We start from the raw sequence: 461,373 nt of genomic DNA, 5'->3' as shown, positions 1-461,373 counted from the left end.
AGGATCCTGGCTCACGGCCAGCGGCATGCTGTACTTCTCCTGGCGGTTGGTGGGGCCATCCGGGTGAAATGCTTCCGCCAGCCGAAGCCAGCAACCCATAGCCTGCCATTTGCGCCTCATGGGGTTTCCGATCGAGGCGCCGTTCAGCGGATGGACCGGCCTGGAATGCCAGCCGCTTCACAGGGCAGCCTGGATGTCGAGACATCCGGTGCTTCTCAATCGCGATCGATACTACAGACAGTTCAGGCGGATCACCGATCCGCAATGCTTGGTATAAGATGATCTGATGTGGCGTCATAAGGTCGGGAGGAGGCCCCGTGGCGAGATACTATACACGCGCGACAAGCCTGAGCGGCTTCAGGGAAGTCGCCGCCGAGCGCGGCGCCGACTTGACCGCCGCCATGCGTGCAGTCGGCCTCGACCCTGGCCTTCTGAGCCGCCCGGACGAGCAGGTCGACATCGCCGCATTCTGCGAACTCGCCGAGCGCTGCGCAGACGACTGGGAACTGCCCGACCTCTGGCTGCGGCTCGCACCTTATCAGCATCTGGAGATCCTCGGCCCGGTGGCGCTCCTGACGCGCATGGAAAGCGACCTGCGCGGCGCGCTGACAGCGATCATCGACAACCTTGTCATACACTCGAACAGCCTCGTCTGCGCGCTCGAGGAGGAAGAAGACATCGCTGCGATGGTGCTCGACCTGCATCCGGTCACCGGTCCGGCCAGGCAGTATTTGCTGGGCTCGCTGGCGGTGACCAAGAACGTGGTCGAGCAGGCGGCCGGGACGCGGGTCGACTTTCTGGAGGCGAGCTTCCGCGAGGAGGAAAGAGGCTCCCGCGGTGCTGCCGAGAGCTGGTTCGGCTGCCCGGTTCGCTTCGGCGCCGAGCGCAATGCACTTTACTTCGACCGGGCTGTGCTCGACCGGCGCCTCGAACGGAGCGACACCGCCTATCACGCAATCATACGACGCTATCTGGCCACTGCCCGCCACGAGGTCTCCGGCCAGCCCGGCGACGCGGTGCGCGCCGAGATCGCGCGGCAGATGGAACTGGGGACCTGCACGCTCGAAAACGTCGCCCGCCGCCTCCGCCTCGAGCCCCGCAGCCTGCAGCGGCGGCTGAAGGCTGAGCGCCTCGTCTTCCGCGACCTCGTCGACGAATGGCGCCGAGCCCGGGCGCTGTCGCTCGTCACCCGTACCAGGCTCCCCCTCTCGCAGGTCTCGGAAGCTGTGGGCTACGCCGACCAGAGCGTGTTCACGCGCGCCTTCCAGCGCTGGTACGGCGACTCGCCCCTCGTCTATCGACATCACGACAGCGACCGGCCGGCCGTTTGACGCGGCACCGTGGTCGTACGACCATGGCGGCCACGCGACGTGTCAGGCGAACTCGTAGCCTTCGAGGCCGGCCGCCCGGTGGCGCCGGTCGAAGTCGGTGTGGCTGCCCGGCCAGGTGAGGCGGTTGCGACCGCTGGCGTCGAGATACCAGGACGCGCAGCCGCCCCGGTTCCAGACCATGCCCTCGACGCGGGCATCGAGCTCGGCGGTAAGCTCGTTATAGGCGTCGAGCCTCGGCTCGATCGCGTCGATGCCCCGGCCCCAGGCCTCGGTCAGTACGCGGGTGAAGTGCTCGACCGAGCTCTCGATCATCAGCAGTGCGGAAATCCAGCCCGATCCAGTGCGCGGTCCGTGGACCAGGAAGAAGTTCGGGAAGCCTGGGACGGTGCCCCCGAAATAGGCGCCGATCGACCCGTCGATCGCGGTCCACGCGTCTCGCAGCGACCTGCCGTCGCGGCCTCGCACCGGCAGTGCCATCAGCGCCTCGTTGACGTGGAAACCGGTGCCGAAGACGATGACGTCGGCCGGGATCTCGGTGCCGTCGCGCAGCACCACGCGGTCGGCGCGGACCTCTGCAACGCCCGCAGTCTCAACCGCGATGTTCGACCGGGCCAGCGCCTGGTACCAGTCATCCGAGATGAGGACGCGCTTGCAGCCGATCTCGTAGTCGGGCACCAGCTTGGCGCGGAGTACCGGGTCCTTGATCGACCTATCGATATTGCCGAGTGCTTGCTTCGTCGCCGCCTTCCGCAGATGCCCGGCGCCGGTGAATATCCCCTTTTTCAGCTCCACATCGAGATAATAATGTACGGTCCGGCGCAGCGCCCGAAGGCCGGGCAGGTTGCGGTAGGCCCAGCGCAGCCAGTCGGGGATCGTCCGGTCGTGACGTGGAACCACGTAAGGCGCCGACCGCTGGATGACCGCTACCTTCCCCGCGACCTTGGCGATCTCGGGAACGAACTGGATGGCGCTCGCGCCAGTGCCGATGACGACCACGCGCTTGCCCGAGAGATCCACGTCGTGACGCCATTCGGCGGAATGGAACGCTGTGCCGGCAAAGCTGTCGAGGCCGGGAATTTCAGGCAGCTTGACCTGATGCAAAGGCCCGGTGGCCGAGGCAAGCGCCCGCGCGACGAAGAGGTCGCCTTCCGCGGTGCGCACCTTCCAGCGACGGGACCCGGCGTCCCAGTCGGCCGATGTCATGGTCTTGCCGAAAAGGGTCCGCTCGTAGAGCCCCTCCTCGCGTGCGATCCGCTGCGCATAGGCGAAGATCTCGGCGCCGGGCGAGTAGGTACGCGACCAGTCGCAGCTAGGATTGCGGCGGAACGAATAAAGGTGCGAAGGGATATCACAGGCAACGCCGGGGTAGGTGTTCTCGCGCCAGCAGCCGCCGAAGTCGTCGCCCTTTTCGATGATAAGGACATCATCGATACCGCGGCGCCTGGCCTCGATCGCGGCAAGCATGCCGGCGAAGCCGGCGCCGACGACGAGCAGGTCGACCTCCCGGGTTGGGGCAGCTGTGCCGCGAAGGGCTTCGGCAAAGGTCTCGTGCTTCATCTGTCGCGGCTCCTGTACCTGACCGGGGTAGCCATCGCCTCCCCCTGGATCGGCATGCCACTTCCAGCGCCCCGCTTCCTTGCAGCGCATGCATATTTTTTGATTTCAGGCGACAACAGGCGGATCGGTCGAGGAAATCGATGAGGAGTTTCGATCCGGGTGCTGTGCTGCCGCGTGCGCACGACCGACTGGAGATGGAAGTTCGGCCATGCCCTCGACTTGCTGTTCGTGGCGTCATGGGTTTGGAGCGCCGCGCACAAGACACCGGAAAGATGGCGCAAGGCCACACCGCACCGCTGCGCCGTTGCGGCTTCTGAGCATGTCCGGCCGGGAGTGTCGACCGGCAAGGATCGGGCAGCGATTTGTCGCTGCTTATTCTCCCTTCGGTGTAGCTTGCGTTCCGCGATGCGTGGCGCCGCGGCCGCCACTTCCGCTGCCGGCCTGCGCCGCGTGAAGCCTGCCGTAGCGGCTGCCCTTTTGCTCGAGCAACTCGGCGTGGCTGCCGCGCTCGACGATCCGGCCCTCGTCGACAACGAAAATACGGTCGGCATTGGCGATCGTCGCCAGCCTGTGCGCGATCACCAGGGTGGTCCGCCCTTGCGCCAGTTCGGAAAGCGCCTGCTGGATCGCTCGTTCGGTCTCGGTGTCGAGTGCCGACGTGGCCTCGTCGAGGATCAGGATCGGCGGGTTCTTCAGGAAGATTCGCGCTATGGCCAGTCGCTGCTTCTGGCCGCCCGAGAGCTTCACGCCGCGTTCGCCTATCGGGGTATCGAGGCCCGCAGGCAGGCCGGCAATCACGCCCTCGAGCCTCGCGCGACGCGCTGCGTCGACGATTTCCGCATCCGTCGCATCCAGGCGGCCATAGGCGATGTTATCGCGGATCGTTCCCGCGAACAGGAAAACGTCCTGCTGCACGATGCCGATGTTCGAGCGCAGAGATTTGAGCGACATATCCCTGATATCGATGCCGTCGATCATGATCGCACCGCCGGCAATTTCATAGAAACGCGGCAGCAGCGAGCAGATCGTCGTCTTGCCTGCTCCGGAAGGACCGACAAAAGCGACCGTCTCGCCTGCGTGGATCGAAAGGTCCAGGCAGTCGAAAACCGGCCTGTCTGGTCGGTAGCCGAAGCGCACGTCGCGGTACTCGATCTCGCCACGCAGTCGTCCCACGTCGACTGCGCCCTTCCGGTCGGCGATGTCGGGCTGCGTGTCGAGGAAACGCGTGTAGCGCTGGAAGCCTGCAATGCCCTTCGGATAGGTTTCGATGACGGAGTTGATCTTTTCGAGCGGCCGGAAGAACAGGCCGACGAGCAAAAGGAAACCGACGAAGCCGCCAGCCGAAAGCTCGCCACGCACGACGAACCAGGCTCCCGCCAGCATGACGACCACCTGCACGAAACGCATCGAGAGGTAGGACAGCGACATGGAAAGCGCCATCACCCTGTAGGCGTCGAGCTTGGTCCTGAAATATCCCGCATTGCTTTCGGCAAACAGCCGCCGCTCATGATCCTCGTTGGCGAAGGCCTGCACGACGCGGATGCCGCCGACATTCTCCTCGATGCGGGCGTTGAAATCCGCCACCCTTCCATAGATCGCGTGCCAGGTTGCGGTCATCTGCGTTCCGTAGCGCGTCGTGACATAGGCCGTCGGCGGCACGACGAGCGCTGTCATCAGAGCGAGCGGCACATGAACCCACAGCATCAGCGCGAAGGCTCCGATCAGTGTCATCACCGCGATGAACAGGTCTTCCGGCCCGTGATGGGCCACCTCGCCAATCTCCTCCAGATCCTTTGTGAGTCCCGCCACCAGGTGCCCTGTTTTCCTGTTGTCGAAGAAACCGAAGGAAAGCTTCTGGAGATGATCGAAGGCCTTCCTGCGCATCTCGGTCTCGATCTTGATGCCGAGCATGTGGCCCCAATAGGTGACGATCACCTGCAGGCCCGCATTGAGCAGGTAGATGACGAGAAGTCCCGTTGCGGCGAGCGCGATGATACCCAGCTGGCCGGTCGGCAGGAGTTTGTCGATGAACATCGTGACCGCGACGGGAAAGGCCAGCTCAAGGAGTCCTGCCGCCACGGCGCTGGAGAAATCCAGCACGAAGAGGGCGCGATGCGGACGGTAATAGGAAGCGAAGCGCTTCAGAAGCTCACCCATGTCGACGCGCACCCATCCTCGCCTGAACGACCTGTTTGCAGCCGTCGTTTAGACGCAAAAACTCGCGTTGCAAGCACAATGGCTTGGAATCGTTCCAACTTGTGATTGCTGCCGCCATCCAGCGGCGTAAAACATGTACGGAAAACTCGACTTAAATCAATGGCGCCGGACGCAGACGCCTCCACGCTCATTCGTCGGGGCGGCCTTCCGGGCGGCGCCCAATATTGACTGGAAGCGCTTCGACCAAGATCTGGCGAGATGCGGTGCTGCCGCCTCTTGGTTGCCCCTCACTGTCGGACATCTCTCCCCGCTAGCGGGGAGAGAGAGGCTGGCCGCTCGGATTTCGCCAATCGGAAAACTCGGCGATTGGCGAAGGCGTAGACCCATCGGCTCTCTCCCTGCTTGCGGGGTGAGCAGCCGGTTCGCGGAGCGAATTCGTCGTGCCTGTGGCACGATGAAAGGCCAGCGAACGCCGGGACGCTGCGAAGCAGCGGGACCCGGCCGGGCGTCCGGCAGGACAGTGAGGAGTAATCCAATGCGAAGCGGCTTTTTCCGAAGTTTCCTTAGGGCCGAAGGCCTCCTAACGCGGCTTCTTGCCGAACACCTTCACATATTCGGCCTCGCCGCCCTTGGCGAGCGCCTTGGCCTGGCGCACCCAATCGTCGCGCTCGATGCGGCCGTGGAAATTGAGATGGGCATCGACCCAGGCGCGCTCGACTTTCTTCCAGGCGGCGATCTGGGCATAGGTGTAGATGCCGAGCCCGTTGAGCGTCTGCTCGATCTTCGGGCCGACGCCGGCGATGAGCTTGAGATCGTCCGGGCGCGCCGGCCTGCTTATCCCGGCCGGCCGACCTTTCTCGTCGGCACCGTTCGGCTTCCGCGCCTTTGCCTGATCGCGTCGGGCGGGTGCGGCGCGAGACCCGGCTTTCGTCGGAGCCGGCTGCAGCTCGGCGAAGGCTGCCGGCCTCCCCTCGAAGGCGGAGGGGACATCGGCGTCGTCGGCCTGCCGGCCCTCGCCCACTTGCAGGGGCATCTGGGGCGCGACCTGCGACGGCGCATGCTCGGACACGCCGCCGCTGTCGTCCGCCGCCTCCCGCATTTCGTCGCGCCGCACACGCGCGGATGCCTTGCGTTCCTCGATCGCCTCCTCGTCCGCATCGGCTTCGGCGCTGGCGGTCTTGCCATGCGGGCGTTGAGGCGGTTCGCCGACGAAGCCCGGGCCTGAGCCAGGCCGGGAATCCTTTGGCTCTATGTCATGCGCCTCGGCATCGGCCGGCTTGTCGAAGCTGATCACCGGCTCCATGCCCGCGAGAATCTCGTCTGACAGCCAGCACAGGCTGCGATGGCCCGCGCCGAGGTCACGCAACGGCGGAACCTCGGTCTCGCAGAGATTATCCGGCACGAGGTGCTTGTAGCGGCAGCGGGTCTGAAACGGGCAACCGGTCGGCGGGTTCATCGCCGAGGGAATGTCGCCCTCCAGTACGATGTGTTTCTTGACCACGCTCGTATCGGCGATCGGGATCGCCGATAGCAGCGCCTCGGTGTAGGGATGATAGGGCGGCGAGAAGACCTGGTCCGTGGTGCCCTGCTCCACGATGTGGCCGAGATACATGACGACGACGCGATCGGCGATGTAGCGCACGACCGACAGGTCGTGGCTGATGAACAGCATCGTCGTCTTGTTCTGGCGCTGGATGTCCATCAGCAGTTCGGTGACCGCAGCCTGGACAGACACGTCGAGCGCCGAGACCGGTTCGTCGGCGACCACGACCTTGGCCTGGCCGGCGAAGGCGCGGGCCACGCCGATGCGCTGCTTCTGCCCGCCCGACAACTGGCGCGGCATGCGTTCGGCGAAGGCGCGCGGAAGCTTGACCAGGTCGAGCAGTTCGAACATGCGCTGCTTGCGCTCGGCCACCGTCCGGCCGATCTTGAACTTCTCCAGCGTACGAATGATCTGCGAACCCACCGAGTGGCTGGGATTGAGCGTGTCGAAAGGATTCTGGAACACCATCTGGATCGACGAGATGGTCTGGACGTCGCGCATCTCGATCCCGGTCGACTCGATGTTCTTGTTGCCGAGCGAAACGCTGCCGGAGCTCGCCGTCTCCAGGCCGAGCAGCACCTTGGCCAGGGTCGACTTCCCGCATCCGGATTCGCCGACGATCGCCACGGTCTCGGATTCGCGCGCCTCGAAGCTGATCGCCTCGTTCGCCTTGACCACACGGCCTTCGCCGCCGCCGAAGATCTCGTTGGCCGCGACCCGGTAGTATTTCTTGAGGTCGTCGATCCTGAGCACCGGTGCGCCGGGCTTGACCGGTTCGCTCTTCTTCTGGGCGCCCTCCGGCAGCACGCTCCAGTCGATTTCGTTGAAACGCACGCAGCGGCTGAAATGGTCGGTGTGGCCCTCGACCGGTATCATGGGGATTTCGGCCGCATTGCAGACGCCCTCGACGAAATGCTGGCAGCGCGGGCCGAAATTGCATCCCTTCGGCCGCTCATGCGGCAGCGGCAGCTGGCCGGGAATGGCGATCAGCGGGCGCGAATTCTTGTCGGCGCCGGGTAGCGGGATCGAGCGGAACAGGCCCTGCGTATAGGGGTGGCGCATGCGGTCGAAAACATCCTCGACCGACCCGGTCTCCACCGCCTCGCCGGAATACATGACGGTGATGCGGTTGCAGGTCTCCAGGATCAGGCCGAGATTGTGCGACACGAAGATCATCGACGTGCCGAACTTCTCGCCGAGCCCCTTCACCAGTTCGACGATGCCGGCTTCCACCGTCACGTCGAGCGCCGTCGTCGGCTCGTCGAGCAGCAGCAGGGACGGTTTCGACAACAACGCCATGGCGATGACGATACGCTGCTGCTGGCCGCCGGAGAGCTGATGCGGATAGGAGCGCATCATGCGCTCGGGGTCTGGCAGCTTCACCGCGCGCACCATTTCCAGCGCCCTGACGTAGGCCTCCTCCTTGGAGGTCTTGTCGTGCAGGATCGGCACTTCCATGAGCTGCCGGCCGATCTTCATCGCCGGGTTGAGGCTGGCCATGGGCTCCTGGTAGATCATGGCGATCTCATTGCCGCGGACGGAGCGCAGCTCCTCGTCGGTCATGTCGCCCATGTCCTTGCCCTTGAACCTGATGCGGCCGCCGACGATCTTCCCGACATTCGACAGGTCGCGCATGATGCCGAGCGACACTGTCGACTTGCCGCAGCCGGATTCGCCGACGATGCCCATCGCTTCGCCCGGCATCACCGAGCAGGAGAAATCCATCACCGCCGGGATTTCGCCGCGCCGCGTGAAGAAGGAGATGGAGAGATTCTCGATTTCGAGAATGGGCCCCTGGATGTTCGTGGCTTTGACGGCTTCGTTCATCTGGTCGCCCTCCCCATTGGGAAAGAAGTACCCCCCTCTGGCCTGCCGGCCATCTCCCCCTCAAGGGGGGAGATTGCGCTCTCGCGGACGATTTCGCCAATCACCGGCATTGCGGAGTGATCAGCCTCGTCGAAGCTGCCAATCTCCCCCCTTGAGGGGGAGATGGCCGGCAGGCCAGAGGGGGGTAAACTGTAGAGCACCATCGCCTCCTCAATCCTTCAGCGATTGCTCGCGCAGCGCGTCGGCGAGCAGGTTGAGCCCCAGCACGAAGGACATCAGCGCAAAGGTCGGCGGCAGCGCGGGATGGATGACCGAGCGCAGCAGGCGGCTCGCATCCTTGATCGCGGTGCCCCAATCGGGGCTTTCGGGCGCCAGGCCAAGGCCGAAATAGCCCAAAGTGCCGAGCAGGATCGTCGTGTAGCCGATCCTGAGGCAGGCGTCGACGATCAGCGGGCCGCGGGCATTGGGCAGGATTTCCCAGAGCATGATGTACCAGGGGGACTCGCCGCGGGTCTGGCCGGCCGCGACATAGTCGCGGGTCTTGATGTCCATGGTGAGCCCGCGCACGATGCGGAACACACCGGGGCTGGAGGCAAAGACCACCGCCACGAAGATGTTCAGCTCGTTTGGATCGATCGAGATTATCCCGAGCGGGTCGGCGTCGAAGACGAGGCCGAGATAGACCCATCCGCCGATGAGCACGGTCAGCGCCAGCTGAAGCGCCAGAAGCTGCGGCCGGCTCTTGAAGCGGGTGTAGAAGAACACCGTGAAGAAGATGATCGGGAACAGGAAGAAGAAGGCCGCCAGGCCGCGCGGTATCGACCAGCCGATGCCCAGGGTCCGGCCGAGCCAGGTATCGAAGCTGAGCTCGCGGATCTCCGGCGTCACCAGAAGGTAGAACAGGAGGATGACGGGGAAGGCCAGCACCAGATTGGCCAGGAACGACAGGATCGTGTCGGTCCTGCCGCCGTAGTAGCCCGCGGGCAGGCCGAGCACGATGCCGACCATCAGCGCGAAGGCGGTCGCGGCCGGCGCGATGACCAGGACGATGCGGCTGCCGAAGACCATGCGGCTGAACACGTCGCGCGCCAGCTTGTCGCCGCCGAACAGATAGACCTGCCCGGAACCGGGCTCGATCGCCCCCGGCAGCGCATCCTTCATGATCGGCACCTGGGACAGCGGGTCGAACGGCGCGATCCGCGCGGAGAACGCCGCGGTGAACAGCCAGAACAGGCAGATGACGACGCCCGCTATGCCCACGCCGCTGTCGAAGAGCTGGCCGTAGAGTCCGAGCCGCTTCTTGAAGCGGATGCTCGCGCCGAGCACGATCGCCAGGGACAGCCAGACCGGCCAGAAGCGAAAGAGAACGCCGAGGACGATTTCGAAGGCACCGACATATTCGACTTGCATCATGCGCTCCCGGCCTGTCAGCGCACTCTGATGCGCGGGTTGAGATAGGCGTAGCCTATGTCGGAGATGAGCTGGGTGAACAGCACGACGAAGACCGACACCAGCGCGCAGCCAAGCAGGAGGTCGATGTCGTTGTTGCCCGCCGCCTCGACGAGCGTGAAGCCGAAGCCCTGGTAGCGGAACATCGTTTCGACGATGACGACGCCCGTCAGCAGCCAGGGAAATTGCAGCATGATGACGGTGAAGGGGGCGATCAGGGCGTTGCGCAGCGCATGCTTGACAACCACCCCGCCGAAGGACAGCCCTTTGAGGCGGGCGGTGCGGATATATTGCTGCGTCATCACCTCCACCATGGAGGCGCGCGTCATGCGCGCGATGTAGCCGATGCCGTAGATGGCCATGGTCATGACCGGCAAGGTGAAGTTGAAGAAGGTGACCCCTTGCGACGCCGAGGCGGCCGAGCCGTTGAGCCAGCCCAGCCAGGATGCGAAGATGACCGTGAAGATGATGCCGGACACATATTCCGGCGTTGCCGTCGTGGTGATCGAGGCGACGGAAAGCGTACGGTCGGTGCGCGACCCTTCGCGCATTCCCGCCAGGATACCGACCAGCAGCGCAATGGGCACCATCGTGACCATCACCCAGAACATCAGTATGCCAGTCGCGCCGAGTGCCGGGAACAGCTTCGCGGCGACCGTCGTCTTGAACTTGGTCGAGCAACCGAAATCGCCCTGCAGCACGCCGGAAAAGGTGGGAACCGAAGGTTCGGCGCAGAAGCGGAAGCGCGGCACCGCCTCGCCGGTCGCCGGGTCGATGTTGGGCAGCTTCGGCGTCACGCCTATCCACTGGCCGTAGCGCACGAAGAAGTTCTGGCGGTAGCCGTTGCGCTGCAGCCAGCGCTCCAGATCCTCCGATGTCGCACGCATCTCGGTCTGGCTGATGGCGAGCTTCTTCAGGTTCGGCTCGAGATTGATCAGGAAGAACACGACGAAAGTCAGGCACAGCATGGTCAGTGCCATGGTCCCGAGGCGGCGCAAGATGAAAGCGAGCATCAATCCCCTGCCGTTCTGAAGGTTGGGGCCGAAGCCGGGACGCCTTTGAGGTCATTGAATCGATTCAACGACCGGCCGGAACGCTCCAGCGATTCAGGAAACGAGGGAGGGGCCCGAGGCCCCTCCCCGCGATGCGACGGCTAGGCGTCGAGCCAGACCTTTCCGTAGTCGTGCTCGAAGGTCGGATGCATGCCGTGGTTCTTCACCGCCGCCATGTGATGATTATAGAGCTTGCGCCAGTAGGGCTGGATGATGATGCCCGAATCCTGCAGGACCTGCTCGATCTCCTGCATCATGGCTTTGCGCTTGGTCGCGTCGGCCACGGCGAGCGCGGCGTTCAGCTTGGCATCCCAATCCGGATTGGACCAGGCGGTCTCGTTCCAGGCTTCGCCGGTGCGGTAGCCCAGCGCGAGGACCTGCACGCCGAGCGGGCGCATGTTCCAGTTGGTCATCGAATAGGGATATTTCGTCCAGTCGTTCCAGAAGGTCGAGCCCGGCAGGACGGTGCGCTTGACCTTGATCCCGGCATCACGCAGTTGGGCGGCGATCGCATCGCCGGTGTTCTTGTGCCAGTCCTCGTCGACCGTGATCAGCTCGTGCTCGAAGTCGGCCTGGCCGGCTTCCGCCATCATCGCCTTGGCCTTGGCCGCATCGCGGGCGATCTTGGGCAGCTCGAAATATTCAGGATGGATCGGAGCGACATGGTGGTTCTCGGCAGGCACGCCGGCATTGCCGTAGCCGAGCTGGAGAACGACGGCGTTGTCGACCGCGAGCTGCAGTGCGTTGCGCACCTTCTGGTCGTCATAGGGCTTGTTGGTGACGTTGGTGCGCGCAACGATGGTAGCCGCCGTCACTGCCTCCGACTTCACCAGGTCGAGTCCATCGAGAATGGACACATAGTCGGCCGAGGTTTCGAAGTTCGAGTGAATTTCGCCCGCCTCGAAGGCGCTGACCATCGCTGCGGGGTCGGTGCCGTAGTCGATGAACTCGATGCCGTCCAGATAGACGTCGCCGTTCCACCATTTGCCGTCCTCGCGGCGCTTGTAGACGACCTTCTGGCCGACGTCGTAGGAGACGAGCTCGAACGGGCCCGTGCCGATCGGGCATGCGGCGAAGTCGCCGCCCTTTTCGTCGAACGACCTGTGCACGACGAGGCCGGGATAGTCGCAAAGATTCGGGATCATCGAGATGTCGGACTTGGTGAGCTTGAGCTTCACCGTCATGTCGTCGACCTTCTCGACGGCGCCCTCGCGCATCTTGCCGGTGGCATCGTCGACCAGCGTGCCCATGCGCGCGGTCATGGAATTGCCTTCGGCCGACTTGTCGCACCAGCGTGTGAAGTTGAACATGACGTCGTCGGCATTGAAGGGGTCGCCGTTGTTCCAGGTCGCGCCCTTGCGGACATGGAGCACATATTCGGTCGCGTCGTCATTGACCTCCCAGCTCTCGAGCAGGTAGGGCTCGAACGTATATTCCCTTGTGTATTTCACCAGCGGCTCGATCGCCTGGCGCTCGGCATTGGCGATCTCCGACCAGTCGGCCTTGCGCGGGTCCTTGGGGTCCTTGATCCACATGGCGACCTTGAGGATGCCGCCCTTCTTGGGCGTTTCCTGTGCCGCTGCCGGCGTCGGCCCGTCAAGCCCAAGCAGCCCGTAGGCGAAGGCCGTCGATGCGCCGAAAGCACTGGCGATCGCCAGGAATTCGCGCCGGTCGACGCCGCCCTTCTTCGCCTCTTCCGCGAGTTCCAGGACGTGGTCCGGAACGCGGTCCCCATTGCTTTTGTAGAAGGTCATGACTTGCTCCCATTTATTGGCGTTCTGCCTGATACCATCCCGCATCACAGCCATGATGTCAAAAACGGCCGAGTGGAGAGATCCCATCCGCAAATCTGCACCTTCGGGAACGATACGGTTCGCGCGAATACGACAAAGTTGACGCAAAAATTGCATTGCGCCGCAGATTCGCCAAAATCTCGGGGAGGCGGCGAGAGTGACACGACAAGACGTCAGCGCACAGCGCCAGGCTGTCCGGCCCGTAAGGCCAGCCTCGCTGAAGTGCCATTCCTGCAAGCGGTCATGCGGCTCCGGCGACGCCCGGCAAATCGCTGAAATTCAATATTCCCGTTCGAAGAAGATGCCGCCCTTTGCGGCGCCGGTCTCGGAAGCTTCGCCACGCAGCCTGATCCCACGGCCGACGTCGAGGTCGATCGCGGCCTTGCCCGACCCCGCCTTGTCACCCTTCTCGAGCGTCAGATAAGTTCGGTCGTTCAGATATTTGCCTGCCGAAACGGCAGTATTGCCCTGTGCGTCGGTCTTCAGGTCGAGATCATCGACGCCGAGCCGGCCGCGCAGGTTCTCGAGCAGCGACGTCGGTCCTCCGACACCGGCGAGTTGCGCCGCGGCCTCCGCGAGCTGGGCGATCTGCAGCGGCGACAGATGCGACATCGAACGTCCGAAGATCAACCGCGCCAGCACCTCGTCCTGGGGCAGAGCGGGCACCGAAGAAAAGCCGAACTCCGGGTCGGTCGCCGGCCCGGTGACGGTGACCGTGACGGTGGCGTCGCCGGTGTCCGAATCGGCCGCCATGTCGAGTGTGGGTATCAGCGAACCGGCAAAGCCGAGATTGCCGCGGGTGAAATTCAAACGCCTGGCCAGAATGGACAGACGGCCGCGCCGCATCTCGAACTGGCCCACCGCCTGCGGCGCATCGGAGAAGCCGGTGAGCCTTAGCGAACCGCCGAGTTCGGCGTCCACTCCACGTCCCTGGACGAAGATCTGTTGCGGTGCGTTGATCGTGAGATCGAGGGCGATCCGGCCGGTGCCCCCGGTTCCGCTCGCCTGCGCCGGCTGGATGGCCCGCTGCTGCTGGATGACGGCCTTGGGCGCATACCTGTGCTGGACGTCGAGCGTCGACAGCGAGGCCGGCAGCCTCTGGGGAACGGTGATGACCGTACGGCCGAGATCGATCGTGCCCGAAACGACCGGCGTGCCCACGAGCGAGCCTTTGAGGGCGAGGTCGCCATTGACGGTCGTGGTCACGATCCTGCCGTCGGTGTAGCGGGCGTCGACGATCCTCAGAGAGAGATCGGCGGGAAAGCCCCTGGCCGGGTCGATGCCGACGGTGCCGCGGGCGGACAAGGTTCCGCCGGTGGAGATGTTGCCGGTGAGGCTGCGCAGCGTGGCGACCCCGCTGCCCAGCGAGACGTCGGCAGCCAGATTGTTGACGGCGATGCCCGATGCCGAATCGACGAAACGTCCGCCCGAGGCCCGTACCGTGCCGCTGATGGCAGGCGACGTCGCCGGCCCGCGTATCTGCAAGTCGACGTCGGCATCGCCGGAGAGCGACATGCCCAACGGGGACAGCCGCCTGGAAAGGATGGCAAAGGGCACGCGCCCGGAGAAATCGAGGCTGAGCGAGGGAGTGCCCGCCGTTCCCACCGTACCGCCGCCCTTGATGGCGAGGCCCGACGCCTCGCCGATATCGGCTTCGAATTTCAGCGCCGAACCGGCGAAGGTGCCGGTCGATGTGACGGAGAGCGGGCCGAGGCCCGCGGCGCTGGTCTGCGCGGTGCCGGCATTCACCCAACGCAACGAATAGCCGACCTCCGGCCTGGATGTCTGGCCGGAGACCCGCGCGGTTCCGGAAATGGTGCCGATGGCGTTGAGCCCGGGCGAGAAGGTGTTGGCCGCCGCCGCCGGCAGCCCCGCAAGCTGAACGTCGAGCGCCAGCGCCTGTCCGACCGAACCCGAGACGATGACGTTGCCGCCGGCAACCGCCAGCGCAAGCCTGTCGAGCGTCGTCTCACCGCTCTTGATCACAACGGTAGCGGCCTTGGCGAGGCCTATCTTCATGCTGTTGACCGTCGCCTCGCCCGAGGCAAGCTCGATCACTGTCTCGCCGTTCTGGATCTTGAAGCGGCCGGCCGCCTTCGCCGGCATCGCATTGACGGTTGCGCCACCCGAAAACCCGGTCCAGACGCCATCGCGGGTAAGCGTGACGTCGGCATTGCCGACGCTCGTGCCGCCGGAGACGATCGTGCCGGCACGCACCCTGCCCGATACCGCCGGCGCGGCGAGATAGTCGGTCACGGTCGCCTCGACCGAGACGGCCTTTGCGGAGAGATCGCCGCGTGACAGCGCAGCGGTCGTCAGGTCGACGACGATCTCGGGAACACCGCCGGCCCTGAGGAAGCGGATCCTGCCTTTGATGTCCCCCTTGGCCTCCTCGAACGCCAAGGCGGCGAGCGGCCCGACATCGGGGATGAGGACGTCGACGGCGCCTTCCGGCACGAAGGCGTCGTCAAGCACGAGGTCGCCGGTGATGCGGTTCTGGCCGAGCACGAGCGACAAGCCGCCGACCTCGCGGCGCCCCTCGGTCGTCTTCAACACGGCCGAGCCGTTGAGCGGCTGGCCGGCGACATTGCCTTTCAACGACACATTCGCCGACGGATTGGCGAAATCGGCAGCACCCGACGCCGTCAGTTCCAGCCCGGTGATCTCGCGACCCGCCGCCTGGATCCTGTCGCTGGTGACGGTGAGCGACAGGTCTGGCGCGTTGGGCCTGCCCCTGGCGTTCACGGAGAAGGCGATGTCGCCCGCTGTGCCCTCGGCGACCTGGCCGACATTGGAGAAGACGCCCTTCAGCGCGGCCTCGATATTGTCCGCCGCGAGAATAGCATTGCCGTCGACCGCGAGGTCGCCCGAGACCAGCTTGACGGGATCGGCCGTCAGCATGCCGGCAGCGTCACGTTTGACGGTGGCCGTCAGCGTGACGCGCTCGCCGAGCGCCGGGGCAGCGGCGGCCGGCAATGCCGACGCGGCGGCATCTGCCTCGATGTTGAGGGCGAGCGCGAAATCCGGGCGCGAAACAGTGCCGGCGGCCCTTGCCGTCAGGGCCTGTCCGGTCAGCGAGGCTGAGCCGATCGTGATCGCTGTTTCGGAAAGCTGGGCTTCGGCTGCAAGCTTCAACTGTCCGGCAACCAACGGCGCCAATGCCGCGCCGGCAGGAGTGGCGCTGCCGATGGTGACATCGGCGGCAAGCGGTCCGCTCGCGGTCGTCACGTCGAATCCGTCGGAATGCAGCGTCGCCTCGATGTCGCGCAACTCGTTGCCCTGTACCGCGACGCGATCGAGCGATGCTTCGACGTCGAGCATCGGCTGTTTGCCCGGACCGAAGATGCGAATATTGGCAGCGCTGAGAGATACCGACGCCGCCTGTTCGCCCGTTCCAAAGGCAAGCGGGACAGGGCCGGCAACGGCCTCGGCCTGGACGGCGAGGTCGTTGGCGCCCTCCGGATTGAGCGAACCTGCCGCGGTGACGTGGACGGCCGGAGACTGGATCGTCGCGTGCTCGATGTTCACCGATCCGGCCGCAGCCAGCAATGCCGCGATATCGAAATCCGTCCTTCCGGCCAGCAGCGGTCGCACGACATCAGGCGCAAAGCGCTCGAACTGGCCGTCGCCTTTGACGGTGATCCGCCGGCCGCCATCGGCCAGCGCATGATGGGCCGAAAGGCCGGTGACCGGGGCGCCATCGATTGCCACCGTTCCTTCGCCCTGCCAGTCGGCAACAGGCCCGGAGCCCGAGACGGTGATGTCGAAGACGGGCGATCCGGCGAGCATCAGCGCTTTCGCGATCGTGCCGCCTTCCGGTGCCGTCGCGCGCAAGGTGAGATCGAGCCGGTCGCCGCTGAGGCCGGCCGTGGCGGCGACATCATGCGCGGCAACCGATCCGGACACGACGGACCCTGCACGCAGCCGGCCCGAGATCGCGGGCTCGGCGAGATAGTCGGAAACGGTCGCGCCTAAGGCGACGCCCTCGGCGACGAGATCGGCGCGCGACAGCGACGGCGACGCCGTTTCAAGCACGATCTCGGGGACCCCGTCATTGCGGGCGAAGCGGATCTTGCCCTGGATCTCGCCCTTGGCCTCCTCGCCGGCGAGGGCAGCGAGCGTTCCGACATCAGGCACAGTGAGATCGAGCGTGCCCTCCGGCAGGAAATCGTCGCCGAGCAGCAGATTGCCGGACAGGCGGGCGTCGCCGAGCGCCAACGTCAGCCCGTCCACCGACCGACGTCCATCCGTCGTCCTGATCGTGGCTGTTGCGTTGAGCGTCTGGCCGGCGAAGTCGCCCTTCAGAGCGACATCCGCCGTCGGATTGGCGAGGTCGACCTTGCCCGACGCCGTGATATCCAGCCCGGTGATCTCGCGCCCGGCGGCCGCGATCTTGTCGCTGGTGAGGCCGAGCGCGACATCGGGAGCATTGCGGTCGCCCTTGGCCGTCATCGAGAACTCGACCGCACCGGTAGCACGGTCGGCCAACGGGGCAATGTCGGCAAGGCTGCCCTTCAACGCTGCATCGACGGTGTTGCCTGCAAGGCTCGCATTGCCGCCCATGGCGAGGCCGCCGGAGTTCAATTGCAGTGCCTCCACCGACAAATCGCCGGCCGCATCGCGCTTGACCGTCGCGGACAAGGCGACCCTCTCGCCCAGAGCCGGCCGCGCGGGCGGAGGCAGTGCCGAAGCGGCGACATCAGCGGCCAGAGCGATGGAGAGTGCAAAATCGGGGCGGCTGATCTCGCCCGAGAACCTGGAAGCGACGACATCGTTGGCCAGGGTGCCGGCAATGGCGCCGATGGCCGTCTCGCTCAGCTCAGCCGTCAGGTTGGCCTTGAGTTGCCCCGCGAGCAGCGGCGCCAGTGCGGGGATGTCGCTGACGGCCGATCCAGCGGAGAGATCAACCGCCACAGGGCCGCTGCGACGGGCAACGTCGAAGCCATCGGAGTGGATCACAGCCTCGATGTTGCGAAGTTCCATGCCTTGCGCGGCAAGCCGCTCGAGAGATGCGGTGACGTCGACATTCGGCTTGTCACCGGGGCCGAGCACCCGCACGCTCGCGTTTGAGAGGGCCACCGAAGCTGCGCCGAAATCGAGCGCGACCGGCCCTGCGACGGTGAGCGCAAAATCGCTCGCGCCCTGAGGGTCGATCGTACCCTTGGCGCTCGCGCGTATGGCGGCCGATTGAAGATCGGCCCGCTCGACTTCGATGCGGCCCGTCGTTCCGAGGAGCCCGGAGATGTCGAAGTCGGCCTTGCCGGAGAGCAGCGGCCGCAACGACTGCGGCAGGAAGCGCTCGAACTGGCCGTCGCCCCTGACTGCGATCCGGTTGCCGCCTTCGACCGCCTGTCGCGAGCCGGAAAGGGTGGTCACCACGGCACCGTCGACCGAGAAGGTCCCGCTGCCCGACCAGTCGTCGATCGGGCCGCTACCCGACACGAGGATCTGCACCGGCGGGGCGCCGGGCAGTTGCAGGAGATTGGCGATGATCCCGCCCGCCGGTTCGGAGCCGCGGATGGCGACGCTGAGCCGCTGCTCCGACGGGACGAAGTGGATCGAGGCGTCGAGGTCGCCGCCGACCCCGTCGATGCGTTTGACCCGCAGTTCGGTCCCGATGTTCAATGGATCGGCGAGCGCCTGCAGCGAGCCTTCCGCAGAGAGCTGCGCGACCGCGCCGGCGATCTCTTCCCCAAGTGCGATGTCGGGGAGATCGATATTGTCGATGGCCACCGAAACCGGGAGGCCGCCTCCACCGCCGCCACCGCCCTTGTTCTGCGAGCGCGGCAGACGCGCCACTTCGAGCCGCTGGGCGAAAATGCGTTCCGCGTTGAAGGTCCAGGAAATGAGCGCCAGCGGCGACCAGTCGATCTCGGCTCCGCGTATGACGAGCCATGGGCCCTCGGCATCCTCAATCACGACATGCTCGACCCTGAGATCGCCGCTCCAAATGCCGCCGATACCGCCGATCCGGACCTTCATGTCGTCGGTGGAGGCCATCGTCGAGACGAGCGCGGCGAGATTCTCGCGGCCCTTGGCGGTGAGCGTAAGGGCCGCGACCGCACCCACGGCCAGGGCAAGCACGGCCAGAAACACGTAAGACAGGATGCGGAGCATTCGTCTGAGGACGGTCATGTCAGAACGCCTGGCCGATACCGGCATAGATGCCGAAGTCCGGATCGCCCGGATCGGGATTGAGCGGCACTGCCGCGTCGATACGCAGCGGTCCGAAAGGCGTTAGATAGCGCAATCCCAGGCCTGCACCAAACTTGACGTCCGAGAAGCTGGGAAACTCGTTCTCCGATACGGTGCCGGCGTCGATAAACGGGACGATGCCGATCGTTTCGGTGACGCCGATGCGCATCTCGAGCGAAGCCTCCGCGAGGGAGCGGCCACCGATCGGGTCGCCGGCGGCGTCCTTCGGGCCGATGCCCTGATAGGCATAGCCCCTGACCGAGCCGCCGCCGCCGGCGTAGAAGCGGCGGTCTGCCGGAATGTCGGCAAGATCGGCGCCGACGATCGACCCCAAAGCGGCGCGCGTGGCGAAGATGAAGCGCTCGGCATCGTCGATCGCGCGGTAGGCGGAACCCTCGGCCTTCATCTTCACGAAGGTGTTGCTGTTCAGGATATCGTAGGTCGGCTCGACATAGGCGAGCGCCCTGAAGCCGCGCCTGGCGTCGAGCGGGTTGTCCCGGTTGTCGAACACATATTGAAGCGGGGTGCTGACCAGAAGATAGGTCTGGCCTTCCGGGTTCAGCGGATCTTCCACATCTTCCCACTCCACCGCCAGTTCTGCCGACAGCGACTGCCTCTTCGACAACTCATATTGAACGCCGGTACTGGCCCGGGTCGAGAACCGGTCATACGCGTCGGGATTCTCATAGACAGTCTTCACATTGGCGAAGAACTTCGAGTCCGGACCGATCACGCCCGGCTTCTCGAACAGGATCGCGGCATTGTAGTTCAGCTGCTTCAAGCCGCTATTGTCGCCGTAGCCGCCGCCGGCGCCGATGCGGCCGATCGAACCTTCGATGCGCAGCTTCTCCGCGTGACCGAACAGGTTGCGATGGGCCCAGTAGCCTTCGAGGCCAAGACCGTCGGTCGTGGAGTAGGAAGCGCCGCCGCCGAAGACGCGCCGCTTGCGTTCGCTGACCTGGAGGTGGAGCGGAAGCGAGCCGTCGGAAGCGAGCGCGTCGGCCTCGGTCAGATTGACGCTGGAGAAGACGCCGAGATTGAGAAGGCGCTCGCGCGCCTCGTCCATCTCGTCGGGCGAGTAGGTCCTGCCGGGTTCGAGCCCGACCATATAGGCCGTGAAGGCGGGATCCATGTATTCGGTGCCATCGACCGTGGTCTCGCCATAGGTCGCGATCGGACCGGCCGCGACGGAAAGCGTAACGTCGAGGGTCTGCGTCCTGTGGTCCGCGACGATCTCGCGCCCGGTTACCCGGGCCAGCGGCCGCCCCTCCTCGCGAAGCGCCCTGACGATGTCGGCTTCCGCCTTGAGGATCACGCCTGAACCGGCTGGACCGCCGGCGATAAGGCCGAATCGCGCCGGCGCAAGATCGGCCGCGTCGCCCTTCAAGGCAACGTCGCCGAGCGTGAAGACAGCGCCTGGGTCGACGACGATCGTGACCGGGACCGGTTCCCCGGTGAACACGGCGTCGGGCGCGATGTCGTCGAGCGGCTGGCCGGCGATCGAAATTCTCACGACTCCGTCGTAGCGCGCCTGCCGGTAGAGCGCCGCGATCAGCAACTCGCGTTCCGATCGTGCCCGTGACAACAGGCCGAGCGAGCCCGAAACCGGACGCTCCTGCCCGGCCACCAGTTCGGAGGCCTTCTCGAGCGTTTCCTGCAATTCCTTGTCGCCATCCGAGACCGTGAGCGTCACGGTATAGCGCAGCGGATCGGCGATATCGGCATCCTCTTCTTCGGAGGAGCCCCACAGCTTGAATCCGAAGAGTTCGAACGCGCCGGCCGGATGAGCCGCGATCGGCAGTGCGGCGCAGGCAAACAATGCCGTAGCCACGGCGCGCGCCAGGACGCGGCCGCTCCGACAGCCCCCCCGCAAACGCTGCTTACTCGACTCCATCATTCACAGGCTAGACGCGAAAACCTAAAATTGTTTTGACCTTATGAAGCACTCGTAAAGCAGCCACAATCGAATCGTCAGAAATAGCAAGTCGGGTGCAGGACACTCCTCCTTGCACTGATGAAAGATTGCGTGAACCCTTGTATTCTGGGGACAGCGTCATCGTCCAGTCACACGCGGCGGGGAACCGGTTGGAGCGGCGGGACCGGTTCGTGTTGACCGCCCGGGATAGGAGAGTGCCCCCGGCCGAAGCACAGCGCCCACGGGTTGTCGCGCGCGGGCGTCTCGCGCGTTGACAAGCAGCGGGCAAGGTTGCTGATGTGCCGCTGGGACGATCGATGGAGGTCATATCGCAATGCGTAAGGTCCACAGGTTCTCGGCACTGATCTTCCTGATCCTCGCCTTCGTCGCCCCCGCCTTCGCGGCAAGCGATGGCCGCTCGATCGTCACCACCGACGGCAGCGACTATTTCGGCTTCGACCTCAGGACCGAGCAGAACGTCACGCTCGACGGCTGCAAGGCCATCTGTCTCGCCGATTCGGCCTGCCGGGCCTTTACCTACAATACCAGAGCCCAGTGGTGCTTCCTCAAATCCGACTACAACCAGCTGAAACCGTTCAACGGCGCGGTTGCCGGCAAGGTGGTGAGCCTCGCGTCCGATCCCGATATCGGCGCGCCGGCCGAGCCCGCTTTCCTGCCCTCCTGGCTCGTCGAGGAAAGCAGGCAGTTCCGCCAATCGCTGACCGGCGAGGCGACAGGGACCGAAGGGCTGGCCGGGCTGACCGCCGCCGCACGGCAGAGCATTCAGTCAGGCGATCCACGCGGCGCCGTGGCACAGTTCAAGGCGGCGCTTGCGATCGCCCCGGACGATCCGGCCTTGTGGAACGAGCTGGCAAGGGCCGCCCTCGCCATCAGCCCGAGCAGCTATTCCGAGCGGGTGGAGCTTCAGCGTGTCGCCACATCCGCCGCCTATGACGGCTATCTTGTCTCCCGCACGGCCGCCGCCCGCGCGGACACGCTCGCCGCGCTCGCGGCCGGCCTCGACCGGCGCGAGCTCTTCCGCCCGGCGCTGCAGGCCTATGAGGCGAGCCTTTCCCTGGCGAATTCGCCGGCGGTCCGGGCCGCCTACGAGGATCTCAAGGCGACCAAGGGCTTCCGCGTGGTCGACCACTCCATCGATACCGACAGCGCCTCGCCGCGGGTCTGCGCCCAGTTCTCGGAGGATCTGGTGAAGGTCGGCACGGATTATTCGACCTTCGTGACGGTCGACGGCGCCGCGCCCAAGGGCATCGAGGCCAAGGAACGCCAGATCTGCGTGGAGGGCCTGGCCCACGGCCAGCACTACCGCGTCGCTTTCCGCACCGGCCTGCCGGCAGCGATCGGCGCGGTCCTGGAAGCGCCCGTCCTGCTCGACGTCTATGTCCAGGATCGGCCGCCTTCGGCCCGCTTCACCGGCGACAGCTTCGTGCTGCCCGCAACCGCCCGCCGCGGTATCCCCATCGTCACGGTCAATCTGGACGTGGCCGACGTCAAGCTTTACCGCATCGGCGACCGTTCGCTGGCGCAGCTTCTGTCCGGCTACCAGTTCCTGCGCCAGCTCGACGGCTACGACCTGACGAACATCGCCGAACAACTGGGAGCACCCGTGTGGGAGGGCAAGCTCGACATCGCCAACGAGCTCAACAAGGAAGTCGTCACCTCCTTCCCCGTCGATGAGGCGCTGCCGCAGCGCAAGCCCGGCGTCTATGTGCTGACGGCCGCGCCGGTCGACGACCGTCGCGACGAGTGGGAATCGCGCGCCACGCAGTGGTTCGTCGTCTCCGACATCGGCCTGTCGACCTATACGGGCGAGGACGGGCTCCATGTCTTCGCCCGCTCGCTGGGCAGCGCCAGGCCCCTCGCCGGCGTCGATCTGACCCTGCTCGCCAAGAACAACGAGGTGCTGGGCACCGGCAGGACCGATGCGGAAGGCCGCGTCACCTTCACGCCGGGCCTCGTGCGCGGAGAAGGCGGCATGGTGCCGGCCGTGCTGATGGCCGACAATGGCGGTAACGACTTCGTCTTCCTCGACATGACGCGGGCCGGCTTCGACCTGTCCGACCGCGGTGTCGAAGGGCGGCCCGCGCCGGGCGCGCTCGACGTCTATGCCTGGACCGAACGCGGCATCTATCGCGCCGGCGAGACCGTCCATGTGGCGGCACTCGCCCGTGACGACGCCGCCAAGGCGGTCGAGAACCTGCCGCTCACCTTCATCTTCACCCGCCCCGACGGCGTCGAGGACCGGCGCATCGTCAGCGACGGCGCCGCCGTCGGCGGCCATGCCGTCGATCTCGCCCTTTCCGGGAACGCGATGCGCGGCACCTGGCAGGCGAGTATCCACACCGATCCCAAGCAGCCGGCCGTGGCGCAGATGATGTTCCTGGTCGAGGACTTCGTGCCGGACCGCATCGAATTCGACATGACTGCCGACCGCGACGAGATCGCCGCCGGCGAGACCGCCAATGTGACGGTGGACGGACGGTTCCTCTACGGCGCCCCCGCCGCCGGCCTGCCGCTCGAAGGCGAGGTGACGCTGTCCACGGAGCGCGAGTGGCCGCGCTACAAGGGCTATGTCTTCGGCCTTGCTGACGAGCAGGAAGGCGAGGCGACCCGTATTCCGCTCTCCGACCTGCCCGACGTCGGCGACGACGGCAAGGCGGAGTTCCCGATCGTCCTCGACCAGTTGCCGTCGACCACCCGGCTCTTGAACGCCGAGGTGACGGTGCGGATGCGCGAGAGCGGCGGCCGCGCGGTCGAACGCAAGCTCGATCTCCGCGTCAGGCCACAGGGCGACAAGATCGGCATCCAGCCGCAATTCGAGGGCGAGGTGCCGATGGGCGGCACCGCCGGCTTCAAGGTCATCGCCGTCGACAATGCCGGCAACCGCAAGGCCGAAACGGGCCTGGCCTGGTCGCTCCTCAAGGTCGAACGGAACTATCAATGGTACCGCAGCAACAACTCGTGGAACTATGAGCCGGTGACCTTCACCAAGGCCATCGCCTCCGGCACGATCGACGCATCGGCCACGGCCGAAGCCGAGATCAGGATGCCGGTGGACTGGGGCCGCTACCGGCTCGAGGTCGAAAGCTCCGGTCCGAGCGGGCCCGCCAGCAGCTATGAATTCGATGCCGGCTGGTATGTCGCCGCGAGTTCGACCGAAACGCCCGATGGGCTGGAGATCGCCCTCGACAAGCCGGTCTATGCCGCCGGCGACGTCGCCAAGCTGCAGGTCTCGCCGCGCTTCGCCGGCGAGCTGCTGGTGACCGTGGGCTCCGAGAAGCTGCTCGCCAGCGTATCGGCCAGCATTCCGGAAGGCGGCGCGACCATCGACATCCCCGTCGGCGACGGCTGGGGCGCCGGCGCCTATGTGACGGCCACGCTCTATCGTCCGGGTGAAGCGATCGAGACCCGTATGCCGGCCCGCGCCATCGGCGTGAAATGGCTGAAGGTCGATCCCGGCGCGCGCAAGCTCGGTGTCGCGCTGGCCACTGTCGAGAAGACCGAACCGCGCAGGCCCCTGGAGATACCGGTGGCGGTGACCGGCGCGGCACCCGGCAGTGACGCCTATGTGACGGTCGCGGCCGTCGACGTCGGCATCCTCAACCTCACCAACTACAAGACGCCGGATCCGGAAGCCTGGTTCTTCGGCCAGCGCATGCTCGGCATCGAGATCCGCGACCTCTACGGGCGTCTGATCGACGGCTCGCTGGGCGCGGCCGGTCGGCTCCGCACCGGCGGCGACGGCGCCCAGATGGCGACCGAGGGCAGCCCGCCCACGCAGAAGCTGGTCGCCTTCTTCTCCGGCCCGGTGAAGCTCGACGCGGAGGGCAAGGCCACGATCGCCTTCGACATTCCGCAGTTCAACGGCACCGTGCGGGTGATGACCGTCGCCTGGACAAAGGACGCCGTCGGCCATGCCACGTCAGACGTCGTGGTGCGCGACCCGATCGTGATCACCGCCGGCCTGCCCCGCTTCATGGCGCCCGGCGACGAGGCCCAACTCACGCTCGACATCGCCAATACCGATGCTCCCGCCGGCGACTACACCGTGACTGTCGAAGGCAACGACCGGCTGGATGTCGCGCTCGGCGGCGATCTCGGCACGCTCGCTCTCGAACCCGGCAAGCGCCAGACACTGACGATACCACTGACGGCCCAACAGGTCGGCGAGGCCGGGGTTACGATCCGGCTGGCCAATGCCGCGGGCCAGACCGTGGAACAGGCGCTGTCGCTGCCGGTCCGTCCGGCCGCGATGCCGGTGACCACGCGCTCGCTGATCGGGATCGCGCGCAACGGCGGCAAGCTGACCATCGACCGCGAAGTGCTGGCGGCCAGCCTGCTCGACGGGGCGACGGTGAGCGTCGGCGTATCGCCGGCGGCGGCCTTCGACGTCGCCTCCATGCTGATGACGCTCGATCGTTACCCCTATGGCTGCGCCGAGCAGACCACGAGCCGCGCGTTGCCGCTGCTTTATGTGAACGAGCTTTCGGCCGGATTCGTCATGACCGAGGACCCGGATCTGAAGAGCCGGATCCAGGACGCGATCTACCGGGTCCTCAACTACCAGTCCAGTTCCGGCAGCTTCGGCCTCTGGGGCCCGGGCTCGGGCGACCTGTGGCTCGATGCCTATGTGACGGATTTCCTGACCAGGGCGCGGGAAAAGGGCTACGACGTGCCTGATCAGGCGATGCTGCAGGCCGTGAGCAACCTGCAGAATTCGCTTGGCTACGACCTCGATCTGGAAGGCCGCGGCAGCGAGATCGGCTATTCGCTCTATGTGCTCGCCCGCAACAAGAAAGCTTCGGTCGGTGATCTGCGTTATTATGCCGATACCAGGATCGAGGCCTTCTCGAGCCCGATGGCCGTAGCGCATCTGGCGGCGAGCCTCGCGCTCTACGGCGACGCGCAACGCGCCGAGCGCGCCTTCCAGGCGGCGCTGACGCTGGCGAAAAGCACGGCCGAATACGACTATTACCGGTCCGACTACGGCTCGAAGCTTCGCGACGGCGCCGCCATGCTGGCGCTCGCCGCCGAGAGCAGCCCGATGCCATCGTCGATCGCGGAAATGGTCGAGTATGTCTCGGCCGAGCGCGGCAAGGCGCGTTGGACGAGCACCCAGGACAACGCCTGGATGCTGCTCGCCGCACGGGCGCTCGTCGCCGGCAATGACGCGATCCGGCTGGAAGTGAACGGGGCTCCGCATTCGGGGAGCTATTCGACGCGGGTGACGGGCGAGGAACTCGTCGCCGAGCCGATCAGCATCGCCAATCCCGGCAACACGCCGATGGAGGCTGTGCTCACCACCATGGCCGTGCCGCTTCAGCCGCTGCCTGCCGGCGGCGACGGCTTCACAATCGAGCGCACCTACTACACGCTCGACGGCGCCGAGGCCAATGTCATGGAGGCGAAGCAGAACGAGCGCTACGTCGTGGTGCTGAAAATCGCGCAGCTCAACAACTGGGCCTCGCGGGTGCTGATCAACGACCTGCTGCCGGCCGGCTTCGAGATCGACAATCCCGGCCTGGTGTCGAGCGCGCAACTCGACAATTTCGGCTGGCTGCCGCAGACCGAGGCCGCCCATCTGGAGTTCCGCGACGACCGCTTCATCGCGGCATTCAACCGGGGCCAGGGCGATAATTCCGAGGTCACGGTCGCCTATGTCGTGCGTGCGGTGACGCCGGGCGTCTTCGCCCATCCGGCGGCGACGGTGGAAGATATGTACCGTCCCGAATTCGCGGCCCGCACGGCAACCGGCATGATGGAGGTGAAGGCGCAGTAGGATGTTTGGCTTGATGCGGCGGGGCGTACCCCTCATCCGACCGCGCTTCGCGCGGCCACCTTCTCCCACAAGGGGAGAAGGCAGGAGCCTGACCTTGCCGGCTCTGCAAGCTACCAGCTAGGATGCTTCGAAGAGATGCAGCGGGACGTACCCCTCATCCGACCTCGCTTCGCGAGGCCACCTTCTCCCACAAGGGGAGAAGGCGGGAACCTGGCGTTGCCGGCTCTGCAAGCCACCAGCGTTGACGATTGGCCGAGACCTTACTGCAGGCGTCCCCTTCTCCCCTTGTGGCAGGCCGTGTGAGAACTGGACGGAGGCATAGCGTTGTGAGTGGTTTGGAAGCTGAGGCACGAGTTCACGCCCCCCTATGCTTGCGAGGACAGCAGGGTCTGGAGCAGCGCCGGCACACCCAGAATGTTCACCACCCGCTTCAGATTGTAGCCCAGGACGCTGAGCGCCAACTCGGACCTGGCCTTTTTCAGCCCGCGGACCAGGAACCGGGGATGGCCCATCATCCATTTGATGGTGCCGTAAGGGTGTTCGACCAGCATGCGCCGCTGCGCCATCCACTCGGGGTCGCTGATGGCGCGCCGGTGCATCGCCTCGCGCGCATCTTCATGGAAGTGGCGGATGATGGTGCGCTTGGCGGCCTGCGTGCACTTCGGCTTCAAGGCACAGTCCGCACAGGCCTTGGTCCCGTACTTCTTCTTCTGTTCCGTCCACGAGGTCTCCCGGTGGGTGAGCGTTTCGCCGGCCGGGCAGCGCCAGCTGTCGCTCTCGGCGTCGTAGCTGAACTGGTCGCGGGTGAAGTACTCTTTGCCTTCCGGGTTGACGGTTTCGGCCCGCGGCACGATGGCGGTGATGCCGTCGTCCTCGCAGCGCTGGCCGTGCTCGCCGTTCGAATAGCCGGCATCGGCCACCACCGCTACCTTGTCACCGTCCACGGCTTCGCGGCCGGCCACCGCCATCGGGTGGAGCTGGCACTGGTCGTTGCCGTCATTGGTCAGGTCGAAGGCAACCACCAGCTTGTGTTTTGCGTCGACCACGGTCTGCGCGTTGTAGGCCACCTGATGGCCGTGCCGAGCCGTGCGCATCAGCTTGGCCTCGGGCTCGGTGCGAACCCACTGGCTCAACCCGCGTCCGGTCAAAGCCTCGGCCTGCTGCTGGATCTGCTCGCGGCGCGCCCGCAAGGCCGCCACCGCCGCCGCAACGTCCACGCCATCCGTCTGCGCCGCGCGCTCGTCCCGGTCGGCTTCGTCCATCTGCGCAAGATAGGCGGCAATCTTGCGGTCCACGGCCGCCGTCGCCTTCTCCAGTTCCTTGGCCGTCACCACCTGCTTGCGGCTCGCCACCGCATCGATCTTGGTCCCGTCGATCGCAAGCAACGTGCCGCCGACCAGCGCCTGCTCCCGGCAGAAGCGCACGAAGGCCCGGCACACCCCAACGATCGCTTCCGGATGATCCTTGCGGAAATCCGCAATCGTCTTGAAGGCCGGCGCCGCGCGATGGGTGAGCCACATCACTTCAATGTTGCGCCGCGCTTCCGCCGCAAGCCGGCGGCTCGACCGCACCTGGTTCTGGTAGCCGTACACATAAAGCTTCAACAAATCGCCCGGATCGTAGGGTGGCCGGCCCGTGGCCTCGGGAACAACCTTGGAGAAACCGAGCTGCGCCAGATCGAGGCTGTCGACGAAGGCATCGATGACCCGCACCGGATGATCGGCACCGACCGCCTCGTCCAAGGTTTCCGGGAACAAGCTCGTTTGCTCCCGCGACTGGCCTGTCATATGCGCCATTTCGGCCTCGTCTCAAACTGCCAAAAATCCGGCAAATCACTGCTTTGGATCAACAATTTGAATCCGATCCAGGTTGATTTGGGAAGCCCAAGATGCTCCTCGACACATCCAAAAAACCAATGCCCGAGTTTTCACACGGCCTGGTGGGAGAAGGTGGCCTCGCGAAGCGAGGTCGGATGAGGGGTGTCGGGCGCCCACCGGCCTTGCGACGGCTCGCCATCGCCACCGCATCGGTCGCCGTCCTGGCGACCTCGGTGGCGGGCGGTCTCGCATGGCTCGACCATGCCTTCCCGCCGCCGATCCCCGCCCGGCTCACCGTCTCGCCCGAGGTCGTCGACCGCGACGGCGCGCTGCTGAGGGCCTTCGCCACGCCAGACGGACGCTGGCGGCTCGCCGTCGATCTCGATCATGTCGACAAGCAGTTCGTCGACATGCTTGTCGCCTATGAGGACAAGCGCTTCTGGACGCATTCCGGCGTCGACCCGCTGGCGCTCTTGCGTGCCGCCGGCCAGTTCGCCGGCAGCGGCCGCATCGTCTCGGGCGGCTCCACCTTGTCGATGCAGCTCGCCCGGCTGATGGAGCCGCGCGAAAGCCGGTCCTTCGGCGCAAAGTTCAAACAGATCTTCCGCGCCGCCCAGATCGAGCGGCGGCTGTCCAAGCGCGAGATCCTCGAGCGATACCTGACGCTCGCGCCCTATGGCGGCAACCTCGAAGGCATCCGCGCGGCCTCGCTCGCCTATTTCGGCAAGGAGCCACGCCGGCTGACCGTCTCGGAAGCCGCGGTACTGGTGGCGCTGCCGCAACTGCCCGAACGACGCCGGCCCGACCGCAACCCGCAAGGCGCCCACAAGGCGCGCGAGCGCGTGCTCGCCCGCATGGTGAGCGCCGGCCTCATCGGCGAGGCCGAGGCGGGCCGGGCCAGCGCCGAGGAACTGACGGCGATCCGCCGCCCCCTTCCCGCGCTCGCGGCCCACGCCGCCGAGACGGCACTGCGCAACGCGCCGTCGCAGACCCGCCACGAACTCACCATCCGCAAGCGCGTACAACAAGGCCTCGAGACGGTGGCGCGCCAGGCTGCCGCCAAGCTGGGGCCGCGACTTTCGGTAGCCATGGTGCTGGCCGATGCGCGCACCGGCGAGATCCTCGCCGAAGTCGGCTCCGCCGACTTCTTCGATGCCCGCCGCTCAGGCTGGATCGACATGACGCGGTCCGTGCGCTCGCCGGGCTCGACGCTTAAGCCTTTCATCTACGGCCTGGCGATCGAGGAAGGCCTGGTCGCCCAGGAGACGCTGATCGAGGATCGGCCCGCCAACTTCGCGGGCTACCGGCCGAAAAACTTCGACATGAGCTACCAGGGCGACGTCAGCGTCCGCCAGGCCCTTCAGCTTTCACTCAACGTGCCTGCCGTCCGTCTGCTCGACGCAGTCGGTCCGGCTCGGCTCACCGCCCGTTTCCGGCAGGCGGGCGTCACGCCGCAACTGCCGCCCGGCGAAGCGCCCGGCCTGGCCATCGCGCTCGGCGGCGTCGGCGTCTCGCTCCGCGACCTGGTCCAGCTCTATACCGGCCTCGCCAATGCCGGTCGGGCTCGTGCCCTGCGCGACGGAAGCGAGCGGCCCGGCACGCCGCCTGCCGCAGGCGGCACCGTGCTCAGCGACGCCGCGACCTGGCAGGTCGCCGATATGCTGGCTGGCGTAAAGCCGCCGGAAGGCTCGGCGCCGCGCGGCCTCGCCTACAAGACCGGCACCAGTTACGGCTACCGCGACGCCTGGTCGATCGGTTTCGATGGCCGCTACGTGCTGGGCGTCTGGGTCGGCAGGCCGGATGCCGGCGCCGTGCCCGGCCTGTCGGGCTACGTCTCAGCCGCTCCAATCCTGTTCGAGGCCTTCGCCAGGTCGGGCCTTGCCGCCGTGCCCCTGCCGCGCGCGCCGGCCGGCACCTTCAAGCCGAGGCGCCACGAATTGCCGGTGACGATGGAACGTTTCGCTGCCACGGAAGACGGGTTGATTGCCGCGAAGCCGACCGAGCCGGCGCCACAGATCGTCTTTCCCCCGGACGGCGCGCGCGTCGATCTCGGCGCCTCAGGCGCCGAGACCTCGCCGCTGGTCCTGAAACTTCAGGGCGGGCGCGCGCCCTTCCGCTGGCTCGCCAACGGCAAGCCGCTGGCCGAGGTCGTGCGCCGCCGCACCGCGACCTGGGTGCCCGACGGCGCCGGGACCTCGGTGCTGACTGTTATCGACGCAGCCGGCAGGGCAGCCAGCGTGAAGGTCTTCGTCGAATAATGCCGTTCCCCTATCCCGGATGCTGCGCATGGTGACTTGACGTCGTCCCAATCATGTATCATTAAAAGTTACATGAGAACCGACGGCAGGCTTTCCGCAGTCCTTCATGCCTTGCTCCACATGGCCGACCATGGCGGCCCCATGACCTCGGCCGAGCTCGCACGCTGCATGAACACCAACCCGGTCGTGGTGCGCCGCACGATGGCCGGACTGCGCGAGGCAGGCCTGGTAGCGTCCGAGAAAGGTCATGGCGGCGGCTGGGTGATCGCCTGCGATCTCTCCGCAGTGACCTTGAAGGACATCTATGACGCCCTGGGCGCGCCGACGATCCTGGCGATGGGGGTTGAGCTCGAACACCGCACCTGCCTCGTCGAGCAGGCGGTCAACCACTCGCTGAACGACGCCTTCCGTGAAGCGGAAGCATTTCTCATCGGCCGGCTCGCCGATGTCACGCTGGCCAGGCTCGCCGAAGAATTCCAGGCGCGCGCGGCCCGGTACCGGAACCATGACAAAGAGGCACATGATGTATGAAGCCATCGTCGTCGGCGGCAGCTATGCCGGCATGTCCGCAGCACTGCAGCTCGCCCGCGCGCGACGCAGGATCCTGGTGGTCGACCAGGGCCGCCGGCGCAACCGCTTCGCCAAGACATCGCACGGCTTCCTCGGACAGGACGGGCGCGCGCCCGATGCGATCGCAGCCGACGCCCGTGCGCAATTGACGGCCTATCCGACCGTCGAATGGATCGACGCATGCGCCGAGCGCGGCGCGCGGACCGAGAAAGGCTTCTCGGTTACCTTGGAGAATGGAGACACCCACGATGCAAGACGGCTGGTGCTCGCCACCGGGGTCGTCGACAGCCTGCCCGACATTCCGGGGCTTGCGGAACGCTGGGGCCGAAGCGTGTTCCATTGTCCCTATTGCCATGGCTATGAGCTCGGCAACGGCCGCATCGGCGTGCTGGCTGTGTCCTCATTGTCGATGCATCACGCCTTTATGCTGCCGGACTGGGGAAGCACGACCTTGTTCCTGAACGGCGCATTTGTCCCCGACGCAGATCAGCGCGCTCAACTGGATCGCCGCGGGGTTGCGATCGAGGAATGCGCGGTGGAGAAGATCACCGGCGAAGCCGACGTCGTCCTGACGGACGGCCGCGTCGTCAAGCTCGACGGGCTGTTCACAATGCCGCGCACGAGCATGGCCAGTCCGCTCGCCGAGCAGCTCGGCTGCGCCTTCGAAGAGGGGCCGATGGGACCTTTCCTGCGGACCGACACCGTCAAGGAAACCACGGTGCCTGGCGTGTTCGCCTGCGGCGATGCGGCGCGCGCCGCGGGGTCGGTCGCGCTCGCCGTCGGCGACGGCGCGATGGCGGGAGCCGCTACCCATCAGTCGCTCATGTTCCGCGCCTCCTGAGGGGAGCGCTTCAAGGCGTGATAAGCGTCAGCGACGGAAAATAGGTGCGGTAGCGACCAATGTCGCGGGCCAGTAGCGGTAACTCGCTGACCGCGGCGTGGGCACCGATGAAGAGGTCCGGCAGTACCCCGGTGCGCGATCCACCCGATTTGCGATACTGGGTGAATGCCTTCCCGGCGAGGAACAGCGCCGGCCGCGGCATCGGCGCGATCGCACCGCCTCGACAAATTCATCGACGTCCTCGATCCGGCTGTAGCGAACGGAAATCTCCGCATAGATGATATCGTTGATCAGCAACGGTCCACGCAGCGAGGCGGCCTCGAGTTGCGCGATCGACCACTCCGCCCACTGCGGATCGTCGGTGACGAGGTCGAGCAGGACATTGGCATCGACGAGCGTCACGTCTCACCGCGCGTCAGTGCCATGATCGCGTCGGTATCGAGCCCCTTGCCGGCATGACCACGCAGTCTGGCAAAGCGACTCGCCGGGCGTTCCTCATCCGCACGAACCAACACCACGCTGCCGTCGGCGGCGCGGCGGAAATCCACCTTGCTGCCCGGTGCGATCCCCAACAGGTCGCGCACCGGCTTGGGAATGGTCACCTGACCTTTTGCGGTCACGGTCGCGGTCATCGCACCCTCGGTAAGGACTGTTCACAGCAAGGTATTACCGGCGACGAATGGATGCAAGCAGGCGAGTGCCCTGCCCGACGTTTGGACCGCTGGAAGCTCTATGACGGGCAGGAATATGCCGATGAAGCGCGTCGGTTCTGGGATCTTTCTTCCGGGACAAGCTCTGTGGCGCGCAGCCTGCGAAGGCCGTAGCGGCGGAACAAGGGCGTTCGCCGCCGAGCGAAGCGGCAATCAGCGCCCGTCTGCTCGAGGGGGCGTCGGCTAGCGGTCAATTCCGACGCTTGATACTAGAACCGTAAGGCTTGCTCAGAGTGGAGAGCCGAAGTTCCCGTTCGCGATTTCAACGGGCAGGATGCGCCATCTGCGGACGTTCGTCAGGATCCGGACCAATGGTCGCTATGCATCTTAGCTGTCCCTGGCTCCACCCACAACCGCCTGCACCAGCGCGCCATGAGCATGTCTCTCGGACAATCCGATGCGAACCATCCGGCCCCAGACAGCATGCATTGGACCCCGCACAGAAGCTGTGGCCCATTGCCGCTGCCGGCAAACAATCAGCTGGCCAGGCCAGCCTTCCGCAGGCCGTCCACAATGCGCTCGAAATCGGCAGGGTTCTTGTAAGGGAGAACTTTGCGCCTGTGCTCCAGGGAATAATCGGGATTGATCCGGAACACTTCCTCCCACTCACCGCGCGCCTCCGCGAAGCGGCCCAAGTGACCATAGCTCGCCGCCAGTAGCACCCGCGAGACGTCGGTGGCTGGATTGCGGACGAGCCGCCGCTTCAGTATGACGACGGCCTCCTCGTACCTGCCCAGCTGAAACATCGCCTGCGCGTAGAAATGCAGGATCATGTCCGGGTAATAGGGATTCAGGGCCATTGCCCGCTCGAAACAGGCGAGCGCCTCGGCCGACCTGCCAGCATAGTGCAGCGCGTTGCCGAGATTCTCGTATCCCTCGACAAGATTGGGAGCAAGCGCGATCACGCGTTCGGCCTCGCGGATGGCCACGTCATGCTGTCGCAAGTGCACGTTGACCACACCGAGCGCCCAATGGGCATAGGGATATTGATCGTCGAGCGCCACCGCCCGCGTCGCAGCCTCAATCGCCAGTTCAAGCGATCTCGACGGCGATTGGCTCCACTGGCTGACGTAGGCCAGTCCATGTGTGACGGCGAGGAACGCGTAGGCCGGAGCGAATTTCGGGTCGAGCTCGATGGCGCGTTGCAACAGCTCCCGGCCTTGGGCGTTGTGCTCTCTCGTCAACCGCCACATGTGTTCACGGCCCCGCAGGAAGCAGTCATACGCTTCCAGGTTTTCGGTCTGCTCCGCAGCCAGCCGCTGCTGGTCGCCCTCTCTCAGGTTGAGCGCGAGCGCGCCGACAATCTGCTGCGTCACGTCGTCCTGTACGGCAAAGATGTCGGTCAGGTCGCGATCGAAACGCTCCGCCCACAGATGGCCGCCCGATGTCGCGTCGATCAGCTGTGCGGTGATCCTCACCCTGCTGCCCGATTTACGGACACTTCCCTCCAGCACGTAGCGCACGCCGAGGTCGCGGCCCACTTCTTGGACGTTCACGTTCCGGCCCTTGAAGGTGAACGACGAGTTGCGGGCGATGACGAACAGCTGCGACAGCTTCGACAGAGCCGTGATGATGTCTTCGGAGATGCCATCGGCGAAGTATTCTTGCTCGGCATCGCCGCTCATGTTGGCGAAGGGCAGCACGGCAATCGAGAGCACCGGCGGTGATGGAGCTAGCACGCGACCAGGGGCGGCATCGGCGGTCACTGTTGAGTTTGCCTGTGCGGCGACGCCGACCTGGAGCGAATAAATCCGAATCGGCTCGGCGATGTTCTTGAGCCGTGTGTTGCCGAGATCGGTGACGGAGAGATCGAGCCTCGCCTTGACTTGGCGGTAGGCATCTTCCGACAAGCAAATGGACCCAGGCGCCGCAACGCCCTCCAGACGCGAAGCGATGTTGACACCATCGCCCATCAGGTCGCCGTCGCTTTCTTCGACTACATCCCCAAGATGGATGCCGATCCGGAACTCGATGCGACGGTCCTGCGACACTCCAGCATTGCGCTCGACCATGCCGTTCTGAACCTCGATAGCGCAGCGGACGGCGTCCACCACGCTGCGGAATTCGACCAATGCCCCATCGCCTGTGCGCTTGACTACGCGCCCATGATGCACGGCGATGGTGGGATCGATCAGGTCGCTGCGCAATGCCCGCAGCCGCGCCAAGGTACGATCTTCATCAACACCGGCTAGTCGGCTGAATCCGACCACGTCTGCGGCAAGGACTGCGGCTAACTTGCGATTCTCGCCCATCGGGCGTCCCTCCTCATATCCAAGATAGCAGGAAGAAAGAGGGCAAGGGGAATTTTCGATTCTACTCAAGGCGCCTTTTGGATGGAATAGCCGCTGACCATCGTCGGCCGGCAAGGAAGCCATGCAGCATGCCTGGCAAGGACTGCCCCATCGCGCGTTTCGGACGTCCGCTGCCGTCACACCGCACGTCCGCTCGGGTCAGTACTTCCCCTTCCATTTCTTGAGCGGAACGGCAGAGAAGGGTCGGAACAGATCTTCCGCACCGGGTGCCAAGCGTCAGATCTTCACCACCAGGTCGACCCAAGAGCCGTGGCCAGCACCAGATAGCGGCCGATCTTGGCCACTGCGACCAGTAGCAGGAAGCTCCAGAGCGGCTCCCGCAACACGCCGGCGGCGACCGTCAGCGGATCGCCGATGATCGGGAGCCAGCTCAGGAGCAGCGTCCATCGGCCATAGCGCTGGTACCACGATGACGCCCGGTCGAGGCTCGCCGCCCGGACCGGGAACCATGGCCGGTCGCGGAAGCGATCGATGCCGCGCCCGAGCAGCCAATTGATGACGGATCCCAGCACATTCCCGATGCTCGCGACGGTGATCAGCAAGACGGGCGAATAGGCTTCAGCGAGAAGCAACGCCGCCAGCGCCGCTTCGGACTGGGCTGGAAGGATCGTCGCCGCCAGCAATGCGGCCAGGAACAGCCCGCCATAGGCGGCAAGCTCACCCATGGCACTAACGCCCTCTGCGGCTTTTCATGCTGCGATGCTCGATCCCGAGGTCAGTGCTCGCTCTCGCAGAGATCGTGATTGGCCAGCGCCCGGATCACATAACAATCCCTGACGGAACCCGAATGGCAGTGCGAGGAGATCCTCTCCAGTTCCTGCTCCAAGCGCTTCAGCTTCGCGATGCGGTCGCGCACCGCCTGGAGTTGCTCGGCCGCGATGCGGTCGGCCTGCTCGCAGGGGCGTTCGGGATGGGCGCTGAGCTCAAGCAGTTCACGAATGGACTCGATGGTGAGGCCAAGATCGCGCGCATGCTTTATGAAGGAGAGCCGGTCCCGCTCGGCCGTGCCGTAGCGCCGCTGGTTGCCCTCCGAGCGTTCGGCCTGCGCCATCAGCCCCATCTGTTCGTAATAGCGGATGGTCGGAACCTTGACCCCTGTTTTGCGCGACAGATCGCCGATGGTGAACATTCCGATGCTCCGCCCAAATCTCCAGTGACTATAGCTATATTTAGGCGCCGGCGCCGTCAGCCGCAACCGGGATTTGACGCGGCCTCGATCATGTATCGGCCGCCCTGCCCGGCTTGAACCTCATGCCGCTGGAGGTGTTGGCCACAGGCGACGAGTCGATGATGGAAGAGATGGAAATCCTTGATCCTGAAACACTGATGCTGGTGACCGGCTCGGCTCCGGCCAAGATCGCCACCGCACGCATTATCCGATGCGAGACGGCATATCGGTGGAACTGCTCTTCGATCGCCAAGGTCGTCTTTCCGGCATGATCGACCTGCATGAGAGTCGCGAGGTGATTCTGCAGAAGATCCGGCGTGTTATTGCCGCACCGGCAGCAACAAAAACTTAACTATGGTGACCGAGGATCGCCACGATGCTATGTGGTTCGTGTGCTCCCGCGTGGAGCAGCTCGGTCTATGCCCGAATCGATCAAGGTTCTGACGTGTTTCGAAAATCCCTCCAACTCGCAGCTCTCCTCGCTCTCGGCTTGACGGCTGCAGGCTGCGTGTCGTCGGTGCTCGATGTCGACACGAAGGCGCTGCAGCCGATCCCGGCCAAGCTGACGGCGACCATGAACGCCAAGTCGATGTCGCCGTCGAGCCCGATAGTCGTGCGCATCTTCAAGCAGGAGAGCGAGCTCGAAATCTGGAAACGCGACCGCACCGGCCGCTTCGCGCTGCTCAAGACCTATCCGATGTGCCGCTGGTCGGGGAAGCTCGGACCCAAGACCCGCAACGGCGACCGACAGGCGCCCGAAGGCTTCTATCATGTCTCGGTGCAGAATCTCAATCCGAGGTCGCAATACTACCTGTCGTTCAATCTGGGCTATCCGAACAAGCTGGAAGCAGCGCTCGGTTACAGCGGCGAGGCGCTGATGGTCCATGGCGCCTGTTCCTCGTCCGGCTGCTACGCACTCACCGATGACGGCGTCGCCGAGATCTATGCCGTGGTTCGCGAGGCCTTGAGAGGTGGGCAGACCACCTTCCAGGTGCAGGCCTATCCGTTCAGGATGACACCGGAGAACATGGCCCGGAACCGGAATGACCCCAACTATGCCTTCTGGACCAACATCAAACAGGGCTACGACACCTTCGAGGTAACGCGCCGGCAGCCGAAGGTCTCCTATTGCGGGCGGCAGTATGTCTTCGACGCCGAGTTCGAAGGCGGCGAGCCGACGGACCCGCTTGCGGCCTGCCCGCCGAACACCAAGCCCCAGGACCCGGCAGTCGCGGCACGCAGCAACGCGGACAGGCACGCCGTCGATACGCTGCTCGCGAGCGGCACCGTGCTTCGCGCCCATGCCTATTCGGACGGCGGCATGCATCCGTCGTTCCGCAAGCTGCTCGAGCGCAACGGTCCGAAAAGCCTGGCCAAGAGGACGTCCAGGACTTCCGTGCCGATCAGCCGTCCGGACGCCGCGCTGGCCGATCCGCACAGCACCGACGACTGACCGTCGCCGCGGCGCGGGACATCGGCGGATGCACCCCTCGCCTCGCTCCCGACCAGTGGTCGCGCAACCGGTCGGCGCGTTGCGATGAAGCTGATTGGCGTGGTGGAGAGAGCCGGCCAGGCCGCCCCGCCGCCGGCTTTCATCCGGCGCGCACGGTGGGGCGTCAAATAGAGGGGTCAGAGCGGCCGGACGTTTTCCATGAGCCGCGCCCCGTGGATTACGGCGACAACGCGGATCAGATCAGGCCGCACCGTATAGCTCGCGGTCATATTCGGGAACACGCCGCCTTTGCGTCGCTCCCCTCATCCACCATTTCTGCCCTCGCGTCAGGTGTGACGATGTAAACGCTGCAGCCCGAAAGAACGGACGCCGCCCTCAAAATCCTGTCTGTCTAACCGTGACCGCGCCAGGCGAGAAGCCGCATGGCGTTGGCGGTGACCAGCACGGTCGCACCCGTGTCGGCCAGGATCGCGGGCCACAGCCCCGTGATGCCGATGACCGTCGTGACCAGGAACACCGCCTTCAGTCCGAGCGCCATCGTGATGTTCTGCCAGATGTTCGACATCGTCGCGCGCGACAAGGCCACCATGCCGGCGACGTCGGCGACGCGGCCGTGGAGCACGGCGGCGTCGGCGGTCTCCAGCGCGACATCCGTCCCGCCGCCCATGGCGATACCGACATCGGCTGCCGCCAGGGCCGGTGCGTCATTGATGCCGTCCCCGACTTTGGCGATGATCGCACCGGTCGCACGCAACTCTCCAACGATGCGCTGCTTGTCCTGCGGCATGAGCTCGGCCTTCGGCTCCAGGCCCAGCCCCTCGGCGATCGCAGCCGCGGTGCGTCGGTTGTCACCGGTGAGCATGACCGCGCCGACGCCCAATGCGGCGAGCGCTTGGATGCCGGCCTTCGCATCCTCGCGCGGTTCGTCGCGCATGGCGATCAGGCCGGCGACGGCGCCATCGGCGAGGAGCACGGATACGGTCTTGCCCTGATCGTTCAGCTCCGTGATCGTCGCGCGCAGGCTGTCGGCCAGGGCGATACGCTTTTCGGCGGCTTGCGGCGAGCCGAGGAAAAGGCTGACGGCGCCCGACTTCCCTTCCACACCCTCTCCTCCGATGGCACGCACATCGGCCGCCGCCGTCACCGGGATGCCGCGCTGCCTGGCTTCGGCCAGGATGGCGACAGCCAGCGGATGCGAGGAGCCGATTTCGAGATCGGCGGCGAGCTTCAGGGTTTCGACCTGTGAACGCCCGGCCCCGACGATGTCGGTGACCTTCGGTCGTCCGGCAGTCAATGTGCCAGTCTTGTCGAAGGCGACCTTGGTGACCTTGCCCAGGGTTTCGAGCACCGCGCCGCCCTTCATCAGCATGCCGCGCCGCGCCCCGGCCGAAAGGCTCGCCGCGATGGCCGCCGGGGTCGAGATGACCAATGCGCAAGGGCAGCCGATCAGCAGGATCGCCAGGCCCTTGTAGATCCACTCGCCCCAGTCGCCCGACAAGGCGAGCGGCGGCACGATGGCGACGAGCAGCGCGACGAGCATCACTCCGGGCGTATAATATTTCGAGAAGCTGTCGATGAAGCGTTCCGTCGGCGCCTTCGATTCCTGTGCCTGCTCGACGAGCTGAATGATGCGGGCGATCGTGTTGTCTTGAGCTGCCGCCGTCACCCGCACCCGGATCGCGGCATCCTGGTTGATCGTGCCGGCATAGACCTGATCTTCCGGTCGCTTCTTGTTCGGCACCGACTCGCCGGTGACAGGCGCCTCGTCGATCGAGGTCTCGCCCGACAGGATGATCCCGTCGGCCGGCACCCGGTCGCCCGGTCGCACCAGGATGGTCGCGCCCACGGCGAGACCGTCCGCCGGCACTTCCGTGACCTTGCCGCCGTTCTCGACGAAGGCCGTCTTGGGCACCAGCGTGGCGAGCGCCTTGATGCTGGCGCGGGCCCGGCCGGCGGCCACGCCTTCCAGGAGTTCGCCGACCAGGAACAGGAACACGACGGCGGCGGCTTCCTCGCCGGCATTGATGACGACGGCGCCGACCGCCGCGACCGTCATCAGCGTCTCGATCGTGAAGGGCATGCCGTTCAACGCGGCGACGACGGCGCGCCGGGCAATCGGGATGAGCCCTACCGCCATGGCCGCGATATAGGCCCAGGGCTCCGTCGCCGGATAGAGTTTGGCGAGGAGATAGGCCGCGCCGAGCGCGATGCCGCAGGCGATCGTCAGCCTGGCTTTCGACGAAGTCCACCATGCCCCTTCCGTACTGTCGTGATCGTGGCCGTAGGGGCCGGCCGTCGCGGCAGCTTCGGCCGCGATGGCCGGCCCATGACCGTCGCCGGGGTGGTGTGCATCTCCATCGCCATGGTCTTGTGCATGCCCGCAGCACTGGTCGTGATCATGATGTGCGGCTTGCTGCGCCGGGCGCACCGGCGACGAGTCGGGCCTTATGCCATAGCCAAGGCTGGCGACGCGGCGCCTGATCTCCTCGAGGTCGGCGCCGCCATCATGTTCGACCACCATCGTGCCGGCTGTGACGGATACGGAAACCTCGCTGACGCCGGATGTCCGGCGCGTTGCCTTGTCGATCTTGGCGGCGCAGCTCGCGCAATCCATTCCGTCTACGCGGAATCGGGTCCTTTGGGCGGCATCGGCCATGACGGAAAGCTCTCCTGGCAGGTCAGATTTCCGCAGCCTAATTCCTCTAGCAACTAGAGCTACAAGAGGGAAAATCGCAATCGGGGAAGAGACGTCAGGCCGCCTCGGGAAACAGCTTCCACTTGCGCGGCCGGAAGGCGATGCGGCTCTTCTGAGCGACCGGATGGTCGACCGGCAGCTCGATCTCGACCTTCCGGCGCTCGCCGCCCACCTCCAGTTCGACCCGCCGGGTCGCCGCGAAACGGTGGCTGGTGGCCACAGTACCCGCGATGCAGCCGCTGCATCCCTCGACGAGTTCGATATCGTGCGGGCGGAAACAGAGCAGCGCCTCACCGTCGGGGGAACCGGTTGCCGGAAGTCCGATCGGACGATCGGCAATCCATACGTCCCCGCCCTCCAACCGCACGGGCAGCAAGCTCGAATCCCCGATAAAGCTATAGACAAAGGGCGAATTGGGCGTGTCGTAGACGTCGTCCGCCGTGCCGACCTGCTCGATCGCCCCCTGGCTCATGACGACCACGCGATCGGCAAGTTCCAGCGCCTCCTCCTGATCATGGGTGACGAAGACGGTCGTATGGCCGGTGCGGTCGTGCAAATCGCGCAGCCAGCGGCGGAGGTCGCGTCGCACCTGTGCGTCGAGCGCGCCGAAGGGCTCGTCGAGCAGCAGCACACGTGGTTCGATGGCCAGCGCCCGCGCCAGAGCCACGCGCTGGCGCTGGCCGCCCGAAAGCTGGGCCGGGTAGCGCCTTGCCAACCCGGAAAGCTGCACGAGGTCGAGAAGTTCGAGGGCGCGGCGGCGGATCGCCGCGTCTGTGGGGCGACCGTGCTTGCGCACCTTCAGGCCAAAGCCGATGTTTTCGGCCACCGTCATGTGGCGGAACAGGGCGTAGTGCTGGAAGACGAACCCGACATTGCGCTCCTGCACCGTCTTTCGCGAGGCGTCCTCCTCGCCGAAGAAGACAGCCCCGCTTGTCGGACGCTCGAGGCCTGCAATCAACCGCAGCAATGTCGTCTTTCCGGAGCCCGAAGGCCCGAGCAGCGCGATCAGTTCGCCCGAACGGATGTCGAGCGAGACATCGTGAAGCGCCGGGAAGCGATCGAATTCCTTGCGTACATTGACGACGCGAACTTCCATGTGGCGGATTACCCTTGATCAGTGGCCGCGTTTTCCGGCGATGGCGTCGCCGTAGCGCATTTCAAGCAGCGTCTTCAGCGCCAGCGTGACCAACGCCAGCCCGGCGAGCAACGATGCGACGGCGAAGGCGCCGGCGGCATTGTATTCGTTGTAGAGGATCTCGACATGCAGCGGCATGGTGTTGGTGAGACCGCGTATGTGGCCCGAAACGACCGATACCGCCCCGAATTCGCCCATGGCGCGCGCGTTGCACAGGAGCACGCCGTAGAGCAGGCCCCATTTGATGTTGGGCAGCGTCACGTGCCGGAAGGTCTGCCAGCCGCTGGCGCCCAGCGACAGCGCTGCCTCCTCGTCGCCCGTTCCCTGCTCCTGCATCAGCGGGATCAACTCGCGCGCAACGAAGGGAAAGGTGACGAAAACCGTGGCGAGCACGATGCCGGGCACGGCGAACAGGATCTCGATGCCATGCGTCTTGAGCCAGGGCCCGAGCGTGCTGCCCGCACCGAAGAGCAGCACGTAGACCAGACCGGAAATGACCGGTGAGACCGAGAACGGCAGGTCGATCAGGGTGATGAGGAAGGCTTTGCCCTTGAACTCGAACTTGGCGATCGCCCAGGCTGCGGCCACGCCGAAGACGAGGTTGAGCGGCACCGAGATCGCCGCGACCAGCAGGGTGAGCCGGATGGCGGAACGTGTGTCGCTGTCGGACAGCGCCTCCAGGAAGGTGCCCGCACCTTTGCTGAAGGCTTCGACGAACACGACGATCAGCGGCAGCACAAGGAAGACGCCGAGGAAGAGGAAAGCGGCGAGCATCAGCGCCAGGCGCGCCCGCAGGCTCTCGGTGACGGGCGACGCGTTCTCCGCCGCTTCCGGTTCGTAGTAGCCGCGAAGGTCAGCCATAACGCCTGCGGCTCCACGCTTGAAGGAGATTGATCACCAGGAGCATGGCGAAGGCGATAACCAGCATGATCGCAGCAACGGCCGTCGCACCGGCATAGTCGTATTCCTCCAGCCTGATAACGATCAGCAGCGGCGCGATCTCCGACACGTAGGGCAGGTTTCCGGCAATGAAGATGACGGAGCCGTATTCGCCTACAGCGCGGGCGAAGGCGAGTGCGAAGCCGGTGATGACGGCCGGGGCGAGTCCGGGCGCCAGCACGCGCCTGATCGTCTGGAACCGGCCGGCGCCGAGCGTGGCGGCCGCCTCCTCGACCTCCTTGTCGATCTCCTCCATGACCGGCTGCACCGTGCGCACCACGAAGGGCAGCCCGATGAAGATCAGCGCGACCACGATGCCGAGCGGCGTGTAGGCCACCTTTATGCCGAGCGGCGCCAGCAGCGACCCGATCCAGCCATTGGGTGCGTAGAGCGTGGTGAGCGCGATGCCGGCCACCGCAGTCGGCAGGGCGAAGGGCAGGTCGACCATCGCGTCGACGATGCGCCGGCCGGGAAAACGGTAGCGCACCAGGACCCAGGCCACGATCGTGCCGAAAACGACATTGACGGCCGCCGCGATCAGCGACGCGCCGAAGCTGATCTGGAGCGCCTTCAGCGTGCGCTCGTCGGTGGCGATGGCCAGGAAGTCGGCAGGCCCTAGCGAGGCGGAGCGCCAGGCGAGTCCCGAGAGCGGGATGAGGATGACGAGCGTGAGGTAGACGAGCGCGAAACCGAGCGCCAGTCCGAAACCCGGAATGACGCTCGGCGTCCTGAACCGCCATCTCGCGGCCGAAGCGGGAACCGTAGTCATTGGCACCTAGCCTACCTGGCCGGCTTGTAGATCTGGTCGAAGATCCCGCCCTCACCGAAATGATAGGGCTGCGACTTCTTCCATCCGCCGAAGATCGGGTCGTCGATCGACACCAGCTTGATCTCGGGCAGCTTCTGCAGTTCCTCGGCTGGAACAAGCTCGGGTCTGGACGGGCGGTAGTGGTGCCTTGCGGCGAGCCGCTGGCCTTGCTCCGAATAGAGATATTCGAGATAGGCCTGCGCCACCTTACGGGTACCCTTGGCATCGACATTGCCGTCGACCAGCGCCACCGGCGGTTCGGCCAGGATCGAGGTGGGCGGGATGACGACGTCGAAATTGTCAGCGCCGAACTCGTCGAGCGCGAGATAGGCCTCGTTCTCCCAGGCCAGCAGCACGTCACCCAGGCCGCGCTGGGCGAAGGTCACGGTCGAGCCGCGCGCCCCGGTGTCGAGCACGGGCACATGCGCAAAGAGTGTCCCGATATAGTCCTTGATCCTGGCCTCGTCGCCGCCGAACTGCGTGTTTGCCCAAGCCCAGGCCGCCAGATAGTTCCAGCGGGCTCCGCCGGAGGTCTTGGGGTTGGGCGTGATGACCCGAACCCCGTCCTTTACCAGGTCGCCCCAATCCCTGATGTCCTTGGGATTGCCCTTGCGGACGAGAAAGATGATGGTCGATGTGTAGGGCGAGGAATTGTTCGGCAGCCTCCCGCGCCAGTCGGAAGCTATCTTCTGCGAGTTTTCGGCAATGGCGTTGATGTCGCTTTCGAGCGCCAGCGTCACGACATCGGCATCGAGCCCGTCGATCACGGCCCGCGCCTGCTTGCCGGAGCCGCCGTGGGAGGTCCGGATGGTGACCGTCTCGCCCGTCTCGGCCTTCCATCTCTCGGCGAAGGCAGCGTTGAATTCCTTGTAGAGCTCACGTGTCGGATCATAGGACACGTTCAGCAGCGTAGCATCGGCGAGGGCCGAGCCGAGTACGCCCATTTGGACCGCGCCGGCAAGCAGGCCCGCAAGGATCGGTCGGGAACGAAGCTGGATCATGTGTGCCTCCGCTGACTATTCCCCATACTCTATCGATTTTATAGAAATACGGAGCTGCGACCGTTCCATTGTTGGATGGCAGGACGCAAAATCCTTTCGCCGGGGTACGGCGTACGGGATTCCCGTTCTGCCCTGGCATGGCCGCCTGGATGCGCTGGCACAATGCCGCTGCGCTCCGGTCTACGCCTGGCATAGCCGCAATAGGGCCGTGCCGCGATGGACGAGGGCCATGCCGCGCGATCACAATGCGGCGTCGCGGTTCCGCTCCCCGGCGCGGATGCGGCAAGGATTTCCAGCTTCCGGGCGGAGCCGGCAATGGCGTGCTTGGCCCAGCCCGTCTCGGGCGCATAGTGATTGACAGAACGGCAATTGGCGCCGGCCCGCCACGTGGCGGGGCGAATTGAAGGAGATGACGCCATGCGGGAAAAAGGACTTTCGCGGCGCCGGCTTCTCCGAGGAACGGCGGTGCTGCTCGCTTCGACCGCCTTGCCCCGCATCGCCTTCGCGCAGCAGCCGAAGATCGGCGGACGGCTGGTCGTCGCGGCCGATTCGGAGCCGCGCAACCTCAACCCCGCGGTCGTCGCCTCGAACGGTGTCTTCTTCATATCGAGCAAGATCGTCGAGCCGCTGGCAGAAGCTTCCTTCGACGGCACGGATGGGCTGGAGGGCCGGCTCGCCACTGCCTGGGAAGAAACAGCCGACGGCCTGTCGGTCACCTTCCGACTGCGCGAGGGCGTCAAATGGCACGACGGCGAGCCGTTCACCTCGGCCGACGTCGCCTTCTCGGCGCTGCAACTGTGGAAACCCGTGCAGAATCTCGGCCGCGTCGTCTTCAAGGATCTCGAGGCCGTCGACACGCCCGATGCGCACACCGCGGTCTTCCGCTTTTCCAGGCCGACGCCGTTCCAGCTCATCAGGAATGCGCTGCCGGCGCTGACCAGCGTGGTGCCGAAACATGTCTATGAAGGCACGGACATCGCGGCGAACCCCGCCAACACCGCGCCGGTCGGCACCGGCCCCTACAAATTCGCCGAGCACAAGACCGGCGAATATTACCGGCTGGAGCGCAACCCCGACTATTGGAACGCCGGCGAACCCCGTCTCGACGAGATCGTCTATCGTGTCCTGCCGGACCGGGCGGCGGCGGCCGGAGCGCTCGAGGCCGAGGAAATCCACCTCGCCGCCTTCTCGGCCGTTCCGCTCGCCGATCTCGCCCGCATCTCCAAGGTGCCCGGCATCGAGGTAATCACCAGGGGATACGAGGCTCTCACCTACCAGCTCGTCGTCGAGATCAACCACCGGCGCAAGGAACTCGCCGACCTCAAGGTGCGGCAGGCGATCGCCCACGCCATCGACAGGGACTTCGTGGTGAAGACGATCTTCCTCGGCTACGCCAGCGCGTCCACCGGGCCGGTGCCGCGCAACGACAAGCAGTTCCATACGTCCGACGTGCCGACCTACGCCTTCGATCCGGCCAAGGCCGACGCCCTGCTGGACGAGGCCGGCTACAAGCGAGGGGCCGATGGCAAGCGCTTCGGCCTGAAGCTGCTGCCGGCGCCCTACTTCAACGAAACCAGGCAGTTCGGCGACTATCTTCGCCAGGCACTGGCGGTGATCGGCATCGACGCGCAACTCGTCAACAACGACGCGGCCGCGCATCAGAAGGCTGTCTACACAGACCACGCTTTCGATCTCGCCGTGGCCCCGCCGGTCTTCCGTGGCGATCCGGCGATCTCGACGACGATCCTGGTGCAGAGCGGCATCCCCGACGGCGTGCCCTTCTCCAACCAGGGCGGCTACGCCAATGCCGAACTCGACCGCATCATTGCCGAAGCGGCGCAGACATTGGACCCCGAGGCGCGCATCGCACTCTATCGGGATTTCCAGCGCAAGGTGGCCGAAGACCTGCCGCTCATCAACGTAGCGGAATGGGGGTTCGTCACGGTGGCGCGGGATTCGGTTCACAACATCTCCAACAATCCGCGTTGGGCCGTATCGAACTGGGCGGACACCTGGCTCGAAACGTGACATTGTCGCGTTGCGAAGCAGCCGGGCTTCGGAACAATGACAGTGAAACACGCACGCCACAGCATCCGCCTCGATCGTGCCGGTAGTCCAGCTCTCGATGGGGCAGATGGCCGATTAGCTGGACGGTCTCCAGCAACGTCATGAACCGTGCCTTCATCCTCATCCGGCGGCGTCTGGTCGCCGCCGTGCCGGTGCTGCTGATCGTCGTGGTCGGCGCCTTCCTCCTGCTCGAGGCGTCGCCGGGCGACGCAGTCGACGCCTATGTGGTCTCGATCGGCGGCGATGCCGGCCTCGTCCAGGAGTTGCGCCGACAATGGGGGCTCGATCAATCCGCCACGGCACGCTTCACGACCTATCTCCAGGCGCTCGCCCAGGGCGATCTCGGGTGGTCGGTCACCTTCGCGCGGCCCATCCGGGATGTGATCGTGGAGAGGTTGCCGACCACCTTCCTGCTGATGGGCAGCGCCACGGCGCTTTCCTTCGGCCTCGGCTCGCTGCTCGGTATCGTCGCCGGCGCCCGGCCGGGCTCGGTCCGCGACCGTGCCTTGTCGATCGGCTCGTTGGCGCTCTACGCGGTGCCGGGTTTCTGGCTGGGCCTGGTGCTGATCGTCGTGTTCTCCGTGCAGCTTCGCTGGCTGCCGCTCGGCGGCATCGAGACCATCGCCTCGGGCAAGACCGGCCTCGACCGTGCCCTGGACATCGCGCGCCACCTGCTGCTGCCGGTCGCGGCCCTCGGCTTCATCTACCTCGCGCTCTATCTGCGTATGATGCGGGCCGGAATGGCCGAAGTCTGGCGCATGGATTTCGTGCTCGCCGCCAGGGCGCGAGGCATCCCGCGCCGGCGCATCGCAATGCGTCACGTCGCGCGTAACGCCCTTCTGCCTGTCGTCACCATGCTCGGGCTGCAGTCGGCCAGCATGCTCGGCGGCAGCGTCGTCATCGAAAGTGTCTTCTCGGTGCCCGGCCTCGGCCGTCTGGCGCAGGAAGCGGTCGCATCCCGCGATACGCCGCTGCTGCTCGGCATCATCCTGGTCAGCGCCGTGCTGGTGATCGTCGTCAATCTCGCCGTCGACATCGCCTATGCCCTGCTCGACCCGCGCGTCGGCTCGAACAGAGGATCGACATGAAGGCGCTGCGAATGCTCGGCAGCCCCGAAGGGATCGCCGGTCTGCTGATCCTGGTCGTCCTGGCCGGCGCCGCGCTGGCCGCGCCCTATTTCTTCCCACGCGATCCGCTGTCGATTGCCGGCCCGGCATTGCTGCAGCCTTTCCAGGACCCCGCCCATTTTCTCGGCACCGACAGGCTGGGCAGGGATGTGCTCGCCGGATTGATGCACGGCGCGCGCACCTCGCTCGCCGTCAGCCTCGCCGCCGCGGCCGCCTCACTTGCGATCGGCGCGATCGTCGGCACGCTGGCGGGCTTCTCCGGCGGGCTGATCGACGAGGCGCTGATGCGGCTCACCGACGCCTTCCAGACGGTCCCTGGCTTTTTGCTGGCGCTCGCCTTCGTCAGTGTCGCCGGCCCCTCGCTCGGCGTCGTTGCGACGGCCATCGCGCTCAGTGCCTGGACCGGGCCGGCGCGCATCGCGCGGGCGGAGGTCCTGTCCATCCGCGAGCGCGATTTCGTCGCGGCGAGCCGGGTCGTCGGCATGCATCCCCTCGAGATCGCTTTTCGCGAGGTGCTGCCCAACGCCCTGCCGCCGGTGCTGGCGCTTTCCTCGGTCATCGTGGCGGGCGCCATCCTCACCGAGGCCGCCCTCTCCTTCCTCGGGCTTGGCGACCCGAACCGGGTGACCTGGGGCGCCATGATCGCGGAAGGCCGGACCGTGCTGCGTTCCGCGCCCTATCTGTCGATCATCCCCGGCATTGCCCTCGTGCTGGCCGTGCTCGGCGTCTATCTGTTCGGGGAAGGCGTGGTCGAGGCCTCCGCGGCAAAGCGGAGACATGCCTGATGTCGTTGCTGGCGGTCGCCAATCTCACCGTGTCCTACCGGCGCGCCGACAGGGCCGCTACCGCGCTTGGCGGTGTCGGCCTCGACGTCGCCGCGGGCGAGCGGCTCGCCGTCATCGGCGAAAGCGGCTCGGGCAAGAGCACACTCGCGCTGGCTGTCGCCGGCCTGCTGCCGCAGCAGGCGCTGGTCTCCGGCCGCATCCTATGGCCAGCCTTGGACACTCCGCCCGTGGCAGGCAAGGATTTCGGCATCGTCTTCCAGGACCCGTCGGCCAGCCTCGACCCCGTGCTCACCATCGGCGAACAGGTGGCGGAGGTCGTGCACGCCCATCTGGGCCTCGGCTGGAGAGCTTCCCTTCGGCGTGCCGCCGAACTGATCGACCAGGTGAAGCTGCCGGATCCGGCGACGCTGCTGAGAACCTTTCCGCATCAGCTCTCCGGCGGGCAGAAGCAGCGGGTGGCGATCGCCGCGGCGATCGCGGCGAAGCCGAAACTTCTCATCGCGGACGAGGCGACCAGTGCCCTCGACACGATCGTGCAGGCGGAGATCGTCGCGTTGATCCGCGACATCGTCGCGGCGGAGGAAATGTCGCTGCTCTTCATCACCCATGACATCGCGCTCGCCTCCGGCCTCGCGGATCGCATCATGGTGCTGCGCGGCGGCCGCGTGGTGGAGGCAGGCGCCACGCGCGATATCCTGTCGGCACCTGGCGACCCCTATACCAGGGCGTTGATCGAGGCCCATGTCGAGACGCCATGGCGATATCAGGCGGGGGCGGACGCGTGACCGAACCGCTGCTCGCGATCTCAGGCCTGAGCAGGTCGTTCCTGCGCGGCGGACGCCGCTTCGACGCAGTCGCCGGCGCAGATCTCATCGTCGGCCGCGGCGAGACGCTGGCGCTCGTCGGGCCGTCCGGCAGCGGCAAGTCGACGCTCGCCCGGATGGTGCTGCGGCTGATCGAGCCCGACCGCGGCACGATACGTTTCGAAGGGACAGATCTCCTGGCTCTCGGCGGGCGAAGCCTGCGAGCGGCGCGGGCCAGGCTCCAGATGGTGTTCCAGGATCCGCATTCCGCGTTCAATCCGCGCGCCACGGTCGGTCGTGTGCTGGCTGACCCGCTGCGTATCCACCGTATCGCCGGCAGGGCCGAGCGCGCTTATGCGATCGCGGCGCTGCTCGACCGCGTCGGGCTCCCCTCGGATTTCGCCCGGCGCCCGATCCACGAAATGTCCGGCGGCCAGCGCCAGCGCGTGGCGATCGCCCGGGCGCTCGCCACGAAGCCTGCGCTCATCGTCCTCGACGAGGCGGTCTCCGCCCTCGACGTCGCCACGCGCCGGCAGATCCTGGCCTTGCTCATCGACATACAGGAACGCGATCGCACCGCTTATCTGTTCGTGACCCACGACCTCGCTGCGGTGCGCATGATCGCCCACCGGATCGCAGTGATGGATGCCGGCGCCATTGTCGAAACCGGCCCGGCGCGCCAGGTGGTGACGGAACCGCGCTCGCCGACGGCGCAGGCGCTGGTCGCCGCGGCGCCGCGTCTCGCCGTGCCGGCAGAGGAGGAAACCGTGCCATGAAAGGCGACCGCGCCGAGGTCCTGTCGCGTGAGCTCGACGCCGCGTTCCGCAACCGTGCCGACCTCTACCGACTGTTCTATGACGAGCTCGCGGCGACCCTCGGCCCGGATGAAGCCGAGGCGCTGATGATCCGCGTCATCGAAAGACGCGGCCGCGAGGTCGCCGAAGCGGCGTTCCGCGGCTTCGGGCCGAACGATGCCCGCGCGATCGGCGAAGCCTTCCTCGCAGCCAGCCCGGACGGCGGACGCATGTATCCGACCGACGTCGAACGCGACGAAAGACACATCGCCTTCCGTGTCAGGAGATGCCCGCTGAAGGATGCCTGGGTCGAGGCCGGGATCGATGGCGAGCGGCTCGCGACGCTGTGCCGGATCGCCGGCGCTTTCGACCGAGGCCTCTTCGAGGCGACGGGCGTGCGCTTCGAGAACGTCACCTGGACACCGGGCCACGGCCCCGGCTGCTGCCACATCCGCCTGGGCGACAGGGAGGGCTGACGCCCTGCCCGGTCAGCCCAGGATGCCGACGTCGCGCAGCCCCTGCGTAAGATGCTCGAACTGGTCGGGATCCTTGTACGGAAGGATCTGCCGCAGCCGCTCGATGGAGAAGCCCGGATTGACCTCGTGCGTTTCCTTCCAGTAACGCCGTGCCTCTTCCGCCTGGCCGGTAAGGCCATAGAGGCAGGCAAGATAGAAGCGTGTCATGTCCGAGTGCGGCGCCAGCGACAGGCGGCGCTTGAAGGCGATCTCGGCCTCGTCGTAGCGGCCGAGCGCCAACAGGGCCCGGCCAAGGAAATGCAGGGACAGATCGAACTGCGGGTCGAGCCGATGCGCCCGCCGGTAGAGGGCGGCGGCCTCCTCATGGCGCCCCTGGAAATCCCTGACATTGCCGAGCGACGTATAGGCGTCCGCCAGGTTCGGGCCGAGTGCGACGCCGCGCTCGGCGGCCTTTTCCGCCTCCTCCCAGTTCCTGGCCCAGGTATGGGCGATGGCGAGGGCAATATGGGCCTGCGGCTCGCTCTCGTCCGTCTCGATCGCCTTGAGGGCAAGCTCGCGCGCCTTCACCAGATGTTCTTCGGTCGCATTGTTCCACTGGTTGACATATTCGGCGAAATATATGACCGACAGCCGCCCGTAGGCGAGAGCCACGCCGGGATCCATCGCGATCACGCGCTCCAGGATGGACTTCGCCTCGGCCGCAGCCTCCGGCCGAAGCTGCAAGGCTACCTGGCGGGAGCGCACGAGCAGGTCGTAGACCTCAGGGGCGATCTTGCCCAGGCTTCCGCGTCGGGCCTCCTCGCCGGCAGTCAGCTTCACCTCCAGCGCCGTGACGATGGTGCGCGTCACCTCGTCCTGCACGGCGAAGATGTCCTCAAGGTCGCGATCGTAACGTTCGGCCCACAGGTGGCCGCCCGTGGTGCCATCGATCATCTGCGCGTTGATGCGGATCCGGTTGGCCGCCCGGCGCACGCTGCCTTCAAGCACGTAGCGAACCCCGAGTTCCTGACTCACCTTGCGAATGTCACGCACCAAACCCTTGTAGGCAAACGAGGAATTTCGCGCGATGACGAACAGCCCCGAGACCTTGGACAGATCGGTGATGATGTCTTCGGTGATCCCGTCGGCGAAGTAACCCTGGTCGGGATCTCCCGACATGTTGTCGAAGGGAAGGACGGCGATCGACGGCCTGCTGCTCGGCACGGGCTGCGGCGCCGCGCCGGCGATCGCCGCGTCGGCGCCCTCCATGTCGGGTGACCATGTCCAGACGCGGAGCGCCCTCTCGATGTTCTTGAGCTCGCGGATTCCGCCGTCGATGAAACTTACCTTGATGCGGCCATGCACATGCTCGTGAACCCCGTCCGAAATGGCGATGCCGCCAGGATCCGCGACGCCCTCGATGCGCGACGCGACATTGACGCCGTCGCCATAAAGGTCGTCGCCTTCCACGACCACGTCGCCCAGATGGATGCCGACGCGTATCACCATGCGCCGTTCGCCGGGTCCCGCATCATTGGCGGCTGACATCGCCTTCTGCAATTCCACCCCGCACTCGACCGCGCCGACCGTGCTGCCGAACTCTGCCAGTATGGCGTCGCCGATGGTCTTGAAGATGCGGCCGCCATAGCGCACGACGAGCGGCTCGACGACCTCGGCCCACCGGCGTTTCAGTTCCGCCAAGGTGCCCGCCTCGTCCCGCTCGATGAGCCGGCTGTAACCGACGACGTCGGCCGCGAGGATGGCGACGAGGCGGCGTTGAATGCGATCGGTGTTCATATGCCTATTGTCCGGCTAAGCCACCGACACACTTAGTGATGCATCGGCTTCAAGTCCAATCAAGGCTGGGTGTGACGAGCCCCTTGAGGCAAAAAAAGAGCGCTTGACAAACTTTTGCCGCAACCAATTGCCTTTCAAGCGGTTTTAGCCGATGGCTGCGCCGAGCCCGTCACGGCGATCGCTGTATCACGGAAAATTGCTTCATGAACGTTCAGACCGCCCCTGATCGCCTGCAGCCAAGCCTCGAACCGCTGCCGGCGCAGGCCGACGATCCCATCCGTGCGACGTTCATGCCCGAGGAACAGCTTCGAAGACTCGGCGAGGCCCTGGCGCGTGGCGAACTCGCCAAGGTCGCAGGCCCCGAAGCCTTCGATTTCCCGACGCGTGTGCGGGACAATTCCGGGAAGATCCTCGAAGTCTACCGGGCCATGAACGACGCCCAGGCCCGCGGCGAAACCGTGACGCCAGCTGCCCAGTGGCTGCTCGACAATTTCTACGTGGTCGAGGAAACGGTCTTTCAGATCAAGCGCGATGTTCCGCGCCGCTTCTACCGTCAGCTTCCGACCGTCACCCTGCCCAACGGGGTCACCGCGCCGCGGGCGCTGGCGATTGCCTGGCTCTACGTTGCCCATTGCGACAGCGCCGTCTCCGCACAGAGTTTCGAGGCCATCGTCCAGGGCTTCCAGTCGGTCGAGCCGCTGCGCATCGGCGAACTGTGGGCCCTTCCCTCGCTGCTGCGTTTCGTGCTGATCGAGAACCTGCGCCGCCTGGCGCTGCGTGTCGGCCGCTCGCGCGAGATGCGGCGCATCGCCAACGAACTCGCCGACCGCGTCCTGAGCGCAGGCCCCGACGAGGATCGCACCGACATATTGCCGGGCTTCGCCCAGCATGCACGCGACACGACCTTTGCGACCCAGCTTCTCTATCGGCTGCGCGACGGCTCGCAGAATGCCGGCAACGCTCTCGCCTGGCTGGAGAACGAGCTCGAGCGGTCGGGTTCCGACGCCGAGGAAATCATCCTCGGCGAGCACCAGACGCTGTCCAGCGGCAATGTCACGACCGGCAACATCATCCGCGGGCTGCGGCTGATCAACGACATCGACTGGACCGTCTGGTTCGAAGGCATCAGCCGGGTCGACACGCTGCTGCGCGAGGGCACCGACTTCGCCAGCCTCGACTTCCCGTCACGCGACCAGTACCGCACCGCCATCGAGGAGATGGCGCGGCGCTCCGGTCTCAGCGAATATGAAGTCGCCACACGGGCCATCCAATTGGCACGGCAGTCTGCGCCGACGGCAGAGGACATCGCCTCGCCGGCCGCCGATGTCGGTTTCTTCCTGGTCGGCCCGCGGCGGCTGGAGCTGGAGCAGGTGCTCGGCTACCGCCCGACTTTCGGCAAGAAGCTGCTGCGCTCGTTCCGCAGGACCGGATGGACCGGCATCGTCGGGCCTGTCCTGGTCATGACGCTGCTGCTTCTGACCTGGGCGGGTCTTGCGCTCGCCAGCGCCGGCATCCCGTCCTGGGCCGTGGGCATCCTGCTGGTCCTCTTCGCCGTGCCGGCGAGCGAAGGCGCCCTTGCCTTCTTCAACACGATCGTCCTGCAGTTCCTGAAGCCGACCAGCCTGATCGGCTACGAATTCAAGGAAGGCGTTCCGTCGAGCGCACGCACGCTGGTGGTGGTGCCGTCGCTGATCTCCTCGCGCGACGATGTCGAGGAGAGCCTGCGCAACATGGAAGTGCACTACCTCGCCAACATGAAGGGCGACCTGCATTTCGCGCTCCTCTCCGACTGGCCCGACAGCCAGGAGGAGCAGAGCCAGGCCGACATGGATCTGCTCGACTACGCCCATGACTGTGTGGCCGAGCTCAACCAGCGCTATCCCGAGAACGGACCACGCTTCCACCTCCTGCACCGCCGCCGCCTCTACAACGAAGGCGAGAAGTGCTGGATGGGCTGGGAGCGCAAGCGCGGCAAGCTGCACGAACTCGACCTCCTGCTGCGCGGCGACAGCGACACGACCTTCATGCCCTCCGACACGCCGCTGCCCGAGGGCATCGTCTATGTCATGACCATGGACGCCGACACGCGCATGACGCGCGACGCGGTGGCGCGCCTGGTCGGCAAGCTCTGCCACCCGCTCAACCGGCCGGTCATCGATCCCGCCTCCGGCCGCGTCGTCTCGGGCTACGCCATCCTGCAGCCGCGCGTGACGCCGTCGCTGACGACCGGCGACGAGGCCTCCTTCTTCCAGCGCATATTCTCGGCCAATCGCGGCATGGACCCTTATGTCTTCGCCGTGTCCGACCTCTATCAGGACGTGTTCGGCGAAGGCACCTTCACTGGCAAGGGCCTCTACCAGGTGGACGCCATGGAAAGCGCGCTCCAGGGCAGGATCCCCGAAAACGCGGTGCTGAGCCACGACCTGCTCGAAGGCTCCTTCGCCCGCGCCGCCCTCGTCACCGACGTCGAGCTGGTCGAGGACTATCCGACCCGCTACGCGGTCGACGCGTCGCGCCAACATCGCTGGGCGCGCGGCGACTGGCAGCTCCTGCCCTTCATCGTCGACCCGGCATCGGGCGTGCCGGGCCTGTCGCGCTGGAAGATGGTCGACAATCTGCGTCGATCGCTGACGCCGATCTTCTGGACACTGGCCTCGATCGCCGGATGGACCTTCCTGCCCTTTACGCTCGCGGCGCAGTGGCAGGCTCTGCTCATCGTCAGCCTGTTCATGGCGCCGAGCTTCGAGATCGTGAACTCGCTCATCCCCGACGGGCGCGAGACCACGCCGAAGGCGCATCTGAGCTCCTTCCTCTACGAATTCGCCCATGGCTCGGCCCAGGTGGCGCTGCGCATCGTGCTGATGGCGCATTCGGCCTGGATGATGGGCGACGCGATCGTGCGCACGCTCTACCGGCTGTTCGTGACCCGGCAGAACCTGCTGGAATGGCGAACCGCCTCGCAGGCCCAGAAAAACGGGGCCAACACGCTCGGCAACTATTACCGCCTCATGAGCGGCAGTCCGCTGATCGCGCTGATCGGCCTGGCCGTGCCTGTCATCGCCGATTCCACCGGCGCCTTCGTCGCCTTCATCTTCGCCGTGTTCTGGGCCGGCGCGCCGGCCTTCGCCTGGTTCATCAGCCGTTCGGCCGAGACCGAGGACCGCCTGCATGTCTCGCGCAGCGACCGCGACGTGCTGCGCGGGATCGCCCGCCGCACCTGGCTGTATTTCGAGACATTCGTCACCGAGGAGCAGCATTGGCTGCCGCCGGACAACTATCAGGAGACGCCCTACCCCGTCGTCGCGGCGCGCACCTCGCCGACCAATATCGGCGTCTACCTGCTTTCCATCATCTCGGCGCGCGACTTCGGCTGGATCAGCCTCGCCAACACCATCGAGCGCCTCGATCAGACCCTTTCGGTGCTGGAGAGGATGGACCGGGACCGCGGCCATCTCTACAACTGGTATGATACGAAGACCCTGCATCCGCTCTACCCCCGCTACATATCGGCGGTCGACAGCGGCAACCTCGCCGGCCACCTCGTCGCGGTGGCGGCCGCCTGCAACGAATGGGCAATGGCGCCCGCCGCCTATCTGCAGGGCGATTTCGACGGCATGCTCGACACCGTCGCCATCCTGGAAGAAACGCTCGATGCGCTGCCCGACGACCGGCGCCAGATCCGTCCGCTGAGGCAGAGGCTGCGAGACCGCATTTCCGGCATGAAGCGGGCCGTCGGCATCATCCGCAACGAGCCCGAGACCGCGGCCATCCGCACCATCAACCTTGCAGTACTGTCGGGCGACATCCGCAAGCTGGCCTCGGCCATTCATGGCGAAACCCGCTCCAAGGTTTCAGAGCAGCTCGCCTTATGGGCGAGCAAGCTCGAAATGACCTGCGAGTTCCATGTCAGCGACGCCCATACCGACGAGAAGGGCGTCGAGACGCTGCGCCTCAGGCTACGCGACATCTACGACCGTGCGCGGCTCTTCGCCTTCCAGATGGACTTCTCCTTCCTGCTCAGGAAGGAACGCAAGCTGCTGTCGATCGGATACCGCGTCGACGAGCGCCAGCTCGACGAGAGCTGCTATGACCTTCTCGCCTCCGAGGCCCGGTTGACCAGCCTGTTCGCCATCGCCAAGGGCGACATCTCGACCGAGCACTGGTTCCGTCTCGGCCGGCCGGTCGCCGAGATCGGCTTCCGCGGTGCGCTGATCTCCTGGTCCGGCTCGATGTTCGAATATCTGATGCCGCCGCTGGTGATGAAGGAGCCGCATGGCGGCATCCTCAACCAGACCAACAACCTGATCATCCGCAAGCAGATCAGCTACGGCCGCTCGAAAGGCATTCCCTGGGGCATTTCGGAAGCCGCCTATAATGCGCGCGACCGCGAGATGACCTATCAGTACACCAATTTCGGCGTTCCCGGCCTGGGCCTGAAGCGCGGGCTGGCGCGAAACACGGTCATCGCTCCCTACGCGACGCTGCTCGCTTCGCAGTACATGCCCAGCCAGGCAGTCGATAATCTGGAGCGGCTGCGGGCGATCGGCGCGCTCGGCGCCTATGGCTTCCACGACGCGGTCGACTTCACCCCGACCCGCGTGCCGGAGGGCCAGAACCACGCCGTCGTCTACAACTACATGGCCCACCACCAGGGCATGTCGATCGTGGCGGTGGCCAATGTCGTGTTCGAAGGGCGCATGCGCGACCGCTTCCACAGCGACCCCGTCATCGAGGCGGCGGAACTTTTGCTGCAGGAGAAGGCGCCGCGCGACATCCCCGTCACCTTCATCGGCACGGAAGCGGCGCAGCAGGCCGCGGCCGAAGTGAAGGAGGAATATCCGGACACCCGCATCATCCTCAATCCCGCCCATGCGCTGCGCGCCACCAACCTCCTGTCGAACGGCCACTATTCGCTGATGGTGACGGCGACGGGCTCCGGCTACAGCCGCTTCAACGACCTGGCCGTGACGCGGTGGCAGGCCGATCCGGTCGAGGACCAGGCCGGCTGCTACCTGTTCCTCACCGATGTGGATACCGGCACGTGGTGGTCGGCGACGGCGGAGCCCAGGCGTGCTCCCGAGGAGGTCGCGCAGACGCTGTTCACCGACGACAAGGCGAACTTCATCAAGGCGGTGGGCAAGCTGCGCACGGAAGTGGAGTGCATCGTCATCTCTGAAGGCAACGGGGAAGGCCGCCGTATCAGCATCATCAATGACGACACGGCCGACCGCCACCTCGACGTGACCTCCTACGGCGAGATCGTGATCGGGTCGGAAGCCTCCGACAATGCGCATCCCGCCTTCTCCAAGATGTTCGTCGAGACCGAGATCGGCCGGCAGAACACGACCATCTACGCCACGCGGCGCAAATACGGAGCCGGCGACCCTGATATCGCGCTCGCCCACTTCGTCTCCGGCAGCGCCATACTGTCGCGCGAGACCGAGGCGGAGACGGACCGCCGCGCCTTCATCGGTCGGGGCCGGACCATAGCCGACGCGGCCGCCTTCGACCGCGACGCCAAGCTCGCCGGCAACGAGGGCTTCGTGCTCGACCCCATAATGGCTCTGCGCTGCCGGGTCCGCGTTCCGGCCGGCAAGAAGGTCTCGCTGACCTTCTGGACGGTGGTCGCGCCGAACCGCGCCGAAATCGACGAGGTGATCGGGCGGCTCGACCATCCCGAGAGTTTCCAGCGGCAGGCGATGCTCGCCTGGACCCGCTCTCAGGTGCAGACGCGCCATATCGGATTGAGCCTCGCCGACGCCGCCAATGTCCAGAAGCTGGCGCGCTACCTGATCTATCCGAGCCCGTCCATGCGCATGCCCGCGGAGGCGATTGCCTCGGGCCTCGGACGCCAGTCGGCGCTGTGGCCGATGGCGATATCGGGCGACTATCCGATCTTCGTCCTGAGGATCGGCGATGTCGCCGATCTCGAGATCATCGCCGCGACGCTGCGCATGCAGGAATATATGCGCGCCCGCGGCGTGCTCGCCGACCTCGTGATCGTCAACGAACAGGCGGCGTCCTACGTGCAGGACCTGCAGCAGGCGATCGAGTCGCTGTGCGAGAACAGCCGCCTGCGCGGCAAGGAACTCGGCCCGCGCCAGCACATCTTCGCCGTGCGCCGCGATCTCATGGACGAGAACTCGTACCGCACCTTGCTCGGCGTCGCCCGCATCGTGCTGCATACACGCAACGGCACGGTCTTCGACCAGATCGAGCGCGCCGAAACGGCAGAGATCCAGGCCCGCCCGCCGGTGCATCTTGCCGCGCCGACAGCCGCCGCGGACGAGGTCGCCGAACCGGCGCCGAGCCGGCCTGTCCGGAACGCCGACGGCAACGGACTTACGCACTGGAACGGCTTTGGGGGCTTCGACGAGAACGGCCGCGACTATGTCGTGCGGCTCGCCGGTGACAGCGTCACGCCCCACCCCTGGATCAACATCATCTCGAACGCGAATTTCGGCTTCCACAGTTCGGCCGAAGGCGCGTCCTTCACCTGGAGCCGCAACAGCCGCGATTTCCAGCTCACTCCGTGGACGAACGACCCGGTCGTCAACCGCCCGGGAGAGGCGGTCTATATCTTCGACCTGGACGACAGCAGCGTCTTCTCGCCGATGGCAGCGGTCGTCCGCGATGCTTCGGCGCTCTACGAGGCACGGCACGGCCAGGGCTTCAGCACCTTCAGCACCAGGCACGGGACGCTGGCGGCCGAGTTGACCCAGGTCGTCGACGCGAACGACCCGGTGAAGGTTTCGCGGCTGACCATCCGCAACCAGGGGTCGGCGCCGGCGCGGCTGCGCGTCTACGCCTATGCGGAATGGGTGCTCGGCACCAACCGCGCCAAATGCGCACCGACGATCATCCCGGCGCTCGACGAGGCAACGGGCGCGCTTCTGGCGCGCAACGCCTACAGCCTCGATTTCGGCGAGAGGACGGCCTTCCTGGCAAGCGACGCACCGGCGCAGTCCTTCACCACGGACCGGCTCGAATTCGTCGGCGTCCACGGAACCGTCCAGGCTCCCGAGACGGTGATTTCAGGAAGCGCCCTCGCCGGCACGGTGGAGCCCGGCCGCGACCCCTGCGCGGCACTTGCCCGCGACATCGAGATTCCGGCGGGCGGCGAGGCGCACCTGCTGTGGCTGCTCGGCGACGCGGCTTCCGCCGCGGAGGCGTCGAGCCTGGTCGCGCGGCACCGCGCGATCCCCTTCGAACACCGCCTGGCCGAGAACGCCAAAGCCTGGGACGGCTTTCTCGGGACGTTGCAGGTCGAGACGCCCGACGAGGCTCTCAACGCCATGGTGAACTACTGGCTGCCCTACCAGGCCTTCGCCTGCCGCATCCGGGCGCGTTCCGCCTTCTACCAGGCAAGCGGCGCCTTCGGCTTCCGCGACCAGTTGCAGGATACGCTCGCGCTGCTGCTCCACGATCCGTCGCTGGCGCGCACGCAGCTGCTGAACGCCGCCGGACGGCAGTTCCCCGAGGGCGACGTCCAGCACTGGTGGCTGCCGAGGACGGGGGCTGGCGTCCGTACGACGATATCGGACGACGTGGTGTGGCTCGCCTATGGCGTGCACCGCTACATCAAGGTGACGGGTGACGAGGCGATCCTGGACGAGGAACTCGACTTCATCAAGGGAGAGCCGCTCAAGGAAGGCGAGCACGACGCCTTCTTCACGCCGGAAGTTTTGAAGACCAAGGCCAGCCTCTACGAGCACTGCGCCCGTGGCCTCGACCTTGCGGTCGTCCGCACCGGGGCGAACGGCCTGCCGCTGATCCTCGGCGGCGACTGGAACGACGGCATGAACCGGGTCGGCGCCGGCGGGCGCGGCGAGAGCGTCTGGCTGGGATGGTTCCTGCTGAAGGCGCTGGCCGACTTCGCGCCGATCGCACGCGGACGGAAGGACGAGCTTCGCGCGGCACGCTGGCAAAAGCACGAGAAGGCCCTGAAGAAGGCACTGGAGGCCGCAGCCTGGGATGGCCAGTGGTACCGCCGCGCCACCTATGACGACGGCAGCTGGCTCGGCTCGTCGTCGTCGGACGAATGCCGGATCGACTCCATCGCCCAGTCGTGGAGCGTGCTGTCCGGTCACGGCGATCCGGCGCGATCACGCACCGCTCTGGAAGCCGCCAGCAAGATGCTGATCGATCCCGAACTCAAGATCGCCAAGCTGTTCACTCCGCCCTTCGCGCACACGCAGAGGGATCCCGGCTACATCAAGAGCTATCCGCCCGGCGTCCGCGAGAATGGCGGCCAGTACACCCATGCCGCGACCTGGCTTGTCCTGGCGCTCGCCCAAAGCGGCCATTCCGACGACGCCTACCGTCTGTTCCAGATGCTCAATCCCGTCAACCACGCGCTCGACGAGGTCGAGGCCGAGCGCTACCGGGTCGAGCCCTATGTGGTCGCGGCCGATATCTATGCCGGCGACGGCAAGGCCGGACGCGGCGGCTGGACCTGGTACACCGGCTCGGCCGGATGGCTCTACCGAGCCGCCGTCGAGGGCATCCTCGGCATCCGCAGGGAAGGCGACCGGCTGCATGTCGAGCCCTCCCTCCCCTCCGGCTGGGACGGTTTTTCGGCGACGCTGAAGCTCGGTGCTTCGATCTGTCGCATCCAGGTGTCACGAGAGGCCGGCAAGAGCTCTCCGGCCGTCTCGATCGATGGAAAACGGGTCAAGGAGATCGTGGTCGACGGTCGGAAGGGCGAGAAACATATACTTGTGACAGTACCCGCATAGGTAGCGCAACTTGTGACTGCCGTAATCTTGGGCGCTGGTCACGCTTTCGCCTTATCATCGTCATTTTTGTTTAATTTCAAAACGTTATCCGATCACGGCAGATTAATGCGCGAATCCAACTTTTGTCCTGCGATCGGGAACGGAACCGGGTAACCGGCATTGTGCTGCCTGACGCAACTGCGTATGCGTTGTAATTGGTGCGATGCACAAAAAGATCTGACGGGGTAGCGGCGTGTCGTTGCTGGAAATCTACTGGAGAGCGTTGCGTTATCTTACAGCCGAAAGGCGCAAGGTAGGGTTGATCTGCGCAGCGAATGTCAGCCTGGCGATCATCGCCATCGCCGAGCCGGTCCTGTTCGGGCGGATCATCGATGCGATCACCGAAAAGAGCGACGTGGTCCAGACCATGGCGCTATGGGCGGGCCTCGGCGTCTTCAGCATCATCGCCTATGTCCTTGTGGCGCGCGGCGCAGACAGGCTCGCGCATCTGACAAGGGCTCGTGTGCTCTCCCAGTCCTTCGAGAAAGTCATCACGATGCCGCTTTCCTGGCATCACCAGCGCGGCACCTCCAATGCGCTTCACACGCTGCTGCGCGCCGTCGACGCGCTGTTCAGCCTGTGGCTCGAATTCATGCGCCTTCACCTCTCGACCGCGGTCGCCCTGCTGCTGCTCATTCCGACCGCGCTGACGCTCGACCTGCGCATGTCGATGGTGCTTCTGGTGCTCGGCTGCTTCTACGTCGCCATCGACCAGTTGGTGATGCGCAAGACCAAGGTCGGCCAGGCCTCTGTCGAGAGGCACTATCACCGCGTTTTCGCCCATGTCAGCGACTCCGTCAGCAACGTATCCGTGCTGCAGAGCTACAATCGCATCACTGAAGAGACCAAGGCCCTGGAGCAATATACAAGCGACCTGCTCAAGGCCCAGTTCCCCGTGCTGGACTGGTGGGCGCTGGCGAGCGCGCTGCATCGCCTGGCCTCGACCATCTCGATGATGGTGGTGCTGCTGATCGGAGCCTATCTGGTGATGCGCGGCGAGATGCGCATCGGCGACGTCGTGGCCTTCACCGGCTTCGCCACGCTGATGATCGGCCGGCTCGATCAGGTGACAGCTTTCGTCAACCAGGTCTTCGAAGCCGGAGCGAAGCTCGAGGACTTTTATCGGCTCGAGGACGCGGTAGCCGATCGGAAGGAGCCCGATGGCCTGCGCGAAATCGAACGCCTCACCGGCCATGTCCGTTTCGAGGACGTGAATTTCTCCTTCCCCAATTCGACGGTCGGCGTCAGGGACATATCCTTCGATGTACCGGCCGGCCAGACGGTGGCGATCGTGGGCCCGACCGGTGCCGGCAAGACCACGCTGATCAACCTGCTGCAGCGGGTCTACGATCCCAACAGCGGCCGCATCCTGGTCGATGGCATGGACACCCGCACCATCACCCGCCGATCGCTGCGCCACTCGGTGGCGACCGTGTTCCAGGACGCCGGCCTGTTCAACCGCTCGATCGAGGAGAACATCCGCATCGGCCGCACCGATGCCTCCTATGACGATGTGCACGCCGCCGCCAGCGCCGCAGCCGCCCAGGACTTCATCCTGGCCAAGAGCGAAGGCTACGACACCCAGGTCGGCGAGCGCGGCGGACAGCTCTCGGGCGGCGAGCGCCAGCGCATCGCGATCGCGCGCGCCATCCTGAAGGATGCGCCGATCCTCGTGCTCGACGAGGCGACCAGCGCGCTCGACGTTGAAACCGAGGCCCGCGTGAAGGAAGCGATCGATCGGCTGCGGGCAAACCGCACGACCTTCATCATAGCGCACCGCCTCTCGACCGTCCGCGACGCCGACCTCATCATCTTCATGGACAATGGCCACATCGTCGAGAAGGGCGGTTTCGCCGAACTTTCGGCGAGCAACGGACGCTTCGCCGGGCTGCTCCGCGCCGGCGGCCTGCTCACCGATGACGAGGTCCGCCGCGTCGCCCATATCGCGATCAAGGAAGTGGCCTAGGAGGGGCCCCGGGGGCGGCTCGCCGCTGGGCCGCCTCTCAATCCGCCTCCAAAATCACGTAATTGTTTCAGTCATTTACCGGAAATCACCGGATAACGATATATTTAGCCGTACAAATTGTCGCAACCAGAAATTTTCGTCAAAAAAGCGCCCCCCTTCATATCCTTTTTCGCGTGTCGCGCGTTAATAGTGACACGCGCATGACAGCCTGATGACGGCTGCATGACAGTTGGTCGGCGTATCAGAGGTATCGAATTGGCCAGGCCCATCGTGAAAATCCGCGCCTTGAAGGGCGCACCCTGGCAGGAATCGATCACCGACAGTTGGCTGCTGCGCGTCGCGGCCTCGGCACTGCTTTCCGTCACCGTTGCCGCGGCGCTCGTCTTCGCGGTCGAGTTCATGGCGCGTGGCTCGCTTCAGTCGACATTGACCTTCTTCGGCGACGCGAGTCGTCCAGGTTGGACGACGGTCCTGCTCTTCCTGCTGGTGATGCTCGGGCTCGATGCCCTGCTCGGGCGACGCTACCAGTCGCTGCTGGTGATGGGGCCGGCGCTATTGCTGCTCGCCTGGATCGGCCAGCAGAAGATCCACTATCTCGGCGATCCGCTCTATCCGACCGACTTCCTCTATTACCGCCAGATCATCGAGTTGATGCCGCTCCTGGTGCGAGAGCGGCCGCTGACCGGCCTCGCCATGGCCGCGGGCTCCCTGATGGCCCTCGGCATGTTCGTCTTCGCCTGGCGCTTCTGGTGCGCCCGTTTCCCGGTGCTACCGCTCAACAGCCGGCTGATGCGGGTCGCTCTGGCGGCGCCGACGCTGGCGTTCTTCGCGTCGATCATGGACTACGCAACCTTCTCATGGACGCGGGACCGGCTGCAGATCATCCCCGTCATGTGGGATCAGCGCGAGAACTACTCGGTCAACGGCTTCACGCTCGCCTTCGCTCTCAACGTGCCGATGGCCCATGTCCCCGCCCCGGCCGGCTATTCGCCGCAGGCAATCGACCGCATCGGCGCGGCGCCACGCGGACCGGCCATGCTGCCGAAGGAAAAGCCCGACGTCATCATCGTGATGAGCGAGTCCTTCTGGGATCCGAAGCGCCTGCCCGGCGTGAAGATCTGGCCCGACCCGATCCCCACCACGCGCGCCATGCTGTCGGGCCATGTCTTCTCGCCTGAATTCGGCGGCATGACCGCCAATGTCGAGTTCGAGGCGCTGACCGGCTTCTCGAACGCCTTCCTGCCCTATGGCAGCATTCCGTATCAGCAATATGTGCGCGCGCCGGTGCCGTCGCTGGCCACCTTCTTCCGCGGCCAGGGTTATCAGACCACGGCGATCCATCCCTATACATCATGGTTCTGGAACCGCGGCGCGGTCTATGACGCCTTCGGCTTCGACCGGTTCCTGTCCGAGGACAACATGCTGCCGCTCGCCAAACGCGGGCCGCTCGCCTCGGACGCCGCACTCACCGAGGAGATCATCCGCCGGGCCGACGCCACCGACCGGCCGTTTTTCTTCTTCGCGGTCAGCCTGCAGAGCCACGGTCCCTACGAGCCGCACCGCTATGCCGATGTGAGCCACAGCGTCGTGGCGCCCGGCCTCAGCCGCAAGACCAGCGAATCCATCCTCACCTTTGCCGAGGGCGCTTCCGACGCCGACAAGGGGCTGGCCCGGCTGATCCAGTGGGCCGAGTTGCGCGAGCGGCCGACCGTGATCGCGCTGTTCGGCGACCATCTGCCGCCGCTCGGCCCTGCCTATGTCGAGACCGGCTTCATGAAGGATCTCGTGGCACCGCGCAAAGGTCCGGCGAAGGACATGGCGCGGACGCACGAGACCCCGCTGGTGATCTGGTCGAACCGGACCGGCAAGGTGAAGAAGCTCGGTACGATCAGCCCGGCCTTCGTTCCCATGCAGGTGCTGAAAGCCGCCGGCATCCAGCACCCCTACTACACCGACTTCCTGGGCGAGTTGCACGAGCGCTACCGCGTGATCGACCGCAACATGCTGCTAAAGCCGGACGGCAAGGCGGTTCCGGACTGGGCTCGCGCCAGGCAGATCGATCCTCTCGTCAGCGACTACCGGCTGCTGCAGTACGACATGATGTTCGGCACGCAGCGAGGCGCGAAGCGTTTCTTCCCGGAGGCGCGCGGCAATCTCGTCGCCGGTGGCGGCGGCTATTTCTGAGCAAAGCTCTTCAGGGCAGTTCACCGCCGCGTTCGCACAGGGCCTGAAAGGCATAGTCATAGGCGGCGTGAATGTGGTCGGCCGGATAACGGACGATGCCGAGCCTCTCGTAGAAGGCCTGCGCCGACACGTTGTCGACATCGACGGCGAGCCGCAGATAGGTCCCGCCCTGTTCTCGCGTCAGCGAGGCGAGCCGGCGGATGAGCCTTTCGCCGATATTGCGCCCGCGAAAGCGCGGCTCCACGAACAAGTCCTGGACATAGACGCCCGATGTGCCGCGCCAGGTCGAAAAGCTCGGGAAATACAGGCACATCCCCGCGAATTCCCCGCCGATCTCCGCGATCAGCCCGGAAAAGGCCTTATGTGGTCCGAGACCGTGGCGCCGCAAATCCTCCGGCGCGCTGCCGATGCGGTCGGCCACTCCGCCGGCCATCTTGACGATCGCCGCGTGAACGGCTTCGGCATCGTCGGGCACGGCGGGACGGATGATGATGGGGTCGGGACCTGACAAGCTGTTCGCCGCCATGCGGATACCTTTCGCCATGCGCGCGGAACGCCCACGCACACAACGATAAGCATCGCCCGGCACCCATGCGCAAGCTCCGCCGCCGGGCGTCCGGCATCCTAGGTCGATGGGTCGACCGCGACGATCGTCACCGCGACCATATAGCTTGCCGGTCTCGCGGAAACCACGGCCGCGTCGCCCGGTTCCAGCATCACGACGTCGCCGCGATCGAGCGAGGTCTTCTCGCCGGCGAAGGTGACCTGGAGTCCCTTGCCGTCGACAATGAGAAGCGTCACTTCGTCGGCCGCCGGAAGCGACAGCTTTCGGCCGACCTTGACGAACTCCACGGCGCTCTCGAACGCGCCGCGTCGCGTCATCACATTGAGGTCGGTGACCGGGCCTGCGATCAGGGTCGCCTCGGTCGGCACGTCGGCCGGAAAGGCCAACGGCTCGTCGCCGCGGGTCATGCCGAACGGCAGTCTCCCCTCGACCTGCAGGACGATGCCGTTCCCCTCCAAGATCGAGAGCGACCGGTCGACGCCGTGAAAGGTCGAGAACGGACCGTTCTGCTCGACGCGGGCGGTGCTCACCCGCCACAGGAAATCGTCGAGCCCGGCATCCGGCGGAAACACCGCGATCTCCGTCGTTACCCCGCCGCCGTTCTTCCACGGCATCGTCTTGTGGTCGGCGACGCGCAGGATACGCATCGGTCAGGTCCTCCGTCTCGTGAAAGATCCGATCCTTGGGCCCCGCCCTTCCGGACGAGCCGCATCGGTGCTCTTCCGTCGGGCCTGCGGCGTGCCGCGTGAACAGGGATCCACGCGACACTGCAGGTCTTGATTGAGCGCATGTCCTCTTTCCCGAGACCGCTGCACAGTGTCGGGAGGGACGGTTCAGCCGAGGATGCCGGGCAGGTTCAGCCCGTGCTCGCGCGCGCAGTCGATGGCAATGTCGTAGCCGGCATCGGCATGACGCATCACGCCGGTGGCGGGGTCGTTCCAGAGCACCCGTTCCAGTCGCCGCGCGGCTTCGGCCGTGCCGTCGCAGACGACGACCATGCCCGAATGCTGCGAGTAGCCCATGCCGACGCCGCCGCCGTGATGCAGCGAAACCCAGGTCGCGCCCGACGCGGTGTTGAGCAGGGCGTTGAGCAGCGGCCAGTCGGACACCGCGTCCGAGCCGTCCTTCATGGCCTCGGTCTCGCGATTGGGCGAGGCGACGGAGCCGGAGTCCAGATGGTCGCGGCCGATCACGACCGGCGCCTTCAGTTCGCCCCTGGCCACCATCTCGTTGAAGGCGAGGCCGAGCCGGTGGCGATCGCCGAGGCCGACCCAGCAGATGCGCGCTGGCAGGCCCTGGAACTTGATGCGCTTCTGCGCCATGTCCAGCCAGTTGTGGAGGTGACGGTTGCCCGGCGTCAGCTCCTTGACCTTGGCGTCGGTGCGGAAGATGTCCTCGGGGTCGCCGGATAGAGCCGCCCAGCGGAACGGACCGATGCCGCGGCAGAACAGCGGACGGATATAGGCCGGCACGAAACCTGGGAAGTCGAATGCGTCGTCGACGCCTTCGTCCTTCGCCATCTGGCGGATATTGTTGCCGTAGTCGACGGTCGGCACGCCCATGCGATGGAAGTCGAGCATGGCCTTCACATGGGTCGCCATGGACGAACGAGCCGCCTTCTCGACGGCCTTGGGGTCACGCTCGCGCTTCTCCTCCCATTCCGCCACTGTCCAGCCTTTGGGCAGATAGCCGTTGACGGGGTCATGCGCGGAGGTCTGGTCGGTGACGGCATCAGGGCGGATGCCGCGCCGCACCAGTTCCGGGAAGATGTCGGCCGCATTGCCGAGCAGCGCGACGGACACGGCCTTCTTCTCCCTGACCGAGCGGTCGATGATGGCGAGCGCCTCGTCGAGATCCTTGGCCTCGACATCGACATAGCCGGTCTTCAGGCGCATCTCGATGCGGCTCGGCTGGCATTCGACGGCAAGGCAGGACGCGCCGGCCATGGTCGCGGCGAGCGGCTGTGCGCCGCCCATGCCGCCGAGGCCGGCGGTCAGGATCCAGCGGCCGGACAGGTCGCCGCCATAGTGCTGGCGGCCGAGTTCCACGAAGGTCTCGTAGGTGCCCTGAACGATGCCCTGCGAGCCGATATAGATCCACGAGCCGGCCGTCATCTGGCCGTACATCATGAGGCCCTTCTTATCGAGGGCGTTGAAGTGGTCCCAGGTCGCCCAATGCGGCACGAGATTGGAATTCGCGAGCAGCACCCGCGGCGCGTCGGCATGGGTGCGGAAGACGCCGACCGGCTTGCCGGACTGCACCAGCAGTGTCTCGTCGTTTTCGAGCGTCTTGAGCGCACCGACGATGCGATCGAAGCTCTCCCAGTCGCGGGCAGCGCGGCCGATGCCGCCATAGACCACCAGTTCGCCCGGCTTTTCGGCGACGCCCGGATCGAGATTGTTCATCAGCATGCGCAGCGGCGCTTCCGTCAGCCAGCTCTTGGCCGAAAGCTCGGTGCCGTGCGGGGCACGGATCACGCGGGCGTTGTCGATGCGGGTATGTCGGGTCATCAGGATTTCCTTCCGGCAGAGGCTGTCGCCCAGCGCAGCGCGGTTTCGAGGATGTCGGTAAGCCAGCGGCGGATCGGCGCCGCAAAATCAGGATCGTAGGGCACCGGCCAGGTCTGCGGTGTTCCCTTGCCTTCCGGCTCGCGCAGATAGCCGCGATTGGCCAGTTCCATCTGCAGCGCATGGACGCCGTCGGCCGGTCGGCCGTGATGTCGCGTGATCCAGCCGCCCTTGAAGCGCCCGTCGACCACAAAGCTCTCGCCGCTCGCGGCGAGGATGTCGACCACGCGGTCCCGCAGTTCGGGATCGGTGCTCGCGCCGCTATTGGTGCCGAGATTGAAGACGGGCAGCCTGCCCTCGAACAGCCGCGGCAGTACGGAGCGGATGGAATGGCAGTCGTACAGAACCACCGATGGATGGCTCTTGCGCAACCGTGCAAGTTCGTCGCGCAGTGCGGCGTGATAGGGATCGAAATAGCGCTCGCGCCGTTCGGCGATCTCCTCGGCGCGGGGTTCCTCGTCCGGCCTGTAGAGCGGATCGCCGTCGAAGGTGTCGGTCGGGCAAAGCGTCGTGGTGGCCTGGCCGGGATAAAGCGAGACGCCGGATGGGTCGCGGTTGACGTCGATCACGGTGCGCGAAATCGCGGTGTGGACAACGGTCGCGCCGAGGCCGGCGGCGAAGTCGTAGAGACGGTCGATCCACCAGTCGGCATCGCGGCGCCCGAGCCATGGCGAGACGAGCCGGTCTTCGAGACCGGCGAGATCGGTCCCGGTGTGCGGAATGCTGACGAGAAGCGGCGCCTCGCCTCGGGTAACCGTGAGCCAGGAGGGGGTGGTCATTGGGGGGCTCCCTGGCTCGCCTGAGACGAGGACGTTAAGACGATTGACGCTCGGCCCCGCCCCTCATCCGCCTGCCGGCACCTTCTCCCCGCAAGCGGGGAGAAGGCCGATGTCTTCAATGATTTCGCCAATCGTTGAGGCCGCAGAACGAGCGCTGTCATCGCGGCAGGCGGTCTTCTCCCCGCTTGCGGGGAGAAGGTGGCGGCAGCCGGATGAGGGGCAATGCCGCGCGTGCCGGATGTGGCGATCGCCATCACGCCACGCTCCCCGAGATCGTCGGCAGATCGACGCCGCCGGACGCTTCAACGACCGCGCCGTTTCGCACCAGCGCGATCGCCTTCTCCATGTCGGGATGGAAATGGCGGTCGTCGTCGAGATGCGGGACCTGCGCGCGCAGTAGGGTGCGCACGGCTTCCAGCGGCGCGCTCGACGCCAGCGGCTTGTGGAAGTCGCAGCCCTGCGCGGCCGCCAGAAGCTCGATGCCGAGTACGGCCGCGGCATTCTCGGCCATGCCGATGAGCCGGCGCGCTCCGTGGGCAGCCATGGAGACATGGTCTTCCTGATTGGCCGAGGTCGGAATGGAATCGACGCTCGCCGGATAGGCTTTCTGCTTGTTCTCCGACACCAGCGCGGCGGCCGTCACCTGCGGGATCATGAAACCCGAATTCAGGCCCGGCTTGGGCGTGAGGAAGGCCGGCATGCCCGACAGCGCGGGGTCGACCAGCATGGCGATGCGGCGTTCCGCCAGCGACCCGATCTCGCAGACGGCCAGCGCGATCATGTCGGCGGCGAAGGCCACCGGCTCGGCATGAAAATTCCCGCCCGACAGCGCGGTGTCGTCCTCGGCGAAGATCAGCGGATTGTCGGTGACGCCGTTCGCCTCGGTCTGAAGCATCTCGGCTGCCTTGCGCAACACGTCGAGGGCTGCTCCCATCACCTGCGGCTGGCAGCGCAGGCAGTATGGGTCCTGCACGCGCTCATCCCCGACCCGATGCGATTCGCGGATCGCGCTGCCGGCCATCAGCTTGCGCAGGGCATCGGCGGTCTCGATCTGGCCGCGATGCCTGCGCAGGAGATGGATGCGCGGGTCGAACGGCGCATCCGACCCTCGCGCCGCGTCGGTGGACAAGGCGCCTGTGACCAGCGCCGATTTGAAGAGCAGTTCGGCCTCGAACAGGCCCGCCAGCGCATAGGCTGCGGAGAACTGCGTGCCGTTGAGCAGCGCCAGCCCTTCCTTGGCATGCAGCGTCACCGGCTCGAGCCCGGCCGCGACGAAGGCGACCTTGGCCGGCACGATGCCGTGCGGCGTGTGGCAGTCGCCGACGCCGATCATCGCCGCCGTCATATGAGAAAGCGGGGCCAGATCGCCCGACGCGCCGACCGAGCCCTGGGCGGGCACCACGGGAACGACATTGGCCGCCAGCATCGCTTCCAGCAGATCGACGGTCTCCTGGCGCACGCCGGAAGCGCCCTGGGCGAGGCTCCCGAGCTTCAGCGCCATCATCAGCCGCGTCACGGCGATCGGCATCGCCTCGCCGACGCCTGCGGCGTGGGACAGCACGATGTTCTTCTGCAGCACTTCGAGATCATGGGCGGGGATGCGCACGCTGGCCAGCTTGCCGAAGCCGGTATTGATACCGTAGACGGGCTCGCCCTTCGCCACGATGCGCGCGACGGCGGCGGCACTTGCGGCGATCTTCGGCCGGCAGGCCGGGTCGAGCTTCAGCGTCGCACCGCGATAGATCTCCCGCCAGTCGGCAAGCGTGGCGTTTCCGGGATTCAGCACAAGTTCGGTCACAAGCCTCTCCAGATGCGAGCGTGAAGCGGGTTGAAGCCCATGCGGTAGACGAGTTCGGCCGGGCGTTCGACGTCCCAGACGGCAAGATCGGCCCATTTTCCGGGTTCGAGCGTCCCGGTCTCGGCGGACAGGCCAAGCGCGCGGGCGGCCTCGCGCGTGGCGCCCGCCAGGCATTCCTCGACCGTCATGCCGAACAGCGTCGCGGCCATGTTCATGGTGAGCAGCAGCGAGGTGAGCGGCGACGTGCCGGGATTGCAGTCGGTCGCGACCGCCATCTTCACGCCATGCCGGCGGAAGAGATGGATCGCGGGCTTCTTCGTCTCACGGATGAAATAGTAGGCGCCGGGCAGGATGACCGCCACGGTCCCTGCCCTCGCCATGGCCTGGGCGCCTTCCTCGTCGGTGTATTCGAGGTGGTCGGCCGACAGCGCGCCGAAACGAGCCGCCAGCGCTGCGCCGCCGAGGTTCGAAAGCTGGTCGGCGTGGAGCTTGACCGGCAGGCCGAGCGCCACGGCAGCTTCGAAGACGCGCGCGATCTGTTCCGGCGAGAAGGCGATCCCTTCGCAGAAACCGTCGACGGCGTCGGCAAGGCCGAGCGAGGCGATCTTCGGCAGCATCTCCCCGGCCACCTTGGCGATGTAGGCGTCGCGGCCGCCGCCGGCTTCCGGCGGCAGGGCATGGGCGCCGAGGAAGGTGGTGCGCACGCCGACCGGCCGCACCTCGCCCAGGCGACGCGCGGCCTTCAGCGATTTCATCTCGCTGTCGAGTTCGAGGCCGTAGCCGGACTTGATCTCGATCGTGGTGACGCCCTCCGCGATCAGCGCGTCGAGCCGTGGCAGGGTTTGATCGACGAGATCGTCCTCGCTCGCTGCGCGCAGCGCCCTGACGGACGAGACGATGCCGCCGCCGGCCTTGGCCACCTCTTCATAGGTGGCGCCGGCCAGACGCATCTCAAATTCGTTGGCGCGATTGCCGGCATGGACCAGATGTGTGTGGCAGTCGATCAGGCCGGGCGTGATCCAGCGGCCGTCGCAATCGACGACATCGGCGCCGGCAGCGAAGCCGGAAGGAACGTCGGCTTCAGGCCCCGCATGGACGATGCGGCCGTCGACGGCTGCCACCGCGCCTTTCTCGACAAGGCCAAGCCCTTCCCGGCCTTCGGCAAGCGTCGCGAGCCTTGCGTTGCGCCAGAGCCGCGCTTTCCCCTGTCGTGCTGGTTGCCGGTCGGCCATCTTGCCTCCATTCGATGGTTCTTCATTATGTATATACATATTGGAGGGAAAGGCAAGCCCGATAAGGGCATCGCGGACGCCGATTGCATGAGCGCCACGCCCTGCCCTATCGGCAAAGGGAACTCTTCATTTCGGACCCCACCCTCTGATGTTGCCCTCGGAGAATATCGGCGCCCGGGCGGAGGCGATCGATTATCCCGTCGGCATGTGCCGGATGGGGACCACCGACAAGGCCGTCGTCGATCCCAGGCCGAGGGTCCGCGGCGGGGAAGGTCTGCGGGTGGTGACGCCCTCGATCATGCCGAACCTGATTGGCGGCAACACCGATGCCCCAACCATCCTGATCGCCGAAAAGGCCGCGGACATGATCCGCGCCGCGGCCTGAAGTTCTCACTCGGCAGCCTGGCCGACGCGTTCGATCCTGGCACTGGCCGCGAGCGCCTTCGTTGCGTCAACGGTTTCCTGGGCGACGTACCAGTAGCGGTCCTTGAGCTCGATGTTGAAGAGCACGCCTTGCGGAAAGCTGCATTCGGCCATCAGTTGCTGCCAGGGAATGTCGCCCCAGCCGACCGGCAAGTGCAGGTCGCCGTGGCCATAAGCCAGCCGCTCGCCCTCGGTGAACATCCAGATATCGTCCTGGCGACCGAAGCTGTCGTGGATGTGAAGGTGTTGCGCGAAAGGCGCGAGGGCCATGACCTCCTCGACGAAATCGCCGCGGCGGCCGTCGAAGTCGAGCTTGAGATAGGCATGACTGAAGTCGAGCGTCGCCTTGACGTTCGGATGGCCGATGCCTTGGAGTTCCGCAGCGAGGCGTGACGGCGACGAGGCATACACCTTGCCCTCGAAGCCTGCGAACAGGGTCTCCACGCAGAGCGTCAGCCCGTGCTGGCGGGCCACCTCGCCCGCCCTGGCGAGCCATTCGCGCTGGCGGCCATAGGCAGCTTCGATGCCGTCGCCCTGCTGGGTGCGGATGAGGCCCGAATGGACAACATAGTTGCCTGCCCCGACTTCGGCCGCGACCTCGAGCGAGGCTTCGAGCACCTCCATGTGGCGAGGCAGGCGCCAGGGCTCGTCCATGAAGTTGATCGCGAGCGGGCCATGGACGGAATAGACCACGTCGCGGCCGGCGCAGGCGCGCTTCAGCGCCTCAAGTTGCGGCTTGCGGATGCGCCCGCCGATGACGATGTCCATGTCGTATGTCGGTAGTTCGATGGCCTCCACGCCGAGCGCTTCGATCATGTCGAGCTCGGCGGCGAAATCGGAAAGGTCGTTCGCGCGTTTATGTGCGGAGATGCCGGTGCCGGTTGGGCCATTGGCGAGCATGGTGTCCGTCCTTTGAGGAAGAATAGAGACGCGGGCGCGTGAATCGAGCCTGCGGCGACGAACCTTGCCGCCCGAGCATGTCAGCCATCTGACGGGACGGTGACGTTTGGCTGAAGGCAGCGGTGAATATCGCGGTGGCGTCGACGAACCGACGCCGCCTGCGTTTTCCGACACATGCCGCTCGACATGCGCCGGCAAATGTCATTGAATCGTCATGAAAGCTCACGCTGGAATGAAGATTCGCTTCATGATCAGGACTTTGCTTACTTCGCGCTGGCGGCTCGCCTTGCTGGCCGGCCTGTGGACAATACCCGCAGTCGCCGCCGACCTCACTCCGGGCGAGATCCGCGACGAACTGGTCGGCCGGTCGATCACCTGGTGGGAGGACGGTGGCTGGTTCACCGGGCAGCTCATGTTCATGCCCGATGGAAGGGCCGAAATCACGGTCGACCGGCCGAGCGTGGCAGGCGACAGCGGGCGCTGGACCATCAAGGGCGGCGAAATCTGCACCGAGTGGGGCGACATCCGGTCCGGCATCGAGAAATGCTATTCGGTCCGGCGTAACGCGACCGGGCAGTTCGTCACGAGCGGCGGCAACGTCTTCCAGATCCGCGAAACCGGCGTCTAGTCTCTCGCTGCCGACCCTGGGCGGCTCCAGGGCGACCAATTTCCTGAACGCCGGAAGCGTCGCGCCGGCTGAGCGGTCACTCTGGGCACGCTGCCTCGATCGCTCCTTCCACACATGGAGAGTGCGATGGCGCTTTCGTTCGCGAACAGCTTTGGATTGTCGTCATTCTGTCACCGGACCACAACGTGACTGTCACCCGATCTCTCTAGGGGAGGCCCCTAGCGGGCGTCGTGCTCGCGCCATCTTCCTCTAGGAGAGACGAATGAAACGATTGATCCTGCTCGCGACGGCGGCCACCGCCATCGCCACGGGCGCCGGCGCGGCCGAGCGCACCAAGTTCGAATTCTGGTACGGCCTGACGGGCGACCTCGGCGAGGTGATTGCCAAGCAGTGCCAGCTCTTCAACGAGAGCCAGGACAAGTATGAGGCGGTCTGCACCGGCCAGGGCGGCTACGACAAGGCCGAGCAGAACACGATCGCCGCCTACCGCGCCAAGCAGCATCCGACCATCGTGCAGATCTACGATGCCGGCACGGTGAACTTCATGCTCTCCGGCGCGATCTACCCCGCCAACAAGTTCGCCCAGGATCACGGCATCGACGTCGACTGGAAGGGCTATTTCCCCGGGATCGCCAACTATTACGCGACCTCCTCGGGTGACATGTGGTCGTTCCCCTACAATTCCTCGACCGCCGTGTTCTACTGGAACAAGGACGCCTGGTCGAAGATCGGCAAGACCGAAGCGCCGAAGACCTGGGCCGAGTTCGGCGAGGACCTGAAGGCGCTGAAGGCGGCCGGCGTCGAATGCGGCTTTGCGCTCGACTTCGACACCTGGATGAACCTCGAGCAGTTCTCCGCCATCAACAACATTCCCATTGCGAGCCTCGACAACGGCTATGGCGGCCTGGGCGCCGAACTGGTCTTCAACAAGACCGCCTTCGTCGACCACATGAAGGATTTCAAGGCCTGGCTCGACGCCGGCTATGCCAAGATCCAGACTAGCCAGGTCGGCAAGAACCTCATCCAGTCCTTCGCTGACGGCTCCTGCGCGTCGACGACCTCGTCGATCGCCAACCACGGCACGGTCAAGAACACCCAGGTCGCCGACCTGAAGTGGGACGTCGCCGCCCTGCCCGCGATCGATGCTGCCAAGCGTACCAACTCGATCGTCGGCGGCGCCTCGCTGTGGATCATGGAAGGCAAGTCCAAGGAAGAATACGAAGCCGCCGCGGCCTTCATGAAATACATCACCGCGCCCGACACCGGCGAAAAGTACATCGCCGAGAACACCGGCTACATCCCGGTGACCACCAAGGGCTTCGAGCTGCTCAAGTCCGAAGGCTTCTACAACGATCCGAAGCGTGCCGGCCGCGAGGTCGCCATCGCCTCGCTGACGGCTTCCGAGGTCGGTCCGCTGTCGCGCGGCATCCGGCTCGGCAATTTCACCTCGATCCGCTCCGAGATCCGCGCCGAACTCGAGGCCGCCTTCACCGGCCAGAAGGACGTGCAGGCGGCACTCGACGCCGCCGTCGAACGCGGCAACCAGATCCTGCGCCGCTACGAGCAGACCTACAAGGGCGCCGCGCTGCCCTGATCGTCGCCTCCTCTCTCCGGACGCCGCCTGCCTGGCGGCGTCCGCTTCATATTTGTCCGGGGCCTCGGCTTTTGTCCGAAGCCTGGCTCCGGAGCGAGTTGCAAGGAGTCACCGCTTGGAAAAGCGCGCAACCTTCTCGAATCTGTGGCTGGCCGCGGCTTTCATCGCGCCGCAGATGATCCTGATCTTCGTCTTCTTCTATTGGCCGTCCGGCGAGGCGCTGTATTGGGCGCTGACGCTGGAGCCGCCATTCGGCGGCTCGAACGAATGGGTCGGCCTGCTCAATTTCCAGACGGTGTTCGCGGACCCGAAATACTGGGGCTCGGTGCGCGTGTCGCTCGCCTTCGCCTTCTTCGCGACGACGCTGTCGCTGGCCATCGCGGCCATGCTGGCGCTGTTCGTCGACCGCAGGCTGCCGGGCCACCAGGTCTACAAATTCACCTTCTTCCTGCCCTACGCGCTCGCCGCGCCCGCCGTCGGCCTGGCCTTCCGCTTCATCTTCTCGCCCGACGCGGGTTTCGTCTCCGCCATCAACCGCATCTTCCCGGGCCTCTGGAACCCCGCACTCGACGGCTACGATGCGCTCGCCCTGATCGTGATGGCGCAGGCCTGGACGATGGTCGGCTACAACTTCATCTTCTTCCTCGCCGCGCTGCAGTCGATCCCGCGCACCGTGACCGAGGCAGGCGCCATGGACGGCGCCGGCGTGACGCGCCGCATGTGGGACATCCAGCTGCCGCTGATCGCGCCGACACTGTTCTTCCTGATCGTCATCAACATCACCGACAGTTTCGTGAACTCCTTCGGCATCGTCGACATCACCACCGGCGGCGGCCCTGCCCGGGCGACCGACCTTATGGTCTACAAGATCTATTCCGACGGTTTCCAGGGCAAGGACTATTCGCTGGCCGCAGCGCAATCCATCGTGCTGATGGGCCTGATCATCCTCCTGACCTTCATCCAGTTCCGCTACGTCGAGCGGCGCGTCCACTATAGCTGAGGGCAGAGCGAGATGATCGAACGTACCCCCATCCTCGACTTCCTCACCCACACGCTGCTGGTGTTCAGCCTTGCCGCGCTGCTCATCCCCATCTGGATCGTCTTCGTTGCCGCCACACACGACTTCCACACCGTGAACCAGGTGCCGATGCCGCTGCTGCCCGGCTCGCATTTCCTGGAGAACATCGCGGCCGCCTGGGAGAAGGGCAATTTCGGACGGGTGATGCTGAACTCGCTGATCGTCGCCGGCGGCGTCACCATCGGCAAGATCGTCATCGCGGCGCTGTCGGCCTTCTCGATCGTCTATTTCAGCTACCGGCTGCGCTTGGTGATGTTCTGGCTGATCTTCATCACGCTGATGCTGCCGCTGGAAGTGCGCATCGTGCCGACCTATGCGGTGGCTGCCGACGCTTTGCGCCCGTTCCAGTCAATGCTCGACTTTGTCGGAATCGGCATCGACCTGCCGCAGTGGAACCTGCTCAACTCCTATTCCGGGCTGATCCTGCCGCTGATCGCAACCGCGACGGGCACCTTCCTCTACCGCCAGTTCTTCCTGACCGTTCCGGACGAGCTGACCGAAGCGGCCAAGATGGACGGCGCCGGCGCGGTGCGCTTCTTCCTCGAAGTGCTGATGCCGCTGTCGAAGACCAACATGGCCGCGCTCGCGACCATCATGTTCGTGTGGTCGTGGAACCAGTATCTGTGGCCGCTGCTCGTCGTCACCGACCAGCAGAATTTCGCTACCGCGACGATGCAGTTGCAGAAGGTCGTTCCCGGCCCGCTGTTCGGCGAGCCGCCGGTCTGGAACGTGGCCATGGCGGCCAACTTGATCGTGCTGACCCCGCCGGTGCTCGTCACCATCCTGCTGCAGCGCTGGTTCGTGCGCGGCCTGATCCAGACCGACAAGTAACGGAGCTATCCAATGGCCGATATCGCCCTTCGCGACGTCCGCAAGACCTACGGCAAGACCGAGGTCGTCCACGGCGTCAATCTCGACATCGCCCATGGCGAACTGGTCGTCATTCTCGGCCCCTCAGGCTGCGGCAAGTCGACCCTGCTGCGAATGGTGGCCGGCCTGGAAGGCATCACCGCCGGCGAGATCGCCATCGGCGGCAAGGTGGTGAACCGGATGGAGCCGCGCGAGCGCGGATGCGCCATGGTGTTCCAGAACTATGCGCTCTATCCGCATATGACCGTGGCCGAAAACATCGGCTATGCGATGAAGATCGCCGGCATGCCGAAGGCGGAACGCAAGGAGAAGGTCGGCAAGGTGGCCGCCTCGCTCGGTCTCTCAGAATTCCTCGACCGCAAGCCGGGGCAGCTATCGGGCGGGCAGCGCCAGCGTGTCGCCATGGGCCGCGCCATGATCCGCGAGCCGAAGGTGTTCCTCTATGACGAGCCGCTGTCCAACCTCGACGCGCGGCTGAGGGTGGCGATGCGCGTCGAGATCCGCAAGCTGCACCAGCGGCTCGGAACGACGACGCTGTTCGTGACCCACGACCAGGTCGAGGCGATGACGCTCGCCGACCGGATCGTGGTCATGAACAAGGGCGTGGTCGAGCAGGTCGGCAGCCCGACCGATGTCTATCAACGGCCGGAAACGACCTATGTCGCGGGTTTCATCGGCACGCCCGGCTTGAACCTGCTGCCTGCCGTTGCCGATGTCGACGCCGGCATCGTCACGTTGCGGGACGGCCAGCGCCTCGCCTATGATCGCGGCCGCTGGCCCGATATCGGCCATGGGCCGGTGACGATCGGCTTCCGTGCCGAAGCGGTCAGCCTCGCGCCGAACGGCCTCTCCGGACGCTTCGACTTCGCCGAGGAATTGGGGGCGGCGCAGCTCATCCACGGCACCTTCGCCGGCGAGACCGTCGTTGCCCATCTCTCCGGCAGCAATCACTTCTCGCCGGGCGACCCGCTGTCGTTCCGGGTCGCCCCCCTCCGACGTCCAGTTGTTCGACGCCGAGACCGGCCATCGCCTCGCCGGCGAAGTCAGACCGGCGGCCGAGACCAGGAAGGCGACTCCGATCCTGGTGAAGGCGTGACCGGCTGCGCAAAAACGGTCGGCCCGCGACGGTGGCGGGACCGGCCGTCTGCACGCCCGACTTGAGCATGTAGTAGGGAATGCGCCCGGCCTGGGCGGGTGTCGTAAGCGGGGGCTTGGGCCGCACGGTGGCCGGGCGCTTGCCGCGGGTGGGACCTCGGCCATGTGAAGATAGCATAGCGCCCGATTTCCGATATCGCCCGAACGGGCAGAGATCGATTTAGCCGATACCGGCTATCTGGAACGCCGCGCAAGCCTCGGAAACGCAAAACCACTTGGACGGAACGAAGAGCTCGGCACCATGCCGTCTTCTTGCGCCCCAGCGTCCTACATCATCCGCGGCGGCGCGAAAAAGCAAACCCAGCGCCATTCAAGAGTAGAGGCGTTTTCGTTGAACAGCGCGCTTTCGCAAATATGGAAGCGAAAATCCGGCGAACTCTGCACGCGAGCGGCAGGCACTCTCCAATACCGCGGCAGATAGACATAGCTGCCGTCAGCCAGCTCACGGACGTCGCCGTCTTCTATTGCGCGGCAATCCATGTCGCCGCAGCAGCCTATCCGCGTCACCGGATCGACCTTGCCGGTGTACCAGTCATGTGCGGCAGCCGGACAGATCGGGAGGGCCAAAAGTATCGCCAACAGTCGGACATGCATCTTGCCCTCCCATTTGTCTGATAATTAGAGATATCAGATGCGCGACTGCAGAAAACAGACAGCAAAAGGAAGCCGGTCAGACTGTCCATTGTTGTTAGCCCCACCACAAGCCGGGAGCGCGCTTCGTGCCGATCTTGACGCTTGGTGAGAAGGGGATGCGTTTCTACGGCCAGGCAGCGAACGAGGCAGACCCCGGCGCCGGCGCGCTTGCGAACGCGCTCTTGCGGAAGGCGCCCGGGGTCTGGCCGGTCAGCCGACGAAAGAACCTGTTGAAGTAGGCGGGGTCACGGAAGCCGAGGCTGTAGCCGACCTGCTCGACGGACATGTCGGTCTGTTCCAGGCGGGTGCGGGCCTCTTCGATGAGGCGCGCATGGATGATGGCGAGCGGCGTTTGGCCCGCGAGGCGCATGCAGGCTTCGTGCAGATGGCTGCGTGTGACGTTGAGGCTGCGCGCATAGTCCTCGACCCCGAGCCCTTCGCGGAAATGCAGTTCGACAAGCTGGCGGAAGCGCTGGATCGTCGTCGCGCCACCTCCATGGGCGACCGCTGCTCCACGGCTTCGCCAAAGATGCAAAAGGATCACGCCGAGATGGAAGCCGGTGATGGCGTTCGCCCCAGGCTGCTGGACACGCACCTCGCGGACGATGCCTGCAAAACTCGTCCACAACTCGTCGATGACAGGCAACACGTCCTCGGCCGTGGCGATGACGAGCTGGTCCATCATGGCGCGCATGTCGGCGGCGAGCACGCTGTCGCCCACCGTGCGCCAGACGAATTCCTCGGCTGCTGAAAAGGTGAAACCGCTCGATCCGGCGTCCATCCTCACCACGCCGTTCGTTGGAAGCGGGATCCAGACGACGGCCGGTCCCATGAGTTCCATCGACTCTCCATCCTCGGGGACCAGGCTGGCGACGCCGTCGGCCACGAAAAAGCACAGGCAGTCGCTTCTGCCGGCATGGGCAATCGACCAGCTGCGATGCGAAAATCCCGGATCGACGCGTGCCGCGCTGACCAAGGCGCCCTGCCTTGCGGGTTGCCGCCGCGCCCGGCCGGCTTCTGCGTTCACTCCTCTCGCCTCCAAGCCGCTATTCCTCCGCTTTTGGCGACAGAAGTACAAGAGGTTTCCAGAAAAGTACATTGTTAAGGAGCCGATATGCGACTTTACTCAGCTCAAGGCGGGCCGAGACCGCCGCAGGGAGGAGATCAGGAAATGACCGCCGAGGCAGCGCCACGGGCGCTCCGGCTTTTCCCCGGAGCTCATCGCGGTGTCGGAGAGAAACCGGCCGCCTTCGTTCCAGAATACGGCCAGCATGCCCCCGCTCCGTTCCGCGCCGCGATCCAGGCGGCGAATGCGGCGGCGGCCGCCTTTCCCGCCTGGTCGGCACTCGGTCCCGGCGAGCGCCGCATGCGCCTGCTGAAGGCCGCCGACGCGCTGGAAGCGCGTCGCGAACTCTTCGGCGCCGCCATGGCAGACGAGATCGGCGCGACCAAAGGCTGGACCGAATTCAACATCGCGCTTGGTGTCGAGATGCTGCGCGAAGCCGCGGCGACGACATCAGACGTCACCGGTTCCCTGCTTCCCTCCGATCGGCCAGGCATGCTGGCGATGGCGATCCGCCAGCCGGTCGGCGTCGTGCTCGGCATCGCGCCCTGGAACGTGCCTGTCGTGCTCGGGGTTCGCGCGCTCGCCATGCCGCTGGCCTGCGGCAACACCGTCGTGCTCAAGGCGTCCGAGATCTGCCCCAGGACCCACCGGCTGCTCGGCGAGGTGCTCGGTGAGGCCGGGCTCGGCGACGGCATTGTTTCGGTCGTCACCAACGAGGTCGAGGACGCCTCGGCGGTCGTGGAGACGTTGATCGCGCATCCCGCGGTCCGGCGGGTGAATTTCACGGGCTCGACGCGGGTCGGCCGAATGGTGGCCGAACTCAGCGCCAGGCATTTGAAGCCGGCTCTGCTCGAGCTCGGCGGCAAGGCGCCCCTGCTCGTGCTCGACGACGCCGATCTCGACGAGGCGGTGAAGGCCGCCTGCTACGGCGCCTTCTTGAACCAGGGCCAGATCTGCATGTCGACCGAGCGCGTGATCGTCGACGAGTCGGTCGCCGATGTCTTCGTCGACAAGCTCGTTCGCAGGGCCTCGCGCCTGCTGGCCGGTCACCCGCCCGACAGCGACGCCCCGCTCGGCCCGCTCGTCGGCCACGACGCCGTCGGCCGCATCGGCGGGCTGGTCAAGGATGCAGTCGCCAAGGGCGGCCGGATCGTCGCCGGCGGGCGTGTCGACGGAACGCTGATGGATGCGACCGTCATTGATCACGTGACATCGGCGATGCGCATCTATGACGAGGAATGCTTCGGGCCGGTCCTGCCGGTCATCCGGGTGCACGGGGACGAGGAAGCCATCCGCGTCGCCAACGACACCGAATATGCGCTGTCCTCTGCGGTCTTCACCCGCGACCTGCAGCGTGGGCTCGCCGTGGCACAGCGCGTCGAGGCGGGCATCTGCCACATCAACGGAGCGACCGTCCATGACGAGCCGCATATGCCTTTCGGCGGCATGAAGGCTTCCGGCTACGGCCGTTTCGGCGGTCGCTTCGCGATCGAGGAATTCACCGAACTGCGCTGGATCACGGCATCCACGAAGCCGGTCGACTACTCGATCTAGAAAGCATGGCCGGCCTCGGGCCGGCTCGAAGGGGAATGGGGGAGTGCCTCGGCGCTCCGTAACAAGGGAGAAGATCATGACGAAAGACAGGAACGGCAAGGCGGGGAGGATGACCCGGCGCGATTTCATCGGGGCGACGGCGGCCACGGGTCTGGCCCTGACCGTCGGGCAACGTGCGTTCGCCCAGTCGGGCGACAGCTTGAAGGTCGGCTTCATCAGCCCGCGCACCGGAGCGCTGGCCGGCTTCGGCGAAACCGACGGCTATGTGCTGGACCATGTGCGCAAGGCGATCGAGGCCGGCATTGATCTGGGTGGCAAGAAATTCAGCGTCGAGATTCTCGACCAGGATACGCAGTCCGATCCTTCACGCGCCAGTCAGCTCGCCAAGAGCCTGATCAACGACAGCCAGGTCGACCTGATGCTGGCGGTCTCGACGCCCGAAACCATCAATCCGGTCGCGGATGCCTGCGAAGCGGCCGGCGTGCCGTGCCTTTCGACCGTCATGCCCTGGGAAGCCTGGTATTTCGGCCGGGGCGCCAAGCCGGGCCAGCCGTCGCCGTTCAAATGGACCTACCATTTCGGCTTCGGCGTGAACGAGTTCTTCAAGGCCTATGCGTCGCAATGGAAGCTGATCGAGACCAACAAGAAGGTCGGCGTGATGTATCCCAACGACGCGGACGGCAACGCCATCCGCGCCAATCTCGCGCCGCTGCTGGCCAAGGAAGGCTTCACCATCGTCGATCCGGGCGCCTATGAGACCGGCACCACCGACTTCTCCTCGCAGATAGCGCTGTTCAAGCAGGAAGGCGTCGAGATCTTCAACAGCTTCCCCATCCCGCCAGACTTCGCCGCCTTCTGGCGCCAGGCGGCCCAGCAGGGCCTGACGCGCCAGATCAAGATCGCCCAGATCGCCAAGACCGGCCTCTTCCCGTCGGGCGTCGAGGCGCTCGGCGACCTCGGCTTCAACCTCGCCAGCGCCGCCTATTGGCACAAGGCCTTCCCGTACAAGTCGAGCCTCACCGGCATCACCGGAACCGAGCTCGCCAACGGCTACGAAGCGGCAAGCGGCAAGCAGTGGACGCAGCAGCTCGGCGCGACGCTTTCGCTGTTCGATGCCGGCTTCGAGGCGCTGAAAACCGCTACCGACGCCAAGAGCAAGGAAGCCGTGGCCAAGGCGATCTCGACCTTGAAGACCGTCACCATCGCCGGCGCGGTCGATTTCACCGCGGGGCCTGTGCCCAACGTTTCGCCCGGACCGATCATCGGCACGCAGTGGGTCAAGGCGCCGGAAGGCTCCAAATTCCCGCTCGACTACGTGATCACCGAGAATGCCACCGACACCAATGTCCCGGTGTCGGCGAAGCTGATCCCCTACAACGGTTGATCGGGGACAGGATCGCGTCGTGGCGATGACATCAGTGCTTTCCGCCACGGGGATCCACAAGCGCTTCGGCGCGCTTGTGGTCCTCGACGGCGTCGACTTCAGCGTCGATGCCGACAAGGCCGTCGGCATCGTCGGTCCCAATGGCGCCGGCAAGACCACGCTGCTCAGCATACTTTCCGGCGCCCAGGCGCCCAATGCCGGGACGATCAGCTTCCGCGGCACTGATGTGACGGCAATGAGCGCGCCGCAACGCTGCCGCCTTGGGCTGGTGCGCACCCATCAGGTTCCCCAACCCTTCAGCGGCATGACCACTTTCGAGAACGTCTATGTCGCGGCCTCCCATGGCGGCGCCGTCTCGCGCGACGAAGCCTATGAGCGCTCGATCGACTCGCTGCGCCTGTGCGGCATGCTCAAGCTCTCCAACCGGCCGGCCGAGACGCTCGGCCTGCTCGACCGCAAGCGGCTCGAACTTGCCCGGGCGCTCGCGACCAATCCGACACTGCTGCTGCTCGACGAGATCGGCGGCGGCCTGACCGACGCCGAGGCCAACGAACTGGTCGGAACCATCCTCGAATTGAAGCGTCGCGGCATCGGCATCGTCTGGATCGAACACATCGTCCATATCCTGGTTCAGGTCGCCCAGAGGCTGATCTGCATGGATGCCGGGAAGATCATCGCGGACGGCGATCCCGATGCGGTCATGTCCAACCCTGATGTGGTCAAGGCCTATCTCGGCGGAGGTGTCCAATGAGCCTCCTGTCCGTCACCGATCTCGACGTCCGCCACGGCCTGCTGCCAGCGGTGCGCGGCATCACCCTCGAGGTCGCCAAGGGAGAGACGCTCGCCCTTATCGGCGCCAATGGCTCAGGCAAGACGACGCTGCTGCGCGCCATAGCAGGCGCACACATACCCGCAGCCGGCAGCATCAGCTTTGCCGGACAGGACGTGACAAGCCTGCCGTCACACCGGCGCGTCGGGCTCGGCATCGCGCTCGTGCCGGAGGGCCGGCGCCTGTTCGCCCAGATGACCGTCGAGGAGAATCTCCTGCTCGGCCGCACCGCCGGTCGCCCCGGCGACTGGACGGTCGATGCCGTGATGGAAGCCTTTCCGAACCTCAAGCCCCGCCGTCATGCAAGGACGGGCACGCTTTCGGGTGGAGAACAGCAGGCGACCGCGATCGGGCGCGCTTTGATGAGCAACCCCGACATGCTGCTTCTCGACGAGGTGTCGCTCGGCCTGTCGCCGCTGGTGGTCGATCGCGTCTATGCCTCGCTGCAGGGGCTGCTTTCGTCCGGAACCACGATCGTGCTCGTCGAGCAGGACCTCGACCGCGCCATGCGCGTATCCGACCGTGTCGTCTGCATGCTGGAGGGGTGTGTCGTTCTGGAAAGCCCGGCCAGGGACGTGACGCGCGAGCAGGTCACGCAAGCCTATTTCGGCCTCCACAAACTGAAAAAGACGGGCACCGCCCCATGATCCTCAACCAGATCGTCCAGGGCGTGCTGCTCGGCGGCTACTACGCGCTGATCGCCTGCGGCCTGTCCTTCATGTTCAGCGTCATGCGCATCATCAATCTGGCGCATGGCAGCCTCGCGGTGCTGGCCGCCTACGCCTTGTTCGTGCTCGCCGAACGCTTCGGGCTCTCGCCCTTCGCCGGGCTCCTGGTCGTCCTGCCCGGCATGGCTGTCATCGGCTTCCTGCTGCAGCGCCTCGTGCTCGAACGCAGCAGCAGGGCCGGCCAGCTCGTGCCGATCCTCGCGACCTTCGGGCTCGCCATCGTGCTCGACAATCTGATGTTCGAGCAGTTCGGCGCCGACACGCGTTCGCTTGCGCCCTATATCGGCTCGCTTTCCTACGATTCCTGGGCGCTCACAAGCACGATCTATGTCGGCAAGCTCGCGGTCCTGACCTTTGCCGCGGCGGTCGCGGTGCTCGGCGCGCTGCAGCTTTTCCTGAGCTACACCCCGCTCGGCCGTGCGATCCGGGCGACATCGGAGGATCCCGACACGTCGGGCCTTGTCGGCATCGACGCGCGCAGGGTGAACGCCATCGCGGCGGCCATCGCCATGATGACGGTCGGCCTTGCGGGTGCTGCCCTCGGCATGCGGGCGACCTTCGACCCCTATGCCGGCGCGCCGCAGCTTCTCTTCGCCTTCGAAGCGGCCGTCATCGGCGGCGCGGGCTCGGTCTGGGGAACGCTTGCCGGCGGGATCATCCTCGGCCTCGCCCAGTCGCTCGGAGCGCAGATCGATCCGAAAGGCTTCCTGATCGCGGGCCATGCCGTTTTCCTGGCCGTACTCTTCGCCCGGCTCTTCATTCCCGGCCTCGGCTTCGGGTTCCGCATCCGCTCTCTCTTCAGGCGCGCGTCATGAACGGCATAACCATCGAGCGCTGGACGCTCTCCTCGAAGATCGCCGTGGGCGGCGTGCTGGCCCTGCTCGTGCTGCTTGCCTTCGCGCCTGAGTTCCTCCGTCCCGGCCTCGTCGACCGGCTCACCACGCTGTTCATCTACGTCATCCTGGCTGCGATGTGGAACGCGCTCGCCGGTTATGGCGGCCTCGTCTCCGTTGGTCAGCAGGTGTTCTTCGGGCTCGGCGCGTATCTCTCGATCCGGCTCGCCGATGGCGGCTTCAGCGTCTATCCCTCGCTCGTCGCGGCCGCGCTGCTGGTCGGCCTGTTCGCGCTTCCGCTCTCCTTCCTCATGCTGCGGCTGAAGGGCGGCGAATTCGCCATCGGCATGTGGGTGGTCTCGGCGCTCACCCATCTCTGCGTCAATCTCGACCCGCTGATCCAGGGCGAGACCGGGACGTCGCTGATTGCCCTCAACACCTTCGATGCTTCCGCGCGACGGGCCTACACCTACTGGATGGCGCTCGGCGCCATGACCGCTCTTCTCGGCCTGCTGTTCCTCTTGCTCAGGAGCAGACTCGGCGCGGCGATCCAGGCGATCCGCGACAATGAGGGCGCGGCGGCCTCCGTCGGCGTCCGCGTGCTTTCCACCAAGCGGGTCATCTTCATCCTGGCAGCGGCCGGTGCCGGCATGGCGGGCGCCCTCTGGCTCGCCACGGCGCTGACCTTCCAGCCGAAGACCTATTTCAGCGTCCAGTGGACGGCCTACATGATCTTCATGGTGCTGGTCGGCGGCATCGGCCGGTTCGAGGGAGCCATCCTCGGCGCCATCCTCTTTTTCCTGATCGAGACATGGTTCGGCGGCGCGGGCGTCTGGTACCTCGTCGGTCTCGGAGCCGTGGCACTGCTGTTCTCGCTGCTCCTGCCACGCGGCATCTGGGGTTGGGTCGAGGACCGCTTCGGCCTGCGACTGCTGCCGGTCGGCTATCAGGTGCGGTTCTCCGCAGACGACCCTCCCGGGCATCCGGCAGCCGGCCTCGTCGCCGGCCCGGGCGTGGCGACACGAGGCTGACAATCCAACCGGCGCTTACCGCCGATCCCAAGGAGACAAGGACAATGTTGTTTGGAAAGACTTTGCTCATCACGGGCGTTTCGTCCGGCATCGGCGCACGCACCGCCGAGTTCGCCGGACAACTGGGTGCCGACGTGATCGGCGTCGATGTCCGCGAGCCCTCCCTCGCCTCCATGGCCTTCATCAAAGGCGACCTCTCGTCGAAATCAGGTGTGGACGAGATCGTCGCGCAACTGCCGAAACGGTTCGACGCGCTGTGCAATGTCGCCGGCCTGTCCGGAGCAACCGGAGCGGTCGGCACGCTGTCCGTCAATTTCTACGGCCTGCGGGCGCTGTCCGAAGCCGTCGCGCCGAGGCTGCGTGAGGGCGGCGCGATCGTCAACGTCGCCTCGATCGCGGGTTACGGCTGGCGCGCCAACCAGAACCGGGCGCTGTCGATGATCAATGTCGAGGGCTTCCCCGATGTCGCCGAGGTCGTCGCGGGCCACGCGATCCAGGACAGCGAGTCCTACCCGGTCTCCAAGGAGCTTCTGCTTCTATGGACCTTCCGCGCCGCGCATCTCGAGCGCTTCAAGAGCCGCGGCATCAGGGTCAATGCGGTGAGCCCGGGACCCGTCGAAACCCCGATCCTGAAGCAGTTCCGGGCCGTGCTTGGCGACAGCCGCGTCGATAGCGACATCAGCGCCGTCGGCCGGGCGGGAACGCCGGCAGACATCGCGCCGGTGATCCTGTTCCTCTGCTCCGACGGCGCGCGCTGGATCAACGGCGCCAACATCGCAGCCGACGGTGGACTGGAGGCCGCCGTGAACGCGCAGGTCCTCGGTTTCTGAAAAGCAAATCCGGCAGTCACCCAAATCTGGCAGTCACAAGGAAACAGTCATGGATATCCAACTTCTGATCGACGGCGCCGAACAGGGCGCATCCGGCGGCGCCACTTACGAGCGCAACGACCCCTTCACCGGCAAGGTGGCAACCCGTGCCGCTGCCGCAACGGCCGAGGACGCCGTGGCCGCCGTCGAAGCCGCCTCGGCCGCTTTCCCGGCATGGTCGAAGACGGGCCCGGGCGAACGCCGGGCCCTGCTCTTGAAAGCTGCCGACGTCATGGCGTCGAAGGTCGCCGAATTCACGAAGCTGATGCTCGAAGAGACGGGCGCCACCGCGCCCTGGGCCGGCTTCAACGTCATGCTCGCCTCCAACATGCTGCGCGAAGCGGCCTCCATGACCACGCAGATCTCCGGCGAGGTCATCCCCTCCGACAAGCCCGGCACGCTCGCCATGGCGATCCGGCAGCCCGCCGGCGTCTGCCTCGGCATCGCGCCGTGGAACGCGCCGGTCATTCTCGGCACGCGCGCGGTCGCCATGCCGATCGCCTGCGGCAACACCGTGGTGCTCAAGGCGTCGGAGCTATGCCCCGGCACGCATCGGCTGATCGGCCAGGTCCTGGTCGAGGCCGGCCTGCCCAAGGGCGTGATCAATGTGGTGACCAACGATCCGGCCGATGCGCCCGAGATCGTCGAGACCCTCATTGCGCATCCCGCCGTGAAGCGCGTCAACTTCACCGGCTCCACCGGGGTGGGCAGGATCATCGGCGAGCTTGCCGGCCGGCATCTCAAGCCGGCCTTGCTGGAGCTCGGCGGCAAGGCTCCGCTGGTGGTGCTCGACGACGCCGACATCGACGGGGCGGTCAACGCCGCGGTGTTCGGCGCCTTCATGCACCAGGGCCAGATCTGCATGTCGACTGAACGCCTGATTGTCGACGAGAAGATCGCCGACCACTTCGTCGAGAAGCTGGCGGCGCGAGCCGCCAGCCTGCCCGCGGGCGACCCGCGCGGCCATGTCGTGCTGGGTTCCCTGATCAGCGAGAAGTCGGCGAAGAAGATGGAAGAGCTGATAACCGATGCCGTCTCGAAGGGCGCGACGCTGGCGGCGGGCGGCAGGCGCACCGGCAGCGTGGTGGAGGCGACGGTACTCGACCGCGTGACATCTGATATGCGCGTCTATTCCGAGGAGTCCTTCGGGCCGGTGAAGCCGGTGATCCGGGTGAAGGGCGAGGACGAAGCGATCCGGGTCGCCAACGACACCGAATACGGCCTCTCCGCCGCGGTCTTCAGCAAGGACGTCCAGAGGGCGCTGGCCGTCGCCGCCAGGATCGAATCCGGCATCTGCCACATCAACGGCCCAACCGTGCACGACGAGGCGCAGATGCCCTTCGGCGGCATCAAGGGTTCGGGCTATGGCCGCTTCGGCGGCAAGGCGGCGATCGCCGAATTCACCGATCTCCGCTGGGTGACGATCGAGGATTCGGGCCAGCACTATCCGTTCTGAGCCGCCGCTTCTCGCCTTGACCCCATCAAAACGGGGCAAACCGACCCACCCCTTTTTTATTCTCGGCGCGAGATGGTCGTATCGACAGACCATCTCAGCTCTTGCGACAGAGCCTCATCGCACGACAGCCGGAGCCGTGAACGTATAGCCAACGCCATAGACCACCTTTATCGGCACGTGCATGTTGGTCTGCTCGCCGATCTTCCGGCGAAGGCGACTGACGACGGCGTCCAGATGCCGGTTGTCGAAATGGGCTCTGGGACGGGCAATCGTCTCTACCAACTCTTCGCGTTCACAAATGCCACCGCCATGTTTGCACAGCGCGGTCACGAGCGCGAACTCGGTCGCAGTCAATTTGAGCGAGCGCTGGTTCGGCGCGGTGAGCGTCCAATTTCGGCTATCCAGGACCCACCTGTCTCCGGCGCCATCCGCCATTTCTGCTTGATCACCTGTTCGCCGCAACAAGCTACGGATCGCCGCTTCGATCTCCCTCAAGGTACTGTGCTTGACGAGATAGATGTCAGCGCCGCTTTCGAAGCCCCGGATGCGGTCGTCACTGTCGCCGAGAGCTGTAAGCATGACGATGCCGCAGCGATGGGCCTCGCGGATTTCACTGGCCAACTCGAATCCATTGCCGTCCGGCAATCCGACATCAAGGATGATGACGTCGGGCAGTTCATCATTTGCCAATGCACGGCGCAGGGCCTCTGCCGTCGCAACTCCTTCGGCGGTGAAGCCGCAGAGGCCCAGGAAATCGACCAGGTCCTTGCGCAGCCGCTGTTCGTCCTCGACGATCAAAACGCGCGTCAAGTCATAGTCTCCTCTAACAGAGCATGCTCCGGCGCAGGCCTCAGCAAGGGCACGCGCGCCACGGCGGTCGTTCCACCACCTTCGTTGGAGAGCAAGCCCAATGTACCGCCATGATAGGCCAGCAGCTTACGGGAAGAGTACAGGCCAAGCCCGGTTCCACTCCCGGCCTTGGTGTTGGAGGCACGGAAGAAGCGGCGTCCAATCTTGTGCAATTCGGCTTTCGGTATGCCGATACCGCGGTCTCGTACCTGGATAACGATGAAGCCGCCGGCGGACCGGGCATCAATGTGAACGGGCTGATCCTCGGGCGAGTATTTGAGGGCGTTGTCGACGAGGTTGATGACGACGGTTGCCAGCATATCGGGATCGGCAAAAAGCGAGGTCGCCTCACCCTCCGTCCTGAAATGCAGGCGCTCACCTCGCCCGGTGATCTCGAAGTGCAACTGCACGTCCGCAATGACAGGTGCGATCTGCATCGATTCTGGTCGAAAGACATTGTCGCGGTCGTTTGTCATGAAGCGTTCGATCAGGGAGAACAGCCGGTCGAGTGCCTCACCAATGCCGGTGAGCCGTTCCTTCGTCGCGTCTCGCGATCTGTCGCCGACAAGGCTGATCATGTCGACGGCGTTGCGGATTACCGCCAGAGGGGTTCGGAACTCGTGACTGACAATGCGCATGAAGTCGGCCTGCTCTTCGCGAAGGGCACGTTCAGCCTCGAGGCTGGCATTCAATTGGTTTTCCAGCCTCCGACGTTCCAGCACTTCCCGCGACAAAGCTTCGTTCTTCTCGCGCAGGGCCGCAGAAAGTCGTGAACTGACCATGAAGAGAAGGCAGGCGAACAACGCGATCAGAAACAGAATGCCCTGCAACAGATACCAGGCGTTGCGATTGTTGAGGATCGCGATGTCCTGAGGGGCGCCCGGAAACCAGAACTCGATCGCGCTATGAACTATGCTGGCTGCCATGTACTCGCCCAATACCGCGATTGTGATCCATCGCAAGAGCCGGGGCTGTGTCCGGTCGCGCAGCAAGGTCACCGACATGACTGACATCATGATCACCGTGAAGAGGGTCGATGTATGGATGCGGACGGCGAGATTGCTCGGATCGACGGCAACCACGACGCTCCAGGCCAGGATCTGAAAGATCAGCAATGAAACACCGATCCAGGTGTAACGCGGTTGCCCGAGGAAGCGCGCCAGCCCTTCGGCAAGCAGGACCAGACCGAGCTTGATGACCGTATTGTGGAGCACGATGGACCATGCCGCAGGCTGCTCGCCCCTCAAGATCATCAAGAGCAGCCCTATGGCGATGGCCGCAAAGCCCGCTGCGAGAAACTTGAGCTCGTAAAGATGACGCCAAGCCAACCAGACAAAAATCCAGACTACCGCCTGCAAACTTGCGGTTGCCAGATCGACGACCAGGACTGTCTTGAGGTCGAGCATCGCTGAGCATTTGCACAGCGCTCCCGTTGGCGCAAGCCGCATAACCGCACAGCATTGTTGTCAGCAAAAAAGCGAAACCTAAGTAAAATAAAAGCAACGTCAGAATCTGTCAGAATTGTTGAGAATTGTTCTTTCGAAGATTTGGGCGCCCTTGATTCGAAAATCCGCGGGGCGGCCCGTGTCGAGCGGCGACATGCAAGGTTCTGTCAGAATTGAATAGTTTTGTTCGGTAGAATCCCAGGTGCCTTTTGCCTATCGTTCGCACCCATCGTGACCTTGCATTCTTTGGTTGCAGGAGGGCCGAGTCGAGGCTTTCGCGCGCGAATTGCGGCGAAGCTGGACTCGCTTTCTTCGATTTGGGGGGCTCATCGCATGAAGCATTCCGCGCGCACCGGGAAGGCCGCCGCCTCGCCCCTGGTCGATAGTCGTTCTCCGCTCGCGGACATGCGTTGTCTTCAGGAGCCTCCCAAGGCTGGAGCGGATGGCGACAACACAAGCACATCCACGGGCGGCGGCCGACCAACCTGTCTCCCCAACCCGAACCCATCGCATATACTGATCGTGTTGGCCCTGGGCCTGGGCGGCGCGGCCGTAGCTGGTCATGCGCATGCGGGCTGCGTCGCAGATCCAAACCAGACAATTGGCCAGGTCGACTATGGATATACATGGTCCGCCTGTTGGGGCGACAGTGGTGTCGATCACAACGATGAGAAGAACGGTGACCCCGGAGCGAACATAACGATCAACACCCAAGCCTCGTACACGGCCGGCGCAAGCCTCCCTTACACCATGCCGTGGGACTCCGTCGGCGGCGTCATCATGACATACACAATGGGCGGCGCCGGCGTCGACGAGGGAAGCGCTGGCGCCGGGGGTTCCGTGACGATCACCAGTCACGGCCCCATAACCCTGACCACCTCGACGGATCCAGGTTCGATCGGCAGCTTGATTTCGGCAACGAGTTTCGGCGGCTCGGGGGATTCGGACAACGACAACTACAAATCCAACGGCGGGGCTGGCGCGCCGGGCGGCGCGATAACGATCACCAACTACGGGGCACTGACCGTAGAGTCGCTCAACTCAAATACAGCCAGAGGCATGGCCGGCATCTCTGCCGTGAGCAGGGGCGGCAGCGGCGGCGCACAGAACAGCGGCGCGGCGGGCGACCAGGTGGGCGGCGCCGGCGGCAACGGCGGCACCATCAGAATCGTCAACACCGGACAGGTGAATCTCGGCAGCGGGACCAACCCGCTGAGCGGACTGGACTATGTCTGGGGCCTCGCCGCCGAATCCACCGGCCAGCAGGGTGGCCACGACAACGGCGCGGGCGGCGGCGGCAGCTCGATCGATATCACGAACGGTTCGTCCGGCAATGCATCCACCGGCGCGATCGGTGTATACGCGAACGACGCCGGCAGCGCGCGCGGCATCTATGCGCTGAGCCAGGGCAGCGACGGCACCGCTTCTAATGACCCGTCCGACAATGGCGGCGCCGGCGCAGACGGCGACCAGATCAATATCAGCACATATTCCGATATTACCGTGGTTGCCACCGGCGCCGGTGCGAACGGACTGTCCGGCGGCATCGTTGCAGTCAGTCAGGGCGGTAATGGCGGCGCCGGCACGGGGTCAACGACCGGAGGCCGCGGTGGGAACGGCTCTGCCTTCACCTCGACCCTGACCCTCCAGTCAGGCGCCACGGTTTCGACCCAGGGCGACTATGTCGTCGGCATAGCTGCGCTGGCTCAAGGCGGGCGTGGTGGCGACGGCGCAAACGGCGAGAAGAATAGCTCGGGCGGTAGAGGCGGTGCCGTCGGCGAGATTCAGATGAACGTCTACGGTGCCATCGAGACCGACGGCAGCCAGGCCTACGGCGTGCTGGGCGGGAGTGTCGGCGGCCTGGGCGGCAATGGCGGCGACGACACGGCCGTTGTCGGCACAAGCGGCGGCGGCGGCTACGGTGGTGATGCCGGCTCCGTCGGCGCGTATATGACTGGTGGCTCCAGGATAACGACAGTCGGGGATATTTCGGCTGCGGTCACCTTGCATTCGATCGGCGGCGGCGGCGGCACGGGCGGCAACTTCACCGACGTGCTTGGCGGTGGCGCCGGCAATGGCGGCAATGGCGGCAGTGGCAACACGGCTACCATCAACAATGCTGGCGGAACGATCGACACCTCGGGTGACCATTCCTACGGCATCCTGGTGCAGTCGATCGGCGGCAGCGGCGGCACCGGCGGTATCGCCGCCGGCTTGACGCTCGAACTTGGCGGCGATGGCGGCGACGGCGGTTCTGCCGGGACGGCCAGTGTCCAGAATACGGGCGCGATCACCACATCAGGCTATTCGGCGCATGGCATCATCGCGCAGTCGATCAGCGGCGGCGGCGGCGCTGCCGGCATGGCGGGCGGCATTCTGTCGATCGGCGGCACCGGCGGCACCGCCGGCTACGCCGGTAATGCCGAGGTCCGGAACTCGGGCGCCATCAGTACCGGCGGCGACGCGGCGATCGGCGTCATGGCCCAATCGATCGGTGGCGGCGGCGGTTCGGGCGCCGGCGCGGCGGGCATAGCGACCGTCGGAGGCTCGGGCGGCGCCGGCGGCTACGGCACACATGCCAGCGTCTGGCTCACCGGCGGCTCGATCACCACGCAGGGCGAGATGGCGCATGCGATCATGGCGCAATCGATCGGCGGCGGCGGCGGCAATGGCGGCAATGTGATCGACATGTCGGTCGGGGTTCCGGCGCTGGGCGTCGGCGGCAGTGCCACAATCGGCGGTAGCGGCGGGTGGGTCTGCGTCAGCAATGAAAGTTCCAGCAACGATTGCTCCGCAGGCTCTGACGCGCCGCAGGCCGTGACCATTGCGACCGCGGGCTCTGGTGCGGTCGGCATACTCGCGCAGTCGGTCGGCGGCGGCGGCGGCAATGGCGGCAACGCTACGGGCGGCGATGCCGGGCTCGGCAGCTTCCAGGTTGGCGGCGGCGGTGGCGGCGGCGGCTACGCAAATACCGTGAATGTCGGCTTCCAGGACCTTACCCTCACGACCCAGGGCTCGCACGCAGCGGGTATCGTGGCGCAGTCGGTCGGCGGCGGCGGCGGCACCGGCGGGTCCGCCAGTTCCTACTCCGCCGGTATCGGCTTCACGGCGTCGGTGGCGGTGGGCGGCACCGGTGGTTCCGGCGGCGCCGGCGGCTCCGTTCTCGTGAACCTGTCGGACAGCATCATCAGCACCGGCCAGGACGGCGGCGACGTGACCGACGCGATCGGCGTGCTGGCGCAATCGATCAGCGGCGGTGGGGGCAGTGGCGGCTCCTCGGTTGCCGACGCGCTCACCGTGGCGGTACCGACCGGCGAAGACGTCTCCCTTGCGATGAGCGTCTCCACGGCGGTTGGCGGTAGCGGTGGATCATCCCATGCCGCCGGCGCGGTGTCGCTGACCCTAGACGGCAGCACCGCGGTCTCCACGAAAGGCGCTTCGTCGCATGGGCTCGTGGCGCAATCGATCGGCGGCGGCGGCGGCAATGGCGGCAGCGCGTCGTCGATGGCAGCGACCGCCGGCATAGAAGACACGGTCAGCGCCGACATCGGCGTCTCGGTCGGCGGTTCGGGCGGCGGCGGCGGCAATGGCGGTACCGTCACGGTCGCGCTCAACGACAGCGCCTCGGTGACGACGGCCGACGACTATGCCAATGCGATCGTGGCGCAGTCGATCGGCGGCGGCGGCGGCAATGGCGGCGTCGGCAGCGTCAACAGCAAGCAGATCGGCGGCGGCTTCGACCTGGCGGCAACGGTCGGGGTTGGCGGCTCGGGCAGCGGCGGCGCCAGCGGCGGGACCGCGAATGTCAGCCTCGACGACGGCACCAGCCTGCAGACCAGCGGGACCGGCGCGCGCGGCCTGCTCGTCCAGTCCATCGGCGGCGGCGGCGGCACGTCGCAGGGCGTCAGCGTCGGGCTGTCGGCCAGCGACAGCCTGCCCGGCGGCGGCGAGGAAGCCGAAGAGGAACCCGGCGAGGAGGGCAGCGGCGCGTTCTCCGCGTCCGTCGGCGTTTCCGTCGGCCGCAGCGGCGGCAGTGGCGGTTCGGCCGGCGCGGTCAACGTCACCACGGCAGGCAGGATCGTCACCTCCGGGGCGGATGCGGACGGGGTGCTTGCGCAGTCGGTCGGCGGTGGCGGTGGGCTGGGCGGCTCGGTGGGGCAGGCCACTTCCGAAGATTCCGAGCCGCTCGACGACGATGGTGACAGCGATTGCTCCAGCGACGACGGCGATGGTGAATCCGGCTACTGCTTCAACGTCAGTGTCGGCGCTACCATCGATGACGGCGGCACCGGCGGCACGGCCGCCAATGGCAATACGGTCACGCTGACCCATGCCGGCCACATCAGCACCACAGGCGACTGGGCCGACGGCATCGTCGCCCAATCGATCGGTGGCGGCGGTGGTGCCGGCGGCACCTCCACCGCGTCCGGCAGCCAGGCGACGGCCAACATCACCGTGGGCGTCGGCGGCCGCGGCGGTGCGGGCGGCAATGGCGGCAATGTCGACGTCACCTTCGACGACAATGGCGACGGCAACGCGATCAACACCAAGGGTTACAGTGCCTATGGCCTCCTGATGCAGTCGATCGGTGGCGGGGGCGGCCAGGGTGGCGACGGCTCCGACCAGGCGGCCGGCAAGATCACCGTCGGCGGCGGCATGGGCGGCAGCGGCGGTGCGGGCGGCAATGGCGGCACTGTGACCACCAACGGGTGGATCAACCTGTCGACATCAGGCGACGATGCGCACGGCATCGTCGCCCAGTCGATCGGCGGCGGCGGAGGCGTCGGCGGTGCGGGAAGCAGCGCAGCCGCCGAGGACGACGAGAGCCACGCGATCGACCTCGTGGTCGGCGGCAGCGGTGGCGTCGGCGGCAGCGGCGGCGCGGTCGACCTCCGCATCGGCACCGATCTCAACACCTATGGCGCGCGGGCGTTCGGCCTCGTCGCCCAGTCGATCGGCGGCGGCGGCGGCATCGGCGGCGCCGGCGAGGCCGACAGCATCGGCTCGATCGTGGTGGGCGGCTCGGGCGGCGGCGCAATTAACGGCGGCGCCGTCACGGTCGATCTGACCTACCAAAGCACGATCCATACGCGTGGCATCGCTGCCCATGGCATCGTGGCCCAATCGATCGGCGGCGGCGGCGGCATTGGCGGCACCGCCTCGGGCGCGCCGCTCTCCTTCCAGGGCAACAGCCCCGGCAGCTACGGCGACGGCGGCGACGTCTCCGTCACGGTAGACGGCAACGTCACCACGGACGGCGACTACGCCTTTGGAGTCCTGGCCCAGTCGATCGGCGGCGGGGGCGGTTTCGGCGGCAACGCGACCAGTGCATTCATCGGCTCCAACGGCAACCTCTCGTCGAACGGCAAGAGCGGCGATGTGACGGTCACCCTCGATGCCGGATGGAGTATACAAGCGACCGGCGAAGGCTCGATCGGCATATTCGCGCAGAGCGACGCAGGGACGAACAACAACGGCGCAGTCAACGTCACTGTCAGTGGTTCCGTCACCGGCGGCTCGGGCGACAATGGCGCCGGTGTCTGGGTTTCGGGCAGGCAGGATAACGTGCTGACCGTCGATGCCGGAGGCAGCGTCGCGGCCGCTTCGAGGATAGCCGTTCAATATGCCGCCGGCAGATCGTCGCCCGCCGGCAGCACCTTGACCGTGCACAACTCCGGCACGATCAGCGGCAGCGTGAAAGGGGCGAACACCGCCAGCAAAGCCGTGTCCGGCGACATGTCCGCCGATGGCAATATGCCGCTGGCGGCCCGCTTTGGCCATGATATGGCCGTCTCCGTCGTCAACGGGACAGGCGGCCTGCTGACGGACGCGGAGATCTACGAGGCTGACGTGGTCAGTCATGGCCGGCTGGCGGTCGGGGATTCGGGCGGCGTCGATGCCACCAGGATCACTGGCGACCTCACGCAGGGCTCGGGCGGCGTGCTGGCGATCAACGCCGACTTCGCCGGCTCCCGCATCGATCGCCTGGCCATCGACGGGGACGCCACACTCGCCGGCAAGTTCGCGGTGAGCGCCGAGAGCGTACTGCCCGGCATCAGTCTGCCTTTCCTCACCGCCGGAGGCACCCTGGATCATTCGCTGAGCGACCAGTCGTCCATCTTCGACTATGCCGTCACCCAGGCCGGAAACAGCCTGTCGCTCTCGGCCGAGACGGCCCACTTTGCCGAACCCGGTTTCGCGCTGAGCGAAGACCAGGACAACGTCGCCGGCCACCTGCAGGAGATCTGGGACGCTGGAGGCGGCTCCTTCGGCACGCTGTTCGGGACGCTCGGCTCTCTGGCCGACAACGATGCCGACAGCTACGGAGCCGCCCTGTCCGACATGTCGCCCGGCGTCTCCGGCGCGGCTGCGGCCGGCAGCGTCGTCATGACACAGCAGCACCTCGATCTGCTGCTGAGCTGTCCTATGTTTGCGGCCGGCACCTCGTTCCTGATCGAGACGGAGTGTGCATGGAGCCAGGCCGGCGCCCAGACGCTCGACCAGAAGGCCTCGGGCGGCGTATCGGGCTTCGACACCACGACCTACTCGATGCAGGCGGGTGCCCAGTTCGAGGTGTCGCCGAACTGGTTCGTCGGTCTCGCCGGCGGCTATGATCGCAGTTCCATTCGCGGCGACGATGGCCGGGTCAACGCCGACGGCGACATCCTCTATGCCGGCGTCTCGGTGAAGCGCCAGACCGGCCCATGGCTGCTGTCGGGTGCCGTCGCCGGCAGCTACGGTTGGTACGACAACACGCGCACGATCCGGATTCCGGGCTTCGCCGGCCAGGCCGAGGGCGATCCGAATATCTACAATGTCAGCGCCCGGATGCGCGCAGCCTATACCTTTGCTCAGGACCGGTACTATATGCGGCCGCTGGTGGATCTCGACCTGATCTACACGCATGCCGACGGCTATCGCGAAACGGGTACCGGCGCGCTCGATCTCCTGGTCGACGGTTCCGGGCAGTGGAGCTTCCATGCGACCCCGGCGGTCGAGGTCGGCGCGCGTGTGGAGGTGAGCGAGACGACCGTCATGCGGGCCTTTGCTGCCGCCGGCGTAAGCTTCGGCAGCGCCGACAGCTGGGACACGACCGCACGGCTGGCAGCTGCGCCGGCCGGGGTCGGCCTGTTCGACAGCGAAGTGCCTCTTGCCAATGTCGTGGGCCGCCTGACCGCCGGTGTCGACCTCGCGAACGACAACGGTTTCGGTTTGCGCCTGAACTATCAGGGGTCGTTCTCCGACACCTATACCAGCCATGGCGGCTCGCTGCGCCTGAGTTACAAGTTCTAGCAGGGATCTCGAGCCGACGCCTGTCTCGGCGTCTTGTCACCAATCAACACAGCAAGACCCTGGCTGATTTCGATCGCCTCATGAAAGCGTGATATGAAGACCTGCAGTCTGTTTTTGCCGTTGAGCCTGCTTCTTTCTTGCCCGTCGATAGCCGCAGACCTCTACGTACCGATGACACCCGAGGCCAAGCCGATCGAGGCGAACGGCTGGACGTTCACGGTCGCGCCATACTTCTGGATGGCCGGGCTGTCCGGCGACCTGGCGCAATTCGGCGCTCCGACCGTCAGCATCGATCGTAGCTTCAGCGACATCCTCGATGACCTGGACTTCGGCGCAATGGCAATCGGCGAAGCCCGCTACGGGAGGGTCAGCCTCATCGGCGATGTCATGTACACCAGGATCTCCTCCGGCAGAGGCACTCCTCGAGGTGTCGCGGCGCACAGCGCGGACATATCGTCGGAGACCTTCACGGGATTGTTCGGCGCCGGCTACTCCGTCGTCGACCGTGCCGACATGCGCCTCGATATCGTCGGGGGCATCAGGGTCTGGTCGGTCGATACCGAAATCAGCCTCGATGGCGGCGTTCTGGACGGAGCTTCCTTCAGCGATGGAGCGACCTGGGTAGACGGTATGGCCGGAATACGTGGCCACTATTCGATCGACCCGAAGGTCTACCTGGCAGGCTGGGGCCTCATAGGGGGCGGAGCGGCCGATGTCGACTGGGACGTTGCCGGAGTCCTTGGTTATCGCCTCAACGACAGCCTTTCCGCACTGCTGGGCTACCGTGCCCTCGGAGTCGACTACAGCAACGACCGCGGCTTTGTCTTCGACGTCGTGCAGCAAGGACCGATCATCGGGCTTTCGATGCATTTCTAGGAATTCATATTCCGCTGCACCTCTCGTTTGTCGGCCGCGGTCGCCAAACACGATTTCCCGATGCAACGCCTCCTACCGCTCCGTGCTCCGCCCGAAATCGCAAGGGATGTGAGCCTCCGCCGACAGTGCCAAACGAGGAACACACTATGAAGACAGCCAGAAAGCTATGGATCAGCCTATCGTCCGCCACGATGATGATGGTGGGCGCACCGGCAATCGCGCAGCAGCAGGAGCCGCCCAACATCGTCGTCATCATGGGCGACGACATCGGCATGTGGAATATCGGCGCCTACCACCGGGGAATGATGGCGGGCAAGACGCCAAACATCGATCGGCTTGCCTCGGAAGGCATGCTGTTCACCGATTACTACGCCGAAGCGAGTTGCACGGCGGGTCGCGCGGCCTTCATCACCGGGGAACTGCCGGTCCGCACGGGCATGACGACCGTCGGCCAGGCCGGGGCGCCTGTCGGCCTTCCGGCAGAGGCTGTTACGATCGCCGCTGCGCTCAAGGACATGGGCTACACAACCGGACAGTTTGGAAAAAACCACCTTGGCGACAAGAACGAGTTCCTTCCGACCGTGCACGGCTTCGACGAATTCTATGGCTATCTCTACCACCTCGATGCGATGGAAGATCCCTGCCAGCCCACCTATCCGCAGGAAATGAGATCGCAAGTCGGCCCACGCAACATGGTTCACTCCTGGGCGGCCGATGTCGACGACCCGGCTGTCGATCCACGCTGGGGCAAGGTCGGCAAGCAAAAAATCGAAGATGCCGGCGAGTTGTGCCCCGAACGCATGGAAACCGTCGACGACGAGATCCTCGACAACGCGCTCAAGTTCATCGACAAGGCCGAGGCTGACGACAAGCCGTTCTTCGTCTGGCTGAACCCGACCCGCATGCATATCGTGACACATCTGTCACCCAAATACGAAGCCACGCGCAATTCGCAAAACGGCTGGTCGATCCAGGAAGCCGGGATGGCGCAACTCGACGACATGGTCGGCTCCGTGATGGAGAAGTTGAATGCCATCGGCGAGGCCGACAATACGATCGTCGTCTTCACGACCGACAACGGCACCGAACTCTTCACATGGCCGGACGGCGGGATGACACCATTCGCACAGAACAAGGGGACGGTCATGGAAGGCGGCTTCCGCGTGCCGGCGATCGTTCGCTGGCCGGGCAAGGTGCCGGCAGGCAAGGTCGAGAACGGCATCATCTCCGGCCTCGACTGGTTCCCGACATTGCTGGGGGCTGCAGGAAACGCGAACGTCGTCGAAGAACTCAAGCAGGGCAAGCAGATCGGAGGCACGACTTACAAGGTCCATCTCGACGGCTACAACCAGCTGGACATGATCACCGGCAAGGGACCGTCAAACCGGCGAGAAGTCTGGTATTTCGCCGAGAGCCAACTGGGTGCGGTGCGTATCGGCGACTACAAGTATCGATTCATCGACCAGCCCCAGGGCTGGTTGGGCGGCAGAACCACGGTTTCCGCGCCATACCTGACCAATCTTCGCCTCGATCCGTTCGAACGTGCCGGATGGCCCGACAGCGGGACCAAGGAAGGCTCCCTGCAATATTTCGACTGGTTCAAGTACGAATTCTGGCGCTTTGTCTTTGTCCAGGAGGAGGTGGTCAGGCTGGCCAAGTCCGCCATCGAGTTTCCGCCGATGCAGAAAGGTGCGAGCTTCAACCTCGAATCGATAAAGGCAAAAATCGCCGAGGCTCAGGCGGCCATGGCCAAGTAGCAGGCAAAAGACTTCATTGCGGGCGGCCACGGCCGCCCGCTCCACGCGCATAGTGTGAATTGTCAAATTGCGGCATAGCGCTCGACCGCCCGGTGCAGCATGAACACCATCAACACCTTCATTGCCAGGACGATCCGGTGGTTTCTCATCGTCTTCGGCCTGGTTACATCAGCGACATTGCCATTCGCGGTCGACATCCACTTGCTGACGCCGATGCTCGGCGGGCTGGTCGATTATACGCCCTCCAGCGTACCTGCCTTGCGGCATTGGGGGATCATGATCTTCGGGATCGGTGTGCTGATGGTTGTCGCCGGCTTGCGCCCGTGGCTGCGGTTCGAGACCATGTTGTTCAGCAAGGTAGAGAAGGCCTTTATGGTCTATCTCTTCCTCGCCAATCAAGACCAGCCTTGGGCAGCCGGTTATTTCTTCGCGTTCATCGTCGACGCAGTCATCGTCGCGTATGGCGTTCTTTACTTCGTCAGCGGTCAAGGCCGGCCGAGCACCTGGGTAATGGCGGACAACGCCGCAGTTCCGGGAGCAAGTCGCCCGGTCGTCAGGTGAGGCGCGGCTACAGAGTGTCGCGTGAATCCATCCACGGTACACGACGGGAGCGGTCGCGGGTGATCAGCGGCAACATATCCGCTTCGTCATCCACGGACGAGCGCACGCAGAGAAGCGGAGGGCGCACCGATCCGTGGATCCATGCCGTGACCGACCCGAAGGCCGCAGACGGTCGAGGAAGAGGATGGCACCCCGATCCACTCGCCCAGGCCCGCTCTGCACCGAAGCAGTCGTCCGCGATTTCACGGCACGGATTCTCGGGTCACCTGCGGCTCGCTGCGCTCGCCTCCGGGCCCGAGAATGACGAAGATCGGGCGGCGCTGTTGCTGGGCAACGCATGACTGACATAAGCCTTGCTTCCGTGGACGACTGCCGGCTTGTCACATCACCAGCACCAGCGAGCCGGTCGTACGCCGTTGCTCGAGGTCCCGATGCGCGTCCGCCGCCCGGGCGAGGTCGTATCGGGTCGGAGGCTCGACATGGACGACACCCTGCCGAAGTGCCGCGAAGAACCGGTTCACATGCGGGCCGAGCTTTTCGGGCGTGTCGGTGTAGTGCCCGTAATTGGGGCGCGACACGGTGATCGATTTCGACGAGAAACGGCCGAGGTCCCAGTCGCCGACGGGGCCCGACGCCTGGCCGAAACTCACAAGATGGCCGCATATGGCGAGCGCGGCGATCGAGCCGGAGAAGGTGTCGGCACCCACGGCGTCAAAGACGATATCGGCCCCTCGCCCGCCCGATATGCGCATCACGGCATCGGCGAAGTCCTCGCGCCCGCGAACGATGCTGTGGTGGGCCCCCAGCCGTTCGGCGATGCGGGCCTTGTCGTCGCTCGACACGGCCGCGATGACAGTCGCACCGAGATGCCTTGCCCATTGCACGAGAAGCTGGCCGACGCCGCCCGCCGCCGCATGGACGAGCACGATGTCGCCCGGCCGCACCTGGCAGACATCGTGCAGGAGGAAGCTTGCCGTCACCCCCTTCAGCAGCCCGGCGGCCGCGACATCGTCGGATATGTCGGGAGACAGATGCACCAGGAGATCGGGCACCATGTTGCGGCGCTCGCAATAGGCGCCGACGGGCGGGCAGGCGTAGGCCACCCGGTCGCCGACGGCATAGCCTTCGACGGCGGCGCCAACGGCTTCGATGACGCCTGCGGCCTCCATGCCAGGGGTGCCCGGTGGCCGGATCAGGTCGAAATAACCGGTGCGGCAATAGACGTCGATGAAGTTGACGCCGATCCTGCTGTGGCGGATGCGGACCTCGTTCTCCGCAGGTGCGGGAAGACCGATCTCCCGCATCTCCAGCACGTCGGGTCCGCCGTAGCGGTCCATGACGATCGCCCTGGTTCGTTCCGATCCCATCTGCGGCCGCGCCAACGGCACCGTCGGCGCGGGCCTCGTTTCAATGGGGCGCGGCGCGGCAGCGGGAAGCTCGGCGCTTCGCGGCCCACCGCCGAACAGCCGCCGGATCGCCGCGAAACCGGCCTGGTAGATATCTTCGGTCACCAGCTTCACCAGTTCGGCTCGGCGCTGCGCCGGCGGCTCGAATTCCGATTGCCACTCCCAGAAGGTCCGGTCTCCGTCCGTCACGGGCTTCAGTCGGATCGAGGCGACATAGCCCATCAAGGGCAGCGGCGCTTCGAGCAGGCAATAGGTCAGCGAGCGTTTCTCGTCCGAGAGCGAAAGCAGTTGCTCGCGCAGTTCGCCGCCGTCGGCCAGCCGGAAATGCCGGACGGCGCCGACGGCATCGACCGGGTCGCCGTTTTCTATCGCGCTCGCCGCAATCGCGGGATGCCAGCGCTCATGGCCGTTGAAATCGCGCAGGACGCGCCAGACTTCATCGACCGGCGCATCGATGACGGTACTCTGCCGGACCTTTACCATCGAACAAGCACCATCGATCGGGATCAGCGACCGAAACGCTGCTTGAGCGCGTTGAAACCCGACTGGAACACGCCTGCGCCGATCTGGCGGACCAGCGCATCCTCCCGCTCGGGCGCGCATTCGAATTCGGCCTGCCACTCGGCGAAGGTCACATTGCCGTCCGTGACCGGCGTCAGCGACAAAGTCGCGACGTAGTCCGTCACGCCCATCGGACTTTCCAGGATCGCATAGGTGCAGGACAGGTCGTAGTCGGAAAGCGCCAGCAGCCGCTCCCTGATGCGTCCGCCGTCCTTCAGCGCGAAATTGCGGATGCAGCCGACCTGGTCGGCCTTCGCATTCTGCTCGATGCGGCTCTCCGTCACGAAGGGCGTCCAATCGGGCAGGCCATTGAAATCGCGCACAACCTTCCACACCTCGGCCGCCGGCGCGCCGATGATGGTCGAGACATAGACTTTCGGCATCTTCCGGTCAGGCCCCGTCAGTGATCGTGATCGTCGTCGTCACGGTCGTCCCTGCCATTCGAGCTTTTTCCGCCCTTCTTGTCTCGGGACAGGCTGGCGATATCCTTGGCGTCGCGCAGCACGTCGGTCATCCTGCCGAGCGACCCGCCTTCGATGCCGATCTCCTTCATGAGGTTGTCGATCATCGGCGCCTGCACACGATAACGAAGCGCGGAATCGATCACCTCGTCGGTGACGTTGCGGCTGCCGCCGACGCCATTGCCCATGCCGTCGACATGGAGGATCTTGATGCCGTCGATCTTCTCCATCGGCTTCACGCTTTCGCGCACGATGCCTTCCAGGCGGTCGAGCAGCTTGCCGCGCAGGCGTCCGGCGCGTGCGTCGTCCGACAAAAGGTTCTCCGCCTCGTTGAGCTGGCGCTGGCCGGCGGCATCGACCTCGTAACGCTGCGCGGCCGCAAGAGCGCGGATCTTCTCGGCATCGGCGGAAGCCGTCGCGGCGATCTTCTGGGCCTCCGCCAGGCTCTTGGCCGCCTTCATCTCGGCCTCGGCAGCCGCCGTCACGCGCAGCGCCTCGCGTTCGGCCTCGCGCTGCGCGGCGATCAGCTCGGTCAGCTTGCGGCGCTCCGCGATCTCGCGCTCGCGCGCGGTGAAGGCCTGCTCCTCGGCCTGGATCGCCTTGGCGCGGACGGCCTCCGCAGCGGCAAGAGCGGCCGAGCGTTCCTGCGTCTTCTTGGCGATGTCGATCGCCTTCTGGATTTCCGCGATCTCGACCTTCTGGTCGCGGTCGACGGCGAGCTGGCGCAGGTCGCGCTCCTTGATGAGTTTGGCCTCCTCGATGCCGCGCTCCGTGGTGATCCTCGCCCGCTCGACCTCCTCCGCGGCAGCGATCTCGGCCTCCTCGAAGGCCTGGCGCTTGGCGATCTGGAGAGCTTCGAGATGACGCTCGCGGGACAGCCGCACCTCATCGAGAGCGCGTTCCTGGGCGATGCGCTCGGCCTCGGTCTGTTGCTGCGCGACGATTTCGGCACGCCGCTTTTCGGCTTCGGCCCGCGTGACGTCGAGCGCCTTTTCGGCCAGCGCGACCTGCCGCTCCAGTTCCACCAGCTCGAGCGCCTTGCGCCGCTGGATCTCCAACTCGCTCTGCGCCCGCTCGCGTTCGATGCGGGCCTTCTCCAGTTCCAGTTCGAGCGCGATCTGCTCGCGCTCGGTCTTCTCGCGCGTCTTCAGCTCCGCCTCGTCGAGCGCACGCCGGCGCGCGATCTCTCGGCGCTGCGTCTCCTCCTCGGTCTTGATGCGCTCCTCGGTGATGGCGCGCTCCTGCGCGAGCCGTGACTTCTCCACCGCCTCGCGGGCGACGAGCTGCGCCTGCTCCGCCTCCTGATCCCGCACGGCACGCTCGCGGGCCAATTCGGCACGCTGCGCGGCGCGCCGCGTCTCGACCTCGCGCTCCTGCTCCAGTCGCGCATATTCGCTCTCGCGGTCGATCTCCAGCACCTTGCGGTGGGTATCGAGGTTCTGGTTGCGGATGTCGACCAGGGTGCGTTGCTCGATCTCGTTGCGCATCCTGCGGCGGCTTTCGATCGACTCCGTCAGCTGGGTAAGGCCTTCCGCGTCGAACGCATTGGACGGGTCGAAGAATTCGAGGCTTGTCTGGTCGAGATCGACGATCGCCACGCTTTCGAGCTCGAGCCCGTTTGCGGCGAGCGACTGCGACCCGATCTCGCGCACCTTGGAGGCGTAGTCGCCGCGCAGCTCGTGCATTTCCTCGAGCGTCATCTGGGCGGCCACGGTGCGCATGGCGGCAGCGAACTTGCCTTCGAGCAGCTCGCGCAGCCCGCCCTCCTGGAGTGTGCGGCGGCCGAGCGTCTGCGCCGCGGCGGCCACCAGCGCACGGTCGGCGCCGACCCGCACGAAGAACTCGGCAACAAGATCGACGCGCATGCGGTTCCTGGTGATCAGCGCGGTCTGGTCCTCGCGCCGCACCTCGATGCGCATCACGTTCATGTTGACCGGCGTGATCTCGTGCAGGACCGGAATGACGAAGGCGCCGCCGTTGACGACCACCTTCTCGCCGAGGAAGCCGGTGCGGACGAAGGCCGTCTCCTTGGTCGAGCGGCGATAGAGCCATCGCAGGACATAGACGGCGATCACCACGACGACGGCTGCGATGATGAGCCACAACAAGAATGTACCGAAAGCCTGCGCGGCCATTTTCATTCCTCCCCAACGGTCGCTATGCGGCGACCGGTCTCATTTCCAAAGGTCCATTCGCGAGTCGCGGATCGAGCGACGGACACGGACGTCGTGCCCTTAGCGAAGTACCCCTCATCCGACCTCGCTTCGCGAGGCCACCTTCTCCCACAAGGGGAGAAGGCCGGAGCCCAGTTTGGGCGCCGCCGCAAATCGCCAACGTTCGCAATTGGCCGAAACCTTGCTGCAGGCGTTCCCTTCTCCCCTTGTGGGAGAAGGTGGCCGCGCGAAGCGCGGTCGGATTAGGGGTACTTCGGCGGCTACGATCCAGGTGCGACCAGGGCCCGGTCCTGTAAAATACTGGATTTTTACAGGACGAGGCCAGTTTCCGGATATCGCGCCTTTCGGCGTGATCGGATCGGCGCGGCCGTGGCAAAGCCTGCCCAGCGGGACGCGGGGCGCAAGACCTCAACAGTGAAACGATGCGTCGGAAAATCGCCGATGCCGGCGGCCACGTCAATCGGGGACGCCGGGGGGACATCAAGAATTGATCGGGCACGACAGATGTGCCGGCATCCATGCCGCGACCGCCCGTCCAATCACCAAGGCGTCCCATCACGCCCGCCTCTGCAGCTTCGGCGCGATCGCCCGGAAGGCTTCGACCACCGCCTCGACGAAAGGCGCATCGTTGATGTTCGCGCCGACGCGTTCCACACGGCGTTGCGGCGTTCCCCGCACCGTCTTCTCGATGGCCTCGAACAGCGCGTTGTCCGCCTCCGGGTCGTGGAAGGCCTTGCCGGTTGCGTCGAGCATCGAAACGCCGCGCTCGGGCAGGAGAAAGCGCACCGGGCCGTTCATCTGGTTGAGCCGCCCGCCGATCCATTCCCCGAAAGCTCGGTTCTCGTCGCGCGTGGTGCGCATCAGCGTGACGTTCGGATTGTGGATCACGAATTTCCTGTTGCGGAATTTCTCCGGTACCGTGTCGCGCGGGCCGAAATTGACCATGTCGAGCGCGCCGACAGAACCGACATAGGGCAGCCCGGTGCGGATCGGCGCGCCGAAGCGGTCCTGATCGGCCGGGAAGACGCCGCCGACGATCATGTCGGCGACCTCGGTCGTGGTCAGGTCGAGGAAGCCGGAGAGCAGGCGGGAATCGCCGAGGCTTTCCATCGAGCGGCCGCCGATTCCGGTGGCGTGGAATACCAGGCAGTCATAGTCCGCCTCGAGCCGCCCGGTTACGGCCTGGACCGCCGGGGTGGTGACGCCGAACATGGTGATCCCGAGGGCCGGACGGGCGAGCTTGCGCCTTGCCTCCCAGGCCTCGGCGCTCGGCAACTGGGCGACCATGCCGGCCATGGCGTGGGCGGCGTTGCCGAGCACCTGCTCGGTGATCGAGTTCAGCCCCTGCACGTCGGCGACCGAATGGAACATCATGATGTCGGCGGGGCCGACATATTTCGCGACGTCTCCGGCCGCGACCGTCGAGACCATGATCTTGGGGATGCCGACCGGCAGCGCGCGCATGCCTGCCGTCGCCAGCGTCGTGCCGCCCGAGCCGCCGGCGGAAATGATGCCGCCGATGCGCGGCTCGCGCTCGATCCAGCGGGCGAAGGCTTCCGCCATGGCCGCGACCGAGCGCCCGCGATCACCCGACATGACTTCCGACGGCCCGCGCGGATGCATGCCGGCGACCTGGACTGCGGGCACATCGGCGCTCACGGGCCGGCCCGAGGTGGAAAGATCGACGGTGCGTACCGGAATCCCGAGCGCCCTCAGCCGGTCGGCGACGAAGCGCAGTTCCCTGGCCTTGGTGTCGAAGGTGCCGGCGACGATCACCGTGCGCCCGATGCGCTCTGCGAAGGGCATGGCGAAGATCTTCTTCGCATCGTCGGCCGGCGCCGATTTCTCGACGGCGGCCTGGCGCATCTCGGTGACAGGCACATTCCATCGGTTGGGCAGTTCCGTGACGGGCCGATAGACGCTGCTCGCCGTCGGCGTCTCAGCAGCCTCGGACGGGCGTCGATCGATGCGATAGACCTCGGCGAGCTGCTCCCTGGCCTGCGCGGCCACGTCAGGCGTCACCGCCTCTTCATCCGAGTGCCGGCCGACGCCGAGGAGCCGCTGCTGCAGGCTACGGTCGGCGGCGAGCGCGCGCGCCTCCATGATCCGGTTGATCCGGCCATTGACCATGATCGCCACATGGTCCGAAACTGATGTCGCCACCCCGATATTCTGCTCGATGACAAGGATCGCCATCTCGCCTTCCTCGGCGAGCGTGACGAGCATCTTCTCGACCTGGTCGACGATGACGGGCGCCAGCCCTTCGGTCGGCTCGTCCATGACCAGGAGCTTCGGATCGCTGAGCAGCGCCCGCGAGATGGCAAGCATCTGCTGCTCTCCGCCGGAGAGCTGGGAGCCGCCGTTGTCGCGGCGCTCGGCGAGCCTCGGGAATGTCTGGTAGACGCGCTCGACGGTCCACGCAGCGTCGCGTCTGACCCCGGCCGCCAGCCGCAGATGCTCGTCGACGGTGAGGCTCGGCCAGACGCGCCGCCCCTGCGGCACGTAGCCGACCCCGAGGCGATGGATCTCATGCGGCTCGAGCGTCGAGATCTCACGGCCGTTGACTCGGATCGAGCCCGACCGGGCGCGCTTCAGGCCAGTGATCGTGTTGCAGAGCGTCGTCTTGCCCATGCCATTGCGGCCGACCACAGAGAGCACGCCGCTTTCCAGCGTCAGCGACACGCCCTGTATGGCGTGGCTCTCGCCGTAATAGACATGCAGGTCGTCGATCCTGAGGACGGCCTTTCCGGAGCGCTCAGCCATGCCTGCCTCCGAGATAGATCTGCTGCACCTCGGCGTCGGCCTCGATCTCAGCCGGCGTGCCTTCCTTGAAGAGCCGCCCGTTGTGCATCATCGAGACATATTCGGAGACCCGCAGCGCGACATCAAGGTCATGCTCGATGATGATGTATCCGATATGCCTGGGCAACGCGTTCAGAATGGCGACGAGGTCGCGCCGCTCGGTCGGCGAGAGACCGGCGGCCGGCTCGTCGAAGAGGATGAAGCGCGGCGCGCCGGCGAGCGCCAGAGCGATCTCGAGCTGGCGCTGCTGGCCGTGGCTGAGCGTAGCGACCGGCGTATCGCGGTCGCCGTCGAGATGGACTGCGCCCAGGATCGATTCCGCCTGGACCATGTTGACGTCGGCCGCGTTCGGCCGCAGCAGCGAGAAACGCCGCCGCGACACGCCGCGGCAGGCGAGGAAGACACTGTCCAGGACGCTCAGCCCGTTGAAGAGCTGCGAGATCTGGTAGGTCCGGCGCAACCCGCGCCGGATGCGCTCATGTGGCGGGAGGTCGGTGATGTCCTCGCCGAAGAAGCGGATGCGCCCCGCCGTCGGCAGGAAGTCGCCCGTGATGGCGTTGAACAGCGTCGTCTTGCCGGCGCCGTTCGAACCGAGGACCGCGCGCCGCTCGCCGGCCGCGATCCTCATGTCGATGCCGGAGAGCGCCACCAGGGCGCCGAAATGCCGCGCGACGCCGTCGAGCTCCAGCGCATGGGCGCCGGTGCCTTGCAGGCGGGATGCGACGGCATTGTCGGTCACGGTGCCACCCTCCAGGCGACGCTTCTTACGGGCAGGACGGGTTATCGCGCCCGACGACGCCGAGCTTCAGGAACTCGTCCTCGGCGATGCCGAGCGTCTGGTTGACCTGCGGCACCACCTTGACCAGCTTGTTGTAGAGGTTGCCGTCGGAGCCCTCCGACACTTCGGTCAGATAGATGTCGGCGATCGCCTGCCGGTTCTTATCGAGCGACACCTTGCCGGTCGGCGTGTCGAAGGAGAGCTTGGACAGCGCCTCCCTAAGCTTGGCTCCATCGTCGGACAGATCGGCCTTGACCTCCTCCAGGCCGAGCAGCGTCGCCTTCATGTTGACATAGTAGCCATGGGCGAAGAGCGACGGCGACGGGAAGGCGTCGGCCTGCTTCTTGTAGGCCTCGACGAAGGCCTTCCATTCCGGCGTGTCGTTGGTGTCGGCGATCGGGCCGGCCGACGGCGTGCCGACGACCACCTCGCGGATCTTGCCCTTCGAGGTGAGCACCGTCTGGTCGACGGTGATCGAGCCGCCGATCAAGGGCGCGGTGCCGCCGGCCTGCTGGTACTGGGTCAGGAAATTGACGCCGTCGGCGCCGCCGAGCGCCACATAGATCGCGTCGACGTCGTCGGGTATCGCGGCAATGACGGAGGAATAGTCCTTGTTGCCGATCGGCACCCAGGATTTCGACGGCACCGTGCCGCCGGCCTTGCAGAACTCGGCCATGAAGCCGAACACCTGCGTATAGGGGAAGGAATAGTCTTCGGCGACCGTCGCCACCTTCTTGTAGCCCTTCTCGTTGAAGGCATAGGTGCCGAGGCCCGCCATCCATTGCGCGCCGTCGGTCGAGAAGCGGAAGAAGTTCGGCGCCGGATCGCGCAACGTCGTGTCCTGGGCGGCCGAGGTGCCGTTAATGAAGGCCACGCCCGGCTGGGTCTTGGCATAGTCCTTGACGGCGATGCCTTCGTCTCCGGAGAGCGGTCCGACGAGCACCTTCACGCCGTCCTGCTCGACCAGCTTGCGCGCGGCGCGCACCGCGCTGTCGGGCGAGGCATCCGACGAGCCCTTGACCACTTCGATCTTCTTGCCGGCGACGGTGCCGCCAACCTCGTCGATCGCGGTCATGGCGCCGCGCATGCTGTCCTCGCCCAGCACGGTGAAGGGGCCCTCGAATGTCGCCAGCACACCAATCTTGATGGTGTCGTCCTGCGCGAGCGCCTGCGACGGCGCGGTGAGCCCGCTCGCCAGCGCCAATGCCAGCAATGTACGCCTGTGGATCCTCATTGATACCTCCCTTGTCTTCCTGGCCTTGTTTCCTGGATCGGTTGCTTCAGCCGCCCTCTCCTCACGGGTTCGGGCGCAAGGACTCCTGGGCCAGATGTGGTCTGATCCTCCCCCACAGTCCCAGCAGGCCATCCGGCGAGACGAAGACGATCGCCAGGAAGACGAGGCCGATGAGCGTGTTGAAACGCTCGGCCCCGACGATGTCGATGGCGAAGGTCTGCATCAGGACGACGACGAGCGCCCCCAGGAACGGCCCGACCGGATGGCGCATCCCGCCGATGACGGCGATGATCAGGACATTGATGGCGGCGGCGACATTGATGGTGCCCGGCGAGATGCGTCCGTTGAACCAGACGAGCAGCACGCCGGCGAGGCCGGCGATGATGCCGGCATAGAAATAGGCGACGACCTTGTGCGCGGTGACGTTGAAACCGATGGCGCGCATGCGGCGGGGATTGTCGCGCAGCGCCTGCAGCGTCAGGCCGAAGGTGGACCGCGAGCCGTAGAGCACCGCCGCATAGGTAAGCGCCGAGACGCCGAGGCACAGATAGTAGAAGGGCAGCGGGTTGCGCCAATAGACGCCCCAGAACTCCGGCGCGCGGATGCCGGCGTAGCCGGGAAAGCCGTTGAACAGGGAATAGTTCTGGTTGGTGAAATAGAAGAAGGCGGTGGCGATCGCCAGCGTGATCATGATCGTATAGATGCCTTCGGTCCGGTTCGAGATCACCCCGATCAGCGCCGAGGCGATACCCGCCAGCAGCGTCGCGAAGGGAACGACGATCCAGAACGGCCAGCCGAAGCCGTGCACGCCCGAGTTGTTGAGGCCAAGGATGGCGACCGCATAGCCGGCGACCCCGGCCACCGAGATCTGCGCCAGACTGACCATGCCGCCATAGCCGGCGAGCATCACCAGCGACAGCGCGATCATGCCCAGGATCAGCGAATAGGCCCCGATCTGCGTCAGGAAGAAGTCGGATGCCACCGCCGGATAGAGCGCCAGAAGCGCGAGGAGCACGACATTGCCCGCGCCGATGCGGTCGACGAAGGTGACGATCGCACGCGGGCTGTCGCTGGTCACCAGAACGCTCATCGCGCTTTCCCCATGATGCCTTGCGGACGCAGCGCCAGCACCACCACCATGATGACGAAGGTGAGCACGATGCCGTAGGTCGGGAAATAGACAAGACCGATCTGCTCGGCGAGGCCGATCAGCAGGGCGCCGATGGCGGCGCCGGTGATCGAGCCCATGCCTCCCACGATCACCACGACCAGCGAGGCGAGAAGATAGCGCACGTCCTCGCCGGGCGCGACCGAAAGCGCCGAGCCGCCGACTACGCCGGCAAAGCCCGCGAGCCCCGCTCCTATCGCGAAGACGATGGCGAAGACGGCATGCACGTTGACGCCCGAGGCGGACAGCATGGCCCGATCGTCTACGCCGGCGCGGATCATCATGCCGACCCGCGTCCGGTTGAGCATGAGCCAGAGGCCGACCCCGATGACGATGGCGACCCCGAGCACGACCAGCCTGTAGAACGGGTAGCGCATGAACACCGCCTCGCCGCTCGATTTCACCGCCGTCACGATCGGCATGGTGACGGCGCCGTCGAGCCAAGGCGGCGTGACGATCTGGTAGGTCGTGCCGGTCCACACCGCCAGCATCAGGTCGGCCGCGACGATCGAGATGCCGATCGTCACCAGCGTCTGGCGAAGATCATCGCCCTCAAGCCTGCGGAATACGAGGATCTGCATGACGAGGCCGATCAGCGCCAGCACGACGAAGCCCGCGGCGACGCCGAGCAGCCAATAACCGGTGCGCGTCGCGACCTCGTAGCCGATATAGGCGCCCAGCAGATAGAGCGAGCCGTGGGCGAGGTTCACATTGCGCATCAGGCCGAACACCAGGGTGAAGCCGCTCGCCACCAGGAAATAGAGGCCGGCGAGCGTGATGCCGTTGAACACGGCGCTGACGAAGGCCTTCTTCGAGATCAGCACGGCGTTCAGCCAGTCGGGCCAGGCTGCGAAGAACAGCCATGCCACCAGCGCGGCCACGACCAGCCAGAACAGGCCCCAGGCCTGCCGTCTCGTCATGCCGCCGCCTGACAGGTCGGCTGTCGCGCCTGGCCGATCCAGAAGGCTCATGCGGTCAGCCTGCGGCGCTGCTCGTTCATGCGCGGCGCCTTGTGGAACTTGCCGTCCTTCATGATGGCCAGGATGCGGTTTTTGTCTTGCAGGATACGCACGTCGGCGATCGGATCGCCGTCGACCAGCAGCAGGTCGGCCAGATAGCCTTCCTTGACCAGGCCGAGCTCGTCGGCCATGCCCATGATCTGGCCGCCATATTTGGTCGCCGCCTGGATCGCCTCCATCGGCGAGAAACCGAGCATCTCGACGAAGGTCTGGATATCCTTGGCGTTGGTGCCCTGCGGCGTCCAGGCGAAGCCGTAGTCTCCGCCGATGCAGATGCGGATGCCGCGGCGGTGCATCTTCTTCATCGTATCGATGCACATTTCGAGCTCGCGCTCATATTCGAGAGCCACCGCCGAACCGGGCTTGATGCCCCACGGCTCCGCATAGCGCGCCGTGTTGATGAGCCAAGCGATGCCGGGTGCCACGAAATGCCTGTCCTTCGCGGCTTCGAGCATGTCGAGCGCCTCCTCGTCAGCGAAGGAAGCATGGTAGATGTTCTGGATGCCGTGGCGGATGCACTGCTTGACCGAACCCGACGAACGGGCATGGGCCGACAGCACCTTGTTGCGGCAGCGCGCCTCCTGGGCGGCCATCGCGACCTCCTCCTCCGACATCGGCGTCTCTTCCGCGCCCATGCCGGTGAGCGCCTCGCCCGACAGATTGAGCTTGATGGAATCGACGCCGTATTTGATGAGCTGGCGCACGGTGCGCCGGATCTCCTCGGGTCCCGACACGACGAGCCCGAGGTTCAACCCCTCATGCGGGATATGCGAGGGCGCGGCGTCGCCGAGGCCGCCAACCGTCGTGATCTCCGGCCCGGCCGCCAGATAGCGGGGCCCGGGAAACCGGCCCTGGTTGATGAACTTCTTGGCAACGACGTCGAGTCGCGGCTTGGCGGCGGCGGCCCCTCGGCCCGCGGTGAAGCCCGCATCCAGCACCAGCTTGGCCATCTCCATGGTCACCAGCATGTGCTCCTCGAGCTCCATCATCTGGATCGGGTCGATGCCAGGCGCATTGTTCCAGGAGAGATGGAGATGGGCGTCGATCATGCCGGGCATCAGCGTGGCGCCCATGCCGTCGATGACGGTCGCCCCGCCCGACGTCGACCCGGTCGAGCCGCCGAAGCGCGACGAGCCGCGTGTGATCTGCTTGATCCGGTTGCCCTGGACCAGCACCTCGCCCGTATAGGGATAGTCGCCGGTCGCGTCGAGCACGCGCACATTCGTGAAGAGTATGTTGCCGCCGCCGTTGCCGTTCCAGCCGCCGCCCCAGATATCGTCCGCCATCTCTACCTCCCGTAGTGGCTAGGGCGTTCTCCCGCCGCCCCGACCGGGATCGACCTCCATCGATCGCGGCCTAATCCTATCCTCGCCGATCGACCTCTCTGAGGAACTCCGCCAGCTTTCGATTGCTTGCCTGCGGGTTCTCTATCGTCGCCCAGTGGCCGCAGCGGTCGATCGAGGAGAATACGGCTCCCTTGATCCTGTCGGCAAGCGCCTGGGCGACGCTTGCCGGATTGACCATGTCGGCGTCGCCGGTGACCAGCATCGCCGGCGCCGCGATGCGGCTGATATCGACGGCCTCGGCCTTTGACAGCGCCTCGCAATGGCGCGCATAGGCCTCCGGATCCTGGCGGGTGATCGATTCCCGCACGAAGGCGACCGCCGCCGGGGCCGTCTCGCGTGTATGGGCCGAAAGCGCGCCGGCCACGATCTGGTCGGCTATGTCGGCGATGCCGCCGGAACGGGCGAGCCTTGCCCTGTTGAGCAGGGCCTCGCGCGTCGGAGCCGCCGGCTCGGCGAGGGCCCCGAAGAGTGACAGCGATGCCACCAGCCCCGGTTCACCCACGGCGATGCGCTGGCACACCATCGTTCCCATGGAATGACCGATGAAATGGGCGCGGGCAACGCCGAGCCCATGCATCGCGCGGATCACGGCATCGCTGAGCGTCTCCAGCGTCACGGCATCGAGCGGCCGCGGCGATCGGCCTGCTCCCGGAAGGTCGAGGCGCACCACGCGATAGCCGCCGAGCACGGCAAGCTGAGGCTGGAACATGTTCATCGTGCCGCCCAGGCCGTGGATCATCACCACGGGAAAGCCTTCCCCGCTGACTTCGGCGACGACCTGGCCGACCGTGACGGCGGTCATTGCGCACGCTCCACGAAACGGTTCTCCAGCGCACCGATGCCGTCGATCTCGACCCGCACCACGTCGCCGGCCTTCAGATATTTGGGCGGATCGAAACCGATGCCAACGCCGACCGGCGTACCGGTCGCGATGATGTCGCCCGGCTTCAGCGTAATGCCCTGCGAGAGCGTCGCGATGATGGTCGGAATGTCGAAAATGAGCAACGATATCCTGGAATCCTGCCTGAGGTCGTCATTGACGAAGCAGCGGATCGCGGCGCTCTCCAGGTCGAATTCGTCCCTGGTCACCGCCCATGGGCCCATCGGACAGAACGTGTCCTGCGATTTGCCGATCAGCCACTGGCTGTAGCGGCCCTGGAGATCACGCGCGGTCACGTCGTTGACGATGGTATAGCCCCAGACATGCTCGAAGGCATTTTCCGGGGCGATGCCCCGCCCCTCCTTGCCGATGATGACGGCGAGCTCGGCCTCGTAGTCGATCGCCGTGGAAACCGATGCGTCCATCAGCACGGCCGCACCGGTCGGCACCACGGTTTCGGGTACTTTCGAGAAGATGATCGGGTGCTTCGGCACGGCGCCCGCGCCGGCGCTGGAATCGAAACCGCTGCGCGCGAATTCATGCGCGTGCTCATGGTAGTTCTTGCCCACGCAGAAGATGTTGCGCCGGGGTCGCGGCACCGGAGCCTCGAGTTCGACGCGGTCCAGCGGCACGGGCGACAGGGTGGGCGGCAGGCCCGCACCGTTGCGATCGATCAAGGCAAGCACGCCGGAAGCGGCGCTCTCCACCGGGAGATCGAAAGGCGCGACGGTCCGACTTTCCAGATCGACGAGGCCGACGCGGCGCTCGCCCGCAATCGAAAAGGTCGCCACCCTCATTCACGCTCTCCATGAACCAATTTTGAACCAATTCTGGCTTCTTTTGAAGCAAGCTAGCGGCGATTGGTTTATCTCGCAAGCGGTTTCTTTGCTGGTCCGACCAATTTTCCGAGGCCGTTTCGTTGCAGGGCACCGAGTTTACAGGACTCCCATCCTCGATATGGAGATGGACCAAACTCGGCCGGGCGGCTATAGATGGCTCAATATCGGATCAGATAAAGGTGCAGAGCGTGCCCAGGCTCGTCGCCAACGACATCGCCGCCGCCCTCAAGAGGCGCATCGCCGCCGGCGAGTGGGAAAATGGCCGGATGCCCCCCGAACGCGATCTCGCCGGTGAGTTCGGCGTGGCGCGAAACACGGTCCGACGCGCCGTCGGCATGCTGGAAGAGGACGGCACCGTGGTGCGCCATGTCGGCCGCGGCACCTTTCTGGCGGCCGCCAATAGCGACAGCCTCGCAGCGGCCGTGATGCGGATGGAAGGGACGAGCCCGGCCGACATGATGGAGATCCGCCAGCTCCTCGAGCCCGCCGCGGCCTCCTTTGCCGCCACCAATGCCAGCGCCGGCGAGCTCAATGCCGTGCGCGAAGCGCATCGCGCCGCGATCGAGGCGGACGACATGCCGATCTTCGAGCAGTGGGATGCGGAGTTTCACCACAGGATCTTCGCCTGTTCCCGCAACGAGTTCCTGAAGGAGATCCACAATGTCATGCGCATCCTGCGCAACCAGTCGCCCTGGTTCGAGATGAAGAAGCGTTCCTTTTCCGAAGAACGCCGCCAGACCTATTGCCGCGAGCACCAGGCCGTCCTGGACGCCCTCTTCGGCCGCGATCCCGAAGGCGCGCGCCAGGCCATGCTGGCGCATCTGCAGACCGTGGCGCGCAACCTGCTGGGGCGGTAGCTACCGCTCGGTGTTTCTCTTGCTCGTCACTTGCATCGCCCGCTACCCTTATCGTAGCGACAACGTATCGAGCAGGCTGGCCTCCCAAGCGAGCCCGCGGTCAAAGCCGGCAACAATGCAAGCCTTTGAACAGCTGCAAAATCAGACTGTTCCGTGCTAGACTATAGTTTAGACTTTGTTTGCATTGGGGCACCTGCGCCCAACAATGGCAACTGGCTGCAATCTAGTCAGTCCCGATGCGGTTTCCACTCCGAGACCTACTCCTCGCGCGTGTCAAACTCCGCCCGTGCCTTTTCGATCGTCGGACGGTACTCGATGGCCCAGTTGCTGAGGACCCGAAGAGGTTCGATCAGCGAACGCCCCGCGTCGGTGAGGGCATATTCCACCTTGGGCGGAATGGTGGGGTAGGCGGCGCGCGACACGAGCCCGTCGCGCTCTAGGCTGCGGAGCGTCAATGTCAGCATGCGGTGGGACACGCCGCCGATCTCGCGCATCATCTGGTTGAACCTGAGCGGCCCGCACGCCAGGACGCCGACCACCATGATGGTCCACTTGTCGCCGATTCGATCGAGAATCTGGCCGAGCGCGCGGCACTCGTTATGGTCGTGGCCCTCGGGCATATTCGTCGTCTGCATGGCGGCGGTTTTCATCGGCAGCTCCGTCCCGGGTACTGGGTAGGCACATCCGTGTGCGTGGCGCACTTCCATGTGCATTCTTGTGCCGATACCCGATATCGATCATATCGTCACGTACATTTTGTTCGTTAACAGGAAGGACGGCGGCATGAAGATCGGAATCAGCGGGGCAAGCGGGAAACTCGGCGCAGCCACCATCGAGGAACTGGGCGCGCGCGGAGGCGGTCACCAGATCGTCGCGATTTCGCGTTCGCCGGAAAAAGCGGGCGGCTCGGTCGAGGCGCGCAAGGGCGATTACGACCAGCCCGACACGCTTGCCGACGCCTATGCCGGACTCGACCGCCTGGTGCTCATCCCGAGCGCGGACCTTCGTCCAGGGGTGCGCGGCGCGCAGTTCAAGTCGGCCATCGATGCGGCGGTGAAGGCGGGCGTGCAGCACATCTTCCTGCTGTCGGCGGCAGGCACGCGCGAAGCCACCGTGCCTGCGCTTGGCGAATCCTACTGGACGGGCGAGCAATACCTGATCAGGACGGCCCCGCACTGGACGATCCTACGCATGAACTACTACACCCAGTCCATGATCGACGAGATCATGATGTCCCAGGGCCAGGGCATGCTGGCAGGACTCGGCAAGGACCGCGTCGCTTACGTCTCGCGCAACGATGTCGCCGCCGCAACGGCAGGAGCGGTCCTGGGCGAGGGCCATGCAGGCGCGATCTACAATCTCACCGGACCGGAGGCGCTGACGGGACAGGATATTGCGGCGATCGCCTCGGATGCGCTCGGCAAGCCCATCGCCTTCGCCGCCATCTCCGAGGACCAGCTGCGCGGCGGATTGGGCCAGGCCGGGCTGCCGGATTTCGTCCTCGATGCCATCGTCGACATCAAGAAGACCTTCGTCGAAGGGTATTTCGATGTCCTGACCCATGACGTCGAACGGCTCTCGGGCCGTGCTCCCGTTTCCTTCCGTGACGTGCTCGCGGCAACGAAGCCCTGAGGAGGACCGCGACCATGGCCCGCAAATACGTCTACTGGATCAGCACCGCGCTTCTTTCGGCGCTCTACCTCACATCGGCTGCCTTTTACATCACCCAGGGCGACACGGTGCGCCAGCTTCTCGGCCAGCTCGGCTTTCCCGGTTTTCTCGTGCCGCTCCTGATCGCGGCCAAGCTCCTGGGCGTCGCCGCGATCCTGGCGCGGGTCAGCGTAGCGCTTTCCGACCTTGCCTATTCCGGCATGTTGTTTCACCTGCTCCTGGCCCTGTCGGCACATCTGAACGCGTCCGACTACGGCGGGTCCGTTCCGGCACTCGTGGGGCTGGTGGCGCTGGTCGTTTCCTTCGTGACCCAGAACACCGCGCGGGCGAAGTCTTCGCCCTATGCCCCCTCGCATTCACCGCTTCAGGCGGCGAGCGCCTGAGATGCGACTCGGAATCTACACCTTCGGCGATCTGCGCCCCGATCCCGTCACGGGCACAATCGTCAACGGGCGGGAGCGCATGGCGCAGATGCTGGAGATGGCGAGGCTTGCCGACGAGGCGGGCCTCGACCTGATCGGCGTCGGCGAGCATCACGGGCTCGATTACGTGAACTCCGCCACTGCGGCCCAGATCGCTGCCATGGCGGCGGTGACCAGGCGCATCCGCCTCACGAGCGCCACCACCCTGATCGCCACCGCCGATCCAGTACGCACCTTCCAGGAGTTCGCTACCGCAGACCTCGTGTCGAAGAGACGGGTCGAGATCATCGTTGGACGCGGTGCCTTCAACGACAATTATTCGCTTTTCGGCTTTGACATGGCCGACTACGACGCGTTGTTCATGGAGAAGCTCGATCTTCTCGACAAGCTGAACAGGTCGGACCATGTGACATAGAGTGGCCACTTCAGCCCGCCCCTGGTCGATGCGCCGATCGCGCCGCGACCCGCCCAACCGCGCCTGCCGATCCGGGTCGGTGCCGTTTCCGCGCAGACCGCCGCGCGGGCAGGACGCCTCGGCTATCCCCTGGCCATGCCCATGCTCGACGGCTCGATCGACAGTTATGGCCAGACGGCCCGGCACTACCGTTCGGCATGGCAAGACTGCGGCCGGACTGACACCGGTCAGCCCGAGATCGTGGTCTTCGGGCATGCCCATGTTTCAGATGCGGAGGATGCGATGGCGGCCTTCTATCCCTACTACTCCGCCTATCTCAGGCCCTTGTTCAACGGACAGATGCGGGAAGCAACTTATCGTGCCTGGTGGTCACCCCTAGGTTCGTTCGTCGCGGGCAGCGCACAGCAGGTGGTCGACAAGCTCGCCGCCTTGCATGCTGCGACAGGCTGCAGTCTGTTCGCGGGGCAGATCGACATCGGGGCGCAACCGTTCGCCCAGGTCATGCGCGGCATCGAGCTAATGGCCAAGAAGGTAGCTCCGGCCCTGCGCCAGCTATGACGCGGGCTTCGGGACGGCAGAGCAGATGCGGTTTTGACGAGGCGAGCAAGGTCCAGCGCGCTAGCCTATAATCAAGCTGGATTTCACAAACGGATTTAATGCATTAGTCCAACTCTGGTAGTTTTGCTGCCTAATGCCGCTAAGACTGAGCGCGGCACCAAAGCTAGCCCCTGGCGGGCAATCCCGCCGAGCTCCATCAGGCCCTCAAAATGTCAACCAGGCCCCTCCCCCGGCCAGGCCAAGTGCCGACCAGGCTTTCCGGCTACAAGATCCGCGTGACCGTGACGCTCCAGAAGATTGCTTAGGATCGGTCTCGTTGAAGCAAGTCTTTTCCTTAAGCCGCTGCCGCTTTCGAGAGAGATAGTTATCTCCCCGCCCTGTTGCTCGGCCATGCCGGGGCGTCGCCGGCATAACGATAGGTGCCGGAATGTCGTAGCGAGGCGCGCCTGTGGATCTCGGCGAAGTAGGGCTCGAACGGCGCGTTCAGTTCCTCGATCCCGGCATGCTGCGCCAGATAGGCCGGCACCCTCTCCCGGATCTCGGCCAGCACCGCAGCCTCGTCGACCCGCGTCAGCCTGCCGTCGCGCATGACGGTCTCGCCGTTCACCATCACCAGCTCGATCGACGAGCCGTTCTCGCAATAGACGAGGTGTTTGGCGATGTCGTTGAGCGGCGTGAAGGGATAGGCCCCGAGATCGAGCATTACGAGGTCCGCGGCCTTGCCCGGTTCGAGCGAGCCGGTCACCTCCTCCAGCAAGGCGCTGCGCGCGCCGCCGAGCGTCGCCGCCTGCAGGATCTCCGCCGCCGACAGCCATTGCTCGTAATTGGGCCCCGTCGCGCTGTGGAGAAGTGCCGCGACCCGCATGACATCGAAGATGCGGGCGGTGTCGTTGGACGACACGCCGTCGGTTCCGAGCGCCAGCGTCACGCCGGCATCCATCAGCCGCCGAACCGGGGCGACACCGGCGCCGAGCTTCTGGTTGGCGATGGCGTTGTGGGCAACCGAGCAGCCGGCGGCGCCCATCAGCGCCATGTCCTCGTCATCCACCCAGACGGAATGGGCGATCGTCGTATTGCGCCCCAGCACACCGAGGTCGGCCAGATAGCGGACAAGGCTCTTGTCGTAGAGCTCCGGCCCGGTCACCGCCTGGGTGATGGTCTCCAGCACATGGGTATGGAACGGCAGGTTCCTGTCGTTCGCCAGTTCGTAGCAGGCGGTCAGCAGATCGGGCGTGCAGCGTTGCGGCGCCGATGGCGCGATCATGAATTTCAGCCGTCCCGCCCGGCCATCGAAAGCCCCGATGGCCGCGAGGCAATAGTCGATGTAGGCCGAAGCGGTAATCGGAGGGCCGAAGGCAAGCCTGGCCTGCAGCTCGGCCGGCATCACCTCGCGGGCATAGGGCAAGGCATCGAGCGTGTGGATGTTCATGACGCCACTCGACACATTGGCGCGGATGCCGGCGTCCTCGTAAGCCCGGAACACGGTTCCGAGGCGATCGAGTTCGTGGGCTGGCGGATCGAAGAAGCAGTCCGACAGCATGGTGACGCCGTTGCGCAGCGATTCCATCGCCAGCAGCAGGGAGCGCAGATAAAGCAGCCGAGGCTCGATCACCGGTCCCATCAGCAGCGGGTAGGCATAGAGCAGCCAGACTTCCAGCGGCATCTTCTCGTAGCGCCCGCGGAAGAAGGTCTCGCTCGAATGGGTGTGGGCGTTGACGAGCCCGGGCATGACAAGCTTGCCCGCACCCTCGATGACCGTCGCATCCGGCGCGGCGACAAGCCCTCGCCCGATCGCCTTGATGAGCGTCCCCTCGACCAGGACGTCGCCCTCGAACGGCACCGCGCCGTTCGCGGCGTCCATGGTGATGACAGTGGCGTTGCGGATCAGGATTTCGGTCATGGCAGGCGTCCAAGGCATTCGAGCAGCAGACTATAATAGGCCTCGTCGTCGCCGTCGCGGACGTAGAAGACATTTTTCGGCCGATCGGTGATGCCCCACCAGTCGGCGACGGTCATGCCTGATGTCAGCGGGCTCGACGTCTCGACCATGACGCTGACCTGCCGGCCATGGAAAAGCTCGGGACGGAGCATGAAGGCGGGAACACAGGGGCCATGGAGCGGCGCGCCGTCCCAGCCATATTTCCTGAGATCGAAGGCTTCGGAGAACTCCAGCATCTCGGCCGTGGCGATGCCGCAGCGGTTGCCGAGCGCACGCATCGCGGCGAGCCGCGCGGGCGTCGAACGCATCCGGTGCGTGACGTCGAGCGGCAGAAGGGTGATCGGCACGCCCGACCGCAGCACCACATCGGCGGCTTCAGGGTCGACATAGACATTGAACTCTGCCGTCGGGGTGATGTTGCCGACCTCGAAATAGGCGCCCGCCATGGCGAAGATGGCGGCGATCCTCTCCGCAATGTCCGGCGCCTGGACCAGCGCCATGGCCAGGTTCGTCAGCGGCGACAGCGAGCAGATGGTGATCTCGCCGGGTTCGGCGGCGCGCAGTGTCTCGATGATGAAATCGACGCCGTGCCTCTCCGACGCGCTGATCTTCGGCTCGGGCAGATCTGGTCCGTCGAGACCGGTCGGGCCATGCACGTGCTCGGCCATGACGAGATCGCGCCGTATCGGGCGCGGGCAGCCGGCAAAGACGGGGATGTCGGACCGACCGGCGAGCTCGAGCAGCTTGAGGCAGTTCCTGGTCGTGTGGGCAAGGTCGATGTTGCCGGCCGTCGCCACCAAGCCCAGCACCTCGAAAGCCTCGGGCGCGCCGAGCATCATCAGGATGGCGGCGGCCTGGTCCTGCCCGGGATCGGTCAGCACGATCAGCTTGCGTCTTTCCGACATGGTCAATAGTCCCTCAGTTCCGCATTGACCGCGGCCGCTTTGGCTCCGCCCCGCAGCTTGCCCGAGACCCAGACGCCGAAGACCGTCGCGAGATAGGGCAGAGCGAGCAGGAGATCGTGGGGAACACGATCGCCGAAGACGAGTTGCGCCCGGATGCCGATCGCCCCGACAACAGCGAAGAACAGCGCCGCAAGAGCGGCTCCGAACGGATGAGCGCCTCCGAAGATCACCGCTGCAAAGGCCATGAAGCCGCGCCCGGCCGTCATGTTCTGGGCGAAGATCTGCAGGCTGCCCGCCGCAAGCTCGGCGCCGCCGATGGCGCAGAGCACGCCACCGATGGCGAGCGCGGCAAGACGCATGCGCGCGGGATCGACCCCGACGCCGCGCGCGGCGAAAGGATGCTCGCCCGAGGCGGCGAGTTGCAGGCCGAAGCGGGTGCGCCGCAACAGCACCCACATTGCGAACACCACGAAAGGCATCAGCAGCACGAAGACCGAGAGCACGCCGTAGGGCCCGAAGGCCGGGCCGAGGCGCGGCAGGCCGAAGGGCGCATTCACCGCAGCCTGGCTGCCGAAGATCGACTGAACGGCAAGCGCCGTGCCGCCGATGCCGAGGCCGGTGAGGCCGAGGCCCGCGATGATCGGGTTCGCCCGCAGCTTCTCGACGACGAACCAGAGCAGGATCGATCCGAGCACGCACAGTATGATCGCGATCAGCAGAGCGAGCGGAACCGAGCCGGTCAGCATGATGCCGACGATCGTTGCGCAGGCGCCCGTGATCATCAGCCCCTCGAGGCCGAGATGCCAGACCCCTGCCCTCTGAGCGATCACGCCCGCCATGGTGACATAGATCAGCGGCGTGCCGGAACGCAGGATGGCGACGATGACCTCGTTCATGCCGACCGTCTCCCCAGGCCGAGAAGCCGGTCGACGAGACGCGACCTGGCGGTGATGAATAGCGCGATGGAGGCGTTGATGATGTCGATCGCCGCGGCCGGCAGCCCGGCCATGATCGGCAGGTAGAGCGCGGCCGACGCCAGTCCTCCGAAGAAGAAGGCGACGAAGGCGGTGCCGATGACCGAAAAATTGGCGACCAGCGCGATGAGGATGGCTGTAAAGCCGTGCGCCGGCAGGAAGCCGCCGGCCAGCCGGCCATTGGGGCCCATCAGCTCGATCGTGCCGGCCAGCCCCGCCAGCGCCCCGCTGATCAGGAAGCTCGACAGGCCGAGGCTCCATAATCTCGCGCCCTGCCACTGCACCATGGTCGCGTTGCGCCCGGCAAGGCTCGTCAGAACGCCGAAGGCCGTGCGGTTGACGAGCAGCCAGGCGCCGATGCCGACGACGAGCGCGATGCCGATGATCGTCGGAGAAAGCCCCAGCGAGTTGCTGATACGGTAGGCCGCGTCGAGCGGCCGGCTCGAGGCCTGCTGACCCGACCCCGACGGATCCTTGAGCGGTCCTGCCGTCACATAGACCAGGAGCAGGCCCGCCAGGAAGTTGCCCATCAGCGTGGTGATCACCTCGTCTGTGCCGGAGCGCAGGCGCAGCAGGCCCGGCCACAGGGCCCACAACGCGCCCCCAGCCATGCCCGCCGCGAAGCAGGCGGGAATGACGATCACGGCCGGGGCCCCGTTCAGCCATTCGGCGGCAAAGGCAGCGAAGATCGCGCCGACATAGAACTGGCCCTGCGCGCCGATGTTGAAGTAGCCGGCGCGGAACGAGATGGCCACGCCGACCGCGGTGATGAACAGCGGCAGCGCCCAGCGCAGGCTTTGCCCGACGGCTCCGGAGCGCAGGAACGCGCCCTCCGCGATCGACTGGAACATCAGCGGTGCCGAATAGCCGGCGAAAGTGAAGATGACGCCGCAAAGGGCGAGCGCCACGACGATGAAGAACAGTGCGCGCAGCACCATGCCGAGCTTGTCGTTCATCGCCCCACTCCCGTCATGGCGGCGCCGACCGCGCCGATCGAATAGGGCGGCGCGAAGGAACCGGCGACACGCCCCGAGAGCATGACGACCACCCGGTCGCAAATGTCGAAAAGCTCATCGAGGTCGGACGAGATGAGCAGCACGCCGCAACCGCGCGCGCTGGCTTCGCGCAGCGACTGCCAGACAAAGGCCGTCGCGCCGATGTCGAGGCCGCGGGTCGGCTGCGCCGCAATGATCAGCACGGCATCGTCGTCCATCTCGCGCGCAAGGATGACCTTCTGCGCGTTGCCGCCGGAGAGCGAGCCGGCCCTCTGCGCGACATTGGCGTAGCGCACGCTCCAGGACTTGAGGGCGGCATCGCAACGCTTGCGCAGCTTCGCCGGGCTGATGGCCGCAAGCAGTGGCGACAACATCAGTTCCCGCGCCGACCAGTTCTCCCACAGCGAGCTCGACAGGCTGAGCCCCTCGGTGTTGCGCTCGAAGGGGATGACACGCAGACCGGCCGCACGGCGCGCCGAAAGCGACGCCGCGGTGACATCCATCCCGCCGATCGCCAGACTTCCGGACGCCAGTTCGGCAAGGCTCGCTATGGCCCGGACCAGCGTCCGCTGGCCATTGCCTTCGACGCCTGCGACACCGACGATCTCCCCCGGACGGATGGACAGTGCGATGTCCTGAAGTGCGGGTCCCTCGCTGTCCGGATGGGTCGAGACGCCGGAGAGTTCCAGCACCGGAGTGCCGGTGGCCTTGGCATGGGCGGCATGCACAGTTACCGGCTTGGCGCCGGTCATGGCTTCGCGGTCGGCGGGCGCCAGGGATCTGGCGGCCGCATTGCCGATGATCATCTCGGCGAGGCCGGACGGCTCCACTCCCGCGCATGGAATCGGCCCTTCCACAAGCCGGCCCGCACGGAGCACGGTGACGGTATCGGCCACCGCGAGGACCTCGCGTATCTTGTGGAGGATCAGGATGACGGTCACGCCGCGTGCCTTGAGGCGGCGGACCCGTTCGAACAGCTTTTCGATGCCGGCCGGCGACAGCACGGCGGTCGGCTCGTCGAGGATGAGGACGCGCGCATCCGTCACCAGGGCCCGGGCGATCTCGACACCCTGCTGGGTTTCGACCGGCAGGTCGCGGATCCGCCTGCGAGGCTCGACCTTCACGTCGACGCTGTCGAGATGCTCCTTCCAGCGCCGCTCCAGCGCGGCGCGACCGAACAGGCCTGGATGGCCGGACGCGCCGAATTCCATCGCCTCGGCGACGGTGAAGGAGGGCGGCAGCGCGAAACTCTGATGCACGAGCTCGACGCCGGCCTGCCTCGCCTCCTTGACGCTGCCCGTGCGAACGGCGCGGCCGTCGATCGTCACCGCGCCGGTGTCCGGGGTGACGAGGCCGGCCGCGACGCGGGCGAAGGTGGTCTTGCCCGCGCCATTCTGGCCGACGACGGCATGGATCATGCCACGGGCGAAACCGACCGTGACGCCGGAGAGCGCCGTGACCTCGCCATAGGTCACGGTCACGTCGCGGCATTCGAGGGCATGGGCCTCGTTCATGGACGGCGCGCCCCGGTTTCGCTCAGAGGGTGGTGTTGAACGGCACCTCGAGCGAGCCGTCGAGGATGCCGGCCCTGGCTTTCTCGATGGCCGGCCAGACCTCCTTGGCCTTCGCCACCAGCTCAGCCGGGCCCTGCTCCTGGTAGAGCGGCGACAGCACGAAATCGATCACCCCGGTACCGAGCCCGGTCTTGATGTGGCTGCCGCCCTTCCAGTCCGGACCGAGCGCCTTGCTCACCTCGTTATAGAGCGACACGCCGAAATCGAGGCTGACGATGCCGATCACCGATTTGGGGCCGAGAGGATATTGCGCGGCGTCGAGCGCGCTGACCATGCGGCCTTCCTTCTCGTTGGCGGCGTTGATGATGCCGCCGTCGGTCGCCGCGGAATCGGTCTGGATATAGTCGATGCCGTCGTTGAACATCTGCGTGGCGATCTCCTGACCCTTGGCGGGGTCCTGGAAGGAGCCGGCGAAGGCAGCGGTCACCGTCGCATCCGGCCGCACCGACTGGGCGCCGGCCTTCACCGCGTTGAAGTCGGCATTGATCGGCGGGATCGAGATGCCGCCGATGAAGCCGATCTTGCCCGACTTGCTCATATGGGCGGCGAAGATGCCCGACAGGTAGCAGCCGAGATAGTAGTCGTAGCTGACGGTGACGACATTCGGGATGGCCGGCTCGATCGGATCGCCGAACAGCTGGATCCATTTGGTGTCGGGATAGGACGGGGCCAGTGCCTTGAACGCCTCGCCGACCTCGTTGAAGGTCGACACGATGACGGCCGCGCCGTTGTCGGCCAGCGTGCGGAAGATGGTCTCGTAGGTCGCGGGGTCCTGCGCGTAGACGGCCCGGTATTCGAAGCCCTGCTCCTCGGAAAGCTGCTTCAACTTGCCGATCATGGAATCGACCGGGCCGTTGTCGCCAGCTGCCTGGGTATGGACCAGCGCGACAAGGCCCCCTGCCGCGAAGGCCTTGAAGGAGAGCGAGCTCACAGCAAGCCCAAGCGCTGCCGCGCCGGCAGCCGACTTCAGGAAGCCGCGGCGGTCCATCGAAATCTGGTTCCTGCCGTGATGATGGTCTGTCGTCATGTCTTTGTTCCCTTGGTTGTTGCCGGTCCCATTCCGGCCTTTCGTCGCTCGATCGCGGCCGGAGCACCGCCGATCGTCCTCCGATTCCCTGTCGTGCTCAGGCGCCCGGAGAAAAAGACGCCGGATTCATGATCATCACGTCCTGGCTCTCGATCGCGCCGAGCGCCCAGACCTCGCCGATGAATTTCTGCCAGTCGGGATCGGCATACATGGCCGACCGTCGCGCCTCGCGATCGGCGAGGCTGTCATAGCCCCACATCAGCACGGTGGTGTGCAGCCGGCCGATCTCGGAGACGTAGAGTCCGAGGAAGCGGTTCAGATGCCGCTTCTGGATGGGTAGGCCCTCGGCCTCGTATTTCGCCATCCAGGCCGGCACCATGCCGGGGCGGAACGTATAGGTGCGGTGCTCGACGATCATTAGAGCCTCTCAGGCGGTTTCGAGGATGAAGTCGGCGGCACGCTCGCCGATCATGATGGCAGGCGCATTGGTGTTGCCGCTGGAGATGATCGGCATGATGGAGGCGTCGGCGACCCTGAGGCCTTCGACCCCGCGTACCTTGAGCCGTGTGTCGACGACGGCCATCGGGTCGTTGCCCATCTTGCAGGTGCCGACCGGATGGAAGGTGGTCATGGCGGTGGCCCGCAACCACTCGACGAGCTCCGCGTCGCTCATACGTTCCGGCCCGGGCGCCAGTTCCTTGCCGCGATAGGGATCGAAGGCTTTCTGCCCGATGACCTCGCGCGTCATGCGGATGCCCGCGATCATGGTGCGGCGGTCGAATTCGGTCTCCAGATAATTGGCCTGGATCTTCGGCGCTTGGGACGGGTCGGCCGAGCGCAAGGTGATCTCGCCCCGGCTTTCCGGATTGACCGGACCGACGCGCAGCGTGAAGCCGTGATTGGCCTCCACCGCCACCTTCTTGCGGAACGGATTGGGGAAATGAAGATTGGCCGTCTTCTCCAGCGCCGGCATGAAATGCACCTGGATATCAGGCGCCACCAGATCGGCCCGGGACTTCAAGAAGGCGCCGGCCTCATAAGGAAACGTGGTTGCGACGCCGCGCCCGAACAGCGTCCCCTCGATGATCGACCAGATCAGCCGGTCGGCCCTCAGATCGCTATAGAGCGTGACCGGCTTGGTGCATTCGTAGACCATCACGCAGTCGACATGGTCCTGGAGATTCTTGCCGACGCCGGGCAGGTCGGCGACCGTGGAGATGCCATGGCCGGCGAGCTCGTCGGCCGGACCGATGCCCGAGAGCATCAAGAGTTGCGGCGAGTTCACCGTTCCGGCGCACACCACGACTTCCCGGGTCGCCCGCACGGATCGCACCGCGCCACCCTGCTGGAACTCGACGCCGACGGCACGCCCGTTCTCGATCAGGATGCGACGCGTGAGCGCTCTTGTCTCGACAGTCAGGTTCGGGCGGGAGAGCACCGGACGCAGGAAGGCGTAGGACGTCGACCAGCGCTTGCCCTTCCTGATCGTGAAATCGAACTTGCCGAAGCCTTCCTGATCCTCGCCGTTGAAGTCGTCGTTCAGCCGATAACCGGCCTCACTGCCGGCCTGCGCAAAGACGTCGTGCAGCGGGTTGGTGCTGCGGGCGCGGCACACGGTCAGCTCGCCCTCGGAGCCGTGATAGCCGTCCTTGCGCTGGATGTGCCCTTCGGATCGACGGAAGGCCGGCAGCACCTCGTCATAGGACCAGCCGGGCAGGCCGAGCTGAGCCCATCGGTCGTAGTCGTGGCGGTTACCGCGCACATAGATCATGCCGTTGATGGTCGACGATCCGCCGAGCGCCTTGCCGCGCGGCCAGTAGAGCGAGCGACCGTTGAGATGCGGCTCGGGCTCGGTGTGATAATGCCAGTTGTAGATCCCTGACTGGAACAGCTTGCCCATCAGCATGGGCAGGCGGAAGAGCGGATTGTTGTCCTTGCCGCCCGCTTCCAGCAGCAGGACCTTGTTCGCCGGATCGGCCGACAGCCGGTTGGCGAGCACGCAGCCCGCCGAGCCGGCGCCGACGACGATGAAGTCGTAGGTTTCCGACGTCATTGCTTCACCACGCGACGGGCTCGGCGCCCATCGCCTCCAGATGCCGGTTCGAGACGAGGAACGGGTTTTCCAGCGACAGCACGGCATCAGCGCGCGCGGGATGCTCGCGCAGCACGGCGGCCATCGGCGCCGTGGGCTCGGCAACGCCGGCGAGCCTCAGGTTGTCGATCGCCGCGTCGCCGAAGCCGATGAAGACGATTGCGCGTCCACTGGCAGCCAGATGGGTCAGCACCCTCTGGATCAGCGGCTGCCACAGCGGCAGATGTCCGCGCGCCTGGTGCGGGTCGACCTCGACCCTGAAGCGCGACAGGGTGAGCGAAGAGTTGAGCAGCAGCACACCCTGCGAGACCCAGCGGTCGGCAAGTTCATCAGGCGCTTCCAGCCCGATCTTCCCGTTCTCGATATCCGCCAGCGTCGTCGGCCAGTCATCGAAGGAACGGGCATAGGTCGGATTGCCTGATCGGGCCGCGCAGATCTGCTGGGTAAAGGCCCGCACGCTCTTCGAGAACATCTTGTCGAGCTCCCGCCAGGCCGCGACATTGCCGGCCTCGAAGGCGCGGCCGGTCGAGAAATCCGGCGCCGGATAAGGGTCCTGGCCGAGGATCACGCAGCGCACCGCCTGCGGCTCTATGCCATCGAAGGCCCGCAGCATGTGCGCACCCTTGGGGGCGCCGGGAAATGTCCTGTCGCGGCGGACCGGGAAGATCGGCTCCCATGGCTCGACCTCGAGCGCCGGATCGATCGCGTCGAAGCCGAGAGCGACGTCGGCCAGCATCGGCCGCCAGGCAGGCGGGACATCCGCCTGCCATCCCGACAGCGTCTCCCGCATCGCATCGACCAGCTTGACCGGCATTGCTCTCCTCCCGCGCTCCTCCAACGCCCTTAGGTTAGGCAAAACCTGACCAAAGTGTCAACTTCCTGAAATCACTTTCTTGACCAAAACGTCAAGTTTTTCTATAGCCGGTTCGTGCCTCGTGGAACGGGGCCTGGAGTAGGGTCTTGATTTGACGCATGTCCTTTTCCCGAAACCGCTACGCACTTTCGGGAGACATGCTTTATGGATGCGACCGTGGCGCCCGGGGACATCATGCGCGCCATGATCCGGACGATGGTCGGGGGAGCGGAAACGGAAATGGCAGCGGTCGCGGACGCCGGGACGAAAGGCAGGAAGAACCCGGAGGAGCGCATCAGGGCGCGCAACGAGGCGAAGATCCTGAAGGCGGCGGTCGAGCTGTTCTCCCGAAAGGGCTTCGACGGTACGCGCATCGCCGAAATCGCCGAGGCTTCCGAGCTGCCCAAGGCCAATGTCTACTACTATTTCTCCACCAAGGAGGAGATCTACACCAGGCTGATCGAGAGCGTTCTCGAAGGCTGGGACAAGGCGCTGGAACATATACAGCCCGACAGCGAGCCGCGGGAGGCGCTTACCGCCTATGTCGCCGCAAAGCTCGATTATTCACGCCAGCATGCGGCCGAATCCCGCTTCTTCGCCAATGAGATGATGCGCGGCGGCACGTTCCTGACCCGCAAGCAGAAGCACCACATGCAGGAGATCACGCGCGACCGCGCGGCGGTTGTCGAAGGCTGGATCCGGGCCGGCAAGATGGCGCCGGTCGATCCGCGCCATTTCTTCATCCTTCTGTGGTCGGCGACCCAGTTCTACGGCGACTTCGAGGCGATCGCCGCTCCCGTGCTCGACAAGTCGCGCCTGACCAAGGCCGATTTCGCCGAGGCCGCGGACACCATCACCAAGACGATCCTGGCCGGCTGCCTGGCGTGACGCGGGCGAGCGCTTCGTTTCTCGGACGCAGCGCTTGGGTGCGGCGCGGGTTTACCCCTCATCCGACCGCGCTTCGCGCGGCCACCTTCTCCCACAAGGGGAGAAGGTTGGAGCCTGGCTTGGCCGGCTCTGCAAGCTGTCAACGTTCGCGATTGGCCGAGACGCTGCTGAGGTGTTCCCTTCTCCCCTTGTGGGAGAAGGTGGCCTCGCCCGCAAGGGCGAGGTCGGATGAGGGGTTCTGCCGCAACAGGGCATCCACACACGCGGCCACATCGTCCTGCCAGCGTGGCGGCTTGATGCCGAAGACCGCACTCAGCCGCGTGGTGTCCAGCCGGGAATTGGCCGGCCTCGCCGCCGCCGTCTTGTAGTCGGCGGTGGTGATCCGCCGGACACGGGCCGAGGGGCCGCCGCGTTTTGCCGATTGCGCGAATATCTCCTCGGCAAAACCTGCCCAATCCGTCGCGCCGTCGGCCACGAGATGGAAGACGCCGCGCCAACTCGCGCCGGCCGGATCGGCAAGGACGTGTCTGACGACGGCGGCAACGGCGCGCGCAAGGAAGGCAGCGCTGGTCGGCGTGCCGTGCTGGTCGCCGACGACACCGATCTCGTCGCGCTCCCGCGCCAGCCGCAGCATGGTCTTCAGGAAGTTCCGCCCATCGGGACTGTAGACCCAGGCCGTGCGCAGGATGACATGGGCTGGATTCGCGTCGGCCACGGCCTGCTCACCGGCCAGTTTCGAACGCCCATAGACACTGACCGGGCCGGTTTCGTCGGTCTCACGATAGGGGTCGGGCTTGTCGCCGGGAAAAACATAGTCGGTCGAGAAGTGGATGACAGGGCAGCCCTGCTCCGCCGCGGCGGTTGCAACATTCGCCGCGCCGTCACGATTGACAGCGAAAGCGGTGGCGACATCCGTCTCGGCCTTGTCGACCTCGGTATAAGCAGCCGTGTTGACGACGATTGCGGGCCGGACGGCGGCGAAGGCCCGCGCCACGGAAGCGCGGTCGGCGATGTCGAGTTCGGGCCGTCCGAGGGTCACGATCTCGAGATCGGGCGCCTCGAGACAAGCGAGCGCAAGCGCCACCTGCCCCGTCTTGCCGGTGACCAGCACCCTCGCCCGCGCGGTCACGCCGCCTGTCCGACAAAGACGAAGCCGGTGTCGACATCCCTCAGACGCGGCGCGCTACGGTCCTTGTCGGAGATCTGGAGGTCGGACACGGGCAATGGCCAGTCGATCCCGATATCGGGATCGTCGAAACGGACGGAACGGTCGTGATCGGGGGAATAGTAGTCGGTCACCTTGTAGATGACCTCGGTGTCGGGCTCGAGCGTCATGAAGCCGTGGGCGAAGCCTTTCGGCACGAAGATCTGGTTCCAGTCCCTCGATGATACCGTCAGCCCCACCCAGCGGCCGAAGCTCGGCGAGCCTTGCCTTATGTCGACGGCAACATCGAAGATCGCGCCGCGCGCGACGCGGACGAGCTTTGCCTGGGCGCGCGGCGGCAGTTGGAAATGCAAGCCGCGGACTGTCCCCGGCGCTACCGAGAGCGAGTGGTTGTCCTGCACGAAGGCTTCCGTCACCGCCTGCTCGAACGACCGCACGCTAAACGTCTCCGAGAAGAAGCCGCGATGGTCGCCGAATTTGCGCGGTACGATCTCGAGGACTCCGTCGAGCCCCAATGGGCGTATCTCCATCGGTCCGTCTCCCGCTCCTCTGGCCCGAAACGGCCGATCGTTCCGAGCGAGGCCGTTCAGGGGAACCATGATATCGAAATTCCGCGGCGGCGAGGAATAGGCCGAACTACATCCAAAAGGATAGGACATGCCGGTATGAGGTGTCGCCCTTGGAACGAAGCCGCCAACGGCAGCCTTCTCACGGCCGCGACCGGTCAGTCCGATGCGTGCAGATCGGAACCGTGGCGTTCCGCTCTCTTCCTGAAGGCACTCAGCCCCATCGAGCCGAGCTTGCGCAGGACCACGGCCGCGCCCTGCAACAACTTTTTGAAAGCCGCCTTCGTCGGCTTGGGCTGGTCGAGATAGTAGCTCGAATAGCGGTCGAGGAAGCGTTCGGAACTTCCGAAGGAGCCGTATTTCGAGAGCTTCCGGTAATCGGCCTTGTTGAGGATCAGGCCAAGCGTCTTGGCGCCGATCTGCGGCTCGGCCTGCAGCGTCGTGCGCACCAGCGCGCGCGGCGTGGCGCCCCATTCGGCCACCACGATGAAGCCGTCCGCCAGCGGCTCGAACGCCTTGGCATCGACCACCGGACCAAGCGGCGGCAGGTCCACGACAATATAGTCGAAGATCCTCTGGGCGCTCTGTATGAAGGCCTTCATGCCTTTCGAGGCCAACAGTTCGCTCGTGTGGGCGAACTGGCTGTGGACCACCGCCGGCATCATTGCCAGCTTGGTGTCGGGGTCGATCTTCAGGAGTGACTGCCAAGTGTATCGGCCGAGGATGGCGTCCACCAGCCCGTATTGCGGCAGGCTCGGCAGCCCGCGGCTCAAGCTCGGATTGCGCAGATCCCCGTCGACCAGCAGGGTCCTTGATCCATTGGCCGCGAGCAGGCCCGCGAAATTCGCCGCCACCGTCGACTTGCCCTCGCCGGGCAGCACCGACACCACGGCGATGACCTTGCAGCCCGCGCCCTGGAGGACGACGTCGCCGGCGATCTTGGCGCTGCGCAGCGTCTCGGCGAAGGCCGAAGCCGGCGAATCGATCACCGCGCGGCGTCGCCCGGTAAAGATCCTGCCCTGGCCGTCGTCTTCGACCGTCTCGTCGTCGTCCTGTTCTTCTGCCTCCTTGCCGCGCCGCCCGCCGCCGAGGACAGGCAGATAACCGAGGAACTTGATGCCGAGTTCGCTCCGGACGTCGTCGCCCAGGCGGAAGAAGCGCTCCCTGAACTCGTTGAGCGCGCCGAACACGCCACCCATCATGATCCCCAGGACCATGGACAGGGCCAGCACGATCGATGTTCGCGGGCTCGACGGCGACCGCGGGAAGCCGGGCTCCGAGATCACCCGCACCTTGGTGATCGGGAAGGATTGCTGCTGCGCAGCCTCCTGATAGCGCGCCAGGAAGTTCTGGTAGAGCGTGCTGAGCGCCGCCGCCTTCTGCTCGAGCTCCCGCAACTGCACCATCGACTGGCTTGCCGAACTGGTCTTGCCGGTGAGCTGATCGACATTTTCGCGCAACGACATCTCTCGCGAACGGGCAACCTCATAGTCGTTGCGAAAGCTGGAGGCGAGCTGCTCCAGTTCCCGGAACATCTGCCGGGAGATGTCCTGCTGCTCCCTTCGCAGCGCCACGGCCTGCTGGTGGTCCGCGCCGAAATTCGCGGTGATCTCGCGCTCGCGCTTCGTCACCTGGAGGTAGCGTGTCTTCAGCTTGCCGATGACCGAATCGCCGGGCTGGTCGGAGGAGATCGCCGCGTTCTCGACCGCCTCCTCGGGCCCGCTTTCGGTGATGGCCTGGTATTGCTGGTATTTCGCCAGAGCGCGAGCGGTGTCGGCCTGGGCGATGATAAGCTGCCCGTTGAGGTCGGAGAGCTGCTGTTCCGAGATCAACTCGCCGCGTGTCGCGGTGAGACCGTTCTCGGCCCTGAAGCGCTCGGCGGCCAGGGCCGCCGCCTTGGAGTTGGTCTCGAGTTCGTCGAGCCTGCCCTTCAGCCACAGCGTGGTACGTTCCGTGGCGTCGAAATTCGCGTCGAGCTGGTCGGAAAGATAGGCATCGGCATAGGCCTGCGTGATACGCCGCGCCAGCTCGGGATCGTTGGACCGGTAGGAAAGATTGATGACGTAACTGCGGCCGGCGCGTTCGACCCAGAGATTGCGCTGCAGCAGTTGCGCGGCGTAGTCGCGCTTGCCGTCGGTTGCAGGCTGGCTGGGTTGTCCGCCTTCCCCGACCGGATCGCTCGGGCGGAACACGGCCAGCAACGAGCGGATCGTACCGACGATCCGTCCGGCAAGCGAGGGCGGCGGCGACATGAACTGCTCGTTTGCCGTCAGCCTCTCCTTGTCGACGACGACCAGAGCCAGCCGGGTCGACTTCAGGATTTCGATCTGGCTGAGGATCGCGGCATCCGTTTGCATGTTGATCGGCGTCGCGGAGACCTCGTCGACGATCTTGTTCAGGCCCTCGTCGAGCAGGATGCGTGCCGAGGCCGTGTACATCGGCGGCGTGGTCTGCAGATAGATGATACCCAGCATGACGCCGATGCCCGCGCAGATCGCGACCACCCTGGCTTGGCGGATGGCGACAGCCAGCAGCCTTTCCAGATCGATGAACTTGTCATCGTCCCGAGCCGGCGCCGCCGCAAGGCTCTCATTCAACAGATAATCGACTTTGTTCATGCACTCGCCAGTCGCCCTCGCCCCGTCCCGGAGCGGCGGAAGCGCGCCCGCGCTGCCGCTCTACTTGTCTGCCTGAGCACCCGTCCGTTCCGAACCGGCCCGGCGTCCGGTGCTCTGGAGCGCCGTGCATCCACTGGATGCGGCCGGCGCCCCATCCACTTGATCCGCCCTTCAGCCATTCGAACAGCTGATGTGGGAGATAATGTGTTCGCAGCCGCGGAAGGCTTTCGCAACTGCGAACGAACTCCCCTTCAGGCCGCGTCGACCTTGACGTCGTGATAGGACACAAGCTCGCGGATCGGATCGAGCACGCTGTCGCGGATGTCGGCGCGGGCGAGCGCGAAGGCGACATTTGCCTGGATGAAGCCTTCCTTGGAGCCACAGTCGAACATCCTGCCATCGAAGGGCTGGGCATGGAACGGCTGGCTCTCGGCGAGGCGCACCATGGCATCGGTGAGCTGGATCTCGTTGCCGGCCCCACGTTCCTGTTTGCCAAGCAGATCGAAGATCTCCGGCTGGAGGATGTAGCGGCCGTTGATATAGTAGTTCGACGGAGCGCTGGAGGGCGCCGGCTTCTCCACCATGGCATTGATCTTGAAGCCGGTGCCGGCCGCCGGCCCTTTGCCGACGATGCCGTATTTGTTCGTCTCCAGCGGGTCGCATTGCTCGACCGCGATCACGTTTCCGCCGACGCTGTCATAGAGGTCCATGGCGCCGGCCAGGCAGCCGCGCTTGCCGTAGGAGACCATATCGGGAAGCAGCAGCGCGAAGGGCTCGTCGCCGACGATGTCGCGGGCGCACCACACGGCATGGCCGAGGCCGTGCGGCGCCTGCTGGCGCGTGAAGCTGGTCGCGCCGGGCGCGGGCAACAGCCGGTCGAGCGCCGCGCGCTGCTCGTGCTTGCCCGACATGGCCAGCGTTTCGAGCAATTCGGGCTGCGCGTCGAAATAGTCCTCGATGATCGCCTTGTTGCGCCCGGTCACGAAAACGATGTGCTCGATGCCGGCCTCGCGCGCCTCATCCACGGCATATTGCACGACCGGCCGGTCGACGATCGTCAACATCTCTTTCGGCATGGCCTTGGTCGCCGGCAGGAACCGCGTACCCAGGCCTGCCACCGGAATGACCGCTTTTCTGACTTTGCGCATCGAGAAGATCCTTATGCTGATACTGATACTTCGGGATGATCGCCCGCCCCTTCGAAGAGGCGGGAAGACGTGTGCTAGAATGCCCGCTCGGTCAGCCGGTGGAGACCGAGCCGCTTGGCGATGGGCATGCGAAGATGGCCGACCGCCACCGGGTTGCGGAAAGCGGCGCCGAGCGCCTTGAGCGGCGAGCGCTCCTTGATATGCCGTACAAGCGACAGGAATGCGGCAGCGTCGCGCAGGTTCCGCTCGCGCCGCCTGAAAGCCGCGAGGCCGGCCCCTTCCAGGCGGTGCGCGCGGGCAAAGACGGCATCGGCCGCGATCATGGCCTCGACGTGGTGCAGTTCCAGAACCCGCGAGATGGAGCCCTCGGTGACATGATAGATGTAGCCCGGCTTGGGCTCGATCACGCATCTGCCGCTGGCAAGTGCCGCCGCGAGCAGCAGGTAGTCCTCTCCGATGCGCAGCGTCTCGTCATAGCGCAGTCCGTTCTCCTCCAGGAAACGGCGCTCGAAGGCCGGCTTCACGTAGCCGTAGTTGAAGGTCGACTTGAACACCATGTTGCCGTCGATGAAGGCGGCGAGCGACAGTTCGGGTGTCCGCGACAGGGCTGCCGGAGCGAACATCGTACGGCGGCGCTCGCCGGCCCGGGCGATTTCGAGATTGTCGACCGCGATCGAGGCGCCCGTCTTTTCGGCGCGTCCGATCATGCGAGCCATCCGGTCCGGAAGGACGGCATCGTCGGCGTCGAGGATCGCGACCCAGCGCCCCTTCGCCGCCTCCAGTCCGGCGTTGCGCGCGCCGCCGGGCCCTCGGTTTTCCGCCAGCGGCAGCAGGCGCACGCGCTCGTCCCCGATGCCCTTCACGACGTCGCGGGTGAAGTCGGTCGAACAGTCGTCGACCACAACCACTTCGACGCTCACGCCTTCCTGTGCGAGCGCGCTGCGGATGGCACGATCGATCGTGAGATCGGCATTGAAGGCCGCTATGACGAAGCTGACGTCAGGTTCCAATTCCCGCTCCTTGCTCGGGGGCAGTTCCGCCATATTGTTGAAGCTCCCGGACACCGGCGAGACCGCCCACGACGCCGACATGCATGATCCCGCGCAGCGCGTAGCGGTTGCGGCGAGCCGCCGAGAAGGCCGACAAGGCGGCGGCCAGGAAGCAGTAGCCTGCCTTGGCGCCGGCGAGCGCCATGTTCCTGGCGGCGGCCGCGGGGCCCTGTCCGGCGAGGAGATGGCCATGGGTCTGGCCCGCCCGGAACCGACGCCGGGCCAGCCACGAGAGCCGCGCCCGACCGGGCGGCACGATCTCGCGGACCCAGGCTTCCGGCGCGTAGGCGATCCTGCCGCCGGCCGCATGCAGCCGGGTGAAATATTCGGTGTCCTCGCCGCCGGAGCGCCCACGCGCCAGGCTGAAACGGCGACCGGCGACGCGCGGCGACGAGCGCCGCAGCAGGACGTTGCATGTATAGCCGGTGCGGATCTCGCCGCGCACCCAGACCGGCAGCGTCGAATGGAAGTCCCCTTCGCGCATCCAGCGCGGTGCGCCGGCGAGGTAGCGCGCCTCGACCGGCCCCAGCACGGCGTCCGCGCCGCTCGTCGCCGCCATGGCGACCAGTTCGGCCAGCCATTGCGGCGACGCAGTCTCATCGTCGTCGATGAAGGCCAGCATGTCGCCGGCTCCGGCGTCGAGACAGGCATTGCGGGCGATCGAGATGTTGGCTTCAGGGCAATGCACATAATGCACCGGGAACGGCATCTCCGGTTCCAGCCTGGCGACCAGTTCGCGTGCGCTCGGCGTGACGTCGTTGTCGGCGACGATGATCCGCACCCGCCAGTCCGGCCGGACCTCGAGCGCAGCAAGCGAGCGCAAAGCATCGGCAAGCTCCGGCCTGCGGAACGTGCAGACGCCGATGTCGATCCGCAGCTCCGCAGGTTTGTTGCGGGACGCCGTCATCGACCCGCCCGCTCCGGCTTGCGGGAGGAAAGCAGTTGCTGCCAGAAACCGAGCGACCACGCCAGATGCATGACCATCGCCGAGAAGCCGGCCAGCATTCCGTCGGGATTGCGTTGTGCGATCGCCATCAGCGCTCCATAGCCAAGACAGATCATCGCCCAGAGCGACGCGGGCACGATCGCCGACCAATGCAGAAAGGCCAGCGAGGTTCCCGCCACGACCGGAAAAACCATCAGCGGCAACATCTGCCTGACCTTCGGGACCATCCCGTGCTTGAGCATGTTGCGCGCCCTGCCCCGGCCATAACCGACATATTGCCGGAACAGCCCCGACACCGAAGCGCGCGGGTAATAGGTCATGATTGTCTTGCCGGTCAGCCAGATCCGGAACCCGGCCTGCCGCAGCCGATAGTCGAGTTCGGCATCCTCATTGTGGGTGAAGGTCTCGTCATAGCCGCCGACCGAACGGAAGGCGGCGACCCGCATGAGGGCATGATGCCCGTGATCGGTCCATGCGCCATCGGATGCGCCGTGCCGGTGCGGCGACCCGCCATTGCCGAGCCTCGAATTCTGCGCGGCCGCGACCGCCCTCTGGAAGAAGCCGAAGCCCTTGGTCGCCATGGCGACGACCACCGAATCGGCGCCGGTGCGGACAGCCTCCTCGACCAGACGGTCGCAATAGTCGTCGGGATAGGCGCCATGCGCATCGATGCGGATGAGATAGTCGCAACCCTCGCCATGCCGTTCGACAGCGAGGTTCACGGCCGCGCTCTGGATGCGTTTCGGATTGGCGAGCAGAACGACGCGGGCGTCCTGCGCCGCCTTTTCCTCGACGATGCGCTGCGTGCCGTCCGTGCTTCCGCCATCCGCCACGACGATCTTCGCGCCGATCCTTTCGGTAGCAGGAGTGAACTGACCGAGCAGTCCGCCGATATGCGCCGCCTCGTTGAGGCACGGCACCACGATCAGGATTTCAGGCGTGTTCTCTTCCGCTGTCCCCATCTCGTTTCCGTCTTTCATCAAGCCGCCGCCTCGATTGCGGCGCCATCGGTGCGAAGGGCTGCCAGCGCGCGCAGCTTTCCTACAAGCACGCGGCAATCGTCGATACCGTAGATCCAGGTCGCGGGATCAATTGATGTGACACGCTGTTTCAGGGTGGCGTAGCCCACCTCGTCCATCGACCCGAGCATGGCCCGGAGCGCATCGGTCGCCGCCTCAGAGAGGAGCAGGCCGCACCCACGCGCCTCGAGGAACTTGCCGGTTTCGGTCCCGCGCATGGCGATCGGCACACCGCCGTGACGGCAGCCTTCATAGAGGCGGTTGGGCAGCAGCCACTTCGAATTCTGCCCCTCCTCGAAGAAGTCGATCGCCCAGACGAAATGCACGTCGCCATAGATGGCCGGCAGGTCGTCGGGGTTCCGATAAGGGCCGAGGAAAGAGAGATAAGGCTCGCTCGCGACATAGCCGTCGAAATCGGCGAATTCGCCATAGGCGGGCCGGCCGCGCAGTATCACCTCCACTTCACCGCCCATGGAGCGCGAGAAGGCCGACAGCAGTTCGAGAGACTGCCGGCAGCGCAGCGCGCCGAACCAGCCGATCCTCCAGGGCGGGCCGGCGCGGCGCGGCGCGGGGGGCGTTTCGGCACCGGCCGGGCCGGCGAGTTCCAGCACCTTGTTTTCCACGAGTTCGATCGGAACCCCTGGATCGAGGACCCGGCTCAAATGTTCCTCGACGAAGGCCGGAGAACTGGTCACCAGCATGGCGACATCACGGCTGAAGAACCGCTCCGCGCCGCGCATTGCCACACCGACCGCATCGGACCGCAGCAAGAGACGATGGATATCGAGGCACTCGTAGACGACAGGCACAGCCCCACCGAAGATGGAGACCGCCCGCCTGGCGAGCGCCAGCATTTCGAGGTTCCGCGCAACGATGACGTCAGGCCGTCCGACGGCGCCGAGGGCAGAACCTATTGCCGTGGCGGCCCGGACGACCGCGCCCAGCCGCTGGCCGAACCTGCCGTCGCGGGTAACTCCCAGTTCGATCGGCACCAGCCCTTCGATTGACGTCACCGGCTTCCCGCGGCGAAAGCCCGCCAGCGTGACGTCCGCCCCGCCGGCCTGCAACATCTTCACCCTGCGGTTCACCGCCGGATCGGAAAGGTCGTGGACAAGGTAGAGGACACGCAGCATCGACAGACCGCAGCTATCGCGACGCAGGCACCGGGGTCACCGGTGACGCCGCTCTATCTCTCTGTTCAAGCATCGGTTTCCCTGGATTCGGTAACCGATGCCTCAGCCTTCCCCTCCCGGAAGCTAGTTCACGCTCTATTGCGTCGCAACAACTCTGTTGCGGTGCAGCATAGCCTCTCGATCAAGTTTTGCAACGCGACGAAAGACAAAAGCGAGCGCTGGCTATTCCAGCTTGCAGGCCACCGATCCCGGGAACTGGCAGGGCTCGCCGAGACCGGTGAAGGCGACGCGGTCGATCTCCATGGTCAAGGGCTCGCCGGGGTCGCTGAAGGGACCGAGCCATTCGGTGAAGGTGTCGCTGCCCCACAGGCTGAGGAAGATCTTGGACGGGTGGCTGGGCACCTTCGCCGGATCGTCGAGGGTGTGGACAAGCTCGCCATCGATATACCAGCGGATCCTGTCCTTCTCCCAGACGAAGGCATAATCGTGGAACTCCTTGTCGGCGCCTCCCGGCACGGGAACGAGTTTCTCGTTGTTGCCCTTGGCCGCGACATAGCTGTTGAGCTGCACCTTTGAAGGGTCCCTGGTCAGAACCTCGAAGTCGATCTCGTCATGCGGCTGCTTGTCGACCGGCCCGATGAAGCTGAAGAAAGCGGCGTTGAGCCCCGAACCCGCCGGGGTCCGGAACCGGGCCTCGTAGATTCCGTATCCGAAGCGCTGTTTCGTCTGCACCTCGCCGCAGACATAGTCGCGATCCTTGAAAGTGTGCTTGGTGAAGCCGAGCGACAGGACACCGTCGGCCACCTTCACCTGGTTCTTCGACCAGGTGCAATTCTGGTGCTTCCCGTTGGCCCAGCCGTCCGAGACATACCAGCGGGCGGAGCCGAGCCTGTCGAAATTGTCGACGAAGGACTGTGGCGCGTCCTGGGCGAAGGCGGACCCCGTCATGCACCACAACAGTGCCTGGCCGGCGAGCGCGCCCGATAGCCAGCAAGATTTGAGGCACGGCGAGGAGAACGACAATGGCATCGGCTTCGCTCCGATCTGGCTGCGTCCTCCCAACACAGCGGGTTGGCGCCCCGCAGGCCCGGTTCGGGCGATCCGCGGCGGCTTAAGGCAATCCGTCATTCGGCCTTTGCAGACCCTCCGGCATCGATGCCGTTGGCGTCGACGAACTGCTGGACGAACTGGCGGCATTCCTCCATGAACAGCATCTGCCTGTTCAGGAACGCGATCCGACGCTCGCAGGCGCGAAGCGTCTCGGTGAGCGTTGCGATCCGCTCCGAATCGCCCGAGGGGGAGGCTTCATTATCCATAGCCTCGACCAGGAAAGCGGCGTCGGCCGCCACCGTTCCGTACCGTTTCTCGAAGCCGGACTTCTCGCGATCCATTTCGCCCGACACTTCGGCGATCACATCCCGGATACGCTGGAATCGTGCCGCGTCGGTCTGCTGGTCGCGCTCGGCACTTCTGGTCTTGAACCCGAAGACGGATCTCATCGCGAGGCCCTCGCTGCGTGTCCTGCCGCCCCGCAGCCCCTGAGGACCGCTCCCAACCCCGGTCGGGGCCTGCTGCGACAATGGCCCCTCACTTTGTCGGCAATGAGGGCAGCATGGATCGCGTCATGCTTTCTGGCAAGACACCCATGTGAACCCGGTCCCGGGCAGGCTGCGGTCATGCGGGCTCGCCCTCCAGCAGATAGCGAACCGTCCTGACTGGAGACTGCGGCTCGCGCAGGCCGTCGAGCTTGTCGCGGGCGATGCCCGAAGCGATCGCCGGCAGGTCGCCGGGATGGCGCAAGCCATGGGCGGCCGCACCCCGAAGCCCGCGACCGGCCTTCACATCGAGGAAGCGGCGCAGTCGATATTTGTCTCGCACGTGACGTTCGTGGCTGCGCAACTGTCTCGTCGCATCCGCCGCCAGCCCCGGCAGCGCGAGAAGCGACAGGTCGGCATCGGCGAGCCGCTTCAGATCTTCGGTCCGATGACGGCCGCTGAGCGAATCGGCCCGCACCGTGGCGCCGTAGCCGCAGGTGTCGACGAGCTTGAACCGCGCGCCGGCGGCGAGCGCCCGCACGTAGAGCTCATAGTCCTCGCCGAGCCGCAGCCGCTCGTCATAGCGGAGGCCGGCCGCATCCAGGAATTCACGCCGAATCACCGGCTTCAGGAAACCCAGTTCGCCGCGTTGCCGGCCGCGTTTGGAGATATTGCCGGCCACGAATTCGGCGAGACCGAGGAATCTGGGGTTCGGACGGAAAGCCGGAACCTGCGGCTCGCCTGCCCCATCGGCGACGAAAGCAATATTGTCGGCCACGAGATCCCAGTCCCGGGCGGCCAGCAGCCGGCCGAAACGGCCGCCGATGAAGAAATCGTCAGCGTCGAGAATGCTGAGGAAGGGCGACCTCGACCGCGCGAAGGCCGCGTTCCTGGCGCCAGCAGGCCCGCGGTTCTGATCGAATCGGATGACCGACAGCCTGCCGCTGCCGTCGTCGGCCTGCGATACGACCTCGGATGTGCCGTCGGTCGAGGCATCGTCGACCACGACAACCTCGCCCACCTCGGGCTCCCGCAGCGCCGACGCGATCGCCGCGGCGATGGTGCCCGCGGCGTTCCGGGCGGCGATGACGACGCATATTGGACGCTCGGTCATGTCAAAGCTCCGCGGGCAATTTGCTGCAGCTGCGAAGGAAAAGATGCATCACGAAGCGCCGGCCGTAAAGTCGTGGTCCAGACATGCCGCTTAAATCAGTCATTCGGCCCAGCGAATTCAAGGCGGGAGCGATTCACGAAATATGTTGTAATGTTTTCCTCGAATAACGTGATGAAATATTTTGTGACCTACCTCGAAAGGCGCATACAGAAGCACCGAAGGGGCGGCAGCGCCTGCATCCGGCGCATCGCCCATGCTTTGTGCATACCGATATTTCGGAACTGCTTCATCAATCGCCGATGGCGCAGTCTTGCACGCTTGGCGACACCACGCTAGGGTCTGTTGCAATGCAGCAAAAGGGAAGCACATTAATGACCGCGCGGCAGAGCAGGCCTGTTGGCGTGGCGGCGCCGCAGGACATGACTCCCCAGGCGGGCGCTGGTTCCCGTATAGTAGTACCCTGCAACCAGCCTCCTTTCCGGTGACGATACCGGGTAAGGCTACGCCCGACGCTTTCTGAAGGAATAGCTGCTCCATGAATATCACGGTCTTCGGTATCGGCTATGTCGGCCTGGTCCAGGCGGCAGTGCTGGCGGATGTCGGGCATGACGTCGTCTGCGTCGATGTCGACGCGGAAAAGGTCGAGCGCCTCAAGCAGGGCATCATCCCCATCTACGAGCCGGGCCTCGAAAGCCTGGTCAGCGAGAACTACGCCGCCGGGCGGCTGACCTTCACCGTCGATGCCGCCGCCGCCGTGGCGCGCAGCGATATCCAACTGATCGCCGTCGGCACGCCGCCGAACGAGGACGGCTCGGCAGACCTGAAATATGTGCTGGCCGTCGCCGAGACGATCGCCCAGCATATGGACCGGCCGCAGATCGTGGTCAGCAAGTCGACCGTTCCCGTCGGAACCTGCGACAAGATCAAGGCAAGGATCGGCGACGTGCTGGCCAGCCGCGGTCGCCAGGGCCTCGCCTATCATGTCGTCTCCAATCCCGAATTCCTGAAGGAAGGCTCGGCGGTCGCCGACTGCATGCGGCCGGACCGCATCATCGTCGGCACGGACAGCGCGGAAGCCGAGGAGGTCATGCGCGAGCTCTATGCTCCGTTCAACCGCAACCATGAGAAGATCATCGTCATGGATGTCCGCAGCGCGGAGCTGACCAAATATGCCGCCAACTGCATCCTGGCGACCAAGATCAGCTTCATGAACGAGATGGCCAACCTGGCCGAGCAGCTCGGCGCCGACATCGAAGAGATTCGCCGTGGCATCGGCAGCGATCCCCGGATCGGCTACCACTTCATCTATCCCGGCCTCGGCTATGGCGGCTCCTGCTTCCCCAAGGACGTCCGCGCGCTGATCAGGACCGCGGAGGACATCGGCTTCGACGCCAAGGTGCTGAAGGCGGTCGAACTGCGCAACGAGGACCAGAAGTCGGCGCTGTTCGAAAAGGTGATCCGCTTTTTCGGGAAGAACCTCAAAGGCAAGACCTTCGCCCTGTGGGGCCTCGCCTTCAAGCCGAATACCGACGACATGCGCGAGGCGCCGTCGCGGGTCCTGATGGAAGCCCTTTGGGCGGCGGGCGCGCGCGTCCAGGCCTACGACCCCGAAGCCATGCAGGAATGCCAGCGGATCTACGGCCAGCGCGACGACCTGCTTCTGTGCGGCACAAAGGAAGCCGCGCTGCGGGGCGCCGACGCGCTGTTGATCGCCACCGAGTGGAAGAATTTCCGCGCGCCCTCTTTCGAGCTCGTCCGTCAGTCTCTGTCGACACCCGTCATCTTCGACGGCCGCAATCTCTATGACCCCGATGTCGTTGCCCGAAACGGCCTTCGCTACGAGAGCATCGGGCGTGCCGCCTCGGAACGGGCCGCTCTCAAGGCGACCCGCGGGGCCAAAGCAGGCTAGGCAGGGTTCGGAAAAGTGTCCCACGGTTTTCCGACAAGAACCTGCGGCAAAAAGAAGAAGCTAAGCGGGTGAAGCGTGGGCGAAGCCACGCCAGCCTGCTTGGCGCCCTGTCGGACTGCGGGGCGGCGGCCCACTGAAACGCGAAGGCATCGGGCCGATGCCGCGCACGACAAGATGGAACGGCGGCTCCGAACCTCCCAATCGGACGGCCGCAGCCCACAGGAGACCGGCATGAAGATACTGTTCGCGGGTGGGAACGGGTACTATCCGGAATTTCACGGCGGCGTGCAGTCGAGCACGCATCATCTCGTGACGCAGTTGCGCAATGACGGCCACGACGCGAGCGTGCTCGCCGCCTTGTTCGGCGACGGCGTCTTCGGCATCAAGGCGCGGCTGAAGATGAAGATCTTCCGCGAGCGCGCCGTCATCGACAACTTCCCGGGCTACCCGGTCGTCCGCGCCTGGTTTCCATGGGAGGCGGTTCCCTTCGCGGTCTCGCGGTTGAGGCCCGACGTGGCGGTCGTGCAATGCCACAAGTCGGTGCCGCTCGGCAAAGCGCTGCAGGATGCCGGAGTGCCTGTCGTGATCTATCTTCGGAACGTCGAGTTCCATGAACTCGGCGGCGACCTCTCCGAACTCGGCCCCGCTCACTACATCGCCAATTCGCAGTTCACCGCCCGAAGCTACAAGAACCGCTTCGGCATCGATTCCACCGTCATCCCGCCGACCATCGACCCGGGCCTCTACGCAACGCCCACGACGGGCGAACTCGTCACCTTCATCAATCCTTACAACGAGAAGGGCTTCGAACTGGCGGTGCAGATCGCCGAGCGGTGCCCCGAGATCCCGTTCCTGTTCCAGGAGAGCTGGAAACTCGCCAAGGAGCATCGCGCCGAGATCGAGGCCAGGATTGCGCCGTTCGGCAACGTCGCGCTCGAGGACCGGACAAGCGACATGAAGACGGTCTATGGCCGTACCAGGATCCTGCTGGCGCCGAGCAAATGGGAAGAAGCCTGGGGACGCGTCGCCTCCGAGGCGCACTGCAGCGGCATCCCGGTGCTGGGCTCGACCCGTGGCGGGCTGCCCGAGGCTGTCGGGGCCGGTGGCGTCACGCTGGACTATGATGCGCCCGTGGACGACTGGGTGCGGGAGCTGAAGCGCATGTGGACCGACGACGCCTACTATGCCCGCCTCTCCGCCGATGCCCTCCAGTTCTCCAAGCGGCCTGAACTGCATCCGAGCCGCCAGTTCACGGCGTTCCTCGACGTGCTGGAAAGAGCGGCCGACCGTTCGAAGGCGCTCGCGGCCTGATCTCCATGCGTGTCGGTTTTGTCGTCGGCAAGTTTCCGTCACTGTCGGAAACCTTCGTCATCAGCCAGATGGCCGGTCTTATGCGACGCGGCTTCGAGGTCGAGGTTGTCTGCAACGGTGTTGCCGGCGACGCTCATGTTGACCGCAGCCAGGAACCACTGGCCACGCTGATGGCGAATACGCGGGACTGGTGGGGGCCGGCGGCCCGGCTGCGGCCGGCCATGCCGCGCCTGCCCGCGCAACTCCGCGACAAGGTCTCGACGGCCCTGGACGCGACCTTTGCAAGGCACCTCAATGGCTGCGACGTGGTCGTCGCCCATTTCGGCCACAATGGCGCGCGTGTGGCGCGGCTGAAGAAACGGGGCGTGCTGAAGCCACCCCTCGTCACCGTCTTCCATGGCTACGACGTCGGTGTGCCGATCCGCGAAGCAGGCTTGTCGCGCTATTCCGACCTGTTCAGCCACGGCGCGCTCTGCCTGACGGTGAACGACTTCTTCCGCCGCGTGCTGATCGAGGCGGGGGCCCCCGACGCCGGCGTTGCCGTGCACCATATGGGCATCGACATCGCCGCGATTCCCTATCGTTGGAGATCGTGGCAGGGAATGCCCCTGGAGTTGATAACCGTGTGCCGGTTGGCCGAGAAGAAAGGCGTCGAGTTCGCGCTGCGCGCCCTCGCCCGGCTGGCCAGGGATCCGGCCATCCATTGGCGCTATACAATCATCGGCGACGGCCCGCTGCGCGCGGAACTGGAGCGTCTCGCTGCGGAGCTGGGCATTTCAGCACGCGTCTCTTTCCTGGGCAGCCTTCCTCACGGCGACGTGAAGCAGTGGCTGCGGCGTTCCCATGGCTTCGTCCTGCCCAGCGTCACCGCCGGCAACGGCGACATAGAGGGGATACCGGTGGCCCTGATGGAAGCGATGGCCGCAGGCCTCACCGTGGTGAGCACCCGGCATTCGGGAATTCCAGAGCTCGTCGAAGACGGGAAGACCGGTTTCCTCGCGCCCGAACGCGATGTCGAAACACTCGCGGAGAGGCTTGGATGGGTCGCGAGCAATCCGGAGGCTTGCGAGCGGATCGCCGCGGCGGCCAGGACAAAGGTCGAAGCCGACTTCAACGCTGAGACGCTGGATGAGGAATTTGCCGGCATCCTCACGCGGCTCGCCGGAGCGAGGCTTGCCGCATGAATGCCGCACCCGGCCAGTTCGGGCGGATCGCGCTGCGCGGCGGGCTGCTGACCGGCGGGGCGCAGGGTATCAAGATCGCCGTCCAGTTCCTGTCCGTCGTCGTTCTCGCGCGCCTGCTTGCGCCGGAAGATTTCGGCCTGGTCGCATCGGTCGGGCCGGTCGTGGCCTTTGTCGGCCTGTTCCAGAATCTCGGCCTGCAGCAGGCCGTCATCCAGCGCAGCGAGATCAGCCAGCGGCAGCTCAACCACGTGTTCTGGGTGAGCGCGCTTGTCGGCCTGTGCTGCAGCCTGGCAGTTGCCGCCCTGGCCCCGGCCGTCGCGGTCTTCTATGGCGATGCGCGCATGACCGGTATCACGCTTGCCGCGGCTGCCCCCCTGCTGCTCGGCAGCCTCGCTGCCCTGCCGCTCGCCCTGATGAACCGGCGGCTGAAATTCGGTCAACTTGCGCTCAACGACGTGGTTACCGCCGTTGCGGGCCTGGCCGCGACCGTCGCGGCCGCCCTGGCGGGGCTGGGCTACTGGTCCCTTGTGATCGGACCGGCGGTATCGGCGCTGGTGGCTCTGGCCGCCGCGTGGCGCGTGGCGCGATGGCGGCCGGGCAAACCCTCCTTCAGGATCGACCGGGAGATTCTTTCCTTCGGCGCCAATCTGACCGGCTTCAATCTGGTCAACTTCTTCGCCCGCAATCTCGACACCATCCTGATCGGAAAATTCTCGGGCGCGACCGAACTCGGCTACTACGACCGCGCCTACAAGCTGATGCTGTTTCCACTTCAGAACATCAGCCAGCCGCTGACACGCCTGATGATACCGCTGATGAGCCGCATCCAGGACGACAAGCAGCGCTTTCGCAGCATCTATATGGATACCAACTGGCTGCTCGCGGCCGTCACTGCGCCGGGCGTCGCCGCGCTGACCATGACCTCTTCTCAGGTCGTCAGCCTGCTCTTTGGCGAACGCTGGCTCGCCGTCGCCCCGATCTTCGCCTGGCTCGGCATCGCCAGCCTTACACAGCCGATCTCGAACACGACGGGCTGGATCTTCATTTGCCAGGGCAAGACCGGCACGATGTTTCGTTGGGGCGTATATTCTTCGGCCGTGGCCGTCGCCGCCTTCATCGTGGGCATGCGCTGGGGAGCGGTCGGCGTCGCCGCCGCCTATGCGATCAGCGGTTATATCCTGCGCATTCCAGTGCTCGCGGTGCTGTTGCATCGCGTCGGGCCGGTTACAGCCGGCGACTTCCTGATCGTGCAGGCGCTCTTCATCGCCGCCGCGCTGGTTTCCTGGGGCATTTTCAGCTCGCTGCCCGCCCAGATGACATCGGGTTCGGACATGGTCGCCGTCGCAGTGGCGATCGTGCTCAACTACGCCGTGACGCTCCTGCTGATGCTTCTGCTGCCGCAGGCACGCAAGGCGCTTGCAAACGCGTTCGGAAGAATCGCGGGGGGCGTCAGGTGAACCGTCGACGACCCACCCACCCGGGACTACGGATAACGCGACCGCAGAAAGTCGGTGAGATGCCGAATTCGTCCGAAAAAGCTTTCGGTCTCGGGCAGTCGCGCAGGCTCACCGCCGCGGATTTCCGTGTCTTCCCGTTCCGGCTTGCGGCCTTCGCGTGCCACGAGGAACAGCACAACCAGAAAATAGCCGAGTTGCAGCAGGACGGCACAGATAAGAGTCTGGACAAGCGTCCTTCCGATCGACCCCGTGGCAACATAGGTCGATATCGCAAAGACCACCAGCACGGAAAACATTCCAATCAGGAAACGTGGCAAAGACATTCATGGCCGCCCCATCGGCCAAAGCTCGCAATGAGCCCCAAACCTAGACAACAATTCACTCCCCATTACGTCAGCAGTCTCGCCTCGGGGTGCGTTTCTACTGGCGCAACTCCCGGCGTCCGCAGCTTCCGAGAAGCATAACAGACGAGACTTGAGGATATATTAAGTGGTGTATCGAGGCAAGGCGCGAGCCGGGTCGCACGGCGGGGCGAGGCTGCCTGCGACGGTTGAAAGCGCTCATGGGCACACGTTGGATCAGAACGCGCATAAGACCTTGCATGGAACATTTTTGTGACGGCCACGATCAAATATCCCGCCCGTGGCGAAAGACAATTTGATTCCACACTTGAGGAGAATTGGTCCATGCTGCATCACCTCCAAGTTTGCAAACTTCACAAGAACAACCTGCTATAAAATGCGTCATTTCAGACAATGATTGTGCACGGGCTGGCGAAATGCCAGTCATTTCTGAAGCAAACGATGTTCAACCTGCAAAAAAGACTCTATGTTGCAATGCACAATTTTTCTGGTACCGTGACCGCAATCTTTGATTTGCCTTTTGGAGCAGCGTCATGAGAAATGCCGCGAAGTGGGCGAGTTCGGACACGTTGCGATCCGCTGCCGAAACGCCGCCGATCGGCGGACTGGTGAAGCGTGGTTTCGACATACTGGCGGCGACCACGGGACTGTTTCTGCTCAGCCCGCTGTTCGTGCTGCTGGCCCTGCTCGTGAAACTGTCCGATGGAGGCTCCATCTTCTACGGCCATCGCCGAATCGGGCGTGGCGGTCGCGTCTTTCGCTGCCTGAAGTTCCGTACGATGGTCCCGAACGGCGACGAGGTGCTCGCCGCACATTTTGCCAGCAATCCCGAGAGCCGCGAGGAATGGCGGGCCACCCGCAAGCTCAAGAACGATCCGCGCGTGACGCGGGTCGGCCAGGTACTGCGCAAACTCAGCCTCGACGAACTGCCGCAGATCATCAATATCCTGCAGGGCGACATGAGCATCGTCGGTCCGCGTCCGGTCGTGAAGGACGAGCTCGACATCTACGGCTCCTGCGCAGTCTTCTATCTGAAGTCGCGACCCGGCCTGACCGGCCTGTGGCAGATCAGCGGCCGTAACGACGTATCCTATGACAGCCGTGTCGCGCTCGACCGCCACTATGTCGAGAACTGGTCGTTTTCCGCCGATCTCCTGATCATCATGAAGACGATCCCCGCGGTCTGCTCGTCGCGGGGAAGCTATTGAGCCGTGGACCGCGCGTCGCGGCTCGCATGAGATCGGCGCGCTGAAGGCCGCCTGATCCGCGAACAGCAAAGGGCAGTCCGAGAATGACCAATCCTTTCCCCTGCAGGCGCGGGAGCCTGAAACAGTCCGACGCCGCCGCACAGGCCATCCGCGCCGTTCTGTCCCGCCTCCTGTGTGTGCTCCTGGTTCTGGGCGGTGTCGCGTCGGCGGCCCGTGCCGACGACTACCGCCTCGGCCCGATGGATCGGCTGCGGATCAAGGTCGTCGAGTGGCAGACGGCGGAAGGGAACTTCAGGGACTGGTCCGCCGTCAGCGGCGACTACACCGTGGGCCCTTCCGGCGCATTGTCCCTGCCCTTCATCGGCGAGGCCGAGGCCAGCGGCAAGACGACGGCCGAGATCGCGGCCATGATCGGCGAGAAGCTGCAGCAGAAATTCGGACTGCTCGACCGGCCGGAAGCCTCCGTGGAACTGGCGGAGTATCGCCCCTTCTTCATATCGGGCGACGTGGAGGCCCCCGGCAAATATCCCTATGCGCCTGACCTCACCGTGCTGAAGGCGGTCAGCATTGCCGGCGGCATCCGTCGCGGATCCGAAAACGGACAACGCGCCGAGCGCGATTTCATCAACGCCCAAGGCAATCATGCGGTGCTCATCGATCAGCGCAACCGGTTGATCGCCAAACGTGCCCGGCTTCAGGCCGAGGCCACCGACCAGGTCGACATCAAGCTGCCCAGCGAGTTGAAGGAGCGCCCCGAACTCGCCCGGCTGCTGACGGACGAAAGCAACGTCATGGCGACACGCGCCCAGACCCTGAAGCTCCAGCTCTCCGCACTGGGCGACCTCAAGAATCTGCTGACCAGCGAGATCGAGGCGCTCTCCAAGAAGACGGTTTCGCAGACGCGGCAGCTGGAACTGGCCAAGAGCGAACTGGCCGATGTCGGCGGCCTCGCCGACAAGGGGCTCGTCGTGAACACGCGCGTCTCCGGACTGGAGCGCTCGGTCGCCGAGATCGAGAGCAGGTTGCTCGACATCGGAACCTCGTCGCTGCGCGCGAAGCAGGACATCAACAAGGCGACCCAGGACGAGATCACCCTGCGCAACGACCGCACCGCCGAGATCGCTGCCGAACTTCAATCCGTGGATGCCGACCTGGAGGCCGCGAATCTCAAGATCGCCATGTACTCCAACCTGATGGCCGAGGCCCTATCGATCGCACCCGATGCCAGCGCAGGAGCCGAAGCGCCTCCGCCGCAATTCGTCATCCTGCGCTCCTCCGACGGCGAGGCCAAGGAGATCGACGCGGACGAGACGACACCCGTCCTGCCCGGCGACGTCGTCAAGGTGAAGATACTGCCGCCGCCCAGCCAGTAGGGCGCCGCAGGCGCCCCGCCCGGTCCGGCAGGCGGACAAACGAACAGGCCATCAGGAAGCGATCGTTGAAGATATCGAAGGCGATGCTCATCGACCCTGCGTCTAACCACTGGTTCGGCGCGGTGGCCGTATCGGTTTCCGTCGTCGTCTTCGCCTATTCCTTCCGTTACGGCCAGGTCAGCATCCTGCTCTATTATGCGATGTGGCTGCCGCTCATCCTGATCGATTACCGGACGGTGCTCGGGAATTACCTGAAATTCTCCTGGATCGTCGCTTTCGGCCTTTTCGCCTGCCTCAGCGTGTTCTGGTCCGACGCACCCGGCGCGACTGCGCGGGCCAGCGTGCAATATGCTTCACACATAGTCTGCGCGCTGATCGCGGCGCGCCTCATCGCCTCCCGCACCCTGCTCGTCGGCCTGATCTCGGGGACCTCGGTGGTCCTGCTGCTGTCCTTCGCCTTCGGCAATTTCGTTTATGACCCGCTCGACGGCAGCTACAGCTTTTCGGGCCTGTTCACATCGAAGAACCAGCTCGGCTTCTTCGCTTCGCTCGGCGTCTATGCCGCCTTCGCCTACGCCTTCATGTTTTCCACGGACCGAATTGCGAAGGCCGCGGCACTGCTGGCGGCGCTGTTCTGCCTTTACGGCCTGTTCGCCTCGCAATCGGCCACGGCCCTCATCGCCCTTTCGGTGACGCTGCTTGCCGTGATCGGGCTCGGCGCGACGCTGCTGCTGTCGCCCGGAACCCGCAAAGCCTTCTTCGCCTTCGGGCTCGTCCTGGCAGCCGTGCTTGCCGTCGCAGCCTTCGGCCTCGGCGCCGTCGACCTGGTTCTGGCCCTGTTCGGCAAGGACTCGACGCTGACCGGCCGCACCTATCTCTGGGCGGAAGGCTGGAGGGCCGCGCAGGACTCGCCCGTCGTCGGCCTCGGCTATCAGGCCTATTGGGTGCAGGGTTTCTCCGAGGCGGAGCGCCTGTGGCATGAATTCTACATCACCGCGCGCAGCGGCTTCCATTTCCACAACACCTATATCGAGGCGCTTGTCGAGCTCGGTTATGTCGGCTGCGTGCTGATCGGCTTCATCATACTGAGGACCTTGTCGGGGCTGCTCCGACATGTCGTGACGGACCGTTCCGGCGCGGAGGCGCTGATGCTGGCCGGCCTGGCGATCCTGCTCGTCATCCGTTCCTTCTTCGAGATCGACGTCATGCATCCCTACGCCATAGGTTCCTTCCTTCTCTACTATTCGGCAGGTCGACTCGCCGGCTGGCGGCGGGTGCCGGCCCGCCAGCCCCGCCCGGTCCCTGCCAGCATCGCATGGCGGCACCCGGCGTGACGGGAGCGGCCGACATGACTGGACCAATGCCCCGGCTCTACGGCATCCAGTATCTTCGCGCCGTCGCCGCGCTTGCCGTGGTCGTCTATCACGCGACCGACCGGACCGGTTCACGCTTCACCGTGGGCGCCGCCGGTGTCGACATCTTCTTCGTGATCAGCGGCTTCGTGATGTGGACCCTTGCCGAGACGAGGCCGACCACGCCGCTGCGCTTCTATCGCGACCGCACCCTGCGCGTCGCTCCGCTCTACTGGCTGGTGACGATGGTGATGGTCGCCGGCGCCCTGGCCGGGCTGTTCCCACGCGTCAGGCTCACCCTGGACCACGTGCTGGCGTCGCTTCTCTTCATCCCGCACCGCTCGCCGAGCAACGGCGAATTGTGGCCGCTGCTCGTCCAGGGCTGGACGCTCAATCTCGAAATGTTCTTCTATCTCATCTTCGGCCTTGTCCTTCTCCTGCCGCGGAGCCGGCGCTTCACTGCTCTCGCAGGCGCCCTCCTCATCCTGGTCGCGGCGGGCCTTGTCCTAGTGCCGAGCGATCCGGTGCTGTTCACCTACACCCGGCCGATCATGCTGGAATTCCTGTGCGGCGCAGCCCTTGGCCGGCTGTGGCTCACGCGCAGGCTGCCGGGCCGTTTCTTCGGCGGCGCAGCCGTGCTTGCCGCATCGGCCGGTTTCGCCTGGCTCGCTGTCTATCCCGGCATGATCCATGAATTCCTGTTCGGCCTGTTCGCCGTGCTTCTGGTGACGGGCGTGCTGACGCTGGAAAAAGGCGGTGCGGTCCGCCGTTTCCCCCTGCTCAACTATCTCGGGGACAGTTCCTATTCGATCTATCTCTGGCACGCCCTGGCGGTTTCGGTGGTCTTCAAGCTGGCCGCCATGCTGGCGTTCAGCCAGTTCGCGACGGCGGCAGCCGCCACGCTTGCAGGCACGTTGCTCGGCGTCCTCTCCTATGAGATTCTGGAAAAGCCGCTGATGGCGCTGACGAAAGGGAGACGCCCCGCCTCCAGCGCCGCACGCCCGGCAAGTGCGGAAGCGGCCTCCTAGAGCATTTTCGCTTTTCTCCGAATCGCGGAAATGCTCTATCTCTTTGTTTTCACGCAATTCCGGACGCAAGACCGCTGCGCACTTTTGCTGGAATTGCTCTAACCGTCAGGTCGAGATCACATGTCCCTTGCCGCGCCATATGCGCACGGCGGTGAGGCGCCCGGTATGGAAGGCCCCGGTGTCGATGTTCAGCTTCCGGCCTCGCGGCACGGCCGCCGCGACCGGCGTATGGCCATGGATCACCCACTGCTTCAGTCCGTGCGGATAGTCGAGGAAGTCCGACCTGATCTGGATCAGGTCGACATCCTTCTGCTCGTCGAGATCGATGCCCGGCCTTATGCCCGCATGGACGAAGATGAAGCGCTCTGTCTCGACCATGACAGGCAGGTCGCGCAGGAAACGCAGGTGCTGCGCCGGTATCAGCTTGCGGATCTCGGCGTCGACCTTCCCGGAGGATCGATAGGTCTGGCCGAGATAGTCGAGGTTGACGCCATATGAGGCGAGTGTCGCATCCGCCCCGAGCGACAACCAATCGGCCCGCGGGAGGCGGCCCTCGCAATAGTCGAGCAAGGCCACTTCGTGATTGCCGGTCAGGCAGATCCGCTCGAAGCCGGGCGGCGGAGGGGCGATCAGATGTTCCAGCACGCCCGACGACGCAGGGCCTCGGTCGACATAATCGCCGAGCATGACGATCACCTTGTGCCCGGAATGGAAGGCGGCATCCGCCTCGATCATCGCTTCAAGCGCCAACAGCTCGTCGTAACAGCCGTGGACGTCGCCCACGGCATAGACCAGCGTGCCTTCGAGGCTCAGCCTGAGCCGACGGCGCGCGGCGCTCGTTCGCCAGGCCCATGGTTTCAGAATGCTCATTTCAAGGCGCAATCATGCGCGCCGATCCGGCCGACTGGCCTCCGTGAGGTTCCGCCGGGGGCCGGCACGCGTTCCGAAGCATTCATTTCGCCAAATTGTTACAAGGGCGACGTTCTGGCAAGTCCGGACTGCCTTACGCCATAGCCAAGCCTGCATAAGGCTCGTCATGGCGCTGCCGATGATACCGCCCAGACCAACTGGCGGAAAGAAATGCGATGATCATATCCATCGAAATTACCCCTTCACCCAATCCTCAAACCGCAGCCCCTGCACACGTGAGAATTCGCGGGTGTTGTTCGTCACCAGCACACAATCAGCGGCCAGCGCATGACCTGCGATCATCGTATCATTGCCGCCTATGGGTGTTCCCTTGGCCGCCAAATCCTGCTTGATGCCTGTGGCGCGTTCCGCGGACGCCGCATCCCATGGCAGGATGGTGGAGAGACGGGTGACGAAAGCATCCACCAGCCGCGCATGACGAGGCGAGGCATTGCGGCCGACCGTGCCCAGCAGCATTTCGTAATAAGTGATGACCGAGATGACGATCTGGTGCTGGCTTTCCGCCGCGTTCTGCAAACGTGCAAGAACGGAGGCTGGACGTTCGCGCATGATGAATGAGCAAATATTGGTGTCGAGCATATAGATGGCCGGCATCAATGCTTCCCGTCATCATCAAGAGAGAACCGTCCCTCTTCGATCAGCTCGGGCCGTTCGTCGAGGAAATCCGCATCGCTAAGCGGTTCTTTCATGAACGATAGCCAGTCCGGCCGGACGGGACGCAGCAGTATCGTGTCGCCCTGCCGCTCAATGGTCAATTCGGTCACCCCCTGGAACTCAAAATCTTTGGGCAGACGGATCGCTTGGTTGCGGTTGTTGCGAAAGATGGACACGGTGCGGGTCATGGGGCGCCTCCATAGTGAGGTAAATATGGTAACATATGCCTTGCATATGTCAATTCCCGACCCTGCGCCGAAACCCGCTCAAGCGCCTCCGCGTCCCCCACGAGCACTTCATTTCTGCCGGAGGCGAGACGCACAAAGTTCTAAATGCGTCCAGGAACCCCAAGAGGATCGCCCTGTCACTCAAGCGCTCGGCCGAAATCAGCGAGAAGAGGAAGTCGGAGCCCTACCGGTCCGCGATGTCGATGCTGACCTTCTACGTCAACCGGGCGGGCAAGAACCTTCCTGCGGAGCGTAAGGCGCTGGAGCAGGCGAAGGGCGAGTTGCGCCATGCTTTCGGGCGTGACACGGAGTGAAGCGTCGGAGAGGCGGCTTTGGCGCCGCCGCCTCTTGCCTCGGATCCGAAATCGCCTCGCTTCAGCGGACGCCGGCCCGCAGAGGCTCTTGCGAGGCAGCCGCCACGGCCTCACCGCCGAGTTCGCGCTTGATGGCCGGGATGATCCGATCACCCCACAGCTCGATCTGACGCAGCATCGTCGCCTGATCGAAGTCGCCGAGTTGCGTCTGCAGCGCGATGTGGTTCGGCTTCAGGATACTGATCTCCTCGAGCAGCCGATCGATGACCTGGTTGACGCTGCCCACCGGAATGTTGGCGCGGATGGTCTCCAGGGAGAGGTCGTTCGGGCTCGGCTGCTCCGCCATCAGATAGCCGTCCGAGCTCTGCTGCCTGCGCTGGTGCAGGCTCTCCGACAGCCGGCGCTGGAACCGGGCGTTCTCGATATAGCTCGTGATGTCGGCATCGTTGTCGCTGGCGAAAGCGCAGCGGAGGAAGCCGATCTTGGTATCGGCAACGTCGCGCTTTTCCTGCGCCGCGGCCTGCTCGATCGTCCCGCGCAGCGACCTGATATCGTCGAGCCCGCCGAGCAGGGCCGTGACGAAGAGATTGTGGCCTTCCCGTATCGCGCGGCCCATGCTTCTCGTGCTGCCGGCCGCGAGCCAGATCGGCGGGATCGGACTCTGCACCGGACGCACGCTGATCGCCGTGGGAGGAACCCGTAGATACTGGCCCTCGAAGCTGAAGATGCGCTCACGCAGCCCCTTCTGCAGCACCTCCAGATATTCGTTGAAGACGGCTGGCGCTTCGTCGACATTGACGCCGAAGCGTTCGAATTCGAACTGCTGGTATCCCGACCCCACGCCGAGTTCGAGGCGGCCGTTGGACACGGTGTCGGCGAAGCCGACCTCGCCGAGCAGGCGATTGGGATGATAGAGCGGGAGTACACAGACCGCCGTTCCGAGCCTGATGGTGCTGGTCAGTCCCGCGCAATGCGCGACCATCATCAGCGGCGAAGGAACGAGGCTGTAATTGTTGAAATGATGCTCAGCATACCAGGCCGTATCGAAGCCGGCGGCTTCGGCCGCGATGGTCTGCTGGACCGAATTGGCGATGACGGTCCGGGACGACTGATGATAGCCCCGCTGCTGCGCGAGGATGAACACACCGAATTCCATTGGTCTTTTCCTGTCCGGGTTTCTGATGGGGCGATGCGGTCGTCAGGCCTCGCGCTCGACATGGGAACGGATCGACCGTGCCTCTTCGTCGATCCAGCCATATTTGCCGGCAGCCTCGACCATCTTCGCATAGCCGGCGAGCCAGGCGGCCCCGGCAGGCGCGCCGGGAAGAGCCGGCACGACGTCGATGCCGACCAGCGCGTTGTCGTCGTCGACGAATGTCACACCCTCGATGACCGGCCGCATCGAGGAAAAGGAGCCGCGCAGGAGCACCTTGAATTTGCGGAAATCCTCCGCTTCGGCGAGAGCAAGCCCGCCCTGGGAAGAGTACTGCACGATCATGCCGCGGCCTCCCGTGAGGTCACGTCGTCCTCGTCGTCTTCGCTGGCGTTGCCGGCATTGCCGAACGACGTCCAGCCGCCGTCGACATAGAGGATCGAGCCGTTGATGTAGGAAGCGTCCGCCGAGGCGAGGAAGAACGCCGCGTCGGCGATGTCCTCCGGCCTGCCGAGATCGCCCATGGGAATGCGGCGGCGTACCGCTTTGAGGTCGACGCGGCCCGAGGTCTCCAGCGATGCGACGCCAGGGGTGCGGATGTAGCCCGGCGCGACGGTCGCGAACCGGAAGCCCTTCGGCCCAAGTTCGGCCGCCATGCAACGCGTAAGGATGTCGATGCCCGCCTTGGAGGCGCCGTAGGCGTGGCGCGGCGCGAAAGGCAGGAAGGTGTTGATCGAACCGAGATTGATCACTACGCTACCCGCCGGCATCAGTTTGAGCGCCTCTCGGGCGCAGAGGAATGCGCCGGTCAGGTTGATGTCCAGCACCTGCTCGATGTGCTCCGGCTTCTGCTCGAACGCCGGCGTGAATGTGTCGGCGACGGCAGCGTTGTTGACGAGGAGGTCGACCTTGCCGAAGCGGTGCGCGATCTCTGCGAACAGCCCGACCACGCTCGCCTCGTCGGCCACGTCGACCGCCAGGCCGAGATGCGGGGCTCCGAGCTTTCCGGCCAGGGCCTGCGCGCCAGCCGCGTTCCGGTCAGCTATGACGACCGTGTCGCCCGCTGCGGCGAAGCGCGCGACAACGGCCGCACCGATGCCGTCCGCACCGCCGGTGACGACCACCATGCGCGGCGCGGTCGACGGCTCGGGCCGGGCGAACTCTTCCGCCGGCGCGCCGTCGACGGGCGGGTGCGCGTCGCCGGGCTGGTTGAAGGAGACCCAGCCGCCGTCGACGGCGAGCACCGAGCCGGTGACATAGCGGGCCTGGGGCGAGGCAAGGAAGCGCGCCGCGCGCGCAATCTCGTCCGGGCGGCACATGCGGCCCATTGGCACGCGGCGGCGGACCGCCGGGATGTCGGCCCTGCCGGTGCGTTCCAGCTCGGCCACCATCGGCGTGCGGACATAGCCCGGGGCGACGGCGCAAACGCGGATGCCGCGCGGCGCCCACTCGCAGGCGAGCGATTTGGTGAAGGAGATCAGCCCCGCCTTCGACGCGGAGTACGCGTTGCGGCGCGGATTGCCCAGCACGCCGGCGAGCGAGGCGATATTGACGATGGCGCCACCCGGCCGCATGCGCCGCGCCGCCTCGCGGGCCATCACGAACGGCCCGATCAGGTTGACCGAGAGCGTCTTGCGGAACAGTTCCGCCGAAGTCTCGACAGTCGGCGTCATGGTCGGGCCGAGCGCAGCGTTGTTGACGAGCACGTCCACGCGGTCGAACGCAGCGTCGACCTTCGCGAACAGGGCGAGCACGTCGCCTTCGCGCGACACATCGCATTCGACGCCGAGGTGGCCGCCGCCGAGCGACTTCGCCAGCTCGACGACCCCTGTGCCCGGCAGGTCGACCATCACTACCGTGTCGCCGTCCGCGGCGAGGATTTCCACGAGCGCGCGCCCGATACCACCGGCGGCGCCGGTCACGACGACAATGCGTGTTGCGTTGCCCATTTCAGATCCTCCCATCGGAAGCGTTTATCCGGCCGACTCGAGCCGACGGAAGGAGCCGTCGCGGTAAAGGAGCACGTCCATGTCGAGCGACGTCACGCCGACGACGCGGCCGAGATAGATGTGGTGGGTGCCGGACGACAATTGGCTTTCGACCCGGCAGTCGAAGCTCGCGACGGTTCCCTCAAGCACCGGCGCGCCGGTCTCCAGGCTGCCCCATGTACCTTCGACGAAGCGATCCTCCGGCGCCAACTTCGACGTGGAGAAGAGGCGCGCGATCCCGTGCTGCCCGTCCGTCAGGAAGTTGATCGCAAAGGCGCCGCTCTCCTGGATCAGCGGCTCGGCCGAAGCGCTCCGGTTGATGCAGACGAGCATGGTCGGCGGCGACGCGGCCACCGAGCAGACGGCGGTGGCTGTCAGGCCGTTGCGCAGCTTGCCCGATCGGGCGGTGACGATCGCGACCGACGCCGCGACCTGCCGCATGGCGATCTTGAACTCGGCCTCGCCGACGGCTTCGCTTCGGGCTGGGAAGGCGATCATCTCGACCATCAGTCGGTTGCGGTGGCGTTCGCCTTGGCCGAAAGCAGCGCATAGACCGGATCGTCCGGACGAGCGCAGCCGATAGGCTGACGGAGGCCGAAGCGGTCGACTTCCGTCTTGTCCGGGGGCGTCTGCTCCTCGACCCAGTCGTAGACCACGGTGCGGTCGGCGACGCGCCACTCGTCTCCGCGCTTCTCGAACCGATCGCAGTAGCGGCCGCAGAGCAGCACCTGGCGGATCACCCCTTCGCGGTCGGGCGCCCGCTGCAGCGCGGTGAAATAGGTCTCGACCGCGGCCTGCGCCGGGCCCTGGAATTCGATCAGGATGTTGGAGACCTGGTGGATGTTGCGCGGACCGGTCTTGAAGACGCCGAGCGCCATCTGGATGAAGCCCTCGGCGGAGCCGACATAGGCGCCGTGGCGGTCGTGCGCATCCGGCCAGTACGAGCTGCGCAGCGCCTCCTCGTCGGCGCGGTCGATGCCGCGGCAATAGCGGTAGAGGCAGTCGCGGATCGCCTCACGGTCGAGCAGTTCCTGCAGTTTCGCGCTTTCCATCTCAATGGCCCTCCACCACGGCACCGCGCGGCACGATCAGCGCGTCGAGCGCCACCACGCCCTTGCCCTTTTCCAGCACACGCACGGGATTGAGGTCGATGCTGTCGATCCGGTCCGCGTTGGCCGCGGCGAAGCGCGACAGCGCCGAAAGCATCTCGGCGAGCGCATCGACGTCGGCCGGCGGCGCGCCGCGCACGCCTTCCAGCATCGCGTAGCCGCGGATCTCGCGGATCATACGATGCGCCTCGACCGTGTCGAACGGCGCGACACGGAAGGTCACGTCCTTCAGCACCTCGACGAAGACGCCCCCCAGGCCGAACATGACAACGGGGCCGAAGACCGGGTCGCTCACGACGCCCGCGATCGTCTCGACGCCGCCGGCTACCATCGGCGCGACCATCACGCCGTCGATGCGCGCATCCGGCCGCTTCTCGGCGGCGCGGGCAAGGATGGCGGCGAAGCCGCCCTCCGCCTCGTCCGCGTCCTTCACGCCGACGATGACCCCGCCGATCTCGGTCTTGTGAGCGATGTCGGCCGAAACGACCTTGAGCACCTGCGGGTAGCCGACCGCATCGGCCGCGGCGCGGATGTCTCCGCCTGGCGGCACAAGCCGGTCCGAAGGGAAGGTGATGCCCGCCTCGGAGAGGATCTTCTTGGCGGCGAGTTCGCTCAACGCATCCGTCCCGAGATCGACGGGCGCCGGAAGGGGCGCCGTTGCGGCGGCCTTTCCGGCACGCTCGAAGCTCTCGCTAAAGTGCACCATCGCTCCGAGCGTCCTGATCAGCGCGAAACCGTCCTGCGCGACGATGAAGCCCTTGTCCTCATAGGTGCGCACGATCTCGTCCGGAGCTGTCATCGTCAGCGTCATGATCGTGTCGCGCGACGCCGTAGCCGCCGTCTCCAGCGCCTGCCGCAGCTTGCCGGAAAAGGTCGGGCTGGCCGGACCGCTGCCGAAGATGCCGGCGAAAAAGCCGTAGTCGCCTTTTTCCAGCATCGCCGAGATGAAGCTGGTCATCAGCGGCAGGTCGGTGACGGCCTGCGCCGTGGCGTCGACCGGATTGCGCGGCGAGGCATAGGGAAGCATCGCCTTCAGCTCTTCCTGCGCCTTCTCAGGCATCGGCTTGACGTCCAGGCCGGCGACCTCCGCGTCGTCGGCCATCTGGATGCCGAAGCCGCCGGACATGGTGAAGATGCCGAGCGAGTTGCTCTTGGGATAGACGCCGCGCGCGCAGGCCGCGACGATGTCCAGTTGCTCTGCCGTCGTCGAGGCGCGCCAGACACCGTACTGGCGAAACACGGCGTCGAAGATCGCGTCGGAACCGGCAAGTGCGGCGGTGTGCGAGCTCACCGCATGCGCGCCGACTTCGGAGCGCCCGACCTTCATGAAGACGATCGCCTTGCGGCGCTGGCGCGCCACCTCCAGCGCCTCGATGAAGGTGTCGCGGTCCTTGATGCCCTCGGCATAGGCCATGACGACGTTGATGTCGGGCTGCTCGACCGTCCAGCGCAGCGCCTCCCCCACGTCGATGTCGCACTCGTTGCCTGTGGTGATCAGGTGGCTCATGCCGAGACCGCGCAGGCGCGCGAGATACATGAGATGCGAACCATAGGCCCCGCTCTGCGAGACGATGCCGATCGGGCCGGGCTTCACGAGCCCCGTGTCGAGCATCGCCGAGAAGGTGCCGTAGAAGCCGATGGAGGAGTTGAACACGCCAAGGCAGTTCGGTCCCAGCAACCGCATTCCCGAGGCGCGGGCAACCGACACCATCTCGTCCTGTAGCGCCCGGCCTTCGTCGCCGGTCTCGGCGAACCCGGCGGTGAAGACGATCGCTGCCTTCGTGCCACGCTCGGCGCATTCGCGCACCGCCTGCACCGTGCCGGCCGCCGGAACAGCCAGGATCGCGACATCGGGCGTTTCGGGGAGCGCGCCGATGGAAGAATATGCCTTCAGCCCCTGCACCGTGTCGCGCCGGGGATTCACCGGATAGACAGCGCCGGCGAAGCCGCCCTCGCGCAGGTAGCGCAGGGGCCGCCCACCGATGCGGGTGACGTCGTCGGATGCGCCGACGAGCGCCACCGAGGACGGCGAAAGCAGCGCAGACAGAGATTCGGTGCGTGTGAGCATTCAGGCGGCTTCCGTCTTGTTGTTCTCGAGCGCGGATTGTCCGAAGTGCGCTTCCGCAATGCCGCGGGCGGCGAGGCCGTCGATCGCGAAGAGCTTGCCGCCGTCGGGATGTTTGGAGACGGCGCGGCCGGATCCGGAGTCCTTGATCGAGGTGACGAACAGCGTCGCCATGTCATCGCCACCGAAGGCGACCGAGGACGGCAGGTCGACGGGCGCATCGATCATCCGGTCCAACCGTCCATCGGGCGTGATGCGGGCGATCTTGCCGACCTGAACCAGGGTGGCCCATATGCAGCCGTCACTGTCGACGGTGGCGCCGTCCGGACCGGAATTCCACTGCGCCGTGTCGACGAGGATCGTCGGTTCACCGACGCCGTCGGCGCCATAGGGATAGGCGCGTATGGTGCGATCCAGGCTGTCGGCGAAATACATGGTCGCGCCGTCGGGGCTGAAGCAGAGCGCGTTGGAGATGCGGATGCCGTCGGCGAGACTGTCGCGGCGACCGGCGGCGTCGATGCGCCAGAGGATGCCGCGCGGATCGGCATGGATGCCCATCGAGCCGCACAGGAAACGCCCGTCGCGATCGGTCTTGCCGTCGTTGAAGCGCACCAGCGGATCGGCCGGCTCCGGCTTCAGGAGCGGCGCAAGCGAAGAATTGCCGAGATCCAGCGAAAAGATGCCATCGACCAGGCCGACGACGACGCAGTCTCCCAGGCCGAGCGCGACAGACCCGACCATAGACGGCGTCGACCATTCGCGGAACGACCCGGTTGCAGGTTCCCAGCGACGGACGAGGCGCGAGAAACCGTCGACCCAGTAAAGCCAGTTGTTGTCGGCGTCCCAGACCGGGCTCTCGCCCAGGAAGTCCGGCCGTTCGGATATACAGCGCACATCTAGGGTCATTTCGGTTCGCTCTCGTCCCCGCGGTGGCGGGGGCTACAGCGTGCTGCGTGAAGAAGAACTCACGCAACACGCTGCAGGTCTTTGATTTGACGCATGTCTTTGTCCCGAAACCGGTACCCACTTTCGGGAGACATGCGTTAGTGCCCCCGCCCGAGCCCTGGGAGGCTTTTACTGCGTCTTCAGTAGCGGGCAGGTGCTCTCGCTCGCCGGCCGCCACACGTCGTCGGCGGGAATCGTCGCCGTGACGGTGTAGTAGTCGTAGGGCTGCTTGACGTCCGCCGGCGCCTTCACGGTCACCGCATACATCGGACGCATCACCTGGCCGTCGGCGCGGATCTTGACGTCCTTCATCTGGAAATCGTTGATCGGCATCTCGTGCATCTTGGCGACGACCTTCTCGCCGTCGTCGGTGCCTGCTTCCTTGACCGACTTCAGGTAGTGCGTGATCGCGCTGTAGGTGCCCGACATGGTCTCGTTCGGAACACGGTCGCGGAAGCGCTTCTTGAACTTGTCGGCAAAGGCGCGCGTCTCGTCGCTCACGTCCCAGTAGCCCGGGGTGACCAGCGACATGCCCTTGACGGCTTCGAGGCCGATGCCGTGGACCTGGTTGATCTGCAGGCCAAGCGCGACAACCTGCTGGCCGCTGGCCTGGATGCCGAACTCCTGCGCCTGCTTCACGGCGTTGGCGAAGTCGGCGCCCGAATTCGCCAGAACGATCACCTTCGCGCCGCTCGCCTGTGCCTGGAGCAGGTACGACGAGAAATCGTTCGTGTTCAACGGGTGCAGCACCGAACCCAGCACCTTGCCGCCGCCCTCTTCGATGAACTTCGTCGCGTCGGCCTGCCACTGCTTGCCGAAGGTGTAGTCGACGGTGATGAAGTAGAAGGAGTCGTTGCCGGCTGCCAGCATCGACTTGATCACGCCCTTGGCGAGCGAATAGGTGTCGAGTACCCACTGCGTGCCCATCGGGGAGCAGGCGTCGTTGGTGAGGCTGGAGGACGCGGTGCCGGCGAGCATATAGGGCTTCTTCTTGTCTGCCATAATCTTCTGGATGGCGATGGCGATGGACGAGGCGGAGCCGCCGACGATCGCATCGACGCCTTCCTCGTCCACCCATTTCTGCGCGATCGCCACGCCGATGTCGGGCTTGTTCTGGTCGTCGGCAATGACCAGCTCGATCTTCTTGCCATCAACCTCGCCGCCGAAGTCCTCGATGGCCATCCTGGCGGCCTCGACAGCGCCCGGGCCGCCATTGTCCGCATAGGGTCCGGACTGGTCGTTCATCACGCCGATCTTGATGATGTCGCCCGAAACCTGGGCGAACGCGGCCGACGTCGACAGGATCGTCGCGCCCGCCAAGATTGCGCTGATCACAGCGCTTCGCTTCGAAATGCTCATTTCATCTCCTCCGTTGCTCGCGGGATTTTCTCGATTGTCCGCGAGGCTGTTGCACTACCCTGCGACCGTCGCCGGCCCGTTCACGAGAAAGCGAAAGTCATTGCGCCATCGACGAGCATCATGTCGCCGCTGACCCAGCTGGATTCGTCGCTGGCGAGGAACACCGCCGCGTTGGCGATATCAGCCGGCTCGCCGAGGCGTCCGAGCGGCACCTTCTGGCGCCGGCGTTCCCATCCAGCCTCGTCGACGACGAGATTCGCTCCGTCCGTGCGTGTGGAGCCTGGAGCGATCGCATTGACGCGGATGTTCATCGGGCCGAACTCCGCGGCACCCGAGCGCGTCGCGGCCTGCACGGCCGCCTTGACGGCGCTGTACATGATGCCGTGCCGCATCGCGATGAGTGCTGCCGGCGAAGCGATGTTGACGATCGCTCCGCCGCCCGCCTCCTGCATCTGCGGCACGACCGCCTGGTAGCCCCAGATCACGCCCTTGAATCCGACGTCGATCATGCGGCCGATCGTAGCCTCGTCCTGCTCCAGCAGCGAGCCGTAGCGGTTCCACATCGCGTTGTTGACCAGGATGGTCGTCGGGCCGAAAGCCTCCTTCAGCTTCGCGGCCGCAGCGAACAGGTCGTCCCGCTTCGCGACGTTGCCGACGATCGGGATCGCCTTGCCGCCCGCGGCATTGACCGCATCCGCCGCCTCGCCGGAGACCTCCGGCTTGAGGTCGAGCACACCGACGGCCGCGCCCTCTCGGGCGAACGCCTCGCTGATTGCCCGGCCGATGCCCCGGCCGCCGCCGGTCACCAGCGCCACACGCCCTTCGAGCCTGCGCAGTCCCGTCACCTGTTCCACTCCTGTCGCGTACGCATTCATCCTGCCTTCGCCGCCTTGGCGAATGTCTCGCGCGATGCCATCGGGATCGCGCCACCCCGCGTCGGGTCGGCATAGGTCCCGCCGGCCGACGCGTAGTCCTTGCCTGACCGACGCTCGAGCACGATGCCGATCGATTCCACCTTCGGGACCTCGTCGAGCGCGAGTTCGGCTGTGCGCGGCTTGCGCGCGAGAGCCCTTTCGATGAAAGGCGCGAGTTCCTCGGCCTTGCGGGCGACGCGTTCGTCCTCGCGCTCCTTCAACTCGGGCATCACCTCGCGGGCGAACAGCTCGATCGCCTCGCAGATATGCTCGTGCCGGTTCATGCCGGACTGCTGGATGAAGATCATCTGGTCGATGCCGACATCGGCGTAGGCCCTCAGGTGCTCGCGCACGCTCTTCGGCGTGCCGATCGAACCCGAACCCGGCGTCTCCTTCATGTCGTCCTTGATCGTCTGGAAGCGCTTCCAGAGGTTGGTGACGCCCGGCTTGTGCTCGCCATAGACCGCGTAATGCGCGATCGAGTAACCGAAGAAGCGGAAGCCATCGAGGCCGCGCCGGATCGCCTCGTCGCGATTCTCGTGCACCATCATGCCGTTGAGGGTTGCGAAGTTGGCGTTGACCGAATGGCCGATCGGCACGCACTCGTCCGACTTGATGATGGCATAGTATTCGTCGCGCCACTGCCTGGCCTGCGAGGCTTCGACGAAGCCGAAGACCAGTGCGCCGACCCCATGCCGTGCCGCGCGCAGGATGCTCTCGCGGCGCGAGCATGCCATCCAGATCGGCGGGTGCGGCTTTTGCAATGGCTTCGGCACGACGTTTCGCACGGGCATAGAGAAGAACTGGCCCTCGAAGCCGGGGTAAGGGCGCATCGCCATCATGTTGGCGGTCTGCTCGACACCCTCCCGCCACATCGCGGTCTTCTGCGCCGGCTCGATGCCGAAGCCCTGCATTTCCATCAGCGAGCCGGATTCGCCGGTGCCCCATTCGACGCGACCATTCGAGATCAGGTCCAGCGTCGCAAGGCGTTCGGCAACACGCGCCGGATGGTTGTAGCGTGGCGAGGACAGGCAGATGCCGTGGCCGATGCGCACGTTCTTCGTGCGCTGCGACACCGCGCCGAGGAAGACTTCGGGCGCCGAAGAATGGGAATACTCCTCGAGGAAATGGTGCTCGACTTCCCAGATGTGGTCGAAGCCGAGACGGTCGGCGAGTTCGATCTGGTCGAGCGCGTCGTTGAAGAGCTTCTGCTCGCAGCCTTCAGTCCAAGGCTGAGGCAACTGATGTTCGTAGAAAAGGCCGAGCTTCATCTTTCCTCCTTCCCGCCGGCTTTCGCCGGGTCACCTCAGGTGCTGTTCGGGAACAAGCCCGCGGCAATTCCTCCCTGCCGGACTTGACGGTGAGTACCTTGTCATGCGCTATCGGCGCGTGCCACAAACATTTGTACGTGTGGCGCAGTTTCACATCCCTGAAGTTCGCCAGGCGGAGCCAGGAGCCGGGAATGCAGTCCGCACAGGTCAAGTCCGCGTCTCGCGCGATCGAGATTCTCGAGTATTTCACAGGGGTTAGGCAACCACGCTCGATGTCGGAAATCGCTCTCGCGCTGGGCTATCCGCAATCGAGCGCCACGGTCCTGCTCAAGACGCTGGTCACGCTGGGCTACCTCAACTTCGACCGCCGCGAGCGGGTTTACTTCCCGACACCGAAGGTGACGTCGCTCGGAGACTGGGTGCCGCGCGCGTTGTTCGGGTCGGGTCGCGTCCTGGACGCCATGCGCGACGTTCACGCCGCAACAGGCGAAGGCGTCGGCATCAGCACCAAGAACGACGTCTACCTGCAATATGTGCAGAACATGCAGTCGGTCCATGCGCTGCGCTTCGTGATCCCGGAGGGCACGCTGCGGCCGCTGACCCAGTCCGGCATCGGCTGGACGCTGATGTCGACGCTTCCCGACGACAAGATCGACAATATCGTGCGGCGCGCCAACATCGCCTCAGAGAAGTCGATGCGGGTGACGGTTCCATCGATCCTGGAGAGGGTGCGGGAGATCAGGCAGAAGGGCTACTGCTATTCGCAGGACGTTCCGTTCGTCGGCGGCGCCACGCTCTCGATGCTGCTGCCGGTGAAGATCCAGAACCAGGCGGCGGTGCTGTTCCTCGGCGGGGCGAAGGAGCGTTTCCTGGAGCACCACGACCGTTACCTCGCGGTGCTCCAGCGCGCGGTCAAGTCGGTCAAGCCGGCCGATCCGTTCGAAGAGCCGATCGACATCGAATTCTGACGGCGCGTCTTAGCCGCGGGCTTCGACCGCCTTTGTCTCTCCGGTCACCGGCCGCTCTGGCGCCGCCGGGCGACGGGCGAGATAACGCCGCAGCGCCGACAGTTCCCCGACGATACCGCGCCGGAAGAAAACGATGACCGCCAGCAGGATCGCGCCCTGTGAGATCAACGCCCATTCGCCGAACCCGGCGAGATAGTCGTTCAGAAGAATGATGCCGGCCGCGCCGAACACCGGGCCCACGAGCGTGCCGAGGCCTCCGAGCAGCGTCATCAGGATGACCTCGCCCGAGACCGGCCATGAGGCGTCGGTCAGCGTCGCGAACTGGTAGACCGTGGCCTTCATGCCGCCTGCGATACCCGCCATCGACGCGGAGATGATGAAGGAAACCAGCTTGACCTTCTCCGGGTCGAAGCCGAGCGACTCGACCCGGGGCTGGTTGTCGCGAACGGCCTTCAGCACTTCGCCGTAGGGGGAATGCACCACGCGGTAGTAGACGAAGACGCACAGCGCCGTAATCGCCAGCACCACGTAGTAGAAGGTCAGGTTCGAGCCGATGTCGATCACGCCGAACAGATCGTTGCGCGGGATTGCCTGCATGCCGTCCTCGCCGCCGGTGAACGGCGCCTGCAGCAAGATGAAATAGATGAACTGCGAGAAGGCGAGCGTGATCATCGCGAACTGGATACCCTGCCGCTTCATCGTCAGGTAACCGATCACCGTCCCCAGGAGGCCGGCCGCCAACCCTCCGGCCAGGATCGCGAACTCGGTCGACAGGGCCGTCGTCTTCAGGACGTAGCCGGTGACATAGGCCGCGCCGCCGAAGAACATCGCATGGCCGAAGCAGAGCAGGCCGGTATAGCCGAGCAGCAGGTTGAACGAGCACGCGAAGACGATGAAGCACATGATCGTCATCAGCGTCACCGAGTAAAAGTAGAAAGGCGCCGCGATCGCCAGGGCGGCGACGATCGCCAGGAGGAGCAAGCGCTGCATCAGACCGACTCCTTGCTGGCGAAGATACCCGAGGGGCGCAGGTAGAGCGCGACAATCATGAACAGGAAGATCACGACGCTGGCAGCCTCCGGATAGAAGACCTTGGTCAGGCCTTCGACCACGCCGAGCATGTATCCGGTGACGGCCGCGCCGATGATCGAGCCCATGCCGCCGATGACGACGACTGCGAAGACGACGATCATCAGGCTGGATCCCATCGAGGGAGAGACCTGATAGATCGGCGCGGCAAGCACGCCGGACAACCCCGCCAGGCCGACGCCGAAACCGTAGGTCAGCGTCATCATCTTGGGCACGTTGATGCCGAAGGTCTCGACGATCTGCGGCTTCTCGTTGGCGGCGCGCAGGTAGGCGCCGAGCTTGGTGTGCTCGATGAGGAGCCAGGTTCCGACGCAGGTCACGATCGAGAAGACGACCACCCAGAGCCGGTAATACGGCAGGAACATGAAGCCGAGATTGATGCCGCCCGGGATCGGGTTCTCGTAGGGCAGCCCGGTCGAGCCGTACCGATAGCGGACCAGGCCCTCCACGATCAGCGCGACGGCATAGGTGGCGAGCAGGCCGTAGAGGTGGTCGAGGTTCTGCAGCGGGCGCAGCAGCAGTCGCTCCATGACCATGCCGGTGACAGCCACGGCCACGGGCGCGATGATCAGCGCAGGCCAGTAGCCGAGGCCGAGATAGGTGAGCAGGAGCCAGGCGACGAAGGCGCCGAGCATGTACTGCGCACCGTGGGTGAAGTTCACGACGTTCATCAGGCCGAAGATGATGGCAAGACCCATCGACAGCATCGCGTAGAACGAGCCGTTGATCAGGCCGAGCAGGATCTGGCCGAACAGGAGCTGAGTGCTGATACCTTCGAACATCGTCGTCAGACTCCGAGGTAGGTTTTGACGCGGCCCATCTCGGCGGCGAGTTCGTCATTGGTGAGGATGTCGACCACCTTGCCGTTCTCCACGACGACATGCCGGTCCGCGACCTGGCGCGCAAAGCGGAGGTTCTGCTCGACCAGCATGATGGTGAACCCCTGCGCCTTCAGGCGCTGGATAGTCTCGCCGATCTCCTTTACCACCACCGGCGCGAGGCCTTCGCTCGGCTCGTCCAGCAGCAGGAGCCGCGAGCCGGTGCGCAGGATGCGGGCAATGGCGAGCATCTGCTGCTCGCCGCCCGAAAGCTTCGTCCCCTGGCTGCCCGCCCGCGCCTTGAGGTTGGGGAAGGTCGCGTAGAGCTGCTCGTCGGTCATGCCGCCCGCGCGCAGCACCGGCGGCAGGAACAGGTTCTCGCGCACCGAAAGCGAGGAGAAGATCGCGCGCTCCTCGGGACAGTAGCCGATGCCCAGCCGCGCAATCTCGAAGGTACGCTTGCCGACCAATTCCTGTCCTGAGAAGTTGATCGAGCCGGTGCGCTTGCGCACGATCCCCATGATCGACCGCAGCGTCGTCGTCTTGCCGGCGCCGTTGCGTCCGATAAGCGTCAGCAGTTCGCCCTCGCGCACGTCGAAGGTCATGCCGTGAAGCACCTTCGATTCGGCATACCAGGCGTTGAGGTCCTCGACCTTCAGCATCGCGTTGACCGAGACGGGCGCGGCCTTGGGCATTGCCAGGCTATTCATCGACGCCTCCCATATAGGCGGTCACGACGGCAGGATTGTTCGAGACCTCGGCATAGTTGCCCTCGGCCAGAATTTGGCCGTGCTGCAGAACGGTAATCCTGTCGCAGAGCGTCGACACGACCGACAGGTTGTGCTCGACGAGCAGCACGGTGCGGCCGACGGCGGCACTGCGGATCAGGTCGGTGATCGGCTCGACATCCTCGTGGCCCATGCCGGCTGTCGGTTCGTCGAGCAGCATCACGCGCGGTTCCAGCGCCAGCGTCGTCGCGATTTCCAGCGCGCGCTTCTTGCCGTAGGAGAGTTCGGCCGCGAGCGTGTCACGGCTGGCGCCGAGGCCAACCTGCTCCAGCAGGTCCTCGGCGCGGCGGTTGAGCGGCGCCACCGCCCGCAGCGACCGCCAGAAGTGGAAGGCCGTGCCGTAGGACGACTGCAGCGCGACGCGAACGTTCTCCAGTGCCGTGAGGTTCGGGAAGGTCGCCGAGATCTGGAACGAGCGCACGAGCCCGCGCCGCGCCACCTCGGAGGTGCGCAGCGCGGAGATGTCATGCCCATCGAAGAGGATGCGTCCCCCCGTTGGGACCAGCGTCTTGGTGAGCAGGTTGAAGCAGGTGGTCTTGCCGGCACCGTTCGGGCCGATCAGCGCGTGGATCGCCCCGCGCCGAACCGAGAGGTTGACGTCTTTCACGGCCGCGAAGCCGCCGAAGACTTTCGTCAGGCCACGGGCCTCGAGGACGTAGTCGGCCTTGGCAACGGCTTCGTCCCGCGGCAGGGCCGCTGCGGAAACGGTCATCTTTCCTCCCTTCCGTCTTGTGCCGCAGCGTGCGGCCGACGGTTGTCGTTCTGTTCAGCCCGGCAGTCCAAGCACGGCCTTGGAAAGGATGTTCCTCTGGATCTCGTTCGAGCCGCCGAAGATCGCCGGCGCGCGCGAATCGAGGAACAGGTTCATCGCATCGACCTGGTCGTTGCCCGCCTCGATGTCGTCGAAGTAGCGGGCGTCCTCGCCGGCAAGCGCGATCGTCTCCTCGGTGATGCGCTGGTAGAGCTCGGTGGTGAAGATCTTCAGGATCGAGACGTCCGCGCCCAGTTCTCCGCCCTCGCGCAGCACCTTGGCGAAACGCTCAAAGGCCGAGCCGAGGTCGTAGAGGTCGAGCCGGTGCCTGGCGTAGCGCGACAGGAAGGCCGGGTCGTTGAACGCGCCGCGCGCACCGGCCAGCTTCTCGAGGCGCTCGATCGCGATCTCCGGGCGCGTCGGCGCGCCGAGGAAGATGCGTTCGTGGCCGAGCACGGACTTCGCGACGTTCCAGCCCTGGTCCACCTCGCCGACGACGTTCTCGACAGGGACGCGGACATTGTCGAAGAAGACCTCGCAGAAGTCGGTCTCGCCGCGCAGGTTGGCGATCGGGCGCACCTTCACGCCTGGCGTGGTCATGTCGATAAGGAGCACGGTGATGCCCTTCTGGCGCACCTTCTCGTCGCGGCTGGTGCGCACCAGCGCGAAGATCCAGTTGGCGCAGTGCGCCAGCGTCGTCCATATCTTCTGGCCGTTGACGACGAAATGATCGCCGTCGCGCACCGCCGCGGTGCGCAGGCTGGCGAGGTCCGATCCCGAGTTCGGCTCGGAATAGCCCTGGCACCAGACGTGCTCGCCGGACAGGATCTTCGGCAGGTAGTACGCCTTCTGTTCCTCCGTGCCGAAGGCGAGCAGCAGCGGGCCGATCAGGCCGAGGCCGTGGTCCGGGATGCGCGGGCAGCCCAGCCGCCCCCACTCCTCGACATAGATCATGTGCTTGGCCGGGTTCAGCCCCATGCCGCCGTGTTCCACCGGCCAGACCGGCGACAGCCACCCCTCCTCGGCGAGCGCATGGTACCATACGGCAACCTCGTCGAAGAGCGGGCGCTGCTTGCGCATGAAGCGCAGCTCCGCCGGCAGACGACGCTCGACCAGATCGCGGAAGGCGGCGCGGAAGTCCTCGTCGGACAGCGCGTTCCAGTCCCTTGCCATCACAGCACGTCCTTGAACACGGCCGGTCGCTTCTCCATGAAGGCGCGCATCGCCTCCTTGGAATCCTCGTGGCGGGTCATCTCGACAGTCAGGTTCTGTTCGAAGCGGTAGCCATCGCGCAGCGGCATATGCTCGACCGTATTGATGGCGCGCTTGGCGAGGCTCAGCGCCTTCGGGCTCTTGGAGGCGATGGTGCGGGCCATCGTCATCGCTTCCTCCATCAACCGCTCAGGCGGCACGCAGGCCTCGATGATGCCGCGGCGGTAGAGTTCGGCGGCCGGAACTCGATAGCCGGTGAGGATCATACGCCTCGCCAGCGTCTTCGGGAAGAACGACATGGCGTGGCGGGCGCCGCCCATCAGGCCGATGTCGATCTCGGGCAAGCCGAACACGGCGGTCTCGGAAGCCAGCACGATATCCGCCGCGATCACCGGGCCGAGGCCCGCGCCGAGGGCGGCACCATTGACGGCGGTTATGACCGCCTTGTTGCACTCCATGATGCAGTTCGACACTTCGCGCGTGCGGCGCAGATGCCGATAGGTCTCGCCCTTGATGTCGCCGATGGCCTGGCGGTTCTTGATGTCGGCACCGGCCGAAAACACCTTGCCGCGGCCGGTGACGAGGATGCAGCGCACTTCCGGCGTGTCGTTCAACTCATCGAAGGCGTGGATCAGTTCCTCGGCGAATTCCTTCGAGTAGGCGTTGACCGGCGGGTTGTCGAGCGTGACGACGGCGACCTTGTCGGTGATCTCGACCTTGATGAGATTGTTTTTCACGAAATCCTCCCCGCGACCGCTCAGGCCGCGCGTTCCAGTTCGACGAATTCGAGGCGCAGCGCTTCCGGCTGGCCGAGCGTGGCGCTGAGCGCGATGGCCCTCTTGAGGTAGAGACCGATGTCGTGCTCGTCGGTGAAGCCCATCGCGCCGTGCAGGTGCACCGCGCGCCGGCAGATCGAGGTCGCCGCGTCGCCTCCGCGCGCCTTGGCGGCGAGCACCGCGAGCCGGGCTTCCTTGTCGTCGCCCTCGGACTGGCGCGTCACCGCATTGACGACGGAGGCGCAGGCGAACTCGGCGTCGCTCCACATGTCGACGAGGCGATGCTGGACAGCCTGGAAGCTCGCGATCGGCTTGCCGAACTGCACACGGTCCCTGGTGTAGGCGATGGTCATCTCGACAGCCTTGCTGGCGATGCCGGCGAGTTCGGCCGCAAGCGCGACGCGGGCATGGAGTACGGCGTTCTCGACAAGCGCGTCGAGGCTGCCGGCGCGGGCGAGCACGCGCTCGGCAGGAACGAAAACCCGGCCGAAGCGCAGCGCGCCGATGGTCGCGCCATCCACGCCCGCCTTCTGGTCGAGCGAGACGCCGGGCGCGGATGCCGGCACCGACACCAGCACCGCACCGTCGGCGAGCGGCGCCACGACCAGGAAATCGGTCGCGGACGCCGCCGCATCGACGAACTGCAGTCCTCCGTCGAGGGAAATGCCCGAGGCGTCTTCGGACGCCGTCAGCGGCCGTCCGGACGAATGCTGCGAAGGCTGGCGCCAGGCCGGCGAGATGCGCAGCGATCCGTCCGCAAGGCCGGCGGCAAGCCGGTCACGCTCTGCGGAGGAAGGCGCCTCGCGCAGCAGCACGGAGGCGAAGACCGAGCCGGCGGCGATGGGTTCGCAGATCAGCGCGCGGCCGAGAGCCTCGCTCAGCACCGCCTGCTCGGCGAAGCCAAGGCCAGCGCCGCCGAGATCTTCGGGAAGCAAAAGACCAGTCCAGCCGGCTTCAGCCATTGCGGCCCACAGCGCGGGATCGGTATCGCCCTGGCGTGCGCGCTTGGCGCGAAGAGATGCTGGCCCCGCATAGCGGGCGGACAACGTCTCGACGCTGTCCCGCAACATTGCGAGGGTACCATCCGGATCGTCGAAAAATGCGCGCGGCATCATTCCTCCCTAATGCGACCGGTCGTTGCCAAAGGATTATGCGAAGCGGCCCGGTGAAGCAATCACGCCAGAAGCGTGCAGAACACTTTCATGAATGTGAAGTCTGGTTGACCGGCAAGATGTGATCGCGGAACTGCTCCCGAAGTTTCGTCTTCTGCAGCTTGCCGGTCGCGGTGTGCGGCAGTTCCGAGACGAAGGCCACATCGTCCGGCAGCCACCATTTGGCGACCCGCTCGGAAAGAAAGCCGAGAATTTCCTCCCGACTGGGCGCGGTGCCGGGTTTCGGCACGATGATCAAGAACGGACGCTCCTGCCATTTCGAATGCGGCAGGCCGATGACGGCAGCTTCCTGCACGTCGGAATGCGCCACGGCGGCGTTTTCGAGGTCGATAGACGAGATCCATTCGCCGCCCGACTTGATGACGTCCTTCGACCGGTCGGTCAGCACGACGTAACCGTCCGCATCGATCTTGGCGACGTCGCCGGTCGGGAACCAGCCGTCCTCGTCCAGCATGTTGCCGCCGACACCCTTGAAATAGCCTGATGTGACCCAGGGGCCCCGCACGTAGAGGTCTCCGGCGACCGTGCCGTCCTGCGGCAGCGGGTTCCGGTTCTCGTCGACGATCTTCAACTCGACACCGTAGACGACGCGTCCCTGCCGCACCTGGACGTCGACCTGTTCCTTCTCCGGCAGGTCGCGATGCCTGGGCAGGAGGTTGCCGACAGTCGCCACGGGACTGGTCTCGCTCATGCCCCAGGCGTGGATGACGAAGGCACCGAGGCCGCGGAAACGTTCAATGATCGCACGCGGCGCCGCGGACCCGCCGACGACGACACGCTCCAGCCGCAGCGCCGAGGTATCGATGCCAGGCGTCGAATCGATGTGCTGGAAGAAGCCGAGCCAGACCGTCGGCACGCCGAGCGAGAAGGTGCACCGCTCCTCGGCGGCAAGATCGAACAGGCTCTTGCCGTCAAGCTTCGGGCCGGGCAGCACCAGCTTCGCTCCGCACATCGCCGCCGCATAGGGGATTCCCCAGGCATTGACGTGGAACAGCGGCACGACCAGGAGTACGCTGTCGGCACTCGAGAGCCGGAAGCCGTCCGCCGTGCACACCATGAAGGAATGCAGCAGCGTGGACCGATGGGAGTAGAGCACGCCCTTCGGATTGCCGGTTGTCCCTGACGTATAGCAGAGCGCCGACGCCGTCCGCTCGTCGAGGACGGGCCACTCGACCGTGTCCGGTTCCGGGGCGAGCAGGTCCTCATATGCAAGGACGCCGTCTACGTCGGGCGGCAAGTGACCGGCATCGGTGAGCGCGACGTAGCGCTCTACGGTTCGGAACTTCGACTGGAGCCCAGCGACCAGGCCGGAGAACGTGATGTCGAAGAAGAGCACGCGGTTCTCGGCATGGTTGACGATGTAGTCGACCTGCTCCGGGAAAAGACGCGGATTGACCGTGTTCAGGATCGCGCCGATGCCGGAGACGGCGAAATACAGCTCGACATGGCGGTGCGTGTTCCAGGCGAGCGAGGCCACGCGGTCGCCCGGCTTGACGCCCATGCTCTTCAGTGCGTTGGCCAGCTTCGCGATACGCTTCGACAGGTCGCGCCAGTTGGTGCGCACCGTCGGCCCCTCGCAGGTGCGGCTAACGATCTCGACGTCGGAATGGTAGCGCGCCGCGTGGTCGATCAGCGTCGAGATCAGCAGCGGGCGGTCCTGCATCAGGCCTAGCATTGGGTGCTCCTCATCACTCCATCACCGGCGCTCCCCCGGCGGGGCGGCAAAATCGAAGCCGATGCGCGCCACGTCAATTCACCACGCAAATGCGAAGGGAAGTTTCACCTATGTGAAAGTCCATTTGACGGCCCGGCCGCCTGATCCTTCAGCGGAACGAAAAACTCCAAGTCGACCTGTCGACGTTCAGCGGCCGGACTCGCCCACGCGCGTCCGTCTGCGAGGGTGAACGCGCGGTCAGGCAGCCGCGCTCTGCGCCGCGCGGTCGAAGACGAAGTTGGACGCCTTGTCCTGGGCGGCCGCCGCGCACAGTTCGCGATACTTCTGGAAACCGCCGATGAACATCGTCAAGCCCTGCGGCTTGCCCTTGACGTTGGCGCCCACCCACCAGGTGTTGGCCTTGCGGATCAGCGACTTCTCCGCCATCGACAGCACCAGCGCCATCCAGCCTTCCTCGGCCGAGACGGTCGGCTCTACCGTACGGATGCCGTTCGCCTCCATGAACGAGACCATTTCGGCGATCCAGTCGACGTCGTGCTCGGCGATTGTGACGAGGTTGGCGAGTGCGGCCGGTCCGTTGGGGCCGCTCGGCGCGAAGAGGTTCGGAAAGCCCTCCGCCATGAAGCCGAGATAGGAGCGCGGGCCGTTCTTCCATTTGTCCTTCAATGTGCGGCCGCCACGGCCGACCACGTCGAAAGCGAGCAGCGCGCCGGTCAGCGCGTCGTAGCCGGTCGCGAAGATCAGCATGTCGAGTTCGGTGTCGCCGCTCTCGGTGCGGACGCCCTTCTCTGTGATCCCGATGATCGGGTCCTTCGAGACGTCGACCAGATGCACGTTCGGCAGATTGTAGGTCTCGTAATACTCGGTATCGAGGCAGGGCCTGCGGGCGAAGATCGGATAGCCTCGCGGCTTGAGAGCCTCCGCGGTCTTCGGATCCTCGACAATCTGGCCGATCTTCTCGCGCACGAAGTCGGCGACCTGGTCATTGGCCTCCTGGTTGCTGAGCAGGTCGGCGAAGGAGCCGAGGAAGGTGTGGCCGCCATTGATCCAGGCCTGCTCCATCACCTCGCGACGCTGGGATGGCGGCAGGCTGAAGAAGGGGCGCGAGGTCGCCGGCCGCGTGCCGCCGGTGGGATTGTTGCGCATGGCCTCGCGCATCGCGCGGTAGTGCCGCTTCATCTCGGCGATGTAGTCGGGCTCGAGCACGTGATTGCGCATCGGCAGCGTGAAGCTCGGCGTGCGCTGGAAGACGAACAGTTCGCCTGCCTGCCTGCCCAGGGTCTGGATGATCTGGATGCCGGTCGAACCGGTGCCGATGACGCCGACGCGCTTGCCGGCGAAATCGACGGGTTCGTGCGGCCATTTCTGCGCGCGGAGCAGTGTGCCCTCGAACCGCTCGATTCCGGGAATTTCGGGATCCTTGGGCACCGAAAGCGGACCAGTCGCCATGATGCAATAGGGCGCTTCCAGCGTTTCGCCGGTGTCGATGATAGCACGCCAGACCTTGGCCTCCTCGTCCCAGGCGGCGCGCGTCACGCGCGTGTTGAACCTGTAGTGGCGTCGCAGGTCGAGCCGGTCCGCCACGAAATTGGCATAGGCGAGGATTTCGGGCTGTGCCGCGAACTGCTCGCTCCACGTCCATTCCTGCTCGATCTCCGGCGAGAAGCCGTAGCTGTAGTCGACGCTCATCAGGTCGCAGCGGGCGCCCGGATAGCGGTTCCAGTACCAGACCCCGCCGACGTCCCCGCCGGCCTCGATCGCGGCGACGTTCTTGCCCATCTCGCGGAACTTGTAGGTGGCGTACATCCCGGCGAAGCCGGCGCCGACGACGATGACGTCGACCCGGCACGCCCCGCTGCTCTTCGTAGCCCGATTGCCCTGAGTCATGCGAAACTCCTCCAGACCGCAACTGCCGCGATCCGGACCCTGGGTGCGTGCGCTCGGGCCCGACACCTGTCGGGCAGCAATGCGCTCTGCCGGCCGGCCACGCCGGGCGGCTGCCAACGCGCAATCGCGGAGCTGATCGTCCCAGGAACCGGTCTTGCGACCGCCTCTGCCAGGACCATCGAGCAGGTCGACCAGCGAGTCAATCGCATCGCGGATGCGAAGAGAAACTTCACAAATGTGAAACACACGGTGCCCGGTCGGACGCATGAATTTGGGGTCGCGCCCAAAGAACTTTCACATGGGTGAAGTTGGCAAGTCACCGTCGACTTGGTTTGCCGGGCGGGCGGTTTCGTGGTCACTCCGGGATAGCAACAACGGCAGGGAGGAAACGACGGAGATGAGCGCACTCTTCAGCCCCGGCAGGATCGGCAGCCTCGAGCTCGAAAACCGCATCGTCGTCTCGCCCATGTGCCAATACAGCGCCGTCGACGGCGTGGCGCAGCCATGGCATCTCATCCATGTCGGCGGCCTGATGATGTCGGGCGCCGGCCTCGTGATCGTCGAGGCGACGGCAGTGGAGGATATCGGCCGCGGCACGCATGGCTGCCTCGGGCTCTACCGCGACGATCAGGAAACCGCGCTCGCGAAGTTGCTCGACGAGGCAAGGAAGCTGTCCGGCGCCAGGATCGGCATTCAGCTCACCCATTGCGGCAGGAAGGCATCGACGCGCACTATCCCGGAACGCTGGAAGGGCGAGCCCCTGCCTGTGGAAGAGGGCGCCTGGACACCTGTTGCACCATCTCCCCTCGCCTTCGACGGGCATTGGCCGGTGCCGGAAGAGCTCGACGAGACGGGCATCGAACGCATCATCGGCGCCTTCGCAGCCTCCGCCCGGCGCGCCGCACAAGCGGGTTTCGATCTCGTCGAGATCCATGGCGCCCATGGCTATCTCATCCACAATTTCCTTTCGCCTCTGTCGAACAGGCGGTCTGACCGGTGGGGTGGCACGCGCGAGAACCGTATGCGCTTCGCTATCGGGATCGCTCGTGCCGTCCGGTCCGTCCTGCCGCCGGCTATTGCGCTCGGCTTCCGCATCAACAGCACGGACTGGCACCCCGACGGCTCCTCGCTCGAGGACGCGGTCGCGCTCGCGCAGGCGCTCGAAGACGTCGGTGTCGACTACGCGGTCATGTCTGCCGGAAACATCGCGCCTGGCATCTCGATCCCGCCGGCCGCACCCGGCCATCAGGTGTCCTTCGCAACCGAGATCAAGAAACGGACAGGACTGTCCGCCATGGCCGTCGGCATGATTGCCCAACCGCGGCAGGCGGAAGCCATCGTGGCGAATGGCGAAGCCGACTTCGTGGCCCTCGCCCGCCCCATGCTCGACAATCCGCGCTGGGGCCTGCACGCGGCCGCGGCGCTCGGCGCGGACATCCGCTACCCGCCGCAATATATCCGCGCCCGCCCCAACAACTGGCTGGGCTTCGGTTTCGTCCACCCGGAAGCGAGGCCGCCCGAGACATCCCTTCAGCTCGACCGTCCCCGAAGCGTGTCCTGGGATCGGCCCGCAGGCCGCACATAGCCCAGGGATAGCTGCTCGAAGCTGAAGGCCGCATATGGCCCAGGGCCTGTTGAGGTTCAGCGGAGGACGGCCTGCAGATGGCATCTTTCCGCGCTTCCGATGCCCGGTATCGACAGGTCGAGGGGGCGCGCGGGATGCACCCCGGGATCTCACGCGGCGCGCCGGAGAAATCCGTTGTCAAATCAGCAGGATCGGGCCGCAGGCGCACCATGCTCCTCAACATGAGAGGGGTCATGGCAAGAGGCCGACAACAAGCGTGGCAACCAGCAACAGGGCAAGCACGATGTTGGTGCGACGCGACGTGACCGGGTCGTAGAACAGCGCGGCCAGCGACACACCGATCGCCAGCCAGAAGACATGAATGAAGACAATCATTGCCGAGAGCACGACGATCTTGGCGGCCGCGTCCACGATCGGCGCCTGAGCGGCGAGACTCGCACCGGCAAAGACGGCCGCGATCGCCAGATAGGCCTTCGGGTTGGCAACGCCGAGCAGGAAGCCTCCGGCGAAGGACGGCGCAGGCGCATCGCGCTCCTGCCTTGCCAGCGGCGGCGCGGTCGCGATGCGAAATGCCAGATAGAGGATATAGGCGACAGACGCCGCGACCAGCAGCGGCAACAGGCGGGGCATCGACAGAAGCAGCGCCACGAAGCCTGCGGCAACGGCGAGAAGCACGGCGATCGTCCCGGCCACGAGCCCGGACATATAGGGAACCGACCGCCGGAACCCGTATGCGGCGCCGACGGCGGTCACGCTCACCGTCGAAGGTCCCGGGCTGCCCATCACCGCAAGCGCCGCCATGACCAGCGCCAGCAAGGACCGCCACAGTTCCGCGTCCCGGGCAAGCTCCGTCGCCATCGCCTTCTCCTCCCCAGGACCAGGGGTGAACGGTCACGGCTCATCAGGACAAAACTAGCGGAGGCGTATCCGGCGGTCTTGGACGATCGTGCAGTGGTTCGGCTGGCCCGTTGGCCGTGTAGAAGGCGATGCCGTGGGACCAACTCGTGGGAGACGCGTCGGGCAGCCGGACCGGCCTGCATCCTACATTGCCTTCCCTAAATTTAAACCAGTTGCATTACAGGATCAGTTAAGCTATGCCCTTATCTGCTTGCAAATTGCAACTGGATTCTTAGGAGGATGCGCATGGCCAGGTTGATCGTCTGGAATCTCGTGACCGTGGACGGCTATTTCGAAGGCGCCAAAAAGTGGGATCTCGACTTCCACAACCTCGCCTGGGGACCCGAACTGGAAAAACTGAGCGAAGAATTCGGCGACAATGCCGCGGCGCTCGTCTTCGGTCGGGTGACCTATGAGGGCATGGCCAACTACTGGAGATCGGCCGAGCCGGGCAAGGTCGCGACCTATATGAACGCGCTGCCGAAACTGGTCGCCTCGCGCACGCTGACATCGGTCGACTGGAACAACAGCCGGGTGACCGCCGACATCGTGCCGGAACTGAAGCGCCTGAAGGCCGAGCTGACGAAGGAGCTTTATGTCTTCGGCAGCGCCGACCTTACGCATTCCCTGCTGGAAGCCGGTTTGGTCGACGAGTTGATGATTTGCGTCGTGCCTGTGCTTCTGGGCGAGGGTACGCTGCTGTTCAAGCCAGGTCGGAAGACGGGGCTCGATCTCACCGAGACTCGTCGTCTGGGAAACGGCGCCATCATAAACAGCTACGCGGTGAAGCAGGCAGACTGAACTGCCGGATCGTCCACATGGCGCACGGAGCCGAAGGCCCCGTGCATCGGTAAGTGTGACAGCTCCGGGTCGGACACTGCCGTTTGCTGCCGGATTCCGAGCGTCAGGTCTTTATGCGCTCACCCTTATGATAAGCTTGCCGAAATTGCGCCCCTCGAGCAGCCCGATCAGCGCCTCCGGAGCATTCTCGAGCCCGTCGACGATGTCCTCGCGGTAGCGGACCTTGCCGGCGGCGATCCACCCGGCCATGTCGCGATAGAAGGCCGGGCGCTGGTCGACGAATTCCCTCTGGATGAAACCGCGGATCGTCAGGCTGCGGCTCAGCACTTCACGCATGACGGCCGGCAGGCGATCCGGCCGGCTGTCGTCGATGGCGTTGTATTGGGCGATAAGGCCGCAGACCGGTATTCGGGCAAAGTCGTTGAGCAGCGGGAAAACGGCGTCCCAGACCTGGCCACCGACATTCTCGAAATAGACGTCGATCCCATCAGGGCAGGCAGCCTTCAGTCTTTCCGGAAAATCCGGGGCGCGATGGTCCACGACCGCGTCGAAACCGAGTTCTTCCCGGACGAAGCGGCATTTGTCCTCGCCTCCGGCGATGCCGACCGCCCGCGCGCCCTTGATCCGGGCGATCTGGCCGACCGCCGAGCCCACGGCGCCGCTGGCGGCCGCGACCACGACGGTTTCGCCCGGCTGCGGCCGGCCGATCGTCAAGAGGCCGGCATAGGCCGTGAAGCCCGGCATGCCCATCACGCCGAGCGCGGTGGTCAGCGGTGCCGCGCCCGGATCGAGCCTGCGAAGACCCGTTCCATCCGACAGGGCCAAGCTCTGCCAACCGGAATGGGACAGGACGATTTCGCCTTCCGCGAAGTCCGGATTGCGCGACCGCACGACACGCGCAACCGTTCCGCCCTCCATCACGGCGTCGATCTCGACCGGCTTGGCATAGGACCTGCCGGCATTCATGCGCCCGCGCATATAGGGATCGAGCGACAGATACAGTATCTGCAGCAGGAGCTCGCCCTCGCCCGGCTCGGGAACCGCGGTCGTTTCCAGGCGGAAGTCGCCGGGCTTCGGTCGGCCGGTCGGCCGCGCCGCCAGGACGATGCGCCTGTTCGTTTGTGCAGACATAAGAACCTCCATTCGATCAAGTGCCCGGTCATGCGGAAAACCGGTTCCGAGGACGCGGAACTCCGAGATTGTCGCTCAGTATCGATTCTTCGCGTTCGCGACGGAAGATACCCCGTCGCTGAAGCGCGGAAACCTCCTTGTCGACGGAAATCGTCGCGGCCGGCGGGAACAATCGGGAGCATCACGGAAGCCGCCCGCCCCGCAGAAAACCGGCTGCGCCTCCCATCTGCCGGCAATGGTCCGCCCAGGGCCCGCTTGCCAAATCGCCGCCGTGCGCCGGATAGTCGCCCCGCGCTTTCCCATCCGCCTGACCGGAGCTTTTCATGACACAAACCTTCGACGCACTGTTCGAGAATGCTCGCTTCGCGGACGGCACTTCAGGCGCGATCGCCGTAGATGCGGGCCGGATTGCCGCGATCGGTGAGGCTGCAAGAGGCGCGACCGTTCGAACCGTCGTCGATCTCGGCGATACACTGGTCGTCCCCGGATTCGTCGAAGGACACATCCATCTCGACACCAGCTTCTACGGCGACGCATGGAAGCCGCACAAACCCTGCACGGCCGGTTTCGACGTCCATGAACGCGTCGAATTCCAGCGGCAGAACATGGCGACGGCGGCGCCGATGGATGAGCGCGCCCGCAGCCAGCTCGAGCTCTGCATCTCCCACGGCACGACGCATATGCGCAGCCACGTCATGGTCGACGGAACCGTCGGCCTCAAGCCGCTCGAAACGATCCTGGCCGTGCGCGAACAATATCGGGACGTGATCGACATCCAGCTCGTTGCCTTCCCCCAGAACGGCATCCTCGCCTGCCCCGGCACGGCCGAACTGCTCGACGCCGCTTTCGATCTCGGCTGCGACGCCATCGGCGGGCTCGACCCGGCATCCTTCGACCGCGACGTCAAAGGCCATCTCGATATTGTGTTCGGGATTGCCGAGAAGCGCGGCGTTCCGATAGACCTCCATCTGCATGACGGCCACCTGCTCGGCATCTTCCAGATCGAGGAGATCGCCGCGCGCACGCGCGCGCTCGGCATGGAAGGCAAGGTCGTCGTCAGCCATGCCTATGCCCTGGGCGATGTCTCCGCCGACATCCTGGCCAGAACTGCGGAGAAGCTCGCGACGACGGGAGTCGCCATCATGACCAATGCGCCGGGCGACCACCCCTTTCCGCCGGTGCTGGCGCTGCGCAAGGCCGGCGTCACCGTCTTCGGCGGCAGCGACAATATCCGGGATTCCTGGTGGCCCTATGGCGATGGCGACATGCTGGGCCGGGCCATGATGATCGGCTATCGCTCCGGTTTCTATACCGACGAGGAACTCGCGGCCGCCTTCGACGCCGTGACGGAAGCCGGCGCACGCGCGCTCGGTCTGGAAAGCTATGGATTGCGTGTCGGGGCTCCGGCCGATTTCGTCGCGCTCGACGCCGCCCATGTGCCGGAAGCCGTGGTCGCGGTTCCCGGTGGCCGCCGAGCCTTCAAGGCGGGCAGAGCCGTGACTACGGATGGCAAGCTGCTTCAGCGAACCACGCGCACAGCATGACGCCCATCACGGCCGCGAACCAATAGACCCCGGACGCTACACGCCGAGATACCGGTCCTGGAGCTCCGGCGTCAGCGCCTGCGGCGTTCCCTCGAAGACGGTCGTGCCTTTCTCCAGAACGAAGCAGCGATCCGCCACGGGCAACAGTTCGGCGAGCGTCTTGTCGACGACGAGGATCGACTGGCCGGCAGCCTTGAGGGTGCGGATCGCCGCCCAGATGTCCTTGCGGATGACGGGTGCCAGCCCCTCGGTGGCCTCGTCGAGGATGATGAGCCGCGGATTGGTCATCAAGGCACGACCCACTGCCAGCATCTGCTGCTCGCCGCCCGACAGCGTGCTGGCGAACTGGTCGCGCCGTTCACCGAGCCTCGGAAAGAGTTCCGTGACCCGGGCCTCGGTCCAGACGCCCTTGCGCGCGGCGGCGACCAGGTTCTCGTGCACGGTGAGATTCGGGAAACAGCGGCGGCCCTCCGGCACCAGGCCGATGCCGAGGCGGGCGATGCGGTGCGGCCGCATGCCGGCGATCTCGGATCCGCCGAAGGCGATCCGGCCTCCGCGCGGCCGGATGAGACCCAGCACGGAGCGGATCGTCGTCGTCTTGCCCATGCCGTTGCGGCCCATCAGGGCAACCACCTCGCCCTCGGCCACGGCGAGCGAGACCCCGAACAGCGCCTGCGAGGCGCCATAGAAGCTCTCAAGCCGGTCCACTTCGAGCAGGCTCACGCTTCTTCTCCCAGATAGGCCCGACGCACCTCGGCATCGCGGCGGATCTCGTCGACCGTCCCGGTCGCGATGACCCGTCCATAGACCAGCACCGAGATGCGGTCGGCCAGCGCAAAGACGGCGTCCATATCGTGCTCTACGAGCAGGATCGGCGCTTCGGCGCGCAGTCGGTCGAGAAAACCGGTGAGACGCTTCGATCCTTCAGGTCCCATGCCGGCCATCGGCTCGTCGAGCAGGAAGGCTTTTGGCCCCAGGGCAAGCGCGATGGCAATCTCAAGCTGGCGCTTTTCGCCGTGGGACAGTTCCGCGGACGGCAGCGACGCGCGGTCGGCAAGGCCCACACGTTCGAGCATGGCCATGGCCGGCTCGGTCAGCGAACGGTCCCGCATCACCGGCCGGAGAAAGCGGAAGGTTTTGCCCTGGCGTGCCTGCACCGCCAGCATCACGTTGCGCAGGGCGGAGAATTCGGGCGCCAGGGACGAGATCTGGAAGCTTCGCCCGAGCCCGAGCCGCGCCCGCTCGGCCACGTCGAGCGGGCCGACATCGCGGCCGAGGAAGGAGATGGTGCCGCCATCGGGCCGGATCGTGCCGGAGATCTGGTGGATAAGCGTCGACTTGCCGGCGCCGTTCGGGCCGATCAGCGCATGGATCTCGCCCGGCCGCAGCTCGAGGCTGACGCCATCCGTCGCCTTGAGAGCGCCGAAGGTCTTGGTGAGGTCGCGGATGGCAAGGATCGGCTCAGCCATGGCGCGCTTTCCCCGCGAGCAGGCCGACGATACCACCGCGCGCGAAGAGTACCACGGCGAGCAGGATCAGCCCGAGGAAGAACTGCCAGCGCTCGGTCATGCCGCCCAGCACGAATTCGAAAAGCACGAACAGCATCGCACCGGCAATCGGGCCGAAGAGTCGCGCCGTGCCGCCGAGGATGATCAGCACGATCAACTCGCCCGACATCTGCCAGGACAACATGGACGGACTGACGAAGCGGTTGAGATTGGCGAAGAGCACGCCCGCCACGCCGGTAATCGCAGCGGACATGACATAGGCGACGAGCCTTGTGTGGAACGGCTCGATGCCGACCGCTGCGAGCCGCGCCTCGTTCTGCCGTGCCGCCTGCAAAGCGGTGCCGAAGCGAGAGCCGCCGACAAGCGCGAACAGCACGAGGGTGACCGCCAGAACGGCGAAAGAAAGCAGGAAGAAGGTCAAGGGATCGGCCGTGTTCAGGCCGGGAAAGGCGCTGCGCAACGGCAGCGACAGGCCGTCCTCTCCACCATAGGCCGGCCAGGAGATGGCGAAATAGTAGATCATCTGCGCGAATGCGAGCGTGATCATGATGAAGTAGACGCCCGATGTACGCAGACTGATCACACCGGTCGCCAACGCCACGAGCGCGCAAACCACGATCGCGACCAGCCAGGCTACCCAGATCTGGTCGCTGGCTGGAATGCCCAGAAACAGCGGCTCGGCATTGAGAGCGTGCATGCCCAGTATGCCGGCGGCGTAGCCGCCGATGCCGAAGAAGGCGGCATGGCCGAAGGACACCAGCCCGCCGAGACCGAGGGCGAGATTGAGGCCGACGGCTGCGAGGGCGAGGATCGCCATGCGGGTCGCGAGCGTGATGTAGAACGGCTCGCCCAGCGCCTGCGCGGCGAATGGCAGGGCCAGCAGCAGGCCGGCAAGCGACCAGTTGACTATCGTTTCGCGGCGCATCGCAGTCATGCCGTCACCGCAAACAGGCCTTTCGGCCGGACCGCCAGGATCAACGCCATCACGACATAGATCAGCATCGAGGCGAGCGCGGCCCCGACCGTCGCTCCGTCCGACGGCCCGAGGAACAGGCTGAAGAGCTTCGGCAGGAGGAAGCGTCCCAGCGTGTCGATCAGCCCGACAAGGAGCGCCCCGACCAGCGCACCCTTGATCGAGCCGATGCCGCCGATAACGATCACCACGAAGGCGAGGATAAGCACCGGCTCGCCCATGCCGACCTGCACGGATTGCAGCGCGCCGACCAGAGCGCCAGCCAGGCCCGCCAGTGCCGCGCCCAGCGCGAAGACGATGGTGTAGAGGGTGCGGATGTCGACGCCAAGCGCGGCTATCATCTCGCGGTCGGATTCGCCGGCTCGGATGCGCATGCCGAGCCGCGTGCGCGCGATCAGCCAATAGAGCCCGACGGCGACGGCGATGCCGACGCCGATGATGGCGAGCCGGTACAGCGGATAGCTGAAGCCGCCCGGAAGCTCGACGGCACCCGAGAGCTGGGGCGGTATGTCGAGATAGAGTGGAAACGAGCCGAACAGCCAGCGCGTGCCTTCCGAGAAGATCAGGATCAACGCGAAGGTGGCCAGCACCTGGTCGAGATGATCCCGCTCATAGAGGCGGCGCACGACGAGAATCTCGACCAGCGCGCCGGCGGCGGCCGCCGCGGCGAGGCTCGCCGCCAGCCCGATCCAGAACGAGCCGGTCGCGGCAGCGACCGCCGCGCAGGCGAAGGCGCCGATCATGTAGAGCGAGCCATGGGCAAGATTGATCAGGCCCATGACGCCGAAGATGAGCGTCAGCCCGGCGGCCATCAGGAACAGCATGACGCCGAACTGCAGGCCGTTGAGCAACTGCTCCAGGAGAAGTGCGATCGACAAAATGGTTCCCGGTCTTAGAACTGACGTGCAGCTTGGCTGCTTTGGCGGCGGAGCGGACTCGGCGGCGGCGACCCCCCTCCCGACTACGGTGAGAGGGTAAGGCGATATCTCAGCGTTCCGCCGCCCCACCTGCCTGCCCGTCCTCCGCAGCAGTTGCGCAGCAGCTGCGGAGGGTGGACCGGCATCTTCTCCCGCAAGCGGGGAGAAGAGAGGCTGCCGCAATTACATCTTGCAGTCCTTGGCGTAGGCGTCCTGATGGTCTTCGAAGGCCGTGCCGACGATCTTGTTGGTAATGACGTCGCCGTCCTTGATCACCTCGCGGACATAGACGTCCTGGATCGGATGGTTGTTGTTGCCGAACTTGAAGTCGCCGCGGGTCGATTCGAAGCCGGCCTCCTTGAGCGCGGCACGGAACGCTTCGGCGTCCTTGACGCTCGCCTTGGAGGCGGCGGCGACGATGAGGTTCGCCGTGTCGAAGCCCTGGCTGGCGTAGAGCGAGGGGATGCGCCCGTACTTGGCCTTGAAGGTCTCCACGAACTTCTTGTTCGTCTCGTTGTCGAGGTCGGGCGACCATTGCGCGGTGTTCCTGACGCCGACGGCCGCATCTCCGATCGCGCCGAGCACATCCTGGTCGAAGGAGAAGCCCGGCCCGGTGACAGGAATCTTCACGCCCGACTGGGCATATTGCTTCATGAACGCGATGCCCATGCCCCCGGGCAGGAAGATGTAGACGGAATCGGCGCCGGAATCACGGATCTGCGCGATCTCGGCCGCGTAATCGGTCTGACCAAGCTTGGTGTAGAGCTCGCCGGCGAGATCGCCCTTGTAGAAGCGCTTGTAGCCGGTCAGGGCATCGGTGCCGGCCGGATAGTTGGGGGCCAGGATGAAGGACTTCTTGTAACCGGCCTGGTTCGCATAGGCGCCCATCGCCTCATGGAGATTGTCGTTCTGCCACGCGACGTTGAAATAGTTCTCGTTGCATTTGGCGCCGGCCAGTGCCGACGGCCCGGCATTCGGCGACAGATAGAACTTGCCCTGCGCAACCGCATTCGGCACCACGGCCATGGCGAGGTTCGACCAGATGATGCCGGTGAGGATGTCGACCTTGTCGCTCTGGATCATCTTGTCGGCGATCTGGACGGCCATTTCCGGCTTCTGGGCGTCGTCCTCTGTGACGACCTCGATCTCCTTGTTGCCCGACTGTTCGAGCGCCAGCATGAAGCCGTCGCGCACGTCGATGCCCAGGCCCGAACCGCCGCCCGACAGCGTCGTGATCATACCGATCTTGATCGGTTCGGCGAATGCCGCTCCCGACACGCCGATCGACAGGGCCATCAGGCTCGCCGTAAGAATTCTCTTCATCGTCTCGCTCCTCCCGTTGTTTTCTAGAGTTCGGTACGCACTTTCCAGAGTTCTGGGAAAAGTACAACCTCCAGCATCCGGCGGAGATAGGATACTCCCCCGGTTCCGCCCGTTCCCTTCTTGAGGCCGATGATCCGTTCGACCGTGGTGACGTGATTGAAGCGCCAGCGGCGGAAATAGTCCTCGAAATCGACCAGCTTCTCGGCCAGCTCGTAGAGCATCCAATGCCGCTCCGGCTCGGCATAGACGGCCTTCCATGCGGTGAGCACGGCCTCGTTCTCCTGCCGCGACCCGCGCCAGTCGGTGCGGGCGGCGTCGGGGCCGATGTCGAAACCCTGCCGCGCGAGCAGGCGCAGCGCCTCGTCATAGAGGCTCGGCCGCGCCAGGATCGCCTCCAGCTTCGCCGACGCCTCGGCGCGATCGGCATGCGGCTTCAGCATCGCCAGATTGCGGTTGCCGGCAAGAAACTCGATCGCCCGGTACTGCCAGGACTGGAAACCCGAGGACTGGCCGAGCGCGCCGCGAAACTTGGTGTATTCGCTGGGTGTCATCGTGCGCAGCACGTCCCAGGCGCTGTTCAGCTGTTCGAAGATCCGCGCCACGCGTGTCAGCATCTTGAAGGCCGGCTCCAGCCGGTCCTCGCGGATGGCGGCGCAGGCGGAGCCTGCCTCGTGGATGGCAAGCTTCATCCACAGTTCCGAGGTCTGGTGCTGGATGATGAACAGGAGCTCATCGGGCGAATCCGACAATGCCGATTGTGCCGCGAGAAGCTGGTCGAGATGCAGATAGTCGCTGTAGGACATGGGCGCAGCCACGGCCGTGCGGATGCCGTCCTCGCGTTCGTCGCGCGTCTCGGCCATGCTCAATGCCCCTCACGCAGGCGGAAACGCTGGATCTTGCCGGTTTGCGTCTTGGGCAACGCGTCGAGGAAGACGACCGAGCGCGGATATTTGTAAGGCGCAATCGTCGCCTTCACGTGATCCTGCAGGCGCTTGACCGTCGCGGCGTCGGCGGTGACGCCCTCGACCAGCACGACATGGGCTTCCACGATCTGGCCGCGCTGCTCGTCCGCCTTGCCGATGACGGCGCATTCGCGCACGTCGGCATGGGCGAGCAGCGCCGCTTCAACCTCGGGGCCGGCAATGTTGTAGCCGGCCGAGATGATCATGTCGTCGGAGCGGGCGGCGAAATGGAAGTAGCCGTCGGCATCCTGGACAAAGGAGTCCCCCGTCAGGTTCCAGCCGTCGCGGACATATTTCTCCTGGCGCTTATCGGCGAGATAGCGGCAGCCGGTCGGCCCTCGCACGGCAAGCCGCCCCACCTCGCCTCGCGGCACTTCGTTCATATCGGCGTCGACGATCCTGGCCTCGTAGCCGGTGACCGGCTTGCCCGTGGTCGCGGCGCGGGAGTCGCCCAAGCGGTTGGTGATGAAGATGTGCAGCATCTCGGTGGCGCCGATGCCGTCGAGGATCGGCTTGCCGGTCTTGCGGCACCAGTCCTCATAGACCGGCGCAGGCAAGGTCTCGCCGGCCGAGACGGCCAGGCGCAGCGAGGAGAGATCGGCGCCGTTTTCCATCGCCGCGAGCATGGCGCGATAGGCGGTGGGCGCGGTGAAGCAGATCGTCGCCTTGTAGGTCTCGATGATCTCGATCATGTTCGGCGGGGTGGCGCTTTCGAGAAGCGTCGCGGCCGCTCCGAAGCGCAGCGGGAAGATCGCCAGGCCGCCGAGGCCGAAGGTAAAGGCGAGAGGCGGCGATCCGACGAACACGTCTTCGGGCGTCACGCCGAGCACTTCCCGCGCATAGCCGTCGGCGACGATCAGCAGGTCGCGATGGAAATGCATCGTCGCCTTCGGCTCGCCTGTCGTGCCCGAGGTGAAGCCGAGCAGCGCGACGTCGTCGCGGCCGGTATTGACGGCGTCGAACTTCACCGACTTGTTGAGCGCGATGCGGTCGAGCTCGGCGTCGTGATTGGCCGTGCCGTCGAAGCCGACCACCTGCTTGAGGAAGCGGCTCTCCTTGGCGCAGGCGACCAGCTCGTCCTTGATGCGGGTGTCGCAGAGCGCCAGCGAGACCTGCGCCTTGTCGACGATCTGGCCGAGTTCCCGGGCGCGCAGCATGGGCATTGTGTTGACCACCACCGCGCCCGCCTTGGTGGCGGCCAGCCAGCAGGCGACCATGGCGGGATTGTTGGCGGAGCGGATCAGCACGCGATTTCCAGGCTTTACGCCATAATCCTCGACGAGAGCATGCGCCAGCCGGTTCGTCCAGTCCGCCAGTTCCTTGTAGGTGCGGCGGCGGCCGTTGCCGATCAGCGCCGTATTGTCGCCGAACCCTTTCGCGACCATGGCGTCGGTCAACTCGACCGCGGCATTGAGATGGTCGGGATAGTCGAAACCGTCGAGCAGGAAGTCCGGCCACTGCTCCGGCGGCGGCAGGTTGTCGCGCGCGAATGTGTCGATATGCGCTGTCGGTCCAAGCATGGTCGTGGCCTTACATCGGTCGCAGGCTGCCCGGCACGCACTGTACGCGGGCCGGCTGCCTGATCGGGTTGCGGCGAAGGGAGGTCGGCAAGCAGGCCGACAGCGGCCGCGCGCCGCAGCCGGCGCCCGCCGGCACAAGCGACGTGGCCGTGGAGACAGGTCGAACGAAACATGCGGCCATCGTCACGGCGAGACCTCCCTTCTCGACTGAGCCTACGAATGGATCGCATCTGCCGAAAACTATTTCAAGCATAAAGTTTCTGTGCGAGATTGACATTCATGTCGGGCGCGCGCCAGTTGCAGCCGGATAGAGGCACTATGTCTTTCTTCCCGAAACCGGTGCCCACTTTCGGGAAACATGCTTTGGGGAGGGATTGCCGATGATCTGTCGCCGGATCGAGGACTGGGACGACGCCTATACGAACGGCGCCCATATCGCCGGCGGCGAGCGCTGGCCGGCCGCCTGGGTCGAGCCCGCACGCGCCTTCCGGGAAGAACTCGCTTCGGCTGGCCGCGCCAGGCTGGACCTCGCCTATGGCAGCGGCGAGCGCAATCGTTTCGACCTCTTCCTGCCGGAGACCGAAACGAAAGGCCTAGTCGTCTTCGTCCATGGCGGCTACTGGCTGCGGCTCGACAAGAGCTTCTGGTCGCATCTGGCGGCAGGCCCGCTGGCACATGGCTACGCGGTCGCCATGCCGTCCTACACGCTCTGCCCTGATATCCGCATCTCAGGCATCGTAAGCGAGGTCGCCGCCGCGATCGGCGCGGCCGCCGCCATGATCAACGGTCCGCTGATGCTGACCGGCCACTCCGCCGGCGGCCATCTGGTCAGCCGTATGATCAGTGCGACCTCGCCGATCGCCGCGCCCGTGCAAGCGCGCATCCGGCATGTCGTTTCCATATCGGGCGTTCACGACCTGCGCCCGATCATGCGCACCGCGATGAACGGGGATCTGCGCATCGACGAGGCCGAAGCGCTGACCGAAAGCCCGGCGCTGCTGCGGCCGATGGACAATGCCCGCATCACCTGCTGGGTGGGCGGCGGCGAGCGCGCCGAGTTCATCCGCCAGAACGCGCTGCTCGCCAATGTCTGGACCGGGCTTGGTGCATCGACCGCCGCGGTGATCGAGCCTGACCGCCATCACTTCAGCATCATCGACGGCCTCGCCGACGCCGCGCATCCGCTGACGCACTGCCTGCTGGGGGATTGAGGAAGGCGCCAAGGTTTCCCCTCCCTCTTGAGGGGAGGGTGGACGCGAAGCGGCCGGGTGGGGTTCTCTCCTTTAAGCGCAAGGAGAGTTTTTTACGTCGCGCACGGCCGCAGCCACCCCCTCTGGCTGCTTCGCAGCCATCTCCCCCTCAAGGGGGGAGAAAGCTCCGCGAAGCGGACATCACCCGAGGATCGCGTCGGGCCCTGCCCCGCAGACGATCGCGCAGACCCGTTCGCCCGGCTTGACCGCCACCCGCCCCTCGCGCAACGCGGCGATCGCCGCCGCTCCGCTGAGATCGGCGGCGAGCCCCATCTCGAACCAGAGCCAGGCCGCGGCTTTCCTCATCTCCACATCGTCGACCAGGACGATCCCGTCGACGCGGTCGCGCACGATCTCGAAGATCGCGTCGTCGGACTTGGCGCAGGCCATGGTCGCCACCGAGGTGGTGATCTTGTCGAGACCGATGTTCTCGCCGGCTTCGATCGCGCGCAGCAGCACCGGGCAGCCTTCCGCCTCGATGCCGATCACCCTTGTCGCGGGCTTCAGCGCCTTGACCGCCGTGGCGACGCCGCTCGCCAGCCCGCCGCCGCCCATGGCGACCAGGATAACGTCGACATCGGGCATCTGGTCGAGGATCTCCATTCCGACCGTCCCCTGCCCCGCCACGACTTGAGGGTCGGCGAAAGGATGGAAGTATGCGGCACCAGTCCTCTCGGCGAAGCCGAGCGCGGCGACATTGGATTCGTGCCAGGCCGAACCGACGATCCTGACATCGGCTCCCCAGGCCTTGAGCTTCTCGATCTTGGCCGGCGTGGCGTTGGTGGGCAGGAAGATCGTCGCCGGCACGCCGGCCATCCATCCGGCGCGCGCCGTGGCGAGACCGTGATTGCCGCCCGAGGCGGTGACGATGCCCTTGGCGAGATCGTCCTTGGCGAGTGAGAGCAACCGGTTGGTCGCACCACGCGCCTTGAACGAGCCGGTGACCTGCAGCAGTTCGAGTTTCAAGGCCGCGTTGGCGTCGCCGAGCGGCGACATCAACGCCGTCGCGTCCATCATGGGCGTCCGCCTCACATGGCCATTGATGCGCTCCGCCGCCGCCCTGACGTCCTCGATGCCGATCACGCGATATCTCCTTCATAAGGCGCGGCCACCGTCACGCAGCAATTGCCGCTTACGACCCGGCCGGGCTGGCGGCGACCATAGACGATTCCATCGCAGGCGTATTCCAACACTTCGGGGGCGCGCGCCGGATCGCCGAGATTGTGGATGCGCCCGGCCGGCTCGCCCGCCCGGACGTTGGTCCCGAGCGGGTGGAAGGGTTCGAAGACGCCATCGCAGCCGGCGAGCACATAACCGTCCCGTCCCGGGATCTTGAGGATTCCTTGCGAGCCGGGCGCCTGCCCGCCGGCATGGACCGGAGGCGCCAGCACCCCGAAATGGCCGAGCACGTTGCGCACGCCGCGCCTGCATATCCCGAGCGCGTCGATCGAAACGGTGCCCGCCCCCGCCATTTCGGTGCCGACCGTGGTGAGCCCCGCGCGTACGGCTGTGGCAGTCGAGGTGCGCGGCTCCCCCAGATTGTCGATCACCACCGTCAGCGGAGCGCCGAAAGCGAGCACCGCGGCGATGTTGCGCCTGCGATGCTCCGGGTCCGGCGCCGGCTCGACGATGGCGCTCGGCAGGATGTTGAGAGACGAGCCGCCCGAGTGCAGATCGACGAATGCGTCGCCGAGCGGAAAGATCACGTCGCTGACATAGGCCGATATCTGTTGGGTGATGGTGCCGCCAGGATCTCCCGGGAAGGTCCGGTTGAGATTGAGCCCGTCCACGGGCGAGGTCCGCCGCCCGGCGAGCACCGCGGGAATATTGACCGCCGGCAGGACGATGATGCGCCCGCTGACCTTCCCGGGATCGAGCTCGCGGATCATCTCGCCGAGCGTGATCGGCCCTTCATATTCGTCGCCGTGGTTTCCGCCCTGCAGGATGACGGTCGGCCCGCTGCCGTTTGCGATCACCGCAAGAGGGATGCGAGTCGCGCCCCAGGCATCCTCATGCGGCGAATGCGGGATGTCGATGAAGCCGACCTGCTTGCCGGGCCGGTCGAAATCTATTGATGTATGGGCGGTGGATTTGCGAGCCATGGTCTCGGTCATCGGAAAGAGGAAAAAGGTCGGCAGCGGCCCCCGGCGCGCTTGGCGACGTCGGCGAGCGTCGGGCGTCGCTCCTTCGTCCTTTGCGTCATCGAAACACTGCTTTTCGCGTGAGAATACGCCCTTCAATAGCTGATGCGGCCCCTTTGTCGTCAAGCCTGCCTGGGGCGGAGCGGTGGAGGAACTTGGCCGACGGCGCAGGATTGCGATCTGCCGGGGATTTCACGTTCCGCGCCAGGATCGGCATAAATATGCGTTGGAATATTCTTTGGCCTGCAATTCGAGAGCGGCTGACGATCGGCAAGGTCGACGCTCACCCCTCATCCGACCGCGCTTCGCGCGGCCACCTTCTCCCACAAGGGGAGAAGGGAGCGCTGCCGCGGCGCTTGCGCCAATCGCCAGCGTCGATGATTTACGGGGGACGCCGAAGCCAGGCACCTGCCTTCTCCCCTTGTGGGAGAAGGTGGCCGCGCGAAGCGCGGTCGGATGAGGGGTCTGCGCGACGCATGCAGGAGAATGACCGAACGCTCTCGACCCACTGTCCCCGCGCATCCCGCCTTTACTCCACTGCGGAACAGTTATATGCTTTTGCAAATTTCGAGACACCTGCGCCAGCACGGTCGCAAGCGGCGGGAGGAGAAGCATGGCCGAACGTTCTTTTGCCAGGGAGGTCGAGGACCTCAAGCTGGGCGAAGGCGAGATCTTTCGCGGCGAGGGCATCCTGGCCATCACCAAGGCGCTGCTTCAATCCGGCGTCTCCTATGTCGGGGGCTATCAGGGATCGCCGATCTCGCATCTGATGGATGTTCTGGCCGACGCCAAGGACGTGCTCGACGATCTCGGGGTCCATTTCGAAAGCTCGGCCTCGGAAGCAGCCGCCGCGGCCATGCTGGCTGCCTCGATCAACTATCCGCTGCGTGGCGCGGTGACCTGGAAATCCACGGCGGGAACCAATGTCGCCTGCGACGCGCTGACCAATCTCGCCTCCAGCGGCGTCAAGGGCGGTGCGCTGATCATCCTGGGCGAGGATTTCGGCGAGGGCTCGTCGATCCCGCAGGAGCGCAGCCACGCTTTCGCCATGAAGTCGCAGATCTGGCTGCTCGACCCCCGCCCCAACCTGGAATCCATCGTCAAGGCCGTCGAGGACGGTTTCGAACTGTCCGAGGCGTCCAACACGCCCGTGATGCTCGAAGTGCGCATCCGCGCCTGCCACGTCCACGGCCAGTTCGTCGCCAAGGCGAACAGGCGACCGGATTTCACCATCGCCGAGGCGCTGGAGAATCCGGTGCGCGACGTCAATCGCATCGTGCTGCCGCCCGCCTCCTTCGGCCACGACAAGGAGAAGATAGAAAAACGCCGGCCGGCGGCGATCGATTTCATCAAGCAGCGCAAGCTCAACGAGCATTTCGGACCGCAGGACGGCGATGTCGGCATCATCCTCCAGGGCGGCATGTACAACACCGTGATCCGCGCGCTGCAGTTCCTGGGTCTGGCGGACGCCTATGGCGTCTCGGCCGTGCCGCTCTATGTGCTGAACGTCACCTATCCGCTGATCGACGACGAGGTGGCGGCCTTTTCGGCCGGCAAAAAAGCCGTGCTGATGGTCGAGGAAGGTCACCCCGACTATCTCGAGCAGGCGGTCAACACCATCCTGCGCCGCCGCGACGTCCACGCTGCCGTCTCCGGCAAGGACGTGCTGCCGATGGGCGGCGACTACACGGCCGCGGTTCTGATGAAAGGCATCGAATCCTTCCTGGTGACGCACCAGGCCGGCTTGCTCGGTAACCGCCCACCCCTGCCCTCGGCCGATCCAGTGCTCGCCGACCCCAAGGTCAAGGCGCTCGGCGACGTGGTGCCGGCGCGGCCGGCCGGCTTCTGCACCGGCTGCCCGGAGCGGCCGATCTTCGCAGCGATGAAGCTCGTCGAAAAGGAACTCGGCCAGCACCACATCTCCGCCGATATCGGCTGCCATCTCTTTTCGATCCTGCCGCCCTTCAACATCGGCGGCTCGACGATGGGCTACGGCCTCGGCCCTGCCTCGGCTTCCGCCTTCAACGTCAAGGCGGGCAAGAAGCCCATCTCGATCATGGGCGACGGCGGCTTCTGGCACAACGGCCTGTCGAGTTCGGTCGGCAATGCCGTCTACAACAAGCATGACGGCGTCATCATGGTCGTCGACAATTTCTACTCCTCGGCGACGGGCGGCCAGGACATCCTGTCCTCGCGCGCCGACAATCCCGAGCGATCGACCAACAACCCCATCTCCAGGGCGGTAAAAGGCGTCGGCGCCAAATGGGTGCGCGAGATCGACCGCACCTATGACGTCGCCAAGATGCGCGACACGCTCAAGGAAGCGCTCACTTCCAAGGAGGAAGGCCCCAAGGTCATCATCGCCTCGTCCGAATGCATGCTGAACAAGCAGCGCCGCGTGAAGCCGCAATTCTCCAAATCGGTCAAGGACGGCAAGCGCATGGTGCGCGAACGCTTCGGCGTCGACGAGGACGTATGTACCGGCGATCACGCCTGCATCCGGCTTTCGGGCTGCCCGTCGCTTTCGGTCAAACACACCACCGACCCGTTGAAGGACGACCCCGTGGCGGCGATCGACAACACCTGCGTCGGCTGCGGCAATTGCGGCGAGGTCTCGGAGGCGGCGGTCCTTTGCCCCTCCTTCTACCGCGCCGACATCGTCTACAACCCGACCGGATGGGATCGTTTCCTGGCCCGGATGCGAGGCGCCCTGATCGGCTTCCTGCAACGCCGGCGCGATCGCCGCCGCACCGTTTTCGCGTGAGTTCGGCCGTGAACCAGATTGCAGAGATCAAGAAGGCGCTCAACGCCGACAAGCCGATCGCGGTCGCGATCCTCGCCATGGGCGGCCAGGGCGGCGGCGTGCTCGCCGACTGGATCGTGGCGCTCGCGGAGAACGAAGGCTGGGTGGCGCAGTCGACATCGGTACCGGGCGTCGCCCAGCGAACCGGAGCCACGATCTACTATGTCGAGATGATGCGGCCGCGTGACGGCCACTTGCCCGTGCTGTCGCTGATGCCGACCCCGGGCGATGTCGACATCGTACTGGCGGCCGAATTCATGGAAGCCGGCCGCTCCATGATGCGCGGGCTGGTCACGCCCGACCGCACGACGCTGATCGCCTCGACCCACCGTTCCTATGCCGTCGGCGAGAAGGAGAAGCCGGGTGACGGCACCGGCGATCCCGAAACCGTAGTCGAGGCCTCAGGCGTTGCGGCCCGCCGCAGCATCGTCTTCGATATGCAGCAGCTTGCCGAAGAGAACGGCAGCGTGATCTCATCGGCGATGTTCGGCGCCCTGTGCGGCGCCGGCGTCCTGCCTTTCGGGCGCGCTGCATTCGAAGCCGCGATCAAGGCGGGCGGCAAGGGCGTCGAGGCGAGCCTTCGCACCTTCGACGCGGCTCTGAAGCGCGCGCAGGGCGGCAAGTCCGATCCGGTGCAGCGCACTCCACGCAAGGACCTGCCGGAGCCGCCGCGATCGGTGGGCGACGTCGGGCTCGATGCGCTGCTCGCACGGATCCATGCCTTTCCCGAGCCGCTGCGTCCGATGCTTTATGCCGGCCTGAAGCGGGTGGTCGATTTCCAGGATCCCGCCTATGGGAGCGAATATCTCGACCGCATGGAACGGCTGCTCCGGCTCGACCGCGCCGCCGGCGGCGAGAGCCGCGGCCTCGCCTTCACGCTCGCCGCGGCGAAATATGTCGCCGGCGCGATGGCTTATGACGACGTCATTCGTGTCGCCGACCTGAAGACCAGGGCGTCACGCTTCGATCGCGTGCGCCGGGAGATCGCGGCCACGGACCAGCAGCTCGTCTATACGACGGAATATATGCACCCGCGCATGGAAGAGGTCGTCGGCACGCTGCCGGTCGGGCTGGCCCGCTTCATCGAAAGCCGGCCGCGTCTCTTCGCGGCACTCGACCGCCGGATCAATAAGGGAAGGCGCGTGCGCACCGGCACCATCGGCTGGTTCGCGATGCTCTACACGCTCGCCGGGATGCGGCGGTTCCGCCGCCGGCTGATGCGCCATGCCCGCGAGATGGAACACATGGATGCCTGGCTCGGCACAGCCGAAGCCGTGCTTCCGACGAACTACGATCTCGCCGTCGAGGTCGTCGGCTGCCGCAGGCTGGTGAAAGGCTATTCGGACACCCACGCCCGCGGCCAGTCGAAATTCGACCGCGTCATGGGCATGGTGCCGGCGCTGCGCGAAAGGAGCGACGGCGCCGAGTGGTTGAAGCGCCTGCGCCAAGCGGCACTGCTCGACGAGGAAGGCAAGGCGCTGGACGGCGCGATCAGGACGGTGGAGACGCTTTAGGCCGGACGGTTGGGGCACCTGTTCATCCCCGGGGCTAGCGTGCGTCCATCGCAGAGGTACCCCTTGTATGAGGAAATCCTGCTATGGATGAGGAGTTGGCTCTGCAGGGGTGGCCACCCCTGCAGAGCCGGTCGATTGTCGGATCGGAAACCCCTGAGCCGTTGCTGGCTGAGGATGAGCGTGATCGCAGTCGACTTTCTTCATCGGACCCGGATGGTTGCTTGAACACCCTGGTTCGCATTAACGCAAGGTTGGGTCGACGAAGATGAACGATACTAGCATGAAATGCGCCGGTGTGGATGTCTCCAAGGCCAAGCTCGACGTTGCCGTTTTCGACGGGCAGCGTTTTGTGGAGACCAACGACGCCGCCGGCCACCGCCGGCTGGCGGCGCGGCTGACGGCGGCCGGGGTCGAACGGGTCGGCATGGAGGCGAGCGGCAACTACGAAGCCGCCGTCAGAGCGGCGCTCGAAGTGGTGGGCTTCGCGGTCAAGGTCTTCGATCCGCGTCAGGTCCACGGCTATCGCATCTTTCGCGGTCGCCGTGCCAAGAATGATGCGATCGATGCCCATCTGATCCTCGCCGCCACGGCGGCGCTGGGCAGCGGCGGCGCGGCGGCCGATCCGCGGCTGGCGGCCTTTCAGGAGCACATGACGCTGATCGACGCCCTCACCGACGACATTGCCCGGCACGAGACCCGGCGTGACCGCTTCAGCGATCCGGCGCATCGGCGCTACCTCGAGGCCGAGATCCGGCGGTTGAGCAAGCGCAAGTCCAAGGAGCTCGCCAAGCTCATTGCAAAGGTGAAGGCCCATGCCGATCTGGCCAAGCGGTTCGCCCTGCTGCTGAGCATCCCCGGCCTGGGCGAGATCACCGCCCTGGTCTTCGTCGTGCGCATGCCTGAACTCGGCCGCTTGAGCCGAGCCGAGGCGGCGGCGCTCGTCGGCGTGGCCCCCTTCGACCACGACAGTGGAACCCATGCCGGACAGCGCCGCATCGCGGGTGGACGCCGGCGGCTGCGCAAGGCCGTCTACATGGCGGCCTTCTCGGCCGCCAACCACTGGAACCCGATCCTCGTGGCCTTCAGGAAACGCCTGGTCGACGCGGGCAAGACCTACAAACAGGCGATCGTCGCTTGCGCCAGAAAGCTGGTCCACATGGCCAACGCTGTCCTCGCCAGAGGAACGCCGTGGAACCCTCAAAATGCCAGCGCCTGAATCATGGTTGCTCATCCGACCTCGCCCTGCGGGCGAGGCCACCTTCTCCCACAAGGGGAGAAGGCTGGAGCCTGGCTTAGCCGGCTCTGCAAATCACCAGCGTTGGCGATTGGCCGAGACCTTGCTGCGGGCGTTCCCTTCTCCCCTCACATGGGGGCCATGGAGGTCAAGGGGTTGATTTGGCGACGCATTGCTTGGCACGGAGCAGCCCCGGCGTCGTTCCGCCTTCGGTTGGCTGGAGCGCCGCGCGCAGATCGGCGCAGGACCGGCTGCAAGCCGCCGCGGAGCGGCTTGGTCTTGCGCTGGTCGAGCACGGCGCCACACTGCGGCGTGGCGGAGTGGAGGCCGTATCGCTGGCCCGGACCACCTTTGCCTCGGGCGGCTGAGGGGACCTGGTGTGGGCGCGCCCTCAGAACCTCACATACGGCCGCCCGGGCATTGCGCCATGCGCCGCGTTCGGGCGGTACCAAGATCTTGCATGCGCGAGGCACGGGGTTCGGCAGACGAAGCTCCCATCTTGTGAGCGGCATGTTGCAGCCAAGGGGAGAAGCGGGCCTCGTCCACCAGCATCGACGCGGGCTGATCAGGCCTGGTCGATATGGCAGTCGTTGCTCCCTTCAGGCCTTCAGCATGGCGCCCTCGGGGATTTCGCCGAAGCTGACGAAGCGCCAGATCGCGACGATCAGCTTGCGCGCCAGGGCGACGATGAAGACGCAGCGGTTTCGCTTGCCGTGCGTGCCTTCGGCGCAGCGGGTGAAGAACCATTGGCTCAAGGCGGATCGGCACTGATGACGCAGCCACAGCCAGGCGATCTCGATCATGGTTCTGCGGATGCGCTTGTTGCCGGCCTTCGAGATGCCTTGCTCATGCTCGACCTTGCCGCTGCGCCATGGCGTTGCGGCAAGGCCGGCAAAGGCGGCGAGCTGGCGTCGGTTGTCGAAGCTGCGGAAGAACGCCTCCAGCGCCAGCGTGGTGGCGCTGGAGGGACCGATGCCTTTGAGGGTGCTCAACTGGGCGGCAACCGGGTCGGCCGCCGCGCCCTTGAGCAGCTGGCGGCGCTCGGCTTTGATCTGGGCGAGTTGCGCCATGAGGAGCTCGATGCGATCGAGCGCGCGCATGAGCTCCCTCACGAGTTGCGCGCCCAGAGGGCGGCCGTCACCGGTGGTCAGCTTCGCCAGCGCAGCGCGGCGATTGCGCAGCAGCGGGTTGTAGCCGCGGATGCCCTGCGCCGCGAGCAGGCCACGAATGCGGTTGCTCTGACGGGTCCTCTCGCGCGTCAGCGTATCGTACTCGCGTCCCAGCCGGCGCTGGTCCTCTTGTTCGGGGCTCGGTGGCCGCACCATCGAACAGACGCGGGGTTCGCCCCGCAACCACGCCGCCAAGGTACGCCACAGGCTCTCACCGTCGAGCTTGTCGCTCTTGGCGCGCCGGCCGCGCCGCGGTACCGGGATCGAAGCGGCATCGACGACGTGGCTCCTGATGCCGGCGCGCTCCAGCAGCCGATGCAGCCAGAAACCGTCCAAACCGGCTTCCTGGATGGTGATGATCTCGACCGGGCCGCCCAGCCGCCGCTCGGCCTTGCCGCGCAGCCGGGCAAAAAGCCCCAGAAGCTGGTCCGCATCGCCCGCTCGAAGCGTGTGCCTGGACAGCTTCTCGGTGCCCGGCAGCAGCGAGGTGACCAGCCATCGCGACGTGCTCAGTTCCAAAGAGGCCAGGATTGCACCATGATGGCTACGGGTGGCGGTCGTCGATACGACACTCGGTTGGTCATGCGACATTGGTCATCTCCCCATGTTGCGTGGGTGGAAAAACCAATCCTGCTGCAAGATCACGCCGCCATCCACGCCCTCATAACATCTTGTGGGCCCTTGTGGGAGAAGGTGGCCTCGCCCGCAGGGCGAGGTCGGATGAGGGGTTCTTCGGAGGCAGCGACTTGGATGCGGCCAGCGAAGTGGCTCTCTCGCCGGACCCAACGTATGAGCAAGCAGGGGAATTCCAGCCGGCCACACCTGCCCTCACAGCTCGTGCTTGCGCACATTCTGCAGCATGCGATGAAGCGTCGCCACGAAGCGCGTGTAGTCCTCTTCGTCGATACCGTCGAAGAGCTGTTCGAAGCGGTCGTAGATCGATGGCCAGATCCTTGCCAGCGCTGCCCTGCCCTCCTCGGTGATCGAGACGTCGCGGATGCGCATGTCGTCGGAGCGCGGCTGGCGGCGCACCCAGCCCTGCTCCTCCATCGCATCCAGCGTGCGGCTGGTCGTCGACTGCTCGGTGACGGCATAGACCGACAATTCGTTGATGGTGAGGGTCGGCATGACCGACAGCACCGCCAGCACGCGCATATTCGTCGTGGTCATCTCGAAGGATTTCAGATCATCCGAGACATTGGCGTTCCACCGTGCCGTGACCCTGTTCAGGAGGTAGGGCGCGAACTGGTTGAGCCCGATCTCGCCGAGGCTCGGCAAACCGTCTCCGGCAGCCACCGCCCAACGCGACGCCTTTTTCGACTGCGTGTCATCGGCGCTCAAGCCAGCCTCCAGAGAATCTTGCCGTCCGACATCACGTGCCGGAGACTTCGCCACAGAGGTAGCAGATGCTTCCATGCTCCTGCAAGCTTTCCAGGACGAGCCCGCAGCGCGCGGTGCTAGCAACGAAAGCGAGAAAAGAATCAATCCGAATGCAGCAGTATCGGTCGTCACCGTACTGCGATCGGCCAAAATCGAGGGCACCGGCTGGACACGATCTATGCATTCAGGAATATGTATCCGAGATCAGGCAGGAGCTGACAATGCATGACGCGATCGTCATAGGCGCGGGGCACAATGGTCTTGCCGCCGCCATCCATCTTGCCGCGCGCGGCTGGAAGGTGGCCGTGGTCGAACAGGCGGCCGAGCCGGGCGGCGCCGTCAAGACCCGCGAAGTGACCCTACCGGGCTTCCGCCACGATCTGTGCGCCATGAACCTGTCGATGTTTGCCGGGTCCGCCTTCTTTGCCGCCTGGAAGGACGAGTTGATCGCCCACGGCCTCGAACTCGTGCCGGCACCCGACGCCTTCTGCTCGGCATTTCCGGACGGAAGCTGGCTGGGCGTCAGCGCCTCGCTCGACGAGACAGCCTCGCGGATCTCGGCGATCTCACCTCGGGATGCCGATGCGTGGCGTCGAATGGTCGCCGATTTCGGAGCGCAGGCGCCCCATCTCTTCGGCTTGCTCGGCGCCGAGATGCCGTCGCCGCAGACCGCGCGGACGGTCTGGAAGGCATGGCGCGCCATGGGCACGAGCGGCCTCCTCGACATCGGCCGCATGCTTCTTTCCACGCCGCGCGACTTCCTCGACGCCCATTTCGAAAGCGACAGGCTTAAGGCGATGATGGCGGCATGGGGGCTCCACCTCGATTTTGCGCCCGACACGGCCGGCGGCGCGCTTTTTCCCTATCTGGAATCGATGGCGAGCCAAGCCTTCGGCATGGTTATCGGCAAGGGCGGAGCCGACACCATCATCCGCTCCATGACCGCCCTGCTCCGCGCCAAGGGCGGCGAACTGTTGCTTGGCACGGCGGTCGACCGGATCGAGACCGACGGCGGCCGCGCCACGGGCGTGAGACTGTCGGACGGCAAGGTGCTCCGCGCCGGGAAGGCCGTCATCGCCAATGCGCATCCGAAGCTGGTCTTCGGCAAGCTCCTGCCAAGCGACCCGAAACGCGCTGCCTTCGACGCCCGCATCGCGGGCTTCCGCGCCGGCCCCGGCACCATGATGATCCATCTGGCGCTCGACCGCCTGCCGGACTGGAAGGCCGGTCCCGACCTCCACCGCTTTGCCTATGTGCATCTGGCGCCCGACATGGGCCTGATGGCGAGAACCTATGCCGAGGCGGCCGGGGGCCTGTTGCCGCGCGAACCGGTGCTGGTCGTCGGCCAGCCCACCGCCGCCGATCCTAGCCGCGCGCCCGAGGGCAAGCATGTGTTGTGGGTGCAGGTGCGCGTGCTTCCAGCCGACATCACCGGAGACGCCGCGGGGACCATCACGGCCCGCACCTGGGACGAAGCCAAGGACGCTTATGCCGAGCGGGTTCTGGACCTGCTCGAGACCTATGCGCCCGGCATCCGCTCGCACATCCTCGGGCGCTCCGTGTTCTCGCCGCTCGACCTCGAGCGCGAGAACCCGAACCTCATCGGCGGAGACAATCTTTCGGGCAGCCACCGCCTCGACCAGAATTTCCTGTTCCGCCCCGTCGCCGGCTGGTCGCGTTACCGCACCCCGGTGGAGAAGCTCTATCTCTGCGGCGCCTCGACCTGGCCCGGCGCCGGGACGGGCGCGGGATCCGGCTTCATGCTCGGGCGCCGGCTCGGCGGGAAGTAGGGACGAGCAAAGGTGGCGACGTTCATCGTTTGCGCCAAGACACCCCTCATCCGACCTCGCGGAGCCTGTCCTCGGGCTTGCCGGAGGCAAGACCCGTGGGCGAGGCCACCTTCTCCCACAGGGGGCCCACAGAGGGAGAAGGGAACGCTTGCGGCAAGGTCTCGGCCTATCGCAACCGTCGACGATTTGCAGAGCCGGTCAAACCGGGCTCCTGCCTTCTCCCCTTGTGGGAGAAGCTGGCCTCGCGAAGCGAGGTCGGATGAGGGGCTCTCTCGGCAATACGCTGAGGGGTTCTCTCGGCAATATGCCGATGAGTTGTCGGCGATGGCGCACCGCGCAAGCCCGAGAACAGGACGAGGCAGACCTACTTCAACGCCGATCCCAGCAGGAAACCCGAGCCGCCGCCGAGCCCGGGGCCGGGATGGGTCGAGGCGCCGATGTGATAGAGGCCGGGCACGTGGGTGCCGTGATTGACCGAACCCTTGAACGGCCGCCAGATGAAGAACTGGTCGAGGCCGCAATAGCCGCCATAGGGATCGCCGCCGACCAGATTGACATTGAGCGCTTCGAGATCGGCCGGTGAATAGCTGCGCCGCGCGAGCACCGTCTCGCGGAAACCTTCGATGTGATCTGTCAGGATCGCCTCGATGCGGTCGGCGAAGGCCTCGCGGGTCGCCGCGTCCCAGCGACCGTCCTCGGGCGTCGCGATGGTGCCGCCGGCATCGCCTTTCAGGTGACGCGGCGCTTCCGGCAGTTGCAGCCACAGGATCGCCTTGCCGTCGGGCGCGCGGCTCGGATCGAGCGCCGTCGGCTGGCCGACGCAGATCGTCGGCACCGCCGGTAGCACGGAACGTTCGGCCTCGTTGGCCGCGCGCGATACGCCGTCGAGGCCGGGTGTCAGATGGATCAGCGCAACCTTGTCGAGACCTGATGTCTTCCACCGTGGCGGCTGCGACAGGGCATAGTGGATCTGCATGTCGCCCTTGCCGTAGCGATAGGCGGCGACGCCGTCACTCACTTCGGACGGCATCGGTTTGCCGGCAAGCAGCCGGCCATAGAGCTGGTTCGGCGTCACCGAGCAGATGACACCCTTGCCGGCGCTCAAGGTCGTTCCGTCAGCGAGACGCACGCCGTCGGCCCTGCCGGCGCCGTCGAGTGTGACCGCCTCGACATCGGCCTCGGTCCTGACGCTGCCGCCCTGGTCTTCGATCAGCCTGACGAAGGCGCCGGCGAGGTTGCGGACACCGCCCTTGACGATCGGGCAGCCCGCCGCCTCCACGGCGAAGGCAATCACCTTGGCCATTTGGGCGGAATAGGCGCTCTCGGGGCCGAGACCGGTATGCAGGACCCACGGCGCCCAGAGCGCCTGGGTCACCTCGGACCGATAGGTTGTTTCCAGATGCGCCCGCGCCGTCTCGAGCGCCTCACCGAAGAACGAGGCAAGTGCACGCGGACCGCGTCGCCACGTCTCCTTGAGCACGGTCTTGAACATGCCGCCCGACCACAAGGAACCGCCGAGCAAGGAAAAGATGAAAGGCGCATTGGCGCCCATCCCATCCATGACCTTGGCGAAGCGGGCGCCCTCGCCTGCCGCGAGCCCGTCCAGCATGGCAAGGTTGCGCGCCCTGTCGGTCGAGAAGACCGCCGCCCGGCCGTCCGGCATGAGAACGGCCGTCGGCGTATCCGTGCCTGCGATCTCGAGGCCGCGGGCGTGCAGATCCCTGCCGAGTGCGGCATAGGCCGGAGACAGGAGGAAGAGCACGACCGTCGTCGCCATGACGTCGTGGACGAAGCCCGGCTGGGTGATCTCCTCGGTGCGCAGGCAGCCGCCGACGCGGTCGCTGCGCTCCACCACCAGCACCTTGCGTCCCTTTCGGCCGAGCATGGCCGCCGCGACCAGCGCGTTGATGCCGCTGCCCACGACGATATAGTCGGCGTCGCTCATGGCCGTGTCTCCGCTTTGTCGGGGAAGGCCGGCGGCATCAGATCAGACGCCGCCGGAAACGGCGCTCTCAGGCCGGAACCAGCGCCAGCGCGCGGACCGGGGAACCGGTGCCGTTGACGAACTTCAGCGGCGCCGCGATGAGGATCGCGCCCTTGGGCGGCAGCTTGTCGAGATTGACCAGCGAGGCGAGGCCGTAGCGATTGGCCTTGTGCATCAGATTGTGCGCCGGGAACGGCGGGTTCATGCCCCCGGCCGAGCCGGCGTCGGTGCCGACCGTCTCGGTGCCCCAGCCGATCGCGCCCTGGGCAATGATGTATTCGATGGCTTCGGCGGTCGGCCCGGGCGAGTGCGGACCGTTCTCGTCGGCATTGAGGAAGGTCTCGGTCGAGCCGTTGCGCTTGTACCAGTCGGAACGCAGGAGCACCCAGCTTCCCGGCTCGATACGGCCGTGCCTGGCCTCCCAGGCCTTCACATGGTCGGGCGTCAGCAGGAAGTCGTGATTGGCGGCCGTCTCCTGGGAGATATCGATGACGTTGACGGGCGCGACGAAATTCTTGACCGGGATCGTGTCGGTCGTGCCGTCGGCATAGTCCTTGCCGGTGATCCAGTGGACGGGCGCATCGAAATGCGTGCCGCTATGTTCGCCAAGTTCGAGCCAGTTCCACGACCAGAACGGGCCGTCCTGGTCGTAATGCGAGATGCTGTGGACCTTCACCGGCGGGGTGTTCTTGCCGATCTGGGGCGGCAGATAGATCAGCGGCGTTTCGGGACCGAGCGGGGCCGACAGGTCGACGACGGTAATCTGCCCGGAGAGCAGCGCTGAAGCGATGTTCGAAAGCGCGGATGTTGCAGTCATGGTTCTTCCCCTGTTGAAACGATGGGCCGAGTCGCCTCGGCCTCAGGAAACCGGGTTTGCGGGTAATGGGCGCGAGCACGGCCAAAAGCCGCGGTCCGGCGGCTGCGGACTCGACGACGTCTTCGGATGGATCAGGCTTGCCGGCTGCACGTCGCGCTCTTGTTCCTCGGTCCCGAGCATCGATCTGCAATGTTTAGTTTAGACCTAAAATATTATCAAGCATGAAACGGCGTACCCGTCCGAAAACCGCATTCTGCGGCATCGCGCCTGCGAAGGCGAGAATAATCTTCGATTGCATATAATCGGTTCGGGCTAAGGCGCGCCTGGGCGCTGGCGACGCCGGTGTCGGTGTCGGACGGGCACTCACGATCCGCCGTCCCGGCCGGAACGCCGGAACGAGCCGGTAAGCCGCCCCGCCTCAGGCTGCGAGCGCCCGGTAGCCGCCACGCCAGTAAGTGAGCGCGCCGCCGGAATCCCTCGTCCCCACCGCGGCAACAGAGCCGATCACGATCGAATGCGAGCCGCGGTCGATCATCTCGTCGAGCCGGCAGTCGAACACTGCGACGGCATCCTCGAGCAGCGAAGCGCCCGTCGCCAGCGTGATCCAGTCTGCGCCCTCGTAGCGGTCGGCGCCCTTGATGCCGCCGAAGCCCGAGAAGCGCTCCGCCACCTGCTGGTGCTGCGGTCCGAGCGAACTCACGCCGAAATGCCCGAAGCGCTCGATCAGCGGCCAGGTGGATGACGAACGGTTGACGCAGGCGATCACCTTGGGTGGATCCGCCGAAAGCGACACCATCGAGATGACGACCAGGCCGGAGCGGTCCCTTCCGGCGCCGGCGGTGATGACGCTGACATTGCCGACGAGGAGGCGCATGGCGGCGCGGAACGCCGCCGCGCCCTCGCTAGTCGACAGGTCGCGCAGCATGAGGCGCTCCGACATGATCACCTCCCCTCTGCGTCAGGCGGCCGCTTCGGCCGGGCGATGCGCTGGACGGATCCCCCGGGCTTCCAGGATCGGCAGGACGTTGTCGCGGAAATAAGGGAACTCCTCGGCATAGTCGACGAAGGACAGCGTCGTTCCGCGGAAGCCCGCCTCATGCAGGGAGATGATGCCTTCGGCGACCTGCTCCGGGGTGCCGGTCAGCGGGAAGCCGCCATGGCCTGCCGCCATGCGGTCGCGGATCAGCGCGAGCAGGTCATGCGGGAAGGAATGTGCATGGGCGAACTGCAGCCGCACCAGATTGTCGACCGCCTCCCAATCCGCATGGGTCTTGCCGGAATGTTCGAGATAGTCGCGCGCCTCCTTCTCGGTCGGACGGCACACGACATGCGAAAAGGTGAGAACCTCGACCGCCCTGCCCGCTTCCTTGCCCTGCTGCTTGAGTGCGGAAATCTCGTCCTTCGAACGCGCCAGGTCGATGGCCGGCGTGAACAGGAAGTCCGCGTTGCGCACGGCGAACTTCCGCCCCTGGTCGGAACCGGCAGCATTGAGGATGGGCAGCAGCGTGGACGGGCGCGGATCCCCGAGCACGTTCTTCAGCTTGAAATAGGTTCCGTCCCAGTCGAAGGCCTCCTCCCTGCTCCATAGCGCCCTGACGATGTCGAACCATTCCTGGGCGTAGCCGTAGCGGCTCTCATGATCGTCGGGCAGCGTGAGGCCGAGTGCTTCGTATTCCGGCTTGTTCCAGCCGGCCACGATGTTGAGGCCTACGCGGCCGTCGCTGATCTGGTCGATCGTCGCAAGCTGCTTGGCGACCACGACGGGGTGGTTGGCGGCCGTGTGGACCGTCGCGAACACGCAGATGTTGCGTGTCTTGGCCAGCAGGCCGGCCGCCCAGGTCATGGTTTCCAGGACGCCGCCGTGGAAATTGGTCTCGCCGCCGTAACCGATCCAGCGCGCGATCGGCAGCATGAAATCGATACCCGCATCGTCGAGCAACCGCGCCAGCCGCAGATTGTTGGCCCAGGAATTGTCCCAGCGCTCCGGCACCTTGGTCACGGTCATGCCGCCCGAGCAGTTGGATGCGAAGGTCCCGAGCAGGAACGTGTCGCGGTCGAACATGCGGTTGCGGGATGCGGTCATCGTGGTCTCCTCCCTTACGATGGAATTTATGATAGAAAGTCTATTTAAAAATCCATGTGGACGCAAGGGGGAGATGTGGCTCTATATGCCGGAGCATGAATCCCGGAACCGGCCGGAGGAGACCGATATGGCCAGACGCAACCAGCAGGAGGCAGCGCCCGGCAGTCTCGATCGCACCTGGCACCTGGCGCGCACCCCTCTGGAGATCGACGTTGCCGAACTCGAATATGCGTTGATGCGCTCCTTCGAGGCCTTCGGCCGCTGGCAGGCCGAATGCCTTGCCTCCGTCGTCGACTTCGCGGCGAGCGGCCCGGAGAACGCACTGCTCCACATCATCCGCATGAATGATCGGCCCAAGAGCATCCGGGACCTCGCCTACATGGCCAATCGCGAGGATATCCCGAATATCCAGTACAGCCTTCGCAAGCTCATAAAGGGCGGCATGGTCGAGCGCAGCGGCAGCGGTCGTTCGGGCGTGACCTACGAGGTGACCGATCTGGGACGCGACGTCACCGATCGCTATGCCGATGTGCGCGCCGCGCTGCTGATCGACGCTGTCCGGCATGTGCCGGAACTCGCCCAGCGCCTGGAGGACGCCGCACGCACGCTGGAGCTGATGACCGGCATCTATGCCCAGGCGGCGCGCAACGCCGCGACGCATCGCCGCCTGCCCGGCCTGTCCAGCGCGGTGACATCAGCCAAAAGGGTGAAACCGTAATCCGACGCATGAGGTAGTCGCGTCGACTTTCGAACGAGGGCACCCCCGACCGACCTTCGGCACGATCGTCGTCGACGCAACGAAAAAAGCATTCGTCTGCATATAAATGCCGCTTGGCAAAGCCGAGCAAAACATTTTAACATTGAAGCATCGCAAGATCGGCGGGCAGCCGGCGGTTCTGTCGGCGCTTGGCCGACGGCAGGGGAACCATGGAGATCGATATGACGACGCTCAACAGGCGCGAGGCTCTGGCCCTCGGTGCGGGGACATTTCTGGCGGGCATTCTGGCCGGACGGGGCGTGGCTTCGGCCGCGGTCGGCGATACGCTCACCATAGCCTTCAACGTGAACCTTCCCTCCTTCGATCCGACGGTCGGCCCCTCGGCGGTCAATCCGACGATCCAGGCGATCTACCAGTCGGTCTTCGACCAGTTCATCGGCCAGGCGCCCGACCTTTCGTTCAAGCCGGGCCTGCTTTCCGAGTGGGGCTGGAACGAGGACAAGACCAAGGTCTGGATGACGGTGCGCGAAGGCGTCACCTGGCACGACGGCTCACCCTTCACCGCGGAAGACGTGGTCTGGTCGCTGGATCGCGCGGCCAAGCAGGAGACCGGCAATCCGATCCAGTTCATCTGGTCGACCGCAGGCAACTACCAGATCGAGGGCAACAAGATCACCGGCGACGTGATCCGTTTCGAGCCGACCTATTTCAAATGGATGGCTTTCCTCACCGGCTATGTGCTGCCGAAGGCCTATTACGAGAAGGTTGGCGCGGAGGGCTTCGAGAAGAAACCGATCGGCACCGGCCCCTACATGTTCGACGCCTACGAGGGCAACGCGTTCCTGCGCCTGAAGGCCAATCCGAACTATTTCGGCGGCAAGCCGCCCTTCGAAACGGTCGTCTTCAAGTTCATCCCCGATGCGACCAGCCGCGTCGCCGAGATCGAGAGCGGCTCGTCCGACATCACGCTCGACATCCCCTATGAGGAGTTCGATCGGTTGAAATCGGCATCCGGCCTCGCCGGCGTCGCCACCCCGATCACCGACATCGGCATGATATTCATCAACAATGTCGATGTGATGCTGGACAAGAATGTGCGGCTCGCCGCCCATCACGCCATCGACAAGAAGGCGATCGTCGACCGTCTGCTGCGCGGCTACGGCGTGCCGATCGATACGCTGGAGGCGCCCGAATATGCCGCCTACGACGCTTCCATCGTGGTGGGCTACGATCCGGAAAAGGCCAAGGAGCTTCTGGCGGCGAGCGGCTATTCGACCGACAAGCCGGTGAAGTTCGCCATCCAGACGACGCGCGGCCTGAAGCCCAAGGACTACGAGATGATCCAGGCGATCGTCGGGATGTGGCGCAAGGTCGGCATCGAGGCCGAGATCGAGGTCTACGAGATCGCCAAGCATTACGAGTTGCGCGCCGCCGACCAGCTCGCTCCCGCGGCCTTCTACAACTGGGGCAATTCGATCGGCGACCCGACCACGTCGACCGGCTTCGCCATGTTCGGCCCGTCTCCGCATTCGGTGTGGAACACGGACGATCTCGACGGCATGATCGGGCCGCTCTGGGGCGAGAAGGATGAGGAAAAGCGTATCGCGGGCTGGAAGGCGGTGTCGAAATACATCGCCGAGAACGGCTATGTGATTCCGCTGCTGCAATATGTGCAGCCGATCGTCTACAAATCCGACCTGAAGGTCACACCGAGCGTGGCAGGATCGATGCAGCCGGTGCTCATCGGCAGGGCGTAACCCCTGCCGTAAGGTAGTGGCCGACACGAAGGTCAGAATTTTCGATGGCCATTGCCAGATTGTCTAGACGGGTTGCCATGGCGGCCGTGACGCTGTTCGGCGTCGGGCTGATCGTCTTCGTGCTGCTGCGCGTGGTGCCGGGCGACCCGATCGCCATGATGATCGCGCCGGGCGCCAGTCCGGCCGATATCGCCGCCATGCGCGCCCGCTACGGCCTCGACGAAAGCATCGGCATGCAGTTCGTGCTGTGGCTGAAGGGCATATTGTCGGGCGACTTCGGCACCTCGATCTCGTTGCGTCGCGACGTGCTCGGCCTCCTCGCCGAGCGGCTGCCGGCGACGCTTGAACTGGCGACGGCTGCGCTGCTCGTGGCGGTCCTTCTGGGCGGCAGCGTCGCCGTCATCGGCACGCGCTTTCGCCGGAGCGCCGGTGAAACCGTTGTCGACACGGTCAACGGCCTGTTCCTGGCGGTTCCGGATTTCGTCTGGGCGCTCGCACTCGTCCTCGTCTTCGGCGTCTTCTACCCGCTCTTCCCGCTTTCGGGCCGCGTCGATCCGCAATCGGCCTCGGACTTCGCCACCCGCTTCTATCTCCTCGAAAGCATCGTTACCTTGCGTTTCGACAAGGCTCTCGAAGTGGCTTCCCACATGGTGATGCCCACGCTCGCGCTTGCCCTGCCGCTCGCTGCCGTCATCACGCGCGTGCTCAAGGACGCATTGTCCGAAGCGATGGTCCAGGACTATGTCGCCCTCGCCCGTTTGAAGGGCATGTCCGAGTTGCGGCTGATCCTGCAGGAGGCGATGCGCAACGCCGTCGGCCCGACGCTCGCGCTGACCGGCGTGCAGTTCACCTTCCTGATCGGCGGAACCGTGATCGTCGAGCGCATCTTCTCCTATCCCGGTGTCGGCAACATGGCCATCGATGCCGTCATCAACCGCGACCTGCCGCTGATCCAGGGTTTGGTGCTGGTGTTCGGACTGATGTTCATCCTCATCAACATCCTGGTCGACCTCGCCGTGGTCGCGCTCAATCCGCGGCTGCGCCATGGCTGAGATCACCCTGACAGCGCCGCGCCGGTGGCGGATGCGAAACCTCCTCTTGGAGCCGAAGGTGCTGCTCGGCGGCGGCTTCATACTGCTTCTCATCGTTCTGGCGCTCTTCGCGCCCTGGATTGCGCCGAAGGATCCGCTCGAGCAGGATCTGATGCTGGGCACGCTGCCGCCCGCCGGCTTCGCCGGAGCCGAGCCGGGCTATTATCTCGGGACCGACGATCTCGGCCGGGACGTACTCTCCCGCGTGATCTACGGCAGCCGCATCGCGCTGACCGTTGCCTTCGTCGCGGCAAGCCTCGCCGCCATTCTCGGAACGGCGTTCGGCCTCGCCGCCGGCTGGTACGGCGGCTGGGTGGACACCATCGTGTCGCGGCTCGTCGACATATGGATGGCGTTCCCGCCGGTGCTGCTGTCGATCCTGCTCGTCGCCATACTGGGGTCGGGCGTCCATTCCGTGATCGCGGCGATCGTCATCATCGACTGGACGCGCTTTTGCCGCGTCGTGCGCGCCGAAACCATGGCGCAGGCGAGCATGGACTATGTAACGGCCGCGCGCACGATCGGCTTCCCCAGGCTCACCATATTGCTGCGCGAAATCCTGCCCAATGTCGCGCCTGTTCTCGTGGCGCTGGTCAGTCTGGAAATGGGCATCGCCGTGATCGTGGAGGCGATCCTGTCCTTCGTCGGCCTCTCGGTCTCGTCGGACACGCCGACCTGGGGCGGCATGATCGCGCAGGGCCGGCAGATCGTTCATCACGGCTGGTGGGTGCTCGCCTTCCCCCTGCTCATGCTCTTCGCCACCGTGCTGGCCTTCAACCAGTTCGGCGACGGGCTGCGCCGTGCCCTCGACCCGGTGATGCGGCGATGAGCGTTCTGTCCATCCGCGATCTCTCGGCCGTCAGCGACCGTGACGGCGGCGCGCCGATTCTGCGCGGGGTCTCGCTGGACCTCGCGGCCGGAGAGGTGCTCGGCCTCGTCGGCGAAAGCGGCGCCGGAAAATCGACCATCGCCAAGGCGGTGCTCGGCATGCTGCCGCGCGCGGTGCGCATCACGGGAGGCTCCGCCCTTTTCACGGGGCGGGACCTTCTTCGCCTCTCGCCGAACGATCTTCGCCAGATCACGGGCTCGGAGATAACGCTCATCCCGCAGGATCCGATGACGGCGCTCAATCCGGGTCGGCGCATCGAGAGCCAACTCACGCACGGGCTGCGGCTGAAGCGCGGCATGTCGGCCACGGCGGCGCGCGAACGCGGACTGGCGCTGCTCGAGGAGGTGCGCATCCGGGAACCGGAACGGGTCATGCGCAGCTTTCCGCACGAGCTGTCGGGCGGCATGCGCCAGCGCGTGCTGATCGCCGCCGCCTTCGCCATGGATCCGAAGCTCGTCGTCGCCGACGAGCCGACGACCGCGCTCGACGTGACCGTGCAGAAGCAGATCCTGCGTCTGATCCGCGCCATGCAGGCCAAGCACGGCACCAGCGTCATCTTCGTTACCCACGACCTCGGCGTGGTCGCGCAGATATGCGACCGCGTCACCCTGCTCTATGGCGGCATGGTCGTGGAGGCGGGCGCGACGGCCGAGATCATGGCGCGCCCGCAGCACCCCTATATGCAGGCGCTGCTCGCCGCCGGACCGCGTTACGACCGGCCCGACCGTGCGCTCGCACCGGTGCCGGAGAGCGTATTTGAGGGCCTGCGCGCGGAGCTGGCAGCGTTCGATCGCAGGGGCCCCCGCCATGTCTGACAAGCTTCTTGCCGCCTCCGGCATCGAGGTTGCCTACGGGACGGCCCGCAACATCAAGGTCCTGCATGGTGTCGACCTGACAATCGCCAAGGGCGAGACGGTTGGCATCGTCGGCGAGTCCGGATCAGGCAAGACGACGCTCGGCCGTGCCCTTTTGCGCCTGGTCGACGTGACGGCGGGCAGGATCGTGTTCGACGGCGGGGACATCACGCATATCAGCGAGGCAGCCATGCGCCCGCTGCGGCGGCGCATGCAGATGATCTTCCAGGATCCGATGTCGTCGCTCAACCCGCGCCACACGATCCGTCGCATCCTGACCGGCCCGCTGTTCCTTCATGGCCTCGCCACGGACAGGCGCGATGCCGAAAAGAAGGCGGCGCAGGTGGTCGAGCGCGTCGGCCTGCCGCTCGCCAGCCTGGACAGGAACCCGCACGAACTGTCGGGCGGCCAGCGTCAACACGTCGGCATCGCCCGTGCCGTGGTGATGCGGCCCGATTTCGTGCTCGCTGACGAGGTGGTCTCGGGGCTCGACGTCTCGACGCAGGCGCAGGTTCTTGCGCTGATCGGCGAGCTCAGTCGCGAAATGGGCCTCGCCGTCGCCTTCATCAGCCACGACCTGTCCGTCATCCGCGCCGTCTGCGATCGCGTCATGGTGCTGGAAGGCGGCAAGGTCGCCGAAGAAGGGCCCTGCGCCAGCGTCTTCGCGGTGCCGCGCTCGGACTATACGAAGGCATTGCTCAACGCGATCCCGCTGCCGGAACCCATGCCGGGCTGGTTGGAGCGTTGAGCACGCACTTTTCTCCCCCTTGAGGGGGAGATGGCTGCAAAGCAGCCAGAGGGGGTCCGTGCGGCAGCGCGCGACTGCGTCGAGTCCAGCGGAGAGAACCCCACCCGACGGCTTCGCCGCCACCCTCCCCTCAAGGGGGAGGGAAAGTAGCCCCTCAATCCGGCACGACGGCCGTGGCCTGGATCTCGACCAGCGCTTCGTCCTCGACCAGCCCGGAAACCTCGACGACGGCCATGGCCGGGAAGTGGCGTCCGATCGTGGCCTTGTAGGCGGCGCCGATCTCCTTGAGCGAGGCGGAGTATTTCTTCCGGTCGAGCACGTACCAGGTCATCGTCGTGATGTGTTCGGGGCCCGCGCCGGCTTCGCGCAGGATGGCCACGATGTTCTCCAGCGTCTGGCGCACCTGGCCCGGCAGGTCGTGCGCCTCGAACTTGCATTGTCCGGTCCAGCCGATCTGGCCGCCGACGAAGACGGTACGGCCGCGCGCCTCCATGCCGTTTGAATAGCCGACGGGCCTTGCCCAGTCGGCCGGCTGGAGCACACGGTGCGGCGTGCCGCCGGAGACATGTTCGGAGAGCTTCGTGACAGTCATGATCGTCCCGTTCAGTTCGAGAAGGCGGCGATGCCGGTGATGGCGCGGCCGAGGATCAAAGCGTGGATGTCGTGGGTTCCCTCATAGGTGTTGACCACTTCAAGGTTCACCAGATGGCGGGCGACGGGGAACTCGTCGGAAATGCCGTTGCCGCCCAGCATGTCGCGCGCGGTGCGGGCGATATCGAGCGCCTTGCCGCAGGAGTTCCGCTTGAGGATCGAGGTCAGCTCGACCGGCGGCGCGCCTTCGTCCTTCAGGCGGCCAAGCCGCAGGCAGCCTTGCAGGCCGAGCGCGATCTCGGTCGCCATGTCGGCGAGCTTTTTCTGGATCAGCTGGTTGGCAGCGAGCGGACGGCCGAACTGCTTGCGGTCGATGACATATTGCCGGGCCGTCTCGTAGCAGGATTCCGCTGCGCCGAGCGCGCCCCAGGCGATGCCGAAACGCGCCGAGTTGAGGCAGGTGAAGGGCCCCTTCAGCCCGGTCACGCCGGGAAGCATGTTCTCCCCGGGCACGAAGACGTCGTCCATGACGATCTGGCCGGTGATCGAGGCCCGCAGGCCCACCTTGCCGTGGATGGCCGGTGCCGACAGGCCTTTCCAGCCCTTTTCCAGGATGAAGCCGCGGATCAGCCCATCCTCCGTCTTGGCCCAGACGACGAAAACGTCGGCGATCGGCGCATTGGAGATCCAGGTCTTGGACCCGTTGAGCAGATAACCGCCGTCCACCTTGCGGGCGCGGGTCGCCATCGAGCCGGGATCCGAGCCGTGGTCCGGCTCGGTCAGGCCGAAGCAGCCGATCTTGGTTCCGGCGATCAGGCCGGGCAGGTATTTGCGCTTCTGCTCCTCGCTGCCGAAGGTGTAGATCGGCACGATGACCAGCGACGACTGCACGCTCATCATCGAGCGATAACCGCTGTCGATGCGTTCGATCTCGCGGGCGATCAGCCCATAGGAGACATAGTTCAGCCCGGCGCCGCCGTAATCTTCCGAAACCGTCGGCCCGAGCAGGCCGAGTTCGCCCATCTCCGCGAAGATCGAGGGATCCGTCTTCTCGTGGCGGAAGGCCTCCTGCACGCGCGGCGCCAGCCTGTCCTGGGCGTAGGCACGGGCCGTCTGGCGCACCATACGCTCTTCGTCGCTGAGCTGGGCGTCGAGCCCGAACGGATCGGCCCAGTCGAAGGCGCTTTTGTTGGAAGCATGCATGTTCATGGTCGTTCCTTATCCTAACGAGCGTGGATGCCAACGCATCCACGCGACCTCAATCGCCGGCGCGACTCCTCCGGGCCGCTTGGCTACTTCGGCACGCTTTTCAGCAATTCGCGGCCGATGATCAGCTTCTGGACCTCCGTCGCGCCTTCATAGATCCGCAGCGCGCGGATCTCGCGATAGAGGCGCTCGGTGATCTCGCCGACGCGCACGCCGCGGCCGCCGAAGAGCTGGAGCGCCTGGTCGATCACCCATTGCGCATTTTCGGTCGCCGTCATCTTGGCCATCGCGGCCTCCCGCGTGATCGGCAGCTTCTGCACGTCGCGCCGCCAGGCGGTCCGGCAGGTGAGCAGCGCGGCCGCATCGATCGCCGTCGCCATGTCGCCGAGCGTGCTCTGGGCTGTCGGCAGGTCGGCGAGCGTGGCGCCGAACATGGCGCGGCTGCGTGCATGGGCGAGCGCCTCATCGAGTGCGCGACGCGCGAAACCGATCGCCGCCGCCGCCACCGACGGGCGGAAAATGTCGAGCGTGCGCATCGCGATCTTGAAGCCCTCGCCCGGCGCGCCGAGCATCTGGGCCGCGGGGATGCGGCAGTTCTCGAAGCGAATGCGGGCAAGCGGATGCGGCGCGATGGTCTCAATGCGCTCGGCGACCGAGAATCCCGGCGTGTCGGCGAAGACGACGAAGGCCGAAATGCCGCGCGTGCCCGGCGCCTCGCCGGTGCGGGCAAACACCGTATAGACGTCGGCGATGCCGCCGTTGGAGATCCAGATCTTCTCGCCGTCGAGGACGAAGCTGTCGCCCTCTCGCCGCGCCGTCATGCTCATGGCGGCGACGTCGGACCCCGCATTTGGCTCCGACAGCGCGAAGGCCGAGATCAGTTCGCCCCGCGCGATGGCGGGCAGAATGCGCTGCCTGATCTCGTCGGACCCGGAAAGGCTGATGGCGCCGGTGCCGAGCCCCTGCATGGCGAAAGCGAAGTCGGCGAGGCCATCTGCATAGGCAAGCGTTTCGCGCACAAGGCAAAGCGAGCGGCTGTCGATCTCGTCCGAGACCCCGCCGAACGCCTTGGGCACGCAGTTACGCAGGATGCCCGCCGCGCCGAGTGCGGCGACCAGTTTCTTGCAGGCGGCATCGGCGTCGGCATGGTCGATCGTGCCAAGTCCGCCCCCCGCGATGAAGCGGTCGAGCTCGGTCGCGAGCGAGCGATGCGCCGCATCGAAGAAGGGCCATTCGAGATGGTCCCGAGTCGGGCAGCCGATAGCGATGGGATGATGCGCACCCATGGATCAGTCCCCCTGAAAATCGGGCTTCGACTTGGCGGCGAAAGCCTCGAACGCCCGACGGAAATCACCCGTCGCCATGCAGATGGCCTGGGCCTGGGCTTCCGATTCGATCAGTTCCTCGATGCCCATCGACCATTCCTGGTCGAGCATCTTCTTGGTCATGGTGTGAGCGAACCACGGTCCGTCCGCGATCATGCGGGCGAAGCGGTGCGCCTCGTCGTGCAGCGCGGCGCCGTCATGCAGCGCATTGTAGAAGCCCCAGGCATGGCCTTCAGTGGCCGTCATCACCCGTCCGGTGAACAGCAGCTCGGCCGCCCTGCCCTGGCCGATGATGCGCGGAAGGATGCCGCAGGCCCCCATGTCGGCGCCGGCGAGCCCGACGCGGGTGAACAGGAAGGCCGTCTTGGTATCGGGCGTGGCGAGGCGGTGGTCGGCGGCCATGGCCAGGATCGCGCCGGCGCCGGCGCAGATGCCGTCCACCGCCGCGATGACCGGCTGCGGGCAGGCGCGGATCTGCCGCACCAGGTCGCCGGTCATACGGGTGAAGGCGAGCAGGTCGGGCATCGCCATCTTGGTCAACGGTTCGATGATTTCGAACACGTCGCCGCCGGAGCAAAAATTGCCACCGGCGCCGGCGAGCACAACGGCTCGCACGTCGCTGGCCCTGGCCAGCGACCGGAACAGATCTCCGAGTTCCTCGTAGCTCTCGAAGGTCAGCGGGTTCTTCTTTTCCGGACGGTTGAGGGTGATCGTCGCGACGCGTCCGTCCTCGTCCGTCTCGAACAGGAAATGCCTGGCCTTGTGGCCCTTGAAGGGACGCTTCTTGTCCTGCATCGCATTGGTCATCCGGTGTCACCCCCGTGTTCTGGTGGCCGGGCGCCATTGTCTGGGCGTCCGGCGATGGCCCTGGTGGGCGCGGTTGCGTTAGTGGCCATCCGGTCCATACGCCTGGGCCGGAGAGCGCCTCAGTCGTTCGCCGAAGGCGGCAGGAACTCCACCTCGTGCTGTGCCGAGATCTTCACGACTTCTTCCGGGTCGCCGAGGTTGTGGAGCTTCTCGAAAAGCTGATCGAGCATGCGCGTGGGCGAGACCCAGAACAGCGCCCGCGTCGGCTTGTCCGACTTGTTGAAATAACCGTGCGGGATGCCGCGCGGCATGCGCACGAGATCGCCTGCCTGCGCCTTGACCCACTGGCCGTCGAGCTTGAGGTCCAGTTCTCCTTCCTGAACCAGGATGAACTCGTCCTGGGTGGGATGGATGTGCACAGGCACGAACTGCCCGGGCGCGCTGTTGGTCTCGAAGGCGAAGGTCGCCTCGCACAGCGCCTTCGGGAAATAGACCTGCCCCAGTATGTTCCAGCTCTTGCCGCTCAGGCCCGTGCCGCTGCGTGTGATGCCCTTTTCCAATGCAATCGTCATGCTTTCATTCCTCCCTGTCGAAGTTGCAGTTGCCCCTCACCCTTGCCCTCTACCCATGACGGAGAGAGGGGACCGCCACCGTTGCCGCTTCGTCCTTCTCCCCTCCTTCGGGAGACGTGCCGGCAGGCGGATGAGGGGCGTTCCGAAGCCTGCAAGCCTAGCCTCCCATGACCTCGCCTCCGGCGACCGGAATGGCCTGGCCGGTGATCGCCGTCGACCCCTCCGCGACCAGCCACATGACCGTGCTCGCGACCTCATCAGGCGTCACCAGCCGGCCCTGTGGATTGGCACGCGCCAAGCTGGCCCGCGCCTCGTCGCGGCTGCGGCCGGTCTTGTCGGTGATCGTATCGACGGCGCCGTCGAGTAAAGGCGTATCGGTGAAGCCGGGGCAGACCGCATTGACGGTCACGTCGGTCCGCGCGAGTTCCAGCGCCAGCGCCCGGGTCAGCCCGACCACGCCGTGCTTCGAGGCGCAATAGGCCGACACATAGGCATAGCCCGTGAGGCCGGCCGTGCTCGCGACGTTGACGACGCGGCCGCTTCCCGCCCGGCGGATCGAAGGCAGCAGCGCCTGTGTCACCAGGAACATGCCGGTGAGATTGATGCCGATGACGCGGTTCCAAAGGTCGAGACCGGTCTTCTCGAAGGGCGCGGACGGCGCCTCGCCCGCGCAATTGACGAGCACACCGACGTCACCGCCCCATGCCAGCGCCTTCGACACACCCGCTTCGACGGCTTTCGGATCGGTGACGTCGAACCCGCCGATGACGAGGCTGTCGCCGCCGGCCGCGGCGATCTCGCCTGCGACCGCCTCGAGCGGCCCGGCCCTACGGCCGGCGAGCGTCACGCGCATGCCGTCGGCGGCGAGCGCCAGCGCGATCGCCCGTCCGATGCCGCTGCCGGCTCCGGTTAAGAAGGCATGTCTCATCGCGCCGCCTTGGCCGCTTCGGCTGCCCTGATCAGGTTGTTTTCATACTGCGCCCGCGCCGAACGGTATTGCTTGGGCCAGGACTGGCCGGCAAAGCCGATCTTGGCGGCCTCATGCATGACGAAGGACGGGTCGGCCAGGTGCGGACGCGCCACCGCGCAAAGATCCGCCCGGCCCGCCGCGATGATCGAGTTGGCGTGGTCGGCCTCGGAGATCGCGCCGACGGCGATGGTCGGCACCTGGATCTCGTTGCGGATCTTGTCGGAGAACGGGGTCTGGAACAAGCGGCCGTAGACCGGCTTCTCCTCCTTCACCACCTGGCCCGACGAGCAGTCGATCAGGTCGGCGCCGGCTTCCTTGAACATCCTGGCGAAGATCGCAGCGTCCTCCGGCGTGTTGCCGCCCTCGAACCAGTCGTTGGTCGAAAGGCGCACCGAGATCGGCTTTTCCGCCGGCCAGACGGCACGGACGGCGTGGAACACTTCCAGCGGGAAGCGCGCCCGCGCCTCATGGTCGCCGCCATATTCGTCGTCGCGCAGATTGGTGAGCGGCGACAGGAAACTCGACAGCAGGTAGCCATGCGCGGCGTGGAGCTCGAGGATGTCGAAACCGATCTCGGCCGCCCGCTTTGCAGCGGCGACGAAGTCGGCAACCACGCGGTCCATGTCTTCCCGCGTCATCGCCTTCGGCACGTCCGAATGCTGAAGGTAGGGGATGGCCGAAGCCGAGAGCAGAGGCCAGCCTCCCTCGGTGACGGGCTGGTCGATGCCTTCCCAGGCGACCTTGGTCGCGCCCTTGCGCCCGGCATGCCCGATCTGGATGCCGATCTTGGCAGGCGTCTCCTGGTGAACGAAGTGGACGACGCGTTTCCAGGCCTCGGCCTGCTCGTCGTTCCAGAGGCCAAGGCAGCCCGGCGTGATGCGCGCGTCGGGCGACACGCAGGTCATCTCGGGGAAGATCAGCGCCGCGCCACCCATGGCGCGCGCGCCGAGATGGACGAGATGGAAATCGTTCGGCATGCCGTCGACGGCCGAATACATCGCCATCGGCGAGACCATGATGCGATTGTGCAGCGTCAGCTCGCGCACCTTGAACGGCGTGAACATCGGCGGTGGAACAGCTCCGTTGGAGGCCGGGTCCACGCCGGCCCGCTCGGCGAACCAGCGCTCGTAGCTTTCCAGCCAGTCCTTGTCGCGCAGGCGCAGGTTCTCGTGGCTGATACGCTGCGAGCGCGTCAGCATGGAGTACATGAACTGCTCGGGCTCGAGCGTGTCGGCATAACGGGTGCCGACGACCTCGAACCACTCCATGGCATTGCGTGCCGCATTCTGGATGCGCGCGACATCGACGCGGCGCACCTCTTCATAGGCGGCGAGCACATCGGGAATGTTCTTCACGTCGTGACCGGCGATATCGAACTGCCGGGTGAGCTCGATGGCGTCGTCGATCGCAAGCTTGGTGCCGGAGCCGATGGCGAAATGGGCGGTATGGGCGCTGTCCCCCATCAGCACGACGTGGCTGCGGCCGTTGAAATGGCTCCATTTCTCGCAGATCAGCCGGCCGAAATTCAGCCAGGCCGAGCCGCGCAGATGGCGCGCATTGGTCATCAGCTTGTGGCCGTCGAGCGTTTCGGCGAACAGCTTCTCGCAGAACGCGATCGACTGGTCCTGGTCCATCTCGTGGAGGCCATGCGCCTTGAAGACGTCTTCCGTCGTCTCGACGATGAAGGTCGAGGTGTCGGCGTCGAAACGATAGATATGGGCCTGGAACCAGCCGTGCTCCGTCTTGCGGAAGTCGAAGGTGAAGGCTTCGAAGGGCTTGTTGGTACCGAGCCAGACATAGCGGTTCGGCCTCACCACCATATCGGGGTTGAAAGCGTCGGCATACTTGGCGCGAATCCGGGAATTCACGCCGTCGGCCGCGATGATCAGGTCCGCATCGGCGAATTCCTCGTCGCTCTGGACTTCGTGTTCGAACACCAGCTCGACGCCGAGCTCGATGCAGCGTTCCTGCAGGATGTTCAGCATCTTCTTGCGGCCGATGCCGACGAAACCGTGGCCGGTGGTGCGGATCTTGCGGCCCTTGAACACCAGTTCGATATCGTCCCAGTGGTTGAAGGCGTCCTCGATCGCAACCGCCGTCTTCGGGTCCCACTGGCGCATCGACTGCATCGTGGCATCCGAGAAGACGACACCCCAGCCGAACGTGTCGAACGGCCGGTTGCGCTCGACCACGCGCACATGATGCTCGGGATGCCGGCTCTTCATCAGAAGCGCGAAATAAAGCCCCGCCGGGCCGCCTCCGATACAGACAATCCGCATGACCGCTCTCCCGTTTTGGCCGATGTCGACGCCGATGCCGGACCTGCGGCATCGAGCTTGCCCTAAGGGTGGACTCGATCCGGAGAAATTTCAAGCTTAAAGTTTTTTTGCCTCTCGAATCCTTTGACATTCATGGTGGAGCCGGCTTCTCACGGGCACGGATTCGGGTAACTTCGCTCGACGCCCGGCAGCTTGCCGCCGGGCCGAGGAGGAGGCGTGTGACATGACGGAGAGCCGAGAGGTCCTACACGAAAAGCGCGGCCGCGCAGGCTGGATCACCATCGATCGGGCGGCCAAACGCAATTCGATCAATGCCGCGGTCATGTCGGGCATCACTTCCGGCATCGAGCAATCATCGGCCGATCCCGACGTCAGGGCGATCGTGCTCACCGGCGCCGGCGACAAGGCATTTTGCGCCGGCGCCGATCTTTCCGGGGGGGCAGAGGCTTTCGGGCGCAGCTTCGCCGAGCCGAGCCAGCCTTTCGCCAACCTGCTGCGCGCGGCCCATGCCTGCCGCCTGCCCATCATCGCGCGTGTGAACGGGGCCTGCATGGCGGGCGGCATGGGCCTGCTTGCTATGTGCGACATGGCGGTCGCCGCCGATCATGCCATCTTCGGTCTGCCCGAGGTCAAGATCGGCGTCTTTCCCATGCAGGTCCTGTCCGTGCTGCAACAGCTCATCGCGCGGCGAGATCTGATGGAGCTCTGCATCACCGGCGAGCCTGTCGATGCAGCAACTGCGTTGGCCATGCGTCTCGTCAACCATGTCGTGCCGGCGCAGGAACTCGATGCCAAGACGGATTGGCTGCTCGCCAGGATCTTCGACAAGTCGCCGACGGCAATCCGGCGCGGCAAATATGCGATGGCTGCGATCGCCGACATGAGCTTCGAGCAGGCGTTGAGCTTCACCGAGACGCAGATCGGCGTCACGGCGCTGACCGAGGACGCGGCCGAGGGCGTCGCTGCCTTCACCGAAAAACGCAGTCCGGTCTGGACGGGGAGATGACCATGGCCGGGAAGCTGGTCCGCATCGGCGGCGCGTCGGGTTTCTGGGGCGACAGCAGCCTCGGCGCGCTGCAACTCGCCCGCAGCGGCAAGGTCGACTATCTGGCGTTCGACTATCTCGCCGAGGTCACCATGTCGCTTCTGGTGCGGGCGCGAGAGAAGGACCCTGCACAGGGATATGCGACTGATTTCGTCGGCGTGGTGAAGATGCTGCTCGCCGACATCACGTCGCGCGGCATCCGCATCGTTGCCAATGCCGGCGGCGTGAACCCGCGCGCCTGCGCAGCCGCGTTGCGCGAGATCGCGGTGGCAGCCGGCTCCACACTCGAGATCGCCATCGTCGAGGGCGACGACGTCTCGGGCCTCGCCGATATGCTGCGGAGCGAAGGCACGACCGAGATGTTCTCCTGCGCGCCTTTTCCCGAAAGGATCCTCAGCGCCAACGCCTATCTCGGCGCCTCGCCGATTGCGGCGGCCCTCGGCAAGGGCGCCGATATCGTCGTCACCGGACGCGTCGCCGACAGCGCGCTGGCGCTCGGTATCTTGATGCACGAGTTCGGCTGGCGCGCCGACCAATGGGACAGGCTGGCCTCGGGAAGCCTCGTCGGCCACATCCTCGAATGCGGCGCGCAGGCGACGGGCGGCTTGCACACCGACTGGGAGACCGTGCCGGACTGGGCCAATATAGGTTATCCGATCGCCGAATGTGCCGGGGACGGCAGCTTCGTCGTCACCAAGCCCGACGGCACAGGCGGACTGGTGACGCCTGCCGTCATCGCCGAGCAGATGCTCTACGAGGTGGGCGACCCGACACGGTATGTGCTGCCCGACGTGACCGCGGACTTCTCCGAGGTGCGGATCGAGCAGGCCGGCCCGGACCGGGTCCGGGTCACGGGAGCTTCGGGGCAGCCTGCGCCCGCCGCCTACAAGGTCTCGGCCACGCATGTCGACGGATGGCGCGCCTTCGGCGCCTTGTCTGTCATCGGCATCGATGCCGACGGCAAGGCACGGCGGACGGCGGAAGCCATCCTGGAACGCACGCGCGACATCTTCCGCCAGCGCAACCTTGCCGACTACCGCCGGACGGACATCGAGATCCTGGGGGCGGAAGCCGTCTATGGCCCGCATTCACGCGCCGCCGGCGCCCGCGAGGTCGTGATGAAGCTGGGCGTCGAGCATGACGATCCGACCGCTCTCGGCATTTTCGCCCGCGAGATCGCGCCGGCGGCGACGAGCTTCGCGCCGGGAACCACGGGCTTCGCGGGCGGACGTCCGAAGCCGACGCCGATCGTCAGGCTGTTTTCCTTCCTGCTTGATAAGGACAGGCTACCGCCGCCCGAAGTGACAATCGGAACGGAGCATTTCGAGGTCCCGGTCGCTATCGCCATGAGCGGGGCGAAGACCGCCGAGCGCCCAGCTCCGGCCGTCGAGCCCTATGACGGCGAAACGGTTTTGGTTCCCCTTGTCCGGCTCGCCTTCGCGCGTTCCGGCGACAAGGGCGACTGCGCCAATATCGGCGTGATCCCGCGCGACCCGGCCTTCACGGCCGTGCTGCGGCGAGAGCTGACGGCCGAGCGCGTGCGGGACTATTTCGCGCATCTCGTCGACGGCCCCGTCCATCGTTTTGAGGTGCCCGGGGTCGGCGGATTCAATTTCCTGCTCGAGCGGGCACTCGCCGGAGGCGGCATGGCTAGCCTGCGCAACGACCCGCTCGGCAAGGGTTTCGCCCAGATGCTGCTCGACATGCCGGTCGCCGTTCCCGCCGACTTGGCGCGGGGGATCGCTAATCAGCCGGCCGACAGGCCCTGAGGGACCCCTTGTATGAGGAAATCCTGCTATGGATGAGGAGTTGGCTCTGCAGGGGTGGCCACCCCTGCAGAGCCAACCCATCAACAATAGCCCAATTCCCTCATACAAGGGGTACGGCAGTGCCTAAACACTTGTGGGAAAAGGCGGCGATAGCCGGAAACAAGGGTGCTCTCCCCGTCGTTCACGGGGAGAATATACCCTACGCCGCCAGCTGCTGCAGGTAGCGGTCGGCCTCCTCCGGCACGGCGAACCACGGGAACAGATCGGGCGGATTGTCGAAGCCGTTGGCGATCCGCCTGGCGAGCACCGGGAAAGCCTGCGCCGATCCCATGATGTTGAGCACATGGGGCGGCGGCGGCTGCAGCAGGGCGTTGGTCCAGCCGACGACGAACTGGGCATAGTTCCAGTAGCGATCGAAGGTCGCCTGCATGAAGGCCTCGTCGAAGGCCTTGTCGCCATGGGCGACGATGGCATCCATGTAGATCCGCGCGGCCTTCGAGGCGTTGTTGGAACCCTGCCCCGTGATCGGATCGTTGAGGCAGACCGCATCCGCCAGGCCGAGCACCACCTTGCCCGAGGGCAGCCGGCCGATCGGCTTGCGTACGGTGGGCGGAAAGGCGCCGGCCAGGATGCCGTTGGCGTCGGTCAGTTCGACCTTTTGGCAGCGTTCGGCCTCCCAGGGCAGGAAGGTGTCGAGGATCCATTTCGACCGCGCCAGATGCTCCTGCGGCGTGGCGACGTCCTTCCAGCAGTCCATCGGGCCGCCGGGAATGCCTTCCAGCACCATGATGTCGCAAGGGCCGCTGTTGGTCAGCGCCGGGAAGACGAAATACTCGCCCACGCCGGGGATCAGGTTGAAGTTCACGGCTGAATGGTCAGGCCGCGGCGTCATGCCATGGACATAGGTCAAAGCGAGCGCACGCTGCGGCTTGTCGTAGGGAGACTTGGCCGCGTCACGCTCGAACATCCTGGCGATGTCGCCCTTGCCGGCGGCCACGATGGTGAGGTCGGACGATGCGGCATAGGTCTCGAGGTCGGCGATCGTCGCCTCCTTGATCTCCAGCGTGCCGCCGCGCCGCTCGAGTTCCTTCATCCAGACCGGATATTTCGTGCGCTGGTCGACGCTCTGCGCCGGCCGCTCCAGCAAACCGTTCCAGTCGATGGTCTTGTGGCCGGGCTTATCGGGCGCCGGGACCACGAAGTTGATGGAATCGACTGTCGGGCACTCCTTGCCCCAGAAGTCGAGCCCGACATCGCGCTCGTTCTGCAGGGCGGCATCGAACATGCACTGGCTCGACATGACCTTGCCGGTGCGGATGTCCTCGGCCGTGCGGTTCTGAACGACCTTGACCTCATAGCCTTTCTGCAGGAGCCCGCAGGCAAGCTGAAGGCCGGCCTGGCCTCCGCCCAGAATCGTTATCTTGCGACTGCTCATCGTCATTCCCCTTGTTGGTTGTCTCACAGTGGCCTCAATCGTCGGCGCGGCCCATCCGGGCCGGCTAGAGCGCCGCGCGTCCGTTCGGACGCGCAAAGGACGCTCTGACACCTTAAGTCGACGCATCGTGCTTTCCGAAAATCGAGTGCGATTTTCGGGCCGATGCGGTAGCTTTCGCGCCAACGGGCGCGGCGCGCGTCGCGCGCTCCAACGGTCACAGACCGTTGGAACCCCTTCCTGGCCATGCCGCGCCAAGGCGGCGGCCGACTATTCCATCAGCAGCGGGATCGCCGGATCGATCCGCTCGGGACCGATCGCGGTGTAGCCGCCGTCCACCCTGATGTCGGTGCCGGTGATGAAGCTCGCGGCATCCGAGAGCAGGAAGGCGACCGCCTCCGCCACCTCGGACGGGTCGCCCGTGCGGCGCAGCAGATGGAAGGGTGCGGCGACGCCGTCGGTCTTTTCCCTGTTGTCGTTGCTGAGCTGCTTCATGATGTTGCTCCAGGTCCAGCCGGGAGAGACAGCGTTGACCCGGATTCCGTCGGGCGCCAGATCGAGCGCCTGGTTGCGGGTCAGTTGCAGGATCGCAGCCTTCGATACGGGATAGGCCCATCGCCCCACCTGGGCAACGCGCGCCGAGATCGAACAGAAATTGACGATCGCACCCTTGTTCTTGGCCAGATGTGGCCGGGCGGCCTGCATCAGCACGACCGAGCCGACGACATTGACGTCGAGGGCCTTCAGCCAGTCCGCCCGCGACGTTTCCGCGCCGTCGTCCAGATAGGTCGCCGCGACATTGACGAGGAAGTCGAGCCGGCCGTGGCGCTCCACGGTGGAGGCGACCAGGGCGTGGATGTCGTCGTCGCTCGTTATGTCGGTCCGGATGAAGCTCGCCTTGGGGCCGATGCCGCTTGCCACCCTCGCGCCGTCGGCCTCGTTGATGTCCGCGATCACGACATTGACGCCATACCCCGCGAGCACCGCCGCGCAGCTCTCGCCGATGAGCGTGGCGCCGCCCGAGATGATCGCGGTCTTTCCGTCCAGGCCCTTCATTTTTGAATCCTCCTTGATCGATGATATCGGCGGGCACCCCGCGCCACTCAGGCGGCAGAAAGCGACCGCGGAACCGAAGAAAAACCGCCGTCGAGATAGACAAGCGAATGCCCGTCGCCCGGCACGGTCTCGACCACCCGTCCGATCAGGATAATATGGGTGGTGTGATCGACGACCTTGTCGAGCCGGCATTCGAAGGAAACGAGCGCGCCTCCCACGATCGGTGCTCCGGTCGACCCCGCCCGCCAGTCGCCGATAGAGAACCGGTCCTCGGCGGCAAGGCTGGTCTGGCCGGCGAAGGTGCGCGCGATCGGCTCCTGGGCATGGGAAAGCACGTTGACGGCGAAAACGCCGGAATCGGGAACGAACTGTGCGACCCAGGTCTTGCGGTTGACGCAGGCGACCAGGGAGGGCGGCTCGGCCGACAGCGAGCAGACCGCCGTCGCCGTCAGCCCACGGCGCTCGCCGTCATTGCCCAGCGTGGTGATCACGCTCACCGCGCCGGCCACTTTGCGCATACCAGCAAGAAAGAGGTCGGATGTCATTCACTCCTCCATCGGTTCCCTGGCGGACACGTCGCCTGGCAATCGCTGCGAGGCTCGCGTTTCTTTTAGACTTCAATTACATTGAGAGTGAGGTGGACGGCCGTCGCCCGCAATCCAGATCGCGCGGCCACTATCCATATCGCGCAGTCTGAAGACCGAATGCGACCGTTGGGAGAAGGTTGCCTGCATGGACGCCGCTCAATCGATCCTGCCGCTCGAACGCCAGACGCTTGTCGACACATACTCGCCCGAGGAGGCGAGGCAGGAGATCGGGCGCATCTTCTGCCCGCATTTCCTGTCGCCTCACGACAGGCATGCCGCTGGCTTCCATGCCGTGCATCGCTCGTCGCGTCAGCGGGGGTATTCGCTCAACCTGGTGAGTTATGGCTGCGAGGTCGAGATCGACCCCGGCGAGCTTTCCAGCTTCTTCCTGCTCCAGATCCCGCTGTCGGGCTCGGCAACGGTCCGCTGCGGCAACGACACGGCGATCGCCAGCCCCGGCCATTTCGCCTCATTGCTGTCGCCGACGCTGCCTACCAGGATGATCTGGTCGGATGGCTGCCAGAAGCTCATCGTTCTGGTCGAGCGTGAGGCCATGCAGCGCCAGTGCCAGCAGATCGCCGGCCATCCTGTCGGCAAGGTAGAATTCGCCACGGGGATCGACATGACCAGCGCGGCCGGGCGGCTGCTGCTCGGCCATGTCAGGCTGATGATCGAGGCTGCGGAGAGCGACACAGGCGTGCTCGGCGACTATCTTTCACGGCTCGGCGAAAGCCTGGGTGCGCTGCTTCTGACCTCGTTTTCACATTCGCAGCGCGGCGCCCTCGACACGATCGCGCCACCCGCGGGATCGGCCGCGGTGGCGCGCGCCGAAGAGTGGATCAAGGACAATATCGACCGCTCCTTCGCCGTGGCCGACATCGCCGCGGCATCGGGCGTCAGCCTGCGCTCGCTTCAGGAGGGCGTACGGCGCGAGAGAGGCACCACGCTCACCCATATGATCGAGACCATTCGCCTGGAGCGCTTCCGCGCCGCCCTTCTCGACCCGGCCAACCACGGCTCGGTGACCGAGATCGCATGCATGGCCGGGATCGGCCATCTCGGCCGGGCCGCGGCCGCCTATCGCCTGCGCTACGGCGAGACGCCATCACAGACGCTGCGCCGGACACGGTGAAGTCGAGCAGACCTTGTTTGACCGTCTTGCGCGTCATCCATGCCGCCGGAGATTGGCCGGCCGAGGAGTAGCTTCTGGCCTATCCGCCTCGGCCCAGCTCGGTCCGGATGGAGCGCTTCAGCTTGGCGAGTTCCTTCATCAGCGCCGCGCTGTCGCGCGAGGAGAGCCCCGCGAACAGATTGCCGATCCAGTCGCCGTGCCGCGTCGCCATCTTGCGGAACTCGTCATGGCCGAAGGGCGTCAGCGAGATCACCTGCACCCGCCGGTCGGTGGGCGACGTCGTGCGCAGGATGTGGCCGCTCTGGACCAGCCGATCGACCAGCGAGGTGATGTTGCCGGCCGACACCATCATGCGCTTGGAGACCTCGCCCAGCACCATGCCTTCCGGCGCCTTCTCGAGCTGGGCGAGCAGGTCGAAGCGCGGCAAGGTGAAGTCGAATTCCTCTCGCAGGCGGCGGCGCACCTCCGTCTCGACCAGGGTCGCGCAGGTCAGCAGCCGCAGCCACAGGCGCAACTCGTCGCCATGGTCGCCCGGCGCCTCCAGCACCTTGGTTTCGCCGTCGAGCCACTGGTCGGCGCCGTCGTCATCAATGCTCAAGCCCAGTCTCCTCGCATTCTGGCTACCCTGCCCCGAAGCCTCGTGCCGAAGCGGCAATCGAGATCATCGGCCCCCAGAGCCGTAAAAAACCTTCAAGCTTGAAGTAGCTGGTTCCGCCGGAACATCAAGAGAAATCCCGAGGATATGCGCTCCCGACCCGAGCTTATTGACTTACATATTTGCGCCAGTTGTGCTCCTCGCGGAAACCGAGCATTTCCTTCACCTTGCGGTTCGAGAGCAGCGTCTCGAACTCGCCGAGTTCGCGCTTGACGGGCACGTCGGGATAGAAGCGCTCAAGCAGTTCCCGGGTCGGCAAGTCGGACGAACAATCGTCATTCGCGGCGTTGAATATCTGGAAGCCGAGCCCGTCCTTCTCGATCGCTCGATGCGTGATCTGGCCGAGGTCGCGCGCATCGATGTAGCTCCAGGCGATGCGCTTGCGGAAACCCGGATCGGCGAACCACTTCGGAAACAGGCCATATTCATGGGGCTCGATGACGTTGCCGATGCGCAGCGCATAGATGTCGAAGCCGGTGCGCAGCGCGAAGGCGCGCGCCGTCTGCTCGTTGACGACCTTGGAGAGCGCGTAGCTGTCCATAGGGTCGACGTCGTATTCCTCGTCGAGCGGAAAATAGCGGGGATCGCGGGGCTCGTTGGCAAAGACCAAGCCATATGTCGTCTCGCTCGACGCGATCACGATCTTGGGGATGCCGAGCTTCACCGCAGCCTCGATGACATTGTAGGTGCCGAGCGCGTTGATGCGGAACAGCTCGCTATCAGGTGTGATCATGATGCGCGGTATGGCGGCGAAATGCACCACGGCATCCGCTACCTGAGGTCGCAGCGATGAGTCGAACTCATGAAGTCCCATATTGCTGGACAAGGCGTTGAACACCTGCCCGCCATCGGTGATGTCGGTTATCAAGGTTCGGACCTTGGGATTGTCCAGGGGTTTGAGGTCCAGGTTGAGGACCTGGTGTCCCCGTTCGACCAGATACTGCACGACGTGACGGCCAGCCTTGCCGCTGCCACCGGTGAACATGATGCGCTTGGCCATTTCCACCTCCTTGCTTGTCTCTTTCGGCCGCCGATGCCGGCCTCCGGATGTGTTGCTCGTCGGACGTTACACGTTCTCGCCGCAGATCGCCGCAAGCATCGCGTCGGTCACCATGCGCGTGGTCGCGGTGCCACCCAGATCGGGGGGGTGACAGGACGGATCGGCGGTGACACGCTCCACGGCACGCATCAGGCGCGCGGCGGCCGCAGCCTCGCCGAAATGGTCGAGCATCAGGGCGGCGCTCCAGAAGGTCGCGACCGGATTGGCGATACCCTTGCCGACGATATCCATGGCCGACCCGTGGATCGGCTCGAACATCGAGGGAAAGCGGCGTTCGGGATCGAGATTGGCCGTCGGCGCGATGCCGAGCGACCCGGCGAGCGCGGCGGCCAGATCGGACAGGATGTCGGCATGCAGATTGGTGGCCACGATCGTGTCCAGCGTGGCCGGATGGAGCGTCATGCGCGCCGTCATCGCATCGACCAGCATCTTGTCCCAGGCGACATCCGGAAACTCGGCCGCGACCTCGGCCGCAATCTCGTCCCACATGACCATGCCATGGCGCTGGGCATTCGACTTGGTGACGACGGTCAGACGCTTGCGCGGCCGCGAACGGGCGAGGCCGAAGGCGAAACGCATGATGCGCGTGACGCCGGCGCGCGTGAAGATGGCCACTTCCGTGGCGACCTCTTCCGGCAGGCCGCGGTGAGAGCGGCCGCCCTGCCCGGCATACTCGCCCTCCGAATTCTCGCGGACGATCACCCAGTCGAGATCGTCCGAGCTGACCCCGCGCAGCGGGCCGACGATGCCGGGCAGCAGGCGCACCGGCCGCACATTGGCGTATTGGTCGAAGGACTGGCAGATCGCCAGCCGGAGCCCCCACAGGCTGACGTGATCCGGCACGTCGGGCGCGCCGACCGCGCCGAACAGGATGGCATCATGGCCCCGGATCCGGTCGAGACCATCCTTCGGCATCATCTCGCCATGACGACGATAATAGTCGCTGCCCCAGTCGAAATGATCGAAGGACAGCCGGAAACCGCCGTCGCGACCGGCCACCGCCTCGAGGACCTCGATGCCCGCCGTCACCACCTCCGTTCCGATCCCGTCGCCCGGAATGGCCGCGATCCGAAACTCCTCCATTTTCACTCCCAGTTACAAGGCGCCGTCGAACGGACGATTATCGACAGATATCGAGAATATTCCGAGCGGGATTCGTCAACCCTTCCAGTTGAGCCTGGAATGCGGCTGCGATGTCCTCGGGCCGGGCTGGCGGTGCCGCGGCAAAGGAGCGCTTTCTTGCAATTTTGCGTTGGGCGCTCGATGTCTATGGAAACTGGCCGCAACCGATTCTTGGCTCGGGGCGTCCCACCGGAGATTGGAAATGCGGAAACTGGCACTCTTGTCGTTGATCGTCGCCCTCGCCGGTTGCCAGGCGACGAGCGAGGCCAATATCGATCCGCAGTTGCAACCGGCCTTCAGGAGTGAGGTCGAAGCGCCCGGTGCCAATCCGTATCTGAAGTGGCAGCGTGGCTTCTGACGGCGTCGGACCAGACGGGACAGCTTCGGGCGGTGTCGCCGCCACGCGCAAAGATAAGCTCTAGGGTTCCGGGGCTCCGGCTCGAGTGCACGATTTTGCGTCGTGCCCTCACGGCTGGTTGCGCAGCTTGCCTTCCATGAGGTCCAGCACGGCATTCGCCGCATCGAGCACGTTTGTGCCCGGCCCGAAGACGGCCGCGACGCCATGGTCGGACAGGAAGTCGTAGTCGCGCCGCGGCACGACCCCACCGCAGACCACGATGATGTCTTCGGCTCCCTTGCCTTTCAGCGACTCGACGAGCTGCGGCAGCAGGGTCTTGTGGCCGGCGGCCAAAGAGGAGACGCCGATCACATGCACCTTGGCCGACATGGCCATCTCGGCCGCCTCGTCCGGCGTCTGGAACAGAGGCCCGGCCAACACCTCGAAGCCTATGTCGCCGAAGGCCGAGGCCACCACCTTGGCGCCGCGATCGTGACCGTCCTGACCGAGCTTGGCGACCATGATGCGCGGCGTTTCGCCGATCACCGCCGATATCCGCTCCAGGCGCGTCAGCAGCGTCTTGTATTCCGGTTCGTCGGCATAGGCCTCGCCATAGATGTCGCCGACGACCTCAGGCACGGTGGCATGGTCGCCGAAGGCGCGGCGCAGCGCGTCCGAGATCTCGCCGACGGACGCCCGCGCCCGTGACGCCTCGACGGCCGCCTCCAGGATGTTGCCCTGCCCGCTGCGCGCGACCGCCTCCAGCGACGCCAAGGCGGCTTCGACCCACTTCGGATCGCGCTGCCGACGTATCTTTTCCAGGCGCGCGACCTGCGCCTGGCGCACGGCGCTGTTGTCGATCTCCAGCGTGTCGATCGGGTCCTCCTGCTCGAGCCGGTATTTATTGACGCCGACGATCACTTCGTCGCCCTTGTCGATCGCGGCCTGCTTGCGCGTCGCCGCCTCCTCGATGAGCCGCTTGGGCAGGCCGGCGTCCACAGCCTTGGCCATGCCGCCCCGCTGTTCAACCTCCTCGATCAGCGCCCAGGCCTTGTCGGCCAGTTCCGCCGTGAGGCTCTCGACATAATAGGAGCCGGCCAGCGGATCGACCACCTTGGTCACGCCGGTCTCGTGCTGGAGGATGAGCTGGGTGTTGCGCGCGATGCGCGCGGAGAATTCCGTCGGCAGCGCGATCGCCTCGTCGAAGGAGTTCGTATGCAGCGACTGCGTTCCCCCAAGCGCGGCCGACATCGCCTCGAAGGCCGTGCGCACGATGTTGTTGTAGGGATCCTGCTCCTGGAGCGACACGCCCGACGTCTGGCAATGCGTGCGCAGCATCAGCGAGGACGGCTTCTTCGGGTTGAATTCCTTCATGATGCGCGTCCACAGAAGCCGCGCCGCGCGCAGCTTGGCCGCCTCCATGAAGAAGTTCATGCCGATCGCGAAGAAGAAGGAGAGCCGGCCGGCGAAGGCATCGACGTCGAGCCCCTTGTTCAGCGCGGCCCGGACATATTCGCGCCCGTCGGCGAGCGTGAAGGCGAGTTCCTGGACCAGCGTCGCCCCGGCTTCCTGCATATGATAGCCGGAGATGGAGATCGAATTGAACTTCGGCATCTCGCGCGCCGTATATTCGATGATATCGGCGATGATCCGCATCGAGGGCTCGGGCGGATAGATATAGGTGTTGCGGACCATGAACTCCTTCAGAATGTCGTTCTGGATGGTTCCGGAAAGCTGCGTGCGCGAAACGCCCTGCTCTTCGCCCGCCACGATGAAATTGGCCAGGATCGGGATCACCGCGCCGTTCATGGTCATCGAGACCGAGACCTTGTCGAGCGGGATGCCGTCGAACAGGATCTTCATGTCCTCCACGGAATCGATCGCCACGCCTGCCTTGCCGACGTCGCCGACCACGCGCGTGTGGTCGCTGTCATAGCCCCGATGCGTGGCGAGGTCGAAGGCCACCGACACGCCCTGCTGGCCCGCGGCGAGCGCCTTGCGATAGAAGGCGTTCGACGCTTCCGCCGTCGAGAACCCGGCATATTGCCGGATCGTCCAGGGCCGGCCGGCATACATGGTCGCCCGCGGCCCCCGGATGAAGGGATCGAAACCCGGCAAGGCGCCGAGATGGTCGATCGCGGCGATGTCGTCGGCCGTGTAGAGCGGCTTGACGTCGATGCCCTCGGGCGTCTTCCAGACCAGCGTGTCGGCCGAGGCGTTGATCTCGCGCTCCGCCAGGCCGCGCCATGCTTCGACGCTCTTGCGTGCCGTCGTCATCGTCGCCTCACTCGAATTCCATGATCAATTCGTCCACCGCGAGGCTGGCGCCCGCCTTCGCCGCGATCAGCCGCACCGTCGCGCGGCGTTCGGCGCGCAGCACGTTCTCCATCTTCATCGCCTCGACCGTCGCCAGCACCTGGCCGGCCTCGACCGTGTCGCCTGCGCTGACCGCGATCGAGGTGACGACCCCAGGCATCGGGCAGAGCAGCGAGCGCGACAGATCCGGCGGCAGCTTTTTCGGCATCAGCCGAGCGAGCGCCGCGACACGGTGACCGCGTACATGGACCACGAGGTCGACGCCGCGGCAGCGCAGCCGCCAGCCGCTGCCCGACGGCGCGACCTTGACGCCGACGACGGCGCCGTCGAGGTCGAAAGCGGCACGGGTGCGCCCGGGGAGCCAGTCGGAAGCGACTGATATCGCCCGGCCGCCTTCCGGTTCGACAATCGTCCGGCCGGCCTCCTCGCGCACCGAGACGGCAATCGAGCGGTCGGCCAGCGTGATCACCCGGTCATTGCCGATCTGACGGCGATGATTGTCCATCGCGCCCGATATCTGCACGTCACGCCGCTGGGTGACCCGGTCGATGAAGGCCGCGATGGCGGCCAGTTTTTCGGCCTGCTCGGTCGACGGCTCGACACCGGAGAAGCCGTCAGGGAATTCCTCCGCGATATAGGCCGTCGTCAGCCGGCCCGCACGGAAGCGTTCCTGCTCCATGACGGCCGAGAGGAACGGCAGGTTATGGCCGATGCCTTCCACCTCGAAATCATCGAGCGCGGCACCCATCGCCTCGATTGCCGTCGCCCGGTCGGGCGCCCAGGTGCACAGCTTGGCGATCATCGGATCGTAATACATCGAGATCTCGCCGCCCTCGAACACGCCCGTGTCGTTGCGCACGATCGTTCCGTCGTCGCATTTGCCCTCGACCGGCGGGCGGTAGCGCGTCAGCCGGCCGATCGACGGCAGGAAGTTGCGATAGGGATCCTCGGCATAGAGCCGGCTCTCGATCGCCCAGCCATTCAGCTTCACGTCGTCCTGGCTGTGGCGCAGGCGCTCGCCGGCCGCCACGCGGATCATTTCCTCCACGAGATCGAAGCCGGTGATCAGTTCCGTCACCGGGTGTTCGACCTGCAGGCGGGTGTTCATCTCGAGGAAGTAGAAGTTGCGGTCGCCGTCGACGATGAACTCGACCGTGCCGGCCGAGAAGTAGCCGACCGCCTTGCCCAGCGCGACAGCCTGCTCGCCCATCGCTTTTCGGGTCGCCGCATCCAGGAAAGGCGACGGCGCCTCCTCGATGACCTTCTGGTTGCGGCGCTGGATCGAACATTCCCGCTCGCCGAGATAGATCAGATTGCCGTGCTGGTCGCCCAGCAGCTGGATCTCGATGTGGCGCGGCTGGGTGACGAATTTCTCGATGAAGATCCGGTCGTCGCCGAAGGAGGATTTCGCTTCGTTCCTCGACGACTGAAATCCATCGCGCGCCTCCGCGTCGTTCCAGGCGATGCGCATGCCCTTGCCGCCGCCGCCGGCCGAAGCCTTGATCATGACGGGATAGCCTATCGAACGGGCGATCCTGACCGCTTCGTCGGCATCCTCGATCAACCCCATATGGCCGGGAACGGTGGAAACGCCGGCAGATGCGGCGATCTTCTTCGAGGTGATCTTGTCGCCCATCGCCTCGATCGCCACCGGCGGCGGGCCGATGAAGGTCACGCCCTCGACCTTGAGGGCTTCGGCGAAGTTGGGGTTCTCCGACAGGAAGCCGTAACCAGGGTGCACCGCGTCGGCGCCTGTCCGGCGGACCGCATCGATGATCTTCTGGATGACGATGTAGGACTGGCTCGACGGCGCGGGCCCGATATGCACGGCCTCGTCGGCCATTTTCACATGCAGCGCTTCGCGGTCGGCGTCGGAATAGACGGCGACCGTCTCGATGCCGAGTTTCCGCGCCGTCTTGATGACGCGGCAGGCGATCTCGCCGCGATTGGCGATCAGGATCTTCTTGAACATCAGGCGGCGCTCCCGCGCATGATCTCCATGAGTGGAACCAGGTTCCTAGACAAGGTCATGCGCCCTTTCATAGCGGTATGGTGTCGTGCTTCTTCCAGCGGGTCTCGACGGACTTGCCGCGTAACGCCGCGAAGGCCCGGGCGATGCGCTTGCGTGAGGAATGCGGCATGATGACCTCGTCGATGAAGCCGCGCTCGGCCGCCACGAACGGATTGGCAAAGCGCTCCTCATAATCCTTGGTCCGGTCGGCGATCCTGGCGGGGTCGTCCAGCTCCGAGCGGTAGAGGATCTCGGTCGCTCCCTTCGCGCCCATCACCGCGATCTCGGCCGTCGGCCAGGCATAGTTGATGTCGGCCCCGATATGCTTCGAGGCCATGACGTCATAGGCGCCGCCATAGGCCTTGCGGGTGATGAGCGTGACCATCGGCACGGTCGCCTCGCTATAGGCGAAGAGCAACTTGGCGCCGTGCTTGATGACGCCGCCATATTCCTGCGCCGTCCCCGGCAGGAAACCCGGCACGTCGACCAGCGTGAGCAACGGGATCGAGAAGGCGTCGCAGAAGCGCACGAAACGCGCCGCCTTGCGCGAGGAATCGATGTCGAGGCATCCGGCCAGCACCATCGGCTGGTTGGCGACGACTCCGACCGTCTGGCCCTCGATGCGCATGAAGCCGACGATGATGTTGCGGGCGAAGGCCTCCTGAATTTCGAAGAAATCGCCCTCGTCCGATATCGCCAGGATCAGCTCCTTCATGTCGTAGGGCTTGTTCGCGCTGTCGGGGATCAGCGTGTCGAGCCGCATCTCGATGCGGCCGGGATCGTCGTGGAATGGACGCGTCGGCGGCTGGTCGCGATTGCTGAGCGGCAGGAAGTCGAACAGCCTGCGAATGCCTTCCAGCGCCTCGATGTCGTTGTCGAACGCGCCGTCCGCCACCGAGGATTTCGCCGTATGCGTGCGTGCGCCGCCGAGTTCCTCCGCCGTCACGATCTCATTGGTGACGGTCTTCACCACATCGGGGCCGGTCACGAACATGTAGGAGCTGTCGCGCACCATGAAGATGAAATCAGTCATGGCGGGCGAATAGACCGCGCCGCCGGCGCAAGGGCCCATGATCACCGAGATCTGCGGTATGACGCCCGAAGCATCGACATTGCGCTTGAAGACGTCGGCATAGCCCGCGAGCGAAGCGACCCCTTCCTGGATGCGGGCGCCGCCGGAATCATTCAGCCCGATGACAGGCGCGCCGTTGCGCACGGCCATGTCCATGATCTTGCAGATCTTCTGGGCGTGCGTCTCCGACAGCGAACCGCCAAGTACGGTGAAGTCCTGCGAGAAGACATAGACGAGGCGGCCATTGATCGTGCCCCAGCCGGTGACCACGCCATCGCCGGCGATCTTCTGGCCAGCCATGCCGAAATCAGTCGCCCGATGGGTGACATACATGTCGAACTCTTCGAACGAGCCCTCGTCGAGCAGGACATCCAGCCGCTCGCGGGCGGTCAGCTTGCCTTTGGCGTGCTGGCCGTCGATGCGCTTCTGCCCGCCGCCGAGGCGCGCCGGGCTTCGAGCTGTTCGAGAACGGCGCGCATCAATTGGCGCCTCGCGCCGAGAGCCACTTCCAGGCGGCGGGGAAGGTGACGGCGGCGAGCAGCGCTTTGCAGATGTCGCCGGGAACGAAGGGATAGAGGCCGAAGGCGAGCACGGGCTTGTCGAAGCCGATGACCGCGCCCAGCCACAGCAGGCCCGGCACATAGATCACGGCGCCTGCGAGCAGCGCCGCGGCCATGGCACCCAGCGGCTTGCGGTCCCAGCCGCGCGAGGCCAGCCAGCCGCCGAGCAGCGCCGCCGGCAGGTAGCCTGCCAGATAGCCGCCGGTCGGTCCCATCATATAGGCGATGCCGATGCCTTTCTCGGGCGTTCCGGCGAAGACGGGAAGGCCCGCCGCGCCTTCTGCGAGATAGAGAAGCACCGCGGCGGCGGCCCGCCACGGCCCGAGCGCAAGACCCAGCCCGATGACGACGAAAGTCTGCATGGTCAGCGGCACGGGATAGAAGGGAACGGAAATCCGCGCCGACAGAGCGAGCAGCAGCGAGCCGACCATGACGGTCGCCGCATTCAGCGCGAAGCCGGTATCGCCGTCCCGGCGCGCGAGCGCATGAAACAGGGTCATTGTTCTCTCCTCTCGGGCCCCAATCGGCCAAAGCCCCTCTAAGCGCGGAGCGGTCGAGAAGAAAACATTTGAAGAGGTGCAAAAGCGTAGTGTAGAAATTTGAATGTTGCGAATTGCGAAATTGCGAACATGGCGACAGGCAAACTCTATATCGGCAGGCGGGTGCGCGAATTGCGTGAAGCCGGCAAGGCGACGCAGGCGGCCTTCGCCGAACGCCTCGGCATCTCGACCAGCTATCTCAACCAGATCGAGAACAACCAGCGGCCGGTCTCCGCCGCCGTGCTTTTGTCGCTCGCCGAGAAATTCCAGATCGACATCGCCTCGCTCTCCGCCGGCGACAGCGACCGGCTGCTTTCAGCGCTGAGCGAGACGCTCGCCGATCCGCTCTTCGCCCCTTATTCGCCGACCCTTCATGAGTTGAAGCTCGTCACGCAGAATGCGCCGGGCTTCGCGCATGCGCTGATCTCCTGTCACCAGGCCTATCGGCTGAACAGCGAGCAGCTCGCCAGCTTCGACGACCAGATGATCCGCACCAACAGCTTCTCGGAGCCGACGCCTTACGAGGAGGTGCGGGACTTCTTTCATTTCGTCGACAACTACGTGCATGAGCTGGATGTTTCCGCCGAGCGGCTCGCCGCCCGTCTCGACCTGCCCGAGCGCGATCCGGTCGCCGCGCTGGCGGAACATCTGGAGACACAGCACCGTGTCCGCCTGCTCAAGGCCGGACCGAACGAGGAGATCCTGAGGCGCTACGATCCGGCGGCGCGGGCACTGTTCCTCAGCCCCTATGCGCCGGCCGCCACACGCAGCTTCCAGATGGCCTTCCAGATCGCCGCGCTGGAACTCGAGGCCGAAATCGACGCGATCGCCCGGCGCGCCGAGTTCCGGACGCCGGAAGCGGTCGAGATATGCCGGATCGGCCTGCAGAACTATTTCGCCGGCGCGCTCACCTTGCCCTATCAGCCGTTCCTGGCCGCCGCCAGGGAACTGCGCCATGACCTCGAACTGCTCGCCGCGCGTTTCGGCGCGAGCCTCGAGCAGGTCGCGCACCGGCTCTCCACCTTGCAGCGCTCCGGCATGAAGGGCGTGCCGGTGTTCTTCGCCCGCATCGACCGGGCCGGCAACATCACCAAGCGCCACAGCGCGGCCCGGCTGCAATTCGCGCGCTACGGCGCGGCCTGCCCGCTTTGGAACGCGCACCAAGCCTTTGAGATGCCGGGCCGCATCATCCGCCAACTCGCGGAGACACCAGACGGGGTGCGCTATCTCAGCGTAGCGACGGAGATCGCCAAATCGGGCGGCGGCTTCAACGCGGTCCAGCGCCGATACGCCATCGCGCTCGGCTGCGAGATCTCCTATGCCGGCGACTTCGTCTATGCCGACGGCCTCGACCTGACCGCCCGCTCCGCCTTCGACCCGATCGGCATATCGTGCCGGATCTGCGAGCGCACCGATTGCGCCCAGCGCGCCGTGCCACCGCTCAAGCGCCGCCTGGCCGTGGACCACAACAGGCGCGGCATGCTGCCCTATGCGCTGATGTAGGCGGGGATGATCTCAAGCAAAAGCCCCCGGGGCTCGCGCCTCCGGGGGCTTTTGGCGTCGGGAACGCTCCGCCCCGCAGGCGTATCTCGTTCCCTCCGCGCCTCACGTCATTTCAGCTCGCCTCACATCATTTCAGTTCGAAAGTGACGCTGACCTGCACCTTGTAGGAATTCTCGCCCGCCTGGACCGGCGCCGCACCCGCGTCCTCGGCGCGCATCGCCTTGGCCATGTAAGGCATAGGCGGCGACGCAAAGGACATTTCCGAGATCTCCAGGATCTTGCCGAGCGAGACGCCGGCGGCTTCTGTCAGGGTGCGCGCCTTGGCGATCGCATCGGCGACGGCCTTCTTGCGGGCCTCGGTGATGACGGCCGCAGGGTCGTCGTTGGTGAAGGTGATGCCGCCGCCCTGGTTCACGCCGAGCGAGACGGATTTGTCGAGCACCTCGCCGGTCTTGGCGATGTCGCGCACGCGCACCGACAGCGTGTTGGAGACCTGATAGGCGGCGAGCTTCGCCTCCTGGGTGCCGTCCGGCTTGTTGGTGTAGTCGTAGCGCGGCATGATCTGGACGCCGGCCGTCTGCAGGTCCCGCTCCTCGATGCCGGCCGCCTTCATCGCCGCGATGACCGCGGCCATGGCGTCGTTGTTGGCGTCGAGCGCCTCACGCGCCGTGGCCGCCTCACGCATGACCGTGAGCGACAGGATCGCCATGTCGGGCGCCACCGCAGCCTCGCCTTCGCCGATCACCACCACGCGCGGCGGCGTGGGCGCTTCCGCTGCTCCCGCGACGGTCGGCAAGGCCATCGCTGCAGCGAGAGCGAGGGCGGACAATTTCATCGTCATTGTGGTCTCCATGTAACAAGCCCTGTCGGCAACCTCGGATAGTAGCCGATTATGTACCGATTGCGGCAACGTCTTGTGCGGACGGAAAAAAGCAACTAAGCCAAGCCGCGTGGGGCCTGTAGCTCAATGGTTAGAGCCGGCGGCTCATAACCGCTTGGTTGGGGGTTCGAGTCCCTCCGGGCCCACCATTACATGCGCATAACTATTTGATTTCGTTGCATTTTTTCTGGCGGGCTCACAACGTGGACTCGAACCCCCTGTGTGCGCCGAACGAGACGGTAGCCGATAGCTGGCAGTCGGGCCAATGATGAATTGGACGGATCGAGAGGGAAAAGATGAGCAATTTCAATACTTAAGCTAGTTGAAAAATGCAATGCGCGCCGCGCAGTACCGAATGCAGTACCGCTTCTGCTATCTGTTCGGCAACTAGCGAAGGTCGGGCGACGCTATTCGTACAGACCAACCTTCGCTGTTCACCAGAGTTCTCCTCCCCGAATCTCGTGACTGCGGTTCCCTCGAAAGGCGCGCTGAGGATCAATCTCGAGGTACGTCTGCGTGCCGTCGACTGCGGATCCAGGAGCCGGCACCCGGCGCAAAACTGCATGGCCCAGGGATTGCAATCGCAGCGCGGACTTCATCACGGGCTCGGTAGGGAGAGTTACAGTGCTTGCGAGATCACAACTCGCATACACGATTTGTTGTTGTATGCTTAGTCAGCCAACTCGGCCATTGCCCTGGCCTCCGAGGGCGTCTGGCCGTGAATCCTTTTGAAGATCCTCGTGAAATGCGAGGCGTTTTCGAAGCCGACGTCGAGCGCCACTTCTATCATCGGTGCTTTCGTTTGCGTAATCAGCAGCTTTGCATGCCCCATCCTGACACGGGCATAGGCCTGGGCAGGTGACATCCCGGCCTTCTCTTGGAACACTCGTTCGAGTTGCCGGCGTGACAGGCCGACCTTTGCCGCAAGAGCTTCGATCGTCAGCCCGCCGTCGAGGTTCTGTTCCATGTTGACGAGCGCGGCTTTGACGCGCGTATCCCGAAAATCCTCATAGAGTGGCCGCCGAGGCTGGACATGGAGCGGCGGACGCGCCCTGTCGATTTGCAGGACTTCCAGGGCATTGCGCTCTGCGTCCTTGCTGATGAAGCGACGCACAATCGATGCGGCCATGTCGGCCGCGCTGCTGCCTCCCGCGCACGAGCCACGCCTCCCCTCCAGATTGAAGATCCGGTTGGAACGGGCTGGATGATCGGGAAAGCGTTCCCGATAAATGCGTACGTGCAGCCAACTGACGCAAGCCTGATGGCGCTTCATCAAGCCTGCCTCCGCGAGGATAAATGAACCGGTGCAGAGGCCGATCAATGATACCTTGGCGGCAGCGGCCCTCTTCAGGTATTCGACGGTCTGGCGATCTATGGGCTCGTCGGCGTTCAAAAGTCCGCCAACCACGACAATGTAGTGAAACTGCCCAGGGTCGATCAGACCCGAGGTCGGCGCCACCGACACCCCGCAACTCGAGGTAATCAGGTTGCGAGTGCTGCCGAGCACCTGCCAATCGGCCGCCACGCGACCGGACCGGTCCAGCTCATCGCTGGCAAGCCGCAGCGTGTCCACAAACAGGGCGAATGCGGACAGCGTGAACGAGCGCGCCAGTATGAACCCGATCTTGAGCTTGTCCGGATGTGAAGGGTCCATGTAAACCTCCGCTGCGGCGCATGGCGATCGACTCTTACGCGGTGCCGGCAGACGCTTGCCGGCGTTGCAGCGCGCCCCGGGAGAGCCGGTCGAGCAGGATGGCGATGGCAACGATGGCTAACCCGGCCCGGAGACCCAAACCCATTTCCATGCGCGTCAACCCCCGCGTCACCTCGGCTCCGAGACCTCCCGCGCCTACGAGACCGGCCAGCACGACCATTGCCAGCGAGAGCAGAATGCATTGGTTGAGACCGACCAGAAGTGTGGGGGTGGCTGAAGGGATTTCGATCTTGAATAGAATCGATCGCGGCGAAGCCCCGGTCGCCCGGCCGAGTTCCAGGAGGTCCTTCGGCACCTGGTTGAAGGCCAGCGTCGTCAGGCGCAGCATCGGTGGAATGCCGTAGACGATCGTCGCGATGATCGCCGGGACGCGGCCCAAGCTGAAAATCATGACGGCGGGGATAAGATAGACCCACGGCGGCACCGTCTGCATGATGTCCAGTACGGGACGGATCGCGGCCTCGAACGTCCTGTAGCGAGACGCCAGGATACCGAGCGGGAAGGCGATCGAGACCGAGATGATCACCGCCACGGTCACCAGCGCCAGCGTCTGCATCGAGGGTATCCACAGCCCCACCAGCAGGCAGAACGCGAGCGCGATGGCGGTCACGGCCGCGACCCGGAAGCTGACAAAGAACGCCGCGAGAAGGACCGCCACGGCGATCAATGCATAGGACGGCGGGTACAGCAGAACTGTTTCAATGCCGCCCAAAACCGCCTCGATCAGCCTGGTCACCGCAGAGAAGAACGGATGGAAGTTGGTGTTCAACCAATCCACGGCGGGGGCGAGGTACGCACCCGGCGAAAAGTTGAGCAGGTCGGCGTTCATCTTGCGCCTCCCCTGGAGGGGCGCGCCACGCTCTGCGTGAACCTGTCGAGCACCATGGTCAGGATGACGATCGCGATGGCGGCGTTTATCGAGGTGGCGATGTCGAGCGTGCGTACGGCTCCGTAGATTGTCTCTCCGAGGCCTCCGGAACCGACGATGCCGGCGATGACAACCATGCCGAATGCCATCATGAGACTCTGGTTGATCCCCGCCATCACACTTGGGACGGCGAAAGGAAGCCTGATCTTGACGAACATCTGCCACGGCGTCAGGCCACTCGCCTGGCCCAGCTCGATGAATTCGCGCGGCGTCATCCGGATGCCCAGGGAGGTCAGGCGGATGGCAGGTGGCATCGCGACGATGAAGGTGGCCACGAGCGCGGTCGCAGGCCCATAGCCCAAAAGCGCGATCGCAGGCAGAAGGTAGATGTAGGGCGGCATGGTCTGGATCAGGTCGAGCACCGGTTCCAGCAATCGGTCGAGTGACCCGACGAAGCCCGCTACGATCCCGACGGGAATGCCGACGAGAAGCGCGAGGATGGTGGCGGTTATCACCAGGGCCAATGTGCTCATGGTTTCGGCCCAGAGCCCCATGACCGCGCAGAAGATCAAGGCGAGCCCGGCGAGGGCGCCCGCCAAAGCGTTGATCAATCGCCATCCGAGCAACGCCGCGATGACCGCGATGACGTAAAACGGTGCGAGCTGCAGCAACCACAGGACGCCGCCGTAGGTCCCTTCTAGCACGGACCTGACATATTCGAACAACCATTCGCCGTTGTCGCTGATCCAAACGAGCGCGTCGTCCGTCCAGGTATCGAAAGTGTCCGCAATGACTGAGGTGTCCATTTCGCTCCTCCCGAGCTATGCCGCAACGAGCTCTCCGGCGGGCTTCCCGGCAACACCGCGGAGCAAGCCACGGGTGGTGACGACGCCGACGACGGCACCGCTATCGACGACTGCGACAGCGTCGCGATCGGACTGCATGGTGAGGTCGATGAGCTCGCCAATGTCGGCCTCCGGCGAAGCCTGAAGAAGCGTATTCACGTCGCAGTGCGGCTGCGAGCTCTTGAATTCGGCAACGGGTCGCATCACCGATTGCGCCCTGACCAGGTGGATCCTGGATATGCCCGCCACGAAATCGGACACGTAATCGTCGGCAGGTTTGGCTACAATTTGCTCCGCCGTTCCGACTTGGACGATGACTCCGTCCTTCATGATTGCGATGCGGTCGCCGATGCGGATGGCTTCCTCGAGGTCATGAGTGATGAAGACGGCTGACTTGCCGAGCGACTTCGTCAGTTGGCGGAATTCGTCTTGCAGCTGGCGGCGGATCAGCGGATCGAGGGCGCTGAACGGCTCGTCCATGAGGATGATCTCAGGGTCGGCAGCAAGCGCCCGGGCAAGACCGACACGCTGCTGCATGCCGCCGGACAGTTCGGCTGGATACCTTGACGTCCAATCGGCAAGCCCGACCTTTTCGAGAGCCGCACGGGCCGTCTTGTTGCGCTCGTCTTTCGCGACGCCGCGCACCTCGAGACCGAAGGCGGCGTTTTCAAGAACCGTCCGGTGGGGGAGGAGCGCCACGCTCTGAAACACCATACCGATGTTGCGGGCGCGCATCTCGCGGAGTTCAGCGGCATTGAGCTTTGCGATCTCCCTGCCTTTCACCGTGATCTTGCCGAGGCTCGGTTCGACCAGACGGTTAAGGAGGCGGATCAGCGTCGACTTGCCGCTTCCCGAGAGGCCCATGACGCAGAAGATTTCGCCGCGGCGGACTTGGAGGCTCGCGTCTGAGACACCCACCACGCAGTCGAACTCCTGCAGTACCTGCTTCTTGGACAGCCCGCGTTCGGAGACGGCCTTGACGGCGGCCGGAGCACGACCGCCGAAAATCTTCCACACGGACTGGCAGTCGACCAACACCTCGTTGGAGTCATTCATCGTAGTGTTCATTGCGTTCCCCGTGAGCCGGCCTGACGCTGGCCTTCATGTTTTCGAAGTTCCGGAGCGGGCCGCCGACTGCGACGGCCCGCGGTTTCGGCAATTACTGGCTCTTGATGTTTTCCCAGCGCTTCAGGAGCTCGGCGTGGCTGTCGGTCCAGTCCTTGACGGCCTCGTCCATCGTCTTGCCGTCGCTGACCGCGCCGTTGATCGCGGTGATGTCGGCGAGAGGCACATAGACGCTGGCGATGACCTCGCGGGCATGCGGATACTCCGCCGAGAACCCCTTTTGGCCGATCCAGTAGTAGCTTTGGGCCGGCGGGAAGATACCCTTGGGGTCCTTGAGAAACTTGACCGGATACTTCTGCATCATCCAGGAGGGCTCCCAGACGGTGACCGCGATCCACTCCTGGCGGTCGACCGCCGACTTGAGGGCCGCTGTCATCGCGGCGGTGCTGCCTTCTACCAGTTGAAGCTTGAGGTCGTACGCTTTGACGGACTCCGCTGCATCGCGCATCAGGCCCGAACCGGGCTCGATGCCGACGATCTTGCCGCCGAACTTGTCGGCGTTCTCATTCAACTGCTCCAACGAGTCGATGGTCACGTAGTGCGGCACGGCAATCGCCTGATAGAGCCCATGCGAAACCGGAGAGATCTTCTCCAGACGGTTCTTGTTCTTGTCCCAGTAGTCGTGCGCCACGTAGTCGGTCTGTGAGGCGAGGATCTGGACGTCGCCCTTGCTGAGCGCTGCGTAGGCGATGCCCCACTCGGAAAACTCGGTCACCTCGACGATGTAGCCGGCGTCTTCGAGCACTTTCTTGGTGATGCCGGTGATAGGAGTGAGGTCCTCCCAGGACATCGTGCCCACGGTAATGGTCTTTTCCTCCGCGTGAGCGGACAGCATGGTCATGCCGACCATTGCGGCAGCGCAGAGCGCTTTCCAAAGTGGCTTCATAGCGTACTCCTCTTCCTTGTTACCCCTTGTCCTTCGAAGACCGCTTATTCAGCCCTCGAGATTTGCGCGCTTCCCGGTTTGGGTCTTCTGACCGGTACGCAATTCCTGCAAACGAACAACCGACGGATTGCTGGGCGGAGACAAAGGTTCGGCGGCGACGCGCCCGTCATCGGCTGTCCGTGTTTTCGAGGCTTCGGCTTCCGGTTTTAGTCCGTCGCTTGGCGCGACAGCCTACCGGGGGCCTTCCAAATGCTTTTGCAGCCGATGACGGCTTCTCGTGTCGTTTTCGGTCATGCGGCTCCTCCCTTGGCGGCATCAAGAGCACAAAAAATCATTGTAGACAAGATGTATTTTCTGAGACTACAAAGAGCGAGATGTTATCTGGGATGCTTCGGACGAGACATGGTCAGACGGGAGGCGTTCAGTGAGTGACGACAACAGGAGCAGAAAGGCGGCCTGTCTGGAGGATCTGCGGCGGCGGATCCTCACCCAGGAACTTGAGCCCGGCAGCTATCTCGACGAGACAAGGATCTCCGAAGCTTACCGGATTTCCCGCCCGCCGCTGCGCGAGGTCCTGCGCCAGCTCGCGGGCGACGGCCATGTGGTGCTTCACGAAAATCGCGGCGCGCAGGTCGCGCCGATGACGCACAAGACGCTCAGGAATTTCTTCGTCGCCGCACCGATGATCTATGCCGCCGTGACGCGGTTGGCCGCCGAAAACGCGAAACCAAACCAGATCAAGCGGCTCAAGGACACGCAGCTACTCTTTCGCGCTGCGATCCGGGATGGTGATACGGCCGAGCGCGCGTTGATGAACGAGCGCTTCCACGCGATCATCGGCGAGATGGCGGACAACGAATTCCTGACGCCGAGCCTGCGCCGCCTGCTGATCGACCACACCCGGATCGGCATGACCTTTTACAACCTTCGCAACAGAGCGCTAGCCGAGCAGCGCGCGGTCGCCGCCGACCAGCACGACCAGTTCATCGCGCTGATCGAGGCAGGCGACGCCGATGCGGCCGCCGACCTTGCTATCTCGCATTGGGAGCTGTCGCGCGCCGAGATCGAAAGTTTTGTCACGCCCGCAAGCATCCAGATCCCGCTGGGCCGCGCACCGGGTGTCCAGGAGCAGAGAGGAGCCTCATGAAGTTCGAGGGCATCTACACGCCCGTCATCACGCCTCATCGTGAGGACGGCAGCATCGATCGCGGCGCCTTCGCCGCGATGATCGAATACCTGATCGCTTCCGGCGTTCACGGCATTATCAACGGCGGCTCGACCGGCGAGTATTACGCCCAGTCGATGGACGAGCGCGTCGAAATGGCAAAGCTCGCCAAGCAGGTGATCGCGGGCCGAGTGCCGCTGATCGTCGGCACCGTCGCGATCCGCCTGGCGGACTCAATCATGATGGCCGAGACGGCGGCCAGCATCGGCGCAGACGCCATCCTCGTCGGCTCGCCGCCCTATGCAGTTCCAACAGAGCGTGAAAACGCGCTCAACGCACTCGCCATCGACCGGGCCGCCAACCTGCCGATCATGCTCTACAACTATCCAGGTCGGATGGGCATCAACATGGGCGAGGAGTTCCTCAACCGCGTCGGCCGCAGCCGCAACTTCCGCGCCATCAAGGAAAGCTCGGGCGACATCAACCGCGTGCACCTTCTGGCGCGCGACTATCCGCATGTCCAGATGTCCTGCGGCATGGACGATCAGGCGCTGGAATTCTTCGCCTGGGGCGCGCGCTCCTGGGTCTGCGGCGGGTCGAACTTCCTGCCCGCCGAGCATATCGCCCTGTGGAAGGCTTGCGCGGTCGAGGGCGATTTCGACAAAGGACGCCGGATCATGTCGGCGCTGACGCCGCTCATGCGCGTCCTCGAACAGGGCGGCAAGTTCATCCAGTGCATCAAGCACGGCTGCGAGATGAACGGTCTTTTCGCCGGCCCGCCGCGCCCGCCACTGAAGGCGTTGAACAAGGATGACAAGCGATCCCTCGAGCAGGTTGTGTGCGTCCTCAAGCGAACTGTCGCCGCCATTGATGCCGAAACCACGTCCGTACTGAGAGCTGCCGAATGACCGATCTTCTGACAACCGAGGAATACAAGGCCATCGCCGCCGGGCTGAACCTGCCGAACGCCGCCTTCATCGACGGCGCGTTCCGCCCCGCGGCCTCCGGCAAGACCTTCACCAGCGTCAATCCCGCTACCGGCGAGGTCCTGGCCGAGATCTCCGCCTGTGGTCAGGAGGATGTGGACTTCGCAGTATCGAAAGCCCGTGAAGCGTTCGAGGACGGCCGCTGGTCGAAGCTGCACCCTGCCGCGCGCAAGGACGTACTGATCCGCCTGTGCACGCTGATGAAGCGCAATGCGCGCGAGCTTGCCGTCATGGAAAGCCTCGACAGCGGCAAGACCATCTACGACTGTGAAACCGTGGATGTTCCTGAATCGATCCACTGCATCAAGTGGCACGCCGAACTGATCGACAAGATCTACGATCAGGTCTCCCCGGCCTCGGACAACCACATCGCCATGGTGGTGCGCGAACCCGTCGGCGTGGTGGGGCTGGTGGTGCCTTGGAACTTCCCGCTTCTGATGATGGCCTGGAAAATCGCTCCGGCGTTGGCGGCAGGTTGCTCGATCGTACTGAAACCGGCTGCCGAGACCACGCTGACCGCGCTTCGCGTGGCCGAACTGGCATCCGAGGCCGGTTTGCCGCGCGGCGTGCTGAACGTCGTTACCGGTAGCGGCGCGGAGGTGGGCGAGCCCATCGGGCGGCACATGGGTATCGACATGGTCTCCTTCACCGGTTCGACCGTCACCGGCAAGCGCTTCCTGACCTATTCTGCCGAATCGAACGCGAAGGAAGTCGTGCTCGAAATGGGCGGCAAGAACCCGGCCATCGTCATGGACGATGCCGAAAACCTCGACCGTGTCGCGGCGCATATCGTCAATGGCGCCTTCTGGAACATGGGCGAGAACTGCTCGGCCTCCTCGCGGCTTATCGTCCACAGGCAGGTGAAGAAGGCGCTGCTCGAACGCATCGCCCACCATGTCAAGGAGTGGAACGTCGGCGATCCGCTGGACCCCGAGATCCGGGTGGGCGCGCTGGTGAGCAAGGCCCATTACGACAAGGTCTGCTCCTATCTGGAAAAGGCCGAAAAGCTGATCCTTGGCGGCAAGACCCAAAAGGGCGCCTTCGTCGAGCCGACCGTGGTCGAGGTGACGGGCAACGATTCCGTGCTGGCCCGCGAAGAGATCTTCGGCCCGGTGCTGTCGGTGATCGAGGTCTCCGGCTTCGACGAGGCCATCGCGATCGCCAACGACACGGAATATGGCCTCTGCGCCTCGATCTACACCGCCAATGCCAAACGCGCCATTCGCGGCGCCCGCAGCCTGCGGGCGGGCACGGTCACCGTGAACAGCTTCGGCGAGGGCGATATCACGACGCCGTTCGGTGGCTTCAAGCAGTCGGGCTTTGGCGGGCGCGACAACTCTATCCATGCTCACGACCAATATACCCAGCTGAAGACCATCTGGATCGACCTCAGCGACAATGCGGATGAGGCCGTGGATTGAGCAGCTATTCCGCCAGACGGCTGCCGGTCCAACTGGGGCCGGCAGCCTGGAACGCCATACTCGGGCCACAGGCTGCGGCCCGACCACTCGAAAGTGACAAGACCGCTGATTTCGCGGTGGTCGGGGCCGGCTTTGCCGGGCTCTCGGCAGCCCGGCGGCTCACCCAATTGCAACCCGGTGCACGCATCGTTGTGCTCGAGGCCGGGCGGGTGGCTGAAGGCTCTGCCGGGCGCAATTCCGGCTTCATGATCGACCTTCCGCACGATCTGGCCTCGGACGATTACGCCGGCTCAGGCGATGACCGGGCGCTGATTGCCCTCAACCGTCAGGCCATCGCATTTGCCCGTGCCGCGGTCGAGGAATACGGTATCGACCCGAATTACTTCGATCCCGTGGGCAAGGTGAACGGCGCCGCCAGCCCGGCAGCGCGGGCTCACAACAAAAGCTATGCGCAACATCTCGCCTCGCTCGGCGAATGCAGCGAAGAGCTGGATCCCCAGCAGATGCATGAGTTGACGGGATCGCGCCACTATATCTCGGGCCTCTACACGCCGGGCACCGTGATGCTGCAACCCGCCGGCTATATCCGGGGCCTTGGCGCGGGACTGGCGGCGCGAGGCGTCGACATCTACGAAAACAGCCCCGTCACCGGCTTCGAGCGGCAGGGTGACAGCTGGCGTGTCAGAACGCACAATAGCAGCGTCAGCACCCCGCGCGTGATCCTGACCGTGAACGGCCATCTGGGAAGTTTCGGCTTCGAGCGCGGGCGGCTGATGCAGCTGTTCCTTTATGCAGTGATGACGCCTGAACTGGACCGTGCGGCGCTAGCCAGGCTGGGCGGCAAGCCCCGTTGGGGGATCACGCCGTCGGACCCGATGGGCACCACCGTTCGCCGGATCGACACCGGCCAGGGCGGCAACCGCATCGTGACCCGGACCTGCGCCACCTTGCGGCCGAATACCGTGCCGACCCGAGCCGATCTCGACAGAGCTGCGAAGGTCATGCAGCGCAAGTTCGACCAGCGCTTTTCGCAACTGGCGGGGATGCGGATGGAACATGCCTGGGCCGGCCTTCTCTGCCTCACCCTCAACGGCGTCGCCGTCATGCGCGAAATCGAAAAGGGCGTCTATTCCGGCTGCGTCTGCAATGGTCTGGGGACCACCCGCAGCACACTCACCGGCATCGGCGCGGCCGAGCTTGCCTGCGGGGTGAGCAGTGCCATAACGGAGCATTTCACCGCAGAGGCGCGCCCCACACGCCTTCCGCCACAACCGTTCCTGCGGATCGGCGCCAATGCAATCCTGCGCTGGAAGGAATGGCGCGCACAGGACGAGTAGCCCGGCGCATGCCTGCGGCCCATTGCGCCCATGATAGCGCGGGCCTGGAAGCCGATCGTGGCCAGGTAGATTCCGAAGGGGCTGCGCAACCGGTGCCTTAAAATCCGCGCTGCCAAGCCAGATAGGGATTGCCGCCGCCCTTCTGGGTGAGCATGTCCGATCCGGGAGGGTAATATCCTACGCCGGTTATCGGAGCGTTCGCTCCCAGGCAGCCGGAAAGAACAAGCAAGGATAATATCATTAACCAGCGGTACATTTATTCTTCCATGACATGCTGCTGCAGCAACGTGGCTACCGTCCGTGAGCTTGTCTCAATTGACCGAACCACGCAGCCTCCGTGTAGGAGTGAACAATGCGCGAGAGGCCGTCAAGGGCTACCGCTCCATCGGTGGTAAATCGCGCTTCGCTCACTGCCGCTTATGCCGAGATCGTCGCAGCACCCAGACGGCGACGTCACCGGCCTCGCGATACGAGGCGCAACTCGGTTCTCCGATCTCGGGCATGGCGTCGATCGGCATGATGGAGTGGCCGCGTAGCTTGGCGAGGCGCTCTGCCGTCGGGATGAACCAGGATGCTGCGGTGCCGGCGTGAGGCTCAACAACGATCTGTTCTGCAACAATTGATTCTGTCGATAGCGCCTTGCCGCTACCGCGCGCGCCCCCATCCTTGTCGATAAACGCCAAGTGTGATCTCTTCTCTCGGGCGCATGAACCTCGCGCCCTCTGGGGGGATAAATGAACAACCCGAAAGTAACCGCGGCGATCAGCGGAGCCGTAGCGCTCTATCTCGCGTTTTCGATCTTTGGCGCAAGCGAGGCGCCCAGTTCGGCCTTGAGCACCATGAACTGGGTATTTCTTGTTCTGGCTCTCATCGCGTGCGTCGGTTCCATCTACAAAATAACGAAGGGCGGCTAGTCCGGCAATCTTGGCGTCTATTCTGATGGAGAGTGGAATGGCTGCGCGTTCTGCTTTTGCTGCCCTTGTTGCGCTTGTGGTTTTCGGGGCGACCTATCACGCGATGGCAGACGAGAAAATCCTTCGGGCAATGTCATCATTGATTTCGGCGGCTCCACCATCACAACCATTGCCCGGCAATATGGTCAACGGCAGCCTGGTAGTTGAGAACCGGTCGGATGCATCATCGTTCGTGGGAGTGTTTGCTCCCGGACCCGGGCTGTGCATCGTTCGTCTGCACAGCATAAGGCAGTCACAAAACGACTGGGCGGAATCCGGCACCATTGCGTTTGATTTCACAAAGATCAAACAGGTGCGCTGGCTGTCCGACACGGACGACCTTGCATCCGCGCCATCGCGGTCAACGGATGCCCCCGAAGTGCGAACCGTCGCCATCGATGCAGAAACGCCGTGGCTCTGCCGCGATATCGTCTATCTTGCGACGGCCAAGCCGGCGTTCGCATCGACCTGTTACAAAAGCTGGACGGTTGCTGTACCGACGCCTGCAGACAGGACCGCTGCGGCTAACGCGATCGAACTCGTCGAGAAATCCTGTGTCGCCACAAAGCAATAGCGAGGCGGCTGCGCGGCTTCTTGCCGAGATTGGCCTTCTCCCCAATACGGTGCCGCGGCGGCACGGTGAAGACCCATGCCGCCGCGGAGCCCCCTTGCCCGACATCAGACATGGTGGGAAACCGGCCAGGCCGACTCGCGTTCCGATGTCATGACGCCGTCACGCGATCTCAGCCGATGATCGGGCAGCTCGGCGAACGGCCGAACGTTACCCGGATGCGTTCGCCGCGCGAGCGGCCGCGGACGGTGATGGAGTGGCGGTTCACGTCCTCCACACGGGCGCGGCGCACGCCCATGCGCTCTGCCTTCCACAGCGCGCGATCGGGTGAGCAGCGATGGGCCCGCCAATCGCGGCGTTCGCGCCATTCATGGCGTTCGCGCCAGCGGTCGTCGCGCCAGTCGCGATAGCCGTCGCGCACCTCGACGCCCACGCCGCCGCCACCGAAATTGAGATAGAGCCCATCCGCCTGGGCGGGAGCGGCGGCGATGGCTCCGAGGCCGATGGCGATACCGAGCGCGGCGATCTTGAGTTTGCTGAGCATTCTTCTCTCCTGTTGGCGGATCGTTCGGGTCTTCCGCCGAAGCGATGGCCGCAAGATGGCATTGCCTGGCTGAACGGTTCGGGAACCGGCCGTTCATCTGGCGTTCATTCAGTCGAGCGGCGGCCGGATCGGTCGCAGCAGGATTTATTGAGGAAACGGGATCGTCAGGCCCTGGAAAGCTGCGCCTTCCAGGCGGCGAGATCGCGATATTCGGTGATGCGGGACATCAGCCCGTCGTCGATCTCGAAAAAAACGCCGGCAAGCAACGAATAGGATTGGCCGTTCGCGTCGGGAAAACCTTGCCGCGTCGAGACATAGCTGCCGCGCAAGGTAAATTCGGCCGCGGCGCGTCCTCCGCCCGGCGCAATCATCACGACCAGATCCGACGCCTGTTCGCGAAAGTGCCGGGCCCTCATGCCGAGATACCAGCGGAACTTGTCCTTGCCGATCTCCCGCCCCTGTTCTTCGGCATCGTGGGTCAGATCGTCGGCGACACAGGCGAGCATGCCGTCGTGATCGCCTGCGTTGAAGGCGCGGAAGTAGCGTTCGATCAATGCCCTGGCGGAAGTCTCGCTCATCCCGGTTCTCCTGTCGCAGCGCCGATGGCGGCTATGGCTCGAACTCGAGCATGTGGTCGAAATAGTCTTCCGGCTCGGCCAGATCGCTCTCGCAGGCCGTGACGCGGCCGCGGACCGAAATGCCGGCCTGGTGCACCGTCTCCGGACTTCCCGAAACCAGCCTGTGCCACCAGTAGAGATCCCTGCCTTCCGCCACCAGCCGATAGGCGCAGGTGCTCGGCAGCCAGCTGATCGTGCGCACATTCTGAGGCGTCAGCCGAACGCAGTCGGCGACCTTCTTCAGACGGTTGGCGTAGTCGGTGCAGCGGCAGGCGCCCGAATCGAACAGCCGGCAGGCCACCGTCGTCCAATAGATCTCGCCGGTATCCTCGTCCTCGAGCTTCGAGAGACAGCATTTGCCGCAGCCGTCGCAGAGTGATTCCCATTCCGTCGGGGTCATCTGCTCCAGTGTCTTGGTTTTCCAGAACGGCGCTTCCATGACAAGGGTTTGGCGCTTGCCATCCCTGGGGTCAAGCCCTTTGCGCTCCTCACGGCGAGCCGAGGCTTTCCGCCGCAATAGAGCCGGGAATTTGCCCAGCAAAGGCCGTATTGCGGCCGGCCAGGAACCAATTTGCCGTGTTGATGGTTCCCCCGGCGAAGGGGCCAGGAGAAAGCCGATGAAACGACAAACCCGGATTCTGGCAAGCACGGCGATCAGTCTTCTGATGGCCGGCGAAGCCTTTAGCGCGAGCCTGGCGAGCGCCCGTCAGGTTTCCACCACCTCCGGAGATGTGATCCTGGCGCAAGCCGAGAATCCGTCCGAGCAGCGTCAGCGCAGAAAACAGCAAGCTGAAGAAGCGCCCGAGGGCCGGGCGCCCGCCGAGGCCGGTGCGTCGGAAGAACAGCGGCCGCGCAAGAAGCAGCAGGCCGAGGAAGCCCCCGCACGCAGGGCCCCGGCCCAGGCCGAGGCGCCCGAGGAACAGCGGCCGCGCAAGAAGCAGCAAGCCGAGGAAGCTCCCGCACGCAGGGCACCGGCACATGCCGAGGCGCCCGACGAACAGCGGCCGCGCAAGAAGCAGCAGGCCGAGCAAGCTCCCGCACGCAGGGCACCGGCACAAGCCGAGGCGCCCGACGAACAGCGGCCGCGCAAGAAGCAGCAAGCCGAGGAGGCGCCCGCACGCAGGGCCCCGGCCCAGGCCGAAGCACCCGAGGAACAGCGGCCGCGCAAGAAGCAGCAAGCCGAGGAAGCCCCCGCACGCAGGGCACCGGCACAGGCCGAGGCGCCCGAGGAACAGCGGCCGCGCAAGAAGCAGCGAGCCGAAGAAGCACCAGCACGCAGGGCACCGGCACAGGCCGAGGCGCCCGACGAACAGCGGCCGCGTCGGAAGGAGCAGGCTGAGGAGACCCCCGCACGCAGGGCGCCGGCCGAGGCCGAAGTGCCCGAAGAGCAGCGTCCGCGTCGGAAGGAGCAGGCCAAGGAAGCGCCCGAGCGACGCGCGCCCGCCGAGGCTGAAGGCCAGCCGGAGGAGGTCCGGCCGGGCCGGCCGCAGCGTGCCTTGAGGGAACAGGCGCCGGAAGAGGCGCCTGCCGGCGAGCCGCCCGTCAGCGTCGGCGCGGAACGGCCGCAGGGCGAGGCCCCCGTGCTCGACAGCCGGAAGCGCCCAGAACGTCCGCCTGAGGACGGCGAACGTGCGCGCGAGCAGCCCCCGGAAAGCCCGGCCGAAGCGGCTCGCCCAGGCGAACCCGAGCAACCGCAGCAGCGTGAGCGTCAGGTCCGACGCGCGCCCCCGGAACGGCAGATCGAGCCGCCGACCGACGACGACGCAGCTCAGGCCGACATCCGCAGACCTGCCGAATTCGCGCCCGTCACCGAAGAGGAAGGCCGGCGCATCCGTCGGCGGCCGGAAGATCCGGTCCGGGAGCGGCCACGCGACGCGCGTGTGGTGCGCGAGATGGGCGACCGCGTGCTTCTCGAAGTCGACGACCAGATCTTCGTCGAGAGCAATGACCGGCCCCGGATCGCGCGCGACGCCCGCGAAGTCTATTACGAGGAACTGCCGAGAGGCAGGACCCGCGAGGTGATCGTGCGCCCCGACGGCACGCGCATCGTGACGATCCGCGACCGCTACGGCGACGTCATACGCCGATCGAGGATCGCTCAGGACGATCGCGAATATGTGCTCGTTTATGTGGAGGACGAATATTACGACCGCGTCGGCGAATGGCGCGATCCCGGTCTCGACTTGCCGCCGCTGGAACTCACGATCCCCGTGGAGGAATACATCCTCGACGCCGAATATGTGGAGGACCCCGAAGTCTACTACACTTTCCTCGAACAACCGCCGGTGGAGCGCGTGGAGCGCTATTATTCGATCGATGAGGTGAAACGTTCGGCGCGCATCCGCGACAAGGTCAGGCGCATCGATCTCGACACGATCACCTTCGACTTCGGCTCGGCCTCGATCCCCGAGAGCGAGATCACGCGGCTTGAAGGCGTGGCACAGGCGATGGAACGGCTGTTGCAGGAGAACCCTGCAGAAACCTTCCTGATCGAGGGGCACACCGACGCTGTCGGCTCGAACCTCGCCAATCTCGCTTTGTCGGACCGCCGGGCCGAAGCCGTCGCCGAGGCGCTCACCAACGTCTTTGCGATCCCGCCGGAGAATCTGGCGCCCCAGGGTTATGGCGAACAGTATCTGAAGGTGGACACGCAGGCACCGGAGCGTGAGAACCGCCGCGTCGCCATCCGCCGGATCACGCCGCTGGTGGCACCTGTCGCCAGCGCGCAATAAATGCCGTTTCGCCACGGAAGCGCCGCAGAGCGCTGCTAGGAGGCAGCTTCCCTGCCCCGTCCCCCGGCCCGGGGGATGGGCACTGGCCCGGCCGGTGTAGCCGCCGGCCGGGCTGCCTTTTTCCTTGCGTCGACCAGCCTTCCGCTGACATAGGGTGCGCGTCGCTCACCCGGAACCGATGCATGAAACGTCTCGAACTCCTGATCGAATCCATCATCCTCGCCTCGCGCTGGCTGCTGGTGGCCTTCTATCTCGGCCTGGGCCTCGCCTTGGCGGTCTATGCCGTCACCTTCGGCAAGAAGCTCTTCGAATTCACCACGTCGGCCTTCACGCTGGCCGATGCCGACACCATCCTGAAGATGCTCGGGCTGATCGACGCCGCGCTGGTGGCCAGCCTCGTCGTGATGGTGATCATCTCCGGCTACGAGAATTTCGTCAGCCGCTTCGATGAACACGAGGGGGAAGTCCACTGGCTCGGAACGATCGATGTCGGCTCGCTCAAGATCAAGGTCGCCTCGACGATCGTCGCCATCTCCTCGATCCACCTGCTCCAGGTCTTCCTCAACCACGCAAGCTTCACGACGACGCAGCTCATGTGGCTGACCATCATGCATCTGGCTTTTGTCGTGTCGGCACTGATGCTGGCCTATATCGACAGGCTGACCGGGCTTGCGAAGAGCGCCAAGAAGGGCTCGGCGGGACCAGACCTGTAGGGTGTCAAACGCGCCGCGGGAAACGATCCATTCACTCTTCCGTTCCCGCCTTTACGCGTCGGCGCTGCCTGAGACGGACACGCCGAATCCAGTCCGATGGGCCGCCCCTCGGGGCGAACCAAGTCGTTCTGCCTCGGGCTGACATTCGGGGCCGCCGGGCGCGCCCGGGACTTGCTCGACGGGCGAGCCGGCGCCGGCCCGCTACAGCGTGCTGCGTGAAAACGGAGGCTTCTGTGAGGTCCGCTCCCAGACCAGCGCGACCGTTGCGCCCGCGGACCTCACAGAAGCCTCCGGATTCACACAAACACGCTGCAGGTTTTTGATTTGACGCGTGTCTTTGTCCCGAAACCGGTACCCACTTTCGGGAGACATGCTTTAGCCGAATGCCTTCGCGACCTTCGTCGGCACCTTCTCGAACACCTCGTCGGGCACGAAGAAGTCGGCGCCGAGCGGGCCCTTCGCGTCGGGTGCATAGACGGAGAAGTCGGTTACACCGGCCTCGCGCAGCACCAGTTCGTCGATGAAGAAATTGCCCGTGCACTCCCGCGACGGCCTGGTGAGAACGGCATGGGCCGCATCGGCCATGATCTCGGGCAAACGGCTCATGGCCGCAAGGCCGGCGCCGCCGAGAAGGTTGCGCACGGCGGCCGTGTCGATAGCCGTCAGCGGCCACAACGAGTTGACGGCGATGCCGTCCTTGGCGAATTCCGCGCTCATGCCCAGCGTGCACATGGACATGCCGAACTTGGCCATCGTGTAGGCGACGTGGTTCTTGAACCATTTCGCTTCCATGTCGAGCGGCGGCGCCAGATTCAGGATGTGAGGGTTCTTCGCTAACTTCAGGTGCGGAATACACATTTTCGACACGAGGAATGTTCCGCGCGTGTTGATCTGATGCATGAGGTCGTAACGCTTCATGTCGGTTTCGAGCGTGCCGGTGAGCTGGATCGCGCTGGCATTGTTGATGCAGATGTCGATGCCGCCGAAGGTCTCGACGGTCTTGCTCACGGCCTCCGCCACCTGGCTCTCGTCGCGTATGTCGCAGATCACCGGGAGCGCCTTGCCGCCCGCCTTCTCGATCTCTTCCGCAGCGGTGTAGATCGTTCCGGGCAGCTTCGGATGCGGCTCCGCCGTCTTGGCCGCGATCGTCACATTGGCGCCGTCACGCGCGGCCCGCAACGCGATGGCGAGGCCGATGCCGCGCGAACCGCCTGAAATGAACAGCGTCTTGCCTTCGAGCGACATGGCAGCCTCCTCCTTCTCTTCCTGAACCGGCATCGATCCTCGCGCGACCGGCGGCCATGCGCAAGGGCGGTGCAAGATCATATGCCCGGGAACTTCGTTACACTCGCCGCGGAATTTGCGAGCTTGCCAGCCGCCACGCAAGACGCTCATCTGTCCGCATGGCGAACCCTTTGCAGATGCCGGAGGAACCATGTCCGAGCTCGACCTGCCCCTGGTGATCGGTGCACCCGCGCCGCGCTCGCTCGACCTCGTCTTCGGCGACGCGGCGCGTGAAAGGCTCCACCGGAACTACGCGGTCGTCGAGGCCGATCCGGCTGAAATCGGCGCTCTCGACCCACAGCACCTTGCCGCCTCGCGCTACATCATCGGGCAACCGCCCTTGTCCGCAGAAACGCTTGCCCGCATGACGTCGCTGCGCGCCATCTTCAACGTCGAGACAAACCTCCTCGACAACATGCCTTATGAAGTTCTCTTCCAGCGCGGCATCCATGTGCTGACGACAGGCGCGGTGTTCGCCGAACCGGTCGCCGAGCTCGGCCTCGCTCTCGCCCTCAGCCTGGCACGTGGCGTCGTCGATGCCGATATCGCCTTCAGGAAGGGCGAGGAACTCTGGGGCGGCGACGGCAACCGCAGGGCCCGGCTGCTCTCGGGTTCCGATATCGGCATCATCGGCTTCGGCGACCTCGGCAAGGCGCTGAACCGCCTGTTGTCGGGCTTCCGTGCCAATGTCAGGGTGTTCGATCCATGGCTGCCGCCGTCGCTGCTTGCCGAGCACGGCGTACGGCCGGCGTCGCTCGACGAGGTCCTGTCGCAAAGCGATTTCATCTTCGTGGTCGCATCGGTGACCAGCGACAACGAGGGCTTCCTCGGCGCCGAGGCCTTTGCGCGCATGCGCCGGGGTGCCGCCTTCATCCTGCTGAGCCGGGCCGGCGTGGTGGATTTCCCGGCGCTGCTGGCCGCCGTCGAGCACGGTCATATCCAGGCCGCGAGCGATGTCTTCCCCGAAGAGCCGCTTCCGCTCGACCACCCCGTGCGGGCAATGCCCGGCTTCCTGCGCTCCGCCCATCGCGCGGGCGCGCTCGACGTCGCGTTCAAGCGCATGGGCGACATGGTGCTGGAGGATATGGAACTGATGGACCGCGGCCTTCCGCCGATGCGCTGCAAGCGGGCCGAGCGCGAGACAGTGTCGCGCATGCGTTCCAGACCGGTCGACCGGAACTGACACGCGCCTGCCGCCAAGGGGAACGCAGGCCGTTGACCGAAGCCGGTGCCGTTGCTGATATGTGTTCTGTAATTGGAGACAGTCATGCGGATCGCCGTCATCGCCGACATCCACGGCAACATTCTCGCCCTCGAGGCGGTGCTCCACGATCTCGCCAGGCGTGGCGGTGCCGACCTCGTTGTCAATCTTGGCGACTGCGTCTCCGGTCCGCTCTGGCCTCGGGAAACAGCGGAAAGGCTGGAAAAGCTGGCCTTCCCGACCGTGCGTGGCAACCATGACCGTCGCGTCGCGTCCGATCCGCTTGCCGAGATGGGACCGTGGGACCGGTTTGCCCATGACCAGCTGACGCCGATGCAGCGCGCTGCACTTCTTGCCTTGCCGACGACCCTCGTCGTTGCGCCTGGTGTTCTGGCCTTCCATGCCCGGCCCGATCACGACGAGCGCTATCTCACCGAAGCGATCGAAGACGGACGGCTCGTGCGTGCGCCGCTCGCCGTGATCGGCAAGCGGCTGAAGCGCCTGGAGCCGGCACACCGCATTCTGCTGTGCGGCCACAGCCACCGGACGGAACTGCTGAAGCTGCCCGACGGTCCCGTCCTTTTCAATCCGGGCAGCGTCGGCTGTCCGGCCTATGACGACCCAGACGAGCCCGCCCATGTTTCCGAACAGGGCTCGCCGCATGCCCGCTACGGGCTCGTCGAAATAGAGGACGCCGACGACCGTTTCGAGGCGATCGCCGTTGCCTACGACCATGAAGCCGCCGCCCGCCGCGCGGAAGAAAGTGGGAGGCCGGAATGGGCGCACGGTCTCAGGACCGGATTCATGCCGGCGAAGGTGTAGCCGCGTCCTGCTACCCGCGCTGCTCGGTCCCCTGCCCCTTGGAGAAGTTTCCGACGGCCTGCCTCATGGCGCGCCAGACGCCTTCGTCATCGAGTTTCTGCAGCGGATAATAGGTCATGCTGAAGAAACTGATCGCCCCGACCTTGCGCCACCAGGCCGGTGCGCGCTCGACATCGAGGCTCACGCGATGATGAAGCTCGCCCCGGCCGAAACTGCCGTCTGCGAGATCCGCCCGTGCATATAAGGTGTGAAGCGGCGTGCCGTCGTCGGCCACCAGCACGGCGGCGGCGCCGAAGCGGCGGTCGCCCAGCTTCTCCCGCGCGGTGAAATCGAACTGGATGGTCCCCTGCCCGTCCTCATCGACGCGCATGAAGGCCGAGCCCTCCGCGTCTTTTCCGTAACGCCATCGGAAGGTGAACCTCTCCGGCCCTTGAACCGACTGCACGACATTGTTGTAGGGCGGAGGCAGCGACCGGAAGGCGACGAGATCGCCCGTGGCTTTCTCGATCTCCACGACCATGTGACGGGGATTGTCCCGGTCGGGATAGAGAAGCCAGGCCGCGGCCGGCCCTGCCGCGAGCATGTCGGCGGCGAACATAAGGGCACAGAACAGCGCGCTGCGCATGGGCAACCCATCCTTCGCTGGCAATCATCCCAGACAAGGAGCCTTGCTTCAAGCAACCGCGCGGCGATCACTCCGCCGGCGCGACGGCAACCGGCGAAGGACGGCTGACCCAGAGCATTACCAGCGCTGCCAGCGGGAAGGCGGCAGCCACGAGGCCCAGATCGGAGGGCGTCGCATATTCCAGGATGCGCCCGCCGACGACGGTGCCGAGCGCAATGCCGAAATAGAGCGCCGAGGCGTTGAGCGAGAGCGTCAGATGCGCGAGATCCGGCGCATAGCCGACGATGCGGCTCGCCTGGGCCGGCGGAAATGCCCAGCCGACAATTCCCCAGGGCACCATAAGGGCGATCAGAAGCGGCCCCGACACATCGTGCGGGAAGAGTTTGAGGACCAGCGCGAGCACGATGCAGATCGCCGTCGACATCAGCAGGGACAGAACCACCATGCGCGTCGCCCCGATGCGGTCGGCCACATAGCCGCTGGCCATGTTGCCGATGACCGCGCCGACGCCGAAGGCCAGCAACATGGCAGGCATCGCCAGACCGGGAAGGCCGGCACCGTCGATGGCGAGCGGCGCGAGATAGGAAATGATGGTGAAGCCGCCCGTCAGGTAAAGCAACGTGACGAGCAGCGACGGCAGGATGCCCGGGCGGCCGATGGCGGTCAGCCTTTCCCTGAGCGTGAGGCTGGTGCCCCGCACCCCGTGCGGCAGACGCATCCACAGGATCGCCGCGCAGGCGAAGCCCAGCAAGGCAATCGAAAGGAACGCACCTCGCCAGCCCCACAACGCGGCGATCAGCGAACCGGCCGGAGCCCCGAGCGCCACGGCGAAGGTCGTACCGCCGACGACCACGGCGATGGCCCGCGCGCGATGGTCCGGCCCGGCCAGCGCGACCGCCGTCGCCTGGGCGGTCGCAGCGAAGAGCCCGGCCGCCATTCCCATCAGGATCTGCGCGGCGAGCAGCGTCTCGAATGACGAGCTCAGCGCGGCGCCCGCATTGCCCGCGACGAAGAACAGCATCGTCACGGCCAGAACGCGCCGCCTGTCGATGGCTCCCGCGAGCGCCGAAAGGACCGGCGCGCCGACAGCGTAGGACAGCGAGAAGGCGGTGATGAGATAGCCGGCATGGGGAACGGAAATATGGGCGTCCCTGGCGATCGCCGGCAGCAGGCTCGAAAAGACGAAGCCCACCGTGCTCATCGCGAACGACCCGACCGCCAGCCAGACGAGGCGTCTGTCCATGGCACGCTCCTTAGTTCAATAATCATTGAACAATTGAACTTGATCGCCCGCCATGTCAATATGCCGTCGTCCGCCTCCCGACAGCCTCCTGTCAGCAGGAGCCGCTGTCGGAGGGGGCGCAGGTCTGTTGAGAGTACGAGCCATGTCGCTGCAGCATCCGACCATCGATCAGATCAGCCTGCCCAATGTGCTCGCCGTGCTTGGCGATGCGACGCGGCTGGCCGTCGTCCGCTATCTCGCGCGCAACGAAGACGTGCCGATGAATTGCGGCCAGTTCCTCGACTTCAGCTCGAAGACCAATCTCAGCTACCATCTCGCCAAGCTTCGCGAGGCCGGCATCACCCGCACCGAGATCGTCGGCACCAGCCGCCTCATCACCTTGCGGCGAGCCGAACTCGATCAGCGTTTTCCCGGACTGCTCGACAGCGTGATCGCGGCGGCGGACGACATCCCGATGCCTGCCCCCGAAATGGGCTAGCCAGCGGCCGTTCCGGGCGCGTCCGGCGCATAGCGTTCCAGCGTGCCTGTGAAGATCGCGGTCAGGGCGGCGACGGCCTCCTCGCGTGTGATACGGCCGGCAGCGGCATCCTGGGAAAGCATCTCCCCAGCCCCAAGCAGCCCGGCCAGGATCGCGTCGCCGTTGCTGTCGGGCAGGTCGAGATAGGGCGACAGCGCGCGTCGATACTCGGCCATATGGCCCTCCCGCAGCGACTGGCGATACTCGGCCATCTCCTCGGTGGCCGCGAGCGCGGCGAAGGCTGCACCTACCTCCGGCCCCATGGACAGCGCGCAGTCGAGATAGGCAGCGCTGAGGATGGCGACCACGTCGCGAAGCGAATTGCCGCCGGCAGCAAGTGCGGCGCGCTGCGCCTGCGTCTGCTCTTCGTCATAGACGCCGCAGAGCGCCATCAGCAGGCCCGCCCTTGTGCCGAAATGCTCATAGGCGATCGGCTTGCTGACGCCTGCCCGTTCGGCGAGACGGCCAAGCGTCAGGGAATCCGTCCCCTCCTCGCGCATGATCGAACGCGCGGTCTCCAGCAACTGCTCGCGACGATCGGCCTTCGCCAGCTTTTTCATCCTCGGTCCGCTCATCTGGAACGGTCTCTCATTTTTTTGAAGCGGCCGCTTGAACGCGGCAATCGCCAACACATATTACCATTAGTAACTTACTGACAGTAACTTACTCAAGTTAGGCGCCCTCAATATAGGAGAAAGCCGTGACAATTGAAGCCCGCGATCTCCACCTCATGGAACCGCGACATGTCCCGGCGATCCGGCGAGCGCCGAGCCCCTTTCAACCCCAACATCACTTTCGACAGGAGTCCTGAAATGACGACCAATAGACATAAGCCGGTGCTGATCATCGGCGGTTCGGGCATCGTCGGATCGACGGCCGCGAGGACACTGCGCCAGCTCTATCCCGAGTTGCCCATCACCATCGGCGGGCGCGACCTCGCCAAGGCAGAGGCTGTAGCGAAAGAAATCGGCAACGCCCGCGGTGCCGCCATCGATCTCGACCGCATTGATCTCGGCCTACCGGCCGGCGACTCTTTTGGCGCGGTCGTCCCCTTCCTGAAGGACGAGACCCTGAATTCCCTGAAATATGCACAGGCGACGGGAGCCGGTTACCTCAGCATCTCTTCGGGCGTCTTCGAGCTCGGGCCTGAGACCGCCTTCTATATCCACAAGCCCACGGCCGTGCCTGTCGTCATGGCAAGCAGCTGGCTCGCCGGCGTCGCGACCTTCCCGACGCTACGTTTCGCCAAGGAGTTCAGCCGCATCGACAGGATCGAGATCACCGCCGTGCTCGACGAGCAAGACATGGGCGGCCCGGCTGCTGCTGCCGATTTCGAGCGCCTGACCAGGACGGCGCCTCGGGCGCTCATCGTGAAGGACGGCAAGTTCGTCTGGGCGGCCGACGAGGACGCCTCGCGCACCGTCGTCACCGTCGACGGCGTGGAGACCAGGGCGATCGGCTATTCGCCTTTCGACGTGCTGAGCCTCGCGGCGGCGACCGATGCGAAGTCGATCCGCTTCGACCTGATCTATGGCGAGTCCGCCAACCGACGCCGGGGCGAGCATTTCTCGACGGAGACGATCATCGAGATCACAGGCGAGAACAAGGATGGAAGGACGGGATTGAGCCGCTACGAACTCGTCCATCCGCGCGGCCAGGCGCCGGTCACGGCCGTGGGCGTCACGCTCGGCATCGAGCGGCTGCTCGGACTCGACGGCAAGGCTCCGGCCGCTCCCGGCCTCTATCTTCCAGAGGTGCTGATCGACCCCGATCATGCGGTCAGGCGCTTCCAGGAGTTCGGCCTGCTCATTGCCGAGAAGTAGCATCCTTCCACGAAAGGCGGGCCCTGCATTGTCATGGCCCGCCGCCCCTTTCGGCGCCTACCGCCATCGCGCTGTCGCAGCGCAGGAAAATCGTCCGACTGGGGGTTACATCGCCCTTCGGCTTCCCCTATAAGGCGCGCCTAGCCAGAAGACAGAATCCCCTCTTGCGCACCGGCCGGGCAAGCCCGTCCCGGGTTTTCGCGCGAGGCCCGAACGGACGAGCGCAGACATGCCGAAACGCACCGATATCAAGTCGATCCTGATCATCGGGGCCGGTCCGATCGTGATCGGCCAGGCCTGCGAATTCGATTACTCCGGCACGCAGGCCTGCAAGGCGTTGAAGGCCGAGGGCTACCGGGTCATCCTGGTCAACTCCAACCCCGCCACGATCATGACCGATCCGGAGCTGGCCGACGCCACCTATATCGAGCCGATCACGCCAGAAGTCGTGGCCAAGATCATCGCCAAGGAACGTCCGGACGCGCTGCTGCCGACCATGGGCGGCCAGACCGCGCTCAACACGGCGCTGTCGCTCCGGCGCATGGGCGTGCTCGACCGCTACAATGTCGAGATGATCGGCGCCGACGCACACGCCATCGACAAGGCCGAGGACCGGGCGCTGTTCCGCGAGGCGATGCACAAGATCGGCCTGGAGACGCCGCGCTCCATGCTCGCCAACGCCACGGATGTGAAGGACGCCGACCGCAAGAAGCACGAGGCCGAGCGCGCCGCGCTGAAGGCGGAGAAGCCGGAAAATCTCGACGCCGCGCTCGACGCGCTGGAGACCCAGTGGAATCTCGGCGAAGGCGACCGCAAGCAGCGCTACATGTCGCATGCCATGGCCGTGGCCGCCCAGGCGCTCGACCATGTCGGACTGCCGGCGATCATCCGCCCCTCCTTCACGCTCGGCGGCACCGGCGGCGGCATCGCCTTCAACCGCTCCGAGTTCTTCGAGATCGTCGAGCGCGGGCTCGACGCCTCGCCGACGACCGAGGTGCTGATCGAGGAGAGCGTGCTTGGCTGGAAGGAATATGAGATGGAGGTCGTCCGCGACAAGGCGGACAACTGCATCATCATATGCTCGATCGAGAACATCGACCCGATGGGCGTGCATACGGGCGATTCCATCACCGTCGCCCCTGCCCTCACCCTGACGGACAAGGAATACCAGATCATGCGCAACGCCTCGATCGCGGTGCTGCGCGAGATCGGGGTGGAGACCGGCGGCTCGAACGTGCAGTTCGCGGTCAACCCCGACAACGGCCGCCTCGTCGTCATCGAGATGAATCCGCGCGTGTCGCGCTCTTCCGCGCTGGCCTCCAAGGCGACGGGCTTCCCCATCGCCAAGATCGCGGCCAAGCTGGCGGTCGGCTACACGCTCGACGAACTGGAGAACGACATCACCGGCGGCGCCACTCCGGCCTCCTTCGAGCCCTCGATCGACTATGTCGTCACCAAGATCCCGCGCTTCGCCTTCGAGAAGTTCCCCGGCGCCGAGCCGGTGCTGTCCACCGCCATGAAGTCGGTCGGCGAGGTCATGGCGATCGGCCGCACCTTCCAGGAATCGCTGCAGAAGGCGCTGCGCGGCCTGGAGACCGGCCTCACCGGCCTCGACGAGATCGAGATCCCCGGCCTCGGCCATGGCGAGGACAAGAACGCCATCCGTGCGGCCCTCGGCACGCCGACGCCGGACCGGCTGCGCATGGTCGCGCAGGCGATCCGCATGGGCACCTCGCTCGAAGAGGTCCATCAGATGTGCCGGATCGACCCCTGGTTCCTGGAGCAGATCGGCGGCATCATCGCCATGGAGGCCCGCATCCGCGAGCACGGCCTGCCCGAGGATGCGGCCAATCTGAGGATGCTGAAGGCGATGGGCTTCTCCGACGCGCGGCTCGCCTCGCTCACCGGCAAGGACGCCGAAGACGTCGTGAAGCTCCGCGCCGGGCTCGACGTCCATCCCGTCTACAAGCGCATCGACACCTGCGCGGCCGAGTTCGCCTCGCCGACCGCCTATATGTACTCGACCTACGAGGTGCCCTTCGCGGGCAGGCTGGCCGACGAGGCCAAGGTCTCGGACCGCAAGAAGGTCGTCATCCTCGGCGGCGGACCGAACCGTATCGGCCAGGGCATCGAGTTCGACTATTGCTGCTGCCATGCCGCCTTCGCGCTGCGCGAGGCGGACTATGAAGCCATCATGGTCAATTGCAATCCGGAGACCGTCTCCACCGACTACGACACCTCCGACAGGCTCTATTTCGAGCCGCTCACGGCGGAGGACGTGCTGGAGATCCTGCGGGCGGAACAGGCGGCCGGCACGCTGCACGGCGTCATCGTGCAGTTCGGCGGCCAGACCCCGCTGAAGCTCGCCGACGCGCTGGAGAAGGCCGGTATCCCGATCCTCGGCACCTCACCCGACGCGATCGACCTCGCCGAGGACCGCGACCGGTTCCAGAAGCTGCTGCAGAAGCTTTCGCTCACCCAGCCGAAGAACGGCATCGCCTATTCCGTCGAGCAGGCGCGGCTGGTGGCCGCCGAGCTGGGCTTCCCGCTGGTGGTGCGCCCCTCCTATGTGCTGGGCGGCCGCGCCATGCAGATCATCCACGACGAAAGCATGCTGCAGTCCTACCTGCTCGACACCGTGCCGGGCCTCGTGCCGGAGGACATCAAGCAGAAATACCCGAACGACAAGACTGGCCAGATCAACACGCTGCTCGGCAAGAACCCGCTTCTGTTCGACACCTATCTGTCGGGCGCCATCGAGGTCGACGTCGACTGCCTGTGCGACGGGAAGAACACCTATGTCTCCGGTATCATGGAACATATCGAGGAGGCCGGCATCCATTCCGGCGACAGCGCCTGCTCGCTGCCGGTCTATTCGCTCGACGACGGCCTCGTCGACGAACTCGAACGGCAGACGGCCGCGCTCGCCCGCGCGCTCCATGTCGGCGGCCTCATGAACGTGCAATATGCGATCAAGGACGGAACGATCTTCGTGCTCGAGGTCAATCCGCGCGCCAGCCGCACCGTGCCCTTCGTGGCCAAGACCATCGGCCGCCCGATCGCCAAGATCGCGGCCCGCATCATGGCCGGCGAGAGCCTCGACGAAGCCTTCGCCCACTACGGCGACAAGCCGAACCCGCGCGCGCCCGGCCATATCGCGGTCAAGGAAGCCGTGTTCCCCTTCGCCCGCTTCCCCGGCGTCGACATCCTGCTCGGCCCGGAGATGAAGTCGACCGGCGAGGTGATGGGCCTCGACCGCGATTTCGCGCTCGCCTTCGCCAAGAGCCAGCTCGGCGCCGGCGTCGACCTGCCGCGTTCCGGCACGCTGTTCGTCTCGGTGCGCGACGCCGACAAGGCGGGCGTGCTGCCGTCGGTCAAGCGTCTGGCAGGTCTCGGCTTCAGGATCCTCGCGACATCAGGGACGGCGCGTTTCCTCAAGGAGAACGGCGTCGAAGCGGAGAAGATCAACAAGGTGCTGGAGGGCCGTCCACACATCGAGGACGCGATCCGCAACCGCCAGGTCCAGATCGTCTTCAACACGACGGACGGCCAGAAGGCGGTGTCGGATTCCAAATCGCTGCGCCGCGCGACCCTGATGCAGAAGGTGCCCTATTACACGACGATGGCAGGTGCTGCCGCCGTGGCCGAAGCGATCGCCGCGCTCAAGGCGGGCAGCCTCGAGGTCAGGCCGCTGCAGGAATATGTGTAGGTGACAGAACGGCGCCAGGCACGGCGCCGCCACGGCTGGTTACGAACAGCCGCTTAAGTTACCGCCATGCACTCGATCTCCAGATCGAACTCCATCGGCCATGACGCCACCGGGACGAAGGTCCGTGCCGGCGGGTTTTCCGGGAAGTGCTTCGCATAGACGCGGTTGATGGCTCCATAGAAGCCGGCATTGGCGGCATAGATGCGAACCATGAGCACATTGTCGGGCGAGGTGCCGGCCGCGGCCAGGCAGTGCTTCAGTGCGATCAGCGATGCTTCTGTCTGGGCTTCGATGTCGCCCCGGACCAGCTTGCCGGTGGTGATGTCGAGCGGCGGAATTCCCGACACGAACACCAGCCCCGCCCCTTTCGTCACCAGCGACAGCGGCACCCCCATGGCACGGACGGCAGCCGAGAGCACCGGCACCTCGACGATTTCCTTTTTCATGGTGTTTGCCTCCCTTGCCGCTATTCGGCCGCCGGCACAGGGCAGCTCATGTCGCCCTCCTCGCAGGCGAGATAGGCTCTCAGCTGTTCGATGCGATCGTTGGTCAGCGTCGTCTTGCAGTTGGCGAAGACAAGGGGAAAGATGCTGCCTTGCGCCGCGCCCGATGTCTGGAAGGTGCATTCCGCGTCTCGGAATAGGATCCAGGCGCGCTGGGTCTCGACGAGCAGCCTCTTTGTGTCGGCGTCCTTGCCGAGCCGTCTCTGGATATCCCTGAAATCCGCATTGAGTTCGCGGTCCGCGGCTTCGAACACCTTCGCCGCGCACCGGTTGAGCTCCATCTGGCTGGAACTGTCGTTGCATTCCTGCGCCAGCGCCGTTCCCGACAGGAACGGAGCGGCCACCACTATCGAGGCGAGGGAAAGCCGCATCGTCTTCTCCCGTTTCGCGACTGGAGTCGCTCGGGGAACGAGCATAATGTTTCAGGTTGTGGAGCGGCAAGCCGGTAGCGAACAGTAAGCCCCGGACTGGAGACCATGAGCGAAGACGTCACATCAGGCCATGACGAGGAGATCGACCTGCGATGCCCGCAAGTGGTCGCGGACAACGCCGCCAGAGGGCTGGAACTGCGTGCACGGTTCAGGCGCGGTGGGACCGGAATCGGCGTGGCGCGGGCCGAGGAACTGAAGCGCCGCGCGAAGCTCTCGCCATCGACGATCCGGCGGATGGTCAGCTTCTTCGCCCGTCACGAGGTCGACAAGCGCGCGAAGAACTTCGGCAATGAGGACAATCCCTCGGCCGGCTATGTCGCCTGGCTGATGTGGGGCGGAGACGAAGGCCGCGCATGGGCGGTGGAATTGAAGAAAAGGATCGGCAACGCGCCTGATGTCTGACCGGTCGATGCTCGCTGGAACTGATCGGTCGCAGGCTCAGATCCTGCGCCGGCGGCGGTCGGTGCCGAGGCCGGTTTCGTCGAGCAGTCCCTTCCGTTTGGCGTCGTAATAGTAGCCGCGGGCATAATAGCGCACCGCGAGGTCGTGGTTGCCGTCTGCCACGAGGAACGCGCCGCGCAGATATTTGACCGCATATTTGAGATTGGTCTCGGCATCGAGCAGGCCGCGCGCCGTGCCCTGATAGCCCATGCCGCGGGCCGTGGCGTGCTTGATCTGCATCAGCCCCCAATGGCCGTTGTTGTGGGCTCCGGGGAAGAAATTGCTTTCGCGCTTCACGACGCGGCGGACGAGTTCCACCGGCACCTCGTAGAGCGCGGCATATTGCAGGATCAGTTGGTCGACCTCGCCGCGTCCTGGACCGGGCCCGTCTTCCGTCACAGTCTCCACCAACGAGGCGGTGACGACGGGCGCTGGGGCCGAGGCAGCCGCCGCTGCAGCAGGCGCCGCCGCCACAGCCGGAGCGGGGGCAATCGGGCTAGCCGCAGCGAGTGCGCTGGCCGAGGGTGTGGAGCCCGCATAGGATGCCGTCGCCACGGCCGGTTCGGCCAACGCCGACGTCTCGCCGGTCGCCGCCGCCAGTGCCGTAAGGGCGCTTCCGTCGGACAGAGACGGGATCACCTCGACCGTCTCGGGCAAAGCCAGATTGAAGGTCGAAGCGGTGTCGATGTTGCTCGACGTGGTGCAGCCCGAGACCAGCGCCGGCCCCAGCAGGAGCCCCGCCAAAAGCAGTCCCGGCATCTTTCGCTGCATCGATTGCAAGAGGCGTCTATCCCCGGTTGAGCCCGTCCGTTGAAGCATGTCTCCCGAAAGTGGGAACCGGTTTCGGGACAAAGACATGCGCAAGAACAAACAGCTAAAGCGCGTAAAGCGAATTTGAAAGATCGCGACGCGCTTTAGCTGTGCTTTAACCGACGCTGCCCGTTTCGGCAATCGGGCCCGACGCTCTTTCGCGACCGCAGGATGTTACCGCATCCGACCCCGGATTGGATCGCTGCTTCAGACGACGATCCGACCGCTCACCTGATATGGCTCATCTCATAGCATTTCAGTATCTGGCAGGCCCTGGTGTCGCTGGTCGGAACAAAGGCCGCCTTGGGGACTTCGGTCCCTTCGCAATAGCCGCCATGGTAGACATAGCGGTCATAAAGCGGCGGTCCGCCGGCGCGTCCGTAGCGCAATATGGCCGCGCCATCCTGCCGCAACACCGCCCGGACTTCCGCGCAGCTCATGGTCAGCGTGTTGTAGCGCGAGATCGCCCACGCATCGAACGACAATGTCGACAATGCCAGTGCCAGAACGATCGTCCCCCGCATCTCCACCTCCATCTCTCTGCCCGGCCATAGCCTGCCTCACATGACAGAACGCGTCGCATTTCCGCTTTCGTCCCCGCACGATCGACTTCGCCGTTCAACTCCGCGTGAGCAATCATTGGCCGGGAATGCAAGCCGGACGTGCTTATGTCGGCGGTTCAACGCCGCCATGGATAAAAGTCGTCATAGTCGATGTCCTTGCAAGAGAGCACCGGGCAGGAACGACTGTCACTGGCGGGAACCCAGGCTGCGGCCGCATATTCGTTGAAATCGCAATAGCCGTCATGGGCGACGTAGCGGTCATAGAGCGGCAGGCTGGGATTGCGCGCGGAACGGTAGCGCAGGATCACCGCACCTTCGCTGCGCACGACAGCCTGGATTCGCGCGCAGGTCATGCTCTGCGAGTTGTAACGCGAGATGGCGTGCGCCGGCACGGAAGCCATGCAGAGCGCGAGCGCCAATGAAACGGTTGCCTTCATCTTACTCTCCGACGGCGACGGACCGGGAAACTAGCACAAACGGCTGCGCCGAGCGATCGTCATGGTTGCGCCAGGGCCACCATCCGCGCGTCGACCCTCTCTCGAACCGGGCCCGCTCCAGGCCCGACATGCGGATGGACGACTTCGTCGGAAGAACGACCCGATGCTCCGGAATCTTCCCGTCGGTACGATTTCGATCGATCTCGCGGACAATCTCATCCCCGTCGAAAACAATCCGAAACAATCTTTGTCCGGCAACGGGGGCTTGCCGTGAGCGACAGACGCCACTATATGGGGCGTGTTGATATTTCGGCCGATCGATATAGGACCGCGATCTCCTCGCGTTTGCTGACGTCAATCTCCAAAATCTCGATACACCCGGTCAGGCATTTTGCCGGACCACTACCACGTAGCAAACGACAGGAAGACAAAGATGGCAACCGGAACGGTCAAGTGGTTCAACAGCACCAAGGGTTTCGGCTTCATTCAGCCCGACAATGGCGGCCCGGACGTTTTCGTCCATATCTCGGCCGTGCAGCGCGCCGGCATGACTGACCTCGCCGAAGGCCAGAAGATCAATTTCGAGATCGAGCAGGACCGCCGCACCGGCAAGTCCGCTGCTGGATCTCTCAGCAAGGCAGGCTGATCCTCGCGGCGCGCTTTCGGCGAGGGCCGGAAGCGTGCGGCAAGTCACGGATGTACTGGCGGCCGCGCGTCGAGCGCGCCGGAACAGACGAGAGACCAGGGCCAAGACAGCGGATTGCTGCGGCCGGGTCGCTCCGGTTCCGGGATCAGGCTACCGAGCGGAAGGCGGGCATTGTCCCGCCTTTTTTGATTCCCAGGATCTCGATTGTCGGGGCGTTTCATCGGGCACGCAAGGCACGCGACGAAGCTCCGCGCCAGGCCTGTGTCTCCCAGGAGCGATGCGGCCGGGAACCGACAAGCGATCGAAGCATGCCGGCGCAGCCGCTTCTCCAGTTCCCCGAACCGATATCGCCTTCCGCCCGATGGTTCCGGATGATCAGGGCAGCCAGTCGATCGTCACATGGCCGGGGTCCGCCCGCACCCGATCGAGCCAGGCGCCGACCGAAGGATAGGCCGACAGATCGAAGCCGCCCTTCCCCGCCTCATGCGTATAGGCATAAAGCGCGATATCGGCGACGCTCATCGCATCGCCCGCGAAGAAGCTGTTTTCGGCGAGGTGTTTTTCCATCACGCCAAGGGCCCGGTTGCCGCGTTCCAGCGTCAGCGCCAGGCGTTCGGGCGTCGCGTCCCGGGCACGCTCGGGAAACGTTATCAGCGCCTTGCGAACTGCGATATAGGGCTCGTGGCTGTACTGTTCGAAGAACAGCCACTGATAGGCGAGCCCCCGGTCATAAGGGTCCTGCGGCAGCAGGCGGCTTCCCTCGGCGAGATAGAGCAGGATCGCGTTCGATTCGGCCAGCAGCCTCCCGTCTTCGAGTTCGAGCAGCGGCACCATGCCGTTGGGATTCTTGGCGAGATAGTCGGCGGTCCTGGTACTGCCGTCGCGCGAACTCACCGCCACGTGCCGGAAGGGCTGGCCGAGTTTGGCCATCAGCAAACGCGGCTTGTAGCAGTTGCCGCTCTCCACCATGCCGTAGATCGTCTTCATGGCCGTCCCTCCGGTTGCCGAGGCACTATCGCCTTCGGCGGCGCGGCGATCCAACGATTAGTTTTTCGAGATCTATCAACGCCGCTTATGCTTGTTGTTCTTGCCGAACAGCGGGACCACCTTGCCCGATGTCCTCAGCAGCTTCTCGATCAGGAGCGGCGTCTCGTCGAAGGTCGACCCGGCGAGCGCCGGCGTCGAAAGCAGCGGTCCCTGCAAGAGATCCGCGCCGCCATCCAGCGCAATGCGCAACTGCGCCGGCGTTTCGATGCCGCTGACGAGCACCTGTGAACCCAGTTGCCGGAAAGTCGCGGCGATCGGCCCGAAGAGGCGCACCGTGCCTTCGTCCTCGCACAGGCGATGGAACCACGCCTCGTCGATCGTCACGATATCGGGTTTCACGAGGCCGATGCGCTCGAGTGTGGCATGGCCCGAGCCGAAATCTCCGACGGCAATGCGCAGGCCGGCCCGCCGCAGGCCCGTGGCGAGATCGAGCAGCGCCTCCCGGTCGAGCCAGACGGCGTCGTTGATCTCGCAGATGAGGCGGGCCGGATCGAGATCGATCTCTTCGAGCCGGCCCGGAAGCAGGGCCATCGGTCCCGGCCACCGGTCGACGTCGCCATCGGGGATCGGATCGGAGGTGAACAGAAGGTCCATCTCCGGCAGGCCGATATTGCGATGGTTGCGCAGCGAAAGCGTGCGCCCCAGGCGGTCGACGAAGGATCGGTCGGCCCTTGAGACGTCGGCCATGAAGGACGGCCATTCGGCACGCTCCCCTTCGAGGAAGGCGATCTGCGTTCCCTCGACGGCCACCGGGCGAAGATGGGCGGCGTCCCGTCTGAAGATAGGCTGGTAGGCGCATTTCAGGCGGTAGTCGCCCATCACGCCGAACTCGATGCCGATCTCGTCCGTGACAATGGCATCGTTGACGCTGACCGGGCGGGAGGCCTGGGCGTTCATGGCCTGGCCCTCCTCCGCTCGACCGTCCGGATGACACGTGCATCGCCGGCGGTCTTCTTCTGTCGGGTATGGGCAGGCCCGTTGCTGTACGACACTACTTTCAACTCCGGGCAAGGTCAGGCTACCCGGACAGAAATACAGAGGTCATTTTGACCCGCCGTTAAGTAGATACTTCAAATGCGATACAACTGCTTTTTATGCGAGCGGCCCTGAGATCGGCTGCCGAAGCACGCGACCGCATAGTCCCGTTCCGGCGATCGGGCCGCACGGATGGATGCCTGTAGCATCAGAGAAAAATGGGCACCGCTTTCGAATCCGGTGCTCGACAGACCGCTAAAGTGCAGTACTACCAATTCCGTCGATGCTGCCGCTCTGTCTATGAAGGGGAAACTGGGTTCGTCATTACCCGTTCCTTCGGAGCGTCTACCGACTTGGGCAGCCCATTTGACGACAGGCCACCCGACACACGCTGTCAATTCATGGCAACTCAGATGAAATACCGTTCGGCGCACAGGGGGAATTTCGCCGTCGGCTGGCATATTGGCAGCCGTCCACGGGCGATGCGCCTGCAACGGAAGAGGGGTGCGGACCCTTTGCTTCCCGGCCCTCAAATCACCTGGAAATCGGCATTGGTGAGTGTCAGGTTCGGCGCAAGCGTCGCGAAATTGATCGCGCCTCCCGAAGCACTGCCGTTGCTGTCGTAGAACAGTTTGCCGGTGTCGGTCTCGAAGATGATGCGGTCATTGGCATCCATAGCGAGCCCGGTCGTATTCTTCACGAAAGCGCTTGCGGCGAGCGTGCCGGCGGCCAACCCCTTGAAGACGGCGTTCTCCAGCACGATCGTGTCCCGCGGCACCGAGAAGTCGGTGATGCGGTCGACATTGGCGGCCGAGAGCGCGGTATCGAAGCGGAAGCTGTCATTGCCGGTCCCGCCGGTCAGCACGTCCCTGCCGAGGCCGCCATTGAGCGTGTTGTTGCCCGCATTGCCGACGATGGTGTTGGCAAGGCCGTTGCCGGTGCCGTTGATGTTGGCGGTTCCCAGCAAGGTCAGCTTCTCGATCGTGGCATAGTTGGCGAGGCTGCGCGAAATGGTCGAGGTGATGGCGTCGAGCGTGCCGCCAATGTCGACCACGACATCGGCACCGTTGGCGAGCACGTAGGTGTCGTTGCCGTCTCCACCATCCAGCCTGTCGTTGCCGGAGCCACCATCGAGCACGTCGTCGCCGGAGCCGCCATTGAGCGTGTCATTGCCGCCATGCCCGAACAGCACATCCGTGCCGCCGTTCCCCGACACAATATTGGCGCCGTTGTTGCCGCTGATCGTCTGGTCGAATTCGTTCCCGGTGAGCCGGATCGCCGCAACAGCCGTCAATAGGGAAGTGGCGAGCCTCTCGATGCTCTGGCCGGCAGCGAGCGTGTAGCTGGCAGACGCCAGCACCGTGTCGGCACCTTGGCCGGGAGTGTCGAAAATTTTGTGCGTGAGGCCATGATGATGGAAAGGAGAGAATCATCACATGGCTATCGAGAAAGAACTGCTGGATCAGCTGCTTGCCGGTCGTGATCCGAGGGATTTGTTTGCCAAGGACGGTCTGCTCGACGACCTGAAGAAGGCGCTTTCGGAGCGCATTCTGAACGCCGAGCTCGACGAGCACCTGGCGGACGAAGGTGCCGACGGCAACGCCAATCGCCGCAACGGGCATTCGAAGAAGACGGTGCTGACGGGGACGTCACAGATGACGCTGGCGATCCCGCGCGACCGGGCCGGCACCTTTGATCCGAAGCTGGTCGCCAAGTACCAGCGGCGGTTTCCCGACTTCGACGACAAGATCATCTCGATGTATGCGCGCGGCATGACGGTGCGCGAGATCCGCGGCCATCTGGAGGAGCTCTACGGCATCGAGGTCTCGCCGGACCTGATCTCGGCGGTCACCGACGCGGTGCTGGAGGAGGTCGCCGAATGGCAGAACCGGCCGCTGGACGCGGTCTATCCCGTCGTCTTCTTCGATGCCATTCGGGTCAAGATCCGCGACGAGGGCTTCGTGCGCAACAAGGCGGTCTACATCGCGCTCGGCATCCTGCCCGACGGCACCAAGGAGGTCATGGGCATCTGGATCGAACAGACCGAGGGCGCCAAGTTCTGGCTGCGCGTCATGAACGAGTTGAAGAACCGCGGCGTCGGCGACGTCCTGATCGCCGTCGTCGACGGGCTGAAGGGCTTTCCCGAGGCGATCAACGCCGTCTTTCCCCAGACCGTGGTGCAGACCTGCATTGTGCACCTGATCCGCCATTCCCTGGAGTTCGTGTCGTGGAAGGACCGCAAGGCGGTCGTGCCGGCGCTCAGGGCGATCTACCGGGCCATGGACGCCGAGGCCGGCCTGCAGGCCCTGGAGGCGTTCGAGGCCGGTCACTGGGGCCAGCGCTACCCGGCGATCGCCCAGGGCTGGCGGCGCAATTGGCAACAGGTCATTCCGTTCTTTGCTTTCCCTGAGGGCGTGCGCCGCATCATCTACACCACAAACGCCATCGAGGCGCTCAACTCCAAGCTGCGGCGCGCCGTCCGAACCCGGGGCCATTTCCCCAATGACGACGCCGCCATGAAGCTGCTATATCTGGTTCTGAACCACGCGGCCGAGGAATGGAAACGACCGCCGCGCGAGTGGTTCGAGGCCAAGACCCAATTCGCCATTGTCTTCGGCGAACGGTTCGTCGGTCGGTGACGAAAACGGGCCTCGCGCACAGAATTCCTGACAGTCCCCCTTGGCCCGCCGTCTCGAACACTTTGTCTGCGGCATGGTCGACACGGAAGACATCGCTGCCGACCCCACCATGCATCTGATCGATCCCTGTGCCCCCGATCAGCGTATCGTCGCCGGCATAGCCGTAGAGCACATCGTTGCCGCCATTGCCGTTGAGAATGTTGCGGCCGTTGTTGCCGACGATTTTCTGGCCTAGCTCGTTGCCGGCAAGGTTGATCGCGCCGGTGGCGCCCAAATTGGTTGTGGCGATGGTCTCGACATGTTGCCCCGCCGCCAGCGTATGGCTGACCGAGCAGTAGGCCGTGTCGTTGCCCTGTCCCGCGGCTTCGAACACCTTGTCTGCGGCGTTGTCGACATAGATCCGGTCGTCACCCAAGCCGCCGGACATCTGGTCGGCGCCATAGCCGCCGACGATCAGATCGGCTCCATCTCCGCCGTAGAGCAGGTCGTAGCCGATCTCTCCGCTGATGATGTCGTTGCCGTTGTCGCCGTGGATGATGTCGTTTCCATCTCCACCTGTGATTCTATCGTTCCCATCTCCAGCATGGAACGCGGTTCGTGAAACCCACCGCACCAACGAATAGCTTGAATAATCGGGCAGTCGAACTACGTCGTTCCCATTCCCACTATCGTATACGTTTTCTCCAGCATCGGCCGCCTTCTTTTGCATTTCGGACGGATTGTCCAAATTTACGATATTGTCGAAGTATGAGAAAATCCCGGGTTTTAACATCACTCGATAATTGCCGTCGGGATCTGAATTATCCTCCAAGGGAATGTCATTTTGTCTTATTGTAACGCTAAGGCCCGCATCGAGGGTCATTCGATGATAGACGTCTCGACCCATCCTGAAAAGAAAGCTCCCGTATTGTAGAGACGAATTGTGAGATGAATCTGGATAGCCAATACCAGCAACGAACGCACCGAAGACGCCTATGTAGATGACATCATTGGCGACATAACCATAATTTGCCAAATTTATAGTGTAAGATGATCCTTTTGGATTGATCGGTATCATTTAAATCCCCCACAAACACTCATTCAATAAGGATTCCGATGCACAACTCAATCGCGCAAGAGGTTATTGAGCTACCGAAAAATTGACTTTCAATAGCACACAATACGAATTCACATTCTTGCTAGCGACGCTTGAGGATCGCAGTAGAGCTGGCGTTGTTACCTTGCCATTTGTAGGAGACAGTCCCGTCGTCGCGTGGGCGCAGCGTAACACGCGCACCCTCGGCGTGCTGGATCATCACTTTGGTTGAAGTCACCGACGATGATTTGATGTTTGCCGCGGAGCCGTTGGATGTCCAGCTTACCACTTTGCCGTTTGAAATCTTGATCACGGTCGTCCGACCATTGGCGGCCTTGCCACTCCAGGTTCCGTCCCACGAAAAGCCTGTGGCGAAAGCTTGTGATGCAAAGGAAGCGGACGCAAGAACCACCATGCAGGCGGCCAACATATCGCGGCGATTGGGCATTCTGGTATTCCCCCGGAGCTGAGTTCGAACAGGAGGCGCCATCGGGCCACCTCCAACTCGACGGATAGTTCTGCGCGCGAGAACGTCTTCACCAATTTGGGTGACCGGGAGCGAATTGGACGCCGCTTGATCGCCATTCAGGATGGGAGACGAGCACGAATGAGTCCGACGGCTTCTGCGCCAGGCCTCAAGACCTCGCCTTCATCCGATGGATCAACCAATCGGAGGAATTGTCGCAATGGCTGCGACGAAGTCGGTTTGCCGGTTCATCCCCGACTTTGCCAATATCGCCTTCACGTGGCTGCGGACAGTCTCGGGGCTCAATGACAAGTGAAGCGCGGTGCCGGCGACGTCGCTGCCGGCCGCGAGCGAGCGGGCCACCCGCGCCTCCGCCGGGGAAAGGTCGAAAAGACCTTGGATCGTTTCGGCAGACGGCACCTGCTTTCGGTCGACCGGTGTGATGATCAGGAAAGAGGCTGCTCGTACGAAGATATCGCGTGCATCCCCTTTGACGGGCACGAGATGCACCACAGCCGCGGGTGCGCCCTCCCTTTGCGGGAGGGGAAATGAACGGCTGGCAGTTGCCGTTGAAATCGGAGAAAGGCGCAATTGCGCGAGCGCATTGGTCAGGAATGCGTTGGCCGGCGCGTATGCAAAGCGCAAATGATCGAAGGCCGCCACGGAAACCTGTGGTGCAAGCCCCTCGAGAAGCGCATTGCTTGCAATCACCTTGCCGTCGTTCGTCAGCACGGCAGATGGCAGGCCGGTCATCTGCAGGGCTTCTACGGCTGCGTTGATGCGCTCGAACTCCAGCCGGCTCGACAACAGTGCGGCTCGGGCGAGGTGAGGACGCAGCAGGTCGAGGAATTCGATTCCTTGCCGACTGACGGGCCCGCTGTCGCGTTTCTTTTCGACGGAGAAGACAAGATTGTCGCCACTCGGAACGTGAATGGCGGTTGCTGCCCCGAAGCCGTAGCCGCATGGCTGCATGAGGTCCGTATAGATGGGAAACCGGTTGTATTCCTCCTCGGTGAACTGGTCGGCCTCGTTCAGGAAGCCATGATGCTGCGCGGACAGCAGCCGCTCGGCGCGTGGGTTCCGGCTGGTCCAATCCTCGGCGAGGATGCGCTCGATCATGTCCATTATGCCCTGGGACGCCCGCCACCGCGTCGAAGCCGCGCGCGAATTGAACAAGACGGTGCCTTCGGCGCCGATCGACCGCGCCATGTCATGCAGCACCGAGTCCCAGATATTCGGCAGGAAGGCGGCTTCGTAAATGCTGTCGATCAAAGCGGCAGGAGATGCAAAAGACATGATTGGCAAAAATCCGGCGTGAATAGCGCAACAAATTCAATGCCAAAAAGGCATAGGAAGCAAGCCACGCAAATCAATGCCCGCTGTCCCCCGGTCCGGGCGTTTTCGCCAGCAGCGCGCATCATGCATTCATGGGGGTCGAACGGACTGCAAACGGCGGCGTGATGAAGCCATCGCGCGAATTCATGGATCCGCCCTTGCGGTTTGCCGGCCTATCGGACAATAGAGCGCGGTTGCGTCCTCCTGGATGCACAAAGGACGCTCTCACGTCGACGCATCGCGCTTTCCGAGCATCGAATTGATCTCGGGCCGATGCGGTAGATGCCCGCCGATCAGCGGCTATGCCTATTGGAGACAGACTGCCATGGCCTTCCTTGCCGATGCCCTTTCCCGCGTTAAGCCTTCCGCGACGATCGCGGTCACCCAGAAGGCGCGCGAGATGAAAGCGAAAGGCCGCGACGTCATCAGCCTCGGCGCCGGCGAGCCCGATTTCGACACGCCCGACAATGTGAAGGAAGCCGCGATCGCCGCCATCAAGCGGGGCGAGACCAAGTACCCGCCGGTTTCCGGCATCGTGCCGTTGCGCGAGGCCATCGCGCAGAAGTTCAAGCGCGAGAACAATCTCGACTACCGGCCGGAGCAGACCATCGTCGGCACCGGCGGCAAGCAGATCCTGTTCAACGCCTTCATGGCGACCCTCAACCCCGGCGACGAGGTGGTCGTGCCGACCCCCTACTGGGTGAGCTATCCCGAGATGGTGGCGCTGTGCGGCGGCACCGCCGTTTTCGCCGAGACGACGATCGACAACGGCTTCAAGCTGAAGCCCGAAGCGCTCGAGAAGGCGATCACCCCGCGCACCAAATGGCTTGTGATGAACTCGCCCTCGAACCCATCGGGCGCGGCCTACACCGCCGAAGAGCTGAAGGCGATCGCCGACGTGCTGTTGAAGCATCCGCATGTCTGGATTCTGACCGACGACATGTATGAGCACCTCACCTATGGCGACTTCGTCTTCAAGACGATCGCCGAGGTCGAACCGGCGCTCTACGAGCGCACGCTCACCATGAACGGCGTGTCCAAGGCCTATGCCATGACCGGCTGGCGCATCGGCTATGCCGCCGGACCGGTCGCGCTGATCAAGGCGATGGACATGATCCAGGGCCAGCAGACGTCGGGCGCCTGCACCATCGCGCAGTGGGCTTCGGTGGAAGCGCTCAACGGCCCCCAGGACTTCGTCAGGAAAAACAAGGCGATCTTCCAGGGTCGCCGCGACCTCGTCGTGTCGATGCTCAACCAGGCGCGCGGCATTTCCTGCCCCTCGCCCGAAGGCGCCTTCTACGTCTACCCGTCCTGCGCCGGCCTGATCGGCAAGAAGACGCCTGCTGGCAAAGTCATCGCCAATGACGAGACTTTCGTCGGCGAGTTGCTCGAAGCCGAAGGCGTGGCGGTCGTCCATGGCTCGGCCTTCGGCCTTGGGCCTAACTTCCGCATCTCCTACGCGACCTCGGAAGCCCTGCTCGAAGAGGCCTGCAATCGCATCCAGCGTTTCACCGCTTCGCTGTCGTAAGGTTCATCAACGCCGGCGTTTCCCTCCTGCCTGACGATTTGGGAAACGCCGGCAGCGTCACGGCATTTTCTTCTTCCTCGCCTATTCGTTCGGTCTCGAGCATCGGAAACGCAACCAGGGGATACAGGATGAAGACGCTCTTTGCGGCAGTAGCCGCTACCTTTCTCGGAGTTCAGGGCACCGGCGCGATGGCCCAAGACAATCGCATCGATCTCGTCCGGCCCGATGCACCGGAGCTTGCCGCCTTCGGCCCGGAAGACATCGGCGTGCGAACGATTGAAATCGTCAATCCAGGCCAGGTAGATATTCTCAAGGTGGAGGCCGGAAAACCCCTGCCCCGCTACGATCGCAAGCTGACCCTAGAAGTCTGGTATCCGGCCGACGTTCCCGACGGCACCGCGGCGAGCGACTATACGGATGTCCTCCTGCGTGACGGCAAGACGAAGGTGACTTTGCACGGGAAGGCGCTTCGCGACGCCGAGCCGAAAAAGGGCAGCGCCTATCCGCTGGTCATCATGTCCCACGGCTATCCCGGCAACCGCTTCCTGCTTTCCCATCTCGGCGAGAATCTGGCTAGCAAAGGCTACGTGGTGGCCTCCATCGACCATGCCGAATCCACCTATGACGACCAGCAGAAATTCGGATCGACGCTGGTCAACCGGCCGCTCGACCAGAAATCCGTGCTGGAGGAGATGGCGCGGCTGTCGACGAAAGGCGGTCATTTCCTTTCAGGCCTTGTCGATACCTCTAAGACCGCGGTCATCGGCTATTCCATGGGAGGCTACGGAGCCGTGATCACGGCAGGCGGTGGCGTCACCAAGGCCGCCACCGATTTCACATGGGGCGCGCCGGAAGGTACGCTTGAAATTCATCTTGCCGGCTCGGAGAGCCACGAACAGCTGATCGATCCTCGCATCAAGGCCGTTGTTGCCTTCGCGCCCTGGGGGATGGAGCGCGGCTTCTGGGACGAGGCCGGGCTCGCCGGCGTGCGCAAGCCGATCTTCTTCGTTGCTGGAAGCGTCGACGACGTGTCGGGCTACGAGAACGGCGTGAAGACGATCTTCGAGCAGAGCGTCAATGCCGACCGCTATCTGCTGACCTTCGAGAACGCCAACCACAATGCCGCAGCACCGATTCCGGCTCCGGCCGAATCCTGGAGCAAGGTCGACACGCTCGATTTCGTCCCGTTCGACCATTACGCAGATCCGGTCTGGGATACGGCGCGGATGAACAACATCGCACAGCATTTCGTGACCGCCTTCCTCGGCAAGGAGCTGAAAGGCGATGCCGGCATGTCGCCTTACCTCTCGCTCGTGGAGAACGCCGACGACGGTGTCTGGGCGGCCAACGAGGATGGTTCCTTCAAACCGGAACACACCTACTGGAAAGGCTTCCAGAAGCGCACGGCCAAGGGCCTGAGCCTGATGCACGAGGATGCTGCCGCCAAGTGACGGTCGCCGCCGGCCTCGCCGGCAGCGATCCTCGTCATGAGAGCATGTCGAAGCTTGCTGTGGCGGCCTGACGGCAGATCAGTTTCATGGCCATCGAATTGCGGCCTTGCCCTTGGCCGAAAGGCATGTGACGATGACCATGACAGCGGCATGACAGCCCAGTCGCGCGACGGCCGGAGGAGGCCGGCCGCCGCCTCAACGACAACGTCACGAGGAGGAGGCAGCTCACCATGGGAAATCGCGCCGGAGGACGACTGTCGGGACCGAAATGCATCGCCATTGTCGGTCCCTTCGCCAGCGGAAAGACCTCTCTTCTTGAAGCCATCCTGGCGCGCACGGGAGCGATCCCGCGCCAGGCGGCCGTTTCGTCCGGCACCACCGTCGGCGACTATTCTCCCGAGGCCCGGGCCCACGTCATGAGCGTCGAGGCGACGGTCGCCACGACGGAATTCATGGGCGACAGCCTCACCTTCATCGATTGCCCGGGCTCGATCGAATTCTCCTTCGAGGCCGAACCCGTGCTGGCCGCCTGCGACCTGGCCGTGGTCGTGGCCGAGGCCGACGAGAAGAAGATCCCCGCCCTGCAGCTCATCCTGCGCAAGCTCGACGAACTCGGCGTGCCGCGGCTCCTCTTCCTCAACAAGGTCGACAGGACCGAGGCCGGCGTGCGCGACACGCTGAAGCTCTTGCAGCCGGCGAGCACGACGCGGCTGCTGCTGCGGCAGATCCCGTTGCGCAAGGACGGCATCATAATCGGTTCGATCGATCTCGCGCTGGAGCGTGCCTACATCTACCGCGAATATGCCGAGAGCGAGGTGACCGACATACCGAGCGACGAGAAGGCGCGCGAGATCGAAGCACGCTTCTCGATGCTGGAGACGCTGGCCGACCATGACGACCAGTTGATGGAGAACCTGCTCGAAGAGATCGAACCGCCCCGTGACCAGGTCTTCGACGACCTCTCGGCCGACCTGCGCGACGGCTCGGTGACGCCTGTGCTGATCGGCACGGCCGAGAAAGGCAACGGTGTCCTGCGTCTGCTCAAAGCCATCCGGCACGATGCGCCCGATATCGAGGCGACCCGGCAGCGATTGGGGGCGCCCGCCGACGGCACGGTCGTCCAGGTCATGAAGACCATCCACACTCCCCATGGCGGCAAGCTCTCGGTTTCGCGTATCCTTTCCGGCTCGGTCGCCGACGGCGCCGAGCTCTGGCTGTCGGACGGCCGGACGGCCAAGGTGTCCGGCATCTACAGGATGTTCGGCAAGGATCAGACCAAACTGGCCTCTGCCAAGGCCGGCGACACCGTCGCCCTCGGCAAGCTCGACGACGTCAAGACGGGCCAGACGCTGAGTACGACCAAGGGCGGGATTCCGGCGCTGATCGAGATCGAACCGCCGCAGCCCGTCTTTGCCTTCGCGCTGCGGCCGAAGGAGCGCAAGGACGAGGTCAAGCTATCGGCGGCCATGCAGCGCCTCGGCGAGGAGGACCCGTCGCTTCGCCTTCACCACGAACAGGATTCGTCGGAGACGATCCTTTCCGGCCATGGCGAGATGCATCTGCGCGTCATCGTGGAGCGGCTGGAGGGCAAGAACCAGATCCCGGTCGAGGGCCATCCGCCTGCGGTGCCCTATCGGGAGACCATCCGCAAATCGATCACCCAGCGCGGCCGCCACAAGAAGCAGTCCGGCGGACACGGCCAGTTCGGCGACGTGGTGCTCGACATCAAGCCGCTGCCGCGCGGCGCCGGCTTCGAGTTCACCGACACGATCACCGGCGGCGTCGTGCCCAAGCAGTACATTCCATCCGTCGAGGCCGGCGTGCGCGACTATCTGAAGTCGGGTCCGCTCGGCTTTCCGGTGGTCGATGTCGCAGTGAACCTGGCGGACGGCTCCTATCACACAGTCGATTCGTCCGATATGGCGTTCCAGATGGCGGCCAAGCTCGCCATGAAGGAGGGCATGGCCGCCTGCTCGCCGGTCCTGCTCGAGCCTATCATGAAGGTAGAGATATTCACCCCCTCGGATGCCACAGCCAGGATCACCGCGCTCGTGCCGCAACGGCGCGGCCAGATACTGGGCTACGACGCGCGACCGGGCTGGCCGGGTTGGGACGTTGTGGAGGCGACCATGCCGCAATCCCAGATCGGCAACCTCATCATCGAGCTGCGATCGGCGACGGCGGGTGTGGCTACCTATGTCGCCCGTTTCGACCATATGGCCGAACTGACGGGTCGCTTGGCTGACGAGGTGATGAACTCGGGCGGAAAGGCGGCCTGAAAAAAGCTTTCCGGACCGGGAAACAAAGGAGCTGCCGCACGCGTATGTGAAGAGAGGCGAGCTTGCCCTCGCCTCTGCACGGGACCAGTGTGTGGTCCGGATATGCGAGGCTTGCAGATGGTTTTTGTTCATCGCCGCCCGTCCTGGGCGCTTCCGGAAAGACTGGCGACACCGGAGGACGCGTTCCTCAATCGCCGAGTTCTGCTCAAGGCAATGGGTTTCGGGCTGATGGCCGCGGGCGCGCTCGGTGGCGGGCTCGGCGAAAGCCTGGCCGAAGCGGCCGACCCGACGGCGGATCTCTACCCGGCAAAGAAGAACGAAGCCTACAAGCTCGACCGCAGCGTGACGCCCGAGGAGATCAACGCCAACTACAACAATTTCTACGAATTCGGCACCTACAAGGAGATCGCCCAGGAGGCCCAGTCGCTGGTGATCCGTCCCTGGGAGATCGAGATCGGCGGGTTGGTCGATGCGCCGATGACCATCGCTTTCGACGATCTCGTCCGAAAGTTCCCCTTGGAGACACGGCTCTACCGTCACCGCTGCGTGGAGGCCTGGTCGATGACGATCCCGTGGGCCGGCTTTGCGCTCAACAAGCTGGTCGCTGCCGTGAAGCCTCAGTCCGGTGCAAAATACGTCCGCTTCGAGACCTTCCTCGATCCGTCCATGGCAAGCGGCCAGAACAGCTTCCTCTATCCCTGGCCCTATGTCGAGGGCGTGACCATCGAGGAGGCTGCAAACGACCTGGCCTTCATCGTGACCGGCGCCTACGACAAGCCGCTGCTCAAGCAGTTCGGTGCGCCGATCCGGCTGGCACTGCCGTGGAAATACGGTTTCAAGTCGATCAAGTCGATCCGCAAGATCGACTTCGTCGCCGAACGGCCCGTCGGTCTCTGGGAGGCGATCCAGCCCAGCGAATATGGATTCTGGGCCAATGTGAACCCCGAGGTTCCGCACCCCCGCTGGAGCCAGGCGAACGAGCGTGTCTTGCACACGGGGGAGGTCGTGCCGACACAGATCTTCAACGGCTACGGCGCCGAGGTCGCCAACCTCTACAAGGGCATGGATCCGGCGACGCTCTATATGTGACGGGCGCTGCGCCGGCTTCCGAAGTTCACGAAGGCATCCGTCAGAACTGTCGGAGCGACCCTCGCCTGTCCCCTTTGCTCATCCCCCGTCCCCCTTGCTCATCCAATGAGCGCATGCCCTTCAGATCGAGAAAAGCGGCGCCCGGGGGGAGGTCCGGACGCCGCTTCTGCGGACCGTTCCGCGGGAGGCGGTACGGCAGGTCCGCCGCGACGGGCCGGCGCCTGAGATCGCCGGCGAAACTGAACGGACGCGGCGCTTGCCTGAGCCCGGAACGTCCCGTGATGCCCCCATCACTTGATGTCCCCACCGCGTCCTGTTCGCATTGATATGACGCTGCCAACGGATTCGTCAGGTTACCGGAGGTTACATGTGACCGTTACGCGGGCTGGAAACGTCGGGTTTTCCACCGGCGACCGACAATTCCGACCCGATATCCGGCGGCATGGGGCCTTCTCGTACAGCCGAATGCTGCGCGATATTCCGGGTCCGCACTGTTGCTGACGACACCGATGTAACCTGCGTTACGTCCCTGGAGAACGTGCCGAGCAAGTCCGCGGAGAAGGACCTGAAAATGCTCCCGCTGCGAATAGCATCGAGGACGACGCCTGATGCGGGCTGTTTGTCGCTGCGCGCGGAAACAAAAAAAAGCCGGATCACGAAGACCCGGCCAGTTTGTTGGAAGTGCCTGTTAAAGCAAAACCTCCAGAGGGGAACACTCACCGGGCGCCAATGGGAGGAGAAACGCGCCCAGGAGATGGCGCTTATATGGGCGCGACCTGCCCGGAAAACAAGCATGGAAAATGCAGGGCTGCCATGCAGGTTCCGGCCTTCGACCTCGAGCGAAGCCACGATCTCGGGATCGCGTCATCGGTCAAAGCCCCGCAGGGCACCCGGCTCGATCGAAGCGACGGTGGGAGGTCAGGCGGGAACCGAACAAGAAAAAAGCCGGATCGAAACGATCCGGCTAAGTGATGGAAGTGCCTGTTGAGGCGAAACCTCCAGAGGGGAACACTCACCGGGGCGCCAATGGGAGGAGAAACGCGCCCGGGAGATGGCGCCCATATGGGCTCTACCTGCCCGGAAAACAAGCATCGAATTTGCAAGGCTGCCATGCATGCCGGCCGGCTCGTCGAGCCGGAAGGCTGTCGGCCAACGGCTCCGGAACGCAACGGCCGCTACGGCTCATCCGGCGGCCACGGCGGGCGGCATCGACGCGGAAATGGAGCACGGAGAGGCCCATCGGGCTGGGACCCCCGCAAGAAAAAAGCCGGATCGAAACGATCCGGCCAAGTGATTGGAAGCGCCTAAAAAGGCAAAACCTCCAGAGGGGAACACTCGTGGGCGCCAATGGGAGGAGGAACGCGCCCAGGAGATGATTGATATATGGGCGCAGCCCGCGCGAAAAACAAGCACAAGTCCGGAAAGATCTTTGTACCAACGTCGCAGCCCTGCTTCGCGCGCCGGCGGACGCACGACATAGCGCCGGGCGCCGGGCAAGGCCAGACGGATCGCAGATTGCTGGAGACAAAAAAGCCGGATCGAAATGATCCGGCTAAGTTTGATTGGAAGCGCCTGTTAAGGCAAAACCTCCAGAGGGGAACACTCGTGGGCGCTAATGGGAGGAGGAACGCGCCCAGGAGATGATTGTTATATGTGCTGCAATTGCTCAAGAAACAAGCATGGAGTTTGCAAAGCACCCATGCAAAAAGGCCAAGCCTGTGGCCCAACCCAAGGTCGAAGTCAATAAGACCAGTTGCGCGCCTTGGCGATCACGAAATCCCGAAAGACATGCAGCTTGGCCTGGTTCTTCATCGCGTCCGGATAGCAGAAATAGGTGTCGAAGGACGGCACCTCGGTTTCGGGCAGGAGTTGCACGAGACCGGCATCCTTGTCGACGACGTAGTCCGGCAGCATGGCGATGCCGGCGCCACGCTTCACCGCGCGCTTGATCGACAGGATGTCGTTGATCTGCAAAGTCGCGACACGCTTGCCGCCCTCGAAATCGCCGACCGTCTCCAGCCAGTTCAACTCGCTGAGATGGGTCGGCACCGGCACGCCGAAGGTGACGATCCGGTGGTTCTTGAGATCGGCGATCGAATTCGGCTTGCCGTGCTTGTTGATGTAGGACGGCGACGCATAGAGATGAAAATGCACGGTGAACAGCCGGCGCTGAATCAGGTCCGGCTGTTGCGGCTGCCGCAGACGTATGGCGCAATCGGCCTGTCGCATGGTGAGGTCCAGTTCCTCATTGGCGAGGATGAGCTGGATCTGCATATCCGGATAATGGTCGAGGAATTCGTGCAGTCGCTCCGTCAGCCAGCCTGCGCCGAGGCCGACAGTGGTGGTGACACGCAGGATGCCGGATGGCCGGTCCTTGGCCTCGGTCAAGCGGCTCTTGATGTTCTCGAGCTTCATCAGCACATCGTGCGCCGTGCGGAACAGCATCTCCCCCTGTTCCGTCAGCACCAGGCCCCGGGCATGGCGATGGAACAGCGGCACGCCGACATCCTGCTCGAGCGCGCTCACCTGCCGCGAGATCGCGGATTGCGAGAGCTTCAGGGTTTCGGCCGCATGCGTGAAGGAGCCAGCCTCCGCCGCTGCGTGAAACACGCGTAGCTTGTCCCAGTCCAACGCCATGTGTTCCCCTTGTCTTTGCAGGCGTTTGATCTGCTATTCCGCGGCTTCCCGATGGAGTTCCATCTCGGCCAGATACTTTTCGGCTTCGAGCGCCGCCATGCAGCCCAGGCCCGCTGCCGTAACGGCCTGGCGATAGACGTCGTCGGTCACGTCGCCCGCGGCGAAGACGCCGGGCACATCGGTCCTGGTGGAATCGGGCGCGGTCCACAGATAGCCGTTCGGCTTCTGCTTCAGCTTGCCCGCGAACAGTTCGACCGCCGGCGCATGACCGATCGCCACGAAGACGCCGTCGATCGCCATTTCCGATCCGGCTCCCGTCTTGGCGTTGCGCAGTTTGATGCCGGTGACGGATGGCGGCAGGGGCAGCTTGCCCGGCTTGCCGGTGATCTCGTCGACCACGGTGTCCCACAGGACGGTGATGTTCTCCTTCTTGAAGAGCCGCTCCTGCAGGATGCGCTCGGCACGGAATTCCCCGCGCCGGTGGACGACCGTCACATGGCGCGCGAGGTTGGAGAGGTAGAGCGCCTCCTCGACGGCCGAATTGCCGCCGCCGACGACGACGACATCCTTGCCGCGATAGAAGAACCCGTCGCAGGTCGCGCAGGCCGACACGCCGAAGCCCATATAGGTCTGCTCGCTCGGAAGGCCGAGCCATTTCGCCTGCGCGCCCGTCGCTATGATCAGGGCATCACAGGTGTAGACGGTGCCGGAATCCGACGTCAGCCGGAACGGCCTGACGTCGAGATCGACCTCGGTGATCAGGTCGTTGACGATCTCGGTCCCGACATGCTGCGCCTGCTTGAGCATCTGCTCCATCAGCCACGGGCCCTGGATCGGATCGGCGAAACCCGGATAGTTCTCGACGTCGGTCGTGATCATCAGCTGGCCGCCCTGCTGCAGGCCGGCGACGAGGACCGGCTTCAGCATCGCTCGCGCCGCGTAGATGGCAGCCGTGTAGCCGGCGGGACCGGAACCGATGATCAGGACGGGCGCATGTTTGACGCTCATAGCGGTGCCTTCAAAAGAGGCGGGCGCAACACATCGCGCGCCCGCCGCAAACACAGACTTTCGCCGCCAATTTAGGTGTTGGCCCCTACCTGTTGCAAGGCGGCGGATTGTTCCTCCCCCGAAAGCTTGGGGTTCAAGCCCCTCTCCCGAGCCCCGCCGGACGCAGGCTACGCCGAAAAGCTGTGAAGTCGTAGGGCGAAAGCTGGTGCTTTCGGCGCATTCCGGTATTTATATTTCGTCAAAGCGACATATTGTTGCGCGATTCGTTCCGGAGCGACCTGACGACATGCCCTTGAAGGCCGATCTCGACGCCATCGACTGGAAGATTCTGCGGGAACTCCAGAACGAGGGCCGGGTCACCAATGTCGAATTGTCGCGGCGCGTCGGCATTTCGGCTCCGCCCTGCCTCAGGCGCGTGAAGCGCCTCGAGGATGCTGGTGTGATCCAGGGCTATCGCGCGCAGCTCAACGGCCCGGCGCTCGGCTTCGATGTCGTCGCATTCTGCCAGGTCGGGCTGCAGCACCAGTCGGAAGCCGATCTCAAGGCCTTCGCCGACCGCACCCGCAACTGGCCGATCGTGCGCCGGGCCTGGATGGTCTCGGGCGATTCGGACTTTCTCCTGCATTGCGTCGCCACCGATCTCGTGACGTTCCAGACCTTCGTCATCGAGGAACTGACCTCGGCGCCCAATGTCGACACGGTGCGCACCGCGCTCACCATCCGCCAGGTCAAGGATGAGGGGCCGGTGGCGATCGGCTAGCTGCGCACCGAAAGCCGCGAGACCCTTTCGATGAGCGCCGCCCAATCGGGATCGCTCAGCAGCGCACGGCAGGCGAAGCCCGGCATGCCCGAACAAGTCCCGCCGATCAGCCAACCTTCGCCGAGCCCCGCCCTACGCCCGGCCTTCATGTCCGAGGGCTTGTCGCCGACCACGACGGACCCGCCGAGGTCGAGGTCCAGTAGTTCGGCGGCCCTGAACAGCATGCCGGGATTGGGTTTGCGCATCGGATGATCGGCAACGTTGAGCGGCCGCTTGCCACGTTCGTGATAGGCGCAGGCCAGGACCATGGCGATGAAGCAGCCTTGTTCGGCCAGCAGGTCGAGCAGCCGGGCGTTGACGGCGGCGAAATCGTTCCAGTCGAGCAGCCCGCGTGCGATACCCGACTGGTTGGAGACGATGACCACGGGGATATGGGCCGTATTTGCGGCGCGAATGACGGGAACGATCGGCGACAGGAGCGCGATCTCGGCGGGATCGCGCGGATAGCCCGTATCGACATTGATCGTGCCGTCGCGATCGAGGAACAGCGCCGGCCGGCCGGCCGTCTCGGCGGGGACCGCCAGCGGCTGGACCCACAAGCCTCCATCCTCGAGATGGAGTTCGGCGTCAGCCATCGGCGAGCCGAGCTTCCACCGCCTCGCACAGATGATGGTAGAGACAGAGATGACCCTGCTGGATGACAGGCGTGAAGGTCGACGGCACGTTGAGCAGGATGTCGGAGAGGGCAGCCAGCTTGCCGCCCGTGGAACCGGTGAGCGAGACGACCGTCATGCCCATCGCCCTCGCCTGCTCCGCCGCAAGCAGCACATTCGTGGAATTGCCGCTGGTCGAGATGGCGATCAGCACACCGCCCGCGACGCCGTGGGCCTCGACCTGGCGCGAATAGACGGTGTCGAAGCCGTAGTCGTTGCCCCAGGCCGTCATCACGCCGACATTGGAGGGGAGCGCCAGCACATTGTAGGCCTTGCGCTCCTTGAGGAAGCGGCCGACCAATTCGCCGGCGATATGGATCGCATCGGCAGCCGAGCCGCCATTGCCGCAGACGAGCAGCGGCTTGCCCGCGCCGAGCCCGGCCACGATCGCCTCGACTGCGCGTTCCATCGCCGCCGACAACTCGCGGTCGTCGACCATGGCGACGATCGCCTCGGCAGAGCGCTTCAGATATTCGTTCAGGGAAGCCATTGATATCCTTACCTGGCGTTGGCGCCGGAGCCGTTGATCCGCTCGATCATGCCGGTGGTGCTCTTGCCGTCGACCAGCCTGGCGAGCACGACGCGCCCGCCCGCCGCCTGCACGATATCGGCGCCGACCACGGTGTCGATCGTGTAGTCCGCCCCTTTCACCAGTACATCGGGCATGAGCCTTTCGATCAGCCGGAGCGGCGTGTCCTCGTCGAAGACCACGACGAGATCGACGGCGGCGAGCGCCGAGAGCACGAAAGCACGGTCATGGGCGTTGTTCACCGGCCGCGCCTCGCCCTTCAGCCGGCGCACGGAATCATCGCTGTTGAGCCCGAGGATCAGCCGGTCGGCATTGGCGCGCGCCTGGCGGATCAGGGAGACGTGGCCTGCATGCAATATGTCGAAGCATCCATTGGTGAAGGCGATGCTGAGGCCCTCCCGCCGCCATGCGGCGACGATCTGCTCGGCCGTTTCGAGATCGACGACGGAGCGCTCCGTATGCGCGGTCGCATCGCTGCGGAACAGTGCCGCAACCAGTTCCTCCGCCGAGACACGGGCCGTGCCGCGCTTGCCGACGACGACGCCCGCGGCGGCGTTGGCCACCGTCGCGGCGGCGTGCCTGTCGAGGCCGGCCGCGAGCGACAGGGCAAAGGAGGCGATCACCGTGTCTCCGGCGCCCGACACGTCGAACACCTCGCGGGCCTGGGTCGGGATGTGGCGGGCATTGTCGGCGCTCACCACGCTCATGCCCTTCTCGCTGCGCGTCGCCAGCACGAAATCGAAGCCATGCGCGCCGATGAGTTGCCTTGCGGCATCGACCACCTCGTCGTCGTTGGCAACGGCACGGCCGACAGCCTCGCCGAGTTCCTTGCGGTTCGGCGATACTGCGGTCGCCCCCGCATAACGAGAGAAGTCGCGGCCCTTGGGATCGACGATAACGCGCTTGCCCGAGGCGCCGCACAGTCCGATCAGTTCGGCTGCCACACCGTCGAGCAGCATGCCCTTGCCGTAATCGGAAAGCAGGACGATGTCGCAGAGCGGCAGGTATTTGCGGAAACGCTCCACGAGCATCCGGCGTTCCTCCGCCGACAGCGGCCGGACTTCCTCTTCATCGAAACGAAGGACCTGCTGATTGAGCGCACTGAAGCGCGACTTGCAGGAGGTCATGCGCGCCGCATCCACGACGATCGCAGACGTGTCGACGCCCTGGTTCTCCAGCGTCGCGACGACGGCGCGGCCGGCCGCATCGTTGCCGATAGCGGCGATCGGCAGTGCGGTGCCGCCGAGCGATACGATGTTCGAGACGACATTGCCCGCCCCGCCCAGCGTCGAGGTTTCGCCACGCCCATGCAGGACCGGAATAGGCGCCTCCGGCGAGATGCGCTCGATGACGCCGTTGATGAAACGGTCGAGGATGAAATCGCCGACGACCAGGACCCTGACTTCACGGAACCTGTCGATGGCCGACAAGAGGCTGGCCGGGCTCTGCGCCGCGACCGACTGTTCATGCTCCACGGTCTTTGCCGAAGGATCGCTCATGCGCAGCCGATATACCGCAAAATCGGCCGACGCAACCGGGGCCAGTTGCAGCACGGCCCTTTGTCGACAGCGCCCCTCGGCTCGCCTATAAGCTCGCACCAACCAACGAGCGGCAGGAGAAGGCCATGATCGTGGTCACCGGCGGAGCGGGCATGATCGGCTCCAACATCGTGGCGGCGCTGAACGCGGCCGGCCGCACCGACATCGTCGCCGTCGACGACCTGACCGACGGCACGAAGTTCCGCAACCTCGCCGACCTCGCAATCTCGGACTATCTCGACAAGGATGAATTCCTGGCCCTGGTCGAGCGCGACGCGTTCGACAAGATCGACGTCGTCTTCCACCAGGGCGCCTGCTCCGCCACGACGGAATGGAACGGCAAGTTCATGATGGAGGTGAACTACGCCTACTCCAAGAAGCTCCTGCATTTCTGCCTCGGCCGGCGCGTGCCCTTCCTTTATGCCTCGTCGGCGGCCGTCTATGGCGGCAGCGCGGAATTCCGCGAGGAGCCGGAATTCGAGCGACCGCTCAATGTCTACGGCTATTCGAAGAAGCTGTTCGACGACTATGTCAGGGCCAGGGTCTTCCCGACCGAGCACTCGCCCGTGGTCGGCCTGCGCTATTTCAACGTCTACGGCCCGTGCGAGGCCCACAAGGGCGCGATGGCTTCGGTCGCGTTCCATCTTTTCAATCAGGTCGAGCGCGGCGAGGATCCGAAGCTCTTCGGCGCCTATGACGGCTACGGCCCGGGTGAGCAGAGCCGAGACTTCATCCATGTCGGCGACGTGGCCGACGTCAATCTGTGGCTCTGGCGGCGCGGCATCAGCGGCATCTTCAACTGCGGCACCGGCAGGGCCCAGCCCTTCCGCACCATCGCCGAGACCGTGATCGCATCGCTCGGGCGGGGGGAAATCGAATATGTCGACTTCCCCGACCATCTGAAGGGCCGTTACCAGAGCTTCACCCAGGCCGACATGTCCCGGCTGCGCGCGGCCGGCTACAATGGGACCTTCCGCGACCTCGAGACCGGCACCAGAGAATATGTCGAATGGCTGAAGGCCCATCCATCCTCGTGATCGGCCCGCGCTGGGTCGGCGACATGGTCATGGCCCAGACGCTGTTCATCGCGCTGAAAGAGCTTCATCCCGACGCCGCGATCGACGTCATGGCGCCGGCCTGGGCCGCCCCCCTGGTCGGGCGCATGCCCGAAGTGCGCGCCCGCATCGACGCGCCCTTTTCCCGCAACAAGCTCGAGCTTGGCCTGCGCTGGCGGACGGGCCGTGCTCTGAAGGGCCGTTACGACCAGGCCTTTGTCATGCAGGGCAGCTGGAAGTCGGCGCTGGTGCCGTTCTTCGCCGGCATTCCCCGCCGCACGGGCCACAGGCGCGAGATGCGCTACGGTCTCGTTAACGATATCGTTCCGCTTCCCGAAAGCCTGAAACGCAAGACGGCGGAGGCCTTCTTCGGCCTGGCCGGCGGCGGCAGCTTCCGCCCGCCCCGGCTGAGCGTGGATGCGACGAACCAGCGGGCGCAACTCGCCCGCCATGGCCTCACCAAGGGCAACTTCGCCGCGCTGATGCCGGGAGCGGAGTTCGGCCCCGCGAAACGCTGGCCGTCGGAGCAATATGCCGACTTCGCCCGCCGCCTCCTGGCGGAGGGCCTTCAGGTCGCCTTGTTCGGTTCGGCCAACGACCGGCCGGTGACGTCGGAGATCGCCGCCCTTGCGCCGGGCGCCGTCGACCTCGCCGGCAGCACACGCCTGGAGGATGCGATCGACCTCCTCGCGTCGGCACGCCTAGCCTTGTCGAACGATAGCGGCCTCATGCATGTCGCCGCCGCCGTCGGCACGCCTGTCGTCGCCGTCTACGGCTCGACCTCGCCGAAGAACACGCCGCCGCTCAGCGAACGGCGCGAGCTCGTCTGGCTGGGGCTCGACTGCTCGCCCTGCCACAAGCGGATCTGCCCGCTCGGCCATCTCGATTGCCTGAACAAGCTCGATGTCGACCGTGTGTTCGCCGCCGCGCAACGGCTGATGCAGGCATCGCCATGAGGGTGCTGATCGTCAAGACCTCGTCCATGGGCGACGTGATCCATACGTTCCCTTCGGTGACCGACGCGCTGCGGCACCGGCCCGACATCACCTTCGACTGGTGCGTGGAGGAGCCCTTCGCCGGCCTGGCGGCGCTGCATCCAGGCATCGAACGCATCCACAAGGTGGCGGTGCGTTCCTGGCGCAAGGCGCCGCTCTCCGCAGCCACCCGGGCGGCAGTGGGCAAGGTGCGGAAAGACATGCGCGCGCCCCGCTATGACCTCGTCATCGACGCGCAGGGGCTGCTGAAGAGCGTCTTCCTGGCAAAACTCGCCGGCGCGCCGATCGCCGGCTTCGACCGCAACAGCGCACGGGAGGGCCTGTCGGCGCTGTTCTATCGCGACCACTATGCGGTTGCCCGCGGCCTTCACGCGATCAGCCGCACGCGACTGCTGTTCGGCGCGGCCCTCGGCTACCAGCCCGACCTCTCCAGTATCGAGAACGGCATCGTGGCGCCGGTGGCGCAGACCCCGCCTTACGGTGCCCGCACGGCATTCCTGCTGCACGGCACTAGCTGGGAAAGCAAGAAATGGCCCTTGCCCGCATGGACCGAGACCGCCAAGGCACTCGTCGCACGCGGCTTCACGCCCGTCACGACTTGGTCGAACCCCGCCGAGCAGGCGGTCGCCGAAGGGATCGCCGATGCGGTTCCCGAAACCGTCGTCATCCCGCGCTCGCCGCTGACCGCGATCGCGGCCGAGATCGGCAGGGCCAGCCTGGTGATCGGCGCGGATACGGGGCTGATGCATCTCGCCAGCGCCTTCGGCGTGCCGACAATAGCCATATTCCTTGCGACCGAACCCGGCCTCACCGGCCCCGTCGGACCGTGTTCGGTCGCGCTGGCGGCAGAGACGCCTGGCGGCGGCGTCTCAGTCGGGCGCGTTCTGGCTGTCGCGGACCAATTGCTCGAACCACGGGTCTGATCGCGGTACCGGCACGGCCCTGCGCGAGATACGCCCCGACTGGTCGTCGCCATGACAAGGATGTCGCGCCGCCAGCCTGGCCGCGCTTGAAAATGAAATGACGACAAGGCCCGAATGCGCGATCATAACGCGATTTCCAGCAACCGGAGATACCAATGCCAGACGCTACCCTTGTTGGCGCTCCCGCCCTGGACCGCTACGGCGCCGTCACCCATGACGTGATCAACCAGCCCTTCGAACTGGCGGACTACAATCTCTTCAGCGCCGACGTGCCGCTGAAGGAGGCTGTCATACGGGAAGGCGCCGGATGGGCCGCGAACGATCTCGCTGATTTCGGCGCGCGGATCGGATCGGCGGAGTATCTGGAACTCGGCGCGCTCGCGAACAGGCATCTGCCCGAGTTCGATACCCATGACCGCTACGGCAGGCGTGTCGACCTCGTTCGATTCCATCCGGCCTATCATCGTCTCATGACGACTTCGATCGAGGAAGGCCTGCATTCCTCGCCATGGGAGGAACCTCGGCCGGGTGCCCATGTCGCACGCGCTGCCCGCTTCTTTATGCACAGCCAGGTCGAAGCCGGCCACGGCTGCCCCGTCACCATGACCTTCGCGGCGGTGCCCTGCCTGAGACGGCAGCCGGAACTCGCCCGGGACTGGCTCCCGAAGATGCTCGCCCGCATCTACGATCCCCGCAATGTTCCCGTCGAACAGAAGCAGGGCGTCACCATCGGCATGGCCATGACCGAGAAACAAGGTGGATCGGACGTTCGTGCCAACACCACGCGCGCCATTCCCGTCGGCGCCGGCGGGCCGGGCCAGGCTTACGAGCTCGTCGGCCACAAGTTCTTCGTTTCGGCTCCGATGTGCGATGCATTTCTCGTGCTCGCACAGACCGAAGGGGGCCTTTCGTGCTTCCTGGTACCGCGCTGGCGGCCTGATGGGACAAAGAACCCGCTGCAGGTGCTGAGGCTCAAGAAGAAAATGGGAAACGCCTCGAATGCCTCGAGCGAAACCGAATTGCGAGGCGCTCTGGGATGGATGGTTGGCGAAGAAGGCCGAGGCGTCGCCACCATCATCGAGATGGTTGCCATGACGCGCTTCGACTGCATGGTCGGTTCGTCGGCGGGCATGCGCATGGCGACGAGCCAGGCGATCGACCATTGCAGTCAGCGACATGCCTTCGGAAAGCGCCTGATCGACCAGCCGATGATGCGCAACGTTCTAGCCGACCTTGCTCTCGAAACGGAGGCCGCCATCGCACTCACCATGCGCATCGCGCGTGCCCTGGACGAGCCGTCGGACGCGCATGAGACCCAGTTGACCCGCCTTGGCACCGCCATTGGAAAATACTGGATCTGCAAGCGGAACCCCGCCCTGGCCTATGAGGCGATGGAGTGCATCGGCGGTTCGGGCGTCATGGAAGACAGTCCCATGCCGAGGCTCTTCCGCGAGTCACCGGTCAACGCTATCTGGGAAGGCTCGGGCAACGTGCAGTGCCTCGATGTTCTTCGCGCGATGCGCCGCACGCCCGAGACGGTCGACGCCTATTTCGCGGAAGTCGACCTCGCAAGGGGCGGCAGCAAGATACTGGACCGTCACATCGGCTCGCTGAGGACGGACCTGCGCGTCACCGACGACTTCGAGGAGCGAGGGCGCGATCTGGTGGATCGCCTGGCGACCGGCCTGCAGGCAAGCCTGCTGCTTCGGCACGCGCCGACGACAGTCGCGGAGGCCTTCTGCGCTTCCCGACTCGACAGCCATGGAGCGCACCAATATGGCGCGCTGCCGAAGGGGACCGACTTCGAGGCCATCATCGAACGGTCCAGGCCGAGGTAGTTACCGGCGCTATATTGACCCGGCTGACCCCGCGTGAAGCCGCCAGGCCGGCCCGGACTCCGTGGTCGCGGTTGATGTCCGGGAGGCGAAGCCTGTCCCCTGACGGTTTCTGACGCAGACATCGAACAGGCCCTGGCTCGATCATGAAGCGTCGCGTGTCAATTTGGACGCGCGCGGCGCTTCATTCTACGCAAACGGGTGTGGAAGGTGAGGCACCGGGGCGGCCCGAATGCGGTGCATGCACCCAACCTCGATCCCCGGCGCGCCCCGTCCGGGCAGCCTGGCTTTCGCACCGAAAGGCGAGGGCCACGCGCGCCAGCGGTCGATCTATCGGCCGCCGGTATCAGAAGAAATTGACCTGGACGATCTCGTAGCCGCGAGCGCCGCCAGGCGCATTCACCTCGATGGCGTCGCCGACTTCCTTGCCGATGAGCGCGCGGGCGATCGGCGAGGAAATGGAGATCCGTCCCGACTTCACGTCGGCTTCCTGGTCGCCCACGATCTGGTAGGTTTTCTCTTCCTCGGTGTCCTCGTCGACGAGCACCACGGTCGCGCCGAACTTCACCTTTTCGCCGGAGAGCTTGGACACGTCGATGACCTCGGCGCGCGCGATCAGGTCCTCGAGTTCGGCGACGCGGCCTTCGTTGAGGCTCTGGGCCTCCTTGGCGGCATGATACTCGGCATTCTCCGAGAGATCGCCATGCGAGCGCGCTTCCGAAATAGCTTCGATGATGCGCGGGCGTTCCTCCTGCTGACGCCAACGGAGCTCTTCCTTCAGCGTCTGGAAGCCGTTTGCGGTCATCGGGACCTTGTTCATTTCCAACCTCTTCTCCGGTTCGCCTTGCGGCCGAAACCCGGCCGCAAGGCAAAAAAGAAAACGGTCCGGCAGCCTCGGGCTAACGGAACCGTTTCACCTCATTCGCATATAATATAGCAATCGCCGAGACTTTTTCACGCTAAAAATCCGGTTACCGTTCCTCATCCCACAATCGCCGATTCTTCATCGCAGGGCCTTGCGGAGCGCGCGGGCATTGCGACAGTCGCAAGATTTTCTTCGGCCAGCCCCCGGATGGCAGCTATCGCACGGTCAGCGTCGAACAGATCGGGTACCGCGACCTTCGTCCCGTCGGCAAGCATGAAGACGAGCGTCCCGCGCCTCCTTGGCCGTATCGCCGGCCGCTGCGTGACGCGCATGCCCTTGATGAGCGCATAGGGAATGTCGACACCACGCGACGACGGGAAGCCGCGTTCGATCCGCACGGCGTCCCTGAGCAGCATCACCCTGGTGGTCAGGGCCCGCAGCAGGGCATGAACAGCGAGCGCCGGCACCATCGTCAGCATGGCCAGGCAGAGCCATGCCGGAACGGTTCCCCATTTCCCGGAGAACCCGAGCAGGACAAGCAGCGCGCAGGAACCGATCGCGATCACCAGCGTCGGCAGGAAGACCGCCAGGCGCGATGCACGGAAATCCTGCTTCTCTCCCTTTTCGGGATTGTCGTTGTCACCACGCATATCAGACGATTCATTCACCCGCTTGTGATCCAGCACGGACGCCTTTTACCGCCTGTGCTTGGTGCGGACCTTGCGCGATACGATCGCATACCTATGTCGGGATCATGCCGAAGATTCGTGCCCGCTTTGCCCTCGCCCTCGTTTCATGGACAGCACTCGGCGCCGCCGGCGCCATGGCTGATGAGCGCGCGATCGTCACGGACAGGGTGGCGGTGACGGCGTCGATCGTCGCCGACGGGCTGGAGCACCCCTGGGGTCTCGATTTCCTCCCCGACGGAAGCGCGATCGTCACCGAGCGGCCCGGACGCATGCGGCTTTGGACGGCCGGAGCACTTTCTGATCCGGTCGAGGGTGTACCCAAGGTCGCCGCCCGCGGTCAGGGAGGCCTTCTCGACGTGGCCGTGGCTCCCGACTTCGCCTCCTCCGAAACGATCTTCTTCAGTTTCTCTGAGCCGGGAAAAGGCGGCGCCGGCACCGCCGTGGCACGCGCGCGGCTTGCAAGGGACGGCGGCACGGCACGGCTGGAGGACGTGAGGACCATCTTCTCGATGGCCCGCAAGACCGGCAAGACGCAGCATTTTGGATCGCGGCTGGTGTTCGGACCCGACGGGACGTTGTTCATCACCACCGGCGACCGCGGACAAGGCGATCGGGCCCAGGATCCACGCGACAGCGCCGGTGCGGTGATAAGGATAAATACCGATGGATCCGTGCCGCCAGGCAATGCGTCTCCCGAGGGCGCCGAATGGCTGCCGGAACTCTGGTCGAAAGGCCATCGCAACATACAGGGTGCGGTCTTCGATCCGGTCTGGGACGGCCTCGTCACGGTCGAGCACGGCGCCAGGGGCGGCGATGAAGTGAATCGGCCGGAAGCCGGCAAGAACTACGGCTGGCCGGTGATCTCCTATGGCGTCAACTATTCCGGCACGAAGATCGGCATCGGCACCGAGGCCCCCGGCTACGAACAGCCGCTCTATTATTGGGATCCGTCCATCGCGCCGTCGGGGCTCGCGTCCTATCAAGGCGATATGTTCCCGGAATGGAAGGGCGACCTCCTCGTCGGATCGCTGAAGTTCGAACTCCTGGCTCGGCTTGACCGCAACGAAGCGGGCGAGATCGTCGGCGAGGAGCGTATGCTGAAAGAAGAGTTCGGCCGCATCCGGGACGTGGCCATTGCGCCCGATGGCGCGGTCTGGTTGCTGACCGACGAAGACGAAGGCGCGGTCGTGCGGTTGTCGCGGGGACGATAGGCGGTCGGTGCAACGCCCGGAGGCGTTCGGGTTACCGGTCGTGATTCATGGTCATCCTTCCGCCGGCACCCCGCGCCGGCCGGCGGAGAGGACGCCCACGCCCGGGGTCTGGCCCTGCCTCAGCCCCGCTTCCCGAACGCCGCGATCCTGTCGGCGAGTTCGGTATATTCCTTGCAGCCCTTGCCGCAGCGTTTCTCGATCTCCGTCAGTTGCCCAAGAGCGGCCTTGACATTGCCGAGCTGGAGATGGGCCTCGCCCAGATACTCCCGCGCCAGCGTGTAGTCCGGATTGACGCGCAGCGCTTCCTCGTAATAGCCGAGGCCGACCAGCACGCGCCCCTGCATGCGGTGCGAATAGCCGAGATAGTTGAGGATCCGCGGGTCCGACTTCCCGGAGGCGAGGCTGAGCACGGCGATCGCTTCGCCGTAGCGCCCGGCCAGCGCGAACTCCCGTCCGGCGTCGTAGATGCTGTCGTCGTCGAGCTGCCCCTGCCTGGGGATGACGCATCTCTGCCTGCGAGTGTTCCAGACCTGGCCCTTCCTGCATTTCACGATGGTCGGCGAGTCGCCGCCGTTGCCGCCGCCGGAGCCTCCACCGGAACCTCCGCCGGAGCCACCTCCGCCGCCTCCATCGGAGCCACCTCCGCCTCCCCCGCCGCCCGCAGCATGGACCGGGACCGCCAGCAAAGGCAGTACGAGCAGCGCCGAGGCGAGGCGCTTGGCGAGTTTTCCGTGCATGGATCCCTCCTGGAAAGAGGTGCATGGAGACCCAAACGCTTGCCTGAAACCGATTATTCCCGCCCGCCGACACGACCACATCACATTTGAAGACGATCGGCCGGCCATGACCAGCGGCGGCCTATCCCCGAAAGATCAGCGCAGCGCCGCCGGCAATGAGGACGAAACCCAGTACATGGTTCCAGGTGATCGCCTCCCTCAGATAGAAAATTGAAAAGAGGACGAAGACGGCCAGCGTGATGACCTCCTGCATCGTCTTCAGTTCCGCAGCCGAATAGACCTGGTGCCCTATGCGATTGGCGGGTACGGCGAGCCAGTATTCGAAAAACGCTATGGCCCAGCTCAATATGACGGCCGCGTAGAGCGGCGCCATCTTGAACTTCAGATGGCCGTACCAGGCGAATGTCATGAAGACGTTCGAGGCAACAAGCAGAACGATCGGCAGGATCTTCGGCGAAAGCAGGGATGACATGGGAGGTTGTTCCAAGCGAGAGACGGCGCATTTGAGTCGATGCCGGCCTCCTGTCAATCGGTGTCCAAGCGAACATGCTGCTCCGGCGCCCGAAATGCGCTATGTTGCCGAGCGCGGACAAGGAGTTGGCCTGTGCATCGGCAATCCGAAAGGGAATGGGAGCTCGCCATCGGCCCTGATACCGTACGGCTGTTCATCCTGAAGGCCAAAGCCATCAGCGCCGCCCTGAACGACGACTACACCGACGGCAGCGAGCATGAGGTCGAGCTCGACGGCGACGCGCGCGAAAGCCACAACCACGATGGGCTCGCCGAAGAGGAGGAGGAGAACCTCACCGAAGAGGAGTTGCGGGAGCTGATCGACGATCTCAACATCGACGAGGCGGCCGAATTGGTGGCGCTCGCCTGGGTCGGGCGCGGAGATTTCGACGCGGCGGAATGGGTCGAGGCCGTGGCCGAGGCCCGACAGCGCGGCAACAAACGTACCTCCTCCTATCTGCTGGGGATGCCGATGCTCGCCGACTATCTGGAGGAAGGTCTGGAGGCGATCGGCGCCTGACGGTCCGACTCTCCAACCGGAGCCGGTAATTTCGCGTAATTCAAAGTGATGGCGCCGGTCGTTGATGTGGTTCGGCAGGACGCCATGTTGCCGATATGGCAACATTCCGAACGAAGGGCCTGAGTGCCGTCACGGCCCTTCTCGCCTTCTCCATCGAGGCCGGCGCTGTGACGCCAACGCTTCCACCGACCGCCCCCCGGCCGACGGCCTCGCCACGCCAGCCTGCCGAGATCACCAGGCCGCCGCGACCGGAACCAAGGCCTGACACGGGACCGAGGGAGGAGACGGCCTCCGAAGCGTCCAAGGCGCCTTCGCCGGAACCCCGTCCCGATCCCGGCACGTCTTCAGCGCGGGAGACGGGCGACACACCTCGCAGCAAAACTCCACCGGTCGCGACCGAGGAATTGGCCTGCCGTTCCCGGCTGCGCGCACGGGGCGTCGAGTTCACGGAACACGCCCCCGTCTCCGATCCAACTGGCTGCTCCGTTCCGCATCCCCTGACCGTGCGCTCCCTCGGCCCGGGCGTCGAGCTCAGCCCGGCAGCCGTCCTGAACTGTGCAACGGCCGAAGCGGCCGCGAAGCTCACTGCCGAAGTGATCGCGCCGGCCGCGAAATCTATCCTCGGGTCCGAACTCGTCGCGATCGGCAACAGTTCCGCCTATGTCTGCCGGCCACGCAACGGCACCACCAAGCTTTCCGAGCACGCATTCGGCAACGCGCTCGACATCGGCAGCTTCTCTCTCGCCGACGGCCGGTCGATCGCGGTCACGGCGACCAGCGCTCCCAAGGACGCGGATTTCCTGGCACGGGTGCGCATGACAGCCTGCGGCCCCTTCAAGACGGTGCTCGGCCCCGGCACAGACGCCGACCATGCACAGCACTTCCATCTCGACCTTGCACATCGCCGAAGCGGCGCGACGTATTGCCGGTAAGAATGAAAGAGATTTAGAACCACCGCCCGAAATATTTATCAAGAATAGGATAAGCCGTTTTCCTGAATTGATTGGAACGGCATCCGCCTGATCACTTGCCGAAAAATTTGGCAACTGAAAGCTTGGGAGTTGGATATGGCCGTTCCAACGATCACCGTCGAACGCGCGGATAGTCCGGAAAACGGAAGGCTTCGTTTCGCTGTCGCGTTGTCGGAATCATCGGTCGACGAGATCAGGATCGACTACAAAACCATTCCCGGCACCGCCAGCCCAACCGGCTCCGACTACTATGCGCGGTCGGGGACGCTCGTCATCGCGGCTGGAGAGAACGTCGGCTATATCGAAATCCAGACATACCATGACACCGCCGATGAAGTCGATGAATCGATCTGGCTCGATCTGTTCAACCCCACCAACGCGACCTTCGCCGGCGGCGAACCGACGGTGCGGGCTCTTGGCACCATGCTTGACGACGACGGGTCCGGGTCGAATCTTTCGCTTTTCGTATCGAGCCCCACCCTCGTCGAAGGCAATAACGGCCAGAAGGTCGCGGTGTTCGAAGTGCATCTTTCGCGGCCGAATGCGGGTGATCTCACCTTCGCCTACCGGACTGCCGACGGTTCCGCCAAGGCTGGAAGCGACTACATCGCCAAGGCCGGCTCCGTCACCTTCCTCGCCGGCGAAACGGTCAAGACGGTCGAAGTCCTGGTCAATGGCGACACGCTCGACGAACGAAGCGAGTTCTTCTCCCTCGTCGTGACACCAGACACCAATATCAAGAACGGAACCCTGGGCTCCACCGGTACCGGGACGATTCTGGACAACGATACCGGCACCGGCGCTTTGCCGGTCCTGTCGATCGAACCCGGCGAAATCACCGAAAATGGCGCCCTGCGTTACAAGGTGACATTGTCGTCACCTTCCGTCGATGAAGTCACTGTCGAATACAAGACGGTGACAGGAACCGCCAACGCGACCGGCTCGGACTATTATGCCCGTTCCGCCGCCCTCACGATCGCGGCCGGCGAGACCGTCGGCTACATCGAAATCCAGACCTATCACGACACGGCCGACGAAGTCGACGAATCGATCTGGCTCGACCTGTTCAACCCGGCGAATGCCGTCCTCGCCGGCGGGGAGCCGAGCCTGCGCGCGCTCGGAACCGTGCTTGACGACGACGGCACCGGTTCGAATCTCGGACTTTTCGTGTCGAGCCCGACGCTCGTTGAAGGCAACAGCGGCCAGAAGACGGCGGTCTTCGAGGTCCATCTGACCAGGCCGCACAGTGCCAACATGACGCTGGCCTACAGGACCGCCGATGGATCGGCGCTGGCCGGAAGCGACTATGTCGCCAAGACCGGCACCGTAACCTTCCTCGCCGGCCAAACGGTCGCAACCGTCGAAGTCCTGGTCAATGGCGACACGCTCGACGAACGAAGTGAGTGCTTCTCCCTCGTCGTCACACCAGACTCCAACATCAAGAACGGCACGCTCGGGTCTTCCGGCGTCGGCACGATTCTCGACAACGACACCGGCACCGGTTCCGTACCGGTTCTTTCGGTCGAGCCGGCCGAAATCACCGAAAACGGCGTCATGCGGTACAAGGTGACCCTATCAGCCGCTTCGACCCGCGAGATCTCCGTCGCCTACAAGACCGTTGCGGGAACCGGCCTGGCAACCGGTTCTGACTATTACGCTCGCAGTGGGACCCTGAAGATCGCAGCCGGCGAAACGGTCGGCTATGTGGAGATTCAAACCTATCATGACACCGTCGACGAAGTCGACGAATCGATGTGGCTCGAACTGTCCAATCCGACGAATGCCGTGCTCGCCGGCGGCGAGCCGACCCTGCGCACGCTCGGCACCATCCTCGATAATGACGGCACCGGCTCGAACCTCGCAATGTTCGTATCGAGTTCGACCATGGCGGAGGGCCAGAGCGGCCAGAAATACGCCGTCTTCGAGGTGCATCTGTCGCAGCCCCACACGGCCAACCTGACGCTCGCCTATACCACCTTGGACGGAACGGCCAAGGCCGGTTCAGACTACGTCGGCAAGAGCGGAACCATCACCTTCCTCGCTGGTCAGACCGTCGCTGCAATCCAGGTCGCGGTGAATGGCGATCGGGTGCTCGAAGGCACAGAAACCTTCTCGCTGCGCGTCACGCCCAACAGCGTCATCAAGAACGGGACCTTGGGTAGTGTCGGCACCGTCACCATCCTCAACGACGATACGATCCATGAAGTGATCTATGGCGGCCTAGGCAACGATACCCTGCGTGGCGGAACGGGCAACGACTATGTCTACGGCCTCGCAGGAAATGACAGGCTCTACGGTGACGATGGTAACGACGTTCTCATCGGCGGCCTCGGTGCCGACACGCTCATCGGCGCCGCGGGCAACGACACCTTTGTCCTGGAGAATGGAAGCGACGTCGTCAGCGATACATCCGGCATCGACACCATCACCTCCACCATCAGCCGCAACCTGGCAAGCTATGGGACGATCGAAAGGTTGACGCTGGTCGGTTCCTCCGCGATTTCCGGACTCGGCAACGCGCTGTCCAACGTGATTGCCGGCAGCACGGCCAACAACCTCCTTTACGGCTATGCGGGCAACGACGTCCTGAATGGCGGCAGCGGCGCGGACCGGATGTATGGCGGCCTCGGCAATGACCGCTTTTCTGTCGACAACGCTGGAGACAGGGTGTTCGAGGCCGCGAACCAGGGCACGGACGCTGTCTACACCTCGGTGAGCTACGCGCTCACGACCGGGCAGCATGTGGAAGCCCTTGCGACCACCTCCGCAGCAGGCGCTACCGCGCTAAACCTTACTGGCAACGAAATCGCCCAGACCATCACCGGCAATGCCGGAAACAACGTGATCAACGGTATGGGGGGTAATGACACGCTCACCGGCGGGCTTGGCAGCGACTATTTCGACTTCCGAACCACCCTCAATGCGGCCGCCAATGTCGATCGCGTCACGGATTTCAATGTTGCGGCCGATACGATTCGACTCGAGAACGCGGCAATGCCGGGGCTCGGGGCGATAGTAGGAACGCTCGCAGCCGGCAAGTTCTGGAAAAGCACGACCGGCCTGGCCCATGACGCGGGCGACCGGATCATCTACGAGACCGACACCGGTAAGCTCTTCTACGACGCCAACGGCTCCGCCGCGGGCGGGGCCACACACTTCGCCACTCTGGTGCCCAACCTCGCGCTGACCTACGCGGATTTCCAGGTGATCTGACCGGAGCGACAGCAACTGGACCATCGCCGGATTTCGGCCATAGCCGTAAACATCGCCGCTGAGCTTTCCTTTACCCTTCGCCGCTATCGTCCCGGGCGAAAGGGACGGATCGATGTCATCCTTCTTCGGCGACAGCCTCGCCGACGTCATCTACTTTCGTCGCTCCGGCCTCCGGGGGCGACACGCGGTGTTTGGAACAGCCCTGCTGGCGGCGGCCATGATGTCGGCCTGCAGCACCGACAATGTGCTTTCGCTGCGCCCGGAAGTCGATGTCGGCACCACCACCGCGTCCTTTGCGGCCGGCGCGGCGCACGACCTGGCTCCCGCCGCACTCCCTGACGCGCCGGCGCCGGCAGTCCCATCCGACGGGCTGGCCACGGCGACCCTGCCCGCCGAACCGGCACCCACGGAGATGGCGGCGGTCGCGCCGGCGGTACCGGCCCTGCCCGAAGCCCCGACCGAACCGATGGTCGCCGCCTACCCCCGCGTCGACAATCCGATCGAGGCGCTGCCGGAAATGTCGCCGGCCAAGCCAGAAATCATGCCGGCCGACGAGGTTTCATGCCGCAAGGAACTGGAGCGGCTGGGCGTGCAATATGTGGATCTTGCGCCGATCAATGATGGTGGGGCGTGCCGGATCGAGCACCCTGTGAAGGTCTCGGCGATCGGCAGGATCCAGATGAAGCCCGCCGCCAGCCTGCGCTGCGAGATGGCCGCCACCTTCGCCGCCTGGACGCGGAGGGAGTTGGCCCCCACGGCGCGCACCCGCTACTTCTCGGGCGTGAAGACCATCCACCAGGGGTCGAGCTACTCCTGCCGCAGGATCAGGGGCACGGGCGTGGCCTCCGAGCATTCGAAGGGCAACGCGCTCGATATCATGCGCATCGAGCTCAACAACGGCCGCGACATCGATGTGCGCAAACCCGGCTGGTTCGCTTTCCGCCAGCGGGGCTTCCTCAATTCGGTGCGGGCGGACGGGTGCGAATATTTCAACACGGTGCTCGGCCCGGGCTATGACTGGGACCACCGCAACCACTTCCATTTCGACATCAAGGCCCGTCGCAACGGCCGCGTCGCCTGCCGCTGATGCTTTGGCCATCGCATCCGCTGGTGCTTGAGGGCCGGAGACCGAGGCAAAACAGGCGCAATGGCGGCGGCGACCCCTGTTTCGCCGACGGCATCGCCAAGCTCGCCGTGTTGAGAGAGTAGCTTTCCCCTGCGGCACGATGGTCGCCTGGATCAGTCTTTTTGCTCTTCATCAGGCGGCGGACGCAATGCTATTGGGTCTGCCATGATTTATTTCGAAATCGGGACCGTCATCGTTCTCATCTTCCTGAACGGCCTGCTGGCGATGTCCGAGCTCGCCATCGTCTCCTCGAGGCCAGCCCGGCTGAAGGCCATGATCGAGCGGGACGTCGGTGGCGCCGCACGCGCGCTCGCGCTGGGCGAAAATCCGGGACGGTTCCTCTCGACCGTGCAGATCGGCATCACGCTGGTCGGCGTCCTCTCCGGCGCCTTCTCCGGCGCCACGCTCGGCGAACGCCTGTCTGCCCTGCTCATCCAGAACGGCATGGGCGTCGCTGCAGCCAGCGCGCTGGGCGTCGGCATCGTGGTGGCTGTGATAACCTACGGCTCGCTGATCATCGGCGAACTCGTCCCCAAGCAGCTCGCCCTGCGCAATCCCGAAGCCATCGCCGTGCGCGTGGCGCCGGCCATGACCCTGCTTGCGAGAGTGGCCGCGCCGATCGTCTGGCTGCTCGACATTTCCGGCCGCGCCGTGCTGTGGCTGATCGGCCAGCGCAAGGAAAGCGCCGACAAGGTCACGGACGAGGAAATCAAGATGCTGGTGGCGGAAGCCGAGCATCACGGCACGATCGAATCGGACGAGCGCCGCATGATCGCGGGCGTCATGCGGCTCGGCGATCGTGCGGTGCGCGCTGTCATGACGCCGCGCACCGAGGTCGACTGGCTCAATGTCGAGGCCGACGAGGCGACGACCCGCAAGCTCCTGATCGAAACCCAGCATTCGCGCCTCCCGGTGGGCGAGGGGTCGGTGGACGCCATGATCGGTGTCGTCCAGTCGCGCGAGCTCCTGGCCGCCGCGCTGTCGGGCCAGCCGTTCGAGCCGCGCAAATATGTGCGGTCCGCGCCGATCGTCCATGATCAGGCCGACGCGCTCGACGTCCTTGCCACGCTGAAGGAATCCGATGTCCCGGTAGCCTTGGTCCACGACGAATACGGACATTTCGAGGGTATCGTCACACCGGCCGACATTCTGGAAGCAATCACCGGCGTATTCCGGGCCGATCTCGACGAGGACGACACCGTCATGGTGCAGCGCGAAGACGGCTCCTGGCTGCTCGCCGGCTATATGCAGGCCGACGAGATGGCCGACCAGCTCGGCATCGACCTGCCTCACAACCGGGACTACGAGACCGTCGCCGGCTATGTGCTGTCGCACATGCATCATCTGCCGGCGACGGGTGAGTCGGTGGATGCACAGGGCTGGCGCTTCGAGGTGGTGGATCTCGACGGGCGACGCATCGACAAGGTGCTCGCATCGCGCCTCCCCGGCTCGCGCCGCGAAGCCCGCGGCTGACCCCGATGCTCCAAACCGTGTCTCTCGAAAGTCCGCTACGGTTTCGGGAATGAGGCATGCGCTAGATCAAGCACCTCCAGCGTGTCGCGTGAATCCTTGCTCGCCCGACACGCTGCAGGGTGGCCTGACGCCACCCCTGGACTTCCCGGCTGCTCAGGCGGCCTTGGCATCGGCCGTCGCGGCGTCCGCATCGCGTGCGGCTTTCAAAGCGTGGGCGAACCAGGAAACCTGGTCCAGCATATCGCCGGCAGCGGCACTGAGATGGCCGAATTCGGTGATGTTCTGGCCGCCCTTGATCGCGGCATAGTCGGCCCACACGATGTGGACGGCCGTCCGCACCGGGACCATCTGCAATTCGATGACGTTGAGGCGAAGCTGCTCGATCGCGCGGGCGCCGCCGACACCGCCATACCCGACGAAGCCCACCGCCTTCTTGTTCCACTCGGTATAGGCGTAGTCGAGTGCATTCTTCAGCGCCGCCGTCGGGCCGCGGCTATATTCGCCGGTGACGAATATGAAACCGTCGAATTCGGCGACCTTCTCCTGCCACTTTTGGGCGACTTCATTGGTGGACGGCACATAGAGCGAGGACGCGACCTCGTCGAAGAACGGCAGCGGATAGTCGCGCAAGTCGACCAGCTCAACCTCGATATCGGTGCGCTTGCCCGCAAGTTCGGCAATCCACGCGGCCGGCGTATCGGCGAAACGGGCCTCGCGCGTCGATCCGAGGATCACGGCGATTCTGGGTTTGGACATTGTTCTCTCCTTTCGAACCCTGGTATAGAATGGATACCGACGCTATCTAGGTGACTACGATAGGAACCCGCAAGGAGGCACCTTTTTGATACCAAGGCACCCGCACCGCTCCGAGGACTGCCGCGCGGTCAGCGAGATTCTTCAGCGTGTCGGCGACAAATGGACTGTCCTGGTCGTCGGCAAGCTGGGTGACGGCCCGATGCGTTTCAACGAACTGAGACAGGCGGTCGGCGGGATTTCGCAGAAGATGCTGACGACGACCTTGCGCGGACTGGAGCGCGACGGTTTCGTCACCCGAACCGTCTTTCCGACCATTCCGCCGCGTGTCGACTATGAACTCACCGATCTCGGCCGAGAGTTGCTCGTTCCGGTGAACGCTCTCGGCGAATGGGCGCGGCAGAATACCGCGCGCGTCAACGAAGCCCGCCGGCGTTTCGATGAAGTCCACACGCCGCAGCCTTCGCACGCGGCATAGGGGACAGGCTTTCGTGGATCAGGCTTCGGGTACGGGCGTCGGCTTGCCGCTGGCGTCGAGTCGAACCATGATGAAGTCGGCGTCGGTGACCTTCTCCATCAGGTCGGACAGGTAACGCTGGGCCCAGGCTTCGACCTTGAGCACCATCGACGTCCGGCCGACCCGTTCAATATGCGTGTAGATGCAAAGCGTGTCGCCGATCTTCATCGGCTTGGCGAAGGACATCTCCTTGACCGCGGCCGTGACCACCCTGCCTTTCGCCCGCTCGGCGGCGCGGATGCCGCAGGCGAGGTCCATCTGCGCCATCACCCAGCCGCCGAAGATGTCTCCGGCCGCATTCGCGTCGGCCGGCATGGCGAGCGTGCGCAGCGTCAATTCCCCCACCGGTTTGTCCAGCTCTGCTTCCATCTTCGCCCCTCTCGACGTCGTTACCTGTCCGTAGGACGGGCGCCGTGGCCCGTCAACGGCGCATCGATCTCGCGGTTGCATGGACATAACCCGTTGCAGGCCGTCTGCTCCACGACCGGCAGTCGCTTTTTTCACAAGCCATGCCGTAAGCCCGGACGCCGGGACGGCACGGGCAAGACTAGGCTCGCCCGATTCATCCGGCCGAGCAGTGTCCTGTCCATGCAGACTTACGATTTCATCATCGTCGGCTCCGGCTCCGCCGGCTCGGTCGTCGCCGAACGTCTTTCCGCAAGCGGACGTTTCTCGGTCCTCGTCCTGGAAGCGGGCGGCTCGGACCGCCGTTTCTTCGTCCAGATGCCGCTCGGCTACGGGAAGACCTTCTTCGACCCCGCCGTCAACTGGAACTACAAGGCCGAGCCGGACCCCGGCCTCGCCGGCAATGCCGACCACTGGCCGCGCGGCAAGCTTCTCGGCGGCTCGAGTTCGATCAATGCAATGGTCTGGGTCCGGGGCCAGCGCGAGGATTTCGACGGCTGGCGCGATGGCGGCAATCCCGGCTGGGGCTTTGACGACCTGCTGCCGATCTTCAAGGCGATCGAGGACAACGCGGCCGGCGAAGATGCCTGGCGCGGGCGCGGCGGTCCGGTCCATGTCACCGACAACAGCGATCGCGTCCATCCGCTCTGCCTTCGTTTCCTCAAGGCCGGCGAGGAACTGGGACTGCCCTTCAATCCGGATTTCAACGGAGCCACGCAGGACGGCGTCGGCGTCTACCAGATCACCACGAAGGACGGCCGCCGCATGTCGGCGGCGCGGGCCTTCCTGCGTCCGGCCATGAAACGCCCGAATGTGCGTGTCGAGACCAACGCGCTGGCGACCCGGATCCTCTTCGAGGGCAAACGCGCGGCCGGCATCGAATACCTCAAGGACGGCCGCACGCACACCGTCCGCGCCGGCCGGGAGGTAGTCTTGTGCGCCGGCTCGATCAACTCGCCGCAGCTTCTGCAGCTTTCCGGCGTCGGGCCGGCGGCTCTGCTGCGCGATCTCGGCATCGAGATCGTCCATGCCAATGAGCATGTCGGCGCCAATTTGCAGGACCATGTCGGCATCAACTACACCTACAAGGCAACGATGCCGACGCTCAACCAGATCCTGCGTCCCTGGTGGGGTAAGCTCCTGGTGGGCGTTCGCTATATCCTTCTGCGCGGGGGCCCGCTCTCGATGAGCATGAACCAGGGTGGCGGCTTTTTCCGCACCGATCCCTCGCGCAAGCGCGCCAACATGCAGCTCTATTTCCAGGCCTTCTCGACCGTCATCCCGAAAAGCGGCGAACGGCCGATCCTGTCGCCGGACCCCTGGCCGGGCTTCTCGATCGGCCTGTCCAATTGCCGGCCGACCAGCAGCGGCTCGATCATGATCCGCTCCAGCGATCCCCGCGCCTATCCGAAGATCGTCGCCAACGCCTTCTCGACTGAGGACGACGTCGCCGAAATGCTCGATGCCGTGAAGTTCCTGCGCCGCATGGCGGCTACCAAAGCCATGTCCGAAGTCATCGCCGAGGAGGTCCTGCCGGGACCGGCATGCAAGACGGATGACGAGCTGATCCTGGATTTCCGCAAGCGCAGCGGCACGGTCTACCACCCCGTCTCGACCTGCCGCATGGGGCCCGACCCGTCGCTCGCCGTCGTCGATCCGAAGCTCGAGGCGCATGGGCTCACCGGCCTGCGCATCGTCGATGCGTCTGTCTTTCCCGGCAACATCACCGGCAACACCAATGCCGCTTCGATCATGACCGGCTGGAAGGGGGCAGACCTCATCCTCGCCGATCACGCCTGAGCAGGATTCGGAAAAGTGTGCCACGGTTTTCCGAAAAAAAATCCTGCGGCAAGAGAAGTAGCCAAGCAGGTGAAGCGTGGCTGAAGCCACGCAAACCTGCTTGGTCCCGATACGTTTCGCGGAGGAACCATCCATGAAGATCACAGACATCAAGACCTTCGTCGTCGGCAATCCGCCGCCGGGCATCGGGGGACGCTATTTCATCTTCGTCAAGCTCACGACCGATGGCGGCGTGGTCGGTTATGGCGAGGCCTACAATGCTACCTTCGGCCCCGATGTGACGGCCAGGATGATCGAGGACTGCGCCGCCCGCTACCTTGTCGGCCGCGACCCGCATGACATCGAGACCTTCTTCCGGCGGGCCTATTCGTCGGGCTTCACGCAACGCCCCGACGTCTCCATGATGGGCTGCGTCTCGGCGCTGGAAATGGCTTGCTGGGACATTGTCGGCAAGGAAGCCGGCAAGCCCGTCTACAAGCTGCTCGGAGGTCAGGTCCACGAGACGCTGCGCTCCTACACCTATCTTTATCCCCACGCGGGCAGCGTCTTCACCAACGAGGTCGAGAACCCGGACAAGAACGTCTACAACGACCCCGACCTCGCCGCCGAATGTGCCGCACTTTATGTCGAGCAGGGCTTCAACGCCGTGAAGCTCGATCCAGCCGGCCCTTACACCGCCTTCGACGGCCATCAGCCCCGGCTGATCGACATCGACCTGTCGGCGCGCATGGTCAAGGCGATCCGCGAGGCCGTCGGCACCAAGGCAGACATACTGTTCGGCACGCATGGCCAGTTCACCGCATCGGGCGCGCTCCGCATGGCCCGCGCCATCGAGCCCTACGACCCGCTCTGGTTCGAGGAGCCGGTGCCGCCTGATATGCCGGAGGTAATGGCGGACGTGGCGCGCGGCACCTCGATCCCCATCGCGACGGGCGAGCGCCTCACCGGCAAATGGGAGTTCGCGCGCGTCATCGAGAACCGGGCCGCAACGATCCTCCAGCCCGACCTCGGACGTTCCGGCGGCATCCTCGAGACCAAGAAGATCGCCGCCATGGCCGAGGCCTACCACATCCAGGTGGCGCCGCACTGCTATTGCGGGCCGATCGTCGGCGCCGCGAACATCCAGCTCGCCGTCACGCTGCCGAACTTCCTGATCCTGGAATCGCTCAAGCAATGGGACGGATTCCACGAGAAACTGCTCAAGAAGAAGATCGAGTGGCAGGACGGCAACGTCATTCCCTCGAAGGAACCGGGCTTGGGCGTAGAGCTCGACGAAGCGGTGTGCGAGGCGCATCCCTGGAGCGGCAAGCCGCTGCATCTGGAAATGGCACCCGATCCGCTGTTTCCCTGAGGCGTCGCGATACACGCACGCTTTGGAATTCTCAAGGAATCCCAAAGCTTTATCGCGACATCCGGATTCTTTTCGGCAATCGGCTGAATCAGCGTCGCAAGGCGTTGATTCGGCGCCTCAGGCGGCTCGCTCAAACTGCCGTTCGATGCTGCCGCAACAAGTCCGTCACCCCGCCACCGCTCCTCCATCATTCCGGCCCAATCCCGCCCCGATCCGGGCCGACAAAACGGGCGAAGAAAACGAGGGGCATGTCATGATGAAATCCGCTGTTGTCGCGATGGCCATCATCGGCTGCGACTGCGACGCCAAGCTCTGCGAACTCATTCACGATCATCAGCCGGAATGGACGACGATGGAGGAATGCGAAACTGCGCTGAAGAGCCGTGCGGTACGTGGTGCCTTCGACTACCCGACCGTCATGGCGATATGCTCGAAGCTCGATCGCCCCGAACAAGCCGAGACGCAGGCAGCCGGCGCACCGGCAGCGGCAGATGCGGCGGAACCGGCCACCGTGACGTCGCACGACGGCATCCTGGCGCGCGCCTCCGACGGTTATCGCGTTGTGAAGGACGGGCTTGGCCGTGCGGCGGGCGGCACCCTCGAGCTGGCACGCGATACGACCGGCTGGGTGGTCGCCAGGATACCAACGGTCTTCTGACCGTATCCGCGGCCCGAACGGTTTGCTCAGGTCGAAGAGACCGGCCCATCCGAGCCGGTCTCTTCATTACTTTCGGAATCAGGAGGCCTTGTCGATCGCGGTGACGGCGCCCGTCGTGTCGTCGACGGTCAATCTGACCTTGGCGCCGGCGGCGAGGGAATCGAGCGAGGTCCCTTCCGGCGCGACGAAGCTCTTGCCGTCCTGGAGCGTGACGGTGCGCGTGGCCGGATCCACCGACTGCACCACGCCTTCGACGGTCGCCGCATAGGCCATGCCGATGAAGGCGAGCGAAGCGACGGTCGTTGCAAGGATTTTCTTCATCTCGAATACTCCCGTTCTGTTTGCCGTCCGCACGGTCCTGCTGATCCGTGAGGACACGACGGAGATAGGCCGCGCCAGCGCCTGCCACAAATCACATACGATGAACTTTTATAATAAAAACAATTACTTATTTTCGACATATTCTCCTCTACGGGAGCGGATCGAGGCGGAAGCAAGGCCAGCTTCGTCGAACGTGGGCATGTGTCGGCTCGGCGTCCCGCAGCACGGCCATGCCGGCGCCGAATTTCGGATGGCCGGCGATCACGAAAACGCACGCCGAAAGTTGCGGCGGACAAGAATTGTAAACGTGCGCGACAAGCGTAGGTTGACGCCATCCGCCCGCGCCAGCGCTTTGTCGCTATGATCCATCGACCGATTCGAGGAGCGGGACTCGAAAACGGGAGGAGAGGGAAGACATCCATGAGAGTTTCGGCTTCCGTGGCCGCGCGTCTGGGCGCGCTCCTGTTCGCGGCATGCGCGTTGTTGTCGTGCACCGTGGCCGTCCAGGAACCGATGCCGCCGCCGAGACCCGGTCCGCAACCCGGCTTCTGCACCAGGGAATATGCCCCTGTCTGCGGCGAGCGCCGCGGCGACCGCCAGACCTTCGCCAATGCCTGCCTGGCCGGACGGGCCGGATATCGTATCGTCAGCGGCGGCGAGTGCCGCGCCAATGGCGGACCGCGTCCCGGCATCTGCACACGCGAATACGCTCCCGTCTGCGCACGGCGCGGCGACCGTATCAGGACTTTCGCCAATGAATGCGAGGCGGCTGCAGCCGGCTACCGCGTGATCGCGAGCGGCGAATGCCGCGCTCCAGGCGGCGGCGCCATCGGTGGGGGCAACGGCGGCAACCGGGTCTGCACCGCCGAATATGTCCCGGTCTGCGCGCGGCGCGGCAGCAACGTCAGGACCTTCGGCAATCAATGCGAGGCGGACTCGGCCGGCTACCGCGTAGTCGCCCAAGGCCCCTGCTGAAACGGATGCGGCCGGCCGCGGAGCGGCCGGCCGGGCAGGAGTTCGGAAACGCTTCTACAGGACGAAGTCGCCGGCGAGCAGCGTATGCCTGCCCGACAGGACGATCTGGAATTCCGGAGTGGAGTCCGTGTCCGTATTCGCAGAGATGATCGTGTCGTTGCCGTACCAGCCATATTTGAGCTGGCCGGAATTGGTGAAGTTGCCGGTGCCGATCCACTGGAAGGCCTGGTTGCCGGCAACATTCGCCCGCGCGTCGATCAGCGAAAGATCGATGAAATCGTACCTGTAGTCGAAGTCGGTGATGCGGTCGCGATAGGCGTTCGGCGCGCTGTCGGTGACCGACTGGAAAACGAAGGCGTCCGCTCCGGCGCCGCCGGTCAGCACGTCGTAGCCGGCGCCGCCATAGAGATCGTCATTGCCGGTGCCGCCGTTCATTCGGTCGTTGCCGAGGCCGCCATGCAATATGTCGTTGCCGCCGGCACCGTACAGCGTATCGTTGTAGCGGGAGCCGAACATCATGTCGGAATAGTTGGTACCGGACTGGCTGCGGGCGCCTGAACTCGAATAGACGAAGTCGCTGGAGATCAACTGGCCGGCGGTAACGTCGGCGACAGTCAGATAGTGGTCGTAGCCGTTGTAGAAGGCGTTGAAATAGGCGTCACCATACTTGTCGGTCTTCAGGAAAGCCCTGAGCTGGCTGAAGTCGCTGATGCCCCAGGCCGAGACGTCGATCTTGTCATAGCCGAACTGGAAGTCGGCAATGAAATCGTCGCTGAGCCCAGTGGTACGCGCGCTCATGATGAACCAGTCGGCGCCCGTGCCTCCATAGAGATTGTTGACGCCGTTGCCGCCGAGGATGTCGTCATTGCCGGCCCCGCCATAGATCAGGTCGTTGCCGCCATAGCCATAGATGAGGTCGTCGCCGCCATAGCCGTAGATCGTATCGTTATACGCCGTTCCGTAGAGCGTCTCGGAATAGTTGGTGCCGCGAATGACGGGCATGAATATTCTCCTTTGTTTCCGGCGGCTTCCGGGTCCTGCCGATACCGGCGGAACTCTCGTCCCCGGGGTCGTCCCTGATGGCGCGGAACATGCGGCAGAACGGCTGAACGGGCGATGAATGGAAACGCAGGGTTGCGTTCAGGAAACTTGCTTTCGATTTGACGGCATTGCGTTCGGAGAGGATCATGGCGTTCCGAAGGCCGTCACATCGGCACCAGGACGAGGCGACGCCTTATCGGAGAAAAGACGATGAGAACCGTCGAGCAGACCGACTTTCCAGGCTCGAGCGTCGTCCGCCCGATCCGCTACGCGCCCGATGACGACGAACTCGAAGTGCGGTTGGTCAACGGCACCGCTTATCTCTATTTCGAGGTACCGTGGATCGTCGTCGACGCCTTCCGCGAGGCTCCCTCGCCCGGCCGCTTCTTCAACCAGGAGATCGTCAATCGCTACCGCTACAATCGGTTGCGCTGAACTTCCACTCACCGCCGCGGCAGCAATCACTCGCAGCCGACTTTGAGACCTTAGGGGCGACGGCTTGTCGGTCTTGCAGCAACGTGCCGCAAGGTTGGATTAATGCCCCGGCCGTCCCGATTTGCGCGACCGGCGCTGGCGCTGGCGTTCGTCGGCCGGATCCTCGTAGGAGCCGATGCCGGCACGCTCGCGCCGGACCGGACGCGCATCGTCCGCGGCCTTCGGCCTGGCGCCTTCGGCGGGCTTTTCCGTGCGCCGCACGGTCATCTCGTCGAGCGTGTTCTTGCGGAACAGGGAGCCCTCGCCGGGAATGCCGAAATCCGAGCCATGCGCTTCCTGGTGCGACTGCTTCTTGAACAGCGAGCGCGGGACGGCATTGGCTGGAACGGCCGCGTCGCCGCCCATCTCGTCGAGATCCGGCTTGCGGAACAGGCCGCCCTTGCCCGCCGGCTTCGCCATGTCGGTTCCCGGCCCCATATCGTCCAGCGACGGCTTGGCGAAGAGCGACTTGCGCCCGCCTTCCCCATCGTCGACCGTGCGGTGACGGGCGATCCCCTTGTTGTGCCTGCCCTTCTCGCGGCCGGAAACCGGGCTGATGCTCTCCGCCTCGCGCGCCAGCGGATCGTCGGAGACGGCGAGCTCGGCTTCCCGCAGGCGCTTGATCTCGTCGCGCACGCGGGCCGCCTCCTCGAAATCGAGATTGGCCGCGGCGTCGCGCATGCGCTTGTCGAGATATTCCAGATGCGCCCTGAGGTTGTTGCCCATGAGTGCGCCCTGGTTCTCGGCGAAGCCGGAGATGTCGGCGCGGACGTGGTCCTTCTCGTAGACCGAATCGAGAATGTCGGCGATACGCGACTTCACGCTTTCCGGCGTGATGCCGTTCTCCTCGTTCCAGACCATCTGCTTCTCGCGGCGGCGCTGTGTCTCGGCCATCGCGCGCTCCATCGAGCCCGTGACCTGATCGGCATAGAGCACGACGCGTCCGTCGACGTTGCGCGCCGCGCGGCCGATCGTCTGGATCAGCGAGGTTTCGGAGCGCAGGAAGCCTTCCTTGTCCGCGTCGAGGATGGCGACGAGACCGCATTCGGGGATGTCGAGGCCCTCGCGCAGCAGGTTGATGCCGACCAGCACGTCGAAGGCGCCAAGGCGCAGATCGCGTATGATCTCGATACGCTCCAGCGTCTCGACGTCGGAATGCATGTAGCGCACGCGCACGCCCTGCTCGTGCAGATATTCCGTCAGGTCCTCGGCCATGCGCTTGGTGAGCACAGTCACCAGCGAGCGATAGCCGGCGCGCGCCGTGTCCCGGATCTCGCCGAGCACGTCGTCGACCTGGCTCTTGGCCGGGCGCACCTCCACCGGCGGATCGATGAGGCCGGTCGGGCGGATGACCTGCTCGGCGAAGACGCCGCCGGCCTCATCCATTTCCCAGCCGCCCGGCGTCGCCGATACGGCGACGGTCAGCGGACGCATCGCATCCCATTCCTCGAAGCGCAGCGGCCGGTTGTCCATGCAGGACGGCAGCCTGAAGCCGTATTCGGCAAGCGTCGCCTTGCGCCGGAAGTCGCCGCGATACATGCCGCCGATCTGCGGCACGGTGACGTGGCTCTCGTCGATGAAGATCAGCGCGTTGTCCGGGATGTACTCGAACAAGGTCGGAGGCGGCTCGCCGGGCTGGCGGCCGGTGAGATAGCGCGAATAGTTCTCGATGCCGGCGCAGGATCCGGTCGCCTCCAGCATCTCCAGGTCAAAGCGGGTACGCTGCTCCAGCCGCTGCGCCTCGAGCAGCCGTCCGGCCCTCGTCAGTTCGTCGAGGCGGAACTTCAGTTCCTCGCGGATCGACTTGATCGCCTGGTTGAGCGTAGGCCGCGGCGTCACATAGTGCGAATTCGCATAGATCTTCACGCTCTTCAGAGCGCCCGTCTTCTGGCCGGTCAGCGGATCGAATTCCGTGATCGCCTCGATCTCGTCGCCGAACATGCTGATGCGCCAGGCGCGGTCTTCCAGGTGAGCCGGAAAGATCTCGATCGTGTCGCCGCGCACGCGGAACGAGCCGCGCACGAAATTGACCTCCTGGCGCTTGTACTGCTGGGCGACGAGATCGGCCAGGAGCTGGCGCTGGTCGAGCCGGTCGCCGACCTGCATCTGGAAGGTCATGGCGGTGTAGGTCTCGACCGAGCCGATACCGTAGATGCAGGACACCGAGGCGACGATGATCACGTCGTCGCGCTCGAGCAGCGAGCGCGTCGCCGAATGGCGCATGCGGTCGATCTGCTCGTTGATGGAGGATTCCTTCTCGATATAGGTGTCGGTGCGCGGAACGTAGGCCTCCGGCTGGTAATAGTCGTAGTAGGAGACGAAATACTCGACCGCATTGTCGGGAAAGAACTGCTTGAACTCGCCATAGAGCTGGGCGGCGAGCGTCTTGTTGGGCGCCAGGATCAGTGCGGGACGCTGCGTCTCCTCGATCACCTTGGCCATGGTGAAGGTCTTGCCGGAGCCGGTGACGCCGAGCAGCACCTGGGTACGGTCGGCCCGGCCGACGCCTTCGACGAGGTCGGCAATGGCCGTGGGCTGGTCGCCCGCCGGGGCGAATTCCGACTTCATCTCGATGCGGATGCCGCCTTCGGACTTCTCCGGCCGCTCGGGCCGGTGCGGCGTCCAGATCTTGCCGTTCTTGTGGAGCGGATTGCCGCTTTCGATCAGCCTGGAGAGCGCTGCGACAGTGGCGGTGACGCCGGAATTGGAGAGATGTTCGGCGTCTTCGAGCGAAATGTCGAGACCGGCGACCGGGTTGAGGCCGGCAGCCGCGCGTTCCTTGGCGCTCGCTGCACCGCCCATCGACGTGCCGCGGGCCGTCTTGGTCGGCGCCGCCGACCGCTCGGGAACCTTCTTGGCCGGCTTGGCGCTCTTGGCAGGCCGCGCGGCCTCGGCCTCGCGCGCGATCTGTTCGGCCCATTCGGACACCGATCCGGACAGGGGCGCACCGGAAAAGTCGGACTGCGGCGCCTCGGAGAATCCTCCCTCCTCCAGCGGCTCGGAGGCATCAAGGAAGTCGGTCAGCGGGCTGCGCCGCTTGCGGCCGCCGAAGCGGTCCTCATTCGCCGGAGGCGACTTTCTGTCGGGAGATTTGGCCATGTCAGGAATATGGGTGGAGTCCCGCAAAATGGAAAGTCCAATCACCATCGGGCCGCCCCGCGTCGCGGCGATGCTGACAATGCGCTGTCAGGAGGAGGCGGCAGCGCCTTGGAAGACACGATGCGCAAATTGATCGGCGCAAGGCATCCCTGCGAACGAGCGTGCAGCATTGCAGCATCCGAGCCTGGGCCTGACAGCCCGCCGGGCCGACAAGATGCGACTGACGGCATCGCGGTCCATGAGGCGAGGACCCACCACCCACGCCGAACGCTCCTCGGGGCGCGCTGCGAAAGCCGGAGCGACGCTGCGAAGCTTCTGGCGCGCCCTTCCGCAAACGATTAGAAGAGCGCGGTGTCGAGCAACTTTCCTCTCTCCTATCGTCTCTCCTGGCTGCCCCGTTTTCTGGTTCCGTCTCTCGGCGGCGACCGCAACGGGTTTTTGCCGGCGATGGGGGGATCGTCGCGGACACCACCGCCGGACGTGCGTCTCGTCTTCGTCGGTGACATCTCGGCCGTGGCGAGCGGCAAGTCGCCCGAAATCGACGAAAGCCTGCGCAAGACCATCTCCGCAGCCGATCTCGTGATCGGCAATTGCGAAAGCCCAATCGTGGCTCGCCCCCTCGCCCGGCTTGGCACCGCAGTCGGCACGCGCCACGCCATGACCCGGAGCTTTCTCGAACAGACGCTGGCCGCCGCGGCCATCGACCCGCACAGGCTGGTGCTGTCGCTCGCCAACAACCACGCGCTCGACCAGGGCGTCCCCGGCTTCGAGCAGACGCTGGAGACGCTCGACCGGCTTTGCGTCCGCACGATCGGAGCCGCACGGGATGGCTTCGTGCGGACCGTGCGGGCCGGTCCGGCGCGGATCGGCCTTGCCGCCTTCACCCAATGGCGCAACGAGACGGCCGATGCCTTTTCGGGCCGGGTGACGACCGCGGCGGATTTCAACCACGGCGGCTGGGCCGCGTTGCGCGAGGCCGAGGCCGACTTCGTCTGCGCCGTACCCCATTGGGACCGCGAGTTCCGGCATTTCCCGGAAGCCGCGACGCGAGAGACGGCGCGGCGGTTGGCGGCAAGCGGCGCCAGTCTCGTCGTCGGCGGCCATGCGCATGTGGTCCAGCCGGCGGAACGGATCGGCGAAACGCTGGTCGCATATTCCCTCGGCGATTTCCTCGGCACGGCATGGTGGTGGTGCCGTTGGCCGTTGCGGATCAGCGCGCTGCTGTCGGTCGGCATCAGCCTGGACAAGGCGGAGGCCGGCTCCCGGCGTGCCGGGATCGTGTCATGCGGCATGGTCCCCTTCCTCCGGTCACCGCGGGGTGGCCGCGAGGTGCTCGCACCGATCGACATGGCGCGCCGAAGTCTAGGGCGCCGTGCGGCCGACCGCTGGCGGACAATATTCGCACGACAGCAAGATTTACGCGCGGCGGCAAGTGACTGAATTCACGGACAGTCTTGCAACTATCACGCATCCGTGCAATAGAAGTGTCCCTCGGGCATTTGCTGACCCGGAGACTGGACGCTTTGGACGACCCTTTCCCCGATACTGTGAATATCTGACGGCCCCTCTTTGGCGGGGGGTTAAATCATGCGCAAAACGCCTGACCGCCAAGATCCACCGGTTCTCCCGTCTTCCAATATCGGGAAGGACCAAGCAACAATGGGTGAAGGAGTTCTCCCCCCAATGGCTCAGACCGGCACCGTGAAGTTCTTCAACGCAACCAAGGGTTATGGCTTCATCACGCCTGATGGCGGCGCGAAGGATGTATTCGTGCACATCTCGGCGATCGAAGCCTCCGGCCTGCGCACCCTGATCGACGGCCAGAAGGTCACCTTCGACGTCGAGCCGGACCGCATGGGCAAGGGCCCCAAGGCGGTCAATCTGCGCGCCGCCTGATTCGTCTGCAAGACTGCCATTCTTCGAAAGGCACGGCGATCCGCCGTGCCTTTTGCTTTTGAGGTGCATTACAGATAGTATCAGCCAACTTAGGGAATGCTCACCATACATAAGCCGGCGAATTGTCGATGCCCGATGGAGCTGTCGTGGCGTCAATGAGCCAAATTGAAAGTTTCACTTGCTCACGCCGGAAAAATGAAGGACAAAATTCTTGTTCGGGCATTTGCCGGCCCGGAGACCGGAATAGACTGCACTGGGTTCTGGCAACGCCGGAAGCCCAGGTGATCGCGGAACAAGAGGATCTTGGGAAGGTCCCGGCGCGAGAAACTGTTTCTGCTCCTCCAGTGAACGGCCGAGCCTGCGCGGGGATATTTCCCGCCAGACATGTCGATGATGGGACCAAAGGGAGTTTCCCATGCCGCAGACCGGCACTGTCAAGTTCTTCAACCATGCCAAAGGCTTCGGCTTCATCACGCCGGACGACGGAGCGAAGGACGTATTCGTACATATCTCGGCGGTGCAGGCCTCCGGCCTTCCCGGCCTCGAAGACGGGCAGAAAGTGACTTTCGATACCGAGCCGGACAAGCGCGGCAAGGGTCCGAAGGCGGTCAATCTCAGGATCGGCTGAGCCGGTCCACGACCATCGACGGCGGGGCTCCGGCCCCGGAAACAGGCATGGCAGGCGCGGTGTCGCAGCAATGCTGTCTGCGGAGCTTTTTCCTATCGATGCCGGCACGGAGCATCTGTGGATGTGCCGTCTCGTGGATGTGCCGTCTCCAGGAAAGCGGGCGCCTGATCGACGCCGCTTTGGTGTTCCTGGTCCAAGGTAGCCCTGCGGCCGACAACCATCGAACATCGGGGGATCTACTGCGTCGGAAATCGTACTCGATTTTCAGAAGGCACGATGCGCAGGTTGAAAGCGCCAGAGCGACCTTTGCGCATCCGAGCGGACGCCCGGCGCTCTGGTGCCAATGGGCTTTCGGTCCGACAGGCGTGGTTGGCAGTCGCTTCGGCGGTCGATCTCATCGACCGCCGGCACGGAGCACCCGAGTGCTTGCGTCCGATAACTTCATCCTTTCTCAAAATGCCACTTTCGGCAGGCACACAGCCGTCCGCCACGCCGTTCAGCCTCCGTTCATGCAAGGGGGCCTAGACGGGCAATCGACCGCCGACCTTCCCCGGGATCCGCGGCGTGAAGGAGACAGATGTGAACCGCTTCCTGAAAACTTCGATCCTCTCGGCGGCCATCGCCGCGACCACGCTGACCGCCCTGCCTGCCGCCCATAGCGGCGAGCGTTATTACCGCGAAGGCCATGTCGTTCGTCGCAACTCCGACGGCGATCTGCTTGCAGCAGGCGTACTCGGCCTGGCGGCCGGTGCTATCGTCGCGGGTGCTCTGGCGGATTCGGGCCCAAGGGGACCGGTCTACCGGGAGCGGATTTATAACGATCCTTATGTGGACGACGACTATTTCCCGCCGCGGCCAGGCGCCGAATATGAATATGCGCCGGAGGGCGCCGGCTATGGGACGGGGCGATATGCCTATGGTGGGCTCGAGCCGTGGAGCCCCGGCTGGTTCCGCTATTGCGAGGATCGCTATCGTTCCTTCAATCCGAGCACCGGCACCTTCGTCGGCTATGACGGCAGGCGGCATTTCTGCGAAGCCCGATAGGCGGTCTGAATGAAGGTTGAGCGCCGCATGGCGGCGCTCGCCGACCCTGGCGGCAGCCAATATTCGGGGCCGCATGGCATCGAACCCGAAGGCGGGTACCGGTTTCGGAATAAATCCGGCGCTGCGACGACGGCTAGGCAAAGTTCGGGCTAGGGCAGCACCGTCGGTGCGTCCGCCGTTTGGAAGCGCTCTATGTAAGGAACGGATTGCTCAACCGCTCTTCGCCGAAGCGGCCGCCCGGCCCATGGCCGCACAGGAAGCCGATATCGTCGCCGAGCGGCAGCAGCTTCTCCTTGATCGACCGGATCAGCGCGGCATGATCCCCGCCGGGCAGGTCGGTCCGACCGATCGAACCGCGGAACAGCACGTCGCCGACATGGGCGAACTTTGCAGCACGGTTGAAATAGACGACATGGCCCGGCGCATGACCGGGGCAATGCAGCACTTCAAAGTTGTGCTCGCCGAAGCCGACCGTCTCGCCCTCGGCGAGGAAGCGGTCGGGCACGCAATTGCGCACGGTGTCGGTGATACCGAAGCGCAGCGCCTGGTTTTCGAGATTGGCAAGCAGCGGACGATCGGCCTCATGCGGGCCGAGTATCTCCACCCCGAGCTTGTCCTTGAGCTCCATGGCGCCGCCTGCGTGATCGATATGGCCGTGGGTGATCCAGATCGCGGCGATCGAGAGCTTGTTGTCTTCGATCGCCTTCACGATCTCGGCGACATCGCCACCGGGATCGACGACCACGCCGGACCTGTCGTCCGTATCGAACAGGATCGTGCAATTCTGCTGGAAAGGGGTCACCGGGATTATCCCGGCGTTGAGCTGGCCCATCGCACTGCCTCATCTTCTCGGTCGCGGCTCACCGTGCCGCGCGTTGCTTCGGACACGCAAAGGGCGCCCATCGCTTCATGCTCGGCGCATCGTGCTTTTCCGAGGTCGAATTCCAAGTCCTCGGATCGTGCGCCAGGGCACACATAGTGGGGGCAGCCCCATCCGTCTACCCGTCCGGCGAGGTCGAGGCCCGGTACTCCGATCAAAGATCGATTGACGAACGGCAAATAACATATAACCTTTCAGTTATGGAATACTCGAGTTGTCTACATGATGCCGACTGACCGACTCAACGCGACATTCGCTGCGCTCGCCGATCCCACAAGGCGCGCGATCCTGGCACGGCTGGTCCTCGGCGAAGCGACCGTGATGGAACTTGCCGAGCCTTTCGCCATGAGTCAGCCCGCGATCTCGAAACACCTGAAGGTCCTGGAGAGTGCGGGGTTGGTCTCGCGCGGACGGGACGCGCAACGCCGGCCATGCCGCCTTGAGACGGCCCCGCTCGCAGAAGCGAACGGCTGGCTCGAGAACTACCGCGCCATCTGGGAGGGCAATTTCCATCGGCTCGACACCCTGCTCGACGTGCTGCAGGGCGATGCGGCAAGCAAGGGCGGTAGAGGCGTGGAATGAACAAACGGCCATTTGCCCGTCACGACGCCGTCCAACCGTGAGATCATCTGAAACAGATCTTCAACGCGCCCTGCACTTCCGCCCCCCGTCATGGCTGAACAGGGCTGGCTCGAGCACCGTCCTGTGAGCGTTGAGGGAAAACGCGCGACGGCGCTCTGCATGCTGGAAGAAAGTATGGACGCTGGCTACCGTCGTCTCGACGAGTTTCACGACGCAGCCAGCGGGGCGGAAGCAACGTCGAGCCTAATGGGGAAACGGGCGACCGGGAGGCCGCCCGCCACCCGGGAATGGCTGTCAGGCCTTGTTCATTGACTTCATCACGGCGCCGACGATCGCCGTCAGGATTGCGCCGCCGCCGGCCCCGCCGATGGCGTTCGTGAGAAGGCCGCCGAGCGCCCCGCCGGCCGCGCCGCCGGCAGCCGGATCGCCGGTCGTCGCGCCGCCGAGCAGGCTTCCGAGGATCGTGCCGCCGGCGACGCCGCCGACCGCACCGCTGATGATTTTCGGCAGCTGACTCATTGCCGCCTGCTGGATTGCCGCGCCTACAGCCTGGCCACCGATGATACCCGTGATGATCTGCACGATGATAGCAATAAGGGCACTACTGTCCATGTGACTTCCCTCCAGAGCAAACCGGGACTCGGTGAGCCCGGCATGCACAGTGAGACGCCGAATTAGACGAAAGTCAAATATGAGATCGCCGAAGTAAAACCGACCGCGACCGCCTCGCCTTGATGCGAGGCTTCCACAACGTCACCTGAAGCCGTTGACTGCTCCGACGGCCAGGATGCGGCCCGCCCCTGGCGGCGAGCCGCCCGAGACCGCTACTCGGCTGCGATCGCGTGCTTGGGCTGCACTTCGGCGGTATAGTCGTTCATCAGCGTCTTGGTGATTTCGCCCACCTCGAACCGGTACGGTCCGATCTCGGAAACGGGGGTCACCTCGGCCGCCGTGCCGGTGAGGAAGCATTGCTCGAAGCCTTCGAGTTCCTCCGGCTGGATCGCCCGCTCGACGACCGCGAAGCCGCGACGACGCGCCAGATCGATCACGGACCTGCGGGTGATGCCGTCGAGGAAGCAGTCCGGATCCGGCGTGTGGAGCTTGCCGTCCTTGACAAAGAAGATATTGGCGCCCGTCGCCTCGGCCACTCGGCCGCGCCAGTCGAACATCATGGCGTCGGCGTACCCTTTCGCCTCGGCGGCGTGCTTGGAAAGGGTACAGATCATGTAGAGGCCGGCGGCCTTCGCGCGCGACGGCGCCGTACGCGGATCGGGACGGCGGTATTCGGCGATGTCGAGGCGGATGCCCTTCAGCTTCTGCGCAGGGTCGAAATAGCTCGGCCACTGCCAGATCGCGATCGCGCAGTTGATCTTGTTGTTCTGGGCCGAAACGCCCATCTGCTCGCTGCCGCGCCAGGCGATCGGGCGCACATAGGCGTCCTTGAAGCCTTGCTTCTTAAGCAGTTCGCGGCAGGCCTCGTCGATCTCGGCCACGCTGTAGGGGATGGTGAAGCCCAGGATGCGCCCCGACTCGTGCAGGCGCTCGCTGTGCTCGGTCAGTTTGAAGATCTCGCCGCCATAGGCGCGCTCGCCCTCGAAGACGGCGCTGGCGTAGTGCAGCCCGTGCGTCAGCACGTGGATCTTGGCGTCGGCCCATTTGACGAACTGTCCGTTCATCCAGATGAAGCCGTCGAGTTGGTCGAAAGAAACGGATGCCATGACTTGCCTCCCGCGGGCCTGTGCCCGGACGTCGAGTGGTTTTCTGTCCGCGGCATTGCTGTGAATGTCTGCGGGTGAGCGTAGGCGGAACGCCGGGGAAAGGCAAATTCACGGAAATTCCTGAAGGAACCGATTTTCCTTGCCTTTTCGTTCAAAATCCGCCGAAAAGCTTGAATAAAATTACCATCCAACCCAAATTATGTCAACATCACTGACATAATTCCGGCAGGATCACGGAATCATTCCGGGTGCGGGAAACACATGGCCGAACGTATCGCCGCAAACGCCAAGCCGATCAGGACGGCGCTGACGCTGGAAGACGGCATCGACTTCACTGTCATCGAGCTGTTCTTCTTCGCCTATCGCGACTTCACGTCCGACCCGGACGTAATCCTGACCGACTACGGCTTCGGCCGCGCCCACCATCGGGTGCTGCATTTCGTCAACAGGCGTCCGGGACTGACGGTGGCTGAACTGCTCGAGGTGCTGCAGATCACCAAGCAGAGCCTCGCCAGGGTGCTGAAGCAGCTCATCGATACCGGCCACGTCATACAGGTGCAGGGCCCCCGCGACCGGCGCCAGCGCGAGCTCTATCCGACGGCCAAAGGTCGCACTTTGGCGCTGGCGCTCGCGCGGCCACAGTCACGCCGCATCCATCAGGCACTGGAGGGCGCAAACGCGGCCGACCGGGAAGCCGTCGAACGGTTCCTGAAGGCCATGGTGAACCCGGAACTCAGGGCGCAGATCGACAATCGGCCCGTCAAGTAGGATAGTTCAAGAGAGGGGAAAGACTATGGAGGCGATCCAGATGACCGACCCATCTTCCGTGCCGGACGACGACGCCCCGCATCTTCTGGTGGTCGACGACGACACGCGTATCCGCAATCTGCTGAAGCAGTATCTGACCGAGAACGGCTTCAGGGTAACGGTCGCGGGGACCGCCGTCGAAGCGCGGCGGCGGCTTGCCGGACTGGATTTCGACCTTGTCGTGCTCGATGTGATGATGCCTGGCGAAAGCGGTGTCGACCTGACGAGGTCGCTGCGCGGCGAGCGCGACGTGCCGATCCTGATGCTGACTGCGCTGTCCGAAACCGAAAGCCGCATCACCGGGCTCGAAGCAGGTGCCGACGACTATCTGCCCAAGCCGTTCGATCCGCGCGAACTGATCCTGAGGATCAGCAACATCCTGCGCCGCGGCGGGCCACAGGTCGTTCCGAAGGTAGAGCAGATCGTGTTTGGCCCCTACACGTTCCAGATCGCCAAACGCGAATTGAAGCGCGGCGGCGAAGCCTTGAGGCTGACGGACCGCGAACAGGAGATCCTGGCGATCTTCGCCGGCAGGGCCGGCGAGACCATCCCGCGCCACGAATTGGTGGCCGGCGAATCGGAGGTCGGCGAACGCACCATCGACGTCCAGATCAACCGGCTTCGCCGCAAGATCGAACGCGACCCCTCCAATCCTGTCTGGCTGCAGACTGTGCGCGGCATAGGGTATAGGTTGAGCGTCGAATGACGCAGGCCTTCGCGACCGCTCCGGGAAGCGGTCGGCGATCGGAAAGGACGAATGGCGACTTCGCAGATGACCCCGGCGGACAAGGGCCCGGCGCAGGCGGAACGCGTGACTGCGGCCCAGCGCCCAGTCGCCACATCGGGCGGTTCGTCCTGGAGCAGAAGGTCCGGTTTCCTGCCGAACAACTGGCGCCGGTTCTGGCGGCTGGTGTCGCGCTACATGCCCAAGCGGCTTTATGCGCGCTCGCTGATCATCGTCATCGCGCCGATGATCCTGTTGCAGTCGGTCATCGCCTTCATGTTCATGGAGCGTCACTGGCAGACGGTGACGCAGCGCCTGTCGCAGGCGGTGACCCGCGACATCGCCGCGATCATCGACATGATCGAGACCTATCCGCCCGGAGACAACTACGCCAGCGTCATCCGCATCGCCCAGGACCGGCTGTCGCTCAAGATCGACCTCTTGCCGCCGTCTCCCCTGCCCGCGCCCGGACCGAAGCCGTTCTTCTCCATTCTTGACCAGATCCTGAGCGAGGAGATCACCAAGCAGATAAACCGGCCGTTCTGGCTCGACACGGTCGGCAACTCCAACATCGTCGAGATCCGCATACAGCTCGACGACAAGGTGCTGCGGGTCTTCGCGCGGCGCAGCCAGGCCTATGCCTCGAACACACATATCTTCCTTCTGTGGATGGTAGGCACGTCGCTCGTCCTGCTGACCATCGCCATCCCTTTCCTGCGCAACCAGATCAAGCCGATCCTGCAGCTCACGGAAGCCGCCGAGAGCTTCGGCAAGGGACGCCCGACACCGAGCGACTTCAAGCCGCGCGGCGCCGAGGAAGTGCGCAGGGCCGGCATTGCCTTCCTGCAGATGCGCGAGCGCATCGAACGCCAGATCGAGCAACGCACGGCCATGCTCACCGGGGTCAGCCACGACCTTCGAACCATCCTCACCCGCTTCAAGCTGCAGCTCGCACTCGCCGGCAAGAAGCTCGACACCACGGCGCTCAACCAGGACATCGACGACATGCAGTCGATGCTGGAAGGCTATCTCGCCTTTGCGCGCGGCGAGGCCGCCGAGGACACCGGCCGCTTCGATCTCCAGACCTATTTCGACAAGCTTTCCGAGGAGGCGCGCCTCCGGAAACGCGGTCTCGCCACATCGATTGCGGGCAGACCCGAGGTGCAGGTGCGGCCCAATGCGTTTTCGCGCCTGCTCGGCAACGTGATCGGCAACGCTTTCCGCTACGCCCGCAATGTCAGGGTGAATGCGCTGCACACGCGCGGGGCGCTGACGGTGACCGTCGACGACGACGGCCCCGGCATTCCGTTCGATCGCCGCGAGGACGTCTTCAAGCCGTTCCTTCGCCTCGACGCTGCGCGCCAGGACGCCGGAGGCACGGGGCTCGGCCTGGCGATTGCTCGCGACATTGCCCGCAGTCATGGCGGCGACATCACGCTCGACGACAGCCCGATGGGCGGCTTGCGGGCGGTGATCAAGGTTCCAGCCTAGCTGCTCCTGTCGACGCGGTCGCCGCGCCGAGCAACCATGCGCGGAACGCGCCCATAGCTGGTGTGGGATTGCGCGATTTGAGCCGCGTCAGCCAGTACCGGCCCATCGATATCGACGTATCGAAAGGCCGCTGTAGCGTGCCGTCGGCGAGTTGGCGCGAGAACATCATCGGCGGTGCGAGCGCCACACCCTCCCCCTGCAGCGCCGCCTCGACCATGGTCAACGAGGAATCGAACACCGGTCCCCTGATGGTCGGGGCCGCCACGCCGGCCTCCTCGAACCAGGACGGCCATTCGTCCGCCCGGTAGGAACGCAGCAGCGTGTGGCGGACGAGATCGGCGGGGTCGCGCAGCGTCTCGGCGATTTCGGGAACGCACAGGGCCGACAGCGGCGCCGCGAACAGCGCCTCGGCCTCGGTGTCATGCCAGGCACCGTTGCCGAAGCGGACAGCGTAGTCCAGCCCTTCGGCGGCGAGATCGACCCGGTTGTTGTTGGTGGAAAGCCTGACATCCACGAAGGGGTGCCGCTCGCGGAAATCGCGCAGCCGCGGCAGCAGCCAGCCGACCGCGAAGGTGCCCACCGCGCCGACTTCGAGAACTTCCCTCACATGGCCGCCATGGAACTTCTCCATCATGTCCGCGATGCGGTCGAAGGAATCGCGCAGCGTCGGCAGCAGGGCCAGCCCTTCGTCGGTGATCAGCAGTCCACGCGGGAGACGCCGGAACAGCGTGACGCCGAGACGCTGCTCGAGCGACTTCACCTGATGGCTGACCGCAGCCTGGGTGACGCAAAGCTCGATGGCAGCGCGCGTGAAGCTCAGATGCCGCGCAGAGGCTTCGAAAGCACGCAAGGCAGTGAGAGGGAGATGCGGACGGACCATGGTTTCCCCAAGAGAAGGCCAAATTCGTTTCATGCCTGACCGCAAATATCATCGTTTGTCCGTATCAGCCATGCCACGTAGTCAGGGGACAGCGGAAATCACGGAGAGACGAAATGCGTGACAATGAACGCTTCATGCTCGGTCTGAGCCTGCTCGCCGCAAGCCTGTTGCTGGCGCTCGGCATGGGCGCCGCGCCTGCCGCTGGCCTGCTGCTCGAATGCACGCTCATCATCGATGCCTCGAGCGGCGAGGCATTGTCGCGCAAGGGAACATGCGACCAGGGTTTCGCGCCGGCATCGACGTTCAAGGTCCCGCTCGCTTTGATGGGTTTCGATTCCGGCGTCCTGAAGGATCCGAAGACGCCGAGCTGGGACTATCGGCCCGAATTCAACGCGAACAAGCGCCAGCAAAAAACTGTGAACCCGACGATCTGGCTCGAAGACTCGATCGTCTGGTATTCGCAGCAGATCACGCAGCAGATCGGCGAGGAACGTTTCGCCGACTATGTGGCCAAATTCAACTATGGCAACATGGACGTATCGGGTGATCCCGGCAAGAACAACGGCCTCACTCACTCGTGGCTTATGTCGTCCCTGAAGATCAGCCCCGTCGAACAGGTCCGCTTCATACGCGCCATGCTCGACCGGCAATTGGCTCTATCGGCCAAGGCCTATGACATGACGGAGACGATCATGCCGCGTTTCGCGATAGACGGCGGCTGGATCGTACACGGCAAGACCGGTAGCGGCCGGTTACGCGAAAAGAACGACGTGGACGGCAAAGTCCGGCCGGTGGGCTGGTTCGTCGGCTGGGCCAAAAAAGATGGCCGGCGCGTTGCCTTCGCGCGGCTGCAGATCGGCAACGGCAAGGCGGACAAGCGACCCGGCTTCCAGGCGCGGGAAGCGCTGTTCGAGGCGCTGTCGAAACTGGACCTCGATTGAGCCGGCGCTATATCAAATGGAGGATTGCAAGCCCCCGCCCGTTTCATCGCAGCGTCACGAAACTCTGCTCAAAGGCGCGCGAAACGACGGACGGCCGGCGATTCCAGGGGAAGGCGCCGGGAAATAGGGAAGACGCCCCTTGCGCATCCTGATGGTAACCGATGCCTGGCGGCCGCAGATCAACGGCGTCGTCCATACGCTGGAACGGCTGTCCGAGGTCCTGACAGGTTTCGGGGTCGAGACCCGTTTCCTGACGCCTCAGGGCTTCCGCACCTTGCCCCTGCCGACCTATCCCGACATCCGGCTCGCGCTGACGACGCCCGGCCACGTCGCCAGGCTGATCAGGGCTGAGCAGGCCGACCATGTCCACATCGTGACGGAAGGGCCGCTCGGCATCATGGCACGACGCTATTGCCTCGCCGAGGGCCGTCCCTTCACCACCAGCTACCACACGCGTTTCCCTGAATATCTGAGCGCGCGCCTTCCTGTTCCCGAGGACTGGGCCTATCGCTGGCTGCGCGACTTCCACAACTCCGGGCAAGGCACTTTGGTGGCCACGCAGTCGCTCGCCGACGATCTGGCCCGGCGCGGCTTCACCAAGCTGCGGCCTTGGACGCGCGGGGTCGACACCACTTTGTTCCGGCCCGACCGGCGCAAGGCGCTTGACTTCCCCGGGCCGGTCTTCCTCTGCGTCGGGCGCATCGCCGTCGAGAAGAACCTGCCGGCCTTTCTCGATCTCGACCTGCCGGGCAGCAAGGTGCTGGTCGGCGAAGGCCCCGAGCTTGCCAAGTTGCAGGCAAGATATCCGCAGGCGCACTTTCTCGGCCGCAAGCCCATCGACGAAATGGCCGACATTTATGCTTCGGCCGACGTCTTCGTCTTCCCCAGCCGCACCGACACATTCGGCAATGTTATCATCGAAGCGCTCGCCAGCGGCACGCCGGTCGCCGCCTATCCGGTCACCGGGCCGATCGACATCGTCGGCGACGGCAAGGGCGGGGCGGTATCGGAGGATCTGCGCCAAGCAGCGCTCGCCGCGCTGCATATCGATCGCGCCGAAGCCCGCGCCAAGGCGCAACGCTACAGTTGGACGGCCTGCGCCGAGATGTTTCTCGACACTGTCAGGGAAGCATTGAACGGACGTGTCCGCGTGGCCGCATGACGAAAGGCTCCATCATCTGAACAAGCGCGCCCCCAACGCGCGCCGTTCAGAACAGCCTGCCGCCGTCAGGCACCTTGCGCTCTATGGCGCCCAGCACCACGTCGCCGTCGCTGTCGGGAAAGCCGAGGGTGAGCACCTCGGACATGAATTTGCCGATCTGGCGCGGCGGAAAGTTGACGACGGCGAAGACCTGCCGCCCGACCAGCGTCTCTGGCGCGTAGTATTTGGTTATCTGCGCCGACGATTTCTTGATGCCGATCTCGGGTCCGAAGTCGATCTTCAGCTTGAACGCAGGCTTGCGGGCTTCGGGAAAAGGCTCGGCCTCCACGATCGTGCCGGCACGAATGTCGACGCGATCAAAATCGGCGAAGGTGATCTCGGGCCTTCTCGGCCCGCCGCCCGAACCCATCCGCAGTTCCTCAGGCGTTGCCGTAGGTTTCAAACAGCACGCCGGCCAAGGCATCGCGGGCCGACACGCCAGACCAGACGACGAACTGGAATGCCTGGAAATAGCATTCGCAGGCTTCCAGCGCGCTGGAAAGCAGAACCTCGACCTGCTGGCTGGTCGGCTCGACGCCGCCGGCGAGCAGCAGCGACTGGCGGAACATGATCGCGCCTTCCTGCTCCCAGAGGTCGAAATGGCCGAACAGCATCTGTTCGTTGATCAGCGACAGAAGCCGCAGGATTTCGAGCGTGCGGGCCTCCGGCACCTTGATGTCGAAGGCGCAGGCGAGATGAAGCGCCTCGAAATCCTCCATCCAGGAGAAGGAGACATGGTAGTCGGTCCAGCTTCCGGCAACCGAGATCGAGATCTCGTCGTCTCCTGTGCGCTCGAACGACCAGTCATTGGTGTTGGCGACCTGCTCGATCACGTCGACGGGATGTGCTTCGCGTACGACGTCGAGTTCAACGAGTTCCATTCAAATATCCTGTCGTTTCTGGGAGCGCCACCGCACGCTCCGCTGGAGGGCAGACGACAACTATCGAGCACACGAGCGGAAGAAGGGACGGTACGCTACTATTCCCCAGCCGGACCTCCCGCCGTCCGGCGCATGACCTGTTTCGAATCATGCAACAAATTCAGTCTATTGATGGAGAGTCGCGGCGCCAGCCCCTTTTTGCGCGAGAGGCCCCTGGGGGTGTGGATAGCCCCGCAAGGCGGATTCAGGCGGACGCCTTAAGCGATTCAGCGCAAAGCGTTTTTCGATTCAGCAGGCGATGTGGAAAAGTCCGAATTATTTTTTGGCGCGCGGCCTGGAAGCGGTCGTCGAAGCCGGTTTCGGGGCAGCGCCGCCGGCGAGCGCCGCGATCTGCGCCTCCAGCGCCTCGATGCGCGCGGCAAGCTTCTGGTTTTCGGCACGGGCCTTGGCGGCCATGTCGCGGGCAGCCTCGAACTCCTCGCGCTGGACGAGTTCCATCGAATTCAGAAACCGTTCGGCCTGGGACCGAAACGCGGTTTCCATCTCCCGGCGCACGCCTTGTGCGGCGCCGGCCGCATCCGTCACCAGCTTGGCGAATTCATCGAGAATGCGGTTCGGTCCGTTCGACATGGCTGATACCTCACGTGCTGGATTGGAGGTAATGGGCAAGGGCGACGAATGCAAGGCGTGAGCACGGCCCTGGGTAACTCTCCACCGGCTTGGCGGACGAAAAGACGCGCATGGATGGCTTACCGAAGTCCACCGCCAATAATAGTTATTAAGGATCAAACCATAAGGAGCCTGTCATGCTGATCAGCGCCGATCTCGGAGAACAGATCGAGGCATTCGTCTCGAAGATGGTCAGCAGCGGCCGCTACAACTCCAAGAGCGAGGTGCTGCGGGAAGGGGTACGCCTCATCCAGGAACGGGAGACCCGGCTCGCCGCGCTGAATGCGGCGCTCGAGCGCGGGCTCGCGGATGCCGAAGCCGGACGCGTGACGCCGGCAGAGGAGGTTTTCGACCGCCTGGAAGCCAAGTATCGCGCCATGGCACGAAACAGGGCGTGAGATGAGGGTTTTCCTCGCCCGGGCCGCCGAGGTCGAATTATAGGAGATCGGAGATCACATTGCTCTGTCGAATGCCGATCGGGCCATGAGCTTCGTTCAGGAACTTCGCGACAAATGCCTGGGCCTGGCCGAAATGCCGCTTGGCTTTCCGCGCCTCGCACAATGGCCAGCCCTCGATCCGAGGCGCCTTCACGGTATCCGTCCGCGAACAAACGTACCGCCTGTCAAGGCTCGCAGGCGCGATTCGACGCGGTTGGCGGTAAAGTATGTTCTTCTAGCTGCCTCTGCCCCGGCATTCGAAACGTGCCCGTCAATGACGGTAGCGGCGCAAGGCCAGGCAGCATCTGATCCGTTGGCCGTGGGTGCTAGCGCCACACCCTCGCTAGGCGGAAAGGTTGATTTGTGCTAGTATTGAATACTAGCGATCAAAGCATCGGGAGGATGCTATGAAAGAGCAGTTCTACATTGGTCTCTTCAGAGACATTGGCGCCTTGATGATTGTCTTCTGGTTTGGTGTGCCCGCGTCGGCGGAAGAGAAGACTACTCCGATTGCGCCACAATATGATCCAACGCAATACGGCCAAATCGTGCGTATGCTGCCATTGCAGATCCAGATCCCGATCATTGAGATGACGCCCATTAAGGGGGGCGCCGTCGCACTGGCAGTCACTTGTTCGGCGCAATGCACCTCTGGGCAAAAAGTGCTGCAGTGCAGCGCCTCGGGGGCTTCTGCCAACTGCATGAGCACGGGGACGATGGCCACCTGCGCCGACGGGACCAACACGACGACATGCGATTGCAACGCGGGTTCGTGCACGACTCGCTGATGCTGCGGCTGGTCGTGGTGAAAAACACAGCAAGCTGCGCGCCTTGACGTGGATACTCACCGAACTGCCGATCGATCTGCCCATCCGAAGCGGCATGCCGGTGACCAAAGACTTCATGAAGTTGCAGCCGGAGAAAAGTTCACGGCACGCCGAGAGCGTACCATTCGGGCGAAAATCACCCCCTCGATGGTACGCCGAGAGCGTATACATCTAATCTACCAGATACCTGTGCCGCAGACGCCGCCTTCGCAGCAGTGGCCACAGTGACCACCGCGCTTCTTGAAACAGGCCGCCCGTGCCCAGCCCATCCACAAGGCAAGGCGCGCGGCGGGCGGGATGAAAGGCACGGCTATAACGGACCGGGTGCGGATCCTGCCTCAAGACCGGCGTGCAGGGAAAATTCGGGGGCCTCCTCGCAGCCGCCCTGACGCGCTTTTGAGCCTTGCGGGCCAACCCAGTGGTGCTCATCCGGGAATAGGCGCGGTACTGTCGCTCAGCGTCCGCTAGACCTTGGGATAGCACCTCAAGGCTTTCGCTTCGGTGCTCCCGAGCGGCACGGTAATTTCCCGTTTGCCTATGATCTCCAGTCATTCCCCAGGAACCTTGCGCCGGTCATAGGCGTCGTGTGCACGGCAACTATCTGATCTTCTATCGCGCGAGCGGCGAGAACGTCGAGATTCTCCATGTCCTCCATGGCGCGATGGACTACGAACGCATTCTGTTCCCGGAAGATTGAACGCCGCGGGGCCCGCTGGCCGCCCTTGCGCCACCCCGCCGCCTTGACCCTGCCGGAACCCTGCCGCATGGTCCGCGCCGACTCCGACCGGGAGACGTCATGAGCGAATATCTGAGCCTGCCGCTTGCGGCCCTGCCCTTCCCGAACATCGATCCCGTCATCGTCCAGATCGGCCCCTTCGCCGTCCACTGGTACGGTGTCGCCTATATCGTCGGCATCCTGTTCGCATGGTGGTACGGCAAGCGTCTGGTGACCAATCCGAGATTGTGGGCGAACGGCACGCTCCCGATGAAGCCGACGGATCTCGACGACTTCGTCGTCTGGGCCGCGATCGGCGTCGTGCTCGGCGGCCGTATCGGCTATGTGCTGTTCTACGACTTCGCCCGCTACCTCGCAAATCCGCTCGACATCTTCGCGGTATGGCAGGGCGGCATGTCTTTCCATGGCGGCTTCACCGGCTGCACGCTGGCCATGATCCTGTTCGCCCGCTCGCGCGGGATCAGCGTCTGGACCATGTTCGACGTGATCGCCGCGGGCGTTCCTGTCGGCCTGGGGCTGGTCCGGATCACCAACTTCATCAATTCCGAGCTCTGGGGCAGGATCACGGATGTGCCCTGGGCCGTCGAGTTTCCCAATGGCGGGCCGTTCGCCCGCCACCCCAGCCAACTTTACGAAGCGGGGCTCGAAGGCCTGGCGCTGTTCGTGGTGCTGCGCATTCTCACTCACGGCCTGCTCAAGCTGAAGCAGCCCGGCTTCGTCGCCGGCGCCTTCGTCACCGGCTACGGCCTGTCGCGCATTTTCGTCGAGTTCTTCCGCGAGCCCGATGCCCAGATCGGCTACCTGCTCGGCGGATGGCTGACCATGGGCATGGTTCTGTCAGTGCCCATGGTGCTGATCGGGCTGTGGGCGATCGCACGGGCAAAACGTGCCGCTTCCCAGACCCGACCGGCATGACGCAACGATCGCTCAGGCGGCGCATTCTCGACCTCATCGAGGCACAGGGACCGCTTTCGGTCGCCGACTACATGACGCTCTGCCTCTACGACCGGAAAGAGGGGTACTATATGAGCCGCGAGCCGTTCGGCCGCGGCGGCGACTTCACGACCGCGCCGGAAGTGAGCCAGATGTTCGGCGAACTGGTCGGCGCCTGGATCGTATCGGCATGGCAGGCAGTGGACCGCCCCTCGCCCGCCATGATCGTCGAGATCGGCCCGGGTCGCGGAACCCTCATGAAGGATATGGAGCGGACGCTGCGCCGGATCGCGCCGCAACTGCACGAGGCCGCCCGGTTCGAGCTGATCGAGGTCAGCCCGCGCCTCGCCCGCATCCAGGCCGAGACGCTCGCGACTTCTTCGGGGCCGTTCGACTGGCACGATGACATCGATGCCCTGCCCAGCCTGCCGCTCTTCATCGTCGGCAACGAGCTCTTCGACGCCGTGCCGATCCGCCAGTATGTGCGCACCGAAAGCGGGTGGCGCGAACGCTGCGTCGGCGCCGACGGCAACGGAAATCTTGCGTTCCTGGCAGGGGCTGGCTCGCTCGACGCGTCGCTGCTTCCGGCAGCAGCGGCCGAAGCGGCGCCGGGGACGATCGTGGAAGTCGCTCCGTCACGGTCGGCACTGATGCAAAAGATCGCCGAACGCATCGCCGGCGACGGTGGTGCCGGTCTCTTCTTCGACTACGGGTATCTGGAGCCGGCCACGGGCGATTCCTTTCAGGCTCTCCGGCGACATGCCTTCACGGATCCGCTCGCCGAACCGGGCAAGGCCGATCTGACCGCCCATGTCGACTTCGCCGCCCTCGCCGATGCGGTGCGCGCGGCCGGCCTCGTCGCGGGGCTCGCAACCCAGGGAGGCTTCCTGCTTCGCATGGGACTGCTCGAACGCGCGGGCCGTCTCGGCGCCGATGCCGACGAAGCGGGACGCGAGCGGATTTCCGGCGAGGTCGAGCGGCTCGCCGGACCGGACCAGATGGGCTCGCTGTTCAAGGTGATGGCAGTCGCGCGACAGGAATTGTCGCTTCCGCCTTTTTCATCGCCGGATTGACACCGTCCCCGCGCCTGGCCCACTGTCCGCCCGCGAAGACGAGGGCGCGAGAGGGATGGCTTGACGAAATCGCTCCCGATGTGAACAAGGCGGCATATGCTGGATGTTTCGAAACCGGACCCGGTCCGATCACCCTTGCTCGATCAGGCGGCCGCCCGCGGCATCCGCCACGGCTATTTCACGCGCACAGGCGGGGTTTCCGAGGGCATCTATCGCGGCCTCAACACCGGAACCGGATCGGATGACGATCCGGGCAAGGTAGTCGAGAATCGCCGGCGCGTGGCGACCTGGATGGGTGTGGCGCCCGACTGCCTGCTCAGCGTCCATCAGGTCCATTCCCCTGATGTGATCGTCGTGCACGGGAAGTTTACCGGCGACCGACCCAAGGCAGACGCGCTCGTGACCAACCGGCCGGGGCTGGCGGTCTGCGCCTCGGCCGCCGATTGCGGGCCGGTGCTTTTCGCCGACGCCGACGCCCGCGTCGTCGGCGCGGCCCATGCCGGCTGGAAAGGCGCCTTGACCGGCGTGCTCGAGAACACGATTTCCGCGATGGAGCAGCTCGGCGCCAGGCGCGACCGGATCGTCGCCGTGCTTGGCCCGTCGATCAGCCAGGAAAACTACGAGGTCGGGCCGGAATTCGTCGCCCGCTTCGTCGAGGCCGATGCAGCAAACCGGCGATATTTCAGGCCGTCCGGACGCGACGATCACGCACTGTTCGACCTCAACACCTATAGCGTCGATCGCCTCGCGCGCGCGGGCGTGCTAGCGGCAATGCTCGGCCGCTGCACCTATGCCGAAGAGGACCTCTTCTATTCCTACCGGCGGGCCACACACCGCAAGGAAGCCGACTACGGGCGGCTGATTTCAGCGATAGTTCTGGAGGCCTGACGATGGCGTTGCATTTCGAACGAAGCGAGTATGACGCGCGACGCGATCGGCTGCTGATCGAGATGGCGGCCAAGAAGCTCGACGCGATCCTGCTATTCGCCCAGGAGAGCATGTACTGGCTGACCGGCTACGACACTTTCGGCTACTGCTTCTTCCAATGCCTGGTCGTCAAGCTCGACGGCTCGATGACGCTTCTGACCCGATCGGCCGATCTGCGCCAGGCGCGACATACCTCGATCCTCGACAACATCCTCGTCTGGACCGACCGCGACAACGTCAACCCGGCGATCGACCTGCGCAACCTGCTGAATGATCTCGGCCTGCTCGGCGCGCGCATCGGGGTCGAATACGATACGCATGGATTGACCGCCTATAACGGCCGGCGCGTCGACGAGCAGTTGCAGACCTTCGGCCAGATCGCCGATGCGTCCGGTATCGTCGGCCGGCTCCGGCTGTTCAAGAGTCCGGCCGAGATCCGCAAGGCCGAACGGGCCGCGGCACTTTCGGACGAGGCGCTCGACGCGGCACTGCCGCTGATCGTCCAGGGCGGCGACGAAGGCGCCATACTGGCCGCGATGCAGGGCGCCGTGCTGGCCGGCGGCGGCGACTATCCGGCCAACGAGTTCATCGTCGGATCCGGCCCCGACGCCCTTCTGGTCCGCTACAAATCCGGACGGCGCAAGCTCAGCAAGAACGATCAGCTCACGCTCGAATGGTCGGGGGTCTTTCACCGCTACCACGCGCCGATGATGCGCACGGTACTGACGGGCAAGGCCTCCAAGCGCCATCAGGAGCTGTTCGACGCGGCCAGGGACGCGCTGGTCATGGTCGAGAAGACCATGGTGCCGGGCAAGACGTTCGGCGACGTCTTCGACGCGCATGCCAGGGTCATGGAGGCGCATGAGCTGACCAGGCATCGCCTCAACGCCTGCGGCTATTCCGTCGGCGCGCGCTTCTCGCCGTCCTGGATGGATATGCCCATGTTCTATCAGGGCAATCCCGAGCCGATCGCCCCTGATATGACCTTGTTCGCCCATATGATCATCATGGATTCGGAGACCGAGACGGCCATGACGCTCGGCCGTACCTATCTCACCACCGAATCGGCGCCCAGGCCGCTGTCGCGCCATGATCTCGACTTGATCGTGCAGTGAAACCATAATGACCGGAAAAGGTGCGGCAGATAGTGGAGTTATGCGGGGAATGAGCCGGGCGCTCGCCACTTCCGTGACCGTGCTTTCAGCACTCATGCTCGCGGCCTGCACGACCTCGGATGTGCTCGAACCGTCGGCGATGGTCGGCAATCCGCCGACCGCCGCCTCCACCGCTCCGTCACCTGTCGCGCCGGGCGGTGAAACGGTCGCCGCAATCGACAGCTCGGCCAGGATCCAGTTCGCACCGATCGTCGGCTCGACGGTCGAAGCGGTCACACCCCTCACCGAGCGGCTGGCGACCCGGGCAAAGGAGCGCGGAATCGGGCTCGCGCGTTCCGATGAGCCGGGCGCCTCCTATGTGCTCAAGGGCTACCTGTCGGCCATCACCGAGGGCAAGGAGACGACCGTCATCTATGTCTGGGACGTGCTCGATACTTCGGGCAATCGCCTGCACCGCATCCAGGGCCAGCAGAAAGTGGCCGGCAGGGGCGAAGGCTGGGCCGCCGTGCCTGATACGACCATGCAGACGATCGCCGACGTCACCGTGGACCAGCTCGCGCTGTGGCTTGGAGGCCGCACCGGCTAGGCGAATCTTTGGATTTTGACGACGATTCATCGTCTCTCCGCTTGCAATGGCGGCGAAGAAAGCTAAAAGCCCCCACATCTAAGGGCGCCCCCATCGCCAGGGAAACTTCATGAAACTCTTCGCGGGCAATTCCAACCGGGTTCTGGCCGAAGCGGTTGCCCGGTATCTCAATATTCCGTTGGGGAAGGCGAGTGTGCGCCGCTTCGCCGATCAGGAGATCTTCGTCGAGATCCAGGAGAATGTGCGAGGAGAGGATGTCTTCATCCTGCAGTCGACATCCTTCCCGACCAATGACCACCTGATGGAACTGCTGATCATGATCGACGCCTTCATGCGCTCTTCGGCGCGGCGCATCACGGCGGTGATCCCCTATTTCGGCTATGCGCGGCAGGACCGTCGCGCATCGGGCCGCACGCCGATCTCCGCCAAGCTCGTCGCCAACATGATCACCCGTGCCGGCGCCAATCGCGTGCTGACGCTGGACCTGCATGCCGGCCAGATCCAGGGCTTCTTCGACATACCGACCGACAATCTGTTCTCCGTTCCGGTCATGGCGCGCGACGTGAAGGCCAAGTACCGGCAACTGTCCAACGTGATGGTGGTCTCGCCCGACGTCGGCGGCGTGGTACGTGCGCGCGCGCTCGCCAAGCGCGTCGACGCACAGCTCGCAATCGTCGACAAGCGCCGCGAGCGGCCGGGCGAGTCCGAGGTCATGAACGTCATCGGCGACGTCAAGGGCAAGGACTGCCTGCTTCTGGACGACATCGTCGACTCCGGCGGCACGCTGTGCAACGCAGCGGACGCTCTTCTGGAGAAGGGTGCCCGCAGCGTAACCGCCTACATCACCCACGGCGTGCTTTCTGGCGGCGCGGCCGCGCGCATCACCGGCTCGAAGCTTCAGGAACTGGTCATCACCGATTCCATCCAGCCGACCCAGGCGGTGGTGGACGCCCACAACATCCGCGTCATCTCGATCGCCGACCTCATCGGCGAAGCCATATCGCGCACGGCGACCGAAGAATCGGTGTCGAGCCTCTTCGACTGATATCGAAAGCCGACAAGATCGATCGTTGGAGCGCGGACGGGGAAGAAGACAGACGGCCGCAGCCGCTCACCCGATCTGCAAAGATATGTGCGTCCCATTGAGTGCCATTGGTATGACGCTTACCTGCCCGGCTCCTGTTTTTCGGCCGGCGATAGCCGAGCCCGGACAACTGGCGGTCCTGTAAAAAACTGGGAAATAACAGGACAGGCCTGTTATTTCGGTATGCCGTCGAGGGCGGGGTGACGGGGCAATGCTTGCGTCGCCCTCGCCTGGCTACTGACATCTCGCGAAGGCTCGGAGAAGACCCCCTGCCGAGACGGCTCGCCTCGTTATGCGGATATGTGCATCCTTCGGCGGCTCGGCCAGAGCCAGCGGACGCAATTCATCACGTTGAAAGCAAGCGTCAAAAATCCACTGTGGTGGCGCCGAAGTCAACGGTGGTCAGCAAGAATTGATCGGTTACAGCCGACCCTGCCGGCGGGACGCCGAGCTTGATGGGGCTGTCGATCTGCCTATCGTGCCTCTGCTCCCGGGGAGTTTCGGACAGGAACGCGAACCCGACGCGCGGAACGCTTTGTCAGGGACAGGAATCTCATACCAATGGCGCTTGAAGCGCATCGCGTCGAACCGGGTTCATGCGACGCGCTTCAAGCCCTTGTTTTGCGCATGTCGTTATCCCGAAACCGGTTCCCACTTTTGGGCGACATGCCTGATGCCATTGGTAATGAGGCCGCCTGGATGTGCAAACTTTGAGATCCATAAGGCCCCAGTCCTGGCTCTCAGCCGGCGGCCAGCGTCCAGATCATTCCGCCGGCGGCTGACGCCGCCAGAACACCGACCATGTTGGCGTGGAAGCGAATCAGCGCGAGGCCGGCGCCGAGCGCGATGGCAGCGCTCGCCATGTCGAATGTCCCGAAATCGAGCGTGGGAAAGCTCAGCGGCCCGGCCGAGATCGTCCCGACGCTGCCGAACAGGACGTGCAGCGCGAACCACAGCGCCAGGTTGGCGATGACGCCGACCACCGCGGCGGTGACGGCTGCGAGCGCGCCGGCAAGCCAGCGGACGTTGCGGACCGTCTCGACATAGGGCGCGCCGACGAAGATCCAGAGGAAACAGGGCACGAAGGTGAACCACAAGGTCACCGCCGCGCCGGCCAGCCCGCCGACGAGCGGCTCGAAACCGGAAAGGCGCGCCCCGCCGAGGAAGCCGACGAAGACCAGCACGAGGATAAGCGGGCCGGGGGTGGTCTCCGCGAGACCGAGCCCGGTAAGCATCTCGTCGGGCTGGAGCCAGTGATAGACGTCGACCGCCTGCTGCGCCACGTAAGCGAGGACGGCATAGGCGCCTCCGAATGTGACCGTGGCCATCTTGGTGAAGAACAGCGCTTCGGCGGCAAACACACCTCCTGGTCCCTGCAGGATCCAGAGCGCGGCAAGCGGTATCAGCCAGAGCCCCAGCCAGACGGCCGAGGTCGCTATCAGGCGGCGCGTGCCCGGCCGGGTCCATTCGGGCGCTTCGGCGATCAACCGGCGGCTCTCCTCCGCGTCATCGCTCACCTGCGCCCCGGTGGCCGATGGCAGGAGGGCACCGCACAAGGCGGCCGCGAAGATGATCAACGGAAACGGCAGCTTCAGGAAGGCGATAGCGACGAAGGCGGTGAAGGCGAGCGCCAGCATCGACCTGTTCCGCAAAGCCCGCTTCGAAACCCGGATCAGGGCCTCCAGCACGACGGCCAGCACCGCGGCCTTCAGCCCGAACAGGAAACCCTGCACGATCGAGACATGTCCGACCAGGAGATACCCGGCCGACATCGCGGTGATGACCAGGGCGCCCGGCAGCACGAAGAGCAGCCCCGCGGCCAGGCCGCCGCGCACGCCGTGCAGCAGCCAGCCCGAATAGGTGGCGAGTTGCATGGCCTCGGGGCCCGGCAGCAGCATGCAATAGTTGAGCGCATGCAGGAAGCGCGCTTCGTCGAGCCACCGTTTCTCGTCGACGAGGACGCGGTGCATGAGCGCGATCTGACCGGCGGGCCCACCGAAAGACAAGACGCCGATCCGGGCGAAGACCCGCACCACCTCGCCGAACGGGACCTGGGGCTGCGAAAGAACGGGAGCGTTCATGCCGCTTGCGCTCCCACCGGCCAGTTGTGGCGCTCCTTGACGGCATATCGACACCAGCCGTAAAGCGCGTCGTAGAGCAGCATGCCCTTTTCCAGTTGGGCGTGGTCGTTCTGCTCGATCGCGGATAGACCGAGCGACAGGGCAAGCAGACCGGCCGCCTGCGGCTCGAGGTCGAGACGCGCCGTATCCGCCCCGCGCACGATGCGCGCGAGATGCAGAAGCGAGGGATCGTCGAGACCGAACTCGGTGAGGAGCGTGTCGAAACTGCATGTCTCGCCGCGATGCGAGTAGTCGACCCCCTCCACGTCGAACGGAATGGCGCCCAGTTCGTCCGCCACGTCACGAACCCACTCGGGGGCCACGAAAAGAAAGGTGGCGAACGGATCGACGAAGCGTCGGATCAGCCACGGACAGGCGATACGATCGATCTTGGGTCTCTCACGGGTAACCCACACGCTGCCCGTCGGCCGAGACACGTCCACACCAGTGGCGCTCCTTCGCACCATCGGGCCGCCCGCCGCCGCAAAGGCTTCGATGCCGCCGTCGAGCACGGCTACCGCGGCGCCTGCCTGGTCGAGCCGGGCGGCGGCAAGAGCGCTGACATTGTGGCCGTGAGTACAGTAGACGACGAGCGACCTGTCCTGCGGCATCTGCCGGAACCAGTCATGCGACGCCATGTGGTCTCGCCAGACAGCTCCGGCGATGCGCTTCGGCGCCGCCTGGAAAGCGTCGGAACGACGCACGTCCACGACAACGGGGCAAGCTTCGGTCCCGATCAAGTCAATGAGTTGTTGGGGTGAAATCCTCTGCGGCATGGCAGCCTCCGCACAATAGCGAAGGCGGAACTTGGGCCACAGCCTGACGGGGAGTCCACCTATGCCCCCGATGCGATGACCTTACTGCAAAGGGGACATCCCATCAACTGGAACCTTGGGGCCGGATTTTGCTCTCGCCCTCGAGCTTCGCCATCTCGAAGCCGCACACGAGCGCCGGGCGCCTTGACGGGCTCAAAGGGGGCGCGTCGTGAACGCTTCGCGGATCGCGTCGGCCATACCGTCGACGGCCGCGCTTCTGGAAGCCCGGTTCCGGTGGAGCACGACATTGGAGGAATCGATGGCGCCGAAACCGTCCGCTGCCGTCAGTTCGCGGCAGCCGGGCGGGATGTTGCTGCGTGAGATCGGAGCGACGGCGAAACCCGCGGTGACGGCGAGCTTCAATCCGCCATTTGTCTCACTCTTGTAGGCGACGCGATAGGCAATGCCGCGCTCCTTCAGCGACTTGACGGCAAAGTCGCGGCACCAGCCGGAGTTGTTGTAGAGCGCCACCGGCAAAGGCCTTTCCTCATGAAGCTGATGCAACTCCGAGGTGACCCAGACAGTGGGATCAGTCATCAACACCTCCCCGTCCGAGAAGTCCTGCCACTCGAAGACCACGGCCAGATCGAGTTCGCCGTCCGCGACCGCGGCCATCTGAACCGACGAGGGCGCGTAGCGCACCGTGATCTCCACCTGGGGATGGCGCTTGGCAAAAGCGCCGAGGGCACGCGCCAGGATGGAGTTTCCGTATTCCTCCGGGATGCCGATGCGGACCGGACCGTCGAGCGGCGGCGCGTTGAGGGATGCCGCGGTCTCGTCCAGCAACGCCACGACGCGGCGCGCATAGGTCAGCAGATGATCGCCCTTGCGGGTCAGCGACACGCCCCGCGACCCGCGGTCGAAAAGCGGGTCGCCGACAGTCGCCTCCAGCCGCTTCATCTGCATGGAGATCGCCGATTGCGTGCGCCCGAGATGGTCGGCCGCGCGCGTGAAATTGCCGGCGTCGGCGATGGCCACGAATGTTCTGAGCAGATCGCTGTCGAACTGGGTCATGAGCGCACCGACCGACATGAAGAATTCTGATGGCAGACATCATTCCAATTCGTTTGAAAAATGTCAAAGGCGGCGCGATACAGCGCATGAACATCAGGGAATCACGGCAATGATGCGGGCTATCGACTGGGGCAGACGCAAGCGGAACCGGGAGCGGGACGACCGCTTGCTCAAGGACATGGGCCTAAGTCCGGAACAAGTCCTCGGGCCGGGCCGCGTTTTCTGGTCGGAATGGGAACGGCAGCGCGAGCCCTGGCTGCTTTGACGGATCGCGGAGACCTGGAAGTCTTCGCCAAGCCTCCTCACTCCCCCGCCGCAAGGTCTCGCGGCGGGATCTTTTTTGGCTGAAGCCGTGGAAAGCGCTGGCAGCGCCGAACTTGCGCTCCCCACCCTCTTCCGCTATAGAGCCGCCACCCGCGTAGACACCCTTGGAGGCAACGCGGCGGAAAGCCGCCTCATCCGGCGGCTTTCGACGTTTACGGTCGAGGCTCTCGCCTGCCGCAAACGCTCCAGACAACGCGAAAGGAAATGCCATGAGCGAAACCTACGAGCTCAAGGCCGAAGCGCGCGAACGGGTCGGTAAGGGGTCCGCCCGGGAAGTTCGCCGCAACGGTAAAGTGCCTGCAGTCATCTATGGCGACAAGCAGCCTCCCCTGGCGATCGCCCTCAGCTACAAGGACATCTTCTACAAGATCCACGGCGGCGGCTTCATGACCACCGTCACGACGATCGACGTCGACGGCAAGAAGATTCAGGTCCTGCCGAAGGACTATCAGCTGGATCCGGTCCGCGACTTCCCGATGCATGTCGACTTCCTGCGCGTCGGCAAGAACACGGCAGTCAATGTCGAGGTGCCCGTCCACTTCGTCAACGAGGACAAGTCGCCCGGCCTCAAGCGCGGCGGCGTGCTGAACGTCGTGCGCCACGAAGTCGAGTTCCATTGCCCGGCCAATGCGATCCCGGAATTCATCACCATCGATCTCACCGGCGCTGATATCGGCGATTCAATCCACATCTCGGCGGTCAAGCTGCCGGCCGGCGTGAAGCCGGTGATCACGGATCGCGACTTCACCATCGCCACCATTGCCGGTTCGGCTGCGATGAAGCCGGAAGCCGAGGCGGCGGAAGAGGCCCCGGAAGCCGAAGGCACCCAGGAATAGGTTTCGCCCCGGGAGGGCCGGCACCGTGCTTCTCTTTGCTGGTCTCGGCAATCCCGGCGCGAAATACGCCAACAACCGGCACAATGTCGGTTTCATGGTGGCGGACGCGATCGCCCGCCGCCATGGTTTCTCCCCCTGGTCGAAGAAGTTCCAGGGCGAGGTCGCCGAGGGCAAGCTCGGCGACGAGAAGGTCATCCTTCTGAAACCCCAGACCTTCATGAACCTTTCCGGCCAGGCGGTCGGCGAGGCGATGCGCTTCTACAAGCTGGAGCCTGCCGCCCTCACCGTGCTCTACGACGAGATCGACCTCGTCGCCGGAAAGATCAGGATCAAGACCGGCGGCGGCGCCGGCGGGCATAACGGCATCCGCTCGATCGACGCCCATGTCGGCAAGGACTATCGCCGGGTGCGCATCGGCGTCGGCCATCCCGGCGTCAAGGAGATGGTGCATGGCCATGTCCTGGGGGATTTCGCCAAGTCCGACAGTCAGTGGCTGGAGCCCCTGCTCGAAGCGGTGGCCGACCACGCCGCGCTTCTGGCCGAGGGCGACGACAACGGCTTCATGAACAAGGCGAGCCTTGCCGTCCAGGGTGCCGGCAGCAACGGCCCGGCCAAACCTGCTCCCAAGGCGCAGAGCCATATCCGGCAGGCGCGGCCGCAGCAGCCCGCGGCGAAGGTGCCTGAGACGGGCCCGATGGCCGCAATGCTGAAGAAGCTTCTGGGCAAGGATTGAAGGACTTCCGTCGTTCTGCGCGCGCGGCGCGCCAACAGGGGGTTGACGGCGATCGTGGCTATCGCCCATAGCCCGTGCAAGATTTCGACCTCCCCACAGGACTGGACAAAATGGGTTTCAAATGCGGCATCGTCGGCCTACCCAATGTCGGCAAGTCGACGCTCTTCAATGCGCTGACCAGGACGGCTGCGGCACAGGCGGCCAACTATCCCTTCTGCACGATCGAGCCGAACACCGGCGAGGTGGCGGTTCCCGACCCGCGCCTCGACAAGATCGCCGGCGTCGCCAAGTCGAAGGAGATCATCCCGACCCGCATCTCCTTCGTCGACATCGCCGGCCTTGTGCGCGGCGCCTCGAAGGGCGAAGGACTGGGCAACCAGTTCCTCGCCAACATCCGCGAGGTCGACGCGATCGTGCATGTGCTGCGCTGCTTCGAGGATGACGACATCACCCATGTCGAAGGACGCATCGACCCGGTCGCCGACGCCGAGACCGTCGAAACCGAGCTGATGCTGTCGGATCTCGAGAGCCTCGAGCGCCGCATCGTGCAGATCAGGAAGCGGGCGACGGGCAAGGACAAGGAAGCGACGACGGTCCTGCCGATCATGGAGAAGGCGCTGGAGCTGCTGCAGGCCGGCAAACCGGTGCGTCTCATGCTGGCTGATATCGCCGCGGAGGATCTGAAGATCCTGCAGGGCCTGAACCTGCTCACCTCCAAGCCGGTGCTTTACGTCTGCAACGTCGCCGAGGCTGATGCGGCAACCGGCAACACGCACACCAAGGCCGTCGAGGCGATGGCGGCGGCGCAAGGCGCCCGCACCGTCGTGATCTCGGCGGCGATCGAAGCCGAGGTCGCGCAGCTTCCCGACGACGAGGAGCACGAGTTCCTGGCCGCGCTCGGCCTCGAGGAGCCCGGCCTCGACCGGCTGATCCGCGCCGGCTATGAACTGCTGGACCTCATCACCTATTTCACCGCCGGTCCGAAGGAGACCCGCGCCTGGACCATCTCCAGGGGCACCAAGGCGCCGCAGGCGGCGGGCGTGATCCACACCGATTTCGAGCGCGGCTTCATCCGCGCCCAGACGATCGCCTACACCGATTTCGTGACGCTCGGCGGCGAAGTTGCGGCCAAGGAGGCCGGCAAGGCCCGCGACGAAGGCAAGGAATATGTCGTCCAGGACGGCGACGTCATGCTGTTCAAGTTCAACACCTGATTTGGGCCGTTACCGGGAAGTAGGCGGACGCCCATACGGGCGGGATGACGCGAAACGGCCGCGGGCATCACATTTCGAGGCTTCTCGGAAAGGGATTTCCCTAAACTCAGGGCGATCGCCCGGCCACCAATCGGAGCCATGAGCGCCCCATGGCTCCCGCTTCGTGAAAAGGCCGGGACTAGTCCCGGCCTTTCTTCTTCCCGCCGCTGGTACATCCGCAGTCGGCGCGAAGCGAATACGGGGAGTATGGAGCATCTGTCCGCGAACGCAAGCCCACCTTTTGCGTTAGGGTTTTGCGCTCCGGCAGGGATCATCGCGATCCGGCGTCCTACTCCGAGCCCGCCAGCCAGGCCTTCACCCGCTCGGGGTGATCTGCGATATACTTGTCGACGGCCTTTTCGTAGGAGGTCTCCTGCGCGTCGAACATCGCGGCTTCGAGCTCGTCGAGAGGCAGCTTCATGCGCGAGAGAAAGGCAGCGGCTTCAGGATTGTCTTCCTTGAAGCCCTTGCGCGCGAGAACGTCCACATGCTCGGCCGCACCCAGCGCGCCTTTCGGGTCCTCAATGTAGCGAAGCTTGTACTTCCCGAACATCCAGTGCGGGCTCCAGGCAGTTGCGACGAACCATTTTTCGGAACGCATGTCCCGGTCGACCGTCGTCAGCATGCCGGCTTCGCTGGAGATCTGAAGCTTGTAGTCGAGGCCGTAATCCTTGATGGCCGCTTCCGAGAGGCGGGTAAGGCCGGCGCCGGGATCGATGCCCTGAACCGTCGCGCCGAGCTTTTCCTTGACGTCGTCCTTCTTCAGATCCTCGATAGAGTTGACGGCGTCCTGCGGAATGTAGGCCGGCACGACCCAGCCGAGCTTCGCTCCCTCATAGACCGAACCCAGCGTCTCGGCCTTGTCCTCCACGCGCTTGAAGTAGTCGGCATGGGTCTGCGGCAGCCAGGCCATCATCATTGCGTCGAGATCGCCACGGCCGACACCCTGATAGAGCGGAGCGACGTCGGTCTGCACCAGTTCCACCGTGGTGCCGAGGTTATCCTCGATCAGCTTGGCGGCGAGCTTGGTGACGAACTCCGCGTCGGACCAGGCGGCCCATCCCAGCTTGATCGTCTTGGCGTTGTCCTGGGCAAATGCCGCCGTCGCGAAACCGGCGGCGATCGCCGCGGCCAAACCCAGCCGTGTCAGTTTTCTGAACATATTGTCTCCTTCTTGTGGATTGGGCTTATGGATTGGGAGTTCAAGCGGAGGGTGCCCCGCCGCTTGCCGTATCGGAGCGTTCGAGCGAAGCCGTGCCCGAATGTCCGCTTGCCTTGCGCAGCGCAAGGAAGCCTGGAAAACGCGCCCTGCCCTTGCCGAGGCTCTGCGTGATCCGGTCGAGGACCACGGCGAGCACGACGACCGCCAGCCCGCCTTCGAAGCCGGTCCCGACATCGAGGCGCTGGATGCCGGTGAGGACCGTGTTGCCGAGCCCGCCTGCACCGATCATCGATGCGATGACGACCATCGACAGCGACAGCATGATGGTCTGGTTGATGCCGGCCATGATCGAGGGCATGGCATTGGGCAGTTGCACCTTGAAGAGCAGCTGTCGCGAGGTGCATCCGAATGCCAGGCCCGCCTCGACGAACTCTGAATGGACCTGGCGGATGCCAAGATTGGTCAGTCTGACCACCGGCGGCATGGCGAAGATCACCGTCGCGATCGTGCCGGGCACCGCCCCCAATCCGAAGAACATCGCGGCCGGGATGAGATAGACGAAAGCCGGCATGGTTTGCATCAGGTCGAGCACGGGCCGCACGGCGGAGGCAACCGGCGCGCTGCGCGCCATCGCTATCCCGGTCGGAATGCCGATCACCACCGCAATCGCCGTCGCCGCAAGCACAAGTGACAGTGTCTCCATGGTCGCGGTCCACAGGCCCATATGGCGGATGAGCCAGAACGAAAGGAGCGTGAACAGCGCGAACTTCCAGCCGACGCGCCAGAGGGCGAGCAGAGTCAGAACGGCTATGCCCGCAACGGGAGGAACCGAAACCAAGAGATTCTGTATGCCGCCCGTAACGAAGCCGATCGCCGTCGCGATCGCATCGAGCGCCGGCATGTAATTGTCGAGGATATAGTCGACGGCGATATCGGCTCCGTGGCCGATGCTGAGATCGAAATCCATGATTTCTTCCGTTCGGTGCCGGCTCAACTCGCGCGGTCGAGCGTTTCCAGGAGCGACGACTTGCTGATGGAGCCGACATATCGATTGTCGTCGTCGATGACCGGAAGAGGCCATCGGCTTTCTGCGACGCGGCCGAGCACGTTCGACAGGGGTTCGTCGGCGGGAATGGGGACCACGTCCGGAAGAAAGGCGTCCCGACAGGGCTCGGCTGCTTTCGGCTGGCCGTTCCTGACGAGCGTCTCCCGGCTGACCATGCCGCGATATTTGCGGTCGCGGCCGACCACGACGGCGACTTGGCGATCGGATTGCCGCAATTGCTCGAGGGCGGTTGCGATCGAAACGCCCTGCCTGTCCACGATCGTCAGTTGGGTCTTGTGGGCGATATCGCCCGCCTTGAACACCTGGGAGACGTCCACATTGCGGAAGAACGAGCGTATGTAGTCGTTGGCCGGGTTGGTCACGATCTCGTCAGGCGTGCCGACCTGGACCACCTTGCCGTCCTGCATGATGCAGATGCGGTCGCCGATGCGCATTGCCTCGTCGAGATCATGACTGACAAAGATGATCGTGCGGCTGTGCTCGGCCTGCAGACGCATCAGTTCGTCCTGCATTTCGGTTCGGATCAGCGGGTCGAGCGCGGAAAAGGCTTCGTCCATGAGCAGGATCGTCGGCTCGCTCGCCAGCGCCCTTGCGAGCCCGACGCGCTGCTTCATTCCGCCCGACAGTTGCTCGGGTCGGCTCTGCGCATAGGAGCGCAGGCCGACCGCTTCGAGAGCAGCGAGCGCCTTGGCCATGCGCTCCGCTTCGCCCACGCCCGCCACCTCGAGCCCGAAGGCGGCATTGTTGAGCACATTGCGGTTCGGCAGAAGAGCGAAGGACTGAAAGACCATGCTCATGTCGCGCCGGCGCAATTCGATCAGTTCGCGCTTCGACATCCTGGTGATGTCGCGCCCGTCTACCTCGATCACGCCGGCGGTAGGCTCGATCAGTCGATTGAAAAGGCGCAGCAGCGTCGATTTGCCCGATCCCGACAGCCCCATGATCACGAAGATCTCGCCGTCCATGATATCGAAGCTGGCGTCGTCGACGCCGACCACGCAGCCGGTGGTTCGATGGATTTCCGGCTTTGCTTTGCCCGCCCTTGCCATGTCCAGCGCGACGCCGGGATGCGGGCCGAAGATCTTGAAGACGTGCCGTATGCTGAGTTTGACCCTTGAGAGGTCGGTATGGTGATTTTGTGTATCCAATAGCATTCCAAAGTCCACCGGTCGGTAGGACACGTCTCCTTCTCGAGATTTGGCCGCCTGCAGGATCCTGGCCGCCGGATGGGCGGCCGCGAGGAGGCGAATACAGCGTCGGGCTGCGCGTGGATTGCCGAAACGACGATTCGGCAAGAGGGTGTGCGTATAGTCGACGCATGAACGGATGTCCACCCGCCTGCAACTCTGGAGTGCCGCCGCCCGGCCTCGAAGGGTCCGAACACCCCCTGCCGGACCGGCTTCGGAACGGGCGCAGGTGTGGTTTCGCCGGCCCGGTGCAGACGGCAAGCCGTCGATGTTTCCGATGCGTTTTCAATCTGAACCGGCACCGGCCATGAGCGGAAGGCGAGATTGTCGAGCGCGGGCGAGGCCGGAAATCAAGTCTCACGGGTTGCCCTGCCAGATATGGCTGACTAAGATGCCGGCAGGGCGACCTTCGGATCACAATACCAATCCCGTCACGAGGCATTTTCGTCAAAGAGTATTATGTATTCATGAGCCTATGGCAGACATGTAGAAATTTAGACGGGATGCGATAAGCCAAATGGCAAGATCAGTTTGCGCCCATCTTTCCGGCAGGTTCGATCCGGCCTCTCGCATTCGGGCCGTTGCCGTCCCGCTCAATGCTTCAAGGCAACGCCGGCATGAGGGCCTCCCACCGATCGGCCATCGCATGTGGCGTACCTGCCGGCGGCGCGTGCCATGCGCAAGGTCAAGCGGCCCAACCCGAACGATCAATTTTTAGTTGCAAGGAGAACCGACCATGATGGCCCGCAAAGACGACGCCGATTTCGCCCAGGATGACACCCTCGGCGGACGCATCTCGCTCGCCCGTGAGGCAGCGCGGCTGACCATGGCCCAGGCTGCACGGCGCCTCGGCGTCCAGACCGCAAGCTGGAAGGCTTGGGAATGCGACCGGGCAGACCCGCGGTCAAACCGCCTTGCCATGATGGCGGGGCTTCTCGGCGTCAGTCCCTCCTGGTTGCTGACGGGAGTAGGCTCCGGCCCGGTGGAGCGGTCGTCCGACGAGGTGACGGACCTGCTTCGAGAACTCCGCGCCGCCTCCGCGGAGGCCGTATCGTCTCAACAGCGCGTCGAGATACTGCTGGCCAAGCTGGAGCACCATGGCCGCAGGCTGGCGGCCGGCACGATGTCCGCGGCCTGACCAGCGTCTCCGATCGCTGGCCGTTCGCCGTCGCAGCTTCCTCGATCGCCTGGGCCGGCCCCGTGTCGTCGCCGAATTCGGCGAGCCTCGGGCAATGCTCGGTTGATCCCCCGCCCCGCCGGGCTTGACGACTTCGGAAGGTCGCCTGGCTCCGGATCAGGAATGACCACCTCTTCATCCAAGTGAGAAGGCACAATCGTGAGGCTGCTACGTTCGCCGAATGGCAGCAGCGCACAAAAAAAGCCGGCTCGGCGCCGGCTTCTTGGCAGGGCCTGCGGACTGCAGGCGACTAAGACTGCTTGTTCAGCGTTGTCTTGTGGAACAGCCTGTAGAACGGGCACACCCCGAACAGGCCCGTCAACAGCGGGACGACACCGATCAACCCGAACCAGCGCAACGGCGCTTCGGGTGCGAGGAAGATCATGGCCAACAGAACAGCGCCCGCGGCTGCCCGCATAGCCCGGTCGCTCAGTCCAACATTTTGCTCAAACATGCGTATTCTCCGGCAAAGGCATTTAATCGGCTACGATTCGCCCCCCATCGATCGTCGCCACGCGCAAATGGGGTGGAGCCCTTCCAAACACAAGTGTCCGCGCGACCACCGCACGCATTTGTGAAAGATCCCTGACATTTGCTGACGCAAAGGGGGCCCGAAACCGCAGGCTTGACGCCTCCGGCGGCCGGGTCTAAGCGGCAGCTTCCAGGCCGCCGGAACTTCTTTGCCGGACACAATCCTGAAACAGGCGTCGCCTATGACGCGCCTCTTGTCGAAGGCAAGGGAGACCGCTCAATGATCAAGGCATTCGTCATCGATCAGGATCGCCTGCGGCTGGTCGACGGCATTTCCTCGGGCGGCAGCCCCGTGGTCTGGGTCGATCTCGTGAGCCCCACCAAGGAAGAAGAAGCTGACATCGAAGCCTGGATCGGCGTCGAGATCCCGACCCGCGAAGAGATGGAGGAGATCGAGATATCCAGCCGTCTCTACGTCGAGGACGGCGTTTACTTCATGACCGCGACCCTGCCCGCCTCCACCGAAGGCGACGAGCCCATCATCTCGCCCGTCACCTTCGTGCTGGCAGGCAACCGGCTGGTGACCATCCGCTATCATGAGCCCCGTGCCTTCCAGACCTTCCCGGTGCGGGCCGAAAAGGCCTCGATCGGCTGCACCAATGCCGAGACCATCCTGATCGGGCTCCTGGAGGCGATCGTGGATCGGCTGGCCGACGTGCTCGAGCGCGCCTCGCGCGACGTCGAAGCGTTGTCGAAGGATATCTTCAATCCGACCGAGACCAAGGCCTCGAAGCGCGATCGCAGCTTCCAGCTCCTGCTGAAGCAACTCGGGCGCAAGGAATCGCTCACCTCCAACATGCGCGACAGCCTGACCACGCTGCAACGTCTGTCGAGCTTCATGGCCCACGCCACCGGCCAGAGCAAGAGCAGCAAGGATGTCCGCGCCCGCGTCAAGACGTTGTCGCGCGACGTCGCCTCGCTCGCCGACCACTCCTCCTTCCTGTCGCAGAAGATCACCTTTCTGCTCGATGCCACGCTCGGGATGATCAATATCGAGCAGAACGCCATCATCAAGATCGTGTCCGTGGCCGCCGTCGTCTTCCTGCCGCCGACCCTGGTCGCCTCGATCTACGGCATGAACTTTGACGCCATGCCCGAGCTGAAATGGAACATCGGCTATCCGCTGGCTCTCGGCCTGATGGTGGTCTCGGCCGTGCTGCCCTTCTGGTATTTCCGCCGGCGCGGCTGGCTGTAGCATGCTCGCTCTCGGCCGACAAAGCGGCCTTGCATCGGCGGCGCGGGCTGTACATGGTATTCGTACAAGTTTGAACAGGATCTGACATGACCGCGAAGAAATGGGCCTTGGAGGACTTCGAGGAGGGCGGCACGATAGAGCTCGGCGCGAAGACGGTCACAGCGGAGGAGATCATCGAATTCGCCAGAGAGTTCGATGCGCAGCCGATGCATCTCGATGAAGAAGCGGGCAAGGCCAGCATCCTCGGTGGGCTTGCCGCCTCCGGGTGGCACACATGCTGCATGTTCATGCGCATGATGTGCGACGGCTTCCTGCTCGACTCGACGTCGCAAGGCTCGCCGGGACTGGATTATGTGCGCTGGAAGAAGCCGGTCCTGGCCGGAGACACGCTGACCGGCCGCAGCACGGTCATTGCCAAGCGAGGCTCGAAGTCGAAACCCGGCCTCGGCTTTGTGACCGTGCAGAGCGCGCTCATCAACCAGCGCGGCGATGTGGTCATGGAATTGCAGAACACCGGAATGTTCCTGGCACGGGAGACGGCCCGATGAGCGCGCTCGACGAGTTCTTCGGCATCGGCGTCACCACGACGCTCGGCTCCCACACATTCCAGGCCGAGGAGATCAAGGCCTTCGCCCGCAAATATGATCCGCAACCCTTCCACGTCGACGAGGAAGCCGCCAGGAGAAGCGTGTTCGGTGCGCTCTGCGCGTCGGGCTGGCACACGGCCGCAACCTGGATGAAGTATAATCTGAAGCTGCGCCAGGATACCGTGCCGGTCGCCTGGACCGGTCCGGGGCCGCGGCCGGAATTCGGCCCATCGCCCGGCTTCCGCGAGCTGAAATGGCTGAAGCCGGTCTTTGCCGGCGAGACGATCACCTTCACCCGCACCGGTATCGACCACCGGCCGATCGCTTCACGCCCCGGCTGGCGCATGCTCACCATTTTGTGCGAAGCTTTCGATACGCGCGGCGACAAGGTGATCGAGTTCACGAGCGCGATACTTGTGAAGACGGGCTGACCTTACGAGATACGATGCGCCTGCCTGATATCGGCAGGCGGCGAAGCAAAAAAATCGAGGCCGGTGTCCGATTGCGGCCCGCATCCCCGTCATTGGGCCGAGCGACGACGACGCGCTCGTTACCGAAAGGACAGGACGATGCATTACACGCTTCTCTTCTATCAGAGTGCCGACGAATTTTCCGCGCGGGCGGACCCCAAGAAACGCGAGGCATTCTGGGCGAGCTTCGTGCCTTATATGAAGGCGCTGCAGGACGCCGGGATCGTTGTCGCCGGCGCCGGCCTGCAGCCACCTGCCACCGCGACCAGCCTGCGCCCCAGGGAAGGCGCCCACCGTGTCCAGGACGGCCCGTTCGCCGACACCAAGGAACAGCTCGGCGGCTTCTTCATCATCGACGTGCCCGACATCGACACGGCGCTGAAATGGGCCGCGCGCTATCCGGCCGGACCGGAGGGCGGCGTCGAAGTCCGCCCCAATCTCCCGCGGACGGACCACGATCGGATGGCGGAGATAGCGGCCGGCTAAGGGCCGCCTCATGGTCGATGAAGCCCTGGCAAGGGTCGAGCGGGCGGCACGTGAATCCTATGGCCGCCTGCTCGCCTTCCTCGCAGCACGTTCGCGCGACATCGCCGCGGCCGAGGACGCTCTGTCCGACGCCTTCGGCGCGGCCCTGTCGACCTGGCCGCGCTCCGGCGTGCCCGACAAACCCGAGGCCTGGCTGCTGGTGGCGGCACGGCGACGGCTGATCGACGCCGCGCGCCGCCGTCAAGTCCACCGGCAGTCAGTGCCGGCATTGATCGCCGCGGCGGAAGAAGCGAGCGAACGCAGCGCCGGGCCGGATGGTCTGGGCGACGAGCGGCTGAAGCTGCTCTTCATCTCGGCGCATCCCGAGATCGATGCGGCATTGCGCACGCCCCTGATGCTGCAGACGATCCTGCGGCTCGACGCCACGCGGATCGCCTCCGCCTTCTGCGTGAGCCCGGCGGCGATGGCGCGCCGTCTGAGCCGGGCCAAGAACCGGATCCGCGGCGCGGGCATCCCCTTCGAGGTTCCGGCCCCGGACGAGCTCGCGCCGCGCCTCGACGCCGTGCTGGAGGCGATCTACGCGGCCTATGGCAGCGGCTGGGACGACGTCGCGGGCGACGATCCGCGCCGCAGCGGCCTGCCCGAGGAGGCGCTGCATCTCGGACGGCTGGTCGTCAGCCTGTTGCCGGACGAGCCGGAAGCACGCGGCCTGCTCGCGCTGATGCTCCATTGCGAGGCCCGGCGCGCCGCGCGGCGCGGGACCGACGGAGCCTTCGTGCCGCTCTCCGAACAGGATTGCAGTCTGTGGTCCCCTGCGCTCTGCGAGGAAGCCGAGCACGAACTCGCTTACGCTGCCGAGGCCGGGCGCATCGGTCGCTTCCAGCTCGAAGCGGCGATCCAGTCGGCGCATGCCCGGCGTGCCGTTACCGGCAGCACCGACTGGGAAGCCGTGGCGCTGCTCTATGAGGGACTGGTGCTGCTCGCGCCGACCCTCGGCGCGCAGGTCGGCCGCGCCGCGGCCATCGCCGAGGCGCGTGGCGCTCCGGCTGGCCTCGCCTTGCTCGAAAAGATCGATATCCAGGCGACCAGGAGCTACCAGCCCTATTGGGCGCTGGCTGCGCATCTTCACGCCCGGCTTGGCCACACCACGATGGCCGGCGAGGCCTATCAACGTGCGATCGGCCTTTGCGACGACGCAGCCATGCGCGCCTTCCTGCGGAGGCGCGCCGAGACGGTCATGAAGTGATCAATGCCCTTCGAACGCGACGAGGGTGCGGACGGGAACGCCGAGCGCCTCGAGCTTGGCACGGCCGCCGAGATCGGGCAGGTCGATAACGAAACAGGCGCTGACGATCTCCGCGCCCATCTGCCGCAGCAGCTTCGCCGCCCCTTCGGCCGTGCCGCCGGTCGCGATCAGGTCGTCGACCAGGATCACCCGTTCGCCCGGCTTCACCGCATCCTTGTGCATCTCCATCTCGTCCAGCCCGTATTCCAGGCTGTAGGCGACGCGCACGGTCTCGTGCGGCAGCTTGCCCTTCTTGCGGATCGGGATGAAGCCGGCCGAAAGCTGGTGCGCGATCGCGCCTCCGAGGATGAAGCCGCGCGCCTCGATGCCTGCGATCTTGTCGATCTTGGAGCCCGCCCATGGATGAACGAGTTCGTCCACTGCACGGCGGAAAGCACGCGCATCGCCGAGCAGCGTGGTTATGTCGCGGAACAGGATTCCCGGCTTCGGATAGTCCGGGATCGTGCGGATCGAGGTGAGCAGAGTGTCTTCGAGGGAAGATTTCATGTCAGAACGGTCCCGTTGCCGCACATACATGCCGGTTTCGCAGTCGAATGAAAAGGGCGCCGCCGGCGCCCTTTGGAAAGTCGCTGCGATCCAACTCAATGCGGTGTGGTAGCCCACACCTTGCGCTTGGTCAGGTAAACCAGCACGCCGAACAGGGCAAGGAAGATGATGACGCGGAAGCCGGTCTTCTTGCGCTCCTCGAGATGCGGCTCGGCGGCCCACATCAGGAAGGCCGAGACGTCGCGCGCATACTGGTCGACCGTCTCGGGCGTACCGTCCTCGTAGGTCACCTGGCCGTCCGAGAGCGGCTTGGCCATGGCCAGCGACTTGCCGGCGATGAAATACGGGTTGTAGTGCGTGCCCTCGGCAATTTCCATGCCGGCCGGCGGCTGCTCATCATAGCCGGTCAGCAGCGCATGGATATAGTCGGGACCGTTTTCGGCATACTGCGTGAAGATGTCGAAGACGAAGGTCGGGAAGCCGCGTTCGACACCGCGCGCCTTGGCGATCAGGGAGAAGTCGGGCGGGGCGGCGCCGTTGTTGGCGACCGCCGCAGCGACCGGATTCGGGAATGGCGACGGGAAGTGATCCGACGGGATAGCCGGGCGTTCGAACATCTCGCCGTCGGCATTCGGCCCGTCCTGCACGGTGTACTCGGCCGCGAAGGCGCTAACCTGGGCGGGCGAGTAGCCGAGCCCCTCCAGCGTGCGGAAGGCGACGAGATCCATCGAATGACAGGCGGAGCAGACTTCCTTGTAAATCTTCAGCCCGCGCTGCAACTGGCCCCTGTCATAGGTGCCGAACGGACCCGCGAAGGACCAGGTCTGCTCCACCGGCTTGTGGATCGGGAAGTGCGTCGGCTCGGCCGCGCTGTGGCCGGCCTCCTCTTCGGCCGCCCAGACACCAGCAGCGCCCGCAAGCACAACGCCCAGCACCGCCAATCCGCTGAGAATCTTCTTCATGAAAACTATCCTCTCAAAGATTCTCGGCAGATCAGCCTTTGGTTTCCGGCGAGGCGGCCACGCCGCTCGGAAGCGCCGTTGCGCCGTTCCCCTTCTTGGCAAGCACCGCTTCGGTGATCGAGTTGGGCAGCCTGCGCGGGGTTTCGATCAGGCCGAGGACCGGCATGATCACCAGGAAGAAGGCGAAATAGTAGAGGGTCGAAGCCTGGGCCATGATCACATAGGCGCCTTCCGCCGGACGCGAGCCGAGCCAGCCGAGGAAGATGGCGTTGGCGGCGAACAGCCAGAAGAACAGCTTGTACCAGGGGCGGTAGACCGCAGAGCGGACCTTCGATGTGTCGAGCCAGGGCACGACGAACAGCACCGCGATGGAGCCGAACATGGCCAGCACGCCGCCCAGCTTGGAATCGATCGGGCCGATGTTGAAGGTGATGGCGCGCAGGATCGCGTAGAACGGCAGGTAGTACCATTCGGGGACGATATGGGCCGGCGTCTTCAGCGGGTCGGCAACGATGTAGTTGTCGGGGTGGCCGAGATAGTTCGGCATATAGAAGACGAAGTAGGCGAACACGGCGAGGAACACGACCATCGCAAAGGCGTCCTTGGCGGTGGCATGCGGCGTGAACGGAACCGTGTCGGTCTTTGCCTTGACCTCGATGCCGGTCGGGTTGGTCTGACCGGTGACGTGCAGCGCCCAGACGTGCAGGACGACGACGCCGGCGATCATGAAGGGCAGCAGATAGTGCAGCGCAAAGAAGCGGTTGAGCGTCGGATTATCGACCGCGAAGCCGCCAAGCAGCAGTTGCTGGATCCAGTCGCCGACCAGCGGGATCGCGGTGAAGAACCCGGTGATGACGGTTGCACCCCAGAAGCTCATCTGGCCCCAGGGAAGCACATAGCCCATGAAGCCGGTCGCCATCATCAGCAGGTAGATGATGCAGCCCAGGATCCACAGCAGCTCGCGCGGCGCCTTGTAGGAACCGTAATAGAGCCCGCGGAAGATGTGGATGTAGACGGCAATGAAAAAGAAGGACGCGCCGTTGGAATGCAGGTAGCGCAGAAGCCAGCCCGAATTCACGTCGCGCATGATCTTCTCGACCGACTGGAAGGCGAGGCCCGTGTTTGCGGCATAGTGCATGGCCAGCACGACACCGGTGAGGATCTGCGCCACCAGCATGATCGAAAGGATGCCGCCGAAGGTGTAGGCGTAATTCAGGTTACGCGGCACCGGGTAGGCGACGAAGGAATCATACATCAGCCGCGGCAGCGGCATGCGTTCGTCGACCCAGCGGCCGATGCCGCTTGTCGGCTTGTAGGTCGAGTGTCCACCAGCCATGGAAATTCCCCCTTAGCCGATCCGGATCTTGGTGTCGGAAATGAATTGGAAAACGGGCACGGCCAAGTTCTCGGGCGCAGGGCCTTTGCGGATACGCCCCGCCGTGTCGTAGTGGGAGCCGTGGCACGGGCAGAACCAGCCGCCGAAATCGCCGGACTGGCCGAGAGGCACGCAACCGAGATGCGTGCAGACGCCGACCATGACGATCCAGTTCTCCCTGCCCTCGCCTGCCGACCGATCGATGTCGGTCGCCTCGGCGCCCGCCGGGATGTTGGCGTTGCGTGCCACCGGATCCTTCAGCTCGGCCATCGGCACGGCCTTGGCCGCCTCGATCTCTTCCGGCGTGCGGTTGCGGATGAACACCGGCCTGCCGCGCCATTTGGCGGTCAGCGACATGCCCGGCTGAAGCGCGGAGACGTCCACCTCGACAGAGGCGAGCGCGAGCGTCGAAGCGTCGGGGCGCATCTGGTCGATGAACGGCCATGCGACGGCGCCAGCGCCGACCGCACCGGCCATGCCGGTCGCAATATAGAGAAAATCGCGGCGGTTTGGCTCCGTCGTATCGTGTGCGCTCACGGGACTCTGATCCTTTTCCCTTATCTGCGCCGGCGGCTGAACCGATCCCCGCTCTTCCTGGCGCGCACCCGAAATCGCATGGCGACGGGCTAGCGACAGACCTCCGGCATTTGCGGCTGGTTTATGCGTGAAGAATGCGCTTGTCCAGACGGCAGTAGGCCTCAGGGCAGATTGTCGCGGCCCTGTGGATCAAGCCCGGAATCGGCCCGTCCCGGGGGAGCGGGAGGCGGCCGGCGACCACCGCGCGGCCCGTCGCTGCGACGGCCAGGACGGCCCGCCCGAGCCCTATTTCGCCCCGAGCCTCGCCAGCACTGCCCTGGGTATGTCGTATTCGCGAATCACGGCGTCGTGGCGCCGAAGGCCGCAGAGCTCGCGCTGGATGAAATAGGCGTGCACCGCTTCGGCGGCATCGCGCAGCAGCCCCGGACGAGCCTGGTCGTCGGCCGCGAGGACGCGCAGCCTCGCGAGCGTCTCCTCGACATGCCGGCCGGCCCGCCCGAGCGCCGAGGCCATCTCGCCGGCGATTTCGTGATGGAGGACGTCGAGCCCGCTCTGGAGGCCTGCCGAACCCGACTGGGCGCCTGGCGGTCGCAGCGACATCGCCCCTACTCCGCGGCCAGGCTCTCGGCCAGGAAGCCGCCGGACTGACGCTTCCAGAGCTGGGCATAGAGCCCGCCCTTGGCCAGCAGTTCCTCGTGGATGCCCTCCTCGACGATGCGGCCTTCGTCGATCACGACCACCCGGTCGAGCGCAGCGATGGTCGACAGCCGATGAGCGATCGCGATCACGGTCTTGCCTTCCATCAGCCGGTAGAGATTGTCCTGGATGGCTGCCTCCACCTCCGAATCCAGGGCAGATGTCGCTTCGTCGAGAATGAGGATCGGCGCGTCCTTCAGCATCATGCGTGCGATCGCGATGCGCTGGCGCTGGCCGCCCGAGAGCTTCACGCCGCGTTCGCCGACCTGGGCGTCATAGCCCTTGCGACCCTTGGGATCCTGCACGTCGACGATGAAGTCGTGCGCGGCGGCACGCCGGGCAGCTTCGACGATGTCGCCTTCCCGGGCGCCGGCCTTGCCGTAGCCGATATTGTCGCGGATCGAACGGTGCATCAGCATCGCATCCTGGCTGACAACGCCGAACTGGGCGCGCAGCGACGCCTGGGTGACGGAACGCACATCATGGCCGTCGATCAGGATGCGGCCCTTCTCGACGTCGAACAGGCGCAGCGCGAGATTGACGATGGTGGTCTTGCCGGCACCGGAAGGGCCGACCAATGCGACGCGCTCGCCCGGCCTGACATGGAGGTTGAGGTTCTCGATGATCCCGCCGCCCTTTTCGTAGTTGAACGAGACGTTCTCGAAGCGGATGTCGCCCTTGGCTCTTGGGAGCGCGACGGCGTCCGCCGCGTCGCGAATGGCGGGGCGGACGGATATCGTGCCCGTCGCGTCCTGGATCGTGCCGTAGTTGCGGATCAGGCCGTTGACGTTGAACATCATCCAGCCGGACATCTGGTTGAGCCGGAAGACCAATGCGAGCGCGGCCGCGATCGCCCCGGTCGAGATGTTGCCCTGCGTCCAGCTCCAGACAGCGATGGCGCCGATCGAACTCACCATGGTGCCGTTGAGCGCCGCCACGGCGGAGCGCACCGTGGTGACGGCGCGGGTGAGCCGGAAGACGGCGGCGATGAAGCTCTCCATCGCATCGCGGATGTAGGCGTGCTCACGCCTCCCGCTATCGAACAGCTTCACGGCAACGATGTTGGTGAAGGCGTCCACCAAGCGCCCGTTGAAGACGGAGCGCTGGTCGGCCGTCTCGCGCCCGGCGCGCCGCATGGTCGGCAACAGGAACCGCACGATCGCCACATAGCCGAGGAACCACAGGCCGACGACCAGCCCCATCAGCGGATCAAGCGAGACGAGGATGGTGATGGCCAGGACCACGAAGGTCAGGAACGACCACATGGTCTGCAGCACGTTGACGATGAAATCGCCGACGGCCTCGCCGCCCTGCATGATCTTGGTGGCGATGCGGCCGGCAAAGTCGTTCTGGTAGAAGGCGTAAGGCTGCTCGATGACGCGGCGGAACGACTGCCAGCGCACCATCGAATAGAAGCCCGGCACGATCACCTGCTGCTCGACCAGCGCGGAGGCGACCAGGACAAGGGTGCGCACGACCAGGACGAGCAGGAGCAGGCCCAGGAGTTGGGGCCAGTGATCTGCGAAGAGGCGCTCCGGGCTGGAGGAATCCATAAGATCGATCAGCCATCCGACCGACCAGTACATGGCGGCATCGACCGCGCCGGCCAGGCCGCCGACGATCAGCAGCAGGACGAAGGGTCCCCTCGCCTGGTTGGCGAAATAGAGGATGAATTGCCAGGCCGTGGCTGGCAGCACGTCGCGATCGGTGTCCTGAAAGGGATCGATCGCCCCTTCGAAGCGCCGCCAAAGGCTGTCCGGAAAATTGGGTTCGGTCATTCGCCCTGCCGTCTCACCGATGCGATAGTCGGGCCGGCCGCATCCGGCCCGACGACAAATATAGGGACGGTCGCGGCGAAAGCCCGTTCATTCCGCTGCCTGTCCCTCCATGGCCGCGGCGACGTCGCCGCCGCGCATGGCGGCGGCCCCGGCATGCGGCTCATCCTGGATGAGGAAGCCGCCGGACTGGCGCTGCCAGAGCTGTGCATAGAGCCCGCCTTTGGCGACGAGCGCATCATGCGTCCCCTCCTCGACGATCCGGCCATTGTCCATGACCACCAGACGATCCATCGCCGCGATGGTCGACAGCCGGTGCGCGATCGCGATCACCGTCTTGCCCTCCATGAGCCGATAGAGGTTCTCCTGGATGGCTGCCTCGACCTCCGAGTCGAGCGCCGACGTCGCCTCGTCGAGGATGAGGATCGGTGCATCCTTCAGCATCACGCGGGCGATCGCGATGCGCTGGCGCTGGCCGCCGGACAGCTTCACGCCGCGCTCGCCGACATGGGCGTCGAAGCCCTTGCGGTCCTTCGCATCGACGAGCCCGCCGATGAAGCCGATCGCCTCGGCCCGCCGCGCCGCCTCGACCATCATCGTCTCCGTGGCGTCGGGGCGTCCGTAGAGGATGTTGTCGCGCACCGAGCGGTGGAGCAGCGAGGTGTCCTGCGTGACCATGCCGATCTCGGCGCGCAACGAATCCTGGGTGACGCCCGCGATCTCCTGGCCGTCGATCAGGATGCGCCCGCCCTCGAGGTCGTAGAAGCGCAGCAACAGGTTGACGAGCGTCGACTTGCCGGCGCCCGAGCGGCCGACCAGGCCGACCTTCTCGCCCGGCCGCACGGTCAGCGACAGTTCCTCGATGACGCCCTTGCCCTTGCCGTAGTGGAAGCGGATGCGGTCGAACTCGATCTCGCCTTTCTTCACTGTGATCTCGCGGGCGCCGGGCTTGTCCTCGACGAGGCGCGGCAGCGAGATCGAGCCGATCCCGTCCTGAACCGTGCCGATATTCTCGAACAGTCCCGATATCTCCCACATGATCCATTGCGACATGCCCCAGAGCCGGAGCACCAGGCCGATGACCACCGCGACCGCGCCGATCGTGACGGCCTCATTGAGCCACAACCAGATCGACAGGCCCGCGACCGAGGTCAGGAGCAGCGAGTTCAGCAGATAGAGCGTGCCGTAGAGCCCGGTGACCAGCCGCATGGTACGGTAGACCGTATCCATGAAGATGCCCATGCCCTCCCTGGCATAGGAGGCCTCGCGGCGCGCATGGGAGAACAGCTTCACGGTCTGGATGTTGGTGTAGCTGTCGACCACCCGGCCCGTCATCACGGACCTGGCGTCGGCCTGTTCTTCGGAGACCTTGCCCAGCTTCGGGATGAAGTGGCGCATGAGCAGCACATAACCCACCAGCCAGACGGCGAGAGGCATCGCCAGCCGCCAGTCCGACGAGCCGACGATGAGCAGCATGCCGAGGAAATAGACCACCACATAGTTCAGGACGTCGATCAGCTTGATGACGCATTCGCGCACGGCGAGCGCGGTCTGCATCAGCTTGGTGGCGATGCGCCCCGCGAACTCGTCCTGATAGAAGCTCATCGACTGCCTGAGCAGGTAGCGGTGCACCTGCCAGCGAATGCGCATGGGATAGTTGCCCATGAGCGTCTGCTGGTTGACCATCGAATTGACGAACACCGTGGTCGGCAGCAGGACGAGCACGACAAAGGCCATGCCGGCCAGCTTCCAGCCTTCGGTCTGCAAAAAGGTCTCGCGGTTCTGTATCGACAGCCAGTCGACGATGGAGCCGAGAAAGCCGAACATCCAGACCTCGGCAAAGGCCACCACCGCCGTCAGCGTCGCCGATATGGCGATGAACGGCCACGCGCCCCTGGTATAGTGCAGGCAGAAGGCCACCAGCGTCCTGGGCGGCTCGACAGGTTCCTCGGACGGGAACGGGTCCAGCCTCTTCTCAAACCAGCGAAACATTTTCTCGCTCTTCCAACTTTCGAAACGTCATTTGTGTCCCGAGCGGGGACCGATCATAGGACTTCTTACCGGCGCCGGTCTCTGCGCCTTGCCGCCAGTCCCCGCTTTCGCCTGCGCCAAAGGGTCGAACGCATGAGGCTTCGCAAGCCTCAGATGTGGTGCCTGAGGCTTCGCGCCAAGGGCGGCCCTGAACGCTGCTGACAGGCCGGCGGCGGGCTTGGAAGCCCGGTGGATTCGCGCGGCGCGATAACCTGGACTTCAGCGGAAGAAACGGGTTCAGACGGGGCGACCGGGCCCTTCGGGAGATTGGCATGCATCGCGTGATTCCTTCGAGAACGGAAAAGACTTTCCGGCAGGAATCGGTGTGATGCTGACTGTCAGGAAGTGTGTCGAACCGAAACCGCCGTCAGGCAAGGCGCCCGTTGAAAAGGGCAGCCACTGCGCTACGCATCCGGAAGATTTCCATCGCTGCCTCCATCGGTTCGAGTTGACACTGGCGGCTATGTAGACGATTTCGCCTGAAATGGCCATGCCCTCGGCGCGGTTTTCCCAACCTGGCGGCGACCCTGTTGCCATTCCGCAACCCATAAGGACATCGCGCCCGTGACCGGCGGTTTTCGCATCGCGCTCTATCAGCCCGACATCGCAGGCAACACCGGCACGATCCTGAGGATGGGCGCCTGCCTCGGCATCGCAATCGACATCATCGAGCCTGCCGGCTTCGCCCTTTCCGACCGCGCCCTCAAGCGCGCCGGAATGGACTATCTCGAAATGACGACGCTTGTCAGGCATCTCGACTTTGCGCGCTTCGAGCAGTGGCGGCGCGCGGAAGGCCGCCGGCTGGTGCTTTTCTCGACGAAAGCCGACTTGCCCTACACCGAATTCGAGTTTGCCGACGGCGACATCCTGCTGTTCGGCCGCGAATCCGCCGGCGTGCCGGACCATGTCCATGACAGCGCCGATGCGCGACTGCTCATTCCGATGCGCGGCGGAGGCCGCAGCCTCAATCTCGCCGTCGCGGCTGCCATGGCCGCGGGCGAGGCGATGCGCCGAATCGGCTGACGCTGTTCCCGGCCGGCGTTGCCAACTGGTGAAGAGATGGAAGCGCAGCACAATGCCGTTCCCGAGCCGCGTGCGCCCCGCAAGTCCTGCCCAACCACGCATGAAGAACTCCTTCGCTTGCCTTCGAAGGAAGCCTTGCTAAAACCTCATGTTAAGTTGAGGTCAGGCGGAATCTGCCATGGCACGGGAATTGACGGTTGGCGAGGTCGCAGCGCGCAGCGGCGTCACCGTTTCGGCGCTCCATTTCTATGAGACGAGGGGGCTGATCGCGAGCAACCGCACGGCAGGCAATCAGCGGCGCTACGCGCGCGACGTACTGCGCCGCGTAGCCATCATCAAGGTCGCACAGGAGGTCGGCATCCCGCTCGCCGATATTGCCGCCGCCTTCGCATCGCTGCCGGAGGGCCGGACGCCGACACGCGGCGATTGGGGTCGGCTTTCCAGGCAATGGCGCGACGATCTCGATCGCCGCATCGCCCGGCTTCAGGGGTTGCGCGACGGGCTGACCGACTGCATCGGCTGCGGCTGCATGTCGATCGACCGCTGCCCGCTTCGCAATCCTCACGACCGGCTGGCGGCCGAGGGGCCGGGAGCGCGGCGGCTGGTTCGGTAAGGGTGGCTGTCGCCGCCTCAATCCGCTGCCGGCAGCCTCCGCATCGTGAACTCGATGACGTCGCCCGGTCGCTCGGACCAGCTTTCGATCTCGGTCCAGTAGGCCTGTTTCGGCCAGCGGTCGAACCATTCGCGCGCCTTGTCCCGCGCGGCGGAACGCGGCAACACGAAGGTCTCGCGCAGGAAACCGTCACGCGGCAGCCGCGTCTTTTCCGCGCGGGAGCGGTCAAGACGCTTCTTCAGCCCGTCTAGCGATGGTCTCCTGGGGGCGCCCAACAAAGAACTCCTTGACCCGATCCTTCAAGAGGATAGGGATCGCGGCCGGAAAAGACGAGTCTTTTGGCGCGCCGCCGCGTTCCGACGCGTGCCGACGCCAGCATCTGCAAGGAAAGATATGGAACGGCCCGAAATTCCGGCAGGGCTGCCGGCCGACATCGAAGACAAGAAGATACGGGCCAGGGCCTGGTTCGAAGAGTTGCGCGATCGCATCTGTTCCACATTCGAGACGCTGGAAGACGAGGTGGCGGGCCCCCTCGCCTCATGGTCGCCGGGGCGTTTCGAAAGAACCCCCTGGCAGCGCGAGGAAGGCAAGGGCGGCGGAGGCATCATGTCGATGATGCACGGCCGCGTCTTCGAGAAGGTCGGCGTCCACACTTCCACCGTCGATGGCGAGTTCTCCCCGGAGTTTCGCAAGCAGATGCCGGGCGCAGAGGAGGATCCGCGCTTCTGGGCGAGCGGCATCTCGCTCATCGCGCATCCATGGAACCCCAATGTGCCCGCCGTACACATGAACACGCGCATGGTGGCGACCTCGCGCTGGTGGTTCGGCGGCGGGGCCGACCTGACGCCCGTTCTCGACCGGCGGCGCGTCCAGACGGACCAGGATACGATCGACTTCCACCGGTCGATGCAGTTCGCATGCCAGAAGAACCCGGCCGTCGCCGACTACGAGAAGTTCAAGGCATGGTGCGACGAATATTTCTTCCTGCCGCATCGCAACGAGCCGCGCGGTATCGGCGGCATCTTCTTCGACTGGCAGCATTCGCCGCAGGACAAGGGCGGCTGGGACGCCGACCTTCGCTTCGCGCAGGATGTCGGCCGCTCCTTTCTCGTGGTTTATCAGCACCTCGTGCGCAAGAACTTCAACCAGAACTGGACCGACGCCGAGCGCGAGGAGCAACTGATCCGGCGGGGCCGCTATGTCGAGTTCAACCTGCTCTATGATCGCGGCACGATCTTCGGGCTGAAGACCGGCGGCAATGTCAATTCGATCCTGTCGAGCCTGCCGCCGGAAGTGCGCTGGCCGTAAGCCGAGAGTAAAGCGAGCCTCAGGACGGCTGGCGGCGGGCTCTCGCCGCCGGTAAGCTGCCCTGGCGCTCATCGCCAACGGCGCCGGATGCCGGACACGCGACATGGTCGTGGTCCGGCCTGCGGTGCACGCAATTCATTGGGAAAAGAACACGTGACGAGTTTCACCGGAACGGTCCCGGCACTGGCCGGAGCATTGGAAGCGCGTGGCTTCACCACGCTGACTTCGGTCCAGGCGGCGGTGCTCGCACCCGAAACCGAGGGCGCGGACCTGCTCGTCTCGGCTCAGACGGGCTCCGGCAAGACCGTCGCCTTCGGCATGGCGATCGCGCCTACGCTGCTCGGCGAAGCAGCCCAATTCGAAAGCGCCGGCGCCCCCCTCGCGCTGATCATCGCGCCGACGCGCGAGTTGGCGATCCAGGTCCGCCGCGAGCTCGAATGGCTCTACAGCGACACCGGCGCCCGCCTCGGTTCCTGCGTCGGCGGCATGGACATGCGCCAGGAAAGGCGCGCGCTCGAGCAAGGCGCCCATATCGTCGTCGGCACGCCCGGCCGCCTGCGCGACCACATCACGCGCGGCTCGCTCGACATATCGGAAATTCGCGCCGTGGTCCTCGACGAGGCCGACGAGATGCTGGACCTGGGCTTCCGGGAGGACCTCGAATTCATCCTGGCCGCGGCCCCGGCCGAGCGCCGCACGCTGCTGTTCTCGGCCACCGTTCCCAAGCCGATCGCCGCACTTGCAAAGCAATTCCAGCGCGATGCGCTGCGCGTCACGGTCTCCAGCGACGGCGGCCAGCACGACGACATCGAGTACCGCACGATGCCTGTCGCGCCCACCGAGCGAGAGAACGCCGTCGTCAACACGCTGCTGTTCTTCGACGCGCAGAATACGATCGTTTTCTGCTCGACCCGCGAAGCGGTCCGGCATCTGTCCAGCCGCCTCGCCAATCGCGGCTTCTCGGTCGTTTCGCTGTCGGGCGAATTGAGTCAGGCCGAACGCAGCAATGCTCTGCAGGCGATGCGGGACGGCCGGGCGCGCATCTGCGTTGCGACCGACGTCGCCGCGCGCGGCATCGACCTGCCCAATCTCGACCTCGTCGTCCATGCCGACCTGCCGACGAGCCCCGAGACCCTTCTACACCGGAGCGGACGCACCGGCCGTGCGGGCCGGAAGGGCATCTGCGTGCTGATCGTCCCGTTCCATCGGCGCGGCAGCGCCGCCCGCCTGCTGAAACTCGCGAAGCTCGAGGCAACGACCGAGCGGGCGCCGACGGCGGCCGAGATCGACGCGCGGATCCGTGAACGCATCCTCGCCGATCCGGCCCTCGATGCCGCGCCGGGCGAGGAAGAGGCGGATATGGTTCGGGAGCTTCTGGCCGCCTACGGCCCGGAGCGGATCGCCGCCGCCTGGCTGCGCCAGCAACTCGCATCGCGCCCCGCGGCGGAAGAACTGTCCGAAGGCCCGCCTTCCACCTTCGATCCTTCCAGGGGCGAGCGGCCCGACAAGCGCTTCACCGACGGCGTATGGTTCTCCGTCTCGGTCGGGCGCAAGCACCGCGCGGAGCCGCGCTGGCTCCTGCCACTGATCTGCAAGGCCGGACGCGTGACCAAGCGCGAGATCGGCTCGATCCGTATCCTCGATACGGAATCGCGTTTCGAGATCATCGCCGACAAGGCCGACGATTTCGCCAAGGCGGTCAAGCAGCATGGCACCGGCGAGAAGGGCGTCGTCATCCAGCGGGCCGAAGGCGGTGGCCCTGACGAGGCCGGCGGAATGCCTGGCAGGAAACCGCACCGCAAGGGAGCCTATCGTGCGAAATCCGGCATGCAGTCCGAAGGCCGGCGGGAGAAGCATTGGGACAAGCAGGCGAAGCCGAAGAAGCGGCCTGCGAAATCCTGATTCTGTCGAAGGAGTGAAGAATATCGCTGCGCGCCTCGCACCGGCCAGGGAAACCGAATCGGCAGAAGCAACCAAAATCCGAAACAGGTGTTATAATGATCCCGTAGCATCGGCATGTGCTGCGGGAGGATCGCTTGCGGCACATCGAGTACCGGTTCGATCGAGTGAGAAGAGGAGACACGCCATGAAGGAATTTCAATGCGGCTCGTTGGTGCCCGGCTGCGACTGGCACACCCGTCATGAGGAAGAGGCCGAGATCATGCGCCGTGTCGTCGAGCACCTTCGCGAGACCCATGGCGAGACCGTGATCCGGGAGACGATGATCGAGGCTATTCGCTCGCGCATCGAAAAGGTCCGCGACGCGGCCTGAATACGCCGACGTATCCGGCGCGGTCGTCGCCGGAGCGGCCGCGCCGATGGTGTCGTCGCTCGTGTTGTCGCGTGGAATCCGCCTTGCCGGTGCCCGGGTTCAAGCGCAACAGCGAAACGGCTGATCACAGAAGCTCGGCTGCGCGGGCGAGCAGCGCCGCGCGGTCGGACTTGAAGCCCGCTTCGATCCACTCCCGTTCCAGTTCGAGGAGCATGGTGCCCAGAGCCGGTCCCGATTGCACGCCGAGCGCCAGCAGATCGCTGCCCTTCAGCGGGAATTTCGGCTTCTCCCATTTGCCCGCGAAGCCGAGCAGGCGAGAGTAGCCGCCCGCCTCGACCAGCGCCTTGTCGTCCTGCAGGGCTCGCCAGCGCGCGGCAGCGAAGTCCAGGCGCAGCCTGTCGAGGAAACCTTGCTTGTCGCCGCGATAGAGCATCCTGGCGAGCACGCGCTCGCTCGACGACGGCTCCACCCCGGGCGTCGACGCCCAGGCGACGAGCCGCTCGGTTTCCGCCCTGGATAGTTTCAGCCGCGCCGCAAGACCGGCCGCACGGCCGGCGTCCGGCGGCAGCAGCGCCTCCAGCCGCAGCAGGGCATCGGGCGCCCAGCCGAGATCGGCGCCCGTCTTGACCAGGCCATGAATGGCGTCGATGCCCCATTTCTCCCCTTCCGGCAGCACCTTGCCGAGCACGCCGGACTGGCGCATCCACAACAGCGCGCGCGACGGATCCGGTGCGCCGAGCAGCTTCTTCATCTCCATCCAGACGCGCTCGGCCGAAAGCTGGTCGAGGCCGCCCTTCAGCCGTGCGCAGGCTTTCAGCCCGTCGGCGTCGGGCCGCCCGGTCCCGTACCAGGCGAAGAAGCGAAAGAAGCGCAGGATGCGCAGATAGTCCTCGCGGATGCGGGTTTCGGCGTCGCCGATGAAGCGAAGCGTGCGGCTTTCTATGTCGGCGACGCCCCCGACGAGGTCGATCACCCTGCCCTCGGCATCAGCGAACAGCGCATTGATGGTGAAGTCGCGCCGCTCGGCATCCTTCTTCCAGTCGCGCCCGAAGGTCACCTTGGCGCGGCGCCCGTCGGTTTCGATATCGGCCCGCAACGTCGTTACCTCGAAGGGCCGGCCGCCCGCGACGACGGTGATCGTGCCGTGCTCCGCTCCGGTGGGCACGGCCTTGAAGCCCGCGGCCTCGGCGCGCCGGGTCGTCTCGCCGGGTGTCGTCGTGGTTGCGATATCGATGTCGCTTACGGCCTCGCCGAGCAAAGTGTTGCGCACCGCGCCGCCCGCGACCCGTGCCTCCTCGCCACCTTGGCAGAGCACGCCGAGAAGCCGTTGCAGGTGCCCATCGGCCAGCCAGTCGGCCCTGTCCGCGATCGAGACTGCGGCGCTCATGCGTAGAGCCTTTCATAGAGCGTGCGGATGATCCCGGCCGTCACGCCCCATATGTTCCGCCCGTCATAGGGCATGGTGTAGAAGAAGCGCTCCTTGTTCTGCCAGACGCGGCTGTCGCGCGTGTGATTGGCCGGGTCCATCAGGAAGGACAGGGGAACTTCGAAGGCGTCGTCCACCTCGTCCGCGTTGATGTGGAGCCGGAAGCCCGGGCGGACCACGGAAAGCACCGGAGCGATGCGATAGCCGCTGCCCGAAACATAGTCCGGCATCCTGCCGATGATGTCGATGAAATGCCTGTCGAGGCCGATCTCCTCCTCGGTCTCACGCAGCGCCGCGTCTTCGGGCGAGGGATCGGTCGCGTCGATGCGCCCACCTGGAAAGGCGATCTGGCCGGAATGGCTCCTGAGCTTCTCGGCTCGCTTGGTCAGCAACACGGTGGCCCGGTCGCCGTGGTCGACGACCGGAATGAGGACCGCGGCATCACGCAGCGTGTCGCGCACGAACAGCGGCGCCGAGCCGGGGTTCCAGCGATGGTCGCCGTAGTCGGCGCCGGCATGCGGGCCTCGCTCCTGCGCGGCACGCATGCGGAAATCCCGGGTCGAAAAGGGCCTGGCGATTGCGTCCATGATCAGGCGCTCAGCTCTCGCAGCTTCTCAGCCGGCATGATCGGATAGATCCTGCCCCTGGAGCGCACCGCGAACATCAGCCGGCCGTCCACGGCGATCTCCTCCCCATGGCCGACGAGTTCGTACATGACCGGCCGGGCGACCAGCGCCTCGAGCCGGCCGCGTACCAGCACATAAGGCTTCAGCCCGCCGGTCGCGTCCTCGTCCACGAAGCGCAGCGGATGGTCGGGACCTGCCTCGACCACGTCGCCGACATTGGTCCGGAAGGTGATGACCTGATCGTCGCCGGCACCCGAGACGTTCATCTCGACGGCGACGAAGGGCGCATCGACCACCCGGATGCCGACCCTCTCGACAGGGGTGACAAGATAGGTCCTGCCGTCGGCATCCTTCCTCAGCACGGTCGAGAAGAGCTGGACCAGCGGCATGCGACCGATCGGCGTACCGAGATAGAACCAGGTTCCGTCTGCCCGGATTTCCATGTCGAGATCGCCGCAGAAGTCGGGATTCCAGCGTTCGACGGGAGGCAGTCCCTTGCCGGCGCGCGCCGCACGCGAAATCAGCGCCTCGAGGCCCTTGGTGTCGCCTGCGCCGGTCAAGCTCTCGTTACAAACGTTCGGTTCTGCTGTCATGGTCACGAAATAGTCACTGTTGTTGCGCTTGTCAGCCTTGATGAGAGATTTAAGTTCATCCGCTAGACGCCGCCAAGGTGCGAGTCGACGGACCGTTCCGCCATCTGGGGCCGGTGTTCTGGTGGAGCAGAGGGACCGACCCGCATGAGCGTCTTGATCAAGGAAACAGCGATCGCCGAACAGGACATGATCGCCGAGGCCGAGCGTGCTTTGGCCGACATCTCCAAGGTTCGCGACGGTGTCGGCCGTGTGATCTTCGGGCAGGAAAGCGTGATCGAGCGCGCGCTTGTCGCGTTGCTCGCCGGCGGACATGCGTTGCTGATGGGTGTGCCCGGCCTGGCCAAGACAAAACTGGTCGAGACGCTCGGCGTGGTGCTCGGGCTCGATTCCCGCCGCATCCAGTTCACGCCGGACCTGATGCCGTCGGACATTCTCGGCTCCGAGGTGCTCGAGCAGGACGAGAACGGCAGGCGCTCCTTCCGCTTCATCCCCGGCCCCATCTTCGCGCAGCTGCTGATGGCCGACGAGATCAACCGCGCAAGCCCGCGCACCCAGTCGGCGCTGCTGCAATCGATGCAGGAATACCATGTGACGGTGGCTGGCGCCCGCCACGACCTGCCCTCTCCCTTCCATGTGCTCGCCACGCAGAACCCGCTGGAACAGGAAGGCACCTACCCGCTGCCCGAGGCGCAACTCGATCGTTTCCTGATGCAGATCGACATCCTCTATCCCGACATCGAGGCGGAGCGCCGCATCCTGCTGGAGACCACGGGCGTCGAGGACGCCACGCCGCAGAACGTACTCGACCCGGCCAGGCTCAAGGCGATCCAGCTCCTGATCCGGCGCATGCCTGTGCCGGAAAGCGTGGTCGAGGCGATCCTGGCCCTGGTGCGCTCGGCGCGTCCGGGACAAGGCAATGCCGACACGGACAAGCATGTCGCCTGGGGTCCCGGGCCGCGCGCCAGTCAGGCGCTGACGCTCTGCGCCCGCGCCCGAGCGCTCTATGAGGGGCGTCTGGCGCCATCGGTTGACGACGTGCGCGCACTCGCCGAGCCGGTGCTTCAGCACCGCATGGCCCTGACCTTCGCGGCACGAGCCGAGGGCATGAATGTGCGCGACGTGATCGCCCGGCTGGTCAAGGCGCAAGGCTGAGCATGGCGCGGGTCGGCGAAGCAACCGCCCCCGTCGCGACGCGGGACGCGCTTGCCCGTGGTCGTACGCGTGCATCGCTGGTGCCCGATCTCCTTGTCGAGGCGCGCCGCATCGTCAACACCGTCATCGCCGGATGGCACGGTCGTCGCAAGCGCGGCATCGGCGAGAATTTCTGGCAGTTCCGTCCCTATGTCGAAGGCGAGGCGATCGCCCGCATCGACTGGCGCCGCTCGGCCCGGGACGACCATACCTATGTGCGCGACCGTGAATGGGAGGCGGCCCATACGGTCTGGCTGTGGGCCGACCCGTCGCCTTCGATGCTCTACAAATCGGCGGGCGCCGGGGTTTCCAAGGAATCGCGCGCCCTGGTGCTGATCCTCGCCATGGCCGAGCTGCTGTCGCGCAGCGGCGAGCGCATCGCATGGCCGGGCCTCAGCGATCCCTTCACCGCCCGCAACGGCGCCGAGCGGCTGGCGGCACTTCTCTCCCAGACGGCAGTGCTTCCCGCCCGGCCCGATCTCGGCACGATCCGCCGCTTCAGCGACATCGTGATCGCCAGCGATTTCCTCGACCCTGTCGAGGAGACCATGGTCTGGCTCGACGTGCTGGCGCGCCATGGCGTGCGCGCCCATCTGGTCGAGATCGCCGATCCGGCGGAAGAAACCTTCCCCTATGCCGGCCGCACCGAATTCACCGACCCTGAGACCGGTGAGAAACTGACCGCCGGCCGCGCCGAAAGATTCGGCGAGGAGTACCGCCTGCTTTATGCCGCGCGCCGGGAGGAGCTCGCCGGCTGGTGCAGGCGGCTCGGCTGGAGCTACACCGTCAACCACACCGACCGGCTGGCCTCCGACGCACTGGTGCGGCTCCATATGGCGATGACCGCCGACGGAGGTTACGCCACCGGAGTTCGCGCATGAGCTGGCTGCCGCTCTCCTTCGGCGCGCCGATGGTCCTTTGGGGCCTGCTCGCGCTGCCGGTGATCTGGTGGCTGCTGCGGCTGACGCCGCCCAGGCCGCAGGCGGAGATCTTTCCGCCGCTAAAGATCCTGGCACGCGTGCTCAAAAAGGAGGAGACACCCCACCAGAGCCCATGGTGGCTGACGCTTCTGCGCCTCCTGATGGCCGCGCTTGTCGTGCTGGCGCTTGCCGACCCGGTCTTCAACCCGCGCGAAAAGCTCCCCGCGAGCGGCCCCGCGCTGGCTCTCGTCATCGACAATGGCTGGGCGGCCGCCCCCGACTGGGACAAGCGGGTCGCAACCGCCGACCGCCTGATCGCCGATGCCGGCGGCAATGGCGACCCGGTGATTCTGGCCTTCACCGCCGAACGTCCCAATGCCGATATCGGTCCCTTCGACGCGCAAGCCGCGCGCGATCGTCTCCGCGCGGCAGCGCCTCGGCCCGTTCCCGTGGACCGCCCGGCCGTCTATGCGCGCGTCGCGGCCGTCCTGCGGGAACTGCCGGGTGCCAGCGTCGCGGTACTTTCCGACGGCCTGTCGGCGCCTGGCGACGAGCAGGCATTCCAGGGGCTTCTCGGCCACGACCCGGCGAGCCTGCTCTGGGGCGCGCCGGACAGGCTCGGAATGGTCGGCCTCACCGCCGCCGCCAACGAGGTCGACGGCTTCACGCTGACCGCCATCCGCGCGTCCGGCGACGCGGGACCACGGCAGGTGACATCGGGCGCCTTCGACGACAAGGGACGGCGCATCGCGGACGCGGCAATCATCTTCCGTCCGGGCGAGACGACAGCCACCGGCCGGATGACCGTTCCGTTCGAACTGCGCAACGATTTCGCGGCCGTCGCCATAGACGGCGAGCCACAGGCAGGCGCCGTGCGCGTGCTCGACGACAGCTCCAAGCGACGGCGCGTCGGACTTTTGTCGCAGGCCGAAGCGGACCAGGCACAGCCGCTTCTGTCGCCGCTCTATTACATCCGTCGCGCGCTGCAGCCTTTCGCCGACCTGATCGAGCCCACGAGCGCGGACCTCGCCGATGCGATCCCGCAATTGCTGGAGCAGAAGCCGGCCATGATCGTGATGGCCGATGTCGGTACGATCCCCGCAGGGGCGCGCGTGCAACTGGTCGACTGGGTGAAGGGCGGCGGCACGCTGGTCCGCTTCGCCGGATCGCGGCTCGCCGCGGCGGAGAATGACGAGGATCTGCTGCCGGTGCGACTGCGCCTCGGCGAACGCTCGCTCGGGGGCGCCTTGTCCTGGACCACGCCCCAGCCTGTCGCCGAATTTCCGCCGACCGGCCCTTTTGCCGACCTCTCTGCGCCGAGCGAGGTAACGGTGAGCCGCCAGATCCTGGCGGAGCCCACTCCCGACATTGTCGAGCGCACCTGGGCCAGTCTCGCCGACGGCACGCCGCTGGTTACCGGCGACCGTCGCGAGAAAGGCACCATCGTGCTCTTTCACGTGACCCCGGAAGCGACCTGGTCGAACCTGCCGATATCGGGCAGCTTCGTCGACATGCTGCGCCGCGTGGTGCAGCTTTCGCGCAACCAGGGGTCCGTCACGGCGGCGAGCGGGGAAGCTGCCGTGTCTCTGCCACCCTTCAGGATGATAGCCGCGGACGGCAGGCTGGTGCCGCCGACATCGGACGCCAAGCCGCTGCTTGCCGGTCCGGCTCCAGCCAGGGTGACGATCGAGAACCCCCCCGGCCTCTATGGCAGCGAAGAGGGCGTCGTCGCGCACAATCTGCTCGGCCCGGGCGCCGCCTTCGTGCCGATCGTTCGTCCCCAGGTCCCCGCGCCGGTGACGGAGCTGCGTTATGCCTTCGACGAATCGCGGGACATGAAGGGTCCGCTGATGGCGGCGGCACTTCTCCTGATGGTCCTCGATACGCTTGCCGTGCTCTGGATGGGAGGCATCCTCACCCGCCGTCCGAAACGGGCCGCCCGGACGGGCGCCTCGGCCGCGGCAACGCTGCTTGCGGCCTGTCTGGCGCTCGGCGGCGTCGACCATGCCCACGCCGACGACAGCAAGCCGAACGACATCGCGTCCATCGACGCTGTGTCGGTTACGCGGCTCGCCTATGTGCTCACCGGGGATCCCTCGGTCGACTCGACAAGCCGCGCCGGCCTTGCCGGTCTCACCCGCTTCCTGATCGAGAAGACGGCGCTGGAGCCGGGCGACCCGGCGGGCGTCGACATCTCCCGGGATGAGCTCGCCTTCTATCCGCTCCTCTATTGGCCGATCGACCCAGACGCCGCCATGCCCTCGGAAGCGACGATCGCGCGCATAGACGCCTACATGCAGCAGGGCGGCACCGTGCTGTTCGACACCCGCGACCAGTTCGCCTCGGGCCTCGACGGATCGGCGAGCCCCGCGACGCAGCGGCTGCGCGACATATTGGGCAATCTCAACGTCCCGCCGCTCGAGCCTGTCCCGCAGGATCACGTGCTGACGAAGTCGTTCTTCATCCTGCCCGAGTTCCCAGGCCGCTTCAACGGCAGCCCGCTTTGGGTGGAGGCTTCGTTCAACGCCAGCAACACCGAGAACCGGCCGGTGCGAACCGGCGACGGCGTGTCGCCGATAATGATCACTGCCAATGATTTCGCGGGCGCCTGGGCCATCGACGAGAACGGCGATCCGCTGCTGCCGACGGTGCCGGCCGACCCCATGCAGCGCATCTATGCGCTACGGGCAGGGGTCAACATCATGATGTACATGCTGACGGGCAACTACAAATCCGATCAGGTGCACGTTCCCGTGCTTCTCGAAAGGCTGGGGCAGTAGCATGAACTGGTCTCTCGCCGCCGAGCCGCTGCTGCCGCTGCCATGGCTCCTCGCCGTTCTGGCGCCCATCGCGCTGCTCGGACTGGTCGGCCTTTGGTATCGGCAGCGTGGCGCGCTGCTCCGACTTGCCGCGCTGGCCGCGCTCGCCGCGGCGCTCGTCAATCCCGTGCTGCTCGACGAGGAGCGCGAACCGCTCAAAAGCGTGGTGGCGCTGGTCGTCGACCGCAGCCAGAGCCAGGACATCGGCCAGCGCAACGCGCAGGCGGACGCCGCCGTGGCCGGGCTGCAGGAGCGGCTCGCCCGTTTCAAGCAGTTCGAGGTGCGCGTGGTCGAGGCCGGCAAGGCCGCCGCGGCCGAGGAGCGCACCGAGACTCGGCTCTTCGCCACGCTGGAGAGCGCGCTCCGTGACGTGCCGCCCTCACGTATAGGCGGCGCGGTGATGATCACCGACGGCCAGGTGCACGACGTGCCGGAGCCGGGCACGGGCGTGAACGCGCCGATCCATGCGCTGGTCACCGGGCAAGAGGGAGAATGGGACCGGCGGATCCGCCTGGAGAAGGCGCCGCGCTTCGGCATCGTCGGCAAGCCGCTCGAACTGACCTATCGCGTGATCGACAGCAGGGGCGAGCCCGGCACGGCTGAAGTGCGCGTCTCGATCAATGGCGAGCCGGTGTCGGTCGAGCACGCGGCGGTAGGCCGCGAAATGCCGCTCACCATCACCGTTCCGGGAGCCGGCCGCAACATCGTGGAATTGTCGATCGACGGCGCACCGGGCGAACTGACCGACGTCAACAACCGGGCGATCGCCCTGGTCGACGGCATACGCGAGAATCTGCGCGTGCTGCTGGTCTCCGGCGAGCCGCATGCCGGCGAACGAACCTGGCGCAACCTGCTCAAATCGGACGCGTCGGTCGATCTCGTCCATTTCACCATCCTGCGGCCGCCGGAGAAACAGGACGGCACGCCGATCAACGAGCTGTCTCTGATCGCCTTCCCGACCCGCGAACTGTTCGTCGAGAAGATCAACGACTTCGACCTGATCATCTTCGACCGCTACCAGCACCGCGACGTGCTGCCGATCCTCTATTACGACTACATCGCCGAATATGTCGAAAAGGGCGGCGCCCTCTTGATCGCCGCCGGTCCCGAATATGCCGGCGAGCAGTCGATCGCCCGCACGCCTCTGATCGCGGCCCTTCCGGGGTTGCCGACTGGCGACGTCGTCGAACAGGGTTTTTATCCCCGGCTGACCGACCTTGGAAAACGTCATCCCGTGACCCGGGGCCTCGAAGGTTCGGCGAGCGAGCCGCCGCTTTGGAGCCGATGGTTCCGCTTGATCGGCATCGATCAGCCGCAGGGCGAGACCGTCATGAAAGGTCCGGACGACAGGCCGCTGCTCATCCTGAACCGCAGGGGCGAAGGCCGCGTCGGCATGTTCCTGTCCGATCAGGGCTGGCTGTGGGCACGGGGTTTCGAAGGCGGCGGTCCCCATGTTCAGCTCTACAGGCGGATCGCCCATTGGCTGATGAAGGAGCCGGAGCTGGAGGAAGAGCGGCTGACCGCCAACGGTCGCGGCATGACGCTCGACATCAGCCGGCAGAGCATGAGCGACGATCCGGGCCAGGCGCGGGTGATAACGCCGTCGGGCAAGACGCTGGATGTGCCGCTGGCCGCCTCGACGCCAGGCCTCTTCACCGGCAGCGCCGAGACCGACGAGATCGGCCTCTACCAGATCGGCAATGGCGATCTCTCGACACTGGCGCATGTCGGACCGGTGAATGCCCCTGAATTCGCCGACATGGTGTCCACCGAAGACGCGCTGCGTCCCTTCGCCGAAGCCGTCGGCGCCGGCGTGCGGCGGCTCAATACCGGTTCAGGCACCAGCCTGCCCAACATCGTGCCCGTCAGGGGTGGAGAAGCGGCCGGCCGCGACTGGATCGGGTTCCGGACAACCGATGACAGCATCCTGAAGTCGGTCAGCCGGGTACCCCTCTTCGCCGACTTCTTCGGTCTCGGCCTCCTGCTGCTCGCACTCGGCGCCATGTGGTATCGCGAGGGGCGGTAAAGCGCTGTACCCGCCCCAAGCGTCCTTTGAGCAGGATCGGGGCTCTACGCCACTACTTTCATCTGGTCTTCGTGGTCGACCATGCCGGTCAGCGCGGCGACCGCGCCGGGCTGGATCTCGACCGCGAGCAGCCTGCCCAGATCCACCGGCCGCGGCATGGAAATCTGCCCCCGGGGTATGCGCTTGAAGCCGAGCGGACCGTAATAAGGCTCGTCGCCGACGAGCATGACGGCGGGAGCGCCCCACGCTTCGGCCGCCTCCAGCGCAATCTTCACCAGACGGCGGCCGATGCCGATGTTCTTGTAGGCCGGTTTCACCGCGAGCGGTCCCAGCATCAGCGCCCTGCCCTCTCCGGCCGCCACGCGCGTCATACGCACCGAGGCGATCACGGCCCCGTCATGCACGGCGACGAAAGAGAGTGCGCGCTCATGCGGGCCGCGTTCGCGGATCTTGTGGGCCGCGCGCACAAAACGTCCGGGCCCGAAGGCTTCCTCGTTGATGGCTTCGATTTCGAGGTCATGAGCCGGGGCTTCCGGCAGATACGTCACGTCGTCGGCAGTCATGGTCTTCTCGTCCGGTCGATCACGAATTGGATTGCCGCAAGGCGCGGCTATATGGTCAGCGGCTTAAGCGCTGGCGCCAATTCGTCGTCGTTCGATCCGGATCATGAAGAGAGGTGACATGGTGAGCCCCGCTAGCATCATTTTTTGACAACGTCCATGGGGTTACGCGAAACAAAATGCATCCGGGCATTTGACGCTCCGTCCACAGACAGGCATTGGCCTGTCGCGACGCGCTCCCTAAATCAGGCGGGAAGACGGAGAAGGACGAGACGATGGGACTGCTGGTCGACGGGAAATGGCATGACGTCTGGTACTCGACGAAGGAGACCGGCGGGAAATTCGAGCGCTCGCAATCGCAGTTCCGCAACTGGGTGACCCGTGACGGCACACCGGGACCGAGCGGCAGAGGCGGCTTCACGGCGGAGCCCGGTCGATATCATCTCTATGTCTCGCTCGCCTGCCCCTGGGCCCATCGCACGCTGATCCTGCGTAGATTGAAGAAGCTGGAGGAGATCATCTCCGTCTCAGTCGTCCATCACTTCCTCGGCAAGGATGGCTGGACCTTCCTTGCCGAGGACGGCGGAACAGGAGACCATCTCTACAGCCTGCCGTTCCTGCGCGACATCTATACCAGGGCCGACCCGCATTATTCGGGGCGGGTCACCGTGCCCGTGCTGTGGGACAAGAAACTGGGGACGATCGTCTCCAACGAATCGGCCGAGATCATCCGCATGCTGAACTCGGCGTTCGACGCCTGGGGCGACGCCGCAGTCGATTTTTATCCCGAAGCCCTGCGCGGCGAAATCGATGCCCTGAACGAGATGATCTATCCAGCCGTCAACAACGGCGTCTACCGGGCAGGCTTCGCGACCACCCAGGAAGCTTACGAAGAAGCCCATGACGAGTTGTTCGCCGCGCTCGACATGCTGGAGGAGCGCTTGTCGCGCCGGCGCTACCTGACCGGCGAACGGATCACCGAGGCCGACTGGCGCCTGTTCACCACCCTGGCGCGCTTCGACCCGGTCTATGTCGGCCACTTCAAATGCAATCTGCGCCGCATCGCCGACTATCCGAACCTGTCGAATTATCTGCGCGACCTCTACCAGGTGCCGGGCGTCGCCGGGACGGTAGACATCGAGCAGATCAAGAAGCACTATTACGGCAGCCACGAAACGATCAATCCGACCCGGATCATCCCCAAGGGCCCCGCAATCGACTATTCGGCGCCGCATGATCGAGCCCGGTTCAGAAAGGCTGCCTAAGCAGACATTCCTTGGCAAGCCAACGAATGGTTTGCTTAGGCCTTTGTTTTGTCGCAGATTCTTGTCGGAAAACCGTGGCACACTTTTCCGGAATCTGCTTAGTCGCAGCCGGCTCACCAGTACTTCGACACCTCTGCGCCTTCGAACACTTCCCGGATCCGGCGCAGCGTCGCAGGGGTGGTGGTATCAGGGAGGGCGTCGAGGGGAAAGAAGCGGGCCTCGGCGATCTCGGCATCGGGCAAACGTGGGCTTGTCTGCCGGAAGGCCGAGACCAGATAGAAGGCGACGTGATCACGCCGGCTGGAGCGGGCATTGAAATGGAGCGAACGGATCAGCGGCGGTCCCAGCAGTTCTATATTTCCCTCCTCCGAAAGCTCACGTACCAGCGCCTCCTCCGCCGTCTCGCCGACCTCGACGCCGCCGCCCGGCAATTGCCAGCCGGGCACATAGGTGTGACGGATCAGGAAGACCGAATTGGAGGCGGCGTCGTGGACGAGTCCGCGCGTCCCGAGAGTCATCGGCCGCCTCAACACAAAATAGAGATGGAAAAGCCTTGCCCTCAGGCCGGGCCAGCCGGTCTGGCGGAAGCGCGCCTCGTCGTCGTCCCCGCTCATGCGCCAGGCAGCCGGTTCAACTCCGACCGGTCCTGCTCTAAAGAGGAGCGATGTTCAGGCTTGCGCATCTTTCCGACGTCCATCTGGGGCCGCTACCCGATGTAGAATATCACCAGCTGGTCTCCAAGAGAGCGCTGGGCTATGTCAACTGGCACCGCAACCGCCGCCGCTTCCTCCACGACAGCGTGATCGATTCGATCGTAGCCGACATGAAGGCGGCCGAGCCCGACCACATCGCCGTCACCGGCGACCTCGTCAACCTGGCGCTCGACATCGAGATCGACATGGCGCGGCAGTGGCTGACCACACTCGGAGATCCGGAGCACGTCTCCGTGGTTCCCGGCAACCACGACGCCTATGTGCCTGGTGCGCTTGACAAGGTTTGCCGAGCCTGGGGACCCTGGATGACCGGCGACGGCGAGGCCATTCCGGCCGATCGGCGGGCTTTTCCCTATATGCGGGTGCGTGGCGACGTGGCATTGATCGGCGTCAGTTCGGCGCGCGCGACGGCACCGTTCATGGCCAACGGATTCTTCGGCGAGGGTCAGGCGCACAGGCTGGCCAAGCTGCTCGACCATGCGGCCGGACGCGGCCTGTTCCGCGTCGTCATGATCCATCACCCCCCGCTCAGGGGCGCGGTCTCCCAGTACAAGCGCCTTTTCGGCATCCGCCGGTTCCAGAACGTCATCCGCCGACACGGTGCCGAACTGGTGCTGCACGGCCATTCCCACCTGCCCTCAACCGGAGCGATCGTCGGGCCGGGCGAGCGTGAGGTACCGGTCATCGGCGTGGCCGCGGCGGGCCAGGCTCCAGGCGGCATCCATCCGGCCGCGCAGTTCAATATTCTCGAAATATCGGGCAAACCGGAGAGATGGTCGGTCAGGCTTGTCCGGCGCGGCTTGACCGGGATGGCCCTGCCCCCCTCGGAACTGTCGGCGGTCGATCTCTATCCCGCCCCGCATGAGGCGACCGAATCGGTCGGTCTCACCGAAAACTGAGCTTCGCTCAAAAGTCTGGCCAGAACGCCGCGAGCCTGTCCCTGAACAGAAGGGCGGCAACGACCAGACCGGCCAGGATGCCCGCGAGCACTGCGAGGAGACCCGAGCCGAAGCCCACGCGTTTCGAGCTCCCGGGCGCAGCTTCCGGCGCGACGCCGGTTTCGTCGGAAGCCGCGACGAGTACCGGCTCGACGCCGCCTTCCATCATGCGCTGGCGTTCGACCAAACGCTCCGCGATATAATGCGTGACCTTGTCCGCGACGGGCTTCATGTCGGTCGATTCGGCGAGCACGACCCGGCCGAGCCGCGTATCCCTCACGAAGCGATAGGTGCGGCGGTCACGCCCCATGGCGACATGGCTGACCGCGTCGATCCACAGCCGCGGCTGCAAGCCCGAGGAGATCACGAAATCGAAGGTCTCGACGTCGGCCGGCACGTCGGCGAAGACCGGATGCAGTTCCGCGGCGAGCAGTTCGAGCCGCGTGCGCTGAGCCTCCCGCATTTCGACGACGACGTCTTCGCAATCGGCGGCTGCGTTCTTCACCTCGCGGATGGCGTCGGAGAGCCTCCGCCCTTTGTCGGCGACTGTCGCCTTTTCGCCTGCTTCACTCATTCGCCCCAACCTCGCGGCTGATCTGGTGAAGGGTTAACATAGTGTTTCTCGCACCGGACGGAAAGCTCCGCTGGAGCCCTGCGCGTCCATTCGCCCTCTGCCACTTCGAAGCTGCGCATCGTGCTTTCCGATGCGACAGCCCGCAGCGCCGACGTGAGGGCGATCCGCCGCGGCCGGATCTCGACGTTCAGCGAAGCTGACGACGGATCAGCTCGGTGACGAGATCGGGAGCCTCCTCGATCAGCATATGCCCGGCGCCGGGAAGCCGGTGCAGGGCAAAAAGCGGCGGCAGGTCATTGGTCTGGTGGAACGGCAGTACGGGATCGAGCGCGCCCCAGGCGACCGCCACAGGCATGGTCAGGCCGGCAAGCGCGTCGCGCGGTATCGCCCCTTGCCTTCCGCGCCCGGCGATGATGCCGGCGATCTCGATCAGCTTCTCGATCTGCCCGGGGATAGCCCGCATCGCTGCGGCGGCATGCACCGAGGCCTCGGACGTGCTGCCCTCGAAGCCGCACATGGCGTCGAGGGCGTCCCGCAGCTCGGCCTCGCTGCGCGCAGAGGCGAGATGGAACAGCAGGCGCCGGTTGATCTCCGGACCGAAGCCGCCGGGCGCGAAGAGGCAGAGCGATGCGACCCGCGCCGGCTCCGCCAGGGCAACCAGGGTAGAGATCGCGCCGCCCATGGAATGTCCCGCCAGATGAGCACGCTCTATGCCCCGCCGCGACAGGTCTTCCAGCACGGCGCGCACCGCGGCCTTGACGGGCCCGGCGCCAGGCCAGCCGAGCGATGCGGCGTGTCCGGGCAGGTCGTAGGCGATCACACGCGCCTGGGCCGCCAGCCTGTCCTGCACCTCGGCCCATACCCGATGCGTGCCGGCGAAGCCGTGAAGCAGAACGACCGTCTCGGCGCCCGTGCCAGCTTCCCGCGCGAAAAGCTGATCCATGTGCATCTCCCCCGCCAAACCACGCATGTCATTGTCCCGAAAGTGTGGCGACTTCGGAAAGGGGCATGCGCCATGGACTATCTCTGGCCGGTTCAGTTCGCGCTGTCCAGACCCGCCGAGCGTAGCGCCTCGATCAGCTTTTCCGTCATATTCGCCGGATAGTTCGCCTTCTCGAACGCCGCACGCGGGTTCTTCGCGAAATCGGGATAGTTCTCGGCGAGTTCCTGGCGCATCGCTGCGACCTGCGCCACCTGGCCCGATTGCTGCGCGACGATGATACGTGCGGCCAGATAGTGCGATTTCCTGGTCGACAGGAGCACCTCGGTGGCACGCGCTGCCCGTTCCATATCGCCCAGCATGAACTCGCCGAGGAACAGCGCATAGTCCCACCAGCTCGGATGCGAGCTCGACGCTTCCACCGCCCGCTTCATGATCGGGCCACCGGTCGCGTAGTCGCCGGAGAAGATCAGCGCGTAGCCATAGGCCGCAGCCATGCTCAGATCGTAGGTGTTGAGTTCATAGGCCTTGCGCATCCAACGGATCGATTCGGCCGCATTGCCGCTGCGGCCGTTGAGGTAACCATAGGCGCGGTGCGCATAGGGGCTGGTCGGGCCAGCGAGCACGCCGCGATAGGCGAGGTCCATGCCCCTTTCGAGCGTTGCCTCGGGCGGATAGCCGTATCCGTCAGTGATCGTTTCCAGTTCGAGCGCCGCCATCTCAGAATAGATCAGGGGCGATTTGACGCCCTCGTCGAGCAGCCGTTTGAAGCAATCGAACGCGCCGCGGTGGCGAGCCGGCGTCTGGTCGAGATAGTAGTCGTCGTTGAGCAAAAGGCACTCGGTGAGGCCGGACTGCAGTCTCTTCTGCTCGATGAAGCCGTAGATGACGCCCGACACGGGCACGGCCGCGCTCATCATGTCGGCAATCTGATCGTCGAGCTCCTCGCGACCGCTGGTGGAGGGCGAGAACTGGCGGGACATCAGGACGGTGCCGCTGGCTGCATGCTGAAGCTCCACGACGACCGATCCGCCTGACGGCAGCGAGACCAGGCTGAAGATGAAATCCATGGATTCATCCGCCCTGCCGCCGGCGGCGCCATGGTCCCGCGCGATCAAGTCGATCGTATCGAAGCCTGACAACGCCGATCGGAGCGTCAGGGCCAGCTTGATCGCCTCCGGGTCCGAGGTGTTTGCCGAAATATGCGCGGATGGCAGGGTCTCCGGCGGATAGGCGGCCGTTATGCTGGCCGTCGACAAAGGGCTTTCGGGCGTAGCAGACCCAGTTTCCACGGGAACATGCAACGGCAGTGCCATGCGCACAACCACGAAGCCAAGCATGGCAATGACGGCGCCCATCGCCATCCAGAACAAACGGACCTGTTTGGCCAGTTGCGGCGAAAGCGCCGGAACCGGGAATGTCGGCTGATCGTGGACGGGTTCGAGCGGCGGCACAGCCGACGCCGCCTCCGGCTCGGCGGCCACCGGACCCGGGGCGGGCGACGCATCCGCCGGCCCGGTCTCGTTCGACAGCGGCCCCGCCTGAGCAGCTATGTAGCGATAGGCCGGGACATAGCTGCCGCGCGGGATGATCACACGCAACGGATCGCCCGCACCCTCCGACGCGTAGTACTGTTCGAGGAGGTCGCGCAGGCGGCCGGCCTGCACGCGCACGACCGCATCGGTCGACGGATCGAACTCCGCATCCTTGCCGAACACGTCGACGGCGATGGTGAAACCCTTGAGGCGTTCGGCCTCGCCGGCCTGCTCGCGATCGATCAGGTAACGCAGAAGGTCTCTGGCGCGTTCGGAACGTCCGAAGGTCTCGCTGCGAAGCACTCGCTCCAGCGTCTCGCGCACTGCGGGGGCGGCAGGCGTATCATATCGCAAGCGTCGGAACCTCGATATCCGCGCGGAAATAGGAGACGATCATAGCTTGACTACCAGATGGGATACAACCAAGACCGCCCGCTAAATCAGCGGGCGGCCCGGAAAACGTGTAGGAAGCTGGGGGAAAGGCGGCGCGTCGGCCCGAATATCAGGATCGATTTTCGGAAAGCACGATGCGCAAGCTATCATTGGCAGGGCTTCCTTCGCACGTCTGAAAGGACGCGCGGCGCACTGGAGCATTTCCGCTTTTCTTCGAATCGCCGAAATGCTCCAACTCTTTGCCGCTACGCAATTCCGGGCGCTAAACCGCTGCGCACTCTTGCTGGAATTGCCCTAGCGAAGGACGCGGTTGGCGGCCGAAACAACGGCCTCGAGCGAGGCCGCGACGATGTTGGTGTTGATACCCGCACCGAACAGCCGCCCGCCGGGATGCTCTACCTCCATATAGCAGATCGCCGCCGCATTCGAACCGCGCTGGATCGAGTGTTCGGAATAGTCGAACACCGACAGGGGAATCCCGATGTGGCGCGACAGCGCGTCGACGAAACCGTCGACCGGTCCCGTTCCCGATCCGGTCACGACCGTCTCGACGCCATTGTCGATGATCTTCGCCTCGATGATCCGCAGTCCCCTGCGCTCCGTATCCGGGAAGGTCTGGTGGTCTACGAACTTCAGCCGCGCGTCGGGCTGCTCGACATATTGCTCGACGAATCGTTCATGGATGCGCTTGGCCGGCACTTCCTTGCCCTCAGCGTCGGTGATCTGCTGGATGTCCTGGCTGAACTCGACCTGCAGGTTGCGCGGCAGGTTGAGACCGTAGTCGGCCTGCAGCACATAGGCGATGCCGCCCTTCCCCGACTGCGAGTTGATACGGATGATCGCCTCGTAGCTGCGGCCGACATCCTGCGGGTCGATCGGCAGATAGGGCACTTCCCATACCGACGTGTTGGCCTTCTTCAGAGCCTTCATGCCCTTGTTGATGGCGTCCTGGTGCGAACCGGAAAAGGCCGTATAGACCAGTTCGCCGACATAGGGGTGGCGCTCCGGAATCCGCAACTGGTTCGAATATTCGTAGACGTCCTTCATCCGGTTGATGTCGGAACAGTCGAGATCGGGGTCCACGCCCTGCGTGTACATGTTGAGCGCCAGTGTCACGATGTCGACATTGCCGGTACGCTCGCCATTGCCGAACAGGGTGCCCTCGACGCGGTCGGCGCCGGCCATCAGGCCCAGTTCGGTCGTCGCGATGCCCGTGCCGCGGTCGTTGTGCGGATGCAGCGAGATGATCAGGTTCTCGCGATTGTCGAGATGGCGGATCATCCATTCGATGCGGTCGGCATAGATGTTGGGCGTCGACATCTCGACAGTCGACGGCAGGTTGACGATGAGCTTGTTGTCCGGGGTGGGCTTCACGATCTCGGTGACCGCGTTGCAGATCTCCAGCGCCACTTCGAGCTCGGTGCCGGTGAAGCTCTCCGGCGAATATTGGAAGCGGTAGCCGCCGCCGGCCCTGGCCGCCATGTCGGTGATCATCTTGGCCGCGTCGGTGGCGATCGCCTTGATACCGGCCACGTCCTTCTCGAACACGACCCGGCGCTGCAACTCGCTGGTCGAATTGTAGAAATGCACGATGGGGGTCTTGGCGCCCTCGAGCGCCTCGAAGGTGCGGGTGATCAGTTCGGGACGACATTGCACCAGCACCTGCAGGTCGACGTCGTCGGGCACGTTGCCCTGTTCGATGCACCAGCGGGCGAAGTCGAAGTCGGTCTGGGAAGCCGAAGGGAAGCCGACCTCGATCTCCTTGAAGCCCATGTCGAGCAACAGGGCGAACATGCGCGCCTTGCGCTCGTGCCCCATCGGATCGATCAATGCCTGGTTGCCGTCGCGCAGATCGACGGAGCACCAGATCGGCGCCTTCCCGATGACCTTGTCGGGCCAAGTGCGGTCGGTGAGACCGACCTTGGGATAGGGCTGGTACTTGATTGCCGCCTGCGTCATGCGGCCCGCGGCGCGGATTTCGCTTCGTTCGTTCATCGTCTCGTCTCCGGGCGGCTCGCCTGACACTCGGCCTTCGGCTGGAGCGTCGCCTCTATCAGGATTCGTGCTTTGTGTCGTGGATGCAAGGAGCACAGACCGGCATCGATCGCCGGGTGCTCCTCGTCAACGAGCCCGGCGATCGCCGATAAGGCCGAGAAGAAGAAGCGTAGCGGAAAGGGCGCGCAGGGTCTCGCCCGCGAAGGCGGACGAACGGGAAGCCGAATTGGTCGGGCGCGTCTTCATGGGCGGCTTCTTACAGGAGCACGCCCAATGAGGCAAGGGTCCAGCCTCGCGGATCTTCGCGCCGCTCGGCTTGCGCGACGTGGTCGCAACGACCGGTTCGAGCTTCGGCACCTCGAAATGCAGAGGCAATCGGGGTCCGGAGCAAGCGCCTCAAGGGGGCGCGCCGCAACAGGTCGATGCTCTGCAGCGAGGATGCGGGCACGGCACTCATGGAGCCGCACCTGTCCTTTCTCGTCAGGAAACCTCAGCCGACATCCTCGGTGAGGTATTGCGCGGCGAACTCGGCGCTGGGCGGGATAGGCTTGATCACGTCGATCAGCACGCCGTTGGGGTCGGCCGTGATGAAGTGGCGCTGGCCGAAAGGCTCGTCGCGCAGCGAAAGCAGGATGCGCAGGCCGGCCGCCTTGGCCCGCTCATAGACGGCGTCGGGATCGCGCACCTCGAAATTGATCAGCAGGCCCGAGGCCCGGCCACGACCGGCTTCCGGAATGGTCTCATGATCGCCCTGCACGATGCCGAGATTGACCTTCTTGTCCTCCGTCGAGCGCAGATGCACATACCAGTCGCTATCGAACAGGGCCTCGAAACTGAAATGCTCCTTGTAGAATGCCGCCGTGCCCGCAACGTCGCCTGTCATCAGCACGGGATAGTAGCTCGTCGTCTTCATGGCTTCCCTTCCTCCGTCGATCAACATACAGTCTGCATGTTTCTCTATCTAACATACAGGCTGCATGTATGCAAACGAAAACGACGAGACGAAGCAATCGCGAGCGCACCGAGACGACCCGCGCCGAACTGATCGCAGCGGCGCGCCGCCTGTTCATCGAAAAGGGCTATGCCGAGACGGCGACTCCCGACATCGTTGCGGAAGCGGGTCTGACGCGCGGCGCCCTCTATCACCATTTTCCCGACAAGAAGGGGCTGTTCCAGGCCGTCGTGGAGCGCGAGGCAGAAGCCGTCGAAAAGGAGATCGAGGACGCCTCGCCGGAGACGCTCGGCTCGCGCGATGCCTTGGTGAAGGGCGGCGAGGCCTTCCTTGCCGCAATGGCGCAACCCGGCCGCACGCGCCTGCTGCTGCTCGACGGACCGGCCGTGCTTGGCCGCACGGAGATGGATGCGATCGACGACCGCCATGCCACGCGCTCGCTCAAGGCGGGTCTCATCTTCGCCGTCCGCTCGGGCGACCTGTCGAAGCAGCTGCCGATCGACGCTCTGACCCGTCTTCTTTCGTCGGCCTTCGACCGCGCCGCGCTCGCCATCGACGCCGGCGCGGAACCGGCAGGTTACAAGGCCGGCCTCGCCGCCCTGATCGACGGAGTGCTCGCGCTGGAGTGACGGCGCCGCTGCACGCCCCTTATGTTTCCGGGGCAAAGTTGTTGACCACCGGAGCTTTCGCACCAAGATTGCAGCAGAGTGCATGAAACGCTTGCCGGAGGATGCATCGATGAGAACCGCATTCAAGCTGCTGTTCTATCTGATCGTCACCATCGCGATCATCATCGCCGGCGGCGCCTTCCTGCTGCCGTCGCAGGCGGTGGTCACGCGGTCGATCGAGATCGCCGCTCCGCCTGAAAAGGTCTTCGCGATCGTCTCCGACCTCAGGCGTTTGCCGGAATTCTCGCCCTGGCACGAACTCGATCCGAACACGAAATACAGCTACGAGGGCCCGGCGAGCGGCATTGGCCAGAAGATGAGCTGGACATCGGACAACAGGAATGTCGGCAGCGGCAGCCAGACGATCACCGAATACGAGCCGCCCCGGCATGTCGCTTCCGAGCTCGACTTCGGCCAGATGGGCAAGGCGCAGGCCTGGTGGGATCTCGCCCCCTCGACGACCGGAACCAGCGTGACCTGGGGCTTCCGGGGCAATCTCGACGGCATCGCCCAACGCTGGTTCGGGCTGATGTTCGATCGCTGGATCGGGGCCGACTATGACAAGGGCCTGGCCAAGCTGAAAACCGTCGCGGAGCAGCCCTGAGGCTCAACGCTCCCGAACCGGCTGGCGCAGCACCGTCTTGAGCTTGTCGGGTGCCGTCTTGCGCGGGTCGCCGAGATAGATCTCATGGTGACGGCCGCGCTCGGCCAATCCGTTGGCGGGCAGGAACTCTTCATGCAGCCGCTTGAGCACCGGCCCTTCGGCGTCGTAGGGGCCGACATGCATGATCTGGACAGACTTGCCTTCCTCCAGTTGCTCGACCCGCAAGCGTCCGAGCACAGGCAGCGCCTTCTTCTTCGCGGCCGCTTCCATGGCCCGTTCCACCGTCGCACGATCGAGGAAATCCGGGATCATGATCATCATGGTCCATGACCACTTCTCCTTCTGCCGCGTGACGAAGCTGGTCATGTCCTCGGCCCACCACAGGCCCTCGAGCGGCGGCACGACATAGTCGCGCGACTGCACGGCCTTGCTCATGAACTTCAGCGTGTAGGAGGCCGCATAAAGCGTCTCGACGGCCTCCGCATAGGCCGGGGCGGTGTTCGGATCGCCGCTGCCGTCGATCATGAAATAGGTGAGCGGCGGCACGTCGACGATCTCGAAGCGGTCGGCCGGCGGGTTATAGAGCGTCTTGAGGTGCTTGCGGAAATCGATCTTTTCCATCGTCCCCTCCAGGGTGTTTCGTGCGCGGTCGAGCCAGGCCCGCTCCGCCGCGATCATCGTCAGGCTGTAGTCGAATATCGCCTCGACGAAGGCGGGCAGCGGGGCCTGCGCCGCGCAGCGTTCCTCGACGAGGGACGCCGCATCGTCGAGGGCTGCGGCGCGGGCGGCGAGCGCGGCCCCGCCGCCCTCGGAGCCAAGCACGGGCCAATTGGCGAGGCCGAGAAGCAGCGCCGGATAGAGGCGCTCCGGCTCGGCGATCGCCCGCCTGGTCCGTTCGCCATGGAGGGCATGACCGGCCTGCGTCAGACGGAACGTCTTCGGCTCGCGCGGGCTGGCTGTCTTGCCGCCCGTGCGTTCGGCGAGGCCACGCTTTTCGAGTTTCTTCAGCAGGAAGTAGATCGAGGAGAATCCGATCTCGGTCCAGTCGCGCATGCCACGTTCTTCAATGGTGCGCTCGATCTCGTAACCATGGCGCGGCGCCTCGGCGAGAAGGCTCAGGATCGCGAACTCGGCATTGGTCAACGTATCGCTCATATTCTAGTGATAGAATAAACAGCTGCGCTTGTGAAGTCACCAAATCCGGCTCTGGCCGGGCCTTGCCGAATTGCCATTGCCTCCGCCATGATCGCTGATCCGCTGGGAGAAGACTCGATGTGGAGATCGATGGCGGCCGTCGCCGGCCTGTTGCTGCTTGCCCTGCCCGCCCATCCGCGCGAGCAGTCGGATGCTCCCGATATGGAAGTTCTCGGCTTCTCGCCCGACGGGCGATATTTCGCATGGGAGCAATATGGCTATGACATCGCCAGCGATGCCCTCGGTTCGGTGATCTTCGTCGTGGACCGCGAGACCAATCGGCAGGCGGAAGGTTTCCCGTTCGGCGTTCTGCCGGAAGAGCGCGACGGACAATATCCTGCCGAGGTGGGCGGATTCGATGTCGAACCGGACGATTTGGCCGCCCCCGACGGCCTGCCCGACATCGACAGGCTGCGGCGCCTCGTGCGGCAGCAGGCGGCATCGAGACTGGCCGCGCTGGAGATCGGCACTCCGGGCCGAAGACTGGCGGGTGTGCCTTTGACCCAGCGCTCTCCGCTCGACAAGAAGGACACCCCGCTGGTCTTCGTATTGCAATCGACATTGCCGAGCGCAATTCCCGACCAGCAGCTTTCTTTCACCCTTGAAGCGAAGCCCGACGCCGAGCCCGCAGACTGCGCCAACACGCCACCGCCGATGCGGGAAAAGGCGATAGAATTCGACGTCATCGCGACCCAGGCCTATCCGGAGGTGAAGGATGTCGGCCGCGCTGCGACGTCCTACGCCTTGCCGATGCAGGCTGAAACCTGCCACGCCGGCCTATGGATTTCCGACGTCATCGATCCACCGGGGGAAGCGGCCGGCAAGGTGGCGGTGCTCTTCCTTGCCGCGACCTGGTCGTCGGCGATCGACGCGGCCTCATGGCACGGATTGTTCATACCCCTGCCCGCCGCGACACTGCGATAACGGCCTACTGGCCGAACAGGCGCTCGCCCTGCTCGTCGATCATCTGCTGCCCCTTGCGGATCGAGACATCGACCGCGTCGTCCAGCGCGGCGAAACGGTCGGCTCGGATGAAGCGGTGCTCCTTGAGCACACCGCCGACCTCCTTGGAGATCACGCCGCAGGTTTGGAACTGGCCGCCCTCCTTGAAAGGCGTCGCCTTGATGAGGAACCCTTTGTGCTCGACCTCCTTGGCCGGAGCATCGGCGGAGGGAGTGGGCTCGTCTTCGGACGAACCCAGGCCAAACAGGCGTTTCAGGAAGGACATGGCGACCTCCAGCCGTGACGCTTCCCGGCCGTCATGGCCGGGAAAGATGCCTTCGTAACGGTCCTTCGGCGCTCCCGCAAGACTGCCGGAGTTTGCCCCGCCTGGTGTCGTCTGATCTCAGGCGAGCTTCGGATTCACGACACCCGGGCGGCCTGGACCGTCAGCGACGAAACAGAGCCTCGAGCGCGTCGGCGGCCTGCTCAAGAATCTCGAGCGCCTCGGTTCGCTTTTCAGGACCTGCGTCCAGCGCTTCCGCCAGCGCGGCCCGCAGCCGGCGCCGGACATGGCGCAGGCGTCGCAGGCCTTCCGGCATCTCGCGCTCGCGCGGATCGGGCCGATGCCCGTCGTCCTGCCAGTCGAACCACTCGCGGGCGCGCGCCATCTTGCGGCCGAAACGTTCGATCTCGTCGAGGACACGGTCGACCGTCGCCCGGCTTTCCGCCAGATGGTCGCGTCCTTCATCGGTGATCGAAAAGACCTTCTTGTTGCCTTCCGAGGCAGAGGTCGCGAAACCGGCCTCCTCAAGGAAGGTCAGGGTCGGATAGACGACGCCCGGGCTCGGGCTGTAGGCACCGCTGGATCGTTCCTCCAGGGCCTTGATGATGTCGTAGCCGTGGCGCGGCGCCTCGTCGAGCAGAGCAAGCGTGATCAGCCTGAGATCGCCGTCGCCGAGCATGCGTCCGGTACGGAACATGTCGCCGCGACCGCCGCGGCCGCCGCCTCGGAACCCGTGACCGAACGGCCCGAAGCCGCGGCCGCCGCGCCCCGCCATGAACCAGAAGGCGCGATTGCCACCATGGGAATGTCTGTGCATATGAACCTCACGTTGTTTCTTACGATATATCTTAAATGGACCAATGTCAGACCGATTTCAAGATATATCTTACGATAGATCTGGCTCGACGGAGCTGCGACGCGTGGCGATCGAAACTCGCCCTGGGGTCAGGGCACCTCTCCCTGCCGATACCGCAGGAGCACAATTCCCGAGCCGAGCCGCCTGCAATCCTCGAGCGCGAGCATCGACTGGACGCCGTCGGGAAACAGCCGCTTTCCGCGCCCGAGAACCGTCGGGTAGATCATGAGGCTGTAGGCGTCGACGAGACCCTGCCGCGCCAGCGCATGAACGAGCGCCGCGCTCCCATAAATGAGAACATCGCCTCCCGGCATCTCCTTGAGTTCCTTTACCTTCGCGACGACGTCGCCCGACAGCACCGTGGTATTGGCCCATTCGGCCTTGTGGAGTGAGTTCGAAACGACGAATTTCGGCATGGTATTGATGCGATCGGCAAAGCCGGTCTCGTCCTTGACCGCCGGCCAGACGGCGGCAAAACTGTCATAGGTCGTACGACCGAGAAGCAGCGCTTCGCTTCCGAACAGTTCGTCGTGCTTGAAGCGGTCGCCTTCCGGGCCCCGCTCGAAGGGGCCGGTCCAGTCGCCGAGGCCCGATGCCTCCATACCGACCGGATCCTGGATCACCCCGTCCAGCGACATGTATTGCGTGACGACGATTTTTCTCGGCACTGCCGTTTCCTCCACATGGCTCGTTGGCCGCGGTGCCCGCGTGGCATTCCACAGCTTTCGATGTCACGACGAAACAAGGTTGCCGGAATCGACACGCGGCAAGCGCCGGGCGTCGATGGTCGATCATGCGAGATGCAGCACCACTTCCCGCCGGTGCGGCGCGCTGCGGTGTTCGAACAGGTAGATGCCTTGCCAGGTTCCCAGTGCCAGGCCTCCATCCATGACCGGAATGGAAAGAGAAACCGCGGTCAACGCCGCCTTGATATGGGCCGGCATGTCGTCAGGCCCCTCGAACCGATGGACGAGATAGTCCATGGAAGGGTCGTCTGCTGGAGGCACCAGCCGCCGGAAGAACTGGTCGAGGTCGCTCCGCACATCGGGATCCGCATTCTCCTGGATCAACAGCGAGCATGAGGTGTGGCGCACCAAGAGGGTCAGCAGCCCCGCGCTCATGCCGGCTTCATCGACAAACCTGGTCGCCTTGTCCGTGAACTCATAGAGCCCGGGACCGGAAGTCTGGATGGTGACGATTGCCTGACGCATGACGAGCGGCCGTCCTTGTCGGGTTGAAATTGCGCTCCGTCGGCTGGCGACGGTACCGCGAGCCGTTTCGATCCGGCATCGTGTCGACGAATTCGAAGGCGTAGTTCCAGGGAGAAGGCGGCAGGTGGCCTGCCGCCTTCCGCGATCGCTCAGCCAAGCGAGTTGATGATCTCGCGATAGGCGGCCTCCGGAAACGCCTTCAACGTTCGGGTACGCACGTTTCCGGCCGTAGTAAGCGCCAGGACGAAACGCGCCATGACGGCATCGTCCGGTGCCTCGAGGACGGCCACCATGTCGCAATCGCCCATCGTCAGATAGAACTCCTTGAACGAACCGCCCATTTCCGAAAGCTGCTTCTTTGCCGCATCGAGCCGCTTCGGCGATTCGCGCACATTCTTCACGCCCTGCTCGGTCCAGTTGACAAGCATGATGTACGTCGTCACGTCACACCTCCCTCCGGCGCCGTGACGCGGGAGCGCCGCATGCGGGCGCCAGATCTGAATGCGGGCAACATCACCCACGCCGGGATCATGAACCCATGACGGCGGCGCGGCAAGGAACCGGAAGTTTCACCGGTAGGGGTTCATCGGGAGTTCTGACCGGATCGCGCATACGCGAGGCAGCAGCATCACGCTTTTTCGCAGGGCCGGCGTCAGCCGCGCCAGCCGAGGAAACGGTGTTCGACCAGGCCGATGAGCCAATTCATGACAAGTCCCATCATTGAGAGGATCGCCACGCCCGCGAACAGCCGTTCGAGATCGTAGAGGGCTCCCGCTTCGAGGATGTAGGAGCCCACTCCGAATTCGGCGCCGAGCATCTCGGCAGCCACCAGAAGGATGATGGCGATCGAGATCGACACACGCAGGCCCGAGAGGATCGCGGGAAAGGCGCCGGGCAGCACGATCTTGCGCACGATCGACCACCAGGAGAGCCCGAAGCTCTGCCCCATCCGGATCAGGCTTCTGTCGACATTGTCGACCGCACCATAGGTTGCCACCACGGTGGGGGTAAACGTGCCGAAGGCGATCAGCGCATATTTGGACGCCTCGTCGATGCCGAACCAGATGACGAAAAGCGGCAGCAAGGCGATCTTCGGGATCGGGAACAAGGCGGCGACGAGCGGCACGAGGCCGGCGCGGGCAAGACTGAAGAGGCCGATCATCACGCCGAGCGACACGCCGGCGGCGACGCCAATGAGGGCACCAACGAAAAGGCGTTGCAGCGAGGGCAGCAGATGCTTCCACAGAAGGCCGGTCTGGTAGAGCTGAACCAGGGTTTCCAGCACCGCGGAAGGGCGCGGCAGCGTCAGGCTGGATATGAAGCCGGAACGGGTCCCGATCTCGGCCAGGCCGATCAGGACGATGAAGACGGCAAGGCCGATACCGCGGACATGTTGCGGGGCAAAGCCGCGCCCACGGAACTCTACAGGACGAACCACGGCATCAGACATCGATCAGTTCCTGGTCGGCCGCGGCCGCTTCCTCGCGCATCAGTTCCCAAAGCTGCTTCTGCTTGGCTTCGAGCTTGGGATCGCCGAGCGCCCGCCGATCCAGTGGAAGGTCGATATCGACGATGTCGCGGATTCGCCCCGGGCGCCGAGACAGGACGACGATACGATGGCCAAGACGCACCGCTTCGGCGAGGTTGTGCGTGACATAGACGGCCGTGAAGGGTTGGCGGGTCCACAATGCAGCAAGATCGTCCATCAGGAGTTCGCGCGTCTGGCTGTCGAGTGCAGAGAGAGGCTCGTCCATCAGCATCACGGCAGGACGCACCGACAAGGCGCGAGCGATGGCAACGCGCTGTTTCATGCCGCCCGAGAGCTGTTTGGGCAATGCCGTGCGAAAGTCGGAAAGGCGGGTCCGCGCCAGCACGTCCGTCACGATACGGTCCATCTCGGCGTGGCCGAGGCGATGGTCTTCGAGGACGAGCCGGATGTTGCCTTCCACGGTGCGCCAGGGGAGCAGCGCGAAATGCTGGAACACATAGGTGAGCGGGTTGAGCGAATCCTTGTCGGGCTCGCCGACCTGGAGGACGGCCCCGGTGGTCGGGACTTCCAGACCGCCCAGGAAGCGCAGCAAGGTCGACTTGCCGCAGCCGGACGGTCCCACGAGGCAGACGATCTGGCCTTGCGGAATCTCAAGCGAGACGTCGCGCAATACTTCGACCGCTCCATAGGCGTGGCTGACTTTGTCGATCAGCAGATCCATGGGATCCTCCCGCGGAGGTCCGATGGCGGACCTCCGTCAAATCGAGACCTGTCGGTCGGGACGGCTCAGATCGTCTTCACGTAAGACGTGTCGAAGAGCATTTCGGACGTGATGTTGTCCTTGACCATGCCTTCCGACTTGAACCATTCGAGCTGTTCGGTCACCGACTTCAGCGAAAGGGCCAATCCCTTGTTGATGCGCATCGACCCATCGACAAGGTTGGCCCGGGCCTTCTCGAACGGCAGGTCGGACTGGACGTATTTGTGGCAGATCCGGGCGATGTCATCGACCTCGGCCGCGTCAGCCTTCTTGTCGACGAAGGCCAGATTGTAGTCGTCGACTGCCTTGGAGTAAGCGCGGATGAAAGCTTCCGTCTTTTCACGCTCATTGGCGGCGTTGTTCGTCGAGGTGAAGACGGTGGTGACCTGGTAGTCGGGCGCATAGTCGGAGACGAGGCCGATCTGCTTGGCTGAACCTTCGCCGATCATCTTCCTGGCGACGCTCGCCTGGATCGCCCAGGCGTCGATCTGGCCCGACGACAACGCGCCGACGATGGCGCCCACCTTCTGCATCGGCTTGAGCGTGATGTCCGAAAGCGGAATGTTGTTAGCCTCCGCGATCTTGTGCGCCATGAAATGAAAGGACGAACCGGCGGTGGTGATGCCGAAGGTCTTGCCCGCGAGTTCCTTCGGACTGGTGAGCCCGGCTTCGTAGGCTTTGTTGGAGGCGAGGATGATCGCGCCGACGAGCCCCTTCTCCTCGGTGAGCGCGCCGCCGATCACCTTGACGGCGCCCTTTTCGGCGAGACTGATCAGACCGCCGCTCATTGCGGTGACGCCATAGTCGGCATCGCCGGAGGCGATCGCCACCGCCATCGGCTGCGCCGCCTCGAAGAACTTCAATTCGACGTCCAGCCCCTCGTCCTTGTAGTAGCCGCGCTCATAGGCGATGAAGCTCGGAGCATGGCTCGCCAGGCGCATGACGCCGAGATTGACCTTGGAGGCGGCGTGAGCCGGCAACCCGAAACCGAACATGGTGCCGGCCGCGCCGAGACCGATGAGTGCCTGCCGGCGGTTCAATGAAAGCTTCTGCATTTCTCAGGGTTTCCTTCCCAGGTTTTGCCTCTTGGAGGGCTGCTTCAGATCTTGTTGCCATCTGCAGTGCGGCCGAACAACCGGTTCATCGGCCGGTCATGCCTTCAAAGCATGGAGATCGCAACCGCTTTCGGCCTCGGCGAGCCTGCTGCGCAGCGTCTCGATCAGTTTCCTGACATTGCCGGAACGCGGCCGTTTGCGATTCCGCAGGACCGAAATCTCGAACATTGAGCACCTTGGAGGCGCTGGTGATGGAGCGCGCGAGCACGACGGCGTGGAAGACCTCGATCTGACGCAGGCTGAGCGCAGGTCCGCCACCTTGTCCCGCCGTCTGCGCGCGCGTCGTCGCCATGATCAGTCGCGCCCGAGGAACACGTCGAGTTCGGCGAGAACTTCGTCGGCCGCACGCTCGGGAAGAAGGTGGCCTCCCGCAAGCCCGCGCCCGGAGACGTCGACCGCCCAATCCCTCCAGATGTCGAGTGGCACGCGTCCCGGTCCGAACGTCCTGCCCTCATGCCAGAGCACCAGCACCGGGCAGCGGATCCTGCGCCCCTGTTCCCGGTCCTCGATGTCGTGACGCTCGTCGATGCCGGCCGCGGCGCGATAGTCCTCGCACATGGCATGCCGGACGTCCGGATCGAGGAAGCAGCGCCGATATTCCGCCAGTGCCAACGGGTCGAGATGCTCGAGGCCTTCGGCCATCCTGGACAGCGTCAGGTCGAGGAAATAGGTCGGATCGGCCGACAGGAGACGCTCCGGCAGATCGAAAGGTTGCGCTAGCATGAACCAGTGAAAGGCACCCATGCCGAAATTCTTGGTCGCTCCCGACCACATGTCGAGCGTCGGCACCACTGCGAGCGAGGTGAGCGAGGTCACCGCCTCCGGACGATCGAGCGTCATGCGATAGGCGACGCGCGCGCCGCGGTCATGGCCGACGACGGCGTAGTGCTCATGCCCCAGCCCGACCATGAGTTCGTGCAACTGAGCGCCCATCCAGCGCTTGCTGCCGGCATCGGCGGGATCGCCGACGACCCGGCTATCGCCGTAGCCGGGGAGATCTACCGCCACGACCGTATGGCCTCGCGCGAGCGGGCCGGCGAGGCGGTGCCAGGCCGCCTTCGTCTCGGGATAGCCATGCAGCAGAAGGACCGGTCTGCCGGAACCGCCGGCGACCGCCGAAAGCCGCGCCTGCGACGTTTGAATGGTTTCTTGCCTGAAACCGGGGAACAGTCTTGCCGTGGCGTTCATCGAGGTCCGTCCCTGGGGCGGCACTTCAGGCCAACGGCGAAAAATCGGTCGGCTTCAGGATCGATGACTTCAGTTCGAGCAAGGCATCGAGCTCCTTGTTCCGGACGCTGAACTCGGCCCAGCGCGGGTCGGCCGCCATGCGGGTGCGCCGGGCTGCGCGGTCGTCCAGGCTTTCATAGGCCCATATGTGTACGACCTGGCTGGTTGTCCCGAATTCCGTGGTGAAGAACCCGACGAGCTTGCCGAGGTGCTCCTGCTGGACGGCGAGCGCATGGCTTTTGTAGAGCGCAAGCCAATCCGCCAATCTGGTCGGCTTCAGCGCGTAGGTTCTCATTTCGTAGATCATCGAGGCTCTTCCTGTTGCAGTCGTTTCATGCGGTCTACGGCATGGAGCGCCGCAATGTAACCGAAGGTGAGCGCCGGCCCCAAGGTGATGCCGGGCCCTGGATAGGTTCCATTCATGATGGAATTCATGTCGTTGCCTGCGGCATATAGGCCCGGTATCGGGTTTCCGCCCGCATCGAGCACGCGCGCCTGCGCATCCGTGCGGATGCCCCGCGCCGACCCGAGATCTCCGGTGACCAGCCTGACCGCATAGAAGGGCGGCTTCGCCAGCGGCGCCAGGCAGGGATTGGGCCGATGGTCGGGATCGCCCATCGAGCGGTTGTAGGAGTTGGTTCCCTTGCCGAAATCTGGATCCGCGCCATCAACGGCATTGGCGTTGTAGCGTTCGATCGTGCCACGCAAGGCGCCCTCTTCGGCACCGATCTTCGAAGCCAGCTCGCCGATGCTGCCCGCCTTGATCAGGTATCCCTGCCTCACGAGGGCGGCATTGGTGGCCGGTGCCGGGCGCGCGAGCCCCAGGCCATAGGCCGCGAGCGCGGCGGAATCGCAGATCAGGTGACAAGGCGAATTCACCTCGGGAGCGGCCAGCATGGCGAGCACGAAGCGATGGTATGAATCGGCCTCGTTGACGAACCGGCGACCGAGCCGGTTGATCGCGATCAGGCCTGGCTTGGCGCGATCGGTCACCAGATGCGGGAACTTCTCCTGCTGACCGCCAGGGAGCGTCAGCACCGAAACGGGTGCCCAATAGAAATTGGAGGCGAGTTCCTCGCCCATTGCAGCTCCGACCGACCCGGCCAGTTCGATACCGTCGCCGATATTGCCGGCCGGAGACATCGACCGGTGCAATACGTCGGTTCCGGAGCGCCACCGGCCGGCTTCTGCCGACGCGCCGAAGCCGCCCGTCGCAAAGACCACGCCTGCCCGCGCACGAACCCGCCGTTCTCCGCTTTCCGCTTCGACGACGATGCCGCAAACCCTGTTGCCATCCTCGATCAGGGCTTTGGTCTTGACGCCGAGCCGCAGGTCGATGCCCAGGTCGAAGGCGGATCGCGCCAGGCGGGCGATCAGCGCATTGCCCACGACGAGGCGCGTCCCGCGATTGTGGCGGATCCTGTCCTTCGCGTAGCGGGCCAACAGCTTCAGGCAATGGCAAAGCGACGTCCATGATCGGCGCGCGTTGAGGAAATGCTGGACGTCGCCCCGGTTCACCATCATGCCGCCGAAGAGCAGCATTCCTTTCGGCGGCTTGCGGAGTTCGCCGAAGTGCCTGCCGAGCCGGCTCCCGTCATATTCGAGCACTTCGAGCGCGCGCCCGCCATCCGAGGCCCCGGCAACCTCCATGTGGTAGTCGGGAGAAAACGGCCGGACCTTGAATCTGAGCTCAGACTTCTCTTCCAGGAAAGCGAGCGCTTCCCCGCCTCTCGCAAGGAAGGTTTCGACCAGCGGCCGGTCGATGGCGCTGCCGATCATATGGGTCAGATAGGTCGAAGCAGCCTCCAGCGAGGCGTCAAGCTTCGCCTCGGATGCCTGCCGGTTGCCAGGTATCCAGACAGTGCCGCCCGAGATCGCGGAGGCGCCGCCGAAGCTGTCCTCCTTTTCAACCACCAGCACCGAAAGGCCATGATGCGCCGCTGTGACGGCCGCAGCGAGGCCAGCGGCGCCGCTGCCGAGCACGATCAGGTCGACCGATGCCGGTATGTCGTCGTCCCTCTCCACGTCTCTTCCTCCCCGCGCCATCAGATGACGGCGCCCTGCCCTTCCAGCGTCTTGCGCAACAGGCCGATATCGGTCGCCGCATCCTCCGTTGCCAGCGCTGCGGAAACGCCGGCGGCATGGCCCGTGGCGAAGGCCGTGCCCATGACCCGGATCGAGCCATACGCTTTCGGGTCGCTGCCGATGACGCGCCCGGCAAGCCGCAGGTTGGAAATACCAGCCGCTTCGACAGCGCCTGCCCGCACATCGAAGAAGCCTTCGCCTCCGATGTCGACGAACCGGGCTCGCCCCGGCGCCTCATGCACTTCCATCGGCCAGGCGGCACGGCCTATGCCATCGGCATGCCGCCGGCCCTGGAGGGCGTCCTGTTCGGTCACGTCGGCGCGCGAGGCCGGCCTGCGCGTCTCGCGGATACCGATCTGCGGACCGGTGGATACGAGATAGGCCTGTTCGAATCCGGGGTGACGGCGCAGCACCTCGAGGTTCCGCCAGGCCAGTTCGCGCGCCTTGAACTCAACCTCCGTCAGGCTGTCGCCGGTGATCCCGTCAGTCTCAAGATCTATCGCCATCCACCACATGTCGCGGCTGAGCGGCAGCCGCGAGACGACGCCGCCATCGTCGCGGAGGATCGGCGTCGCCGCGGTCTTGTTGTGCTCGCGGATAAGTTCCGCCATGACCGCGCGATCGAGCGTGACACCCTCCGGAACGCCGCCGATCCTTATCGGGAAGGATGCAGCCTGGAGATGCGCCTGCGGTCCGCCCGGCTGGCTCAACGGCGCGCCGGAAAGCGCCGCAAGCGTCGCCTCGCCGCTGGCATCGACGAACGCAGCCGCTTCGACCGTGGTCGTACCGGAATGATCGACGAGGGTCACGGAACGGATGCGGCCGTCTTCGACCCGCGCCCCGACGACGCGGCTATGGAGTCGCACATCGACGGCGTTCTTGCGCGCCAACCGGTCGAAGGCGAGCTTGGTGGCCTCGGGATCGAGCATGATGATCCAGTAGCCGCTCTTCGAGATGACCGGCGCGATGTCGATGCCCAGCGCCCTGAGTTCCAGGAGCAGGTCCTGGCCAACGCCGCGTACCACCTGCCTGGCCGTTTCCCCACGCGCAAGGAAACCGCAATAGGCGAAAACCTGGGCGTTGGTCGCCGCGCCGCCCATGAAGCCGTAGCGCTCCACGAGCAGCGTCCTGGCACCGGTCCGGGCCGCTCCGACCGCCGCGGCAATCCCCCCGGCCCCGGCACCGACCACCACCACGTCATATGTCTGCATGGTCCTTGTCATGCCCTGTCGCGCATCCTGCCTGGCTCCATCACGCCCATGGCGGCGCCGAGCAGCGTCATTTGAGCCGTTGCCATCTGCGTGCCCGTCTGGATCGCCAGTCCTCTTGCACGGGCCGCTTCAAGGAACGGGGTGACCTCCGGCGACGTAACCACATCGGCCACCAGCGCCGAGCCGTGCAACTGTGCCAAAACCTCGTCGCCGAGCGGCAGCGGGTCGGCCGGCTTCATGCCGAGCGGCGTGGCGTTGACCACAAGGTCGAACCCGCCAGCCTCGATACCGGTATTCACATCGGTCGCGGGGAAGCGGTCTCGCAGCAGACCGGCAAGGCGCCATGCCCTCGCCGCATCGATGTCGTGGATCCTGACGATCGCCGCACCGGCTTCGCAAAGCGCATGCGCGATTGCGCCGCCAGCCCCGCCGGCACCCACGACCAGTGTGCGTTTGCCCGTGGGATCGAAGCCGCTTGCCCGGGCGGCGGCGAGAAACCCGATCCCGTCGACCATATCGCCTTTCAGCGTACCGTCCGGTTCCCGCCGGACAACATTGGCCGCGCCGAGCAGGGCCGCCCGCTCGCTGATCCTGTCGAGGCCCGCCGCCACCGACTGCTTGTGCGGAATTGTCACCACAAAGCCTTCAAGGTTTTTCCAGCGTCTGGCGAGCGACAGGAAGTCCGCGACCGCCTGCGGCGCGATGTCCATGGCGATCATCGCCACGTCGTCATCCGAATGGGCGAAAGCGGCGTTGAAATTCTCCGGCGATTTCACCTGAGCCACCGGTGAACCAATGATGGCGACGATGCGTGTGCTGCCACTGATCATTTCCGCATTTCCTTTACGGCCGCGCGGCCGCCTTCATGCCGGTGCGAAAATGACGATCAGCTCTCCCGCAAGCCAATAGAATATGCGAGGAAGGTCATAATCCGAAGTTATAGAGATTGCGATATTGCAGAGCGGAATTGATGGCGAAGCCAAAACTCAAGGAGAGGCAGATCGAAGTGTTCAGAGCGGTGATGGGAACCGGCTCATTGACGTCGGCTTCGCAGCAACTCGGGGTTTCCCAACCCAGCCTCAGCATGACGATCAGGCGCTTCGAAGATGAGATCGGGACAAGGCTCTTCGAGCGCATCGGCGGCCGCCTCGTGCCGACCGAGGAAGCCAAGCTCATCCTCGTGGAAGTCGAACGCGTCTACGGCCAGTTCGACCGTTTGTCGGAGGCGATCCACGCCATCGCCTCCGGCGACGCTTCGGTCTTTCGTTTCGGCACCACGCCGAGCATCGGCATGCGCCTTGTTCCCAAGGCCTTGAAACGCCTGAAGGAGCGCCACGGCGCCCGTACCTATTATTGCGATTTTCTGGCCCAGAAGGACATCAAGGACTATCTGCTCTTCGGCCAGGGTTCTTGCGTCACGACGATCGCGGAAGCCAACGATCCGACGCTGGAGACGACGGTCATTGCGACGGGCGGGCTCGTCTGCCTGATGCCGGGCAACCATCCGCTGGCGCATCACGCATCCGTCTCGCCAAGGATGCTCCGGGACGAGACATTGATTTCCTTTGCGCCGGAAACGACGCACGGCCGCTACATCGATGCCACCTATGCGCGGGCAGGCGTCGGCCGCAAGACCGACATTTTCGTACACTTCGTCGAAGCCGCGATCTCGTTCGTCTCGGAGAACATAGGGGTCTCGGTCATCGATAAGTTCTCGGCGATCGATTGCGAGCGGATGGGTCTCGTCGCAGTGCCCGTGGAGGACAGCGTCGACATCCCGGCCTATGTGCACTGGTACCGGTTCCGGCCGCGGCCGAAAGCGACCGACGAACTCATCGCCGCGCTCGTCGAAGTCGCCGGCAAATGACGGACGCGGCGCCTATTTCACCATGAATCTCGAACTGAAGGGCAGACTGGCCGCGCCGACCGCCTTCGGCGATATCTCGATGCCGCCCGCCAGCGCATGGATATCAGGCAGGGCCCGGCCGAGATCGTCGCATATGCCCTGGCAAACCGCCACAGGCGCATAGGACGACAACACGACCGTTCCGACGTCGACGAATTGCGAAAGGGCCTCGATCGACTGGGCGAGCTTTTCCCGGCAGTTCCGGCGCCAGCTTTCGAAGGCCTCGCCGTAGTCGGGCCATTGCGAATTGCGTTCCCATAAGGCGTCGGTCGGCTGCCGGCGCGCGGCGAGCATCTCCTCCAGGCTCAATATGCCGACGTCGAAGCTGACCTTCGAATTGCCGTGATAGATCTGGTGGTTGAGGATCAGCCGACTGTGGAGGCGCGCGCCGAGATAGAAGAACAGATAGTCGCTGAGAGGCTTGGCGACGCCGAACATGCTTTCGCCGCCGGCTGCCGCGGTGATGTCGTTCTGGACGAAGACCGGCAATCCTGCCTGATTCTCTATACGCGCCTGCAAGGCGGCGGGATCGAGCGACGTTCCGTTCCGCAGGTCTGCCCAGCTTTCGATGCCTTCGGGAATGGCCAGGCCGATCCCGGCGATGCGGCCATGCAGCGACGCGGGAAGATCCGCGACCGCCCGGCCGACAAGGTCGAGCAGATGCGCCTGGTCGTCATTGCCGATCATCTCGAGCGGCAGATGCCTGTGGAAGCGCACCTTGCCCACGAAATCGATCAGGACCACATCGACCTTGCGATAGCTGAAGCTGATCCCCACCGCATAGGCGCCCTCGGGATTGAGCGAGAGCGGGATCGTCGGCGGTCCGACGCGGCCGCGCTGCGCCTCGCCTTTCGCGACGAGCCCCTCCTGTTCGAGCGAGCGCACGATCACGGAAACCGTCTGGGCTGAAAGACCGGTCTTCTCGCCGATCTCCATCCTCGACGTGCCTTCGTTCTGCAGGAGCAGCGACAGCACCAGACGCTCATTGTAGCTGCGCACGCTGAGCGCGTTGAGGCCGCTCGCACGGTCGGCGATGCGTAAGGGATTCGGCGGGGCGAACCTCATGTCAGGCAAGGGCGCACCTCGCAAGTGGGGGAACCGGCTCGGCCGGTGCCGGCATCGGGAGCCCGTCCATTTCAGCCCTTCTCATGGGTCCAGCCGATCGCCTCGACTTCCTGAGCGAGTGCCATACCGAGCGCCCGATGCGCGTCGGCGTCCAGATGGAAGCCGTCGGCCGGGCTGCAGGTCACGACCGAGCCCGCGTCGAAGAAATGCACCTCCAGCGAGTCGGCGATGATCTCGAACTCCAGCGCCAGCCGGCGCGATTTCACCTGCCCGCCCGAGAAGACGGATTCCCACTCCTTGAGATCGTCGAGCATGGGCGGCGGCGAGACGATCATGATCTCGGGCACGGTGCCGCCGGGGCCCGGCGTGAGTTCCTTGATGTCGTGCACCAGGCAGCCGATCCCCATCGCCACCTCCGAGGGAGGCTGGTTGAATCTGACCTTGAGATCATTGGTGCCGAGCATGAGGATGACGAGATCGAGGCTCGCATGGCTCTGCAAGCAGGGCCGAAGATAGGTCCGCCCGTTCTTGTGGGCGCCTTCGATCGGGTCGTCGCGAACGGTCGTCCGGCCGCTCAGCCCCTCCTCGATCACATGCCAGCCCGCCCCCAGTTCGGAACGCAGGACGCCGGGCCAGCGCACATCCGGGCCGTAGCGATCCAGCGGCCCTTTCCCGGGCACTTGGCCGTGAGTGTTCGAATCCCCGAAGCAGAGAACCGATCGCATGAGTTTTCCAGTCTCGGATGGCGTTCAGCGTGACGGAACACAGGCTCGCGACGCGGCCTGAACCTTGTTGTCACCATGCAGAGCCCCATCCACGAGGGCAAGGCAATAAATAATCATTCAACATGACTAACTATTGACAGGCCGGTCAAGCCATGTTTTTTGAACGCTGGAGGATATGGAGGGTCCAGGCCGTCCGACAGCGCGACCATGATCGCTGCTGCACCGACGGGGCGGTCGGAGAGGAATCTAAAGCGTCATCGCCAAGCGCCTGCCCAGGTCGCCGTCATCGACGGAACGGCCCGGTCATTTGCGTGGCAACAACGAACTGGTTGCCGCATGCCGCTCCGAAAGAGCGTGTGCGGAAGGCCGTCTCGCGTCCCCCACTCGCCGGACGCGACCGGCACGGCAGGCGATCGGCCCGACATCGATGCCGATCGGAACAAGGGCAAACCGGTAGGAGGAAATCTCGAATGCTCGATATGCTGAGGAAGCTTGGTGTCGGAACGATCCTGGCGACGGCCCTATTCGCCGGCCCCGCCCTCGCCCAGGACGTCAATCTGATGGACGGCGTGCTGCCCCGACCGGGCGACGACCGCGTCGTCGAGGCCGGCGCCTTCAAGAAGGACGGCCCCTGGACGATCGGCATGAGCCATTTCGGCGTCAACGCCAACACCTGGACGGTGCAGATGGCGCATGAGGCGGAGGCCGCCGCCAAGCTCGACAACCGCATCAGCAAGTTCATCCTGCTCGACGCCAATGTCAGCCAGGCGAAGCAGGTCGCCGACATCGAGGATCTTATCGCCCAGAAGGTCGATGCGATCATCGTCACGCCGCTGACGCCGACCTCGGCCGACGCCGGGATCGAGAAGGCGGTCGCGGCGGGCATCCCCGTGATCGTCCATACCGGCCTGACCGAGACCGACAAATACACGGTGGACATCCAGGGCGGCGGCGAGCATTTCGGCAAGGTCATGGGCGACTGGCTCGTCAAGGAGCTCGGCGGCAAGGGCAATATCTGGGTGCTGCGCGGGCTTCCCGCCCATCCCGAGGACATCAACCGCTACAAGGGCCTGCTGCGGGCGCTCGAGGGCACCGAGGTCAAGATCATCGCCGAGGACGTCGGCGCCTGGCAGTATGACAACGGCAAGAAGGTCTGCGAAACCTTCTACCTGAACAATCCCGAGGTCGACGGCATCTGGTCTTCCGGCGCCGACATGACACGCGCCTGCGTCGACGTCTTCAAGCAGTTCGGCACCAAGATCCCGCCGATATCGGGCGAAGGCAACAACGGCTATTTCGGCATGTGGATCGCCGACGGCTTCCCGTCTGTCTCGCCCGAATACGGCCCAGAACAGGGAGCGGCCGGCGTCCGTGCCGCCGTCGCCCTGCTCGACGGCAAGTCGCTGAACAAGCGTTACGTATACGAGCCGGCGGGCTGGGATGTGGAGAAGGCCAAGAAGTTCTATCGGCCCGACCTCTCCGCCAATGTCTGGTTCCCGACCAGCCTCGGCGAGGAAGACCTGCAGAAATACTACGGCAACGAATAGCCGGGCGCAGCCGGCCGGGGCGAATTGTTCCGGCCGGCGACGCGGTCGCGATGTGTTCCGATGAACCAGGCGTTCCAAACCAGAAGCGGTGGCCCATTGGTCAGTCTGATCCAAATGTCCGGGGTGTCGAAAGCCTTCGGCAGCAGCGTCGCTCTCGACGACGTGTCCCTCGAGCTGTTCCCCGGCTCGGTGCACGCGCTGATGGGAGAGAACGGCGCCGGCAAGTCGACCTTGATGAAGATCCTGGCCGGCGTGGTCCAGCCGGACCGGGGCACGGTGCACCTCAATGGGCGTGAACTGAGGATCACAGGACCGCGCGAAGCTCTGGATGCCGGCATCTCCACAGTGTTCCAGGAACTGTCGCTCCTCCCGAACCTGACCATCGCCGAGAACATGTTCCTCGGCAGGGAGCCGACGACGGCCTTCGGTACCGTCGACGGCAGGCTCATGGAAAGGCGCGCCGGAAGCACGCTGAAAGAGCTTGGACTTGAACTCGATCCAGCGACGCTCGTCTCGGAGTTGACGATCGCCGAACGCCAGTTCGTCGAGATCGCGCGCGGCATCTTCGCAAATACGGCCGTCGTCATCCTCGACGAGCCGACCGCGGCGTTGAACTCCGCCGACGTCGAAACCCTCAACCGCCACATCCGCCGGCTCAAGGAGCAGGGCAAGGCGATCGTCTACATCTCGCACCGCATGGACGAGATCTTCGACATCTGCGACACGGTCACTGTCCTGAAGGATGGCCGCAAGGTCGCGACCCGGCCGATCCGCGAGGTGACGCCGCAATCGCTGGTCGCCCTGATGGTCGGCCGGGAGATCAAGGATCTGTTCCCCAGACGCGGGGCGCCGGGCGGCCAGCCCATCCTCACGCTCGAGGATCTCCGCCTCGCCCCGGATGCCGCTCCGATCGCTCTGACCCTCAGCAGGGGCGAGATCGTCGCGCTCGCAGGTCTCGAAGGGCAAGGGCAGCGTGAGATCCTCCGCTCCCTGATCGGCCGGCACCAGCCTCATGGGGGAACCCTCACGGTCAAGGGCGACCGTATCGACCTGCCGATGTCGCCATCCGGCGGGGTGAGGCAGATGCAGGCGATGGGCATGGGGTTCGTGCCCGAGGACCGCAAGGATGAAGGCCTCTTCCTCGGCCTGCCGCTGGCCCACAACATATCGATCGGCCTGCATACGGCCCAGCCGGACCTGTCGCTCGCCCGGCGTTATCAGAAGATCGTCGCGGGCACGCTCTCGCGCCTGGCCGTCAAGGCAGCCGGCCCCGGCGCGCCCGCCGGCTCGCTATCGGGCGGCAACCAGCAGAAGGTGCTGCTCGGCAGATATCTCGCATCCGGTGCCGACATCCTGCTCATCGAGGAGCCGACGCGCGGCGTCGACATCGGCGCCAAGGCAGAGATCTACAGGCTGCTTCGCAACTTCGCCGATGACGGCGGCGCGATCCTGATTCTGTCGCGCGAAACGATCGAACTCATCGGCCTGTGCGACAGGATCCTCGTCGTCCATGGCAGGACGATCGTCGGCGACATGCCTGCCGGCGAGGCCACTGAACACAACATCCTCGACGCGGCGCTGATCGCATGACTTCGACACACCAAGATATCCGACCCGGGCGGACCGAGATGACGACGAACCTGCGCGCATTGCTGACCGGCCGGAATTCTCGGCAAGGCTTGTGGTTCATACCGTTGCTCATCGGTTGCCTCGGAAGCGCATGGCTCGCTGTCCGCACGGACGAGTTCCTCAACGCCCAGAACCTGCTCAACCTCGTTGCCCAGGCGACGCCGCTGATGATCGTCAGTCTCGGACAGATGATCGTGGTGCTGGTGCGCGGGCTCGACCTCTCCGTCGGCGCGGTGATCAGCCTGACAACCGCAATCCTGGCGCTCGACGCGCCCGCCTATGTGCTGCTGCCGGCGGTGTTCCTGGCCACCGGGCTGATCGGCTTCGTCAACGGCTTTGCCGTGGCGCGGCTCAATGTCCATCCGATTATCGCGACGCTGTCCATGATGATGATCGTCCAGGGTGTGACGATGTTGGTCCGCCCGGTGGCGGGCGGTACGATCCCTCCCCTCGTCATCCATCTCGTGACGGGGGAATTCCTGGGCGTCTATATGCCTGTCATCTGGTCCCTGGTCATCATCCTCGTCGGCTGGAAGCTGATCCACGGGTCGCGCTACGGGCTCCACCTCTTCGCGATCGGCGGAGCGGAGGACGTGGCGCGCTCCTTCGGCATCGCCGACAAACGCAGCATTCTTCTCGCCTATGTGGCGTGTTCCACATTCGGGGCTCTCGCCGGCCTGTTCCTGGCCGGCCGTATCGCCTCGGGCGATCCCAACATCGGCATGCCTTTCGCGCTCGATTCCGTCACGGCGGTGGCACTCGGCGGCACCCAACTCGCCGGCGGTGTCGGCAGCCTGCACGGCACCGTGATCGGCGCCTTTCTGATGGCGCTGCTCGCCAACGGCATGAATGTCGAAAACGTCTCGGCCTTCGTCCAGACCGCCGTGAAGGGCACCATCCTGCTGCTGGTCGTGGCGCTGCAGCCGCGCAAATTCATGGGGCTCTGAGGATGAGTGCAACAACCACCGGTCTTGTGCAACGGCTGACCCGGGTTCCGCCCGCCTATTTCGTCTTCGCGCTTTTGGTGCTGGTGCTGTGGGCGGCTCGGCCGCAACTGTTCAACCTCAATGTGATGGGCGTATTCGTCCGCCAGGTCGCTCCACTGGGCATTGTGGTTCTCGGCCAGCTTCTGGTCATGAATGTCCGCTCGATCGATCTTTCGGCCGGCGGCATCATCCTGCTGGTGAACTACTACATATCGTCGGAGATGTTCGGGAGTGCAGGCGCGCTCTGGCTGGTCGTGATCTCTCTGGCGACCGGGCTCGCCTTCGGCCTGTTCAACGGCCTGATGGTCGGCAAGCGCCGGGCCTCGGCCGTGATCGTGACGCTCGCCGTCAACATGATCCTGATCGGCATGGTCCAGTATCTCGCTAACGGCAAGCCGCCCGGCAACGTGCCCAGGATCTTCAACGACATCTACAACACCAGGCTGCTTGCGATACCGACTCCCATCGTCTTCTGGGCCGTGCTTTCGGCGCTGACGGCGTTCCTGTTGTCGCGCTTTGTCTTCGGTCGCTTCGTCGCGTCGATCGGTGAGAACCCCACCGCGGCCCATTTCTCCGGGGTGCCGGTCGAGCGCACGGTGATCCTGGCCCACGCTTTGTCCGGCCTGATGGCGGCGCTCGCGGGCCTTGTCCAAACGGCGTCGATAGCGGTGGGCAGCGTGCGCTTCGGCACGGATCTCGCGGTCAACGCCGTCGCCGCGACGATCCTCGGCGGTGTGATCTTCGGACGCGGGGACGGTGGAGTCTGGGGGCCGTTCTTCGGCGTCCTCTCCTTCGCGCTGCTCTTCGTCGTGATGACCACCTTCGGCGTCCAGGAGCCCGGCAAGCTCGTCGCGCAAGGGCTCATCATCCTGCTCGCCGCGATCTTCTACGGGCTGCGTCGGCAGAGCGCCTGACGAACAGGCCCAATTCCCAACTTCGAGGAGGACAATCATGACGGACAAGAAACGCATCATGTGCTTCGGCGATTCCCTGACCTGGGGCTGGATTCCAATCGCCGAGGGAGCGCCGACCTTGCGTTATCCGTTCGAGCAGCGCTGGACCGGCGTGATGGCGGCGGAACTCGGCAGCGGCTTCGAGATCATCGAGGAGGGGCTCAGTGCCCGCACCACCAGCCTCGACGATCCCGTCGACCCCAGGCTCAACGGGAGCGCCTACCTGCCCTCGGCCCTCGCCAGCCACCTGCCGCTCGATCTCGTGATTGTCATGCTCGGAACGAACGACACCAAGTCTTTCTTCCGCCGCACGCCCTATGAGATCGCCAACGGCATGTCGAAGCTGCTCGGTCAGATTGCTACCAGCGGCGGTGGGGTGGGAACGCCCTACCCCGCGCCGCGGGCCTTGGTGATCGCGCCGCCGCCGCTTACGCCGATGCCGCATCTCTGGTTCCATGGCATGTTCGAAGGCGGGCATGAAAAGACAAAGGAACTCGCGAAGCATTATCAGGCGCTCGCCTCTTTCTCTGGCGCGAGCTTCCTGAATGCGGGTGACTTCATCACCACCGACGGTGTCGATGGGATCCATTTCACGCCACGGAACAACGCCGATCTCGGACGCGCCGTTGCGAACAAGGTGAAGGCCATCTTCGCCGAGTGGCCGGCAAGCAGCGCCGCCTGAGGCGTTCGACCACCTTCGACGCCTCGTGCGATCGGAAGAGTGGCCCCGATTTTCAGACCGAAAGCGGGACGTGACAGAACGACGGCGTTTCGCACCACGTCCCGCGAGACGCAAATGCGGGGCCAAGCGGCATCTTGGCCCCGCATTTCATTTTGCAGGAATTTCTTCGGTGCGACCGGGAACGGTCGCACCGGCAGCAGACGTCAGCTGTCGAGGAAGCTGCGCAGCTTGCGCGACCGGCTCGGATGCTTGAGCTTGCGCAGTGCCTTCGCCTCGATCTGGCGGATACGCTCACGGGTGACCGAGAACTGCTGGCCGACCTCTTCGAGCGTATGGTCGGTGTTCATGCCGATGCCGAAACGCATGCGCAGCACACGTTCCTCGCGCGGCGTGAGCGAGGCGAGCACGCGCGTGGTCGTCTCGCGCAGATTCGCCTGGATCGCCGCGTCGATCGGCAGGATCGCCATCTTGTCCTCGATGAAGTCGCCCAGATGCGAATCCTCCTCGTCGCCGACCGGGGTCTCGAGCGAGATCGGCTCCTTCGCGATCTTGAGAACCTTGCGCACCTTCTCGAGCGGCATGGCCAGCTTTTCAGCGAGCTCTTCCGGGGTCGGCTCGCGGCCGATCTCATGCAGCATCTGCCGCGAGGTGCGGACGATCTTGTTGATCGTCTCGATCATGTGCACCGGGATGCGGATGGTGCGCGCCTGGTCGGCGATCGAACGGGTGATCGCCTGCCGGATCCACCAGGTGGCGTAGGTCGAGAATTTGTAGCCGCGACGGTACTCGAATTTGTCGACCGCCTTCATCAGGCCGATATTGCCTTCCTGGATCAGGTCGAGGAACTGCAGGCCGCGATTGGTGTATTTCTTGGCGATTGAGATGACGAGGCGCAGATTGGCCTCCACCATTTCCTTCTTTGCGATCGCAGCCTCGCGTTCGCCCTTCTGCACCTGGTTCACGATCTTGCGGAACTCGGCGATCGAGATCGCAGTCTCCGTCGCCAGATTCTGGATCTCGGAGCGCAGATCGCGGATCATGTCCTTCTCGTTGCGGGTGAATTCCTTCCATCCGCGCGAAGACAGATTCGCGATGCTCTTCGTCCAGTTCGGGTCGAGCTCGGAGCCCTGGTACTCCCTCAGGAACTCATCGCGGCGTACGCCGTAGCTCTCGGCCAGGCGCAGCAGCCTGCCCTCGTTCTGAACCAGACGCTTGTTGATATCGTAGAGCTGCTCGACGAGGGCCTCGATGCGCGCCTGGTTGAGCGACAGCGACTTGACCGCGGTGATGAGCTCGTCCTTGAGCTCCTTCAGGCGCCGGTCCTGGCTGGGCGACAGCGTGCCGGCAGCCGCGAGGCGGTTCTCGACCTGCTGGTCCTGCAGCTTGCGCAGCTTCTTGTAGGTGTCGGCGATGAGGTCGAGGGTCGCCATGACCTGTGGGCGGAGTTCCGCCTCCATGGCCGCCAGAGACAGGCTGGCCTCGTCCTCGTCTTCCTCCTCGTCCTCGACCCGGTTCTCGCCGCCGACATTGGTGATGTCGTCGTCCTCGCGCGACCGGCGGCCGGGGCGTTCCTCGGCCTTCGGCTTCTCGGCCTCTTCGGTGCGCTCGACCACGGGCGCCTGCTTGGCCTCGGGGCCGGCATAGGTCGCTTCGAGATCGATGATCTCGCGCAGCAGGATCTTCGCCTCGTTGAGTTCGTCGCGCCAGATGATGATCGCCTGGAAGGTTAGCGGGCTTTCGCACAGGCCCGCGATCATCGTCTCGCGCCCGGCCTCGATGCGCTTGGCGATGGCGATCTCGCCCTCGCGCGACAGGAGCTCCACCGAGCCCATCTCGCGCAGATACATGCGCACGGGGTCGTCGGTGCGATCCGTCGGCTCCTTCTTGGTAACGGTGGCGACCGCGGTTCCGGTCTGCTCGGCCAGTTCGTTGGCCTCCTCGTCGGAATCGCCCTCCGAGGCTTCCGCCTCTTCGCCGGCCTCGTCGTCCTCGACGACGTTGATGCCCATGTCGGAGAGCATGGCCATCGTGTCCTCGATCTGCTCGGAGGTCACTTCCTCCGAGGGCAGCACCGAGTTCAACTCGTCCATGGTCACATAGCCGCGCTTCTTGGCGGCCTTGATCATCTTCTTGACAGCATCGTCGGAGAGGTCGAGCAGAGGGCCGTCGGTAGCGCCCTCGCGTTCTGTTTCAACCTCTTCCTTTTCTTTTGTCGCCATGCTTTATCGTCTCCAAGCGGCCGGGAGCTGCGAGAACGGTATGGGTGTTCTCGGCCCGGGCAAATCAGATGCGTCTGGTGGTGCGTCGCGCCTTCGAAGCGCTTAGCCGACCTTGCGTTAAATCCCGATTAACCCTGCTATCTGGGGCGGATATGCGATCCGTCCAGATCGTAAAGCGTCCGTCCCGTTGATCTTCGGTGCGGGGCCACCCGCGTTAACTTTTCGAATCGTCCTGATTCCGTCATTCTGGCAGAAGGTCAAGCGCCTCTGGCATGATTCGCCCCAAAAAAGCGAATCAATTGAGTCAGGTACGGCCACCACGCCCCGACGAGATGCCGAAGCCCTCGATGAGCGCCTCGGTTGCCTGCACATCGCGAAACTGTGCCTGGATCTCGACAAGGTGACGGTAGTTTTCGTCCGTGGGGTCTGTCGCCAGCGCCACCTCGGCCGCCTTCAGCTCCCTATGTAGGGAGCGTGCGCTGCGGTGCAAGTGCAGCGCCTGGAAGAAGGCCTCGCGCGCGTCCTCGATCGCGGCGTCCTCAAGCGCCGGCCATTGGCGCGTCTTGCGCACCAGTTCGACCGATCGCTGCCAGCAGTCGGCGAGGCCCGCCCGTTCGAGCGCCTCGATCATCGCCGTTCGGTCGTGGGCGACGTCGTGCGCAACCGCGTCGATGACGGCCGAATGCAGCCGTCGCAGATCCGGATGGGCGAGGTCGAGCGTCTCGACCGCTTCAAATGAAAGGTCGATCAGTCCGGGGTGGTTGACGATCGACACGACGAGCACGGTCTCGCGCAGCGGCAGCACCTCGCCCGCCTTCTTGACGAGCGCCGACCGCGCCAGACTGTCGGACACGGTGAGCCGGCCGGACGATGTGCCGCGGTCCCATTGGCCACGCCGTCCGCCCTGTCCGCGGTCCTTCTCCCCGAACCGGCCGGGACGGCCGCCCCGCGAGCTGCCGAAGAAAGAGTGAACCCGATCGCGCATTTCCTGGCTGTAGTGGAAGCGCACGCTTTCGTCGCGGATCCTGGAGGTCAGTTCGCGCAACGTCTTTTCGAGCTCGGCCCGACGTTCGGGCGTCTCGAATACGCCGCCTGCGGTCTCGCGCTGCCAGAGCAGATCGGCCAAAGGCCGTGCCTCGGCCAGCACCGCGCGGAAAGGCTCGGGGCCGCCATTCCTGACGAGATCGTCGGGATCCTGGCCTTCCGGCAGAAGTGCGAAACGGACGCTGCGGCCGGGCTCGATCGCCGGCAAGGCAAGGTCGGCCGCCCGCCATGCCGCCTTCAGCCCCGCTTTGTCGCCGTCGAAGCACAGCACCGGTTCGCTTGCCATGCGCCAGAGGAGATCGAGCTGGTTCTCGGTAAGCGCGGTGCCGAGCGGGGCCACGACGTTCTCGAAGCCCGCCTGCGCCAGCGCGATGACGTCCATATAGCCTTCGACGGCGATCACCGTGCCGTCTTTCTGCATGGCCTTCCTGGCCCGCGCGAAATTGTAGAGCACATTGCCCTTGTGGAAGAGTTCCGTCTCGGGCGAGTTCAGATATTTGGCGGAGACCTCAGGCGACATCGCCCGGCCGCCGAAGGCGATGATCCGGCCGCGTGAATCCGGAATGGGGAACATGATCCGGTCGCGGAAGCGATCATAGGAGACCGGCACGTCCGGGCCGAAATAGGTAAGGCCGCAGGCCTCCATCTGCGCCTTTTCGACCCCCTTTCCCGCCAGGAACTCCTTCAGCGCATTGCGGCTGTCGAGCGCATAGCCCAGGCGGAACCCCTGCTGGGTCGCCGGCGTCAGCCCGCGATCGCGCAGATAGGCGCGGGCCTTGGCGCCGGCCGCCGACTGGAGTTGATCCTGGAAGAAGGAGGTCGCGAGCTCCATCACATCGTGAAGCGAGGCGCGCTCCTTGTCCCGCCGCTCCGCGTCCGGATCGCGTTCGGGCATCGGGACGCCGGCCATTTCGGCGATCCGCTCGACTGCCTCGGGAAAGCTCAGGCCGTCGAGTTCGGTCAGGAAGCGGAAATGGTCACCCGAAACCCCGCAGCCGAAACAATGGTAGCGGCCCTTGCGATCCTCGCAGTGGAAGCTCGGCGTCTTCTCGCCGTGAAAGGGACAGCACGCCCAATAGTCGCCACGCGGCGCATTGGTCTTCTTCCGGTCCCAGGCGACACGCTGTCCGACCACCGAGGAAATCGGCACGCGGTCGCGAATCTCGTCGAGGAAAGAAGGAGGAAAGCGCATGATGTCAGGCTCGTTTCAACCTGATATAGGCGTAGCTCGGACCGCAGACGACTCCTAACTCGGAGCTTGCCCAGTATTCACAGCCCAGTATTCACAGTCCGGCATATTCACAGGCTGGCCTCATGTGCCGAGCCGCTCGATCACGCCCGCGACCTGTTCGGCAGTCGTTGACACGCCGTCCAGACGCAGCACCGGGGCGGATTGCGCGGCCAGCCAGCGATTGTGCATGGCGAGGCTTCGGCCTTCGAAATGTGGTTCGTCATAGCGATCCGCCCATTCGAGGAAAGCGCGCGAATTCTCGTGCATGACGCCGCCGGGCTCGATCGCTGCGCCGTAGCGGTCGGCTTCCCGGGCCCGGAGCCGCGATATCCTCACATCGGCCGGGGTGTAGAGGAAGACGATAAGGTCGAAGCGCGGCATCAGCGGATCGCCCCAGCCGACTAGGGAGCCGGAGAGCACCCATTTGTCGCCCAGGAGCCGGTCGCCGAGCAGCGCGAGGCGTTCGGCGACCGGCCGCTTGTCGGTGAAGGGCGGTACGGTCGGCATCCAGTAGAAGTCGTCGACGTCGAACTGCGGCGCGCCGAGCCGCGCAGCGAGAGCCGCTCCGAGCGTCGTGACTCCCGATCCGGATGCTCCGGTGATGTGGATATGAGCCGTCATTTCAATCCCATGTCCCCGCTGCCGGCAGCCCATGATCGCAAGGCATCCTGCATCCATTTCCGACATCCGCCGTCGCCGGGCAACCGCCGAAGATCGCAGATTTTCATTATTCGGCTAATATAAACCAGGCTGAAGACTAACCGAGATTCGTGACAAGGAGGGCATTCGCGGCTTTCCGATGGCTTTTTCGATCCGAGATTGCTTCCCATGAGTGGATCGGTCGTCCTGCTGCATCTTGCCGGTGCCGTCGCCCTGCTTCTGTGGGCGACGCGCATGGTGCGCACCGGGGTCGAACGCGCTTATGGCGGTACGCTGCGCCGCAGGCTGCGCGCCACAATGAGCAATCCGCTGATGGCAGTTGCCACGGGTGCCGCACTCTCCATCGCCCTGCAGAGCTCGACGGCCGTAACGCTGCTCGTCGGCTCCTTCGCGGGGTCGGGCATCGTCAGCGGCATGTCCGGCCAGCTCGCGGTGCGCGGCGCCGAGATCGGCTCTTCGCTGGTGGTCAAGCTGCTCTCCTTCGACCTGAGCCTTCTGGTGCCGGTCTGCCTCGCGGCCGGCACGGCCATGTTCATGGCCACCGGGCGGCGCGCCTGGCGCCAGGCAGGCCGCATCCTCGTCGGCGTCGGCCTGCTCATCCTGTCGCTGGAGATGATCGGTGACGCGTCCGAGCCGCTGCGCGAAAGCCGGCTCCTTCCCGTCGTGATCGACTATCTGGCGGGAGATCCGGTCACCGCCTACATCCTCGCGGCGGTCATGACCTGGCTCTTCCATTCGAGCATCGCCGCGGTGCTGCTGTTCATGACGCTCGCCGCGCGCGGCTTCATCCCGCCGGAACTCGGCATCGTGCTGGTGCTGGGCGTCAATCTCGGCAGTTCCGTCATCGCCCCCCTGCTCACGCGCACCGCGCCGCCGGCAGTGCGTGTCGTTCCGGTCGGAAATCTCCTGATGCGCGGCGCCGGCTCGCTCGCGGCGCTCGTCCTGTTCCTTGCTTTCCGCCCGCCGGCCACATGGCTCGGCCCCGACGTACCCGATCAGATCGTACACGCCCATATCCTCTTCAATTGCCTTATCTTGCTGATCGGCATGCCGCTTGCCGGCCTGGTCTATCGCGCTTCCGAACGCATCGTCGCCCTCGGCGCACCGGCCGCGCCTGCGCCGGACCTCGGGGCGACCGAGATCAGCGCGCTGGACGAGGCCGCGCTCGAGGTCCCGAGCCAGGCGCTCGCCAACGCGACCCGCGAGGTGATCCGCGTCTGCGAGACCATCGAGATCATGCTCACGCATATCATGGAACTATACGAGAAGGCCGATCAGGAGACGATCAAGGCCCTCGCCGCTCTGGACGACCGCGTCGACAGGAAACACGCCCAGATCAAGCTCTATCTCGCCAGGGTGACGGCCCGCTCGCTTTCCGAGGACGAAGCGCTGCGCTGCCAGGAACTGCTCGGCGCCTGCGTCAAGCTCGAACAGGTCGGCGACATCATCGTGCGCAACATGCTCGTGCATGTGAAGAAAAAGCGTGACCGCAGGCTGGAGTTCACCGACGAGGGCTGGAGCGAACTCACGGCCTTCCATGCCTCGGTGCTTACCAATGCCCGCCTCGCCTTCAACCTCCTGGTCTCCCGCGACATGGAGACGGCGCGCCTTCTGGTGGAGGAGAAGGACCGCATGCGCGACCGCGAAAAGGCGGCGAGCCAGAGCCATTTCGCGCGACTGAGCGAGGGCACGGCCAGGAGCATCGAGACGAGCACGATCCATCTCGACACGATCCGTGACCTGAAGGAGATCAACTCGCTGCTCGCCTCGATGGCCTATCCCGTGCTGGAGGAGCACGGCCTGCTCAGCGGATCACGCCTCAAGGCGGACTGAATATCCATCTGGTCGAGCCGGGCACCTGGCCTGGCGGGATCAACTCGCTTGCCAAGGATAGGATGCTTCTGGAAACATCGGCACGACTTCCGGCTCGGCAGTTGCCTTCCTGAAACTTGCTCTGCCGTCATCCATTGCGCCGACTTCGATCGGAACACCGGCGGAATTCACTGCGAGAAGACCGACCAGATCGACCGGTGCCTCCACGACGTAGCCTTCCGCCTGATCCAGCGCCGTCGCCAGACGGCCGCGCAAGAACGATGCATTCCAGTCTGCCGGGATGCCCTTCACCGCAACGTAGTGTTCATCGGAGATCGACAGTCCCCTGCGACGCATTTCGTCGATGAGCCTCTGCGGAGAGAAATGAGGCGGCTTGCCTGCAGCGGCCAATACCAGCGGACCGATCGGGCACATCATCTCGGCAATGGCGACGATGTCGACAAAATCCCGTGCTTTGGTTCTGGTCGACGCCGCTACGATTTTGTTCACGGCGAGATCCGCTTGGTGGAGCCGCGCGCCCCACTCGTCGTCGCGGACAAGCGGGAAGAACCGCGTACGGGTCTCGCTCATCCATTGGATCAGTGTGGCTTCACGATCGCGCGACACTCTTGCTTCCACACAGCCGTAGATCTGAACGTCGACCGATACGCGGAAGCCCGCCTGCTGCAGAAGTGCGATGTCTGCATCCGCAACGAAGCCGATCTCTTCGTCCGTATCATGAAAGATGTCGATGTCGTCGGATTGGCGCGGCCAGTCCCGGTTGAGCACCACGCCGCCGGCTACGTAGCTCGATTCGGACCGATTCGATGCGATGCATCTCATCACGTCCTTCTGGATTGCCGTCAGTGCCATCGCTACTCCTCCAGGGCGTCGAGTATGCGGCGCCCCATGGCGAAAGCCCTGGCATCCCCACGCTCCATGAGTGCGCTGGCGATAACGGGCCCCCGCCGCTCTATGCCCGCCACCCGGTCGAGATCGATATTGTCCAACAGCCGCACACCATAAAGCGCGATCGCCTTGGCGCACATCTGCTCGAGGCGCTCCTTGCGTTCACGATGTTCGGCGCGCATTCGCGCGGCCTGTGCCACGATTTCCGCACGCTTCGAGGACGGAACGAGCACCTCTACGCGCTGAAGGTCGGAACCTCCTCCGGTCTCTCTGTACTTTCTCACACGATCGCGCGCCGCCATGGATGACCACCTCGGAATATCCATCAGCTAGGCGTATCCCGGTTACGTGTCAAGAGATCAGGGGACTTTCGATCTTCCGGACGTTGATCAAACCTGGCGCCATGATCCGCACTGCTCAATAGCGCCCGCGGATAAGCAGTGCCCGGGCGACGGCGGCGCGCCTTCCGGGATCGAATCCGGCCCACCCCCGAGCCCAGAAATCAGCTGCCTCGGGCGTGTCCAGATTCCACTGCCTTATGTCGACTGCCCGGTCGCCCATATCCACTGCCATGCGCAGGCCGCCCAGCGCCCGGTAGTGATCGACGAAATCGAACGCATCGAACCCGCCGCCCATCGCACCGCTTGCTGTATCGGTGTCGCGCGCGCGGGCGTTGCGCGACCAGCCTCGCGCCTGTCTCAGTTCCTGCGCGCGGGCGATGATGACCCGCAGCCGCGCCAGCTCGATCGGAACCGGTGCATGTGTCCGGTTGAGTGCGAGGATCTGGTTGTTCACATCCTTCAGTATGCGCCACAGCGAATAGCTGTCGAATGTTGCGCTACGCGCGATCTCCCCGGAAATCTTCTCGATATCTCTCGGCATTCTGGCGTGCCTCGGTTCAAGCTATTGGCCGCCCGCTTGGGGCACATATTACCAGCGCGCCCACCCTGCGGCGGTTAATGAAACCCTTAAGATTTTAGGGAGCTGGCTACCTCTTTGGGGGTAGATGGAAGGGGCTGTCCTCGTCAGTGGTGCGGAGCCGCTTGGCGACATAGACATGGCCGGCCGGCAGGTCCGGGCTGCGCAGAACGCCGTAGCCGATCGCACCATAGAAGCGGATCGCGTCGCCGTTGCGGGGGTTCACCTGAAGATGCAGTCCGGGCGAGCCGGCCGCCGCGAGGCGGCCCTCGAGAAAGGCCATGGCCCGGCGGCCGATCCCCTTGCCCCGCGCCGGCGGCAGAAGATCGATATGACCGTGTGAGGGGTAGGCTGCGAGCGACCCGGGCACGGTGAGGTCGGGATGATGGACGAGGCGCCGCGCCCGGTCGCTGCCACGCCAGCTTGCTGCATCGGGCCCGGGGTCGGCCGTTCGTCGTCGCAGTTCGGGATACCATTCATTGGCAAGGCGCGTGTTGAAGGCCGCGGTGTCGGCCGCCCCGAAGAGATAGCCCGAGACGCCGCCCGGACCGTCGATCACGAAGGCGAGGTCGGGCTCGAGGACCTGGTAGGGCACGGCATAGATCAGCCCCAGAAGTTCGGGATCGTCCTCGATCGCGGAGGCGTCCTTGCCTGCATCGCCGGTCTCCAGACAGATCCTGGCAAGCGCCGGATGGTCTTCGAGGGTAGCCCGCCGCAGGAAAAAACCGTCGACCAGGTCGAGCGTCATGGCGGAAGCAGCCGGAAATCCTTGCCCTCGGGCAAAAGCTGGCCGCCGTCGACGACGATGGTCGTGCCGGTGACGTAGCTCGCATCGTCGGAGGCAAGGAAGAGGAAGGCATTGGCGACGTCGCGAGGCGTGCCGAGACGGCCGAGCGGGATGGCGTCTTCCATGCTCTTCATGAAGGCCGGTCCCCGACGGAGCTCGATCGCCTCGGTCAGGATGTTGCCGGGCTCGACGCCATTGACCGTGATGCCGTAGCCCGCGAATTCGAGCGCGGCGGAGCGGATGAATCCGTTTATCCCCGCCTTGGTCGCCGAGTAGTGGCCATGGCCGGGACTGGAGACATGCGGGCCGGTGATCGACGAGGTGAAGAGCATGCGGCCGGAACGTTGCGCCTTCATGGGCCCGAGCGCGGCGCGCGCGGCATTGAAGCTGCCGCGCAGATTGACCGCCATGACGCGGTCCCAGTCGTCCGGGCTGGTGTTTTCGATCAGCTGCCAGGGATAGATGCCGGCATTCTGGACAATGACGTCGAGGCGGCCGTGACGCTCGATCGCCAGGGCCACGGCAGCCTCGGCGTCGGTCATCGCCGAGATGTCGGTGCGGCGAAAGGTAGCCCCCAGCTCGTCAGCCGTCCCCTGCCCCGCTTCGGCCTCGACGTCGCCAAGCACCAGCAGCGCCCCCTCCTCGGCGAAGCGCTGCGCAATGCCCTTGCCGATGCCGCGCGCGGCGCCGATGATCAATGCGACCTTGCCGCGAAGACGGTCCATTACGCCAGCCTCTGTCTTATGCCCTGCTTGAGCGTGTCGAGCAAAACGGCGGCCAGCACGAGCAAGCCGTGGATGACCTGGGTGAAATTGGCCGGAAGCCCCATCAGGTTGATCGCCGTGTTGATGGACGAGAGCAGCAGCACGCCCGCATAGACGCCGGGCAAGGCACCGACCCCGCCCTTCAGGCTGACGCCGCCGATCACGACCGCCGCGAAAGCGTTGAACAGCAGGCCGACGCCGAGATTGGCGGTGGCCCCCGAAGTACGGATCGCCAGCAGCCAGCCGGCGAGACCGGCGATCCCGCCGGCCAGGATGAAGGCCAGGATCAGGTTGCGCTTGACGCGGATACCGGCCCGGAACGTCGCCGTCTCGTTGCCGCCGATCATGATGAGATGGCGGCCGAACGGTGTCTTGGCCATGACCAGCGAGGAGACGACGAAGCACAGGATGGCGATCCATGCGGTGAGCGGCAGGCCCGCAAGCCTCTGGATGCCGAACCAGCGGATCGCCGGCGCGAGATCCTGCGCCGATCGGCCGCCCGACACGGCGAGCACGAGGCCGCGCACCCAGATGTAAGACGCCAGCGTGATGATGAAGGCGTTCATCCTCATGCCGACGATGAGATATCCGTTGAGCGAGCCGACGAGGCCGCCCACGACAACCGCGATCAGCAGCGAGACCGGGGCCGTCAGCCATTCCGGATGGAGCCGGACGCCCATGCCGATGCCGGCCGAGCAGAACAATATGCCCACCGTCATGGCCGCCAGCGCCGCGACGGACTCCACCGACAGGTCCATATTGCCGGTGACGATGACCAGGGCAAGCCCGATCGACATGACGCCGAGCACGCTCGACGCCTCGATGATGTTGGTGAAGATGCCGATCTGGAAAAAGTTCGGAACGAAGGCGGAGAAGGCCGCCAGCACGAACAGCAGCATGAACCAGACGAGGTTGTCGAGCACGAATTCCAGGATACGGCGGTTGCGTGACGTCATCGGCTGATCCCGAAGGAGAAAGGTGCTCCGGAGCACCGCAGGCCCCGGAGCATGCGAGACCCGGGCTACTCGACCGGCTTCACCATGTTGGTCGGCGGCTTCAGATTGCCCCAGAATGCGGGATTGTCGACGTTCTCCTTGGAGATCGCGGCGCCCGGGATCTTGATGTTCGGCCCCCAGGCCTCCTCGGTCACCACGCTCTTCAGCCCGAGCACGTCATATTCGCCGGGCTTGATCTCCTGCTTGTTGACCACCTTGTCCATGAACATGGCGACCGCCGCGGCCTGGGCGTAGAGCGGTTGCTCGACTTCGACGTTGAGCCAGCCCTTGCGGATCAGGTCGAGGCCGACGGGGGCGCCGTTCGAGCTCATCATCAGGATATCGCCCGGCTTCTTGCCGGCAGATTCCAGCGCAGCGACGGCGGCGACCGAGAGATGGGCCGCGTGGCTGAAGATCATGTCGATATCCGGGTTGGCGACGAGCTGGTCCGCGACGATCGTGCCGGCATTGCTGGCTTCCCATTGCATCGCCGGCACGGAGATGATGGCGACATCGGGATGGGCCTTCATCTTCTCCTCGAAACCCTTCTGGATGTCGAGCGTGTAGGGATCGCCGGGATCGCCCAGAACCTGCAGGATCTTGCCCTTCACGGCGCCGTTCCTGGCCGTCAGCAGCTTCTGCGTCTCCTCGGCCGCGACATGGCCGATCTCGATCGTGCCCGCGACCGAAGTGAAGTCGGAGGGCGTGGAGGTGATCTGGCGGTCGAACTCGACGACCGGAATGCCGGCCGCGCGGGCTGCCTCGATGGACGGCTTGAGCGCATTGAAATCGACCGCTGCCAGGATGATCGCCGCCGGCTTGAGGGTGATGACGTCGTTCATCTGGGTCTGCTGGGCGTCGGTCTTGTTGTCGGCATTGAGCGTCTTCATCTCGTAGCCGACCTGCTTCAGGAACATCTCCAGGGCGCTCACCGAGCCGGTCTGGAATTCGTCGAGCAGCGTCGGCACCAGATAGTAGACGGTGCCCTTGGTCTGGGCGAAGGCCGGCGCGAGCATCGCAAGGCCGAGTGCCACGATGCCGAACGCGGCCAGAAACAGTCGCTTCATATCGTTCCTCCCTGTTTTGCCGGATGCTCCTTTCGCCCCTCAGCCTCCCGGTCCGGCACCGGCAGGCGTTTCCCCGGTGATCATGTCGATCACCGCGTCGGGACTGGTATTGCTGCGCGCGACATCGCCCGCCACGATGCCTTGCCGGATCACCACGATCCGGTCGGCGACCTGGAAGGCCTGCTGCATGATGTGGGTGATGATGATGACGCCGATGCCCTGGCTGGCGACCTGGCGGATCATTTCGAGGCCGCGCCGCGTCTGTTCGACGCCCAGCGCCGCGAAGGGCTCGTCGAGCAGCACGAGCTTGCCGCCCCAATGCACAAAGCGGTTGAGCTCGATCGCCTGCCGCTGGCCGCCCGAGAGATGCTCTGCTTTGGTGCGCAGCGACGGGATGCGCGTGCCGGCATTGGCCAGCGCCGCCGCGACAACGGCTTCCATCGCGCGCTCGTCGAGCACGGGGACGCCGAGCACGTTGCGGGCGATCTCCCGGCCCATGAAGAAATTGGCGACCACATCGACATTGGTGCAGAGCGACAGGTCCTGATAGACGGTCTCAATGCCCGCCGCCTTGGCCTCAGCCGGAGTGCGCGCCAAAAACTCCCTGCCCTCGAACAGCATGCGCCCCGACGTCGGCTCCAGCCCGCCTGCGATGATCTTGACCAGCGTCGACTTGCCCGCGCCATTGTCGCCGAGCAGCGCCACCACCTCGCCTTTGGCTATGCTGAAGCTGATGCCCTTGAGGGCCTCGATCGCACCGTAGTTCTTGGTGATATTCTCCAGGGTCAGCAAGGGTTCGCTCATGCCGCCGCTCCCTTTTCGCGCGGCGCGGCATGCCTGGGCTCGGCGACCGTCTCGAACATCTGGCCGAAACGCGGCGACAGCACGCCCGTCACGGCAAGGGCGGCGGCGCCGCGCAGCACCGAGTTCGGCCCACTGGATGCCACGACGATGCGCGGGGTCGTGCGGTCCTTCCGCGCCGAAACCGTGTTGGGCAGATCCTGCACCGTGGCCGCCAGCTTTTCCAGGAGGTCGAGCGGCGCCAGGCCGCCCAGCACCACGACCTGCGGATCGAACAGATTTTCGATGGTGGCGACGGCATTGCGGAAGATCGGCCGAACCTGCGGCAGCCACTCGGCCTCGCCGCCTTGCCGGCGACCGAGCGCCTCCAGCGACAGATAGCGTTCCAGGCAGCCGCGATTGCCGCACGGGCAAGGTTCGCCGTCAGGCACGGCGGGGATGTGGCCGATCTCTCCGGCATTGCCCCAGGCGCCCCGCAGCACAGTTCCGTCATGGACCATGGCGCCTCCCAGCCCCACCCCGAAATAGAGGTAGTAGTAGTCCGAGAAGCGGGTACCCAGACCATAGAGCTGCTCGCCCAAGGCGGAAGCCGCCATGTCGGTCTCGATAAAGGCCGGCAGCCCGGTCTCGTCGGCAAGCCGCTCGCGCAGCGCGACATCCTGCCAGCCGGCCATTGTGGTCGGTCCGACGAAACTCATGGATTCGACGCCGAAGGGACCGGGCAAGGCCATGCCTACGCCGAGGATACGGCCGCCCGGTCGCAGGCCCGTCAACTCCGCCACCAGCCTGCCGATGAGTTCGAAAGCATGATCCGGCGTCGCGTTCGGCGCGTCGCGATGCCTGCTTTCGATCACCTCCCCGCTGAGATTGACCAGTGCCGCGTCCAGGCCCAACGGTGTCAGATGGATGCCGACGGCATAACCGCCTTCCGGATTGATGCGGAGTCGAGCCGGCGGCAGGCCGCGGCCGTTCGGCTCGTCGCGCAGCGACAGGATGTAGCCCTGCTCTTCGAGTTCGCGCACGATGGTCGACACGGTCTGCACGGTAAGTCCGACTTGCCGCGCGATGTCGGCCCGTTTGATCGGCGCATGGAGGCGGATGGATTCGAGCACGATGCGCCGGTTGAACGGTCGCGCGAACTCCTGGTTGGTCCCCCGCAGCGTCATGTCAACGCCCTCCAAGAGAGGAGAGCTTCGCACCGGCCAACTATTCGGTCAAATGGAATTCAAAAAGGCGGACGACATCGCGGCGGGGCCGGCAGAGGACCGACGATGCAGCCGCCGATATCGGGCAGGTCTTCCGCCCATTGGTCCGGTCAGCAATCAAGAACGATATCGCTGCCGGGAATTGCCTGGCATAGCAGGACCTGGCCGCGGGCCAGAAACGGCTCCTCGCCGGCGGGATAGCTCGCGCCTCCGCTGACGATGTGCTGCGTACAAGACTGGCATTCCCCGCTGCGGCAGGAATACTGGACCTCGATGCCGTTCGCGAGTGCGAGATCCAGCAATGACCCACTCTCCGGCTTCCAGGTCGCCTGCTTGCCCGAGCGGGCGAAAGTCACAGTGCAGGGTTCTCGGTCGGCCAGCGCTCCCGATAAACCGAAACCAGGACCCTCGCCTTTCTGCTCGAACGCTTCCATCCGGATGCTGTCCGGCGCCGCTCCCAGGCCGATCAGCCCTTGGCTCAGGGACGCCATGAAGGCGTCGGGGCCGCAGATGTAGAAGTCGGCATTGCTGATCGGGACATGCACGGCCAGCGCTTCGGCGTCCAGGCGGCCCTCATGGTGGCAAACGTCGCCGATCTCTGGCCGGGAATAGGCCGTCAGCAGTCTGATACCTGGATTGGCGTCTGCTATGCGGTGCGCTTCCTCTTCGAACAGGTGGTGTCTGGCATTGCGCGCTGCGTGAATGAACCAGACGTCGCGCCCGGTGGCCTCGCGAGCCAGATACTCGGCCATCGGCAGAAGCGGCGTGATCCCCACACCCGCGCTGATGAGCGCCACGGGACGAAACGGCGCGCTGTCAAAGACGAACTTTCCAGCCGGAGGGCCGAGAAGGACTTCGTCTCCAATCTCGACCTTGTCGTGAAGCAGGGCGGAAACCCCCTCGTCACCGACACGTCGCACCGAGATGCGCAGCGACTGTTCGTCCGGAACGGCAGAGATCGAATAGCAGCGACGCCGCGGCATCGGCTGATCGTCATGCGGCAGCGATACCGTTACATACTGTCCAGGTGCAGCATCTCCGACGGGCGCCCCATCGCGGGGCTTCAGCACGAAGGACATCACATCCGGGCTTTCCCGCCGGCGAGCCACGCAGGTGAAGGCACGTCGACCGCTCCAGGCCACGGGTCTGGAGTCCGTCCATATTCGCGACCGCGCAAAGGCCGCCGAGCAATGGAAGTAGATCTCCTCGGGCTGGACGCTCAGTCGGCGTTGTCCGTCCGGCTTCGATGCAACCTCACGATAGGCGCCGTTGAGGCGGATGTTGTCGGACCGGCCAGGCTCGGCTGCCAGAACGGCGAATTCGGCCGAATGCGGCGTCGCGGACGTGGCCGAACCCTCGTGCTGGAGGTCGAGCAGGAGGGACTGCGAGTTCGTGCCGGGATCGAGCCGAAGCGGCGATCCGCCCACCAGGTCGACGAGAATCTCGCCTGTATCGCTTGCATGCGCGAAGACGATGAACCGGGCCTCATCGATGAAACCCATGAAGCCCGGGCCAGGCGTGTTGTAGACCTTGTTCTGCACCAGCGGGCTCGGCGCGCCGTAGAAGTCTCGCAGGCCCGCCTCGGTGAGACGGCTTTCGGAGGCGGCGTCATAAAGAACCGGCTCGCGCCCGCCCTCAGCCTGCCATCGGCCGTCCCTGGCGTAGATATCGAGCACGTCCAGCGGAGGCTTCCTGTCGGCCGGATCGATCCAGAAGCCGCTCTTGGCGAAGGCTTTGCTTCGCACGAATTCCAACCGGGTCGGCGTCAGCACCATAACGCTCAGAGGACGGTTCTCGTCGGCGGGAAAGGCGCCGATGTCTTCCTCACTTCGCGACACGGTCGCGTGCGCGGCAATCCGCAGATACTCCTCGGAACGCCGGTTGAGCAGGACCAGCGCGACGTCGGGATTGCTCAGCACATTGCCGATCGTGTCCAGCCGGCGGTTGCCGACATAGTCGGGGAGCAGCAGGCTGCCATCCGCGCGCAATCGGAGCACCGAGGGCTGCCCACCGCGCGGAGAGACGTCCATCGCACCCTCAGCATTGCGTGAAGCAATGAAGAGCAGCGTGGATTTCCCGATAAAGGAGCGTGTGCGGTCGTCCATGCTTCGCGTCCTAGACGGCAGCGCCGGCGAGCGCACGGCGTTCGAAGAAGTCGCGGCCCGGAACCGCGTCCAGCAGTCGTCGCGTATAGTCCGCACGAGGCGTGTCGAAGAGTTGGGCCGCGGGCGCCTGCTCGACGATGCGGCCGTTCTGCATCACCACGATGCGGTCGGCGATCTCGCGCGCCACCCGCAGGTCATGGGTGATGAAGAGCATACTGAGCCCCATCTCGGATTTCAGGTCCGACAGCAGCGTCAGCACCTGCGCCTGGACGGAGACGTCGAGTGCGGAGACCGCCTCGTCGGCGATCAGGCAGACGGGGTCGAGCGCGAGTGCGCGGGCAATGCAGATCCGCTGCCTCTGGCCGCCGGAGAATTCGTGCGGGAAGCGGTTCAGCGCGTGGGCGCCAAGGCCTACCTTTTCAAGCCAGCGTGTTGCGGTCGACATTGCCTCCGCGCGTGATGCGCCGAACGCCATCGGCCCGCGGACAATGCTCTCCCCGATCTTCAATCGCGGATCGAGCGAGGCGTAGGGATCCTGGAAGACGATCTGCACCCTGCGCCGGAACTGGCGCAGCGCTTCGCCTTTCATCGCGCGAACCGGCGCGCCATCGAAGCTGATCGCGCCGCCGTCGGGTTCGATCAGGCGCAGGACCATCCGTGCGAGCGTCGACTTGCCCGAGCCGCTCTCGCCCACCACCGCCAGCGTGTCGCCACGCTTCAGGACAAGGTCGACGCCATCAGCCGCAACGACGCGCCGCGGCTTGGCGAAGAGGCTCTGGCGTGTGGCAAAGACCTTCTGCAACGCCTTGATTTCCAGGAGTGGCGTGCGCTGGTCCTGGGCCAGACGGATGGCGCCCCGGCCGGGCACAGCGTCGAGCAGGTCGCGGGTGTAGTCGGTCTGCGGTGTGTCGAGCACCGTGACAGCTGCGCCCTGTTCCACGACCTTGCCGTGACGCAGCACGACGACGCGGTCGGCAATGTCGGCGACGACACCGATGTCATGGGTAATGAAGAGCACCCCCATGTCGCGCTTCTCCTGGAGGCTGAGGATCAGGTCGAGGATCTGGCGCTGCGTGGTGACGTCGAGGGCCGTCGTCGGCTCGTCCGCGATCAGGAGTTCCGGATCGTTGGCGAGCGCCATGGCGATCATCACGCGCTGGCGCTGTCCGCCCGAAAGCTGGAACGGATAGGCCGAGACAATCGACGCCGGATCGGGCAGCCCGACCTGGCCGAACAGTTCGACCACGCGGGCGTCCACGTCGCCCTCGTCCGCCGGGCCATGGATCCGGATCGCCTCGCCGACCTGTCGCCCGACTTTTGCCAGCGGGTTCAACGCGGTCAGCGGCTCCTGAAAGATCATGGCGATCCGGCTGCCGCGCAGGGCGCGCATATCGCGCGGCGGGAGGGAAAGCAGATCACGGCCGCCGAACCGGATCTCGCCCTGGAGCGCCTTGACCTTGGAGGGAAGGAGGCCGAGGACCGCGTGAGCCGTCATCGACTTGCCCGAGCCGCTTTCGCCCACGAGGCAGACGATCTCGTTACGATTGACCGTTAGGCTGATCCCGTCGATGGCATGGCTGCGGTCGGCGCCCTGTGGCAGGCCGAGAACGAGGTTCTCGATGGCAAGCAGAGGCGCGGTCATGCTCGGGATATCCTCGGGTTGAGCGTATCGTTCAGAGCCTCGCCGACCAGATTGATCGCGACCACGGTGAGCAGGATCGCGATGCCCGGAAAGACGCTCATCCACCACGCCTGGCGGATCACCGTGCGCCCTGCGCCGACCATGTAGCCCCAGCTCATGAAGTTGGGATCGCCGAGCCCCATGAAGGAGAGAGCCGCCTCGATCAGGATCGCCGCGGCGACCGTGAGCGAGCCCGCCACGATGATGGGCGAAACCGCGTTGGGCAGGACGTGGCGCAGGACGATCGAAATGGTGGACTGCCCCTGGCAGCGCGCCGCCTGGACGAATTCGCGCTGGGACACGGTCTTCACCTGGGCACGCGTCAGCCGCGACAAAGGCGGCCAGCTCACCAGTCCGATCGCCAGGATGATCGTGCCGATCGACGGGGTCAGGATGGCGACGAAGAGGATCGCGAGCACGAAGCTCGGGATGGTCTGGAAGATCTCGGTGAAGCGCACGATCGCGCTGTCGAGCACGCCGCCCGCATAGCCGGCGATGCAGCCGAGAAACACACCGATGCCGAGCGCGGTCAGCGTGGAGGCAAGGCCGATCAGGATCGAAACGCGGGCGCCGTGCGCGATTCCCGCCGCGATGTCGCGCCCGAGCGTGTCGCTGCCCAGAAGCATGCCGTTCTCGCCGGGCCGGCTGAATGGAGCGCCGCTCATCTCCCAGGGCGAGGCCGGATAGAGCAGCGGCGCCAGAACCGCGAGAAGGCAGACCAGGGTCAGGAGCAGTATCCCGACCAATCCGGCCGGGCGGCGCAGAAACGTGCACATGAAATCTTGCATTGCAAGCCTCCTATCGGCCTTTGATGCGCGGATCGATGAGCCGATGCAGAAGGTCGCTCAGCAGATTGGTTGCGATGACCAGGACCGACATGATGAGGAAGAGGCCCAGAAGAACGGGATAGTCCCGCGCCGTGACGGCATCGTAGGTGAGCCGCCCCAGGCCCGGCCAGGAGAAGACCGTTTCGACGACCACGGCGCCGCCGATCAGCGCCCCTGCCTGCATGCCGGCGAAGGTCACCACCGGCACGGCCGCGTTGCGCAGCATGTGGCGCGACAGGATCTGCGGCTCGCTCAGACCCTTGGCGCGCGCAGTGCGCACATGGTCCTCGTGCGAGACCTCGATCAGCGAAGACCGCATGAGGCGCGTGTAGACGGCCATATAGATGGCGGCCAGCGTGACCACCGGGAGGATCAGGTGGCGCGCGACGTCGAGCGCATATTCCAGCGGGCCGAAGCTCGAGGAGCGGATGCTCGTATAGCCGAAGGCCGGCAGCCATTCGAGCTGGATCGAGAAGACCAGCACCAGCATCAGACCGAGCCAGAACACCGGCGTCGCATAGAGCAGGAGCGACAGAAGCGAGATGGCGAGGTCCGACCACTTGCCCTGCCGCTGGCCTGCAAAAGCGCCGAACAGCACGCCGCCGATCAGGGAGAAGAAGAAGGCGGAAAGCGTCAGCAGAAGCGTCGGTCCGAGCCGCTCGAGGATGAGCTGGCTCACATCGGCGCGCTGGCGATAGGAATAGCCGAGATCGAACTGCAGGACCTTGCCGATATAAGTCCCGAGTTGCACCAGGAATGGCTGGTCCAGGCCATACTGGGCGCGGATATCAGCGATGAACTGCGCATCCGCGGCACCCGACTGGCCGGCGATGACGAGTGCCGGGTCACCCGGCGTCGAATGGATGAGAACGAAGTTGATCGTGGCGATGACGAGGATCGTGAAGACGATCCCGATGATCTTTGCCAACAAACGGGAAATGATCGACATCAGGCTTGTTTCGACGGTTCCAAACTAGCGCGCATTCGGTTGCGAAAATCCCAGCAGCTGGTCGAGGACGCCGAGGAACAGCCCGGCCCCGACCGGGATCAGTTCGTCCGGAAAATCGTAGTCGGGGTTGTGGACCATCGGCCGATCCAGGCCGGCACCGATGAAGAGGAGCGCCGACTTCGAACAGGATCCGAAAAGGCCGAAATCCTCCGCGCCCCGGATCGGCACATAGTCCGTCGCGCAGGAGAGGCTCATGCGGGCTGCGGCACTCTCGAAGACAGCGGCCGCCTCGGGATCGTTCACACAGGCCCGGAAGAAGTTGTGCGTCGAGTGGTTGAGGGTGAGACACTCTTCGGCGGCGACCGCGCGCACCATCTCCAGCACTTCCTCGACCAGCACCGGCATCCCGTCGCTTTCGGGCCTGCGAAGGGTCATGCGGATTTCGGCCGAGCCCGGGGTGATGCCGAAGACAGGCTTTCCCATCTGGACGCTCGTCAGCGTCACCCGGCGGAAGCCGGGCGCGACGGCATCGCCCGCCTCGAAGGTCTTCAAGGCGGTGATGATGCGGGCAACGGCTCCAGCCGGCGAAATGCCGGATTCGGGCATGGAGGCATGGGCGGTCTTGCCGACGAGTTCGATGCGCAGGCCCATCGATGCGCAAGTGATCTGGCCTGCGGCGACGGCAACATGGGCGAGTGGCAGGCCGGGCATGTTATGGATCGCGAAGGAGTGGTCCGGCGTGAGTTCGGTGAATTTCGGATCGGCGAGGACGGCCTCGGCGCCATGGGCCGTCTCTTCGGCAGGCTGGAAAAGCAGGACCGCCCTCCCCCGCGCGGGCCTGTGCCGGGCAAGATGCCGGGCGACGGCGGCCATCATCGTCATATGCCCGTCATGGCCGCACATATGCGCCTTCCCATCGTTGCGCGAGCGATAGGGAAGGTTCGAGATCTCGTGGATCTGGAGCGCGTCCAGCTCGCAGCGCAGCAGGACTGTCGGCCCCGCCTCGACACCCTCGTAGACCAGGGCGACACCGTGACCGCCGAGCTCCGTGACGACCTTGTCGGGCTTGGTGTCGGCCAGGAAGGAGACCACCTCGCGGGCGGTCTCGATCTCTTCGCCCGAGATTTCCGGAAACTGATGCAATTTATGTCGCCACGCCTGCAGAACGGCAATTTCCGCATTGTCGAAATACGAGGTCATGTCGGCTTTAGGCCTCCCTTGCCGCGGCGCTGGCCGCGCTGGATAGAAGAAGTGCGGGCCCGAGCCCGCTGCGAAGCGACGCGCCGGCACCCGTCCGGGCGCAGGCGCGTCTCCAGGGCGATCATGATGCGAAGTGGGTCGTGCCGAAGTTGGCGTTGACGCCCGTCGACGAGGTCACAAGATTCTTGAGCCGGTTGTCGTGGATCGTCGGATACTTCTGCTCGCACAGCCAGAGGACCGGCATTTCCTCGACGAGCAGTTGCTGGAGTTCCGTGTAGTAGGCCTGCCGTTTTTCCTCGTCGAGCTCCACGGCCGCCGCTTCGAAGAGCTCGTCCACCTTCGGGTTGGAATAGCCCGCAGTGTTGGAGAACATGACGCCCTTACGGATGTTGGAAGAGATGTAGGTGCGCGCCACGCCAAGCGCCGGATCGCCGTTCTGGTAGAGCTGGTTGCCGCTGATGTCGAATTCGCCGTTGCTCACGCTGGCGACCCAGCCAGCGAGATCGTTGCTCTGCAGCTCGACATTGATCCCCGCCGCACCGAAGGCCTGTCGGACATATTCCGCGATCCGCGTCCAAACCTCGCCCGCAGGCACCATCGTGAACTTCAGGGTGGCGCGCACCCCCCCGGCATCAGGCTTGAGGCCCATCTCGTCGAGCAGCGCGACCGCCTTCTCGACGGAATGCTCATAGGTCTTCACGTCGGAATCATAGTAGCGCATCGAAGACGCTATCGGCCCGGTGGCCGCGTTGGCAAGGCCGAAGAGGATGCGGTCGCGCACGAATTCGCGGTCGATCAGATGCATCAGCGCCTGGCGGAAGCGCTTGTCGTTCATCGGCGGACGGCGGCAGTTCAGCTCGATCCACACCATGGGCGAGAAGTATTCGTAGCCGTCGGTCGTCATCTCGAGATGCGACAGCGCGGACAGGCGCTCGACGTCGAAGGGCTCGATATCCTGCCACTGCGCCAGCTGCGTCTCGCCCTGCTCGAGCGAAACGGCGCGCGAGGCCGCGTCCGGAATGATGCGATAGTAGATCTCCTTCAGCTTCGGCTGGTCCGGCCGGTAGTAGTCGTCGACCGCAGTGAGGTGGATGTGCGAACCCCGCACCCATTCCTTGAGTCGGAACGGCCCGGTGCCGATCGGCGGCTGTTCCGCGCCCTCCTTGCGATAGTCCTTCCCTTCCAGGAGATGGCGCGGCAGCATCGGTGCCGAGGCCGTCTCGAAGGCCATGATGAAGGCCGGGAAAGCCCTCTTCAGCTTGAAGACCACCGTGAAGTCGTCGGGCGCCTCGATGCTCTCGCAGCGGTCGAAAACGGCCCGTGCACGGGGATGCGTTTCCGGCAGGAGCGACTTGCAGGAGAAGATGACGTCCGCTGACGTGAAGGGCTTTCCGTCGTGCCATTTCGCGTTCTGAACCAGCTTGAACGTGTAGGTCAGGCCGTCCTCGGAAATGTCCCAGGAATCTGCGAGCAACGGCTGCGGCGTGAGATCCTTGGCATAGGAAAGCAGCCCCTCGTAGAGCTTGCCGCCCACGACGCCCGTGGGGGTCTGCTGGTTCAGCCCCAGGTTCAGGATCGGCGGCTCGGGCTGGATGATCGCCGTCAGCGACCCGCCCGTCTCCTGGCCGAAGGCCTGCCCCGCGAAAGTGGACGAGCCCAAAGTGGCCGCCAGCATCAGGTTGAATTCCCGCCGATTCATTTCATCTCTCTCCTTCTTCAATCGAACGCTGCCGGGATGCGGGCGCCTGCCGCCCCCGGTGCGCTGCGGTTCCCCGACCGCCTATTTCTTCGTGACCAATGAGCAGGTGGACTTTTCAAGTGGCTGGAACGCGTCCGCGGCATCGATTTTCGAGACCAGTTTGTAGTAGTCCCAGGGCGCGTTCGACTCTTCGGGCTTCTTGACTTCGAACAGGTACATGTCGTGCACCATCCTGCCGTCTTCCCGGATAATGCCCTTGTAGAAGACGTCCTCGATGGGCAGCTCCCGCATCTTGGCCATCACGGACCCGGTTTCATCGGTGCCGGCAGCCTCGACCGCCTTGAGATAGTGCAGCACCGAGGAGTAGGTGCCGGTCTGAAGCATGTTCGGCATGGCCCCCACCTTGTCGAGAAACCGCTTCGACCATTCGCGAGTTTCGTCGTTCATGTTCCAGTAGGACGCCTCGGTAATGGTGAGCCCCTGTGCTTCGGCAAGGCCGAGACCATGAACGTCATTGATGAAACCGGCCAAAGTGGCGAGCTTCTGCCCGGCTTGCGTGAGGCCGAACTGCGCTGCCTGCTTGATCGAGTTGATCGTGTCGGAACCGGCATTCGCAAGGGCCACCACCTTGGCGCCCGAAGACTGGGCGTTGAGCAAGGCGGATGCAAAATCGGTCGTGCCGACGGGAAGCCGGGTGTTGCCCAGCACCTTGCCGCCCTGCACCGTCACGACATCGCCGGTGTCCTTCTCCAGGCTATGGCCGAAGGCGTAGTCGGCCGTGACGAAGTACCAACTGTCAAATCCTTCGGCGACCAGCGCCTGGCCGGTGCCGTGAGCGATGGCGTAGGTGTCGTAGGCCCAATGAACGACATAGGGACCGCACGCATCGTTGGTTATGCGCATCGATCCAGGCGAACTCAGCGTGACGATCTTGTCTTTCTGCTTGGCGACTTCGAGTACCGCCAGCGCCGGGGACGAAGAGGCCACGTCGAGAATGGCATCCAGCTTGTCCTCGTCGAACCACTTGCGTGCGACGGCGGCTGCAATGTCGGGCTTGTTCTGGTGGTCGGCGGACCACACCTCGACGGACTTGCCGAGGACTTTCCCGCCGAACTCTTCGACAGCCATCTGAGCTGCGGTGACCGCGCCTTTTCCCGTGATATCCGCATAGACACCGGACATATCCTCGATGAGCCCTATGCGCACGACATCGTCGCTGATCCTGGCCTCCTGAGCCAGTGCGATTGCGGGTAGCAAGGCTGCCGCAGTCAGGGTTGAAAAGCAGATACTCGCTGTCCGTCCAGAAATGTTCATTGACGTCCTCCCTCTTTGATTATCCGGCACCACCAGACCAGCACGAACGCGTCTCTCCGATGCGGTATTTCCAACACCTTAGGGAAGGCGTGACGTGGCGTTCAATGTCTCGGAATCACACCCGCCGGGACCCAAAGTGTCTGTCGTCGACAAATCATCTCGCAACGACGAACGGGCGCGATCGATCGCCAGTGGCGAACTCCTCAACGGCCCGGCCGGGCGCAAGGAGCTTGCCGATCAGATCCCGACGAAACAGCAAGTCACATAAGACGAACATCACACCGAGGTCACCGGAGGCTCGGTACCGGCCAGATGGCTCCAGCGTCACAACCAGCGCACCACCGACGACAGACCCTAGTGGACTGCGGCATACATGATCGTTTCCTCGCTGGCCGTTCGGCGGTCCATCTCCTCCACGATCTTGCCTTGCCGGGCGACGAGGATCCTGTCCGACAAGGACAGCACTTCCGGCAGGTACGAGGAAATCACGACGACCGCGATGCCGTCGTCGGCAAGCTGGTTTATGAAGGCGTGGATCTCCGCGATGGCACCGACGTCGACGCCGCGCGTCGGCTCATCGAAGATCACCAGCCGCGGCATCTGCACCAGCGCCTTGGCGATCACCACCTTCTGCTGGTTGCCGCCGGACAGTTCGATCACCTTGGCATTCGGGTCGATGGCGCGGATGTTGAGCTGCTTGCGCCACTCGTCCGCCAACCGCCACGCATCGTTCAGGGACACGATCTGAAAGCCGCCATAAGCCTCGCCGGCGATCTTCCCGACATAGATGTTCTCGGCAATACTCATCGTTTCGAAGAAGCCCTCGGCCTTGCGCTCCTCGGTCACGTAGACGATGCCGTCGCGAACCGCCGGAGCCGGAACGCGGTAGCGCACCGGCTTGTTGGCGAGCTTAATCTCGCCTCCGTGGAAGAAGTCGCGCTTGAGCACTCCTGCCACTACTTTCATCGTCTCGGTCCGTCCCGAGCCGACCAGCCCGAATATGCCGGTGACCTGTCCGTCATAGATGGAGAAGGAGGTGTTGCGCACGATGCTTCCCATCGAGAGGTTCTCGACGGAAAGCGCCTTGCGCCCGCGCGCCCGCGGCGGCCTGGACCGTGCGGTGCTGCCATAGATTTCGTCGGTGAGGTTTCGTCCGACCATAGCCTGGACGATCTTCTGGCGATCGAAGGCGGCAGCCTTGTCCGAGGCCACCAGCCGTCCGTCGCGAAGGATCGTGATCCGGTCAGCGATCTGGAGCGCCTCCTCGAGCGCGTGCGAGATGAAAATGATCGACACTCCCTCCGCTTTCAGCTTGCGGATCAGCTTGAAGAAGTAGCTCTTTTCCTCGGGCGTCAACGTTGCGGTCGGTTCGTCGAAGATGATGACCCGCGCCCGATGGTGCACCGCGCGTGCGATCTCGACCATCTGCTTTTGCGCCGCGCCGAGCGAGCCGACCACCGCAGCCGGGTCGACATGGAAATTGAGCGATTGCAGGAATTGCTGGGCTGAGATGTAGATGCCGCGAAGGCGGTTCAGCGGCTTCTCGTTGCCGAGATAGATGTTCTGGGCGACCGTCATCGACGGCACCAGGCTGTTCTCCTGGTAGACCATCGCAATGCCCTTTCCCAAGGCTTCGGCGGGCGTCGCCAGCTTCTCCTCCCTGCCGTTGACGAGAAGCGTCCCTGCGGTCAGGGCATAGACGCCGGCAATGACCTTGGTGAGCGTGGATTTTCCAGCCCCGTTCTCGCCGAGAAGGGCGTGGATTTCCCCCTGTTCGAGGACGAAGTCGACCTGTGAGAAGGCCGGGATGCCCCGAAATTCCTTCGTTGCGCTGCGCAATTCGACGATCGGCGTCATGTGGCGTGCTCCGTCGGCACCATAAGGTCCAGGGGCTCGGCAAGCGCGACGTGGTCGATCAGGACGACCTCGCCCTTGCCTTTCGATGTCACGACCAGCTCTCCATCGACCTCGGCCAGAGAGGTGATGCCGTGGCGTGTTCCGTCAGCCCGACTATGCGCACTCCAGACCGGCTGAAGGTCGGCGTCGAGCCTGACGACCAGACCGTAGGATCGGGTCGGCGCCCACGGCTTGTGGATTCCGAGCCGAATGACGCCGCCGGCTTGCAGCGGCTCCTTGAAGCTGTGACCGCTCGAAAGCGTGGGGGCGATCCAGAATGCAGGATCGATCTCCGCGATCATCCGCCGGCGGAACCTGTCCTCCCGGAGTACGAACTCCTGCAATTGCGAGCGCGCGGCAAGGAAAGAGAGCCAATATCCTCCCGCCGCCGACCGGCAGATGCGGCCGGGATACGCAGGCAGCCCGGCCAGCACTTCGCGGGGGGCGGATGGAGCATCTGTCTCGACAATCAGTAGCCGGTGCCGCCAAGCCTCTGTCACGAGAATATCGCTGGTGTCATGGCGCACGGAAAGTCCGGCGGGGAAACTCAGGCCTCCCGCCAGTTCGACCGCCTTGCCGGCGGAAAGATCGATGCGAACCACGGAGCCGGAGCGTCCATGATGAATCAGGTCATGGCTCCATTGAGCGGCGGGAAACGTCGCCGAGCCATTGCTTACCAGCAACAGGTCTTCCGCGAGGAATATCGCCGCGGTCGGGCATATCAGCGGCATGCCTGCGACACGGTCCACCTGCGTGCCGTCGTACCGGCCGCCCGCGATCTTCACGCCGACGCCGTCGAGGCCGATGGCCAGTGCGCCGCCGTGAGACACCCCGAGACAGCTGATCGGCGCGTCATGCTCGCTATGAACGCGGCGGTCGCCATCGCCGCGGAGTTCCAGAACACGGGATCCGGACGAGATCAGCAGCTTGTCGCCGACGACGACCGCGTTGTCCGCCTGCTCGACCACCGCCAGGGCGGCCGCTCTTTCGAGATAGTCATTCGGCTTCAACGCGCCATCCATGACAGGCACGGTGATGGAGAACTCGCCACGGCCGCCAATGAAGCGGTCGAATGTCTTCCTGATCCCGGCTGTGAGGCTCATTTCCCTTCTCCCCAACAGAAGCTCTGCGAAGTCCAGGTCGGATCCGCATTGGGAAGCCTCAATCGTCCGATGCGGTCGTTGTACAAGCCGCCTAAATAGAGATAGCCCTTGTGTTCGCGCATCGAGGTGACCATTGGGTGGTTCTCCCCGCCGAGGTCCCAAAGGGATTCGAGTACGTCGCCCCCGCCGGTGAACTTCACCACGCAGCCCGTGTTGATGTTCGGGAAAAGCCATTCGTCCCGGGCGACGCGCTTGGCCATGCGCTTGCGCAGGCTCGGCATGCGCAGAGCGAGATCGAGCGTGGGCGAGCGCATGCCCACCAGCGCGACCCAGAAGTTGCCGTCCGACGCGCGATTGATGTTGTCGGGATAGCCCGGCAGATCGGCGATCAGAACTTCGCAGGTGCCCTTGCGCGGGCCGTCGAACCAGTAGCGGTTGATCCGGCAGCCCCAGGTCTCGGCGAAGAGCAAGGACTGGCCGTCCCCGGCCATGCAGACGCCGTTGGGAAACTGCAGATTGCGCAGGACGGTGCGAGTCGAACGATCGCGCGGATCGTAGCAGATCAGACGGCCGTTGCCGCGGCTTTCGAGCGCGTCATAGGCCCAGTCGTGCATGTCGTAGCGGATTGTCGCTTCCGAGAAGAAAATGCGGCCGTCAGGCGCGATGTCGAGATCGTCGGCGAGCTTCAAGCGCGAATCGTCGATGATCGAAAACAAGGTGCGGCTGGTCTCATCGGTCAGCTTCCTTACCTCACGATCCGGCGTCACCTGATAGAGGCCCATGCCGCCGACGCAAACGTTCAGATTGTCCCGGGCGTCGAATGCCATGCCAAGCGGATGACCGCCGATATGGGCGAAGATCTCCCATTTCCCATAGTCGGGTGCCAGGAAGCGCACGATGTCGCCGTGGCGGTTCGGACAGTAGAGATTGTCATTCCGGTCGAAGATGACGTCCTCCGGCCCCTCTATCTCGCCTTTGCCGATCAGGCTCACACCTTTGAGGTGGTCGTTCAGCGCGTACGGGCTGCCGCTTCCCGCATCCGTCGCCGGCGGTGGCGGCAGGCGGAAATAGGCGGGGGAGACATAGACCTTGTTCAGGATCTTGTGACGGTTCTTCAGCCAGCGCACGTCGATCGCCACCACGAGCAAAAGCACAAGGCCGAGGATGGTGGAGCTGACGCCGCCGCTGATTCCGATGCGAACCATGCCGTCGGTCAGGATAAGGACGACGACCGCGCCGAGCAGCGACTTGGCGACCGATCCCCTGCCGCCTCCAAGGCTGTTGCCGCCGAGCACGGCAGCGGTCAGCGCCGCGATTTCAAGGCCGACGCCGGTATCGGAGCCGGCGCTGCCCAGGCGCGCGGCGAAGAAGATGCCGGCAATCGCGGCCAGCGTGCTCGACCAGACATAGGTCAGGAAGACGGTGCGCTTGACCTTGAGGCCGGCATTGAAGGCCGACCGCCTGCTGCCGCCAACTGCCGATATATGCCAGCCGGCGCGCGCCCGCGTCAGGACCACATGCCACGCGGCGACGATCGCCAGGGCCACGGCGAAGGAGAATGGCACGCCGAGAACGGTGCCTTCGCCGATGAAATACCAAAGTTCGGAATCCGGGAAGCCCGCCGATATCTGCACCGCGTAGCGAAGCAGGATGATGTCGACGATCGAGCGGATGATGATCAGGGTCACCAGCGTCGTCAGGAAGGCGCGGATGCGCAGGTAGCCGATGAGGAAGCCGTTCACCGCCCCGCAGAGCGCGCCGACGCCGAGCGTCGCCACGACGCTCGCCCATACCGGCCAGCCGATCAGGTTCATGCAGATAAGCACGGTGATGTTGGCAAGCGCAAAGACGCTGCCGAGCGACAGGTCGAGCCCGCCGGCCAGGAGCACGATGCCCATCGCCACGACGATCAGGGCGAACTCGGCCAGTTGGCGGGACGTCTCGGTCAGGCTGGACATGGTGAAGAAGCCCAGGTCCTGCCAGAGGAAGGCGCCGATCACCACCATAGTGGCGACGACGGGAACGATGTTATCGCTCCAACGCTTGGTGAGAACCTCGCCGAGGAGCTTCTCCGGAAAATATCGGAAATAGAGACGCTCGATCGCTTCCATCGCTCATCCTGCCTGTGAATGCCGGCGGCCGCCGCGGGGACAGCGGCCCTTAGGGGGTGGCTTCGGCTATTTCTTCAGCAGGTCGAGATCCCAGCAGCTGTCGTTGGCCAGCGTCTCCTTCGAGATGATCTTGTTGGGCGTATAGAGTGCGAACTTCGCCTCGCCGGGTGCGGCGGACGATTGCAGCAAAATCTTGATCGTGTTGTTGAGGTCGCGGCCCTGTCCCGGCACGTCGTAGGAGATGACCTCGTCGAAGGTGCCGTTCTCCACGCCCTGGCAGGCGGTCTTGTTGCCGCCGCCTGATGTGATGAGATAGATGTCCTTGCCGGACTCGGCAATCGCCGCACCGGTCCCTGCGTCCATCACGTCCCAGAAGCCGATGATGCCGCAAAGATCCGGGTTCTGCTGGATCACCGTCTGCGCGATGCCGCGAGCCTTGGACTGGTCCCAATCGCCGGTCTGGCTCGACACGATCTCGATCTGGTCGCCGTCCTTCAGCGTCTCCGAAATGGCATTGAGCTGGTAGACGCTGGCGGCGGCCGTCGCCGGCCCCTGGATCAGAGCGATCTTGCCGCTCTTGCCGGCGCTCTTGCCGCATTTCTCGATCATGCGGTTTGCAGCGTACTGGCCGATTCCGTACCAGTCGGCGCCAACGAAGGCATCGGTCTGATAGCTTGACTTCATGTTGACCTGGACGACCTTGATGCCGGCGTCCTCGGCACGCCTGAGCGTGCGGGCGTAGGAAGCCACGTCGAAGTTCTGCACCACGAGGATATCAGGCTTTTCGGTGATCGCCTGCGTGATCGCGCGCGTGCCGGTGTCGGTGCTCCAGTTTGCATCGCGGATGTCGAGCTTGTAGCCGAGGCGATCAGCCTCCTTGCGCATGACGGCGGCCCAACCTTCCGGCAGGTCGAAGCTCATCGACATCGGCACGAAGACGACCGTCCTGCCCTTCAACGCGTCGAGCGTGGGCTGCCGGACCTCGTCCACGAGGCCCTCCTGTGCGAACGCCGGCGAAGCGGCGAGCAGTCCGGCGAATGCGGTCGCAAGCACGGTCTTCAGTATCGTCATTTCGGTTCCTCCCATTGATGACGACGGCGCGGGTCAGATGTCGCCCTGTTGGGACGTCTGTTCGTCGCGCGGGTTGAGCAGGGCATCGATGACAAGAGCGCCAAGCAGGACAGTGCTCTTGATCAGGTTCTGGACGGTGTAGGAGATGTCCATGATGGTCATGCCGTTGAGCAGCAATCCGATCAGCGCCGTCCCCACCAGCACGTTGCGGACCCCGCCGCGCCCTCCCGACAGGCCGATGCCGCCCAGGATGACGACGAGCAGCACGTCATAGATCATCGTGGAGTTGACGACGCGCATGTTCATGCTCGCGACCGATGCCGCGGTCACGGTGCCGGCAAGGAAGGCCATCAGGCCGGACAGCACATACTGCACGATGATCATCGGCCGCACCGGGATGCCCGAGATGCGCGCGGTCGAGATGTTGTCGCCGACCGCATAGATGAAGCGGCCGAGGCCCGTCTTGCGCAGGAAGAGGTGGACGACCAGCGCGGCGGCAGCGAAAAGCCAGATCGGCAGCGGCACGCCGAGGGCACCTCCGCGGCCGAGAAAGATGAACCAGTCGAGGCCGTCGGGGACGTTGTTGACATCGAGATCGGCGATCACGCCGCGGCCGAGGCCGTAGACGATCGCCGAGACAGCAAGCGTGGCGAAGATCGCCGGGATTTCGACATAGGCGATCAGGAAGCCCATGATCAGCGCGACGGCGAGGACGAAGAGCAGACCGACGCCGAGCGCCGCGACGAACGAATATCCCTTGTTGGCGAGCACGATCGAAAGCGTGAGGGAAACGGCCATAACGGCCACCAGCGACAGGTCCACGCCGCGGCCGATGACGACGATCGCCATGCCCAGGCTGAGTATGCCGAGCACCGCGACGTTGCGCACCAGTGTGAGGATGTTTCCCGAGGAGAGGAAACTGTCGAGGGTCAGCGAGAAGACGAGGAACAGGACCAGCGCCGCCAGCGCGACGATCGTCTCCTGGGTCAGGCCCGGCCGGTGGACAGCGCCCGCCGACGACGGCGGGCCGGCAACGGTGGACTGTGGCGCTCTCATCCCTGTTTCCCGCTCGTTCCGGCGGCGCGTTCCGCGAAGGCTCTCAGTCCCCGGCGCGCGTCCTCGCTGGTGAATGTGCGCTGGCCGAGCCTTGCCTCCTCGGCGAAGGCTTGCTCCAGAGGCAGGTCCTGGAGCGTCAGCACGGCTTCCTTGATGGTCTGGATCGCCGTAGGGCTGAGCGTCGCGATCTGCGCGGCCGTCTCCTGGGCGAGCGGCTCGACCTTGTCCGGGTCCACCACCTGGTTGACCACCCCCTTGGCGGCCATCTCGGCAGCGCTGAAGCGACGGCCCGAAAGCAGGATCTCCATGGCGTGGGCGTAGCCGATCTGGCGAACCAGCCTGACCAGCGTGCCGCCCGCGGGCACGAATCCGTGCGAGGGCTCAGGCAGCTGGAATTCAGCCCCGGTCGAGGCGATGCGGATATCGGTCGCCAGCATGATCTCGAAGCCGCCCCCGATGCACAGGCCGCAGACGGCGCAGACGATCGGCTTGTAGAATTTCATTCCCTTCAGATGGGCGGGATCCCAGGCGCTGATGTCGAAGCGGTCGCTGGCCAGCGCGGGAATGGACTCCGTCAGGTCCGCACCGACGCAGAACGCTCGCTCCCCGGCGCCCGCCAGCACGACAGCGCGAATGCCGTCATCGTCGCGCGCCTCGGCGAATGCCCTGCCGAGATCCTCATACATGGCGAGGGAGAGGGAGTTGAGCTTTGCCGGCCGCGCGATGCGGATCGTCGCGACGTGCCCCGAGCGGTGCAGTTCGATCGTCATGTCAGATCACTCCGTCCTCGGCGAGCTTGCCCACCTCTTCAGGCGTCAGCCCGACCAGGCGCGAATAGACGAAAGTGTTGTGCTCCCCGGGGCCGGGCGCCTTGGCGCAGGCATTGCCGGGAGTTCCCGAAAGCTTGATCGGCAGGCCGAACATGCGCACAAGCTTGCCGGCGACAGGGACCTTCACGATCATGTCGCGCGCCGTGATGTGGGGATCCTCCACCACCTCGGCGATCGTCTTGATCGCGCTGAGCGGGATGCGGTCGCCCGCCAGTTCCTCCAACTCGGCCTTGCTGTACTTGCTGAACCAGCCTTCCAGCAGCGGCTTGACCCGCCGCTCGGCGACCTCCCGGTCGAAACGCTTCTCCATCGTGTCGATTTCGGGATCGTCGGCGAATTCGGGAGCGCCGAAGAGTTCGCAGGTGATCCGCCAGAACTTGTCGGTATAGCCCCCGAAGAAGACGTAGCCGTCCTTGCAGGGGAACTGCCCGTAGGGGCGTACGAATGGATGGTCGTTGCCGAGCGGCGAGGCCACGTCGCCCTCGGTCGTGTAGCGCACGACCGCATTCTCGGTCAGCGTCAGCACGGAATCCTGCTGCGAAACGTCGACGACCTGGCCTTCGCCGCCACGCTCGGCCTCGCGCAGGGCCGCCAGCGTGCCGATCGCGGCGTAGAGCGAGGCAGCGAGGTCGCCGATGATGGTGCCGACGCGCACCGGAGGACGGTCGGCATAACCGTTCATCGACCACAGGCCGCCCGCCGCCTGGCCGGTGTTGTCGAAGGCCGGACGTGAGGCGTTCGGACCCGTGCGGCCGAAGCCGCTGATCGCCGTGTAGATCAGGCGCGGGTTCTCTTTCTTGAGCACCTCGTAGCCGAGACCCAGGCGGTCCATGGTCCCCGGCCTGAAATTCTCGACCAGCACGTCGGCCCTGCGCACGAGCTTGCGCAGCAGCGCCTTGCCTTCCGCCGACTTCATGTTGAGGGTGATGCCGAGCTTGTTCCGGTTGTACTGCGCGAAGAACGCGCTGAACTCCCTGTCGTCGCCCGACACGAATGGCGGAAAGGTGCGCGCGTAGTCGGGATCGTCGGGATGCTCGACCTTGATGACGGTTGCACCAAGGTCGGCCAGCAGCATGGAGCAGAATGGGCCAGCCACGACCCGCGTTATGTCGAGCACGGTGACGCCCTTCAGGGGACCGGATCCGGTGACCCCGGCTCCGGCGGCTGCAAATTCTTCCGACATTTCTTCCTCCCTGGGGCTGGATTGTTTGCGATGGCGGTGGCGCCAGCAATGTCGCCTTGCCACACCGACTGATCGCATTCGCGTGGATTCGTCACATAGCCGGCTTGAAACCGCGGCTCGCTACCACGGCCTGCGATACTTTCGAGCCGGTGGGCCGGCCGAGTTCGGCGGCGATGAAGAGGCCCGCTTCGATCGCGAGTTCCAGGTCCACGCCGGTCCTCACGCCAATGCCGTCGAGCATGAAGACGAGGTCCTCGGTCGAGACGTTCCCGGATGCGCCGGGCGCGTAGGGGCAGCCGCCCAGCCCAGCAGCCGCGCTATCCACCACGCACACACCTTCCTCGATGCAGGCAAGGATGTTGGCCAGCGCCTGGCCGCGCGTGTCATGGAAATGGACGGCCAAGGCATTCACGCCGATCTCCCGCGACACTGCGCGGACGACATCACGCGCCTGCCGCGGCGTGCCGATGCCGATGGTGTCGCCCAGCGAGATTTCGTAGCAGCCGAGTTCCGCAAGTTTCTTGGAGACCGAGACGACCGCTTCGGTTTCGACATGGCCTTCATAGGGGCAGCCGAGGACGCAGGACACATAGCCGCGGACCGCGACAGCGTTCGCCCTGGCGACCTCCACCACGGGGCGGAAGCGCTCGACGCTCTCCGCGATCGAACAGTTGATATTCTTCCGGGAAAACGTTTCCGACGCGGAAGCGAAGATGGCGATCTCGTCGACCCCCGCGCCCAGGGCGGCTTCCATGCCCTGCAGATTGGGAACCAGGACCGGATAGCGGATGCCGCCGCCGCGCGGCAGGGCGGCGAGAACCTGCGCGGTGTCGGCCATTTGCGGAATGCGCTTCGGCGAGACGAAGCTGCCCGCCTCGATCGTCTTGATCCCGGCTGCGGCCAGGCGCTTGATGAAATCGACCTTCACGACCGCAGACACGGCAACCCTCTCGTTCTGCAGGCCGTCGCGCGGTCCGACCTCCACGATGCGAACGATGTCAGGCATGTCTCGACTCCGATTGGTTCGAGTGCACATTAGGTCGCGCGCATGCTTAAACCTAATATGCATCCAGCACACAGATTGAAGCATTTGATGTAGGAAATAGACATTCCGAAGAGCCGGAGAGTGGTATAGGTCAGCTATGGAGCCCGCGCGTCATCGAAGAATGACGGGCTGCGAGTGGGAGGAGCGAATGCCCAGCCGCGTCGTTGCGGTGCCGGTCGGCCCGCCATCGGAGGAGAGCTTCGAACCGGCATATTGTTACCAGCGCCTGCTGCAGCTTCTCGACGACAACGCGCCATTGTCGAGCTTCGAGCAGCTCGCGGCCGAAGCACGTGCGGCCGGCGACCTGCCGGAAATGATGAAAGTGGCTTTTGCCACGGCGATGCGACTGCGCGACAACGCCGACCACAAGCACAAGCGCGAAGTCGAGCTTTCCGCGCTCTACGAGACCGCGCGGGACCTTTCTGCCCTGCGCGACACGGATCAGGTCCTCCAGGCGATCGTCCAGCGCGCCAAGCAGCTCGTCGGCAGCGACATCGCCTATCTGTCGGCGGCCGACGAAGAGCGCGGCGATTTCTATGTGCGGGCCACCGAGGGCGTCGTCTCCCAGGATTTCGCGAGGATCCGCGTGCCCCGGAATATCGGGGTGTGCGGCAGCGTCGCCAGGACGCGGCGCCCCTTCTATTCGAGCAACTATTCGGCGGACCGCAACTTCGACCACGACGTCAGCATCGACCGGGCCACCAGCGGCGAGGGAATCGTCTCGATCCTCGGCATTCCGCTCGAACTCGAGGCGCAGGTCATCGGCGTACTCTTCGTCGGCGATCGCTACGTCCGCTCCTATACGCCGCAAGAGATGGCCGTCCTCTCCTCGCTCGGTACCTTCGCGGCGCTGGCGATCGAGAATGCGCGCCTCCTGGAGGAGGCGCAAAGGGCGTTGCGCATGGCGAAGGAAGCCAACGCCGCGCTGAAGGCCAAGGCCGACGATATCGAGGAAGCCGCGATCGCACATGAGCAGCTGACCGAACTGATCGCGCGCGGCGGCACGCTGGAAGACATCGCAAAACGTGTCTCCAACCTGCTGAAAGGCAAGGCAGGCGTGATCGACGAGACCCGGGGGCTGCTCGCAGGGACCATTCCGGATCACCTCGCCGACGAGCAGGTCGCGAGGGCGGTGCGCGAAAGCGACCGGCTCGGCCGCTCGGTGCAGTTGGCCGGGCCAGCCGACGACGGCATGACCGTGGTCGCGGCTGCGATGGGCGGCTCGGCCCGCCTTGGCGCGCTCGTCTTCACGCGCAGTCGTCCCCTGTCGGCATCAGAAACGCGCACGCTCGAACGCAGCGCCATCGTCACCGGCATCGTGCTCCTTTCGCTGGAGAGAATCGCGCAGACGGCTTCGCGCGACGTCGCGGAGATCGTCTCCGCGCTGCTTCGCGGCATCGCCGATCCGTTCGCGCCCGAGGCTGCCCGACGGCTGCCTCCGGGCATCTCCCTGACCTGGCCTGTCACCACGATCCTCGTCGAACTGAACAAGGTCACGGCCGCACAGGCTTCGTCTGCCTTGCGCTCGGCCCTGGCCGGCCGCGATTCGATATCCGCGGAATTCAATGGCGACCTTGCGGTCATCACCAACGCTTCCAATCCCGAGCAGTTGGCCAGGCGGATGTCCGAGCGGCTGGAGGAGACCTTCGGGCAGAAGCTCAGCATCGTGATATCGAGCCCGATCGCCGCAATCGACAAGTTCCAGGCCGAGTACGAGGCTCTGCGCCGAAGCCTGGCCCTGCTGCACGGCCTCAAGCAACAGGGACGGGTCGCGTTCGAAAAGAGCTTGTCGATTTATGCGCTCCTGTTTCAGAACAAGGGAGAGGACGCGATCGCCTCGTTCCTGCGCATGTCGATCGGGCCCCTCGTGGAGCACGACGAAAAGCGCAAAAGCCAGCTCGCCGTCACACTGCTTGCCTATCTGGATACCGGACGCAGCGTGCAGAAAGCCGCCGAGACGCTGGGCATTCACGTCAACACGATGCGTCAGCGCCTCGACACGATCTCGCAGATCAACCCGGACTGGGCCGATCCTTCCAGAACATTGGAAGTCCATATTGCGCTGCGCCTTCACAACCTTGGACAGGCTACCTAGTTTCGCGCGCTGCCCCCTGTGATGAAGTCACAAGGAAGCGTGGCCCGAATGTGAGCCCTGCACATTGTTCTCGAAGCGCAGACCCACTTAGGTCTTCATGAAATGCACCGTGGGAGACTCGTTTCATGTCCGTCAACAGCCGCATTCCGGGGTTCTACAAGCTTTCGCCGCCGGAGCGCTTCAAGGCCGTCGTCGAGCGCACCGGCTTGCCCGAAAGCGAACTCGCAAGTCTCGTTGCAGCGGACGGGAAAATGCTTGATATCGCCGACCGTATGATCGAGAACGTCGTCGGGACCTTGTCGGTACCACTCGGCGTCGCGGCCAATTTCACCGTCAACGGGCGCGATTACCTGATCCCGATGGCAACGGAAGAACCATCGGTGATTGCGGCGGCAAGCAATATGGCGTCCGTCGCTCGGATCCATGGGGGGTTCCGGACATCAAGCGATCAGCCGATCATGATCTCGCAGATTCAGGTGGTCGGCGCGAAGGATCCTCACGCCGCCCGTCTCAGGCTCTACGAGCGGCGGCAGGATCTGATCGATCTCGCCAACGAGCAGGATCCGCTGCTGGTGAAGCTCGGGGGCGGTGCGAAGGACATCGAGGTGCGCATCGTCGAAGCCGCCGGCAAGACCTATGTGGTTTTGCACCTGATCGTCGATGTTCGCGACGCCATGGGGGCAAACGCGGTGAACACCATGGCGGAGGCGCTGGCTCCACTCGTGTCCGAGATCGCCAACGCTCGTGTCCGATTGCGCATCCTCTCCAACAAGGCAGATTTGCGGCTCGCCCGGGTGCGGGCGACATACGACTGCCAGGCCCTTGGCGGTCCGGACGTCGTCGACGGCATCATCGATGCCTATGCTTTTGCCGCCGCCGACCCCTACCGCGCTGCGACCCACAACAAGGGGATCATGAACGGCATCACCGCAGTCGTGCTCGCGACCGGTAACGATACCCGCGCCGTGGAAGCAGGCGCACATTCACACGCGGCTGCGGGAGGTCGTTACACATCCCTCTCGCACTACGAGAAGGATCATGCCGGCAATCTCGTCGGCACGTTGGAACTGCCGATGGCGGTAGGACTCGTCGGGGGTGCCACCAGGACGCATCCGGTGGCCCAGGCCGCCGTCAAGCTCCTTGGCGTCAAGGGCGCCCAGGAGCTTGCCGAGATCATCGTTGCCGTCGGGCTTGCTCAGAACACCGGGGCGCTTCGCGCCCTGGCCGCCGAAGGAATACAGAAGGGCCACATGTCGCTTCACGCCCGCAATATCGCCGTCGCAGCCGGGGCTGAAGGTTCCGAAATCGACACCATAGTGTCGCGTCTCAGGGTCGAAGGACATGTCAGGCTCGACAAGGCACAAGCGATACTTGGAGAGCTAAGACAATCCGGCCGTTGATCTACCGAGATCCCTGACACGCGTGCTGGTTACCGGGACGAAGACCGTAAGCCAGGTCGCCGCGCGACTGTTTCTGTCGCGACATTCCGGACCTCCTGTCGTATCGCGGGAGGATGAAGTTGCGCCAATCGCACGCAGACTCGGGGGACTGATCGCGCCGCCCACTGGCGTGGCCAGTGGGTTCCTGTGCGCCGGCGTCAGTCGCCCGGATCCGGAATCTTCATCGGATGGCCGCAGGCCTTGCAATAGACCGCGTCCGGGTCATGGCGCTGCAGTGCGCATTGGGGACAGGGAAAGAACACCTTCTCCGGTCGGAATATTGACTGCGCCAGCCTGACAAACAGGGAAATCCCGACAATCATCGTTACGATTGCCGTGAGCTTTCCGGCAATGCCAGGTAGAACGATGTCGCCGAAGCCTGTGGTTGTGACGGTCGCCACCGTGAAGTAGAGCGCGTCGACATACTCCGCTACCCCGGCGCCGGTGCGGAAAAAGAATGTGTAGACAAAGCCTGTGGCGATGAACAGGAACGTCAGCAGATTGACCATCGCATGAATCGGCGCGCGCCAATTGGCGATCCCCCATGATTCCAGCGGCTGCCACAAGAAGCCGCTGCGCGACAGCGACCAGAGCCTGAGAATGCGCAGAAAGCCCAAGTTTGCGAACGTCGTCGGCAAGAGAAGTGTCGTGAGGATGAATATATCGACCCATACGGTGGGCTGTCGCAGGCGCCTGGGAATGTCGCTTGAGGCGAAGATCCTGGCCGAAATGTCCAAAGCCAGCAGCGCAGCGACGGAATAGTCGATCCAGAGGAAGGCTGAGAGTTTCTGCAGGACAGGCGTCGCTATGAAGAACGCAATGATTGCCAGATCGACGAGCACCACCGCCGCCTGGAAAGCACGCGCCCCGGGGCTGTGCCCAAAGTAGAGGATCCTCATTCGGTCGCGAAACGCAGACGGCTTGCTGGGTTCGATATGTTCCTGTCGCGTCACGATGTCACCATCCTCGCCGCATGCCGGTCCGCCTCAACCGCATCGACGCTAGTGTTCCGACTCTAACGCTTGGTTCCTGGTCTTGGCGGCGTCAAGAGCAGCGCGGGCGCGGTGGACTTTGGCGAGGATGACATCGGCGCTCTTGGTCCACACGAAGGGCTTCGGTCGGCGTTGTGCGCGTCGAGATAGTCGCAGATAGCGGTCTCGAGCTGGGCGACGCTCGTGAAGACGCCGCGCCGGATGCGCTTCCTCGTGATCTCGGCGAAGAAGCGCTCCACCTGGTTGAGCCAGGACGACGACGTGGGGATGAAGTGCAGCTTGAAGCGCGGATGCTTGGCGAGCCAGTCCTTCACCGCCTGGGTCTTGTGGGTGGAGTAGTTGTCGACGATCAGGTGCACGTCCAAGGACTTCGGTGTGTTGCGGTCGATGGTTCTGAGGAAACGGATGAACTCCTTGGCCCGATGCTTGGGCTGGCATTCTCCGATCACCGCGCCAGTCTTCACGTCGAGCGCGGCGAACAGCGTGGTCGTGCCGTGGCGCTTGTAGTCGTGGGTCATCGTGCCGGCGCGGCCTTTCTTCATCGGCAGGCCGGGCTGGGTGCGGTCGAGCGCCTGGATCTGGCTCTTCTCGTCCACGCAGAACACCAGCGCCTTGTCCGGCGGGTTGAGATAGAGGCCGACGACGTCGGTCACCTTTTCGGCGAACTTCGGATCATTCGACAGCTTGAACGTGGTCACCAGGTGCGGCTTCAAGCCCGCCTCCGCCCAGATGCGCTGCACGCTCCTGTGGCTGATGCCGACCGTCCTGGCCATCGTCCGCGCGCTCCAGTGCGTGCCGCCGCCCGGCGGCCGCTCCTGCGCCGTCTTGGTCAGCACGGCGAGCTTCACCTCCACCGAGAGCGGCTTCTTGCGCGCCGGCCGCGTCTTGTCGCGCAACAGCCCGTCGACGCCGGCCTCGATGTAACGCTCTTGCCAGCGCCACACGGCGGGCTTCGACTTCCCCGTGCGCCGCATGATCGCCATCGTGCCGAGCCCGTCCGCCGTCGCCAGCACGATCTCGGCCCGCCAGGCCGCCTTGCGCGACGTGTTGCGATTCGCCACAAGCCGCTCGAGCCGAGCCCGGTCCGCCGGGCTCACGTAAATGCAGATGTCGTTCCTCATGGCCGCACACTGACTGATTTGCGGCCCGAAGGGAATCATTTGTTAGCGCCTGAACACTAGTGTTCCGACTCTAACGCTTGGTTCCTGGTCTTGGCGGCGTCAAGAGCAGCGCGGGCGCGGTGGACTTTGGCGAGGATGACATCGGCGCTCTTGGTCCACACGAAGGGCTTCGGGTCGGCGTTGTGCGCGTCGAGATAGTCGCAGATAGCGGTCTCGAGCTGGGCGACGCTCGTGAAGACGCCGCGCCGGATGCGCTTCCTCGTGATCTCGGCGAAGAAGCGCTCCACCTGGTTGAGCCAGGACGACGACGTGGGGATGAAGTGCAGCTTGAAGCGCGGATGCTTGGCGAGCCAGTCCTTCACCGCCTGGGTCTTGTGGGTGGAGTAGTTGTCGACGATCAGGTGCACGTCCAAGGACTTCGGTGTGTTGCGGTCGATGGTTCTGAGGAAACGGATGAACTCCTTGGCCCGATGCTTGGGCTGGCATTCTCCGATCACCGCGCCAGTCTTCACGTCGAGCGCGGCGAACAGCGTGGTCGTGCCGTGGCGCTTGTAGTCGTGGGTCATCGTGCCGGCGCGGCCTTTCTTCATCGGCAGGCCGGGCTGGGTGCGGTCGAGCGCCTGGATCTGGCTCTTCTCGTCCACGCAGAACACCAGCGCCTTGTCCGGCGGGTTGAGATAGAGGCCGACGACGTCGGTCACCTTTTCGGCGAACTTCGGATCATTCGACAGCTTGAACGTGGTCACCAGGTGCGGCTTCAAGCCCGCCTCCGCCCAGATGCGCTGCACGCTCCTGTGGCTGATGCCGACCGTCCTGGCCATCGTCCGCGCGCTCCAGTGCGTGCCGCCGCCCGGCGGCCGCTCCTGCGCCGTCTTGGTCAGCACGGCGAGCTTCACCTCCACCGAGAGCGGCTTCTTGCGCGCCGGCCGCGTCTTGTCGCGCAACAGCCCGTCGACGCCGGCCTCGATGTAACGCTCTTGCCAGCGCCACACGGCGGGCTTCGACTTCCCCGTGCGCCGCATGATCGCCATCGTGCCGAGCCCGTCCGCCGTCGCCAGCACGATCTCGGCCCGCCAGGCCGCCTTGCGCGACGTGTTGCGATTCGCCACAAGCCGCTCGAGCCGAGCCCGGTCCGCCGGGCTCACGTAAATGCAGATGTCGTTCCTCATGGCCGCACACTGACTGATTTGCGGCCCGAAGGGAATCATTTGTTAGCGCCTGAACACTAGCGCCGATTTCAACCGGCCTATCTTACAGCCATGTTCCAGAGACAGGGTTTCTTTGTGCTGGCCGCTCACAAGCGGCAGTCTCGCCGATGGACGCTCCCTCCAATGTCAAACTGCTGCTGCCTGCCCGGCAAGGCCCGGGGTCCCGCTGATGCCAGACAAGCAAGGACGCCGGCTTGGCGCCGCGAGTCGGACTTGTCAGGCGGTTTGCTATGCCCCTCCCGAATGAGGAATATGGGCATAGCTACGATCGCCCGAGGACGTTTACTGGAGCAGGCCTTTCACGACGCCGCTGGCCCTGGAGAAATCCATCTGCCCGGCATATTTCTCCTTGAGCGCGTTCATGCAGCGGCCCATGTCGCGCAGACCTTCCGCGCCGACTTCGGCGATGACCTGCTGGCACGCCTGCTTCACCTCGGCATCCCCGAGTTGCTTGGGCATGAAGTCGCGGATGATCGCGATCTCGCCCCGCTCCTCGGCCGCGAGTTCGGCCCTGCCACCGTCCTCGAAGGCCTTGGCAGACTCCTCCCTCTGCTTCACCATCTTGGACAGGATCTGCATGATCTCTTCGTCCGTGACGGGGTCCTTCCCGGCGCCGCGATGGAGGATGTCGCGGTCCTGGATGGCCGCCCGGATCAGGCGTAGCGTCGATATCCGCCGCTTGTCCTGCGTCTTCAATGCGTCTTTGAGCGCCGCGTCGATGGTCTCGCGCATGGCATTTCTCCTTTGGCAGGTGCAGACAATAACGTTCGGACGGGCATGACGCAAACCTTGGAACGACGCATAAATTCCTGTTTTCAATAGGAAAAACAATTCGTCGCGCCGGCCTGCCCGGTCATTGACCGGATACGCCCGTTCGCCTATTGTCCGCGCCTTGCATGGACTGATCGAGTTGTGCACGGGGGTTTGCGGGAATCGCCGAGCCCCGTGCGTTTCGCTGCGCGATATGGCCCCGAACCGGCCCATTTTCAAGCCGCAGCCTTTATGACGGAGTATGACGATGGCCGCGATGACCGCCCCCTGGGCTCCTGAGGTGCCGACCGCGCTTCTGGTGCTTGCCGATGGAACGGTCGTCGAAGGGCGAGGCCTGGGCGCAACCGGCAGCGCGGTCGCCGAGGTCTGTTTCAACACAGCCCTCACCGGATACCAGGAGATCCTCACCGACCCATCCTATGCCGGGCAGATCGTCACCTTCACATTCCCGCATATCGGCAATATCGGGACGAATGACGAGGATATAGAGGATCTGAGCCCGGCGGCTCGTGCGGGCGCGGTCGGCGCGATATTCAAGGCCGACGTGACCAGCCCCTCGAACTACCGCGCCGCCGGTGACCTCGACCAATGGCTGAAGCGCCGCGGCATCGTCGCGATCAGCGGCATCGATACGCGCGCCCTCACCGCGCTGATCCGCGAAAAGGGCGCTCCGAACGCCGTCATCGCCCATGCGCCGGACGGCAAGTTCGATATCGAGGGCCTGAAGGAGCAGGCGAAAGCGTGGTCCGGCCTGGTCGGCCTCGATCTCGCCAGGGAGGTCACATCAGGCCAATCGTCGGTCTGGACCGAGAGTCCCTGGGTCTGGGATGAAGGTTACGGCACCCAGCAGGAGCCGTCGACGCATGTCGTCGCGGTGGACTACGGGGTGAAGCGCAACATCCTGCGCCTGCTCGCCGGCCTCGGCGCCAAGGTCACGATCGTCCCGGCCAACACCGGCGCCGACGAGATCCTCGCGATGAAGCCCGATGGCGTCTTCCTGTCGAACGGCCCCGGCGATCCGGCCGCCACCGGCGAATATGCCGTGCCGGTGATCCAGGACCTTCTCAAGACCGACATCCCCGTCTTCGGCATCTGTCTCGGCCACCAGATGCTGGCGCTGGCTGTGGGCGGCAAGACCGAGAAGATGCATCAGGGCCATCACGGCGCCAACCATCCGGTCAAGGACCACACGACCGGCAAGGTCGAGATCGTGTCGATGAACCATGGTTTCGCGGTCGATTCCAAATCGCTGCCCGAGAACGTGGAGGAAACCCACGTGTCGCTGTTCGACGGATCGAATTGCGGCATCGCACTGAAGGGGCGGCCCGTCTTTTCGGTCCAGCACCATCCGGAGGCCTCGCCCGGCCCGCAGGATTCGCACTATCTCTTCCGCCGCTTCATGAATCTCATCCGCGAGCGCAAGGGCAAGCCCGCTCTCGCGGAGCGCTGAACACGACCATCCTGTCAAAGAAGAAGGGGCAGCTTCCGCGGAGGAGGCTGCCCCTTTCTTCTTCGAAAAATGCCGTGGCGGTCAGATGTCGTTGTTGAACGTGTCGCAATCCGAGAGCTTGCCGCTCTTCAGGCCGCGAGCGAACCAGGTCTGACGCTGCTGCGACGTACCGTGGTTGAAGCTCTCCGGCACGACATAGCCCTGCATTCTCTTCTGCAGCGTGTCGTCCCCGATCTGCTTCGCGGCGTTCAGCGCCTCTTCGATATCACCCTG

At 64.9% G+C, this 461,373-nt stretch carries 392 protein-coding genes, 1 tRNA gene and 9 pseudogenes (2 of these 402 cut by a window edge); 162 read left to right on the top strand and 240 right to left on the bottom strand.

What is annotated here, in order from left to right:
- On the top strand, positions 1-67 hold the final stretch of the coding sequence (locus JN280_RS18330) for a HupE/UreJ family protein (RefSeq protein WP_202314109.1). Its footprint begins 539 nt before the window's first position; the window shows 67 of its 606 coding nt (coding positions 540-606); the start codon falls outside the window, past its left edge; its stop codon occupies positions 65-67.
- A 250-nt stretch (positions 68-317) separates the two neighbouring features.
- Complete coding sequence (locus tag JN280_RS18325) at positions 318-1,331, top strand: AraC family transcriptional regulator (RefSeq protein WP_202314108.1); 1,014 nt, start codon at positions 318-320, stop codon at positions 1,329-1,331.
- Positions 1,332-1,373: 42 nt separating this feature from the next.
- Here JN280_RS18325 and JN280_RS18320 read toward each other — a convergent pair whose 3' ends face one another.
- The 8 genes and pseudogenes from JN280_RS18320 to JN280_RS18285 all read right to left on the bottom strand — a co-directional run bounded on the left by JN280_RS18320 (position 1,374) and on the right by JN280_RS18285 (position 20,798).
- A complete protein-coding gene (locus tag JN280_RS18320; protein ID WP_202314107.1) occupies positions 1,374-2,888 on the bottom strand; it encodes a flavin-containing monooxygenase in 1,515 nt (504 codons plus the stop codon).
- Between the two features lie 372 nt (positions 2,889-3,260).
- Positions 3,261-5,045: an ABC transporter ATP-binding protein gene (locus tag JN280_RS18315; RefSeq protein WP_202314106.1), complete on the bottom strand. Its 1,785-nt coding sequence runs from the start codon at positions 5,043-5,045 to the stop codon at positions 3,261-3,263.
- 1,177 nt (positions 5,046-6,222) lie between these two features.
- A pseudogene (locus tag JN280_RS18310) lies at positions 6,223-8,415 on the bottom strand (dipeptide ABC transporter ATP-binding protein); the annotation flags it as partial.
- Between the two features lie 210 nt (positions 8,416-8,625).
- Positions 8,626-9,825 carry an ABC transporter permease gene (locus JN280_RS18305; protein WP_202314852.1) on the bottom strand — a complete coding sequence of 400 codons (1,200 nt, stop codon included), beginning with the start codon at positions 9,823-9,825 and terminating at the stop codon, positions 8,626-8,628.
- A gap of 17 nt (positions 9,826-9,842) precedes the next feature.
- Positions 9,843-10,877: an ABC transporter permease gene (locus JN280_RS18300; protein WP_202314103.1), complete on the bottom strand. Its 1,035-nt coding sequence runs from the start codon at positions 10,875-10,877 to the stop codon at positions 9,843-9,845.
- A 140-nt stretch (positions 10,878-11,017) separates the two neighbouring features.
- On the bottom strand, positions 11,018-12,670 hold the full coding sequence (locus JN280_RS18295) for an ABC transporter substrate-binding protein (protein WP_202314101.1): 1,653 nt from the start codon (positions 12,668-12,670) through the stop codon (positions 11,018-11,020).
- Positions 12,671-12,988: 318 nt separating this feature from the next.
- On the bottom strand, positions 12,989-18,844 hold the full coding sequence (locus JN280_RS18290; protein ID WP_202314100.1) for a translocation/assembly module TamB domain-containing protein: 5,856 nt from the start codon (positions 18,842-18,844) through the stop codon (positions 12,989-12,991).
- A gap of 1 nt (position 18,845) precedes the next feature.
- Positions 18,846-20,798: an autotransporter assembly complex protein TamA gene (locus JN280_RS18285; RefSeq protein ID WP_202314850.1), complete on the bottom strand. Its 1,953-nt coding sequence runs from the start codon at positions 20,796-20,798 to the stop codon at positions 18,846-18,848.
- Positions 20,799-21,153: 355 nt separating this feature from the next.
- Between JN280_RS18285 and JN280_RS18280 the strand changes: the two genes are divergently transcribed.
- Entirely contained in the window at positions 21,154-26,616 is a 5,463-nt protein-coding gene (locus JN280_RS18280) for an alpha-2-macroglobulin family protein (protein WP_202314096.1), read from the top strand.
- A gap of 365 nt (positions 26,617-26,981) precedes the next feature.
- On the opposite strand, the gene JN280_RS18275 is transcribed toward JN280_RS18280, so the two are convergent.
- A complete protein-coding gene (locus JN280_RS18275) occupies positions 26,982-28,412 on the bottom strand; it encodes an IS1182 family transposase (RefSeq protein ID WP_202309432.1) in 1,431 nt (476 codons plus the stop codon).
- A 176-nt stretch (positions 28,413-28,588) separates the two neighbouring features.
- Here JN280_RS18275 and pbpC point away from each other — a divergent pair, with 176 nt between their 5' ends.
- The 3 genes from pbpC (at position 28,589) to JN280_RS18260 (ending at position 32,102) form a co-directional block, all read left to right on the top strand.
- Complete coding sequence (pbpC, locus tag JN280_RS18270; RefSeq protein WP_202314094.1) at positions 28,589-30,691, top strand: penicillin-binding protein 1C; 2,103 nt, start codon at positions 28,589-28,591, stop codon at positions 30,689-30,691.
- Positions 30,692-30,763: 72 nt separating this feature from the next.
- Positions 30,764-31,222 carry an Rrf2 family transcriptional regulator gene (locus tag JN280_RS18265; RefSeq protein WP_202314092.1) on the top strand — a complete coding sequence of 153 codons (459 nt, stop codon included), beginning with the start codon at positions 30,764-30,766 and terminating at the stop codon, positions 31,220-31,222.
- Positions 31,212-32,102, top strand: a complete 891-nt coding sequence (locus tag JN280_RS18260) for an NAD(P)/FAD-dependent oxidoreductase (RefSeq protein ID WP_202314848.1) — start codon at positions 31,212-31,214, stop codon at positions 32,100-32,102. Before JN280_RS18265 ends, JN280_RS18260 begins: the two co-directional genes overlap by 11 nt.
- A 10-nt stretch (positions 32,103-32,112) precedes the next feature.
- Here JN280_RS18260 and JN280_RS18255 read toward each other — a convergent pair.
- The 5 genes and pseudogenes from JN280_RS18255 to JN280_RS18235 all read right to left on the bottom strand — a co-directional run bounded on the left by JN280_RS18255 (position 32,113) and on the right by JN280_RS18235 (position 36,253).
- A pseudogene (locus tag JN280_RS18255) lies at positions 32,113-32,504 on the bottom strand (type II toxin-antitoxin system VapC family toxin).
- Entirely contained in the window at positions 32,501-32,734 is a 234-nt protein-coding gene (locus JN280_RS18250; RefSeq protein ID WP_202314090.1) for an AbrB/MazE/SpoVT family DNA-binding domain-containing protein, read from the bottom strand. Before JN280_RS18250 ends, JN280_RS18255 begins: the two are co-directional and overlap by 4 nt.
- A gap of 554 nt (positions 32,735-33,288) precedes the next feature.
- Positions 33,289-35,064, bottom strand: coding sequence for an adenylate/guanylate cyclase domain-containing protein (locus tag JN280_RS18245; RefSeq protein WP_202314088.1), 1,776 nt, complete (start codon positions 35,062-35,064; stop codon positions 33,289-33,291).
- Between the two features lie 284 nt (positions 35,065-35,348).
- Positions 35,349-35,789 (bottom strand): YqaA family protein, encoded by a 441-nt coding sequence (locus JN280_RS18240; protein WP_202314086.1) that lies wholly within the window; start codon positions 35,787-35,789, stop codon positions 35,349-35,351.
- A gap of 50 nt (positions 35,790-35,839) precedes the next feature.
- The gene (locus JN280_RS18235) at positions 35,840-36,253 is read right to left on the bottom strand and encodes a MerR family transcriptional regulator (RefSeq protein WP_202314084.1); all 414 of its coding nucleotides are present in this window, start codon (positions 36,251-36,253) and stop codon (positions 35,840-35,842) included.
- A 122-nt stretch (positions 36,254-36,375) separates the two neighbouring features.
- Between JN280_RS18235 and JN280_RS18230 the strand changes: the two genes are divergently transcribed.
- Both JN280_RS18230 and JN280_RS18225 read left to right on the top strand, forming a co-directional pair.
- Positions 36,376-36,564, top strand: a complete 189-nt coding sequence (locus JN280_RS18230; protein WP_202314082.1) for a hypothetical protein — start codon at positions 36,376-36,378, stop codon at positions 36,562-36,564.
- A gap of 173 nt (positions 36,565-36,737) precedes the next feature.
- Positions 36,738-37,745: a L,D-transpeptidase family protein gene (locus JN280_RS18225; protein ID WP_202314080.1), complete on the top strand. Its 1,008-nt coding sequence runs from the start codon at positions 36,738-36,740 to the stop codon at positions 37,743-37,745.
- Positions 37,746-38,136: 391 nt separating this feature from the next.
- Here JN280_RS18225 and JN280_RS18220 read toward each other — a convergent pair whose 3' ends face one another.
- From JN280_RS18220 to JN280_RS18200, 5 genes are all read right to left on the bottom strand, one after another.
- Entirely contained in the window at positions 38,137-40,401 is a 2,265-nt protein-coding gene (locus JN280_RS18220) for a heavy metal translocating P-type ATPase (RefSeq protein ID WP_202314078.1), read from the bottom strand.
- Between the two features lie 94 nt (positions 40,402-40,495).
- Positions 40,496-41,536 carry a sulfate/molybdate ABC transporter ATP-binding protein gene (locus JN280_RS18215; protein WP_202314076.1) on the bottom strand — a complete coding sequence of 347 codons (1,041 nt, stop codon included), beginning with the start codon at positions 41,534-41,536 and terminating at the stop codon, positions 40,496-40,498.
- An 18-nt stretch (positions 41,537-41,554) separates the two neighbouring features.
- On the bottom strand, positions 41,555-42,436 hold the full coding sequence (cysW, locus tag JN280_RS18210) for a sulfate ABC transporter permease subunit CysW (protein WP_202314074.1): 882 nt from the start codon (positions 42,434-42,436) through the stop codon (positions 41,555-41,557).
- A complete protein-coding gene (gene cysT, locus JN280_RS18205) occupies positions 42,429-43,283 on the bottom strand; it encodes a sulfate ABC transporter permease subunit CysT (protein WP_202314072.1) in 855 nt (284 codons plus the stop codon). Before cysT ends, cysW begins: the two co-directional genes overlap by 8 nt.
- Positions 43,284-43,294: 11 nt before the next feature.
- Positions 43,295-44,323 carry a sulfate ABC transporter substrate-binding protein gene (locus JN280_RS18200; RefSeq protein WP_202314069.1) on the bottom strand — a complete coding sequence of 343 codons (1,029 nt, stop codon included), beginning with the start codon at positions 44,321-44,323 and terminating at the stop codon, positions 43,295-43,297.
- Between the two features lie 417 nt (positions 44,324-44,740).
- Here JN280_RS18200 and JN280_RS18195 point away from each other — a divergent pair, with 417 nt between their 5' ends.
- The 6 genes from JN280_RS18195 to JN280_RS18170 all read left to right on the top strand — a co-directional run bounded on the left by JN280_RS18195 (position 44,741) and on the right by JN280_RS18170 (position 50,375).
- Entirely contained in the window at positions 44,741-46,351 is a 1,611-nt protein-coding gene (locus tag JN280_RS18195) for an ABC transporter substrate-binding protein (RefSeq protein WP_202314067.1), read from the top strand.
- A 140-nt stretch (positions 46,352-46,491) separates the two neighbouring features.
- Positions 46,492-47,478, top strand: coding sequence for an ABC transporter permease (locus JN280_RS18190; RefSeq protein WP_202314065.1), 987 nt, complete (start codon positions 46,492-46,494; stop codon positions 47,476-47,478).
- Positions 47,475-48,302 carry an ABC transporter permease gene (locus JN280_RS18185; protein WP_202314063.1) on the top strand — a complete coding sequence of 276 codons (828 nt, stop codon included), beginning with the start codon at positions 47,475-47,477 and terminating at the stop codon, positions 48,300-48,302. Before JN280_RS18190 ends, JN280_RS18185 begins: the two co-directional genes overlap by 4 nt.
- The gene (locus JN280_RS18180) at positions 48,302-49,087 is read left to right on the top strand and encodes an ABC transporter ATP-binding protein (RefSeq protein WP_202314061.1); all 786 of its coding nucleotides are present in this window, start codon (positions 48,302-48,304) and stop codon (positions 49,085-49,087) included. The genes JN280_RS18185 and JN280_RS18180 overlap by 1 nt, the downstream gene beginning before the upstream one ends.
- Positions 49,084-49,881, top strand: a complete 798-nt coding sequence (locus tag JN280_RS18175; protein WP_244743395.1) for an ATP-binding cassette domain-containing protein — start codon at positions 49,084-49,086, stop codon at positions 49,879-49,881. Before JN280_RS18180 ends, JN280_RS18175 begins: the two co-directional genes overlap by 4 nt.
- The gene (locus JN280_RS18170; protein WP_202314057.1) at positions 49,878-50,375 is read left to right on the top strand and encodes an L-2-amino-thiazoline-4-carboxylic acid hydrolase; all 498 of its coding nucleotides are present in this window, start codon (positions 49,878-49,880) and stop codon (positions 50,373-50,375) included. Before JN280_RS18175 ends, JN280_RS18170 begins: the two co-directional genes overlap by 4 nt.
- A 12-nt stretch (positions 50,376-50,387) precedes the next feature.
- Here JN280_RS18170 and JN280_RS18165 read toward each other — a convergent pair whose 3' ends face one another.
- A complete protein-coding gene (locus JN280_RS18165) occupies positions 50,388-52,151 on the bottom strand; it encodes an adenylate/guanylate cyclase domain-containing protein (RefSeq protein WP_202314055.1) in 1,764 nt (587 codons plus the stop codon).
- A gap of 203 nt (positions 52,152-52,354) precedes the next feature.
- On the opposite strand from JN280_RS18165, the gene JN280_RS18160 reads away from it, so the two are divergent.
- The 3 genes from JN280_RS18160 (at position 52,355) to JN280_RS18150 (ending at position 65,078) form a co-directional block, all read left to right on the top strand.
- Positions 52,355-60,889 (top strand): GH36-type glycosyl hydrolase domain-containing protein, encoded by an 8,535-nt coding sequence (locus JN280_RS18160; RefSeq protein ID WP_202314054.1) that lies wholly within the window; start codon positions 52,355-52,357, stop codon positions 60,887-60,889.
- A 232-nt stretch (positions 60,890-61,121) separates the two neighbouring features.
- Complete coding sequence (locus JN280_RS18155) at positions 61,122-62,894, top strand: glucan ABC transporter ATP-binding protein/ permease (protein WP_202314052.1); 1,773 nt, start codon at positions 61,122-61,124, stop codon at positions 62,892-62,894.
- A gap of 312 nt (positions 62,895-63,206) precedes the next feature.
- The gene (locus JN280_RS18150) at positions 63,207-65,078 is read left to right on the top strand and encodes an LTA synthase family protein (RefSeq protein ID WP_244743563.1); all 1,872 of its coding nucleotides are present in this window, start codon (positions 63,207-63,209) and stop codon (positions 65,076-65,078) included.
- A 10-nt stretch (positions 65,079-65,088) separates the two neighbouring features.
- Here JN280_RS18150 and JN280_RS18145 read toward each other — a convergent pair whose 3' ends face one another.
- From JN280_RS18145 to hutI, 6 genes are all read right to left on the bottom strand, one after another.
- Entirely contained in the window at positions 65,089-65,622 is a 534-nt protein-coding gene (locus tag JN280_RS18145) for a GNAT family N-acetyltransferase (RefSeq protein WP_244743393.1), read from the bottom strand.
- 80 nt (positions 65,623-65,702) lie between these two features.
- The gene (locus JN280_RS18140) at positions 65,703-66,290 is read right to left on the bottom strand and encodes a HutD/Ves family protein (protein ID WP_202314046.1); all 588 of its coding nucleotides are present in this window, start codon (positions 66,288-66,290) and stop codon (positions 65,703-65,705) included.
- A gap of 186 nt (positions 66,291-66,476) precedes the next feature.
- Positions 66,477-68,153: a urocanate hydratase gene (gene hutU / locus JN280_RS18135; RefSeq protein ID WP_202314044.1), complete on the bottom strand. Its 1,677-nt coding sequence runs from the start codon at positions 68,151-68,153 to the stop codon at positions 66,477-66,479.
- Positions 68,153-68,989 (bottom strand): N-formylglutamate deformylase, encoded by an 837-nt coding sequence (gene hutG / locus JN280_RS18130; protein WP_202314042.1) that lies wholly within the window; start codon positions 68,987-68,989, stop codon positions 68,153-68,155. Before hutG ends, hutU begins: the two co-directional genes overlap by 1 nt.
- Positions 68,990-69,242: 253 nt before the next feature.
- Positions 69,243-70,787, bottom strand: a complete 1,545-nt coding sequence (gene hutH, locus JN280_RS18125; protein WP_202314041.1) for a histidine ammonia-lyase — start codon at positions 70,785-70,787, stop codon at positions 69,243-69,245.
- The gene (gene hutI / locus JN280_RS18120; protein WP_202314040.1) at positions 70,784-72,019 is read right to left on the bottom strand and encodes an imidazolonepropionase; all 1,236 of its coding nucleotides are present in this window, start codon (positions 72,017-72,019) and stop codon (positions 70,784-70,786) included. Before hutI ends, hutH begins: the two co-directional genes overlap by 4 nt.
- Positions 72,020-72,206: 187 nt before the next feature.
- On the opposite strand from hutI, the pseudogene JN280_RS18115 reads away from it, so the two are divergent.
- Positions 72,207-72,404, top strand: a pseudogene (locus JN280_RS18115) (GMC oxidoreductase); the annotation flags it as partial.
- Between the two features lie 5 nt (positions 72,405-72,409).
- On the opposite strand, the gene JN280_RS18110 reads toward JN280_RS18115, so the two are convergent.
- Entirely contained in the window at positions 72,410-73,342 is a 933-nt protein-coding gene (locus JN280_RS18110; protein WP_202314038.1) for a sugar phosphate isomerase/epimerase family protein, read from the bottom strand.
- A 247-nt stretch (positions 73,343-73,589) separates the two neighbouring features.
- Here JN280_RS18110 and JN280_RS18105 point away from each other — a divergent pair, with 247 nt between their 5' ends.
- The 5 genes and pseudogenes from JN280_RS18105 (at position 73,590) to JN280_RS18085 (ending at position 78,608) form a co-directional block, all read left to right on the top strand.
- The gene (locus JN280_RS18105) at positions 73,590-73,970 is read left to right on the top strand and encodes a hypothetical protein (protein WP_202314037.1); all 381 of its coding nucleotides are present in this window, start codon (positions 73,590-73,592) and stop codon (positions 73,968-73,970) included.
- 262 nt (positions 73,971-74,232) lie between these two features.
- Positions 74,233-75,564: an extracellular solute-binding protein gene (locus tag JN280_RS18100; RefSeq protein WP_202314036.1), complete on the top strand. Its 1,332-nt coding sequence runs from the start codon at positions 74,233-74,235 to the stop codon at positions 75,562-75,564.
- A 115-nt stretch (positions 75,565-75,679) separates the two neighbouring features.
- The gene (locus JN280_RS18095) at positions 75,680-76,564 is read left to right on the top strand and encodes a carbohydrate ABC transporter permease (RefSeq protein WP_202314035.1); all 885 of its coding nucleotides are present in this window, start codon (positions 75,680-75,682) and stop codon (positions 76,562-76,564) included.
- Between the two features lie 12 nt (positions 76,565-76,576).
- Positions 76,577-77,473 (top strand): ABC transporter permease subunit, encoded by an 897-nt coding sequence (locus JN280_RS18090; protein WP_202314033.1) that lies wholly within the window; start codon positions 76,577-76,579, stop codon positions 77,471-77,473.
- A gap of 12 nt (positions 77,474-77,485) precedes the next feature.
- Positions 77,486-78,608: pseudogene (locus tag JN280_RS18085) on the top strand (ABC transporter ATP-binding protein).
- A 326-nt stretch (positions 78,609-78,934) separates the two neighbouring features.
- Here the strand turns inward: JN280_RS18085 and JN280_RS18080 are convergent.
- Entirely contained in the window at positions 78,935-79,261 is a 327-nt protein-coding gene (locus JN280_RS18080; protein WP_202314029.1) for a hypothetical protein, read from the bottom strand.
- A gap of 163 nt (positions 79,262-79,424) precedes the next feature.
- Positions 79,425-80,327, bottom strand: a complete 903-nt coding sequence (locus JN280_RS18075) for a helix-turn-helix domain-containing protein (RefSeq protein WP_202314027.1) — start codon at positions 80,325-80,327, stop codon at positions 79,425-79,427.
- Between the two features lie 144 nt (positions 80,328-80,471).
- Here JN280_RS18075 and JN280_RS18070 point away from each other — a divergent pair, with 144 nt between their 5' ends.
- The 8 genes from JN280_RS18070 to JN280_RS18035 all read left to right on the top strand — a co-directional run bounded on the left by JN280_RS18070 (position 80,472) and on the right by JN280_RS18035 (position 89,050).
- Positions 80,472-81,920: an aldehyde dehydrogenase gene (locus tag JN280_RS18070; protein ID WP_202314025.1), complete on the top strand. Its 1,449-nt coding sequence runs from the start codon at positions 80,472-80,474 to the stop codon at positions 81,918-81,920.
- 76 nt (positions 81,921-81,996) lie between these two features.
- The gene (locus JN280_RS18065) at positions 81,997-83,304 is read left to right on the top strand and encodes an ABC transporter substrate-binding protein (protein WP_244743391.1); all 1,308 of its coding nucleotides are present in this window, start codon (positions 81,997-81,999) and stop codon (positions 83,302-83,304) included.
- Between the two features lie 25 nt (positions 83,305-83,329).
- Entirely contained in the window at positions 83,330-84,055 is a 726-nt protein-coding gene (locus JN280_RS18060) for an ABC transporter ATP-binding protein (RefSeq protein WP_202314844.1), read from the top strand.
- Entirely contained in the window at positions 84,052-84,780 is a 729-nt protein-coding gene (locus tag JN280_RS18055; RefSeq protein ID WP_202314023.1) for an ABC transporter ATP-binding protein, read from the top strand. Before JN280_RS18060 ends, JN280_RS18055 begins: the two co-directional genes overlap by 4 nt.
- Positions 84,777-85,676: a branched-chain amino acid ABC transporter permease gene (locus JN280_RS18050; RefSeq protein WP_446720734.1), complete on the top strand. Its 900-nt coding sequence runs from the start codon at positions 84,777-84,779 to the stop codon at positions 85,674-85,676. The genes JN280_RS18055 and JN280_RS18050 overlap by 4 nt, the downstream gene beginning before the upstream one ends.
- A complete protein-coding gene (locus tag JN280_RS18045; RefSeq protein WP_202314022.1) occupies positions 85,673-86,725 on the top strand; it encodes a branched-chain amino acid ABC transporter permease in 1,053 nt (350 codons plus the stop codon). The genes JN280_RS18050 and JN280_RS18045 overlap by 4 nt, the downstream gene beginning before the upstream one ends.
- Positions 86,726-86,769: 44 nt before the next feature.
- Complete coding sequence (locus JN280_RS18040) at positions 86,770-87,555, top strand: coniferyl-alcohol dehydrogenase (RefSeq protein WP_202314021.1); 786 nt, start codon at positions 86,770-86,772, stop codon at positions 87,553-87,555.
- Positions 87,556-87,604: 49 nt separating this feature from the next.
- Positions 87,605-89,050 carry an aldehyde dehydrogenase gene (locus tag JN280_RS18035; protein ID WP_202314020.1) on the top strand — a complete coding sequence of 482 codons (1,446 nt, stop codon included), beginning with the start codon at positions 87,605-87,607 and terminating at the stop codon, positions 89,048-89,050.
- A gap of 114 nt (positions 89,051-89,164) precedes the next feature.
- Here JN280_RS18035 and JN280_RS18030 read toward each other — a convergent pair whose 3' ends face one another.
- Both JN280_RS18030 and JN280_RS18025 read right to left on the bottom strand, forming a co-directional pair.
- Positions 89,165-89,860 carry a response regulator transcription factor gene (locus JN280_RS18030; RefSeq protein ID WP_202314019.1) on the bottom strand — a complete coding sequence of 232 codons (696 nt, stop codon included), beginning with the start codon at positions 89,858-89,860 and terminating at the stop codon, positions 89,165-89,167.
- Positions 89,857-91,305 (bottom strand): sensor histidine kinase, encoded by a 1,449-nt coding sequence (locus JN280_RS18025; protein ID WP_244743389.1) that lies wholly within the window; start codon positions 91,303-91,305, stop codon positions 89,857-89,859. Before JN280_RS18025 ends, JN280_RS18030 begins: the two co-directional genes overlap by 4 nt.
- A gap of 372 nt (positions 91,306-91,677) precedes the next feature.
- On the opposite strand from JN280_RS18025, the gene JN280_RS40010 reads away from it, so the two are divergent.
- The 4 genes from JN280_RS40010 to JN280_RS18005 all read left to right on the top strand — a co-directional run bounded on the left by JN280_RS40010 (position 91,678) and on the right by JN280_RS18005 (position 101,831).
- Positions 91,678-98,637 (top strand): autotransporter outer membrane beta-barrel domain-containing protein, encoded by a 6,960-nt coding sequence (locus JN280_RS40010; RefSeq protein ID WP_446720828.1) that lies wholly within the window; start codon positions 91,678-91,680, stop codon positions 98,635-98,637.
- Between the two features lie 93 nt (positions 98,638-98,730).
- Positions 98,731-99,513 (top strand): hypothetical protein, encoded by a 783-nt coding sequence (locus tag JN280_RS18015; protein WP_202314016.1) that lies wholly within the window; start codon positions 98,731-98,733, stop codon positions 99,511-99,513.
- A gap of 146 nt (positions 99,514-99,659) precedes the next feature.
- Complete coding sequence (locus JN280_RS18010) at positions 99,660-101,270, top strand: arylsulfatase (RefSeq protein WP_202314014.1); 1,611 nt, start codon at positions 99,660-99,662, stop codon at positions 101,268-101,270.
- A 99-nt stretch (positions 101,271-101,369) separates the two neighbouring features.
- Positions 101,370-101,831, top strand: a complete 462-nt coding sequence (locus JN280_RS18005) for a hypothetical protein (protein WP_202314012.1) — start codon at positions 101,370-101,372, stop codon at positions 101,829-101,831.
- Between the two features lie 380 nt (positions 101,832-102,211).
- Here JN280_RS18005 and JN280_RS18000 read toward each other — a convergent pair whose 3' ends face one another.
- The 11 genes from JN280_RS18000 to JN280_RS17950 form a co-directional block, all read right to left on the bottom strand.
- Positions 102,212-103,720: an SRPBCC family protein gene (locus JN280_RS18000; protein ID WP_202314011.1), complete on the bottom strand. Its 1,509-nt coding sequence runs from the start codon at positions 103,718-103,720 to the stop codon at positions 102,212-102,214.
- A gap of 23 nt (positions 103,721-103,743) precedes the next feature.
- Positions 103,744-104,181: an SRPBCC family protein gene (locus JN280_RS17995; protein WP_202314010.1), complete on the bottom strand. Its 438-nt coding sequence runs from the start codon at positions 104,179-104,181 to the stop codon at positions 103,744-103,746.
- Between the two features lie 17 nt (positions 104,182-104,198).
- The gene (locus JN280_RS17990; protein WP_202314009.1) at positions 104,199-106,394 is read right to left on the bottom strand and encodes a flotillin family protein; all 2,196 of its coding nucleotides are present in this window, start codon (positions 106,392-106,394) and stop codon (positions 104,199-104,201) included.
- Between the two features lie 594 nt (positions 106,395-106,988).
- A complete protein-coding gene (locus JN280_RS17985; protein WP_202314008.1) occupies positions 106,989-109,196 on the bottom strand; it encodes an ABC transporter permease in 2,208 nt (735 codons plus the stop codon).
- A complete protein-coding gene (locus JN280_RS17980; RefSeq protein ID WP_202314007.1) occupies positions 109,189-109,974 on the bottom strand; it encodes an ABC transporter ATP-binding protein in 786 nt (261 codons plus the stop codon). The genes JN280_RS17985 and JN280_RS17980 overlap by 8 nt, the downstream gene beginning before the upstream one ends.
- A gap of 25 nt (positions 109,975-109,999) precedes the next feature.
- Positions 110,000-111,247, bottom strand: a complete 1,248-nt coding sequence (locus JN280_RS17975; RefSeq protein ID WP_202314006.1) for an ABC transporter substrate-binding protein — start codon at positions 111,245-111,247, stop codon at positions 110,000-110,002.
- 61 nt (positions 111,248-111,308) lie between these two features.
- On the bottom strand, positions 111,309-112,337 hold the full coding sequence (locus JN280_RS17970) for a branched-chain amino acid ABC transporter permease (RefSeq protein WP_202314005.1): 1,029 nt from the start codon (positions 112,335-112,337) through the stop codon (positions 111,309-111,311).
- On the bottom strand, positions 112,334-113,386 hold the full coding sequence (locus JN280_RS17965; RefSeq protein WP_202314004.1) for a branched-chain amino acid ABC transporter permease: 1,053 nt from the start codon (positions 113,384-113,386) through the stop codon (positions 112,334-112,336). The genes JN280_RS17970 and JN280_RS17965 overlap by 4 nt, the downstream gene beginning before the upstream one ends.
- A complete protein-coding gene (locus JN280_RS17960) occupies positions 113,383-114,720 on the bottom strand; it encodes a metal-dependent hydrolase family protein (RefSeq protein WP_202314002.1) in 1,338 nt (445 codons plus the stop codon). The genes JN280_RS17965 and JN280_RS17960 overlap by 4 nt, the downstream gene beginning before the upstream one ends.
- Positions 114,721-114,796: 76 nt before the next feature.
- Positions 114,797-115,582: an alpha/beta fold hydrolase gene (locus tag JN280_RS17955; RefSeq protein ID WP_202314001.1), complete on the bottom strand. Its 786-nt coding sequence runs from the start codon at positions 115,580-115,582 to the stop codon at positions 114,797-114,799.
- A complete protein-coding gene (locus JN280_RS17950) occupies positions 115,579-116,457 on the bottom strand; it encodes a fumarylacetoacetate hydrolase family protein (protein ID WP_202314000.1) in 879 nt (292 codons plus the stop codon). The genes JN280_RS17955 and JN280_RS17950 overlap by 4 nt, the downstream gene beginning before the upstream one ends.
- A gap of 221 nt (positions 116,458-116,678) precedes the next feature.
- Between JN280_RS17950 and JN280_RS17945 the strand changes: the two genes are divergently transcribed.
- Entirely contained in the window at positions 116,679-117,356 is a 678-nt protein-coding gene (locus tag JN280_RS17945; RefSeq protein WP_244743388.1) for a FadR/GntR family transcriptional regulator, read from the top strand.
- A 257-nt stretch (positions 117,357-117,613) separates the two neighbouring features.
- Here the strand turns inward: JN280_RS17945 and JN280_RS17940 are convergent, their stop codons facing one another.
- On the bottom strand, positions 117,614-118,006 hold the full coding sequence (locus JN280_RS17940; RefSeq protein ID WP_202313999.1) for a winged helix-turn-helix transcriptional regulator: 393 nt from the start codon (positions 118,004-118,006) through the stop codon (positions 117,614-117,616).
- A gap of 133 nt (positions 118,007-118,139) precedes the next feature.
- On the opposite strand from JN280_RS17940, the gene JN280_RS17935 reads away from it, so the two are divergent.
- From JN280_RS17935 to JN280_RS39485, 3 genes and pseudogenes are all read left to right on the top strand, one after another.
- Positions 118,140-118,988 carry an SDR family oxidoreductase gene (locus tag JN280_RS17935; protein WP_202313998.1) on the top strand — a complete coding sequence of 283 codons (849 nt, stop codon included), beginning with the start codon at positions 118,140-118,142 and terminating at the stop codon, positions 118,986-118,988.
- Between the two features lie 14 nt (positions 118,989-119,002).
- Positions 119,003-119,410: a DoxX family protein gene (locus tag JN280_RS17930; protein WP_202313997.1), complete on the top strand. Its 408-nt coding sequence runs from the start codon at positions 119,003-119,005 to the stop codon at positions 119,408-119,410.
- Positions 119,370-120,422: pseudogene (locus JN280_RS39485) on the top strand (LLM class flavin-dependent oxidoreductase). The gene JN280_RS17930 and the pseudogene JN280_RS39485 overlap by 41 nt, the downstream one beginning before the upstream one ends.
- 364 nt (positions 120,423-120,786) lie before the next feature.
- Here the strand turns inward: JN280_RS39485 and JN280_RS17915 are convergent.
- From JN280_RS17915 to JN280_RS17875, 9 genes are all read right to left on the bottom strand, one after another.
- Complete coding sequence (locus JN280_RS17915) at positions 120,787-122,322, bottom strand: amidohydrolase family protein (RefSeq protein ID WP_202313995.1); 1,536 nt, start codon at positions 122,320-122,322, stop codon at positions 120,787-120,789.
- Positions 122,319-123,266 (bottom strand): nucleoside hydrolase, encoded by a 948-nt coding sequence (locus JN280_RS17910; protein WP_202313993.1) that lies wholly within the window; start codon positions 123,264-123,266, stop codon positions 122,319-122,321. Before JN280_RS17910 ends, JN280_RS17915 begins: the two co-directional genes overlap by 4 nt.
- Before the next feature lie 2 nt (positions 123,267-123,268).
- Positions 123,269-124,162, bottom strand: a complete 894-nt coding sequence (locus tag JN280_RS17905) for an ABC transporter permease (RefSeq protein ID WP_202313991.1) — start codon at positions 124,160-124,162, stop codon at positions 123,269-123,271.
- Entirely contained in the window at positions 124,159-125,196 is a 1,038-nt protein-coding gene (locus tag JN280_RS17900; RefSeq protein ID WP_202313989.1) for an ABC transporter permease, read from the bottom strand. The genes JN280_RS17905 and JN280_RS17900 overlap by 4 nt, the downstream gene beginning before the upstream one ends.
- Positions 125,193-126,749, bottom strand: coding sequence for an ABC transporter ATP-binding protein (locus JN280_RS17895; RefSeq protein WP_202313987.1), 1,557 nt, complete (start codon positions 126,747-126,749; stop codon positions 125,193-125,195). Before JN280_RS17895 ends, JN280_RS17900 begins: the two co-directional genes overlap by 4 nt.
- Before the next feature lie 22 nt (positions 126,750-126,771).
- A complete protein-coding gene (locus tag JN280_RS17890) occupies positions 126,772-127,797 on the bottom strand; it encodes a BMP family ABC transporter substrate-binding protein (RefSeq protein WP_202314836.1) in 1,026 nt (341 codons plus the stop codon).
- Positions 127,798-127,933: 136 nt separating this feature from the next.
- Positions 127,934-128,254 (bottom strand): NIPSNAP family protein, encoded by a 321-nt coding sequence (locus JN280_RS17885; protein ID WP_202313985.1) that lies wholly within the window; start codon positions 128,252-128,254, stop codon positions 127,934-127,936.
- Positions 128,255-128,263: 9 nt separating this feature from the next.
- On the bottom strand, positions 128,264-129,889 hold the full coding sequence (locus JN280_RS17880; RefSeq protein ID WP_202313984.1) for a GMC family oxidoreductase: 1,626 nt from the start codon (positions 129,887-129,889) through the stop codon (positions 128,264-128,266).
- A 4-nt stretch (positions 129,890-129,893) separates the two neighbouring features.
- Positions 129,894-130,742, bottom strand: coding sequence for a uracil-DNA glycosylase (locus JN280_RS17875; protein ID WP_244743384.1), 849 nt, complete (start codon positions 130,740-130,742; stop codon positions 129,894-129,896).
- Positions 130,743-130,946: 204 nt separating this feature from the next.
- Between JN280_RS17875 and JN280_RS17870 the strand changes: the two genes are divergently transcribed.
- The gene (locus tag JN280_RS17870) at positions 130,947-131,669 is read left to right on the top strand and encodes a TetR/AcrR family transcriptional regulator (RefSeq protein ID WP_244743382.1); all 723 of its coding nucleotides are present in this window, start codon (positions 130,947-130,949) and stop codon (positions 131,667-131,669) included.
- 139 nt (positions 131,670-131,808) lie between these two features.
- Here the strand turns inward: JN280_RS17870 and rfbD are convergent, their stop codons facing one another.
- From rfbD to JN280_RS17815, 11 genes are all read right to left on the bottom strand, one after another.
- The gene (gene rfbD, locus JN280_RS17865) at positions 131,809-132,798 is read right to left on the bottom strand and encodes a dTDP-4-dehydrorhamnose reductase (protein ID WP_202313983.1); all 990 of its coding nucleotides are present in this window, start codon (positions 132,796-132,798) and stop codon (positions 131,809-131,811) included.
- Entirely contained in the window at positions 132,795-133,364 is a 570-nt protein-coding gene (gene rfbC / locus JN280_RS17860; protein WP_202313982.1) for a dTDP-4-dehydrorhamnose 3,5-epimerase, read from the bottom strand. Before rfbC ends, rfbD begins: the two co-directional genes overlap by 4 nt.
- A 194-nt stretch (positions 133,365-133,558) precedes the next feature.
- Positions 133,559-136,018: a polysaccharide biosynthesis tyrosine autokinase gene (locus JN280_RS17855; protein WP_202313981.1), complete on the bottom strand. Its 2,460-nt coding sequence runs from the start codon at positions 136,016-136,018 to the stop codon at positions 133,559-133,561.
- A gap of 251 nt (positions 136,019-136,269) precedes the next feature.
- Positions 136,270-137,166, bottom strand: a complete 897-nt coding sequence (locus tag JN280_RS17850; protein ID WP_202313980.1) for a UTP--glucose-1-phosphate uridylyltransferase — start codon at positions 137,164-137,166, stop codon at positions 136,270-136,272.
- Between the two features lie 74 nt (positions 137,167-137,240).
- A complete protein-coding gene (locus tag JN280_RS17845; RefSeq protein ID WP_244743380.1) occupies positions 137,241-138,176 on the bottom strand; it encodes a glycosyltransferase family 2 protein in 936 nt (311 codons plus the stop codon).
- Positions 138,166-139,122, bottom strand: a complete 957-nt coding sequence (locus JN280_RS17840) for a glycosyltransferase (RefSeq protein WP_202313978.1) — start codon at positions 139,120-139,122, stop codon at positions 138,166-138,168. Before JN280_RS17840 ends, JN280_RS17845 begins: the two co-directional genes overlap by 11 nt.
- Positions 139,119-140,141: a glycosyltransferase family 2 protein gene (locus JN280_RS17835; RefSeq protein WP_274609085.1), complete on the bottom strand. Its 1,023-nt coding sequence runs from the start codon at positions 140,139-140,141 to the stop codon at positions 139,119-139,121. The genes JN280_RS17840 and JN280_RS17835 overlap by 4 nt, the downstream gene beginning before the upstream one ends.
- Positions 140,141-141,313 carry a glycosyltransferase gene (locus JN280_RS17830; protein ID WP_202313977.1) on the bottom strand — a complete coding sequence of 391 codons (1,173 nt, stop codon included), beginning with the start codon at positions 141,311-141,313 and terminating at the stop codon, positions 140,141-140,143. The genes JN280_RS17835 and JN280_RS17830 overlap by 1 nt, the downstream gene beginning before the upstream one ends.
- Before the next feature lie 222 nt (positions 141,314-141,535).
- Positions 141,536-142,342 (bottom strand): endo-1,3-1,4-beta-glycanase ExoK, encoded by an 807-nt coding sequence (gene exoK, locus JN280_RS17825; RefSeq protein ID WP_446720732.1) that lies wholly within the window; start codon positions 142,340-142,342, stop codon positions 141,536-141,538.
- Positions 142,343-142,437: 95 nt separating this feature from the next.
- Positions 142,438-142,812, bottom strand: coding sequence for a hypothetical protein (locus tag JN280_RS17820; protein ID WP_202313976.1), 375 nt, complete (start codon positions 142,810-142,812; stop codon positions 142,438-142,440).
- Positions 142,813-142,987: 175 nt separating this feature from the next.
- Complete coding sequence (locus tag JN280_RS17815; RefSeq protein WP_202313974.1) at positions 142,988-143,962, bottom strand: glycosyltransferase family 2 protein; 975 nt, start codon at positions 143,960-143,962, stop codon at positions 142,988-142,990.
- Between the two features lie 535 nt (positions 143,963-144,497).
- Here JN280_RS17815 and JN280_RS17810 point away from each other — a divergent pair.
- The 4 genes from JN280_RS17810 to JN280_RS17795 all read left to right on the top strand — a co-directional run bounded on the left by JN280_RS17810 (position 144,498) and on the right by JN280_RS17795 (position 149,823).
- Positions 144,498-145,871, top strand: coding sequence for a UDP-glucose dehydrogenase family protein (locus JN280_RS17810; protein ID WP_202313972.1), 1,374 nt, complete (start codon positions 144,498-144,500; stop codon positions 145,869-145,871).
- A 231-nt stretch (positions 145,872-146,102) separates the two neighbouring features.
- Entirely contained in the window at positions 146,103-147,182 is a 1,080-nt protein-coding gene (locus JN280_RS17805) for a glycosyltransferase (RefSeq protein WP_202313970.1), read from the top strand.
- Between the two features lie 5 nt (positions 147,183-147,187).
- Positions 147,188-148,366, top strand: a complete 1,179-nt coding sequence (locus JN280_RS17800; protein ID WP_202313969.1) for a glycosyltransferase — start codon at positions 147,188-147,190, stop codon at positions 148,364-148,366.
- The gene (locus JN280_RS17795; RefSeq protein ID WP_202313968.1) at positions 148,363-149,823 is read left to right on the top strand and encodes a lipopolysaccharide biosynthesis protein; all 1,461 of its coding nucleotides are present in this window, start codon (positions 148,363-148,365) and stop codon (positions 149,821-149,823) included. Before JN280_RS17800 ends, JN280_RS17795 begins: the two co-directional genes overlap by 4 nt.
- A gap of 26 nt (positions 149,824-149,849) precedes the next feature.
- Here JN280_RS17795 and JN280_RS40005 read toward each other — a convergent pair whose 3' ends face one another.
- Entirely contained in the window at positions 149,850-150,146 is a 297-nt protein-coding gene (locus JN280_RS40005) for an exopolysaccharide production repressor protein (RefSeq protein WP_202313967.1), read from the bottom strand.
- A gap of 572 nt (positions 150,147-150,718) precedes the next feature.
- On the opposite strand from JN280_RS40005, the gene JN280_RS17785 reads away from it, so the two are divergent.
- From JN280_RS17785 to JN280_RS17770, 4 genes are all read left to right on the top strand, one after another.
- On the top strand, positions 150,719-151,393 hold the full coding sequence (locus JN280_RS17785; protein ID WP_202313966.1) for a sugar transferase: 675 nt from the start codon (positions 150,719-150,721) through the stop codon (positions 151,391-151,393).
- An 83-nt stretch (positions 151,394-151,476) separates the two neighbouring features.
- Positions 151,477-152,766, top strand: coding sequence for a polysaccharide biosynthesis/export family protein (locus tag JN280_RS17780; RefSeq protein WP_202313965.1), 1,290 nt, complete (start codon positions 151,477-151,479; stop codon positions 152,764-152,766).
- 65 nt (positions 152,767-152,831) lie between these two features.
- Positions 152,832-154,100: an O-antigen ligase family protein gene (locus JN280_RS17775; protein ID WP_202313964.1), complete on the top strand. Its 1,269-nt coding sequence runs from the start codon at positions 152,832-152,834 to the stop codon at positions 154,098-154,100.
- 26 nt (positions 154,101-154,126) lie between these two features.
- On the top strand, positions 154,127-155,146 hold the full coding sequence (locus JN280_RS17770; RefSeq protein ID WP_202314827.1) for an acyltransferase family protein: 1,020 nt from the start codon (positions 154,127-154,129) through the stop codon (positions 155,144-155,146).
- 105 nt (positions 155,147-155,251) lie between these two features.
- Here JN280_RS17770 and JN280_RS17765 read toward each other — a convergent pair whose 3' ends face one another.
- The 3 genes from JN280_RS17765 to vapB form a co-directional block, all read right to left on the bottom strand.
- Positions 155,252-156,016: a metallophosphoesterase gene (locus tag JN280_RS17765; RefSeq protein ID WP_202313963.1), complete on the bottom strand. Its 765-nt coding sequence runs from the start codon at positions 156,014-156,016 to the stop codon at positions 155,252-155,254.
- Between the two features lie 234 nt (positions 156,017-156,250).
- Positions 156,251-156,670, bottom strand: coding sequence for a type II toxin-antitoxin system VapC family toxin (locus JN280_RS17760; protein ID WP_202313961.1), 420 nt, complete (start codon positions 156,668-156,670; stop codon positions 156,251-156,253).
- Positions 156,670-156,918 carry a type II toxin-antitoxin system VapB family antitoxin gene (gene vapB / locus JN280_RS17755; RefSeq protein ID WP_202313959.1) on the bottom strand — a complete coding sequence of 83 codons (249 nt, stop codon included), beginning with the start codon at positions 156,916-156,918 and terminating at the stop codon, positions 156,670-156,672. Before vapB ends, JN280_RS17760 begins: the two co-directional genes overlap by 1 nt.
- Positions 156,919-157,073: 155 nt before the next feature.
- On the opposite strand from vapB, the pseudogene JN280_RS39475 reads away from it, so the two are divergent.
- Positions 157,074-157,271 (top strand): annotated as a pseudogene (locus JN280_RS39475) (DUF3175 domain-containing protein); the annotation flags it as partial.
- A gap of 61 nt (positions 157,272-157,332) precedes the next feature.
- On the opposite strand, the gene JN280_RS17745 reads toward JN280_RS39475, so the two are convergent.
- From JN280_RS17745 to JN280_RS17700, 10 genes are all read right to left on the bottom strand, one after another.
- The gene (locus JN280_RS17745) at positions 157,333-158,427 is read right to left on the bottom strand and encodes an LLM class flavin-dependent oxidoreductase (protein ID WP_202313954.1); all 1,095 of its coding nucleotides are present in this window, start codon (positions 158,425-158,427) and stop codon (positions 157,333-157,335) included.
- Between the two features lie 42 nt (positions 158,428-158,469).
- Complete coding sequence (locus tag JN280_RS17740) at positions 158,470-158,769, bottom strand: hypothetical protein (RefSeq protein WP_202313952.1); 300 nt, start codon at positions 158,767-158,769, stop codon at positions 158,470-158,472.
- Positions 158,766-160,373: an SDR family oxidoreductase gene (locus JN280_RS17735; protein WP_202313950.1), complete on the bottom strand. Its 1,608-nt coding sequence runs from the start codon at positions 160,371-160,373 to the stop codon at positions 158,766-158,768. Before JN280_RS17735 ends, JN280_RS17740 begins: the two co-directional genes overlap by 4 nt.
- A 24-nt stretch (positions 160,374-160,397) precedes the next feature.
- A complete protein-coding gene (locus tag JN280_RS17730) occupies positions 160,398-160,919 on the bottom strand; it encodes a flavin reductase family protein (RefSeq protein WP_202313948.1) in 522 nt (173 codons plus the stop codon).
- Positions 160,919-161,464 carry a nuclear transport factor 2 family protein gene (locus tag JN280_RS17725; RefSeq protein WP_202313946.1) on the bottom strand — a complete coding sequence of 182 codons (546 nt, stop codon included), beginning with the start codon at positions 161,462-161,464 and terminating at the stop codon, positions 160,919-160,921. Before JN280_RS17725 ends, JN280_RS17730 begins: the two co-directional genes overlap by 1 nt.
- Position 161,465: 1 nt before the next feature.
- Positions 161,466-163,589 (bottom strand): acetate--CoA ligase family protein, encoded by a 2,124-nt coding sequence (locus tag JN280_RS17720; RefSeq protein ID WP_202313945.1) that lies wholly within the window; start codon positions 163,587-163,589, stop codon positions 161,466-161,468.
- Positions 163,590-164,492 carry an SMP-30/gluconolactonase/LRE family protein gene (locus JN280_RS17715; protein WP_202313943.1) on the bottom strand — a complete coding sequence of 301 codons (903 nt, stop codon included), beginning with the start codon at positions 164,490-164,492 and terminating at the stop codon, positions 163,590-163,592.
- A 168-nt stretch (positions 164,493-164,660) separates the two neighbouring features.
- Entirely contained in the window at positions 164,661-165,890 is a 1,230-nt protein-coding gene (locus tag JN280_RS17710; protein ID WP_202313941.1) for an ABC transporter substrate-binding protein, read from the bottom strand.
- A gap of 80 nt (positions 165,891-165,970) precedes the next feature.
- Positions 165,971-166,765 carry an SDR family NAD(P)-dependent oxidoreductase gene (locus JN280_RS17705; RefSeq protein ID WP_202313940.1) on the bottom strand — a complete coding sequence of 265 codons (795 nt, stop codon included), beginning with the start codon at positions 166,763-166,765 and terminating at the stop codon, positions 165,971-165,973.
- Complete coding sequence (locus JN280_RS17700; protein ID WP_202313939.1) at positions 166,762-168,075, bottom strand: LLM class flavin-dependent oxidoreductase; 1,314 nt, start codon at positions 168,073-168,075, stop codon at positions 166,762-166,764. Before JN280_RS17700 ends, JN280_RS17705 begins: the two co-directional genes overlap by 4 nt.
- 191 nt (positions 168,076-168,266) lie before the next feature.
- On the opposite strand from JN280_RS17700, the gene JN280_RS17695 reads away from it, so the two are divergent.
- Entirely contained in the window at positions 168,267-169,043 is a 777-nt protein-coding gene (locus tag JN280_RS17695) for an IclR family transcriptional regulator (protein ID WP_202313938.1), read from the top strand.
- Between the two features lie 9 nt (positions 169,044-169,052).
- Here the strand turns inward: JN280_RS17695 and JN280_RS17690 are convergent, their stop codons facing one another.
- From JN280_RS17690 to JN280_RS17650, 9 genes are all read right to left on the bottom strand, one after another.
- On the bottom strand, positions 169,053-170,033 hold the full coding sequence (locus JN280_RS17690) for a branched-chain amino acid ABC transporter permease (protein WP_202313937.1): 981 nt from the start codon (positions 170,031-170,033) through the stop codon (positions 169,053-169,055).
- A complete protein-coding gene (locus JN280_RS17685; RefSeq protein WP_202313936.1) occupies positions 170,033-170,914 on the bottom strand; it encodes a branched-chain amino acid ABC transporter permease in 882 nt (293 codons plus the stop codon). Before JN280_RS17685 ends, JN280_RS17690 begins: the two co-directional genes overlap by 1 nt.
- Positions 170,915-170,919: 5 nt before the next feature.
- Complete coding sequence (locus JN280_RS17680) at positions 170,920-171,660, bottom strand: ABC transporter ATP-binding protein (protein WP_202313935.1); 741 nt, start codon at positions 171,658-171,660, stop codon at positions 170,920-170,922.
- Positions 171,653-172,450, bottom strand: coding sequence for an ABC transporter ATP-binding protein (locus tag JN280_RS17675; RefSeq protein WP_202313934.1), 798 nt, complete (start codon positions 172,448-172,450; stop codon positions 171,653-171,655). Before JN280_RS17675 ends, JN280_RS17680 begins: the two co-directional genes overlap by 8 nt.
- A gap of 54 nt (positions 172,451-172,504) precedes the next feature.
- The gene (locus JN280_RS17670) at positions 172,505-173,662 is read right to left on the bottom strand and encodes an acyl-CoA dehydrogenase family protein (protein ID WP_202313933.1); all 1,158 of its coding nucleotides are present in this window, start codon (positions 173,660-173,662) and stop codon (positions 172,505-172,507) included.
- Positions 173,662-174,438, bottom strand: a complete 777-nt coding sequence (locus JN280_RS17665) for an enoyl-CoA hydratase/isomerase family protein (protein WP_202313931.1) — start codon at positions 174,436-174,438, stop codon at positions 173,662-173,664. Before JN280_RS17665 ends, JN280_RS17670 begins: the two co-directional genes overlap by 1 nt.
- A 20-nt stretch (positions 174,439-174,458) precedes the next feature.
- The gene (locus JN280_RS17660) at positions 174,459-175,589 is read right to left on the bottom strand and encodes an acyl-CoA dehydrogenase family protein (protein WP_202313929.1); all 1,131 of its coding nucleotides are present in this window, start codon (positions 175,587-175,589) and stop codon (positions 174,459-174,461) included.
- Between the two features lie 88 nt (positions 175,590-175,677).
- Entirely contained in the window at positions 175,678-177,324 is a 1,647-nt protein-coding gene (locus tag JN280_RS17655) for a long-chain-fatty-acid--CoA ligase (RefSeq protein WP_202313927.1), read from the bottom strand.
- Between the two features lie 237 nt (positions 177,325-177,561).
- Entirely contained in the window at positions 177,562-179,211 is a 1,650-nt protein-coding gene (locus tag JN280_RS17650) for a flavin-containing monooxygenase (RefSeq protein WP_202313925.1), read from the bottom strand.
- A gap of 397 nt (positions 179,212-179,608) precedes the next feature.
- Between JN280_RS17650 and JN280_RS17645 the strand changes: the two genes are divergently transcribed.
- Complete coding sequence (locus JN280_RS17645; protein ID WP_202313923.1) at positions 179,609-180,796, top strand: NADH:flavin oxidoreductase/NADH oxidase; 1,188 nt, start codon at positions 179,609-179,611, stop codon at positions 180,794-180,796.
- A 231-nt stretch (positions 180,797-181,027) separates the two neighbouring features.
- On the opposite strand, the gene JN280_RS17640 is transcribed toward JN280_RS17645, so the two are convergent.
- Positions 181,028-181,654, bottom strand: coding sequence for a LysE family translocator (locus tag JN280_RS17640; protein WP_202313921.1), 627 nt, complete (start codon positions 181,652-181,654; stop codon positions 181,028-181,030).
- 285 nt (positions 181,655-181,939) lie between these two features.
- Between JN280_RS17640 and JN280_RS17635 the strand changes: the two genes are divergently transcribed.
- Positions 181,940-182,494 carry a dihydrofolate reductase family protein gene (locus JN280_RS17635; protein WP_202313919.1) on the top strand — a complete coding sequence of 185 codons (555 nt, stop codon included), beginning with the start codon at positions 181,940-181,942 and terminating at the stop codon, positions 182,492-182,494.
- A gap of 111 nt (positions 182,495-182,605) precedes the next feature.
- Here JN280_RS17635 and JN280_RS17630 read toward each other — a convergent pair whose 3' ends face one another.
- Positions 182,606-183,625 carry an NADP-dependent oxidoreductase gene (locus JN280_RS17630; RefSeq protein ID WP_202313917.1) on the bottom strand — a complete coding sequence of 340 codons (1,020 nt, stop codon included), beginning with the start codon at positions 183,623-183,625 and terminating at the stop codon, positions 182,606-182,608.
- Between the two features lie 323 nt (positions 183,626-183,948).
- On the opposite strand from JN280_RS17630, the gene JN280_RS17625 reads away from it, so the two are divergent.
- Positions 183,949-185,169: an amidohydrolase family protein gene (locus tag JN280_RS17625; RefSeq protein WP_202313915.1), complete on the top strand. Its 1,221-nt coding sequence runs from the start codon at positions 183,949-183,951 to the stop codon at positions 185,167-185,169.
- Between the two features lie 36 nt (positions 185,170-185,205).
- Here JN280_RS17625 and JN280_RS17620 read toward each other — a convergent pair whose 3' ends face one another.
- The 7 genes from JN280_RS17620 to JN280_RS17590 form a co-directional block, all read right to left on the bottom strand.
- Positions 185,206-185,892: an ABC transporter ATP-binding protein gene (locus JN280_RS17620; protein ID WP_202313913.1), complete on the bottom strand. Its 687-nt coding sequence runs from the start codon at positions 185,890-185,892 to the stop codon at positions 185,206-185,208.
- Positions 185,889-186,638, bottom strand: coding sequence for an ABC transporter ATP-binding protein (locus JN280_RS17615; RefSeq protein ID WP_202313911.1), 750 nt, complete (start codon positions 186,636-186,638; stop codon positions 185,889-185,891). Before JN280_RS17615 ends, JN280_RS17620 begins: the two co-directional genes overlap by 4 nt.
- Positions 186,631-187,602, bottom strand: a complete 972-nt coding sequence (locus JN280_RS17610) for a branched-chain amino acid ABC transporter permease (protein WP_202314825.1) — start codon at positions 187,600-187,602, stop codon at positions 186,631-186,633. The genes JN280_RS17615 and JN280_RS17610 overlap by 8 nt, the downstream gene beginning before the upstream one ends.
- 5 nt (positions 187,603-187,607) lie before the next feature.
- Positions 187,608-188,528: a branched-chain amino acid ABC transporter permease gene (locus JN280_RS17605; RefSeq protein ID WP_202313909.1), complete on the bottom strand. Its 921-nt coding sequence runs from the start codon at positions 188,526-188,528 to the stop codon at positions 187,608-187,610.
- A 222-nt stretch (positions 188,529-188,750) separates the two neighbouring features.
- Entirely contained in the window at positions 188,751-189,890 is a 1,140-nt protein-coding gene (locus tag JN280_RS17600; protein ID WP_202313907.1) for an ABC transporter substrate-binding protein, read from the bottom strand.
- A 23-nt stretch (positions 189,891-189,913) separates the two neighbouring features.
- On the bottom strand, positions 189,914-190,750 hold the full coding sequence (gene kynA / locus JN280_RS17595) for a tryptophan 2,3-dioxygenase (RefSeq protein WP_202313905.1): 837 nt from the start codon (positions 190,748-190,750) through the stop codon (positions 189,914-189,916).
- Between the two features lie 2 nt (positions 190,751-190,752).
- Positions 190,753-192,372, bottom strand: a complete 1,620-nt coding sequence (locus tag JN280_RS17590; RefSeq protein ID WP_202313903.1) for a benzoate-CoA ligase family protein — start codon at positions 192,370-192,372, stop codon at positions 190,753-190,755.
- A 380-nt stretch (positions 192,373-192,752) separates the two neighbouring features.
- On the opposite strand from JN280_RS17590, the gene JN280_RS17585 reads away from it, so the two are divergent.
- On the top strand, positions 192,753-193,583 hold the full coding sequence (locus JN280_RS17585) for an alpha/beta hydrolase (protein ID WP_202313901.1): 831 nt from the start codon (positions 192,753-192,755) through the stop codon (positions 193,581-193,583).
- A 180-nt stretch (positions 193,584-193,763) separates the two neighbouring features.
- Here the strand turns inward: JN280_RS17585 and JN280_RS17580 are convergent, their stop codons facing one another.
- Entirely contained in the window at positions 193,764-194,705 is a 942-nt protein-coding gene (locus tag JN280_RS17580) for a threonine ammonia-lyase (protein ID WP_202313899.1), read from the bottom strand.
- A complete protein-coding gene (locus JN280_RS17575; RefSeq protein WP_202313897.1) occupies positions 194,702-195,724 on the bottom strand; it encodes a succinylglutamate desuccinylase/aspartoacylase family protein in 1,023 nt (340 codons plus the stop codon). Before JN280_RS17575 ends, JN280_RS17580 begins: the two co-directional genes overlap by 4 nt.
- Before the next feature lie 652 nt (positions 195,725-196,376).
- Between JN280_RS17575 and JN280_RS17570 the strand changes: the two genes are divergently transcribed.
- From JN280_RS17570 to JN280_RS17555, 4 genes are all read left to right on the top strand, one after another.
- Positions 196,377-198,527 carry an indolepyruvate ferredoxin oxidoreductase subunit alpha gene (locus JN280_RS17570; RefSeq protein ID WP_202313895.1) on the top strand — a complete coding sequence of 717 codons (2,151 nt, stop codon included), beginning with the start codon at positions 196,377-196,379 and terminating at the stop codon, positions 198,525-198,527.
- 8 nt (positions 198,528-198,535) lie between these two features.
- Entirely contained in the window at positions 198,536-200,080 is a 1,545-nt protein-coding gene (locus tag JN280_RS17565; protein WP_244743378.1) for an indolepyruvate oxidoreductase subunit beta family protein, read from the top strand.
- 265 nt (positions 200,081-200,345) lie between these two features.
- Complete coding sequence (locus tag JN280_RS17560) at positions 200,346-201,296, top strand: IS110 family transposase (protein ID WP_202304435.1); 951 nt, start codon at positions 200,346-200,348, stop codon at positions 201,294-201,296.
- A gap of 194 nt (positions 201,297-201,490) precedes the next feature.
- Positions 201,491-201,682: a hypothetical protein gene (locus JN280_RS17555; RefSeq protein WP_202313892.1), complete on the top strand. Its 192-nt coding sequence runs from the start codon at positions 201,491-201,493 to the stop codon at positions 201,680-201,682.
- A 231-nt stretch (positions 201,683-201,913) separates the two neighbouring features.
- Here the strand turns inward: JN280_RS17555 and JN280_RS17550 are convergent, their stop codons facing one another.
- Complete coding sequence (locus tag JN280_RS17550; RefSeq protein ID WP_202313891.1) at positions 201,914-203,074, bottom strand: IS110 family transposase; 1,161 nt, start codon at positions 203,072-203,074, stop codon at positions 201,914-201,916.
- Positions 203,075-203,311: 237 nt separating this feature from the next.
- Entirely contained in the window at positions 203,312-203,779 is a 468-nt protein-coding gene (locus JN280_RS17545; RefSeq protein WP_244743556.1) for a MarR family winged helix-turn-helix transcriptional regulator, read from the bottom strand.
- 299 nt (positions 203,780-204,078) lie between these two features.
- Between JN280_RS17545 and JN280_RS17540 the strand changes: the two genes are divergently transcribed.
- Positions 204,079-205,653: a phytoene desaturase family protein gene (locus JN280_RS17540; RefSeq protein WP_202314824.1), complete on the top strand. Its 1,575-nt coding sequence runs from the start codon at positions 204,079-204,081 to the stop codon at positions 205,651-205,653.
- A 364-nt stretch (positions 205,654-206,017) separates the two neighbouring features.
- Here JN280_RS17540 and JN280_RS17535 read toward each other — a convergent pair whose 3' ends face one another.
- From JN280_RS17535 to JN280_RS17520, 4 genes are all read right to left on the bottom strand, one after another.
- A complete protein-coding gene (locus tag JN280_RS17535) occupies positions 206,018-207,598 on the bottom strand; it encodes a phytoene desaturase family protein (protein WP_202313889.1) in 1,581 nt (526 codons plus the stop codon).
- 67 nt (positions 207,599-207,665) lie between these two features.
- Complete coding sequence (locus JN280_RS17530) at positions 207,666-208,454, bottom strand: cyclase family protein (RefSeq protein ID WP_202313888.1); 789 nt, start codon at positions 208,452-208,454, stop codon at positions 207,666-207,668.
- Between the two features lie 418 nt (positions 208,455-208,872).
- Positions 208,873-209,394 carry a flavin reductase family protein gene (locus JN280_RS17525; RefSeq protein WP_244743376.1) on the bottom strand — a complete coding sequence of 174 codons (522 nt, stop codon included), beginning with the start codon at positions 209,392-209,394 and terminating at the stop codon, positions 208,873-208,875.
- Between the two features lie 18 nt (positions 209,395-209,412).
- Positions 209,413-210,537: an LLM class flavin-dependent oxidoreductase gene (locus tag JN280_RS17520; RefSeq protein ID WP_202313887.1), complete on the bottom strand. Its 1,125-nt coding sequence runs from the start codon at positions 210,535-210,537 to the stop codon at positions 209,413-209,415.
- 127 nt (positions 210,538-210,664) lie between these two features.
- Between JN280_RS17520 and JN280_RS17515 the strand changes: the two genes are divergently transcribed.
- From JN280_RS17515 to JN280_RS17490, 6 genes are all read left to right on the top strand, one after another.
- Positions 210,665-211,255: a winged helix DNA-binding protein gene (locus tag JN280_RS17515; RefSeq protein WP_202313886.1), complete on the top strand. Its 591-nt coding sequence runs from the start codon at positions 210,665-210,667 to the stop codon at positions 211,253-211,255.
- A gap of 221 nt (positions 211,256-211,476) precedes the next feature.
- Positions 211,477-213,012, top strand: a complete 1,536-nt coding sequence (locus JN280_RS17510) for an ABC transporter substrate-binding protein (protein WP_202313885.1) — start codon at positions 211,477-211,479, stop codon at positions 213,010-213,012.
- A gap of 44 nt (positions 213,013-213,056) precedes the next feature.
- Entirely contained in the window at positions 213,057-214,064 is a 1,008-nt protein-coding gene (locus JN280_RS17505; protein ID WP_202313884.1) for an ABC transporter permease, read from the top strand.
- Complete coding sequence (locus tag JN280_RS17500) at positions 214,057-214,932, top strand: ABC transporter permease (RefSeq protein ID WP_202313882.1); 876 nt, start codon at positions 214,057-214,059, stop codon at positions 214,930-214,932. Before JN280_RS17505 ends, JN280_RS17500 begins: the two co-directional genes overlap by 8 nt.
- On the top strand, positions 214,929-215,807 hold the full coding sequence (locus JN280_RS17495; RefSeq protein ID WP_202313881.1) for an ABC transporter ATP-binding protein: 879 nt from the start codon (positions 214,929-214,931) through the stop codon (positions 215,805-215,807). The genes JN280_RS17500 and JN280_RS17495 overlap by 4 nt, the downstream gene beginning before the upstream one ends.
- Positions 215,800-216,594, top strand: a complete 795-nt coding sequence (locus JN280_RS17490) for an ATP-binding cassette domain-containing protein (protein ID WP_202313880.1) — start codon at positions 215,800-215,802, stop codon at positions 216,592-216,594. Before JN280_RS17495 ends, JN280_RS17490 begins: the two co-directional genes overlap by 8 nt.
- Before the next feature lie 154 nt (positions 216,595-216,748).
- Here JN280_RS17490 and JN280_RS17485 read toward each other — a convergent pair whose 3' ends face one another.
- The 7 genes from JN280_RS17485 to JN280_RS17455 all read right to left on the bottom strand — a co-directional run bounded on the left by JN280_RS17485 (position 216,749) and on the right by JN280_RS17455 (position 224,344).
- On the bottom strand, positions 216,749-217,186 hold the full coding sequence (locus JN280_RS17485; protein ID WP_202313879.1) for a RidA family protein: 438 nt from the start codon (positions 217,184-217,186) through the stop codon (positions 216,749-216,751).
- An 11-nt stretch (positions 217,187-217,197) separates the two neighbouring features.
- Positions 217,198-218,388 carry an acyl-CoA dehydrogenase gene (locus JN280_RS17480; protein WP_202314822.1) on the bottom strand — a complete coding sequence of 397 codons (1,191 nt, stop codon included), beginning with the start codon at positions 218,386-218,388 and terminating at the stop codon, positions 217,198-217,200.
- 89 nt (positions 218,389-218,477) lie between these two features.
- Positions 218,478-219,677 carry an acyl-CoA dehydrogenase family protein gene (locus tag JN280_RS17475; RefSeq protein WP_202313878.1) on the bottom strand — a complete coding sequence of 400 codons (1,200 nt, stop codon included), beginning with the start codon at positions 219,675-219,677 and terminating at the stop codon, positions 218,478-218,480.
- Between the two features lie 3 nt (positions 219,678-219,680).
- Positions 219,681-220,523 (bottom strand): enoyl-CoA hydratase family protein, encoded by an 843-nt coding sequence (locus JN280_RS17470; protein WP_202313877.1) that lies wholly within the window; start codon positions 220,521-220,523, stop codon positions 219,681-219,683.
- Between the two features lie 119 nt (positions 220,524-220,642).
- Entirely contained in the window at positions 220,643-221,095 is a 453-nt protein-coding gene (locus JN280_RS17465) for a cupin domain-containing protein (RefSeq protein WP_202313876.1), read from the bottom strand.
- Positions 221,096-221,252: 157 nt separating this feature from the next.
- Entirely contained in the window at positions 221,253-222,023 is a 771-nt protein-coding gene (locus tag JN280_RS17460) for an SDR family NAD(P)-dependent oxidoreductase (protein ID WP_202313874.1), read from the bottom strand.
- Entirely contained in the window at positions 222,020-224,344 is a 2,325-nt protein-coding gene (locus JN280_RS17455; protein WP_202313872.1) for a bifunctional salicylyl-CoA 5-hydroxylase/oxidoreductase, read from the bottom strand. Before JN280_RS17455 ends, JN280_RS17460 begins: the two co-directional genes overlap by 4 nt.
- 223 nt (positions 224,345-224,567) lie before the next feature.
- Between JN280_RS17455 and JN280_RS17450 the strand changes: the two genes are divergently transcribed.
- The gene (locus JN280_RS17450) at positions 224,568-225,350 is read left to right on the top strand and encodes an enoyl-CoA hydratase/isomerase family protein (protein WP_202313870.1); all 783 of its coding nucleotides are present in this window, start codon (positions 224,568-224,570) and stop codon (positions 225,348-225,350) included.
- A gap of 2 nt (positions 225,351-225,352) precedes the next feature.
- On the top strand, positions 225,353-227,158 hold the full coding sequence (locus tag JN280_RS17445; protein ID WP_202313868.1) for an acyclic terpene utilization AtuA family protein: 1,806 nt from the start codon (positions 225,353-225,355) through the stop codon (positions 227,156-227,158).
- Positions 227,159-227,357: 199 nt separating this feature from the next.
- Here the strand turns inward: JN280_RS17445 and JN280_RS17440 are convergent, their stop codons facing one another.
- From JN280_RS17440 to JN280_RS17430, 3 genes are all read right to left on the bottom strand, one after another.
- Positions 227,358-228,593 (bottom strand): styrene monooxygenase/indole monooxygenase family protein, encoded by a 1,236-nt coding sequence (locus JN280_RS17440; protein ID WP_202313866.1) that lies wholly within the window; start codon positions 228,591-228,593, stop codon positions 227,358-227,360.
- Positions 228,594-228,860: 267 nt separating this feature from the next.
- Complete coding sequence (locus tag JN280_RS17435; protein ID WP_244743373.1) at positions 228,861-229,646, bottom strand: SDR family oxidoreductase; 786 nt, start codon at positions 229,644-229,646, stop codon at positions 228,861-228,863.
- Positions 229,647-229,693: 47 nt separating this feature from the next.
- A complete protein-coding gene (locus JN280_RS17430) occupies positions 229,694-230,191 on the bottom strand; it encodes a flavin reductase family protein (protein WP_202313864.1) in 498 nt (165 codons plus the stop codon).
- Positions 230,192-230,378: 187 nt separating this feature from the next.
- Between JN280_RS17430 and JN280_RS17425 the strand changes: the two genes are divergently transcribed.
- On the top strand, positions 230,379-231,365 hold the full coding sequence (locus JN280_RS17425; protein WP_202313862.1) for an AraC family transcriptional regulator: 987 nt from the start codon (positions 230,379-230,381) through the stop codon (positions 231,363-231,365).
- Positions 231,366-231,444: 79 nt separating this feature from the next.
- Here the strand turns inward: JN280_RS17425 and JN280_RS17420 are convergent, their stop codons facing one another.
- The 3 genes from JN280_RS17420 to JN280_RS17410 all read right to left on the bottom strand — a co-directional run bounded on the left by JN280_RS17420 (position 231,445) and on the right by JN280_RS17410 (position 234,163).
- Entirely contained in the window at positions 231,445-231,957 is a 513-nt protein-coding gene (locus JN280_RS17420) for a MarR family transcriptional regulator (RefSeq protein ID WP_202314820.1), read from the bottom strand.
- Positions 231,958-232,126: 169 nt separating this feature from the next.
- Positions 232,127-233,020 (bottom strand): NAD-dependent epimerase/dehydratase family protein, encoded by an 894-nt coding sequence (locus tag JN280_RS17415; protein WP_202313860.1) that lies wholly within the window; start codon positions 233,018-233,020, stop codon positions 232,127-232,129.
- 66 nt (positions 233,021-233,086) lie between these two features.
- A complete protein-coding gene (locus JN280_RS17410; RefSeq protein WP_202313858.1) occupies positions 233,087-234,163 on the bottom strand; it encodes a tartrate dehydrogenase in 1,077 nt (358 codons plus the stop codon).
- Positions 234,164-234,404: 241 nt separating this feature from the next.
- On the opposite strand from JN280_RS17410, the gene JN280_RS17405 reads away from it, so the two are divergent.
- A complete protein-coding gene (locus JN280_RS17405) occupies positions 234,405-234,560 on the top strand; it encodes a hypothetical protein (protein WP_202313856.1) in 156 nt (51 codons plus the stop codon).
- Positions 234,561-234,668: 108 nt separating this feature from the next.
- Here the strand turns inward: JN280_RS17405 and scpA are convergent, their stop codons facing one another.
- From scpA to JN280_RS17385, 4 genes and pseudogenes are all read right to left on the bottom strand, one after another.
- A complete protein-coding gene (scpA, locus tag JN280_RS17400) occupies positions 234,669-236,816 on the bottom strand; it encodes a methylmalonyl-CoA mutase (protein WP_202313855.1) in 2,148 nt (715 codons plus the stop codon).
- A 7-nt stretch (positions 236,817-236,823) separates the two neighbouring features.
- Complete coding sequence (locus JN280_RS17395; RefSeq protein WP_202313854.1) at positions 236,824-238,827, bottom strand: acetyl-CoA carboxylase biotin carboxylase subunit; 2,004 nt, start codon at positions 238,825-238,827, stop codon at positions 236,824-236,826.
- 67 nt (positions 238,828-238,894) lie between these two features.
- Positions 238,895-240,417 (bottom strand): annotated as a pseudogene (locus JN280_RS17390) (acyl-CoA carboxylase subunit beta).
- Positions 240,417-240,998 carry a biotin transporter BioY gene (locus tag JN280_RS17385; protein ID WP_202313853.1) on the bottom strand — a complete coding sequence of 194 codons (582 nt, stop codon included), beginning with the start codon at positions 240,996-240,998 and terminating at the stop codon, positions 240,417-240,419. The pseudogene JN280_RS17390 and the gene JN280_RS17385 overlap by 1 nt, the downstream one beginning before the upstream one ends.
- A gap of 129 nt (positions 240,999-241,127) precedes the next feature.
- Between JN280_RS17385 and JN280_RS17380 the strand changes: the two genes are divergently transcribed.
- Entirely contained in the window at positions 241,128-242,540 is a 1,413-nt protein-coding gene (locus JN280_RS17380) for a helix-turn-helix domain-containing protein (protein WP_202313852.1), read from the top strand.
- 127 nt (positions 242,541-242,667) lie between these two features.
- Here JN280_RS17380 and JN280_RS17375 read toward each other — a convergent pair whose 3' ends face one another.
- The gene (locus tag JN280_RS17375) at positions 242,668-243,381 is read right to left on the bottom strand and encodes an SIMPL domain-containing protein (protein ID WP_202313851.1); all 714 of its coding nucleotides are present in this window, start codon (positions 243,379-243,381) and stop codon (positions 242,668-242,670) included.
- Positions 243,382-243,493: 112 nt separating this feature from the next.
- On the opposite strand from JN280_RS17375, the gene JN280_RS17370 reads away from it, so the two are divergent.
- A tRNA-Ile gene (locus JN280_RS17370) sits at positions 243,494-243,569 on the top strand.
- A gap of 521 nt (positions 243,570-244,090) precedes the next feature.
- Here the strand turns inward: JN280_RS17370 and JN280_RS17365 are convergent.
- The 5 genes from JN280_RS17365 to JN280_RS17345 form a co-directional block, all read right to left on the bottom strand.
- On the bottom strand, positions 244,091-245,074 hold the full coding sequence (locus JN280_RS17365) for a GlxA family transcriptional regulator (protein WP_202313850.1): 984 nt from the start codon (positions 245,072-245,074) through the stop codon (positions 244,091-244,093).
- A gap of 34 nt (positions 245,075-245,108) precedes the next feature.
- Complete coding sequence (locus JN280_RS17360; protein WP_202313838.1) at positions 245,109-245,963, bottom strand: ABC transporter permease; 855 nt, start codon at positions 245,961-245,963, stop codon at positions 245,109-245,111.
- Positions 245,960-246,808 carry an ABC transporter permease gene (locus JN280_RS17355; RefSeq protein WP_202313836.1) on the bottom strand — a complete coding sequence of 283 codons (849 nt, stop codon included), beginning with the start codon at positions 246,806-246,808 and terminating at the stop codon, positions 245,960-245,962. Before JN280_RS17355 ends, JN280_RS17360 begins: the two co-directional genes overlap by 4 nt.
- A gap of 15 nt (positions 246,809-246,823) precedes the next feature.
- Positions 246,824-247,915: a quaternary amine ABC transporter ATP-binding protein gene (locus JN280_RS17350; protein ID WP_202313834.1), complete on the bottom strand. Its 1,092-nt coding sequence runs from the start codon at positions 247,913-247,915 to the stop codon at positions 246,824-246,826.
- A 91-nt stretch (positions 247,916-248,006) separates the two neighbouring features.
- Positions 248,007-248,858, bottom strand: a complete 852-nt coding sequence (locus JN280_RS17345) for a glycine betaine ABC transporter substrate-binding protein (RefSeq protein WP_202313831.1) — start codon at positions 248,856-248,858, stop codon at positions 248,007-248,009.
- A gap of 424 nt (positions 248,859-249,282) precedes the next feature.
- On the opposite strand from JN280_RS17345, the gene JN280_RS17340 reads away from it, so the two are divergent.
- The 4 genes from JN280_RS17340 to JN280_RS17325 all read left to right on the top strand — a co-directional run bounded on the left by JN280_RS17340 (position 249,283) and on the right by JN280_RS17325 (position 253,767).
- Positions 249,283-250,005, top strand: a complete 723-nt coding sequence (locus JN280_RS17340) for a GntR family transcriptional regulator (RefSeq protein ID WP_202313829.1) — start codon at positions 249,283-249,285, stop codon at positions 250,003-250,005.
- Positions 250,002-250,931, top strand: coding sequence for a dihydrodipicolinate synthase family protein (locus JN280_RS17335; RefSeq protein ID WP_202313827.1), 930 nt, complete (start codon positions 250,002-250,004; stop codon positions 250,929-250,931). Before JN280_RS17340 ends, JN280_RS17335 begins: the two co-directional genes overlap by 4 nt.
- Positions 250,928-252,430 (top strand): aldehyde dehydrogenase, encoded by a 1,503-nt coding sequence (locus tag JN280_RS17330; protein WP_202313825.1) that lies wholly within the window; start codon positions 250,928-250,930, stop codon positions 252,428-252,430. The genes JN280_RS17335 and JN280_RS17330 overlap by 4 nt, the downstream gene beginning before the upstream one ends.
- A 116-nt stretch (positions 252,431-252,546) precedes the next feature.
- A complete protein-coding gene (locus JN280_RS17325) occupies positions 252,547-253,767 on the top strand; it encodes an NAD(P)/FAD-dependent oxidoreductase (RefSeq protein WP_244743369.1) in 1,221 nt (406 codons plus the stop codon).
- A 407-nt stretch (positions 253,768-254,174) separates the two neighbouring features.
- On the opposite strand, the gene JN280_RS17320 is transcribed toward JN280_RS17325, so the two are convergent.
- Positions 254,175-254,450 carry a hypothetical protein gene (locus JN280_RS17320; RefSeq protein ID WP_202313820.1) on the bottom strand — a complete coding sequence of 92 codons (276 nt, stop codon included), beginning with the start codon at positions 254,448-254,450 and terminating at the stop codon, positions 254,175-254,177.
- A gap of 51 nt (positions 254,451-254,501) precedes the next feature.
- On the opposite strand from JN280_RS17320, the gene JN280_RS17315 reads away from it, so the two are divergent.
- Positions 254,502-254,681 (top strand): hypothetical protein, encoded by a 180-nt coding sequence (locus tag JN280_RS17315; protein ID WP_202313818.1) that lies wholly within the window; start codon positions 254,502-254,504, stop codon positions 254,679-254,681.
- 37 nt (positions 254,682-254,718) lie between these two features.
- A complete protein-coding gene (locus JN280_RS17310; protein ID WP_202313817.1) occupies positions 254,719-255,294 on the top strand; it encodes a hypothetical protein in 576 nt (191 codons plus the stop codon).
- A 169-nt stretch (positions 255,295-255,463) separates the two neighbouring features.
- Here JN280_RS17310 and JN280_RS17305 read toward each other — a convergent pair whose 3' ends face one another.
- From JN280_RS17305 to JN280_RS17295, 3 genes are all read right to left on the bottom strand, one after another.
- The gene (locus JN280_RS17305; RefSeq protein ID WP_202313816.1) at positions 255,464-255,835 is read right to left on the bottom strand and encodes a hypothetical protein; all 372 of its coding nucleotides are present in this window, start codon (positions 255,833-255,835) and stop codon (positions 255,464-255,466) included.
- 164 nt (positions 255,836-255,999) lie between these two features.
- Positions 256,000-256,413: a ketosteroid isomerase-related protein gene (locus tag JN280_RS17300; protein ID WP_202313815.1), complete on the bottom strand. Its 414-nt coding sequence runs from the start codon at positions 256,411-256,413 to the stop codon at positions 256,000-256,002.
- Positions 256,414-256,444: 31 nt separating this feature from the next.
- On the bottom strand, positions 256,445-256,891 hold the full coding sequence (locus tag JN280_RS17295) for a YcgN family cysteine cluster protein (protein WP_202313814.1): 447 nt from the start codon (positions 256,889-256,891) through the stop codon (positions 256,445-256,447).
- A gap of 178 nt (positions 256,892-257,069) precedes the next feature.
- On the opposite strand from JN280_RS17295, the gene JN280_RS17290 reads away from it, so the two are divergent.
- Positions 257,070-259,184, top strand: a complete 2,115-nt coding sequence (locus tag JN280_RS17290) for an OmpA family protein (protein WP_202313813.1) — start codon at positions 257,070-257,072, stop codon at positions 259,182-259,184.
- Between the two features lie 182 nt (positions 259,185-259,366).
- The gene (locus JN280_RS17285; RefSeq protein WP_202313812.1) at positions 259,367-259,897 is read left to right on the top strand and encodes a TIGR00645 family protein; all 531 of its coding nucleotides are present in this window, start codon (positions 259,367-259,369) and stop codon (positions 259,895-259,897) included.
- A gap of 375 nt (positions 259,898-260,272) precedes the next feature.
- On the opposite strand, the gene JN280_RS17280 is transcribed toward JN280_RS17285, so the two are convergent.
- The gene (locus JN280_RS17280) at positions 260,273-261,142 is read right to left on the bottom strand and encodes an SDR family oxidoreductase (RefSeq protein ID WP_202314818.1); all 870 of its coding nucleotides are present in this window, start codon (positions 261,140-261,142) and stop codon (positions 260,273-260,275) included.
- Positions 261,143-261,332: 190 nt separating this feature from the next.
- On the opposite strand from JN280_RS17280, the gene JN280_RS17275 reads away from it, so the two are divergent.
- Positions 261,333-262,364, top strand: a complete 1,032-nt coding sequence (locus tag JN280_RS17275; RefSeq protein WP_202313811.1) for a hydroxyacid dehydrogenase — start codon at positions 261,333-261,335, stop codon at positions 262,362-262,364.
- A gap of 84 nt (positions 262,365-262,448) precedes the next feature.
- Complete coding sequence (locus JN280_RS17270) at positions 262,449-263,204, top strand: metallophosphoesterase family protein (RefSeq protein WP_202313810.1); 756 nt, start codon at positions 262,449-262,451, stop codon at positions 263,202-263,204.
- A 10-nt stretch (positions 263,205-263,214) separates the two neighbouring features.
- On the opposite strand, the gene JN280_RS17265 is transcribed toward JN280_RS17270, so the two are convergent.
- Both JN280_RS17265 and JN280_RS17260 read right to left on the bottom strand, forming a co-directional pair.
- Positions 263,215-263,829 carry a hypothetical protein gene (locus tag JN280_RS17265; RefSeq protein WP_202313809.1) on the bottom strand — a complete coding sequence of 205 codons (615 nt, stop codon included), beginning with the start codon at positions 263,827-263,829 and terminating at the stop codon, positions 263,215-263,217.
- Between the two features lie 67 nt (positions 263,830-263,896).
- Positions 263,897-265,072: an MFS transporter gene (locus JN280_RS17260; RefSeq protein ID WP_202313808.1), complete on the bottom strand. Its 1,176-nt coding sequence runs from the start codon at positions 265,070-265,072 to the stop codon at positions 263,897-263,899.
- A 142-nt stretch (positions 265,073-265,214) separates the two neighbouring features.
- Between JN280_RS17260 and JN280_RS17255 the strand changes: the two genes are divergently transcribed.
- Positions 265,215-265,550 carry an ArsR/SmtB family transcription factor gene (locus JN280_RS17255; RefSeq protein ID WP_202313806.1) on the top strand — a complete coding sequence of 112 codons (336 nt, stop codon included), beginning with the start codon at positions 265,215-265,217 and terminating at the stop codon, positions 265,548-265,550.
- Here JN280_RS17255 and JN280_RS17250 read toward each other — a convergent pair.
- Positions 265,547-266,164 (bottom strand): TetR/AcrR family transcriptional regulator, encoded by a 618-nt coding sequence (locus JN280_RS17250; RefSeq protein WP_244743367.1) that lies wholly within the window; start codon positions 266,162-266,164, stop codon positions 265,547-265,549. The genes JN280_RS17255 and JN280_RS17250 overlap by 4 nt on opposite strands.
- Before the next feature lie 237 nt (positions 266,165-266,401).
- Here JN280_RS17250 and JN280_RS17245 point away from each other — a divergent pair, with 237 nt between their 5' ends.
- On the top strand, positions 266,402-267,412 hold the full coding sequence (locus tag JN280_RS17245) for an NAD(P)-dependent oxidoreductase (protein WP_202313804.1): 1,011 nt from the start codon (positions 266,402-266,404) through the stop codon (positions 267,410-267,412).
- 229 nt (positions 267,413-267,641) lie between these two features.
- Entirely contained in the window at positions 267,642-271,121 is a 3,480-nt protein-coding gene (carB, locus tag JN280_RS17240) for a carbamoyl-phosphate synthase large subunit (protein WP_202313802.1), read from the top strand.
- A 53-nt stretch (positions 271,122-271,174) separates the two neighbouring features.
- Here carB and JN280_RS17235 read toward each other — a convergent pair whose 3' ends face one another.
- On the bottom strand, positions 271,175-271,567 hold the full coding sequence (locus tag JN280_RS17235; RefSeq protein WP_202313800.1) for a RidA family protein: 393 nt from the start codon (positions 271,565-271,567) through the stop codon (positions 271,175-271,177).
- Between the two features lie 20 nt (positions 271,568-271,587).
- Positions 271,588-271,995, bottom strand: a complete 408-nt coding sequence (locus JN280_RS17230) for a lysozyme inhibitor LprI family protein (protein WP_202313798.1) — start codon at positions 271,993-271,995, stop codon at positions 271,588-271,590.
- A gap of 105 nt (positions 271,996-272,100) precedes the next feature.
- Between JN280_RS17230 and JN280_RS17225 the strand changes: the two genes are divergently transcribed.
- A complete protein-coding gene (locus JN280_RS17225) occupies positions 272,101-272,457 on the top strand; it encodes a hypothetical protein (RefSeq protein WP_202313796.1) in 357 nt (118 codons plus the stop codon).
- A gap of 36 nt (positions 272,458-272,493) precedes the next feature.
- Here JN280_RS17225 and JN280_RS17220 read toward each other — a convergent pair whose 3' ends face one another.
- From JN280_RS17220 to JN280_RS17210, 3 genes are all read right to left on the bottom strand, one after another.
- Positions 272,494-273,255, bottom strand: coding sequence for a lytic transglycosylase domain-containing protein (locus JN280_RS17220; protein WP_202313794.1), 762 nt, complete (start codon positions 273,253-273,255; stop codon positions 272,494-272,496).
- Positions 273,256-273,533: 278 nt separating this feature from the next.
- A complete protein-coding gene (locus JN280_RS17215; protein ID WP_202313792.1) occupies positions 273,534-273,830 on the bottom strand; it encodes a hypothetical protein in 297 nt (98 codons plus the stop codon).
- 155 nt (positions 273,831-273,985) lie between these two features.
- Complete coding sequence (locus JN280_RS17210) at positions 273,986-274,306, bottom strand: hypothetical protein (RefSeq protein WP_202313791.1); 321 nt, start codon at positions 274,304-274,306, stop codon at positions 273,986-273,988.
- Positions 274,307-274,739: 433 nt separating this feature from the next.
- Here JN280_RS17210 and JN280_RS17205 point away from each other — a divergent pair, with 433 nt between their 5' ends.
- Positions 274,740-274,952, top strand: coding sequence for a cold-shock protein (locus tag JN280_RS17205; RefSeq protein WP_202313790.1), 213 nt, complete (start codon positions 274,740-274,742; stop codon positions 274,950-274,952).
- A 375-nt stretch (positions 274,953-275,327) separates the two neighbouring features.
- On the opposite strand, the gene JN280_RS17200 is transcribed toward JN280_RS17205, so the two are convergent.
- The 3 genes from JN280_RS17200 to JN280_RS17190 all read right to left on the bottom strand — a co-directional run bounded on the left by JN280_RS17200 (position 275,328) and on the right by JN280_RS17190 (position 278,334).
- Positions 275,328-275,939: a glutathione S-transferase family protein gene (locus JN280_RS17200; protein ID WP_202313789.1), complete on the bottom strand. Its 612-nt coding sequence runs from the start codon at positions 275,937-275,939 to the stop codon at positions 275,328-275,330.
- A 75-nt stretch (positions 275,940-276,014) separates the two neighbouring features.
- Positions 276,015-276,896 carry an EAL domain-containing protein gene (locus JN280_RS17195; protein ID WP_202313788.1) on the bottom strand — a complete coding sequence of 294 codons (882 nt, stop codon included), beginning with the start codon at positions 276,894-276,896 and terminating at the stop codon, positions 276,015-276,017.
- Between the two features lie 607 nt (positions 276,897-277,503).
- On the bottom strand, positions 277,504-278,334 hold the full coding sequence (locus JN280_RS17190) for a calcium-binding protein (protein WP_202313787.1): 831 nt from the start codon (positions 278,332-278,334) through the stop codon (positions 277,504-277,506).
- Between the two features lie 76 nt (positions 278,335-278,410).
- On the opposite strand from JN280_RS17190, the gene JN280_RS39470 reads away from it, so the two are divergent.
- On the top strand, positions 278,411-279,613 hold the full coding sequence (locus JN280_RS39470) for an IS256 family transposase (RefSeq protein ID WP_244743365.1): 1,203 nt from the start codon (positions 278,411-278,413) through the stop codon (positions 279,611-279,613).
- Positions 279,614-279,710: 97 nt separating this feature from the next.
- Here the strand turns inward: JN280_RS39470 and JN280_RS39465 are convergent.
- The 3 genes and pseudogenes from JN280_RS39465 to JN280_RS17175 form a co-directional block, all read right to left on the bottom strand.
- Positions 279,711-280,322: pseudogene (locus JN280_RS39465) on the bottom strand (calcium-binding protein); the annotation flags it as partial.
- A gap of 469 nt (positions 280,323-280,791) precedes the next feature.
- Positions 280,792-281,136, bottom strand: a complete 345-nt coding sequence (locus JN280_RS17180; protein ID WP_202313785.1) for a hypothetical protein — start codon at positions 281,134-281,136, stop codon at positions 280,792-280,794.
- Between the two features lie 213 nt (positions 281,137-281,349).
- A complete protein-coding gene (locus JN280_RS17175) occupies positions 281,350-282,273 on the bottom strand; it encodes a helix-turn-helix transcriptional regulator (RefSeq protein ID WP_202313784.1) in 924 nt (307 codons plus the stop codon).
- A gap of 541 nt (positions 282,274-282,814) precedes the next feature.
- Here JN280_RS17175 and JN280_RS17165 point away from each other — a divergent pair.
- The 4 genes from JN280_RS17165 (at position 282,815) to msrP (ending at position 288,836) form a co-directional block, all read left to right on the top strand.
- Positions 282,815-284,017 (top strand): pyridoxal phosphate-dependent aminotransferase, encoded by a 1,203-nt coding sequence (locus JN280_RS17165; protein ID WP_202313780.1) that lies wholly within the window; start codon positions 282,815-282,817, stop codon positions 284,015-284,017.
- Between the two features lie 128 nt (positions 284,018-284,145).
- Positions 284,146-285,468 (top strand): alpha/beta hydrolase family protein, encoded by a 1,323-nt coding sequence (locus JN280_RS17160; protein ID WP_202313779.1) that lies wholly within the window; start codon positions 284,146-284,148, stop codon positions 285,466-285,468.
- 230 nt (positions 285,469-285,698) lie between these two features.
- The gene (locus tag JN280_RS17155) at positions 285,699-287,747 is read left to right on the top strand and encodes an elongation factor G (RefSeq protein ID WP_202313778.1); all 2,049 of its coding nucleotides are present in this window, start codon (positions 285,699-285,701) and stop codon (positions 287,745-287,747) included.
- Positions 287,748-287,864: 117 nt separating this feature from the next.
- On the top strand, positions 287,865-288,836 hold the full coding sequence (gene msrP, locus JN280_RS17150) for a protein-methionine-sulfoxide reductase catalytic subunit MsrP (RefSeq protein ID WP_202313777.1): 972 nt from the start codon (positions 287,865-287,867) through the stop codon (positions 288,834-288,836).
- A 1,740-nt stretch (positions 288,837-290,576) separates the two neighbouring features.
- Here msrP and JN280_RS17145 read toward each other — a convergent pair.
- Both JN280_RS17145 and trxB read right to left on the bottom strand, forming a co-directional pair.
- Complete coding sequence (locus JN280_RS17145) at positions 290,577-291,473, bottom strand: LysR family transcriptional regulator (protein ID WP_202313776.1); 897 nt, start codon at positions 291,471-291,473, stop codon at positions 290,577-290,579.
- A 33-nt stretch (positions 291,474-291,506) separates the two neighbouring features.
- Complete coding sequence (trxB, locus tag JN280_RS17140; protein ID WP_202313775.1) at positions 291,507-292,481, bottom strand: thioredoxin-disulfide reductase; 975 nt, start codon at positions 292,479-292,481, stop codon at positions 291,507-291,509.
- Between the two features lie 286 nt (positions 292,482-292,767).
- Between trxB and JN280_RS17135 the strand changes: the two genes are divergently transcribed.
- Positions 292,768-293,241 carry an Lrp/AsnC family transcriptional regulator gene (locus tag JN280_RS17135; RefSeq protein WP_202313774.1) on the top strand — a complete coding sequence of 158 codons (474 nt, stop codon included), beginning with the start codon at positions 292,768-292,770 and terminating at the stop codon, positions 293,239-293,241.
- Here the strand turns inward: JN280_RS17135 and JN280_RS17130 are convergent.
- The 3 genes from JN280_RS17130 to rfaE1 are packed head-to-tail and all read right to left on the bottom strand — an operon-like array spanning position 293,238 to position 295,982.
- Positions 293,238-293,876, bottom strand: coding sequence for a D-glycero-alpha-D-manno-heptose-1,7-bisphosphate 7-phosphatase (locus JN280_RS17130; protein WP_202313773.1), 639 nt, complete (start codon positions 293,874-293,876; stop codon positions 293,238-293,240). The two genes, JN280_RS17135 and JN280_RS17130, sit on opposite strands and share 4 nt — an antisense overlap.
- Positions 293,869-294,444, bottom strand: coding sequence for a D-sedoheptulose-7-phosphate isomerase (locus tag JN280_RS17125; protein WP_202313771.1), 576 nt, complete (start codon positions 294,442-294,444; stop codon positions 293,869-293,871). The genes JN280_RS17130 and JN280_RS17125 overlap by 8 nt, the downstream gene beginning before the upstream one ends.
- Positions 294,445-294,452: 8 nt before the next feature.
- Positions 294,453-295,982, bottom strand: coding sequence for a D-glycero-beta-D-manno-heptose-7-phosphate kinase (gene rfaE1, locus JN280_RS17120; RefSeq protein ID WP_202313769.1), 1,530 nt, complete (start codon positions 295,980-295,982; stop codon positions 294,453-294,455).
- Positions 295,983-296,107: 125 nt separating this feature from the next.
- Between rfaE1 and rfaD the strand changes: the two genes are divergently transcribed.
- The 4 genes from rfaD to JN280_RS17100 all read left to right on the top strand — a co-directional run bounded on the left by rfaD (position 296,108) and on the right by JN280_RS17100 (position 300,832).
- Positions 296,108-297,058 (top strand): ADP-glyceromanno-heptose 6-epimerase, encoded by a 951-nt coding sequence (gene rfaD / locus JN280_RS17115; protein WP_202313767.1) that lies wholly within the window; start codon positions 296,108-296,110, stop codon positions 297,056-297,058.
- Complete coding sequence (waaF, locus tag JN280_RS17110) at positions 297,031-298,032, top strand: lipopolysaccharide heptosyltransferase II (RefSeq protein ID WP_202313765.1); 1,002 nt, start codon at positions 297,031-297,033, stop codon at positions 298,030-298,032. The genes rfaD and waaF overlap by 28 nt, the downstream gene beginning before the upstream one ends.
- Positions 298,029-298,994 carry a lipopolysaccharide heptosyltransferase I gene (waaC, locus tag JN280_RS17105; protein ID WP_202313763.1) on the top strand — a complete coding sequence of 322 codons (966 nt, stop codon included), beginning with the start codon at positions 298,029-298,031 and terminating at the stop codon, positions 298,992-298,994. Before waaF ends, waaC begins: the two co-directional genes overlap by 4 nt.
- Positions 298,995-299,149: 155 nt before the next feature.
- Positions 299,150-300,832, top strand: a complete 1,683-nt coding sequence (locus tag JN280_RS17100) for an isovaleryl-CoA dehydrogenase (RefSeq protein WP_202313762.1) — start codon at positions 299,150-299,152, stop codon at positions 300,830-300,832.
- Positions 300,833-301,175: 343 nt separating this feature from the next.
- On the opposite strand, the gene greA is transcribed toward JN280_RS17100, so the two are convergent.
- Both greA and JN280_RS17090 read right to left on the bottom strand, forming a co-directional pair.
- Positions 301,176-301,649 (bottom strand): transcription elongation factor GreA, encoded by a 474-nt coding sequence (greA, locus tag JN280_RS17095; protein WP_202313761.1) that lies wholly within the window; start codon positions 301,647-301,649, stop codon positions 301,176-301,178.
- A 161-nt stretch (positions 301,650-301,810) separates the two neighbouring features.
- Positions 301,811-302,344: a PH domain-containing protein gene (locus JN280_RS17090; RefSeq protein ID WP_202313760.1), complete on the bottom strand. Its 534-nt coding sequence runs from the start codon at positions 302,342-302,344 to the stop codon at positions 301,811-301,813.
- A gap of 104 nt (positions 302,345-302,448) precedes the next feature.
- On the opposite strand from JN280_RS17090, the gene JN280_RS17085 reads away from it, so the two are divergent.
- Positions 302,449-303,594, top strand: coding sequence for a PQQ-dependent sugar dehydrogenase (locus tag JN280_RS17085; RefSeq protein WP_202313759.1), 1,146 nt, complete (start codon positions 302,449-302,451; stop codon positions 303,592-303,594).
- 119 nt (positions 303,595-303,713) lie between these two features.
- Here the strand turns inward: JN280_RS17085 and JN280_RS17080 are convergent, their stop codons facing one another.
- The gene (locus tag JN280_RS17080) at positions 303,714-304,331 is read right to left on the bottom strand and encodes a tetratricopeptide repeat protein (RefSeq protein WP_202313758.1); all 618 of its coding nucleotides are present in this window, start codon (positions 304,329-304,331) and stop codon (positions 303,714-303,716) included.
- Between the two features lie 121 nt (positions 304,332-304,452).
- Positions 304,453-304,803 (bottom strand): DMT family protein, encoded by a 351-nt coding sequence (locus JN280_RS17075; RefSeq protein ID WP_202313757.1) that lies wholly within the window; start codon positions 304,801-304,803, stop codon positions 304,453-304,455.
- A gap of 132 nt (positions 304,804-304,935) precedes the next feature.
- On the opposite strand from JN280_RS17075, the gene JN280_RS17070 reads away from it, so the two are divergent.
- The 5 genes from JN280_RS17070 (at position 304,936) to JN280_RS17050 (ending at position 312,144) form a co-directional block, all read left to right on the top strand.
- Positions 304,936-305,361, top strand: a complete 426-nt coding sequence (locus JN280_RS17070; RefSeq protein ID WP_202313756.1) for a DUF3775 domain-containing protein — start codon at positions 304,936-304,938, stop codon at positions 305,359-305,361.
- Positions 305,362-305,456: 95 nt separating this feature from the next.
- Positions 305,457-306,293 (top strand): extensin-like domain-containing protein, encoded by an 837-nt coding sequence (locus tag JN280_RS17065; protein WP_202313755.1) that lies wholly within the window; start codon positions 305,457-305,459, stop codon positions 306,291-306,293.
- 135 nt (positions 306,294-306,428) lie between these two features.
- Entirely contained in the window at positions 306,429-309,545 is a 3,117-nt protein-coding gene (locus JN280_RS17060; protein ID WP_202313754.1) for a Calx-beta domain-containing protein, read from the top strand.
- A 112-nt stretch (positions 309,546-309,657) separates the two neighbouring features.
- Positions 309,658-310,632 carry an extensin-like domain-containing protein gene (locus JN280_RS17055; RefSeq protein WP_446720827.1) on the top strand — a complete coding sequence of 325 codons (975 nt, stop codon included), beginning with the start codon at positions 309,658-309,660 and terminating at the stop codon, positions 310,630-310,632.
- Between the two features lie 204 nt (positions 310,633-310,836).
- Positions 310,837-312,144 (top strand): hemolysin family protein, encoded by a 1,308-nt coding sequence (locus tag JN280_RS17050; protein ID WP_202313752.1) that lies wholly within the window; start codon positions 310,837-310,839, stop codon positions 312,142-312,144.
- 153 nt (positions 312,145-312,297) lie between these two features.
- Here JN280_RS17050 and JN280_RS17045 read toward each other — a convergent pair whose 3' ends face one another.
- The gene (locus tag JN280_RS17045; protein ID WP_202313750.1) at positions 312,298-312,900 is read right to left on the bottom strand and encodes an NADPH-dependent FMN reductase; all 603 of its coding nucleotides are present in this window, start codon (positions 312,898-312,900) and stop codon (positions 312,298-312,300) included.
- An 85-nt stretch (positions 312,901-312,985) separates the two neighbouring features.
- On the opposite strand from JN280_RS17045, the gene JN280_RS17040 reads away from it, so the two are divergent.
- The gene (locus tag JN280_RS17040; RefSeq protein WP_202313748.1) at positions 312,986-313,375 is read left to right on the top strand and encodes a winged helix-turn-helix transcriptional regulator; all 390 of its coding nucleotides are present in this window, start codon (positions 312,986-312,988) and stop codon (positions 313,373-313,375) included.
- Positions 313,376-313,393: 18 nt separating this feature from the next.
- Here the strand turns inward: JN280_RS17040 and JN280_RS17035 are convergent, their stop codons facing one another.
- Positions 313,394-313,783, bottom strand: a complete 390-nt coding sequence (locus tag JN280_RS17035; RefSeq protein ID WP_202313746.1) for an acyl-CoA thioesterase — start codon at positions 313,781-313,783, stop codon at positions 313,394-313,396.
- Between the two features lie 219 nt (positions 313,784-314,002).
- Between JN280_RS17035 and JN280_RS17030 the strand changes: the two genes are divergently transcribed.
- The 3 genes from JN280_RS17030 (at position 314,003) to JN280_RS17020 (ending at position 317,628) form a co-directional block, all read left to right on the top strand.
- The gene (locus tag JN280_RS17030) at positions 314,003-315,619 is read left to right on the top strand and encodes a GMC family oxidoreductase (RefSeq protein ID WP_202313745.1); all 1,617 of its coding nucleotides are present in this window, start codon (positions 314,003-314,005) and stop codon (positions 315,617-315,619) included.
- 133 nt (positions 315,620-315,752) lie between these two features.
- Positions 315,753-316,970, top strand: a complete 1,218-nt coding sequence (locus JN280_RS17025) for a mandelate racemase/muconate lactonizing enzyme family protein (protein WP_202313744.1) — start codon at positions 315,753-315,755, stop codon at positions 316,968-316,970.
- 253 nt (positions 316,971-317,223) lie between these two features.
- Positions 317,224-317,628 (top strand): hypothetical protein, encoded by a 405-nt coding sequence (locus JN280_RS17020; RefSeq protein ID WP_202313743.1) that lies wholly within the window; start codon positions 317,224-317,226, stop codon positions 317,626-317,628.
- 78 nt (positions 317,629-317,706) lie between these two features.
- Here the strand turns inward: JN280_RS17020 and JN280_RS17015 are convergent, their stop codons facing one another.
- Entirely contained in the window at positions 317,707-317,949 is a 243-nt protein-coding gene (locus JN280_RS17015; RefSeq protein WP_202313742.1) for a DUF1344 domain-containing protein, read from the bottom strand.
- Positions 317,950-318,369: 420 nt separating this feature from the next.
- Between JN280_RS17015 and JN280_RS17010 the strand changes: the two genes are divergently transcribed.
- A complete protein-coding gene (locus tag JN280_RS17010) occupies positions 318,370-318,924 on the top strand; it encodes a Kazal-type serine protease inhibitor family protein (RefSeq protein ID WP_202313741.1) in 555 nt (184 codons plus the stop codon).
- Positions 318,925-318,978: 54 nt separating this feature from the next.
- Here the strand turns inward: JN280_RS17010 and JN280_RS17005 are convergent, their stop codons facing one another.
- Positions 318,979-319,926, bottom strand: a complete 948-nt coding sequence (locus JN280_RS17005) for a calcium-binding protein (RefSeq protein ID WP_202313740.1) — start codon at positions 319,924-319,926, stop codon at positions 318,979-318,981.
- A gap of 249 nt (positions 319,927-320,175) precedes the next feature.
- On the opposite strand from JN280_RS17005, the gene JN280_RS17000 reads away from it, so the two are divergent.
- Positions 320,176-320,400, top strand: a complete 225-nt coding sequence (locus JN280_RS17000) for a KTSC domain-containing protein (RefSeq protein ID WP_202313739.1) — start codon at positions 320,176-320,178, stop codon at positions 320,398-320,400.
- A gap of 99 nt (positions 320,401-320,499) precedes the next feature.
- On the opposite strand, the gene uvrB is transcribed toward JN280_RS17000, so the two are convergent.
- The gene (gene uvrB, locus JN280_RS16995) at positions 320,500-323,538 is read right to left on the bottom strand and encodes an excinuclease ABC subunit UvrB (RefSeq protein ID WP_202313737.1); all 3,039 of its coding nucleotides are present in this window, start codon (positions 323,536-323,538) and stop codon (positions 320,500-320,502) included.
- Between the two features lie 351 nt (positions 323,539-323,889).
- Here uvrB and JN280_RS16990 point away from each other — a divergent pair, with 351 nt between their 5' ends.
- The 4 genes from JN280_RS16990 to JN280_RS16975 all read left to right on the top strand — a co-directional run bounded on the left by JN280_RS16990 (position 323,890) and on the right by JN280_RS16975 (position 327,106).
- Complete coding sequence (locus JN280_RS16990) at positions 323,890-324,978, top strand: CapA family protein (RefSeq protein ID WP_244743363.1); 1,089 nt, start codon at positions 323,890-323,892, stop codon at positions 324,976-324,978.
- A 243-nt stretch (positions 324,979-325,221) separates the two neighbouring features.
- Entirely contained in the window at positions 325,222-325,434 is a 213-nt protein-coding gene (locus JN280_RS16985) for a cold-shock protein (protein WP_202313736.1), read from the top strand.
- Between the two features lie 415 nt (positions 325,435-325,849).
- Positions 325,850-326,062, top strand: a complete 213-nt coding sequence (locus JN280_RS16980) for a cold-shock protein (protein ID WP_202313735.1) — start codon at positions 325,850-325,852, stop codon at positions 326,060-326,062.
- Between the two features lie 564 nt (positions 326,063-326,626).
- Positions 326,627-327,106, top strand: a complete 480-nt coding sequence (locus tag JN280_RS16975; RefSeq protein ID WP_342215972.1) for a BA14K family protein — start codon at positions 326,627-326,629, stop codon at positions 327,104-327,106.
- Between the two features lie 190 nt (positions 327,107-327,296).
- Here JN280_RS16975 and JN280_RS16970 read toward each other — a convergent pair whose 3' ends face one another.
- Complete coding sequence (locus JN280_RS16970; protein ID WP_202313734.1) at positions 327,297-327,938, bottom strand: MBL fold metallo-hydrolase; 642 nt, start codon at positions 327,936-327,938, stop codon at positions 327,297-327,299.
- A 270-nt stretch (positions 327,939-328,208) separates the two neighbouring features.
- On the opposite strand from JN280_RS16970, the gene JN280_RS16965 reads away from it, so the two are divergent.
- On the top strand, positions 328,209-328,568 hold the full coding sequence (locus JN280_RS16965; RefSeq protein WP_446720730.1) for an ArsR/SmtB family transcription factor: 360 nt from the start codon (positions 328,209-328,211) through the stop codon (positions 328,566-328,568).
- A gap of 294 nt (positions 328,569-328,862) precedes the next feature.
- On the opposite strand, the gene JN280_RS16960 is transcribed toward JN280_RS16965, so the two are convergent.
- Positions 328,863-329,180 (bottom strand): hypothetical protein, encoded by a 318-nt coding sequence (locus tag JN280_RS16960; RefSeq protein ID WP_202313733.1) that lies wholly within the window; start codon positions 329,178-329,180, stop codon positions 328,863-328,865.
- A gap of 212 nt (positions 329,181-329,392) precedes the next feature.
- Positions 329,393-330,286, bottom strand: coding sequence for a branched-chain amino acid aminotransferase (locus JN280_RS16955; protein ID WP_202313732.1), 894 nt, complete (start codon positions 330,284-330,286; stop codon positions 329,393-329,395).
- Positions 330,287-330,547: 261 nt separating this feature from the next.
- On the opposite strand from JN280_RS16955, the gene JN280_RS16950 reads away from it, so the two are divergent.
- The 3 genes from JN280_RS16950 to JN280_RS16940 all read left to right on the top strand — a co-directional run bounded on the left by JN280_RS16950 (position 330,548) and on the right by JN280_RS16940 (position 333,308).
- Positions 330,548-331,054, top strand: coding sequence for a MarR family winged helix-turn-helix transcriptional regulator (locus JN280_RS16950; protein ID WP_202313731.1), 507 nt, complete (start codon positions 330,548-330,550; stop codon positions 331,052-331,054).
- 40 nt (positions 331,055-331,094) lie between these two features.
- Positions 331,095-331,799: a response regulator gene (locus JN280_RS16945; RefSeq protein ID WP_446720729.1), complete on the top strand. Its 705-nt coding sequence runs from the start codon at positions 331,095-331,097 to the stop codon at positions 331,797-331,799.
- 216 nt (positions 331,800-332,015) lie between these two features.
- Complete coding sequence (locus JN280_RS16940) at positions 332,016-333,308, top strand: ATP-binding protein (RefSeq protein ID WP_244743550.1); 1,293 nt, start codon at positions 332,016-332,018, stop codon at positions 333,306-333,308.
- On the opposite strand, the gene JN280_RS16935 is transcribed toward JN280_RS16940, so the two are convergent.
- Positions 333,292-334,188: a LysR family transcriptional regulator gene (locus JN280_RS16935; protein ID WP_202313729.1), complete on the bottom strand. Its 897-nt coding sequence runs from the start codon at positions 334,186-334,188 to the stop codon at positions 333,292-333,294. The two genes, JN280_RS16940 and JN280_RS16935, sit on opposite strands and share 17 nt — an antisense overlap.
- Positions 334,189-334,301: 113 nt before the next feature.
- Between JN280_RS16935 and blaOXA the strand changes: the two genes are divergently transcribed.
- Together blaOXA and JN280_RS16925 are read left to right on the top strand one after the other, a co-directional pair.
- Positions 334,302-335,129: a class D beta-lactamase gene (blaOXA, locus tag JN280_RS16930; RefSeq protein ID WP_202313728.1), complete on the top strand. Its 828-nt coding sequence runs from the start codon at positions 334,302-334,304 to the stop codon at positions 335,127-335,129.
- A 139-nt stretch (positions 335,130-335,268) separates the two neighbouring features.
- A complete protein-coding gene (locus JN280_RS16925; protein ID WP_202313727.1) occupies positions 335,269-336,291 on the top strand; it encodes a glycosyltransferase family 4 protein in 1,023 nt (340 codons plus the stop codon).
- A gap of 46 nt (positions 336,292-336,337) precedes the next feature.
- Here the strand turns inward: JN280_RS16925 and JN280_RS16920 are convergent, their stop codons facing one another.
- The 3 genes from JN280_RS16920 to JN280_RS16910 form a co-directional block, all read right to left on the bottom strand.
- Entirely contained in the window at positions 336,338-336,700 is a 363-nt protein-coding gene (locus tag JN280_RS16920) for a tRNA-binding protein (RefSeq protein ID WP_202313725.1), read from the bottom strand.
- 10 nt (positions 336,701-336,710) lie between these two features.
- Positions 336,711-337,211, bottom strand: coding sequence for a YbjN domain-containing protein (locus tag JN280_RS16915; RefSeq protein ID WP_202313723.1), 501 nt, complete (start codon positions 337,209-337,211; stop codon positions 336,711-336,713).
- Between the two features lie 315 nt (positions 337,212-337,526).
- Positions 337,527-337,841, bottom strand: a complete 315-nt coding sequence (locus tag JN280_RS16910) for an accessory factor UbiK family protein (protein ID WP_202313721.1) — start codon at positions 337,839-337,841, stop codon at positions 337,527-337,529.
- Positions 337,842-338,017: 176 nt separating this feature from the next.
- Between JN280_RS16910 and JN280_RS16905 the strand changes: the two genes are divergently transcribed.
- The 9 genes from JN280_RS16905 to JN280_RS16865 all read left to right on the top strand — a co-directional run bounded on the left by JN280_RS16905 (position 338,018) and on the right by JN280_RS16865 (position 345,559).
- A complete protein-coding gene (locus tag JN280_RS16905) occupies positions 338,018-338,278 on the top strand; it encodes a type II toxin-antitoxin system ParD family antitoxin (RefSeq protein WP_202313719.1) in 261 nt (86 codons plus the stop codon).
- A 446-nt stretch (positions 338,279-338,724) separates the two neighbouring features.
- Positions 338,725-339,105, top strand: a complete 381-nt coding sequence (locus tag JN280_RS16900; protein WP_202313717.1) for a hypothetical protein — start codon at positions 338,725-338,727, stop codon at positions 339,103-339,105.
- 589 nt (positions 339,106-339,694) lie between these two features.
- Positions 339,695-339,841: a type II toxin-antitoxin system RelE/ParE family toxin gene (locus JN280_RS16895; RefSeq protein ID WP_202314807.1), complete on the top strand. Its 147-nt coding sequence runs from the start codon at positions 339,695-339,697 to the stop codon at positions 339,839-339,841.
- A gap of 99 nt (positions 339,842-339,940) precedes the next feature.
- Positions 339,941-340,795, top strand: coding sequence for a prolipoprotein diacylglyceryl transferase (gene lgt / locus JN280_RS16890; protein WP_202313715.1), 855 nt, complete (start codon positions 339,941-339,943; stop codon positions 340,793-340,795).
- Positions 340,792-341,886 carry a class I SAM-dependent methyltransferase gene (locus JN280_RS16885; protein ID WP_202313713.1) on the top strand — a complete coding sequence of 365 codons (1,095 nt, stop codon included), beginning with the start codon at positions 340,792-340,794 and terminating at the stop codon, positions 341,884-341,886. Before lgt ends, JN280_RS16885 begins: the two co-directional genes overlap by 4 nt.
- Positions 341,887-341,982: 96 nt before the next feature.
- Positions 341,983-342,774, top strand: coding sequence for a peptidoglycan editing factor PgeF (pgeF, locus tag JN280_RS16880; RefSeq protein WP_202313711.1), 792 nt, complete (start codon positions 341,983-341,985; stop codon positions 342,772-342,774).
- Positions 342,775-342,776: 2 nt separating this feature from the next.
- A complete protein-coding gene (locus JN280_RS16875) occupies positions 342,777-343,928 on the top strand; it encodes a M24 family metallopeptidase (RefSeq protein ID WP_202313709.1) in 1,152 nt (383 codons plus the stop codon).
- 49 nt (positions 343,929-343,977) lie between these two features.
- Positions 343,978-344,514 (top strand): hypothetical protein, encoded by a 537-nt coding sequence (locus JN280_RS16870; protein WP_202313707.1) that lies wholly within the window; start codon positions 343,978-343,980, stop codon positions 344,512-344,514.
- A gap of 109 nt (positions 344,515-344,623) precedes the next feature.
- The gene (locus JN280_RS16865) at positions 344,624-345,559 is read left to right on the top strand and encodes a ribose-phosphate pyrophosphokinase (RefSeq protein ID WP_202313705.1); all 936 of its coding nucleotides are present in this window, start codon (positions 344,624-344,626) and stop codon (positions 345,557-345,559) included.
- A 779-nt stretch (positions 345,560-346,338) separates the two neighbouring features.
- On the opposite strand, the gene chrA is transcribed toward JN280_RS16865, so the two are convergent.
- The 3 genes from chrA to JN280_RS16850 all read right to left on the bottom strand — a co-directional run bounded on the left by chrA (position 346,339) and on the right by JN280_RS16850 (position 349,547).
- Positions 346,339-347,679 carry a chromate efflux transporter gene (gene chrA, locus JN280_RS16860; protein WP_202313703.1) on the bottom strand — a complete coding sequence of 447 codons (1,341 nt, stop codon included), beginning with the start codon at positions 347,677-347,679 and terminating at the stop codon, positions 346,339-346,341.
- Positions 347,676-348,494, bottom strand: coding sequence for a chromate resistance protein ChrB domain-containing protein (locus JN280_RS16855; RefSeq protein ID WP_202313701.1), 819 nt, complete (start codon positions 348,492-348,494; stop codon positions 347,676-347,678). The genes chrA and JN280_RS16855 overlap by 4 nt, the downstream gene beginning before the upstream one ends.
- A 192-nt stretch (positions 348,495-348,686) precedes the next feature.
- Positions 348,687-349,547, bottom strand: a complete 861-nt coding sequence (locus JN280_RS16850) for a LysR family transcriptional regulator (protein ID WP_202313700.1) — start codon at positions 349,545-349,547, stop codon at positions 348,687-348,689.
- Between JN280_RS16850 and JN280_RS16845 the strand changes: the two genes are divergently transcribed.
- From JN280_RS16845 to ychF, 4 genes are all read left to right on the top strand, one after another.
- Positions 349,546-349,812 carry a hypothetical protein gene (locus JN280_RS16845; protein ID WP_202313699.1) on the top strand — a complete coding sequence of 89 codons (267 nt, stop codon included), beginning with the start codon at positions 349,546-349,548 and terminating at the stop codon, positions 349,810-349,812. The two genes, JN280_RS16850 and JN280_RS16845, sit on opposite strands and share 2 nt — an antisense overlap.
- Positions 349,813-350,080: 268 nt before the next feature.
- Complete coding sequence (locus JN280_RS16840; RefSeq protein WP_202313698.1) at positions 350,081-350,707, top strand: 50S ribosomal protein L25/general stress protein Ctc; 627 nt, start codon at positions 350,081-350,083, stop codon at positions 350,705-350,707.
- Positions 350,708-350,732: 25 nt separating this feature from the next.
- Positions 350,733-351,440 carry an aminoacyl-tRNA hydrolase gene (pth, locus tag JN280_RS16835; protein WP_202313697.1) on the top strand — a complete coding sequence of 236 codons (708 nt, stop codon included), beginning with the start codon at positions 350,733-350,735 and terminating at the stop codon, positions 351,438-351,440.
- A gap of 110 nt (positions 351,441-351,550) precedes the next feature.
- On the top strand, positions 351,551-352,654 hold the full coding sequence (ychF, locus tag JN280_RS16830; protein WP_202313696.1) for a redox-regulated ATPase YchF: 1,104 nt from the start codon (positions 351,551-351,553) through the stop codon (positions 352,652-352,654).
- A 328-nt stretch (positions 352,655-352,982) separates the two neighbouring features.
- On the opposite strand, the gene JN280_RS16825 is transcribed toward ychF, so the two are convergent.
- Genes JN280_RS16825 through proV form a run of 3 tightly spaced genes read right to left on the bottom strand, consistent with a single transcriptional unit; the run spans position 352,983 to position 356,075 of the window.
- Positions 352,983-353,855: a glycine betaine ABC transporter substrate-binding protein gene (locus JN280_RS16825; RefSeq protein ID WP_202313695.1), complete on the bottom strand. Its 873-nt coding sequence runs from the start codon at positions 353,853-353,855 to the stop codon at positions 352,983-352,985.
- Positions 353,856-353,895: 40 nt separating this feature from the next.
- A complete protein-coding gene (locus JN280_RS16820; RefSeq protein WP_202313694.1) occupies positions 353,896-354,822 on the bottom strand; it encodes an ABC transporter permease in 927 nt (308 codons plus the stop codon).
- A gap of 23 nt (positions 354,823-354,845) precedes the next feature.
- On the bottom strand, positions 354,846-356,075 hold the full coding sequence (gene proV, locus JN280_RS16815; protein WP_202313693.1) for a glycine betaine/L-proline ABC transporter ATP-binding protein ProV: 1,230 nt from the start codon (positions 356,073-356,075) through the stop codon (positions 354,846-354,848).
- A 769-nt stretch (positions 356,076-356,844) separates the two neighbouring features.
- On the opposite strand from proV, the gene JN280_RS16810 reads away from it, so the two are divergent.
- On the top strand, positions 356,845-357,246 hold the full coding sequence (locus JN280_RS16810) for a helix-turn-helix domain-containing protein (protein ID WP_202313691.1): 402 nt from the start codon (positions 356,845-356,847) through the stop codon (positions 357,244-357,246).
- Positions 357,247-357,535: 289 nt separating this feature from the next.
- Here JN280_RS16810 and JN280_RS16805 read toward each other — a convergent pair whose 3' ends face one another.
- Positions 357,536-357,739, bottom strand: a complete 204-nt coding sequence (locus tag JN280_RS16805) for a YgaP family membrane protein (RefSeq protein ID WP_202313689.1) — start codon at positions 357,737-357,739, stop codon at positions 357,536-357,538.
- A 297-nt stretch (positions 357,740-358,036) separates the two neighbouring features.
- On the opposite strand from JN280_RS16805, the gene corA reads away from it, so the two are divergent.
- From corA to JN280_RS16780, 5 genes are all read left to right on the top strand, one after another.
- On the top strand, positions 358,037-359,011 hold the full coding sequence (corA, locus tag JN280_RS16800) for a magnesium/cobalt transporter CorA (RefSeq protein ID WP_202313687.1): 975 nt from the start codon (positions 358,037-358,039) through the stop codon (positions 359,009-359,011).
- 86 nt (positions 359,012-359,097) lie between these two features.
- The gene (locus tag JN280_RS16795) at positions 359,098-359,559 is read left to right on the top strand and encodes a MaoC family dehydratase (RefSeq protein ID WP_202313685.1); all 462 of its coding nucleotides are present in this window, start codon (positions 359,098-359,100) and stop codon (positions 359,557-359,559) included.
- Complete coding sequence (locus JN280_RS16790) at positions 359,556-360,029, top strand: MaoC family dehydratase (protein WP_202313683.1); 474 nt, start codon at positions 359,556-359,558, stop codon at positions 360,027-360,029. Before JN280_RS16795 ends, JN280_RS16790 begins: the two co-directional genes overlap by 4 nt.
- Before the next feature lie 138 nt (positions 360,030-360,167).
- Positions 360,168-360,554, top strand: coding sequence for a YciI family protein (locus JN280_RS16785; RefSeq protein WP_202313681.1), 387 nt, complete (start codon positions 360,168-360,170; stop codon positions 360,552-360,554).
- A 10-nt stretch (positions 360,555-360,564) separates the two neighbouring features.
- Positions 360,565-361,800 carry an RNA polymerase sigma factor gene (locus JN280_RS16780; protein ID WP_202313680.1) on the top strand — a complete coding sequence of 412 codons (1,236 nt, stop codon included), beginning with the start codon at positions 360,565-360,567 and terminating at the stop codon, positions 361,798-361,800.
- Here the strand turns inward: JN280_RS16780 and JN280_RS16775 are convergent, their stop codons facing one another.
- The 7 genes from JN280_RS16775 to JN280_RS16745 all read right to left on the bottom strand — a co-directional run bounded on the left by JN280_RS16775 (position 361,801) and on the right by JN280_RS16745 (position 369,683).
- Positions 361,801-362,346, bottom strand: a complete 546-nt coding sequence (locus tag JN280_RS16775) for an adenine phosphoribosyltransferase (RefSeq protein ID WP_202313679.1) — start codon at positions 362,344-362,346, stop codon at positions 361,801-361,803.
- Positions 362,347-362,441: 95 nt separating this feature from the next.
- On the bottom strand, positions 362,442-363,308 hold the full coding sequence (locus JN280_RS16770; RefSeq protein ID WP_202313678.1) for a cytochrome c1: 867 nt from the start codon (positions 363,306-363,308) through the stop codon (positions 362,442-362,444).
- Between the two features lie 31 nt (positions 363,309-363,339).
- Positions 363,340-364,644: a cytochrome b gene (locus JN280_RS16765; protein ID WP_202313677.1), complete on the bottom strand. Its 1,305-nt coding sequence runs from the start codon at positions 364,642-364,644 to the stop codon at positions 363,340-363,342.
- Between the two features lie 12 nt (positions 364,645-364,656).
- Positions 364,657-365,220, bottom strand: a complete 564-nt coding sequence (petA, locus tag JN280_RS16760) for a ubiquinol-cytochrome c reductase iron-sulfur subunit (protein ID WP_202313676.1) — start codon at positions 365,218-365,220, stop codon at positions 364,657-364,659.
- A gap of 285 nt (positions 365,221-365,505) precedes the next feature.
- Entirely contained in the window at positions 365,506-365,820 is a 315-nt protein-coding gene (locus JN280_RS16755) for a DUF6665 family protein (protein ID WP_202313675.1), read from the bottom strand.
- 5 nt (positions 365,821-365,825) lie between these two features.
- Positions 365,826-367,694 (bottom strand): ABC transporter ATP-binding protein, encoded by a 1,869-nt coding sequence (locus tag JN280_RS16750; protein WP_202313673.1) that lies wholly within the window; start codon positions 367,692-367,694, stop codon positions 365,826-365,828.
- Positions 367,695-367,781: 87 nt separating this feature from the next.
- Entirely contained in the window at positions 367,782-369,683 is a 1,902-nt protein-coding gene (locus JN280_RS16745) for an ABC transporter ATP-binding protein (protein WP_202313671.1), read from the bottom strand.
- 603 nt (positions 369,684-370,286) lie between these two features.
- Here JN280_RS16745 and JN280_RS16740 point away from each other — a divergent pair.
- Positions 370,287-370,745: a tRNA (cytidine(34)-2'-O)-methyltransferase gene (locus JN280_RS16740; protein ID WP_202313669.1), complete on the top strand. Its 459-nt coding sequence runs from the start codon at positions 370,287-370,289 to the stop codon at positions 370,743-370,745.
- Positions 370,746-370,923: 178 nt separating this feature from the next.
- Entirely contained in the window at positions 370,924-371,358 is a 435-nt protein-coding gene (gene soxR, locus JN280_RS16735; RefSeq protein ID WP_202313667.1) for a redox-sensitive transcriptional activator SoxR, read from the top strand.
- Positions 371,359-371,375: 17 nt separating this feature from the next.
- Here the strand turns inward: soxR and JN280_RS16730 are convergent, their stop codons facing one another.
- Complete coding sequence (locus JN280_RS16730; RefSeq protein WP_202313665.1) at positions 371,376-371,633, bottom strand: hypothetical protein; 258 nt, start codon at positions 371,631-371,633, stop codon at positions 371,376-371,378.
- Between the two features lie 118 nt (positions 371,634-371,751).
- Here JN280_RS16730 and hemF point away from each other — a divergent pair, with 118 nt between their 5' ends.
- The 3 genes from hemF to JN280_RS16715 all read left to right on the top strand — a co-directional run bounded on the left by hemF (position 371,752) and on the right by JN280_RS16715 (position 374,938).
- Positions 371,752-372,666, top strand: coding sequence for an oxygen-dependent coproporphyrinogen oxidase (gene hemF / locus JN280_RS16725; protein WP_202313663.1), 915 nt, complete (start codon positions 371,752-371,754; stop codon positions 372,664-372,666).
- A gap of 153 nt (positions 372,667-372,819) precedes the next feature.
- A complete protein-coding gene (locus tag JN280_RS16720) occupies positions 372,820-374,568 on the top strand; it encodes a DEAD/DEAH box helicase (protein WP_244743359.1) in 1,749 nt (582 codons plus the stop codon).
- Positions 374,569-374,752: 184 nt separating this feature from the next.
- Positions 374,753-374,938 carry a DUF1059 domain-containing protein gene (locus JN280_RS16715; RefSeq protein ID WP_202313661.1) on the top strand — a complete coding sequence of 62 codons (186 nt, stop codon included), beginning with the start codon at positions 374,753-374,755 and terminating at the stop codon, positions 374,936-374,938.
- A gap of 124 nt (positions 374,939-375,062) precedes the next feature.
- On the opposite strand, the gene JN280_RS16710 is transcribed toward JN280_RS16715, so the two are convergent.
- From JN280_RS16710 to JN280_RS16700, 3 genes are read right to left on the bottom strand one after another with little or no spacing between them, the layout of a single operon-like run.
- A complete protein-coding gene (locus tag JN280_RS16710; protein WP_202313660.1) occupies positions 375,063-376,325 on the bottom strand; it encodes a CCA tRNA nucleotidyltransferase in 1,263 nt (420 codons plus the stop codon).
- On the bottom strand, positions 376,322-376,951 hold the full coding sequence (locus JN280_RS16705; RefSeq protein ID WP_202313659.1) for a CoA pyrophosphatase: 630 nt from the start codon (positions 376,949-376,951) through the stop codon (positions 376,322-376,324). Before JN280_RS16705 ends, JN280_RS16710 begins: the two co-directional genes overlap by 4 nt.
- 2 nt (positions 376,952-376,953) lie before the next feature.
- The gene (locus tag JN280_RS16700; RefSeq protein ID WP_202314806.1) at positions 376,954-377,583 is read right to left on the bottom strand and encodes a DUF1285 domain-containing protein; all 630 of its coding nucleotides are present in this window, start codon (positions 377,581-377,583) and stop codon (positions 376,954-376,956) included.
- A gap of 144 nt (positions 377,584-377,727) precedes the next feature.
- On the opposite strand from JN280_RS16700, the gene JN280_RS16695 reads away from it, so the two are divergent.
- The 4 genes from JN280_RS16695 to JN280_RS16680 are packed head-to-tail and all read left to right on the top strand — an operon-like array spanning position 377,728 to position 384,539.
- Positions 377,728-378,735: an AAA family ATPase gene (locus JN280_RS16695; RefSeq protein ID WP_202313658.1), complete on the top strand. Its 1,008-nt coding sequence runs from the start codon at positions 377,728-377,730 to the stop codon at positions 378,733-378,735.
- A gap of 2 nt (positions 378,736-378,737) precedes the next feature.
- Positions 378,738-379,655, top strand: a complete 918-nt coding sequence (locus tag JN280_RS16690; RefSeq protein WP_202313657.1) for a DUF58 domain-containing protein — start codon at positions 378,738-378,740, stop codon at positions 379,653-379,655.
- A complete protein-coding gene (locus tag JN280_RS16685) occupies positions 379,652-382,474 on the top strand; it encodes a DUF4159 domain-containing protein (protein WP_202313656.1) in 2,823 nt (940 codons plus the stop codon). The genes JN280_RS16690 and JN280_RS16685 overlap by 4 nt, the downstream gene beginning before the upstream one ends.
- A 1-nt stretch (position 382,475) precedes the next feature.
- Positions 382,476-384,539 (top strand): hypothetical protein, encoded by a 2,064-nt coding sequence (locus JN280_RS16680; protein WP_202313655.1) that lies wholly within the window; start codon positions 382,476-382,478, stop codon positions 384,537-384,539.
- Positions 384,540-384,583: 44 nt separating this feature from the next.
- Here the strand turns inward: JN280_RS16680 and JN280_RS16675 are convergent, their stop codons facing one another.
- Positions 384,584-385,102: a GNAT family N-acetyltransferase gene (locus JN280_RS16675; RefSeq protein ID WP_202313653.1), complete on the bottom strand. Its 519-nt coding sequence runs from the start codon at positions 385,100-385,102 to the stop codon at positions 384,584-384,586.
- Between the two features lie 272 nt (positions 385,103-385,374).
- Between JN280_RS16675 and JN280_RS16670 the strand changes: the two genes are divergently transcribed.
- Positions 385,375-386,364 (top strand): glutathione S-transferase family protein, encoded by a 990-nt coding sequence (locus JN280_RS16670; protein WP_202313651.1) that lies wholly within the window; start codon positions 385,375-385,377, stop codon positions 386,362-386,364.
- Positions 386,365-386,477: 113 nt separating this feature from the next.
- Here the strand turns inward: JN280_RS16670 and JN280_RS16665 are convergent, their stop codons facing one another.
- A complete protein-coding gene (locus tag JN280_RS16665) occupies positions 386,478-386,978 on the bottom strand; it encodes an NUDIX domain-containing protein (protein WP_202313649.1) in 501 nt (166 codons plus the stop codon).
- Between the two features lie 50 nt (positions 386,979-387,028).
- Here JN280_RS16665 and JN280_RS16660 point away from each other — a divergent pair, with 50 nt between their 5' ends.
- On the top strand, positions 387,029-387,976 hold the full coding sequence (locus tag JN280_RS16660) for a metallophosphoesterase family protein (protein ID WP_202313647.1): 948 nt from the start codon (positions 387,029-387,031) through the stop codon (positions 387,974-387,976).
- 7 nt (positions 387,977-387,983) lie between these two features.
- Here JN280_RS16660 and JN280_RS16655 read toward each other — a convergent pair whose 3' ends face one another.
- From JN280_RS16655 to JN280_RS16635, 5 genes are all read right to left on the bottom strand, one after another.
- On the bottom strand, positions 387,984-388,589 hold the full coding sequence (locus tag JN280_RS16655) for a hypothetical protein (protein WP_202313645.1): 606 nt from the start codon (positions 388,587-388,589) through the stop codon (positions 387,984-387,986).
- A 187-nt stretch (positions 388,590-388,776) separates the two neighbouring features.
- Positions 388,777-389,532 carry an alpha/beta fold hydrolase gene (locus tag JN280_RS16650; RefSeq protein WP_202313643.1) on the bottom strand — a complete coding sequence of 252 codons (756 nt, stop codon included), beginning with the start codon at positions 389,530-389,532 and terminating at the stop codon, positions 388,777-388,779.
- Between the two features lie 92 nt (positions 389,533-389,624).
- The gene (locus JN280_RS16645) at positions 389,625-391,418 is read right to left on the bottom strand and encodes a tetratricopeptide repeat protein (RefSeq protein ID WP_202313641.1); all 1,794 of its coding nucleotides are present in this window, start codon (positions 391,416-391,418) and stop codon (positions 389,625-389,627) included.
- Between the two features lie 333 nt (positions 391,419-391,751).
- Complete coding sequence (gene leuA, locus JN280_RS16640) at positions 391,752-393,452, bottom strand: 2-isopropylmalate synthase (RefSeq protein WP_244743357.1); 1,701 nt, start codon at positions 393,450-393,452, stop codon at positions 391,752-391,754.
- Between the two features lie 490 nt (positions 393,453-393,942).
- The gene (locus tag JN280_RS16635; protein ID WP_202313640.1) at positions 393,943-394,365 is read right to left on the bottom strand and encodes a VOC family protein; all 423 of its coding nucleotides are present in this window, start codon (positions 394,363-394,365) and stop codon (positions 393,943-393,945) included.
- A 68-nt stretch (positions 394,366-394,433) separates the two neighbouring features.
- Here JN280_RS16635 and JN280_RS16630 point away from each other — a divergent pair, with 68 nt between their 5' ends.
- Together JN280_RS16630 and JN280_RS16625 are read left to right on the top strand one after the other, a co-directional pair.
- On the top strand, positions 394,434-395,033 hold the full coding sequence (locus JN280_RS16630) for a TetR/AcrR family transcriptional regulator (RefSeq protein WP_202313639.1): 600 nt from the start codon (positions 394,434-394,436) through the stop codon (positions 395,031-395,033).
- Between the two features lie 109 nt (positions 395,034-395,142).
- A complete protein-coding gene (locus JN280_RS16625) occupies positions 395,143-395,676 on the top strand; it encodes an SRPBCC family protein (RefSeq protein WP_202313638.1) in 534 nt (177 codons plus the stop codon).
- 3 nt (positions 395,677-395,679) lie between these two features.
- On the opposite strand, the gene JN280_RS16620 is transcribed toward JN280_RS16625, so the two are convergent.
- On the bottom strand, positions 395,680-396,831 hold the full coding sequence (locus JN280_RS16620; protein ID WP_202313637.1) for a GyrI-like domain-containing protein: 1,152 nt from the start codon (positions 396,829-396,831) through the stop codon (positions 395,680-395,682).
- A gap of 117 nt (positions 396,832-396,948) precedes the next feature.
- Between JN280_RS16620 and JN280_RS16615 the strand changes: the two genes are divergently transcribed.
- Complete coding sequence (locus tag JN280_RS16615; RefSeq protein ID WP_202313636.1) at positions 396,949-397,794, top strand: hypothetical protein; 846 nt, start codon at positions 396,949-396,951, stop codon at positions 397,792-397,794.
- Positions 397,795-397,798: 4 nt separating this feature from the next.
- On the opposite strand, the gene JN280_RS16610 is transcribed toward JN280_RS16615, so the two are convergent.
- The 14 genes from JN280_RS16610 to JN280_RS16545 all read right to left on the bottom strand — a co-directional run bounded on the left by JN280_RS16610 (position 397,799) and on the right by JN280_RS16545 (position 408,879).
- Positions 397,799-398,098: an HlyU family transcriptional regulator gene (locus JN280_RS16610; protein WP_202313635.1), complete on the bottom strand. Its 300-nt coding sequence runs from the start codon at positions 398,096-398,098 to the stop codon at positions 397,799-397,801.
- A 160-nt stretch (positions 398,099-398,258) separates the two neighbouring features.
- Entirely contained in the window at positions 398,259-398,912 is a 654-nt protein-coding gene (locus JN280_RS16605; protein WP_202313634.1) for a PadR family transcriptional regulator, read from the bottom strand.
- A 128-nt stretch (positions 398,913-399,040) separates the two neighbouring features.
- On the bottom strand, positions 399,041-399,619 hold the full coding sequence (locus JN280_RS16600) for a dihydrofolate reductase family protein (protein ID WP_202313633.1): 579 nt from the start codon (positions 399,617-399,619) through the stop codon (positions 399,041-399,043).
- 123 nt (positions 399,620-399,742) lie between these two features.
- Positions 399,743-400,162, bottom strand: coding sequence for a secondary thiamine-phosphate synthase enzyme YjbQ (locus JN280_RS16595; RefSeq protein WP_202313632.1), 420 nt, complete (start codon positions 400,160-400,162; stop codon positions 399,743-399,745).
- A gap of 149 nt (positions 400,163-400,311) precedes the next feature.
- Positions 400,312-400,605, bottom strand: coding sequence for a GYD domain-containing protein (locus JN280_RS16590; protein WP_202313630.1), 294 nt, complete (start codon positions 400,603-400,605; stop codon positions 400,312-400,314).
- A gap of 209 nt (positions 400,606-400,814) precedes the next feature.
- Entirely contained in the window at positions 400,815-401,612 is a 798-nt protein-coding gene (locus JN280_RS16585) for an ABC transporter permease (protein WP_202313628.1), read from the bottom strand.
- Positions 401,605-402,372 carry an ABC transporter ATP-binding protein gene (locus JN280_RS16580; RefSeq protein WP_202313626.1) on the bottom strand — a complete coding sequence of 256 codons (768 nt, stop codon included), beginning with the start codon at positions 402,370-402,372 and terminating at the stop codon, positions 401,605-401,607. Before JN280_RS16580 ends, JN280_RS16585 begins: the two co-directional genes overlap by 8 nt.
- A gap of 65 nt (positions 402,373-402,437) precedes the next feature.
- Positions 402,438-403,466, bottom strand: coding sequence for an ABC transporter substrate-binding protein (locus tag JN280_RS16575; RefSeq protein ID WP_202313624.1), 1,029 nt, complete (start codon positions 403,464-403,466; stop codon positions 402,438-402,440).
- Positions 403,467-403,551: 85 nt separating this feature from the next.
- The gene (locus JN280_RS16570) at positions 403,552-403,818 is read right to left on the bottom strand and encodes a hypothetical protein (protein ID WP_202313622.1); all 267 of its coding nucleotides are present in this window, start codon (positions 403,816-403,818) and stop codon (positions 403,552-403,554) included.
- Positions 403,819-403,820: 2 nt separating this feature from the next.
- Complete coding sequence (locus JN280_RS16565) at positions 403,821-404,714, bottom strand: alpha/beta fold hydrolase (protein WP_202313620.1); 894 nt, start codon at positions 404,712-404,714, stop codon at positions 403,821-403,823.
- Between the two features lie 25 nt (positions 404,715-404,739).
- Positions 404,740-405,060 (bottom strand): NIPSNAP family protein, encoded by a 321-nt coding sequence (locus JN280_RS16560; RefSeq protein WP_202313618.1) that lies wholly within the window; start codon positions 405,058-405,060, stop codon positions 404,740-404,742.
- Positions 405,057-406,778: an FAD-dependent oxidoreductase gene (locus JN280_RS16555; RefSeq protein WP_202313616.1), complete on the bottom strand. Its 1,722-nt coding sequence runs from the start codon at positions 406,776-406,778 to the stop codon at positions 405,057-405,059. The genes JN280_RS16560 and JN280_RS16555 overlap by 4 nt, the downstream gene beginning before the upstream one ends.
- A gap of 20 nt (positions 406,779-406,798) precedes the next feature.
- Positions 406,799-408,049, bottom strand: coding sequence for an FAD-dependent oxidoreductase (locus tag JN280_RS16550; RefSeq protein WP_210387842.1), 1,251 nt, complete (start codon positions 408,047-408,049; stop codon positions 406,799-406,801).
- 8 nt (positions 408,050-408,057) lie between these two features.
- Entirely contained in the window at positions 408,058-408,879 is an 822-nt protein-coding gene (locus JN280_RS16545; RefSeq protein ID WP_202313614.1) for a shikimate dehydrogenase family protein, read from the bottom strand.
- A 140-nt stretch (positions 408,880-409,019) separates the two neighbouring features.
- Between JN280_RS16545 and JN280_RS16540 the strand changes: the two genes are divergently transcribed.
- The gene (locus tag JN280_RS16540) at positions 409,020-409,916 is read left to right on the top strand and encodes a LysR family transcriptional regulator (protein ID WP_202313613.1); all 897 of its coding nucleotides are present in this window, start codon (positions 409,020-409,022) and stop codon (positions 409,914-409,916) included.
- 12 nt (positions 409,917-409,928) lie between these two features.
- Here the strand turns inward: JN280_RS16540 and JN280_RS16535 are convergent, their stop codons facing one another.
- Both JN280_RS16535 and JN280_RS16530 read right to left on the bottom strand, forming a co-directional pair.
- On the bottom strand, positions 409,929-411,020 hold the full coding sequence (locus JN280_RS16535) for an ROK family transcriptional regulator (RefSeq protein WP_202314804.1): 1,092 nt from the start codon (positions 411,018-411,020) through the stop codon (positions 409,929-409,931).
- Positions 411,021-411,091: 71 nt separating this feature from the next.
- The gene (locus tag JN280_RS16530) at positions 411,092-411,745 is read right to left on the bottom strand and encodes an SGNH/GDSL hydrolase family protein (RefSeq protein WP_202313612.1); all 654 of its coding nucleotides are present in this window, start codon (positions 411,743-411,745) and stop codon (positions 411,092-411,094) included.
- 470 nt (positions 411,746-412,215) lie between these two features.
- On the opposite strand from JN280_RS16530, the gene JN280_RS16525 reads away from it, so the two are divergent.
- From JN280_RS16525 to JN280_RS16505, 5 genes are all read left to right on the top strand, one after another.
- On the top strand, positions 412,216-413,292 hold the full coding sequence (locus JN280_RS16525) for a substrate-binding domain-containing protein (protein WP_202313611.1): 1,077 nt from the start codon (positions 412,216-412,218) through the stop codon (positions 413,290-413,292).
- A 96-nt stretch (positions 413,293-413,388) separates the two neighbouring features.
- A complete protein-coding gene (locus tag JN280_RS16520) occupies positions 413,389-414,882 on the top strand; it encodes a sugar ABC transporter ATP-binding protein (protein WP_202313610.1) in 1,494 nt (497 codons plus the stop codon).
- 38 nt (positions 414,883-414,920) lie between these two features.
- Complete coding sequence (locus tag JN280_RS16515; protein WP_202313609.1) at positions 414,921-415,868, top strand: ABC transporter permease; 948 nt, start codon at positions 414,921-414,923, stop codon at positions 415,866-415,868.
- A gap of 2 nt (positions 415,869-415,870) precedes the next feature.
- Positions 415,871-416,821: an ABC transporter permease gene (locus tag JN280_RS16510; protein WP_202313608.1), complete on the top strand. Its 951-nt coding sequence runs from the start codon at positions 415,871-415,873 to the stop codon at positions 416,819-416,821.
- A gap of 37 nt (positions 416,822-416,858) precedes the next feature.
- A complete protein-coding gene (locus JN280_RS16505) occupies positions 416,859-417,542 on the top strand; it encodes an SGNH/GDSL hydrolase family protein (protein WP_202313607.1) in 684 nt (227 codons plus the stop codon).
- A gap of 203 nt (positions 417,543-417,745) precedes the next feature.
- On the opposite strand, the gene rpoD is transcribed toward JN280_RS16505, so the two are convergent.
- The 3 genes from rpoD to JN280_RS16490 all read right to left on the bottom strand — a co-directional run bounded on the left by rpoD (position 417,746) and on the right by JN280_RS16490 (position 422,657).
- A complete protein-coding gene (rpoD, locus tag JN280_RS16500) occupies positions 417,746-419,761 on the bottom strand; it encodes an RNA polymerase sigma factor RpoD (protein WP_202313606.1) in 2,016 nt (671 codons plus the stop codon).
- 304 nt (positions 419,762-420,065) lie between these two features.
- Positions 420,066-421,997, bottom strand: a complete 1,932-nt coding sequence (dnaG, locus tag JN280_RS16495) for a DNA primase (protein ID WP_202313604.1) — start codon at positions 421,995-421,997, stop codon at positions 420,066-420,068.
- Positions 421,998-422,117: 120 nt separating this feature from the next.
- Positions 422,118-422,657 carry a hypothetical protein gene (locus JN280_RS16490; RefSeq protein ID WP_202313602.1) on the bottom strand — a complete coding sequence of 180 codons (540 nt, stop codon included), beginning with the start codon at positions 422,655-422,657 and terminating at the stop codon, positions 422,118-422,120.
- 207 nt (positions 422,658-422,864) lie between these two features.
- Here JN280_RS16490 and JN280_RS16485 point away from each other — a divergent pair, with 207 nt between their 5' ends.
- Positions 422,865-424,529 (top strand): Na/Pi cotransporter family protein, encoded by a 1,665-nt coding sequence (locus tag JN280_RS16485; RefSeq protein ID WP_202313600.1) that lies wholly within the window; start codon positions 422,865-422,867, stop codon positions 424,527-424,529.
- Positions 424,530-424,568: 39 nt separating this feature from the next.
- Here JN280_RS16485 and JN280_RS16480 read toward each other — a convergent pair whose 3' ends face one another.
- From JN280_RS16480 to JN280_RS16405, 16 genes are all read right to left on the bottom strand, one after another.
- Positions 424,569-425,381: a hypothetical protein gene (locus JN280_RS16480; protein WP_202313599.1), complete on the bottom strand. Its 813-nt coding sequence runs from the start codon at positions 425,379-425,381 to the stop codon at positions 424,569-424,571.
- Positions 425,382-425,383: 2 nt separating this feature from the next.
- The gene (locus JN280_RS16475; protein ID WP_202313598.1) at positions 425,384-425,719 is read right to left on the bottom strand and encodes a hypothetical protein; all 336 of its coding nucleotides are present in this window, start codon (positions 425,717-425,719) and stop codon (positions 425,384-425,386) included.
- 115 nt (positions 425,720-425,834) lie between these two features.
- The gene (locus JN280_RS16470) at positions 425,835-426,299 is read right to left on the bottom strand and encodes a hypothetical protein (RefSeq protein WP_202313597.1); all 465 of its coding nucleotides are present in this window, start codon (positions 426,297-426,299) and stop codon (positions 425,835-425,837) included.
- Between the two features lie 106 nt (positions 426,300-426,405).
- The gene (locus tag JN280_RS16465) at positions 426,406-427,083 is read right to left on the bottom strand and encodes a GNAT family N-acetyltransferase (protein WP_202313596.1); all 678 of its coding nucleotides are present in this window, start codon (positions 427,081-427,083) and stop codon (positions 426,406-426,408) included.
- Positions 427,080-427,847, bottom strand: a complete 768-nt coding sequence (locus tag JN280_RS16460) for an SDR family NAD(P)-dependent oxidoreductase (RefSeq protein WP_202313595.1) — start codon at positions 427,845-427,847, stop codon at positions 427,080-427,082. The genes JN280_RS16465 and JN280_RS16460 overlap by 4 nt, the downstream gene beginning before the upstream one ends.
- On the bottom strand, positions 427,847-428,842 hold the full coding sequence (locus tag JN280_RS16455; protein ID WP_202313594.1) for an ABC transporter permease: 996 nt from the start codon (positions 428,840-428,842) through the stop codon (positions 427,847-427,849). Before JN280_RS16455 ends, JN280_RS16460 begins: the two co-directional genes overlap by 1 nt.
- Before the next feature lie 65 nt (positions 428,843-428,907).
- Positions 428,908-429,948 carry a sugar ABC transporter substrate-binding protein gene (locus JN280_RS16450; RefSeq protein WP_202313593.1) on the bottom strand — a complete coding sequence of 347 codons (1,041 nt, stop codon included), beginning with the start codon at positions 429,946-429,948 and terminating at the stop codon, positions 428,908-428,910.
- 39 nt (positions 429,949-429,987) lie between these two features.
- Positions 429,988-430,752, bottom strand: a complete 765-nt coding sequence (locus JN280_RS16445; RefSeq protein WP_202313592.1) for an ATP-binding cassette domain-containing protein — start codon at positions 430,750-430,752, stop codon at positions 429,988-429,990.
- Positions 430,749-431,915, bottom strand: a complete 1,167-nt coding sequence (locus JN280_RS16440; RefSeq protein WP_202313591.1) for an ROK family transcriptional regulator — start codon at positions 431,913-431,915, stop codon at positions 430,749-430,751. The genes JN280_RS16445 and JN280_RS16440 overlap by 4 nt, the downstream gene beginning before the upstream one ends.
- A 149-nt stretch (positions 431,916-432,064) precedes the next feature.
- On the bottom strand, positions 432,065-434,059 hold the full coding sequence (locus JN280_RS16435; RefSeq protein WP_202313589.1) for an FAD-binding oxidoreductase: 1,995 nt from the start codon (positions 434,057-434,059) through the stop codon (positions 432,065-432,067).
- A gap of 10 nt (positions 434,060-434,069) precedes the next feature.
- On the bottom strand, positions 434,070-435,701 hold the full coding sequence (locus tag JN280_RS16430) for an ABC transporter ATP-binding protein (protein WP_202313587.1): 1,632 nt from the start codon (positions 435,699-435,701) through the stop codon (positions 434,070-434,072).
- Complete coding sequence (locus JN280_RS16425) at positions 435,698-436,528, bottom strand: ABC transporter permease (protein ID WP_202313585.1); 831 nt, start codon at positions 436,526-436,528, stop codon at positions 435,698-435,700. The genes JN280_RS16430 and JN280_RS16425 overlap by 4 nt, the downstream gene beginning before the upstream one ends.
- A gap of 10 nt (positions 436,529-436,538) precedes the next feature.
- The gene (locus JN280_RS16420) at positions 436,539-437,516 is read right to left on the bottom strand and encodes an ABC transporter permease (protein WP_202313583.1); all 978 of its coding nucleotides are present in this window, start codon (positions 437,514-437,516) and stop codon (positions 436,539-436,541) included.
- Between the two features lie 24 nt (positions 437,517-437,540).
- A complete protein-coding gene (locus JN280_RS16415) occupies positions 437,541-438,716 on the bottom strand; it encodes an amidohydrolase (protein ID WP_202313582.1) in 1,176 nt (391 codons plus the stop codon).
- 121 nt (positions 438,717-438,837) lie between these two features.
- Entirely contained in the window at positions 438,838-440,415 is a 1,578-nt protein-coding gene (locus tag JN280_RS16410; protein ID WP_202313581.1) for an ABC transporter substrate-binding protein, read from the bottom strand.
- Between the two features lie 81 nt (positions 440,416-440,496).
- The gene (locus tag JN280_RS16405; RefSeq protein WP_202313580.1) at positions 440,497-441,729 is read right to left on the bottom strand and encodes an ABC transporter substrate-binding protein; all 1,233 of its coding nucleotides are present in this window, start codon (positions 441,727-441,729) and stop codon (positions 440,497-440,499) included.
- A gap of 94 nt (positions 441,730-441,823) precedes the next feature.
- Here JN280_RS16405 and JN280_RS16400 point away from each other — a divergent pair, with 94 nt between their 5' ends.
- Positions 441,824-441,997, top strand: a complete 174-nt coding sequence (locus JN280_RS16400) for a hypothetical protein (protein WP_202313579.1) — start codon at positions 441,824-441,826, stop codon at positions 441,995-441,997.
- Between the two features lie 86 nt (positions 441,998-442,083).
- Here the strand turns inward: JN280_RS16400 and JN280_RS16395 are convergent, their stop codons facing one another.
- The 8 genes from JN280_RS16395 to JN280_RS16360 all read right to left on the bottom strand — a co-directional run bounded on the left by JN280_RS16395 (position 442,084) and on the right by JN280_RS16360 (position 451,985).
- On the bottom strand, positions 442,084-443,586 hold the full coding sequence (locus JN280_RS16395) for a sugar ABC transporter ATP-binding protein (RefSeq protein ID WP_202313578.1): 1,503 nt from the start codon (positions 443,584-443,586) through the stop codon (positions 442,084-442,086).
- Positions 443,583-444,728, bottom strand: coding sequence for a strictosidine synthase (locus JN280_RS16390; protein WP_202313577.1), 1,146 nt, complete (start codon positions 444,726-444,728; stop codon positions 443,583-443,585). The genes JN280_RS16395 and JN280_RS16390 overlap by 4 nt, the downstream gene beginning before the upstream one ends.
- Positions 444,725-446,839: an ABC transporter permease gene (locus JN280_RS16385; RefSeq protein WP_202313576.1), complete on the bottom strand. Its 2,115-nt coding sequence runs from the start codon at positions 446,837-446,839 to the stop codon at positions 444,725-444,727. The genes JN280_RS16390 and JN280_RS16385 overlap by 4 nt, the downstream gene beginning before the upstream one ends.
- Positions 446,840-446,905: 66 nt before the next feature.
- Entirely contained in the window at positions 446,906-447,910 is a 1,005-nt protein-coding gene (locus tag JN280_RS16380; protein ID WP_202313575.1) for a sugar ABC transporter substrate-binding protein, read from the bottom strand.
- A 33-nt stretch (positions 447,911-447,943) separates the two neighbouring features.
- A complete protein-coding gene (locus JN280_RS16375; protein WP_202313574.1) occupies positions 447,944-448,966 on the bottom strand; it encodes an ABC transporter permease in 1,023 nt (340 codons plus the stop codon).
- On the bottom strand, positions 448,963-449,736 hold the full coding sequence (locus tag JN280_RS16370; RefSeq protein WP_202313573.1) for an enoyl-CoA hydratase/isomerase family protein: 774 nt from the start codon (positions 449,734-449,736) through the stop codon (positions 448,963-448,965). Before JN280_RS16370 ends, JN280_RS16375 begins: the two co-directional genes overlap by 4 nt.
- A 1-nt stretch (position 449,737) precedes the next feature.
- Positions 449,738-450,979, bottom strand: a complete 1,242-nt coding sequence (locus JN280_RS16365) for a CaiB/BaiF CoA transferase family protein (protein WP_202313571.1) — start codon at positions 450,977-450,979, stop codon at positions 449,738-449,740.
- A gap of 91 nt (positions 450,980-451,070) precedes the next feature.
- The gene (locus JN280_RS16360; RefSeq protein WP_202313569.1) at positions 451,071-451,985 is read right to left on the bottom strand and encodes a hydroxymethylglutaryl-CoA lyase; all 915 of its coding nucleotides are present in this window, start codon (positions 451,983-451,985) and stop codon (positions 451,071-451,073) included.
- Positions 451,986-452,172: 187 nt separating this feature from the next.
- Between JN280_RS16360 and JN280_RS16355 the strand changes: the two genes are divergently transcribed.
- The gene (locus JN280_RS16355) at positions 452,173-454,119 is read left to right on the top strand and encodes a helix-turn-helix domain-containing protein (RefSeq protein WP_202313567.1); all 1,947 of its coding nucleotides are present in this window, start codon (positions 452,173-452,175) and stop codon (positions 454,117-454,119) included.
- 125 nt (positions 454,120-454,244) lie between these two features.
- Positions 454,245-455,519 (top strand): hydroxymethylglutaryl-CoA reductase, degradative, encoded by a 1,275-nt coding sequence (locus JN280_RS16350; RefSeq protein ID WP_202313565.1) that lies wholly within the window; start codon positions 454,245-454,247, stop codon positions 455,517-455,519.
- 197 nt (positions 455,520-455,716) lie between these two features.
- Here JN280_RS16350 and JN280_RS16345 read toward each other — a convergent pair whose 3' ends face one another.
- From JN280_RS16345 to JN280_RS16330, 4 genes and pseudogenes are all read right to left on the bottom strand, one after another.
- Positions 455,717-456,457, bottom strand: a complete 741-nt coding sequence (locus tag JN280_RS16345; protein ID WP_202313563.1) for a potassium channel family protein — start codon at positions 456,455-456,457, stop codon at positions 455,717-455,719.
- A gap of 102 nt (positions 456,458-456,559) precedes the next feature.
- Positions 456,560-457,671 (bottom strand): annotated as a pseudogene (locus tag JN280_RS16340) (IS630 family transposase).
- Between the two features lie 56 nt (positions 457,672-457,727).
- On the bottom strand, positions 457,728-458,840 hold the full coding sequence (locus tag JN280_RS16335) for an IS630 family transposase (protein WP_202311656.1): 1,113 nt from the start codon (positions 458,838-458,840) through the stop codon (positions 457,728-457,730).
- Between the two features lie 321 nt (positions 458,841-459,161).
- A complete protein-coding gene (locus JN280_RS16330; protein ID WP_202313561.1) occupies positions 459,162-459,611 on the bottom strand; it encodes a GatB/YqeY domain-containing protein in 450 nt (149 codons plus the stop codon).
- A gap of 286 nt (positions 459,612-459,897) precedes the next feature.
- Here JN280_RS16330 and carA point away from each other — a divergent pair, with 286 nt between their 5' ends.
- Positions 459,898-461,100, top strand: coding sequence for a glutamine-hydrolyzing carbamoyl-phosphate synthase small subunit (gene carA, locus JN280_RS16325; protein WP_202313559.1), 1,203 nt, complete (start codon positions 459,898-459,900; stop codon positions 461,098-461,100).
- A gap of 81 nt (positions 461,101-461,181) precedes the next feature.
- Here the strand turns inward: carA and ypfJ are convergent, their stop codons facing one another.
- Positions 461,182-461,373, bottom strand: the 3' portion of a protein-coding gene (ypfJ, locus tag JN280_RS16320) for a KPN_02809 family neutral zinc metallopeptidase (RefSeq protein ID WP_202313557.1). Its footprint extends 729 nt past the window's final position; only the last 192 of its 921 coding nucleotides appear in the window; its start codon lies beyond the right edge, outside the window; it ends in the stop codon at positions 461,182-461,184.

It is taken from the genome of Mesorhizobium sp. L-8-10, assembly GCF_016756635.1.
In the GTDB taxonomy this organism is placed as follows: Bacteria; Pseudomonadota; Alphaproteobacteria; order Rhizobiales; family Rhizobiaceae.
The sequence above is the reverse complement of the archived record's forward strand: the minus strand, read 5'-3'. Positions and strand labels throughout refer to the sequence as shown.

What these genes read in the sequence shown, in the direction of transcription:
- JN280_RS18320 (WP_202314107.1), bottom strand. Translation starts at nt 2,888, where the DNA reads ATGAAGCACGAGACCTTTGCCGAAGCCCTTCGCGGCACAGCTGCCCCA.
- JN280_RS18315 (WP_202314106.1), bottom strand. Translation starts at nt 5,045, where the DNA reads ATGGGTGAGCTTCTGAAGCGCTTCGCTTCCTATTACCGTCCGCATCGC.
- JN280_RS18305 (WP_202314852.1), bottom strand. Translation starts at nt 9,825, where the DNA reads ATGCAAGTCGAATATGTCGGTGCCTTCGAAATCGTCCTCGGCGTTCTC.
- JN280_RS18300 (WP_202314103.1), bottom strand. Translation starts at nt 10,877, where the DNA reads ATGCTCGCTTTCATCTTGCGCCGCCTCGGGACCATGGCACTGACCATG.
- JN280_RS18295 (WP_202314101.1), bottom strand. Translation starts at nt 12,670, where the DNA reads ATGACCTTCTACAAAAGCAATGGGGACCGCGTTCCGGACCACGTCCTG.
- JN280_RS18290 (WP_202314100.1), bottom strand. Translation starts at nt 18,844, where the DNA reads ATGACCGTCCTCAGACGAATGCTCCGCATCCTGTCTTACGTGTTTCTG.
- JN280_RS18285 (WP_202314850.1), bottom strand. Translation starts at nt 20,798, where the DNA reads ATGGAGTCGAGTAAGCAGCGTTTGCGGGGGGGCTGTCGGAGCGGCCGC.
- JN280_RS18280 (WP_202314096.1), top strand. Translation starts at nt 21,154, where the DNA reads ATGCGTAAGGTCCACAGGTTCTCGGCACTGATCTTCCTGATCCTCGCC.
- JN280_RS18275 (WP_202309432.1), bottom strand. Translation starts at nt 28,412, where the DNA reads ATGGCGCATATGACAGGCCAGTCGCGGGAGCAAACGAGCTTGTTCCCG.
- pbpC (WP_202314094.1), top strand. Translation starts at nt 28,589, where the DNA reads ATGAGGGGTGTCGGGCGCCCACCGGCCTTGCGACGGCTCGCCATCGCC.
- JN280_RS18265 (WP_202314092.1), top strand. Translation starts at nt 30,764, where the DNA reads ATGAGAACCGACGGCAGGCTTTCCGCAGTCCTTCATGCCTTGCTCCAC.
- JN280_RS18260 (WP_202314848.1), top strand. Translation starts at nt 31,212, where the DNA reads ATGATGTATGAAGCCATCGTCGTCGGCGGCAGCTATGCCGGCATGTCC.
- JN280_RS18250 (WP_202314090.1), bottom strand. Translation starts at nt 32,734, where the DNA reads ATGACCGCGACCGTGACCGCAAAAGGTCAGGTGACCATTCCCAAGCCG.
- JN280_RS18245 (WP_202314088.1), bottom strand. Translation starts at nt 35,064, where the DNA reads ATGGGCGAGAATCGCAAGTTAGCCGCAGTCCTTGCCGCAGACGTGGTC.
- JN280_RS18240 (WP_202314086.1), bottom strand. Translation starts at nt 35,789, where the DNA reads ATGGGTGAGCTTGCCGCCTATGGCGGGCTGTTCCTGGCCGCATTGCTG.
- JN280_RS18235 (WP_202314084.1), bottom strand. Translation starts at nt 36,253, where the DNA reads ATGTTCACCATCGGCGATCTGTCGCGCAAAACAGGGGTCAAGGTTCCG.
- JN280_RS18230 (WP_202314082.1), top strand. Translation starts at nt 36,376, where the DNA reads ATGCCGCTGGAGGTGTTGGCCACAGGCGACGAGTCGATGATGGAAGAG.
- JN280_RS18220 (WP_202314078.1), bottom strand. Translation starts at nt 40,401, where the DNA reads ATGGCCGATGCCGCCCAAAGGACCCGATTCCGCGTAGACGGAATGGAT.
- JN280_RS18215 (WP_202314076.1), bottom strand. Translation starts at nt 41,536, where the DNA reads ATGGAAGTTCGCGTCGTCAATGTACGCAAGGAATTCGATCGCTTCCCG.
- cysW (WP_202314074.1), bottom strand. Translation starts at nt 42,436, where the DNA reads ATGGCTGACCTTCGCGGCTACTACGAACCGGAAGCGGCGGAGAACGCG.
- cysT (WP_202314072.1), bottom strand. Translation starts at nt 43,283, where the DNA reads ATGACTACGGTTCCCGCTTCGGCCGCGAGATGGCGGTTCAGGACGCCG.
- JN280_RS18200 (WP_202314069.1), bottom strand. Translation starts at nt 44,323, where the DNA reads ATGATCCAGCTTCGTTCCCGACCGATCCTTGCGGGCCTGCTTGCCGGC.
- JN280_RS18195 (WP_202314067.1), top strand. Translation starts at nt 44,741, where the DNA reads ATGCGGGAAAAAGGACTTTCGCGGCGCCGGCTTCTCCGAGGAACGGCG.
- JN280_RS18190 (WP_202314065.1), top strand. Translation starts at nt 46,492, where the DNA reads ATGAACCGTGCCTTCATCCTCATCCGGCGGCGTCTGGTCGCCGCCGTG.
- JN280_RS18185 (WP_202314063.1), top strand. Translation starts at nt 47,475, where the DNA reads ATGAAGGCGCTGCGAATGCTCGGCAGCCCCGAAGGGATCGCCGGTCTG.
- JN280_RS18180 (WP_202314061.1), top strand. Translation starts at nt 48,302, where the DNA reads ATGTCGTTGCTGGCGGTCGCCAATCTCACCGTGTCCTACCGGCGCGCC.
- JN280_RS18170 (WP_202314057.1), top strand. Translation starts at nt 49,878, where the DNA reads ATGAAAGGCGACCGCGCCGAGGTCCTGTCGCGTGAGCTCGACGCCGCG.
- JN280_RS18165 (WP_202314055.1), bottom strand. Translation starts at nt 52,151, where the DNA reads ATGAACACCGATCGCATTCAACGCCGCCTCGTCGCCATCCTCGCGGCC.
- JN280_RS18160 (WP_202314054.1), top strand. Translation starts at nt 52,355, where the DNA reads ATGAACGTTCAGACCGCCCCTGATCGCCTGCAGCCAAGCCTCGAACCG.
- JN280_RS18145 (WP_244743393.1), bottom strand. Translation starts at nt 65,622, where the DNA reads ATGGCGAAAGGTATCCGCATGGCGGCGAACAGCTTGTCAGGTCCCGAC.
- JN280_RS18140 (WP_202314046.1), bottom strand. Translation starts at nt 66,290, where the DNA reads ATGCGTATCCTGCGCGTCGCCGACCACAAGACGATGCCGTGGAAGAAC.
- hutU (WP_202314044.1), bottom strand. Translation starts at nt 68,153, where the DNA reads ATGACCCGACATACCCGCATCGACAACGCCCGCGTGATCCGTGCCCCG.
- hutG (WP_202314042.1), bottom strand. Translation starts at nt 68,989, where the DNA reads ATGACCACCCCCTCCTGGCTCACGGTTACCCGAGGCGAGGCGCCGCTT.
- hutI (WP_202314040.1), bottom strand. Translation starts at nt 72,019, where the DNA reads ATGGCCGACCGGCAACCAGCACGACAGGGGAAAGCGCGGCTCTGGCGC.
- JN280_RS18110 (WP_202314038.1), bottom strand. Translation starts at nt 73,342, where the DNA reads ATGCTCGCCAATGGCCCAACCGGCACCGGCATCTCCGCACATAAACGC.
- JN280_RS18105 (WP_202314037.1), top strand. Translation starts at nt 73,590, where the DNA reads ATGATCAGGACTTTGCTTACTTCGCGCTGGCGGCTCGCCTTGCTGGCC.
- JN280_RS18100 (WP_202314036.1), top strand. Translation starts at nt 74,233, where the DNA reads ATGAAACGATTGATCCTGCTCGCGACGGCGGCCACCGCCATCGCCACG.
- JN280_RS18090 (WP_202314033.1), top strand. Translation starts at nt 76,577, where the DNA reads ATGATCGAACGTACCCCCATCCTCGACTTCCTCACCCACACGCTGCTG.
- JN280_RS18080 (WP_202314029.1), bottom strand. Translation starts at nt 79,261, where the DNA reads ATGCATGTCCGACTGTTGGCGATACTTTTGGCCCTCCCGATCTGTCCG.
- JN280_RS18070 (WP_202314025.1), top strand. Translation starts at nt 80,472, where the DNA reads ATGACCGCCGAGGCAGCGCCACGGGCGCTCCGGCTTTTCCCCGGAGCT.
- JN280_RS18065 (WP_244743391.1), top strand. Translation starts at nt 81,997, where the DNA reads ATGACGAAAGACAGGAACGGCAAGGCGGGGAGGATGACCCGGCGCGAT.
- JN280_RS18060 (WP_202314844.1), top strand. Translation starts at nt 83,330, where the DNA reads ATGACATCAGTGCTTTCCGCCACGGGGATCCACAAGCGCTTCGGCGCG.
- JN280_RS18055 (WP_202314023.1), top strand. Translation starts at nt 84,052, where the DNA reads ATGAGCCTCCTGTCCGTCACCGATCTCGACGTCCGCCACGGCCTGCTG.
- JN280_RS18050 (WP_446720734.1), top strand. Translation starts at nt 84,777, where the DNA reads ATGATCCTCAACCAGATCGTCCAGGGCGTGCTGCTCGGCGGCTACTAC.
- JN280_RS18045 (WP_202314022.1), top strand. Translation starts at nt 85,673, where the DNA reads ATGAACGGCATAACCATCGAGCGCTGGACGCTCTCCTCGAAGATCGCC.
- JN280_RS18040 (WP_202314021.1), top strand. Translation starts at nt 86,770, where the DNA reads ATGTTGTTTGGAAAGACTTTGCTCATCACGGGCGTTTCGTCCGGCATC.
- JN280_RS18035 (WP_202314020.1), top strand. Translation starts at nt 87,605, where the DNA reads ATGGATATCCAACTTCTGATCGACGGCGCCGAACAGGGCGCATCCGGC.
- JN280_RS18025 (WP_244743389.1), bottom strand. Translation starts at nt 91,305, where the DNA reads ATGCTCGACCTCAAGACAGTCCTGGTCGTCGATCTGGCAACCGCAAGT.
- JN280_RS40010 (WP_446720828.1), top strand. Translation starts at nt 91,678, where the DNA reads ATGAAGCATTCCGCGCGCACCGGGAAGGCCGCCGCCTCGCCCCTGGTC.
- JN280_RS18015 (WP_202314016.1), top strand. Translation starts at nt 98,731, where the DNA reads ATGAAGACCTGCAGTCTGTTTTTGCCGTTGAGCCTGCTTCTTTCTTGC.
- JN280_RS18010 (WP_202314014.1), top strand. Translation starts at nt 99,660, where the DNA reads ATGAAGACAGCCAGAAAGCTATGGATCAGCCTATCGTCCGCCACGATG.
- JN280_RS18005 (WP_202314012.1), top strand. Translation starts at nt 101,370, where the DNA reads ATGAACACCATCAACACCTTCATTGCCAGGACGATCCGGTGGTTTCTC.
- JN280_RS18000 (WP_202314011.1), bottom strand. Translation starts at nt 103,720, where the DNA reads ATGGTAAAGGTCCGGCAGAGTACCGTCATCGATGCGCCGGTCGATGAA.
- JN280_RS17995 (WP_202314010.1), bottom strand. Translation starts at nt 104,181, where the DNA reads ATGCCGAAAGTCTATGTCTCGACCATCATCGGCGCGCCGGCGGCCGAG.
- JN280_RS17990 (WP_202314009.1), bottom strand. Translation starts at nt 106,394, where the DNA reads ATGGCCGCGCAGGCTTTCGGTACATTCTTGTTGTGGCTCATCATCGCA.
- JN280_RS17985 (WP_202314008.1), bottom strand. Translation starts at nt 109,196, where the DNA reads ATGGCTGAGCGCTCCGGAAAGGCCGTCCTCAGGATCGACGACCTGCAT.
- JN280_RS17975 (WP_202314006.1), bottom strand. Translation starts at nt 111,247, where the DNA reads ATGAGGATCCACAGGCGTACATTGCTGGCATTGGCGCTGGCGAGCGGG.
- JN280_RS17970 (WP_202314005.1), bottom strand. Translation starts at nt 112,337, where the DNA reads ATGAGCGTTCTGGTGACCAGCGACAGCCCGCGTGCGATCGTCACCTTC.
- JN280_RS17965 (WP_202314004.1), bottom strand. Translation starts at nt 113,386, where the DNA reads ATGAGCCTTCTGGATCGGCCAGGCGCGACAGCCGACCTGTCAGGCGGC.
- JN280_RS17960 (WP_202314002.1), bottom strand. Translation starts at nt 114,720, where the DNA reads ATGGCGGACGATATCTGGGGCGGCGGCTGGAACGGCAACGGCGGCGGC.
- JN280_RS17955 (WP_202314001.1), bottom strand. Translation starts at nt 115,582, where the DNA reads ATGACCGCCGTCACGGTCGGCCAGGTCGTCGCCGAAGTCAGCGGGGAA.
- JN280_RS17950 (WP_202314000.1), bottom strand. Translation starts at nt 116,457, where the DNA reads ATGAGGGTGGCGACCTTTTCGATTGCGGGCGAGCGCCGCGTCGGCCTC.
- JN280_RS17940 (WP_202313999.1), bottom strand. Translation starts at nt 118,006, where the DNA reads ATGAAAACCGCCGCCATGCAGACGACGAATATGCCCGAGGGCCACGAC.
- JN280_RS17935 (WP_202313998.1), top strand. Translation starts at nt 118,140, where the DNA reads ATGAAGATCGGAATCAGCGGGGCAAGCGGGAAACTCGGCGCAGCCACC.
- JN280_RS17930 (WP_202313997.1), top strand. Translation starts at nt 119,003, where the DNA reads ATGGCCCGCAAATACGTCTACTGGATCAGCACCGCGCTTCTTTCGGCG.
- JN280_RS17915 (WP_202313995.1), bottom strand. Translation starts at nt 122,322, where the DNA reads ATGACCGAAATCCTGATCCGCAACGCCACTGTCATCACCATGGACGCC.
- JN280_RS17910 (WP_202313993.1), bottom strand. Translation starts at nt 123,266, where the DNA reads ATGTCGGAAAGACGCAAGCTGATCGTGCTGACCGATCCCGGGCAGGAC.
- JN280_RS17905 (WP_202313991.1), bottom strand. Translation starts at nt 124,162, where the DNA reads ATGAACGAGGTCATCGTCGCCATCCTGCGTTCCGGCACGCCGCTGATC.
- JN280_RS17900 (WP_202313989.1), bottom strand. Translation starts at nt 125,196, where the DNA reads ATGAACGACAAGCTCGGCATGGTGCTGCGCGCACTGTTCTTCATCGTC.
- JN280_RS17895 (WP_202313987.1), bottom strand. Translation starts at nt 126,749, where the DNA reads ATGAACGAGGCCCATGCCCTCGAATGCCGCGACGTGACCGTGACCTAT.
- JN280_RS17890 (WP_202314836.1), bottom strand. Translation starts at nt 127,797, where the DNA reads ATGGACCGCCGCGGCTTCCTGAAGTCGGCTGCCGGCGCGGCAGCGCTT.
- JN280_RS17885 (WP_202313985.1), bottom strand. Translation starts at nt 128,254, where the DNA reads ATGATCGTCGAGCACCGCACCTATACGTTCCGCCCCGGCATGGTGCCG.
- JN280_RS17880 (WP_202313984.1), bottom strand. Translation starts at nt 129,889, where the DNA reads ATGACGTCGGAAACCTACGACTTCATCGTCGTCGGCGCCGGCTCGGCG.
- JN280_RS17875 (WP_244743384.1), bottom strand. Translation starts at nt 130,742, where the DNA reads ATGCCGGTCAAGCTGGTCGATGCGATGCGGGAGACGCTGTCGGGATGG.
- JN280_RS17870 (WP_244743382.1), top strand. Translation starts at nt 130,947, where the DNA reads ATGGATGCGACCGTGGCGCCCGGGGACATCATGCGCGCCATGATCCGG.
- rfbC (WP_202313982.1), bottom strand. Translation starts at nt 133,364, where the DNA reads ATGGAGATACGCCCATTGGGGCTCGACGGAGTCCTCGAGATCGTACCG.
- JN280_RS17855 (WP_202313981.1), bottom strand. Translation starts at nt 136,018, where the DNA reads ATGAACAAAGTCGATTATCTGTTGAATGAGAGCCTTGCGGCGGCGCCG.
- JN280_RS17850 (WP_202313980.1), bottom strand. Translation starts at nt 137,166, where the DNA reads ATGCGCAAAGTCAGAAAAGCGGTCATTCCGGTGGCAGGCCTGGGTACG.
- JN280_RS17840 (WP_202313978.1), bottom strand. Translation starts at nt 139,122, where the DNA reads ATGACGGCGTCCCGCAACAAACCTGCGGAGCTGCGGATCGACATCGGC.
- JN280_RS17835 (WP_274609085.1), bottom strand. Translation starts at nt 140,141, where the DNA reads ATGAAAGACGGAAACGAGATGGGGACAGCGGAAGAGAACACGCCTGAA.
- JN280_RS17830 (WP_202313977.1), bottom strand. Translation starts at nt 141,313, where the DNA reads ATGCTGCGTGTCCTCTACCTTGTCCACGACCTTTCCGATCCGGCGGTG.
- exoK (WP_446720732.1), bottom strand. Translation starts at nt 142,342, where the DNA reads ATGCCATTGTCGTTCTCCTCGCCGTGCCTCAAATCTTGCTGGCTATCG.
- JN280_RS17820 (WP_202313976.1), bottom strand. Translation starts at nt 142,812, where the DNA reads ATGAGATCCGTCTTCGGGTTCAAGACCAGAAGTGCCGAGCGCGACCAG.
- JN280_RS17815 (WP_202313974.1), bottom strand. Translation starts at nt 143,962, where the DNA reads ATGACCGAGCGTCCAATATGCGTCGTCATCGCCGCCCGGAACGCCGCG.
- JN280_RS17810 (WP_202313972.1), top strand. Translation starts at nt 144,498, where the DNA reads ATGAATATCACGGTCTTCGGTATCGGCTATGTCGGCCTGGTCCAGGCG.
- JN280_RS17805 (WP_202313970.1), top strand. Translation starts at nt 146,103, where the DNA reads ATGAAGATACTGTTCGCGGGTGGGAACGGGTACTATCCGGAATTTCAC.
- JN280_RS17800 (WP_202313969.1), top strand. Translation starts at nt 147,188, where the DNA reads ATGCGTGTCGGTTTTGTCGTCGGCAAGTTTCCGTCACTGTCGGAAACC.
- JN280_RS17795 (WP_202313968.1), top strand. Translation starts at nt 148,363, where the DNA reads ATGAATGCCGCACCCGGCCAGTTCGGGCGGATCGCGCTGCGCGGCGGG.
- JN280_RS40005 (WP_202313967.1), bottom strand. Translation starts at nt 150,146, where the DNA reads ATGTCTTTGCCACGTTTCCTGATTGGAATGTTTTCCGTGCTGGTGGTC.
- JN280_RS17785 (WP_202313966.1), top strand. Translation starts at nt 150,719, where the DNA reads ATGAGAAATGCCGCGAAGTGGGCGAGTTCGGACACGTTGCGATCCGCT.
- JN280_RS17780 (WP_202313965.1), top strand. Translation starts at nt 151,477, where the DNA reads ATGACCAATCCTTTCCCCTGCAGGCGCGGGAGCCTGAAACAGTCCGAC.
- JN280_RS17770 (WP_202314827.1), top strand. Translation starts at nt 154,127, where the DNA reads ATGCCCCGGCTCTACGGCATCCAGTATCTTCGCGCCGTCGCCGCGCTT.
- JN280_RS17765 (WP_202313963.1), bottom strand. Translation starts at nt 156,016, where the DNA reads ATGAGCATTCTGAAACCATGGGCCTGGCGAACGAGCGCCGCGCGCCGT.
- JN280_RS17760 (WP_202313961.1), bottom strand. Translation starts at nt 156,670, where the DNA reads ATGCCGGCCATCTATATGCTCGACACCAATATTTGCTCATTCATCATG.
- vapB (WP_202313959.1), bottom strand. Translation starts at nt 156,918, where the DNA reads ATGACCCGCACCGTGTCCATCTTTCGCAACAACCGCAACCAAGCGATC.
- JN280_RS17745 (WP_202313954.1), bottom strand. Translation starts at nt 158,427, where the DNA reads ATGGAATTCGGTGTGTTCATCCTCGCGCAGCAGCGGGGCTATCATCAG.
- JN280_RS17740 (WP_202313952.1), bottom strand. Translation starts at nt 158,769, where the DNA reads ATGATCGTGCAGTACTCTTCCCAGGGCGGGCTTGCTCTCGCCGAAGCG.
- JN280_RS17735 (WP_202313950.1), bottom strand. Translation starts at nt 160,373, where the DNA reads ATGGGCAACGCAACACGCATTGTCGTCGTGACCGGCGCCGCCGGTGGT.
- JN280_RS17730 (WP_202313948.1), bottom strand. Translation starts at nt 160,919, where the DNA reads ATGGTCGAGATGATCGCCTTCCCAGCCCGAAGCGAAGCCGTCGGCGAG.
- JN280_RS17725 (WP_202313946.1), bottom strand. Translation starts at nt 161,464, where the DNA reads ATGGAAAGCGCGAAACTGCAGGAACTGCTCGACCGTGAGGCGATCCGC.
- JN280_RS17720 (WP_202313945.1), bottom strand. Translation starts at nt 163,589, where the DNA reads ATGCTCACACGCACCGAATCTCTGTCTGCGCTGCTTTCGCCGTCCTCG.
- JN280_RS17715 (WP_202313943.1), bottom strand. Translation starts at nt 164,492, where the DNA reads ATGACCCTAGATGTGCGCTGTATATCCGAACGGCCGGACTTCCTGGGC.
- JN280_RS17710 (WP_202313941.1), bottom strand. Translation starts at nt 165,890, where the DNA reads ATGAGCATTTCGAAGCGAAGCGCTGTGATCAGCGCAATCTTGGCGGGC.
- JN280_RS17705 (WP_202313940.1), bottom strand. Translation starts at nt 166,765, where the DNA reads ATGAATGCGTACGCGACAGGAGTGGAACAGGTGACGGGACTGCGCAGG.
- JN280_RS17700 (WP_202313939.1), bottom strand. Translation starts at nt 168,075, where the DNA reads ATGAAGCTCGGCCTTTTCTACGAACATCAGTTGCCTCAGCCTTGGACT.
- JN280_RS17695 (WP_202313938.1), top strand. Translation starts at nt 168,267, where the DNA reads ATGCAGTCCGCACAGGTCAAGTCCGCGTCTCGCGCGATCGAGATTCTC.
- JN280_RS17690 (WP_202313937.1), bottom strand. Translation starts at nt 170,033, where the DNA reads ATGCAGCGCTTGCTCCTCCTGGCGATCGTCGCCGCCCTGGCGATCGCG.
- JN280_RS17685 (WP_202313936.1), bottom strand. Translation starts at nt 170,914, where the DNA reads ATGTTCGAAGGTATCAGCACTCAGCTCCTGTTCGGCCAGATCCTGCTC.
- JN280_RS17680 (WP_202313935.1), bottom strand. Translation starts at nt 171,660, where the DNA reads ATGAATAGCCTGGCAATGCCCAAGGCCGCGCCCGTCTCGGTCAACGCG.
- JN280_RS17675 (WP_202313934.1), bottom strand. Translation starts at nt 172,450, where the DNA reads ATGACCGTTTCCGCAGCGGCCCTGCCGCGGGACGAAGCCGTTGCCAAG.
- JN280_RS17670 (WP_202313933.1), bottom strand. Translation starts at nt 173,662, where the DNA reads ATGGCAAGGGACTGGAACGCGCTGTCCGACGAGGACTTCCGCGCCGCC.
- JN280_RS17660 (WP_202313929.1), bottom strand. Translation starts at nt 175,589, where the DNA reads ATGCCGCGCGCATTTTTCGACGATCCGGATGGTACCCTCGCAATGTTG.
- JN280_RS17655 (WP_202313927.1), bottom strand. Translation starts at nt 177,324, where the DNA reads ATGCTAGGCCTGATGCAGGACCGCCCGCTGCTGATCTCGACGCTGATC.
- JN280_RS17650 (WP_202313925.1), bottom strand. Translation starts at nt 179,211, where the DNA reads ATGACTCAGGGCAATCGGGCTACGAAGAGCAGCGGGGCGTGCCGGGTC.
- JN280_RS17645 (WP_202313923.1), top strand. Translation starts at nt 179,609, where the DNA reads ATGAGCGCACTCTTCAGCCCCGGCAGGATCGGCAGCCTCGAGCTCGAA.
- JN280_RS17640 (WP_202313921.1), bottom strand. Translation starts at nt 181,654, where the DNA reads ATGGCGACGGAGCTTGCCCGGGACGCGGAACTGTGGCGGTCCTTGCTG.
- JN280_RS17635 (WP_202313919.1), top strand. Translation starts at nt 181,940, where the DNA reads ATGGCCAGGTTGATCGTCTGGAATCTCGTGACCGTGGACGGCTATTTC.
- JN280_RS17630 (WP_202313917.1), bottom strand. Translation starts at nt 183,625, where the DNA reads ATGTCTGCACAAACGAACAGGCGCATCGTCCTGGCGGCGCGGCCGACC.
- JN280_RS17625 (WP_202313915.1), top strand. Translation starts at nt 183,949, where the DNA reads ATGACACAAACCTTCGACGCACTGTTCGAGAATGCTCGCTTCGCGGAC.
- JN280_RS17615 (WP_202313911.1), bottom strand. Translation starts at nt 186,638, where the DNA reads ATGGCTGAGCCGATCCTTGCCATCCGCGACCTCACCAAGACCTTCGGC.
- JN280_RS17610 (WP_202314825.1), bottom strand. Translation starts at nt 187,602, where the DNA reads ATGCGCCGCGAAACGATAGTCAACTGGTCGCTTGCCGGCCTGCTGCTG.
- JN280_RS17600 (WP_202313907.1), bottom strand. Translation starts at nt 189,890, where the DNA reads ATGAAGAGAATTCTTACGGCGAGCCTGATGGCCCTGTCGATCGGCGTG.
- kynA (WP_202313905.1), bottom strand. Translation starts at nt 190,750, where the DNA reads ATGGCCGAGACGCGCGACGAACGCGAGGACGGCATCCGCACGGCCGTG.
- JN280_RS17590 (WP_202313903.1), bottom strand. Translation starts at nt 192,372, where the DNA reads ATGCTTGGACCGACAGCGCATATCGACACATTCGCGCGCGACAACCTG.
- JN280_RS17585 (WP_202313901.1), top strand. Translation starts at nt 192,753, where the DNA reads ATGATCTGTCGCCGGATCGAGGACTGGGACGACGCCTATACGAACGGC.
- JN280_RS17575 (WP_202313897.1), bottom strand. Translation starts at nt 195,724, where the DNA reads ATGGCTCGCAAATCCACCGCCCATACATCAATAGATTTCGACCGGCCC.
- JN280_RS17570 (WP_202313895.1), top strand. Translation starts at nt 196,377, where the DNA reads ATGGCCGAACGTTCTTTTGCCAGGGAGGTCGAGGACCTCAAGCTGGGC.
- JN280_RS17560 (WP_202304435.1), top strand. Translation starts at nt 200,346, where the DNA reads ATGAACGATACTAGCATGAAATGCGCCGGTGTGGATGTCTCCAAGGCC.
- JN280_RS17550 (WP_202313891.1), bottom strand. Translation starts at nt 203,074, where the DNA reads ATGTCGCATGACCAACCGAGTGTCGTATCGACGACCGCCACCCGTAGC.
- JN280_RS17535 (WP_202313889.1), bottom strand. Translation starts at nt 207,598, where the DNA reads ATGAGCGACGCCGACTATATCGTCGTGGGCAGCGGCATCAACGCGCTG.
- JN280_RS17530 (WP_202313888.1), bottom strand. Translation starts at nt 208,454, where the DNA reads ATGACTGCAACATCCGCGCTTTCGAACATCGCTTCAGCGCTGCTCTCC.
- JN280_RS17525 (WP_244743376.1), bottom strand. Translation starts at nt 209,394, where the DNA reads ATGTCGGAGCGCCTCATGCTGCGCGACCTGTCGACTAGCGAGGGCGCG.
- JN280_RS17520 (WP_202313887.1), bottom strand. Translation starts at nt 210,537, where the DNA reads ATGACCGCATCCCGCAACCGCATGTTCGACCGCGACACGTTCCTGCTC.
- JN280_RS17515 (WP_202313886.1), top strand. Translation starts at nt 210,665, where the DNA reads ATGGCCAGACGCAACCAGCAGGAGGCAGCGCCCGGCAGTCTCGATCGC.
- JN280_RS17510 (WP_202313885.1), top strand. Translation starts at nt 211,477, where the DNA reads ATGACGACGCTCAACAGGCGCGAGGCTCTGGCCCTCGGTGCGGGGACA.
- JN280_RS17505 (WP_202313884.1), top strand. Translation starts at nt 213,057, where the DNA reads ATGGCCATTGCCAGATTGTCTAGACGGGTTGCCATGGCGGCCGTGACG.
- JN280_RS17500 (WP_202313882.1), top strand. Translation starts at nt 214,057, where the DNA reads ATGGCTGAGATCACCCTGACAGCGCCGCGCCGGTGGCGGATGCGAAAC.
- JN280_RS17495 (WP_202313881.1), top strand. Translation starts at nt 214,929, where the DNA reads ATGAGCGTTCTGTCCATCCGCGATCTCTCGGCCGTCAGCGACCGTGAC.
- JN280_RS17490 (WP_202313880.1), top strand. Translation starts at nt 215,800, where the DNA reads ATGTCTGACAAGCTTCTTGCCGCCTCCGGCATCGAGGTTGCCTACGGG.
- JN280_RS17485 (WP_202313879.1), bottom strand. Translation starts at nt 217,186, where the DNA reads ATGACTGTCACGAAGCTCTCCGAACATGTCTCCGGCGGCACGCCGCAC.
- JN280_RS17480 (WP_202314822.1), bottom strand. Translation starts at nt 218,388, where the DNA reads ATGCATGCTTCCAACAAAAGCGCCTTCGACTGGGCCGATCCGTTCGGG.
- JN280_RS17475 (WP_202313878.1), bottom strand. Translation starts at nt 219,677, where the DNA reads ATGGGTGCGCATCATCCCATCGCTATCGGCTGCCCGACTCGGGACCAT.
- JN280_RS17470 (WP_202313877.1), bottom strand. Translation starts at nt 220,523, where the DNA reads ATGACCAATGCGATGCAGGACAAGAAGCGTCCCTTCAAGGGCCACAAG.
- JN280_RS17465 (WP_202313876.1), bottom strand. Translation starts at nt 221,095, where the DNA reads ATGACGATTGCATTGGAAAAGGGCATCACACGCAGCGGCACGGGCCTG.
- JN280_RS17460 (WP_202313874.1), bottom strand. Translation starts at nt 222,023, where the DNA reads ATGAGACATGCCTTCTTAACCGGAGCCGGCAGCGGCATCGGACGGGCG.
- JN280_RS17455 (WP_202313872.1), bottom strand. Translation starts at nt 224,344, where the DNA reads ATGCGGATTGTCTGTATCGGAGGCGGCCCGGCGGGGCTTTATTTCGCG.
- JN280_RS17450 (WP_202313870.1), top strand. Translation starts at nt 224,568, where the DNA reads ATGACGGAGAGCCGAGAGGTCCTACACGAAAAGCGCGGCCGCGCAGGC.
- JN280_RS17445 (WP_202313868.1), top strand. Translation starts at nt 225,353, where the DNA reads ATGGCCGGGAAGCTGGTCCGCATCGGCGGCGCGTCGGGTTTCTGGGGC.
- JN280_RS17440 (WP_202313866.1), bottom strand. Translation starts at nt 228,593, where the DNA reads ATGAGCAGTCGCAAGATAACGATTCTGGGCGGAGGCCAGGCCGGCCTT.
- JN280_RS17435 (WP_244743373.1), bottom strand. Translation starts at nt 229,646, where the DNA reads ATGAAGGGCCTGGACGGAAAGACCGCGATCATCTCGGGCGGCGCCACG.
- JN280_RS17430 (WP_202313864.1), bottom strand. Translation starts at nt 230,191, where the DNA reads ATGACATCCGACCTCTTTCTTGCTGGTATGCGCAAAGTGGCCGGCGCG.
- JN280_RS17425 (WP_202313862.1), top strand. Translation starts at nt 230,379, where the DNA reads ATGGACGCCGCTCAATCGATCCTGCCGCTCGAACGCCAGACGCTTGTC.
- JN280_RS17415 (WP_202313860.1), bottom strand. Translation starts at nt 233,020, where the DNA reads ATGGCCAAGCGCATCATGTTCACCGGTGGCAGCGGCAAGGCTGGCCGT.
- JN280_RS17410 (WP_202313858.1), bottom strand. Translation starts at nt 234,163, where the DNA reads ATGGAGGAGTTTCGGATCGCGGCCATTCCGGGCGACGGGATCGGAACG.
- JN280_RS17405 (WP_202313856.1), top strand. Translation starts at nt 234,405, where the DNA reads ATGCGGAAACTGGCACTCTTGTCGTTGATCGTCGCCCTCGCCGGTTGC.
- scpA (WP_202313855.1), bottom strand. Translation starts at nt 236,816, where the DNA reads ATGACGACGGCACGCAAGAGCGTCGAAGCATGGCGCGGCCTGGCGGAG.
- JN280_RS17395 (WP_202313854.1), bottom strand. Translation starts at nt 238,827, where the DNA reads ATGTTCAAGAAGATCCTGATCGCCAATCGCGGCGAGATCGCCTGCCGC.
- JN280_RS17385 (WP_202313853.1), bottom strand. Translation starts at nt 240,998, where the DNA reads ATGACCCTGTTTCATGCGCTCGCGCGCCGGGACGGCGATACCGGCTTC.
- JN280_RS17380 (WP_202313852.1), top strand. Translation starts at nt 241,128, where the DNA reads ATGGCGACAGGCAAACTCTATATCGGCAGGCGGGTGCGCGAATTGCGT.
- JN280_RS17375 (WP_202313851.1), bottom strand. Translation starts at nt 243,381, where the DNA reads ATGACGATGAAATTGTCCGCCCTCGCTCTCGCTGCAGCGATGGCCTTG.
- JN280_RS17365 (WP_202313850.1), bottom strand. Translation starts at nt 245,074, where the DNA reads ATGGACCCTTCACATCCGGACAAGCTCAAGATCGGGTTCATACTGGCG.
- JN280_RS17360 (WP_202313838.1), bottom strand. Translation starts at nt 245,963, where the DNA reads ATGAACGCCGACCTGCTCAACTTTTCGCCGGGTGCGTACCTCGCCCCC.
- JN280_RS17355 (WP_202313836.1), bottom strand. Translation starts at nt 246,808, where the DNA reads ATGGACACCTCAGTCATTGCGGACACTTTCGATACCTGGACGGACGAC.
- JN280_RS17350 (WP_202313834.1), bottom strand. Translation starts at nt 247,915, where the DNA reads ATGAACACTACGATGAATGACTCCAACGAGGTGTTGGTCGACTGCCAG.
- JN280_RS17345 (WP_202313831.1), bottom strand. Translation starts at nt 248,858, where the DNA reads ATGAAGCCACTTTGGAAAGCGCTCTGCGCTGCCGCAATGGTCGGCATG.
- JN280_RS17335 (WP_202313827.1), top strand. Translation starts at nt 250,002, where the DNA reads ATGAAGTTCGAGGGCATCTACACGCCCGTCATCACGCCTCATCGTGAG.
- JN280_RS17330 (WP_202313825.1), top strand. Translation starts at nt 250,928, where the DNA reads ATGACCGATCTTCTGACAACCGAGGAATACAAGGCCATCGCCGCCGGG.
- JN280_RS17315 (WP_202313818.1), top strand. Translation starts at nt 254,502, where the DNA reads ATGAACAACCCGAAAGTAACCGCGGCGATCAGCGGAGCCGTAGCGCTC.
- JN280_RS17310 (WP_202313817.1), top strand. Translation starts at nt 254,719, where the DNA reads ATGGCTGCGCGTTCTGCTTTTGCTGCCCTTGTTGCGCTTGTGGTTTTC.
- JN280_RS17305 (WP_202313816.1), bottom strand. Translation starts at nt 255,835, where the DNA reads ATGCTCAGCAAACTCAAGATCGCCGCGCTCGGTATCGCCATCGGCCTC.
- JN280_RS17300 (WP_202313815.1), bottom strand. Translation starts at nt 256,413, where the DNA reads ATGAGCGAGACTTCCGCCAGGGCATTGATCGAACGCTACTTCCGCGCC.
- JN280_RS17295 (WP_202313814.1), bottom strand. Translation starts at nt 256,891, where the DNA reads ATGGAAGCGCCGTTCTGGAAAACCAAGACACTGGAGCAGATGACCCCG.
- JN280_RS17290 (WP_202313813.1), top strand. Translation starts at nt 257,070, where the DNA reads ATGAAACGACAAACCCGGATTCTGGCAAGCACGGCGATCAGTCTTCTG.
- JN280_RS17285 (WP_202313812.1), top strand. Translation starts at nt 259,367, where the DNA reads ATGAAACGTCTCGAACTCCTGATCGAATCCATCATCCTCGCCTCGCGC.
- JN280_RS17280 (WP_202314818.1), bottom strand. Translation starts at nt 261,142, where the DNA reads ATGTCGCTCGAAGGCAAGACGCTGTTCATTTCAGGCGGTTCGCGCGGC.
- JN280_RS17275 (WP_202313811.1), top strand. Translation starts at nt 261,333, where the DNA reads ATGTCCGAGCTCGACCTGCCCCTGGTGATCGGTGCACCCGCGCCGCGC.
- JN280_RS17270 (WP_202313810.1), top strand. Translation starts at nt 262,449, where the DNA reads ATGCGGATCGCCGTCATCGCCGACATCCACGGCAACATTCTCGCCCTC.
- JN280_RS17265 (WP_202313809.1), bottom strand. Translation starts at nt 263,829, where the DNA reads ATGCGCAGCGCGCTGTTCTGTGCCCTTATGTTCGCCGCCGACATGCTC.
- JN280_RS17260 (WP_202313808.1), bottom strand. Translation starts at nt 265,072, where the DNA reads ATGGACAGACGCCTCGTCTGGCTGGCGGTCGGGTCGTTCGCGATGAGC.
- JN280_RS17255 (WP_202313806.1), top strand. Translation starts at nt 265,215, where the DNA reads ATGTCGCTGCAGCATCCGACCATCGATCAGATCAGCCTGCCCAATGTG.
- JN280_RS17250 (WP_244743367.1), bottom strand. Translation starts at nt 266,164, where the DNA reads ATGAGCGGACCGAGGATGAAAAAGCTGGCGAAGGCCGATCGTCGCGAG.
- JN280_RS17245 (WP_202313804.1), top strand. Translation starts at nt 266,402, where the DNA reads ATGACGACCAATAGACATAAGCCGGTGCTGATCATCGGCGGTTCGGGC.
- carB (WP_202313802.1), top strand. Translation starts at nt 267,642, where the DNA reads ATGCCGAAACGCACCGATATCAAGTCGATCCTGATCATCGGGGCCGGT.
- JN280_RS17235 (WP_202313800.1), bottom strand. Translation starts at nt 271,567, where the DNA reads ATGAAAAAGGAAATCGTCGAGGTGCCGGTGCTCTCGGCTGCCGTCCGT.
- JN280_RS17230 (WP_202313798.1), bottom strand. Translation starts at nt 271,995, where the DNA reads ATGCGGCTTTCCCTCGCCTCGATAGTGGTGGCCGCTCCGTTCCTGTCG.
- JN280_RS17225 (WP_202313796.1), top strand. Translation starts at nt 272,101, where the DNA reads ATGAGCGAAGACGTCACATCAGGCCATGACGAGGAGATCGACCTGCGA.
- JN280_RS17220 (WP_202313794.1), bottom strand. Translation starts at nt 273,255, where the DNA reads ATGCCGGGACTGCTTTTGGCGGGGCTCCTGCTGGGGCCGGCGCTGGTC.
- JN280_RS17215 (WP_202313792.1), bottom strand. Translation starts at nt 273,830, where the DNA reads ATGCGGGGGACGATCGTTCTGGCACTGGCATTGTCGACATTGTCGTTC.
- JN280_RS17210 (WP_202313791.1), bottom strand. Translation starts at nt 274,306, where the DNA reads ATGAAGGCAACCGTTTCATTGGCGCTCGCGCTCTGCATGGCTTCCGTG.
- JN280_RS17205 (WP_202313790.1), top strand. Translation starts at nt 274,740, where the DNA reads ATGGCAACCGGAACGGTCAAGTGGTTCAACAGCACCAAGGGTTTCGGC.
- JN280_RS17200 (WP_202313789.1), bottom strand. Translation starts at nt 275,939, where the DNA reads ATGAAGACGATCTACGGCATGGTGGAGAGCGGCAACTGCTACAAGCCG.
- JN280_RS17195 (WP_202313788.1), bottom strand. Translation starts at nt 276,896, where the DNA reads ATGAACGCCCAGGCCTCCCGCCCGGTCAGCGTCAACGATGCCATTGTC.
- JN280_RS39470 (WP_244743365.1), top strand. Translation starts at nt 278,411, where the DNA reads ATGGCTATCGAGAAAGAACTGCTGGATCAGCTGCTTGCCGGTCGTGAT.
- JN280_RS17180 (WP_202313785.1), bottom strand. Translation starts at nt 281,136, where the DNA reads ATGCCCAATCGCCGCGATATGTTGGCCGCCTGCATGGTGGTTCTTGCG.
- JN280_RS17175 (WP_202313784.1), bottom strand. Translation starts at nt 282,273, where the DNA reads ATGATCGAGCGCATCCTCGCCGAGGATTGGACCAGCCGGAACCCACGC.
- JN280_RS17165 (WP_202313780.1), top strand. Translation starts at nt 282,815, where the DNA reads ATGGCCTTCCTTGCCGATGCCCTTTCCCGCGTTAAGCCTTCCGCGACG.
- JN280_RS17160 (WP_202313779.1), top strand. Translation starts at nt 284,146, where the DNA reads ATGAAGACGCTCTTTGCGGCAGTAGCCGCTACCTTTCTCGGAGTTCAG.
- JN280_RS17155 (WP_202313778.1), top strand. Translation starts at nt 285,699, where the DNA reads ATGGGAAATCGCGCCGGAGGACGACTGTCGGGACCGAAATGCATCGCC.
- msrP (WP_202313777.1), top strand. Translation starts at nt 287,865, where the DNA reads ATGGTTTTTGTTCATCGCCGCCCGTCCTGGGCGCTTCCGGAAAGACTG.
- JN280_RS17145 (WP_202313776.1), bottom strand. Translation starts at nt 291,473, where the DNA reads ATGGCGTTGGACTGGGACAAGCTACGCGTGTTTCACGCAGCGGCGGAG.
- trxB (WP_202313775.1), bottom strand. Translation starts at nt 292,481, where the DNA reads ATGAGCGTCAAACATGCGCCCGTCCTGATCATCGGTTCCGGTCCCGCC.
- JN280_RS17135 (WP_202313774.1), top strand. Translation starts at nt 292,768, where the DNA reads ATGCCCTTGAAGGCCGATCTCGACGCCATCGACTGGAAGATTCTGCGG.
- JN280_RS17130 (WP_202313773.1), bottom strand. Translation starts at nt 293,876, where the DNA reads ATGGCTGACGCCGAACTCCATCTCGAGGATGGAGGCTTGTGGGTCCAG.
- JN280_RS17125 (WP_202313771.1), bottom strand. Translation starts at nt 294,444, where the DNA reads ATGGCTTCCCTGAACGAATATCTGAAGCGCTCTGCCGAGGCGATCGTC.
- rfaE1 (WP_202313769.1), bottom strand. Translation starts at nt 295,982, where the DNA reads ATGAGCGATCCTTCGGCAAAGACCGTGGAGCATGAACAGTCGGTCGCG.
- rfaD (WP_202313767.1), top strand. Translation starts at nt 296,108, where the DNA reads ATGATCGTGGTCACCGGCGGAGCGGGCATGATCGGCTCCAACATCGTG.
- waaF (WP_202313765.1), top strand. Translation starts at nt 297,031, where the DNA reads ATGGCTGAAGGCCCATCCATCCTCGTGATCGGCCCGCGCTGGGTCGGC.
- waaC (WP_202313763.1), top strand. Translation starts at nt 298,029, where the DNA reads ATGAGGGTGCTGATCGTCAAGACCTCGTCCATGGGCGACGTGATCCAT.
- JN280_RS17100 (WP_202313762.1), top strand. Translation starts at nt 299,150, where the DNA reads ATGCCAGACGCTACCCTTGTTGGCGCTCCCGCCCTGGACCGCTACGGC.
- greA (WP_202313761.1), bottom strand. Translation starts at nt 301,649, where the DNA reads ATGAACAAGGTCCCGATGACCGCAAACGGCTTCCAGACGCTGAAGGAA.
- JN280_RS17090 (WP_202313760.1), bottom strand. Translation starts at nt 302,344, where the DNA reads ATGCGTGGTGACAACGACAATCCCGAAAAGGGAGAGAAGCAGGATTTC.
- JN280_RS17085 (WP_202313759.1), top strand. Translation starts at nt 302,449, where the DNA reads ATGCCGAAGATTCGTGCCCGCTTTGCCCTCGCCCTCGTTTCATGGACA.
- JN280_RS17080 (WP_202313758.1), bottom strand. Translation starts at nt 304,331, where the DNA reads ATGCACGGAAAACTCGCCAAGCGCCTCGCCTCGGCGCTGCTCGTACTG.
- JN280_RS17075 (WP_202313757.1), bottom strand. Translation starts at nt 304,803, where the DNA reads ATGTCATCCCTGCTTTCGCCGAAGATCCTGCCGATCGTTCTGCTTGTT.
- JN280_RS17065 (WP_202313755.1), top strand. Translation starts at nt 305,457, where the DNA reads ATGGCAACATTCCGAACGAAGGGCCTGAGTGCCGTCACGGCCCTTCTC.
- JN280_RS17060 (WP_202313754.1), top strand. Translation starts at nt 306,429, where the DNA reads ATGGCCGTTCCAACGATCACCGTCGAACGCGCGGATAGTCCGGAAAAC.
- JN280_RS17055 (WP_446720827.1), top strand. Translation starts at nt 309,658, where the DNA reads ATGTCATCCTTCTTCGGCGACAGCCTCGCCGACGTCATCTACTTTCGT.
- JN280_RS17050 (WP_202313752.1), top strand. Translation starts at nt 310,837, where the DNA reads ATGATTTATTTCGAAATCGGGACCGTCATCGTTCTCATCTTCCTGAAC.
- JN280_RS17045 (WP_202313750.1), bottom strand. Translation starts at nt 312,900, where the DNA reads ATGTCCAAACCCAGAATCGCCGTGATCCTCGGATCGACGCGCGAGGCC.
- JN280_RS17035 (WP_202313746.1), bottom strand. Translation starts at nt 313,783, where the DNA reads ATGGAAGCAGAGCTGGACAAACCGGTGGGGGAATTGACGCTGCGCACG.
- JN280_RS17030 (WP_202313745.1), top strand. Translation starts at nt 314,003, where the DNA reads ATGCAGACTTACGATTTCATCATCGTCGGCTCCGGCTCCGCCGGCTCG.
- JN280_RS17025 (WP_202313744.1), top strand. Translation starts at nt 315,753, where the DNA reads ATGAAGATCACAGACATCAAGACCTTCGTCGTCGGCAATCCGCCGCCG.
- JN280_RS17020 (WP_202313743.1), top strand. Translation starts at nt 317,224, where the DNA reads ATGATGAAATCCGCTGTTGTCGCGATGGCCATCATCGGCTGCGACTGC.
- JN280_RS17015 (WP_202313742.1), bottom strand. Translation starts at nt 317,949, where the DNA reads ATGAAGAAAATCCTTGCAACGACCGTCGCTTCGCTCGCCTTCATCGGC.
- JN280_RS17010 (WP_202313741.1), top strand. Translation starts at nt 318,370, where the DNA reads ATGAGAGTTTCGGCTTCCGTGGCCGCGCGTCTGGGCGCGCTCCTGTTC.
- JN280_RS17005 (WP_202313740.1), bottom strand. Translation starts at nt 319,926, where the DNA reads ATGCCCGTCATTCGCGGCACCAACTATTCCGAGACGCTCTACGGAACG.
- JN280_RS17000 (WP_202313739.1), top strand. Translation starts at nt 320,176, where the DNA reads ATGAGAACCGTCGAGCAGACCGACTTTCCAGGCTCGAGCGTCGTCCGC.
- uvrB (WP_202313737.1), bottom strand. Translation starts at nt 323,538, where the DNA reads ATGGCCAAATCTCCCGACAGAAAGTCGCCTCCGGCGAATGAGGACCGC.
- JN280_RS16985 (WP_202313736.1), top strand. Translation starts at nt 325,222, where the DNA reads ATGGCTCAGACCGGCACCGTGAAGTTCTTCAACGCAACCAAGGGTTAT.
- JN280_RS16980 (WP_202313735.1), top strand. Translation starts at nt 325,850, where the DNA reads ATGCCGCAGACCGGCACTGTCAAGTTCTTCAACCATGCCAAAGGCTTC.
- JN280_RS16970 (WP_202313734.1), bottom strand. Translation starts at nt 327,938, where the DNA reads ATGGGCCAGCTCAACGCCGGGATAATCCCGGTGACCCCTTTCCAGCAG.
- JN280_RS16965 (WP_446720730.1), top strand. Translation starts at nt 328,209, where the DNA reads ATGATGCCGACTGACCGACTCAACGCGACATTCGCTGCGCTCGCCGAT.
- JN280_RS16960 (WP_202313733.1), bottom strand. Translation starts at nt 329,180, where the DNA reads ATGGACAGTAGTGCCCTTATTGCTATCATCGTGCAGATCATCACGGGT.
- JN280_RS16955 (WP_202313732.1), bottom strand. Translation starts at nt 330,286, where the DNA reads ATGGCATCCGTTTCTTTCGACCAACTCGACGGCTTCATCTGGATGAAC.
- JN280_RS16950 (WP_202313731.1), top strand. Translation starts at nt 330,548, where the DNA reads ATGGCCGAACGTATCGCCGCAAACGCCAAGCCGATCAGGACGGCGCTG.
- JN280_RS16945 (WP_446720729.1), top strand. Translation starts at nt 331,095, where the DNA reads ATGACCGACCCATCTTCCGTGCCGGACGACGACGCCCCGCATCTTCTG.
- JN280_RS16940 (WP_244743550.1), top strand. Translation starts at nt 332,016, where the DNA reads ATGCCCAAGCGGCTTTATGCGCGCTCGCTGATCATCGTCATCGCGCCG.
- JN280_RS16935 (WP_202313729.1), bottom strand. Translation starts at nt 334,188, where the DNA reads ATGGTCCGTCCGCATCTCCCTCTCACTGCCTTGCGTGCTTTCGAAGCC.
- blaOXA (WP_202313728.1), top strand. Translation starts at nt 334,302, where the DNA reads ATGCGTGACAATGAACGCTTCATGCTCGGTCTGAGCCTGCTCGCCGCA.
- JN280_RS16920 (WP_202313725.1), bottom strand. Translation starts at nt 336,700, where the DNA reads ATGGGTTCGGGCGGCGGGCCGAGAAGGCCCGAGATCACCTTCGCCGAT.
- JN280_RS16915 (WP_202313723.1), bottom strand. Translation starts at nt 337,211, where the DNA reads ATGGAACTCGTTGAACTCGACGTCGTACGCGAAGCACATCCCGTCGAC.
- JN280_RS16910 (WP_202313721.1), bottom strand. Translation starts at nt 337,841, where the DNA reads ATGTCGAACGGACCGAACCGCATTCTCGATGAATTCGCCAAGCTGGTG.
- JN280_RS16905 (WP_202313719.1), top strand. Translation starts at nt 338,018, where the DNA reads ATGCTGATCAGCGCCGATCTCGGAGAACAGATCGAGGCATTCGTCTCG.
- JN280_RS16900 (WP_202313717.1), top strand. Translation starts at nt 338,725, where the DNA reads ATGAAAGAGCAGTTCTACATTGGTCTCTTCAGAGACATTGGCGCCTTG.
- lgt (WP_202313715.1), top strand. Translation starts at nt 339,941, where the DNA reads ATGAGCGAATATCTGAGCCTGCCGCTTGCGGCCCTGCCCTTCCCGAAC.
- JN280_RS16885 (WP_202313713.1), top strand. Translation starts at nt 340,792, where the DNA reads ATGACGCAACGATCGCTCAGGCGGCGCATTCTCGACCTCATCGAGGCA.
- pgeF (WP_202313711.1), top strand. Translation starts at nt 341,983, where the DNA reads ATGCTGGATGTTTCGAAACCGGACCCGGTCCGATCACCCTTGCTCGAT.
- JN280_RS16875 (WP_202313709.1), top strand. Translation starts at nt 342,777, where the DNA reads ATGGCGTTGCATTTCGAACGAAGCGAGTATGACGCGCGACGCGATCGG.
- JN280_RS16870 (WP_202313707.1), top strand. Translation starts at nt 343,978, where the DNA reads ATGAGCCGGGCGCTCGCCACTTCCGTGACCGTGCTTTCAGCACTCATG.
- JN280_RS16865 (WP_202313705.1), top strand. Translation starts at nt 344,624, where the DNA reads ATGAAACTCTTCGCGGGCAATTCCAACCGGGTTCTGGCCGAAGCGGTT.
- chrA (WP_202313703.1), bottom strand. Translation starts at nt 347,679, where the DNA reads ATGAACGCTCCCGTTCTTTCGCAGCCCCAGGTCCCGTTCGGCGAGGTG.
- JN280_RS16855 (WP_202313701.1), bottom strand. Translation starts at nt 348,494, where the DNA reads ATGCCGCAGAGGATTTCACCCCAACAACTCATTGACTTGATCGGGACC.
- JN280_RS16845 (WP_202313699.1), top strand. Translation starts at nt 349,546, where the DNA reads ATGAGCGCACCGACCGACATGAAGAATTCTGATGGCAGACATCATTCC.
- JN280_RS16850 (WP_202313700.1), bottom strand. Translation starts at nt 349,547, where the DNA reads ATGACCCAGTTCGACAGCGATCTGCTCAGAACATTCGTGGCCATCGCC.
- JN280_RS16840 (WP_202313698.1), top strand. Translation starts at nt 350,081, where the DNA reads ATGAGCGAAACCTACGAGCTCAAGGCCGAAGCGCGCGAACGGGTCGGT.
- ychF (WP_202313696.1), top strand. Translation starts at nt 351,551, where the DNA reads ATGGGTTTCAAATGCGGCATCGTCGGCCTACCCAATGTCGGCAAGTCG.
- JN280_RS16825 (WP_202313695.1), bottom strand. Translation starts at nt 353,855, where the DNA reads ATGTTCAGAAAACTGACACGGCTGGGTTTGGCCGCGGCGATCGCCGCC.
- JN280_RS16820 (WP_202313694.1), bottom strand. Translation starts at nt 354,822, where the DNA reads ATGGATTTCGATCTCAGCATCGGCCACGGAGCCGATATCGCCGTCGAC.
- proV (WP_202313693.1), bottom strand. Translation starts at nt 356,075, where the DNA reads ATGCTATTGGATACACAAAATCACCATACCGACCTCTCAAGGGTCAAA.
- JN280_RS16810 (WP_202313691.1), top strand. Translation starts at nt 356,845, where the DNA reads ATGATGGCCCGCAAAGACGACGCCGATTTCGCCCAGGATGACACCCTC.
- JN280_RS16805 (WP_202313689.1), bottom strand. Translation starts at nt 357,739, where the DNA reads ATGTTTGAGCAAAATGTTGGACTGAGCGACCGGGCTATGCGGGCAGCC.
- corA (WP_202313687.1), top strand. Translation starts at nt 358,037, where the DNA reads ATGATCAAGGCATTCGTCATCGATCAGGATCGCCTGCGGCTGGTCGAC.
- JN280_RS16795 (WP_202313685.1), top strand. Translation starts at nt 359,098, where the DNA reads ATGACCGCGAAGAAATGGGCCTTGGAGGACTTCGAGGAGGGCGGCACG.
- JN280_RS16790 (WP_202313683.1), top strand. Translation starts at nt 359,556, where the DNA reads ATGAGCGCGCTCGACGAGTTCTTCGGCATCGGCGTCACCACGACGCTC.
- JN280_RS16785 (WP_202313681.1), top strand. Translation starts at nt 360,168, where the DNA reads ATGCATTACACGCTTCTCTTCTATCAGAGTGCCGACGAATTTTCCGCG.
- JN280_RS16780 (WP_202313680.1), top strand. Translation starts at nt 360,565, where the DNA reads ATGGTCGATGAAGCCCTGGCAAGGGTCGAGCGGGCGGCACGTGAATCC.
- JN280_RS16775 (WP_202313679.1), bottom strand. Translation starts at nt 362,346, where the DNA reads ATGAAATCTTCCCTCGAAGACACTCTGCTCACCTCGATCCGCACGATC.
- JN280_RS16770 (WP_202313678.1), bottom strand. Translation starts at nt 363,308, where the DNA reads ATGAAGAAGATTCTCAGCGGATTGGCGGTGCTGGGCGTTGTGCTTGCG.
- JN280_RS16765 (WP_202313677.1), bottom strand. Translation starts at nt 364,644, where the DNA reads ATGGCTGGTGGACACTCGACCTACAAGCCGACAAGCGGCATCGGCCGC.
- JN280_RS16755 (WP_202313675.1), bottom strand. Translation starts at nt 365,820, where the DNA reads ATGTCGCTGCGACCGCCAGGCGCCCAGTCGGGTTCGGCAGGCCTCCAG.
- JN280_RS16750 (WP_202313673.1), bottom strand. Translation starts at nt 367,694, where the DNA reads ATGACCGAACCCAATTTTCCGGACAGCCTTTGGCGGCGCTTCGAAGGG.
- JN280_RS16745 (WP_202313671.1), bottom strand. Translation starts at nt 369,683, where the DNA reads ATGTTTCGCTGGTTTGAGAAGAGGCTGGACCCGTTCCCGTCCGAGGAA.
- soxR (WP_202313667.1), top strand. Translation starts at nt 370,924, where the DNA reads ATGGCACGGGAATTGACGGTTGGCGAGGTCGCAGCGCGCAGCGGCGTC.
- hemF (WP_202313663.1), top strand. Translation starts at nt 371,752, where the DNA reads ATGGAACGGCCCGAAATTCCGGCAGGGCTGCCGGCCGACATCGAAGAC.
- JN280_RS16715 (WP_202313661.1), top strand. Translation starts at nt 374,753, where the DNA reads ATGAAGGAATTTCAATGCGGCTCGTTGGTGCCCGGCTGCGACTGGCAC.
- JN280_RS16710 (WP_202313660.1), bottom strand. Translation starts at nt 376,325, where the DNA reads ATGAGCGCCGCAGTCTCGATCGCGGACAGGGCCGACTGGCTGGCCGAT.
- JN280_RS16705 (WP_202313659.1), bottom strand. Translation starts at nt 376,951, where the DNA reads ATGGACGCAATCGCCAGGCCCTTTTCGACCCGGGATTTCCGCATGCGT.
- JN280_RS16700 (WP_202314806.1), bottom strand. Translation starts at nt 377,583, where the DNA reads ATGACAGCAGAACCGAACGTTTGTAACGAGAGCTTGACCGGCGCAGGC.
- JN280_RS16695 (WP_202313658.1), top strand. Translation starts at nt 377,728, where the DNA reads ATGAGCGTCTTGATCAAGGAAACAGCGATCGCCGAACAGGACATGATC.
- JN280_RS16690 (WP_202313657.1), top strand. Translation starts at nt 378,738, where the DNA reads ATGGCGCGGGTCGGCGAAGCAACCGCCCCCGTCGCGACGCGGGACGCG.
- JN280_RS16685 (WP_202313656.1), top strand. Translation starts at nt 379,652, where the DNA reads ATGAGCTGGCTGCCGCTCTCCTTCGGCGCGCCGATGGTCCTTTGGGGC.
- JN280_RS16680 (WP_202313655.1), top strand. Translation starts at nt 382,476, where the DNA reads ATGAACTGGTCTCTCGCCGCCGAGCCGCTGCTGCCGCTGCCATGGCTC.
- JN280_RS16675 (WP_202313653.1), bottom strand. Translation starts at nt 385,102, where the DNA reads ATGACTGCCGACGACGTGACGTATCTGCCGGAAGCCCCGGCTCATGAC.
- JN280_RS16670 (WP_202313651.1), top strand. Translation starts at nt 385,375, where the DNA reads ATGGGACTGCTGGTCGACGGGAAATGGCATGACGTCTGGTACTCGACG.
- JN280_RS16665 (WP_202313649.1), bottom strand. Translation starts at nt 386,978, where the DNA reads ATGAGCGGGGACGACGACGAGGCGCGCTTCCGCCAGACCGGCTGGCCC.
- JN280_RS16660 (WP_202313647.1), top strand. Translation starts at nt 387,029, where the DNA reads ATGTTCAGGCTTGCGCATCTTTCCGACGTCCATCTGGGGCCGCTACCC.
- JN280_RS16655 (WP_202313645.1), bottom strand. Translation starts at nt 388,589, where the DNA reads ATGAGTGAAGCAGGCGAAAAGGCGACAGTCGCCGACAAAGGGCGGAGG.
- JN280_RS16650 (WP_202313643.1), bottom strand. Translation starts at nt 389,532, where the DNA reads ATGGATCAGCTTTTCGCGCGGGAAGCTGGCACGGGCGCCGAGACGGTC.
- leuA (WP_244743357.1), bottom strand. Translation starts at nt 393,452, where the DNA reads ATGAACGAACGAAGCGAAATCCGCGCCGCGGGCCGCATGACGCAGGCG.
- JN280_RS16635 (WP_202313640.1), bottom strand. Translation starts at nt 394,365, where the DNA reads ATGAAGACGACGAGCTACTATCCCGTGCTGATGACAGGCGACGTTGCG.
- JN280_RS16630 (WP_202313639.1), top strand. Translation starts at nt 394,434, where the DNA reads ATGCAAACGAAAACGACGAGACGAAGCAATCGCGAGCGCACCGAGACG.
- JN280_RS16625 (WP_202313638.1), top strand. Translation starts at nt 395,143, where the DNA reads ATGAGAACCGCATTCAAGCTGCTGTTCTATCTGATCGTCACCATCGCG.
- JN280_RS16620 (WP_202313637.1), bottom strand. Translation starts at nt 396,831, where the DNA reads ATGAGCGATACGTTGACCAATGCCGAGTTCGCGATCCTGAGCCTTCTC.
- JN280_RS16615 (WP_202313636.1), top strand. Translation starts at nt 396,949, where the DNA reads ATGTGGAGATCGATGGCGGCCGTCGCCGGCCTGTTGCTGCTTGCCCTG.
- JN280_RS16610 (WP_202313635.1), bottom strand. Translation starts at nt 398,098, where the DNA reads ATGTCCTTCCTGAAACGCCTGTTTGGCCTGGGTTCGTCCGAAGACGAG.
- JN280_RS16605 (WP_202313634.1), bottom strand. Translation starts at nt 398,912, where the DNA reads ATGCACAGACATTCCCATGGTGGCAATCGCGCCTTCTGGTTCATGGCG.
- JN280_RS16595 (WP_202313632.1), bottom strand. Translation starts at nt 400,162, where the DNA reads ATGCGTCAGGCAATCGTCACCATCCAGACTTCCGGTCCCGGGCTCTAT.
- JN280_RS16585 (WP_202313628.1), bottom strand. Translation starts at nt 401,612, where the DNA reads ATGTCTGATGCCGTGGTTCGTCCTGTAGAGTTCCGTGGGCGCGGCTTT.
- JN280_RS16580 (WP_202313626.1), bottom strand. Translation starts at nt 402,372, where the DNA reads ATGGATCTGCTGATCGACAAAGTCAGCCACGCCTATGGAGCGGTCGAA.
- JN280_RS16575 (WP_202313624.1), bottom strand. Translation starts at nt 403,466, where the DNA reads ATGCAGAAGCTTTCATTGAACCGCCGGCAGGCACTCATCGGTCTCGGC.
- JN280_RS16570 (WP_202313622.1), bottom strand. Translation starts at nt 403,818, where the DNA reads ATGGCGACGACGCGCGCGCAGACGGCGGGACAAGGTGGCGGACCTGCG.
- JN280_RS16565 (WP_202313620.1), bottom strand. Translation starts at nt 404,714, where the DNA reads ATGAACGCCACGGCAAGACTGTTCCCCGGTTTCAGGCAAGAAACCATT.
- JN280_RS16560 (WP_202313618.1), bottom strand. Translation starts at nt 405,060, where the DNA reads ATGATCTACGAAATGAGAACCTACGCGCTGAAGCCGACCAGATTGGCG.
- JN280_RS16550 (WP_210387842.1), bottom strand. Translation starts at nt 408,049, where the DNA reads ATGCAGACATATGACGTGGTGGTGGTCGGTGCCGGGGCCGGGGGGATT.
- JN280_RS16545 (WP_202313614.1), bottom strand. Translation starts at nt 408,879, where the DNA reads ATGATCAGTGGCAGCACACGCATCGTCGCCATCATTGGTTCACCGGTG.
- JN280_RS16540 (WP_202313613.1), top strand. Translation starts at nt 409,020, where the DNA reads ATGGCGAAGCCAAAACTCAAGGAGAGGCAGATCGAAGTGTTCAGAGCG.
- JN280_RS16535 (WP_202314804.1), bottom strand. Translation starts at nt 411,020, where the DNA reads ATGAGGTTCGCCCCGCCGAATCCCTTACGCATCGCCGACCGTGCGAGC.
- JN280_RS16530 (WP_202313612.1), bottom strand. Translation starts at nt 411,745, where the DNA reads ATGCGATCGGTTCTCTGCTTCGGGGATTCGAACACTCACGGCCAAGTG.
- JN280_RS16525 (WP_202313611.1), top strand. Translation starts at nt 412,216, where the DNA reads ATGCTCGATATGCTGAGGAAGCTTGGTGTCGGAACGATCCTGGCGACG.
- JN280_RS16515 (WP_202313609.1), top strand. Translation starts at nt 414,921, where the DNA reads ATGACGACGAACCTGCGCGCATTGCTGACCGGCCGGAATTCTCGGCAA.
- JN280_RS16510 (WP_202313608.1), top strand. Translation starts at nt 415,871, where the DNA reads ATGAGTGCAACAACCACCGGTCTTGTGCAACGGCTGACCCGGGTTCCG.
- JN280_RS16505 (WP_202313607.1), top strand. Translation starts at nt 416,859, where the DNA reads ATGACGGACAAGAAACGCATCATGTGCTTCGGCGATTCCCTGACCTGG.
- rpoD (WP_202313606.1), bottom strand. Translation starts at nt 419,761, where the DNA reads ATGGCGACAAAAGAAAAGGAAGAGGTTGAAACAGAACGCGAGGGCGCT.
- dnaG (WP_202313604.1), bottom strand. Translation starts at nt 421,997, where the DNA reads ATGCGCTTTCCTCCTTCTTTCCTCGACGAGATTCGCGACCGCGTGCCG.
- JN280_RS16490 (WP_202313602.1), bottom strand. Translation starts at nt 422,657, where the DNA reads ATGACGGCTCATATCCACATCACCGGAGCATCCGGATCGGGAGTCACG.
- JN280_RS16485 (WP_202313600.1), top strand. Translation starts at nt 422,865, where the DNA reads ATGAGTGGATCGGTCGTCCTGCTGCATCTTGCCGGTGCCGTCGCCCTG.
- JN280_RS16480 (WP_202313599.1), bottom strand. Translation starts at nt 425,381, where the DNA reads ATGGCACTGACGGCAATCCAGAAGGACGTGATGAGATGCATCGCATCG.
- JN280_RS16475 (WP_202313598.1), bottom strand. Translation starts at nt 425,719, where the DNA reads ATGGCGGCGCGCGATCGTGTGAGAAAGTACAGAGAGACCGGAGGAGGT.
- JN280_RS16470 (WP_202313597.1), bottom strand. Translation starts at nt 426,299, where the DNA reads ATGCCGAGAGATATCGAGAAGATTTCCGGGGAGATCGCGCGTAGCGCA.
- JN280_RS16465 (WP_202313596.1), bottom strand. Translation starts at nt 427,083, where the DNA reads ATGACGCTCGACCTGGTCGACGGTTTTTTCCTGCGGCGGGCTACCCTC.
- JN280_RS16460 (WP_202313595.1), bottom strand. Translation starts at nt 427,847, where the DNA reads ATGGACCGTCTTCGCGGCAAGGTCGCATTGATCATCGGCGCCGCGCGC.
- JN280_RS16455 (WP_202313594.1), bottom strand. Translation starts at nt 428,842, where the DNA reads ATGACGTCACGCAACCGCCGTATCCTGGAATTCGTGCTCGACAACCTC.
- JN280_RS16450 (WP_202313593.1), bottom strand. Translation starts at nt 429,948, where the DNA reads ATGAAGCGACTGTTTCTGGCCGCGTTCGGCATCGTGGCACTCGGCCTT.
- JN280_RS16445 (WP_202313592.1), bottom strand. Translation starts at nt 430,752, where the DNA reads ATGAGCGAACCCTTGCTGACCCTGGAGAATATCACCAAGAACTACGGT.
- JN280_RS16440 (WP_202313591.1), bottom strand. Translation starts at nt 431,915, where the DNA reads ATGACGCTGCGGGGGACCAACCAGGAGTTCGCGCGACCGTTCAACCGG.
- JN280_RS16435 (WP_202313589.1), bottom strand. Translation starts at nt 434,059, where the DNA reads ATGGACGACCGCACACGCTCCTTTATCGGGAAATCCACGCTGCTCTTC.
- JN280_RS16430 (WP_202313587.1), bottom strand. Translation starts at nt 435,701, where the DNA reads ATGACCGCGCCTCTGCTTGCCATCGAGAACCTCGTTCTCGGCCTGCCA.
- JN280_RS16425 (WP_202313585.1), bottom strand. Translation starts at nt 436,528, where the DNA reads ATGCAAGATTTCATGTGCACGTTTCTGCGCCGCCCGGCCGGATTGGTC.
- JN280_RS16420 (WP_202313583.1), bottom strand. Translation starts at nt 437,516, where the DNA reads ATGTCGATCATTTCCCGTTTGTTGGCAAAGATCATCGGGATCGTCTTC.
- JN280_RS16415 (WP_202313582.1), bottom strand. Translation starts at nt 438,716, where the DNA reads ATGACCTCGTATTTCGACAATGCGGAAATTGCCGTTCTGCAGGCGTGG.
- JN280_RS16410 (WP_202313581.1), bottom strand. Translation starts at nt 440,415, where the DNA reads ATGAATCGGCGGGAATTCAACCTGATGCTGGCGGCCACTTTGGGCTCG.
- JN280_RS16405 (WP_202313580.1), bottom strand. Translation starts at nt 441,729, where the DNA reads ATGAACATTTCTGGACGGACAGCGAGTATCTGCTTTTCAACCCTGACT.
- JN280_RS16395 (WP_202313578.1), bottom strand. Translation starts at nt 443,586, where the DNA reads ATGACGCCGATCGTCGAATTGCGCAGCGCAACGAAGGAATTTCGGGGC.
- JN280_RS16390 (WP_202313577.1), bottom strand. Translation starts at nt 444,728, where the DNA reads ATGAGCCTCACAGCCGGGATCAGGAAGACATTCGACCGCTTCATTGGC.
- JN280_RS16385 (WP_202313576.1), bottom strand. Translation starts at nt 446,839, where the DNA reads ATGGAAGCGATCGAGCGTCTCTATTTCCGATATTTTCCGGAGAAGCTC.
- JN280_RS16380 (WP_202313575.1), bottom strand. Translation starts at nt 447,910, where the DNA reads ATGACGATACTGAAGACCGTGCTTGCGACCGCATTCGCCGGACTGCTC.
- JN280_RS16375 (WP_202313574.1), bottom strand. Translation starts at nt 448,966, where the DNA reads ATGAGAGCGCCACAGTCCACCGTTGCCGGCCCGCCGTCGTCGGCGGGC.
- JN280_RS16370 (WP_202313573.1), bottom strand. Translation starts at nt 449,736, where the DNA reads ATGACGATCGAACTGCACCGCTCGGGGCACGTCGCGACGATCCGCATC.
- JN280_RS16365 (WP_202313571.1), bottom strand. Translation starts at nt 450,979, where the DNA reads ATGTCGGAAGAATTTGCAGCCGCCGGAGCCGGGGTCACCGGATCCGGT.
- JN280_RS16360 (WP_202313569.1), bottom strand. Translation starts at nt 451,985, where the DNA reads ATGCCTGACATCGTTCGCATCGTGGAGGTCGGACCGCGCGACGGCCTG.
- JN280_RS16355 (WP_202313567.1), top strand. Translation starts at nt 452,173, where the DNA reads ATGCCCAGCCGCGTCGTTGCGGTGCCGGTCGGCCCGCCATCGGAGGAG.
- JN280_RS16350 (WP_202313565.1), top strand. Translation starts at nt 454,245, where the DNA reads ATGTCCGTCAACAGCCGCATTCCGGGGTTCTACAAGCTTTCGCCGCCG.
- JN280_RS16345 (WP_202313563.1), bottom strand. Translation starts at nt 456,457, where the DNA reads ATGAGGATCCTCTACTTTGGGCACAGCCCCGGGGCGCGTGCTTTCCAG.
- JN280_RS16335 (WP_202311656.1), bottom strand. Translation starts at nt 458,840, where the DNA reads ATGAGGAACGACATCTGCATTTACGTGAGCCCGGCGGACCGGGCTCGG.
- JN280_RS16330 (WP_202313561.1), bottom strand. Translation starts at nt 459,611, where the DNA reads ATGCGCGAGACCATCGACGCGGCGCTCAAAGACGCATTGAAGACGCAG.
- carA (WP_202313559.1), top strand. Translation starts at nt 459,898, where the DNA reads ATGGCCGCGATGACCGCCCCCTGGGCTCCTGAGGTGCCGACCGCGCTT.